Origin of the sequence: Nocardioides secundeburneus (genome assembly GCF_039939255.1) — a bacterium.
GTDB lineage: Bacteria > Actinomycetota > Actinomycetes > Propionibacteriales > Nocardioidaceae > Nocardioides.
This window is the reverse complement of sequence record NZ_JBDUUE010000005.1, coordinates 1-455,626: the sequence shown is the minus strand read 5'-3', so window position 1 is coordinate 455,626 and position 455,626 is coordinate 1. Positions and strand designations below refer to the sequence as shown.

Genomic DNA, 455,626 nt, shown 5'->3' with positions numbered 1-455,626 from the left:
TGGGTGCCGTCGGCGACGACGAGCGCGCTCGAGCTGACCGGCTGGAACCAGGTCTTGTGGTAGTCGATGGTGACGGAGTCGGCACACTCGATGCCGGCGAGCCAGCCGCGGCGCGTGGTCGAGGCGAGCAGGCCGCCGCCGTAGGCGGCGTCGACGTGCAACCAGGCGCCGTGGGCGCGCGCCAGGCCGGCGACCTGGAGCAGCGGGTCGATGGCACCGAAGTCGGTGGTGCCGGCGGTGCAGACGACGGCCATCGGGTGCAGGCCCTCGGCGTCGAGCCTCGCGAGCGCCGGGCCGAGGGCCGCGACGTCGATGCGGCGGCGCTCGTCGACCGGCACCGTGACCACGGCGGCGTCGCCCAGGCCGAGCATCCGCGCGGCCTTCTGCACGCTGAAGTGCCCGTCGACCGAGGTGAGGACGCGCAGTGTCGCGACGTCGTGGCCGGCGGCGACGGCGTGGTCGCGGGCCAGCAGCAGCGCCTGCAGGTTCGACTGCGTGCCGCCGCTGGTGAAGACGCCGTCGGCTCCCGGGCCGAAGCCGATGCGGGCCGCCGTCCAGTCGATGAGGTGCCGCTCGATGAACGTGCCGCCGACGCTCTGGTCGAAGGTGTCGAGGCTGGAGTTGACCCCACTGACGAAGACCTCGGCGAGCAGCGCCGGGATGACGACCGGGCAGTTGAGGTGGGCGGCGTAGGTGGGCTCGTGGAACCACACGGCGTCGTCGAGGTAGAGGCGGCTCATCTCCTCGAGCGCGGCGTCGGCGTCGAGCAGCGGCCGGTCGAGGTCGACGTCGACGACGGGCTTGGCGGCCTGCTCCGGCGTCGTGCCGGTGGCCGGACGACGTCGCGTGCGCCCGAGCGCGTCGGCGAGGTGGTCGACCCCACGGCGCATGAGGGACACGTAGGCGGCCGCGTGGTGCGGGTGGAACAGGTGCGAGAGCGGGTGCGGTGCGGGAGCCTTCACCGGGCACGTCCTTCCGAGACTTAGTTAGGCGAGCCTCACCTTATAGGCACGTCGGGCGCCTTCTCCAAGTCCGTCCGCACCGCGACCGCGGTGCGAATCCGAGCCGGACGTCGGCGGAACCTGTCACCGGGCGGCTGGCCACGACGGTTTAAGTAGATAAAGTCGCTCTAGTTAGTTCCCGAGCCCTGAAGGATCGTCATGAGCCTCGACACCGCCGCAGCCACCTCGACACGCTCACCCGTCCCCACCTCCGCGACCAGCCCGGTCCGCCCCGGCAGCCCCGAGCTGCGGGCCCTCCTCGACCGGATCTCGGTCGGGGCCGACCTGCGCGACCGCGACCGCGTGCCGCCGTTCGAGCAGATCGCCTGGGCCAAGGCCGCCGGGCTGGGCCGGCTGCGGGTGCCGGTCGCCGAGGGTGGAGCCGGCGCGACCCTGCGGGAGCTCTTCGCCACGCTCGTCGAGCTGGCCGAGGCCGACTCCAACGTCGCGCACATCCTGCGCACGCACTACTGGTTCGTCGAGCAGCAGCTCGTCGCCGTCGACCCCGAGGCGCGGGCCCGGGGCATCGCGCTGGTCACCGCCGACCAGCTGGTCGGCAACGGCTTCAGCGAGCAGAGCAAGCACGCCGTGGGTCTCACCTTCGACACCACGATCACGCCCGATCCGGCGGGCGGCCACCGCCTCAACGGTGAGAAGTTCTACTCCACGGGCACCCTCTACTCCGACTACACCCAGATCTGGGCGGCCGTGCCCGACGGCACCATCGCCGGCGCCGTGATCCCGATCAGCCGTGACGGCGTCACCGTCGAGGACGACTGGGACGGCTTCGGCCAGCGCCTCACCGCCACCGGCACCACGCGGCTCGACGACGTCCACGTCACCGACGAGGAGTTCTTCGACCTCGGCCGGCCCGAGGAGCTCGACCCCGGCTACAACGGCGCCTTCCTGCAGCTCTACCTGCAGGCCGTGACGGCCGGCATCCTGCGCAGCGTGCGCAACGACGCCGTCGCGTGGGTGCAGAAGCGCTCGCGCAACTTCGGCCACGCCGGTGCCTCGACGGCGGCCGGCGACCGCCAGGTTCTGCAGGTCGTCGGCGAGATCTCCGCCGACGCGTTCGCCGCCGAGGCCATCGTGCTCGCTGCCGCCGACAAGCTCCAGGAGGCCTACGAGTCCGTCGTCGACGGAGCCCCGACGCCGGGGGCCGCCCACGCCGCCCAGCTCGCCGCGGCGCAGGCCAAGGTCGCCGTCGACCGGTTCTCCTACGCCACGGCCGCCAGGCTCTTCGACGTCGGCGGCGCCTCGGCCACGCAGAAGGTGCACAACCTCGACCGGCACTGGCGCAACATCCGGACGGCGTCCACCCACAACCCGACGTTCCTCAAGGCCTCGGCGATCGGCGACCACGAGGTCAACGGCGCGTCCTTCCCCACGAACGCCTACTTCTGATGTCGTCGGTCGGACTGCTCTTCGTCGGGGCCGCCCTGTTCGTCAACGGCCTCCTGCTGCTCGGCCAGGTCGACGCCAAGACCGCCGGCGTCTTCAACCTCTTCGTCGGCGCCCTGCAGACGGCGATCCCGTTCCACCTGATCTCCACCGCCACGACGGGCGACGAGGTCCTGGCCGCCTCGGGCGTGTTCATGTTCGGGTTCACCTACCTCTACGTGGGCATCAACAACCTCGCCGGCTTCGACGGCAACGGCCTGGGCTGGTACTCGCTGTGGGTGGCGATCATGGCCGTCGGTTTCGGCGTCACGAACGTCGTCCGGTTCGACGACCTCGCCTCGGGCCTGCTGTGGTTCCAGTGGGCCGCGCTGTGGGGCCTGTTCTTCGTGGTCATCGGCCTCGGCCGCACCGAGTGGACAACGCCCACGGCGTGGTTCACGCTCGTGCTGTCGTTCACCACGTGCACGGTGCCGGGCTTCGTCTACCTGCTCGGCGAGACCGTGCCGGCGTGGGTGCTCGGGGTCTCGATCGTGCTCACCGTGGCCGCGCTCGCGCCGCAGGCGCTCCGGGCCGCCCGCACCGTCGTCCCGGACGTCGGGCCGGCGCCGGTCGCCGTCGGCTGAGGCCGGCCGAGCCCGGGGTCGTGTGCCTGACCACGGCGCGTGCGTCGGCCTCAGGCACACGACCCGGCGGCGGCGAGGAGGCCCGCGCACACCTCGACGAGCCGCTCCCTGATCGGCGCACCGCGCTCGGCGAACGCCGCCTGGGCCGCGGCGTACTCGCGCTTGCCGTCGGGGGTCTCGATGCGCACCGGCTCGAAGCCGAGGCCGGCGAGGTCGTAGGGCGAGGCGCGCATGTCGAGCACGCGGATGTCGCGGGCGAGCTCGAAGGCGTCGAGGACGACGTCGGAGGGCACCATCGGCGAGAGCCGGAAGGCGTGCTTGTAGAGGTCCATGCCGGCGTGGAGGCAGCCCGGCTGCTCGAAGTCGGCCCGGTCGTCGCGACCGGGGGAGAGCGTGTTGAGCCCGCGGGCCGGCGGGGTGAAGAAGCGGAAGGCGTCGAAGTGCGTGCACGCGATGCGGTGGCCCTCGACCACGCGGTCGGTGCCGCTGCCGCCCAGACGCAGGGGCCAGTCGGCGTGGCGGGTCTCGTCGTCGCCGAGGCGGTAGACCATCGCCCACTCGTGCAACCCGAAGCAGCCGGTGTGCGCCGGTCGTGACGCGGTGGCGGCGAGCAGCCGGTGCAGGCCCTCGACCAACGGGCGCTGCGCCGCGACGTGGGACGACGTCACCGCGCCGTCGGCGTAGCCCTTGAGCCCGTCGTACTCCGGCGCGTCGAGCAACCGGACGCCGAACCCGGGGTGCCATCGGCGCAGCTGCGCGGGTCGGTGGGCGTAGTAGGTGAACAGGAAGTCGTGCACCGGGTGCTTCACCTGGGCGTCGCGGCGCGCGAGGTGCGGGGCCACGAGCGCGTCGACGCGCGCCGCGTGGACGCTCGCGCGCGGCTCCCACTCCGACCGGTCCAGCTCCTGCACGTCGTCCAGCGTAGGCAGCGGACGCCGCGGGCCGGGCATCCCCGACGTCCTCGGCGGCCGGCCGCTCACCCCGGTCGATAGGCTCCCATGGTGCGTATCGCAAGGTTCACCACCGGTGACGAACCCTCCTACGGCGTCGTGACGGGCGAGCTCGACGAGCACGGCCAGCTCGACGAGGACGCCGTCGTCGTCGCCCTCGCCGGCGACCCCCTCTACGTCGGCGTCAAGCTGCTCGACCAGGAGCACCGGCTCGCCGACGTGCGCCTGCTCGCGCCGGTGCTGCCGCGCAGCAAGGTGGTCGGCATCGGCCGCAACTACGCCAAGCACGCCGCCGAGCTCGGCAACGACGTGCCGAGCGAGCCCCTGATGTTCCTCAAGCCCAACACCAGCGTGGTCGGACCGGGCGACCCGGTGTTCTACCCGCCGCAGACCCAGGACCTCCAGTACGAGGGCGAGCTCGCCGTCGTCATCGGCCGCATCTGCCGCGACGTGCCACGCGAGCAGGCCACCGACGTCATCCACGGCTACACGATCGCCAACGACGTCACCGCCCGCGACCTGCAGAAGAAGGACGGGCAGTTCACCCGGGCCAAGGGCTTCGACTCCTTCTGCCCGCTGGGGCCGTGGATCGAGACCGACCTCGACCCGCAGGCGTTCCTCGACGGTGTGCGCGTGCAGACCTTCCTCAACGGCGACGTCGTGCAGGACGGCAGCACCGCCGACATGGTCTTCGACGTCCCGGCGCTCGTCGCCCACGTCTCCAGCGTCATGACGTTGCTGCCCGGCGACGTCATCCTCACCGGCACCCCCGAGGGTGTCGGTCCCATGCAGGTCGGCGACGAGGTCGAGGTCTCGATCGCCGGACTCGGCTCCCTCACGAACAGGATCGCGACCCGATGACCGACAGCACCGACCGGCCCGTCCGGGTCCGGATGGCGCCCAGCCCCACCGGATCCCCCCACGTCGGCCTCGTGCGCACGGCGTTGTTCAACTACGCCTTCGCGCGCCACCACGGCGGCACGATCGTGCTGCGCGTCGAGGACACCGATGCCGCCCGCAACACCCAGGAGTCCTACGACGGCATCCTCGACCTGTTCGACTGGCTCGGCTTCGAGTGGGACGAGGGGCCCGACCGCGGTGGACCGCACGCCCCCTACCGCCAGTCCGAGCGCGGCGAGATCTACCGCGACGCGCTCGAGCGCCTCGCCGCCGGCGGGCACACCTACCGCTGCTACTGCACCACCGACGAGGTCGCCGCCCGGCGCCAGGCCGCCGGGTCGAAGGACATGGGCTACGACCGGTTCTGCCGCGACCTGAGCGACGACCAGGTCGCCGCGTTCGAGGCCGAGGGGCGCGCGCCCGTCGTCCGGTTCCGGATGCCCGACGGCGAGATCGCCTTCGACGACCTCGTGCGCGGCACGGTCACCTTCCACTCCGACCACGTGCCCGACTTCGCCCTCGCGCGCGGCAACGGCGACCCGCTCTACACGCTGGTCAACCCGGTCGACGACGCGCTCATGGAGATCACCCACGTGCTGCGCGGCGAGGACCTGCTCTCCAGCACCCCGCGCCAGCTGCCGCTCTACGCCGCGCTCGCCGACGTCGGCATCGGCAGCGGGCCGCCGTCCTTCGGCCACCTGCCCTACGTGATGGGCCAGGGCAACAAGAAGCTCTCCAAGCGTGACCCCGAGGCGCACGCGCTGGCCTACCGCGACCAGGGCTACGTGCCCGAGGGCCTGATCAACTACCTCGCCCTGCTGGGCTGGGCGATCGCGGCCGACCGCGACATCTTCTCGCTCGCCGAGATGGTCGAGGCGTTCGACATCAAGGACGTCAACCCGAACCCGGCCCGCTTCGACCTCAAGAAGATGGACGCGATCAACACCAGCCAGCTGCGGCTGCTGACGGTCGAGGACATCACCCACCGGGCCCTGCCGTTCCTCAAGTCCGTCGGCGTCGTCTCCGACCCGGTGAGCGACGCCGACGCGCAGCTGCTCGAGCTGGCGATGCCGCTCGTCGCCGAGCGCATCAACAAGCTCACCGAGGTCGGCGAGCTGCTCGCGTTCCTGTTCGTCGACGACGCCGACTTCGTGCTCGACGAGGCCGACGCCGCCAAGCTGCTGGACGACGCGGGCCGCGACATCGTCCGGGCCTCGCTCGACGCCGTCCGCGACCTGCCGACGTGGTCGACCGAGGCCATCCAGGCCGCGCTGCAGACCGCGCTGGTCGACGAGCGTGGCCTCAAGCCGCGCGTGGCGTTCGGCCCGGTGCGCGTCGCCATCACCGGACGCCGGATCTCGCCGCCGCTGTTCGAGTCGATGGAGCTCCTCGGCCGCGAACGCAGCCTCGCCCGGCTCGAGGGCGCGCTCACGTGAGCGACCCGGCGGCGTTCACCGGCAACCCCTACCACCCGGACACCGCCGGCGCAGGGGAGCCGACCACCCTGGAGTACCAGCAGATCGACCGGGCCGGCCGCGAGCCGCAGTGGGCCTGGTCGCTGCTGTCGGTGGTGTCCGCCGTCGCCGGGTTCGTGCTCGTGCAGCTGGTCCTCGGCCTCGTGGTGCTGCTGCTCATCGTGCTGGGTCTCGTGGTCGGCGGCGTCGACCCCGAGCAGGCCATGGACGCCGTCAGCGACCTCGACGACCCGCAGCCCTCGACGCTCGCGTTCCTGCTAGTGACGATCAGCCTCTCGATCCCGGTAATCATGGGCCTGCACCGAGCGATCACGGGGCTCAGCCCGCGCTGGCTGATCTCGGTGGCGGGCCGCATCCGCTGGGGCTGGCTGTTCACCACGATGGGCATCGCCCTCGCCACGTTGATCGTCAACGTGGTGCTGGGCGCCGTGCTCCCGATCTCGGGCGACGCCGACGCCTCCGGTGGGCTCAACGACCTCACGGCGACGGCCGTCCGCTTCCTGCTCGTCGTGCTGTTCCTGGTCCCCTTCCAGGCCGCGGCCGAGGAGTACGTCTTCCGGGGCCTGATGATGCAGGCGCTGGGCAGCATCAGCACCGCTCGCTGGGTCTCCCGGGTGGTCTCGGTCGTCGTCCCCGCCCTGATCTTCGCGCTGTTCCACGGCGCGCAGAGCGTGCCGGTGTTCTTCGACCGGTTCGCCTTCGGTGTCGTGGCCGGCGTGCTCGCCATCGTCACCGGCGGCATCGAGGCCGGCATCGGCTACCACGTCGTGAACAACTGGCTCGCCTTCACCATCGCGGTGCTGTTCAGTGACGTCGGGTCGTCGCTGAACCCCGAGGGCGGCAACGGCTGGAACATCGTGGTGACCCTGGTGTCCTCCGGCACGTTCCTCGGCCTCACCTGGGGAGCGGCGCGGCTGATGAACCTGCAGACCACGGTCGAGCGGGCAACCGTTTTGGCCCAGCCAGCGGGCCGCGTGTAAGGTTTCCTCTCGGTCCACCGGACGTCGCAGCCTTGGTTGGAGGCGGCCGAAGACCAGTAGTTCAATGGGATATGGTGTAATTGGCAACACGACTGGTTCTGGTCCAGTTATTCTAGGTTCGAGTCCTAGTATCCCAGCGAGATCGAGGGCCTCGCGGCCCGCGATTTGTAGCCTGACCAGCAGCTTCGATAACGTTCGTCAGGTTCACGCCCCCGTTGTGTAGCGGCCTAGCACGTCGCCCTCTCAAGGCGGTAGCGCCGGTTCGAATCCGGTCGGGGGTACAGAACAGAAGGGCCCGCACCGATCACGGTGCGGGCCCTTCGGCGTCGTGGGGGAGGGCTACACGCACAACCCCGCCATGCGGCGCTCCTGGGCCTGGGCCTCGGCCCGCTCGGTCGCCTCGGGGCTGAGGGTCTCGCCGTCGCTGGGGGACTCGGTCGGCTCGTCGTCGCCCTCGTCGGTGGTGCCGACGTCGTCGTTGGCGCGGATGCTGCCCTCGGTGAAGTCCTTGCCCAGCTTCTGGTCCTGCTTGACCAGCTCCCACAGGTCGTCGGCGCTCTCGGACCACACGAGCGTGACGTCGGGGTTGTTGGGGTCGGGCAGGATCGGCACGGTGATGAACCGGATCGAGCTCGGTCCGGTCGTGCGCAGCTCCATCGCGAGGTCGTAGAGCTTGTCGACGGTGTCGAGGCCGTCGTCGACCTTGATCGAGTTGGTGACGGCGTCGAGGAAGCCGTAGACCCGCGTCGGCTGCGACAGCGTGCCGGCCGAGCTGACCTTCTTGATCATCGAGGCGATGAAGGCCTGCTGGCGCTTCATCCGGCCGATGTCGCCGGTGACCGAGAGCTGGTAGCGCTCGCGCACGTAGTTGAGCGCCTGGTCGCCGTCGAGCACCTGGGTGCCGGCGTCGAAGTGGATGTCGTGCTCGTCGTCGTCGACCTCGGTCGGGATGCACACCTCGACGCCGTCGACGGCGTCGACCATGTCCTTGAAGCCGGCGAAGTCGAGCACCACGAAGTGGTGGACGTGGATGCCGGTGAGCTGCTCGACGGTCTGCAGCGTGCAGACCGGCCCGCCGACGGAGAAGGCGGTGTTGAAGCGGACGTAGGACTCGCCCGGGATCGTCTCGCCGTCGACCATGCAGTCGGGGCGGTCGATCATCGCGTCGCGCGGCAGGCTGATGCCGTAGGCGTTGGTGCGGTCGCGCGAGACGTGCAGGAGGATGACGGTGTCGGAGCGCTCGGAGCCGTCCTCGTTCTCGCCGTCGATGCCGTTGCCGTCGCCGACGCGGCTGTCGGAGCCCATCACCAGGATGTTGAGCGGCTTCTTCTTCGCGTCCTGGGCAACGCCGTCGGGCAGGACCTCCTCGACCTTGTGCTCGACGGAGGCGCCGTCCTCGATGTTGCCGTTGAGGCTGTTGAGGGTGAAAACGACGCCGCCGACGGTCGCGAGCACCAGCACGAGGTGCGTCGCCACGATGGTCATCCACACCGCGCGCCGGTGCGTGTTGCGCCGGTGCGGCGTCGCGGTCTCGGACGTCGCGGTCGGCCCAGCCGCCTCGGTGTGGTCGTCGTTCACCCCGGCATCCTCCCAGACGACGCGAAATGCGGGGCCGTCCGCCGTCATGCCCGGCGACCCGGGGCGGCGCGGCGGTGTCCGATTCCCGCCGGAAGGCGTGCGGGTCGTGCACCATGATGAACGTCATGAGCCCCCCGTCGGCGACCACTCGCCTCGACCCCGAGACGTGCTACCGCACGGTCAAGTCCCGCGACCGGCGCTTCGACGGTGTCTTCTACGTCGCCGTGCGGACCACCGGCATCTACTGCCGCCCCTCGTGCCCGGCCCGCACCCCGGCGTTCGCCAACGTGACCTTCCACCCCAGTCCGGCCTCGGCCCAGTCGGCCGGCTACCGGGCCTGCAAGCGATGCCTACCCGACGCCACGCCCGGCAGTCCCGACTGGGACGTCGCCGCCGATGTCGCCGGTCGAGCCATGCGACTGATCTCCGACGGTGTCGTCGATCGTGAGGGGGTCGAGGGCCTGGCGACCCGGCTGGGCTACACCGCCCGGCACCTCGGGCGGATCCTCACCGCCGAGCTGGGCGCCGGGCCGCTCGCGCTGGCGCGGGCCAAGCGTGCCGAGACCGCACGGGTGCTGATCGAGGCCACCGAGCTCGGCTACGCCGACATCGCCTTCGCGGCCGGCTTCTCGAGCGTGCGGCAGTTCAACGACACCGTGCGCGAGGTCTACGCCGCCAGCCCGACCGAGCTCCGCGGTCGCCGCGGCGGCACCCGCTCACCGGGTGCCCTCACCATGCGGCTGTCGGTGCGCACCCCGTTCGCCGGCCAGGCCCTGCTCGACTTCCTCGCCTACCACCTGGTGCCAGGGGTCGAGGTCGCCGGCTGGTCCGACGGCTCCGGCTGGTACGCACGCACGCTCGACCTGCCCCACGGCCCCGGCACGGTCCGCATCGAGACGGGCGACGAGCCCGAGCCGGGGCGCACGGCGTTCGTGCGCGCCACGTTCGAGCTCGCCGACCTGCGCGACACCACCGCCGCCGTCGAGCGCGCGCGTCGGCTGCTCGACGCCGACTGCGACCCGCTGGCCGTCGGCGACCACTTCGCCGGCGACCCCGTCGTCGGGCCGCTGGCCCGCCGGACGCCGGGGTTGCGGCTGCCCGGCCAGGTCGACGGCGCCGAGACCGCGATCCGCACGGTCGTCGGGCAGCAGGTCAGCGTCACCGGGGCCCGCACTGTCACCGGTCGCCTCGTCGAGGCCCACGGCCGTGCGGTGACGACGTCGATCCCGGGCCTCACGCACCTCTTCCCGACCAGCGCGGCCCTGGCCGCGGCCGACCCCGAGACCCTGCCGATGCCCCGGGCCCGCGGCCGGGCGCTCGTCGGTCTCGCGGCAGCGCTCGCCGACGGCTCGATCGCCCTCGACCGTGGCAGCGACCGCGGCGACGTCCGGACGGCGATGCTGGCCCTGCCCGGCATCGGCCCGTGGACCGCCGACTACGTCGCCATGCGTGCCCTCGCGCACCCCGACGTCTTCCTCCCCACCGACATCGGAGTGCGCAACGGGTTGCGCGGCCTCGGGCACGACCCCGCCGCGGTCATCGCCCGCGCCGGCGACTGGGCGCCGTGGCGCTCCTACGCCCTCATGCACATCTGGAACACCCTCATGCCACCCACGAAGGGACCCTGACCATGTACACCGTCGTCGACTCGCCCGTCGGTCCGTTGCGCCTGGTTGAGGCCGACGGGCTGATCACCGCGATCGAGTTCTCGCCCTTCGCCGAGGTGCCGGTCCTGGGTCGGCCGCGCGGCCAGCAGCAGGACGACCACCCCGTCCTCGTCGAGTGCGCCCGCCAGCTCGCCGCCTACTTCGACCGAGACCTCAAGGAGTTCGACCTGCCGCTCGCGCCGCACGGGTCGGCCTTCCAGCAGCTGGTGTGGGCTCAGCTGCGCGAGATCGGGTACGGCGAGACCGCCACCTACGGCGAGGTCGCGCACCGCATCGGGCGCACCAACGCCGCGTCCCGGGCAGTCGGTCTCGCCAACGGCTCCAACCCGATCCCGATCGTCATCCCGTGCCACCGCGTGATCGGCGCCAACGGCACGCTCACCGGCTACGCCGGCGGCCTCGAGCGCAAGCAGACGCTGCTCTCGCTCGAGCAGGACGCCCTGTTCTGACCGCAGCCGTCAGGCGGCAGGAGCCCGCGACGGCCCGACCGTCGCGCTACTCCGCGGCCGCGCGACGCAACGACTCCGACAGCCGCTCTGCGGCGGCGAGCACGGCCGGAGCGTGCATGCGACCGGGTTGACGAGACAGACGCTCCAACGGACCGGAGACCGACACCGCGGCGATGATCTTGCCGCCCGGTGAGCGCACGGGCGCCGAGACCGAGGCGACGCCCTGCTCGCGCTCGCCGACGGACTGCGCCCAACCACGACGTCGGATGCCGCTCAAGGCCGCGGCGGAGAACGCAGCGGTCTGCAGGCCGCGGTGCATGCGCTCGGGGTCCTCCCAGGCCAGGAGAACCTGCGCGGCGGAGCCGGCGCGCATGGTGAGCTGCGAGCCGACCGGGATGGTGTCGCGCAGGCCCGAGGGGCGCTCGGCGGCGGCGACGCAGACGCGGTGCTCGCCCTGGCGCCGCCAGAGCTGGGCGGACTCGCCGGTGATGTCGCGCAGCCGCGCCAGCACGGGGCCGGCGGTGGCGAGGAGGCGGTCCTCGCCGGCGGCGGCGGACAGCTCCGCGAGCCGGGGCCCCAGCACGAAGCGGCCCTGCATGTCGCGGGCGACGAGGCGGTGGTGCTCGAGCGCGACGGCGAGCCGGTGGGCGGTCGGTCGCGCGAGGCCGGTGCCGGCGACCAGGCCGGCGAGCGTCGCGGGACCGGACTCGAGGGCCGTGAGCACGAGGGCGGCCTTGTCGAGCACGCCCACGCCACTGGAGTTGTCCATATGGCGATACTGGCATCTCATTCTATGGGACGCAAGACGTACGCTGTTCCCCGTACGTCACACACCCGACGTACGGACGTCGTGAAGCCACCACGTGGCACAGAAGGAGCAGTCATGGGCAGGACCCTGTCGGAGAAGGTGTGGGACGAGCACGTCGTCCGGTCGACCCCGGGCGAGCCCGATCTCCTCTACATCGACCTCCACCTCATCCACGAGGTCACCAGCCCGCAGGCCTTCGACGGCCTGCGGTTGACCGGACGTCGTGTCCGGCGTCCCGACCTCACCCTCGCCACCGAGGACCACAACGTGCCGACGGTCGACTGGGACAAGCCCATCGCCGACCCCGTGTCGCGCACCCAGGTCGAGACGCTGCGCAAGAACGCCGAGGATTTCGGCGTCCGGCTGCACCCGCTCGGCGACGTCGAGCAGGGCATCGTGCACGTCGTCGGTCCGCAGCTCGGCCTCACCCAGCCCGGCATGACGATCGTGTGCGGCGACAGCCACACCAGCACCCACGGGGCGTTCGGCGCCATCGCGTTCGGCATCGGCACCTCCGAGGTCGAGCACGTGCTCGCCACGCAGACCCTGCCGCAGGCCAAGCCGAAGACGATGGCCGTCACGGTCAACGGCAGCCTGCCCGACGGCGTCACGTCGAAGGACCTCGTGCTCAACCTCATCGCCCACACCGGCACCGGTGGCGGCCAGGGCTACATCGTCGAGTACCGCGGCCAGGCGATCGAGGAGCTCTCGATGGAGGCGCGCATGACCGTGTGCAACATGTCGATCGAGTGGGGCGCCAAGGCCGGCCTCATCGCGCCCGACCAGACCACGTTCGACTACATCGAGGGCCGTCCCGAGGCACCGAAGGGCGACGACTGGGACGCCGCCGTCGAGCACTGGAAGAGCCTGCGCACCGACGACGACGCGCAGTTCGACAAGGAGATCGTGCTCGACGCGAGCACGATGACGCCGTTCGTCACCTGGGGCACGAACCCCGGGCAGGGCGTGCCGCTCGGCGCCGACGTGCCGAGCCCCGAGCAGTTCGACGACGACCAGGACCGGGTCGCGTGCGAGAAGGCCCTGGAGTACATGGGTCTCGAGGCCGGCACACCGATGCGCGAGGTCAAGGTCGACACCGTCTTCGTCGGGTCGTGCACCAACGGCCGCATCGAGGACCTCCGGCTCGCCGCCGAGATCGTCAAGGGACGCAAGGTCGACGCCGACACCCGGCTGCTCGTCGTCCCCGGCTCGGTGCGCGTGCGCCTCCAGGCGCAGGACGAGGGCCTCGACGTCATCTTCAAGGAGGCCGGCGCCGAGTGGCGTGGTGCGGGCTGCTCGATGTGCCTGGGCATGAACCCCGACACCCTCGAGCCCGGCGAGCGCAGCGCCTCCACCTCCAACCGCAACTTCGAGGGCCGGCAGGGCAAGGGCGGTCGCACGCACCTCGTCTCGGTCCCCGTCGCCGCAGCCACCGCCATCCGCGGCACCCTGTCGTCGCCCGCCGACCTCGAGCCGCTCGCCGCCCCCGCGACCGCAGGAGTCTGACCATGGACAAGTTCACCACCCACACCGGCGTCGGCGTCCCGCTCAAGCGCAGCAACGTCGACACCGACCAGATCATCCCGGCCGTCTACCTCAAGCGCGTCACGCGCGACGGCTTCGAGGACGGCCTCTTCTCGGCCTGGCGCAACGACCCGTCCTTCGTGCTCAACAACCCCGCCTACGCACAGGGCTCGGTGCTGGTCGCCGGTCCCGACTTCGGCACGGGGTCGTCGCGCGAGCACGCCGTCTGGGCCTTGCAGAACTACGGCTTCAAGGCCGTCATCTCCTCGCGCTTCGCCGACATCTTCCGCGGCAACTCCGGCAAGGCGGGCCTGCTCGCGGCCCAGGTCGACGAGAAGGTCGTGCAGAAGCTCTGGGACCTCCTCGCCGACCAGCCCGGCGCCGAGGTGACCGTCGACCTCGAGACCCGTACCGTGCGCGCCGGTGAGGGCGTCGACGCGATCGAGGACTCCTTCGACATCGACGACTACACCCGCTGGCGGCTGCTCGAGGGGCTCGACGACATCGGCATCACGCTCGGCCATGACGCCGACATCACGTCCTACGAGTCGACGCGTCCGAGCTGGAAGCCGGTCACGCAGAGCGTCTGACCTGATCGACCATGCGCCGGGCCCGAATCCCCTCAGCTGAGCGGGATTCGCGCCCGGCGCCGTGCTTCCCGGCGGGCTCCGGAGCTTGACCGCGAACCGTGTCGGCAGCACAACTTCCCTCAACGGCGGGCAAAATCCGGCGTGTCGTACGGCGTGGCGATTGAGACAGACGCTAGAAGTGCCTACCTTTCAAGGGAAAGTCGGGCACGAGCCCGGCCACAGCACGTTCTCTGAAGGGGAAGACAGTGAACAAGTCACAGCTCATCGAAGCGCTGGCCGGTCGCTACGACGGCAACAAGAAGGCGGCGGCGCACGCGCTCGAGTCGGTGCTCGACACGATCACGCGCGAGGTCGCCAAGGGCGAGAAGGTCGCGATCACGGGCTTCGGGTCGTTCGAGAAGCGCGTGCGCGAGGCCCGCTGGGTCCGCAACCCGCAGACCGGCGAGCGGATCAAGGCGAAGAAGACCTCGGTCCCGAAGTTCACGGCCGGCGCCGACCTCAAGAACGTCGTCTCGGGGGCGAAGAAGCTGCCGAAGCTGACCCAGGCCACCGCGAAGAAGGCGGCGGCCCCGGCGAAGAAGGCGGCGACCACCGCGGCGAAGAAGGCGGCCCCCGCCAAGAAGGCGGCGACCACCGCGGCCAAGAAGGCGGCCCCCGCCAAGAAGGCGGCCCCGGCCAAGAAGGCGGCACCGGCCAAGAAGGCCCCGGCCGCGAAGAAGGCGGCTCCGGCCAAGAAGGCGCCCGCCGCCAAGAAGGCTCCGGCCAAGAAGGCCCCGGCCGCCAAGAAGGCGGCTCCGGCCAAGAAGGCGGCCGCCGCCAAGAAGGCTCCGGCCAAGAAGGCTCCGGCCGCCAAGAAGGCGGCTCCGGCCAAGAAGGCCCCGGCCGCCAAGAAGGCTCCCGCGAAGAAGGCTCCGGCCAAGAAGGCCTGACCCCTCGCACGGCACGACCGCACGGGCCGTCCTCCCTCCGGGGAGGGCGGCCCGTCGTCGTCGCTCTGACCGGTCAGGAGAGATCGGCGGCGGCGAGCGCGGTGGCCGGGCCGACGCCCAGAGCGAGCGCGGCGCGCAGGTCGTCGACGTCGTCGACGTCGCGACGCAACGTGGCCAGCTCGCCGCGCACCGCGAGGGCCCCGGAGGCCAGGTGGGCGTGGGCGGACCCGCTGCCGAACGCCGGGTCGAACTCGTCGTGGGGAGCGGTGTACATCGTGGTGCCGGTGCCCTCGGCGTCGGCCACGTAGGAGGGCCCGCCGGGCACGAGGGCGGCGAGCGCGGCTGCGAGATCGGCGGGACGCAACGCCGGGAGGTCGGCGAGCAGGGCCACCGGCTGGTGCGTCGGCCACCGCCGCGCCGCCTCGGCCGCCGCCAGCCGCAGCGCCGCGTTGAGCCCTCCGCCGGCGTCGGGGATGCACGCGCAGCCGGCCCGCTGCAGGTCCGTGGCCAGGACGGCGTCGTCGGTGACCGCGAGCACCGCAGACACCTCCGGCGTCGCCAGGCACGCCGCCGCCGTGTCGAGGGCGAAGGCCTCGGCCAGCGCCCGGCGTCGGTCGTCGGGCAGCGTGCCGAGGCGGGACTTGCCGCGCGCCGGGGGCTTCACCGGGAGCAGCACGACGTAGGACGGCCTGTCGGTGCTCACGACGAGGGCATCAGGCATGTCCCGATCCAAGCAGGCCGTCGTCGCGGCGGGATGCGTGGTCTCGCGCGTACGGCCGAGTAGCCTGCGGTTGTGATCGTGCGCAAGCTGCAGGAGAGACGGGGGTGGGCCTTCACCCTCGGTGCCATCATCCTGCGACCGACGTTCTTGCTGACCACCAAGCCGCACTGGGTCGACGGGCTGAAGATCCCGGCGACCGGCGGGTGCGTCATCGCGATCAACCACCTCTCGCAGGTCGACCCGCTCACGGCCGCCGTCTTCACCCACGACCACGGCCGGCTGCCGCGCTACCTGGCCAAGTCCGGGCTGTTCAAGAACAAGGCGCTCGGCTACTTCATGCGCTCGGCCGGGCAGATCCCCGTCGAGCGGTCGAGCCGCTCTGCGGCGGGCGCCTACGACGCCGCGGTCGCCGCCGTCCGGGCGGGGGAGTGCATCGTGGTCTACCCCGAGGGCACGATCACCCGCGACCCCGACCTGTGGCCGATGGTCGGCAAGACCGGGGCCGCCCGCATCGCTTTGGAGACAGGCTGTCCGGTCATTCCGATCGGTCAGTGGGGGGCGCAGGACCTGCTGGCGCCGTACGCGAAGAAGCCCGACCTGTTCCCGCGCAAGACCATCCACATCGCGGTGGGTGACCCGGTCGACCTCTCCGACCTGGTCGGACGGCCCCGCACGGCGACGGTGCTCGCCGAGGCGACCGAGCGGATCATGGCCGCGATCACCGACATCGTCGCCGACCTCCGCGGCGAGGAGCCACCGGCCGAGCGGTTCGACCCGCGCAAGGCCGGCGTCGCCGAGACCGGCAACCCGCACAAGCCCCACCAGCAGCGGAAGGACCCCGCGTGAGCAAGGTCGCCGTCCTCAGTGCCGGATCGTGGGGCACCGCGTTCTCCATCGTGCTCGCCGACGCCGGCAACGACGTCACCCTCTGGGCCCGCCGCGACGAGGTCGCGTCGTCCATCAACGAGCAGCGCGAGAACACCGAGTACCTGCCCGGCATCCAGCTGGCGCCGTCGGTCGACGCGACGTCCGACGTCGAGAAGGCGTTGCACGGGGCCGACATGGTCGTGCTCGCCACGCCCTCGCAGTCGCTCCGTGAGAACCTCACCGACTGGGCCCCGTTCCTCGAGCCCGACGCCGTGCTCGTCTCGCTGATGAAGGGCGTCGAGCTCGGCACGCTCAACCGGATGAGCGAGGTGATCCACCAGGTCACCGGTGCCGGCGCCGACCGCATCGCCGTGGTGAGCGGGCCCAACCTGGCCAAGGAGATCGCGCGTCGCGAGCCCGCTGCCTCGGTGATCGCGTGCGCCGACGAGGACGTCGCCCTCCGGCTCCAGCGCCGCCTGCACTCGCCGGCGTTCCGGCCCTACACCAGCACCGACGTGCTGGGCTGCGAGCTCGGCGGCGCCTACAAGAACGTGGTCGGGCTCGCCGTCGGCATGGCGGTGGGGCTGGGCTTCGGCGACAACACCACGGCGTCCCTGATCACCCGCGGGCTCGCCGAGACCGCCCGGCTGGCGATGAAGCTCGGCGCGAACCCGCTCACGCTGATGGGCCTGGCCGGGCTGGGCGACCTCGTGGCGACCTGCTCGTCGCCGCTGTCGCGCAACCGCACCTTCGGCGAGAAGCTCGGGCGCGGGATGACCAGCGAGGAGATCTACGCCTCGACCCGTCAGGTGGCCGAGGGCGCCAAGTCGTGCGCCTCGCTGCGGGCGCTGGCCGAGCGGTCCGAGTGCGACGCCCCCGTCGCCACCTACGTCGACGACGTCGTCGCGGGTCGCATGACGGCCACCGAGATGATGGACGCGATCCTCGCCCGGGACACGAAGGCGGAGATGGGCTGAGCTGACCGGACCGAGCTTGCTCGCACCCCGACGTGCCGGCGTGCCGAGACCTCGGGAGGTCAACGGCCACGCCGCCACGAGCGGGGGCGTCGAGCGGTCGTCGCGGTGGTCTCGAGGCTCGTCGCCAGGGCTCCTCGCACCTCGACCAGCGTCAGGTCGTCAATGTGTCGAGCGCTCGCACCAGGTCGTCCCAGAGGTCGTCGACGTCCTCGACGCCGACCGACATGCGCACCAGCGCCTCGGGGATCGTCGGCGACTCGGACTTCCACCGGCGACGACGCTCGAACGTCGACTCGACGCCGCCGAGCGACGTGGCGTGCACCCACAGGCGCGTCTTGCGGACCAGGAGGTCGGCGGCGAGCTCGCCCTCGGCGAGCACGATCGCGACGATGCCGCCGAACCCCGGGTAGCGCACCTCGGCGACGGCCGGGTGGTCGCGCAGGCGCTCGACGAGGGTCTGGGCGTTGGCCTGGGCGCGCTCGACGCGCAGGTGCAGCGTGCGCAGGCCACGCAGGGCCAGCCAGGCCTCGAGGGTGCCGGGCGTCGAGCCGGTGAGCGAGCGCCGGTTGAGCAGCACTTGGTGGAGCTCGTCGTCGGCGGTGACCAGGGCCCCGAGCAGGGCGTCGCTGTGGCCGGCCAGCCACTTCGTGGCCGAGTGCAGGACGACGTCGGCCCCCAGGTCGAGCGGCTGTTGCAGCAGGGGCGTGGCGAAGGTGTTGTCGACGACGACGTAGGCGCCGGCCTCGTGGGCCGCGGCGGCGATCGTCTCGATGTCGGCGACCTCGAGGGCGGGGTTCGTGGGCGACTCGATCCAGACCAGGGCGGCGTCGGCGCACGCCGCGACGACGGCCTCGGTGTCCTCGACGTCGACGAGCTCGGTGGTGAGACGACCGCGCGACTCGAGGTCGGCCAGCACGGTCAGGCTGCCCTGGTAGGAGTGCCGCGGCATGACCACCTTCGCGCCGTGGCCGACGAGGTCGAGCATCACCGTGACCGCGGCCATGCCGGTGCTGAACGCCAGGCAGCGTCCGCCCTCGAGCGCACCGAGGGCGTCCTCGAACGCCGTCCAGGTCGGGTTGGCGTAGCGGCCGTACTCGAGGTCGCCGGTCGCCACGTAGGTCGAGGCCATCGTGATCGGCACGTTGAGCGGCCGGTCGGGCTCGTGCGGCGGCCGACCCGCCGTCACCGCGACGGTCGAGGGGCGCAGGCGGGGCTCGTCGGGCATGCCCACGAGGATAGGGTCGGGCGCGTGACCGAGACCCCGAGGCCCCGTGTCGCCGTCGTGTTCGGTGGCCGTTCCGGCGAGCACGCGATCTCCTGCGTGACCGCCGGCAGCGTGCTGGCGGCCATCGACCCCGAGCGCTACGACGTCGTCCCGATCGGCATCGCGCGCGACGGACGGTGGGTGCTCGAGTCCGCCGATCCCGAGCGGTTGCGCATCACCGGCCCCGACGCGCTGCCGAGCGTCGACGACGGCGGCGTGCCGGTGGCGCTCGCCCGGGTCGAGGCCGGCACCGACCTCGTCGTCTCCGACCCCTCCCGCCCGCCCGAGACCCTCGGCGAGGTCGACGTCGTCTTCCCGCTCCTGCACGGTCCCTGGGGCGAGGACGGCACGATCCAGGGCATGCTCGAGATGGCCGGCGTGCGCTACGTCGGCGCCGGCGTGCTCGCCTCGGCCGTCAGCATGGACAAGGCCTACATGAAGGTCGTGCTCGCCGCCGCCGGGCTGCCGGTGCTGCCGAGCATCGTGGTCACGACGCGTTCGTGGGCCGCCGACCCCGAGGCGGCACGGCGTCAGGCCGACGAGCTCGGCTACCCGCTGTTCGTCAAGCCCGCCCGGGGCGGCTCGAGCCTCGGCATCTCCAAGGTCCGCGACGCCGCCGAGCTCGCGGCGGGCCTCGCCCACGCCTTCGAGCACGACCCCAAGGTGCTCGTCGAGGTCGCCGCGCCGGCCGGCTCACGTGAGGTCGAGTGCGGCGTCCTGCAGGCGCTCGACGGCACCACCGAGACGAGCGTGCCGGCCGAGATCCGCATCACCGGTGAGCACGAGTTCTACGACTTCGAGGCCAAGTACCTGCCGGAGGAGGCCACCGAGCTCGACGTCCCGGCCCTCGTGCCCGACGCGGTGGCCGTCGAGCTGCGCGCGCTCTCGGCCCGTGCCTTCGAGGCCGTGGGCGGCGAGGGCCTGGCCCGCGTCGACTTCTTCCTGGCCCCCGACGGCAGCCTGGTGTGCAACGAGATCAACACGATGCCCGGGTTCACGCCGCTGTCGATGTACCCGCGCATGTGGGCGGCCACCGGCGTCGACTACCCCGCGCTCGTCGACCGGCTGCTCCGGCTCGCGCTCGCGCGCGACACGGGGCTGCGCTGACGGGCTACCCGGATCTCGGCGCTACCCGCTACACCTCTGCTCGAGCGTCAGGTGCTCGTCGACGAGGGTGCTGAGGGTGGCGAGGGCCGACGCCGTCGTGGCGTCGCCGATGTTCGGGTCCTGCGGGCGGTAGTCCGGCGGGACGACGAGCTCGACGACGGGCCGGTAGCCGGGCACCGAGAGGCGCAGGTCGGAGGTGCGGTCGTCGTCGCTGCCGTCGGGGACGTACCAGCCGACGCCGTTGACCTCGTCGCAGCGCGAGGTCTGGTCGAAGCCGTCGGGCACCGGGACGCCGCAGGTGACCGTGATCGCCGGGTCGCCGTAGCCGGCCCCGAGGGCGTCGTCGGGCTCCACCTCGACGCGCTCCTGGTCGGCCAGGGTGTCGGGCAGGTCGGCGACGAAGGCCTCGCAGGCCGCGCGGTCGGCGTCGGAGAGGTCGTAGGACTCGATCTCCGGGGTGCCGCTGCACGCCGCGAGGGTCGGGGCGAGCGCGGCGAGCACGACGACGCCCCAGGTCCGTGCGGACCCGGGGCGTCGAGGAGTCGGGCTCAGATGTGGACGACCGGGCACGTGAGCGTGCGGGTGATGCCGTCGAGGTTCTGCACCTTCGAGACCACCAGCTTGCCGAGCTCGTCGACGTTGCGCGCCTCGGCCCGGACGATGACGTCGTAGGGACCGGTGACGTCCTCGGCGAGGGTCACGCCCTTGACCTGGGCGATCGCCTTGGCGACCTCGGCAGCCTTGCCGACGTCGGTCTGGATCAGGATGTAGGCCTGGACGACCATGCGTGCGCTCCTTTGCGACGGCCGGGAGAAGATTCGGCGCCCAACCTATCGCGGCCCGCGCCGGTGGCGATACCGGCCTGTCGGTCGGCGTGCTGGGACCCTCGGCTGGTGGGATGGGGGCATGGCCCCACTACCCCCCGACGCGACCCTGGCCGACGCCGGCGAGTTCGGGCTCATCTCCGAGCTCGTCGCCCTCTTCCCGCAGGGCGAGCAGGTGCTCGTCGGCCCCGGCGACGACGCCGCCGTCCTGCGGGTGCGGACCGGTCACGTCGTCGTGTCCACCGACCTGCTCGTCGAGGGCCGGCACTTCCGGCGCGAGTGGGCCTCGGCCGAGGACGTCGGTCACCGGGCCGCGGCCCAGAACCTCTCCGACATCAACGCCATGGGCGGGCGCGCCCACTCGGTGACCATCGGGTTGGCCGCCCCGCCCGAGCTGCCGGCGTCGTGGGCGCTCGACTTCGCGCGCGGCTTCGCGGCCGAGTGCGACCTGGTCGGCGCCTCCGTCGTCGGCGGCGACCTCACCGGCGCCCCCCAGGTCGTGATCTCCGTGACCGTCATCGGCGCCTGCACCGAGCCGCCGGTGCTGCGCTCGGGCGCCGCGGCCGGCCAGGTCGTCGCGCTCTGCGGGCGCCAGGGGTGGTCGGCCGGCGGGCTCGCCGTCCTCGGGAGGGGGTTCCGCTCGCCGCGCTCGCTGGTCGAGGCCTACCGCCGACCCGAGCCGCCCTACGACGCCGGACTGGTCGCCGCGCAGGCCGGCGCCACGGCGATGATCGACGTCTCCGACGGTCTCGTCGCCGACGCCGGGCACGTCGCCACCGACTCCGGCGTCGTCCTCGACCTGTGGTCGGCGTCCTTCGAGGTGCCCGAGCCGCTCGAGGCCGTCGCCGCGGCCACCGGTCTCGACCCGATGCACCTGGTGCTCGGTGGGGGAGAGGACCACTGCCTGCTCGCCACCTTCCCCGACGCCGGCGCCGTGCCCGACGGCTGGGTGTTGGTGGGCGAGGTGCTCGCGCCCGGCGACGACGGCCCCGGCGTCACCGTCGACGGGACGGCGTACGAGGGCCCGGCCGGCTGGACGCACTTCTGAGGGCCGGAGCCCGCGGCCCCGGAGCGAGCAGGAAACGAAACGACCGCCGCACCCCGAGGGGGACGACGGTCGCTCCGACATGCTCCCGACGTGACGTCGGCAGGCGGGTGCGTCAGCGGGTGACCTTGCCGGCCTTGAGGCAGCCGGTGCAGACGTTGACGCGCTTGGGGGTGCCGTTGATCGTGGCACGTACGCGCTGGATGTTCGGGTCGAAGCGGCGCTTGGTGATCTTGCGCGACCACGGCCGGTTGTTGCCGAAGGTCGGCTTCTTGGCGCAGATGTCGCAGACGGCAGCCACTGGGTTCTCCTGTTGAATCGGATCTGAGTCGATCGGGGTACTGAGCGAGCGGGGCCCGGGCACGCCGGGCAACCGGACGATCCTAGCGCCGGCGTGCCCGACGACGAAAACGACGACGGCCTGCCCTATCGTCGCCCCTCATGGAGGAGGCGCCGTCCAGCGATCGTATCGAGCTCGCCGTCGTGCTCCGCTTCGTCGACGTCGCCACCGACGCCCTCGCCGCGGTGCGCGAGGAGGTCGACGCGCTCAACGTCTACCCGGTGCCCGACGGCGACACCGGCACGAACATGTACCTCACCGTCTCGGCGGCGCGCGACGCCGTCCGCCAGGCCACGGGTGGCGACCCGCAGGCCGACCGCGACGAGGCGCTCACCGCACTGGCCCGCGGCGCGCTCCTGGGCGCGCGGGGCAACTCCGGGGTGATCCTCAGCGAGATGCTCGGGGCGATCGCGCGCCGCATCGCCCGCTCGACGCCGAGCGAGCGCAACGCGCTGGTGATCGCCGAGGCGCTGCACGAGGCCACCGAGGCCAGCTACCGCGCGGTCGGCCGGCCGGTCGAGGGCACGATGCTCACCGTCGCCCGGGCCGCCTCCGAGGCCGCGCGCACCCACGCCGCGAGCGGGCCGGGCGTCCGCGCCCGCGACGTCTTCGCCGCCGCGGCGGCCGCCGCGCGCGAGGCGCTCGCCCGCACGCCCGAGCAGCTGCCGGTGCTCGCGGCCGCGGGCGTCGTCGACGCCGGCGGGCGCGGGGTGAGCGTCGTCCTCGACGCCGCCGAGACCGTGCTCACCGGACGCCGTCCGGTGGCCGCGGTGCGCAGCCACGTGCCGGTCGTCGCCTCCACGCACGACGACGACCACGAGCTCACCCCCGACGGCCCGGCCTACGAGGTGATGTACCTCCTCGACGCCGGCGACGACGCCGTCACCACGCTCCGCTCGCGGCTCGACACGCTCGGCGACAGCCTCGTCGTCGTCGGCGGCGACGGGCTGTGGAACGTGCACGTGCACGTCGACGACGTCGGCGCCGCGATCGAGGCCGGCATCGAGGCCGGCCGCCCGCACCGGGTGCGGGTCACCCACTTCGCCGAGCAGGGCGTCGAGCGCCGTCCGGCAGCCGCGGGGACGCCGACCCGCGAGGGCCGACGCGTCGTCGCCGTCGCCGCCGGGCCGGGCCTCGGCGCGCTGTTCGCCGACGCCGGCGCCGTCGTCGTCGAGGGCGGCCCCGGACGACGCCCCTCGACCGGGGAGGTGCTCGAGGCCATCACCACCAGCGGTGCGGCCGAGGTCGTCGTGCTGCCCAACGACACCGACTCGGTGCGGGTCGCGCGCATCGCGGCGAGCACCGCGGAGGCCGACCACGGCCTGCGGGTCGCCGTCGTGCCCACGGTCGCGCAGGTGCAGGGCCTGGCCGCGATGGCCGTGCACGAGCCCGGCCGCACGTTCGACCAGGACGTGCTCGAGATGACCGCCACCGCCCGCCACGCCCGCCACGGCGGCGTCACCGTCGCGGCCCGCAAGGCACTCACGATGGCCGGCTGGTGCGAGCCGGGTGACGTGCTGGGCATCATCGAGGGCGACTTCGTCGAGATCGGCTCGAGCGTCCTCAACGTCGCCACCGAGATCCTCGGACGCCTGGTGGCCGGTGGAGGCGAGCTCGTCACGATCGTCGCCGGGGCCGACGCCGACGACCTCGCCGAGCGGGCCGCCGCGTGGCTCGACGAGGCCCACCCCACCGTCGACGTCGTCGTCTACGAGGGTGGCCAGGACCGCTACCCGCTGCTGCTGTCGGTGGAGTGAGACAGGCTGGTGCCGTGATCGACCTCGACTCTCCCGTCACCGCGGTGCTCGGCGGGTCCAAGAAGGCCAAGCGGTTCACCGACGGCCTCGGCCTGCGCACGGTGGAGGACCTGCTGCGCCACTTCCCGCGGCGCTACCTCGAGACCGGCACGCTCACCAAGGTCGACGACCTGCAGCCGGGCCAGATGCTCGCCGTGATCGGCGAGATCATCGAGAGCAAGGTCAAGACCCACCAAGACCGTCGCACCGGCAAGCCCGCGGCCCGTGTCGAGACGTGGGTGCGCACCGACGGGCCGCGCCTGCAGATCACCTTCTTCGCGCGCAGCCCGAGAGCGGCCGAGTGGCGGGCCGGCACCATGGGCCGCGGCACCACCGGGCTGTTCCTCGGTCAGGCGAAGCAGTTCAACAACCAGTGGCAGCTCACCCACCCGCAGTTCGTGCTCTTCGGCACCGCCGACAGCGTCGACGACGACATCGCAACCGTCGAGGCCATCGGCGAGCTCTACCCGATCTACCCGCTCACCAAGGGCCTGCAGTCGTGGGACGTCGCGCGCGTCGTCACGTTCGCCCGCGGCGAGATCGGCGAGCTGCCCGAGGTGCTGCCCGACGCCGTCCGCACGCAGTACGACGTCGTCGACGCCGCCACCGCGCTCGAGTGGGTGCACGCCCCGGAAGACCGCACCCAGGTCGCCCGTGCCCACCGGCACTACCGCTTCGAGGAGGCGCTGGTCACCCAGCTCGTGCTGGCCAAGCGGCGGGCCGCCGTCCGGGCGGTGGGGGCGCAGGCGCGCACCGGCGGCGACGGCGCCTTCCTCACCGCGTTCGACGCCGGGCTGCCGTTCGAGCTCACCGACGGCCAGCGCGAGGTGGGGGAGCAGGTCGCGGCCGACCTCGCGCGCTCGTGGCCGATGAACCGGCTGCTGCAGGGCGAGGTCGGCTCGGGCAAGACCCTCGTCGCCCTGCGGGCGATGCTGCGCGTCGTCGACTCCGGCGGGCAGGCCGCCCTCCTCGCGCCCACCGAGGTGCTGGCCCAGCAGCACGTCCGCTCCATCCGGGCGATGCTGGGCGACCTCGCCGACGGCGGTCTCGCCGGCGGGGTCGGGGTCGAGCTGCTCACGGGCTCGATGACCAAGGCGCAACGCACCGGGCCGATGTCGCGCCTGGCCAGTGGCGAGGCCGGCATCGTCGTGGGCACCCACGCCCTGCTCGAGGACAAGGTCCAGTTCGCCGACCTCGGTCTCGTCGTCGTCGACGAGCAGCACCGCTTCGGCGTCGAGCAGCGCGCCGCGCTCACCGACAAGGCCGGCACGCCACCCCACGTGCTGGTCATGACGGCGACGCCGATCCCGCGCACGGTCGCCATGACGGTCTTCGGCGACCTCGAGGTCTCCACGCTGCGCGAGCTGCCGGCCGGTCGCGCCGAGATCCAGAGCAACGTGGTCAACCTGGTCGACCACCCCGGCTGGATCACCCGGGTCTGGGAGCGCGTGCGCGAGGAGGTCGAGAAGGGCCACCAGGCCTATGTCGTCTGCCCGCGCATCACCGGCGACGAGCTCGAGCAGGGCCAGGTCGAGGCGCCCGAGCTCGACGACGACGGCAAGGAGGTCGCCCCCTCGGCCGACGCTCCGCCGCTCGCCGCGGTCGAGGACGTCGTCACGGCGCTCGCCGACGGCCCCCTCGCCGGGCTGCGCCTCGCCGTCCTGCACGGCAGGCTGGCGCCCGACGTCAAGGACGCCACGATGCGGGCGTTCGGCCAGGGCGAGGTCGACGTGCTCGTCTCCACCACCGTCATCGAGGTCGGCGTCGACGTGCCCAACGCCACCGCCATGGTCATCCTCGACGCCGACCGCTTCGGCGTCTCGCAGCTGCACCAGCTGCGCGGCCGCGTCGGCCGCGGCGGCCTGCCCGGTCTGTGCCTGCTCGTCTCGCACGCGCACTGGCTCTCCGACGCCCGTACCCGCCTCGACGCCGTCGCCGCCACCACCGACGGCTTCCGCCTCAGCCAGGTCGACCTCGAGCAGCGCCGTGAGGGCGACGTGCTCGGCGGGTCGCAGTCGGGCCGCCGCTCGACGCTGCAGAACCTGCGCGTGCTGCGCGACGAGCAGACCATCGTCCAGGCCCGCGAGGCCGCCGAGGCGTTGCTCGAGGCCGACGCCGGGCTCACCACCACCCCGCTCCTGGCCGCCGCCGTCGCCGACCTCGAGGCCTCCGCCAACGCCGACTTCATCGACCGATCATGAGGAGGTCGTGAGATGACCCGGATCATCGCCGGCTCCGCCAAGGGACGCCGCCTCAAGACGCCCCCGGGCGAGGCCACCCGCCCCACCACCGATCGCGCCCGCGAGGCGCTGTTCAGCGCCGTCGAGTCGTGGGCCGGCTCGCTGCAGGGCCTGCGCTTCCTCGACCTCTACGCCGGCAGCGGCGCCGTCGGGCTCGAGGCGTTCTCGCGCGGGGCCGACGCCGTCACCTTCGTCGAGTCCGACCGCGCCACCGCGGCGCTCATCGGCACCAACGCCCGCGACCTCGGCTTCGGGCGGGCCGACGTGCGGGCCCTGCGCGTCGTCCAGGTGCTCGGCACGGTGCCGGCGGCGCCCTACGACGTCGTCTTCAGCGACCCGCCCTACCCGCTGCCCGAGACCGACCTCGCCGACGACCTCCGTCGGCTCGTCGAGCACGGCTGGCTGGGCGACGAGGCGCTCGTCGTCGTCGAGCGCTCGAAGCGCTCGCCCGAGCCCACCTGGCCCCTGCCGTCGCACGAGCGGCCGGGCATCGTGGGCGAGCGGAGCAAGCGCTACGGCGAGGCGACGCTTTGGTACGGTCACCGCTCGTGAGCCGCGCGGTCTGCCCTGGGTCCTTCGACCCCGTCACCCACGGGCACCTCGACATCATCGCCCGGGCCGCCCGGCTCTTCGACGAGGTCATCGTCGCCATCGGCGTCAACCCCTCGAAGAGCCGCCTGTTCGCCCCCGACGAGCGGGTCGCGATGCTCGAGCGATCGGTCGCCGGCCTCGACGTCGCCAACGTGCGGGTCGCGGGCTTCACCGGGCTCGTCACCGATTTCTGCCGCGAGCAGGACGCCCAAGCCATCGTCAAGGGCCTGCGCTCGTCCAGCGACTTCGACTACGAGCTGCCGATGGCGCACATGAACGTCGCCCTCACCAGCGTCGAGACCGTGTTCCTGCCCACCGCCACGGGTCAGTCGTTCGTCTCGTCCAGCCTGGTCAAGGAGGTCGCCGCGTTCGGCGGCGACGTCTCGGCGTTCGTGCCGCCGTTCGTGCTCGACGCCCTCACCGCCCGACTCGCCGAGCGGACGTAGTCCTGCTTTTTGCAGGTCCCGACCCGACCAGTAGTCTTTCCCCTTGTCTTGTCGTGCCCGGAACCGGAAAGTGAACCCCTGACCAGCCTGGACCCGAGAGCGCCGCTCGTGCTCGATACCCGCGAGCTCGGCCGCCGCCCGGGGTCCCAACGTGAGGTGTCACTGACGGAGCCGGCCCCGGCAGGGCTGGGCATCGAAGTCCTCCAGGTCCCCGAGGGTGCGCAGGTCGAGATCGACCTGCGGCTCGAGGCGGTCCTGGAGGGGGTGCTGGTCACGGGTTCGGCGCGAGCCGGGCTCGAGGGTGAGTGCGTCAGGTGCCTGGCGGAGATCCACGACGACGTCGTGGTGACCTTCCAGGAGCTCTACCTGTACGACGACCTCGGCGACCAGGCCTCCGGCGCAGACGATGAGTCGGACGACGAGCTGAACACCCTCGAGGACGACCTGCTCGACCTCGAACCCGTGCTGCGCGACGCCATCGTGCTCGCACTGCCCTTCCAGCCGCTGTGCCGGGAGGACTGCCTGGGGCTGTGCCCCGAGTGTGGTGCGAGACTGAACGACGATCCCGAGCACGCACACGCTGAACCGATCGACCCCCGATGGGCGGCCCTGGCCGACCTCGAGCCCGAGCAATAACAAGGAGAATCCAGTGGCTGTCCCGAAGCGGAAGATGTCGCGGAGCAACACCCGTCACCGTCGTTCGGCGTGGAAGGCCGTCGCGCCGACCCTCGTCGAGTGCGCCAACCCCGCCTGCGACGGCAAGCACATCCCGCACCGTGCGTGCGGTGAGTGCGGCCAGTACGGCGCCCGGTCGGCTCGTCGCCAGGTTCTCTGACGACCCTCGCTGACCCCATCAGCAACTACGCCGAGCTGCGAGCCAGGCTCGGGGACCCGGTCCTGGACCCCGAGCTGCTCGAGCGCGCCCTGACGCACCGCTCCTACGCCTACGAGAACGGTGGGCTGCCGACCAACGAGCGGCTGGAGTTCCTCGGCGACTCCGTGCTCGGCGTCGTCGTCACCGAGACGCTCTACCTGATGCACCCCGACCTGTCGGAGGGGCGTCTGGCCAAGCTGCGGGCCGCGGTCGTCAACGCCCGCGCGCTCGCCGTGGTCGCCGTCCGCATCGGGCTCGGCGACCACGTCAAGCTCGGCCGGGGCGAGGAGTCCACGGGCGGCCGGCAGAAGGCCTCGATCCTGTCCGACACCGTCGAGGCCGTCATCGGAGCCGTCCACCTCTCCGGCGGCATCACCGTGTCGGCCGACGTCGTCCACCTGCTCTTCGACCCGCTCATCCACGAGGCCTCGGCCATGGGCGCCGGCCTCGACTGGAAGACGTCGCTGCAGGAGCTCTCGGCCGAGCACGGCCTCGGTGTGCCCGAGTACGTCATCACCGACGAGGGCCCAGACCACATGAAGACCTTCCACGCCCAGGTCCGGGTCGCCGACAAGCTCTACGGCAACGGCACCGGGCGCTCGAAGAAGGAGGCCGAGCAGGCCTCGGCCGAGACGGCCTACGGCGAGATCGTGGCCACGATCGTCACCGAGACCTCCGGCTAGACCCACCCGGCCGTGCCCGAGCTGCCCGAGGTCGAGACCGTCCGCGACGGCATCGAGCGCCACGTCGTCGGCGCCTCCGTCACGCGGGTCGTCGTCCTGCACCCGCGGCCCGTGCGCCGCGACCCGCGCGGACCCGAGGGCTTCGCGGCCGCGCTCGTCGGTCGCCGCATCGACGGCGCCCGCCGCCGGGGCAAGTACCTGTGGCTGCCGCTCGACAACGGCGACGCCCTGCTCGGGCACCTCGGCATGAGCGGCCAGCTGCTCGTGCAGCCGAAGGACGCCGAGCCCGAGCGCCACCTGCGGGTGCGCCTCGTGCTCGACGGCGCCGCCGACGACCGCGAGCTGCGCTTCGTCGACCAGCGGATGTTCGGCGGTCTCTCCGTCAGCGCCGGCGGTGCCGAGCTGCCGCCCGAGATCGCCCACATCGCCCGCGACCCGCTCGACCCCGAGTTCGACGACGACGCCTTCGTGGCGCGGCTGCGCCGGCGCGCGTCGGGCGTCAAACGACAGCTGCTCGACCAGGGGCTGATCTCCGGAGTGGGCAACATATACGCCGATGAGGCGCTCTGGCGGGCTCGCCTGCACGGCGAGCGCCCCGGCGACCGCCTGACCCGGGCCCAGGGGCACGAGCTGCTAGGCCACGCGCGCGAGGTGATGACCGAGGCCCTCGGCCAGGGCGGCACCTCGTTCGACGCGCTCTACGTCAACGTCAACGGCGAGTCGGGCTACTTCGACCGCTCGCTGCACGCCTACGGCCGCGCCGACGAGCCGTGCGACCGGTGCGGCACCCCCATCCGCCGGACGCCGTTCATGAACCGGTCGTCGTACTTCTGCCCGACGTGCCAGCCCGTGCCCCGCAAGCGGCGACGTTAGCGCCGGCGACGCCGCGATCGACCCGCCCGCGCCGGTTTGACCCTCGCCAGACCTGGTGGGACTCTGGTAGACGGTCCCAGCACCGGGGACCGACCTCTACGACCGAAGGGCTCATCCATGGCCAAGGCGCTGATCGGCTACCTGAACAGCGACCTCCGCGACCCCCGCCTGGCCTCGGACAACGCGCGTCTGCGGGCGCGCGTGGCCGAGCTGGAGTCGCTCGTCCTCCGCCTCTCGGAGGAGAACGACCGTCTCGTGGCCGCTGCGGCCGCCGAGATCCTCGAGACCGCGCCCCTGCAGGACCTCCAGCCCGCGTGACGTCACCCGGCGCTTGACGGGCGCCACCCGGCCGACCTGCGTCGGCGCCGGAAACGACGTGCGGAGCACCGCGGTGATCGGTAGCGTGCCGACCTCGTGAGCACCGTCGTCGAGGTCGTCGTCCCCCGACGACTCGGCACGTCGTTCCGGTGGTTGCTCGCCTCGTCGTGGACCACCAACCTCGGCGACGGCATCGCGCTCGCCGCCGGTCCGCTGCTGGTCGCCTCGCAGACCGACCAGCCCTTCCTGGTCGCGCTCGCCGCGCTCGCGGTCTGGGCCCCGCCGCTGGTCTTCGGGTTGTGGGCGGGCGTGCTCACCGACCGCCTCGACCGTCGGCGGATCGTGGCGGCGGTCAACCTCGCTCGCGCCGGCGTGCTCGCCGTCCTCACCGCGGCGATCGTCACCGACGTCGTCGGCATCGCGGTGGTGCTGGCGGCCCTGTTCGCGCTCGGCACGGCCGAGACCTTCGCCGACAACGCCGCGGGCGCGCTGCTGCCCTCGATCGTCGGCCGCGACGACCTCGCGATCGCGAACTCCCGGCTGCAGGTCGGGTTCCTGACGATCAACCAGCTCGCGGGGCCGCCGATCGGTGCCGCGCTGTTCGCCGCCGGCACCGCCCTGCCCTTCGCCGCGCAGGGCCTCGTGGTGCTGCTCGGGGCGGTGCTGGTCTCGCGGGTCGTGCACGACCACCAGGCTCCCGACCCCGGGTCGCTCGCCGCCGTCCGGCACGACGTCGCCGGGGGCTTCCGCTGGGTCGTGCACCACGCCGCCGTGCGCACGCTGGTGCTGACGATCTTCATCTTCAACCTCACCTTCGGCGCGGCGTGGTCGGTTCTCGTGCTCTACGCGACCGAGCACCTCGGGCTCGGCGAGGTCGGCTTCGGTCTCGTGACGACCGTGGGCGCCCTGGGCGGCCTCGCCGGCACGCTCTCCTACGGCTGGATCACCCGGCGCGTGAGCCTGGGCAACCTGATGCGCATCGGCCTGGTCGTCGAGACCGTCACCCACCTCGGCCTGGCCACCACCTCGTCGCCCTGGGTCGCGCTGCCGATCTTCTTCGCCTTCGGCGCCCACGCCTTCATCTGGGGGACGACGTCGATCACCGTGCGGCAACGAGCCGTGCCGCCGCACCTGCAGGGCCGTGTCGGCTCGGTCAACCTGGTCGGCTGCTTCGGCGGGCTGGTCATCGGCTCCGGCATCGGTGGCCTCCTCGCCCAGCACGGGGGCGTGACGGCGCCGTTCTGGTTCGCCTTCGCCGGCTCGGCGGTGTTCGTCGTGCTGATCTGGCACCAGCTGCGTCACATCGCCCACGCCGACGAGCAGCCGGCGCCGGTCGCTCGCTGACCCGAGGCCGACGGCCGAACGAGCCGCGGCGACATTTTCAAGAGATCTCTTCACGCGCCGGCCAGGCGTGCGATCATCGGCGCGTGACTCGGGAGACGCTGCGTCCGGCAACGAACCTGCGACGTCTCGTCCGCCCACCGTTCGTGCTCGCCCTGGCGCTGGCGATCGCCGTCACGCTCGCCGTCCAGCCGGTCGCGTCGTCGACGGCTCCGGGCCGGACCGCCCGTCCCGAGGCGACGGCGTCCGCCCGACCGGTCGAACCGGCCGCGGCGCGGCAGGAGCTGCCGTGGCTGCAGGAGGCCTGCGGGACCTCCTCGGCGAGCATGATCTGCCGGGTGACGCACTTCCCGCGCCGGCCGTGGCTCGTGCTGTGGGGCGACTCGCACGCACTTCAGTACACGATCCCCCTGCGACGGGCGGCCCTGCAGCGCCGGTTCAACCTCGTGGTCGTCTTCTCCGGCGGCTGTCCGTTGAGCCTGCCGTACCCCGCGGCCGCCGGCCAGCCGCGGATGACCTGCGACAAGCACAACGTGCGGGCGCTGGCCTACGTGCAACGGCTGGTCGACTCGGGACGGCGGGTCCGCGCGGTGCTCAGCAGCTGGTGGGACTTCTACCGCCACCGCTACGCCCTGCACCGGCGCGCGCTCGCCGCGGGGGTCCCCTCACCCCTCGACACGTACGAGCGGCACATCGTCGGCCTCGGCGTCGACCGCTCGCGGGCGATGTTCAGGGCGATCGGACGGCTGGGCGTCCGAGCCGACGTCATCGCCCAGTCGGGCACTCCGCCTGCAGGCGCCCGACCGTGCCCGACCGGCGCGGCACCGCGTGCATGCGGTTATGAGCGCCGCGCGGTGCTCCCGCGTGAGGCGAGCAACCGAGCGTGGTTGAGGCAGCTGTCGTCGTCCCTCGCTGCTCGGCCGCTGGTCATCGACCCCTCGCCGGCCTACTGCACGAGGTCGCGATGCTTCGGACGTCGTCACGGGCGCACGACGTTCTCCGACTGGGCCCACCTGCACCCGGCAGCCACCCGCTCGATGGGCCGGTACTTCCGACCGACGGTCGACGCCTTGTTGGCGACGCGCTGAACCACCGAGACCGACGGAGCCCGACCGTCGCCCGCCCGCGGCTGATCAGCGGGCGACGACGGCTCGCACGACGGGCCGGAACAGCGGGGCCAGCCTGGCCGAGCTCCGGTTCGAGATGTGCACGGGGTCGTGCCAGACCTCGGCCCGGTCCACCACTCCGGGGCACGTTCCGGAGCGGCACAGCACCTGGGCGGGCATGACCAGGTGACCGCGTCGAGCCGGTCGGAGCAGACGCAAGTTCGCCCGCAACGCCCGACGGAGCGGCTTGGCCGCGACCATCACCGTCGTGCGCGGCAGGGCGCAGGGATAGGCAAAGTCCCTCGGGGTGGCGTGGGTGAAGTCGATCTCGTTGAAGGCGCCGGCGCACGCCGGAGGATTGTTGGGGATCATGGGCGCCTGACCCACGACGTGGGTGGTGAGGTCGAGACGCCGCATCGTGCGGAACAGGCGTGGCAGACCCCGAGGCACCAGGCGGGCGGTCTGGGAGATGTAGGAGTTGCCGTAGGTCTGCCACCGGCCGAACTGCCCGTCGATCGCGTTGCGGTAGAGCTCCCAGCCCGCGGCCACGACGACCTGGACCCGCCGGTGGTGACGACTCATCCGCGTCAGGTCACGCACGGCGAGCGCATTGTGCTTCTCGCACCCGGCAGCGATCACGGCAGGTGCGTCGGGTCCGTGTCCGGGATCGACCGGGGGGCACCCGCCGGCGATGTAGGCGACGAGGTTCACGCGGCGGTGACCGATCGCCTTGATGATGCCGGTGAGCATCTCGCGCGCGTGCGAGTCGCCCCACACCACCAGGGTCGGTGCACCGGGTCGCCGCGGGAGCAGCCGGCACGCTCCCAGCCGCGGGTCGCCGTCTGGTTCGAAGCACCTGACCGGCATGGCGAACAGGCTCGCCTCCGCGACCGGTACGGCCCGTTCGTCCGCGGCCTGGTAGAGGGCCGTGTCGGAGCGCGCGCCGGGCGTCGCACCGGCCGCCTCGCTCGCGGTCGACAGCAGGCCGACGCACAGGAGCGCCGTCATCACGAGCGCGATGAGGGCGCGCGACGGGCTGCTGCCGTCGCGGACACGAGACGTCATGGCCAGGATGGTCGCACACGAGAAGCGCCGGCTCGTCGCGATCGCGACGATCTCGTCGACGCCAGTCGCACGGCCGCGATCACCGTGCCGCGCGAGGTCGGTTCTTCGCCTCGTCGACGACGGCGCGCACCGTCGGCCGGAAGTGCGAGGAGAGCCGGTACGACGCACGCTGGCCGAGGTGGATGCGGTCGTAGTAGGTCGGGACGCCGTCGATCGTCCCGCGACAGGTGGTCGCACCGCACAGCGACGTGGCGGGGCGGATGATGGAGCCCTTGACCGACAGGAGCGAGCGCATCCGGCGGACCTGCGCGTTGTTCTCCCGGGGGTCCTTCAGGACGCCGGCCCGCGGCAGCGGGCACCGCCACCCCTGGCCGCGCCCGGGGCACTCGGGAGCGGTCTGGTAGACCATCGGCGACGCCGCGACGATGTCGGTCCGCACGCCCATGCGCCCCAGCTCCCTGAAGGCTCGCGGGGTGCCTCGGAGGCTCTTGACCGCGTTGACGCGTATGTAGTCGTTGGCGAACCCTGGGAACTTGCGGTCAGCGCCGTTGGGCTCGTCGGTGACGTTGTGGTAGAGCTCCCAGGCCATCGCGACGATGACCCGCAGGGGCCGCTTCTGTCGCTTGGCCTTGCGGATGAAGGAGATCGCCTCGTGGCCGAAGACGTCGCAGCCGTTGCGTGACGCACGCTTCTTCGGGGTGCTGAGATCGGAGTACATCACCGGGCAGGCGCCCTGCATGAGGGCGATGACGTTCACCCGCTTGCCGTGGACCGCCTTGCGGATGGCCGGCGTCATCATCCAGGCGTGCGAGTCGCCCCACAGCACGATGAGGGGCGCCCCCTTCAAGCGCGGGGTCAGGCGGCACGGTTCGGGGGTGAGGGCGTACGGATCGGTCGTGTAGCAGCTGGTCGGGAGGTCGGGGAAGTCCGGCCCGGAGTGGACGGTGCGGGCCGACGGTGCGGTGCGCGTGTGCAACACGACCGGCTCGCCGAGCGGTACGACCTCGTGGAGACGACCACCTGTGTCGTCGACCCCGGCGCTCGCGACCGGGCTGGCGAGCACTCCCGACAGCGTGACGGCCAGGGCCAGTGCCCAGGCGAGGAGCGGGACGCGGCGCGCGGCACGGGCGCGCGGCTCGGGGCCGGGGGAGCGCATGACAGCGAAAGTAAAGCATGCGGGGCCGGTCTGCCTGCTGAACCACGGATCGGCCCGAGCCGTCGTCGGTCCGGCACGGCATCGGCACGGGGCAGTCTGGAGCCGACGTGCGTCGGCGCGATCCGGACGACGTGCTCCATCGCCCGACAGGACAGGCCAGCTGAACGACTAGGATCGGCGTGCCTTGGCCACGGGCGCGGCGTCCCAGCCCGACCCATCCACCCCGACGAACCGGCGACGGAGCCTCCCGCGTGTACCTCAAGAGCCTGACCCTCAAGGGGTTCAAGTCCTTCGCGTCCGCGACCACGCTGCAGCTCGAGCCCGGCATCACCTGCATCGTCGGGCCCAACGGATCTGGCAAGTCCAACGTTGTCGACGCGCTCGCCTGGGTGATGGGCGAGGCGAGCGCCAAGTCGCTGCGCGGCGGCAAGATGGACGACGTCATCTTCGCCGGCACCTCCGGCCGCCCGCCCCTGGGCCGCGCCGAGGTCGTGCTCACCATCGACAACTCCGACGGCGCCCTGCCGATCGAGTACGCCGAGGTGACGATCAGCCGCACGATGTTCCGCTCCGGCGGCTCCGAGTACGCCATCAACGGCACCGGCTGCCGGCTGCTCGACGTCCAGGAGCTGCTCAGCGACTCCGGTATCGGCCGCGAGATGCACGTCATCGTGGGTCAGGGCCAGCTCGACCAAATCCTGCACGCGAGCCCGGAGGACCGCCGTGGCTTCATCGAGGAGGCGGCCGGCGTCCTCAAGCACCGCAAGCGCAAGGAGAAGGCACTCCGCAAGCTCGACGCCACCGACGGCAACCTGAGCCGGCTCTCCGACCTGCTGCACGAGCTGCGCCGCCAGCTCAAGCCGCTCGGGCGGCAGGCCGAGGTCGCGCGCAAGGCGGCCGGCGTGCAGGCCGACGCCCGCGACGCCAAGTCCCGCCTGCTCGCCGACGACCTCGTCACCGCGCGCTCCGCCCTCGAGCAGGAGCTCGCCGACGAGTCGATCCTGGTCGAGCGGCGAGCCGCCGTCGAGGCCGCGCTCGCCGAGGCCCGTCGGGTCGAGGCCGCTCTCGAGGCCGCCCTGCGCGAGGACCTGCCCGCACTCAGCCGGGCCCAGGAGGTGCAGTACGGCCTCACCGGCGTCCGTGAGCGGCTGCGTGGCACGCAAGGTCTGGCCGCCGAGCGCATCCGCAACGCCGCCGGTGCCGCCGACGCCGGCCACGACGACGGTCGCGACCCCGAGGCCATCGAGGCCGACGCCGAGCGCATCCGGATGCAGGAGCAGCAGATCGGTGCCGAGGTCGAGGCCGCCCGGCTGGCGATGGAGGAAGCGGTGAAGGCGCGGCGCACGGCCGAGGACGCCGCCGCCGAGGAGGACCGGCGCATCGCCTCGCTGCAGCGCGCCGCGGCCGACCGGCGCGAGGGCCTCGCCCGGCTGCACGGACAGGTCAACGCGCTCCGCTCGCGCGCCACGGCCGCCGCCGACGAGGTCGGCCGGCTCAGCCTGGCCCGCGAGGAGGCCGTCTCGCGGGCCGAGCGGGCCCAGCGCGACTTCACCTCGCTCGAGACCCGCGTGGCCGGCCTCGACGCCGGCGAGGAGGGGCTCGACGCCGAGCACGAATCGGCCGTCTCGCTCCTCGACGACCTCGAGGAGCGCATCGCCAAGACCCAGGCCGAGGCCCAGCAGGCCGACCGTGACCGCTCCACGCTCGCGGCCCGCAAGGACGCCCTCGAGATGAGCCTGTCGCGCAAGGACGGCGCAGGCGCGCTGCTCGCCGCGGGCGACGACGTCGCCGGACTGATGGGCTCGGTCGCCGCGCTGCTCGGCGTCCGCAACGGCTACGAGGCCGCCGTTGCCGGTGCCCTCGGGGCCGCGGCCGACGCCGTCGCCGTCACCGACGTCGAGGCCGCCGTCGCGGCGCTCACCCACCTCAAGGCCGGCGACCTCGGACGGGCCGGGCTCGTGCTCGCCGCCGACCGGTCCGGCACGCCGGGCACGCCGGGCGCGCCCGGTTCCGAGCGGTCGTCGTGGCCGGCGCTGCCGCCCGACGTGCCCTACGCCGCCGACCTCGTCGAGTGCCCCGACCGCCTGCGCCCCGCCCTCACCCGGCTGCTCGAGCGAGCGGCCGTCGTCGACGACCTCGAGGCGGCGCAGGCCCTCGTGGCCGCCCAGCCCGACGTCGTCGCCGTCACCCGCGCCGGCGACGTGCTCGGCGCCCTCGTCGCCTCCGGCGGCTCGCACGAGCAGCAGAGCCTCATCGAGATCCAGAGCGCCGTCGACGACGCCGCCGAGCGGCTGCTCGAGGCCACCGCGGCCGGCGAGCGGCTCGGCTTCGACCTCAGCCGGCTCGAGGCCGAGCGGCTCGACGTGCAGAAGCGGGTCGACGTCGCGCTGGCCAAGCTGCACGAGTCCGACGCCACGCTCGCCGCCGTCGCCGAGGAGCTCGGGCAGTACGGCTCGCAGGCCCGCGCCGCCAAGGGCGAGGCCGAGCGGCTCTCGCGCTCCATCGCCGAGGCCGAGGCCGCCCGCGACAAGGACCTCGCCGGCCTCGCCGAGCTCGAGCAGCGTCTCGCCGCCGCCGAGCAGGCCGACGACGGTGCCGAGTCGGGCGCCGAGCCCGACACCGAGCAGCGCCAGCGGCTCGCCGAGGCGGCCAAGACCGCCCGCCAGGGCGAGATGGAGGCCCGACTCGCCCTCCGCACCGGCGAGGAGCGCGCCCGGGCCATCCACGGACGCGTCGACGGGCTGCTGCGCCAGGCCAAGGCCGAGCGCGAGAAGCGCCAGCGCTCGGCCGAGCGCCGCGAGCGCCTGCAGCGCGAGGCGTCGTCCGCCGAGGCCGTCGCCGTGGCCACGGCCTACGGGCTGGCGCGCATCGAGGTCGCGATCACCCAGGCCACCGAGGTGCGCAAGCAGGTCGAGCAGGCCCGCAGCGGACGTGAGCGCGAGCTGGTCGACATCCGGGCGACCCTGCGCGACCTCGGCAAGGAGCACAACGACCTCGTCAACTCCGTGCACCGCGACGAGATGGCCCGCGCCCAGCAACGCATGCGCATCGAGCAGCTCGAGGAGCGCGTGCTCGACGAGCTCGGCATCGAGCCCGACGGTCTCGTGGCGGAGTTCGGCCCCGACCAGCCGGTGCCGCCGTCGGCGACCACCGAGGTCGCCGAGGGCGAGGCGCTGCCGGTGCCCACGCCCTACCGCCGTGACGAGCAGACCAAGCGGCTGCGCACAGCCGAGCGCCAGCTGCGCGAGCTCGGCAAGGTCAACCCGCTCGCCCTCGAGGAGTTCGCGGCGATGGAGGAGCGCCACAAGTTCCTCACCGAGCAGCTCGAGGACCTCAAGCAGACCCGCAAGGACCTCCTCGACATCGTCCGCGAGGTCGACACCCGCGTCGAGCAGGTCTTCACCGAGGCCTACGCCGACGTCGAGAAGGCCTTCGACCACACCTTCTCCCGGCTGTTCCCCGGCGGCGAGGGACGCCTCGTGCTCACGAACCCCGACGACATGCTCACCACCGGCATCGAGGTCGAGGCGCGCCCGCCCGGCAAGAAGGTCAAGCGCCTCTCGCTGCTCTCGGGCGGTGAGCGCTCGCTGGTCGCGGTCGCGTTCCTCGTCGCGCTGTTCAAGGCGCGCCCGTCGCCGTTCTACATCCTCGACGAGGTCGAGGCCGCACTCGACGACACCAACCTCGGTCGGCTCCTGCAGATCTACGAGGAGCTGCGCGAGAGCTCGCAGCTGCTCGTCATCACGCACCAGAAGCGCACCATGGAGGTCGGCGACGCCCTCTACGGCGTCACCATGCGTGGCGACGGCGTCAGCACCGTGATCAGCCAGCGGCTGCGCGAGACCGAGCCGGCATGAGCGACGACCGTCCGGGGCGGCCCCGCCGGGCCGACTACGTCGCCTGGCGCACCGCCACCACGCGCTGGTCCGACGACGACGTCTACGGCCACCTGAACAACGCCCGCTACTTCGACCTCATCGACACCGCGGTCAACGCCCACCTGCACGACGCCGTCGGCTCCGACATCCGGACGCTGCCGGCCATCGGGGTCGTCGCCGAGGTCTCCTGCCGCTACTTCGCCGAGATGGGCTACCCGCACGACATCGAGCTCGGCCTCGTCGTCGACAAGGTCGGCCGCACCTCGGTGATCTACCGCGTCGGGCTGTTCCAGGGCAGCGGAACCGACGGCGAGCTCGCCCGGGCCGAGGGTCGCTTCGTGCACGTCTACGTCGACAACACCGGCGCGGGCCCGCGCTCGTCGACCCCCATCCCCGACGTCGTGCGCGACGCCGTCCTGCCGCTGCTGCGCGAGCCCGCGAGCGGGGCCTCGTGAGCGAACCACCCGCCACCCCGTCGATCGCGCAGACCCGGGGGCGCTACTGCCCGTGCTGCGACCGGCACCTGCGCGAGGGCTTCCGACCCGGGCCCGACGGGCGTCCCGACGCGACCTGCCCGAGCTGTCGCTCGCTCGAGCGGCACCGGTTCTTCGCCGTCCTGCTCGGGGCGCTGCGCCCCCGTCTCGGCCGCGTCGGCACCCTGCTCGACGTCGCCCCGGCGCCCCAGGCCCGGGCGCGGCTGCTCGAGCTCGACCCGGCCCGCTACGTGCGGCTCGACCTCCTCGCCCGACGTGGCGTCGACGTGCTGGGCGACCTGACCGCGATCCCGTTGCGCGACGGCTGCGTCGACCTGCTGGTCTGCTACCACGTGCTCGAGCACGTCGTCGACGACCGCGGCGCCATCGCCGAGCTGGCCCGGGTCCTCGCCGGCGACGGCCTCGGCATCGTGCAGGTGCCGTGGCGCCCGGGCACGCAGACCGACGAGGACCCCGACGCCCCCGAGGAGGAGCGCATCCGGCGCTTCGGCCTGGCCGACCACGTGCGTTACTACGGCGACGACGTCGAGGACCGGCTCGTCGAGGCGGGACTGGCCGTCACGCGTGTCACCCCGGCCGACTACGTCGGCGTCCAGGCCGGGGTCTGGATGGGCCTGGGGGAGGACCAGTCGGTGTGGCTGGTGACTCCCTCCGAGGCGCCGCACGCGTGGTCGATCCCCGACCGCAGCCCGCTGACCTCGACCCTCGACGCGCTGCTCTCCGAGCTGGCCCACGTGCGCCTCGGTCGTCAGGAGGCTCGTCGGGCGCTCCGGGCCCGCTCCGGCGGGGCCGCCGGATGACGGCCCCGAGCACCGAGCAGGCAGCCGACGCACCGGCGCGCGCGTCGTCCTCGGCGACGTTCGCGCACAACCGCTCCCTCGACGGCCTGCGGGCCATCGCCGTCCTCGTCGTCGTGGTCGCGCACGGCAGCACCCGCTTCCTGCCGCCGGAGATGCGGTTCGGCGGCGGCGCCGTCGGGGTGGGCATCTTCTTCGTGCTCTCCGGCTACCTCATCACCTCGCTGCTGCTGCGCGAGCGGGCCGCGACCGGCCGGATCAGCGTGCGTGACTTCTACGTCCGGCGGGCGCTTCGCATCTGGCCGCTCTACTACGTCGTCCTGCTGCTGCACCTGCTCGTGCTCTCGCGCGTCGACGCCGGGCCGCCCCTCGGCGGCACGTGGCTCTCGCGTGACGCGCCGACCTACAGCAGCCTCGGCGACGTCGGCTGGTCGTACTTCCTGTTCCTGCAGAACTACGTCGCCTCGGTGCAGGAGGTCAGGCTCGGCCTGGGCGTCTACTGGTCACTGGCGATCGAGGAGCAGTACTACCTCGTCTGGCCGCCCGTGGTCATCCTGCTCACGGCGGCGCGGGTGCGCTGGCGGCTGGCGCTGCCGGCGTTCCTGGTCGTGGCCATCGCCACCTCGCTGGTCGCCCGCATCCTCACCCTCGAGGGCCATCTGCCGTCGGCGCCCGGCGGCGTGGAGTGGATGGCGCACACCAACATCTTCGGTCTCGCCGTGGGCTCGCTGCTCGCGTGGGTGCGGTGGGACTCCGACCACCGCGGCCGCCCCGGTGCGGGGGGAGGGGCCTTCGGTGCCTGGCTCGCCTGGGCCGTCGTCGTCCTGCTCGTCCTGCGCCGCTGGGTCTACGCGCCCGAGCTCGGCGTCCGCATCGGTCTCAGCCACGCCGAGATCTACGAGCCGCTCCTGCTCTCGGTCGCCGTCGCAGCGATCGTCGACCGGGTGGTCACCCACGAGTGGCGGTGGTCGCCGCTGCGCTGGGCGCCGTTGGTCTACGTCGGGCGCGTGTCGTACGGGGTCTACCTTCTGCACCCGATCGTCCTCGGTTTCCTCACCGCCTGGCTCACGGGCACCGGTTGGGTCGAGATGGGCCTGTTCATCCTCGTCAGCACCGGCGTCGCCGCGGTGTCCTACGAGCTCTTCGAGCGCCGGGTGCTGCGCTACAAGCGCCGGTTCTCCCACGTGCGGCACGCCGACGTCGCACCCGAGGTCGGCTCTGCCGGGCGCGACGACGGCGACGCCGCCGAGCCCGGCGCCCGCACGGCCGCCGGCGGCGGCTAGCGGCCTGCCACGTGGTCGGGACCGGGTACCGCATGCCTTAGGATTCGGGCGGCGCTCGGTCGGCGCTGCGACCGCGTCCAGCGGCGTCACGTCGGGAAGGAGGGTGCTGGATGCAGCTCATCATCGCGGGCTTCCACCGCAGCGGGACCTCGCTGATGACCCAGCTCCTCCACCGCGCCGGCCTGTTCGTCGGCACGGACCTCCTCGGCGCGATGCCCAGCAACCAGTACGGGCACCTCGAGGACCGCGACTTCCTGCGCCTGCACCGCTCGATCCTGCGCCGTCACGGCGAGGAGTGGCAGTGGGACGTGCCGTTCCCGCACTTCATCGGGCGCAACCACTGGCGTCGCATGGCGCGCTTGGCCCGCGAGCGCGACCTCGAGCACGAGATGTGGGGGTTCAAGGACCCGCGCGTGTGCCTGTTCCTGGGCGCCTGGAAGCACGTCATGCCCGACGCCAAGGTCGTGATGATCTACCGCGACCCGGCCGAGTGCGTCCGCTCGCTCGAGCACCGGCAGGCCGGTGAGTACTTCCGCGGGCTCGACGAGCCCACCGACGACACCGTCGCTCGCGCGCCCCACCACCTGCGGTTCTTCACCGAGCCCGACCACGGCCTCCGCGTCTGGGACACCTACAACCGAGCCATGGTCGCCTTCGCCGAGGGCCACCTCGACGACTGCCTGGTGGTCCCGCACACCGACCTGCTGCGCGGACGACCGGTGGTCGCGCAGATCCGCGAGCGCTTCGGCGCCCCGCTCGGCGACGTCGCCGTCGAGGAGGTGCTCGATCCGTTGGCCATCGGGGCGCGGGTCGCGCCCCAGCGCGTGGCGAGCGCCGAGGTCGCCGAGCGTGTGCACCAGACCTGGCAGTCGCTCGAGCGACTCGCCTCCCGGACGGAGAACTGATGCGACCGTTGCACCACACCCAGCCCGACGAGGTCACCACCGTGGCCATGGAGAACGACCTCCTCCGCCTCGAGGTCGCGCACCTGCGCGCCCGTCTCAAGTCCGCCGAGAGCGAGCTCCTCTTCCCGGGCAAGCCGGCCCCGACGGCGTCGGCCGGCGCTGACGGCGACGCCGATCCGTTGTCCGACCTGCGCTGGTTGCTGCAGCGCATCGAGGCCACTCCGCTGGCGCACGTGCTGCGCCGCCGGTCGGGCTACCGGCGCTTGGTCGAGACCTACCTCCACGAGGACGCCGGGTGACCGCAGGCACGCCCACCGGCGCTCGGGTGGTGTGGTCCGGTCGCTTCGCCGACGAGCTGCCGGACGGGCTCGACGGCTGGTCGACCGACGCGCCGGCGCTCGCCGTCGCGCTCGACGCCGCCGACGAGCTCGTCGTCCTCGACCCGCTGAGCTTCCCGTGGCGCTCGCTGCAGGGACGACGCGACCTGCCGGTCGCCGTCCGGTTGCCGCACGAGCTCACCGCCGACGAGGTCGACGACCTGCTCGGACGACCGCTGCTGCGGCACCTCGGGCGTCACGACCGTGTCCTCGACGACCGCGACGACCACCGTCGACTGCTCTCCGAGCGACACGACCTGCCGGCCGAGGTGTGGCTGCCGGCCGCCGCGGGGTGGGACGAGCACCTGACGGCTCCCGACGGCGACGTCGAGCGCCGTCACCGTGACAAGGCGGCCGAGCGCCAGCTCGTCGCCGACGTGGTCGCCGACCTCGACGCCTGGCTCGACGGACACCCCGACGGCGAGGTGGAGGTCTTCGCGGCCCGGTCCGCCAGCATCCCGGTCAGCGCGCTGCGACGGGCCAGCGCCCACCGGATCCGCCGCCACGGCGCTCCGAGCGACGAGCTCCACGTGCCGTCACCCGAGGGCGTCCTGGTCTGGCTCGACGACGGCGCGCCGTCGGGCGACGAACGCGTCGACCTGGTCGGTGCGGCGGCCCGGCGGGTCCGCGTGGGTGGACGGATCGCCGTCCTCGCCTTCGTCGTCGACCGGCCCGGCGGCCCGGCGAACCCGGGCATCCACCGGCTGGTCGAGGACGTCGCGGTCGCGACCCACGGCGCGTTGCACGTCGACGAGGTCCGCTCGCTGCGGCTCGGCGCCGAGCCCTGGGCGCGCGTCGTCCTGCTCGGCGGCACCCGACTCGGGCCGGGGGACCCGGCATGAGGATCGCCGTCCTGGCCAACGACCTGGTCCCGGGCATGGGCCTGCCGGTGGCAGCGCCGGGGCTGCGGGCCTGGGGACTCGCCCTCGGCCTGCGCGACCTCGGTCACGAGGTCACCGTCGTCGTCGACCAGTGGCTCGTCGACGTGGTCTGGAAGGAGCCCATGTCGCCACCGCTGCCGCGCGGGGCCATGGTGCTCAAGCCGGGCCTGCTGCCGGCCTGGGTGCGCGCGCACGGCATCGACGTGCTGGTGATCACGAACTCCAACCACATCGACAACATCGGCGACCTCGGTTCGTGCCGGATCGTCTACGACTTCTTCGCCCCGAAGATGCTCGAGCTCGCCGAGAACCTCGACCGCTCCGATCGCGACGACGCCCTCGAACGCCTCGAGCAGCGCAAGCTGCGGGCGCTGGGTCGAAGCAGCCTGGTCATCGTCAACGGCGAGAAGAAGCTGTCCTACGTCCACGACTGGATGTCGCGTGCGGGGGTGCCCGACCTGCCGTGCGCCGTCGTCAACCCCGGCCTGCCGCCGGTCGAGCCGCGCCCGGCCGACGCGGAGCGTCTGCAGGTGATCGTCTCCGGCTACATCCAGCCCTGGTCTCGTCCCGGGGCGTGGGTCGACGCCGTGCTGCCGCTCCTCGACGAGGGACTGGCCGACCTCCACCTCGTCGTCGGCAACCACTGGGCCCCGGGGTCGCGCGACGCCGTCGCCTCCGACCAGGTCGAGCGCCTGGCCAAGCACCCGAGGGTCGTGCGCCACCCGTTGCTGGGCTTCGACGACTTCCGGGCGCTGCTGTCTCGTTGCCACCTGAGCATCGACGTCTTCGAGCGCAACCCCGAGCGGGAGCTGGCGATGGTGACCCGCACCGTCGTCGCGCTCTCGAGCGGCCTGCCGGTGATGCACGTCGACTTCACCGAGGTCAGCCCCTGGATCGCCGAGCACGACGCCGGGTGGCTCGTCGACGAGCAGGACGCGCCCTCGATGGAGCGGGAGCTGCGGACGGTGGCCACCGACCGCTCCGTGCTCGCCGCCAAGCGAGCGGGCGCCGTCGAGGTCTCGCGCACGATCCTCCGGCCGAGGGTCGCGGCCGAGCCGCTGCACCAGATGCTGGCGGAGGTTCGGTGACGGGCGACGACGCTCGGCTCGACAGCAGGGTTCCGCGGGGCACCGTGCACGTGCTGACTCCCACCTACCGGCCGGCCGGTGGCGTGGTGAAGCTGATGGACTACGTCCAGCACGTGCGCGCCCTCGGGCTCGAGGCCTCGGTGTGGAGCCCGGAGACCGCCTCCGCGGACTCCGAGCTGTTCCGCATCGAGCGGTTCGCCGACCTGCCGGCCCAGGTGCCGATGCACTCGTCCCCCGTCTTGGACATCGGGCCCGACGACCTCGCGCTCATCTCCTTGCCCGACCACTACGAGGTCGTGCTCGACTCGATGCCCCGCGGTGCGTCGCTGCACCGCGTGCTCCACCTCGTGCAGAACGTGCGCCACACCAACCCGCAGTGGCGGGCCGGATATCCGACGAGGCTGCTCACCCGGCCGGCGACCCGCATCGCGATCAACGACATCGTGGCCGACGAGATCCGGCCGTGGCTCGACCCGCGCGCCGACCTCCACGTGGTCGACCTCGGCCACGACACCGCCTACTTCGCTCGCGAGCGCCCGCCCGGCTGGGACCGCGCCAGGGTCGTGGTCGGCTACACCACCTGGAAGTCCGACGTCGGCGACCGCGTGGCCGAGCGGCTCCGTGACGACCCCCGCTTCATCTTCCACGCGATACGCGGCACCGCCTCCTGGGCCGAGGTGCGCGACCTCTACCACCGCAGCGACGTCTTCCTCAGCACGCCCGAGCCGCAGGAGGGCCTCTACCTGCCGGGCCTCGAGGCGATGGCTGCCGGCTGCCTGGTCGTCACGCCCGACTGCGGCGGAAACATGGCCTACTGCCGTCCCGACGACAACGTCCTGCTCGTGCCCTACGACGACGTCAACGGCTACGTCGAGGCGTTGACGACGATGGCCGCCTTCTCCGACGAGGAGGCGCAGCGCATGCGCGCCGCCGGTCACGCGGTCGTGCCACGCTTCGACCTGACCGCCGAGCGGGCCGGAGTGGCCGACGTCCTCGCGCACACGTGGGACCGCGTCCGGGCCGCCGAGTCGCCCTGACCCGGGTCGGGGTCGGGCGCGGTCGTGTGCGACGGTGGTCCGGTCCGCCGCCGTCCACTCTCGGAGCCGTCTACGTGGCCGCAGTCATGATGTCGATGTCCATCGTCCTGGTGATCGCGGTGCTCGCGCTCGCCTACGCAGCCTGGCTGCACCGTGGCAAGGCGGTCCCGGGGGCGAGCTGGCTCGACGAAGTATTCGACCGGGTGCACGACTCGGTGCCGCTCGTGCGTGACGGTGACCTCGACCGCGCCGACGACCCCCGCGCGCAGACGCACGAGCGCTCGCTGGACGACCGGCCGTCCCGGGGGTGAACGCGGTCGCCCTCGGTGTCGGCGCACCGCGATCCGTACCGACGACCGCGATCCACCCGGCGGGTGCTCGTCGGCCCCGCGTTAGGGTGCTGCGGTGTCGATCGACCTTGACCGCTACCCCCGTCGCTACTGCAGCATCTGCCACTCCGTCGTGCGCAAGGAGTTCGCTCCGGGGCCGGGTGGTCGTCCGAACGCCTCCTGCCCCCGCTGCGGGAGCCTTGAGCGCCACAGGTTCTTCTCGGTGTTGCTGAGTGTCCTCGAGCCTCTGCTCGGCGAGCTCGACGTGCTGCTCGAGGTCGCACCGTCCCCAGAGACGTCCCCCCAGCTGAGCCGGCTCGGTGCGCGCCGTCATGTGCGACTGGACCTCGGGGCAGACAACCGGCTGGTCGACGTGCTGGGGAGCCTGACCGACCTCCCGCTCCCAGACGACAGTGTCGACCTCATGGTCTGCTACCACGTGCTCGAGCACATCCCTGACGACCTGGCGGCGATGCAGGAGATCGCCCGGGTGCTGGCTCCCACCGGGGTCGCCGTGCTTCAGGTCCCGTATCGAGCAGGCACACTGACCGACGAAGACCCTGACGCCGATGAGGCCGAGCGGGTGCGACGGTTCGGGCGCGCCGACCACGTGCGCTACTACGGCGACGACTTCGAGGACCGCCTGGTGGCGAGCGGGCTGTCCATCGAGCGCGTGTCGCCGCGGTCCTTGCTCGGCGAGGACATGTCGACCTGGCTGCACGTGAACCCCGACGAGCTGGTCTGGATCGCCCGCAGTCGGGCCGGGGCATCGGTGCCCGGCCGCGGACTCGCCGCGCCCACCGCGCTCACGCGCACCATGAGTGACCTGATCGGCGAGCTGACGCTAGTGCACACCCGACTGCGTGAGACGCGTGGCGAGGTCCGCAGGCTGAGGACCTCGCAGCCGCCAGCGCCGCGCACCACCGATGCCGACACAGCCGATTCCGCCGCAATGCCCGCGCCGGTACGCCACGCAGGACGGGCTGCTCGACGCGTGGGCGGTCGGGTCGTCCGCGGCGCCAAGCGCCGACTCGACCGCCGCTGACCAGGCTCAGGCGTCGCCGCGCCGCACGATGCGCCGGGCGCGGCGCACCGGACCCAAGACCCACCTGCCGACGCGCCACTGCCACGAGCCGCGGATTCGCCCCAGCTCGGTGTCGCGCGCGCGGAGCCTGCTCTCGGCCCGCCCGAGGCGATGCTCGAGCCGGGCGATCCGGTCGCGGCGGCGCCGCAGCCTCTGGTGCGCCTGGTGCAGCTGGCCACGCAGGCGGACCTCCGCGGCGAGCCAGTCGGGCATGTCGACGTCAGGGACGGGCTCGTCGCGCAGCAGGTCGCTCCAGTCCTCGCCGGCCGGGAGCTGGCGCAGCACCACGAAGAACTCGAGCTCGTCCTGCCGCGTCTCGGTGTAGGTCTCGACCCTCCACCGGCTGAGGCCGAGAGCGCGCAGCTCGACGAGCTGCTCGACCAGGGAACCAGGGGTGAAGGTCCAGACGTGGGCGTCGACGTACTCGCCCGATCGCGCGAGGTCGACCTGTTCGACGACCTGGTCGAGGGAGTAGATCCGACGGTCGTAGCCGGGCGGGCGCCCGGCCCAGGCTTCCTTGACATCGGTGACGGCGTGACCGCGTTTGTAGTCGAAGACGGCGCGCACCGACGGCACGGTCTCGCCGAGCTCATGGCTCTGGATCAGCTGACCGGTGGTGGTGCCAGGTCGGTGCACGTCGAAGCAGTACCGGCGGTCGGGCACCACGAGCACCAGTGCGCCGCCGGGGGCCGTGACCTCGGCGACCTGGGCCAGCCAGCCGATGACGTCGGGCACGTGCTCGATGACGTGGGAGGCCATCACCCAGTCGAATCCTGCCGCCGTGCCGACGGCCTCGGGGATGGTGCGCACGCGCCCGTCGTGCAGCAGGACGTGGTCGATCTCGGGGATGAGCTCGGGTCTGACGCGCGTGGCCGGCATAGTTGCGCACGAGCTGGTCGCGGTCGAACACGTCGAGGTAGCTCACTGCCGCGTGCTCGCGGGCGATCGACACGTTGTGCAGCGGGCCGATCTCGAGGCCGCGGCCCACGGAGAAGTCGTGAAGATCCCACAGCCGCCGCTGGCGGTGATTCAGCCGGTCGGGACGCACGCCGGAAGCGTAGTCGTCCCTCACCGACGTGCCGCGCGTACGGCGAGCGCGGCCTCGAGGAGGGTGCCCGACCTGGCATCGAACGAGTGCTCGCTCGCGACCCGCTGGGCCGCCTCGAGTCGCTGGTCGCCCATCGGGAAGATCGACGCGCGGTCCTCGGCGAGGCGCTTGAGTCCCTCGGCCCCCTCGTAGGTCTGCACGAGCCCGTGGAACAAGGCGTCGAGGTCGACGCCCGGCAGTGCGTCGCTTGCGACGCGGGCACCGGAGGCCGCCGCGTCCATCAACCGGTTCGACACGAAGCCGCTCAGTCGCATGTCGTCCCAATGGTCGTTGAGCACCAGCCCCGCCGCTCCGTAGAGGGCACCGAGCTGGTCGTTGGCGATGAACGTCGACGTCACGGAGTCCTCCCCGATGATGTCCTCCCAGCCGGATCCGTAGACCGCGACGGGGAGGCCCGCCGTTCGCGCGTGGAGGAGCGAGGACCGATAGATCTTGCGGGAGTTCCCGACGAAGACGACCTCGTCCCCGGTGTCGAACCTCGCCGGATCTGGCCGGAACCGCTCCGGGTCGGTCGCTTGCAGCAACGGAGTGATGGCAAGGGACCACTCGGCGGCGCGACGGGCCGACCACTCGTGGCTCGCGGCGAAGACGACGTCGAAGCTGGCCGCCTCGGCACGAGTCACCAGGTCGGGGTGGCTGATGATCCACTCGAGGTTGATCACGCCCGGTCGTCCGCGGACCGGGTCGAGCCCGCGGAGGGCCAGGACGACGTCGTCGAGACCTCGACTCGCCCGGTGCCGCTGCTCACGGTCGTCGACCGTCACGTGCTGCCCGCGTCGTCGAAGAGCGTCTGCCAGCGCATGGCCGAAGTAGACATCGCCCCACCAGGCGCCCGCCGGCCCGGGCGGTGAGGCCAGGTCGATGGTCCAGCGCAGGCACGGCACGCCCTCGGTGATCCGGTCCGCGCGACCGGTCCACCGCAGGCGCGGGCGCGGTACCAGCACGGGGTGGTCGTTGGGAGCCGGCACGGGCTGGTCAGCGGTGTCGTAGTCGTAGCCGTCGACCGTGAACCCGGCGCTGTGCCAGGCGGCCGCCGAGAGCTCCTGAGCAGGGGCGCCGGCCCGGCCGAGATCGGCCCAGCGGTCGAGGAACCGGGCATGGTCACCGGCCACCGGCGGTGCCGCTGCTGCGCGGTCCTGGCGACGATGGACCCGGGCCGCCGGGACGAGTGCCGTGACGCCGCTCGTCGCCTCGGCGATGCGCATGGACAGGTCGGCCTCGAGCAGCGGAGCATCGGCGAGCGGGTCGAAGCCACCGACCGAGGCCACCAGGTCGGTGTCGACCGCGATGATCTCGCCACGAGCCTGGGGGAGCGGCACGACCTCGGGGAGGTCGTCGAGGTCACTGGCCGGGTGACCGGCCAGGAACGGAACGGGCCAGGGTGTCCCGGGCGCGACGGTGGCCCCCGCCTGCTCGACGAGCCCGCCCCGGTCGACGATGGCCGGGATCGCCACGGCCGTCGTGTCGGACAGGCTCGAGGCCAGTCGGTCGACGATCTCGGCCTCGACCCGGAGCCCGGTCGGCTGGAGGACTACCACGGCGCGTGATCCGGCTGCGGCAGCCATCGTCACGTTGGTCGTCACGGCCGTGCCGCGATCGACCTGGAGGCGCACCATCCGGGCGTTCCCGGCTGCGTGCAGCATGGCTGCCAGAGCGACGTGCCGCCAGCGCGAGAGCCTCACCACGCCCACGACGACGTCGAGGTCGTCGCGACCGGCGAAGGACGTGAGCCACGGTTCGACCGCACGGACCGAGGCCGGGTCGACGAGGCAGACCGAAACGACGTCGTCGCGGCGGCGTCCGGGATGTGCGTGCACCTGCGAGAGGTGCTGGGAGGCGATCACCGACAACCACTCGAACGGTTCGGTGGTGCTGATGCGCGGGTGACCGTCGTCCTCCTCGTCGGCGTAGTCGACGCCGACGTAGGGGACGAGGTGCAGCGGGTGGCGCTCGGCCAGTCGGAGCACGAGGTCCCAGTCGACACCGCGCCGCAGCGTCTCGTCGAACCCGCCGATCTCGACCAACACGTCCCGTCGGACCACCAGGACGTTGAGGTCGACGTGGTTCGAGACCAGCAGATCGTCGTGGGTTCCCTCGTAGGCCCGGTAGTACTCGGCCCCGTCCTGGGTCGCCCGCAAGGCGGCGTGGGCCATTGGATGGCTGTCCGTGACCATCTCGTCGACCATGAACGTCAAGAAGTCGCGACGCCAGGCGTTGTCGGTGTCGAGGAAGGCGACCAGCTCTCCGCGCGCACGCCCGAGCCCGATGTTGCGTGCCTTGCACACGCCGCCGTGGTCGGCCCTGACGAGCACGACCCTCGCGTCGAAGGCGGCGATGCCGGTCACGATCGCCGGACCGTCGTCGTCTGAGCCGTCGTCGACCACGATCAGCTCCCAGTCGGCGAACGTCTGGGACTGCACCGACTCGATGGCACGGCGCACTGTCGCGGCGCGGTTCCACATCGGCATCACGATGCTCACGCGCGGGGCGTCGGACGCCTCAAGGTCTCGAGCCGGGACGGGCGGCCGGACAGGCTCTGGCGGCATCGCGTCGGTCTTGCGCGGTGCGAACCGCAGGGCGTGGTCGGCGCGCCACTCGGCGGCCGCGGTCAGGCTCACCGTACGCAGCTCGCCGAGCGTCGTGGGCCGGTAGCCCGGGGGGACCGGGAGCTCGGAGTCGTCGTCGGCCTGCTCCAGCCACGCCACGACGGGTCCGAACCTGTGGTCGAACAGGCCCTCGTCGCGTCGGCGGAGCACGTCGAGGTCGACCAGGGGGTGCGGAGATGCCTTGCTGTGGATGCCGCGCCGTCGCAGGTACCACCCGAGCGCGTCACGTCCGGCGGGGGGCCGACCGAAGCCGACGCCGATGTAGTCGGCGAGGAAGAGCGGGTGTGGGCTGCAGTCATCGGCGCCCAGGTAGGCCTCGAGCGCGTCGTCGACGGTCGCGAAGCGTCGTCCGAGCTGGGCTTCGACCCACGACTGGTCGAAGAGCGCGATGGAGCCGATCAGCTCGCGGAAGACCACGCCGATCTCGCGAGACCCGTCGTCGTTCGCGGGCGCCGTCGCGTCGCGCCCCGGTCGTCGGGACGCCGCGGCACGTCGGGCGCGCCGCGCCCATGCGTTGAGATCACCAGCCACGGCGATACTCCACCAGACGGCGCAGCGGGCGGAGCGCCGGGGGCGTCGGTCGCAGCTGCTCGTCGGCTCGCGTGGGATAGAGGGGCGCCGTCTCGGTGAGCATCTCTCGCACACCGGCGAAAGAGCTGGCGTAGACGCGCTCGCACGACCTGAGGAGCCGATCGGCGCCCAGGCCGTACGGGTCGTAGCGCAGGGTGTCGATCTTGACCACGGGCAGACGCCCGCCGTCGAGCGCCGAGTCGGCCAGCCCGATCGCCGGGTTCCAGGGCGCGCGCGCGGTGTTCCACAGGTGCTTGACGGTGCGTCGGCGACCCGTCGGCCTCTTCTGGCGGTGGATCGACCACCACGCCATCCTCCGACGAGCGAGTGTCCGCTCGGACGCGGTCGCCTCGAAGTAGGGCTTCCAGCGGAAGCCGCCGGCCTCGAGTGCCTCCGTGAGCCCGATCTCGTAGCGGTAGATGACCTGGAGGCGGTCATCGATCGGTACCAGCGTGCGCCAGAAGTCGGTGAAGGCCGGCGACCCGACGACCCACGACCGGAAGCACACGAAGAAGCTCTGCAGGTGCGGACGGTTGCGGTCGGAGGCGGTGAAGCCCCAGAAGTCGACCGGCTCGTCGGCCATGCCGGCGAAGATCTCGTCGTAGGACACCAGCGGGCCGACGAAGGTGTCGTTGCACAGCACGACCTCGTCGTGGTCGCTGAGGTCGGCGCAGCTGTCGAGCCCGGTCTTGTAGCTGAAGAAGTCGTAGCCGAAGTTGGGGCGGACGATCAACCGGCACCGCTGCTCGAGCCACTCCCGTTCCTGCGGGCCGAGGTCCGCGGTCGAGACGACGACCACGGTGTCGAAGGCCACCGCCAGGTGCTCGACGTGACGGCGCACGTGTGGCGCCACCTGACCCCGAGGGTCGTAGTGCGCCATGATTGCGATGCGTGACACCGAGTTCTCTTCGTCGCTCGACACGTTGTCCTGACCCGGACGGCGGACAATTCGGGAGATGTTACGTCACTGTCCGCGCGTCGCACCCGCAACCCTGGGTGCGTCGTCGGGCACCGGAGGTCCTTGGTTAGATGGGGCCGCGAGCAGAGGCCGTCAGGAGGACTGTGGTGAGCGGTCAGGTGTCGAGGTTGCGTGCGTCGACGAGGTCGGCGCTCGAGGCGGTCGCCGATCGTGTCGACCCCAGGGGCGGGGCGTCTTCGCCCCCGCTGTCCCGCCCGTCGGCGCCGCGCGTGGCCCCGGCATTGCGCACCGCGCGACAACGGCTCGAGCGCGATGCGCTCGGCCCGGCCGCTCAGCAGGCCCTGTCGGAGCTGATGGTGTCCTACCTCGAGCGCACCGATCGACCGACCGAACGCGAGCAGCGCGCCATCGCCACGGCGTTCGACGGGCTGTGGAACCCCCGGCGACAGCCGGTGCCGGAGCCCCCTGGCCACGTCCGGGACACGATCCGTGACCAGTTCCACCGTCTCTACTACCACGTGTCGATGCGCACCTGGAAGGACACGTGGTATCGGGGGATCGCGACCTACAAGTGTCCGACCGACATGTGGGTCTACCAGGAGCTCGTGGACCAGCTGTGCCCCGGGCTGGTGGTGGAGACCGGCACGTTCCGCGGCGGTAGCGCGCTGTTCCTGGCCGATCGGCTCGAGATCGCCGGGCACGGCGAGGTGGTGACGGTCGACGTCGACGTCCAGCCCGACCGGCCGTCACACCCGCGTCTCACGTATCTCGAGGGCTCGTCGGTCGACCCCTCGATCGTCGAGCAGATCCGCAGCAGGATCGGCGAGGGTGAGCACGTACTCGTCATCCTCGACTCCGACCACAGCCAGGCCCACGTCGCGGCCGAGCTACGTGCCTACGCCGACATGGTCACGCCGGGCTCCTACCTGATCGTGGAGGACACCAACGTCAACGGCCACCCCGCCGCGCCCGACCACGGCCCCGGGCCGTGGGAGGCGGTGGCGGACTTCCTGGCCGAGGACGACCGGTTCGAGGTCGACGAACGCGCGGAGCGCTACTTCCTCACGCAGAACCCGTCGGGCTTCCTCCGCAGGCGTGGCGGCGACGGATGAGGTTCGACCCTCTGGGTCGCCGCGCCGCCGTCGACCTCGCGCAGGCCGCCGAACGCACCCGACGGCTGCGCCGTCGTAACCGACGGCTTTCCGGCCGCGTCGCGGAGCTTGAGCAGGAGCTGGAGCGGCGCCCCCCGGTGAAACCCGCGTCGACGGACTGGGTCAAACGAGGTCACCAGCGGCTGCATGCCATCCACCACGACGGTGAGCGGCCGCAGGTCGTGCTCGTGCTCCACGGGTTCAGCAGCGCGGTGGTGTTCGCCGGCGTCACCACGGCGGTGCACGCGGCAGCTCGGCTGTGCCGCGAGCTCGACCGTCGGCTGCGTGTCGTCATCTTCGACACCGACGACGAGCCCGACGCCGTCCGATCCGCGCTCGCGACCATCCTGGGCTCGCGATCCGATCATGCAGACCTCGCGCGAGACGTGCGCGTGTCCACCCCGCATGCCGACGACGGGCTCGGTCATCACCGCGACGACGTCTGGGTCGTCACCTACTGGACCACGGCCGAAGGGGTGGCGACCCTGGCCGATGCCGGGCGGGTCGACCGACGCCGCGTCGTCTACCTCGTGCAGGACTTCGAACCGGCCTTCCACCCGTGGGGTGACCACTACGCACGTGCTCTCGCGACCTACGCCTCGGGCTTCCGGCTGCTGGTCAACTCCCGACCGCTCAGCCGCTACGTCGCCGACCGCACCGGCGCCGCGCTCGACCCCGACGCCGTCTTCGCGCCGGCGCTGGCCTTCGGTGAGCTCGCGGAGACGGCACGGCGGTGGCGACCTGCCGAGCCGGGCGTCATCCGGGTGCTCTTCTACGCCCGACCGAGCAAGCCGCGGAACATGTTCTCCACCGGCGTAGGGGCCCTGCGTGCGTGGGCGGCCGGTCTGCCCGAGGGTCAGCGTGCCGTCGTAAGGCTCGCCGGTGAGGACATCGCCGACCCGGTCGACCTGGGGGGACGGGCGGAGGTCGAGATGCTCGGCAAGACCTCTCTCGAGGCCTACTACGACGTCCTGGCCGACACCGACATCGGGCTGGCGCTGATGTTGAGCCCGCACCCGGGCCACCTGGCCCTCGAGATGCCCGCCGCCGGGATCCCCACGGTGACCAACCAGTTCGACGGCTACCGCGAGCCCTGGGTCGCGGGCCTGGACGTCGCCGACGCCACCCCTGCCGGGCTCGCGCACGCGCTGGCCGAGGTCGCGGGCCGCCTGCCCGTCGAGCACCGTGCGACGGCGTACGCGATGGACCTCGGCGGACGACTCGACGACGCGGTGTCGGCCCTGGTCTCGAGCATGGACGAGCCGCGGCGCTGACGACCCGGCCCCGGCCCCCTCGAGATCCTCAGCGACCCGCCCCGCGTGGCACTCCTGGCGTCGACCGAACGGCAGGGGCTGGTTGGATGGGGCCATGGAGTGGCTCTACCTCGTCATCGGCATCGCGGTCCTCGGCGTCCTCGCGGTCGTCGGCCTCGTCACCACCCGCGGGCGCCGGACGCCGACCGCCCCGCCGCCGCTCGACGAGCGGACGCAGTCCGGCACCGACGTCCTCGCCCCGCCGCCGGAGGTCGACGTCGACGCCGGGCCCGAGGCCCCGGTCGTCCAGCCGCCCGTCGAGGCGCCGCTGGTCGAGCCGCCCGCCGAGGCCCCGGTCCGGGAGCGGCCCGAGAGCACCAAGTCGCGACTCGTCCGGCTGCGCGAGCGGCTGGCCGGCTCGCAGGGCGGCTTCGGCCGGGGCCTGCTGGCGCTGTTGAGCCGCGACCGGCTCGACGAGGACACCTGGGAGTCCATCGAGGACGTCCTGCTCACCGCCGACATCGGCGTCGCCCCCACGCAGGAGGTCGTCGACAACCTCCGCACCCGTCTGCGCGTCGACGGCGCCGAGGCGGGCGATCCCCGCGCCGTCCTGCGCGACGAGCTGGTCAAGCTGGTCGACCCCTCCATGGACCGCCGTCTGCAGGTCTCCGGCGACGACGGCAAGCCGGGCGTCGTGCTCGTGGTCGGCGTCAACGGTGCCGGCAAGACGACCACCGTCGGCAAGATCGCCCGCATCCTGGTCGCCGAGGACCGCACCGTGACCCTCGGTGCGGCCGACACGTTCCGGGCCGCGGCTGTCGACCAGCTCGCCACGTGGGGCGAGCGTGTCGGCGTCGAGGTCGTGCGCGGGCCCGAGGGCGGCGACCCGGCCAGCGTGGCGTTCGAGGCGGTCAAGAACGGCGTCGAGCAAGGTGTGGGCACCGTCATCGTCGACACCGCCGGACGGCTGCAGAACAAGGCCGGCCTGATGGACGAGCTCGGCAAGGTCAAGCGGGTCATCGAGAAGCAGGCCCGCGTCACCGAGGTGCTGCTCGTGCTCGACGCCACCACCGGGCAGAACGGCCTCATCCAGGCGCGTGTGTTCCGCGACGTCGTCGACGTGACCGGCATCGTGCTCACCAAGCTCGACGGGTCGGCCAAGGGCGGCATCGTGGTCGCCGTGCAGCGCGAGCTCGGCGTCCCGGTCAAGCTCGTCGGCCTCGGCGAGGGGCCCGACGACCTGGCCCCGTTCGACGCCGGCGCCTTCGTCGACGCCCTCCTCGGGTGAGCGGCGACGTGTCCGTACAGTTCGCCGCACCGATGCCCGGCGGCCGCAGCCGACCCGGGGTGCTGACCGGGCCCGATCGAGAGGCAAGCCGTCGATGACCTTCGAACTCCGCTCCGTGGACGGCGGGAGGCCCCTCCGGGCGGCTGTGATCCAGGCCCACGGCACGCACGACGAGATCATGCCCTCGGTGTTCGACGTGCTGCTGGCGAACGGCGTCGAGCCCACGGGCTTCCTGAGCGACCGGCTCGAGGGCCGCGGCGACATCTTCAGGCCCTACACGCCCTACGGCGACCGGGTGCACTACGGCGACTTCACCGATCGCGACCACTGGCGCCGGGTGGGCGAGCAGATGGCCGACTTCGACCTGCTCGTGCTCAACACGATGGCCTACAACGGACCGGCGAACCTGGCCCTGGACACCGGACTACCGACCATCGGTGTGGTGCACAACCCGCCGATGATGCTCAACAACCCGATCAACGTCGAGCTCATCCGCAGCGGACAGTGCACGCCGGCCAGCCTGGCGCCGCACGTGACGTCGTGGATGCTCGCCCGCGAGCCGCACCTGCTCGCGAACACCGTGACGCTCGGCGCCTGGATGTGGCGCATGCCCCGCGCCGACGCGACCGCCCGGGCCGACCGACGCCGGCGCATCGCCGTCCCGGGGGCCGTCGACTTCGCGAAGCGTGACTTCCCGGCCATCGTCGAGGCGCTCCCCGGCCTGCTGGCCGAGCACGGGCGCGACCGCTTCGTCGTCTCGGTGGTCGGCGGCGGCCGCGACCGCGAGGCCCTCGAGCAGCTCGTGCACGAGCACGGTCTCGGCGACATCTTCGACTTCGCCCCCGTGGACGAGCCGGGCGGCCACGTGAGCAGCCACGACTTCTACGCGGGTCTCGCCTCGGCCGACGTCCTGCTCCCGCACCTGCCCACCGCCCAGACGTCCTACCGGACGTTCAAGATCAGCGCTGCGCTCTCGTGCTCGGTCGGGTTCGAGATCCCCGCCGTGCTCGACCGCTGGACGGCGGCGACCTATCGCGTGCCGTGCCGCACCTACCCGGTCGGCGACGTCGTCGCGGGCCTGACCCGGGCCCTCGAGCTCGACGACGACGACCTCGCCGGCCTGCGGGCCGACCTCGCCGTCGAGCGGGCGGCCACGATCGAACGGGCCTCGGCCGAGATGGCCACGGCCCTGAGCACCATCGGCAGCGCCCCGCCGTCGGTCGTGGCCGATCCGCACGGGCTGGCGGTCGATCCCGACACGATCCAGCGCGACGACCGGGAGGCCTTCCTGGCGTTCTGCGCAGCCGTGCTCCCGATGACCTACGCACAGCGGGTCCAGGACCTGTGGGCCCTGTGGGAGAGCGGGTTCAGCACCGACGCCTACTTCTGCGAGTTCGGTGCGCTGGGCGGACGCGACTTCTCCAACACCTACCTGCTCGAGCAGGTCGGCTGGACCGGAGTGGTCGCCGAGCCGCACCCGAGCTACACGAAGGCGCTCTACGCCAACCGGCGCTGTGCCATCTCCACCGAGTGCGTCTACGACAAGACCGGCGAGACCGTCGAGTTCCACACGATCAAGGGGCGCCCCGCGCTGTCGACCATCGGAGGCTTCGGCGCCGACGACCACCACCGCGAGGTGCGGGAGAACTACGTCAGCCACCAGATCGCGACCATCACGCTCCACGACCTCTTCGAGGAGGCCGGCGCTCCCGCCGTCGTCGACTACCTCTCGATCGACACCGAGGGCTCCGAGGTCGCGATCCTGCGCGCCTACGACTTCGCCGCCCGCTCGATCAGGCTGATCTGCGTCGAGCACAACGAGGTGCATCGCGACGAGCTCTTCGAGATGCTCACCGCCCAGGGCTACGAGCGCAAGTGGCCGGACCTGTCGGGTCACGACGACTGGTACGTGCTGCGCGGCTCCTACCCGCACTGGTCGGCGCGTGGGCTCGCACCCCTCGTCTCCCGGGTCGACGTCGTGGAGCCCTTCGAGCGCGACTTCGACGTCCGCGCGCAGCTCATGCGTACGCTGCGCACCGACCCGCAGGATCCCCGGGCGCAGCTCGGTCTCCCGCCCCGTCCCGAGCGGCCGGCGCAGGCGCCCGCCGACGATCGTGCATCGCGGGCGGTTGCGGCCCACTACCACCGTCAGCTCCTGGAGGAGCTCGCCAAGGCGGGCGGGGTGAAGGCGCGTCAGGTCAACGACCGCACCCGGCGGTTGTTCTACCGCATGACCCGCCGGATCTCGCCGAGCGTCGTGCTCGAGGTGGGTGCATTCGAGGGCCACTTCAGCGCGCAGATGCGCGCGGCCCTGCCCGACGCCTCGGTCATCGCCTTCGAGGCCAACCCCCACGTGCACGACCGGTTCCGCGACGAGCTGACTGCCCTCGGGGTCGACTACCGGCATCGGGCGGTCGCCAACCGGCCCGGCAAGGTGGAGGTCCACGTGCCACGACGGCAGTGGGGCTCCGCGCTTCAGCCGGTCAACCAGATGGCCGGTCTCCGACCGCGCGTCGACACCGGCCAGCACGAGGTCGTACGTGTCCCGACCGTCCGGCTCGACGACCTCGTCGACCCCGACGGCGACGACCGCGTCGTGGCCTGGATCAGCGCCGGCGGTGCGTGCCGCGAGGTGTTCGAGGGCATGGAGCAGACTCTCGGCCGCACGCTGGCTCTGTTCGTCCAGGTCGAGGCCGACCCGGTCTGGGAGGACCAGTGGCTGGAGGCCGACGTCGAGGCCCACCTGGCTGCGCGCGGGTTCGTGCTGGTCGGCGCCGACCGCATGCGCGGGACGAAGGAGCGCGGCCTGGTCTTCGTGCACGGGCGCCTCGCGCGGCGCCGTTGGGTCGCGCGTATGGCGGCCGACGTCGTCAAGCCCTCCGCGCGTACGGCGGGCGCACTGGCACCCACGCCCGACCGCTCGGTCGAGGTGCCGGTCCCGCGGACTCCTGCCGAGCGGGCTGCCCGCAAGGCCCGAGCCCTCGCGCGTCGAGCGCGCCGCGATGCCGCGCGCGTCGTCGGCGAGGTCAGGAAGCGGTGACCGGGCGGACGAGGTAGTTCGAGCGCGCGCCGCTCGGGTCGAGCCGCAGGTCGACGACGTAGTGCACCGACTCGAGCCAGGCGAGGAACTCCTCCTGGTTGGGCCGCTCGACCTCGACGAAGATCTCGGGGCGGTGTCGGCGGATCACGGCGTCGAGACCGCGCAGGACCGACATCTCCGCCCCCTCGACGTCGATCTTGACGAAGGTCGGCGCGATGTCGCCGACGGCGGCGTCGCCCCGGACCAGACGTACGTCTTCGAACCACTCCGGGTTGTCGACCTGGTCGCCGAGTGCGGCGAGCTCGTCACCGGTCACTACGCGGGACCCGCCGAGGTTGGTCTTCGAGACCCGACGCAGCACGCTCGTCGACGGGGCGTCGGAGAAGCCGACGCCGATGAAACGCCGGTCGACGTTGTGGCACCGGTTGTGTCGCAGGTTGGCCCGCAGGAGCTCGACCGCGTCGCGGCCGGGCTCGACCGGATAGATCGTCGCTCCCGGGATGCTCTTGGACAGGTAGACGGAGTGGTTGCCGACGTTGGCGCCGACGTCGAGGATGACCGGCTTCGGTCCGAGGCGCGCGACCAGCATCCGCAGCTCGTCGAGCTCGTAGACGAGGCCGCTGAGGTGGTGGCCCTGGATGTAGTCGCCGGGGTTGCCGGCGCGGAAGGAGAAGTACATCCCGTCGAGCCGGAAGTCGCTACGTCGCACGGTGGAACTCCTGGATCTCGGGCTGGATCGACTGGATCGGACGGAGAGGCATCAGCGCATCATGTCCTGTAGAGGTCGGACTTGACCCGTTCCACGACCCGGCGCGCTGAGCCGTCGTCGAGGTGGTCGAAGAAGATGCGCCTCTTCCACTCGTAGACGGCACGCTGCTCGTCGTCGAGCGGCACGGTGGTCTGCTGGAGGGCGACGACGAGCTCGTCGAAGGTGCGGCACAGGGGTCCCGGCAGCACGGTCTCGAGGTCGTAGAACAGGCCGCGCTCGGTCTGGGAGTACCGGTCGTGGTCGTAGGCGAAGCTGATCACCGGTCGTCCGGTCAGCAGGAAGTCGACCAGGCAGCTGGAGTAGTCGGAGACGAGCACGTCGGTCGCCCGGTAGAGGACCTCCAGGTGGGGGTAGCGCCGTGACGAGAGGTTGATCGGCCGCAGCGGGGCCAGCATCCGCGAGTAGGTGTGGGCCCGGTCGGCCATGTGCTCGCGCACGGCCAGGACGGCGTCGTTGGCGGCGAGCCAGTCACCGAGCCGGGCCACTTCGTCGGGCGAGAAGTCGTAGTAGGCGTCTGCCTGGTCGTCCTTGAAGGTCGGCAGGAACATCACGACACGGCGGCCGTCGGCCTCGTCGCGCAGCCGGTCGAGCGAGGCGCGCAGCGCAACGGGCAGGCGCGACTCGTCGCACACGATGTAGTCGTTGCGAGGCAGTCCGGTGGGCCACATCGCGGTCGCGGGCACCGGGAAGAAGGCGGCGTTCATGGCCAGGGTGTCGATCCGGCTGGACGTGACGACGACGCGCGAGGAGCCGTGGTTGCGGATGGCGGCCACACGAGCCGGTGCACTCAGGCCGACCGAGGCCAGGTTGAACCGCTTGAGCGGGATGCCGTGCCACAGGTTCACGAAGTTGTGCAGGGTCGGGGCGAGCTGCCACGGCACGTTGGTCTGCGGACCGTGCTTGACGAAGACGTGCCCCGAGCGCAGCAGGTGGTACTGACCTTCCGGGCTGCCGAGCGGGACGACGACCACGTTCTCGCCGGTGACCTCGACCCGGCGCGATCGGGTGAGCACGATCTTCTTGACCGACGGGTCGTCGCGCACCTCGTCGAAGACCGCGAGCTCGTTGCCGGCGAAGGAGTGGTCGTAGGCGCACACGGGGAACGACCACCAGTGGTCGAACACCGGCGTCTCGAGGTCCTGGATCCGGAACTGTGCGCCCGTCATGGGCAGGCGGTAGTCGATGGTCCCGTCGGCGGTGGTGCGGTAGCCGAGGCTGCGCTGCAGCAGGTCGTTGGGGGCCACGCGCACGAGGTGGCGTTCGATGGACTCGACGGGCGCGCCGGGCACCACGTCTCGAAGGCGTTCCTTCCAGCGCGCGAGGTCGGGCACCCGGTACGGGTTCTTCGCCAGCACGTTGCGCTTGAGGAGCGGGAACCCCTGCCGGAGCAGCTCGAAGCCGGTCTCGGTGTAGAGCGGGTCGCAGACGTCGTCGAGCCGGTCGGCGACGTAGGTCGCCTCGACGAATCCCGCCGACCGGAGCGCGTCGCTGAGGCCGACGTCGTACTTCACGTCGGACAGGGTCGGCTGGACCTGGTCGGTGACGGCGCCCAGGAAGGTCCGCAGCACCGGGTCGTCGAGCACGCGCCGGCGCAGGACGAGGAAGTAGCCGCTGAGGAAGGAGTGGTCGGCCGTGCCCCAGTCGCCCGGCGGCACCGCGTCGCGGTGGAGGGGGCGCCGAGGTCCGGTGCGGGGGTCGTGCCACGGGTGCTGGTCGATCGTGCGCCGAGCCGTGTGCAGGCTCCACCAGTCGGCGGGCGTGGCGTCCATCTGCACGAGGACGTCGTCGAGTGGGCGGAGCAGGTAGGTGCTGTCGTTGGCCAGCACCAGCTCGTCGTACTGCTCGACGAGGACGTCCCATCCGACGAGGTCGGCGGCGATGGCGTAGGAGCGGTAGTCGTGCCCACCGTGGGGCACGGCCCAGGCGGCCGCGACCACGCCGGTGAGCTTGGCGAGCTCGGCGTCGCTCACCAGGCCGGCCATCACGACGTAGACGTCGGCATGACGGGCCAGCTCGGTCAGGTAGGAGACGAGCTGCTCGTCGACGAGTCCGTCGGCGTCGTAGGCGGCGAACAGGCAGGCGCGACGGACCGAGGTGGGGTCGGTGGCCGGCGGGTCGGGGCGAGGCGGCTCGGGGCTCGGCCGGGTGGCAAGACCCTGGTGGACGCCGGCGAGCAGGTAGTGGAGGAACGGGTTGAGCGCTGTCGAGCGGGGGTCCAGGTGCTGCTGCCAGTACCACCAGACGTCGAAGTCTCCACGAGGGTTGCGCAACCACGTCCACCCGTGGCCGCAGAAGTGCTCGGCGCCACTCATCGTGCCGGCGACGACGCGTGGATCCGTCGTGGCTGACCGGTAGCCGACCTCGTCGAAGAGGCCCGAGAGACCGACGACGGCCGTGGCGCACTGGAGCGCGACCTCCCCGTCGGGCTCGACGGGCTCGACGGGCTCGTCATCGGACGACGCCACGTAGGCGTCGAGCCCCTCACGCAGAGCCGCGCGCAGCAGGCCGTCGGCCCGGGCGGGGTCGTCGGCGCGGGCGACGTCCCAGGCCTGGACCAGCGCCGTCCAACCGGGAAGGAGGTCGTCGACCACTCAGATCACCTCCGGCAGGAGCGGGCGGATGCGGTCGAGCGCCCGTTCGGTGCTGCGCCCGTCGGCCGGGCCGAGGAGCAGCCTGCGGGCCAGTGCGTGCTCGGGGCGCACGGGAGCGGTGAACAGCTCGTCGAGCGCCGCGACGAGCTCGTCGAAGTCGTGTGCGACCGGGCCGGGAAGGGTGTGGTCGAGGTCGAGCAGGAGCTGGTCGCCGACCTCGTCGTGGGCGAAGCCCAGCACCGGCCGTCCGGTCATGGCGAAGTCGAGCGCGGAGGCCGACCAGTCGGTGACGACCGCGGCGGCGGCCCGGAGCACGACGGCCTGGGACGGGTAGCGCAGGGGAGAGAGGTCGATGGCCACGTCGCCCAGCTGGGCCCAGTAGGGGCGCCGCAGGTCGCGGACGTCCTCGCGCACGCCGAGGACGACGTCGTTGCTCCGGGCCCAGGCCTGCAGGTGCTCGCGCTGGGCCGGGTCGAAGACGTAGGGCGAGACCGGCGACGGCAGCGGCGCGTCGGGCGCGAGGAGGACCAGGCGGCGGCCGTCGAGCTCGCGGGTGAGGCGGTCGAGCTGGGCGCGGTAGTCGGCAGGCAGCTCGTCATCGGGCCGCAGGAGGAGGTCGTGGAAGGGCAACCCCGTCATCCAGGTCTGGCTGAACTGGGACTGCCACTCGACCGCGAGGGCGAGGAGCCGGTCGAGGTCGGAGGCGACGAGGAGAGCGCTGACGAGCGCGGGCCGCTCGTCGTGCACGAGCTCCAGCGGGCCGTTGAGCGACTGGCGCGTGAGCTTCTCGGGCCGGGTGCGCTCGCTGGGTCGGATCGTGTATCCGGCGCGAGCCGAGACCACGGTCTGGCTCTGGACGAGTGGGGGCGACTGCAGCGAGTCGGGGCCCGCCGGCCCGAGGACGACGAGCCCCGAGCGCATCAGCTGCTCGCGTCCGCCGGGGCTCAGCACCGGCTCGACCACGACCGACCTGCCCGGCAGCTCGATGTGGCGGGAGCGGGTGAGCACGACCTTGGTGATGGCGGGATCGTCCGCGACGGACTCGTACACCGCTCGGCTGCCCTCGGGGAGACGGTGGGTCACCGGGTCGACGGCGAAGGACCACACGTCGGGCCGCTTGGCGGTGCGGTCGTTGAGGCGTCGGTAGGCCTTGCCGTGCACGACAGAGGGCGCCTCGACCGCCCCGGAGGCCGTCTCGACGACGGCCAGGCTGCGCTGCATCCGGTCGTCGGGGGCGGTGCGGCGCAGCGTGCGCTCGAAGACATCGACGGGTGCGTCGGGAACGGCCGCGCGGAGGCGCTCCGGCCACGACGCCAACCCCGGGATGTCGTAGTGGTTCTGTGAGATGAGGTAGCGCTTCAGGAGCGGGAAGCCCTCGTCGATCAGCCGGAAGTGCGTCTCGGTGAACAGCGGGTGGAACGGGTGGAGGTGCGGCACGAAGGTGTCGAAGGAATGGCCGCGCCCGACGAGGAGGTGGGTGAGGCCGATCTCGTATTTGAGGATCACCAGCAGCTTGTTGGGCTGCCGGTGCACCGAGTCGAGCAGTCGCCGGAACACGGGGTCGTCGAGGACGGGGCGACGGAAGGCGAGGAAGTAGGAGCCGAGGTGGAAGTCGTAGACCGGGTCGTCCTCGTAGCGGGCGAGCCAGGCGGAGCGGACGGAGTCGATCGGGATCGGCTCGGTGAACGCGTTGGCCGGGTTGTCGCGCGTGCTGAACAGGCCCTTCGTGGCCTGGAGCCCCCACCAGTCGCAGGCACGGTCGTGCATGGTGGCGAAGACCTCGTCGAGGGGGCGCACCAGGAAGCAGCTGTCGTTGACGAGCAGGACCTCGTCGTAGTCCTCGAGCCGGTGCCAGCCGACCAGCTCGCGGGCCAGCAGCGAGTAGGACCCGAAGTCGTAGCCGCCGTGGCGCACGGCCCACGCGCCACGCGTGAACGGCGCCAGCTTGTCGAGCTCGTCGGGCGGCAGGTAGCCGTCGCACAGGTAGTAGACGTCGGCGTGTCGCGCAAGCTCCTCGATCAGCAGCAGTGCGGCCTCGTCGACGACGCACTCGGCGTCGTAGCCCGCGAAGAGCACCGCCCGGCGGACGGGGGTGCCCGGACGGACGCCGGAGGCGAGCGAGCCGGTGCCGTCGGGGCGCGTCGAGAGCCCGAGGTCGCGACCGAGCAGGGCGTAGTGGACGAGGGGGTTGACGTCGTCGACCGCGGGGTCGAGGTGGTTCGCCCAGTACCACCAGGTGTCGAAGTCGGGGTTCGGCTTGCGGAGCATCGACCAACCGGTGCGGCAGAAGTGCTCGGCCGGTGTCTCGTCGCCGGTCATGGATGCGGCGTTGACCAGGGTGTAGTAGGCGTCGTCGACGAGCCGGGAGACGATCGCCGCCTCGGCTCGGACGCGCTGCGTCGGTGGTCTCGTGCTGAGGTCGATCAGGACGTCCTGGGCGCGCGCCGCGGGATCGTCGGTCACGTGGCGACGCCCGGCACGTGGTCGAGGTAGTGCAGCAGAGCGTTGACGGTGTCGGGCAGGTCCGGGTTGGCCTGGTGGTAGGCCGCCGCGTCGAAGTGGGGCCCGGGGTCCTTGCGCTGCGCCGCTCCCCGCCGCAGGTAGTGGAGAGCGGGGCTGAGCCCGGTGCGGATGACTCGCGGGTATCGCTGGAGGTACCAGGCGCCGTCGAAGAGGGGCGAGCTGCGCAACCGGTCGAGGTCGGCGGACTCCTCGGGCGTGGGCGGCCCCTCGAGGCCGCCACCCGGCCCTCGACGCGTGACGGCGGGTGCTCCGGCGTGGCCGCGGATCCGTTGCGGCAGTCGGCTGCGCCAGCGCGCGAACCGGTCGTGCTCGACGAGTGCGACGGCCGCCGTGTGCTCGGCCTGGCTGCGCTCGCGCTCGAGCTGCGAGAGGTGACGGTCGAGGGTCTCGGTCACGGTGTGCAGCTGACGCTGGGCCATCTCGAGGGGAGCCAGGAGCTCCTCACGGACTTCCTGCTCGGCGCGCAGCGCGGCGAGCTCGGCCCGGGCCTGGTCGAGCGAGCGCGACAGCGAGGACACCTCGGCGGCGAGGTCGGAGTCGGGACCCACGACTCGGTTCACCTGCCTTCCGTGTCTAGTTCTCGTCCTCGTCGGCGGCTGACGCTAGCACGCTGATCCTCGCCTGGTTCGGTCAACTCGGCGCAGCTCTCGACGTCCTCGACCTGACGCCGTGACCGTGGCCGCCGCTGCGGGGTCCGGGCCCGCCCTCCGCCCGCGTCGATCGCGCGGGAGCCGGGCGCCGGCGCCGCCTCGTTACCTGCGCGAAACATGGGGGCGCGAGACGTTTCCTGGCCGAAACGTGCGGCCGACGACGGTGAAATACCCGGCCGCGAGAGTTCCCTGCAATTCGGACGGGAGACCAGACGACAGCGAGGTCGCGCGTTCCCGTCCTCCCGAGATCAAGGTTCCATGGAGGTTCTGTGGACGGCTATTACGCCTTCATGCTGGTCGCGACGGCGCTGGTCATGATGATGACCGTGCCCGCGCTGGCGCTCTTCTACGGCGGCATGACGCGGTCGAAGTCCGTGCTCAACATGATGATGATGTCCTACGTCGCCGCGGCGATCGTCGGCATCGTCTACGTCGGCGTCGGCTGGTCGATGGGCTTCGGCGGCGACGGCACGTTCTTCGCCAACCCCTTCGAGCTGTTCTGGCTCGACGGCGTCACCACGGACAGCTACATCGGCGTGATGTTCCAGATGACCTTCGCCGTCATCACCGCCGCGCTCATCAGCGGCGCGGTCGCCGACCGGCTGAAGTTCTCGGCGTGGCTGCTCTTCGTCCCGCTTTGGGCGGTCATCGTCTACTTCCCGATGGCTCACATGGTCTTCAGCTGCACCGACGACTCGCTCATCTGCGGTCGCATCGGCGCCCAGGACTACGCCGGCGGTACCGCCGTCCACATCAACGCCGGTGTCGCAGCGCTTGTGCTCGTCGTCCTGCTCGGCAAGCGCGTCGGGTGGCCGAAGGACAAGATGCGCCCGCACAACCTGACGCTCACCATGCTCGGTGCCGGTCTGCTCTGGTTCGGCTGGTACGGCTTCAACGTCGGCTCGATCGTCTTCACCGGCGAGACCGACGAGGAGAACCTGCTGCAGTTCTTCTCCGAGACCGGTCGCACCTTCGCCAACACCACCCTCGCCACGATGGCCGCCATCCTCGGCTGGCTGCTCATCGAGAAGGTCCTGCACGGCAAGGCCACCTCGCTCGGCGCCGCGTCGGGCATCGTCGCGGGTCTCGTCGCGATCACCCCGGCCGCGGGTGCGGTCGACATCGAGGGCGCCGTCGCCATCGGCGCGATCGCCGGCGCGGTCTGCGCCTGGGCGGTCGGACTGAAGTTCAAGCTCGGCTACGACGACTCGCTCGACGTCGTCGGCGTGCACCTCGTCGGCGGCATCATCGGCACCGTGCTGATCGGTCTCTTCTCGACCGCCGACGGTGCGGGCGGCATCGACGGCCTCTTCTACGGCGGCGGCGTCGACTCGCTGGTCGACCAGGTCCTCGGTGTGCTGGTCGCGATCGTCTACGTCGGCGTGCTCACCACGATCATCGGCCTGGCCATCAAGTTCACCATCGGCCTGCGCCTCGACGAGGAGTCCGAGGTGGGCGGCATCGACCTCGCTGAGCACGGTGAGTCGGCCTACGACCTGCACACCGGTGTGGGCGGCGGCGTGAAGTCCAGCCTGACGGCCGGCACCACCGCGGCGCCGGGCCCGCTGACCAAGTCGACCGAAGGAGCAGAGGCATGAAGCTCGTCACCGCGGTGATCAAGCCGCACAAGTGGGAGGACGTGCGCGAGGCCCTCGAGACCTTCGGCGTCACCGGCATGACTGTCAGCGAGGTCTCCGGCTACGGCCGGCAGAAGGGCCACACGGAGGTCTACCGGGGCGCGGAGTACGACATCGCCCTCGTGCCGAAGATCCGCATCGAGATCGTCGTCGACGACGGCGACACCGAGGACATCGTCGGCATCATCGTCAAGACGGCGCAGACCGGCCGCATCGGCGACGGCAAGGTCTGGGTCAGCCCGGTCGACACCGTCGTCCGCGTCCGCACCGGAGACAAGGACGAGGCCGCGCTCTGACCGGCTGAACGACGTCCGGCACGAGCCCCCGCGCGACTCGGCGCGCGGGGGCTCTGCCGTCCCCGGCGATGATCCGCGACCCGTCACGTGTGGCGTCGGACGTCGGGGAGCCGGGTCCGGCAGGATGGCCACTGCCGCGGGTCGCACGGCGTCGTGCAGACGGCCCGCACCCATCCCATCTGGAGGGAAACCATGAAGCTCGTGACCGCGGTGATCAAGCCGCACAAGTGGGAAGACGTCCGCCAGGCCCTCGAGGCCGTCGGCGTCACCGGCATGACCGTGAGCGAGGTGTCGGGCTACGGCCGGCAGAAGGGCCACACGGAGGTCTACCGCGGCGCCGAGTACGACATCGCGCTGGTGCCGAAGATCCGCCTCGAGGTGGCCGTCGACGACGCCGACGTCGCCGCGATCGTCGAGGCCGTCGAGGTCGCGGCCCGAACCGGTCGCATCGGTGACGGCAAGATCTGGGTCTCGCCGCTCGACTCGGTGCTGCGGGTGCGCACCGGCGACCGCGACGCCGAGGCGCTCTGACCCCGCTGAGCCCCGACGACCGTGCCCGCCGCACCACGGAGGCCGACGAGCTGTGCTCGTCGGCCTTCGAGAAGTGCGGTGGGCCCGAGAGCGGCGTCGCCATGGTCGCCGTCGGCGGCTACGGGCGTGGTGAGCTGGCGCCGCACTCCGACCTCGACGTCGTGCTCGTGCACGACGAGGGCGTCGACCTCGGCGAGCTCGCCGAGCTGGTCTGGTACCCGCTGTGGGACTCCGGGGCCCGCCTCGACCACTCCGTGCGCTCCCTGCCGGAGATGATCACCGCCGCCGACGCCGACCACCGGGTCGCCTCCGGCCTGCTCGACGTCCGCCACGTCGCCGGAGACCCCAACCTGACGCTGCGGCTGCGCACGACCGTGCTCGCCGAGTGGCGCCGTGGCGCGCGCACGCGACTGCCGGAGATCCGCGAGGCGGTCGAGAGCCGGCACCGGCTCATGGGCGAGCTCGCGCACCTGTCGGTGCCCGACGTCAAGGAGGCCGAGGGCGGGCTGCGCGACGCGACCACGCTCCGCGGCCTGGTCGCCACCTGGCTGGTCGACGTGCCCCACACCGAGCTCGAGCGCAGCCGCCAGGTGCTGCTCGACGTGCGCGACGTCGTCCACGAGCTGGCCGGGCGGCCCACCGACCGCATCGCGCCCGAGATGTGGCCCGACATCGCCGCCGCGCTCGACCTGCCGGCGGCCGGGCCCGAGGGCCGCTCGGCCCAGGTCCTCGTGCGCGAGGCCGGACGCCGCATCACCCACCTCAGCCGCCTCGCCTGGCGCCGCGTCGACGGCGTCCTGTCGACGGCCACCTCGCCGCGCACCGCGCGTCGGCCGGTGCTCGAGCCGTTGGCGCCCGGCGTCGCCCTGTCGAAGGGCGAGGTGGTGCTCGACCGGTCCGCCGACCCCTCGCACGACCCGCTGCTGCTGCTGCGCGCGGCCACCGCGGCCGCCGAGCACGGCGTCGTCCTGGCCCCGCCGACCGCGGCGCGGCTCGCCCGCGACGGCGCCCCCATGCCCGACCCGTGGCCCGAGGAGGCGCGCCGGCTGCTGGTGCGGCTGCTCGCCTCGGGCCGCGGCCTGCTCGAGGTCTGGGAGACGCTCGAGGAGACCGGCGCCCTCACCCGGCTGCTGCCCGAGTGGGAACGGGTGCGGATGCTGCCGCACGCCTCGGTCATCCACCGCTTCACCGTCGACCGGCACGTCGTGGAGACCTGCATCGAGGCCTCGGCGCTCATCCGCGCGGTCGCCCGGCCCGACGTGCTCATGGTCGCCGCACTGCTGCACGACGTCGGCAAGGGCGGGCTCACCGAGCACTCCGTCGCGGGCGAGCCGATCGCGCGCGAGGTCGCCACCCGCATCGGCTTCGACGCCGACGAGGTCGGGCTGGTCGCGCTCCTCGTGCGCTGGCACCTGCTGCTCGCCGAGACCGCCACCACGCGCGACCCCGACGACCCCGCCACGGTCGAGCTGATCACCTCCCGCGTGCCGACCACCGAGGCGCTCTCGCTGCTCTCGGCCCTCACCGAGGCCGACGCCAAGGCCACCTCGCCGAAGGCCTGGACGTCGTGGCGCGCCGGGCTCGTCGTCGACCTCGCCCGCCGCGCCCACGCCGCGCTCGACACCGGCGTCGCGCTGCCGCCGATCACCACCGACGAGATCCCCGTGCCGCCGGGCCTGACCCCGGCCTCGGTGCACCTCGAGGTCGAGCGCCTCGACGGCGGCAGCCGGATCACCGCCATCGCCCTCGACCGGGTCGGCCTGCTCGCCGACCTCGCCGCCATGTTCGCCCTGCAGCGGCTGCCGGTGCGCGCGGCCCGCGTGTGGGCGCAGGGCGAGCCGCTCGACGTCGATCCCGAGGGCCCCGGCGTGGTCGGTGTGTCGGTGTGGGAGGTCGCCTCCGACGAGGTCGACCCCGCCATCCTGCGCACCAAGTACGACGCCATCGTCGGCGGCCGCCTCGACCCCGGCACCCGCTTCGCCGGGGCCGCCACCGGTGCCGGCGACCTCGCGCCCACCGTCGCCGTCCGCCCCGAGGCGAGCGAGCAGGCCACGGTGCTCGAGGTGCGCGCCGCCGACCGGCCGGGCGTCGTCTACCTCGTCTGCCGCGCCCTGGCCGTGCTCGGCGTCGCCGTGCGCTCGGCGCACGTCGACACGCTCGGCCCGCAGGCCGTCGACGTGTTCTACCTGCAGGAGGACTCCGCCGGCGCCCTGTCGGAGGTGCGCGCCGCCGCGGCCGCGCACGCCGTCCGGGCGGCGCTCACCGACGGCTGAGCCGGGCTCAGCCCTCGGTCGGAGGGACGTCCTTGCGGATGCGGATGGTGCCGGCCTTGAGGTCGACCCGCACCTTCTGCTCGTCGTCGTCGGGCGCGGCGAACATCTCGCCCTCGGTCTCCTTGGAGTCGAGGTCCTCCTGCATGCGCGCGCGGCCGGGGTCGAAGACGTCGAAGCCGCCGAGCGCGTTGCCGCCGGACGACGTGCCGCCCTGCTGGTTGCGCAGGCTGTGGTTGCCGAACCAGACGGCGAGCGCCGTGAGGACGACGAGACCTGCGACGGTGTAGAGGACGACCACCCCTCCACGGTAGCCCCTGCGCCGTTAGGCTGGGCCCTGATCACCTCCATGACGTGAGGCACGACCTGAACCGACCGACGGGACCCCTGTGTTCGCCACCCTCTCCGACCGCCTCGCCGACACCTTCAAGAACCTGCGGGGCAAGGGTCGGCTCTCCGAGGCCGACATCGACGCCACCGCGCGCGAGATCCGCATCGCGCTGCTCGAGGCCGACGTCGCCCTGCCGGTGGTCAAGGCGTTCGTGGCCGCGGTCAAGGAGCGGGCCCGCGGCGAGGAGGTCAGCGGCGCGCTCAACCCGGCGCAGCAGATCATCAAGATCGTCCACGAGGAGCTCGTCGAGATCCTCGGCGGCGAGACCCGCCGGCTCCGGTTCGCCAAGTCCGGCCCCACCGTCATCATGCTCGCCGGCCTCCAGGGCGCCGGCAAGACCACCCTCGCCGCCAAGCTCGCGCTGTGGCTCAAGGAGCAGGGCAAGTCGCCGGTGCTGGTGGCCTGCGACCTCCAGCGCCCCAACGCCGTCAACCAGCTGCAGGTCAACGGCGAGCGGGTCGGCGTCCCCGTGTTCGCCCCGCAGCCCGGCAACGGCGTCGGCGACCCGGTCGCGGTCGCCCGCGAGGCGATCGAGGACGCCAAGCGCAAGCTGCACGACGTCGTCATCGTCGACACCGCCGGCCGCCTCGGCGTCGACGCCGAGCTCATGCAGCAGGCCTCCGACATCCGCGACGCCGTCTCGCCCGACGAGGTGCTGTTCGTCGTCGACGCGATGATCGGCCAGGACGCCGTCGTCACCGCCCAGGCGTTCCTCGACGGCGTCGGCTACGACGGCGTCGTCCTCACCAAGCTCGACGGCGACGCGCGTGGTGGTGCCGCGCTCTCGATCCGTCAGGTCACCGGTCGCCCGGTCATGTTCGCCTCCGCCGGCGAGAAGATGACCGACTTCGACCTCTTCCACCCCGACCGCATGGCCTCGCGCATCCTCGACATGGGCGACATGCTCACCCTGATCGAGCAGGCCGAGAAGGCGTTCGACCAGGAAGAGGCCATGAAGGCCGCCGCCAAGCTGAGCGGCCAGGGCGGCGAGTTCACCCTCGACGACTTCCTGTCGCAGATGCAGCAGGTGCGCAAGCTCGGCTCGATGTCGAAGATCCTCGGCATGCTGCCCGGCATGGGTCAGATGCGCGACCAGCTCGAGAACTTCGACGACCGCGAGATCGACCGCATCCAGGGCATCATCCACTCGATGACGCCGGCCGAGCGTGACAACCCCAAGATGATCGACGGCTCGCGCCGGGCCCGCATCGCCAAGGGCTCGGGTCGTCAGGTCTCCGACGTCAACCAGCTCGTCGACCGCTTCTTCGAGGCGCGCAAGATGATGATGCAGCTCGCCAAGGGCGGCGGCATGCCCGGCATGCCGGGCATGCCCGGCATGCCGATGGGGGCCGGTGGTGGCAAGCGCGGCAAGGGCAAGCAGCAGCCGAAGAAGGCCAAGGGGCGGCAGCGCTCGGGCAACCCGGCCAAGGCGGCCCAGGAGGCCAAGGCCGCCCAGGAGCGGGCGGCGGCCGCGGCGGCCAACCCGTTCGGTGGCGGTCAGGACGTCGACTACGAGGCCGCGGCGGCCAACCTCGAGCTGCCGAAGGACTTCTCCAAGTTCCTCAAGTGAGCACCGTTCTCGTCGTCGACGGCGCCAACGTCGTCGGCGCACGTCCCGACGGCTGGTGGAAGGATCGCGCCGGCGCGGCCCGGCGCCTGCACGAGAGCCTCATGGTGGCCGCGATCCCGCACGACGTCGTCGTCCTGGTGCTCGAGGGAGCCGCCAAGGGCGGCGTCCGACCCGGGCGCGACGCACACGTGCGTACGGTGCACGCGACGGGCAACGGCGACGACACGATCGTGGCCGAGACCGAGAAGGCCGCCGGCCAGGGGCACCGGGTCAGTGTCGTCACCGCCGACCGCATCCTCATGGGCCGCGTGGAGCACCACGGGGCGATGATCATGAGCCCCACCTGGCTGCTGGGCGAGCTCGACTGACCTGGTCGGCGTCCGCCTGGGCGCCGGGCCGCCCGTCGGGAGGGCCGGTCGTCGAGGTGTGCCATAGTGCCTCGCGATGAGGCGAGACGACGTCGTGGCGATCTACGAACGGCACCAGGCCAACGCGAGCCCGGGGGCCGGGCTCGGGGCCATCGCGGTCGACGAGGTGATGTGGGTCCAGGGCCTCGTCGAGCGCCACCGGCCGCAGCAGTTCCTCGAGATCGGCATGGCCTCCGGCCTGTCGGCCGGGGTCCTCGCCCACGTCCTGGGTGAGCACGGCGCCCGGCACCTCACCACGGTCGACTACGACAACACGTTCTTCGGCGACCACACGAAGGAGAACGGCTACCTGATCGAGTCGATCTACCCCGACGGCCCGGTGACCATCGAGAAGCTGCCGTTCACGGTGGCGGCCGACGTCGTCGCCCTCGGCCGCGACTACGACATGGCGTTCATCGACGCCAACCACCAGCAGCCCTACCCACTGCTCGACACGCTGTGCATCTGGCCCGCGCTCACCGGGGCCAAGATCGTCATCCACCACGACCTGCGGCTCTACAAGGACCAGGCCGTGCCCTTCGGCATCGGTCCGAAGTACGTCTTCGACCAGTTCCCCGACACCGCCCGGATCCGGTCCGAGGCCCGCGGCGGCAACATCTTCGCCCTCGACCTGTCCGAGATCTCCCGCGAGCAGATCGAGCGCATCGCCGTCGACGGGCTGCTCCTGCCCTGGACGATGCGGACGCCCATGCCCGGCTGGATCCGCAAGAAGACCCGTCGGGTGCTGCGCGAGCACTACTCGCCGCAGGTGCTCGAGGCGTTCGACACCGGACTCGAGCGCTACAACGTCCCCTACGCCGTCGGCGGCCCGGCCCGGTCATGACCGACGTCCCGGCGCCCCAGCGCTTCCGCGGCGTCGTCCTGCCCGGCGAGGAGACCCGCGACCTCTACGTCGTCGACGGGCACGTCACCTACGAGCCGCAGGCCGGCGCCGACACCGTCGCGAGCGGCTGGCTGCTGCCCGGCCTCGTCGACGCGCACAACCACCTCGGGCTCGAGGACGGCGGCGCCGTCGACGACGACGAGACCGAGCGCCAGGCGGTCGCCGACCGTGACACCGGCGTCCTGCTGCTGCGCGACTGCGGCTCGCCCGCCGACACCCGCTGGGTGCAGCAGCGCGACGACCTGCCCCGGCTGGTCCGGGCCGGGCGCCACGTCGCCCGCACGCGCCGCTACATCCGCCACTACGCCGACGAGGTCGAGCCCGACGGCCTGGCCGAGGCCGTCGCCACCCAGGCCCGGGCCGGCGACGGGTGGGTCAAGCTGGTCGGCGACTGGATCTCGCGCGACGACGGCGACCTCGCCCCGTCGTTCCCGCCCGAGGCCTTCGCGGCCGCGATCGACGCCGCCCACGCCGAGGGCGCGAAGGTCACCGCCCACTGCTTCGGGGTCGACGTGCTCGACGGGCTGCTCGCCGCCGGCATCGACTGCATCGAGCACGGCACCGGCCTGCAGGAGCGACACCTCGACCAGATGGCCGCGGCCGGTGTGGCGCTGGTGCCCACGGTGCTGCAGACCGACAAGTTCCCCGGCTTCGCCGACGCCGGGCGCGAGAAGTTCCCGGCCTACGCCACCACCATGGAGACCCTCCACGCCCGCCGCCGTGCCACGCTGCTCGCCGCCCACGAGGCCGGTGTCGCGCTCTACGTCGGCAGCGACGGCGGTGGCACCGGCCGCCACGGCTACCTCGCCGAGGAGGTCGCGGCCATGGTCGAGATGGGCCTGCCGGCGGCCGACGTCGTCGCGGCGGCGTCGTGGCGCGGCCGCGGTTGGCTCGGCTTCGAGCCGTTGCTCAGCGAGGGCGCACCGGCCGACTTCGTCGTCCTCGACGCCGACCCGCGCGCCGACCTGTCCACCCTCGCCCGGCCCGCCTGCGTCGTCCTGCGGGGCCGGGTCGTCGCCACCCGCGTCTGAGCCCTCCGCGAATAGTTCGACACTCGGTCTACCTCTCGCGCTCGGCAGAGGTCGACCAGGTGTCGAACTATCCGGGCGGGGCCTGGGCGACGCGGGCGAGGGCGAGCCCGACCGCACCCATGACCTCGGCCCGGTCGCCGAGCTCACCAGGCACCACGCGGACGGCGGCGGCCACCTCGGGCTGGGCGTAGCGGTCGATCGAGCCGCGCACCGCCTCGACGATGGACGACGCCCGGCCCAGCGAGCCGCCGAGGACGACGAGCGCCGGGTTGAGGCTGGTGGCCAGGTCGGCCAGGGCGCGGCCGACGACGCGACCGGCGTCGCTCAGCACACGCCGCACGCCGGCGTCACCCGCGGCGTCGAGGGCGAGCACCCCGGCGATGTCGAGGTCGGCGTCGTAGGCCGGGCGGAGCAGGTCGACCAGGCGCGGCGCGGCGACCAGGGTCTCGAGGCAGCCGCGGTTGCCGCAGCGGCACACGGGACCGTCCTCGCCGACCTGCACGTGGCCGATCTCGCCGGCGTTGCCGGTGCTGCCGCGGTGCAGGCGGCCGCCGAGCACGATGCCGGCACCGAGGCCGCTCGCCAGCTTCACGTAGACCATGTCGGTGGTGGCGGGCGGCAGGTCGCGGGCGGCGCCGTGGCCGAGCTCGGCCAGCGCGCCGAGGTTGGCGTCGTTGTCGGCGAGCACCGGGGCCGTGATGCCGTGGGTGCCGCGCAGGTGCCGCTCGAGCTGGCTGCCGGGGTCGAGCCCCTGCCAGCCCGGCATGATCCGGTTGCTCACCCGCGTCGACGTGCGGTCGAGCGGCGCCGGCACGCACATGCCGACGGCGCCGACGCTCTCGGCCCCGGCGGCCGTCGTCGCCTCGGCGAGCATGCCGGCGGCGACGGCGAAGACCCGGGTGCCGCGGGTGTCGACGTCGAGCACGGCGACGTCCTCGTGCACCACGGTGCCGGTGCGGTCGGCGACGGCGACCCGGAGGTGGCCGTGGCCGATGTCGACGCCGGCGACGTGCCCGCTCGGTGCGCTCAGCGTCAGCAGCACCGACGGCCGGCCGCCCCCGCCCTTGTGCGGTCGGCCGCGGTCGCTGGTCTCGCAGACCAGCCCGGCCTCGAGGAGGTCGCCGACCAGGCTCGAGACCGTGGTGCGCGACAGACCGGTGGCGCGGGCCAGGTCGGCCCGGCTCATCGGGCCCTCCGCGAGCGCGGTCGTGAGCGTGCGCCGGTTGGCGGCGCGCAACCGGCCCAGGGACGTCACGGGGTCATTAGTCCATGCTCGGGAGGAAAGCGGAAGGACCGCGCGGTGGTCGGTCAGGAGCCCGGACGAACCACGCCTCCCCGCTACCGGGCCGGCCCGCCGCGCGGACGCGCCGGCCGGGTCGCCCACAGGATCGTGGTGACGAGCAGGACGACGAAGCCGGCACCGCCGAGCAGCAACGGTCCGACGACCCCGACCACGACGCCGGCCACGATGCCTCCGGTGCTCGGCACGCCGGCCACCCGCACCTCGGCGCCCTCGACGTCGGACTCGCACGTCAGGACGACGCCGCCGTCACCGGTCGTCAGCTGCTCGACCGCCGTCCACTCGTCGTACGTGACGTCGGCGGTGACCCGGCTGACCTCGATCGTCGCGCCGTCGGGCGTGGCGGCCGTGCACCGCACCGGTTCGCCGTCGCGCTGGTAGATCCCGCGGCGCTCGTCGGCCGGCAGGTCGAGCGTGACCGGGCCGTCGGCCGCGGCGAACACGGCGTCCTCCTGCGTGAGCGGGCGCAGCACCCAGACGAGGGCGGCGACGAACACCACCACGGCGAGGACCAGCAGGACGCCGCCGACGACGAACCACCGTGCCCGCGGTCGGTACTTCCGGCGCGGGGGCGGGCCGTACGCCGGGTAGCTCATGCGACCAGGGTGCCCGATCCCGCGTCGGTCCACGCGCGGGATCAGCGGTGCCGGATCCGCGCCGGGTCGGGCAGGTACTTCACCAGCGCGTGGTTGCGCTTGACCAGCTCGTCGTCGACGACGTCGCCGGTGGTCTTGTCGATGACGGTGCGCCAGATCTCGTTGTGGCGGTAGACCCGGTGCAGGGGGTCGGAGTCGTAGGTCACGAAGCCCTCGTCGCGGGCCTCGACCCGGTACGACGTCGTCGTCGCGACGTCGGAGCGCAGCTCGCCGCGCAGATGGCGCTCGTCGACCCACGTGCGCAGCTGGAAGGTCTGGTCGGTGTCGTTGCGGAAGACCAGGTCGACGTAGTTGTAGACGATCGAGCAGCCGACGCCCCACGGGAGCACGCGACCCTTGTCGGGGAACGGGTCGAAGGAGTGCTCGCTGCGCTCGACGACGGTGAGCGGCGAGTGCAGCACCATCCAGTGCACGAGGTTGGCCAGCTGGCAGATGCCGCCGCCGACCCCGGCGCGCGCGTCGCCGTTCGAGAGCCGCATGCCGTCGACGTAGCCCTTGCGCGCCGTGCAGCTGCCGACCACCTTGTTGAAGCTGAAGGTCTCGCCCGGACGCACGAGCACGCCGTCGGTGCGGGCCGAGGCGAGCCGCAGGTTGGTCACCTTGCCGCGCTGCAGGACCATCTCGTCGTCCGAGAGCTCGCGCATCAGCAGCGAGGAGTGCTTCTTGACCCGCACCGGCAGGTCGGTGTCGTCGCGGTCGCGGGCCCACGACGTGCCCGGGCGCAGCCACTGCAGGTGTCGGCGGGCCTGGTGGGCGCGCACGGCCCAGGGGAACAGCCAGGGGTGCCGCTCGGTCAGGCGGGCGGCGGGCGCCGCCGGAGGAGCGGCCGGCGTGGTCGGGGACTCGGCAAGCAGGCTCATACCCCGTCCGATGCCGGGGGCGACGGTTTGGTTGCGACTACCTCGCGAACGTCTGCAGCCGGCCCAGGGTGAGCGAGGCGCGCTGCAGCCGGGCCCCGACGGTGAAGCGGGCCTGCTCGCGGACGTCGTCGTCGCGCAGGTCGAGGAGGTCGACGGCGTCGACCGTCATCAGGTACTCCCAGCCGGCGCCGCGGGCCTGGTCGGCGTAGGCGGTGAACCGCCCGTCGGTGCCCACCGCGAACCCGAGCCGGGCGCCCCGGGCCGAGAGGTCGACGGTGCGCCGCAGGTCGCGCGGCGCGACGCGCAGCACGCGCTCCCCGTCGACGCGCAGGTCGACGTCGACCCGGTTCTGCTGGTGGACGTAGCGGGCCAGCAGGGAGGTGCGGTCGCCGATCGCGAGGCCGAGCAGCAGGATCGACCTGTCCTTCGGCGTGAGTCCCTGGAGGTCGACGAAGGCGCCGTAGGACCGCGACGCCGGGGCGAGGTCGGAGACGACCGAGAACTGGGCGGTCTTCGGCGAGACCAGCCGGAGCGACCGCGCGGTCGGGGTGGCGCTCGCCTGCCCCGAGCCGTCGTAGCCGATCTCGATCTCGGCGTCGGCCCAGCGCGCCAGGCGTTTGGCCTTCGGGTAGTCGCGCGGACCCGGCGGCGGCACCGGGTTGCCGACGTCGCGCAGGTGCGCCTGGAGCAGCCCGCGCAGGCGCCGGACGTCGCCCGGTCGGGCCTTTGCCAGGTCGGTCGTCTCGCCCGGGTCGGTGGCGAGGTCGTAGAGCTCGCCCGAGCCGTCGCGCAGCTGCATGACGAGCTTGAGGTCGCCCGAGCGGACGGCGGCCACGGGGGCCCGGCCGGCGAAGTGGTGCGGGAAGACCCAGAACAGGTCGTCGCGCCGGGGCAGCGGCCCCGTGCCCAGCACGACCGGCGCCAGGCTGATCCCGTCGTGCTGGGGGCCGCGGGTGCGGGTGCGGCGTCCGGAGAGCTCGAGCGCGGTGGGGTTGATGTCGAGCGTGCTGACGGGCGTGTCGACCACCTGCGGGCCGAGCGATCCGTCGGCCCACGCCGCGATGAACGGCACGCGGACGCCGCCCTCGTAGAGCGAGCCCTTGCTGTCGCGCAACGGAGCGTTGCTGGCCGCGTAGGCGCCGCCGTTGTCGGAGATGACGACGACCAGCGTGCGGTCGGCGATGCCGGCCTCGTTGAGGGCCGTGATCACCGTGCCGACCTGGGTGTCGACGCTCTCGAGCATGCCGGCGAGCTTGGGGTTGTGGGCGGGGTCGTCGGCCCCGGGGCTCTCGGCGTACTTCTTCTCCAGTTCGGGCTTGGAGTCGAGCTCGGTGTGCACCGAGTAGTTGGACAGGTGCAGGAAGAACGGCTCGTCGCGATGGTCGTTGATGAAGTCGACGGCCTCGTAGCCGAGCCGGTCGGTGAGGTACTCGTCGTCCTCGACCCGGCCGACGGACGGCGCGAACTGGTAGGGGTAGAAGTAGTCGCCGCCCCCGATGTAGCGCTCCTCGGTGACCCGCACGTCGGTGAACCCGTGGGAGTAGGGATTGCCCGGGCGCTCGCGGTAGGGGCCGTCGTAGGTCTCGGTGAGGTGCCACTTGCCGATCAGCCCCGACACGTAGCCGTCGCCGAGCTGCTGGGCGATCGAGGGCAGGTCGGGGGAGAGGAAGTTGTCGCTGGGGTCGTCCATCGGCCCGAGGAAATTCGTGATGCCCGTGCGCGCGGGGTAGAGCCCCGTGACGAGCGCTGCCCGGGTGGGCGAGCAGATCGGCCCGGCCGAGTAGGCCTGGGTGAACCGGACCCCGCTCGCGGCGAGCGCGTCGATGAAGGGCGTCTTGTTGAAGGTGTTGCCGTAGCAGCCGAGCTCGTGCCAGCCGAGGTCGTCGATCGAGATGACGACGACGTTGCGCCGGCGCGCGCTCCCACCGGGTCGGGTGGCCTCGACCGGCCGGGTGAGCTCGGTCGGCGTCGTCGTGGGGCTCGGCGTCGTCGAGCGCGGGACGTCGTCGCCGTCGGGCCACAGCGCCGCACCGACCGCCACGCCGGTCACGCCGGCCGCGAGACCGCCCAGGACGACGCGCCGCGAGGGGCCGGCGGAGGCCGCTGGTGCTGGCCGGCGGGCGTCGTCGTCCATCCCGCTCCTCCTGGCTGGTCACGACCGAACTCCACTGGCTCGGTCGACTTTCGTGGCAGGGTGCCATACAGGCGGCCCACAGCCACCATCGTCGGAACGGTACGCCGCTGCCGCTTCCGATTCGGACACCAGGGGCGTGTCTGGCAAACTGGCTCGCTGAGTCCTGTGCGTCCGGTCCCTCTCACCAGGCGTCGGCAGGCCCACCGAAGGTCAGCCCGTGTGTTCCCCACCCGTGGTGACGCCTTCACCCACACACGAAACTTTCGAGGAGACACCACAACCGTGGCCGTCAAGATCCGTTTGAAGCGCCTGGGCAAGGTCCGGGTGCCGCAGTACCGCATCGTCGTCGTCGACTCGCGCAAGAAGCGCGACGGCAAGGTCATCGAGGAGATCGGCCTGTACCACCCCAAGGAGGACCCGAGCTACATCAAGGTCGTCTCCGAGCGGGCGCAGTACTGGCTCGGCGTCGGCGCGCAGCCGTCCGAGGCCGTCGCCAAGATCCTCAAGATCACCGGCGACTGGCAGACCTACAAGGGCATCTCCGGCACCGAGGGCACCCTCCAGTCCGCCCCGGCCAAGACGTCGAAGCAGGACCTGTTCAACGAGGCGCTGAAGGAGGCCGGCGGCGGCTCGACCGAGGCCGTCACCAAGAAGGCCCCGTCGAAGAAGGCCGAGAAGGCCGAGAAGAAGGCCGACGAGACCCCGGCCGCCGAGGCCGCTGACGAGGCGCCCGCCGTCGAGACGCCGGCCGAGACCGCCGAGGCGGCCGAGACCGACGCCGAGCCGAGCGCCTGATGCTCGCCGACGCGCTCGAGCACCTCGTCCGGGGGGTCGTCGACCACCCCGACGACGTCTCCGTGCGGGACAAGCAGCTGCGACGCGGCTCGATCCTCGAGGTCCGGGTGCACCCCGACGACCTCGGCAAGGTCATCGGCCGCGGCGGGCGCACGGCGTCCGCGTTCCGCACCGTCGTGTCGGCCCTGGCCGGCCGCGACGGGGCGCGCATCGACTTCGTCGACGTCGACCGTCGTCGGTAGCTCCACCTCCACGCTGACCCGTCGTCCCCGTACGGCGGGTCAGCGTCGTTTTCCGCGACGTTCCCGTGACGTCCGCGGTGTCGTCCTAGCTTCGAGGAGCACAGTGAGTTCGCAGATCGAGGTCGTGGTCGGCCGCATCGGCAAGCCGCACGGCATCCGCGGCGAGGTGACCGTCGACGTCCGCAGCGACGAGCCCGACCGCCGCTTCGCCGTCGGCGCCGAGCTGCGCGCCGAGGCGCCGCGAGGCTCGGCGTTCGCCCCGCGCACGCTCACCGTCGTCCGCACTCGGTGGCACCAGCAGGTGCTGCTGGCCACGTTCGAGCAGATCCCCGACCGCACGGCGGCCGAGGGCGCGCGCAACGTGCTGCTGCACGCCACCGTGGCCGCCGACGAGACGCCCGACGACCCCGACGAGTTCTACGACCACCAGCTCGTCGGGCTCGCCGTCCACGACCTCGACGGCACGCTGCTCGGCGAGGTCACCGGGCTCGTGCACGGCGCGCAGGACCTGCTCCAGGTGCGCGCCGTCGACGGCCGCGACACGCTCGTGCCGTTCGTGTCCGCCCTCGTGCCCGAGGTCGACGTCGCCGGCGGGCGCGTCGTCGTCGCCGACCGGCCGGGCCTCGTCGCGCCCCTGCCCGACTGAGCGGGGCCACGGTGCGCCTCGACTACGTCTCGATCTTCCCCGACTTCTTCGCCCCGCTCTCGCTCTCGTTGCCGGGCCGGGCGGTCGCCTCCGGCCTGCTCGACGTCGGCGTGCACGACCTGCGCACGTGGACCCACGACCGGCACCGCACCGTCGACGACACGCCCGCGGGCGGCGGCGCCGGCATGGTGATGAAGCCCGAGCCGTGGGGCGAGGCGCTCGACGAGCTGCTGCCCGACGGCGGCACCCTCGTGGTGCCCACGCCGTCCGGGGTCCGGTTCACCCAGGCCCTCGCCCGCGAGCTCGCCACCCGCGAGCACCTGGTGTTCGCCTGCGGGCGCTACGAGGGCATCGACCAGCGCGTGCTCGACCACGCCGCCACTCGCGCCGAGGTCGTCGAGGTCAGCCTCGGCGACTACGTGCTCAACGGGGGAGAGGTCGCCGCGCTCGCGGTGACCGAGGCCGTCGTCCGCCTGCTGCCGGGCTTCATGGGCAACGCGGCCTCGCTCGTCGAGGAGTCGCACGAGGACGGCCTGCTCGAGTACCCCGTCTACACCAAGCCGGCCTCGTGGCGCGGCCACGACGTGCCCGCCGTCCTGCTCTCGGGCGACCACGCCCGCATCGCCGCCTGGCGCCGCGAGCAGCAGGTCGCCCGGACGGCGGCGCGTCGTCCTGACCTCCTCGGTGCCGTCGCCGCCACCGCGGAGTGGTCGATCGTCCCGGCCACCCGCGCCGACGCCGGCGAGCTGCTTACCCTGCAGCGCGCGTGCTGGCTGCAGGAGGCCATCGCCAACGACGACGTGGCCGGCATCCCGGCGCTGCACGAGTCCCTCGACGACGTGCTCGCCTGGCTCGGGTCGTGGCACGTGTGGGTCGTCCGCGTCGACGGGCGGCTCGTCGGCGCCGTGCGTGGCCGGCTGGAGGGCGAGGCCTGGGACATCGGCCGCATCATGGTCGCGCCCGACGTGCAGGGTCGCGGGCTCGGGCGGGTGCTGCTCGAGCACGTGCAGGCCGTCGCCCCGCCCGAGGCGGGGTCGTACGTGCTGTTCACCGGGCAGCACAGCCACGACAACATCCGGATGTACAAGAAGGCCGGCTTCCGGCTGCGCCCCGACCTCGAGGCGCCGCCGCTGGCGGTCGTGCTCACCAAGCGGCGCCGGATTTAACGCGCCCCACCCCGGTGTGGCAAACTCGACCCTCGGTCCGACCGGCCGAAGGTGCGCCCCGATCACACACCCGGGGGCACTGCGTCGGGCGCCTGCCACAGGGGACGCCTCACGCCGCCGGCCACCATGGTCGCGACCACACACCTGAACACCCGAACACCATCCGTTCCGCGGCTGACCTGTGGCAATCGCGAGGAGTCACCATGACCAACATCCTTGCCGAGATCGGCAGCTCCAGCCTCCGCACCGACGTCCCGGCCTTCCGCGCCGGCGACACGGTCAAGGTCCACGTGAAGGTCGTCGAGGGCAACCGCTCGCGCGTCCAGATCTTCCAGGGCGTCGTGATCCGCATCCACGGCAGCGGCATCGGCCGTACCTTCACGGTCCGCAAGGTCTCCTTCGGCGTCGGCGTCGAGCGCACCTTCCCGATCAACAGCCCGATCTTCGAGCAGATCGAGGTCGTCACCCGCGGTGACGTGCGCCGCGCGAAGCTCTACTACCTGCGCAACCTGCGCGGCAAGGCCGCCCGCATCAAGGAGCGCCGCGAGGCGTGACCGGGCTCTTCCCCGGATTCCACCGGGTGGCCTCCTAGGCTCGGCCCGTGACCACCGACGACGTCCCTTCGCGGCCCGCGAAGGGCGCGACGAAGCCCCGGAAGGACGCCGTGGACGACACCGCGACCGCACCCGACGACGCCACGTCGCCGAACGGTCCGGACGCCGTCGGGTCCGCGGCCGACGAGCCGGCGCGCGAGCGCCGGCTCGCGCTGTGGCAGGAGTGCCTGCTGCTGGTGGTGGCCGCCGTCGTCCTGGCCATCGTGGTCAAGGCCTTCCTCGTCGAGACGTTCTACATCCCGTCGGCCTCGATGGAGCCCGGGCTGCACGAGAACGACCGGATCCTCGTGCAGAAGTTCGGCGGCGAACCGTCACGCGGCGACGTCATCGTCTTCAAGGACCCCGGTGGCTGGCTCGGCAACACCGACGCCGACACCAACCCGTTGCAGGACATGTTCTCGGCGGTCGGGCTCTACCCCGAGGGTGGGCACCTGGTCAAGCGCGTCATCGGCGTCGAGGGCGACGTCATCACCTGCTGCGACGAGCAGGGCCGCATCCTCGTCAACGGCGTGCCCCTCGACGAGGACGCCTACATCGCGCCACGTCCCGAGGGCGTCACCTGCAACGGGCCGATGATCCCCTGCGACTGGTCGGCCGGCCCCGTGCCCGCGGGCAAGGTCTTCGTGATGGGCGACAACCGATCCGACTCCGCCGACTCGACCGTGCACCTGTGCCGGGCCGACGAGGTCGACTGCGCCCGCGACCCGTTCGTCGACGACGACCTCGTGGTCGGCAAGGTCTTCATGGTGGCGTGGCCGCTGGGCCACCTCGGCCTGGTCGGCACCCCCGACGAGCTCGCCGACGTCCCCGCCGCCGACTGAGCACGCACCGGGCGTGAGCACCCTCCCGCGTGGCCTCAGCGTCCGGCGTGACGCCGGGCTCTACGGCTACGAGCGCGCGCTGCGCCGTCACGGCGCCGAGGCGATCGCCGGCGTTGACGAGGCCGGCCGCGGAGCCTGCGCCGGCCCCCTGGTCGCCGGCGCGGCGATCCTGCCCCCCGGCCGGGCGGGCGTCGTCCCCGGCCTCGCCGACTCCAAGCTGCTCACCGAGAAGGCGCGCGAGCGCTGCTACGACCAGGTCGTGCGCCGAGCCGTCGCCTGGTCGGTGGTCGTGGTCTCCCACGAGGAGTGCGACCGGCTGGGCATGCACGTGGCCAACATCGAGGCCTTGCGGCGGGCGGTCGCGCTGCTCGACGTGCGCCCCGACTACGTGCTGTCCGACGGTTTCCCGGTCGACGGCCTCGGCGCCCCCGGCCTCGCGGTCTGGAAGGGCGACCGCGTCGCGGCGTGCGTCGCCGCGGCGTCGGTGCTGGCGAAGGTCACCCGCGACCGGATCATGGTCGACCTCGACGCCGTCCACCCGGCCTACGACTTCAAGACCCACAAGGGCTACATCACCGACGTGCACACCACCGCGCTCACCGAGCACGGCCCCTCGCCGGTGCACCGCATGCGCTTCGTCAACGTGCGGCGCGCGGCTGGGCTCGAACCCCTAGAGTCGACCCCATGAGTGCCGAAGAGCTCGAGAAGTACGAGACCGAGCAGGAGCTCACCCTCTACCGCGAGTACCGCGACGTGGTCGGCATCTTCAAGTACGTCGTCGAGACCGACCGCCGGTTCTACCTGTGCAACCAGGTCGACGTGAAGGCGCGCACCGAGGCCGACGACGTGTTCTTCGAGGTCTCGATGTCCGACGCCTGGGTCTGGGACATGTACCGCCCGGCGCGCTTCGCCAAGAACGTCAAGGTGCTGACCTTCAAGGACGTCAACGTCGAGGAGCTCCAGCAGGACGACGTCGTCCCGCCGAAGCCCTGACCGGGCGCTCGACCCCGTCGTCGGGGACTAGTCCGATCGGCCAATTCTTGGCTAGTCACCTGCCCGGCGGCACCGGGGCGGCTTATCGTGGACGGGCGGACCTGGGGTGTCCGCCTCCCCCCACGTGAAGGTACGAAGAGATGATCGGTCGGCGACGTCGCGGGCAGCGGTCCGAACGTGGCGCTGCGGCGCTCGAGTTCGCGCTGGTGATGCCGTTCCTGCTGCTGCTGGTGTTCGGGATCATCAGCTACGGCATGATGCTCAGCCTGCGTCAGTCGATGAGCCAGGCCGCGACCGAGGGTGCGCGCGCGGCGGCGGTCACCCTCAACGCCTCGCAGAAGCAGACCGAGGGCTACGCCTCGGTCAACGACGCGCTCAACAGCTTCGGCGTCTCGTGCGCCTCCGGCACCCTCCGCAGGGGCGGCGCCAGCGTCGGGACCTGCGCCGTCTCCAGCCCGGGCGCCTGCACGCCGGCGGCCGGCGCCGGCATCCAGTGCGTCACGGTGTCACTGGTCTACAACTACCGCGACCACCCGCTCGTGCCGAGCTTCCCCGGTCTGGGCGTGGTGCTGCCGGAGACGCTGAGCTACTCCGCCCAGGCGCGGGTGAGCTAGGTGCGCCGCCGGCGCGACGAACGCGGTGCCGTCGCCCTCGTCACCGCGCTCGTGACCTCGTTCGTCCTGATCGTGGTCGCCGCCATCACCGTCGACCTCGGCATGCAGCGGGTCGCGCGACGGGACATGCAGTCGCTGGCCGACGTCGTCGCGCTCGACCTGTCGCGCGAGCTCGACGGGCGCACGGTCGCCGTCCTGACGCCGCTGCTGCCGACCCTCGTCGAGCGGTCCGTGGCCCGCAACGGCGACACGATCGGCGACACCCCGCAGGTGACGGTCGAGCTCGGCAGCGTCTCGACCGCCGGCGTCTTCTCGCCGATGACCGCCGGCACCCCGACCGCCGTCCGCGTGCGGGCCGCGACCAGCATCGACTTCGCGTTCGGGGTCGCGACCCGCGGCGACGTCTCGCGGGCCGCGGTCTCGACGGCGCAGGCCGGCTCGTGCCTCAAGCTGGGCTCGTACCTCGCCACGGTCAACACCGACCAGAGCGCGCTGCTCAACCCGCTCCTCGGGGGCCTGCTCGGCTCGAGCTTGAACCTGAGCGCCGTGAGCTACACCGGGCTGGCCAACGCGAACATCACCCTGGCCGAGCTGGTCGACGTCGGCGGGCTCGGCGTCGGCACCGCCGACCAGCTGCTCGCCCTGCAGAACGTCTCGGTGCGCGAGTTCTTCCTCGCCTCGGCCCGCGTGCTCGACGCCCAGGGCAAGAACACCGAGGCGAACCTGCTGCGCTCGATCAGCGTCGCAGCGGGCACGCCGACCATCAGGCTCGGCGACCTGATCAACGCCGCACCCGGCGACACCTCGGCCCTCACCGCCGGCTTCAACGTGCTCTCCCTCGTGCAGGGCGCCGCCCTGCTCTCGCACCAGGGCAGCGCGGTCTCGATCCCCAACCTCTCGCTCGGGCTGCCGGGGCTGTTCACCACCTCGGCCTCGCTCAACGTGATCCAGGCGCCGCAGGTCACGTGCGGTCCGGTCGGCACGGAGTTCAGCACTGCGCAGGTCTCGCTGAGGCTCACCACGCGCATCCCGGCCCAGACGATCTCGGTGCCCGCGCTCGGCACCTCCGTGACGATCGACGCCTTCGACGTCTCGACCAGCTTCGACCTCGGCAAGGCCATCGCCACCCTGACCGGGATCACCTGCTCGTCGGCGGGAGTGTCCAGCCTCCAGGTGGCCCTGCGCTCGGCCGTCATCGGCTCGATCAACGTCGCGGCCAACGCTCGCCTCCGAGCCACCTTCACGGTGCCGCTGCTCGGCGGCTCGGGTCTGCTCGGCTCGTTGCTCACCACCATCTTGAGCACGCTCGGGCTCGGCAGCCTGCTCTCGCCGCCGTCGATCATCCTCGACAACCTCGTGAGCCTCAGCGGCGGCAGCTCGGCCTCGACCTACACCCGCAACCTGACCCTGCCGATCCCCGCCTCCTACACGACGCCGGTCGGCTCCGGCAGCGGCGGCCTCATCGGCGCGGTCTACCTCACCCCCGTCCTGTCGTCGACGCTCACGTTGCGCTACCGGCCACTGCTCAGCCCGTCGACCGTCGACCGCACCATCCTGCGCACCGAGGGCCTGTTCGCCGACGTGCTCAACCCGATCATCAGCCAGGTGCTCAGCACGCTGGTCAACCCGCTGGTCAGCCTGCTGCAGAGCCGGCTGCTGATGCCGCTCACCCAGCTGCTCGGCGTCCAGTACGGCGGCGCCGACGTGTGGGCCGTGCCCACCGCCACCTGCGCCAACCCCAAGCTCGTCGGCTGATCGTCCGAGAGGACTAGTCCGTTCGGTCAGACCTGCCGCTGATCCCTCCCGCAGCTCGGTGACCGCGCCTAGGCTCGGCCCGCGGCTTCGGGGGGACGCGTTCCAGCCCTTCCCCGTGACCGGAGACCAGACCCCCGATGATCGTTCGACCTCGGCGCCGCTCGTGCCGGTCCCGTGACGAGCGGGGCGCGGTCGCCCTCGTCACGGCGCTCACGACCTCGTTCGTGCTCGTCGTCGTCGCCGCCGTCACCGTCGACCTGGGGGTCCAGAGGGTGGCCCGGAGCGACATGCAGGCCCTGGCCGACATGGTCGCGCTCGACCTCGCACGCGAGCTGGACGGACGCACCGTCGGCCAGCTCGCGCCGCTGATGCCCGGGTTGGCCGAGCAGTCGCGGCTGCGCAACGCGGGGACGCTCGGCGACGACCCCACCCTCGAGGTCGATCTCGGTCAGGTCTCGTCCGCAGGGCGTTTCGAGGTGCTGTCCTTCGGGACCCCGACCGCGGTCCGGGTCCTCGCCGAGACGACGGTCGACTTCGCCTTCGGCGTCGCCGAGGACGGCGGCGCCGGACGGTCGGCGCTCGCCACGGTCAAGGCCGGGGCGTGCTTCCGGCTCGGCTCGCTGACCGCCACGATCGACACGGCCGACTCGTCGGTGCTGTCGGCCTTCTCCTCCATCGTCGGCGACGCTCTCGGCGTCAGGATCGACGCGGTCTCCTACAAGGGGCTGGCCGACGTCTTCGTCAGGATCGCCGACCTGGCCGCCGAGATGGGGGTGGGCTCCGTCGACGAGCTGCTCGCCCTCCGCTCGGTCGGGGTGGGGCGCTTCTTCGCCGCGACCGCCCGCGTGCTGTCGCGCAGCGGCACGACGACCGCCCAGGCCACCGCGGCCGCGGTGGTGACGTCGCTGTCGACACGCGTCGCGAGCACCCTCACCTTCGACGTCGGCGACATCCTGTCCGTCGGCGGCCCGGCCGCGGTCAGCGCACAGACCGGGGTGCTTGACCTCATCACCGCGTCTGCGTTCGCCATCGACGGCGACCACCTGCTCGACACCGGGGTGATCTGGAACGAGCCGCACGTCTCGACCGGCGACGTCCGTCTCAAGATCGTCGAGGCGCCACGACAGGCGTGCGGCCTGGTCGGGCCCGACACGAGGGCGACCACCGCCCAGGTCCAGCTCGACGCCGACCTCGGGTTCAACCTGCCCAACAAGGTCGGCGACCTGCTCGTCACGAACGCCACCGACCCGACGACGAAGTCCGCCTCGCTCGCGGTGAGGGCCCGCCTGGGCAGTGCCAGCGGGTACCTCAGTCGTCTCACGTGCGGGGCCGCCACCAGCGCCGCCACCGCCGAGTCGATCGCGGTCCAGGTCACGACGACGTTCACCGAGGCGAGCGTCTCGCTGCCCTTCCGGCTCCGGGGCACCATTACGACCCCCGCGGTGGTCAAGGCGATCCTGCCCGCGGACCTCGCCGCGCTGGTCACCGCGCTGGCCTCCGTCGAGCTGACGCTCGACCTCGGTGCCACGACGGCGGGTTCGCTCGTCACCCCGGGGCTGGGCCCACGGGAGACGACGTACGCGGTGCCACCGCACACCTACGGCGAGGGTGAGCCGGTGCCGGGGAGCAGCCCCGTGTCGGTCCCGCGGGCCACCACGTCCGTCGCCGTCGCCTCCAGCACCGCCCGGCTCAAGATCCGGGCGGCCGGCCTGACGGTCATCGACGCCGCCGTCGACGTCGGCCGGCTCGACCTGACCTCGGTCCTCGCGAGCGTGACCAGCAGTGTCATCGGCACCTCGGTCAACGCCGTCGTCGACAACGTCAACGCCGTGCTCGCGCCGGTCTCGACACTGCTCGGCCTCCGTACGGGCGGGGCCGACCTCTTCGGCATCCCGCGACCGATGTGCGCCGTCCCGATGCTCACCGGGTGACCGTGGCTGTGGAAACGTCCCGGAGTCGTCCACAGGCTTCGTGATCGGCAGGTGCCTGTGCACAACCCGCCCTGACGGCCGATCGCCGTCGCCGTCCTCGACGACGCTGTCCGCAGGAGGTCAGCGATGACGATGGACAGCAGCACGACCCGCACCAGCGGGCCCGCACGGCAGGCGCTCGGCGGCTACGGCGAGCGGGTCGCCGAGCGCCACCTCGTCGCGGCAGGACTCGTCGTCCTCGACCGCAACTGGCGCTGCGACGAGGGCGAGATCGACCTGGTGTGCCGCGAGGCCGGCGTCCTGGTGGTGGTCGAGGTGAAGACCCGCACGTCGGTGGCGCACGGCACCCCGCACGAGGCGATCACCGACGCCAAGCTCGACCGGCTCCACCGCCTCGGGCAGCGGTGGGCGCTGGTGCACCAGCTCCGGCCGCCCGAGACCCGGGTCGACCTCGTCGCCGTCCTGAGACCCCGGCGTGGCGCGGCCACGGTCGACCACGTGCGGGGGCTGGCCTGATGCCCTACGCCTCCACCCGCACGGTCTCGCTGCACGGCGCGATCGGCCACCTCGTCGACGTCCAGGCCGACGTCTCGCCGGGCCAGTCCGGCTTCGCCATCGTGGGCCGCCCCGACCAGTCGCTGCGCGAGGCCGGCGACCGCGTGCGCATGGCGTTGGTCAACAGCGACTTCCCGTGGCCGGCCACCACCCGGCGCCTCACGGTGCTGCTCTCGCCGGCCGACCTCGTCAAGCGCGGGCCGCACTTCGACCTCGCGGTGGCCGTCGCCGTCATCGCCGCCGACGGCCAGGTGCCCCGCAGCGCGCTCACCGACGTCGCCTTCCTCGGCGAGCTGACCCTCGACGGCGGCCTGCGCTGCGTGCCCGGCGTGCTGCCCATGGTGCTCGCGGCGTCGGCCCGCGGCGTCCGGCACGTCTTCGTGCCCGAGCCCCAGGTCCGCGAGGCCATGATGGTGCCGGGCGTGACGGTCCTCGGCATGCGGTCGCTGGCCCAGGTCGTGGCCGAGCTCAACGGCGAGGTCGTGCCCGAGGCGCCGCCGGTGCCCGGGCTGAGCAGCTCCCGGCTGCTCACCTGGCGCGGTGAAGAGCGCCTCGAGGAGGTCGACCTCGCCGACCTCCGCGGCATGCCCGACGCCAAGTTCGCCGCCGAGGTCGCGGCCGCTGGCGGCCACGCGTTGCTGCTCTCCGGCCCCAAGGGGTCGGGCAAGACCAGCCTCGCCGAGCGCATCCCCGGGCTGCTGCCCGACCTCGGGTCCGAGGAGTCGCTCGAGCTCACCGCCGTCCACTCGCTCGCCGGCACCCTCGAGCCCGGCGACGGGCTCATCACCCGGCCGCCGTTCTCGGCGCCGCACCACGACGCCAGCAAGTCGAGCCTCGTCGGCGGCGGCAGCGGCCAGGTGCGTCCGGGCGAGATCAGCCGGGCCCACGCCGGCGTCCTGTTCCTCGACGAGTTCCCACTGTTCCGCCACGACATCATCGAGGCCCTGCGGCAGCCGCTCGAGAGCGGCGACATCACCGTCGCCCGGGCCGAGGAGTCGGTGACGCTCCCGGCTCGCGGCATGCTCGTGCTCGCGTGCAACCCGTGTCCCTGCGGCGAGTGGACGGCCGAGGCCCGCACCAACAAGTGCGGCTGCTCGGCCGCCCGGCGCACCTCCTACCAAGCCAAGCTCTCCGGCCCCATCGTCGACCGGGTCGACATCTCGCGCTACGTCGGCGCCCTGCGCCGCGACCAGCACGACGTCTTCGAGCCCGAGGAGCCCACGGCCGCCGTCCGGGCGCGGGTGGCGGCGGCGCGAGCCCGGCAGGCCGAGCGCTACGTCGACTGCAGCTGGCGACTCAACGCCCACACACCGGGCCCGTTCCTCCGCGACCGGTGGCCGCTGACCGGGGCCGGCCAGAAGCTGCTCGACGACGACCTCTACGGCGGCGGGCTGAGCAGCCGCGGCGCCGTCCGGGTCCAGCGGGTCGCCTGGACGCTGGCCGACCTGCGATCGGTCGCGACCGGTCGCGACGTCGTCCCGGGCGTCGCCGAGGTGGCGGTGGCGCTGCAGCTGCGCAAGGCCGAGCCGGTCGCGCTCAGCACCGCGCGCCGGAGGGCGGCCGGATGAGCGCCGAGGCCTCGTCGTACCCGACCGACCGACCTGCCGCGACCGAGCAGGAGCGGCTCGCGCGGGTCGCCCTCAGCCTCCTCGGCGAGCCCGGCGAGACGAAGATGACCGCGCTGGTCGCCGAGCTCGGCGCCGTCCACCTCCACGAGCTGCTGCTCGGTGAGACCGACATCGAGGGCCTGCACACCGACGTCGCCGCGCGCCTCGCGGCGCTCGACCCCGCGCGCGAGCTCGAGGTCGCCGACCGGCTCGGCGTTCGGTTCGTCGTGCCCGGTGACGACGAGTGGCCGTCGCAGGTCGAGTCCCTCGCCGGCGCCGGGGCGCTCCACGACCGGGGCGGGGTGCCGCTCGGGCTGTGGGTGCGCGGACCCCACCGGCTCGACCGACTCGAGCGTGCCGTGGCCGTCGTGGGCTCGCGCGCGGCCACCACCTACGGCGACGACGTCGCGAGCGAGATCGCCGCCACCGTGGCCAGCGCGGGCCACGTCGTCGTCTCGGGCGGCGCGATCGGCATCGACCGAGCCGCGCACCGGGGCGCCGTGAGTGCCGATGCCCCCACCGTGGCCGTGCTCGCCTGCGGCGCCGACCGGGTCTACCCGCAGGGGCACAAGGCCATGCTCGACCATATCGCCGCCACCGGGGCGGTCGTGTCCGAGGCGCCGCCGGGATGGGCCCCGCACCGCATCCGCTTCCTCGCCCGCAACCGGGTCATCGCCGCCCTGTCGCACGGCACCGTCGTCGTCGAGGCGGCCCTGCGCAGCGGTGCCCTCAACACGGCCAGCTGGACCGGACGCCTGCAGCGGCCGCTCATGGGCGTGCCCGGCCCGGTCACCAGCGCGGCGTCGTCCGGGGTGCACGAGCAGATCCGGCTGGGCGCGATGTCGTTGGTCACCTGCGGCGCCGACGTGCTCGAGCTGGTCGCACCCGCGGGGGAGCGTCTCGTCGAGCCGCGCCGCGGCGTCGACACCGAGCGCGACCGCTTGAGCACACGACGGCGTCAGGTGCTCGACGCGGTGCCCGCGGCGGCGGCCGCCGGCACCGACTCGATCGCGCGCACCGCCGGCCTCGGGGTGCGCGAGGTGCGGGGCGCGCTCGAGCACCTCGAGACGGTGGGGCTGGCCGAGCACGTCGACGGCGGCTGGCGGCTCACCGACGAGGGTCGCCACTGACCGGCGCCGCGCTCCCTACGATCGGAGGGTGAGCGAGTCGTCCGAGCCCGTGGTCGAGCCACTGCCCCCGGGCATGGCCGCAGCGCTGGTCGACTACGAGCGGCACCTGACGGCCGAGCGCGACCTGACACCCCACACCGTGCGGGCCTACCTGGGCGACGTCGGCGGCATCCTCGAGCACGCGCGCCGGCTCGGGTTCACCGACCCGGGCCAGCTCGACCTGCGCACGCTGCGCAGCTGGCTCGCCCAGCAGCAGACCCTCGGCCGGTCGCGCACCACGCTCGCCCGACGCGCCACGGCCGCCCGCGTGTTCACCGCCTGGCTGGCCCGCACGGGCCGGGCGCCGGTCGACGTCGGCTCGAGCCTCGGCTCACCCAAGGCCCATCGAACGCTGCCGTCGGTGCTGCGCGCCGACGAGGCGGCCGACCTCATCGCGGCCGCGGTGGCCGCGGCCGACGACGGCAGCGCGATCGGCCAGCGCGACGTCGCCATGCTCGAGCTGCTCTACGCGACCGGCATCCGCGTCGGCGAGCTCGTCGGGCTCGACGTCGACGACGTCGATCGTGACCGCGACGTCGTCCGGGTGCTCGGCAAGGGACGTAAGGAGCGGAGCGTGCCTTTCGGCCGTCCGGCGGCGCGCGCGCTCGACAGCTGGGTGCGGTCGGGCCGGCCCCGTCTCGTCGCGGAGGGTGCCGGCCCGGCGCTGTTCGTCGGCGCCCGCGGACGCCGGATCGACCAGCGCGCCGTCCGCACGCTCGTGCACCGCCGCATCGCCGAGGTGCCGGGCGCGCCCGACATCGGGCCGCACGGGCTGCGTCACTCGGCCGCCACCCACCTGCTCGAGGGCGGCGCCGACCTGCGCTCGGTGCAGGAGCTGCTCGGACACGCCTCGCTCGCCACCACGCAGCGCTACACCCACGTGACGACCGACCGGCTGCGCCGCGCCTTCCAGCAGGCGCATCCACGCGCCTGACGGCGCCCTCAGAAGAAGGACGGGACCAGGTCGACCGCACGACCGGCCGGCAGCTCGCGCCACAGCGGCAGCAGCCGCACGGGGCCGGCGTCGACGAGGCGCAACGGGTCGAGGTAGGTCTCGCCTTCGAGCCAGCCCCAGTGCAGGCACGACCGCGGGAAGCAGTGCGAACCGAGCAGCTCGAGCGTGCCGAGCGGGCTGCCGCGGGGGAGCGGGGCGCCGACCGTGACCGCGGCCGTGACCGGTTCGTAGGTGGTGCGGGTGAGGCCGTGGGAGACCACGACGACCCCGCGGCCGGCGATGCGCCCGGCGAACGCCACCGTGCCGTCGAGCGCCGTGCGCACGGTCTGCCCGACCTCACCGGCGAGGTCGACCCCGCGGTGCCCGGCGCCGTAGGGACCGTCGGGCGGGTCGAAGGTGGCGACGACCTCGGGTTCGGGGTCGAGCGGCCACACCCCCACCGGATCCGGGTCCCGGAGTGCACCGGCCGACACGGCGGGTGCGGCCCACGTCGGTGCGACGAGGGACACGACGAACGCCGTCACGGCGACCAGGACGACGGTGGCGCGCCCCGGGGCCCGGGTCGGGTGGGAGGTGGTCATGACGCCACCCTGCGCCCTGTCCCCGACAACCCGAACCCCCGCGAGCACCACCTGTGGAGAATTCGTCGGGCGAGGCGCCTGTGGACGGTTCCGGGACGTTTCCACAGCCACGGGCGCCCTCCGGTCGGGCTCGGCACGTGGCAATTCGGCTCCCGGAGCGGTACGCCGTAGTCTTGACCACAACCGCTCCTCGGAGCGGAATTCGCACGCCCTCACTCCACGAGCCCGGCTCGTGGGCGTCGGCCCTCAGTCCCGCCCGGGCAGCACCGCCGGGCCGGTCGGGTCACGCGAGGACGTCAGGGCCACGGGCACCCGCCCACGGCATCGAACTGAAAACCATCCGGACCACCACCGGTGTGCCCTGCTCGCGAGAGCGAGTCGCAAGGGCACGCGCACGGCGGTGCGTCCGACACACGAGAGAAGAACCACCATGGCAGTCGTGACCATGCGCCAGCTCCTCGAGAGCGGCGTGCACTTCGGACACCAGACCCGTCGCTGGAACCCGAAGATGAAGCGCTTCATCATGACCGAGCGCAACGGCATCTACATCATCGACCTGCAGCAGTCGCTGGCCTACATCGACCGCTCCTACGCCTTCGTCAAGGAGACGGTGGCCAAGGGCGGCACGATCATGTTCGTCGGCACCAAGAAGCAGGCGCAGGAGGCGATCGCCGAGCAGGCGACCCGCGTGGGCATGCCCTACGTCAACCAGCGCTGGCTCGGCGGCATGCTGACCAACTTCCAGACGGTGCACCAGCGGATCAACCGTCTCAAGGAGCTCGACGAGATCGACTTCGACGCCGTCGCCGGCTCCGGTCGCACCAAGAAGGAGCTCCTGCAGATGAAGCGGGAGCGCGACAAGCTCGACAAGACCCTCGGCGGCATCCGCGAGATGACCCGCACGCCCTCCGCGGTCTGGGTCGTCGACACCAAGAAGGAGCACCTGGCGGTCGAGGAGGCGCGCAAGCTGCGCATCCCGATCATCGGCATCCTCGACACCAACTGCGACCCCGACGAGGTCGACTTCCCGATCCCGGGCAACGACGACGCCATCCGCGCGGTCGGACTGCTGACCCGCGTGGTCGCCGACGCCGTCGCCGAGGGCCTCATCGCCCGCTCCGGCGCCAAGACCGGTGAGGGCGCCGCCGCCACCGCCGACGAGCCGCTGGCCGAGTGGGAGCGCGAGCTGCTGGGCGGCGACGCCGAGCAGGCCGCCGAGGCCGCCACGGCCGCCGAGCCTGAGGCCCCCGCCTCCGAGGCGACCGGCGCGTCGTCCGAGGGTGCCGAGGCCGCTGCCGCTCCCGAGGCCGCTGCTGCTCCCGAGGTCGCTGCTGCTCCCGAGGCCACCGAGGCCCCCGTCGAGGCCGCCGCGACCGAGGCCGCCGAGGCCCCGGCCGAGCAGGCCTGAGACACCCCTACCGTCCCGACGTACTCGAAGAGGAACGCACATGGCTTACACCGCTGCCGACGTCAAGAAGCTCCGTGAGCTGACGCAGGCCGGCATGATGGACTGCAAGAAGGCGCTCGACGAGGCCGACGGCGACTTCGACAAGGCCGTCGAGATCCTGCGGGTCAAGGGCGCGGCCAAGGCCGCTGCCCGGGCCGAGGAGCGCGAGGCGTCGGCCGGTCTGGTCGCCGCGTCGGGCAACGCCCTCATCAGCCTCAAGGCCGAGACCGACTTCGTCGCCAAGAACGAGGCGTTCATCGCCACGGCACAGCAGATCGCCGACGCCGCCAACGAGGCCCAGGCCGCCGACGCGGAGGCCCTCAAGGCCGTCGCTCTCGGTGACTCCACCGTGGGCGAGGTCGTGGCCGAGCTGGCCCGCACCATCGGCGAGAAGATCGAGCTCGGCGAGGTCGCCTACTTCGCCGGCACCACCACGGTCTACCTGCACAAGAAGGCCACCGACCTGCCCCCGACGCTCGGCGTCCTCGTCGAGTACGACGGCGACGAGGCGGCGGCCAAGCAGGCTGCCCAGCAGGCCGCCGCCCTCAAGGCGCAGTACCTCACCAGCGACCAGGTCCCGGCCGACGTCGTCGAGGCCGAGAAGGACGTGCTGACCAAGAAGACGCTCGAGGAGGGCAAGCCCGAGGCTGCCGTCTCCAAGATCGTCGAGGGTCGCATCAACGCGTTCTTCAAGGAGATCGTGCTGCTCGACCAGGAGTCGGTCTTCGAGTCGAAGAAGTCGGTCAAGCAGGTGCTCGACGCCGCCGGCACCTCGGTGACGCGCTTCGCGCGTCTCGAGGTCGGCGTGTAGGGAGCATCCCTCCAGGCACCACGACAGGAGCGTCGCCCGACGGGCGGCGCTCCTGCCGTTTTTCCGTGCCCCCGGGCCCGCGCTCGTCGGCTCGCGACACGTCGCGAGCTGCACCGAGCCCGGCGCGACGGACGACGTCAGAGACCGGTAGCCTCCCTGAGGACTCGGCACACCATGGAAGGACCAGATGACCGGCTACCAGCGCGTCCTGCTCAAGCTCTCCGGCGAGGTGTTCGGCGGCGGCAAGGTCGGCGTCGACCCTGACGTCGTCCAGGGCATCGCCAAGGAGATCGCGGCCGTCGTCGAGGCGGGCGTCCAGGTCGCGATCGTGACCGGCGGCGGCAACTTCTTCCGCGGCGCCGAGCTGCAGCAGCGCGGCATGGACCGCGTGCGGGCCGACTACATGGGCATGCTCGGCATCGTCATGAACTGCCTGGCCCTGCAGGACTTCCTGGAGAAGATGGGCGTCGACACCCGCGTCCAGACCGCGATCACGATGGGCCAGGTGGCCGAGCCCTACATCCCGCGGCGCGCGATCCGGCACATGGAGAAGGGCCGCGTGGTCATCTTCGGTGCCGGCATGGGCATGCCGTTCTTCTCCACCGACACCGTGGCGGTGCAGCGCGCCCTCGAGAGCCGGTGCGACGTCGTGCTGTTCGACAAGAACGGCGTCGACGGCATCTACACCGCCGACCCGAAGAAGGACCCGACCGCCACGCGCATCGAGCAGCTGACCTACGACGACGCGATCGAGCAGGGCCTGCGCATCATGGACCAGACGGCGTTCACCCTCGCCCGTGAGAACAAGCTGCCCCTCATCGTCTTCGGGCTCGGCGAGGAGGGCAGCATCCTGCGCGCCGTCCGAGGTGAGAAGATCGGCACGCTCGTCACCGCGGGCTGAGACCCGGCCCCACCAGACCAGCGACCCCGCGCCACGGCGCGACGGCGCGACCAGCGAAAGGACCACCCCGTGATCAACGACATCCTCAACGAGGCCGACGGCAAGATGGACAAGTCGGTCGAGGCGACGCGCGAGGAGTTCGCCGCGATCCGGGCCGGCCGCGCCACCCCCGCCATGTTCAGCAAGATCATGGTCGACTACTACGGCACGCCGACGCCGCTGCAGAGCCTGGCCTCGTTCACCGCGCCCGAGGCGCGGGTCATCATGATCCAGCCGTTCGACATGGGCGCGATGGCCAACGTCGAGAAGGCCATCCGCGACTCCGACCTCGGCGTCAACCCGTCCAACGACGGCAAGGTGCTCCGCGCGGTCTTCCCCGAGCTCACCGAGGAGCGCCGCAAGGAGTTCGTCAAGCTCGCCAAGGCCAAGGCCGAGGACGGCCGCATCGCCGTGCGCAGCGTCCGCCGGACGGCGAAGCAGAACCTCGAGAAGCTCGAGAAGGACGGCGAGGTCGGCAAGGACGACGTCACCGGTGCCGAGAAGCGGCTCGACAGCATCACCAAGAAGCACACCGACGCGATCGACGAGATGCTCAAGAGCAAGGAGGCCGAGCTGCTCGAGGTCTGACGACCCCGAGCCGCCCGACCGGCCGTGACGACGTCGTCCGGCACGCCAGCCTCCCAGGCTCACCCGCCCCCGAAGGACCACGGGCGGGCCGGACGCGACCTCCGGGCCGCAGTGCTCTCCGCGGTGGTGCTGCTGTGCGCCATCGCCGCCTCGCTGGCCTTCTGGAAGCCGGCGTTCATGCTGATCGTGGTCGCCGCGGTCGTGGTGGCGATCTGGGAGCTGCGTCAGGGCCTGCTCGCACGCGACATCGACCTGCCCGAGCAGCCGCTGATGCTCGGCGGCGCCGTCATGGTGCTCTGCGCCTACGCGTGGGGCAGCGACGCGCTGGTCACGGCCACCGCGGTCACCGCGCTGGTGGTGATGCTCTGGCTGCTGCGCCGCGGCATCGACGGCTACGTCAAGAACGCCACGGCATCGGTGTTCACCCTGGTCTACGTGCCGTTCCTCGGCTCGTTCGTGGCCCTGCTGCTCTCCGAGGGCGGGCGTGACGGCGGTGGCCTCGACAACGACGGCGTGCAAGGCATCCTGGCCTTCATCCTGGTCACCATCGCCTCCGACATCGGCGGCTACATCGCCGGGGTGCTGTTCGGCAGGCACCCGATGGCGCCGGTCATCTCGCCGAAGAAGTCGTGGGAGGGCTTCGCGGGCTCGGCGGTCGCGTGCCTGGTGGCCGGCTGGCTGCTCGTGGTCTACCTGCTCGAGGGCGAGTGGTGGGTCGGGCTGTGCCTGGGCCTCATCGCGGTCGTGATGGCCACGCTCGGCGACCTGTGCGAGTCGGTGATCAAGCGCGACCTCGGCATCAAGGACATGAGCCAGGTCATCCCCGGACACGGCGGGCTCATGGACCGTCTCGACTCCCTCCTCGCCACGATCGCCCCGATCTGGCTGCTGCTGCACTACCTCGCCTTCGCCTGACGCCTCCCTCGCACAGGTGACCTTCGCGGCGGATCCGCCGTGGGATGTGGACGAGCCGCATACGATCGACCCCGATGAGCACCGACGAGAGCGTCCGCGCCGAGCCTGCGGACGACGCGACCCCGGACGACGACGACCCGGCGTCCGGTCGTCGCCGTGGGCGCAGGCGTCGCGCGCGACGCGACGACGTCGCCACGGTGCCGGTCGCGGCCACGTCGGGCGACGACGCGACGTCCGACGCACCGGTGTTCGTGAGCACCGCCACCGACGCGGGCTCCGAGCACGACGAGACGTCGTCCGGGCCGCGGTTCTGGCACCGCAGCCACCCGGTGTTCACCCCGCTCACCGGCTTCTTCACCGGCGTGCTCACGGTCGTGGTGGTCCTCGGTCTGCTCGGCGTCATCCTCGAGGTCGTCATCGGCTACGACATCGGCGACCACCCATGGGTGTTCCTGGTGGCGCTGGGCGTGCTGCTCGCGATCAACCTCGCCCTGGTCGTCGCACCGGGCACGCGCCGCTTCGCCCGCTACATGCTCTACGGGATCATCACCACGCCGGTCCTCGTGGCCGTCACCGCGGCGCTCACGTTCTACGTCGCGCTCGAGGGCTGAGGCCGGCGCCGCTCAGACGTCGTCGACGACCCACCCGAGGGTGCGCTCGACGGCGCGGTCCCAGCCCGACCGCTCGCGCCGGCGCACGCCCTCACTCATCGTCGGGTCCCAGCGGGCCGCACGACTCCAGTTGTCGCGCAGCACGTCGAGGTCGGGCCAGAAGTCGACGGCGAGCCCGGCGGCGTAGGCCGCCCCGAGCGAGACCGACTCCGACATCAGAGGTCGCTCGACGGGCAGGTCGAGCACGTCGGCGACGTACTGCATGAGCAGGTGGTTGGCGGTCATGCCGCCGTCGACCTTGAGCCCGGTGAACCCGATGCCGGTGTCGGCGGCCATCGCGTCGACGACCTCGGCGGTCTGCCACGCGGTGGCCTCGAGGACGGCGCGCGCGAGGTGGGCGCGGGTGACGTAGGAGGTGAGCCCGACGACGACGCCGCGCGCGTCGGGCTGCCACCGCGGCGCGAAGAGCCCGGCGAAGGCGGGCACGATGTAGCAGCCGCCGTTGTCGTCGACACGACGCGCGAGGGTCTCGATCTCGGGTGCGGAGCGGATCATCTCGAGCGAGTCGCGGAACCACTGCACCAGCGCGCCGGCGACCGCGATCGAGCCCTCGGTGGCGTAGGTCGTCGGCTGCCCCTCGAGGGCGTGCGCGACCGTGGAGATGAGCCCGTGGCTCGACGCGGTGATCTGCGCGCCGGTGTTCATCAGCAGGAAGGCGCCGGTGCCGTAGGTGCACTTGGCCTCGCCGGCGGCGAAGCACGCCTGGCCGAACAGGGCGGCCTGCTGGTCGCCGAACGCGCCGCCGATGGGGACGCCGGGCAGCCCGACCGCGCACGAGCCGTAGACCTGGGCGTTGGGCCGGATCTCGGGCAGGACCTCGCGCGGGATGTCGAGCGCGTCGAGCAGTCGCTGGTCCCAGTCGAGCGAGCGGATGTCCATGAGCATGGTGCGGCTCGCGTTGGTCACGTCGGTGACGTGCACGCCCTTGTCGGGGCCGCCGGTGAGGTTCCAGATGAGCCAGGTCTCGATGGTGCCGAAAGCGATCTCGCCGAGCCGGGCCCGGCGTTGCAGCCCGGGCACGTGGTCGAGGAGCCAGCGCAGCCGCGGGGCGGCGAAGTAGCCGGCCGGGGCGAGACCGCAGACCTCGCGGAACAGCCCGGCCGACGAGGAGGCGTTGAGCGACTCGACGACCCCCGAGCTGCGGGTGTCCTGCCAGGTGATGGCGGGCGCCACCGGGTGCCCGGTGGCGCGGTCCCACACGACCGTGGTCTCGCGCTGGTTGGCGATGCCGACGGCGGCGAGGTCGCCCGGCTGCAGCCCGGCCTGGTCGAGCGCCTCGGGCAGCACCCGCAACGTGTTGGTCCAGATCTCGGCGGCGTCGTGCTCGGCCCAGCCGGGTCGCGGGTAGTGCTGGCGGTGCTCGTGCTGGGCCACGGCGATCATCCGGCCGCGACGGTCGAAGACCAGGCACCGCGTCGACGTGGTGCCCTGGTCGATCGCAGCGACGTGGGTCGGGGCGCTCGTGCGTGCGGGGCTCACAGGCGCTCCTGCAATCGGTCGGACACCGCGTCCGCCGCCGTCACGATCGCCTCGACGAGCCCGGCCGCGGGTCCTCCGGACGGCGTCAGCACCCGTTCTCGGGGGCCGACCACGCCGAGGGCGCCGACGCCGACGCCGGCGTGGTGGCGGATCGGCGCGGCGATCGAGGCGAGACCGGGTCGGAACGTGCCGTCGACGAGCGCCCAGCCCCGCCGCGCGGTCTGCTGGACGGCGCGGGTCAGGTCGAGCGGACGCGTCGTCGTGGCCGGGGTGTAGGACGTGAGCTCGAGGTCGCGCGGGCGGGCGGCGGTGGGGGAGAAGGCCAGCAGGGTGAGCCCGACGGCGGTGGCGTGCAGGGGCTGGCGCTCGCCGATGCGCAGCCGCTGCGGGCTGCCGTCGGGTCGGAACACGTGGTGCAGGAGCTCGACGGACCGTCCGGTGAGCACGCCGAGCTCGACCTCGAGCCCCGTGTGCGCGGCGAGGCCGTCGGCCCAGGCCGAGGCACGCGAGCGCAGCAGGTGGACGTCGAGCGCGTCGCCGAGGTGGGCCAGGGCCTCGCCGACCGCGTAGCGGCCGGTCTCGGCGTCCTGCTCGACGAAGCCGACTCCGACGAGGGTGCGCACGATGCCGTGGACGGTGGGCTTGGCCAGGCCGAGGGCCTGGGCGAGGTCGCCGAGGGCGACCGGCTCGCGGACGGCGCCGAGGAACTGCAGCACGGCGGCCGCCCGCTCGATGGACTGGATGGTGCCGGGCACGACGCCAGCCTACGCGTTCGGCATCGTCGACCCACTGTTCGACATGATCGAACGACGGCCGTAGCGCGAGGAGCCGGACCAGGACCATGGTGTGACTGGCGCCACAGGGGTCGCCGGTCCGGAGGGGAACCATGAACAACCAGCACACCCACAAACGCAACCCGCTCGTCGGCGAGCTGAGTGCCGAGTTCGCCGGCACGCTCATCCTCATCCTGTTCGGCTGCGGGGTGGTGGCCTCGGTGGTCGCCGCCGGCCGCGGCGACGTCGACTCGATCAGCTGGGCCTGGGGCCTCGGTGTCGTGCTCGGCATCTACACCGCCGGCAAGATCACCGGCGCCCACCTCAACCCGGCGGTCACGATCGCCCTCGCCGCCTTCCGTGGCTTCCCGTGGGCCAAGGTCGGCCCCTACGCCGTCGCGCAGCTCGCCGGCGCGTTCGTCGCCGCGCTCATCGTCCGCTTCACCTACGGCGACTTCATCAAGGGCTTCGACCCCTCGCTGGGCAAGGACTCGATGGGCATCTTCTTCACCTCGCCCGGCGTCGACGCCAGCGGCGACCAGGTCTCGATCATGACCGCCTTCGGCGACCAGATCATCGGCACGGCCATCCTCGTCTTCCTCGTCCTCGCCCTGACGACCGCCACCAACGCCCCGCCGCTGGCCAACCTCACGCCGTGGTTCGTCGGCATGATCGTGGTCGGCATCGGCATGGCCTGGGGCGCCAACGCCGGCTACGCGATCAACCCCGCCCGCGACCTCGGTCCGCGTCTCGCGGCCTGGATCACCGGCTACGGCAACCAGGTCTGGGAGTCGGCGGCGAGCAACGACGTCTACTTCTGGGTGCCGCTCATCGCCCCGGTGATCGGCGGCCTCGTCGGCGGCGTGGCCTTCAAGTACCTCATCGAGATCCACCTGCCCGAGGAGGAGCCGGCCTCCGTCGGCGAGAAGGGGCCGCAGGCCGACGCGGTCTGAGCCCACCCGACCTTGCCACCACCCACAACCCGAGGAGCAACCGCATGACGCAGTACGTCGGCGCCGTCGACCAGGGCACCACCAGCACACGCTTCATGATCTTCGACCACGGCGGCAACGAGATCGCCCGCCACCAGCTCGAGCACGAGCAGATCCTGCCGCAGGCCGGCTGGGTCGAGCACGACCCGGTGGAGATCTGGGAGCGCACCAGCTCGGTGCTGCAGTCGGGCCTGAGCAAGGCCAAGCTGCAGGCGAGCGACCTCGCCGCCCTCGGCATCACCAACCAGCGCGAGACGACCGTGGTGTGGGACAAGAACACCGGTCGCCCCTACTACAACGCGATCGTGTGGCAGGACACCCGCACCGACAAGATCGCCAGCAAGCTCGAGCGCGACGGCCACGGCGACACCATCCGGCGCAAGGCCGGCCTGCCGCCGGCGACGTACTTCTCGGGCGGCAAGATCCAGTGGATCCTCGAGAACGTCGACGGCGTCCGCGAGGCCGCCGAGAAGGGCGACGCCCTGTTCGGCAACACCGACTGCTGGCTGGTCTGGAACCTGACCGGTGGCACCGACGGCGGCGTCCACGTCACCGAGCCCACCAACGCCAGCCGCACCATGCTCATGGACCTCGAGACCCTCGACTGGGACGACGAGCTGCTCGCGATGTTCGACATCCCGCGCTCGATGCTCCCCGAGATCAAGTCCTCCAGCGAGCCCGGCGGCTACGGCACCACCCGCGCCAACGGCCCGCTGCGCGGCGAGGTGCCGATCACCGGCATCCTCGGCGACCAGCAGGCCGCGACCGTCGGCCAGGTCTGCTTCGAGCCCGGCGAGGCCAAGAACACCTACGGCACCGGCAACTTCATGCTCCTCAACACCGGCACCGAGCTGGTCCGGTCGAAGGCGGGCCTGCTGACGACGGTCTGCTACAAGTTCGGCGACCAGCCCGCGGTCTACGCCCTCGAGGGCTCGATCGCGGTCACCGGCTCCGCCGTCCAGTGGCTGCGCGACCAGCTCGGCATCATCAGCGGCGCCTCGCAGAGCGAGTCGCTGGCCGCCCAGGTCGAGGACAACGGTGGCGTCTACTTCGTGCCCGCGTTCTCCGGCCTGTTCGCGCCCTACTGGCGCTCCGACGCCCGCGGCGCCATCGTCGGGCTCTCGCGCTACAACACCAACGCCCACCTGGCCCGCGCCACGCTCGAGTCGATCTGCTACCAGAGCCGCGACGTCGCCGAGGCCATGGAGAAGGACTCCGGCGTGACGCTCGAGGTGCTCAAGGTCGACGGCGGCGTCACCGCCAACGAGCTGTGCATGCAGATCCAGGCCGACGTGCTCGGCGTCGAGGTCAGCCGGCCCGTCGTCGCCGAGACGACGGCGCTCGGGGCGGCCTACGCGGCCGGGCTCGCCGTCGGCTTCTGGAACAACACCGACGAGCTGCGCGCCAACTGGAACGAGGCGAAGCGATGGTCGCCACAGTGGGATGACCAGCAGCGTGAAGACGGTTATGCCCAGTGGAAGAAGGCCGTGACCCGCACGCTCGACTGGGTCGACGTCGACTGATCCGGGTACCGGCGCTTCCGACCCGCTCGTCCACACCCACCAGCAGAAGAGGTTGATCACCCCATGAGGTCCGTCGCCCTGTCACCCGAGTTCCGTGCGGAGTCCCTGCGCGCCATGGCCGCCGAGGAGCTCGACATCCTGGTCATCGGTGGTGGGGTGGTCGGTGCGGGCAGCGCCCTCGACGCCGCCACCCGCGGCCTCAAGGTGGGGCTGGTCGAGGCGCGCGACTTCGCCTCGGGCACCTCGAGCCGCTCGAGCAAGCTCGTGCACGGCGGACTGCGCTACCTGGAGATGCTCGACTTCCGGCTCGTGGCCGAGGCGCTCAAGGAGCGGGGCCTGCTCCTGCAGGAGCTGGCCCCGCACCTGGTGCGCCCGGTCGCGTTCCTCTACCCGCTGCAGCACCGCGGGTGGGAACGCTTCTACGCCGGTGCCGGCGTCGCGCTCTACGACACGATGTCGCGCGTCTCCGGACGCTCCGGCGTCCCGCTGCACCGCCACCTCACCCGTCGCGGCGCGCGCAAGCTGGTGCCGTCGCTGCGCAAGGACGCCCTCGTCGGTGCCCTGAAGTACTACGACGCCCAGGTCGACGACGCGCGTCACACCATGTTCCTGTCGCGCACGGCCGCGGCCTACGGCGCCCACGTGGCCTCGCGGGCCCGGGTCGTCGAGCTGCTCAAGGAGGGCGAGCGCGTCACCGGCGCCGTCGTCCGCGACCTCGAGACCGACGAGACCGTCACCGTCCGCGCCCGCCAGGTCATCAACGCCACCGGCGTGTGGACCGACGAGACCCAGGACCTCGGTGGGCAGCGCGGCTCGTTCCACGTGCGCGCCAGCAAGGGCATCCACCTGGTGGTGCCCAAGGACCGCATCCGCTCCGAGGTCGGCCTGATCCTGCGCACCGAGAAGTCGGTGCTGTTCGTCATCCCGTGGGGCCGGCACTGGATCATCGGCACCACCGACACCGACTGGAGCCTCGACAAGTCGCACCCGGCGGCCAGCGAGGCCGACATCGACTACCTGCTCGAGCACGTCAACTCCGTGCTCGAGACCCCGCTGACGCGCGCCGACGTCGAGGGCGTCTACGCCGGACTGCGTCCCCTGCTCGAGGGGGAGTCGGAGGCCACCTCCAAGCTCTCGCGCGAGCACGCCGTCGGCCACCCCGCGCCCGGCCTGGTCGTCGTCGCGGGCGGCAAGTACACGACCTACCGAGTGATGGCCGAGGACGCCGTCGACGAGGCCGTGCACGGCATGTCGTCGATGTTCGACCGGGTCGTCGGACCGTCGGTCACGGCCAAGGTGCCGCTGCTGGGCGCCGAGGGCTACGAGGCGCTGGTCAACTCCCGCCACGTGCTGGCCGACCGCTCGGGCCTGCACGAGGTCTGGATCGACCACCTCCTCGGCCGTTACGGCTCGCTGGTGCACGAGGTGCTCGACCTGGTCGAGGCCGACCCGAGCCTGGGCGAGCCGCTGGCCGGTGCCGCCGACTACCTACGGGTCGAGGCCGTCTACGCCGCGAGCCACGAGGGCGCGCGCCACCTCGACGACGTCCTCACGCGGCGCATGCGCATCTCGATCGAGACCTTCGACCGGGGTGTCGGCGCCGCCGAGGAGGTCGCCGACCTCGTCGCCCCGGTGCTGGGCTGGAGCGAGGAGCAGCGCGGGATCGAGGTCGACCACTACCGCAAGCGGGTCGAGGCCGAGCTCCAGAGCCAGCAGATGCCCGACGACGCCACGGCCGACGCCGCCCGCATGGGTGCGGCCGACGTCGTGCCGCTCAGCTGAGGTCGCTCGGGTCCGGCCGGGCTCACACGCTCGCGAATCGGCGGGGGCTGGCCCGCGGTGGGAGACTGAGGGTGCTATGACCGAGCCCATCAAGACCCTCCCGCTGGTGTTCAACGAGCCCCGCGGGCGCAAGAAGCCCCCGCCGCACCTCGCCGACCTCGACCCGGCCGGTCGCAAGGCGCTGCTCGAGGAGCACGGGCTGCCGGGCTTTCGGGCCAAGCAGCTCTCCGCGCACTACTTCGCCCGGCTGGTCGACGACCCCGCCGAGATGACCGACCTGCCGGCCGCCCAGCGCGACGACCTCGTCGCCACCCTGCTGCCCGACCTGATGACGCCGCTGCGCACGATGGAGGCCGACAAGGGCACCACGCGCAAGACGCTGTGGAAGCTCTTCGACGGGGCCCTCGTCGAGTCGGTGCTGATGCGCTACCCCGACCGCGCCACGATGTGCGTCTCCAGCCAGGCCGGTTGCGGCATGGCCTGCCCCTTCTGCGCCACCGGGCAGGGTGGCCTGCAACGCAACATGTCGACCGCCGAGATCGTCGAGCAGGTGCTGGCCGGCGCCCGCGCGCTCGCGCGCGGCGAGGTGCCGGGCGGCCCGACCCGGGTCTCCAACGTGGTGTTCATGGGCATGGGCGAGCCGTTGGCCAACTACAAGGCCGTCATCGGCGCCGTGCGCCGGCTGACCGACCCCAGCCCCGACGGCCTCGGCATGTCGGCGCGCGGCGTCACGGTCTCGACCGTGGGCCTCGTGCCGCGCATGCGTCAGCTCGCCGACGAGGGCATCCCGGTCACGCTCGCGCTCAGCCTGCACGCCCCCGACGACGAGCTGCGCAACGAGCTCGTGCCGATCAACACGCGGTTCTCGGTCGCCGAGACGGTCGACGCGGCGTTCCACTACGCCCAGACCACCAAGCGTCGCGTGAGCATCGAGTACGCCATGATGCGCGGCATCAACGACCAGGCCTGGCGCGCCGACCTGCTGGCCGACGTCCTCATGCGCGGCGACTGGGGCTGGGTGCACGTCAACCTGATCCCGCTCAACCCCACTCCCGGCTCGAAGTGGACGGCGTCCGACCCGGCCGACGAGCGCGAGTTCGTGCGCCGACTCGAGGCCAGGGGCATCCCGACGACCGTGCGCGACACCCGCGGCAGCGACATCGACGGGGCGTGCGGCCAGCTCGCAGCCGTGGAGTGACGCCGGTCTACGACTTCCGTCGCTCGGCGCGAGCCTCGAGCACGATCCGTCGGACACCGCGTCCGGTCTAGCGTCGTCCCGTGCGACCGACCGCCAGGATCCCCGTGCTGGTGCTGGTCCTGCTCGCGCCGTGGTCGGCCGAGATCGCGTGGGGCGGACTGCCGGTGGCCGACGTCCCGCTCGTGCTGCTGTTCCTCGCACCGTTGTACGGCGCCGCGGCCCTGCTCGTGCGCGAGGTGGCGCGCCGCACCGGTCGGGGCTGGCCGACGATGCTGCTGCTGGGTGCTGCGTTCGGCGTCGTCCAGGCCGGTGTCGTCGACCAGTCGCTGTTCAACCCCGCCTACGGCCGCTACGACTTCCAGCACCCGGTCCACGTCGGCGGCCTCGACATCAGCCTCTACTACCTGATGGCCTTCGTCAGCGGACACGTCGTCGCGAGCATCGCGGCGCCGATCGCGATCGCCGAGGCGTGGTCGCACCGCGGCACCGAGGCATGGCTGACGAAGCGGGCGGTCCGGGCCGCCGGCCTGCTGTACGTGCTGGCCTCGGTGGTCAACCACGTGGGCGTGAAGGCCGACGACGGTCGCGGGTTCCAGGCCTCGCCGCTGCAGACGGCGGTCGCCGTGGCGACGGCCGCCGCCCTCGTCGGTCTCGGCCTCGCGTGGCGCCGGCGTCCGGCGACGACGACGCGTGTGCCGGCGCCATGGCTGCTCGGTGCGCTGGCGTTCGTGGCCTACCTGCTCTACCTGCCGGGCGAGGGCGCGACGGCGCTGGTGGTGGCCGCGCTGGTCGTCGTCGCCGTCGTGACGGCCGTCGGCCGGTGGTCGCGCAGCACCGCCTGGACCACCACGCACGCCACCGCGCTCGCCGTCGGCGCGTTCCTCGTCGGCGTCGTGGCGCCCTTCCTGAACGAGCCCTACGACCCGTCGGACGGGGCGCGGGCCGAGCTGGCCAGCGACCTGGTCGCGGCCGCGGTCTGCCTGGCCGTCGTCGCCGCGACGGCCGTCCGTCGGCGCGCGCTGCGGGTGGCCGAACGGGCGGTCACCTCCGCCGGGTGACCGCGAGCCCCCACGTGTGACCCCTCGAGGGCAAGCCGTCGGTCGGGACGCCGTCGACGACGCTCCGGCCAACAGGTGTTCACGATCAGGCCACACGAGGCGGGCGGGGAGTTGTCGCGCGCTGCCTAGCGTCACGGACATGGCCGAGCTCCTCCCGCTTGTCCGCACCATCCGCCCCGACCGGTCCACCCGGCGTCCGGGCCGGCTCCGCGTCCTGGTGGTCGCCGAGTCGTTCCTGCCGCAGGTGAACGGCGTCACCAACTCCGTGCGCCGGGTGCTCGAGCACCTCGCCGCCGAGGGCCACGAGGCCGAGCTGGTCGCTCCCACCGGTCCCGACACCTACGCCGGGTTCCGGGTGCGCCACGCCCGCGGCGCGCACCTGCCGTTCTACAAGGACTTCAAGATCGGGCTCGAGACCCGACGGCGCCTGCGCGCCACGATGCTGCGGTTCCGCCCCGACGTCGTGCACATCGCCTCGCCCGCCACGCTCGGCTACCAGGCCGCCCGGGCCGCCGGCGAGCTCGGCGTCCCGACCGTCGCGATCTACCAGACCGACCTCGTGGGCTTCGCCGAGCGCTACGACCTGCCCGGCGGGGCCCGGGCCGCCGCCGCCCTGACCCGGCGCATCCACACCCGGGTCGACCGCACCCTCGCGCCCTCCCGGGCCAGCCTCGGGCAGCTGGCCGAGCTCGACGTCCCCGGCACCGCCTTGTGGCCGCGCGGCGTCGACCTCGAGCAGTTCCACCCCGCGCGCCGAGACGACGCCCTCCGGGCCCGGCTCCTCGGCCCCCGTGGTGCGGACGGCGACCCCGACCGCCTGCTGGTCGGCTACGTCGGGCGCCTGGCGCCCGAGAAGGAGCTCGACCTGCTCACCGTGCTCGCCGCCGACCCCCGTCACGCACTGGTGGTCGTCGGCGGAGGCCCTGAGGAGCAGCGGCTCCGCGCGCTGCTCCCCGGGGCGCAGTTCCTCGGCACCCTGCACGGCGACGAGCTCGGTGCGGTCTACGCCTCGCTCGACGTCTTCGTGCACACGGGCCGGCACGAGACCTACTGCCAGTCGGCCCAGGAGGCCCTCGCGTCCGGCGTCCCGGTGGTCGCCCCGCGCCAGGGCGGCCCGATCGACGTCGTGGACGACGGCACCGCCGGCTTCCTCTACCGGCCCGGCGACCGGGCGGACCTCGCGACGTACGTCGACCTGCTCGCCACGCAGCCGGTGCTGCGTCGCCGCATGGCCGGCGCCGCGCGTCGCTCCGTGGAAGGACGCTCGTGGGCCCGGGTGAACGCCACCCTGGTCGAGCACTACCGCGACGTCATCGACGTCCGGTCGGGAGACACCGCCCTCGCCGGCTGAGCCGCCCGCGCCCCGGCGTCAGGGGAGCAGCAGCTCGGCGGCCTCGTCGACGGTGTCGACGAGGTGCACGTGCTGCTCCATCGCGCGCCCGCGGGCCAGCGCCTGCAGCAACGGCCAGGCCGGGAGGCTCTCGGTCCAGTGCTCGCGCCCGACGAGCACCATCGGCGCGACCGACGCCTCGTCGGCGTAGTAGTTCTCGCAGGCGTCCTGGAAGACCTCCTGCACGGTGCCGGCGGCCCCGGGCAGGAACACGATCCCGGCGTGGCAGATCTCGAGCAGCACCGCCTCGCGCGTGGGGTTGCCGACGTACTTGGCGATGGCCGTGGCGAAGAGGTTGGGCGGCTCGTGCCCGTAGTGCCAGGTGGGGACGCCGAGCGTGGTGCGCGGCTCCGGGAGGTCGGCGACGGCGTCGAGGGCGGTGCGCACCCAGGCGTCGATCGAGGGCCGGAAGGTCGGGACGGTGGCCAGCACGGCGACGGCCGTCTCGAGGGCCGCGGGGTCGAGCCCGGCGAGCCGGGCGCCGAGGTTGGCGGCCTCCATCGCGCCGGGTCCGCCCCCGGTAGCGACGGTGAGGTCGCCGCCGAGCAGCCGGCCGAGCTGGGCCGCGTCGACGTAGCCCGCGTCGTCGCGCTGGGTCGCGTGGCCGCCCATCACCCCGGCGATGCGCCGGCCGGCGACGAAGGCGTCGAGCGCCTCGTCGATCGCGTGGTCGTGCAGCGACGCGGCGAGCGAGTCGTCGCGGCCGGGCACGCGCTGCGACCAGGCGTAGGCCCGCGCGTCGAGGCTGCGGGAGTAGGGCTCGCGGTCGTAGAGCTCGTCGGCGGTGTAGAGGTGCGGGCGGTAGACGTCGAGCGGCGACGCGCCGACGTCGGGCAGCACCAGGGCTCCGGCGGCCACGAGCGCGTCGTCGTCGCCCGGCCGGAAGCGACACCCCAGGAACGTGGTGCCCCGGACGTCGCACCCGCGCAGGCGCGCCCCGTGGACGACCAGGTCGAGGCGGTGCACCCGCCACGAGCCCAGTCGGGTCGCCCCCGCGTCGAGCCGTCGGTCGAGGTCGGCGAGCGACTCGACGTGGACGACGCGACCGCGGGTGCGCTTCACGAGGCCTTCACGAGACAGAGCGTAGGCGAGAATCGGTCACCAGGCGCTGGCGATCACGTCCGCGAACAGCTCCTGCTCGTCGGCCGACTCGAGGCCCTTCTGCCGGAACCAGCCGCAGACGTTCGTGCAGTCGCGCATCAGGTAGTCGAACCCGTTGGCGTTGCCGACGAGATCGACGATCTGCGGCAGGTCGATGATCACGAGGCGCTCGCCGGCGGCCAGGATGTTGTAGGCCGACAGGTCGCCGTGCACGACGCCGGCCTGCGCCATCGTCGCCATCGCCTCGCGCAGCTGGTCGTAGTAGGACGCCAGCAGCGCGGCGTCCGGTCGCGTCTGGGCCAGCCGCGGTGCGGTCTCGACACCGTCGTCGCCCTCGACCGAGATCCACTCCATGAGGATCTCGGTGCCGTCGATCTGCACGGGGTAGGGCACCGGTAGACCGAGCTCCCAGAACCGCTTGAGGGCGTCCCACTCCGAGACGGCCCACTCGCCGGCGGCGACGAGGCGACCGAAGGTCGACTTGCGCTTGAGGGCCCGCTCGTCGCGGGACCGCTTCATCGCGCGGCCCTCGGTGTAGGACGCCGAGCGATGGAACGTGCGGTGGTCGGTGTCGCGGTAGCGCTTGGCCGCCATGACGACGCCGCCGTCGGGGTCGTGCGGGTCGGCGCGCTCGAGCAGGAAGACGTCGGCCTCCTTGCCGGTCTTGAGGATGCCGAGGTCGGTGTCGATCGCGCCCTGCGAGGTGACGACCCAGTCGGGGCGCGGCTCGGGACCGCGGGACAGCGGCTCGACGCTCAGCCAGGTCGACCAGCGTTGCGTGTCGTCGTCGACGTCGTCGTAGGTGGTCCAGTCGAGCTGGAACCGGGGTTCGAGGTCAGGAGTGGAGTCCTGGGAGGTCATGGGTGGTGGTGCTCGTTTCGAGGAGGAAGTGGTCGGCGGGCAGGCCGAGGACAGTCATGGACATGTCACGCTCCTCTCGACGGCACCGGGCGACCCCCGATGACTCGGCCCTGATCCTGGAGCACCGTCCCGGTGCCGGGCAACCGATTTACCGCCGCGGGGTGCCGGGTCACGTCACGGCGGAGCGTGGTGCGGCCCTACCCTCGTCGGGTGCTCTCCTCGTCCCCGGCCCGGATCGCAGCTGCGACCGCCGTCGTCCTCGTCGCCGCAGGCCTGCCGTCCGTCCCCGGCAGTGCAGCCGGGCGGGGCGTCGTCGCCGCCCCCGGGGCGGCTGGCATCGGTGATCCGTACTGGCCGCTCGATGGCAACGGCGGCATCGACGCGCTGCACTACGACGTCCGAGACCGTTACGACTTCTCCACCCGCACCCTGTCCGGGACGACGACCGTGCGCCTCCGTGCGACGGCGGCGCTCTCGCGCTTCAACCTCGACCTCCTGCTGCCCGTCTCCTCGGTCCTCGTCGACGGGGTGCCGGCGGCCTACACCAAGCCGGACCCGCACGAGCTCCAGATCACCCCGGCGGCCGCAGTGCCGCGTGGCCGGGTCGTCGACGTCGTCGTCACCTACGCCGGGCGCCCCGGACCGATCGGCTACGCCGGTGAGCGCAACTGGCTCGCCGGTGCCGGTGAGGTCGTGGCCATCAACGAGCCGCACATGGCGCCGTGGTGGTTCGCCGCCAACGACCACCCGCTCGACAAGGCCACCTTCGACGTCCGGATCACCGGCCCGGCCACCCACCAGGTGATCTCCAACGGCCTGCCGGCCGGGCGCACCGTCTCGGGCTCGCTGGCGACGACGCACTGGCGCTCCACCGACCCGATGACCACCTACAACGCGTTCTTCGCGCTCGGGCGCTACCAGGTCGAGCGCACCGTGCAGGACCGGCTGCCGTCGTTCGTCGCGGTCTCGCGCGACCTCGACCCGTCGCGGCGCGGGCCGGCCCTGCGAGCGCTGCGGCGGTCGGCCGAGGTCACGGCCTGGCTCGCCCGCAGGCTCGGGCCCTACCCGTTCGAGTCGACCGGCGGCGTGGTGTCGCCCCTCGCCGCGCGGGCCGGGTTCGCGCTCGAGAACCAGACCCGCCCGGTCTACCCCGTCGCGCCCAGCCGGAGCCTGATGGTCCACGAGCTGGCGCACCAGTGGTTCGGCAACTCGGTGTCGCTGAGGCGCTGGCGCGACATCTGGCTCAACGAGGGCCTGGCCACCTTCATGGAGCACTACGACGTCGAACGACGCGGCGGGCAGTCGGCGCAGACCTGGTTGCGCGACGAACGGGGCTTCAACCTCGGCGTCCCGTCGTTCTGGCGCACCCCGGTCAGCGATCCCGGACCCGCCGAGGTGTTCGGCAACGCCGTCTACGTGCGGGGCGCGATGACGATCCAGGCCCTCCGCCACCGCCTGGGTGAGCGGGTCTTCTGGAAGGTCGTCCGCACCTGGGTGCGCACCCGGCGTCACGGGCACGGCACCACGACCGGGTTCGTCGCGCTCGCCGAGCGCATCAGCGGGCAACGGCTCGGCGGGTTCTTCCGCGCCTGGCTCGAGGCTCCGCGGGCGCCGTCCTACACCGAGGGCAACGGCCTGCGCTGAGCCCGCGAGCCCGCCGGAGCGACCCGGTGCGCAGACCGGGTTCCAGGAGTAGCGTCCGTCGCATGTCTCTCGGGAACGGCGCGGACCAGCCCCGCGCGCACGACCAGCACGACCCCCGGCACGACCCCCGGCACGACGCACCGCCGACCGATCGGCGCCTGATGGTGCTGGCCGGCATCTGCCTCGCGATCCCCATCGTCGCCCTGCTGGCGGTGCCGCTCTACGCCCGCGACGAGCCCGAGCTCGGCGGCATCCCGTTCTTCTTCTGGTACCAGTTCGCCTGGGTGTTCCTGTGCTCCGCGCTCACCTGGACGGCGTACCAGCTCACGCTGCGCGCGCGGCCGCGGCCCGACGGGGGGACCCCGAAGTGAGCCCCGACGTGCTCGCGAACGCCGTGCCCGCCGTGCGGCCGGCCGTCACCGACACGAGCGTCAACACCTCGGCGCTGGTCGTGCTGATCGTGCTGTTCCTGCTCGTCACGGTGCTCGGCTTCGCCGCCACCCGCTTCCGGCGCGCCGAGAAGATGGACAACCTCGACGAGTGGGGCCTCGGCGGTCGCAAGTTCGGCACCTGGGTCACCTGGTTCCTGCTCGGCGGCGACCTCTACACGGCCTACACCTTCGTCGCGGTGCCGGCGGCGATGTTCGCGACGGGCGCGGTGGCCGGCTTCTTCGCCGTGCCCTACACGATCATGCTGTACCCGATCATCTTCATCTTCATGGCGCGGCTGTGGTCGGTGAGCCACCGCCACGGCTACGTGACCACGGCCGACTTCGTGCGCGGCCGCTACGACGACCGCCAGCTCTCACTCGCCGTCGCGGTCACCGGGTTCGTCGCGACGATGCCCTACATCGCGCTGCAGCTGGTCGGCATCCAGGCGGTGCTCGAGGTCGCCGGCGTCGGCGGGGGCGACAACGTCGTCGAGAAGGACCTGCCGCTGTTCATCGCCTTCGCCGTGCTCGCCGCCTTCACCTACTCCTCCGGCCTGCGCGCGCCCGCCGTCATCGCGTTCGTGAAGGACGCGCTGATCTACGTCGTCATCATCGTCGCGATCGTCTACCTGCCCGGTCAGGTCGGCGGCTGGGACGCGATCTTCGGCGCGGCCCAGGACAAGATGGCGACGACCAACGAGGCCACGGGGGCCCCGACCGGATCGTTCATCCCCGGCGACGGGCAGATGTGGGCCTACGCCACCCTCGGCCTCGGTTCGGCGATGGCGCTGTTCATGTACCCGCACTCGATCACGGCCAGCCTGTCGTCGTCGTCGCGCAACACGATCCGCCGCAACGCCGCGATCCTGCCGGCCTACTCGTTCGTGCTCGGCCTGCTCGCGCTGCTCGGCTGGGTCGCGATCGCCGCCGGCACCCAGCCGGTCGGGCTCGACGGCGAGCCCAACGCCCAGCTCGTCATCCCGCAGCTGTTCGAGGACTTCTTCCCCGGCTGGTTCGCCGGCGTCGCCTTCGCCGCGATCGCGATCGGCGCGCTCGTGCCGGCCGCGATCATGTCGATCGCCGCGGCCAACACCTTCGCCCGCAACATCTACAAGGAGTGGCTCAAGAAGGACGCCACCCCGCAGCAGGAGGCCAAGGTCTCCAAGCTGATGTCGCTTACCGTCAAGGCGTTCGCCCTGGTGTTCGTGCTCGCCCTCGACAAGCAGAACGCGATCAACTTCCAGCTGCTCGGCGGCATCTGGATCCTGCAGACCTTCCCGGCGATCGTGTTCTCGCTCTACACCCGCTGGTTCCACCGCAAGGCGCTGCTCGCCGGGTGGGCGGTCGGCATGGTCTACGGCACCGTGGCCGCCTACCAGGTCTCGAGCGCGACGTCCGACCACTTCGGCGGCAGCCTCGCCGAGATCCCCGGTCTCGGCGACATGGGCTACATCGCGGTCACCGCATTCGCCCTCAACCTGCTGGTCACCGTGGTGCTGACGCTGGTGCTGCGGGCCGCGTCGGTCTCCAACGGCAGCGACGTGACCGTGCCCGCCGACTACTTCGCCGACGCCGGCGACCCGCGTGTCGACGCCGACCTCGACGTCGCCGACCCGCTCGCCAAGGACGCCGACCGACCGTAGGTCCGCACCGCCCGGGTCAGCGGCGCACGACCTCGCACCGCGAGAGCCGGTCGGCGGCGTCGCGGACGGCGGTGTCGCGGCCGCCACCACAGCTGAGCACGTCGCGTCCGGCGTCGCCGCGCAGGGCGTCGTTGCCGCCGGCGCCGTAGATCCGGTCGTTGCCGGTACCGCCGGCGAGCCGCTCGGACTGGTCGCCGCCGGCGATCCGGTCGTTGCCGGGGCCGCCGTCGACCACGTTGCGGCCCTTGGCCGAGCGGATCCAGTCGTTGCCGGCGCCGCCGGAGATGCGGTCGGAGCCCATGGCGCCGTTGGTGAAGTCGGCACCGGCGCCGAGACGGACGGTCTCGTTGCCGGCGTCACCGAGCACCCACATGCGGTGGCGGGCGGGCAGGGTGTGCCCGTCGACCGAGTCGTGGCCGAGCCGCGGCCAGATCTCGAGGTAGGGCCGGTCGCCGCCGAGGATCGCGCACGACACGGCGGCCGCCCCCGGCACCCGCATCCGGCGACAGGTCGGCGGGATCTTCTTCCACGAGCGCGCGGCCCGGTCGACGAAGTGCAGGCGGCCGCCGACCTCGGTGATCGTCAGCCGTTGGCCGATGCGCCCGCCGATGAACCGGTAGCCCCACCTCGACGTGCTGAGGTGGACCTGGCGGGCCCTCAGGCGGGGGAGCCCGCCGTCGAACTGGCCGACGATCTCGGTGACGGGGTGGTTCGCGGCCCGGCCGACCGGGGCGGACGCCGGTTCCGCCGCCGCGATGGGGTCGACGGCGGGGACGACGCTCGCGAGCGTCGCGGTGAGCACCAGTGCCGCGGCGCCGGCGAGGGATCGGATGAGCATGGAGGACCTCCAGGGTCTCGATCTCCCGCGAACCTAGCCCGACGGCTCGCCTGAGAGGATCACCACGTGGTCGAAGCACAGATCCCCCGCCGTGATGTCGTCGTCCTCGGCTCGACCGGCTCGATCGGCACCCAGGCGCTCGACCTGTGCCGGCGGCACCCCGACCGGTTCCGGGTCGTCGGACTCACCGCCGGAGGCGGCAACCGCGACCTGTTCGAGCGGCAGGTCGCCGAGTTCGCGCCCGCCGTCCACGGACTGGGGGAGGAGGCGTCGACCGACGCCGCCGCGCACCCGTGCGACGTCGTCCTCAACGGCATCACCGGCGCCGTCGGGCTCCGTCCGACCCTCGCCGCGCTCGAGGCCGGGACGACGCTCGCCCTGGCCAACAAGGAGTCGCTGATCATCGGTGGCCCGCTGGTGCGCGACCGCGCGCGCCCGGGGCAGATCGTGCCGGTCGACTCCGAGCACAGCGCGATCGCGCAGAGCCTGCGGGCCGGCACGCGGGGCGAGGTGCGCCGCCTCGTGCTCACCGCCAGCGGCGGACCGTTCCGCGGCCGCTCCCGCGCCGACCTCGCCTCGGTCACGCCGGCCGAGGCGCTCGCCCACCCGAACTTCGCAATGGGCAAGGTGATCACCACGAACTCCGCGACCCTGGTCAACAAGGGCCTCGAGGTCATCGAGGCGCACCTGCTCTTCGACGTGTCGATGGAGGCGATCGACGTCGTCGTGCACCCGCAGCAGCTCATCCACTCGATGGTCGAGTTCGTCGACGGCGCCGTGGTGGCCCAGCTCGGTCTGCCCACCATGCTCGTGCCGATCGCCCTCGGGCTGGGCTGGCCCGACCGGGTGCCCGACGCCGAGACGCCGATCGACTGGGCCAAGGCCGCCGACTGGCGCTTCGAGCCGGTCGACGACGACGCCTTCCCCGCCGTCCGGCTGGCCCGCGAGGCCGGCACCGCCGGCGGCACCGCCCCCGCCGCCTACAACGCGGCCAACGAGGTCTGCGTCGAGGCCTTCCACGACGGGCGGCTGCCCTTCACCGGCATCGTCGACGTCGTCGCCGACGTGATGAGCCGTGTCGCGGGGACGCACGACGTACCCTCTGAGGGGGCCCTCACGGTCGACGACGTGCTCGACGCCGACGCCGGGGCCCGCGACCTGGCGCTCCACCTGATCGGACAGACCTCATCGTGACCGCACTGCTCTACCTGCTCGGTGTGCTGATCTTCGTCGGCGCGATCCTGGTCTCCATCGGCCTCCACGAGCTCGGCCACATGATCCCGGCCAAGAAGTTCGGGGGCAAGGTCACCCAGTACTTCATCGGCTTCGGGCCGACCGTGTGGAGCAAGCAGGTCGGCGAGACCGAGTACGGCGTCAAGGCCATCCCGCTCGGTGGCTACGTGAAGATCGTCGGCATGCTCCCGCCGGGGGCCGACGACCTCGTCGACGAGGTCACCTACGACGAGCACGGCAACCGGGTCCAGAAGATCCGCAAGTCCAACACCGGCATGTTCACCCAGCTCATCAGCGACGCCCGCGCGGCCGAGTGGGAGCTGGTCAGGCCCGAGGACTCCGACCGGCTCTTCTACAAGATGCCGTCGTGGAAGAAGGTCGTCGTGATGGCCGGCGGGCCCACGGTCAACCTCCTCATCGCCTTCTTCCTCTTCTGGGGTCTCTTCGCCACCCACGGCATCGAGCGCGACCGCGTGCCGGCCGAGGGCGCCCCCGTCGTCGCGACGATCTCCGACTGCGTGCTGCCGGCCGCCGAGAGCAGCCGCGAGTGCAGCAGCGCCGACCCCGACACCCCGGCCAAGGCGATGGGGCTCGAGCCGGGCGACCGGATCGTCGGCTTCAACGGCACCACCGTCACCGGCTGGGACCAGCTGCGCTCGCTCATCACCGGCTACCAGGGCGGCGACGCCCCGGTCACGATCGACGTCGTCCGCGACGGCGCCCCGAGGGAGGTCTCCGGGCCGCTCGTCGTCTCCGCGCGCCCGGTCGAGCCGGGGTCGACCACCACGGCGGAGGTGCCGTTCCTCGGCGTCTCGCCGACCCAGGTCTCCATCGTCGAGAAGGGCGGCCCGCTCTTCACGCTCGGCGAGATGGGCCACATGACCGTCGACACGGTGCAGGCCATCGGCACCCTGCCGGTCAAGGTGTTCGGGGTGGCCAAGGCCATCGTCGGCGTCGAGGACCGCGCCGTCGACAGCCCGGTGAGCATCGTCGGCGGCGGCCGGTTCGCCGGCGAGGCGGCCTCCGACGACGTCGCCACCACCAGCGACAAGGTCTTCTTCCTCGTCGCGCTCGTCGCCGGGTTCAACCTGTTCATCGGCATGTTCAACTTCGTGCCGCTGCTCCCGCTCGACGGCGGCCACATCGCCTCGGCCCTGTGGGAGGCGATCCGTCGCGGCATCGCCCGGCTGCGACGTCGTCCCGACCCCGGCTACGTCGACGCCGCCAAGCTCCTGCCGGTCGCCTACGTCGTCGGCAGCGTGATCCTGGTCATGGGCGTCGTGCTGATCGTCGGCGACCTCGTCGTCCCGGTCGCCAGCCCGTTCGGTTAGCGGCCGGCCCCGCCGGCCTCATCCGTCCCACCCGTCGCACGGAACACCCGGTGGACCGGGTGTTCCGTACGGGACCGGTGCGGGGAGCACCCGGTGCACCGGGTACTCCCGACGTTCCCAGGTGTTGCAACAGCCGAGAACGTCATGAAGAAGCCGAGAGGCTCCGGGTGGGCGGCCGGGCCACCTCGTCGAGTCGGGATCCGTCGTCCCGCCGCAGTAACCTGGACCCATGACCGCGATCAGCCTGGGCATGCCCGCCGCTCCGCCGCCCGTGCTGGCCCCCCGTCGTCCGACCCGTCAGATCAAGGTCGGCAAGGTCGGCGTCGGTAGCGAGTCGCCGATCTCGGTGCAGTCGATGACCACCACGCTCACCGCCGACGTCAACTCGACCCTGCAGCAGATCGCCGAGCTCACCGCGGCCGGCTGCGACATCGTCCGCGTCGCGTGCCCCGACCAGGTCGACGCCGCCGCGCTGCCGGAGATCGCGCGCAAGTCGCAGATCCCGGTCATCGCCGACATCCACTTCCAGCCGAAGTACGTCTTCGCCGCGATCGAGGCCGGCTGTGCCGCCGTCCGCGTCAACCCGGGCAACATCCGCAAGTTCGACGACCAGGTCAAGGAGATCGCGAAGGCGGCCGCCGACCACGGCACGTCGATCCGCATCGGCGTCAACGCCGGCTCACTCGACCGACGGCTGCTCGAGAAGTACGGCAAGGCCACGCCCGAGGCGCTCGTCGAGAGCGCCATGTGGGAGGCGAGCCTGTTCGAGGAGCACGGCTTCCGCGACTTCAAGATCTCGGTCAAGCACAACGACCCCGTCGTGATGGTCCGCGCCTACGAGCTGCTCGCCGAGGCGGGCGACTGGCCGCTGCACCTCGGCGTCACCGAGGCCGGCCCGGCGTTCCAGGGCACCATCAAGTCGGCCACGGCCTTCGGTGCGCTGCTCAGCCAGGGCATCGGCGACACCATCCGGGTCTCGCTCTCGGCCCCGCCCGTCGAGGAGGTCAAGGTCGGCCTGCAGATCCTCGAGTCGCTCAACCTGCGTCCGCGCCGGCTCGAGATCGTCTCGTGCCCCTCCTGCGGCCGCGCCCAGGTCGACGTCTACACGCTCGCCGAGCAGGTCACCGCCGGCCTCGACGGTCTCGAGGTGCCGCTGCGCGTCGCCGTCATGGGTTGCGTCGTCAACGGCCCCGGCGAGGCCCGTGAGGCCGACCTCGGCGTCGCCTCCGGCAACGGCAAGGGCCAGATCTTCGTCAAGGGCGAGGTGATCAAGACCGTGCCCGAGTCGCAGATCGTCGAGACCCTCATCGAGGAGGCCATGCGCATCGCCGAGGGCATGGAGTCCGTCGACGGCGCCGCTGCCGAGGTCTCCGTCTCGTAGCCCCTAGGGTTCAGGGGTGCCAACCAGTCGCCACGGGGTCCGGGTCCTCGGCACCGCCGACCTCGACGACTTCCTGCGGCTGGCCAACCGCGACCCGGTCACCAACGTCTTCGCCCTCTACCGGGCCCGGACGACGAGCCTCGAGCCGCGCTGGCTGGGCGGGGAGATGTGGGGTCGCTTCGACGCCGGGCGCCTCGTCGCGGCCTGCCACGTCGGCGCGAACCTGGTGCCCGTGGAGGCGACGCCTGACGACGCGCGCGCCTTCGCCGAGCGCGCCCTGACCCGCAGCCGGACGGCGACCACGATCGTCGGCCCGCACGAGGCGGTGCGTACCTTCTGGAACGCGGTCGCCGGCAGCTGGGGCCGTCCGCGCGAGACGCGCTGGTTGCAGCCGCACATGGTCATCGACCACCCGCCGGAGGTCGTGCCCGACCCGTTCGTGCGGCGCACCGAGCGCGCCGACCTGCCGCTGCTCTACCCGGCGTGCGTCGCGATGTACACCGAGGAGGTCGGGGTCTCGCCCGAGGCGGGCGGCACCGGCGACCTGTACCGCGCCCGGGTCACCCAGCTGATGTCGCGGGGATGGTCGTTCGCGCGCTTCGACGACGGGCAGCTGGTGTTCAAGGCCGAGGTCGCCTGCGCCACGGCCGATGCCGCCCAGATCCAGGGGGTCTGGGTGCCGCCCGAGCGTCGCGGCGAGGGTCTCGCGCTGGCCGGCATGGCAGCCGTCGTCGACGCCGTCCGGGCCGAGATCGCGCCGTCGGTCTCGCTGTACGTCAACGAGTGGAACAAGCCGGCGCGCAGGGTCTACCAGCGGGTCGGGTTCCGCGAGACGACGCGCTTCTCGACCGTCATGTTCTGACTTCACCCCCACGTGTCGACGAGCATCTGTCACACTCAGGCACTTCCGAGTCCTGATGAGGTACGAACGTCCCGTGACCACCCTCCGCGTCACGCGTCGGCGCCTGCGCCGACGTGCCCGACCCCGAGTCCGCGACGAGCGCGGCGCCGTCGCGCTCACCGTGGGCCTGCTCTCGATCGTCCTCGTGCTCATCGCCGCCGTCGTCGTCGACCTCGGCATGCAGCGCGTCGCCCGTTCCGACATGCAGAGCGTGGCCGACGTGGTCGCGCTCGACCTGTCGCGTGAGCTCGACGGTCGTACCGTGGGCGAGCTGACCGGTGCCACGCCCTCCATCCGGACGCTCGCCGAGCAGAGCCGCGACCGCAACGCCGCCACCATCGGCGAGACCCCCGAGATCGCCGTCCAGCTCGGCGACGTCGGGGCCGACGGCCGGTTCATCGAGCTCGTCGACCGCGCGGCGAGCCCGACGGCGGTCCGGGTGACGGCGTCGACCGACGTCTCGTTCGCCTTCGTGTCCGGCTCCGGCGGCGCCTCGCGCTCGGCGGTCGCCGCCGCGACCAGCTTCGCCTGCTACAAGATCGGTTCGTGGGCGGCGCAGGTGAACACCCACCGCTCGGTGCTCCTCGACCCGGTGCTGCGGCAGATGGCCATGGCCACCGGGGCCTTCAGCAACGGTGGCACCGTCTCGGCGCTGTCGTACACGGGGCTGGCCAACACCAAGCTCGACCTCGAGGCGCTCGCGGTGGCGCTCGATCTCGCCTCGGTCGACGAGCTGGCCAGCGCGAAGGTGTCGCTGCGGCGGCTGTTCGTCGCCGCGCAGGCGGTCGCCAAGCCGCGGCCCTCGGCCGCGGTGAACATCCTCGGCGCCCTCGCCTCCACGGCCAGCCCCACGGTGACCGTCGACCTCGCCCGCGTGCTCGCGGCCGACGTCGGCTCGAGCCTGCTCACCGGCGCGGCGATCGATGCCCTCGACCTCGTCGGCGGCTCCATCGCGCTGCTGCACGGGTCCCGGGTCGCCAACATCTACCTCGGCGCCACGCTGCCCTCCCTGACCTCGGCCGGGCTGACCGTGAGCCTCCTGCAGGGGCCGCGGCAGTACTGCGGTCGGCCCGGCTCCGACGAGGCCACCGGCGTGCGGTCCGACACCGAGCAGCTCACCGTGCGCGTGGGCGGCCAGCTCGCCCCGACCACGCTCGACTTCGTGCCGCGCCTCGTGACCGGACTGCTCGGACCCGCCTCCCTCGCCCGGATCACCGCGGAGAACTACGCGACCTTCGACCTCGGCGTCGCCGGGACGTCGTCGCGCCTCGACTCGGTGCGCTGCGGGGCGCGGCAGGGCGTCGTCCTCGACGTCGAGAACGGCTTGGCCAACCTCACCATCTCCACGCCGCTGCGAGCCGAGGTGCGCGCCAAGCTGACCGTGCTGTCGGCCCTCGGCGTGCCGTCGCTGGTCGACGCCGTCATCCGGATCAACGCCGGCGTCACCGTCAAGGCCGTGGTGGGCGGCAGCTCCCGCGCCGACGTGGAGGTCATGGTGCCGCCGCGGTCGTTCGACACGCCGTACCCGACCGGCAGCGGCACGGTCAGCATCACCTCGGTGACCCGCAGCTACGGCAACGTCAACGCCAACGTCGAGCTGCTCGGGGGCCTGCTGGGCGCCAACATTGCGTTGAACGCGACCCAGCAGACCCAGCTCCTCGACAGCATCCTCGACTCGGGCATGGCGGCGCTGCTGAGCCCCACCGCGCCCTACAGCCTGGCCACCACCGTCATCGAGCCGTTGCTCGGCCTCGTGGGCGCCCGCGTCGGTGGGTCCGACGTGATCCTGGACGGCGTGCCGGCGCTGAGCTGCAGCCGCCCGCGGCTGGTCGGCTAGCCGGGCGGAGATCGCCGCGGCCCTACGATCGCACCATGGCCCTCGCCCGCAGCACGAAGATCCTCGCCCTCGGCTTTCTCGGCAGCGGCGTCGTCCACCTGGTCAAGCCCGAGGTCTACGAGCCGATCATGCCGTCGTGGGTGCCGTCGCACCGCGAGGTCATCCTCGGCAGCGGCGTCGCCGAGATCGCGCTCGCGGCCGGCCTGCTCGCCCGGCCCACCCGGCGCCTGGCCGGGTGGGGCAGCGTCGCGCTGCTGCTCGGTGTCTACCCGGCCAACCTGAAGATGGCCGCCGACGCGATGCAGTCCGACAACACGGCACTGAAGGTCGCCGCGCTCGGCCGGCTGCCCGCGCAGTGGCCGATGGTCAGGGCCGCGCTCGCCGCGACCCGGCGTGACTGACCCGGGCCGGGTCCGGCCGCCCCGGCGGCGGGCGGAGGGTCGCGACCGATAGTGGTTGGAGCCGGAGGAAGCGCGCCCCGTAGCCTTCGCTCCATGATTCTGCGGATGTCGTCCCTGTTCGTGCGCACGCTGCGCGACGACCCCGCCGACGCCGAGGTGCCCAGCCACAAGCTGCTCGTCCGCGCCGGCTACATCCGCCGGGCGGCGCCCGGCATCTACACCTGGCTGCCGCTCGGCCTGCGGGTGCTGCGCAAGGTCGAGGGCATCATCCGCGACGAGATGGACGCGATCGGTGCTCAGGAGCTCAGCTTCCCCGCGCTGCTGCCCCGCGAGCCCTACGAGGCCACCAACCGCTGGACCGAGTACGGCCCGAACATCTTCCGGCTGAAGGACCGCAAGGACGGCGACTACCTGCTCGGCCCCACGCACGAGGAGATGTTCACCCTGGCGGTGAAGGACCTCTACTCCTCGTACAAGGACCTGCCCCTCGCGCTCTACCAGATCCAGACCAAGTACCGCGACGAGGCGCGGCCCCGCGCGGGCATCCTGCGCGGGCGGGAGTTCACGATGAAGGACTCCTACTCCTTCGACGTCGACGACGCCGGCCTCGACGCCAGCTACCAGCGGCACCGCGACGCCTACGTGCGGATCTTCGACCGGCTCGGCTTCGACTACGTGATCGTCAAGGCGACCTCGGGCGCGATGGGCGGGTCGAGGTCGGAGGAGTTCCTGGCCAAGGCCGCCGTCGGTGAGGACACCTACGTCCGCTGCACGACGTGCGACTACGCCGCCAACGTCGAGGCCGTCGAGGTGGCACCGCCCGCCCCCCTCGCCTACGACGACGTGCCCGCCGCGCACGCGGAGCAGACCCCCGACACGCCCACCATCGACACCCTCGTCGACCTCCTCAACGCCGAGCACCCCCGCGACGACCGGGCCTGGACGGCGGGCGACACGCTCAAGAACGTGCTCGTCGTGCTCACCCACCCCGACGGCACCCGCGAGCCGGTGGCCATCGGCGTGCCCGGCGACCGCGAGGTCGACCCGAAGCGTCTGGAGGGCCAGCTCGAGCCGATCACGGTCGAGGCCATGGACGAGGCCGAGCTGCGCAAGCACCCCACGCTGGTCAAGGGCTACATCGGCCCGGGCGCGCTGGGCGAGGAGAGTCCGTCCGGCATCCGCTACCTCGTCGACCCCCGCGTCGTCGAGGGCACCCGCTGGGTCACCGGCGCCGACGTCGCCGGCAGCCACGTCATCGACCTGGTCGCCGGGCGCGACTTCACCCCCGACGGCACCATCGAGGCCGCCGACGTCCGCGACGGCGACGCCTGCCCCCGCTGCGCCGAGACCGGCGCCGGTGGCACGCTCGAGACCGCGCGCGGCATCGAGATGGGTCACATCTTCCAGCTCGGCCGCAAGTACGCCGAGGCGCTCGACCTCAAGGTGCTCGACGTCAACGGCAAGCTCGTCACCGTCACGATGGGCTCCTACGGCGTGGGCGTCACGCGGGCCGTTGCCGCCATCGCCGAGGGCACGCTCGACGAGCGCGGCCTGTGCTGGCCCCGCAACGTCGCCCCGGCCGACGTCCACGTCGTCGCCGCCGGCAAGGACGACGCCGTCTTCGCCGCCGCCGAGGAGATCGCGCGCGAGCTCGACGCGGCCGGCGTCCAGGTGCTGCTCGACGACCGCGCCGGCAAGATCAGCCCCGGCGTGAAGTTCAAGGACGCCGAGCTGATCGGCGTCCCGACGCGCATCACCGTCGGGCGCAGCCTCGCCGAGAGCGGCACGGTCGAGGTGCAGGACCGGCGCACCGACGACCGCCAGGACGTCGCCGTCGGCTCGGTCGTCGACCACGTCGTGGCGGTCGTGAAGGCCTAGGAGGGCGCGGCTCCTCCTGCTCGGCGCGGTCGCTCGCGACCGGCAGGACGGGCAGCGGTCTGCGGCGAAAAACCAGTAGTCCGCGAACTCATCGCTCCGGGGAACTCCCGAGATGCTCCCCGGAGGGACGAGTACGCGGACTGCATGGTGGCCTGGGACAGAGGCCGGATCGAGGGACCGGGTGACCCGGGGGGACTCCCTTCGACGTGCACAAGTTTGCAACACCCCGAGCCTCCGTGTCGCTGCAGCGGCCCGCTCACAAGTCTGCAATGCACAAACCTGCAGCGGCTGCAGGAACGTGCAACGGCCGGGCCGGCTACTGCTGCTCGACGGGGCCAGCAGCCTCCTGCTCGACCTCCTGCTCGACCTCCTGCTCGACCTGAGCGGGGCGCTCCTGCTCGACGCCGGCCACCCGCTCCTGCTCGACGCCGGCGTGGCTGGCCGCGGTGGGGCCGAGGAGCGTGACGGCGGCGGCGAGACCGAGGGTGGACAGGAGACGGGGCAGGCGGGTGGTGGCGCGCATGGGCGGGGTCCTCGTGGTCGCGGCGCCCACCGATGGGACGCCTGGGGGAGAGATCGCGGCCGGACGGGTTCGCCGTCATGGGCCTCGACGCCTCTCACCTTCGCGCCGGGGCGGCCGGCGACGCCACGATCTCGCTCCTGCTGGTTCGTGCGATGCAGGAACCTGCAACCCTCGAGGGTGGTCGCGGAGCGGCGTCAGCGCCCGGGGTAGGTGGCGGGTCGTCCGCCGAGGTCGAGCTGGCGGGTGGCGGAGGCGACGAGGGCCCGGACGGCCCAGCGCCGCGACGCGCCCGTCGAGCTGGCGACGAGGTAGCCGTAGGTCGCGGTGCACGCCCGCTCCACGGCGAGACCCGCGGCGGCCAGGTCGACCGTCGCCCCCGGCTGGACGGCGGGCAGGTCGTACGACGGCGCCGCGACCACCGGGTCGCCGCCGGCCGCGCGGACCATCGCGTCGAGCTGGTCGCGACGGTCGCGGTGCTCGTCGTACGACGACCGGAACGTCGCGTACAGCGCCGGTGCCTCGGACGCCGACGTCTGGGCGCCCAGGTAGCCGACGACGAACAGCGCGGCGTGCTCGCCGGCCAAGGTGGTCTGGAGTGCGTCGAGGGTCGTCACAGCGTCGTCCGCAGCTGCGCGACGGCCCCGGCCATCGAGGCGAACGTGAGGGCCAGGGGACCGCTGTCGGCGACGCCGGCCGCCGCGACCAGCCGGCGCTGCAGCAGCTGCTCGGTGCGACCGATCCGGGCCCGGACGGCGGCGTCGTCCTCACCCCGGGCGCTCACCCGGCCCGTGGTCGTCGGCAGCGTGCCCAGCTCGGCCCCGTGGGCGGCGTGCAGGGTCTCGAAGGGGCGCAGCAGGTCGGTCAGCTGCGGGTGCACCCGGACGTTGGCGCGCGCCGTGCGGTGGGCGAGGGCGATCGCCGACAGCACCTCGCCGACCAGCGCGGCGTCGTCGCCGCCGTCGGAGGCTGGAGAGCCGTCGCCCGGTGCGGTGCCCGAGGTCGACACGCCCGAGGACGGCGTCATCGTGGGGTCGTCGGACGTCGGGTCGAGCGAGTCGAGCGAGCAGCCCGCGGCTCCGGCGGCACCGGCCGCCAGCACCGCACCGAGCGCTGTGCGGCGGCTCACGGACGGGGACGGCACCGGGCGACGATATCCCGGTCGGTGCAGGCCCATGCCCTAAGGTGGTGCTGCAGCACTCGCAGCACCCCACAACAGCACAGGAGGTCGAGGATGTCCGCCGCAGAGGCGTTGACGAGCCGGATCGAGACAGCGCTCACCGACCCCCTCGCCGAGCTGGGTCTCGACCTCGAGGCCGTCGAGGTGAGCAGCGCCGGCAAGCGCAGCATCGTCCGCATCGCCGTCGACCAGGACGGCGGCGTCACGCTCGACGACGTCGCCGAGGCCACCCGCCGGGTCAACGAGGTCCTCGACGACGACCTGTCCGACGTGATGGGCAAGCAGCCGTACACGCTCGAGGTCACCTCGCGCGGCGTCGACCGGCCGCTCACCCTGCCGCGCCACTGGCGCCGCAACGAGGGCCGCCTGGTCAAGGTCACGCTCGACGACGGGACCACCCTGACCGCTCGGATCGGGCCCAGCACCGAGACCGACGTCGAGCTCGACGTCGACGGCGCCGACCGCCGGGTCGCGTTCGCCGCGGTGCGCAAGGCGTTGGTGCAGATCGAGTTCAACCGCAAGGACGCCCCCGCGCTCGACGAGCCCGAGGACGACGCAGACGACGCGGACGAAGCAGACGAAGCAGACGAAGAAGAGACCGAGGACGACGACTGATGGACATCGACCTGAGCATCCTGCGCCAGCTCGAGCGCGAGAAGGAGATCAAGTTCGACGTGCTCGTCGAGGCGATCGAGCAGGCCCTCCTGACGGCGTACCACAAGACGCCGGGCGCCATCTCCGACGCGCGCGTCGTCCTCGACCGCAAGAACGGCCACGTCGTGGTCTACGCGGCCGAGGTCGACGAGAACGACGAGAAGATCGGCGAGTTCGACGACACCCCCGCCGGGTTCGGCCGCATCGCTGCCACCACGGCCAAGCAGATCATGATGCAGCGCCTGCGCGACGCCGAGGACGAGATCAAGTTCGGCGAGTTCTCCGGCAAGGAGGGCGACCTGATCTCGGGCGTCATCCAGCAGGGCCGCAACCCCGACGACGTGCTGGTCGACCTCGGCAAGATCGAGGCGCTGCTGCCCGTGAGCGAGCGCGTGCCCGGCGAGACCTACAGCCACGGCACCCGCATCCGCTGCCTGGTGCTCTCGGTGCGCAAGGGCATGCGTGGCCCGCAGATCACCCTCACGCGCTCGCACCCCAACCTGGTCAAGAAGCTCTTCGCGCTCGAGGTGCCCGAGATCGCCTCCGGCCAGGTCGAGATCGCCGCGATCGCCCGCGAGGCCGGGCACCGCACGAAGATCGCCGTGCACGCCACGGCGCCGGGCATCAACCCCAAGGGCGCGTGCATCGGCCCCATGGGGCAGCGGGTCCGCGCGGTCATGCACGCACTCAACGAGGAGAAGATCGACATCGTCGACTTCTCCGAGGACCCTGCCAAGTTCGTCGCCAGCGCGCTGTCCCCGGCCCAGGTGAAGAGCGTCGAGATCGTCGACCTCGCCGCCAAGTCCGCGCGGGTCGTCGTCCCGTCGTTCCAGCTCTCGCTCGCGATCGGCAAGGAGGGGCAGAACGCCCGGCTCGCCGCCCGGCTCACCGGCTGGCGCATCGACATCCACGGGGATGAGGAGGAGGACTGAGCGAGGAACGAGCTCAGTCCTCCTGAGGGAGTCGAGGCCGGGTGGGTAGCGCGTGCGAGGTCTCGAGGCTCGCTGCGCTCGCACCTCGACCAGCGTGACGTGCGAGGTCTCGAGGCTCGCTGCGCTCGCACCTCGACCAGCGTGGCCGGGCCCGGTGCCCGCCCGGTTCGGCGTCCGGCCCCGGAATGGCTAGACTGGACGACGGTGGTCCAGCAGTCGTCGTCTCCCGTGCGCCCGGAACCTGTCCGCACGTGCGTGGGATGCCGCCGCCGGGCCGCCAAGCGCGAGTTGTTGCGGGTGACCGCCGGCTCTGACGCGGACGGCCGCCCGGCCGCCGTGCCCGATCCGACAGCCACTGCACCCGGTCGCGGGGCGCACCTGCACCCCACCACCGAGTGCTTCGACCTCGCGGTGCGTCGCAAGGCGTTCGGACGGGCACTGCGTGCCGGTCCGCACCTGTCCGGCGCACCGGTGGGGGAGTACCTCGCCAGCACCACCGGCACGACACCGAGCGCAGACCGATGACGACCAGGAACTGGAGCACCAGCTCATGAGCACTCGATGAGCCTCAAGCGATGAGCACGGCCCAATGAGTTTGCACCACCACTAGGTCCGATCGCGCGGAGACGCGGGTCGGGCCACGAAGGAGAATTGTGGCTAAGACCCGCGTGCACGAACTCGCCAAGGAGTTCGGCGTCGAGAGCAAGTTCGTTCTCGAGAAGTTCAAGGAGATGGGGGAGTTCGTCAAGTCGGCGAGCTCGACCGTCGAGCTCCCTGCGGAGATGCGTTTCCGCAAGGAGGTCGGAGCCGCCCTGAAGGCCGCTCCCGAGACGAAGGCCGCCCCGGCCTCGTCCGCCCAGCCCGCCGCCCCTGCGGCGCCCAAGCCGACCGGCAGGCCCGGCCCGAAGCCCGGCCCGAAGCCGGCTCCCAAGCCTGCCGTCGAGGCCCCGGCCGAGCCGGCCGCTGCGGCCCCGGCGCCCGTCGAGGCCCCGGCCGCCCCGGTCGAGGCCCCCGCGGCGGCGACCCCGGCCCCGAGCCCCGCGCCCGCCAAGCCCGCCCCGGCCAAGCCGGCCGCCAAGCCGGCCGCGCCCGCGGCCCGCGGCGACCAGCCCACGCCCGGTACCCCCAAGGCCCCGGCCCCGCGGCCCGTCGGCAAGCCCGGCGGCACGCCGCGCCCGGGCAACAACCCGTTCAGCTCGAGCCAGGGCATGGGACGCCGTCCCTCGGCCCCGCGGCCCGAGACCGGCGTCGAGGGCGGCGACAACCGTCCGCCGCGTCCGCCCGCGGCCCGCGAGGGCGGCGCCCCCGGGCGTCCCGGCATGCCGCGCCCCAACCCGGCGATGATGCCGAAGTCCCCGGCCGCCTTCGGCGGTGGCCCCGGCGGGCGTGGCCCTGGTGGGCCCGGTGGCCGTCCCGGTGGCCCCGGTCGTCCCGGTGGCGCTCCCGGTCGTCCCGGTGCTCCGGGCCGTGGTGGTCCCGGCGGTGGCGCCGGTGCCGGTGCTCCGGGTCGTCCCGGCGGCTTCGCCGGTCGTCCCGGCGGCGGCAACCGTCCCGGTCAGCGCGGCCAGACCCAGGGTGCCTTCGGTCGCCCGGGTGGTCCGTCGCGTCGTGGTCGCAAGTCGAAGCGCGCGCGTCGTCAAGAGTTCGAGGCCATGGAGGCCCCGACGCTGGGCGGCATGCGCGTCCGCAAGGGCAACGGCGAGACGATCCGTCTCGCCCGAGGCGCCTCGCTCACCGACTTCGCCGAGAAGGCCGGCGTCGACGCCGCCCAGCTCGTGCAGATGCTCTTCCACCTCGGCGAGATGGTCACGGCCACCGAGTCGGTCAACGAGGGCACCCTCGAGCTGCTGGCCGAGGAGCTCAACTACGTCGTCGAGATCGTCTCCCCGGAGGACGAGGACCGCGAGCTCCTCGAGTCGTTCGACATCGAGTTCGGCTCCGACGAGGGCGACGAGTCCGACCTCGTCATCCGTCCGCCGGTCGTGACCGTCATGGGTCACGTCGACCACGGAAAGACCAAGCTCCTCGACGCGCTGCGCAACGCCAACGTCGTCGACAAGGAGGCCGGTGGCATCACCCAGCACATCGGTGCCTACCAGGTCCACACCGAGGTCGACGGCGCCGACCGTCGCATCACCCTGATCGACACCCCCGGTCACGAGGCGTTCACCGCCATGCGTGCTCGTGGTGCGCAGGCCACCGACATCGCGATCCTCGTGGTCGCGGCCGACGACGGCGTCATGCCGCAGACGGTCGAGGCGCTCAACCACGCCAAGGCCGCCGGTGTCCCGATCGTGGTCGCGGTCAACAAGATCGACAAGCCCGACGCCGACCCGACCAAGGTCCGTGGCCAGCTCACCGAGTACGGCCTCGTGCCCGAGGAGTACGGCGGCGACTCGATGTTCGTCGACGTCTCGGCCAAGTCCGAGCTCAACCTCGACAAGCTGCTCGAGGCCGTCGTCCTCACCGCCGACGCCTCGCTCGACCTGCGGGCCAACCCCACGCAGGACGCGCAGGGCATCGTGGTCGAGGCCCACCTCGACCGTGGCCGCGGCCCGGTCGCCACGGTCCTCGTCCAGCGCGGCACGCTCCGCGTCGGCGACTCGATCGTCGCCGGTCCGGCCCACGGCCGGGTCCGCGCGATGCTCGACGAGCACGGCAACGAGCTCGAGGTCGCCGACCCGGCCCGCCCGGCCATGGTGCTCGGTCTGTCCGCCGTCCCCGGCGCCGGCCAGAACTTCCTGGTCGTCGAGGACGACCGGATGGCGCGCCAGATCGCCGAGAAGCGCGAGGCCCGCGAGCGGGCGGCCATGCAGGCCAAGAGCCGGCCGCGCCGCACCCTCGAGGACTTCATGGAGTCGATGGGCAAGGGGGCCAACCAGACCCTCAACCTCATCCTCAAGGGCGACGTGTCCGGTTCGGTCGAGGCCCTCGAGGACGCCCTGTCGCAGATCGACGTCGGCGACGAGGTCGGCATCCGGGTCATCGACCGCGGTGTCGGTGCGATCACCGAGACCAACGTCGACCTCGCGGCGGCGTCCGACGCCATCATCATCGGCTTCAACGTCCGCCCGCAGGGCAAGGCGACCGAGCTGGCCGACAAGCAGGGCGTCGAGATCCGCTACTACACGGTGATCTACTCGGTCATCGACGAGATCGAGGCGGCCCTCAAGGGCATGCTCAAGCCGGAGTTCGAGGAGTCGACCCTGGGCCAGGCGGAGATCCGGGCGATCTTCCGCAGCTCCAAGATCGGCAACATCGCCGGCTGCATGGTCACCAGCGGCACCATCCGCCGCAACGCCAAGGTCCGCGTCATCCGCGACGGTAACGTCATCGCCGACGACCGCGACCTGGCCTCGCTCAAGCGCGAGAAGGACGACGCCTCCGAGGTCCGCGAGGGCTTCGAGTGCGGTCTCGTGGTGCGCAACTTCCAGGACATCCGGGAGGGCGACATCATCGAGGCCTTCGAGATGCGCGAGATCCCGCGGGGCTGACCCGCACGTACCACCCGGTCACAGGCGGCTCCCGCTCCGGCGGGGGCCGCCTGTGCCTCCCTCCTGCCCTGATAGGAAAGACCCCATGACCAGCCCTCGCGTCCGCAAGATCGCCGACCGGATCCAGGTGATCGTGGCCGAGATGCTCGAGCGGCGGATCAAGGACCCGCGGCTCGGGTTCGTGACGATCACCGACGTCCGCCTTACCGGCGACGGCCAGCAGGCCTCGATCTTCTACACGGTGCTCGGCGGCGAGGCCGAGATGGCCGGCACCGCGGCCGCGCTCGAGTCGGCCAAGGGCGTGCTGCGCTCCGAGGTCGCCAAGCAGCTCGGCACCCGCATCGTGCCGAGCCTGACGTTCTTCCACGACGCGCTGCCCGAGGAGGCCCGCGCCCTCGACGAGGTGCTGGCTCGGGCCAAGGCCCAGGACGAGGCCGTCGCGGCCGCGCGGGGCACCAGCTACGCCGGCGGCGAGGACCCGTACAAGAAGCCGCGCGAGGTCGCCGAGACCGACGACGAGGACGACGAGCCCGGCGACGATGACGCGACCCGCGCCTGAGGTCGCGCCCGGCCTGGTCGTCGTCGACAAGGCCGGTGGCATGACGTCGCACGACGTCGTCGCGAAGGTCCGCCGGATCGCCGGCACCCGCAAGGTCGGTCACGCCGGCACCCTCGACCCGATGGCCACCGGGGTGCTCGTGCTCGGCGTCGGCCGGGCCACCCGGCTGCTCGGGCACCTGATGCTCACCGAGAAGGCCTACGACGCCACGATCCGCCTCGGCGTCAGCACCACCACCGACGACGCCGAGGGCGAGGTCGTCGCCACCGCCGACGCCACGACGCTGCCACCCGGCCTGGTCGAGGCCGAGCTGGGCGGGCAGGTCGGCGACATCCTCCAGGTGCCGACCGCGGTGAGCGCGATCAAGGTCGACGGCAAGCGGGCCTACCAGCGGGTGCGCGACGGCGAGGAGGTCGAGCTCGAGGCCCGGCCGGTGACGGTCCACGAGCTCGTCGTCCACGACCAGCGGGTCGTCGGGGCGTGCCTCGACGTCGACGTCTCCGTGCGGTGCTCCAGCGGCACCTACGTCCGCGCGATCGCGCGCGACCTCGGCGCCGCCCTCGGCGTCGGCGGGCACCTGACGGCGCTGCGGCGCACGGCGGTCGGCGCGTTCGACCTCGACACCGCGCGCACCCTCGACCAGCTGACCGAGCACTACGCACCGGTGCCGATCGCCCGGGCCGCGCGCGCCACGTTCCCCGCCGTCGACCTCGACGACGCCGAGGCCGCCGACGTCCGCTTCGGGCGACGCCTCGCCCGCGGGCTCGACACCACCACCGCCGTGTTCGCCCCCGACGGCGCCTTCCTGGCCCTCTACGAGCCCGCCGGAGCCGACGCGGCACGGCCCGTGGCGGTGTTCGTCTGACCCGTTCGGGTCATCCCCGGGCACCGACCGGGCACCCTCCGGCGCGGTTTGCCGAAACGCCGGTCCGGCCCCGGGCCGCGTCCTACGCTGCCCGGGGGAGGGACACCATGGGCGAGCGGGCCGACGGTCGTCCGCAGATCGTGCGCGGTGCTGCGGACGGGTCCGACGACCCCCGGGTCCGGGCGGTGCTCGCCGTCCTCGCCGGTGAGCCCCGCGCCGACGTCGCCACCCGCTGGGCCGTCGAGCCGGTGCTGCTCGATCGCTGGGTGCGCTCCTTCGTCGAGGCCGGCGCCGCGCAGGTGACCAACCGCCCCGTCGGCGGCGTCGCCCAGCAGCGCGACCGGTTCCTGACCACGTTCATGCACGGGTTGCGCTCGCCGCTCGCGGTCGCCCAGATGTGGGTCGGACTCCTCCAGGACACCCCGTCCGACGCGCCCCACGACCCCGACACCGTCCGCGAGATCCTCGTGCACGTGCAGGACACGCTCGACCAGCTCGACGAGCGGACCACCGACGTCGAGCTGCTCACCGCCGCGATGCTCGGGCGCCTCGGTCTCGAGGCCCGGCGGGTCACCGTCGACGACCTCCTCGCCGGGCTCGACGAGCCGCCCGCCGCCGGCGGTGAGGGTGGTGGTGTGGAGCTGCACGTCGACCCGCGCCTGTTCCGCCGCGTCCTGCGCGACCTCTGGACGGCGGCCGCGAACACCGACCCGCGGCCGCGGCGGGTCGAGCTCGAGGTGGTCACCGTGCCGCCGTGGATCGAGATCCGCGTCGTGCGCCGCGGGGCCCCGGTGCGGCCGGAGTCGCTCCACGCGATGTTCGAGCCCTTCGACCGCGCCGACGACGACGCCCGGGTGACCGTCGGTCTCTACCTCGCTCGTGCCCTGACCGTCGTCCATGGTGGCACCATGGGGGTCGACCAGGACGACGACCGCACCGTGTTCGCCGTCCGGGTCCCCGACGCGCGGCTCGCCGGCGTCCCGGACCCCTAGCTTCCTCACCCCCACCCCCCACCAGAGGAGCACGAGATGAAGTACCAGCTGGCCTGTGGCGACGTGATGCCGGGTTGCGCGCAGACGTTCGACGAGAACGACAAAGGGGTGCTGCTCGGCGCGGTCGCCAAGCACGCCGCCGGCGCGCACGGCATCACCGAGATGACCCCGGAGGTGCTCGCCGCCGTCGAGAGCAAGATCCGCGTCTCGCAGGGCTGAGCCGACCGTCGTGCCGCGTCACCCCCGGGGTGGCGCGCGTGCTGTCGGCGTGCGCAATAGGCTGTCACGGTGACCGTCTGGCGCTCCCTGGCAGAGGTCCCGGCCGACGTCGTCGCGCCCGGGACCGCCGTCACCATCGGCAACTTCGACGGCGTGCACCGCGGGCACCGGGCGGTCATCGCGCGGGCACGTCAGCGGGCCGACGAGCTCGGCGTCCCGCTGGTCACCGTGACGTTCCAGCCGCACCCGATGGCCGTGCTGCGGCCCGAGCACGCGCCGTCCATGCTCTCCACGCTCGACGAGCGGGCCGCGCTGCTCGCCGACGCCGGCGTCGACCACGTGCTCGCCCTGCCGTTCGACCTCGACGTCGCCGCCTGGAGCCCGCAGCAGTTCGTCGACCGCGTGCTCGTCGAGGGGCTGCGGGCGCGCGCCGTCGTCGTCGGCGCCAACTTCCGCTTCGGCCACCGCGCGGCGGGCGATGTCGCCTTCCTCGCCGCCGCGGGCGAGGTCGCGGGCTTCACGGCCGAGGGCGTCGCCCTCGACGGCGGCCCGCAGGTCTGGTCGTCCACCTACGTCCGCACGTGCCTGGCCGCCGGCGACGTCGCGGGCGCCGCGGAGGCGCTCGGTCGCCCGTTCAGCGTGCGGGGCGTCGTCGTCCGGGGTGACCAGCGCGGGCGCGAGCTCGGCTACCCGACGGCCAACGTGCCCACCGACGGCCTCACCGCGGCCCCGGCCGACGGCGTCTACGCCGGCTGGCTGCGTCGGCGCGACAGCGACGAGTCCCACCCCGCCGCGATCAGCGTCGGCACCAACCCGACCTTCGACGGCGTCCGCGACCGCCGCGTCGAGAGCTACGTCCTCGACCGCACCGACCTCGACCTCTACGGCGTCGAGGTCGAGGTCTCGTTCGTCGAGCGCCTGCGCGGCATGGTCGCCTTCGACGGCGTCGACGCGCTGCTCGTGCAGATGGCCGACGACGTGCGGCTGACGCGCGAGCTGCTGGGCCGCTGAGCGTGGCCGACCCGGGAGCGGACGCCGTCGCCGACGCCGAGCGGTGGTTCCGCACCCGGGGCCTGAGCTACTTCGTGCCCGACGTCCGCACCGCGGTGCGCGACGGCCTGCGTCCGCGGCGGGTCGTGCCGTCGGTGGTCACGGTCGTCGTCGTCTCGCTGGTGCTCGCCGCGCTGGTGGTGTGGGTGATCGACGAGCCCAGCGCCGCGCCGGCCGTCATCGGGTCGGTGGTCGGTGCCGGCGCGCTGCTCTACGCCCTGACGACGCTGCAGGCCCGCCCGATCGTCTCCTGGGCGATCGGGCGCACCTTCGGCAGCCTCAGGCTGCTGGTGCCGATGGCCAGCCGCGCGCTGCCGTTGCTGCTGGTGTTCGTGACGTTCCTGTTCATCAACGCCGAGGCCTGGCAGATGACGGCCAACCTCAAGCCCGGCATCCTCTGGACCGTCGTGCTGCTGCTCACCGCGCTCGCCGTGCTGTTCCTGCTGGTCCGGCTGCCCGAGGAGGTCGACCGGGTCGACGACGCCGTCGACGCCGCGTTCGTCGTCCGCGCCACCCGGGGGACGCCGCTGGAGCAGCCGGCGCGCGACCTCGTCGACCGGGGCAGGGACCCGTCGGTGCACGCCGAGGTGGCCGGATACGACCGCTGGAACCTGATCCTCGTGCTGCTGGTCGTGCAGATCGGCCAGGTCGTGCTGCTCGCCGTCACCGTGTTCGTGTTCTTCCTGGTCTTCGGTGCCCTCGTGATGACCACGACCGTGCAGAACTCCTGGACCCAGCTGCCCGGCGGCATCGACAGCTTCTCGTTCCTGCCGACCGTCTCCTACGAGCTGCTCAAGGTCTCGCTGTTCCTCTCGGCCTTCTCCGGTCTCTACTTCACCGTCTCCGCCGTCACCGACGACACCTACCGCAGCCAGTTCTTCGCCGCCGTCACCGAGGAGCTCGAGCGCGCCGTCGGCATGCGCGCGGTCTACCTGGCGTTGCGCGCCGAGCTGGATCGCTGATCGAGCCGCCTCACTCGCGGTCGACGGCCGACTGCAGGTGGCCGAAGGCGATCAGCCGGTCGTCGGTGTGGAACAGCTCGGCGCAGGTGGTGAGGGTGATGAGCCGGTCGCGGTCGGGGAGCGGTCCGACGCCGTCGGGGTCGGGGTTCTCCGGCCTGGCGGAGACCACCCAGCCGTCGGTGAACGGCACCCGCAGGTCGTCGCCGCCGGTGTCGAGCACGTAGGTGTAGACGGTGTCGCGGGTCTCGACGACGATCTCGTCGCCGGGCTGCAGGTCGGGCATGTCGCGCAGCGGCTCGCCGTGGGTGATGCGGTGCCCGGCGAGCGCGTAGTTGCCGACCTCGCCCGGGCCCGCGGAGTCCTCGAAGTGCCCGATGCCGGAGGCGAGCGCGTCGTCCTCGATGCCCTCGAGCACCGGGACGGCGAAGTCGTCGCCGAACCGCGGGATGCGCAGGATCGCCCCGGCCGCGCCCTGGTCGGTCTGCACCTGCGGCTTCGCCTCGGCCTTCGGCTTGTCCCACTCCCGCTCGAGGCTCTCGACCGTCTGCTCGTGGCGACGCTGGGAGACGATGTTGGTGCCGTAGAGCTGCCAGGCGATCCACCCGAGGATCGACAGGCCCGCGAGCACGAGCGCGAGACCGATCCAGAACGTCCAGGCGCGCCGGCGGTCGCGACGGCGGTAGCCCGCCTCGCGCACGTCGGCCTCGTCGGCCTCGTCGTCGGCCCGGACGTCGGTCATGGCGTCAGTGTGTCAGCCCGCCCCGGCGCGCGGGCCGAGCACGACGAGACGCCGGGTCGCGCGGGTCATCGCGACGTAGCGGTCGACGGCGTCCCAGGCGTCGGGGTCGACCAGCACGACGAGGTCGAACTCGAGGCCCTTCGCGGTCGCCGGTGTGAGGACCCGCACGCGACCACCGGCGTCGGTGGGTGGCACGGAGGACGAGGCCCCGATGACGCACGCGGTGCCGTCGTCGTGCTCGGTCAGCCACTGCTCGACGACGTCGTCGAGGTCGCCGACCGCGCCGTGGGTCACCGGCACCCCGGACGAGCGCACCGACGTCGGCACGTTGGCGTCGGGCAGCACCGCGCGGATCACCGGCTCGGCCTCGGCCATCACCTCCGACGGCGTGCGGTAGTTGACCGTGAGGGTGGCGACCCGAGCGTGGAGGCCGAGCCGCCCCAGGCGCGTCGTCCACGGCTCGGCGAAGCCGTGCCGGGCCTGGGCCCGGTCGCCGACGACGGTGAACGAGCGCGACGGGCACCGGTCGAGCAGCATCGACCACTCGGCGTCGGTGAGCTCTTGCGCCTCGTCGACCACGACGTGCGCGAACGGGCCGGCGAGCGGGTCGGACGCCGTCTCGGGGACGGCGTCGGTGTCGACCAGACGGTCGAGCAGGTCGCCCTGGCGCAGCATGTGCAGGCCGTACTCGTCGCCGACGCCGGCCTCGAGGACCCGGTCGGCGGCGTCCTGGATCTGGACCCGCTGGCGGACGGCGTCAGCCTCCCGGCGACGTCGACGGCCCGACAGCCCGGCGTCGCCGAGGCGGCGGCGGGCGGCGTCGAGCAGTGGCAGGTCGGCCGCGGTCCATCGCTGCGCCTGGTCGGGCGTGCCGCGCCGCAGCAGGCGGACCTCGTCGGGTGTCAGCCACGGCGCACACCGGCGCAGGTAGGCAGGCACCGTCCACAGGTCGCCGACGAGGTCGTGCGCCTCGAGCAGCGGCCAGGCCCCGCCGACGGCGTCGCGCAGGGCCGGGCTGCGGCCGAGCGCGGTGCGCAGGGCCGGGCGCTCGCCGTCGTCGACCTCGACCTTGTCGGCCAGGATGTCGAGCAGCGCGTCCCAGACCGCCTCGCGTGCCTCGTTGTGCGGCACGCCGGGCTCGGCGGCGGTGAACGCCTCGGCCCACTCGTGCGGGCTCAGCCGGACGTCGGCCCACGCCGTCTCGACCGCGAGGGCCTCGGACGGCGGCTCCTCGTAGAGCGCGACCGCCGGCTCGACGGCGGCGACCATCCGGGGATCGGCCTTGAGGCGAGCCACGTCGGGGTCGGTCTCCTCGGCGGCGTCCGCGCCCTCGGGGACGAGGTCCCGCAGGGTGCACGTGCGGACCCCCTCCTCGCCGAGGCTCGGCAGCACGTCGGCCACGTAGGACAGGTAGGGCTGGTGCGGGCCGACGAACAGCACGCCCCCGCGGCCCTCGCCGAGCCGCGGTCGGCGTGGAGCAGGTAGGCGGCGCGGTGCAGCGCGACGACGGTCTTGCCGGTGCCGGGTCCGCCGTCCACGACGAGGGTGCCGCGCGAGCCGGCCCGGATGATCGCGTCCTGGTCGGCCTGGATGGTGGCGAGCACGTCGCGCATCTGCGGCGAGCGGCTCGCCCCGAGGCTGGCCACGAAGGCCGACTGGTCGTCGAGCGAGGCCGCGGAGCCGCCCGGGCCCGCGGGGTCGTCGGCGAAGACCTCGTCCCAGTAGTCGGTGATCCGTCCGCCGCTCCAGCGGTAGCGGCGCCGGCTCGCCAGCCCTGCGGGGTGCGCGTGGGTGGCGGCGAAGAACGGCTCGGCGGCGGGGGAGCGCCAGTCGACCAGCACCCGGCGTCCGGTGGCGTCGGTGAGGCCGAACCGGCCGACGTGGACGGCGTCGTCGTCCGTGGCGCCGGCCGGGACCATCCGGCCGAGGCACAGGTCGAGGCCGTAGCGGCTCAGCGCCCGCAGGCGCGAGGTGAGCCGGTGGACCTCGAGGTCGCGGGTCAGCGCCTCCTCGCCGACGCCGCCGGGCTGCCGGCGGACGACGTCGAGCCGGGCCTCGAGCTCGGCGACGGACGTCGTCAGCGTGGTGGCGAGCAGGGCGAAGTGCCGCACGTCGGCGGCGATGAGCGTGGGGTCGGCCTTCGCGGCCAGGCGCGGCGGCAGGTCGAACGGGGTCGTGGGGTCGGCGTCAGGCATGCGGACGGGCTTCCTCGGACGTCGCGGAACGGACCCGGGACGGGGGCGAGGAGCGGGGCGCGAGCGCGGTCCGGCCGAGGATTCTGGACCAGCACGGGGGCCTTGCCGCAAGCCCACCACTGGGCTATACCTTGGAAGTGGCGGGAGGCGCCGAGCCTCGCGCCGTCGTCTTTTCTCGGACGTCCGAGTCGCGGGTCGGGCCCTGGGGTTCTCAGCGTCCTCTTCGCGTTCTCAGGTGTGGCAACCCCTGAGAACGTCAGGACCACCCGGTGCACCGGGTACTCCCCGCCACAGCGCTGCAGGAACACCCGGTGTACCGGGTGTTCCTGCGACGCCTGGGGCGCGTGGGACGACGCCCCGGTCAGCGGTGACGGCTCAGAAGAGCTGCTCGTCGAGCTGGCCGTCGGGGTCCTGCACGTAGCAGACGAGCCGGTCGTAGCCGTCGAGGTTGTCGGGCTCGTCGATCAGCAGGCCCCACACGAGGTCGCCGTCGTAGGTCTCGATCCTCGCGAGGTCGTCGGGGTCCATGAACTCCTGGCACAGGCCGGCGGCGTCGCCGAGACCGGCGTCGGCGCCGATCGCCTCCGTGACGTCGGTGACGTGGACGATCTCGGCGTCGTGGTCGCGGCCGCAGTCCCGCACGGTGATGTCGATCTGGCCGGCGTCGTCGTCGATCGCGACGCACTGGCCGGCCTCGGCCGTCTCGGGCGTGAGCGACTCGCCCTTCTCCTCCACGCCACGACCGGTCGCGAGCAGCACGCAGAACGCGATCGCGACGAGCACCACGAGCGCGCCGACGACGCGGATCGCGACGTCGACCGGCCGGAGACCGGAGGCGGTCGGGGCGGGGTCAGCCATGGGGCACCCGGGGCCTGCCCGTCGCGGGGACGGGCAGGCACTCGGTCACGGCAGGCGCTTCTCGGTGAACTCGTCGCCGTTGTCGCGCTCGGCGTAGCAGAGCGCGGCATCGCTGTCGGACGGGTTCTCGTCGGTGGTGACGTACTGGTACTCGACGTCGTCGCCGATGGCCTCGAGGTCGGCGGGATCCATCAGGTTGGTGCAGATCAGGAACGACGCGCCGCTGTCGGTGAAGTCGTCGGGGTTGGTCGGGGCCACGTCGAGGGACTTGACGTCGCCGACGTCGCCGACCCAGACGATCTCGGCGTCGTGGTCCTCGCTGCAGTCCTTCTCACGCAGCAGCACCGAGTTGCCGTCGTCGGACGACACGCTGGCGCACTCGCCGACCTTCGCCTCCTCGACGTCGATGACCGACTGGGCGAAGATCACGAAGACCGCGACGAGGGCGGCGCCGACCAGGGTGCCGATCACGCCGATGATCGCGGCCGAGATGGCCGCCCAGCGGCCCTTGCGCCGACCGCCCTTGGTGCGGCTCAGGCCGACGAAGCCGAGGATGGCGCCGATCAGCGACAGGCAGCAGGTGAGGGAGAGCACGAAGCCGACGATCGAGACGGCGTCGGTCTTCTTCGGCATCTCGTTGCCGTAGGGGCTGGACTGGCCGTAGGGGTCGCCGTAGCCCCCGCCGCCACCGCTCGGGATCGGGCCCCCGTAGGGGTTCGACTGCCCGTAGCCACCGCTTGATCCTTCGTTGCCGCCGGACTGTCCGTACGGGTTGTTGGGGTCGTAGGGGTTGCTCATCGAGTCGTCCTTCGCGGGGGCTGGCCTGGCGGTCGCCGGGGCGTGGTGGAGGACAGTGTGTCAGCCCGGGGCCGCGGAGAGGCAGGATGGCGCGCGTGCGGCACATCTGCGACGACGAACGCCGGTCCCGCCTCGCCGTCCGGCATGCCCTGGCGCCCGCCCACCGGGTCGCCGACGCCGAGTCCGCGACCCGGGCCATGACCGTGCTGCACTCCACCGAGCCGGCCACGGTCTACCTCAGCGTGCACGCGCGGGTCGACGGGTTCACGGTGGCCGACCTCGACCGGGCCCTCTACGTCGAGCGCACCCTCGTCAAGCAGCTGGCGATGCGCCGCACCCTATTCGTGTTCCCGCGCGACCTGCTGCCGGCGGCGTGGGGGAGCGCGTCGGCGCGCGTGGCGGCCACCGAGCGGGCCCGCATCGCCAAGGACGTCGTCAAGGCCGGCCTGCACGCGGACGGCGACGCGTGGCTCGACGAGGCCCGGCGCCTGGTGCTCGAGGCGCTCGACGGCGAGCCCGACGGCCTGCAGGCCGCGCCGATCCGCGAGCGGGTGCCGCACGTGGACGTCAAGGTCGACGTCGCCGCCGGCGCGAGCTGGACGGCGGGCCGTGTGCTCACCCACCTCGGCCTGACCGCTGACCTCGTGCGCGCGGTCAACACCGGGCACTGGCGCATCTCACGGCCACGCTGGGCGCGCATGGCCGACTGGCTGGGCGACGTCCCGGACCCGCTGGGCGCCGACGACGGCTACGACGAGCTGGTGCGCCGCTGGCTGCGCACGTTCGGCCCCGGCACCGAGGACGACGTGGTGTGGTGGCTCGGGGCGACCAAGGGCGCCGTCCGCGCCTCGCTCGCCCGACTCGGTGCCGTCGAGGTCGGCCTCGACGGCGGCTCCACCGGCTACGTGCTCCCCGACGACGTCGAGGCCCCGGCCACCGACCCGGGACCGTGGGCGGCGCTGCTGCCGGTGCTCGACCCGACCGTCATGGGCTGGAAGGAGCGGTCCTGGTACCTCGGCGACCACGGCCCGCGCCTGTTCGACCGCAACGGCAACGCCGGCACGACGGCCTGGGTCGACGGCCGCGTCGTCGGCTGCTGGGTGCAGGACGACGCCGGGGCCGTCGTCGTCCGGCTGCTCGAGGAGGTGCCGGACGACGCCGGTCGGGCCCTCGACGTCGAAGCGGCCCGGCTCACCGCGTGGCTCGACGGCACGCGCATCGGCACGGTGTACCCGAGCCCGGCGATGAAGGAAGCGGCTCTACCCTCTACTCCGTGAGTCGACAGCCCCCCGAGCAGCAGGCACCGCCGGTGCAGCGGGTGCGCGTCCGCTACGCCAAGCGCGGCCGGCTGCGGTTCACCAGCCACCGCGACTTCAGCCGGGCCTTCGAGCGCGCGGTGTTCCGGGCCCGGGTGCCGATGGCGTACTCCTCCGGCTTCAACCCCCACCCGCGGATCTCCTACGCCGGCGCCGCGCCCACGGGCTCGGCCAGCGAGGCCGAGTACCTCGAGCTCGCGCTCGCCCGGGTCGTCGAGCCCGACGACATCCACCGCGACCTCGACGAGGCGCTGCCCGACGGCCTCGACGTCCTCCGCGTCGTCGACGCCGCCACCGCCGGGGGCACGAGCCTGGCCGACCTGCTCCAGGCGAGCCGGTGGACCATCGACGCCGCCGTCGAGGCCGGGGCCCTCGCGGACGCCGTCGCCGGCTTCCTCGCCGAGGACTCCGTGCTCGTCGAACGGATGACCAAGAAGGGCCTGCGCGAGCTCGACTGTCGCGCCGCGGTCGTCGCGCTCACGGCCGACGGCACCCGGCTCGACCTGGTGCTGCGACACACCGTGCCCGCCGTCCGCCCCGACGACGTGCTCGGCGGTGTCTGCCGCGTCGCCGGCCTCGAGCCGGGCGGGCCGGCGCTGCTCACCCGGGTCGAGCAGGGCCCCCTCTCGGAGGCCGACGCGACGGTCGGCGACCCCTTCTCCTGAGCCGCGGATCACCCCGGACCCTGGCCGGTGTGCGATAGTGGCCACGACGCCTCCGCCGCTGACCAGCACGATCGGTCGGCACGTCGGACAGGTGCTCGCCAGACCGCGACGCGGTCCGGGTCGGTGACAGCGGCCTCCGGACAGTCGACCGCGGCAGGTGGCGCCGGCCCGGTGAACCGATGCGGAGACGCCGCCCCCATCAGACTTCGTGGCGACCGGCGCGTCGCGCCATCGCCACCGGACCCCGGCTCGAGCCGGGCGAGGAGCAGGCCATGGCCGACGACGACATCCAGGACGCGACCACCGAGGGCACCACCGCCCCGGAGGGCGCCGACACGCCGAGCGACACGCCGGCACCGGCGAAGAAGACGGCTGCGCGCAAGACCGCCGCCAAGAAGACCGCGGCGAAGAAGACGACGGCGAAGAAGGCGGCCGCGAAGAAGACGACGACGAAGAAGGCCGCCGCCGCGCCCGAGGCGGCCACGGAGGCGCCCGCCGAGGCGCCTGCGGAGGCGCCGGTCGAGGCCCCGGTCGAGGACGAGGCCGCCGAGGCCCCGGCCAAGAAGGCCACGGCGCGCAAGACCGCCGCCAAGAAGACCGCGGCCAAGAAGACGACGGCGAAGAAGACCACCACCAAGAAGAAGGCCGCGGCCGAGGGGCCGGTCGAGCCAGTCGAGCCGGCGGCCGAGGCGGCTGCCCCGGCGGTCGCCGAGACGGCGGAGGAGGCCGGCCCGTCGGGCACCATGCCGCTCTTCCAGGCGCCGGAGCCGCCGGCCAAGAAGACGCCCGCCAAGCGCACCCGCAGCCGCAAGAAGGTCGAGCCGGTCGTCGAGGCGCCGGTCGAGGAGACCCCGACCGAGGAGCCCGTCGAGGAGGCCCCTGTCGAGGAGCCCGCTGCGGAGGTCGCCGTCGAGGAGGCCCCCGTCGAGGAGGCCCCCGTCGAGGAGGCCCCGGCAGCGGAGGCCGAGACGGACGAGGCCCCGGCCGAGGACGCTACCGAGGCCAGCGACGACTCCGACGACTCCGACGACTCCGACGACTCCGACGACTCCGACGACGACTCCGACGACGCCGAGGACAACGGTGAGGGCGGCGCCCCGCGGCGCCGCCGTCGTCGTGGCGGACGCCGTCGTCGTCGCGGTGGCGGCGGGGGAGGCGACGACGCCGAGGGCGACGACACCCCGACCGGCGCCGACCAGCAGGACGACGAGGCGGACGCGAAGGGCGACGACTCGTCGTCGGGCGATGGTGACGACAAGTCCGACGGCGAGGGCGGCAGCACGTCGACCCGCCGCCGGCGCAAGCGCCGTCGCGAGGGTGGCGACGAGGCCGGCACCACCGACGACCCCGCCAACACGACCACGCGGGTGCGCAAGGCCCGCTCGCCCGAGGACGAGATCACCTCGGTCCAGGGCTCCACCCGGCTCGAGGCCAAGAAGCAGCGCCGCCGCGAGGGCCGCGAGGCCGGACGCCGTCGCGCGCCGATCGTCAGCGAGGCCGAGTTCCTGGCCCGTCGCGAGTCGGTCGAGCGGGTCATGGTCGTGCGCCAGCGCGAGGAGCTGACCCAGATCGGCGTCCTCGAGGACAAGGTGCTCGTCGAGCACTACGTCGCCCGTGAGTCGCAGACCTCGCTCATCGGCAACGTCTACCTCGGCCGGGTGCAGAACGTGCTGCCCTCGATGGAGGCCGCCTTCATCGACATCGGCAAGGGCCGCAACGCGGTGCTCTACGCCGGTGAGGTCAACTGGCAGGCCCTCGGCCACAAGGACGGCAGCCCCCGCAAGATCGAGTCGGTGCTGTCGTCGGGCCAGACCGTGCTGGTGCAGGTCACCAAGGACCCCGTCGGCGCCAAGGGCGCGCGCCTGACCAGCCAGGTCAGCCTCGCCGGTCGCTTCCTGGTCTACGTGCCCGACGGCACGACGTCCGGCATCTCGCGCAAGCTCCCCGACACCGAGCGCAACCGCCTCAAGACCCTCCTCAAGGAGGTCGTGCCCGCCAGCGCCGGCGTCATCGTGCGCACCGCGGCCGAGGGCGCCAGTGAGGACGAGCTGACCCAGGACGTCGAGCGGCTGAAGGCGCGCTGGGAGGAGATCGAGGCCAAGACCAAGGGCCGCAGCAACAACCCGCAGCTGCTGCACGGCGAGCCCGACCTCACCCTCAAGGTCGTGCGCGACCTGTTCACCGAGGACTTCGCCAAGCTCGTCGTCCAGGGCGACGACGTGTGGGACACCGTGCACGGCTACGTCAGCGACATGGCCCCCGACCTGCTCGAGCGGGTCGAGCGCTACGACCCCGCCGAGCACCACGACGTCGACCTGTTCTCGACCTACCGCGTCGACGAGCAGATCGCCAAGGCCCTCGACCGCAAGGTGTTCCTGCCCTCCGGCGGGTCGCTCATCATCGACCGCACCGAGGCGATGACGGTCGTCGACGTCAACACCGGCAAGTTCACCGGCTCCGGCGGCAACCTCGAGGAGACCGTCACCAAGAACAACCTCGAGGCGGCCGAGGAGGTCGTGCGCCAGCTCCGGCTGCGCGACATCGGCGGCATCATCGTCGTCGACTTCATCGACATGGTCCTCGAGGCCAACCGCGACCTCGTGCTGCGCCGCATGGTCGAGTGCCTCGGCCGCGACCGCACCCGCCACCAGGTCGCCGAGGTCACCTCGCTCGGCCTGGTGCAGATGACGCGCAAGCGCATCGGCACGGGTCTGCTCGAGGCCTTCAGCACCGACTGCGAGCACTGCCACGGCCGTGGCCTCGTCGTCCACGACATGCCCGTCGAGCCCAAGCGTGGCGGCGACGACCACGGCGGTCGCGGCCGCGGTGGCCACCAGGGCGGCGGCAGCAACAACAACAGCGGCGACAGCGGTGCCGAGGCCGGGTCCGGCGGCAGCCGCCGCCGGCGCGGCGGCCGTGGCCGGGGCGAGGCCCCGGAGGCTGCTCCCGTGCCGGCCCACAAGCCGACGCCGGCCGAGTTCGCCGCCATGGCCAAGGCCGAGCTGCACAAGGACGACGTCGACGGCTCCACCGAGCTCGCCGGGCCCGCCGAGCCGACGGCCGACGAGCAGACCCCGTCGCCGACGGCCGACGAGACCATCGAGACCGTGGCGCCCGAGGGCGAGGCCGTCGTCGAGACCGAGCCGACCCCCGAGCCCACGCCCGAGCCGAAGGTCGTCACCCGGCGGCGTCGGGGCGTGAGCCGCACGGTGACCACCCACGCCGAGCCCGAGCCGGTGGTCGAGCCCGAGCCGGTGGTCGAGCCCGAGCCGGTGGTCGAGCCCGAGCCGGTCGCACCGGCCGAGCCCAAGGTCGTCACGCGCCAGCGCCGCGGCGTCAGCCGCACGGTGTCCACGCCCGCCCCGGCCGCCGTCGAGGTCGTCGTCGCGGCACCTGCCGCCGAGCCGGTCGAGACCGCCGCCAGCACCCCCGAGCCGCCGAAGGTCGTCACCCGCACCCGCGGGGGAGCCTCGCGCCGCGCCCCGGTCACCCCGGCCGCCGACGACGCCGGCGCGGAGCCCGAGTCGGCCGATGAGCCCGAGGCCGAGACGCCGCACGTGCCGATCAAGCGCAAGGGCAAGCGCTGACGTTTTGCCCCGTCCGGAGCGGATCCGTACGATAGACCCTTGTGTGCCCGCCCGGCACCCATCCCGGCCGCTCAGCTCGAGGCCCGGCGTGGTCGTGCGGCAGGCCGAGCAGCACCACCGAGCACCACTGAGCACCACCTAGCCCAGACGATTGAAGGAGACCGCGGTGTACGCGATCGTGCGCGCAGGCGCGAAGCAGCAGAAGGTCGCTGTCGGCGACGTCATCGAGATCGACCTGGTCAAGGCGACGGCCGGTGACACGCTGAGCCTCCCGGTCGTCATGACCGTCGACGGCGAGACCGTCAAGGCCACCGGCCTCGACAAGGCGTCGGTCACGGTCGAGGTCCTCGGCGGCACCAAGGGCCCGAAGATCGTCATCCAGAAGTACAAGAACAAGACCGGTTACAAGAAGCGCCAGGGTCACCGTCAGAAGTACACCCAGGTGCGCGTCACCGACATCTCGGCCTGAAGCCCCACTAGAGACCCCAAGGACTGACTCATGGCTCACAAGAAGGGCGCGGCGTCCACCAAGAACGGCCGCGACTCCAACTCCCAGCGCCTCGGCGTCAAGCGCTTCGGCGGCCAGGTCGTCGGCGCGGGCGAGATCATCGTCCGCCAGCGCGGCACGCACTTCCACCCGGGCGCCGGCGTCGGCCGCGGCGGCGACGACACCCTGTTCGCCCTGCAGCCCGGTGCGGTCGAGTTCAACGTCAAGCGCGGGCGTCGCGTCATCAACATCGTGCCGCAGGACTGAGCGACCGCTCGGTAGCACATTTCTTCACGACAGGGCGTCCCGTTCTCGGGGCGCCCTTCGTGTGTCTCAGCACCACCATCGCAAGGAGTTCCCCATGGCCGTCCCCAGCTTCGTCGACCGGGTCACGCTGCACGTCAGCGCCGGACGAGGTGGGCACGGCGTCGCGTCGGTCCACCGCGAGAAGTTCAAGCCGCTCGGCGGCCCCGACGGCGGCAACGGCGGTCCGGGCGGCTCGGTGATCCTGCGCGTCGACCCCGACGTGACCACGCTCGTCGACTACCACCACAGCCCGCACCGCAAGGCCACCAACGGCGCCCAGGGCGCGGGCGGTCACCGCAACGGCGCCCACGGCGTCGACCTGGTCCTCCCCGTGCCCGACGGCACCGTGGTCACGCTCAAGAACGGCGAGCCCGTGGCCGACCTCGTCGGCCCCGGCACCGAGTTGGTCGTCGCCGAGGGCGGGCGCGGCGGCCTCGGCAACGCGGCCCTGGCCAGCGCCAAGCGCAAGGCGCCCGGTTTCGCCCTGCTCGGCGAGCCGGGCGACGAGGTCGAGGTGGTGCTCGAGCTCAAGGTCGTGGCCGACATCGGCCTGGTCGGGTTCCCGAGCGCCGGCAAGTCGAGCCTCATCGCCTCGATCTCGCGGGCCAAGCCCAAGATCGCCGACTACCCGTTCACCACGCTGGTTCCCAACCTCGGCGTCGTCACCGCGGGCGAGACCACCTACACCGTCGCCGACGTGCCCGGCCTCATCGAGGGCGCCAGCGACGGCCGCGGCCTCGGCCACGACTTCCTGCGCCACGTCGAGCGGTGCGCCGCACTGGTCCACGTGCTCGACACCGCCACCCTCGAGCCCGGCCGCAACCCGGTCGACGACCTCGACATCATCGAGCGCGAGCTCGCCCGCTACGGCGGGCTGGAGGACCGGCCGAGGCTGGTCGCGCTCAACAAGGTCGACGTCCCCGACGGACGCGAGATCGCCGAGATGGTCGTCGACGACCTGGAGGCGCGCGGGCTCCGGGTGTTCCCGATCTCGGCGGCGTCCGGCGAGGGCACCCGCGCCCTGATGTACGCCATGGCCGAGATCGTCCTGGCCGCGCGCGAGGAGAAGGCCGTCGAGGCCGCCACCCGCATCGTGCTCCGCCCGCCGAGCGCCGACGGCGCCGACTTCACCGTCACCGAGACCGGCGAGGGCTGGCGCGTCCGCGGCCCGAAGCCCGAGCGGTGGGTGCGCCAGACCGACTTCAGCAACGACGAGGCCGTCGGCTTCCTCGCCGACCGGCTCAACCGGCTCGGGGTCGAGACCCGGCTGCTCCGGCTCGGCGCGGTCGAGGGCGACACCGTCCTCATCGGCCACCCCGACAACGCCGTCGTCTTCGACTTCAAGCCCGGGCTCGACGCCGGCGCCGAGAACCTCGCGCGCCGCGGCGAGGACACCCGGATGCGCGAGGAGCGGCCCGCCGTCGGACGCCGCCGCGCGATCCAAGAGGGCATGGGCGACAAGGCCGAGCAGGAGGGCCGCGCCGATGTCGCCCGGCGCATCGACCGTCCCGACGAGTACGGGCCGCAGTCCTACGAGATCGGTACGGCCGACGACCCCGACTGGGCCGAGGACGACCCCTCCCGTGGCCAGGACTGAGGTCACCACGGCGCACCGGGTCGTCGTCAAGGTCGGCTCGTCGTCCCTCACCACGGCCGAGGGCGGGCTCGACCCCGACCGGCTGCGCGCGCTCGTCGACGCCCTCGCCGGCGTCCGGGCCCGGGGAGCGGAGGTCGTGCTCGTCTCGTCGGGCGCCATCGCCGCCGGGCTCGCGCCGCTCGGGCTGCGCAAGCGGCCGAAGGCGCTCGCCGCGCAGCAGGCCGCCGCGGCGGTCGGACAGGGCCTGCTCGTGCACCGCTACACCGCCGAGCTGGCGCGGCACGACCTCGTCGCCGGCCAGGTGCTGCTCACGCTCGACGACGTCACGCGCCGCGCCCACTACCGCAACGCCCACCAGACCTTCGCCAAGCTGCTCGAGCTGGGCGTGCTGCCGATCGTCAACGAGAACGACACCGTCGCCACCAGCGAGATCCGGTTCGGTGACAACGACCGGCTCGCGGCCCTCGTCGCGCACCTCGTGCACGCCGACCTGCTCGTGCTGCTCTCCGACGTCGACGGCCTCTACGACGGCCACCCGGCCGACCCCGGCAGCTCGCTGGTCGCCGAGGTGGCCGCCGACGCCGACCTCGACGGCGTGCGCATCGGCGGCACCGGCTCGGCCGGCGTCGGCACCGGCGGCATGGCGACCAAGGTCGACGCCGCGCGCATCGCCACCGGGGCGGGCATCCCCGTCGTCCTGACGTCGGCCGCACGGGCCGGCGACGCGCTGGCGGGGGAGCAGGTCGGCACGCTGTTCCGGCCGACCGGGCGCAAGCGGCCCACCCGGTTGCTGTGGCTGGCCCACGCCACCGACACGGTCGGCGTCCTCACCCTCGACGACGGAGCCGTCCGGGCCGTCGTCGAGCGCCGGGCCTCGCTGCTCGCCGCCGGCATCACCGGTGTCGCGGGCGCCTTCGTCGCCGGCGACCCCGTCGACCTCGCCGACCTGCAAGGGCGCGTGGTCGCGCGCGGGCTCGTGAACTTCGACGCCGCCGAGCTGCCCGCCCTGCTGGGCCGCTCCAGCCGCGACCTCAAGCGCGAGCTCGGCGCGGCCTACGAGCGCGAGGTCGTGCACCGCGACGACCTGGTGCTGATGCGGTCGTGAACGACGTCGATCCGCCCGCCCCCGCGACGGCCGGTCGGCGGCGTGCGCGCCGGGCGGGCCTGGTGGTGGCCGGGCTCCTGCTGCTCGCGGGCCTGCCGATCACGCTGGCGCGCCTGACCGGGTGGACGGCGTCGCCGTCGGTCGTGCTGATGTCTTTCGCGCCCTTCGCGCTGCTGCCCTACCTCGCGGCCACGGTGCTGCTCGTCGTCCTGCTGGTGCGGCGGCGCGGGCGGCTGGTGGCGGTCGGCGCCGGCGCCGCCGTGCTCCTGCTGCTAGTGCACGTGTGGTGGGTCGCGCCGTTGTTCGTGGGGTCGGCGCCGCAGCCGGCCGCCGGCGCCGAGCGGGTCGTGGTGATGAGCGCCAACGTGCAGTTCGGCAGCGGCGACGCGGCGTTCGTCGTCGACGAGGTCCGCGAGCGGGGCGTCGACGTCCTCGTGGTCAGCGAGATCACGCCGACCTTCCTCGCCGCCGCTGACGAGGCCGGCCTCGACGAGCTGCTGCCGCACCGCCTCGGTCGAGCGGCCGACCGCGCGGCCGGCACGATCGTCTTCACGAACGAGCCGGCGAGCGAGGTCGCCGCCGTCGAGACGGCGTTCGTCTCGCTGGTCGTGCGCACCCACGACCTGACGCTGCTGGCGACCCACCCGGCCCCGCCGCAGTCGTCCGGCCACTGGCGGCGCGAGCAGCCGCTGCTGCTCGAGGCCGCGCGCGAGCACGACGTCGACGCCGTCGTGGGCGACCTCAACGCCACCCTCGACCACCCGGTGATCCGTGACCTCGTCGGCTCCGGCTGGCGCGACGCCGTCGAGCTCACCAACGGCGGCTTCGCCCCCACCTGGCCCGAGAACGGCGAGCACGGCTTCCCGTTCCCCGTCGTGCAGATCGACCACGTGCTGGCCCGCGACTCCGTGGCCGTCGTCGACGTCGACTCGTTCGCCGTGCCCGACACCGACCACCACGCGGTCGTCGCGACCCTCGCCGCCACCGCGCCGTGACCGCTCGCACTCAGGCGAACGCCGAGCTCACCACGACCTGCCCGGACCGGTCGCGCACCTCGAAGCCGCTCGCCTCGGGTCGCAGCACCGCGGAGTTGAGGTTGCACACCATCTCGCGCGCGCCGGTGCCGACGAACGCGCCGGCCGGGTAGCGCTTGCCGTCGGTGCCCACGATCGCCACCCGGTAGCGGCCGCCGTCGTCGAACCCGGCCGCGGTGAGACGGACCTCGACGCCCCACGTGTGGTTGACCAGCGCGGCGTCGGCGGTGACGTCGTCGTCGGTGACGACGACCGCGACCGCCTCGGTCGGCACGACCTTCGGCTCCGGGACGTCGTCGCGCGTGATCGCCAGCCCGGCCACCAGCACGACGGCGGCGGCCGCACCGGCCACAGCTGCGAGCCCGGCGCGGCGCGCCCACGCCGTCCGGCGCTCACGGGCCGCCTCGCGGTCGAGGCGGGCGAGCACGAGGTCGTCGAGACCGGACGGCACGGTGGCCGGGGGCGCGGCGCCCCGGTCGTCGCCGCGCAGCTCGCCGAGCACCGCGGCGACCGGCAGCAGGTCGTCGCGCTCGGCACGGCACCCGGCACAGGTGGCCAGGTGCGCCTCGAGCACAGCCGCCTCGTCGGCGGGCAGGGCACCGAGCACGTAGGCGCCGAGGTCGGTGCGCAGCTTCTCGTGGTCCAGCGGCTCGTTCACGACGTCACCTCCATCTCCTCCATCACGACCCGCAGGGCCTTCAGTCCGTAGAACACCCGGCTGCGCAGCGTCGACTCCGGGATGCCGAGCTCGGCGGCGACCTCGGGGTAGGGCCGGTCGGCCAGGTAGGTCTCCTCGAGGGCGCGCCGGTGGTCGTCGCCGATCCGGCGCAACGCCTCCTCCACCAGCACCCTCCTCATGAGCACCTCCCAGCCGTCCGCGACCTCGGGGGCGGCACGCTCCAGGGTCTCGTGGTCGGCCAGCCCGCGCAGCCAGGGGCGTGAGGAGCGGGCCCGGTGGGTGTCGATCACGACGTTGCGGGCGATCTCGAACAGCCAGGTGCGCAGGCTCGCTCGTGAGGAGTCGTAGCGCTCGCGGGCGCGCCAGGCCCGCAGGAACGTCTCCTGGACGACGTCCTGCGCGGCGCCGGCGTCGCCGAGGCCGCGCAGGGCGAGCCGGTAGAGCTCGTCGCCGTGGGCGGCGTAGGCGGCGCGGACGCCGTCCTCCCGGGACAGGACGGGGTCCGGACGCGACGCGGGGGAGGCCATGGTGTCGACCAGTGTGGCGTTCAGGAGGCGACGACGACGTCGACGGTGGGTCGGGCGTGCGACGGGGACATGTCACTCCTGGTCGGTCGGTGTCGGGATCGGTGCCGGGGTCGCCCGGGAGTACGGACGCCGAGCCCGTCGTGTTGAGCAACCGTGCGACGGGTTCTCGCGGACGGGTGCCGGTCGCCTGCGAGGGTGGTGCGCGCGGGTCGTACCCTGAGAGACGCGATGGACGACCAGCAGGTGCACTACCTCGACCACGCCGCGACGACCCCCATGGTGTCCGCGGCGGTGGAGGTGATGACGGCGCACCTGCGCGACGTCGGCAACCCCAGCTCGCTGCACGCCTCCGGCCGGCACGCGCGGCGCGTGGTCGAGGAGTCGCGCGAGACGATCGCGCAGGCGCTCGACTGCCGTCCCGGCGAGGTCGTGTTCACCTCCGGCGGCACCGAGAGCGACAACCTCGCGATCAAGGGGATCTTCTGGGCCCGTCGCTCCGCCGACGCCCGCCGCACCCGCGTGCTCACCACCGCGATCGAGCACCACGCCGTGCTCGACCCCGTGCACTGGCTCGGCGACGACGACGGCGCCGAGGTCGAGCTGCTGCCGGTCGACCGCTCCGGTCGCCTCGACCTCGACGCGCTGCGCGCCACGATCGAGCGCGACCCGACCTCCGTGGCCCTGGTCTCGGTGATGTGGGCCAACAACGAGGTCGGCACCCTCCAGCCGGTCACCGAGGTCGTCGCCCTCTGCCGGCCGCACGGCATCCCCGTGCACACCGACGCGGTGCAGGCGGTCGGCCAGGTGCCGGTCGACTTCGCGGCGTCCGGCGTCGACGCGCTCACGCTCACCGGTCACAAGCTCGGCGGGCCCTTCGGTGTCGGGGCGCTCGTCGTGCGGCGCGAGCTCGACGTCGTCGCGCTGGTGCACGGTGGCGGCCAGGAGCGCGACATCCGCAGCGGCACCATCGACACCCCGGCGATCGCGGCGTTCGCGGCCGCGGTCGAGCTCGCCGTCAAGCACCAGGCCGAGCACGCCGTCCACCTCGCGACGCTGCGCGACGACCTCGTGCGCCGCCTCGGCGAGGCGGTGCCCGACGCCCACCTGCACGGGGCCGACCTCGGACCCGGCCGGCTGCCCGGCAACGCCCACGTCGGGTTCCCCGGCTGCGAGGGCGACTCCCTGCTGATGCTGCTCGACGCGCGGGGCATCGAGTGCTCCACCGGGTCGGCCTGCTCGGCCGGTGTCGCGCAGCCGTCGCACGTGCTGCTCGCGATGGGCTGCGACGCCGAGGCCGCGCGCCACTCCCTGCGCTTCTCGTTCGGGCACACCTCCACCGAGGACGACGTCGACGCGGTCGTCGAGGCGATCGTGCCGGTCGTCGAGCGGGCCCGGGCGGCCCGACGCACATGAGCGCGCTCCGGAGGCCTTGCCCTGAGGTGGGCGGTCCCCACGCCCGGAGGGCCGCATGAGCGCCCCTCGAAGGGCCTGCCCTGAGGTGGGCGGTCCCCACGCCCGGAGGGCCGCATGAGCGCCCCTCGAAGGGCCTGCCCTGAGGTGGGCGGTCCCCACGCCCTGAGGGCCGCATGAGCGCCCCTCGAAGGGCCTGCCCTGAGGTGGGCGGTCCCCACGCCCGGAGGGCCGCATGAGCGCCCCTCGAAGGGCCTGCCCTGAGGTGGGCGGTCCCCACGCCCGGAGGGCCGCATGAGCGCCCCTCGAAGGGTGGTTGCGGCCATGTCCGGTGGCGTCGACTCGGCGGTCGCCGCGGCCCGTGCCCACGAGGCCGGCCACGACGTCACCGGGGTGCACCTCGCCCTGTCGCGCAACCCGGCGTCCTATCGCTCCGGGGCCCGCGGCTGCTGCACCATCGAGGACGCCAACGACGCGCGTCGCGCGGCCGACGTGATCGGCATCCCGTTCTACGTCTGGGACCTCTCCGAGCGCTTCCACGACGACGTCGTCGTCGACTTCATGGACGAGTACGCCGCCGGGCGCACGCCCAACCCCTGCCTGCGCTGCAACGAGAAGATCAAGTTCGCCGCGGTGCTCGAGCGGGCCCTCGCGCTGGGCTACGACGCCGTCGCCACCGGCCACTACGCCCAGCTCGTCACGGGCGCCGACGGCCTGGTCGAGATGCACCGCGCGGTAGACGACGGCAAGGACCAGTCCTACGTGCTCGGCGTGCTCGACCAGCACCAGCTGGCCCACTCGCTGTTCCCGCTCGGCGACTCGCCGAAGTCCGAGGTGCGGGCCGAGGCGGCGCGCCGCGGCCTGTTGGTCGCCGACAAGCCCGACAGCCACGACATCTGCTTCGTCGCCGACGGCGACAACGCCGGCTGGCTGCGCGAGAAGCTCGGCGAGCGCGCACCCAACCACGGCGGCGCGATCGTCGACGCCGACACGGGCGAGGAGCTGGGCCGGCACGAGGGCACCTACGGGTTCACGATCGGCCAGCGCAAGGGCCTGCGCATCGGCCGGCCTGCGCCCGACGGCAAGCCGCGGTTCGTGCTCGACATCGAGCCGGTCTCGGGCACGGTCACGGTCGGGGCCCGCGAGCGCCTCGCCGTCCGGCAGCTGACCGGCATCAAGCCGCGCTGGTGCGGCACCGTGCCGCGCGTCGTCGAGGGCACGGTGCAGCTGCGCGCCCACGGGGCCGAGCTGCCCGCCACGGTGCGGGTGAGCGGCGACGAGGTCGCGGTCGAGCTGCACGAGCCGGCCTACGGCATCGCTCCCGGGCAGGCGGCCGTCGTCTACGACGGCACGCGCGTCGTCGGCTCGGCCACCATCGCGAGCACCGCCTGATGGCACTGGCCAGCGCCGTCGGGTCGATGCCCGGGGAGGACTTCGACGAGTCACAGCGTCTCGTGATCGGCGAGGTGCCCGACCTCCCGCACCTGGTCGAGGTGCCGGGTCGCGGCGTGACGGCCGGCATGGTCGGACGTGCGCTGGCCATGGTCACCGACCTCGGCATCGACCTCCAGCCCGCCGGCTGGCGGGTCACCGGGTCGTCCGAGACCTCGGGGGTCGACCACCGTCGTGCCCGCAGCCTGCTCGCGCAGGACCTCGACGGCCTCGAGGAGAAGCTGCAGGGCTACCAGGGGTCGTTCAAGGTGCAGGTCGCCGGCCCCTGGACGCTCGCCGCGACCGTCGAGCGGCCGCGCGGTGACCGGGTGCTCGCCGACGTCGGCCTGCGTCGCGACCTCGCCCAGGCGCTCGCCGAGGGCGTGCGCGCGCACGTGCGCGACGTCCGTCGGCGGGTCGACGGCGTCGATCGGCTCGTCGTCCAGGTCGACGAGCCGGCGCTGGCCGCCGTCGCGGCCGGCGCCGTGCCCACGGCGTCCGGGTTCCACCGGCACCGCACCGTCGACCGGCCCGAGCTGAGCGAGACGCTCGGGTGGGTGCTCTCGGCGATCGACGACGCGGGCGCCGAGCCCTGGGTGCACTCGTGCGCGCCGTCCACGCCGCTCGACCTGGTGCGTGGCGCCGGCGCGCGTGGTCTGGCCGTCGACCTCGCGACGGTCGACGCCGCCGGGCACGACGTCCTGGCGGCGATGCTCGAGGCGGGGGAGACGGTCGCCCTCGGCGTCGTCCCCGCGACCGACGCCGCGGCCGCCCCGACCGACGGCGAGATCACCGAGCGCGTGCTGCGCTGGCTCGACGCGCTCGGGCTCGACCCCGGCGTCGTCGGCGAGCACCTCGTCGTGACGCCGACCTGCGGGCTGGCCGGCGCCTCTCCGGCCTGGGTGCGCCGCGCTCTCACCCTGACCACCGCGACGGCCCGCCACCTCTCGGGCGCCGACGCGGCCGACGACGGCGCGTAGCCGGTCCCCGGACCGGGACCGGCCACGAACGGCGGCGGCCCGCCACCTCCCACGGGGAGAGGTGACGGGCCGCCATGCTCGTCGAGGGGCGTCAGCCCACGTGCACGCCACCCTCGGGACCATCGGTCGCGAGCTCGGTGTGCTTGACGTTGAGGAACAGCCAGATCGCCGCGGAGCCGAGGGCGATCAAGACGGCGCCGACGTAGAACGCCGCCGTGGCGCCCTCGGTGAAGGAGCCGATGAAGGCGATGTTGCCGGCCTGGTCGCCCGGCGCACCCGCCGTGGTCGCGGCGCCGAACAGCGCGTTCTTGGTGTCCTCGGCGAAGTGCAGCGACACGGTGCTGAGGATCGCGAGGCCCACGGCGCCGCCGACCTGCTGCATCGTGTTGAGGACGCCGGAGCCGATGCCGGAGTCCTCGGCGCGCAGGTGGTGGACGGCGGTGAGGGTCAGCGGCACGAAGGTCAGGCCCATGCCGACCGACATCAGCACGATGAACGGGAAGATCGACGTCCAGTAGTTGACGTCGCCGCCGAGGTTGCCGTCGGCCGTCAGTGCGGTGGTGACCGCCTCGAACGAGCTCGGCACCGACAGCTGGGCGAAGCCGACGAGCGCCGCGGCGGCCATCAGGGTGCCGATGCCGGCGATGTAGCGCGGGTCGATGCGGTTGACGAGGTTCGAGGAGAGGCCCGCACCGATCACGATGCCGACCGAGAACGGCAGGAACGCGAAGCCGGTGTGCAGCGGCTCGTAGCCGACGACCAGCTGGATGAACAGGCTGAGGAAGTAGAACATCGCGAACATCGCGGCGGGCACGAGCGCCATCACCAGGAAGCTGGTGGCGCGGGTGCGGTTGGCGAAGACCCGCACCGGCAGCAGCGGGTGCGAGACCCGCGACTCGACGACGGCGAAGACGACGAGCATCGCGACACCGGCCACGAGGGAGGCGATCGTCCAGGTGTCGCCCCAGCCGTGGGCCTCCTCGCCGGCGCGGCTGAAGCCGTAGACCAGGCCGAGCAGGCCGAGGGTGCCGGTGATGGCACCGGGGATGTCGAGCTGGCCGGGGTGCGACTCGGACTCGTTGAGGAAGCGCGGGGCGAGCGCGGCGGCGGCGAGGCCGATCGGCACGTTGATCAAGAAGGTCCAGCGCCAGCCCTCGAGGCCGAGGATCGGGTCGAGGCCGGTGAGCCAGCCGCCGAGGATGAGGCCGACGGCGGCACCGGCGCCCGACATGGCCGCGTAGACCGCGAACGCCCGGTTGCGGGCGGGGCCGGCCGGGAAGGTGGTGGTGATGAGCGCGAGCGCGGCCGGCGAGGCCAGCGCGGCACCGAGGCCCTGCAGACCGCGGGCGGCGAGCAGCAGCGGCTCGTTGGAGGCGAAGCCGCCGAGCAGCGAGGCGACGGCGAACGTCGCGAGGCCGACCATGAAGATGCGTCGGCGTCCGTAGAGGTCGCCGAGCCGCCCACCGAGCAGCAGGAGGCCACCGAACGCGAGGGCGTAGCCGGTGACGATCCAGGTGAGGTTGGCGTCGTTGATGTTGAGGTCCTCGCCGATGAACGGCAGGGCGATGTTGGCGATGGAGGCGTCGAGCACCACCATCAGCTGCGCCACCGAGATGAGCACGAGTGCCCATCCGAGGTGCAGCTCGCGCTGAGGCTTCGCCTCCGGGGCGTCCTCCGCGGTCTTGGTCAGGTCGGTCATCAGGAATCCTTCTCGTGCTGGGTCGTGCGGGAGGTCGGACGGGAGGCTGAAGCAGGGGAGGCCGGCCGGACGGCGACGGCCGGCAGGATGATCTGGTCGATGACCTGCTCGATGAACTCGGTGGTCGGCTCCTCGCCGAGCAGGAACATCCGGTGCAGGACGATGCCGGGCAGCGCCGGCACGACGACGTCGAGGTCGACGTCGTCGGAGACCTCGCCGCGGGAGATCGCGCGCTCCCAGACGACGTTGCTCATCGAGGCCTTGGGCCCGATGAACTGCTCGCGGAACGCCTGCGCGAAGTCGGCGTCGCGACCGATGGCGGTGATGACGCTGCCGAGCACGGCCATCTGGCGCTCGTCGGTGAGCCCGCCCATGCCGCAGAACATGTCGACCAGGTCGCCGCGCAGGGACCCGGTGTCGGGCACCTCGTGGGGCTCCTTCATCGAGCACAGCGAGTCGATGACGAGCGCCGACTTGGTGCTCCAGCGCCGGTAGAGCGTCGCCTTCGACGCCCGGGCGGCCTGCGCGACGGCGTCCATCGTCAGGCGGTCGTAGCCGAGGTCGGCCAGGACGTCGAGGGTCGCGTCGAGGATCTCCTGCTCGCGGTCGCCCTCGACGCGGGGTCGGGTGCCGGCGTCGGTGCCGGAGCCGACGGGTGGCGTCATGGGGTGTGTCCTTCGTCACTAGATAGAACGGAACCGTTTCGTTCCATCAAGACGTTACGGACTCGTTTCATTCCTCGCAACCCGGTATCGGCCGAACGGTGGGTGAACGGCTCGTCGCGGCGGCGCGGGTCAGGTCAGGAGCGAGCGCACCGCGTCGGTGGCGACGGCGTTCCACGCCGGCACGCGGCGGAACATGTAGTGCCCGACGCGACCGATGTCGTGGAACGACGTCGACGACGGCGGGTGGGCAGACGCCTCCGCGCGGCGCAGGAACGCACGGGTCTGCCGGGCCGAGGTGATCTTGTCGGTACGCCCGTGCGCGGCGACAACGGGCTTGTCCTGCAGCCGGTCGACCGGGTCCTCCGGCAGCCACCACGGCGCGAGCGCGACGACGCCGACCACCGACGGGTCGTCGGCGACGTGCACCGCCGTCCGCGCGCCCATCGAGTGCCCGAGCAGCACGACGGGCACGTTGCCGAGGTGGTGGCGGACGACGTCGAGGGCCCACCGGGCGTCGTCGACCGGCCGGCCGCCGTTCCAGCCGCGCACGCGGTAGCGCAGCAGCCAGGTGCCGATGCCGGCGTCGTGCAGGTCGGGGGTGATGGCGCGCTGCATGGCCGCCATCCGCCGCCACGACGCGCTGCGGCCGTCGACAGGCTGGGTGCTGGCCTGCTTGCCGCCGTGCAGCAGCAGCGCGACCGCGCGCTGGTCGGGAGCGTCGAGCCGGGTGAAGGCGGCGTCGCCGAGGAACGGCAGGGTGGCGGTCACACCTGCTGTTCGGACGGCGCGCGCCGTCCGGATGGGGTGAGGTGCGTCAGCGGGCCTGGAAGGTCAGGCAGTCGGCGACGTCGGAGGCCGACCCGATCTCGACGCTCTCGGCCGAGCACTCCAGCGCGCTGTTGTGCACGCACTCGCTGCGGTGGCAGGCGCCCACCTGCCCGGTGGTGTCGATGCCGGCCTTGGCGGCCTCGTCGACGTAGGTGCCGCACGAGCTGCTCGCGCCGGTGATGGTGATCGCTGCGGCGTGGCAGTCGTGGTCGTGGTTGTAGCTGCACCCCTCGGCGCTGCAGGTGCTGATGATCGGCAGGCTCATGGTGGTCATGGCTCCACGGTGACCCGGATCACGGCCCTCGTCCAGCCTGGTGAGCCTCACCTCATGGTCGGATCGCGCCGGTCGAGGGGCGCTGAGCCCTACGATGCACCCGATGCCCACCCCTGCCCCGCCCGGACGCGACCCCATCGCCGAGGCCCGCCGCCAGTGGCGCGCCCACGGCTGGGACGACGCCGCGGACGGCATGGCCGCCGTGACCTCGGTGATGCGGGCCCAGCAGCTGCTGCTGACCCAGATCGACGCACTGCTGCGCCCGTTCGGGCTCACCTTCGCCCGGTTCGAGCTGCTCCGTCTGCTCAGCTTCGCCTCGGAGCAGCGCATGACGATGCTGCGCGCCGGTCACCGCCTGCAGGTGCACCCGACGTCGCTCACGAGCCTGGCCAGCCGGCTCAAGGAGGACGGCCTCATCGACCGGGCCCCCAACCCCGACGACGGACGCTCGGCGATCCTGGTGCTGCTGCCGAAGGGGGCGTCGCTCGTCGAGGAGGCGACCGCCGCCCTCAACGCCGAGGTGTTCGAGCAGGTCGGTCTCGACTCCGACGACATCGAGGACCTCGTGCGCATCCTCGGCCGCTTCCGGGCCGGTCGGGGCGACTTCAGCGACTGAGGCGCGATGAGGGTGGGCCGCGGGCCGGGTCGACCTGGCATGAGCGGATTCCAGACCCACCTCGACAACGCCGAGGCCAAGAGCGGCGTCACGCCGCAGCAGTTCATCGACCTCGCCGCCCAGCGTGGGCTCTCCGGCGCCAGGTTCACCGAGGTCGTGACCTGGCTCAAGGCCGACCACGGCCTCGGTCACGGTCATGCCGCCAACCTCGCCCAGCTGATCGCCAAGGGGCAGGAGGCCATCGAGGCCAAGCACGGCGCGTTGCGCCTCGACGGCCTCGCGGCTCGAGGGGCGTGACGCCCTGAGCCCGCGGCCGGCGCGGGTGTGGGTCAGGGACGCCTCGCCTCTCGAGCGACGAGGCCGATGAACTCGTCGGCCATCTCGAGCTGGCGCACCAGCTTCTGGCGGCGGTCGGCGGCGTCGTCCTGGACGGCGGCGAGGCGGCGGCGGGCGTCGTCGCGGCGGGCGTCGTCGGCCCCGGGGTCGCGCAGCGCCTCGATGTCGGCCATCACGTCCTTCATCTCCTCGATGCTGAACCCCAACGGCTTCATCCGGCGGACGACGAGGATCTTCTCGACGTCGTCGTCGGTGTAGAGCCGGAAGCCGCCCTCGGTGCGGTCGGACGGCGTGATCAGCCCGACCTCCTCCCAGTGGCGCAGGCTGCGTAGCGACAGCTCGGTGCGAGCGGCGACCTCGCCGATGTGCATCACCGTGCCGGTCACGTGGTCGTCCTCACTGTGGCGGGAGTTCAACCCTACCCTTACGTGAGGGTAGAGTTCGGCGGGCCGGCGAAGCCGCCGGTCCGCGCCGCACCATCGTCTCCCACGCACGCCGGGTGGTGGTCGCCGACGTCCCGTCTCCCGAACGATCGGATCCACCTGTCGTGACCGTGCCCGACCACTCCGTCCGGACCGCGCTCCGCTCGCCCCGGCTGCTGCGCACCGAGGTGCTTGCCGGGCTCGTCGTGGCGCTCGCGCTGATCCCCGAGGCGATCTCGTTCTCGATCATCGCCGGCGTCGACCCGCAGGTCGGGCTCTTCGCCTCGTTCACGATGGCGGTCGCCATCTCGTTCCTCGGTGGCCGCCCGGCGATGATCTCCGCCGCGACCGGGGCCGTGGCGCTGGTGATCGCGCCGGTGATGCGCGAGCACGGCTACGACTACCTCATCGCCACCGTGCTGCTGGGCGGGCTCGTCCAGGTCCTGCTCGCGGTCGCCGGCGTGGCCCGGCTCATGCGGTTCATCCCGCGCTCGGTCATGGTCGGCTTCGTCAACGCCCTGGCGATCCTGATCTTCCTCGCGCAGGTCGAGCACCTCGTCGACGTGCCTTGGGCGGTGTACCCGATGGTCGCCGTCGGCATCGCGCTCATCGTGGGCCTGCCGCGCGTCAACGACGTCGTCCCCGCCCCGTTGGTCGCCATCGTGGCGCTGACCGCCTTCGTGCTGGTCGCCGCCGTCGACGTCCCCGACGTCGGCGACCAGGGCGACCTGCCCGACTCGCTGCCCTCGTGGTTCGTGCCCGACGTGCCGTTCACGCTCGACACGCTGCAGGTGATCGCGCCCTACGCCCTGGCGATGGCTCTCGTCGGCATCCTCGAGTCGCTGCTGACCGCCAAGCTCGTCGACGACATCACCGACACCCCGTCGGACAAGACGCGCGAGGCGATGGGCCAGGGCGCGGCCAACCTGGTCACCGGCTTCTTCGGCGGCATGGGCGGCTGCGCCATGATCGGCCAGACGATGATCAACGTGAAGGTCTCGGGCGCCCGCACGCGCCTGTCGACCTTCCTGGCCGGCACCTTCCTGCTCGTGCTGGTCGTCGGGTTCGGCGACGTCGTCGCGCTCATCCCGATGGCGGCCCTGGTGGCGGTGATGGTCATGGTCTCGGTCGGCACCTTCGACTGGCACTCCGTGCGCCCGCGCACCCTGCGCCGGATGCCGCGCAGCGAGACCACCGTCATGGTCGCCACGGTCGCGGTCACCGTCGCCACGCACAACCTGGCGATCGGCGTGGTCGTCGGAGTCCTCGTCGCGATGACGCTCTTCGCCCGTCGCGTCGCGCACCTGACCGAGACCGACCGCGAGCTGGTCGAGGACGCCGACGGCGCCGCGACCGCCGTCTACCGGGTCACGGGTGAGCTGTTCTTCGCCTCCAGCAACGACCTCTTCACCCAGTTCGACTACGCCGAGGACCCCGAGCGTGTCGTCATCGACCTCTCGGCGTCGCACGTGTGGGACGCCTCGAGCGTCGCGGCCCTCGACGCGATCACCACCAAGTACGAGCGACGCGGGACCACGGTGACGATCGTCGGGCTCAACGCCTCGAGTGCCGACCGGCACGCACGCCTGACCGGCACGCTCGCCTCGCACTGACGCAGCCAACGCGGCGCGGCGCGCGGCCGTGCCGACGGCCTCAGCCCCTCGGCCACCACTCCGGACGCCGGAACGTGGCCTCGGTGTAGGGCGACGGGTAGACGATGCGCTGGCGGTTGTCCTGGATCTGGAAGACCAGGTGCGCCATCGCGATCGACGGATCGGGGGTGGCCAGCGGGTACGCCAGCGCCGACTGGCCGGCGCTGGCGAAGCTGTAGGCACCGTTGACGCCGCGGTGCACGCCCTGGCGCAGCGACTCGTTGACGGAGGCGAAGTCGCGCGGGGAGTCGGCCCGTGCCCAGGCCGAGGCCAGCAGACGCACGCGGTCGTAGGCGATCCCGGCGTGCGAGCGCCCCGGACTCACCGCCCACGTGTCGCGGTAGCGCTGGGTGAAGCGGCGCGCGACGGCATCGGAGTAGGTGCCCGTGGTCGTCGCCCACAGCAGGCCCTCCGCGGCCGGGCCCATCTCCATGCGGAACCGGGGGATCGACGGTGCGTAGAGGGCGTAGAGCGCCGTCGGCGCCGGGTCGTCCTGGAAGGCCCGCACGAACTGAGCGGTCTCCTCGACGAAGTAGCTGCCGATCATCACCGCGGCCGGGGCCAGCGCGGCGACGCGTCGTCCGTGCTCGCGCCACGCCTCGGCGCCGCTGACGTCGTCGGCCAGGTAGTCGATCGACCAACCCTGCCGGTCGGCCAGCGCGACGGCCTGCTCGAGGCCGAGGTCGCCCAGCTTCCAGTGCCCGCGGACGACGGCGAGCGACCTACTGCGCGCGGGCAGCTGTCCCGAGTCGCGCAGGAACGACATCGTGCTCACGAAGCCCGGCCCGTAGTTGGTGTCGCTCGGGCAGATCTGGAAGACGTTGCCGTAGCGGCCGGGGTTGTCCTCGACGAGGCGGACCATGGAGTCGAGGGTCGCTGCGTGCAGGTAGGGCGCCTGGTGCTCGGCCGCGATCTCGTGGGCGACCCGCTGGTCGTCGAGGTAGCCCGAGACCATCGCGTCGACGTCCTGGCCGGCGAGGTCGTCGAAGGCGCGGGCGACCGAGACACTGCTCTTGATGTCGAGGTCGACGTTGACGAGGCGGACCGGGCGTCCGCTGATGCCGCCGCGGGCGTTGATCTCGTCGATCGCGAGCTGGCTGGCGCGCACCATCTCGACGCCGTCCTCGGCGATCTCCCCGGTGACGGGGAACGCGCATCCCAGCAGGATCGGACGACGTACCGAGCGTCGTCCGCTGCGTGGCGGCTCGGGCGGGCGGTGCACCAACGGCGGTGGGACGTCGTCGTCGGGCTCGGGCGTGCTGAGGATGCCGATGAGGAGCCGCTCGAAGCCCTCGGGCCCGCCGGGCAGCGGCAGCACGAGCAGGCTCTCCTCGACCGCGACGGCGGCCGCTCCGGCGCGGGACGACACGCCCAGCTTGGCCAGCACGCGCTCGACGTGGGTCGTGACCGTGCGCACGCTGGTCCAGAGCCGGGCCGCGATCTGGGCGTTGCTGAGACCACCGACGAGCAGCGTCACGACGTCGAGCTCGCGCTGGGTGATGCCGTGCGGGACCTCGACGTCGTCGACCCACGACAACGACGTGCGCGACTCGTGGCCCAGCGAGCGGACCGTCGCGAACACCACCCGCAGATCGTCGTCGCGCCAGAAGAACGACAGCTCGTGGTGCCCGGCGAGGCGGCCGGCCCGCCGGGCCATCTCGACCAGGCCCTCGAGGCGTCCGGTCGCGACGTCGGCACCGACCCCGCGGACCGTGGACAGCGCACCGTCGGAGGTCAGCACGATCTCGTGCACGACCGGCGACGGTGACGGGGACACGGTGACTTCCTTCGTGAGATGCGGGCCCCGAGCCTGGAGTGGACAGCCTCGGATTCTACGACGAGCTGCTGTGCCTGCGTGCGCTACGACCGGCGGTTGCGCGACCAGGAGTCGAGCCCGACGGCGACCAGGACGATGGCGCCCTTGGCGAGCAGCTGCCAGTTCTGGGAGAGGTTGAGGCTGTAGAACAGGTTGGTCAGCGTCGCGAAGATGAGCAGGCCGACCGCCGTGCGCCACACCGCGCCCTCGCCGCCGCGCAGCGAGGTGCCGCCGACGATGACGATCGCGATCGCGTCGAGGGCGATGTTGGCGCCGACGTCGGCCTGGCCCACACCGAGCCGCGAGGCGTCGATCGTGCCGGCGAACGCGGCGAGCACGCCGGTGAGCACGTAGACGCTGGCGGTCAGGTCCTTGACGCGGAGACCGGAGAGCCAGCCGGCCTCGTGGTTCCCGCCGACGGCGTAGATGTTGCGGCCGTAGCGGGTCATGGCGAGGGCGACCCCGCCGACGACGAAGGTGACGGCGAGCACGACGATCGGCGTGGGGATGCTGGCGACGCTGGAGCGGGCCAGGATCTTGAAGTTCGGGTCGGCCACGATGAACGGCGCGGAGCTCGAGTACAGGTACGCGATGCCCGAGATCACCGACGCGCTGCCGAGGGTGGCGACGAACGGGTTGATCCCGATGCGGGCGACGAGGGTGCCGTTGGCGATGCCGCAGACCACGCCGGCACCGACGGCGGCCAGGATGCCGAGCACCGGAGACCCGGTCGACAGGGCCACGCCGGCCGAGACCGTGGCACCGAGGGCGTAGGTGGCTCCCACCGAGAGGTCGAAGCCGCCGGAGATGATCACGAAGGTCATGCCCAGCGCGACGATGCCGACCGCGGTGTTCTGCAGCAGCAGGTCGCGCAGGTTCGCCGGTGACAGGAATCCGGGGTAGAGCGCGGTGGCGAGCACCACGAGGGCGACGAGGACGCCGATCATCGCGAAGCGCGACACCGCCGGCGCGAACGCAGGCCGACCGGCGGGTGCGGCCGCGGCGGCGGGTGCCGCGGGGGAGAGGTCAGTGGACGAGTTCATCGGTGTCTCCTGTGCTGAAGCCGTGACGCACGACGGCGTCGACGTTGAATTCGGGGTCGTCGCTGGCGATCTCGCGCACGACGCTGCCGTGCGCGAAGACCAGCAGGCGGTTGGCGATCGCGAGCACCTCCTCGAGCTCCGACGACGTCACCACCACCGCGGCGCCCTCGGCGGCGAGCCGCACCAGTGAGGTCAGCACCTCCGCCTTCGCGCCGATGTCGATGCCGCGGGTCGGCTCGTCGATGAGGAACACGTCGGGCCGGTGGCCGGCCCACTTGGCCAGCAGCACCTTCTGCTGGTTGCCTCCCGAGAGCGTGCGCACCGGCGCGCCGAGCCGCGACCGGTCGAAGGCGAAGAACCCGGCGGTCTCGGCGGCGTCCTCGCGCTCGGCGCCCCGGTCGAGGAACGGCCCGCCTCGTCGACGTCCGAGCCAGAAGTTGCTGGTGCCGTCCATGCCGAGGACGAGCGCCTCCTTGCGCGACTCCGGCACCAGGACGACGCCGCGGTCGATCGAGCGACGCACCGTCCTCGGCCAGGCGACCTCCTCGCCGTGGATGCGCAGATCGCCGGACGACGCCGGCTCGGCCCCGGCGAGCGAGCGGAGGAACGTCGTGCGGCCGGAGCCGACGAGGCCCCACAGGCCGACGATCTCACCGGCGCGGACGGTGACGTCGATGTCGTGCAGCACCCCGGGGAGGCGGACGCTGCGGGCGGACAGGACCTCGGCGCCGGCCGGGTGCGTGCCGCGCTCGGCGAGCTTGTCGACGGTGCGACCGACCATGTGCTCGATCAAGGTCGGGCGGGTCCAGTCGGCGCGGGCCGCGCTGCGCACGACCTGCCCGTCGCGCAGCACCGTGATGGTGTCGCTGAGGTCGAGCACCTCGTCGAGGTTGTGGCTGACGAACACGATCGTCGTGCCGCGCGCGGTGAGCGTGCGCAGGACGCGGTAGAGCACCTCGCGCTCGTGCTCGGCCAGCGCCGCGGTCGGCTCGTCGAGCACCAGGATCCGGCCGTTGCTCTCGATGCCGCGCATGATCTCGAGCATCTGCTGCTGCGAGACCGACAGGTCGCGGGCCAGTGCTGTCGGCGGCACGTGGATGTCGAGCTCGTCGCACAGCTCGAGGTAGCGGCGGCGCATCCCTCGCGCGTCGAGCAGGCCGCGCCGGGTGCGGACCTGGCCGAGGAAGACGTTGGCCTCCGCGGTGAGGCCCGGCACCATCGTGAGCTCCTGGTAGACCGCCACCAGGCCGTGGTCGCGGCTCTCCCGGGGGTTGCCGCCCTGGAGGCGGTGCCCGAACACCTCGACCGTGCCGTCGTCGGCGGCGAGGCGGCCGCTGATCATGCCGAGCAGGGTCGACTTGCCGGCGCCGTTCTCGCCGACGAGGGCGTGCACCTCGCCGGTGCGGACGACGACGTCCGCGCCGGCGACGGCGACGGAGCCGGAGAACACCTTGCGGGCGCCACGGCAGGCGATCGCCGGCGTGCTGGTCGTCGGTGCCTGGGGAGTGGGGTCGTTCATGACGATCTCCTGGTGCTCCTCGTGAGCCGGGTGGCTCAGTACTCCGCGGTGAAGTCGGCGATGTTCTCGGCGGTCGCGAACGGCGTCCCCGGGAGCTCGTCGGACTCGGCGAGGTTGATGAAGGTCGGCGGGGTCTCGCCCGAGACGTAGTCGGCGACGGCCTGGATGGCCTCGCGGGTCTCGGCGCGCGGCAGCATCATCACCGAGCTCGTGAGGTTGCCGTCGGCGACGTTCTGCAGGGCCCACTCGTCGCCGCCGAAGTCGTAGATCTCGACGTCCTTGCCGCCGACGGCCTCGACGACGCCGCGGGTCATGCCCGAGAAGTTCGACATGAGCACGTCGAGGTCGGGGTTGGCCTGCAGGATCGTCTGCGCGGCGTCGAACGCCTTCGGGGTCGTGTAGTCGGTGGTCTGCTGGGCGACGACCTCGAAGCCGTCGACCTTCGCGAACGCCTCGGCGGCCTTGAAGAAGCAGATGGTGTTGGCGTTGAGGTCGGGGCCCGAGACGAGCGCGATCTTGGCGCCGTCGGGGTGCGAGTCGATGACGTCCTGCACCCAGGCGTCGTAGACGTCGAGCGTCTGTCCGCCGACGTAGGTGATCGTGCCCGGCTGGTGGGTCTCGTCGCCGAGGTTGGTGGCGCGCCCGCAGATCGGCAGGTTGAAGACCGAGACGAGCACCTTCTTCTTCGGGGCCTCGGTGGTGAGGATGTCGCAGACGAGGTTGCCGTCGTTGGGCTCGACGACGAACGCGTTGTACTTGCCGCTGGTCAGCGCCTGCTGCATCTGGTCGAACTGCACCTGGGCGTCGAAGGCGCCGTCGAAGACGTCGAGGTCGGCACCGATCTCGTCGGCGGTCTTCTCGGCCTCCTCGATCGCGGCCTGCAGGTAGGAATTGCTGGTCCCGGCCGAGAAGTAGGCGATCTTGAGGTCCTGCGGGTCCGAGACCGGGGCCTCGATGATCGTCGCGGACGACGAGTCGGACGTCTCGGCGCCGGACGAGCAGGCCGTGGCGCCGAGACAGACGGCCGCGGTCGTGGCCAGGGCGAGGGAGGTGCGGAGCTTGGTCATGGTGGTTCCTTGCTGGAGGAGGGGCGGGCGGTGCCGAGACGAGCGAGACCGGGTCACTCCTCGGTCCAGGTGTCGTAGATCTCGCTCAGGGAGGCGAACCAGACGCCCTCGTGGGAGGTCATGTGGTCGAGGAGCCGCTCGAGGCCCAGCAGGTGGTGGGCGCGGGCGGCGGTCTGCGGGTGCAGGGTGATCGCGAGGACGGGGTTGGTCTCGCGCTCGTAGGCGAAGTCGAAGTGGTCCTGGAAGCGCTGGAACATGACCTCGCTCGAGCCGAGGCCGGGGTTCACGCCGGGGATGTACTCGCCGACCGGGAAGTCGTCGAGGTACCACGAGACCGGGAACTCCAGGATCGGGCTGGGCGTGCCGAAGACCGAGCCCTCCTCCCAGCGCACGTCGACCTGGCGCGGGTGGTAGGGCTGGAAGTCGTGTCCCATGAGAGAGGAGTCCCACTCGAAGCCGGTCTTCTCGAGCAGGTCGAGGGTGTGCTCGGTGAAGTCCCAGGCCGGCGACCGGTAGCCGCGCGGCCGGACGCCGACGTGCTTGAGGTGGCCCTCGATCGTCTGCTCCATGAGCCGGATCTCGGTGTCCTGGTCGAGGGTCGGGACCGACTCGTGGTAACAGCCGTGGGCGGCGATCTCCTGGCCGGCGTCGACGATCTTCTTGAAGGCGTCGGGGAACGTCTGCATGGTGTGCAGCGGCGTGCACCAGGTGCCCTGCACCGCGTAGCGCTCGAACAGGTCGAGCAGGCGCGGTACGCCGACGGTGGCGCAGTACTCGCCGCGGCTGAGGTAGCTCGGGCTGGTCTTGCCGAACGTCCCCATCCAGACGGCGTGGGCGTCGAAGTCGGCCCCGATGTTGACGGCGATCTTCTTGCCCTCGGGCAGGTTGAGCGGCATGGCGGTGTCCTTCCGGGAACGATGCGTGGGTGCGGTCAGAGCTGGGCGTGGGCGTACTTGGCGTAGAGGTCGCGGCGGCGTCCGCGGTCGGTGTGCGTCGTCGCCGCGCCGCTGCGCCGGTTCTCGTGCAGCAGGTCGAGGTCGAGCACGTGGGTGATCGCGTCCTGCTCGTTCGTCGCGGCCTCGACGAGCACGCCGTCCGCCGGGAACACCAGGTCGCAGGGGGAGAGCACCGAGGCGCGGGCCCAGCCGGGCGCGAGCGGGGCGTCGAGGTGGGAGACGGTCGGGCAGTGGACGACGTAGACCTGGTCCTCGATGGCGCGGGCGGCGGCACAGTGGCGCACGCGCCAGAAGCCCGCCTCGGTGAACGTGTAGCTCGGCACGAGCAGCACCTCGGCGCCGAGGGCGGTGAGGGTGGTGCAGACCTCGGGGATCTCGGCCTCGTAGCAGATCGCGATGCCCACGGTGACGCCGTCGACGTCGTAGACGGCGAGCTCGTCGCCCTCCCCGGTGTCCCAGTCGGCCTCGGCCGGGAAGATGTGCGTCTTGGCGTGCCGGTGCACCTGACCCTCCGGGCCGAAGAGGAACGCCACGTTCTCGTGACCGCCGCTCTCGGTGGCGACCAGGTGGGTGCCGGCGAGGATCCACTGGTCCCGGCTGGCGGCCTCGGCGGTGAAGAGCTCGACGTAGGCGTCGGTGTGCTCGGCGATCCGGGTCAGCTGCGAGATCTCGTGGTCGCGCCAGGCCGGCTCGGTCGTGAACAGCGACTCGGTCACGAGCTCGGGCAGCACGACCAGACGGGCGCCGGTGGTGCGGTCGAGCAGCTCGCGGACCTGGTCGGCCCAGGCGGCGAAGGAGTCGACCTCGCGCAGCTCGAGCTGGGCGGCGGCGACGGTGATGGTACGAGACACGGTGTCCTCCAGAAGTCGGGTGGTGGCGTCGGTCATGGCGCTGTCGGCGGTGGTCACCGGGCGAGCAGTCCGCCGTCGATGACGAGCTCGCTGCCCGTCACGTAGCGCGACTCGTCGCTCGCCAGGTAGACGCAGCCCCAGGCGATGTCGCGCGGCTCGGCGCCGAAGCCGAGCGGGGTCAGCCCGATCACCTCGGCGTTCTTGTCGTCGGGCTGGGCGTCGGTCAGCGGCGTGGTCACCCACCCGGGGATCACCGTGTTGACCCGCACCCCAGACCGGGCGTAGGTGATCGCGCCGTTGCGGGTCAGCCCGCGGACGCCGCCCTTGGCGGCCTGGTAGGCCGCGACGCCGTCGGAGCCGACGACGCCCCATGCCGACGACAGGTTGACGATCGACCCGGAGCCCTGGGCGAGCATGGGCCGCAACGCGGACCGCATGCCGAGGAAGACCCCGGTCTGGTCGACGCCGACGACGCGTGCCCACGCCTCGGGAGTGACGTCGGCGATCGAGGCGTAGTCGATGACGCCGGCGTTGTTGACCAGCACGTCGAGGTGGCCGTGCCGGGCGACGACCTCGTCGACGACGCGGTCCCAGGCGACTTCGTCGGTGACGTCGAGCTCGGCGTACTCGACCGGGGCGGCGTCGAGATCGGGCTCGGGCTTGTCGAGGTCGGCGACGACCACGGTCGCGCCCTCCTCGGCGAACAGGCGCGCGGTGGCCAGTCCGATGCCGACGGCACCGCCGGTCACGAGGGCGACCTTGTCCTGCAGACGGGGCATGGTGGGGTCCTTCTGGTTCGAGGTGGGGAGGGATACTTCGTCGGACACTGTGTCCAGTGGCAGGTCAGCGAGCGAGGTAGCCGCCGTCGACGGGCAGGTCGACGCCGGTGATGAATCGGGCCCGGTCGGAGACGAGGAAGCAGACTGCGTCGGCGACGTCGCGCGGCTCGCCGCCCGTGCCCATCGGGGTGGCGTCGAGGAACGCCCCGTTGAGCTCGTCGGTCTGGCCGAGCGTCAGGGGTGTCCGGATCCAGCCCGGCAGCACGGCGTTGGCGCGGATGCCTTCGCGGGCGTAGGTGACCGCGGCGTTCTTGGTCATCGTGAGCACCGCGTGCTTGGAGGAGTGGTACGCCGCGACACCGTCGACCGACGTCGCTCCGCAGATGGACGAGACGTTGACGATCGCCCCCGAGCGCTGCGCGCGCATGGGCCTCAGCGCGGACTGCATCCCCAGCAGGACGCCGGTCTGGTTGATGCCGACGATCCGCTGCCACTCGGCGAGCGAGAGCTCGTGCAGGCGGTCGTACCCGGAGACCCCGGCGTTGTTGACCAGGATGTCGAGGCGACCGTGGCGCTCGACGGTCTCGTCGACGACCTCGGCCCAGCGGACCGGGTCGGTGACGTCGTGCGAGCGGGTGGTGATGTCCTCGCCCAGGTCGGACTGGTCGCGGACGTCGGTCGCCACGACGTGGACGCCGGCCTCGGCGAGCCGGTTCGCGATCGCGAAGCCGATGCCCTGGGCTGCGCCCGTCACGAGGGCCACGCGGCCCTTCAGGTTGTCCATGCGTCCTGCTTCCTCGTCGTGCTGGTGGTGGCTCGCTCGTGATGTGGCGAGTGACGAGGACCGTAGGAACCGGGAGGGTGAGGTCGCGTCGGTCGATCTACGTATCTGCACGAGGTCCACGCCTGAGGAGACCTGACTGTTACGTCCCGGACCCGTGTCCGTGACCGACTGGTCTCGACCGGTCGTCACGGTGGGTGCCGGAGATACGTCGATCGACCGATGACGGGCGACCGTGCACGCCTTACGGTCAAAGACTCCGACGAGACGTGGGAAGAGAGGAGGCGCCGTGAGATACACCCAGATGCTCCGGGGCCGCTCGTACGAGTTCGAGTCGCTGGTCGACCTCCTCGGCAAGGCGTCGCCGCACCGGTCGGGCGACGTGCTGGCCGGCAGCGCGGCCACCTCGGACGCCGAGCGGGTCGCCGCTCGGTGGGTGCTGGCCGACGTCCCCCTGGCGACGTTCCTCGAGGAGACGGTCGTGCCCTACGAGAGCGACGACGTGACGCGGCTGATCCTCGACACCCACGACGCCGCGGCCTTCGCCCCCCTGCGGGCGCTCACGGTGGGCGGCCTGCGTGAGTGGCTGCTCGAGGTGGCGACGGCCCCCGGGGCCGGAGCGCGGCTCGCAGCGGTCGCGCCCGGGCTCACGCCCGAGATGGTGGCGGCGGTGAGCAAGCTGATGCGCAACCAGGAGCTCGTCACGGTGGGCGCCGCGGCCGAGGTCGTCACGGCCTTCCGCAGCACGGTGGGCCTGCCCGGCCGACTCGCGACACGCCTGCAGCCCAACCACCCGACCGACGACGCGGCTGGCGTCGCGGCCGCCGTCCTCGACGGCCTGCTGCTCGGGTGCGGCGACGCCGTCGTCGGCATCAACCCGGCCTCGGACAACCCCGCGACGGTCGCCCGCCTGCTCCGTCTGCTCGACGACGTCCGGCTGCGCTACGACATCCCGACCCAGTCGTGCGTGCTCACGCACGTGACGACGACCCTCGACCTGATGGCGGCCGGCGAGCCGGTCGACCTCGTCTTCCAGTCGATCGCGGGCACGCAGGGTGCCAACGCGGGTTTCGGCGTGGAGCTGTCGGTGCTCGCCGAGGCCGCCGACGCGGCACGAGCCCTCGGGCGCGGCACCGTGGGGGACCAGGTCATGTACTTCGAGACCGGCCAGGGTGCGGCGCTCTCGGCCGACGCCCACCTCGGTACCGGCGGCCGCCCGGTCGACCAGCAGACCCTCGAGGCGCGGGCCTACGGTGTCGCGCGCGCCTTCGACCCGTTCCTGGTCAACACCGTCGTCGGCTTCATCGGCCCGGAGTACCTCTACGACGGCAAGCAGATCCTGCGCGCCGGCCTCGAGGACCACTGCTGCGGCAAGCTGCTCGGCGTCCCGATGGGTGTCGACATCTGCTACACCAACCACGCCGAGGCCGATGCCGACGACACCGACACGATGCTCACGGTGCTGGTCGCCGCCGGGATGTCGTTCGTCATCAGCGTGCCGGGTGCCGACGACGTGATGCTCGGCTACCAGTCGACGAGCTTCCACGACGCGTTGTATGCACGGCGCGTGGGCGGCAAGCGGCCGGCGCCCGAGTTCGAGGCCTGGCTCGACCGGGTCGGGCTGCTGGCCGCCGACGGCGGCATCCGGGCGGTCGACCCGGCGACGTCGCCCCTGGCGGCGTTGGTGGCGCCATGAGCGACTTCTGGGAGGGGCTGCGGCTCCACACACCGGCCCGTATCGGCCTGCCCCGCCACGGCGAGGCCGTGTCGACCCGCGCGGCTCTCGAGCTCGCGGCCGCGCACGCCGAGGCGCGCGACGCCGTGCACCGTCCGCTCGACGTCGACCTCGTCGTGGAGGGGTTGCGCGGCCTCGGCCGGGGCGAGCCCGACGTCGTCGCCTCGGCCGCGCCCGACCGTGCGACCTACCTCGCCCGGCCCGACCTCGGCCGTCGTCCGGCCACCCCGCTGCGCGAGACCGACGACGAGCCGGTCGACCTCGCGGTCGTGGTCGCCGACGGCCTGAGCTCGGTCGCCGTCGAGCGGCACGCGGTGGCCGTGCTGACCGCTCTGGGGGAGCTCCTCCCGTCCGGCACGACGGTGGCGCCGCCGACGGTCGCGACCCAGGCGCGGGTCGCGCTGGGTGACCACGTCGGTGCGGCGCGCCGTGCGCGGCTCGTGCTGACCCTGGTCGGTGAACGGCCGGGGCTCAGCTCGACCGACAGCCTCGGCGCCTACCTGACCTGGGCGCCGGGGCCGGGCATCGCCGACTCGGCCCGCAACTGCGTGTCGAACATCCACCCGCCGCACGGGCTCGCCCACGCCGACGCCGCCCGGACCCTGGCGGCCCTCATGGAGGGGGCGCGCCGGCTGGGGGCCACCGGGACCCGGCTCAAGGACACCAGCCGCGCCCTGGACTGAGCGCGACCGCCCCGGCCGCGGGTCAGGCCGGCGTGGGCGTCTTGACCACCAGGATCTGCGCGGTGACGTCGAGCAGGATGCGCTGCAGGGTGCGGCCGAGGAGCAGCTTGCCGACGGTGCTGCGCGAGCGCGAGCCGAGGACGACGAGCACGGGGTCGAGACGCTCGATCCGCTCGATGAGGCTGCCGGCGGCGTCGGCGCCCGGAGCCACCAGGTCGACGTCCCAGTCGACGTCGGCGGGGACGTCGCCGGCGACCCGTGCGGTGAGGACCTCGCGCTCGACCTCGGCGCTGCGGGGCTCGTCGGAGCCGGACAGCGTCGACAGGACGGTCAGGCCGGTGCCGCGGACCCGTGCCTCGTGCACGGCGGCGGCGAGGGCGGCCGCGCCCTCGGCGGTGTCGGAGTGGAGGACGACGACGTTCATGAGGCCACCAGGTAGACGAGGGATCCGAGGAGCGCGGCGATGACGCCGACGAGGGTCTTGATGACCGTCCAGGTCTTGAACGTCTCGACGACGCTCATGCCCAAGAGCTTGCCGATGAGCCAGAAGCTGGCGTCGTTGACGTGCGAGAGCACCGACGAGCCACCCGCCAGCACGATGACGACGGCGGCGGCCTGCACGGCGTTGAGGTCGGCCTCGACGATCGAGGAGCTCAGCAGGCCGGCCGAGGTCGTGATGGCGACGGTCGCCGTGCCGAGCGCGACCCGGATGACGGCGGCGATGAGGAAGACCGCGACCACCAAGGGCAGCCCGGTGTCCTGCAGCGTCTCCGACAGCGCGTCGCCGATGCCGCTGGCGATGAGGACGCCGCCGAACATGCCGCCCGCGCCGGTGATGAGCAGGACCGGGGCGATCGGGCGCAGGGCGTTGTCGAGCAGGTCCTCGACCGCGCGTCGGCTCTCGCCGCGGCGCAGGGCCAGCACGTAGGAGGCGACGAGCACCGTGATGAGCAGTGCGAGCGGCGTGGAGCCGACGAGTTGCAGCAGCGCGACCCAGGTCGCCTCGCCGTCGATGGCGCCGGTGCGCGTCGCGGTGGTCGCCGCGGTGTTGAGGAAGATCAGGCCGAGCGGCAGCAGGAGCAGCAGGATCAGGGTCCGCACCCTCACCGGCGGCATCTCGGGGTCGGCGCTGTCGACCCGGGGCCCGCCCATCAGCACCTCCGGGACGGGCAGCACGATGCGGCGTCCGATCCAGGTGCCGTAGGCGTAGCCGGCGACGAACCAGGTGGGGACGGCGACGACGAGGCCGACGAGGATCACGAGCCCGACGTCGGCGCCGAGGAGGATGGTCGCGGCGACGGCGCCCGGGTGGGGTGGCAGCAGCACGTGCATCGTGGTCAGTGCGGCGCCCGCGGGCAGGGCGTAGAGCAGCACGCCGCCGCCGACGCGGCGGGCGACGGTGAAGATGATCGGCAGCATCACCATGAAGGCGGCGTCGAAGAAGATCGGGAAGCCGAAGATCAGCGAGGCGATGCCGAGCGCGAGGGGCGCACGGCTCTCGCCGAGCCGGTCGATGAGGGCGTCCGAGAGGGCCTCGGCGGCGCCGCTGGTCTCGACGAGGCGCGCCAGCATGGCGCCGAACCCGATGAGCAGGGCCACCTCGCCCAGCGTGCTCGAGAACCCGTCGACCAGGACGTCGAGCACCTCGTCGGCGGCGATGCCCGTCGCGAAGGCGGTGGCGATGCTGACGATGACCAGCGCGATCAGCGGGTGCAGCTTGACCGAGATGATCAGCACCAGGAGAGCGGCGATCGCGCCGGCGGCGATCAGCAGCAGGGGACCCGACCCGAGGGTCTGGGCGTCACCCATGGCGCTCGCCCCCGGGTCGCGACGTGCGGTGGGACGGGGCGGCAGGCGGGTGCGGCATGGTTCCTCTCGGGACGACGGCGACCCCGAGCGCGGACAGGCTCCCACCCGCCCCGTCGAGGGTGCGACCCATGCTGGACGCCGCGAGTGGCGTCCGTCTCCGTTGGAGAACTAACGGACGTTGAGTAGGAAGCGGTCGTTGTGGAGGTTGTGGTCGAGCCCGTCGCCGCCGTCAGGTCACCGTCGCGGCGGCTCAGCGCGCGAGGTGCTGGCGCGCCATGACCAGGCGCTGCACCTGGTTGGTGCCCTCGTAGATCTGGGTGATCTTGGCGTCGCGCATCATCCGCTCGGCGGCGAAGTCCTGGGTGTAGCCGGCGCCGCCGAGCAGCTGGACGGCGTCGACGGTGATCTCCATGGCGGTGTCGGAGGCGAGGCACTTGGCCGCGGCGCCGAAGAACGCCAGGTCGGCGTCGTCGCGCTCGGACTTGGCGGCGGCGACGTAGACCATCTGCCGCGCGGCCTCGAGCTTCATCGCCATGTCGGCGAGCATGAACTGGATGCCCTGGAAGTCGGCGATGCGCTTGCCGAACTGCTGGCGCTGCTTGACGTAGTCGGTGGCGAGGTCGAGCGCGCCCTGGGCGATGCCGACGGCCTGCGCGCCGATGGTGACCCGCGTGTGGTCGAGGGTGCGCAGCGCGAGCTTGAGGCCGGTGCCGGGCTCGCCGATCATCCGGTCGCCCGGGATGCGGGTGCGGTCGAAGATGAGCTCGCGGGTGGGGGAGCCCTTGATGCCGAGCTTGCGCTCCTTCTCCCCGAACGTGAAGCCGTTGTCGGACTTCTCGACGACGAACGCGCTGATGCCCTTGCCGCGCCCGGCGTCGGGATCGGTCACGGCGAGCACGGTGTAGAACTCCGAGACGCCGGCGTTGGTGATCCAGGCCTTCTGGCCGCTCAGGACCCAGTCGTCGCCGTCGCGGACGGCCTTGGTGCGCATCGAGGCGGTGTCGGAGCCCGCCTCGCGCTCGGACAGGCCGTAGGAGAAGCCGCCCTCGCCCCGGGCGAGCCGGGGGAGGTAGGCCTGCTTCAGCTCCTCCGAGCCCCCGAGGATGACCGGGAGCGAGCCGAGCTTGTTGACCGCCGGGATGAGCGAGGACGACCCGCAACCCCGTGCGACCTCCTCGATGACGATGCAGGTCGCGAGCGCGTCGGCGCCGACGCCGTCGTAGGCCTCGGGCACGTGGGGGGCGTGGAAGTCGGAGGCGACGAGCGCGTCGTGGGCCTCCTGCGGGTAGCGGGCCTGCTCGTCGACCTCGGCGGCGTAGGGCGTGACCTTGTTGTCGACGACTTCGCGCACGGCGGCGCGCAGCTCCTCGTGGTCGTCGCTGGTGCGGAACAGGTCGAAGTCGCTCATGGCGGGGTCCTCGCTCGATCGAAACTCGGTTTCACTCAGATGAGACCCAGTGTCACACGCACCTGGCAGGATGCCCAAGTGAGTGCACGCGAACGGATGGTCGAAGCGGCCTTCGCCCTCTTCGACGAGCAGGGCTACGACGCCACCACGGTCGAGCAGATCGTCGAGCGGGCGGGGGTCAGCCGCTCGACGTTCTTCCGCGCGTTCGGCTCCAAGGAGGACGTGATCTTCCCGCGGCACGACGAGCTGCAGTCGCGCATGGAGGCCCGCCTGGCGACCGGCGGACCCGCGACCTTGCGCGTCGCCGTCGTCGAGGCGGCGCGGATGGTGCTCGACCAGTACGTCGCCGAGGGCCCGCTCGCGCTGAGTCGCTACCGCCTCACCCGCACCGTGCCGGCCCTCCGCGACCGTGAGATCGCCTCGATGATCGGCTACCAGCGCCTGTTCCGCGACCGCCTGCGGGCCTGGATGTCCAGCGCCGACGCCGACCTGCACGCCGAGCTGCTCGCCGCCGCCGTCGTCACCGGGCACAACGTCGTGCTGCGCCGATGGCTCCGCGGCGCCACCGACGACCCCGCGACCGAGTTCGACGACGCGATGGACTCGGTCTTCGCCATGACCCGGGCATGGGACGACGGCGGCGCGCCGTCGCGCACCGCCGTCGTCGTCGTCGCCTCCGACCGGCCGTCCGAGGAGGTCGCCGCCCTCGTCGAGGACGCGCTCCGCGGATGATCGGTCTTGGTGCGCCCCACCTGCCCCACCCGGCTCGGGAACACCCGGTGCACCGGGGTTTCCTGACGTTCCCAGGGGTAGCGACACCTGGGGAGCGCGCGCAGTCCCTGGGAAGCTGCCGCGGCTCCTGCCGGCGAGTCGATCAGGAACCGAGGCGGCCGGCGATCGAGAGCACCCGGGTGACGAGGTGGTCGAGGGCGTTGGTGTCGGTCTCGTTCAGCCCGCCGTCGTCGACGACCTTGCCGACGCCGTAGGGGTTGCCGTCGTCGAACTTCAACGCGTCGGTGTAGCCCGGCGGCACGATGATGCCGCCGAAGTGGGCGAAGGTGGTGATCATCGCCAGCAGCGTCGTCTCCTGGCCACCGTGCTTGGTGCTGCTCGAGGTGAACGCGGCGTAGACCTTGTCGGCCAGGCCGCCCTTCTGCCACAGCGGGCCGAGCGTGTCGATGAACGACTGCAGCTGGCTGGTCACGTGGCCGTAGCGGGTGCCGGAGCCCATGATCACGGCGTCGGCCCACTCGAGGTCGTCGGGCGTGGCGACCTCGATGTCCTTGGTCGCCTCGAGGTGGGCGGCCCACGCCTCCTGGCCCTGGACGACGTCGTCGGGCGCGGTCTCGCGCGCCCGGCGCAGGCGCACCTCGGCGCCCTGCTTCTCGGCGGTCTCCGCGAGCCGCGACGCCATCGCGTGCGCGGTGCCGTAGGTCGAGTAGTACACGATCGTCAGCTTGGTCATGGCTCCGACGCTAGGCCGAGTAGGTGATGCTTCAACCACCCGAAGGGTGGGGTCAGCCGGTCACGCCGAACTGCTCCACCCGGATCGAGCGCGACAGCACCCCGACCTCGCCGAGCGTGCGGGTGGCCCACGACGCGAACCCGACCGAGCCGCACACGTAGGCGCGCTCCACGGGCGTGGGCAGGTCGACGAGGTCGCGCAGCTCCTCCGGGTAGGGCGGCGCAGCCACGCGCGACCCGAGGTTCTCGCGGGTGAGCGCGACGAACGCCCCGGCGTCGAGCAGCTCGGTCGCGTAGGGCAGCTCGTCGAGCGAGCGGCCGACCGCGACGACCCGCAGCCGCTCGGTCACCCCCAGCCGGACGGCGAGCCGCAGCATCGAGACGATCGGCACGATGCCGGTGCCGCCGCCCACCGCGATCGCCGTCGCGTCGCCGTCCCAGGCGAACCAGTCGCCACCGATCGGTCCGCGCACCTCGAGCACGTCGCCGGGCTCGACGACGTCGTGCAGGTGACCGGACACCTCGCCGTCGGGCAGCTGCTCGACCAGCAGCTCGACGAGCGGGTCGGCGGGGTCGGAGGCGACCGAGTAGGAGCGCTGGGCGGTGTAGTCGTCGGGTGCCCGCAGCCGGACGACGTAGTGCTGGCCGGGCCGGTGCGGCGTCCGGCCGGCGACGTCGAGGCGCAGGCGCACGTAGCGCAGCGGCACCCGCTCGACCTCGACGACGGTCGCCGTCGTCCAGGACGTGGCGGGCACGTCGCCAGTGGCCGTGCTCACGGGTCGCCCTGGTAGCGCTGCTCGAGCCACGGGTCGCCGCGGTCGTGGTAGCCGTTGGCCTCCCAGAACCCGGGCCGGTCGTGCGCCATGAGCTCGAGCCGGCTGACCCACTTGGCCGACTTCCAGAAGTACAGGTGCGGCACCAGCAGCCGCACCGGCCCGCCGTGCTCGTCGCTCAACGGCCGCCCGTCGGCCTCCCACACCACCCACGCCCGGCCGCCGGTGACGTCGGCGAGCGGCAGGTTGGTCGTGTAGCCCGTCGTCGAGTGGGCCATCACGTAGGCCGCGTCGGGCAGCGGGCCGGCGGCGTCGAGCAGCACGTCGACCGAGACGCCGCGGAAGGTGGTGTCGAAGCGGCTCCACGTCGTCACGCAGTGGATGTCGCCGTCGTACGACGAGTGCGGCAGCGCGTGCAGCTCGCTCCAGGTCCAGGTGGTCGGGGTGCCGACGAGGCCGTCGACGGTCAACGACCAGTGCTCGCGCGCCAGGTGCGGCGTCGCCTCGGCGGTGAGCGTCGGCCAGTCGCGGCCGACGTCGTACTGGCCGGGCGGGAGGCGGTCGGAGCGGACGGCGCCGTCGCGGCGCCGGCCGGTGAATCCTCGGGTCACGGGCACGGGTCCATGGTGCCTCACGGCCGGAGGACCAGGGTGGTGGACGGCCCGGAGGGATCAGGCGCGCGATGCGCGGATGCGGGCTACTAGGCTCCGTGCCATGCCGGAGATCAGTCGTGACGAGGTCGCCCACCTGGCGACGCTCGCCCGGATCGACCTGGACGACGCCGAGCTCGACCACCTCGCGCCCCAGCTGTCGGTCATCCTCGAGTCCGTGGCCTCGATCAGCGGAGTGGCCGGTGACGACGTGCCCCCCACGTCGCACGCCCTGCCGCTGACCAACGTGTTCCGCGACGACGTCGTCGTGCCCGGGCTCACGCCCGAGCAGGCGCTGTCGGGTGCGCCGGAGCAGGAGCAGCAGCGCTTCGCCGTCCCGCGCATCCTGGGGGACGAGCAGTGAGCGACCTGATCCGGAAGTCGGCGAGCGACCTCGCCGACGGCCTCGCCACGGGCGCCACCACGTCGGTCGAGCTCACCCAGGCCCACCTCGACCGCATCGCCGCGGTCGACGGCGCCGTCCACGCCTTCCTGCACGTCGACGCCGAGGGCGCGCTCGCACAGGCCGCGGCCGCCGACGAGCGCCGTGCCGAGGGCGCGACCCGCTCGGCCCTCGACGGCGTCCCGGTCGCGGTCAAGGACGTCCTCGCCACCGAGGGCCTGCCGACCACCTGCGGCTCGAAGATCCTCCAGGGCTGGGTGCCGCCCTACGACGCCACCGTCGTGCGGCGCCTCAAGGACGCCGGCCTGCCGATCCTCGGCAAGACCAACATGGACGAGTTCGCGATGGGCTCCTCCACCGAGCACTCCGCCTACGGCCCCACCCACAACCCGTGGGACCTCGATCGCATCCCCGGCGGGTCCGGGGGCGGCTCGGCCGCCGCCGTCGCCGCCTTCGAGGCGCCCCTCGCGCTCGGCACCGACACCGGCGGCTCGATCCGCCAGCCCGGCGCGGTCACCGGCACGGTCGGCGTCAAGCCGACCTACGGCGGCGTGTCGCGCTACGGCCTCGTCGCCATGGCCAACTCCCTCGACCAGGTCGGTCCGGTCACCCGCACCGTGCTCGACTCCGCGCTGCTGCACGAGGTCATCGGCGGGCACGACCCGCTCGACTCCACCTCGATCGACCGGCCGCTGCCCGGCCTTGTCGCGGCCGCCCGCCAGGGAGCCGCGGGCGACCTGAGCGGCGTCCGGCTCGGCGTCGTCAAGGAGCTCTCGGGCGAGGGCTACCAGGCCGGGGTGCTCGCGCGCTTCCAGGAGTCGATCGACCTCATGGTCGGCCTCGGGGCCGAGGTCGTCGAGGTCGAGTGCCCGAGCTTCGTGCACGCGCTCGCGACCTACTACCTGATCATGCCGAGCGAGGCCTCCAGCAACCTGGCCAAGTTCGACGCCATGCGCTACGGCCTGCGGGTGCTGCCCGACGGTGTCGACTCGCCGTCGGCCGAGGACGTCATGCGGGCCAGCCGCGACGCCGGCTTCGGCGACGAGGTCAAGCGCCGCATCATCCTGGGCACCTACGCCCTGTCGAGCGGCTACTACGACGCCTTCTACGGCCAGGCCCAGAAGGTGCGCACGCTCATCACGCGCGACTTCGACGCCGCCTTCGAGCGCGCCGACGTGCTGCTCTCGCCCACCGCGCCCACCACGGCGTTCAAGCTCGGCGAGAAGCTCGACGACCCCATCGCGATGTACCTCAACGACCTCGCCACCATCCCGGCGAACCTGTCGGGCGTGCCCGGCATCTCGCTGCCGAGCGGCCTCGCCGACGAGGACGGGCTGCCGGCCGGCATCCAGGTGCTCGCCCCGGCGCTCGCCGACGACCGCGTCTACCGCGTCGGCGCGGCGCTCGAGACCGCGCTCACCGAGAAGTGGGGCGGCCCCCTGCTCGACCGGGCCCCGGCCCTCGAAGGAGGCCAGTGATGGCTGAGACCCTCGTCGACTTCGACGCCGTCGTCGCCGCCTACGACCCGGCCCTCGGGCTCGAGGTGCACGTCGAGCTCAACACCAACACCAAGATGTTCTGCGGCTGCCCGGCCGTGTTCGGCGGCGAGCCCAACGCCCAGGTCTGCCCGACCTGCCTCGGCCTGCCGGGCGCCATGCCGGTGGTCAACGGCAAGGCCGTCGAGTCGGCCATCCGCATCGGGCTGGCGCTCAACTGCGAGATCGCCGAGTGGTGCCGCTTCGCGCGGAAGAACTACTTCTACCCCGACATGCCGAAGAACTTCCAGACCTCGCAGTACGACGAGCCCATCGCCTTCGACGGCTACATGGACGTCGACGTCGACGGTGAGGTCTTCCGGGTCGAGATCGAGCGCGCCCACATGGAGGAGGACACCGGCAAGTCGCTGCACGTCGGTGGCTCCACCGGTCGCATCCAGGGTGCCGACTACTCGCTGGTCGACTACAACCGGGCCGGCATCCCGCTCATCGAGATCGTCACGCGCCCGATCCTCGGCGCCGGCGCCAAGGCCCCGGAGGTCGCGCGCGCCTACGTCGCGCAGCTGCGCGACCTCATCGTCGCCCTGGGCGTCTCCGAGGCCCGCATGGACCAGGGCAACCTGCGTGCCGACGTCAACCTGTCGCTCTCGCCGAAGGGCTCGGGCACCCTGGGCACCCGCACCGAGACCAAGAACGTCAACTCGTTCCGCTCCGTCGAGCGGGCCGCGCGCTACGAGATGCAGCGGCACGCCGCGATCCTCGACGCCGGGGGCTCGATCTTCCAGGAGACCCGGCACTGGCAGGAGGCGTCGGGCGTCACGTCGTCGGGCCGGCCGAAGTCCGACGCCGACGACTACCGCTACTTCCCCGAGCCCGACCTGGTGCCGGTGGCGCCGTCGCGCGAGTGGGTCGAGGAGCTGCGCGGCACGCTGCCGGAGAACCCCACCGTCAAGCGCGCCCGGCTGCAGGAGGCGTGGGGCTTCACCGACGCCGAGATGCGCGACCTGGTCGCAGCCGGTGCGTTCGCGCTGGTCGAGCAGACCGTCGACGCCGGCACCTCGCCGCAGGCCGCGCGCAAGTGGTGGGTCGCCGAGCTCGCCCGCCGCGCCAACGACGCCGGCGTCGAGCTGGCCGAGGTCGGCGTCACGCCGGCCCAGGTCGCCGCCGTCCAGGGGCTGGTCGACGCCAAGACGATCAACGACAAGCTCGCCCGCCAGGTCTTCGACGGCCTGCTGGCCGGCGAGGGCACGCCCGAGGAGATCGTCGAGAAGCGCGGCCTCGCGGTCGTCTCCGACGACGGCGCGCTCGGCGCGGCGGTCGACAAGGCCATCGAGGCCAACCCCGACGTCGCCCAGAAGATCCGCGACGGCAAGCACGCCGCCGCCGGAGCGCTCATCGGTGCGGTGATGAAGGAGATGCGCGGTCAGGCCGACGCCGGTCGCGTGCGCGAGCTGGTCCTGGAGAAGCTGACCTGACGCCCCGTCAGCGCTCGGCGAGCGCGGTCTTCTGCACCTTGCCCATGGCGTTGCGCGGCAGCTCGTCGACGACGACGACCCGGCGCGGCCGCTTGTGCCACGACAGCCGCTCGGCGACGAGGGTGACGAGCTCCTCCTCCCGGCCGACGGCGTCGCCGACGACGAAGGCGACGATGCGCTGGCCGAGATCGGGGTCGGGCAGGCCGACGACGGCGCACTCGTCGACGGCGGGGTGCTCGAGGAGCACGCCCTCGACCTCGCCGGCGCCGACCCGGTAGCCACCCGACTTGATGAGGTCGGTCGACTCGCGCCCGACGATGCGGTGCCACGGCCCGCCGTCGCCGTCCTCGACGACGGCGAGGTCGCCGGTGGCGAACCAGCCGTCGGCGTCGAGCTCGGGGGTCTCGCGGCCGAGGTAGCCGGTCATCACCGACGGGCCGCGCACCTCGAGCCGGCCGAGGCCGTTCTCGTCGGCGTCCGCCAGCCGGGTCCGGGTGTCGCCGACCGGCAGCCCGACCCAGCCGGCGCGCGCCGGTAGGTCATGGCGGGCGCTGAGGGTGATGCCGGTCTCGGTCATCCCGTAGCGCTCGATCGGCGCGTGCCCGGTGAGCTCACGGACGGCGTCGAACGTCGTGACCGGCAGGGGCGCGCTGCCCGAGACGAGCAGCCGGGCGCGACGCAGCGCGGCGGCGTCGGACGGCGAGCCGGCCACGCGGTGCCACACCGTCGGGACGCCGAAGTAGAGCGAGCCGTCGGCGGCGGCGTAGGCGCCGGGCTCGGGTCGCACGGTGTGCACCAGCGGTGAGCCGAACCGCAGCGGCCCGAGCAGCCCGAGCACGAGGCCGTGGAGGTGGAACAGCGGCAGGCCGTGCACGAGCACGTCGTCCGGCGTCCAGGCCCACGCGTCGGCGAGCCCGTCGAGACAGGCCGCCAACGCCCGGCCGGTGTGCGGCACGCCCTTCGGCAGCCCGGTCGTGCCGGAGGTGTAGAGCACCAGGGCGGTCGCGTCGAGGTCGGGGGCGACCGGGGCCACGGGGGCGCCCGCACGGACGACGGGCAGCCCCGGCGCCAGCTCGGCCGGGCCCGCCCAGGCGACCGCGCCCGAGTCGCGCAGCACGTGCTCGCGCTCGACCGGGCCGCTGTCGGGCGGCACCGGGACGACGGGCACCCCGGCCAGCAGCCCGCCGACGACCGCGACCACGGTGTCGAGGCCGGCGGTGGCGTGGACGGCGACGGGCGAGCCCGGAGCGAGGTCGGCGAGCCCGGCAGCGAAGGCGCCGGCGGCGTCGAGCAGGCCGTCGCGGGTGAGGGAGCGGTCGCTGACGGCGACGACGTCACGGTCGGTCGAAGTCGGGTCGAGGAGCGCGTCGAGCACGACGAGCACTCGGGCAGGTGCTCCGCGAGCGCCGACGAGAAGGCCCGCCGACCGCGAGGCGGTCGGCGGGCGGGGTCTCCTTGGGAAAGACGGTGTCCATCCTGGGCCACGTCGACGGTTGTTGCAACCCTGTTGCAACAAGACGGCTCGACAACCGATGCGTGCGACGCTGCGTCCCAACGACCACCGACCCGTCTCGTCCCAGGAGCCCTCATGCGTCGTCCCTCCGCTCTCGCCGCTCTCGCGGTCACGGTCTCGACCCTCGTCGCCCCGGCCACGGCCACGGCCGCGCCCCCGCCCGCCTCCTCGGAGCGGGCCGCGCCGAGCACCCGGGTCGTCGTCGAGGACCTGCCGCGCGGAGCCGCCCCGCGCGTCGACGTGCTCGTCGGGCGCACGCTGATCCACCGGGGCCGCGCCGTCACGGTGCGGCTGCCGGGCGGGGGGCGGCCAGAGCTGGCGCTCGGCACCTGGGCCGGCAAGCCGATCGTCGGCCACTTCGCCGCCGGCGGCGTGCGGTTCTTCACCGTGGCCGGCAACGGCCGGGCCACCCCGCTCGGCACGCGGGCCTTCGACTTCTACAACCAGCTCCCGCAGCTGGTCCGCGCGACAGGGCACCTCGTGCTGGGGCTCTTCGACCGGGGCGGCGCCGACCCCGTCTACACCGTGGTCGACGCCGCGAGCGGCGCCGAGCTGCTGCGCACCACCGACGTCGACGAGCTCGCCCCGGCCGACCGCCGGGTCGTGCTGCGCTGGACGGCGAACCCGTCTAAGAACGTCTCGGCCCGCTCGCGCGACGGCCGGGTCGAGCTCGCCGTCCGCAACGCCTACTACTCCTCGCCGACCCGGTTGATCATCCGGCGCACGAGCGACCACCACGCCCTGACCCGCTTCCGCTTCCCCTGGTTCACCGGCCTGCAGGTCACCGGCGACGCCGTGCGCGTCGTCGCCTCGCAGGCGGTGTTCGAGAACAGGCGGTCGTTCCTCGTGCTCGGCGTCGTCCGGCCGGGGACGGCGACCACCCAGCCGCGCTACGCCGTCGTCCGGTGCACCGTCGCCGGGGTCTGCGAGCGGGCGACCTCGACCGCCCGCTCGATCTCGGTCGCCGGGGCCGACGCGCTGAGCTTCACCTCCGACCAGTGAGGTCCGTCACCGTCGTCGATGGTCGCCGGACGCCGGAGCGCGGGTATCGTCCGGCGGGACAACCACCACGCCCGTGGCGGGGGAAGCCGGTCGAAGTCCGGCGCTGACCCGCAACCGTAGGCGGTCCCTCGCTGCGACGAGGGCTCGCGAGCCGGAGCACCTGCCCCGCGGCGTCCTCACCAGATCGCTGTCGTGGAAGCAGCGGGTGACCCAGCCCCCAGCCGGTGATCCCGCAGCGTGCTGCGGGAAGGAACCTCATGTCACACCTCAAGGTCCGCGCCGGCATCGCGGCGTTCGCCGCGACGCTGCTCACCACCGGGCTCACCGCCGGGCTCACCGCGGCGCCGGCCGACGCCGCCCGGGGCGACGACGGTGCCGCCGACTGGTTGGTCACCCAGCTCGACGGTGGCCTCGTGCACAACGACCAGTTCGACTTCGACGACTACGGGCTCACCGCCGACGTCGCGCTCGCGCTCGACGCCGTCGGTGGTCACCGCAAGGCCGAGCGACGCATCCGCAAGGCCCTCGCCCGCAACGTCGACAGCTGGACGACGGGCGCCGACTTCGGCAGCTCCGACGTCTACGCCGGCTCGGTGGCCAAGGCCGTCGTCGTCGCGCAGGCGACCGGCGGCAAGCCGCGCGCGTTCGGCGGCGTCGACGTCGTGGCCCGGCTCAACCGCCTGGTCGTCAAGACCGGTCCCGCCCGGGGCCGGATCGCCGACAAGACCACGGGCACCGACTACGCCAACACGATCGGCCAGGCGTTCGCCGTGCAGGGCCTGGCCAAGGCCCGCTCCTCGCAGGCCGCCAAGGCCCTGCGCTTCCTGCTCCAGCAGCAGTGCGGCGCCGGCTACTTCCGCCTGAGCTTCGCCCCGGTCGAGCAGTCGAACCAGGCGTGCACGAACGCGCCGAAGGCCCAGCGCGTCGCCGACACCGACGCCACCGCGCTGTCGCTCCTGAGCCTGCAGTCGCTGCGGGTCAAGCCTCCGAAGGTGAAGGCGGCCATCGCCGACGGCGTCCGGTGGCTGCGCCGGCAGCAGAAGCCCAACGGCAGCTTCGGCGGCGGTCCCTCGACCGCGGCCAGCAACGCCAACAGCACCGGCCTCGCCGCGTGGGTCCTCGGAGAGGCCGGCGCCTGCAAGCCTGCCGCGCGGGCGGCCGGCTGGGTGGCGAAGCTGCAGAAGAAGAACGGCGCGATCGCCTACGACAAGGCCGGCTTCGCCGCCGGTCGCGACGGCATCGGCCGCACCGAGCGCGACCAGTTCCGCCGCGCCACGGCGCAGGCCGCGCCCGGCCTGGCCTTCCGCTCCTCCTGCCGCGCCTGACCGTGGCTCGTCGCGCCCTCGCCCTGGCCGCGGCCGTCGTCCTGACGGTCGCGGCCTGGACGGTCGTGGTCGCGCCGAGCCCGCCGGCCGCCGCGGCCGCGTGCGGAGGCTCCACCGGGGTGACGGTCGTCGTCGACTACCAGAGCCTCGGCGGCGGCGTGCAGGGCACGTGCGTGAAGTCGGCCGGACTGGCGTCGGATCTGTTCCCGAAGGCCCGCTTCCCGCTGACCTACGCGCAGCGACAGCCCGGCTTCGTGTGCCGGGTCGCCGGCAAGCCTGCCGCGGACCCGTGCGTCACCACCTCGCCCGCCGACGCCTACTGGGGGCTGTGGTGGTCGAACGGGCGCACCGGCCGGTGGACCTACTCGAGCCTCGGCGTCGGGTCCCTCGACGTGCCCGACGGCGGTTACGTCGCCCTGGCCTGGGACGACGTCCCGGGCCAGGCGCGTCCCTCCTACGACCCCGTCGCCCGGGCGTCCGCACCCACGACCAGCCCGGCCCCCACGCGGGACCCCGAGCCCGAGCCGGAGACGGAGACGGAGACGAGCGAGCCGCCGAGCGAGCCGCCGGCGACCACCCCGACCGCCGCCCCCACGCCGTCGCCGACGCCGTCGAGGCCCACGCCGACGTCGACGCCCACGCCGCCGACAGCCACGCCGACGTCCCCGACCCCCACGACGTCGGCCACGCCCGAGGCGCCACCGACGCTCGCGGAGCCGTCGGCGCCGAGCGACCCCACGAGCGCGACGTCCGGCGACAGCGCCGGCGGCAGCCTGCCGTGGTGGGTGCCGGTGCTGGTGATCGCGCTGCTGCTCGTGGCCGGCGTCGGCGCCGTCCTGGCGCGGCGTCGCCGGCCCCAGGGCTGAGCCGGCCGTGCTCGGCCTGCCGCGCGACCTGCACCCCGTGGCCTGGTGGCTGTGGGCGATCGGGCTCGCCGCGGCGGCGTCGATGACCACGAACCCGTTCGTGCTGCTGATGATCGTCGGCGTCGTCGCGGTGGTGGTCACGCTGCGGCGCACCGACCACCCGTGGGCGCGCTCGTTCCGGTTCTACGTGTGGCTCGGGGTGGCGGCGGTCGTGCTCCGCGTGCTGTGGCGCGTGGTGCTCGGCGGCGGCTACCCGGGCGACGTCGTCCTCGAGCTGCCCGAGGTGCCGCTGCCCGACGTCGTGCGCGGCGTCACCCTGCTCGGCCCGGTCACCCGCGAGACGCTGCTCGCCGGTCTCTACGACGGCCTGCGGCTCGCCGCGATCGTCATCTGCGTCGGCGCCGCCAACTCGCTCGCCAACCCCAAGCGCCTGCTGCGCAGCCTCCCGCCGGCGCTCTACGAGATCGGGACGGCGCTCGTCGTCGCCGTCACCGTGCTGCCGCAGCTGACCCAGAGCATCCAGCGCGTGCGCGCGGCCCAGGCGCTGCGCGCGGGCGACACCGGGCGGGTCCGACGGCTGCGCCGACTCCTGGTCCCGGTGCTCGAGGACACCTTCGACCGCTCGCTGGCGCTGGCCGCGGGCATGGACACCCGCGGCTACGGGCGGGCCGGCTCGGCCACCCCCGCGCAGCGCCGCGTGACCGGGGCGCTCGTGCTCGCCGGCCTGTTCGGCACCGTCGTCGGCGTCTACGCGCTGCTCGACCAGACGGCGCCGCGGGTGCTGGCGCTGCCGATGCTCGGGGTCGGCGTGGTCGTCGCCGTCCTCGGCCTGGTCAACGCCGGACGCCGGGTGCAGCGCACCGTCTACCGGCCCGACCGGTGGCGCGCGGCCGAGGTGGGCGTCGTCGCGGTCGGGGTCGTCGTCGGTGTGCTGGGCTGGTGGGTCAACCGCTACCAACCGGCCATCGCCTACCCGGCGCTCACGGCCGCCCCCGCCGTCAGCCTCGGCGCACTGCTCGCCGCGGTCGCCGGCCTGCTGGCGATCGCCGTCACGCCGCCGCCGCGCGCGCCGGGGGTGCCGCGATGACGCCGCTGCTCGAGCTGGTCGGGGTCACCCTCGCCTACGACGACACCCCTGACCGCCCCCGCGTGCTCGACGCCGTCGACCTCGACGTCGACGAGGGCGAGCTGGTGCTGGTCTCCGGCCCGACCGGCGTCGGCAAGTCGACGCTGCTCGGCGTCGTCACCGGGCTGGTGCCGCGCTTCAGCGGCGGCGTGCTCAGCGGCGACGTGCGCCTCGACGGCGACAGCATCGTGCACCTCCCACCCCGCGAGCGCGCCCACGCGATCGGCTACGTCGGCCAGGACCCCGCCGCCGCGTTCGTCACCGACACCGCGGAGGAGGAGCTCGCCTACGGCATGGAGCAGCTCGGCCTGCCGCCCGGCACGATGCGGCGCCGCGTCGAGGAGACCCTCGACCTGCTCGGCATCGCCCACCTGCGCGACCGCGACCTCCACACGCTCTCGGGCGGCGAGCAGCAGCGCGTCGCGATCGGATCGGTGCTCACCATGCACCCGCGGCTGCTCGTGCTCGACGAGCCGACCTCGGCCCTCGACCCCACCGCCGCCGAGGACGTCCTGGCCACCCTGACCCGGCTCGTGCACGACCTTGGCGTCTCGGTGCTGCTGGCCGAGCACCGCCTCGAGCGCGTCGTCCCGTTCGCCGACCGCATGGTGCTGATGACGGGGGAGGGGCGGGTCGACGTCGGCGCCCCCGCCGAGCTGCTGGCCGTCTCGCCCGTCGTCCCGCCGATCGTCGAGCTCGGCCGCGCCGCGGGCTGGACGCCGCTGCCGCTGAGCGTGCGCGAGGCCCGCCGGTCGGCCCGGTCGCTGACCCTGCCCGACCCGCCGGCCGACGCGGCCCTGCGCGACGAGCCGGTGCTGACGGCGTCCGGGATCGGGGTGGTGCAGGGCGGCACCGTCGCGCTGCGCGAGGTCGGCCTCACCCTCCACGCCGGCCGGGTCACCGCCCTCATGGGCCGCAACGGCGCCGGCAAGTCGACGTTGCTCTGGACCCTCCAGGGCACCCGCAAGCGCCGCTCCGGCCAGGTGGTGCTCGACGGCGCCGACCCGGCCACGCTCGACGCCGCCGGACGTCGCGGCCGCGTCGCGCTGCTGCCGCAGACGGCGTCCGACCTGCTCTACCTCGAGACCGTGGCCGAGGAGTGCCTCGCGGCCGGCCCGGGCACACGCGAGCTGCTCGACCGCCTCGTGCCCGGCATCGACGGCACCACCCACCCGCGCGACCTGTCCGAGGGCCAGCGGCTCGCCCTGGCCCTGGCGATCGTGCTCGCGCCCGCGCCCCGCGTCGTGCTGCTCGACGAGCCCACGCGCGGTCTCGACTACGCCGCCAAGGCGGGGCTCGCGGCGATCCTGCGGGGGCTGGTGGACGACGGTCACGCCGTGCTCGTCGCCACGCACGACGTCGAGTTCGTGGCCCAAGTCGCCGACGACGTCGTCGTGCTCGCCGAGGGCGAGGTCGTCTCCACCGGCCCGACCCGACGTGTGGTCGCCGAGTCGCCCGCCTTCGCGCCGCAGGTGATGAAGGTGCTCGGGGTGCCGTGGCTGCGCGTCGACGAGGTCGTCGGGGGAGTCGTCCGGTGACCGCCATCCCGTTGTCGGCGCGCAGCCGGGTGACGTTGGCGGTCGCCTCGGTGCTCGGCCTCATGGTGCTCTGCTGGCCGCTGCTGGTGCGCGTCGGCGACGACGTCAGCCGCGTCGACCCGCCGTTCCTGTTCCTGCTGCTGGTGCCGGTCGTCATCGCCGTCGTGGTCGCCGAGCTGAGCGAGGGCGGCATGGACGCCCGGGTGCTGGCGATCCTCGGTGTGCTGTCGGCGGTCAACGCGCTGATGCGCGTGCTCTCGGCCGGCACCGCGGGTGTCGAGCTGGTCTTCTTCCTCCTGATCCTCGCCGGCCGCGTGTTCGGCGCCGGCTTCGGCTTCGTGCTCGGCGTGACGTCGTTGTTCGCCTCCGCGCTCATGACCGCCGGGGTCGGCCCGTGGTTGCCGTTCCAGATGCTCATCGCCGCCTGGGTCGGGCTCGGCGCCGGTCTGCTGCCACGACGCGTGACCGGACGGTGGGAGGTCGCGATGCTGGCGGCGTACGGCGTCGTCGCGGCCTACCTGTACGGCGCGCTGATGAACCTGTCGGGCTGGCCGTTCCTGCTCGGGGTCTCGGTGCCCGGTGCCGACGGCGACCTGAGCTTCGACCCGACCGCCGGGCCGCTGGCCAACCTGCGGACCTTCGCCGCCTACACGCTCATCACCTCGACCGGCAGCTTCGACACCGGCCGGGCGATCACGACCGCCGTCGCGATCTGCGTGCTCGGACCGGCCGTGCTGACGACGCTGCGGCGTGCCTCGCGGCGCACGATCGTCACGCCGGTCCAGACCACTCCGTAGCCCGTCCATGGGCGGCGAGTAGTCCGAACTGGTCACCCACGTAGTCACTCCGGGCCAGCCTCGTCCACAGAGGTCGAGCGAGTTGGTCGAAGGCCGCCGACGTGTTCGCGCCTCGTTCACGTTCGACGCCCTGACCGTTCCGCCCCTCTGTTGACACTCTTTCTCGGTTCCGATGCATCGGAACCAGCCAGGGACAGGCACTCGATCACCAAGGGACGCACAACACAGGTGAGCACCATTCTTCCCGACCTCGACCGCGCCGGCGAGGTCGATGTCACGGCGCGCCCGATCTCGCGGCGCAGCACCGGCGCCGACGCCGTCTTCGCCCACGGCGCCCGCGCCGTCGGTGCCTCGGTGCTGGTGATCACCGGCGGTGTCGGCCTGTTCCTGGGCCTCCAGGCGGTGCCGACGTTCCAGCGCTACGGCCTGGCGTTCCTCACCGAGCAGCAGTGGTCGCCCGACACCGACGTCATCGGGATCGCCGCGGTGCTGGTGGGCACGCTCCAGGTCGCGTTCGTCGCGATGGTGATCGCCTTCCCGCTCGCCCTCGCCACGGCGCTGTTCATCAGCGAGTACGCCCCGGCCCGCATCAGGGCGACCCTCGTCTCGCTGGTCGACCTGATGGCAGCCGTGCCGTCGGTGATCTACGGACTGTTCGTGGCGCTGCTGCTGATGCCGTACGCCGCCGACCTGTCGATCTGGTTCGACCGCACCGTCGGTTGGATCCCGCTGTTCGCCGTGCCCGGCGGCAACGCCGACGCCCCGCTGCCCGCGCTGAGCCAGTACGGCTTCAGCTCGTTCGTCGCCGGCATCGCCGTGTCGATGATGGTGATGCCGATGGCGTGCGCGGTCATGCGACAGGTCTTCTCGCAGACGCCGCCCGGGGAGAAGGAGGCCGCGCTCGCACTCGGCGCCTCCACCTGGGGCATGATCCGCACCGTCGTGCTGCCCTTCGGCCGCGGCGGCATCATCGGCGGCACGATGCTCGCGCTCGGTCGCGCCCTCGGCGAGACGATCGCGGTCGCCCTCATCCTCTCGCCCGCCTTCGAGATCAAGTGGAGCGTCACCGAGAAGGGCGGCAACACGATCAGCTCGCTGATCGCCAATCGCTTCGGTGAGGCTTCCGACTCGCAGCTCTCGGCCCTGCTCGCCGCCGGATTCGTGCTCTTCCTCATCACGCTGCTGATCAACACGCTGGCCGCGATCGTGGTCAACCGCAGCCGTTCCGGGGCGGAGACCGACTGATGACCATCGACTTCTCCCAGGCGCCCGACACGCAGGTCGCGGCGGCGTCCGGCCGGACGTTCCTGCCGTCCTACGACGACGACGCGCCCCCGATCGCACCGAGGTCCTCCCTCGGCCGGATGACGCCCGACGAGCTCTTCGTCCGGGCTGGGTCGTGGCTGGCGGCCCTCGGTCTGGCGTGGATCACCACCCAGCGCCTGCTGCCACTGCCCGGCGTCCCCTGGTTCCTCATCGCCTTCTTCGTCTTCGGCATCCTGGCCACCGCGGTCACCACCGCGGCGACCGGCACCTGGATCGACGTCAAGGACCGGGTGGCCGGCGCCGTCATCACCGGGCTGGCGCTGGTCGTCGGCATCGCCCTGGTCGCCGTCGTGACCTACGTGGCGGTCAAGGGCTTCCGCCCGCTGCTCAACCTCAACTTCTTCCTCGACGACATGTCCGGCGTCGGCCCGAAGGACCCGTTCGACGAGGGCGGTATCCGGCACGCGATCCTCGGCTCGCTGATCGAGATCGGCATCGCCGTCGCGATCACGCTGCCGCTCGGCGTCGGAACGGCCGTCTTCATGACCGAGGTCGGGGGCAGGTTCGCCCGCATCGTGCGCACGATCGTCGAGGCGATGACCGCTCTGCCCTCGATCGTGGCCGGTCTGTTCATCTACACCGTCTGGATCCTCGCGCTCGGCAACGACCGATCGGGCTTCGCCGCGTCACTGGCGTTGTCGGTGATGATGCTGCCGATCATCGCCCGCGCCTCGGACGTCGTGCTGCGCGTCGTCCCGGGCGGTCTCCGCGAGGCGAGCCTGGCGCTCGGGGCGAGCCGGTGGCGCACCGTGTGGCACGTCGTCCTCCCGACCGCGCGGCCCGGTCTCGCCACCGCACTCATCCTCGGCATCGCCCGCGGCGTCGGTGAGACGAGCCCGGTGCTGCTCACCAGCGGTGCTGCGGAGTTCACCAAGGCCAACCCGTTCGAGGGCGCCATGAACTCCCTGCCGCTGTTCATCTTCGGCGGCGTCCGCTCCGGCAACGACGTCGCCATCCAGCGCGCCTACGGCGCGGCCCTCGTGCTCCTCATCCTCGTGCTCGTCCTGTTCGTCATCGCCCGACTCCTCGCTCGCCCCCGGCGCACCACCACGCGCCCATCCCGGAAGGCCCGCTCCTGATGACCCGCCGTTCCCGTCTCGCCGCCGCGCTCGTCGCGATCACGATCGCCGCGATCGCCGCGACCGCGGGGTCGCCGGCCACCGCCGACGACAAGGCGTCCGATGAAAACAGGACGCCGGCGCGTGCCGCCTACGCGACGATCGAGGGCACCGGTTCGACGTGGTCCGAGCTCATCGTCAAGCAGTGGATCTCCGACGTCGACGCCAACGGCATCAAGGTCGTCTACACCGGCGGTGGATCGTCCAAGGGCCGCAAGGACTTCGCGCAGGGCACCACCGACTTCGCCATCTCCGAGATCCCCTACCAGGGCACCGACGAGACCGGCCAGGCCGACACCAGCAACGGCCGCGGGTACGCCTACCTGCCGCTGGTCGCCGGCGGCACCGCCTTCACCTACCAGCTCAAGGTCGGGGGCCAGATGGTCAAGAACCTGCGGCTGTCGGGCGAGACCATCGCCAAGATCTTCACCGGCCAGATCACCAACTGGAACGACGCGGCCATCGCGAAGGACAACAACGGCCGATCGTTCCCCGACAAGCAGATCGTGCCCGTCGTCCGTTCCGACGGCTCCGGCACGACGGCCCAGTTCACGACCTGGCTCGACAAGGCCTACCCCTCGATCTGGCGGCCGTACTTCGGCCGGTCGGGCCTCACGTCGTACTACCCGAAGAAGGGCGACGTGATGATCGCCCAGTCCGGCTCCGACCAGGTGATGAACACGGTCTCGGGCTTCGCCGGCGACGGCACCATCGGCTACGTCGAGTACTCCTACCCGCTCGACAAGGACTACCCGGTCGTCAAGGTGCTCAACCAGGGCGGCTACTACGTCGAGCCGACGCAGTACAACACCGCGATCGCCCTCACCAAGGCCAGGATCAACATGAACAAGGCCGACCCGACCACGTACCTCACGCAGATCCTGGACGACGTCTACACCAATCCCGACCCGCGTGCGTACCCCGTGTCGTCCTACTCCTACATGCTGATCCCGACCGGCGCCCAGGACCCGCGCATGACGACGGCGAAGCGTCAGTCGCTCGCGGACTTCCTGTTCTACTCACTGTGCAGCGGCCAGACCAAGGCCGGTCCCTTCGGCTACTCCCCGCTGCCGATCAACCTGGTCAAGGCCGGCTTCGAGCAGGTCGCCACCCTCAAGAAGGCCGATCCTGCGGTCAACCTGACCGACCGCGACGTCACGAGCTGCAACAACCCGACGTTCGACCCGAAGAACCCGGGCAGGAACGCGCTCGCCGAGAAGGCCGAGATGCCGGCGGCGTGCGACAAGCAGGGTGCCGGCCCGTGTGGCACCGACACCGGCAACAACAGCAACAACGCCGGTGGCGACACGCCCGACGCCGACCCGGCCGCCACGCCGGATGCCGGCCCCCCCTCCGCCGGTGCCGCAGCGCCGACGACGCCACAGGAGTCCGCGCCCGCGGCCGTTCCACCCGGCGGCGGCGCGGCGCCGGCGGCGGGCCCCCCGGGAGCCGCCACCGGAGCGGAGGACGCGGCGGCGGCGACGTCGTCGGGTGACGACGCGGTCTACGCCAGCTCGACCACCATCGACGACCGGCCCCTCGACTCGAAGACCTTCGGCATCGTCGCGCTCGCCCTTCTCGCCGCCCTGATCCTGCTGCCCGGCCTCGTCACCGCCCGCGTCCGTCGCCGCGGGGGCTCCGCATGAGCGACCACCTCTCCCGCGTGCGCACCGCGCTCGGCCTCGCTGCCGCGATCGCCGTCGTCGGCATCGGCCTCGTCGTGCCGGCGTCCGGCCCGGCCGCCGCCGTCCCGGACGCCCGCACGGAGGCCGGTACCGCGCAACGGGCCGCCTCGAGCGCCTACAGCGCCACCAAGACCCTGTCCCGCGTCTTCGTCGACGACCAGGGCGTCCCGGTCCCGCAGGCCAGCTACGACGTCACCGTCGAGGCCGACCAGACCAGGAACCTCCGGGGGCGCCAGCGCATCCGGATCTCCTGGAGCGGCGCCCAGCCCAGCGGTGGGCGGGCCGCGACGCCGTACGGCGAGAAGGGCCTGGCGCAGGAGTACCCGGTCGTCATCATGCAGTGCCGCGGCGTCGACGACGCGTCCCTCCCGCTCGCCCGCCAGCTGCGCCCGGAGACCTGCTGGACGGCCTCGGTCGCCCAACGTTCGCAGCTGCTCCGTTCCGAGGGTGAGTCCACCTGGCGTCGTGACCTCTACGCGAGCGAGGCCGACAAGCAGGCCCTGGTCGGCACGGCAGGGCTGGAGGCCGACGAGTGCCCGCCGCTCGACGTGACCTCCTACAACACGGTGCTGACCCCCTTCGTCACCCGCGACGGCACGAGCTACCCCGCGTGCGACATCGACTCCATGCCGCCCGAGGCGGCCGTCGATGCGGCCTTCCCGCCCGCCGAGACGGCGGCGTACACCGACGAGGACGGGAACGGCTCCGTCAGCTTCGAGGTGCGGAGCGACGTGGAGAACGAGTCGCTCGGCTGCAACGACAAGGTCGCCTGCTCGATCGTCGTCATCCCGATCGTCGGGTTGAGCTGCCAGCAGCAGGCCACGCCGCCGACGATCGACGACCTCGCGTGCCGCAGGCTCGGCCAGTTCCCCCAGGGCTCCAGCAACGCGATCGGTGCGGGCATCGACCTGGCCGTCGGTCCGGGGCTGTGGTGGTCGGAGTCGAACTGGCGCAACCGGTTCACCATCCCGGTCACGTTCGGCCTGCCGCCCGACACCTGCGACGTCCTCGACCCGCGGGCGCCGACCGGGTTCTACGGCACCGAGCTGCTGGCACAGGCCGGGCTGCAGTGGTCGCCGGCGTACTGCCTGAACACGTCGCGGTTCAAGTTCCAGCTCAACCAGATGTCCGACGTCGCCGGCTTCCGGCTCATGGAGAGTGGCGCCGGCCCGGCCGCGGTGGTCTCGTCGCAGCAGGACGGTGGCGACACGCCAGTCGGGTACGCACCGACCGCGGTCACCGGTTTCGCGATCGGCTACGAGGTCGACCGGCCGAAGAACGCGGGCGAGCTCCAGAACCTGCGGCTGAACGCACGCCTGCTGGCCAAGCTGCTCAGCCAGAGCTACCTGGCCTCCGACCTCGGACGCGGGCACCCTGGCATCGGCGACAACCCGCTCGCGATCATGAACGACCCCGAGTTCATCAAGCTGAACCCCGGACTCAGCGACATCACGCAGGAGGCGGGTGCCACCGTCCTGTCGCTGTCCAACGACTCCGACGTCATCCACCAGCTGACCGAGTACATCGCGCAGGACAAGGACGCCACGGCCTTCCTGAAGGGCACGGCCGACCCCTGGGGGATGAGGGTCAACCCGTCGTACAAGGGGATCGACGTCCCGAGGTCCGAGTGGCCGCTGCTCGACACCTACATCCCGGAGACGCAGAACACCTGTCGCAAGGAGAACCCGTCGGTCTACTTCAGCCAGGTCGCCGCTCCCGTGACGACCCTGCGCAAGATCTCCGACGCGCTGCTCGACGCCTGGCCGAACGTGCAGACCAAGTGCGACCTGGACGCCGCGACCCTCAAGTACAAGGTGGGCCGGGTCGACCGCCAGTCCTACGGCTCCCGGTTCATGCTCGGCGTCGTCAGCCTCGGCGACGCGGCCCGCTACGGCATCAAGACCGCGTCCCTGCAGACCAGGAAGAACAAGTACGTCGGTCCGACCGACGCCGCACTCACGCGCGCCGTCGTCCTGTCGGCGCAGAAGAAGCCGCGGCTGCCGTTCGTGCTCGACCAGGCCGACGTCGTCCGCGACGGCAACGCCTACCCCGGCACCATGGTCGTCTACACCGCGGCCCTCCTGCGTGGCCTCGACGCCGAGACCGCCGCCAAGGTCGCCCAGTTCGTCCGGGTGTCGACGACCGAGGGCCAGCGTCGCGGCAGCGGCAACGGCCAGCTGCCCGCCGGCTACCTGCCGATCAAGAAGCAGGGGCCGACGGGCAAGCTGTTCCGCTCGGCCCAGGTCGTCGCCGACGCGATCGAGGCGCAGACGCCGGCACCGGGGCCGAAGGGCGAGGACCCCGCCCCGCCGCCGCCCGCGGCGCCGTCGTCCGACCTGCCGACGTCGGACCCCGTGGTCGACGCCCCGGTGGCCGACGCTCCGCCCGCGGCGGCACCGACAGCGGCGCCCGCCACGGTCGCGCCGGTGCTCGACGTCGAGGCGGCGCCGGTCGCGGCGACGGCCTCGGAGAAGTCCGGCACCGCCGGTCGCCTGCTGCCGCTGCTGCTCCTGGCCGCGATCGTCGGCGGTCTGGTGCGGCTCGGCTCGCGCTTCTTCGTGCGACCGCCCCGGAGCCTGTCGTGACCATGGTCGAATCCCACGCCGACGCCGCGTCGACCGAGGTGGTGCCCGTCGTCCAGCCGCCCACGCCGCGGCGCCAGAAGGCCCGCGCCCCGCGGGCTCCCCGCGCACCACGACCGGCGCCGCAGGGCGTCGGGGCCGTGGTCGCGACGACGAGCACGATGGTCACCCTGGTCTGCGTCTGGGCCGTGCTCCAGCTGCTGGTGCTCAGCGGCGTCGCCCACGACCGGGAGCAGGCCCTGCTCTACGCCGACTTCCGGGTGCAGCTCGCCGAGACGACGGCGCCGCTCGGCCCCGAGATCGCCGCAGGCGCGCCGGTGGCCATCCTCGAGATCCCGGCGATCGGCGTCGAGGAGGTCGTCGTCGAGGGCACGGCGTCGGGCGACCTGCTCGACGGCCCCGGTCACCTCCGCGGCACTCCGCTGCCCGGGCAACGCGGGTTCTCCGTCGTCATGGGTCGGGCCGCGACCTACGGCGCGCCGTTCGCCCACCTCGGCGAGCTGCGACGGGGCGACGACGTCGAGGTGCTGACCTCCCAGGGTGCCAAGACGCTCGAGGTCATCGGCGTGCGGCACGAGGGCGACCCCGTCCCCGCGTTCGACGACCCGCAGGCCGCGGTCGTCACCTTCGTCTCGGCCGAGGGCGACGGCGGGTGGTTGTCCGCGTTGACGCCGCAGACGACGGTCTACGTCGACGCGGTGGCGCGCGAGTCCTTCCCGACCCCGGGCGGCTACGGCCTGACCGCGCCCCAGGCGGAGCAGGAGATGGAGCGGGACACCGCGGCGCTCCCGCTCCTCGCACTCTGGCTCGCACTCCTCGTGGGCCTCAGCGTGCTCGTCGTCCTCGCCCGCCAGCGCTGGTCGGCCGTCCTCGTCTGGACGGTCGCCGGCCCGGCCGCGATCAGCCTCGCCTGGGTCGCCACCGACACGGGCATGCGCCTGCTCCCCAACCTCCTCTGACCCGTACCCGCGCGTTCGGGCGCGCCGGCACACGCACCACCTGCTCCACCTGCACGTCCACGTAGCACCACCACTGCCTACCGAACCAAGGAGCATCTCCGAGATGTACGTTCGCAAGTCCCTCGCCGGCGCCGTCACGGTCGCCGTGACCGGGTCGGTCCTCGCCTTCACCGCCGGCACCGCGCACGCGGCCGTCGACGCCGACGACACGACCTTCACGCCCGCCGCGACCGACGTCATCGGCGTCGGGTCCGACACCAGCCAGAACGCCGTCAAGCGGCTGGCCGAGTCCTACAACGCGACCGTCGCGGCCGGCGCCCCGAAGCTCGCGACGTATGCCGCCACCGGTGGCGGGACGATCGCGCTGCCCAGCGGAGCCGTCACCCGCCCCAACGGTTCCGGCAACGGCAAGAAGACCCTCTACGGCACGGGCAACAACCCCGACGTCGACTTCGCGCGTGCGTCGAACTCGGTCGCCGACCCCGCCAACACCGCCGAGGTCGCCGCCGGCCTGCAGCAGTTCCCGTTCGCCCTCGACACGCTGAAGCTCGCCGTGTCGAACCAGGTGCCGTCGAACGCCCCCGCCACCATCACGCCCGCGGACATGGTGAAGATCTACCAGGGCACCGTGACCAACTGGAGCCAGATCGACCCGACCAGGTCGGGCGTCATCGAGCCGATGATCCCTCAGGGCGGTTCCGGCACGCGCTCCTTCTTCCTGGCCCAGCTCAAGCAGGCCAACGGCAACGTCGACGTCACGCTCGGTGCCAAGGTCATGGAGGTCCAGGAGCACGACGCGACCCCGATCCGCAGCAACCCCAACGCCATCGCGCCGTTCTCGGCCGGCCGCGCCGGCCTGGCCGGCACCGCGCTCCGCCTCACGGCTGGCTTCACCGCCGACCGTGCGCTCTACAACGTCGTCCGCGGCGCCGACCTCGGCAACCCGACCATCCAGGCCCTCTTCGGCCCGAGCGGCTACGTCTGCTCCGACGACGCCACCGACGAGATCGAGGCCGCCGGCTTCAAGCAGCTCGCCCGCGCGCCTCGCGGTGTGTGCGGCCAGTCGTCGCAGGCGACCCCCACGAACCTGGTCACCAACGAGCCGGCCGCCCCGGTCGCCACCCGGGTCACCGTCACCGGCGTCTCCCCGTCGGCCAAGGCTCTGCGCATCACCGCCCGCGTCACCGGTAGCCCGACCCCGACCGGCACGGTGCAGTTCTTCGACGGCGCCACCAGCCTCGGCACCAAGCCGCTCATCGGCGGCGTCGCCACGCTCAGCCTGACCAACCGTGCGCCCAAGGCCTACGCCGTCCGCGCCGTCTACACCCCGACCGCCGACTCGGCCTTCGTCGCCTCGTCCGGCGCCGGCACCGTCAAGGTGAAGGCCGCCTCGGCGATCACCGAGACCTTCGCCGCGTCGGTCGCGAAGAAGGCCAAGGCCGCCAAGGGCGTCGTCGCCGTCAAGCTCGGCGGCACCGCCGTCGCGCCGACCGGCAAGGTCGTCGTCAAGAAGGGTGCCAAGACCGTCGGTACCGGCACCCTGAAGGCCGGCAAGGTCACCCTGACCCTGCAGAAGGCCAAGGTCGGCAAGGGCAAGTCCACGCTGAGGATCACCTGGGGCGGCGACGCCAACGGCTTCGGCTCGGCCAAGACCTTCACCATCACGTTCAAGAAGTAGCACCTCTCGGACGTCGGGCGGCCGCTCCTCGCGGCCGCCCGATGCTCCGTCCGACCTCGAGACACCCGGAACACCTGGAGAAACCGCATGACCGCCGTCCTGCCCGACCCCGCCGTCCCGACGTCGCACCTCGCCGAGATCGAGGCCCGCGACATCACCGCCTGGTTCGGCGACCGCAAGGTCCTCGACCGCGTCTCGCTCGTCATGCCGGCCGGCGGCATCACGGCCCTCATCGGCCCGTCTGGCTGCGGCAAGTCGACGTTCCTGCGCATCCTCAACCGCATGCACGAGCTGGTGCCGTCGGCCTCGCTGGCCGGCGAGGTGCTGCTCGACGGCACCGACGTCTACAACCCGTCGCGCCGGCTCATGGACGCCCGCCGCGCGATCGGCATGGTCTTCCAGAAGCCCAACCCGTTCCCGGCGATGTCGATCCGCGAGAACGTGCTCGCCGGGCTCAAGCTCACCGGCACCAAGGCCTCGAAGTCGGAGAAGGACGCGATCGTCGAGTCCTGTCTCGTCAAGGGCGGCCTCTGGACCGAGGTCAAGGACCGCCTCGACGCCCCCGGCGGCGGTCTCTCGGGCGGTCAGCAGCAGCGGCTGTGCATCGCCCGCTCGCTCGCCATCAAGCCTCGCGTGCTGCTGATGGACGAGCCCTGCTCGGCCCTCGACCCCACGTCGACGCGGGTCATCGAGGAGACGATGCTCGAGCTGGCCCGCGAGGTCACCATCGTCATCGTCACCCACAACATGCAGCAGGCCGCCCGCGTGTCGGGCCAGTGCGCGTTCTTCCTCGCCTCGCACGGCACTCCCGGCGTCATCGTCGAGCACGGCGACACCACGGCCATGTTCCAGAACCCGCTCGACCAGCGGACCTCCGACTACGTCAACGGCCGCTTCGGCTGAGCGACCCTCCGCCCGGCAGCCCGGGCTTCAGACCCGCAGCCACGCGAGCACGGCCCGCACCCGCTTGTGGTCGTCGTCGGCGGCCGAGAGGTCGAGCTTGGTGAAGATCGAGTTGATGTGCTTGGCGACCGCCTTCTCGGTGACGACGAGCCGGGTCGCGATGGCGGCGTTGGCGCGGCCCTCGGCCATCAGCGCGAGCACCTCGCGCTCGCGCTGCGTCAACCGGTCGAGCGGCTCGTCGCGGCGCCGGGCCATGACGGCGGCGACGACCTCGGGGTCGAGCACAGTCGCGCCGGCGGCGACGCGGCGGACGCCGTCGACGAACTCGGCGACGTCGGAGACGCGGTCCTTGAGCAGGTAGCCGACAGCGCCGTCACCGCTGGCCAGCAGCTCGCGGGCGTAGAGGTGCTCGACGTACTGCGAGATCACCATGACCGGGAACCCTGGTCGCGCCGTCCGGACGGCGATCGCGGCGCGCAGGCCCTCGTCGGATTGCCCCGGTGGCAGCCGGACGTCGACCACGGCGGCCTCGGCATCGGGGTCGCGCAGCGCCTCGACGAGCGACGGCTCGTCGACCGCGGCGTGCAGGAGCGTGAACCCGTTGGCCTCGAGCAGCTGGATCATCCCGGCTCGGAGGAGGGCGTGGTCCTCGGCGAGGACAAGTCGCACGGCACCTCCAGGACCACCTCGGTCGGCCCGCCGGTCGGGCTGCTCACCGTCATCGTGCCGTCGAAGGCGGCCAGCCGTCGACGCAGGCCCAGCATGCCGGTCCCGGCATCGGGATCGGCGCCGCCCACGCCGTCGTCGGCGACCGTGGCGCGCAGGCGCTCACCGTCGTGGGTCAGCGCGATCGAGGCGGACGACGACCCGGCGTGCTTGCCGATGTTGGCCAGGCACTCGGCCACGCCGAAGTAGACCGCGGACTCGACCGGCGCGGGCGGCCGGCCGTCGAGGTCGGCGGTCACCGTGACCGGCACCGCCATGTCGAGCGCGAGCGCCTGCACCGCGCCGACCAACCCACGGTCGGCGAGCACCGGCGGGTGGATGCCGCGGACGACGGAGCGCAGCTCGCCGATCGCGGTGGACGTCGTCTCGCGGGCGTCGCCGACGAGCCGGCGAGCACCGTCGGGGTCGGTGGCGAGCAGCTGCTCGGCGAGTCCGAGGCTCATCGACAACGCGACCAGGCGGGCCTGCGGGCCGTCGTGGAGGTCGCGCTCGAGGCGGCGCAGCTCGGCCGCGGCGGTGTCGACGGCGTCGGCCCGGGTCTCGGTGAGCACCGCGACCCGCTTCTCCAGCCTCTCGGTGTGGCTGGTGGCGAGGAACCACAGGTCGACGTGGCTGCGCAGCCGCATCTGGTAGCCCAGGCCCCACCACCACAGCGGCCACGTGACGACGACCAGCAGCTCGAGCAGGCAGATCAGCGCGTAGACCCAGCCGAGCGTGCACGCCCACACGCACCAGAGCAGGTCGCGGTAGGTCATCGGGTCCCGCGCCACCGTGAGCAGCTTCTGCCAGGGGTGGTCGGGCAGTGCGCGGTAGGGCCGCGGGGCGTCGAGACCGAGCACGTCGGCGGCCATGCGTCGGTGGGCGTCGGCGATCAGGCGGGTCAGGGGCAGCGAGACGGCGAGCAGCAGCGTGCCCACCCAGACCACCATCAGCGCGGCGCCGACGACGGTGAGGATCGCGCAGACCAGTGCCACGATGCCGAGCGCCAGCTGGGCGAGGACGTACCCGGTGAGGCGCAGCTGCCCCGGCGTGCGGTCGACCTGCTCGTCGACCTGCTCGTCGACCTGCTCGTCGACGTGCTCGTCGGTGGTCATGGGTAGATCCTGCCCTCTGGCGAGGCCGACGCGCAGGGGTGCAGGCACCACCACGGACCGGGGTGGTCGCGCCCCTGCTCCGCCGGCCCGCGATCCCGAGGCTGGTCGGCATGACCACCCACCTCACCGCCCTCCCGCGGCAGGCCGCTCGCTGGAGCGCCACCCACCCCTGGCGAGCCATCGCTTCCTGGTTCGTGTTCGTAGCAGTTGCCGTGTCGCTCGCCTCGTTCGTGCCCACCAGCGAGGCGGACAACGCCGACTACCGCCACGGCGAGTCCGGCCGCGCCGACGCCCTGATCGCCGAGGCCGGCCTGGAGACGCCGTCCACCGAGAACGTGCTGATCACCGCCGTCGGCCCGCTCGACGAGAGCAGCGCTCTCGCGGCCGTGTCCGACGTCGCCCGTGCCCTCGCCGACGTCGAGGGCATCACCGAGGTCGGCGACCCGACGTGGAGCGCCGATCGTTCCGCGTTGCTCCTGCCGGCCCAGCTCGCTCGCGACGGCGACCTGCCGGACGACGTCGCCGAGCACGTCGTCGCCGCCGTCGCCGCGGCGGCCGACGAGCACCCCGACGTCGACGTCCGCGTCGCGGGCGACGCCACGATCGAGGCCGCCGTCGACGAACGCGTGGGGGAGGACCTCGAGTCGGCCGAGGGGATCAGCCTGCCCATCACGCTCGCGCTGATGCTGCTCGCGTTCGGCGCGCTCGTCGCCGCGGGGCTGCCGGTGCTGCTCGCCGCCAGCAGCGTGGCCGCCACGATCGGCGTGATGGCGCCGCTCTCGCACCTCGTGCCGGCCGAGAGCACCGTGACCAGCATGATCGTGCTGATCGGCATGGCCGTCGGCGTCGACTACTCGCTGTTCTACCTCAAGCGCGAGCGCGAGGAGCGCGCCCTCGGGCGCAGCACCCTCGACGCCGTCGAGGTGGCCGCCGAGACGTCCGGGCACTCGATCCTCGTCTCCGGCGGCGCCGTCGTCGCCGCCATGGCGGGGCTGTTCCTGGTCGGCGACGTCACCTTCGACTCGCTCGCCGTCGGCTCGATCCTCGTGGTCGGCGTGGCCGTGCTGGGCTCGATCACCGTGCTCCCGGCGCTGCTCGTCGCGCTCGGTCGCTGGGTCGACCGGCCGCGCGTGCCCCTGCTGTGGCGACTCAACGCCCGCATCGGCCGCGGTGGGCTCAGTGGACGGCTGCTCGCGCCCGTGGTGCGCCGTCCGGTGGCGGCGCTGGTGCTCTCGACGGTCGTCGTCGGCGCGTTCGCCGTGCCGGCGCTCGGCCTGCGCATCCACTCGGCGAACCTCGACACCCTGCCGGCCTCGATCCCCGCGGTGCAGACCGCGCGCGACCTCGCCGCGGCGTTCCCGTCGGAGGGCGCGACGGCGACGGTCGTCGTCCGCACGGACGACGCGCAGGCCGGCCGGGTCGAGGCCGCGCTCGCCACCCTCACCGCCGACGCCGTCGCGACCGGCGACGTCGTCGACACCGGTGCCGAGCCCCGTACGTCGTCCGACGGCCGGACGACGGTGCTCGACCTGGCGATGCCCTACGCGGAGTCGGACGAGCGGGTCGACGGCGCCCTGCGCGACCTCCGTGACCGGCTGGTACCGGCGGCGTTCGACGGGCTCGGTGCGGAGACGGCCGTCGGCGGCGGACCGGCACAGAGCATGGACTTCGCCGACCGCCTGGCCGACCGACTGCCGCTGATCATCGGGTTCGTGCTGCTGCTGACATGCGTGATCATGCTGACGACTTTCCGCAGCCTCGTGCTCGCCGGGCTCTCGGCGCTGCTCAACCTGGCCTCGGTCGGCGTCGCGTTCGGGCTCATGGTCGTGGTGTTCCAGCACGGCGTCGGCGCCGACCTGCTCGGCTTCACCTCGCCGGGCTTCGTCATCGACTGGCTGCCGCTGTTCGTGCTCGTGGTGCTGGTCGGGCTCTCGATGGACTACCACGTGTTCGTGCTCAGCCGGGTCCGTGAGCTCGTGGACGCCGGCCTGCCGACCCGCGAGGCCGTGCGGCGCGGCATCACCGAGACCGCGGGCGTCGTCACGAGCGCGGCCGCGGTCATGGTCTCGGTGTTCGCGATCTTCGCGACCCTGTCGATGCTCGAGATGAAGATGATGGGCGTCGCGCTGTCGGCCGCGATCCTGCTCGACGCCACGCTGGTGCGGCTCGTGATGCTGCCCGCGGCGCTGGTGCTGCTGGGGGAGCGGGCCTGGTGGCCCTCAGCGCGCGGCGGCGACCGTGACCGGGACCCCGTTGAGCGCCGCGTTGCCCGAGACGGCGTCGAGCCGGTCGGGGTCGGTGAGGTCGTTGATCGAGACACCCGGGACGGTGCTGGCGTGCGCCAACCGCGTGCCGGGAAGCTGGTGCCCGTAGCTGTGGGGGAGCGAGACGACGCCGCGCATCATGTCGTCGGCCGCGGTGACCTCGACCTCGACCGCTCCGACCCGTGAGGTCACGACGACCCGGGCCCCGTCGGCGATGCCGCGGACGCTCAGGTCGTCGGGGTGCATGAGCAGGTGGTGGCGCGGCCGGCCTTTCGTCAGACGGGTCGTGTTGTGGAGCCAGGAGTTGCAGTCGCGTTGGTGGCGGCGCCCGATCAGCACCAGCTCGTCGGGCTCGTGCTGCTCGGCCAGAGCGGCCTCCAGGCGGGGCAGGTCGGCGACGACGATCTCGGGCACCAGGTCGATGCGCCGGCCGTCGGTCTGCAGCCGCTCGGGCATCGTGGGGCGCAACGGGCCGAGGTCGACGCCCTCGGGGTGCTCGACGAGCTCGGCCGCGGTGGTGCGGCCGCCGGAGTCGAGCAGCAGCTCGACCAGGTCGGCCGGTGCGGCGGCCAGCTGCGCAGCGGCGTCGTCTGCGAGGGGCGTGCCGAGCCGGTCGGCGATGCGGGTGGCGAGGCCGCCGAAGATCTCCCAGTCGTGGCGCTGGTCGTCGTCGCGCGCGAACACCGCCGAGGTGAACCGGGCGGTGTTGCGCACGGCGAAGCCGTGGAAGACCAGGTCGTACTGGTCGCGCTCCAGGGCACTCGTGGGCGGCAGGACGACGTCGGCGTGGCGCGTGGTCTCGTTGAGGTAGAAGTCGATCGCGACCATGGTGTCGAGCTGGTCGAGGGCCTCGGCCAGACGGCGTCCGTCGGGCGTGGAGAGCACCGGGTTGCCGGCGACGGTGACCATCGCCCGCAGACGCCCCTCGCCGGGCGTGGTGATCTCCTCGGCCATCACCGCGGCAGGCAGCTCGCCGGCGAACTCCGGCTCGTCACGCACCCGGCTGCGCCACCGGCCGTGGCGACCGGGGCCGAGGATGCGTCGTCCGACGGTGTCGACGGCCGGCTCGGGGAACATCGCGCCGCCAGGCCGGTCGAAGTGGCCCGAGAGCAGGTTGAGGCAGGCGATGGCCCACTGGCAGACGGTGCCGAAGCCCTGCGTCGACACGCCCATGCGGCCGTAGACCACGCCGGCGTCGGCGCCCGCGAGGTCGCGCGCCAGCCCCCGGACGACGTCGGCCGGCACCCCCGAGAACGTCTCTGCCCGCTCGGGCGTGAACGGCGCGACCAGCTCGGCGAGGTGGTCGAGGCCGTCGACGTAGGCCGGCGGGCGGGCCAGGCCCTCGTCGACGAGCACGTGCAGCATCGCGAGCAGGACGGCGGCGTCGGTGCCGGGGCGCACGAAGTGGTGCTCGTCGGCGACCTTGGCCGTCTCGGTGCGTCGGGGGTCGAGCACGACCATCCGACCGCCGCGCGCCTTCAGCTCGCGCACCCGGGCGGGGAAGTCGGGCACCGTCATCAGCGAGCCGTTGGAGGCCATCGGGTTGGCGCCGACGACGAGGAAGAACGTGGTGCGGTCGAGGTCGGGCACCGCGATCATCAGCTGGTGGCCGTACATCTGCCACGCGACCAGCTGGTGCGGCACCTGGTCGACCGTCGAGGCGCTGAACCGGTTCTGGGTGCGCAGCGAGCGCACGAAGCCCGCGCCGTGGGTGCCGAAGCCGAGCGAGTGCGCGTTGGGGTTGCCGAGGTAGACGCCGACCGCGTTGCCGCCGTGCTCGCCGATCGTGGCCGCGAGCCGGTCGGCGACCAGGTCGAGCGCGTCGTCCCACGCCAGCTCCTCCCACGTGTCGGGCCCGCCGTCGACCCCCGGCACCCGTCGCACCGGACGGCGCAACCGGTCGGGGTCGGCGTAGACGTCGGCCAGCGCGACGCCCTTCGGGCACACGTGCCCGCGCGAGAGCGGGTCGTCGGGGTTGCCGCGGACGCCGGTGACCGCGCCGTCCTCGATCGTCAGTCGCAGGCCGCAGATCGCCTCGCACAGGTTGCACACGCCGAGGCGCGTGCCGGTGAAGCCGGCAGGGACAGGAGGCTGCTGGAGGACGCCCATGCGGTCATGCTGCCCGATCGGACCGGGTGGCGTCGCGGCGAAGCGTCGCGAATATCGGACCCCGAAACTGTCGGGTGTCTTGTTCCGTTTGTAGGGTTGCCACGCCACGGGCCCGCGACCGCGTGCCCGACCCCCGAACCGAAGCGAGGAAGTCGACATGGTCGTCAGCTTGTCCAAGGGCGGAAACGTCTCCCTGACCAAGGAGGCCGGGCCCGCCGGTCTCAACAAGGTGATCGTCGGTCTCGGCTGGGACGTCCGCACGACGACCGGTCAGGACTTCGACCTCGACGCCTCGGCCCTGCAGTGCGGCGCCGACGGCAAGGTCATCTCCGACCAGCACTTCATCTTCTACAACAACCTCACCTCGCCCGACGGCAACGTCGTCCACCAGGGCGACAACCGCACCGGCGAGGGCGACGGCGACGACGAGGTCGTCGACGTCAACCTGGCCGGCCTCGCCGCCGACACCGACAAGGTCGTGTTCACGGTCTCGATCGACCAGGCCGACGCGCGGGGGCAGAACTTCGGTCAGGTCACCGGCGCGTTCATCCGCGTCGTCAACTCCGAGAACGGCACCGAGCTCGCCCGCTACGACCTCTCCGAGGACGCCTCGAGCGAGACCGCGATGGTCTTCGGCGAGATCTACCGCAACGGCGCCGAGTGGAAGTTCCGCGCCATCGGCCAGGGCTACGCCTCGGGCCTCGCGGGCATCGTCCGCGACTACGGCGTCAACCTCTGATCGACGCCTCAGGCACGAGCACCACCCGTAGCACCCAGTAGCACCCAGCACCAGCACCGCCCGGCCTCGGGGCCGGTGTCGGTCGTTACCTCCGACGACCGATCGAAACTCCCAGAAAGACTCTCCGCGTGGAGCTCCTGAAGACCCTTCGTTGGGCTTTCGTCATCACCCTCATCGGCCTCGTGGCGGCGTACTTCTACGGCGGCGCCACGGGGCTGGCGATCACCGCCATCCTGATCGTCCTCGAGGTCTCGCTGTCCTTCGACAACGCCGTGGTCAACGCCAAGGTGCTCGTCAGGATGTCGGAGTTCTGGGTCAAGATGTTCTTGACCGTCGGCATCATCATCGCCGTCTTCGGCATGCGGCTGCTGTTCCCGCTCGTCATCGTCTTCGTCACCGCCGGCCTGTCGCCGGTCGAGGCGTGGGAGCTGGCGCTCGAGAAGGGCGACCCGCACGTCGAGGGCACCTACGGCTGGTACCTCGAGGAGGCGCGCCCGCTCATCGCCGCCTTCGGCGGCATGTTCCTGCTGATGATCTTCCTCGACTTCGTCTTCGACGACGAGAAGGAGCACCACTGGATCGCCCCGGTCGAGAAGGCGTTCGCCCGGGCGGCGTCGTTCCCGGCGATCTCGCCGGCGATCGGCCTCATCGTGCTGTTCGTCTTCGGCACGATCTTCGAGGAGCACCGTGCCGACATGCTCTACGCCGGCATCATGGGCATCATCCTCTACCTCGTGGTGGGCGGCCTCGGCGACTTCTTCGACGGCGGCTTCGACGACGACGACGAGAGCGACGAGGCGGTCGCCGCCCGAGCGCGCGGCGAGGTCGCCAAGGCCACCGGCAAGGCGGCGTTCTCGCTGTTCCTCTACCTCGAGCTGCTCGACGCCTCGTTCAGCTTCGACGGCGTGATCGGCGCGTTCGCGATCACCTCCGACCCGATCATCATCGCGATCGGTCTCGGCGTCGGCGCCTTCTACGTCCGCTCGATCACGATCTACCTGGTCAACAAGGGCACGCTCAGCGAGTACGTCTTCCTCGAGCACGGCGCGCACTGGGCGATCGCGGCCCTCGCGTTCCTGCTCCTGGTCTCGCCGGGCTGGCACGCGCCCGAGGTCGTCATCGGCCTCATCGGCGTCGGCTTCATCGCCGCCGCGGTGTGGTCGAGCATCCTCTACAACCGCAGCCACGCCGACGAGGACCACAGCCTCCACGTGTGACCGCCGGCCGGTCGTGCTGCTGACCCCCGTCGTCCTGCCGGACGGCGGGGGTCAGCAGCTCTTCGTCAGCACCGGCTCGATCACGCGGACGTCGGCCTCGGTGATCGCCAGGTCGTAGGCGTGGGCCACCTCGAGGTAGGCGGTCACGTAGGTGCACCGGAACGCCTTGCGGGGCGGGAGCCAGCTGGCCGGCGTGCTGTCGCCCTTGCTCAGGTTGGCCGAGCCCTCGACGGCGAGCAGCTCGAGGTCGACGTCGTTGGCGAACCTTTCCCGCCGCTCCGGCGTCCAGCCGGCGGCACCGAGGTCCCAGGCGGCGGCGAGCGGGAACAGGTGGTCGACGTGGATCTGCGACCCCTCGGTCGCGTAGTCCATCTCGCGACCGGTGTAGGGGTCGGCCAGCGTGCCGCCCGTGACGTCGCAGTCGGGGCTGCGGCGCGAGAACCGGACGTCGGTGAGGTCGCGGGCCAGCACGTCGTTGCGGGTGTCGCAGCCGTTGCGCGACAGGGGCGCGTCGGTCGCGTCGCTCCACTCGGTGCCGAACACGCAGCCGTCGCCGGGGCTGCACGAGCGGTCGTAGCCCGGCACGTCGGGACGCCGCTCGACGACCGTCACCTCGGCGAGCAGCTCGCGGGCCCGGTCGGGGCCGTCGGCCGGCGCGAGCGGCCTCGCAGACGAGGGTGGCGGGGACGGCGCCGGGGAGGGCGGGTCGGCGACCTCGGAGCACGCGACGAGGCCGACGATCACGAGCGCGACGGAGCAGAGGGCGAAGCGGCGTCGAGAGCTGTGCACGGTCCTCATAGGATACCTGCGTGGTGAGCCGAACCCCTGAGTCGCAGCGCGAGGCGACCAGGGCCGCGCTCGACCAGCTGATGCTCGACTTCCAGCACCTCGACTCCTCCCAGCGCACCCTGCGCGGCATGGTCGAGAGCTTCCAGGCCTACCTGCCCGAGCGGGCGGCGTCGTCCGGGCTGGTGCCGCGCTTCCGGGTGCTCGACCAGGAGGCCGACAAGCTGATCGCCGAGTACCTGTCCACGCTCGATGCGCACCCGTTCGACGAGACGCTCGACCACCGCGCGCTGGGCGCCGCCCATCGCGCCTACGCCGACGTCGGGCCGCGCATCGCCGAGCACGCCGATGCGATGGACCAGGTCGTCAACGACTACGACGCCGAGCTGACCCGCATCGGCCAGCAGGTGCAGCGTGGTCGACAGCTCAAGGAGCAGGCCACCGCCCAGACCCGACGGGTCGCCGAGGCGGCGGCCGCCCTCAAGAAGTCGGGTCTCGACGTCCCCGAGCTCAACGGCATCCTCGGCCGCACCCGCGCGGCCGCGACCACGGCCACCGAGTGGCAGCCCGCCGCGGGCTTCCCCGCGCTCGAGCAGGCCGCGAAGGAGCTCGAGTCGCTCGCCGTCGAGGCCGAGCGGCTCGCTGCCGACTACCCCCAGCGCGTCGCCAAGGCCCGCACCCGTCGGTCGTCGCTGCGCACGGCGGTCGACGCCGTCGAGTCGCGCCTCGAGCGCATGCACAGCGACCTCGCGACCCTGCGCCGCGAGTTCAGCATGGGCAACTGGCGCGACCTGGAGGCCGACGAGCGCTCGGTGCAGGAGCAGGTCGCGCTCGCCCGGACCAAGCTGCGCGACTTCGACCGGCTCGTCGAGGCCGGCGCCGACTGGGGCCTGCCGCTCCGCCTGCTCGACGAGGCCCGCGCCGCGCTCGACGCCGCCAAGGACGGCGTCGACGGCCCCGGCGACCGCATCGACGCGTTGCGTGCCGTCAAGGCCGACCCCGAGGAGGTCATCCGCAAGGTGCGCTTCCGGCTCCGCGACGCCCAGCTGCTCGTCACCACGACGCACAAGCCCGGCCGCGAGAACGTGGCCCGCGAGCTCGACGCCCTCGCACGCCGTCTCGACGGCCTGCGCACCTCGCTCCAGGGCGCGCACCCCGACTACTGGGCGATGCTCTCGGAGGCCGACCGGATCACCGAGGCCGTCAAGGTCCAGGTCGAGCGCTACCGCGGCCTGTGACCGCACCCGGTCGAGGCGCGAGGGGCCCGGCGACGAGCCTCGCGACCACCCGCACCCCGACCGGCGCGTGGGTCAGAGCGTGACGCCGTAGTTGCTGATGATGCCCTGCAGGCCGGAGGCGTAGCCCTGGCCGATCGCGCGGAACTTCCACTCGGCGCCGTTGCGGTAGAGCTCGCCGAAGACCATGGCGGTCTCGGTGGAGGCGTCCTCGGAGAGGTCGTAGCGGGCGAGCTCCTCGCCGTTGGCGACGTCGACCACGCGGATGTAGGCGTTCTTGACCTGGCCGAAGCTCTGGCCGCGGGTGTCGGCGTCGTGGATGGTGACGTTGAAGACCACCTTGTCGGTCTGCGGCGTCAGCTGCGACAGGTCGACCTCGAGGGTCTCGTCGTCGCCCTCGGCGGCGCCGTCGCGGACGTCGCCCTTGTGCCGCACGGTGCCCTCGGGGGAGGTCAGGTTGTTGTAGAAGATGAAGTGCTGGTCGGAGAGCACCTTGTCGCCCTCGCCGCAGACCAGGGCGGTGGCGTCGAGGTCGAACTCGGCGCCGTCGGTGGTGCGGGCGTCCCACCCGAGGCCGACGCGCACCGACTGCAGTGACGGGGCGATCTTGCTCAGGTTGACGTTGCCACCCTTGGACAGCGAGACAGGCATGGGAACTCCTTGGAGGTCAGGGGCTGTTGGAGCGGAGGTTACTCACCCGAGGTTTACACGACACCTCATCCGCCTATCCTGTGCCGGACCTCCGGACACGTCGCTCCACGCGTCCTTTCGACTACCAGCAAGAGAGTGGGGACGACGCCGTGCGACAGTTCCACTTCCTCGACAAGGCCGACCGGGCCCAGCTCTTCCACATGCCACCGGCCGAGATCGACCGAGACGCCCCGCTCGACCTGCTCGCCCACGCGCTCGGGGCGACGCTGTACATCCCCGCCACGCGCGAGAAGCTCGCCAAGGACGTCCGCAAGGTCGCCAAGCAGGGGGCCACGAGTTGCGTCGTCTGCCTCGAGGACGCCATCCCCGACGGCAGCGTCGAGTTCGCCGTCAACCATCTCGCCGAGCAGCTGGCGACGCTCCGCGGCCGCGACGACCTCCCGCTGATCTTCGTGCGGGTGCGCTCGGCCGACCAGCCGGCCCGCATCGCGGGCCTCATGGGCGAGGCCGCCGACGTCATCGACGGGTTCGTGCTGCCGAAGTTCTCCACCGCGCACGGCGCCGAGTTCCTCGACGCCGTCACCGAGTGCGAGTCCACCGTCGGACGCCGGCTGATGATCATGCCGGTGATCGAGACGCCGGAGGTGATGTACCGCGAGACGCGCATCGACGAGCTCCTCGGTCAGCGGGCGCTGCTCGCCAAGCACGCCGAACGGGTGCTCGCCGTCCGCATCGGCGCCACCGACATGGCGTCGGTCTTCGCGCTCCGCCGTCCGCGCGACCTGACCATCTACGACGTCCGCCTGGTCGCCGGCGCGGTCGCCGACGTCGTCAACGTGCTCGGCCGTCCGGGCGGGCACGCGGTGACCGGCCCGGTCTGGGAGTACTTCACTGCCCCCGACCGCCTCTTCAAGCCGCAGCTGCGCGAGACGCCGTTCTCGCAGGCTGACGACCGCGACCTGCGCGCCCGGCTGCTGGCGCGCGACCTCGACGGGCTCATCCGCGAGGTGCTGCTCGACCGCGCCAACGGCCTCATCGGCAAGACGGTCATCCATCCCACGCACGTGCCGGTCGTGCACGCCCTGTCGGTCGTCTCCCACGAGGAGCACGACGACGCGCTCGGCGTCCTGTCGGCGAAGGAGGGCGGCGGCGGCGTCGCCCGGTCCAGCTATCGCAATAAGATGAACGAGGCCAATCCCCATCAGGCGTGGGCCCAGCAGCTGCTGCTGCGGGCCCAGGTGTTCGGCGTCGCGGCGCCCGACGTCACCTTCGTCGACCTGCTGGCGGCCGCCTTCGAGGAGACGACGCTGTGAGCTCCGGAACCGACACCACCACCTGGTCGGGCCAGTGGGTCAGCGAGCACGCCGGTGTCGAGCTGGTCACGCGACCCGGCAGCGCCCCGGTCGACGAGCTCGTCGGACTCGCTGTCCGCCGGAATCCGCGACGCGTCCACCTGATCGTGAGCTCCGTGCTGGCCAAGCACGTGCCGGTCGCGCCGTCCGTGGCGCGCCGGCACGGCTCCGACCTCGGCGCCCTCGTCGAGCAGGCGCTCGACGGCGCCCGGGCCGAGGTCGTGCTCGGCTACGCCGAGACCGCCACCGGTCTCGGCCACCTGGTCGCCGACCGGTTGGGTGCGACCGCCATCCACTCGACCCGGCGCTCCGGGTGGTCGGCGCTGAGCTTCGAGGAGGAGCACAGCCACGCCACGACGCACCGGCTCCAGCCGCGCGAGCTGTCGCTGCTGCAGGGCACCGGGCCGCTCGTGCTCGTCGACGACGAGCTCTCCACCGGTCGCACGATCCTCAACACGGTCCGCGAGCTGCACGCCATCTCCGCGCGGCCGGCCTACGTGGTCGCGGCGCTGGTCGACCTGCGCTCCGACGACGCCCGCGCCCTCGCCGACACCGTCGCCGCCGAGCTCGACACCTCCATCTCCTTCGTCGCGCTGCTGCAGGGCGACGTGCGACCGGTGCACGAGCCCGACGCCGAGGTCCGGGCCGCCGTCGCCGCCGACGTCGCGCTGACGCCGTCCGGGCCCGAGCGCGCGAGCGAGGTGCGCACCACGTTCACCTGGCCGGCCGGGGTGCCCGACGGCGGCCGCCACGGCCTCGGACCCGCCGACGCCGACGGCTTCGAGACGGCGGTCGCCGCCCTCGCGGCCGAGGTCGGCGACCTCGTCGCCGGTGCGAGGTCGGTGCACGTGCTCGGCACCGAGGAGCTCATGTACCTCCCGCACCGCATCGGCGAGGCGCTCGAGACGGCGCGGCCGGCCCTCGACGTCACGGTGTCGTCGACCACGCGCTCGCCGGTCGTCGTGCGTGACGACCCCGCCTACGCCATCCGGCACGGCATCACCTTCGAGGCCCACGACGGGGCGGACGACGGCAAGCCGCGCTTCGCCTACAACCTCGAGCCGGGCCGGTTCGACGCGATCGTGCTGGTCGTCGACGACGCGACGCCGGTCGACGGCGCCGACGACCTCCGGGCGGCCCTCCGCACGCTCACCGACCGCCTGGTCGTGGCCCGGGTCGCCGAGGCAGGCGCCTGATGCCCGATCCGCTGCACGGACCCGCGTTCGGCTCCTACCCGGCCGACGACGTCACCTGGCTGCTGAAGGACCTCAGCCACGCCGAGCTCGAGGCGCCGGTCGAGGAGCGCGAGGCGGCCATCCAGGCCGGTCGCGCCCACTACGCCGAGTCGCTTCCGGTGGAGTACCAGCCGAGCGACGACTACTACGCCCTGTTCGACAAGGCGCTGGCCGAGCAGGCCCGTCGGGTCGCGCTGGCGGCGGCCACGCTCGTGCACCTCGTCGTCGACCTGCGCGGCGAGCGCGCCGTCCTGGTCTCGCTCGCACGCGCCGGCACCCCCATCGGCATCCTGCTCCGGCGCTACGCGCGCACGCTCGGCCTCGACCTGCCGCACTACACGATGTCCATCGTGCGCGGTCGTGGCCTCGACGAGGTCGCGCTGCGTCACCTCGCCGAGCGTCACGACCCGGCCGCCGTCGTCTTCGTCGACGGGTGGACCGGCAAGGGGGCCATCTCGCGCGAGCTCACGGCGGCCTGCGCCGAGATGGAGCAGCGTCTCGGCCTGCGCTTCGACCCCTCGCTCGCCGTCCTCGCCGACCCTGGCGCGAGCACCGACGTCTACGGCACCCGCGACGACTTCCTCATCCCGTCGGCCTGCCTCAACTCCACGGTCTCGGGCCTGGTCTCGCGCACGGTGCTCAACGACCAGCTGATCGGGCCCGACGACTTCCACGGCGCGAAGTTCTACGCCGAGCTCGCATCCGCCGACGTCTCGATGACCTACGTCGAGACCGTCGAGGGCTGGTTCGCCGACGTCGCCGACGAGGCCCGCGCCGAGGCCACGCGCCTGCTGGGCACCGACCGCACCCCCACCTGGTCGGGTTGGGCCGCCGTCGAGCAGGTCAGCGAGGCCTACGGCATCGGCGACGTCAACCTGGTCAAGCCCGGTGTCGGCGAGACCACGCGCGTGCTCCTGCGACGCGTGCCGTGGCGGGTGCTGGTGCGCCCCGACCGCCGCCACGACCTCGGCCACGTCGAACTGCTCGCCGAGCAGCGCGGCGTCCCGGTCGAGGTCGTCGACGACCTCGCGTTCTCGTGCATGGGCCTCATCCATCCCCGCTTCAGGAACGAGCAGTAGACGTGACCACCTCATGATCGCCAGCGACATCGACCGCACCCTGCTGTGGTCGCACAAGCGCGTCGGCGACGTGCCCCTCGAGCAGCTGGTGTGCCTCGAAGTCCTCGACGGTCGCGACTGGGCCTACGTGACCCAGCGCGCCTGGGACGCCCTCGCCTCGCTCGACCCCGACGACCTCGTGCTCTGCACGACGCGCACGCCCGCGCAGGTGCTGCGCGTGAAGATGCCGCCGTTCCGGCGCATCCTGTGCCTCAACGGCGGCGTGCTGCTCGTCGACGGCGTGCCCGACGACGCGCACGCCCGTGCCACCGAGGCACTCGTCGCGCAGCGTCGTCCCATGGCCGAGTTCGCCGACCGCGTCGCCCACCTCGTCGAGGCACCGCACGTGCGCAGCCTCCGCGACGCCGACGGCGCGTTCGGCTACTTCCTGCTCAACGGCGAGCCCGTCGAGGCCGCCTGGGTCGAGGAGCTCGAGGCGATCGCCGGCGAGGACGGCTGGCGTCTCACCCACGAGCAGACGAAGGTCTACGCGATGCCCGACACCCTCACCAAGGAGGCCGGGCTCGCCCGCATGCTCGAGGGCACCGACGACGAGCTCGTCGCCGCGGCCGGCGACTCCCGCCTCGACGAGGGCATGCTCCGCCTGGCCCGCCACGCCCTCGTGCCGGCCGGTGCCTACCTGACCTCCCACGGCTGGGACGGCGACGTCACGGCGTCCGAGAACGTGCTCGCCGGCGAGGAGATCGCGCTCTGGCTGGCCGGTCACGCGCGCTCCTGAGCCGGACGCCGGGCCCGACCTTCCCAGGGTCTTCGTGCGCTCCTCGGCTGTTGCAACCCCTGGGAACGTCGTGAACACCCGGTGCACCGGGTACTCCCCGCTGCAGGCCGCGCTCCCCGAGATTTTGGGTGCAGCCACGGCACCGCGTTAGCCTGTCATGTCCGTCCCGCGAGGGACGCGCACCGTCTGACCGCCGTGCAACGGCCGCGGAGACAGAGTGCCCGGGAGAACAGGCCCCGGCGCGCCGCGCAGCGAAACCACGAAGAGGAGCCGTCCATGTCCATCGGAACCGATGCCGCGACGAAGAAGAAGATCATCGCCGAGTACGCCACGACCGAGGGCGACACCGGCTCTCCCGAGGTGCAGATCGCGCTGCTGAGCCACCGCATCAGCCACCTCACCGAGCACCTGAAGCAGCACAAGCACGACCACCACAGCCGCCGCGGGCTGCTGCTGCTGGTCGGCCAGCGCCGCCGTCTTCTCAACTACCTGAAGAAGACCGAGATCGAGCGCTACCGCTCGATCGTCGAGCGCCTCGGCCTCCGCCGCTGACCTCGCCGTCGGGATCCACCTGGTGGGTCCCGACGAGTAGGTTTTAGGCAGTTCCACTCACAACTGAACACCCACACCACAGGAGCGATCCGCGCCACCGCAGGCCCGGTCCTCGGTAGTGATCTTCAGGAGCCCGGCGCCGCCGGCCACCTGCGGGTCTCGATCGAAGATCGGCCACCGGCCCGGCTCCCCAGTCTTCTCACCAGGGAGCCCGCCACGTGCGCGGGAGTCGCGGATCGCACCGCGAACGAAAGAGACACACGTGACAGAGCCTGTCATCAGCGCCGTCGAGACCGTTCTCGACAACGGCAAGTTCGGCACCCGCACCGTCAAGTTCGAGACGGGCCTGCTGGCCCGCCAGGCCGCCGGTTCGGTGACCGCCTACCTCGACGACGAGACGATGCTGCTCTCGGCCACCACGGCCGGCAAGCACCCCAAGGACCACTTCGACTTCTTCCCCCTGACGATCGACGTCGAGGAGCGGATGTACGCCGTGGGCCAGATCCCCGGCTCGTTCTTCCGCTCCGAGGGTCGCCCGGGCGAAGACGCGATCCTCACCTGCCGCCTCATCGACCGCCCGCTGCGCCCGACCTTCAAGAAGGGCCTGCGCAACGAGGTCCAGGTCGTCATCACCGTGCTGGCGCTCGACCCCGACCAGCCCTACGACGTCCTCGCGATCAACGCCGCGTCGATGTCGACCCAGCTCTCCGGCCTGCCGTTCTCCGGCCCGGTCGGCGGCGTCCGCGTCGCCCTGATCGAGGGTCAGTGGGTCGCCTTCCCGAGCCACAGCCAGCTCGAGAACGCCGTCTTCGACATGGTCGTCGCCGGCCGCGTCACCGAGACCGGCGACGTCGCGATCATGATGGTCGAGGCCGAGGCCCCCGAGCAGACCTACGAGCTCGTCGCCGGTGGCGCCACCGCGCCGTCCGAGGAGATCGTCGCCGGTGGCCTCGACGCCGCCAAGCCCTTCATCAAGCAGCTGTGCGACGCGCAGGCCGAGCTGGCCAAGCAGGCCGCCAAGCCCGTGCAGGAGTTCCCGGTCTTCCTCGACTACGAGGACGACGTCTACGAGGCCGTGGCGGCGCAGGCCTCCGCCGCGACCGCCGAGGCGCTCGCCATCGTCGGCAAGCAGGAGCGCGACGAGAAGCTCGACGACGTCAAGGCCTCGCTCCTCGACGCCATCGGCGCGCAGTTCGAGGGCCGCGAGAAGGAGATCGGCGCCGCGTTCAAGTCGGTCACCAAGAACCTCATGCGCGAGCGCGTGCTGCGCGACAAGGTCCGCATGGACGGTCGCGGCCTCGCCGACATCCGCCCGCTTCACGCCGAGGTCGGCCTCATCCCGCGCGTGCACGGCTCGTCGCTGTTCGAGCGCGGCGAGACCCAGATCATGGGTGTCACCACGCTCAACATGCTCAAGCTCGAGCAGCAGCTCGACACGCTGAGCCCGGAGAAGCACCGCCGCTACATGCACAAGTACGTCTTCCCGCCGTTCTCCACCGGCGAGACCGGTCGCGTGGGCTCGCCCAAGCGCCGCGAGGTCGGCCACGGCGCGCTCGCGCGCCGCGCCATCCTGCCCGTGCTGCCGAGCCGCGAGGAGTTCCCCTACGCGATCCGTCAGCTCTCCGAGGCCATGGGCTCCAACGGCTCCACCTCGATGGGCTCGGTCTGCGCCTCGACCCTGTCGCTGCTGCAGGCCGGTGTGCCGCTCAAGGCCTCCGTCGCCGGCATCGCGATGGGCCTCATCTCCGGCGAGGTCGACGGCGAGACGCAGTACGTCGCGCTGACCGACATCCTCGGCGCCGAGGACGCCATGGGCGACATGGACTTCAAGGTCGCCGGCACGCGCGAGTTCGTCACCGCGCTGCAGCTCGACACCAAGCTCGACGGCATCCCCGCCGAGGTCCTGGCCGCGGCACTGACCCAGGCCAAGGACGCCCGTCTGGCCATCCTCGACGTCATGTCGGAGGCCATCGACGCCCCCGAGGAGATGTCGGTGCACGCGCCGCGCATCATCACGGTCCGCGTCCCGGTCGACAAGATCGGCGAGGTCATCGGCCCGAAGGGCAAGGTGATCAACCAGATCCAGGAGGACACCGGCGCCACGATCTCGATCGAGGACGACGGCACCGTCTACATCGGTGCCACCAACGGTGAGGCCGCCGAGGCCGCTCGCTCCGCCGTCAACCAGATCGCCAACCCGACGATGCCCGAGGTCGGTGAGCGCTACCTCGGCACCGTCGTGAAGACGACCAACTTCGGCGCGTTCGTCTCCCTGCTCCCGGGCAAGGACGGCCTGCTGCACATCACCAAGCTCCGCGGCCTGGTCGGTGGCAAGCGCGTCGAGAACGTCGAGGACGTCGTCTCGGTCGGCCAGAAGATCCAGGTCGAGATCGGCGAGATCGACGACCGCGGCAAGCTGTCGCTGATCCCCGTGATCGAGGAGACCGAGGCCGCCGAGGCCGGGGCTCCCGCCGAGGCCGACGCCGAGGCCTGATCCACCCCGTCGGCCCGTCGCCCAGCGCGACGGGCCGACGCCTTTTTCCAGGAGTGAACGATGCAGAAGAGCGGGACGACGCGCACGCTCGCCACGGTGCGCGACGGTGAGGGCGCGATCACCTCGCGGGTGCGGCGCACGGTGCTGCCCAGCGGGTTGCGGGTGGTCACCGAGCAGATGGCCGGAGCCCGGTCGGCGACCATCGGCGTGTGGGTCGACGTCGGCTCGCGTGACGAGACGGCCTCGCTGCACGGCGCCTCGCACTTCCTCGAGCACCTGCTCTTCAAGGGCACCCACGAGCGCTCGGCGCTCGACATCTCCGTGGCGCTCGACGAGGTCGGCGGCGAGTTCAACGCCTTCACGGCCAAGGAGTACACCTGCTTCCACGCACGCGTGCTCGACGAGGACCTCCCGCTCGCCGTCGACGTGCTCGGCGACATGGTCACCAGCTCGCTCATCGCCGCCGACGACGTCGAGGCCGAGCGCGAGGTGATCCTCGACGAGATCGCGATGCACGACGACGACCCCGACGACGTCGTCCACAACCTGTTCGCCGAGCAGGCGTGGGGCGCCACCTCGCCCCTGGGCCGCTCGATCGCCGGCACCGAGGAGTCGATCACCGCCCTCGACCGCGGCCGCATCCAGCGCTTCTACCGTCGCCACTACCAGCCGCACCGCATGGTCGTCGCGGTCGCCGGCAACCTCGACCACGCCGCCGTCGTCCGCCACGTGCGCAAGGCGTTCGGACGACGTGACTGGCTGGCCGGCGAGAGCGAGCCGACCGGCCCGCGCCACGTCTCGAAGAAGATCCGCGTGCACCCCGGCTCGGTCGAGACCACCCGCCCGTTCGAGCAGGTCAACGTCGTGCTCGGCATGGAGGGCCTCGCGCGCGGCGACGAGCGCCGCTTCGCCCTCGGCGCCCTCAACACCGCGCTCGGCGGCGGCACGTCGTCCCGGCTGTTCCAGGAGGTCCGCGAGCGCCGCGGGCTCGCCTACTCGGTCTACTCCTTCACCTCCCAGCACGCCGGCTCCGGTCTCGTCGGCGTGTCGGTCGGTTGCTTGCCCAACCGGCTCGACGACGTGCTCGACACGGTGCGTCTCGAGCTCTCCCGCGTCGCGGCCCACGGCATCACCGAGGAGGAGCTGAGCCGCGGCAAGGGCCAGCTGCGCGGCGGCCTCGTGCTCGGCCTCGAGGACTCCGCCTCCCGGATGATCCGTCTCGGCAAGGCCGAGCTGGTCCACGACGACCTGCTCCAGATCGACGACGTCCTCGACCGCATCGAGGCCGTCACCCTCGACGAGGTGCGCGACGTAGCCGCCGACGTGTTCAGCCGGCCCGAGATCCTGGCCGTGGTCGGCCCGAGCTCGTAGCCGCGAGTCTCGAGGCTCGTCGCCAGGGCTCCTCGCACCTCGACCAGCGTGGGGTTCGCACCCCGACCAGCGCGGTACGCCTAGTCGCCGACGGCCTCGATGCCCCGCTGCACGATCAACGGGTCGGGCTCGCCGACGACGTCGACGTCCTTGCCGTCGTAGTCGAAGCGGGCCAGGAAGTGACGCATCGCGTTGAGGCGGGCGCGCTTCTTGTCGTTGGACTTGATCGTCGTCCAGGGCGCCCACTCGGTGTCGGTCCGGCGGATCATCGCCTCCTTGGCCGCGGTGTAGTCGTCCCACTTGTCGAGCGACTCGAGATCGATGGGGGAGAGCTTCCACTGCCGCACCGGGTCGATCTGGCGGATGATGAAGCGGGTGCGCTGCTCGGCGCGGGTGACCGAGAACCAGAACTTGGTGAGCGAGATGCCGCTGTCGACGAGCATCCGCTCGAACAGCGGGGCCTGGGCCATGAACTGCTCGTACTCGCCGGGCGAGGCGAACCCCATGACGCGCTCGACGCCGGCGCGGTTGTACCAGGACCGGTCGAAGAGCACCATCTCGCCGGCGGTGGGCAGGTGCTTCACGTAGCGCTGGAAGTACCACTGGTTCTGCTCGCGGTCGCTCGGCTTGCCGAGCGCGACGGTGCGGGCGTAGCGCGGGTTGAGGTGCTCCATGAAACGCTTGATCGTGCCGCCCTTGCCGGCGGCGTCGCGGCCCTCGAAGAGCAGCACGTGCTTGCTGCCGGTGTCGGCCGCCCACCGCTGGAACTTCAGCAGCTCGACCTGGAGGAGGTACTTCTGCTCGTCGTAGACCTCGCGCGGCAGGCGCTCGTCGTAGGGATAGTTCTCGCGCCACGTGTCGACCGCCCGGCCGTCGGGGTCGATCAGCTCGGGGTCGTCGTCGTGGTCGTCACCGATCCGGAAGCCGTCGATCTGGAGCCGATCGATGTACTCGCGCACGTCTCGCAACATGAGCCGAACCGTAGGACGTCGACCTGAACGGACGGTGTCGGGTCTCGCCGGGTCAGGCGACGGCGACCGTGACGCGGCCCGCGTCGACCGTCACGTCGAGGTCGGCCAGCGAGCCCACGGTCACGGTGTCCAGTGAATCGTGGGTCGTCAGGACGCCGACCACGTCGCACCCTGCCGCGCGGGCCGACGCGACGCCGGCCGGTGCGTCCTCGACCACGAGGCACTCGGCAGGGGGCGTGCCCGTGCGCCGGGCGCCGAGCAGGTAGGGCTCGGGGTCGGGCTTGCCGCGGGCGACGTCGTCGGAGCACACCATCAGGGCCGGCACGGGGAGCCCGGCCGCGGCGAGGCGCAGCTCGGCCAGCTCGTGCGTGCAGCTGGTGACGATGGTCCAGGCGTCGTCGGGCAGGGAGGTGAGCAGGTCGGCCGCGCCCGGCAGGGCGACGATGCCGTCGGTGTCGGCGACCTCGAGGCTGAGCAGCCAGCGGTGCAGCTCGTCGACCTCGGCCGGCTCGAGCGACGGGTCGACCATCGGCAGCGCGACGTTGGCCGGCATCCCGTGGTAGCGGCCCACGACCGTCTCGGGCTCGACGCCGAGCCGCTCGGCGAGCGCCGTCCAGCAGCGGTCGACGACCGCGGTCGAGTCGACGAGGGTGCCGTCGAGGTCGAAGAGGAGCCGGCTCGGGTGCCAGATGCTCATGCGAGCGTCATCGGCGGCCGATGATGCCGACGACCGGCGGGTTCTTGGAGTCGACGACCGAGACGCGGAAGCCGGCACCGGCCAGCGCGGCCGAGGCGCCCTTGACGATCTTCGGGACGTCCTCGGCGATCTTGGTCTCGAAGAACAGGAAGACCGCACCGCCCGGCAGCACCCGCTCGTGGAGCAGGGCGACCTCGTCGGCGCAGTCGCGCACCCAGAACAGGTTGACGTTGAACGCGAAGACCTTCGTGAGCCGCTTGACCGGCACCCGCAGCGTCGCGAGGTCGATCTGCCGGACCGTGAGCCGACCCGCCTTCAGCGCCTCGGCGTTGCGCCGCTTGGTGCGGTCGACGCCCGACTCGGAGCGGTCGATCGCGAAGAGCTTGCCGGTCTCGAGCCGCGCGACGATGAGCTCCGCCGCCGCGCCCGGCCCGCACCCGATCTCGAGCACGTGGTCGGCCGGCTGCGGGTCCATGAAGTCCACCGCCCAGCGGATCCGCGCCGGGATCTGTTGCGCCACCATGCGTCTACCCTGCCAGAACGAGGAGGGCGGGGCACTCACTGACCCGGGTCGTGGGCGCGCCGGTGTGTCCCGGGCCATGCTCGTAAGGTCTCCCACGTGGCTGAGTCGATCCGGGTAGGGGTGCTGGGTGCACGCGGAAAGGTCGGCGCGGAGATCTGCGCTGCCGTCACCGCGGCCGTGGGGATGGAGCTGGGCGCCGAGGTCGCCCTCGGCGACGACATCCGCACGATCGTCGACGCCGGGGCCGAGGTCGTCGTCGACTTCACCCACCCCGACGTCGTCATGGACCACCTCGCCCTGTGCGCCGAGCACGGCATCCACGCCGTCGTCGGCACCACCGGCTTCGACGACGTGCGGCTCGCCACCCTGCGAGCGGCGCTCGGCCCCGAGCCGCGCAGCGGGATCCTCATCGCGCCCAACTTCTCCATCGGCGCGATCTTGATGATGCGGTTCGCCGCCCTGGCCGCCGTCCACTACGACTCCGTCGAGATCGTCGAGCTGCACCACCCCGACAAGGCCGACGCACCGAGCGGTACCGCGCGACGCACCGCCGAGCTGGTGGCCGCGGCACGCCGGGAGGCCGGGGTCGGTCCCGCCCCCGACGCCACGTCGACCGGCATCGACGGCGCCCGCGGTGCCGACGTCGACGGCGTCCCCGTGCACGCGCTGCGCATCCGCGGCATGGTCGCGCACCAGGAGGTCGTGCTCGGCGGGCCGGGGGAGACGCTCACCATCCGCCACGACTCCCTGCACCGCGCCTCGTTCGCGCCCGGCGTCCTCGCCGCCGTGCGCGCCATCGGCGCCGCACCCGGCCTCACCGTCGGCCTCGAGGAGCTCGTCGACCTCGGCGTCTGAGCCGATCTGAGCGAACCAGAACAGGTTGCAACAACCTGCGGTGCACAAACCTGGGGCAGGCGTCCGGTCGACCGGGCGCGCCCCTGCGCGCGAGTCTGCCGAGGACGACGCTGCTCCCGTTCGCGTCGCAGGAACGAAGGACAAACCGACATGCGCACATCTCTGGGTCTCGCTGCGGCGTCACTCCTGGTGGCCGGCACCCTCGGCCTCCAGACCGCCTCCGCGACGAGCGCTTCCGCCGCCGACGACACCTCGGCCGCCACGCCCGGCCGGGCCGGCCTGGCCGACAGCGCCGTCGCCGCGCTGGTCTCCAGCCCCCAGGCCGCCCGCGGCAGCGTCGAGCAGGAGCTCGTCGCCACCGACACGGTCGTCGACGCCGACGGCACCACCCACGTGCGCTTCGACCGCACCTACCGCGGCCTGCCCGTGCTCGGCGGCGACCTCGTCGTCCACCAGCGCCCCGACGACGCGCTGCGCGGCGTCAGCCAGACCCTGAAGGCGCCGATCGACGTCGCCGTGAAGCCCGCCGTCGGCGCGACCGCCGCCCTCGAGCGCACGCTCGCCCCCACCAAGGCCACCCGCGGCATCACCAACCTGCGCCCGGCCGAGACCCCGGCCCGCCTCGTCGTCGACGCCCGCGGCGCCACGCCCCGCCTGGCCTGGGAGATCCAGACCATGGGCCGCCAGGCCGACGGCACCCCTAGCCGCCTCGCCACCACCGTCGACGCCCAGACCGGCGCCGTCCTCAGCCGCATCGAGGGCATCCACACCGCCGAGGGCGAGGGCCGCTCGCTCTACAGCGGCACGGTCACCATCGACACCACGCCGAGCGGCTCGGGCTTCACCCTCACCGACCCGGCGCACGGCAACGCCAAGGTCACCGACGCCCAGAACAAGACCGACAACATCCTGTGCCAGCTGTTCAACAGCTGCCCCGCCGGCGTCGCCTTCACCAGCCCCGACAACTCCTTCGGCAACGGCACCAACACCAACCGCGAGACGGCCGCCGTCGACGCCCTCTACGGCCACGCCCAGACGTTCGACTACTTCAAGAACGTGCTCGGCCGCAACGGCATCTTCGGCAACGGCACCGCCGCCCCCAGCCGCGTGCACTACGGCACCAACTACGTCAACGCCTTCTGGGACGGCACCAAGATGACCTACGGCGACGGCAACGGGACGACGTTCGGCCCCCTCGTCTCGCTCGACGTCTCCGGCCACGAGATGTCGCACGGCGTCACCGAGAACACGGCCAACCTCACCTACTCCGGCGAGTCCGGCGGCCTCAACGAGGCCACCTCCGACATCTTCGGGACCATGGTCGAGTTCCATGCGGACAACGCCGCCGACCCGGGCGACTACCTCATCGGCGAGGAGTTCGACCTCGCCAACGGTCAGGGCTTCCGACGCATGGACAACCCGATCTCCGACGGCAGCTCGCCGAACTGCTGGAGCACCGACACCAAGAACCTCGACGTCCACTACTCCTCCGGCGTCGGCAACCACTTCTTCTACCTGCTCGCCGAGGGCTCGGGCGTCAAGACCATCGGCAGCACCGCCCACAGCTCGACGACCTGCAACGGCTCGACCGTCACCGGCATCGGCCGCGACGCCGCCCAGAAGATCTGGTTCCGCGCCCTGACCACCTACTTCACCTCCGGCACCACCTACGCCCAGGCCCGCACCGGCACGCTCAACGCCGCCCGCGACCTCTACGGCAACGGCAGCTCGCAGTACAACGCCGTCGCCGCCGCCTGGAGCGCGGTCAGCGTCGGCTGACCTCGCACCCCTGATCGGAGAGCCCGTGCCGGACGGAACCGGCACGGGCTCTCTGTTGGATTGCGCGAGCGGAGCTCGCGCGTGGCGCGCCGCCTGAAGAGGTCGTCTCGGCACACCATTCCGATGGCGCTCGCTTCGCTTCGCGCGTGGCGCGCCGCCTGGAGAGGCCGTCTCGGCACACGCCGAGGGCACGCTCCGCTCGTTCCTCGCTCCGCGCACCCTCGACGCGCACCGAGACGCCTCGCAGCGCGCCATTCCGATGGCGCTCGCTTCGCGCGTGGCGCGTCCGCTGGCACTGTGCGCGCGATTGCGCTGCTGGTGCCGCTGGGTGGGTCTGGAGGTGGCGCTGTGCGCGCGATTGCGCTGCTGGTGCCGCTGGGTGGTTCCGAAGGTGGCACTGTGCGCGCGATTGCGCCGCTCGTGCCGCCCCCGGACGCTCACCGCGACACCGTCGCGGTACGCAATGTGCACCTCGACGGACGACGGGCCCACTGCTCGCTGACGGGCGTCGCCTAGGTTGCGGGGCATGGTGTTGCTCGTTGCGTCCGGCACGCCTCGACCCGGCAACGGGTGGGCGGGCGTGCAGGAGGCCCGGTTGCTGGCCCGGGGGAACCCTCAGCTGTTCGCGCTGCTCACGGTGGGGCGGACCGTGCGCGACATCCGGCGGGTGCCGCGGGTCGGGTGGTTGGTCACCGACCCCGTGCTGGCCCGGCAGGTGCTCAACGACTCGGCGTCGTTCAGCATGAACGGCGAGGGCGGGGTGGGGCACCTGTGGACCCAGCTGTTCGGGCCCGAGATGGGTTCGCTGTTCAGCGGGGCGCGCCACGTCGAGGTGCGGACGGCGGCCCGCGACCTGTTCACCGAGGCGCAGGCCGAGGTGCTGGTCGAGCGCGTGCAGTCCGGGCACCACCGCGCCCTGCGGCAACGACTGGCCGCGGGCGGCACGGTCGACGTCGCCGACCTCGCCCGGGTCACCTCGGGCCGGACCGTGGCCGACCTGCTGGGGATCGCGATGCACTCCGACGACCAGGCCCGCGCCCTCTTCGACGCCGGCGAGCGGCTCGCCGCCCTCGCGCTCGGCACGCACTCCTCGACCGAGCTCGAGCACGAGCGTGTGACCCGCGCCCGGCTGATCCTCGACGACATCACCGGCGGCGTCGAGGAGGCCTACCGCACCGGCGCGCCGGACACCCTCCTCGGGCGGGCCCGCGGGCTCGACCTCGGGCTCGACCTCGCGCGTGGCCTGGCCACCCTGCTGTCCATCGCCGGCACCGAGACCGGCGCGTCGTCCCTCAGCCGTACGGTCGCGCTGCTGCACGACACCGGCCAGCACCGCTGGCTCGCCGACGACGCCGAGCTGCTCGAGGGCGCCGTGCGCGAGGGCCTGCGGGTCAGCACGCCGGCCCCGGTCATCGGCCGCCACGTCGCCCGCGACGCCGAGGTCGGCGGGCACACGCTGCGGGCGGGGGAGCGGGTGCTCGTGCTCACCTACGTCGCCGACAACAGCGTCGGCCGCTTCGACATCCGCCGGCCCTACGTCCCCGAGACCCGCCAGCTGTGGTTCGGCGCCGGACGCCATCTGTGCCTGGGCAACGCCGTCGCCCGGGTGCAGCTCACGCGCCTCCTCGAGGCGCTCGTCGCCGACCAACGGCCCTGGCAGGTCGTCGCCCGGCGTCCGGCCCGCAGGGTCCTGGTGCCGACCTACGCCGAGCTCGTCGTCCGCCGGTCGTGACCGGCGCGACCCTCGGTGGGTCGCTCAGGCGAGCGCGGTGTGCAGGCGCACCTGCTTGACCGTGGTGGAGCCGGTGCCGTCGAGGTCGAGCTCGCGGTGCGCGCCGTCGGCGGCCCACCCCGCGCCGGTGAGGAACGCGCGCCGCTCGTCGTCGGCGGCGATCGTCCAGGTGACCGCCCGGGTGAACCGGTCGGCCTCGAGCGTCTCGGCGGCGGCCTGCAGCAGGCGGCTGCCGTGGCCCTTGCCGGCCTCGTCGGGGTCGACGACGAGCTCGGCCAGCTCGCCGTCGGCGACCGGGTCGCAGTCGGGGTCGGCGCCGGGGGTGGTGACGGCGAAGCCGACGACCCGGTTGCGCTCGAGCGCGACCAGCACGCGGTTGCGGGCGTCGGCCGGCTTGACCAGCGACGAGCGCCAGGCGGCCGCCACGGGCGCAGGGTCGTCGGGCACCGTGCCGTCGGGCAGCACGCCGGCGTACTGACGCGCCCACGCGCGCACCTGGACGGCGGCGATCGCGTCGGCGTCGTCGGCCCAGGCCACGCGCACCGAGACGTCGGCGGTCGGACCCGGACGCTGGCTCATGGGACTTGACACTAGTGTCGGCCTCATGGAGTTCCGAAACCTCGGGCGCAGCGGTCTGCGCGTCTCGGCCGTGTCCTACGGCAACTGGCTCACCCACGGCTCGCAGGTCGAGGAGGACGCCGCGCTCGCGTGCGTGCGTCAGGCCCTCGACGAGGGCATCACGACGTTCGACACCGCCGACGTCTACGCCAACACCGCCGCCGAGACGGTGCTCGGCAAGGCGCTCGCCGGCGAGCGGCGGCAGAGCCTGGAGATCTTCACCAAGGTCTTCTGGGCCACCGGACCCGGCGGCCCCAACGACCACGGGCTGTCGCGCAAGCACATCCTCGAGTCCATCGACGGCTCTCTCCAGCGCCTCCAGACCGACTACGTCGACCTCTACCAGGCCCATCGCTTCGACCACGAGACGCCGCTGGAGGAGACGATGCTGGCGTTCGCCGACGTCGTCCGGGCCGGCAAGGCGCTCTACATCGGCGTCTCGGAGTGGCGGGCCGAGGAGATCCGGGCCGCGCACGCGCTCGCCCAGGAGCTGCACGTGCCGCTGGTCTCGAACCAGCCGCAGTACAACCTGCTGTGGCGGGTGATCGAGTCCGAGGTCGTGCCGACCTGCGAGGAGCTCGGGCTCGGCCAGGTCGTCTGGTCGCCGATCGCCCAGGGCGTGCTCACCGGCAAGTACCTGCCCGGCGCCGAGCCGCCGGCCGGCTCGCGGGCCACCGACGAGAAGGGCGGCGCCGGTATGATCAGCCGCTGGATGCGTGACGACGTGCTCGAGCGCGTGCAGCGGCTCAAGCCGATCGCCGACGACGCCGGGCTGTCGATGGCCCAGCTCGCCGTCGCCTGGACGCTGGCCAACCCCAACGTCTCGACCGCCATCATCGGTGCCTCACGCCCCGAGCAGGTCACCGACAACGTCAAGGCCGCCGGCGTCACGCTGTCCGACGACGTGCTGGCCGCGATCGACGAGGTCGTCGGCGACGTCGTCGAGAGCGACCCGGCGAAGACCCAGTCGCCGCGGCGCTCCGAGGTCCTCGGCTGATCAACCGACGTGGGTGCCGGGCGAGCGAGCTCGCCCGGCACCTCACCGGTAGTGCTCGGGCAGCTGCTCGCCGATCTTGCGCTTGGCCTTCGGCATGCGCATGAACTTCATCTGCATCGCGCGCGTGACGGCGTAGTAGGTGACGCCCTTCATCGGCTCGTCGGGGAAGCGCTGGCGCACCTGCTTGCGCACGCGGATGCGCAGGATCACCAGGTCGACCACGAGCAGCACGAACAACGGCAGCACCAGGGCCGGCACGAAGAGCGCGACCAGCATCAGCGGGACGACGACCTCGGCGAAGCCGAAGCGTGCGTCGACGAAGTCGCGGATGAAGCGGCGCACGGGGCCCTTGTCGCGGGCGAGCATGTAACGCTCGTCGCCGTCCTTCATGCCCTGCCGGATCTTCTGGCTCGACTCGCCGCGCACCTTGCGCTGCGCGGCCATCTGCTCCTTGCGCGTGCGCGGGACCCGGTTGCGCTCGCGTGCGGCGGCCTCGGCCTCCTTGCGCGTCGGCGTGGGGCGACCCTTGCCGCCGGACTTGTCGAGGGTGACCTCGGTGGCGGTGGGCTCTTCGGACTTCGAACGACGCAGCTTCATGGCGGCGCCAGGATACCGGGCGGGCGTCGAGACGCCGTCTCCGCGCGTCGCGACCCGGTCGCCGCCGGGCCTCGCGAGCCTTGCGGCGGCGGCATAGGGTAAGCGCATGAGCATGATGAAGCGGATGAGCATGATCTTCCGGGCGAAGGCGAACAAGGCGCTCGACGCCGCCGAGGACCCCCGCGAGACGCTCGACTACAGCTACCAGCGACAGCTCGAGCTGCTGTCCAAGGTCCGCCGCGGCGTGGCCGACGTCGCCACCAGCCGCAAGCGGGTCGAGCTGCAGGTCACCCAGCTCGAGCAGCAGGCCGGCAAGCTGCAGTCGCAGGCCGAGAAGGCGCTGCAGATGGACCGTGAAGACCTCGCCCGCGAGGCGCTCACCCGCAAGTCGGGTCTCAACCAGCAGATCGCCGACCTCCAGACGCAGCACGCCCAGCTGCAGGCCGAGGAGGAGAAGCTGGTCCACGCCCAGCAGCGGCTGCAGGCCAAGGTCGAGGCCTTCCGCACCCGCAAGGAGACGATCAAGGCCACCTACACCGCGGCCGAGGCGCAGACCCGCATCAACGAGGCCGTCTCCGGCATCGGCGAGGAGATGGGCGACGTCGGCATGGCCATCCAGCGTGCCGAGGACAAGACCGCGACGATGCAGGCCCGTGCCGGCGCGATCGACGAGCTCATCGCCTCCGGCGCCCTCGACGACGTCACCGGCACCGGTCCCGGCGACGACATCTCCCGCGAGCTCGAGTCGATGAGCCACCAGTCCGACGTCGAGCTCGAGCTCGCCCGGCTCAAGGGGCTCTCCGCCCCGCAGGCCCCCGGCCAGCTCGGGGCCGGCCAGGCCGGTGCCGCCGACCCGCTGTCGAAGCAGGCCGAGGGCGAGGAGCTGCGATGAGCAAGCCCGAGGGAGGCCTGATCATCCGCATCCTCGGCGAGGGCCAGTTCGACGTCGCCGAGGGCGCGCTCGACCACCTCAACGAGCTCGACGCCGCCGTCGAGGCGGCCATCGAGGCCGACGACGAGGCGACCTTCCGGCCGGCGCTGCACGCGCTGCTCGAGGGCGTGCGCAAGGTCGGCGTCCAGCACCAGGTCGACGAGATCGACGAGTCCGACCTGATCCTGCCCGACGGCGACGCCTCGATCGCCGAGGTGCGTGAGCTGCTCGCCGACGACGGTTTGATCCCCGGCTGAAGACTGGGTGCATGGCACGCACTCGTTTCGTCGGCGACGCTGGGCTGACCGCCCGGATGACCCTGGTGATGTTCCTGCTCGGCGCGGCGTTCGTCGCGCTCGTCGTCGTCCTGATCGCGGTCATCGGCGGCACGATCGGCACCCTGATCGGTCTCGGCGCCATCGGCTACGCCGTCTACCAGTGGGCCAACAGCGACAAGATCGCGATGCGCGCCATGCGGGCTCGCGAGGTGACCCCGCAGGAGGCGCCCGAGCTGCACGGCATGATCGACCGGCTCTGCGCCCTGGCCGACATGCCCAAGCCGCGCGTCGGCGTCGCTGACACCAGCGTGCCCAACGCCTTCGCCACCGGCCGCTCGCCCGACCGCGCCGTCGTCTGCGTGACCACCGGCATCCTCGGCATCCTCACCGCGGAGGAGCTCGAGGGGGTGCTGGCCCACGAGCTGTCGCACGTGGCCCACCGCGACGTGCTGGTGATGACCGTGGCGTCGTCTGCCGGTATCGCCGCCGGCACCCTGACCCAGGGTGCGCAGTACGGCGGGCTCGGCTTCTTCGGCGGCAACCGCCGCGGCAACAACGGTCCGCCGGTCTGGCTGATCGTGCTGCTCGTCAGCCTCATCACCTACGCGGTCAGCTTCGTGCTGCTGCGCCTGCTCTCGCGCTACCGCGAGCTCTCGGCCGACCGGGCCGGCGCCTACCTCACCCTCAAGCCCGGCGCGCTCGCCTCGGCGCTGCAGAAGATCGCCGGCGGCGTCCAGGCCAGCCCGCAGCGCGACCTGCGGGCGGTCAGCGCCGGCAGCGCGCTGTGCATCAGCCCGATCAACCTCAAGGGTCTCGCCTCGACCCACCCGCCCCTGGAGAAGCGGGTCGAGCAGCTCGCCCGCATCCAGGCCGAGCTCGACCGGCCCGGCGCGGTCTGATGGGGTTCCTCGACTCGATCCTCGGCCGCACGAAGCCGAAGCAGGCCGACCTCGACGCGCTGTTCCAGGTGCCGTCGGCGGCGATCACGCTGCAGGCCTCGCTCGGGCTCGTGCCCACGGGCGACGGCGCCGTGTGCTACCGCGCCGCGGCCGGGCCGGCGTTCGCCGACACCCAGGCCGGCGTCCTCGACCTGCTGCGGGCAGCCACCGACGCGCCGGAGGTGCGGGTGACGACCGACGGCTTCGGCTTCACCTGGCTCGAGGTCGACCACCCGCCCTACGACGCGCAGACGAGCGACCTCGGCGGGCTCTGCACCGACCTGCACGCCGTCAACACCACCCTCGAGGTCAACGGCTTCGGCACCGCGCTGCTGTGCACGCTGGTGCCGTTCGCCGACAGTGCCGGACGCCGGGTCGGGCTGGTCTACCTCTACAAGCAGGGCACGTTCTACCCGTTCGCCCCCGTCGACGACGGAGCGGGCGGCGAGCAGCGGCGCGACGACCTCCTCGAGATCCAGGTGCGTGACGCCCTCAATGGCGACCTGCGCCTCGAGGCCGACCGGCAACGCTGGCTGGCCTTGTGGGGAGCGCCGGGCCTCTAGGCCTGCTCTGTCACACTGGAGGTGCCTCGGGTGCCCCCAACACCATCACCACACAGGATGTCGATGACCCCCGAGACCACGTATGCCGCCACGGATGTCGCATCCGGTGCCGCAACGGATTCCCGACCTGACTATCCTCGCTCGGTGATGACCTCCGTCGACGAGCGCCGGGTGCGCAGCATCGGGAAGTACGACCTTCTCAACCGCCCGCCCCGGCTCGAGCTGACGGCGATCGTCGAGCTGGCGGCCCGCATCTGCCGCACGCCGATGGCCACGATCAACCTCATCACCGACGTCGAGCAGCGCCAGGTGGCCGCCTACGGCTTCGACGCCGCCATCTGCCGGCGCGAGGACTCGATGTGCGCCGCGGTGCTCGACGAGGACACCCCGCTCGTCGTGCCCGACGCTCGTCTCGACCCGCGCTTCCAGGACAACCCGTTCGTCACCGGCGTCATCGGCAACGTCCGCTTCTACGCCTCCCACCAGCTCACCACCCACGACGGCGTCGTCATCGGCACGCTGTGCGTCTTCGACGAGGAGCCGCGCGACCTCGACCAGGGCCAGGTGGAGGCGCTCGGCACGCTGTCCGACCGCATCGTCGACGTGCTCGAGCTCTCGCTGCGCACGCGCGAGCTCGCGACGTCCAACGAGCGGCTCTCGGCGTTCGCCGGCCGCGTGAGCCACGACCTCAAGTCGCCGCTCGCCGGGGTCTCGATGTCGCTGGAGCTCTTGCGCGAGCGCATCGCCGACAGCGGGATCGCCGACGCCGCGTGGCTGCTCGACCGGGCCATCAGCTCCTCCGACCGCATGGCCATGCTGATCGACGAGGTGCTCTCCTATGCCTCCATCGGCGGCTCGCTCGTGGTCGCCGACGTCGACCTCGACGTCGTGCTCGACCAGACGCTCGCCGATCTCGCGGTGTCCTTCGCCGACGCCACGATCACCCGGACGACGCTGCCCGTCGTGCGCGGCGACGCCGTGCAGCTGCGCTCGGTGCTGCAGAACATCCTCGACAACGCCGCCAAGTACCGGCACCCCGACCGGGCTCTCGAGGTCAGCATCTCGGCGGAGCGCCGCGACGACCGGTGGCGCATCGCGATCGCCGACAACGGCGTGGGCGTGCCCGAGGCCGACCGCGAGCGCGTCTTCGACCTCCGGGTGCGGCTCGACCACGACGGCAACGCCGCCGGGTCGGGCATCGGTCTCGACACCGTGCGCCGTGTCATCCAGGCGCACGAGGGAGCCATCGGCATCACCGAGACCGAGGGTGGCGGCACCACCGTCTGGTTCGACCTCGAAGCACGTTCCTAGTCGAGGCAGAGCTCGTTGCCCTCCGGGTCACGCAGCACGATCGAGCCGTGGCCGAGCGGCGGCTCGGGCTCGAACCGCTCGACGACGACGGCGCCCAGCCCGACCAGTCGGTCGGCCTCGGCCTGCAGCGCCGCCATGCGCTCGGCGCCGCGCAGGCCGGGAGCGGCTCGGACGTCGAGGTGCACGCGGTTCTTGGCGGTCTTGCCCTCGGGCACCCGCTGGAAGAACAGCCGGGGACCGACGCCGTCGGGGTCGTGGCACGCCGAGCGGTCGTTGCGCTGCTCCGGCGGCACCCCGAAGGCGTCGAGCGCGGCGTCCCAGGAGTCGAAGCCGGACGGCGGCGGGTCCGTCTCGTAGCCGAGGGCGGCGCTCCAGAACCTCATCAGGGCTGCGGGGTCGGCGGCGTCGAACGTCACCTGGATCGTGCGGGCCATGGCGGTCGTCCCCTCTCGGTCGTCCGGCGGTCGTCGGGGGTCCTGCGCCACGCAGGTTGCCAGATCATCCGGACGTTCGTCGTCCCCGATCGCGGACGGCGGCGCGCGGACCCGGGTGCCGATCCGACGGCCCCGGCGCCGCCGGTGGCACGATGACGGCGTGCTGCACTCCCTTTCGGGTCGGGCCGAGACCCTGATGCAGGCGAGGCTGCTCGCCGAGCTGCGCGACCACGGCCCGCTCTCCCGCACCGAGCTCGGTGAGCGGCTCGACGTCTCCCGCACGACCATCGGGGCCGAGGTCGGCCGACTGACCGAGATCGGCCTCGCCCAGGAGACCGGGCCGGCCGCCTCACGCGGCGGCCGGCGCTCCACCATGGTCGACCTCGCCGACGACATCCGGTTCGTCGGCATCGCGATCGGCGCGTCCCGGCTCGAGGTCGGCGTGACCGACGGCCGGCTCGCCGTGCTCGCCACCGAGCAGGTCGTCTGCGACATCCGGCAGGGCCCCGACGTCGTCCTCGGGACGGCGATGGCCGCGGCGCGGCGACTGCTCGACGACGCCGACGTCGCGCAACCGATGGGCGTCGGCGTCGGCGTGCCCGGCCCGGTCGACTTCAGCCGCGGCGCGCCCGTGGCGCCGCCCCTGATGCCGGGCTGGGACGGCTACCCGGTACGCGACACCGTCGGCCGCGAGCTCGGCTGCCCGGCCGTGCTCGACAACGACGTCAACCTCATGGCCCTCGGCGAGCAGCACGCCGGAGTGGCGCGGCACGCGCGCGACTTCCTGTTCGTGAAGATGGGCACCGGCATCGGGTGCGGCGTCGTCGTCGGCGGCGCGCTCTACCGGGGCGTCAACGGCTGCGCCGGCGACGTCGGCCACATGCAGGTCCGCGGCGACGGACGACGCTGCGTGTGCGGCAACCTCGACTGTCTCGAGGCCTACGCGGGCGGCAGCGCGTTGGCCGTCGACGCCGCGGCCGCCGCCGCGGACGGCCGCTCGCCAGAGCTGGCCGCCCTGCTCGCCGAGCGCGGTCGTCTCACGGCCGAGGACGTCGGCGTCGCGGCCGCCCGCGGCGACCTCGTCGCCACGACCTTGATGCGCGAGTGCGGCCAGCGGGTGGGCGAGGTGGTGGCCGGACTCGTCTCGTTCTTCAACCCGGGCCTCATCGTCATCGGCGGCCGGGTGAGCGGGCTCGGGCACGCCCTGCTGGCGGAGATCCGCGGGGCGGCCTACCAGCGCTCGCTGCCGCTGGCGACCGGCAACCTGCCGATCGTGCTGAGCGACCTCCCCGACCACGGCGGCGTCGTCGGGGGCGCCCGGCTGGTGAGCCAGGACGTGCTCGCATCGCCGGTGCCGCGCCGATCCTAGAGGCTTACGCAAGTCGGTTTCGTAAGTCGGCCATCTGGTTGACGTAGTTGCGGGAGGCGCCTACGTTCGTTGTGACGGCCATCACCGGCGCCTGGGGCGCCATGGTCGAGGTGCCGTCTCTCGGAACATCTCGGATCTCGGAACGCAAGGAGCACCTACGTGCAACGACGCCTCACGGGCGTGCTGGCCGGCATCGCAGCCGGTTCGGTCGCCCTCTCCCTGGCCGCCGTCGGCGGCATCTCCAGTCCAGCGGTCGCCCACCCGGGCCACGACGACACCCCGGCGCCGGTCCCCGACGCCGAGTTCCAGAAGGTGACGCTCAACGCTCGCCCCGGCGAGCCGATGGACCTCGCCGTCCTGCCGAACGGCGACGTGCTGCACACGACGCGCGCCGGCGTCATCTGGCACAACGACGCCGAGACCGGCGTCAACTCCATCGCCGGCCAGATCGACGTCTACAACCACGACGAGGAGGGGTTGCAGAGCATCGCCATCGACCCCGAGTTCGACGCGGAGAAGAACCCGTGGGTCTACGTCTACTACTCCCCGCCGCTCGACACGCCCGCCGACGACCCGACCACCGAGTCGATCAACGAGGGTGACGCGCCGTTCGAGGGCACCGCGGCCGACTTCGCCCCCTACAAGGGCGTCATCCGGCTCTCGAAGTTCAAGCTCGTCAACGACAAGATCCGCAACAACACCGAGCGCCGTGTGATGGACGTGCCGGTCGACCGTGGCATCTGCTGCCACGTCGGCGGCGACATCGTCTTCGACTCCAAGGGCAACCTGATCCTCGCCACCGGCGACGACTCCAACCCGTTCGAGTCCGACGGCTACGCGCCGCTCGACGAGCGCGAGGGTCGCAACCCGGCCTTCGACGCCCAGCGGACGTCGGCCAACACCGACGACCTGCGCGGCAAGATCCTGCGGATCAAGCCGGGCAAGCGGGGCGGCTACACGATCCCGGCGGGCAACATGTTCCGCCCGGGCAAGCCGAAGACGCGGCCCGAGATCTACGCGATGGGCCTGCGCAACCCGTTCCGCATCGAGATCCACCCGCGCACCGACAAGCTCTGGGTGGCCGACTACTCGCCCGACGCGAAGGAAGCCGACCCGCTGCGCGGCCCCGACGGCCAGGGCAAGTGGCTGCAGGTCGACAAGCCGGCCAACTACGGCTGGCCCTACTGCGTGACGAACGACCAGCCCTACATCGACTACGACTTCGAGACCGAGACGTCGGGCGAGGCGTTCGACTGCGCCAACCCGCGCAACGACTCCCCGCACAACACCGGCATGAAGAAGCTGCCGGCCGTCGAGAAGCCCGAGATCTACTACGGCTTCGGCGAGTCGCCGCTGTTCCCCGAGCTCGGCACCGGCGGCATCTCGCCGATGGCGGGTCCGGCCTACCAGTACGACGTCCGCAACACCCGCGGCAAGACCCCGGTGGCGTGGCCCGAGCAGTACGACAACACCCCGCTGATGTACGAGTGGAGCCGTGACTACATCAAGGGCATCCACCTCGACGGCGACGAGGTCGGCGCGATCGAGGACGTCGTCCCCGGCATCATCACCGACAACCCGATGGACATGGAGTTCGGCCCCAACGGCGCCCTCTACGTGCTCGAGTACGGCGACGGCTACTTCGCCCAGAACCCCGAGGCCCAGCTCTCGCGCATCGACTACATCGGCGCGGGTGGCAACAGCAGCCCGGTGCCGACGATCACCGCGACGCCCGACGCCGGCATGCCGCCGCTGAAGGTGAAGTTCTCGAGCGAGGGCACGGTCGACGCCGACGGCGACCAGCTGAAGTACCAGTGGGACTTCGACGGCGACGGTCGCTTCGACAGCACGGCCAAGAACCCCTCCTTCACCTACCGCGAGGAGGGCACCTACCGGGCCACGCTGACCGTGACCGACGTGGGCGGCAAGCACCGCGGCCGGCACGCCTCGGCCGACGTCGACATCGTGGTGGGCAACCAGACGCCCGTCGTGGAGTTCGTGACGCCGACCGCCGACGACGCGTTCCAGTTCGGTGACACGGTGTCGTACGAAGTGACGGTCACCGACGACCAGCCCGTCGACTGTGGCAAGGTCACCGTGACCTACATCCTGGGCCACGACAGCCACGGCCACCCGCAGAGCACCGCGACCGGGTGCACCGGCACGCTCACCACGACGGTGCCCGGCGGGCACGACCCCGGCACCGACAACCTGAGCGCCGTGTTCGTCGCGCAGTACAACGACGGCCAGCTGCAGGGCAGCGCCGAGGTCCGGCTCGAGCCGGGCGACGGTGGCGGCGAGCCCGAGGAGCCGCCGGCTCCGCCGGTCGCCCCGGTGGCCGCGCGCTAGTCGCCAGCACCAACCACGCATCGCCCCGGTCGAGCTCGCTCGACCGGGGCGATCTGCGTCGTCTCAGTCCTTGTGGGTGCGGCCCGGCAGGTCGAGCATGCGCTGCAACGCCACGAGGGCGTCGCGCTCGGTCTCGGGGTCGACGGTGATCTGGTTGACGACGACACCGTCGACCAGCGACTCGAGCGCCCACACGAAGTGCGGCAGGTCGATGCGGTTCATCGTCGAGCAGTAGCAGACGTCCTTGTCGAGGAAGACGATGTTCTTGTCGGGGTGGGCCTTGGCGAGGCGCGAGACCAAGTTGAGCTCGGTGCCGATGGCCCACGACGACCCGGACGGCGCGGCCTCGATGGTCTGGATGATGAACTCGGTCGACCCGACGAGGTCGGCCTTCAGCACCACCTCGTGCTGGCACTCGGGGTGCACCAGGATCTGCACGTCGGGGATGGTCGCGCGCAGCTCGTCGACGACGTCGGGGGAGAAGCGGCCGTGCACGGAGCAGTGGCCCTTCCAGAGGATCATCTTCGCGTCGCGCAGCTGCTCGGGCGTGAGCCCGCCACCGGGCAGCAGGGGGTTCCAGACCACGCAGTCGTCGAGCGAGTAGCCCATCTTGAGCACGGCGGTGTTGCGGCCGAGGTGCTGGTCGGGCAGGAACAGGACCTTGGTGTCGGGCCCCTTCTGCTCGAAGGCCCACTCGAGCGCGACCTCGGCGTTGGACGACGTGCACACGACGCCGCCGTTGCGCCCGCAGAACGCCTTGATGTCGGCGCTGGAGTTCATGTAGGTCACCGGGACGACGGCGTCCTGCACGCCGGCCTCGGCGAGCGCGGCCCAGGCCTTCTCGACCTGCAGGATGCGCGCCATGTCGGCCATCGAGCAGCCGGCGGCGAGGTCGGGCAGGATGACCTGCTGGTCGGGACCGGTGAGGATGTCGGCCGACTCGGCCATGAAGTGCACGCCGCAGAACACCACGAACTCGGCGTCGGGCCGGGCGGCGGCGTCGCGCGCGAGCTTGAAGGAGTCGCCGGTGACGTCGGCGAACTGGATGACCTCGTCGCGCTGGTAGTGGTGACCGAGCACGAAGACCCGCTCGCCGAGCGCGTCCTTGGCCCGGCGCGCCCGCGCCACGAGGTCGGGGTCGGACGCCGCGGGCAGGTCGCCCGGGCACTCCACACCGCGCTCGGAGGCGCGGTCGGTGCCGCGGCCGAGCGGGAGGAGCGGGAGGTCGACGGTCGTCATGGGCGTGATCCTAGGTCTCTGGGGTCCGTGCCGAGGTGGCGCCCATGTCCGGGACGCCGCCGCCTGCACCGTCCCAACCACGGGCCGGGCCGGTTCGTTCCCGGCGCGGGCGGCCACGCCCGCGTGGTCGGCGCTACAGCAGCGCGCCGTGGTGCAGATAGGGCTGCGGCGGCGCCATGCCGCGCAGCCCGAGGTAGCCCTGGGTGCCGAGGTCGAGGCGTACCGCCGTGCCGATCGAGACCGCCCAGGCGTTCGCCGCCGTGAGGTGCCGCACCGACTGCTCGGCCGGGCCGTCGGCGATCGCCGTCCACAGCAGTCGCTCGGCCGTGCGCCGGTTGGTGGCCGCGAGCAGGGCGACGGCGCCGGACGCCGTCAGGTAGGCGTAGCCCGCGCCCGTGGTGGTGTCGCTGACGACGAGCCGGTGGAGGCCCTGCAGGAGCGGGTGGTCGGGGCCGTGGCCGGCGTCGCGAGCGCGCCGGTCGACGGAGTCCAGCAGGTCGGTGTCAGCGGCCGTGCCCTCGCGCACCTTGCGCCCGGCGTCGACCGGGATCGCAGTGCGGTCGACGGTGCCGCTCAGCTGCATCTGCGGGTGCAGCGTGAACCCGGCGAGCAGGTAGCGACGCACCGCGCGCGGGTCGTCGGAGGCCGAGAGCATGCCACGCAGGCACCCGCGGCCGTGGGTGAGTGCGAGCTCGAGCACCTGCCGCCCGATGCCCCGACCCTGCAGGCCGGGGCGGACGGCGTAGGTGGCCAGGATCCAGGTGCTCTCGCGCCGGATGCTGGTGGCGAAGCCGATCAGCTCACCGTCGAGCTCGGCGCTCCAGCAGCCGCCGGGGTCGGTGGTGAGGAAGTGGCGGGTGCGGGTGAGCCAGTCGGAGCGGCGCGACGCCTCGCGGGGCTGTGGGTCGGGCTCGTCGCGGCGCTGGAGCCGCCGGTCGAGCTCGAGGAACGCGGTGTCGGAGAGCCGTTCGGCGACGGGGACGTCGTCGTCGGTCATCGGACGGAACAGCACCTCGCTCACCGGGCCACCGTAGATGCCGTCGTCGATGTCGGTGCGGTGCGCAAGGATCACCACATGCGCGTGCTCATCGCTCCCGACAAGTTCGCCGGCACCCTCACCGCCGTCGAGGCGGCCGAGGCCATCGCCGCCGGCTGGCGGCGGCACGCGCCCGACGACGAGCTCGACCTCGCGCCCATGGCCGACGGTGGCCCCGGGTTCGTCGACGTCCTGCACGCAGCGCTCGGCGGCGACGTGCACGGCGTCGTCGTCGAGGGCCCGCACGGCACCGAGGTGCCGGCCACGATCCTGCGCGTCGACGAGACCGCCTACATCGAGAGCGCGCAGGCCTGCGGCCTCCACCTCGCCGCCGACGCCGAGAGCCCTGCCCAGTTCGGCACGACGCTCGGGGTCGGCGAGCTCGTGGCGGCGGCCGTCGACGGCGGCGCCACGCGCGTCGTCGTCGGGCTCGGGGGCTCGGGCACCAACGACGGGGGAGCGGGCCTGCTCGACGCCCTCGGCGCGACGTCCGACGGCATCCTCGACTGCGGGCCGGCCGTCTTCGGCAACCTCACCGAGGTCGACCTGACGCCTGCCCGCGAGCGGCTGGCCGGCGTCGAGCTGGTGATGGCCAGCGACGTCGACAACCCGCTCACGGGCCTGTTCGGAGCCACCAAGACCTTCGGCCCTCAGAAGGGTCTCACCGAGGAGCAGCTGCCCGTCGTCGACGGCTGGCTCGAGCTGCTCGCCCTCGCCGTCGACCGCCGCACCGCGCTCGAGAAGGGGGCTGGCGCCGCCGGTGGGCTCGGCTACGCGCTGCTGTGCCTCGGCGCCACGCGGGTGCCCGGCATCGAGATGGTCGCCGACGCCGTCCGGCTGCGCGAGCGGGCGGGCGCGGCCGACCTGGTGCTCACCGGCGAGGGCGCCTTCGACTTCTCCAGCCGCTCCGGCAAGGTGCCCTACGGCGTCGCCGAGATCGCCGCCGACGCGCTGCGCCCCTGTGTCGCCCTCGCCGGCCAGGTGCTCGTCGGCGCCCGCGAGATGCGGGCGCTGGGCGTCGAGTCGGCCTACTCGCTCGTCGACCTGGTCGGCCTCGAGCAGGCGATGGCCGACCCCGGCGGCTCCCTCGAGCGCCTGGCCGCGCGCGTCGCGCGTACCTGGTCACACTGAGGTCGCACCGGAGCTGGAATAACCCCGGGTGTGCGACCATTGACGAAGGAAGACCCACCCCTACGTCTCGCACCAGGGAGCCACTGACATGACCGAGCAGCTCGAGACCACCCAGGTCGACACCGAGCGCCGTACCGACCAGATCAACCTGAGCTCGGTAGCCGCCGGCAAGGTGAAGAGCCTCCTCGAGCAGGAGGGCCGCGACGACCTGTCGCTCCGCATCTCCGTGCAGCCGGGCGGCTGCAGCGGCCTGCGCTACCAGCTCTTCTTCGACGAGCGCACCCTCGACGGCGACGTCGTCACCGACTTCGACGGCGTGTCCGTCGTCGTCGACCGGATGAGCGTGCCCTACCTCAACGGGGCCGAGATCGACTTCGTCGACTCCATCGAGAAGCAGGGCTTCACCATCGACAACCCCAACGCCACCGGGTCCTGCGCCTGCGGCGACAGCTTCCACTGATCGCACGTCCGGCGCCGGTCCGGCCCGTGACATGGCAACAGCCCCTCGCCTCCGGCGAGGGGCTGTTGCGTTGGCGGGTCGGCCCTCGGTCGGCCTTGACGCCCGGTAGGTCTCGGCGCGCCGCCGCGCCCGAGCAAGCTCGGTCGGCGACGGCTTGCTCGACCACCGTCGATCGGATCGGCGCAGCCGATCCGATCACTCGAGATGGAAGTGCAGCGCCGCGGCCAGGCGCGCAGCGGCCTCGGAGATCTCGACGGTCGGCTTGACCTGCTCGCCGGGCTGCTCGTCGTAGTGCAGGCTCGGCGCGGGTCGGGTGGCCAGACGGGCGGCCTGCTCGAGCCGGGCGCTCGTCGCGCGGGCGTCGGCCTGCATGGCGGCGAACGAGGACGAGTCGTCGTAGGGGCTCATGCACTCGACGCTACGCATTACCGTTCGGTACTCCGAGGAATACCAGCGGGTAGTCTTCCCCGCCTAGTGTTGCGCCACGTGACCACGGGTTCTCTCCTCATCGCCGGTTCCATCGCGACCGACCACCTCATGAGCTTCGGCGGCAAGTTCCGCGACTCGCTGGTGGTCGAGCAGCTCGACAAGATCTCCTTGTCGTTCCTCGTCGACGACCTCGAGATCCGGCGCGGCGGGGTGGCGGCGAACATGACGTTCGGCCTCGGCGTCCTGGGCCTGCGGCCCGTGCTCGTGGGCGCGGCCGGTGAGGACTTCGCCGACTACCGCTCCTGGCTCGAGCGCCACGGCGTTGACACCTCCGGCGTCCGCATCTCCGACAGCCGGCACACCGCGCGGTTCGTGTGCACCACCGACCCCACCGGCGCCCAGATCGCCTCGTTCTACCCGGGCGCGATGAGCGAGGCCCGGCTGATCGAGCTGGCCCCGATCGTGGCGCGCGTCGGCGACCCGATGTTCGTGCTCGTCGGCGCCGACGACCCCGACGGCATGCTGCGCCACACCGAGGAGTGCCGCCAGCGCGGCTACCCGTTCATCTCCGACCCGAGCCAGCAGCTCGCGTTCAGCGACGGCGAGCTGATCCGCCAGCTCATCGACGGCGCCACGATCCTGTTCTCCAACGAGTACGAGTCGCACATGATCGAGCAGAAGACCGGCTGGTCGGCCGACGACGTGCTCGCCCGCGTCGGCACGCAGGTCACCACGCTCGGCAAGGACGGCGTCCGGGTGCTGCGCCAGGGGCAGCCCACCATCGAGGTCGCGGCCGCGGCCGACGTCACCGCCGTCGAGCCCACCGGTGTCGGCGACGCGTTCCGCTCCGGCTTCCTGGCCGCGCTGAGCTGGGGGCTTGCCACCGAGCGCGCCTGCCAGGTCGGCTGCGTGCTCGCCGCCTACGTCGTCGAGACCGTCGGCACCCAGGAGTACTCCTTCACCCCGGCGGAGTTCGTGGGTCGCGTCGAGGCGTCGTACGGCGCGGAGGCCGCGGCCGACGTCGCCCAGCACCTGCGCTGACGAGGGTCGGCCCCGGCTAGACCACGCAGAACTCGTTGCCCTCGGGGTCGCGCAGCACGTAGTGGTCGAGCCCCTGCGGCCCGACGCCCTCCTCGACGACCGTCGCCCCGAGCGCGACGAGCTGCTCGGCCTTGGCCCGGATCAAGGGCTCGCGCACGCCGGCGTCGACGTGACGACCGCCGGAGACCCACAGGTCGAGGTGCAGCCGGTTCTTCGCCGTCTTCGGCTCGGGCACCCGCAGGAACGTCACCTTCGGTCGCACGCCTGCGGGGTCCTGGATGGAGGCGCCGTCGTCCCACTCGTCCTCGGGCACCTCGAAGTGCACGAGCCAGGCCTCCCAGGTGTCCCAGCCCTCGGGCGGCGGCGCGGGCTCGTAGTCGAGGGCGACCGCCCAGAACGCCGCCTGGGCCCGCGCGTCGGTGCAGTCGAAGGTCAGCCCGATCCTCATCGGCCGATCATGACGACCGGCGCACCAGATAGCGAGGGACGCCGTCGTCGGCGAGGTCGTCGCCGACGTACTCCTGGCCCTTCATCCGGCACCAGGCCGGCACGTCGTAGCGGGCCGCCACGTCGTCGGCGACGACGACGACCAGCCCGCCCACCTCGACCTCGCCGATGCGGCGGGCCAGCTCGATGATCGGCGCCGGGCAGAGCAGGCCGCGGCAGTCGAGCTCGAGGGTGCTCACGACCGCAGCTCCGCGACGACCCGCGGCAGCACGGCGCAGAAGGCGTCGACGTCGGCCTCGGTGGTCTCGCGGGCGAGGGAGACCCGCACGTTGCCGTGGGTGAGGGCGCCCATCGCCGCGAGCACCCGCGACGGCTCGAGCGTCGACGCCGTGCACGCCGACCCGCTCGCCACGCCGAACCCGTGGCGGTCGAGCTCGGTGACCAGTCGTTCGCCGTTGACGTAGAGCACCGAGAACGTCACGAGGTGCGGGAGCCGCTCGACCGGGTCGCCGACGACGTCGACGTCGTCGATCGCGGCCGCGGCGGCCCGGATGCGGTCGATCCAGGCGTGGTGGCGGGCGTTGGTCTCGTCGCGCTCGGCCACCACCGCCTGCAGCGCGGCCGCGGCGGCCAGCGCTGCGGGGACGTTCTCGAAGCCGACCGCCCGCGCGTCGGCCCGGTCGTCGAGCGGGAAGGGCGTCGTCCAGGGGGCGCGGTGGCGCACCAGCAGGACGCCGACGCCGGCCGGCCCGCCCCACTTGTGCGCCGAGCCCGCGAGCGTCGTCCAGCGGCGGGGGAGGGGGCGGCGTCCCATGGCGGCGCACGCGTCGACGAACAGCGCCACGTCGTCGGGCACGTCGTCGAGCGGTTGGACCGTGCCGACCTCGTGGTTGGCTGCCTGGAGCGCCACGACCTCGCCGGGGTGGACGTCGACCGCGACGCGCCCCGTGCGGTCGACCGGCAGCGTGCGCAACGGACGCCGCGACCACGCTGCCGCGTGCGCGACCGCCGAGTGCTCGACGTCGGCGAGCGCGAGCCGCGCACCGGCGCCGGCGTGCTCGAGCAGCCCGAGCAGGCCCCGGTGCACCGCCTCGGTGCCCGAGCCCGTGAACGTGACCTCGTCGGCCCGCACCCCGAGGCACTCGGCCACGACGGCCCGCGCGTTGTCGAGCAGGAGGCGGGCGTTGCGGGCCGGGTGGTGCAGCCGGCGGGGGTCGGCCCAGCCGGCGTCGAGGGCCGCCAGGAGGGTCTCGCGGGCCGCCGGGTGCAGGGGCTCGGACGACGCGGAGTCGAGGTAGCGCGCGGGTCTGGCCTGGTCGTCGGGCACGTCACCGATCCAACCACCCACCCGGGGACGCCGACGGGCTCCCGTCGCGGTACTGTGCTGTTGTTCGTGACCGCCTGAGAGAAGGGCTCGTTCGTGGGTCTGCAACTCCCCGAGCGTTCGGGTCGCCGGCGATTCCGCCGCGTCGGCCTGGCCGCCCTGCTGGGCCTCACCCTCGCCGTCCTGGCCGGGTGTGGATCTGACACCGAGCTCGAGCGGCTCGCCATGCCCAAGCCCGCCACCGTCGAGGGCGAGCACACGCTCGACCTGTGGCAGGGCGCCTGGATCGCCGCGCTCATCACCGGCGTCGTCGTCTGGGGTCTCATCTTCTACGCGATCTGGCGCTTCCGCCGTCGCCACGACGACGAGGTCCCTGTGCAGACGCGCTACAACCTGCCGCTGGAGATCTTCTACACGATCTTCCCGATCATCATGGTCATCGTCTTCTTCGACCACACGATCCAGACGCAGAACCAGGTGCTCAACAACCCCGACGACCCGGTCGACAACACCGTCTACGTCGTGGGCTACCAGTGGCAGTGGGGCCTCAACTACCCCGACGAGGTCGAGGAGGACGGCGAGGCCGTCAACGTCTACGACTTCCCCGGTGGCGGCGAGATCCCCACCTTCTACATCCCGGTCAACGAGACCACGCGCTTCGAGCTGCGTAGCCCCGACGTCATCCACAACTTCGGCGTCCCGGCGTTCCTCATCAAGATGGACGTCATGCCCGGCCAGGAGAACCACTACCAGGTCACGCCCAAGGTGGAGGGCACGTTCGCCGGCAAGTGCTACGAGCTGTGCGGCGTCTACCACTCGCGGATGATCTTCAACATCAAGGTGGTCTCGCGCGACGAGTACGACCAGCACCTGCAAGACCTCGCCGACGCCGGCAACACCTCCGAGGCGCCGGTCTGTGGCCCCGACTTCGCTACCAAGCAGGTCGGCAACGACGAGTCCGAGACGGAGGTCTGCGAGCTGTGACCGCTACCGCTGACCCGACGATCACCGAGGCGCCGGCGCGCAAGCCGCTCGGCGAAGAGCTCGTCAAGATCATGACGACCACCGATCACAAGCTGATCGGCAAGATGTACCTGATCACCTCGTTCGCGTGGTTCCTGCTGGCCGGCCTGATGGCTCTGGTCATCCGCTCCGAGCTGGCGTTCCCGGGCAGCCAGGTCGTCAACGAGGAGCTGTACAACCAGCTCTTCACGATGCACGGCACGATCATGCTGCTGCTGTTCGCGACGCCGCTGTTCTTCGGCTTCGCCAACGTGATCATGCCGCTCCAGATCGGCTCGCCCGACGTCGCGTTCCCGCGGCTCAACATGTTCAGCTACTGGCTGTTCCTGTTCGGCGGACTCATCGCCGGCTCCGGCTTCCTGACCCCGGGTGGCGCCGCCTCGTTCGGCTGGTTCGCCTACACCCCGCTCTCCGACGCGATCCGCTCGCCCGGCGTCGGCGGTGACCTGTGGATCATGGGTCTGTGGATGGCCGGTCTCGGCTCCATCCTCGGCGCGGTCAACTTCATCACCACGATCATCTGCATGCGCGCGCCCGGCATGACCATGTTCCGGATGCCGCTGTTCGTGTGGAACGTGCTCATCACCAGCCTGCTCGTGCTGGTGGCGTTCCCGATCCTCGCCGGCGCGCTGCTGTCGCTCGAGGCCGACCGGCTCTTCGGCGCCCACGTGTTCGACACCGCTCACGGCGGCGCGATCTTGTGGCAGCACCTGTTCTGGTTCTTCGGTCACCCCGAGGTCTACATCATCGCGCTGCCGTTCTTCGGCATCATCACCGAGATCCTGCCGGTCTTCAGCCGCAAGCCGCTCTTCGGCTACGTCGGCCTGGTCGGCGCGACGCTCGGCATCGCGATCTTGTCGGTGGCCGTGTGGGCCCACCACATGTTCGTCACCGGCGCGGTCAACCTGGCCTTCTTCTCCGGCATGACGTTCTTGATCGCCGTCCCCACAGGCGTGAAGTTCTTCAACTGGATCGGCACGATGTGGGGCGGGTCGATATCTTTCGACACCCCCATGCTGTGGTCGATCGGCTTCTTGACGACCTTCCTGTTCGGTGGTCTCACGGGCATCATCCTGGCCAGCCCGCCCCTCGACTTCCACGTCTCCGACTCCTACTTCGTGGTGGCGCACTTCCACTACGTGGTGTTCGGAACAGTGGTGTTCGCGATGTTCGCCGGCTTCTACTTCTGGTGGCCGAAGATGACCGGGCGCATGCTCGACGAGCGCCTCGGCAAGCTGCACTTCTGGATCCTGTTCGTCGGCTTCCACCTGACCTTCCTCGTGCAGCACTGGCTGGGTGTCGAGGGCATGCCGCGTCGCTACGCCGACTATCTCGAGCGCGACGGCTGGGCGCTGCTCAACCAGGTCTCGACCGTGGGCTCGTTCCTGCTCGGCGCCTCGATGCTGCCGTTCTTCTACAACCTCTACGTCTCGCGCAAGGCGCCCAAGGTCGACGTCGACGACCCGTGGGGCTGGGGTCGTTCGCTCGAGTGGGCCACCAGCTGCCCGCCGCCGCGGCACAACTTCCACTCGATCCCGCGCATCCGCTCCGAGTCGCCGGCCTTCGACCTGCACCACCCGGAGATCGCCGCGATCGAGCTCGACGACAACCAGTCCGCACGCGACGGCAAGTTCGCCGACGCCCCGGACATGGAAGGTCGCGAGGAGCTGATCAAGGACCGCCTGAACGACGACGGCGACCCGAGCAACGGAGGCAAGCAGTGAAGTCCGAGGCCTGGATCTTCGGGGTCACGACCGTCTTCCTCGTGCTCGTGACGCCCGCCTACTGGCTCGTCACCGACGCCAGCGACCGCGGCGGTGACTGGACCGGCACGTCGGCCCTGGTCATGACCGGCCTGCTGACGTTGATGGTCACCCTCTACCTGGGTTTCCACGCCAAGAAGATGGACCCCCGTCCCGAGGACCGCAAGGACGGCGAGATCGCCGACGGCGCCGGCGAGCTCGGGTTCTTCCCGCCGTACTCCTGGTGGCCCCTGTGGTGCGGCCTCACCCTCGCCGTCATCGTGTTCGGCATGGCGGTCTCGGCCTGGTGGATGGTCATCATCGGTTTCGCGCTCGGCACGCTGGCCACGGCCGGACTGGTGTTCGAGTACTACCGGGGTGAGCACGCCCACTGAGCCCGCGGGTTTCGCGAATCGGATCCCTTCAGTCGTCCAGTTACGATTGAGGGGATCCGTTTCTCGTTCTTTGGGGTGTCCCGATGTCCGCTCGTCCCGCCGCTCGCCTCGCCTCCGCCGGCCTGGCCGCCGTCCTGGCCCTGACCCTGGCGGCATGCAGCCAGGGCTCCGACGGCGACGCCCCGGCCGCCCGTCAGGGCGACGCCACCGGCAGCACCGACGGCGGTGCGACCGGCTCCGGCGTCGCCGACGCGCCGCAGGGCCCGGTCGTCGACGCCAACGTGCGCAAGGGCGCCTCCGATGTCCCCGTCTCCACGCTCGTCAAGGTCTCCACGGCCAGTGGCGAGCTGACCGACGTCTCCGTCACCTCGGCCGACGGCGAGCTGCCCGGCGCCGTCAGCGACGACGGGCTGACCTGGACGGCGTCCGACCGCCTCGAGCCGGGGGTCGCCTACACGCTGAAGGCGACCGCCGACGAGAACGGCGCGACCACCCAGCTGCGCCGCAAGTTCACCGCGCAGGCCCTCACGCTCGACGAGCAGACCTACCCCTCCGTCGCTCCGCTGCAGGGCGAGACGGTCGGCGTCGGCATGCCCGTCGTCGTCAGCTTCGACCTGCCGGTCACCGACAAGGCCGCCTTCGAGCGCAACATGACCGTCACCTCGACGCCGGCCCAGCCGGGCTCCTGGCACTGGCTCAACGACAACACCGTGCACTGGCGCCCGAAGTCCTACTGGCAGCCCGGCACCAAGGTGAGCGTGGCGGTCGACGTCAACGGCGTCGACGCCGGCAACGGCATCTACGGCCAGGAGAACCGCGACGTCGACTTCACGATCGGCAAGGCGCACATCTACCAGGTCAACGCGCAGACGCACGAGATGAAGGTCTTCGAGAACGGCAAGCTGCTCCGCACCCTGCCGATCACCACCGGCAAGGAGGGCTTCACCACCCGGTCGGGCACGAAGGTCATCATGGAGAAGTTCGCCTCGAAGCGGATGAACTCCGAGACCGTCGGCATCCCGCAGGGCTCGTCGGAGTCCTACGACATCGACAACGTCCAGTGGGCCATGCGGCTCACGTCCTCCGGTGAGTTCATCCACGCCGCGCCGTGGTCGGTCGGCTCACAGGGCAACGCCAACGTCTCGCACGGCTGCACGGGCATGAGCACGGCCGACGCCGACTGGCTCTACCGCATGAGCGTGCGCGGCGACGTCGTCGAGTACACCGGCACCGATCGCCCCATGACCCTCGACAACGGCTACGGCGACTGGAACGTCGGGTTCAAGGAGTACTCCGACGGCTCGGCCCTCTGACCTGCCGGGGCCCTACGGCGTGGCCTCGGCGCAGAGCTCGGCGGGAGCATCGCCGGAGTTGACCACCGGTCCACCCTCCACCGCGTAGGCGACACCGCCGTCGAACTCGACGTAGCGGTCGCCGGCCTGGCCGGGCTCGCAGTCGACGAACGTCGGCTGGACCGTGTCGCCGTCATCGTCACAGCCGCGGTACGGGTCGGGCAGGACCTCCCCGACGGCCCACGTCTCGGAGCAGGGCGGCAATGCCGCCTCCCGCTCGGCGATGGGGGCGGTCGACGCTCCGGTCGCGTCGTCCGGCTCGTCGGATCCTCCACATCCGCTCAGGGCGAGGACGACGGCGGGAACCAGCACGAGGAGGGGGCGCACGTGTCGACCCTACGGGCGTGCGTCGCCACCGAGGGGTGAGGACTCACGCGCCACGGCGGCCACCGCGGTGCGCCGGGTCCGCGTGCTCCAGCATGATGTCGGGGTGACGTCAGCGCCCACCTCCGCCGCGGGGCGGGGATACGGACGGTGGCGCCGGCGGACGGGTCACCGTCCAGTTCCACCCGAACTGGCCATCGGGGACCGGCCTGGTCCTCGAGTCGATGGCTCGTGACGGGACCTATCGCTCGCAGTTCGAGACCGGGACGTCGAACGGCGGCCTGACGGCGTTCCTGGGCGGCGACCGGTGGCGGTGGGAGAACCGTCTGTTCGACGGCCGGTACGACGGCGCCCCGGCCTCCGACCGTCCCGTCTACGGCGCCTGGGACCGGCGCCACGACCCGTACGGCGGGGCGATCCGGTTCGGGTCCTCCTACTTCCGGCTCCGGCCCGAGGTCACCGCGCGCTGCACGTTCTGCTTCCCGGACTCGGCCTTCGGCCCCGTCGACGTCGGAGGTCCCGACCTGTTGCCGCACCTGTCGCGGATGGCCGACGAGTCCGGCCTCGACGACCTCGACGACTGCGTGAAGGCTCATGTGCACGGCGGGCTGCGGTTCGACGCAGACGTCGAGGCCCTGGTCCTCGACCCGTGCTTCCTCGGCACCGAGGTCGAACGGGCGGCGCGGGCCCTCGGGTGCCCCGTCGAGACCCATCCGGGGTTCCGCGCGTCGTCTGATGACATCGATCCGGCGTACCGCGGCCCGGAGGTAGCCGCCCTGGCGCGGTCGTGGGGGAGGGAGCTGACTCCCGCCGTCGTCGGCGACGCGGCAGGCTCCGGCCGATACCCAGCGCAGCAGGTCAAGCAGGTGTGGCATTGCCTGGCCCGCTACGGGCGTCAGCGCTAGACGCCCGAGGATCGGACGTGTCGGGGCGAGACGCAGAACGGCCCGCCGCACACGTGCGACGGGCCGAGCTGGTGGAGCGGTGGATCAGTGGTCGCCGCGGAGCGACTCTCCCTCGACGGCGTGGTGACCGTCGAACTGGTGACCGTCGGCCGCGCGGCCGTCGAGCGCGGCGGTGAGCGCGTGCTCGTGCTCGGCGTGGTGGTGCGCCTCCTCGATCTCCGCAGCCGTCGGCTTCTGGATGTTGTCGGCGAACATCAGCGTCGAGAGCTTGGCGCGGACGCCGTCGAGCCGGCCACCGGGGGCCGCCACGCCGTTCTCGTCGACCTGGCCGTTGGCGGTGAACACGGTCTCGCGGTCGCGGGCCGTGATCTTGTAGGCCTCGGCCTCGCTGATCGGCAGGTGGCGCTCGGAGTAGCCGCCCTCGGGGGACCGCATGATGATGCCGGTCTCGTAGCCGTGGAGCAGCTTCTGCTCGTCGTGGCGCTGCAGCGAGATGCACCAGCGCTTGGTGACGATGAAGGCGATCAGCGGCCCGACGAAGATCATCACTCGCATGAAGTAGGTGATCTGGTTGATCGACAGGTGCAGCTTGATCGCGATGATGTCGTTGCCGCCCGCGGCCCAGGCGAGGCCGTAGAAGGTCATCAACGAGACCATGAGCGCGGTGCGCGTCGGAGCGTCACGCGGACGCTGCAACAGGTGGTGCTCGCGCTTGTCGCCCGTGATCCACGAGTCGATGAACGGCAGCAGGATCAGGATCGTCAGCATCAGCGGCGGCACGATGAGGATCGGGATCATCACGTTCCACGAGATCGTGTAGCCGAAGATCACCGACTCCCAGCCGGGGATGATGCGCAGCAGTCCGTCGGGCCAGCCCATGTACCAGTCGGGCTGCGAGCCGGCGGTGACCTTGGTCGGGTCGTAGGGACCGAACTTCCAGACCGGGTTGATGGTCAGCATGCCGCCCATCACCGCGATCACGCCGAAGACGATGAAGAAGAACCCGCCGGCCTTGGCCGCGTAGACGGGCAGCATCGGGTAGCCGACGACGTTGTCGTTGGTGCGGCCCGGACCGGCCCACTGGGTGTGCTTGTGGTAGACGAGCAGCAGCATGTGAGCCGCGATCAGGCCCAGCAGGATGCCGGGGATCAGCAGCACGTGGATGATGTAGAGCCGCGGGATGATCGAGTCACCCGGGAACTCGCCGCCGAACAGGAAGAACGACATGTAGGAGCCCACCACGGGGGTGGCCTTCAAGAAGCCGTCGGCGGCGCGGACGCCGGTGCCCGAGAGCAGGTCGTCGGGCAGCGAGTAGCCGGTGAAGCCCTCGAGGGTGCCGAGGAGCAGCAGCAGGCAGCCGATGACCCAGTTGAGCTCGCGCGGCTTGCGGAACGCACCGGTGAACCACACGCGGAGCATGTGGATCATCATCGCGGCGATGAAGATCATCGCGGCCCAGTGGTGCATCTGCCGCATGAGCAGGCCGCCACGGACGTCGAAGGAGATCTTCAGCGTCGAGGCCATCGACTCCGACATCTCGACGCCGCGCAGCGGGTCGTAGGAGCCCTGGTACTGGACCTCGCCCATGCTCGGCACGAACCACAGGGTCAGGAACACGCCCGTGAGCAGCAGGACGACGAAGCTCCACAGCGCGATCTCGCCGAGCATGAACGACCAGTGGTCGGGGAAGACCTTGCGGAGCTGTTTCTTCATGGCCGTGCCGAGGCCCAGGCGCTCGTCGGCCCAGGTGGCCACGGCACCGGCCTTGTTCGGCTTCTTCGGGGTGGCGGCGCCGGTGTTGCTGTCGGCGACCTTGCTCGTGTCGATGCTCATGCCTTCTCACGGCTCCAGTAGCTGGGTCCGACCGGTTGACGGAAGTCGCCGTCGGCGACCAGGTAGCCCTCTTCGTCGACCTTGAGCGGCAGCTGGGGGAGCGGCCGGCCAGCGGGTCCGAACACCACTCTAGCCGAGTCGGAAAGGTCGAAGGTCGACTGATGACAGGGGCACAGCACGTGGTGGGTGGTGCGCTCGTAGAGGGAGATCGGGCAGCCGACGTGGCTGCAGATCTTCGAGTAGCACAGGACGCCGTCGACGTCCCAGTTGTCGCCCTGCTGGGACTTGATCTCGTCGGGCTCCATCTTGACGATGATCACCGCGCCCTTGGCCTTCGCGACCTGCAGGTCGACGCCGACGAGGTCGAACATGCCGTCGGGCACACCGTTGACGAGGTCGCCGATCTGGAGGTCGGAGGCCCGGATGGGCGTGCCGACGACGTCGCGGACGACGCGCACCTGCGGCTTGGTGCCGAACAGCGTGTGCTGCAGGCCCTTGCCGGTGGCCTTGTCCTCGACCTGACCCGGCGTGGGACCGAGGTCGCGGAGGAGGACGACGGCGGGGGCGCCGAGCAGGCCCACGGCCAGCAGCAGGGAGCGGCGGATGAGGGGAGTGCGCGCGATCGCGGACTCCTCGATGCCGGTCTCGAGCGCCTCGACGGTCTTGGCGCGGTCGTCGTCGGAAGAACCCGCCGGGTGACGCATCTCGACGATCTCGTGGTCGGCCATGAGCTTGCGGGCCCACTGGATGACGCCGACGCCGATGAGCATGAGCGCGAAGCCGAGCGTGAGGCCCAGGAACAGCGTGGAGGCACCGAGGCCGCCGAAGGTGTTCCAGTTGTCGCCGACGTCGAGGACGAAGTAGGTGACGACGAACAGCACCGTGGCCACGGCCGAGAGGGTGAACAGCAGGGAGACCTGCCGCTCGGCCCGCTTGGCGGCGCCCTCGTCGACGTCGGTGGGGCGCCAGGTGTGGGCCGGCAGGCCCGGGTTGGCCAGCGGCTCGTTCTCGTCGCGCAGGGCCGGTATGTGGTGCTCGTCGTGCGAGTCGTCGTCGTTCGGGCCGTCGTGCTTGTTGAGGTCGGTCACGACCGCGCGCCTCCGTCGGTCTCGGGTTCGCCGGACGAGAGGTTGACCGGCAGGTGGCCTCGGTCGTCCGTGGACTTGGACTTCGAGGAACGGGTGGTGTGGGCGGCGATCCAGATGGCGAAGGCGACCAGCCCGCCGATGCCGACGAGCCAGGCGAACAGGCCCTCGCTCACCGGACCGAGGGAGCCGAGGCCGAAGCCGCCGTAGCCGGGGGTCTCTTCGGTGTCCTTGAGGTAGGCGATGACGTCGCGCTTCTCGTCCGGCGTCAGGTTGCCGTCGGAGAACGACGGCATCGACTGCGGACCCGTGAGGAGCGCCTCGTAGATGTGGATGGACTCGACGCCGCGCAGGGTGGGCGCGAAGCCGCCCCGCGGCATGGCTCCGCCCGAGCCGTCGAAGTTGTGGCAGGCGGTGCAGTTGGTGAGGAAGATCTGGCCGCCGCGGGTGATGGCGTCCTGACGCTCCTCGTCGGTGAGGTCGTCGGGCAGCGTGTAGGCCGAGGCGTCGGGGATGGCCGGGCCGGCGCCGAGGCTGGCGACGTAGGCCGCGAGCTGGCGGGTCTGCTCCTCGTCGTAGACGCGCGGCTTGCGCACGGCCTGCTGGCCGGGCTGGGTCATCGGCATGCGGCCCGTGCCGACCTGGAAGTCGACCGAGGCCGCTCCGACGTCGGTGAGTGCGGGGCCGTACTGGGTGCCGTCGACGGTGAGGACGCCCTCACCGTTCTGGCCGTGGCAGAACGAGCAACCGACGAGGAAGAGCTCGCGGCCCGCCTCGACGTCGTCGGCCGACGTCTGCTGCGAGTCGGCGGTGGCGGTGCTCGACATGATGAGCGAGTAGCCGCCGCCGATGGCCAGGAGCGCCATCAGGAGCACGGCCACGCCGGCCAGCGGCCCGCGGCGGTGGCGGGAGAGGCGTCCGGCAGTTCGGTTGAGAAGTCGCACGGTGTGTTGTGTCCCTAGGTCGTCTCTGTCGTCTTCGACTTGATCGATCGACTACTTGATGAGGTAGATCGTCGCGAACAGACCGATCCACACGACGTCGACGAAGTGCCAGTAGTAGGACACGACGATCGCGCTGACAGCTTGCTCGTGGGTGAACTTGCGGGCCAGGTAGGTGCGCCCGAGAACGAGGAGGAAGGCGATGAGCCCGCCGGTCACGTGGATGCCGTGGAAGCCGGTGGTGAGGTAGAACATCGTGCCGTAGGCCGAGTCAGGGATCGTGATGCCCTCGTGGATGAGCTCGGCGTACTCCAGCGCCTGGCCGCCGATGAAGATGGCGCCCATGACGTAGGTGAGGATGAACCACTCGCGCAGGCCCCACTTGCGGAAGTCGAGCAGCCCCCCGGAGCGCCCGACCTGGCCGCGCTCGGCGGCAAAGACGCCGAGCTGGCAGGTGAGCGACGACAGCACCAGGATCGTGGTGTTCGCCGAGGCGAAGGGGACGTTGAGGGCCTCGGTGTTCTCGGCCCACAGCTCGGGGCTGACCGCCCGGATCGTGAAGTACGACGCGAAGAGCGCCGCGAAGAACATGAGCTCGCTCGAGAGCCAGATGATGGTGCCCACCGCAACCATCGACGGTCGGTCGTGGTGCCCGTGGAGACGGGAAGCCGGGATGGTTGCAGTCGTTGCCACAGCAGCATTATGTCCTGCCCACTCGGCGCTGCCACCACCCACCCCGCAACGGGTGAGCGCGTACTGTCGAACCCGTGCCCGGACCGCTCTCGACCGCCGCGCTGACCGCCTCGGAGGCGCTCCCGCGACTGACCCCCGAGGCGTTCTGGACCCAGTGGTCGCTTGCCCCGCTCCCGCTCGTCATCACCGTCTGGGCCGGTGGCCTCTACCTGCTCGGCGTGGCCACGCTGCGTCGCCGCGGCGACCGCTGGCCGGTCGGTCGCACCGTCGCCTTCGTCGGCGTCGGGCTCGGGGCCTTCTACGTCGCCACCTCGTCGGGCCTGGCCGCCTACGACACCACGCTGCTGAGCGCGCACATGGTCCAGCACATGGTGCTGTCGATGGTGGTGCCGCTGTTCCTGGCCCTCGGCGCCCCGGTCACGCTCGCCCTGCGCACGCTGCCGGCCCGCCCTCGGCGGTGGCTGCTCGCCGTGTTGCACTCGCGGGTGGCCCGGGTGCTCTCGTTCCCGCCCCTGACGTTCGGGCTCTACATCATCTCGCCGTGGGCCCTCTACTACTCCGGCTGGTACCGCGCCTCGCTCGACTCGGTGTTCGTGCACGAGATGATGCACGTGCACCTCGTCGCCGTCGGCGCACTGTTCTTCTGGCCGCTCGTCGGCATCGACCCCCTGCCCGGGCGGGTGGGCTACCCGTTCCGGGTGCTGCTGACCGTGCTCACGCTGCCGTTCCACGCCTTCCTCGGCGTGACGATCATGGGCCAGACGACCCTGCTCGGCGGCGACTACTACCCGCGGCTCGCGCAGGGACCGATGGGCTCGTGGCTGCCGGACCCCTACGCCGACCAAGAGCTCGCCGGCGGCCTGCTGTGGGCCTCGGGCGACCTCATCGGGCTCAGCTTCTTCGCCGTCCTGTTCGTGCAGTGGGTCCGCTCGTCGATGGCCGAGGCCAAGCGCGAGGACCGGCGCCTCGACCTGGTCGAGGCGCGGGAGGCGCGAGAACGGGCCGCGGCGCGCGACGGGGTGTGACGTGGCTAGCATGAGCGCGTGGCCACCGCTTCGAACGCCCCGCGCCTGAAGGTGCTCGTCTACAGCGACGACTCCTCCGTCCGCCAGCAGGTGATCCTGGCGCTCGGACGCCGTCCGCACCCCGACCTGCCCGAGGTCGAGTACGTCGAGGTGGCCACCGAGCCGGTCGTCATCCAGAACATGGACGCCGGCGGCATCGCCCTGGCGATCCTCGACGGCGAGGCCGCGCCGGTGGGCGGCATGGGCATCGCCAAGCAGCTCAAGGACGAGATCTACCACTGCCCGCCGATCCTCGTGCTCACCGGACGCCCCCAGGACGCCTGGCTGGCCACGTGGTCGCGGGCCGAGGCGGCGGTGCCGCACCCGCTCGACCCGATCCAGCTGGCCGAGGCCGTGGTCGGGCTGCTGCGTCCGCGCGTGCCCGCCGGCGAGTAGGCGTGAGCGCGTGGCCTGAGGTCCTCTCCGCGCTGGTCGCAGGACACGACCTCAGCCAGGAGCAGTCCGCCTGGGCGATGGGCGAGATCCTCGCCGGCGAGGCGACGCCCGCCCAGATCGCCGGGTTCGCCGTCGCCCTGCGGGCCAAGGGCGAGACGGTCGCCGAGGTGACCGGTCTCGCCGACGCGATGTACGCCCGCCGGACGCCGATCAGCGTCGAGGGCCGCCTGCTCGACGTCGTCGGCACGGGTGCCGACCGCTCCAACTCGGTCAACATCTCGACGATGGCGGCCATCGTGGCCGCGGGCGCCGGCGTCACCGTGGTCAAGCACGGCAACCGGTCGGCGTCCTCGCTCGCCGGCAGCGCCGACGTGCTCGAGGCGCTCGGCATCCGCCTCGACCTGCCCGCCGAGCGGGTGGCCGAGGTCGCCGTCGAGGCGGGCATCACGTTCTGCTTCGCTGCCGCGTTCAACCCGGCCATGCGGCACACCGCCGTGCCGCGCCGCGAGCTCGGCATCGGCACGACGTTCAACTTCCTCGGTCCGCTCGCCAACCCGGTGCGCCCCGCCGCCCAGGCCATCGGCTGCGCCGACCCGCGCATGCTGGCCGTCATGGCGGGCGTCTTCGCGGCCCGCGGCTCCGACGCCTGGGTCTTCCGCGGCGACGACGGCCTCGACGAGCTGACCACGACCACGACGTCCACCGTCTACGTCACGACGGGTGGGGAGGTGGCCGAGCCGGTCACCGTCGACCCGGTCGCGCTCGGCCTCGCCCCGGCGACGACGGAGGACCTGCGTGGCGGCGACGCCGCCCACAACGCCGACGTCGTGCGTCGCATGCTGGCCGGAGAGACCGGGCCGGTCCGTGACGCGGTCGTGCTCAACGCCGGCGCTGCGCTCGCCGTCCACGCGGCCGACGGGCTGCCGGTCGACGAGTCGCTGGCCGCCGGCATCGCCCGCGCCAGCGAGGCCATCGACTCCGGGGGCGCGCAGGCCGCACTCGACCGGTGGGTCGCGGCCGCCTCGGCCTGACTCAGACCAGGTCGAGCACGAACTCGCGGCCGTTGGGCCGGAAGCCGACCTTGCCGTAGTAGGCGCCGACCATGTCCGGCGGCGAGATCACGTGCCGGAACCCGAGCCGGGCCCAGATGCCGCTGTCGCGCCACACGAACTCGCCGGGGGTGAAGTCGCGGAACCGCGGCGTCACGTAGTCGAGCCGCACCTGCGCGACGTCGCCGTCGGCGTCGATGAGGACGACGCCCACGGTCTCGTCGCCCTTGAGCACGAGGAACGCGTGGTCGCGCTCGACGACCGGCTGCCACGTCGAGCCCGGCTGGTAGCGCCGGATGTCGTCGCCGTGCACCGCGAGCAGGCGGTGGAGATAGGCGTCGTCGAGCCCGACCTCGATCACCTCGAAGGCCGTCTCGTCGTGCCGCGCGCGGAGCAGCGTGACCAGGAACCACACGTTGATCGCCGACAGCACCAGGTTCATGCCGACCATCGGCCACACCTCGACGAACGCGTTGAACGCCACGAGGATCACGCACGCCACCAGGTTGAGTGCGCGGAACCGCAGCACCCGGGTCTGGAGCAGCGAGAACACCAGCAGGGCGCTGCCGCCCCAGCCGAGGACGTCGAGCCAGGTCATCGGGGGAGCGTAGCCTCCGTCACATCTCCCACCCAGTCGGCGAGCGCGGCTCGGAGCTACCGCCAGGTCAGTCGAGGCCGAGCGAGAACGCCGACTCGAGGTCGTGGCGCGAGTAGGCGCGGAACGCGATGTGGGTCTCGGTCTCGCGGACGCCGGACACCTTGTTCAGCTTGTCGGCGACGACGGCGGCGACGTCGTCGTGGTGGCGGACGCGCACCATGGCGATGAGGTCGATCTGGCCGGTCACGGAGTAGACCTCGGTGACGCCGTCGATGGCCGCGATCGCCTCGGCGACCTCCGGGATCGCCTCGACCTCGGCCTTCACGAACACGATGGCGGTGATCATGGGGTCAGCGTAGTGCCGCTCACGCCGGTGCGAACGCGGCCGGCTCGGGCAGGTTGACGCGACGGAGCTCGCGGGTGGCGCCCGCGACCGGGCAGGTCCACTCGCCGTCGACGTGCACGAGCCGGACGGCGGGGGCCTCGAGCCACCTCAGCACGCGCTCGGTCTCCTCGGCGGTGGCGACCGGGGTGGGGCCGGGCGTGCCGGTGGGTGGGAGCACCGTCTCGGCGCCGGCGCGCAGCTCGGCCACGTAGGCGTGGGCGTCGGCGCCCGGGGGGATGACGCCGGCGGCCGCCAACCGCCCGAACCGGACGACGTGCACGGCCCAGCGACCGTCGTCGTCGCGCCGGGTGGCGACCAGCTCGGCGCAGTGGGTGAGCGAGGTGAGGCGCTGGGTGCGGGCGGCGGCGCGGACGAACGCGGCGAGCCGGTCGCGGTGCACGCCGGCCTCCTCGAAGCGCTCGTCGGCGGCGAGCGCGGCCATGCGCGCGTTGACGACGTCGACGACGTCGTCGGGGTTGCGCAGCAGCGTCTCGCGCAGCTGCCGGACGACGGCGGCGTAGGTGTGCTCGTCGACGCTGCCGTCGCAGGGCGACAGGCAGCGGCCCATCTCGGCGAGCACGCACGGGCTGCGCGAAGGACGGCGTCCGAACCGGTCGGTGCACTGACGCACGGGGAACGTGTCGTGGAGCGCGGCCAGGCACTTCTCGGCGGCCCCGCGCGAGCCGAACGGGCCGAGGTAGTCGGCGTCGTCGTCGAGCACCTTGGTGACCATAGACAGCCTCGGCCACGCCTCGCGGGTGAGCTTGACGAAGGTGGTCTTCTCCGGGAACTTCGAGCGCCGGTTGTAGGACGGCTTGTGCTGGGCGATCAGGCGCAGCTCGCGCACCTCGGCCTCGAGCGGGGTGGCGCACTCGACGGCGGTGACGGTGGCGGCCAGGCGCACCATCTCGCCCATGCGCGAGCGGGTCTCCGATGCGGTGAAGTAGGACTGCACCCGCTTGCGCACGTCGCGCGAGGTGCCGACGTAGAGCACCCGGTCGCGGTCGTCACGGAAGAGGTAGACACCCGGGCAGTGGGGGAGGCCGTCGGCGAGGTGACGCTTCTTGCGCTGAGCGGCAGTGACCCGCGACGAGAAGGTCTGCAGCTCCTCCAACGTCGAGACGCCCTGGGCGCCGACGCGCTCCATGAGCCCGTGCAGCACGTCGACCGTGGCGCGGGCGTCGCTCAGCGCGCGGTGGTTGGGCTTGGTGGTCGAGCGGAACGCCTTGGCGAGCGAGGACAGCTTGCAGTTGGGGGCGTCGTCGCGGGTGATCACGCGGCGGGCCAGCACCGCGGTGTCGACGACCTCGAAGCCCGGCCACGGTCGTTGCTGCTGCTCGGCGAAGTGCTGGAGGAACCCGACGTCGAAGGGCGCGTTGTGGGCCACGAGCACGCACCCCTGTGCGAACTCGAGGAACGCCGGCAGCACCGACTCGATGGGTGGGGCGCCGGCCACCATCGAGTTGCTGATGCCGGTGAGGACGGCGATGAACGCCGGGATCTCGGTGTGCGGGTTGACCAGCGTCTGGAACTCGCCGAGCACCTCGCCGCCGCGCACCTTGACCGCGCCGACCTCGGTGATCATCGAGCCGGCCGCCGCCGACCCACCGGTGGTCTCGAGGTCGACCACGCAGAACGTGATGTCGGCCAGCGGCCGGCCGATCTCGTCGAAGCTGCGCTGGGCCTCCCACTGTGTGCCGCCGCTCGCACCGACACGCGACGGCGTGCGGGCGGCGGTGCTCATGCCTCCGGACGCTAGACGGCGCCACCGACACAACCGGGGACGACACTCGGGGCGTGCCCGTGGAGGCGGCCGAACCGGTTGTGTCGGTGGTGGCTGTCACCGTCGTGGACATGACGACACGGATCGACTGCGACTCCTGCGTGGTGCGCGGGCTGGCCTGCCACGACTGCGTGGTCACGGTGCTGCTCGGGCCGCCTCCCGAGCTCGAGGCGCTCACCATCGACGACGACGACCGCCTGGCGCTCGACGTCCTGGCCGGCAGCGGACTGGTGCCGCCCCTGCGACTGGTCGAGCCGGTCACCGGTCCCGAGGTCGAGTCGGCGTGAACCCCGACCGGGCTCGTCCGTCGGTCGGGGAGCGCATCCACGAGACGGACGGGGCCTGTGGGACACGCCACGCCGCGATTCGGACGAAGGTTTGGCGGCATTTCCGACCGCCCATTACGGTGGCCTCTGGCGTACGTGGCCCTGGGTCCATCCGGTCCCTCGCGCACGCCGCGCTGAGTCTCCCGTCGTCCGCGGCGGGGGAGCCGGGGAACCAATCTTTCTGGGGTGAATCACCCGCGAGACGCCGCCACAGCACCGTGGCAGCAGGAGCGGGGGTAGGGCGAGTCGTGCCCGAGTCCGTCAGCTCACCCGGTAGGCGTACGACACGCAAAGGAACCGCCCCGCTGTGATCAGCCCCCGGACGCGCATCGCCTCCGTGGTCTCAGGAGTCGCGCTCGTCGCGTCCCTGGGACTCGTGTCCAGCTCCCCGGCCCACGCCGAGCCCGACATCGACGACGTCCAGGCCCGGGTCGACAAGCTCTACCACGAGGCCGAGCAGGCCTCCGAGCGCTACAACGACACCAAGATCGAGCTCGACGGTCTCCGCGACGACCTCGGCTCGCTCAAGGCCGACGAGAAGCGTGCCGAGGCCGCGCTCGACTCCGTCCGCGCCGACGCCCGGCAGAGCATCCGCCGCTCCTACACCCGCAGCGACCTCAGCGTCGTCAGCCGGATCATCACCGACGGCGACCCGTCGGCGCTGCTCTCGGAGATGTCGGCCCTCAGCTCCTACCGCCAGGTGCAGGACGGCGTCTTCGACGACTACGCCACCGGCCTGGAGGCGCTCGACATCCGTCGCGAGGCCACCCAGCAGCGCGTCGACCGGCTGGCCGACCTCGAGGCCAAGCTGGGCGAGGAGAAGGAGACCGTCGAGGGCAAGCTCGCCGAGTCGAAGGAGCTGCTCGGTGAGCTCAAGGAGGAGGAGCGGCGCGAGCTGCTCTCGCGCGGCAGCACCCGCATCCCCTCCGACGTGCCGGCCTCCGGTCGCGCCGCCGCCGCCGTGCAGTACGCCATGGCGCAGGTCGGCGACGCCTACGTCTGGGGCGCGGCCGGGCCCGACGCCTTCGACTGCTCCGGCTTCACCATGATGGCGTGGGCCCAGGCCGGCGTCGGCCTGCCGCACTCGTCGAGCATGCAGTACAACACCGGCACGCGCGTCGCGGCCTCCGACCTGCAGCCCGGCGACCTCGTCTTCTACTACAGCCCGATCAGCCACGTCGGCATGTACATCGGCAACGGCATGATCGTGCACGCGGCCAACCCGAGCTCCGGCGTCCGCGTGTCGCCGCTCTACGAGATGCCCTACGTGGGCGCGGTCCGCCCGGGCTGACGGATGACCCGCTGACCGACCAGACCGATCGCACGAGGACCGGCCGCTCCCGATGGTGGGTGGCCGGTCCTTCGTCCGTCCTGGTGCTCGTCGCCGCCCTCCTGGCCTGGACGTTCCTCACCCCTGACGACGACGCCGACGAGCCCTACGTCGCACAGGTGCCGAGCGCCACGTCGTCGGCGCTCGACGCCGGTGGGGCCGCCCAGGCCCTGCAAGGCCTGGTCACTGCGTTGAACGACGGCGACCGCGCCGCTGCCGCGGCGCTCGCCGCGCCTGACGACAGCGCGACCTCCACGCGCCTGGCCGAGCTCGCCGACACCGCCGCGGCGGCTCGCATCGGTGACCTGTCGATGCGCTACATCACCGAGGCCGGCGGTCGCGCGGCCGACGGCACCTGGGCCGCCGAGGTCGACGTCGCCTGGGCCTACGAGGGCTTCGACGACGAGCCCACCGCGACCGGCGTCCAGGTGCGGTTCCGAGATGACGGCGACGGCGTCCGGGTCGCCGGTATCGGTGGCGGGAGCCTGCGCACGCCGGTGTGGATGTCCGGCCCCATGCAGGTCCGCCGCACCGACGACCTGCTGGTCGTCGCCGCCGCCGGCCTCGACCTCGACTCCTACGTGCAGACGGCTCGCCGCGCGCTGCCCGTCGTCGAGCGGGTGCTCACGGCCTGGACGCCGCGCCTGGTCGTCGAGGTGCCCGCCGACCGGGCGGCCTTGGAGTCCGCGCTCGGCAGCGAGTCCGGCTACTACGCCCAGATCGCCGCGGTCACCGGGTCCGGCGGTCTCGTCGGCCCCGACGCGCCCAACCACGTGTTCGTCAACCCCGAGGTCTTCGACGGCCTGGGCCGGGCCGGGCAGGACGTCGTCCTCGCCCATGAGAGCACGCACGTCGCCACCGACGCACCGGCGAGCCAGGCACCGACCTGGCTCGTCGAGGGCTTCGCCGACTACGTCGCCCTGCGCGACACGCGGCTACCCCTGACGCGCACGGCGAAGCAGGTCGCCCAGCAGGTGCGCACCGACGGCGTCCCCGACGCGCTGCCGACGCCGGCCGAGTTCGACACCCGCGGCCCGCACCTGGGCGCCGTCTACGAGTCGGCGTGGTTGATCTGCGAGACCCTCGCCGCGGCGGCCGACGACGCCGTTCTGGTGGCGTTCTACGACGCGGTCAGTGCCGGCGCCGACGTCGCCGCCGAGCTGCGCGCCGGCTTGGGCTGGACCGAGGCCGACCTCGTGCGCGCCTGGCAGGACCGGTTGCGCGACCTCCCCGGGGCGGCATGACCCCCGGCCCGACCGAGCGGCGCGTCGCGCTCTGGACGACGGGGGTCGGGCTCGTCGTCACGATCGTCGGCGCGGCGGTGCTGGTGCCGTGGGACGCCGTCCCCGGCGGTCCGCTCACGCCGGCGCCGGTCTCGTCGGTTCTCTCGCCCGAGGAGGTCGCGCGCGCGGAGGAGTTCTCGCGGTGGGCGCGCACCTGGAGCTGGTCGTCGCTGGCGTTGTCGCTCGCCGTCGCCTGCTGGTTCGGATTTTCCGCGCGCGGACGCCGACTGGTCGAGCGGGTCCCGGGGCCGTGGTGGGTGCAGGTGCCGCTCGTGGTCGCCGTGCTCGCGTTGCTCGGCCGTCTCGTCACGTTCCCGTGTGCGGTCGCGTTGCAGCGGCTGCGCCTCGACGTCGGCCTGAGCCGCCAGGAGTGGCTCGCCTTCACCCGCGACGTGCTCACCTCGCAGGTCGTCATGATCGTGACGACGTCGATCGCGGTGCTCGTGCTCGTCGCCTGCGCCCGCCGGTGGCCGCGCGCCTGGCCGGCCGTCACCGGCACCCTGTTGGCCGGGTTCGTGCTCGCCGGCTCGTTCGTCTACCCGCTGGTCGTCGAGCCGGCCTTCAACGACTTTGCCTCGCTGCCCGACGGCGACCTCCGCACCCAGGTGCTCCGTCTCGCCGACGAGCAGGGGGTCGAGGTCGACGACGTGCTCGTCGCCGACGCCTCGCGCCGCACCACCACGCTCAACGCCTACGTCTCGGGCCTCGGCAGCACCCGCCGCGTCGTCGTCTACGACACCCTCGTCGACGGCGTGGGGGAGCGCGAGACCCTCGCCGTGATCGCCCATGAGCTGGCCCACGCGCGTCACCGCGACGTGCTCATCGGCACGCTGCTGGGCGCGGCCGGCTGCCTCGTGGGCGTCGGCCTGCTCGCGCTCCTCCTGGGAGCCCTCCGCGAGCGCGGCGTGGACGCCGTCCCGGGCCGTGCCGAGGTGGTGCCGCTCCTGCTCGCCCTGGCCGCTTGGGCGAGCCTGGCGACCAGCCCGGTCGTCAACGGGGTCAGCCGACAGCTCGAGGCCCGCGCCGACGTCGACGCCGTCCGGACGACCGGCGACCCCGAGTCGTTCATCTCGCTGCAGCGCGAGCTCGCCGTGCGGTCGCTGGCCGACCCGTCTCCGCCGTGGCTGGCGAGGGTCTGGTTCAGCAGTCACCCGGGGTTGCTCGAGCGGGTAGCTATCGCCGAGCGGGTCGGGGCCGAGTAGCTGATCTCAGCAGGTGCCGTTACCCGTGGCGCTGGCGACCTCGTCGCAGGCCGTGTCGAACAGTCCAATCACGTTCTCGCCGAGGAGGAACACCACGGCCACGAGGACGGCGGCGATGCCGGCGATCATCAGCCCGTACTCGACGGCCGACGCGCCGCGTTCCGGAGGAGCCATTCGTCTACTCACAGGTCTTGCCCTGGCTCTCGACACAGTCACCCGTGCCGTCGAACGCGTCGTTGATCTGGCCACCGAGGAAGAAGACGATCACCACGATCAAGGCGGCGACGCCGGCGATCAGCAGACCGTACTCGACGGCGCTCGCGCCGCGGTGGTTCATCCGGGCGAGGCGGGCGTCGAGCAGGACTCGAGCGAGGTGTGACATGGCGGGCTTCCCTGAGTCTGGACGGACGATCGCCCGAGGGGACTCGGGGGGCTCGGCGACCTTCCGACGATCGTGCCTACTAAGGGCTGCCGAACCATCAGGAGATCGTCCGGATGGGTCTAGTCATTAGTGACTAGACCCGAGGCGGCCAAGGGCGCCCGAGACGGCGATCGCCAATTGTTTGAGCGGGGACTGTGGGCGGAGACCCATCACCACCACGGAGTTCGTTCGTTCCTGACAGCAGAAGGCCCCGCCGCTCATCGAGCGACGGGGCCTGCTGTTGGTGCGAGTGGGTCAGCCGCCCGCGGGGGCCGCGCCCTTGTTCTTGATGGTGTCGCTGGTGCCCTGGAAGGCCTGCTGGATCTGGCCGCCGAGGGTGAAGACGATGAGGACGATGATGGCGGCGATGCCGGCGACGAGGAGGCCGTACTCGACGGCGGAGGCGCCGCGCTCCTCCATCTTGGCGAGGCGGGCGTTGAGCATGATCTTGGCGGTGAGCAGCATGGTGACTCCAGGTTGGTGTGGTGGGGGGGTGGAACCGGTGTTCCTCGCCGGCGCCGTGGACTGGGCCTCGGCGCTGGGCGTGAGGTCCTTTCGCGGTTCCTCACTGATGACAATTCTGCTTCACCTCGGAGCTGGCGGCATCGGGTGTGTGTTCAGGCTGGAGTAGTCCGTTGTGACTATCAGGTGACGCCGGGCGTGCAAGCTCAATCAGAAGTCAAAGGCCCCGGCGCTCCTACGGAGCGACGGGGCCTTTACGTACGGGTTGAGGCGTTAGATCACGGGGTGGTGCTACCGCTACCGGCGCCCTTGTTGCCGATAGTCGTGCTGGTGCCCTGGAAGGCGTCGCGGATCTGGCCGCCGAGGGTGAAGACGATGAGGACGATGACGGCGGCGATGCCGGCGACGAGAAGGCCGTACTCGACGGCGGAGGCGCCGCGCTCCTCCATCTTGGCGAGGCGGGCGTTGAGCATGATCTTGGCGGTGAGCAGCATGGTGACTCCAGGTTGGTGTGGTGGGGGGGGGAACCGGTGTTCCTCGCCGGCGCCGTGGACTGGCCCTTGGCGCTGGTGTGAGGACTTCTCGGTTCCTCACTGATGACAATCCTGCCCGTTTCACGAGCCGGTGCCATCGGGCGTGCGTCCAAGCTGCGGTAGTCAATAGTGACTACCGTGAGGCTGCTGCTGGCGCCCACGATCGGTCCCCCGCGGAAGCGGACGCCCTACCTCTCGGTGGGCTGGATGCTGGAGAGCAGGCCGATCCGCATGGCGGTGACGAGCGCCTGGGCGCGGTTGGCGGCGCCGAGCTTCTGGTAGATGCGCGCGATGTGTGACTTGGCGGTCGACTCACTGAGATAGAGCCGCTCGCCGATGGCCGCGGCACCGAGACCGTCGGCGAGAAGCAGCAGGACGTCGTGCTCGCGGTCGGTCAGCGCGGTGGACTCGCCGGAGGCGCGGCGCATCATCGCGCCCACGAGTCCGGCACACACGAAGGCGCGGGGCGAGACGTGGGCGTGCCGTGCTGCCTTCACCACCTCGGACGACGGCGCGTCCTTGCCGACGAAGCCAGATGCGCCGGCTTGCATGGCCGCGAAGATCTGGTCGTCGCCGGAGTGCATGGTGAGCACGATCAGTCCGGTGTCGTTGCTGGTCTTGCGGATCGTGCGAACGATGTCGAGACCGGTGCCGTCCTGCAGCTGCAGGTCGGCGACGACGACGTCGGGCTTGAGCTCCTCGTAGGCCTTGATGGCCTCGGTCACCGAGCCGGCAGTGCCGACGACGTCCATGTCGTCCTCGAGGTCGATCACCGCGCCGAGCCCGCTGCGAATCAGCTCGTGGTCGTCGACGAGCAGGAGGCGGATCGGCTGGTCACTCATGAGACAACTCTTTCAGGGGCCGGACCGAACGGGAAGAGGCGCGCGCACATCATCGCCCGGCGCCGAGCCGGACGGCGACCATCAGACCACCCCCCGGGTTGTCGTCGATCGACAGGTCGGCGCCGACGAGCCGGGCCCTCTCGCGCATGATCTTGAGCCCGTGGGAGTCGCTGCGCGCCTTCTGCAGACCGCGGCCGTCGTCGGCGATCGTGATCAGCGCAGCGGGTGCCTTGACCTGACAGTTCACCTCGATGGTCGAGCACTGCGCGTGCTTGATGGCGTTGTTCATCGCCTCCTGCGTGATGCGGAACAGCTCGGCCTCCACCTCGGGACGCAGCCGGGTGGAGTGCTCGTCGAGGGTGACCTGGATGGGGATGCCTGACGACTCGCTGAGGTGTCGTGAGACCGTGCTGATGGCGGCGCCGAGGCTCTCGGACTCGCCGATGCTGGTGCGCAACGTGAGCACCGACTGGCGCACCTCGGCGACGATCTTGGTGATCCGCTCGCGCAACATGGCGAACGCCTTGGCCTGCTTCTCGTCGGCGGGGCGTGCCGCGAGCGCGTCGACGAGGTAGCCGAGAGACGCGATGTCTTGGGCGACACCGTCGTGCATCTCGCGTGCGAGGCGCTTGCGAACGTCGGCCGAGGCCGAGTCGCGGAAGTCGGAGAACAGCAGGGCGGTGTCGAGCTGCACCGACTTGGCGCGCAGCGTCTGCGGGAGGGCCAGGATCGAGCGCTCGATCTCGGTGACGTCGAGCTCGGCGTCGGGGGACAGACGGCCGGCCACGACGACGGAGTCGCCCATGGGAAAGGCAAACGCATGGTCATGGACCATCGGCTCGGAGCGGGCCCACGACTCGACGGCGAGCTCCTCGGAGTTGCCGAGGTCGACGTCGCCCCGGCTGACCAAGGGCACCAGCACCTCGCCCCGCGGTACGTAGACCGCGAGCCCGGTGGTGGGCAGGCTGTCACGCACGTCGCTCACGACCGCGCCGGCGAGTGACGTGACGTCGAGGCCGGAGCTGAGGTCGTCGGACAGGTCGAGCAGCTGTCGGATGAGACGCTGGGCGTCCAGGTAAGGCGCGAGCTCATCGACCTCGAGGTGCAGGTTGACGTGCAGGAAGCTGCCGATCATCCCGAGCCCGAGTCCGGCCATCGTCCAGGTGAAGATGGCCAGGCTCTGCTCGGCGGTGAGGTGGCCTTGGAACAGCAAGGCGAGACTGACGACCGCCACGAGCTCGGCACTGATCGCCAACAGCGTTCCCAGCAACCCGCGTGCCAGTGCGGAGAGGAACGGGGGAACAGCCAACGCCAGCAGGACGGTGAGCGAGGGATCGAGCGTCAACCCGCACACCACGCCCGTCATGGCGGCCTCGAAGGGCGGGGTGGCGATAGCCAGCCGCGGTCGACGCTCGAGGACTGTCGCGACCAGCCAGACGCCAGTGACTCCGGCCAGTGCCAGGAGCGTGACCCGGCTCGGGTCGTAGATCACCGGCACGCACAGTGCGACCAGGGCGAAGAGCCGCGTGGCCGCGGTGATCTGATGGGTCCGTCGGATGGGCGCCATCCAGCTCACGTCCCGCCGATGTTGTCCATGATCTGGATCGCGGCGGGGCCCATCACCGCCACGAAGAGGCACGGCAGGATGCAGAAGATCAGCGGGATGGTGATCTTGACCGGCACCTGCTGCGCCTTCTCCTCGGCGCGCTGGCGACGCTTGACCCGCATCTCGCCGGACTGGACCCGCAGTACCTGGCCGATGGGGATGCCGAACGCGTCGGCCTGGACCATCGCGCCCACGAAACCCTTGAGGTCGGGCACCGTCGTGCGGTCGGCCATCCCGCGCAGGGCGTCGGAGCGGGCCTGCCCGATCTGCATCTCGGCCAGCATGCGGGTGAACTCCTCCGACAACGGTCCCTCGGTGTTGCGGGCCACCTGCTGGCAGGCGGCGTCGAAGCCGAGTCCGGACTCGACGGAGATGGTGAGAAGGTCGATGGCATCGGGCAGTTCTCTGGCGAGCTGCTCACGTCGGTTGTAGGCCGTTTGGTACAGGTAGAAGTCGGGTCCGAAGAAGCCAAGGATGAGGCCGCCCACGGTCATCAACACGAGGATCGGCGCGCCTGCCCCCGTGAGCAGCGCCAGGGCGCAGCCGATGAACAACCCGACGATGGCACCGAGGACCTTGACCGAGACGACCCGGTCCGGGCTCCAGTCCCGAGGGTTGCCGGCGTAGTCGAGCTTGCGCTGGATTCGGTTCGCGGAATCAGCGCCCGAGATCCGCCTGCCCAGCATCAGCAGGCGTTGCTGGAGCGGCTTCAGCACCCGCTCCTCGAAGGGACGCTCGACGTCGTCCCGCAGCTCCGCGGGTGCGGCGTTCATGGCTTCGAGGTAGGCCAGCGACCGATTGACTCCGTCGCGTGATTCGGAACCGGCGAAGGCCATCGAGACCAGCCCGATCGCGAAGAGGACCAGCACGAAGCCGAGGACGAGAAGCAGCACCATGTCAGACCTCCACCTTGACGAGCTTGCTCATCCAGAAGATGCCGACCGCCAGCCACAAGCCCGCGCCCACGATCATGATGATGCCGCGGATGTCGGTGAACAGCACCGAGACGTAGTCGCCGTTGCTCATGAGCAGGTAGACGAGGAAGACCGGGGGCAGCGCACCCAGCACGATCGCGGACAGCTTGCCTTCGGCGGCGAGTGCCGCAACCTGGCGACGCATGTACTCCCGCTCGCGCATCGTGCCGGCGACGGTGTCGAGCAGCTCCGCCAGATTCCCGCCGACCTGGCGCTGGATGCGGATCGCCATGACGACCCAGCGGAAGTCGCGGCTGTCGAACCGCTCGGCAACGCCGTCGAGTGCCACCTCGAGCGGCACGCCGATGCGCGTTTCGACGAGGACGCGGCGGAAGGCGGAGGCGATGGGCTCGGCGCCCTCGCGGACGATCGTGTCGACCGACTGCAGCAGAGACAGGCCGGCCGACAGGGAGCCGGACATCAGCTGCAGGGTCTCGGGCAGCGCGGAGTCGAATGCCTTGCGGCGCCGCGAGGCGCGGAAGCCCAGGTAGACCCACGGCCCGACCACGCCCAGCACCATGAAGATCAGCCCCACCACGACGTTTCCGCCGCCGAGCAGCAGGCCGACGACAGCGATGGCCACGAACGCACCGGCGTGCACGAGCAGCCACTCCGACGACTTGAGCTCGCTGCCGGCGGCTTCGAGCCGTTGGGTGATCTTGGCGTCGAAGCCCTGGTTGCGCTCGAGGACGCCGGCGATCGCGTCGCTCGCCTGCTTGGTCAGGGCCGGCTCCGGCGCCTTCTCGGCAACGTGCTGAGGCCCGTTGAAGGTGGCGGCGGTGTAGGACGTGACCCGTTCCTCGGCGCTCATCTGGACCGGTTTGGCCGGCACGAGCATCACGAAGGCGAGCACGAGACCGAGCCCGAACACGATCACGCCGGCGTAGATCAGCCAGCTCGGCGAGGTGGAGGAGACCGACGGGGGAGCGGTCTGCGGGATCGCCTCGAGACTCGACGAGGTGGGCGCATCACCCGTGCTGGTCAGCGTGGTGGCCGCGACGACGTCGCCCACGGACGACGGCAACGTGACCTGCACCGACACCTGACCGGTGGCGACGTCGGCCGGGACGGCGATGCTCACGCCGACCTGGCGGGCCAGCACCGCGGCCTCGGCGGTGAACGTCGCCGTGAGGGAGGCGCTGTCGGAGGAGATGACCTCGCCGCTGGTGCCGGCGATCGTCGTCAGCGACTCGCGGGCGCCGGCTCCCCGTTCGAGGGAGACGACGTCGACGACGACGCCGTCGGAGGCCTCGATGGCGTCGGTCACGTCGTCGAGCGAGGTGGTCTTGCCGGTGTCGGCGCCGTCGGAGAGCACCAGCACGGACCGCTGTCCCTCGTCGCCGGTGAGGGCGACGGCGTCGATCACGCCGTCGTAGAGGAGCGTGCGGCGGCTGAGCTCGAGCTGGTCGACGATCGCCACGGCCTGGTCGCGGTCGGTGGTCGGGTCGAGCTCGACCTCGACGTCGCCGTCGAAGCTGACGATGCCGACGGCGACGTCGGCGGGGACCTCGGCCAGGAAGCTGCGGGCGGCGGACTTGGCGGCGTCGAACCGCTCGCCGCGCATCGAGTTGCTGGTGTCGATGGCGAGCACGGTGGTGCGCTGCACGCGGCTCGTGCCGTCGGCGATGCGGGCCGCGGTGGCGTCGTAGGCCTGTCCGTCGACCGAGACCGAGACGCTGGCGAGGTCGACCTCGGCGTCGGGCGGGACGTCGACCGAGACCTCGAGGCCGGTGTCGGTGCGCTCGACGTTCACGATCGAGCCGTCGGCCGCGCTGGCCCCGGACGCCGTGGCGGCGACCAGGAACGCCGCGGCGGCCACGGTGGCGAGGAACCGGGAGGCGGTGCGGGAGGCGGTGCGGGGGGACACCTGGATCACGCTCCTACGCGGAAGATCATCGGATCGACGGTGACGTTGGCGTGCGCCATCTTCTCCAGGAACTTCGGCCGCAGCCCCATCGACCGCAGCCGGCCCAGCGCTCGGCCCTCGGCGTCGAACCCGGCGGAGTTGTCGTAGAGGAAGACGTCCTGCAGCGTGATGACGTCGCCCTCCATGCGCTCGACCTCGGTGATGTGGGTGATGCGGCGCGAGCCGTCCTTGAAGCGCGTCTGGTGCACGATCAGGTCGACCGCGGAGGCGACCTGCTCGCGGATGGCCCGGATCGGCAGGTCCATGCCGGCCATGAGCACCAGCGTCTCCATGCGGGCCAGCGTGTCGCGCGGGCCGTTGGAGTGCAGGGTGGTGATCGAGCCGTCGTGGCCGGTGTTCATCGCCTGCAGCATGTCGAGCGCCGAGGCGTCGCGGACCTCGCCGACGACGATGCGGTCGGGCCGCATGCGTAGGCTGTTCTTGACCAGGTCGCGGATGGTGACCGCGCCCTTGCCCTCGATGTTGGCCGGGCGCGACTCGAGCCGGACGACGTGGTCCTGCTTGAGCTGCAGCTCGGCGGCGTCCTCGATGGTGACGATGCGCTCGTCGGCCGGGATGAACGACGACAGCACGTTGAGCGTGGTCGTCTTGCCGGCGCCGGTGCTGCCGGAGACGATGATGTTGAGCCGGCCGCGCACGCAGGCGTCGAGGAAGTCGGCGGTCGCGGGGCTCAGCGAGCCGAAGCTGATCAGGTCGTCCACCGTGAGCGGGTCGGTGGCGAACTTGCGGATGGTGAGCGACGAGCCGTCGACGGCGAGCGGTGGGACGACGGCGTTGACGCGGCTGCCGTCGGGGAGGCGGGCGTCGACCATCGGGCTGGACTCGTCGACCCGGCGACCGATCCGGCTCACGATCTTGTCGATGATGCGACGCAGGTGGGGCTCGTCGGTGAAGGTCGCGTCGGCCTTGATCAGCCGCCCCTTCTTCTCCAGGTAGATGCTGGCGTGGCCGTTGACCATGACCTCGGAGACGTCCTCGTCGCGCAGGAACGGCTCGATCGGGCCGTAGCCGAGGATGTCGTCGCTGATCTCCTGCGTGAGCCGGGCCCGGTCGCTGGTGCTCAGCGGACGGTCCTGGCCGCCGAGCACGTCGGCGAGGACGCCGCGCACGCGCTGGTCGAGCTCGGTGGCGTCCATGTCGGCGTCGTAGAGGTGCGGGCCCATCTGCTTGAGCAGCTCGACGTGCACGCTGGCCTTGAGCTCGTCGAGCCGGTCGGTCTGGCCCGACGCGAGCGTCTTGCGCTGCGGCTCGGCCCGCGCGGTCGAGGCGGCCCTCGCCTTGGCGAGGGTCGTCGACGCCGTGCCGTTCGCCGTCGTGGTGGCCGGGGCCGGCGGGGACGGCGGGGTCACGGGGGTCGCGGCGTGGGCACCGGGTGCGCGGGCCGGGCGCGGAGCCGGCACGGGCTCGACCACCACCGGCGCGACCGAGGTCTCGGCCGTGACCTGCGGGTCGATCGCCGTGGTCGTCGTCTCGTCGGGGGCGGGCGGCGCCTCGGTGGCTCGCGCGGCCTCGGCCGCACGACGGGCTGCGGCGAGCCGGTCGGACAGGGCGCTCATGACGCGAATCCCTTCTTGCGTCGGAAGATGCTGCCCGAACGCTTGTCGTCACCGAGGGCGGACGCCGCGGGCTCGGCTCCGGTGATCGGGGTCGGGGGCGCGACCGGCGCGCCGGTCAGGGCAGCCGCGAGGGCACGGATGGCCTCGCTCGAGGGGTGGCGGGGGTCGCCGACGACGATCGGGGTGCCGGCGTTGGTGGCGGCGGCGATGTCGATGGACGTCGCGACCTGGGCGCTGACGGGCATGCCGAGGATCGACTCGACCTTGTCGGCGCCGATGCCGACGGCGTCGTCAGCCCGGTTGAGGAGCAGGTGGCGGTGACCGCTGGCGATGTCGAGCATCTCCAGCGTCTCGAGGGCGACCTTGACGTTCTTCAGCGTCGGCACGTCGAGCGTGGCGACGATGACGCACTCGTCGGTCTCGTCGAGCGCGGTGAGCACCTGGTCGTCGAAGCTCGGCGAGGTGTCGACGACCACGAAGTCGAAGCCCTCGCGCAGCGTGCGCAGGATGCGCAGCACCAGGGCCGGCGTCACCCGCTCGCGGACGTCGGGGTGCGGCGGCGCGGCGAGCACCATGAGGGAGTCCTGGTGCCGGGTCAGGAGGCCGTCGAGCAGGGCCATGTCGAGGCTCTCCTCGGAGCCGACGGCCTGCTCGATCGAGTGGGTGGGGAACAGCTGCATGGTGATCGCGACGTCGCCGAAGGCGAGGTCGAGGTCGACCAGGCACACCTTGCGGGCGCCGCCCTCGGTGAGCGCGAGCGCGAGGTTGACCGCCATCGTGGTCTTGCCCACCCCGCCCTTGGGCGAGAACACGGTGATGACGCGCCCGAGCTGCACGGCGCCGCCCGGTCCGCGCAGGGCCTGGAAGAGCTGGTGGGCCTGGCGGATCGCCGTCCCGATGGCGGCGACGTCGTCGCTCTGGACGACGTCGCGTGCCCCGGCCTTCATCGCGCGGGTGAGCAGGCTGGTGTCGAGCGCGTCGGCCACCAGGACGACGCTCACGGTCGGCCTGGCGATGCGCAGCTCGTCGCACGCCGCCAGCGCGGCGTCGACGGACAGGGACGGCCCGAGCACCACGACGTACTCGTCGGGGTGCTGGTCGAGCCACGCGAGCATCCGGTCGGGCGCGTTGACCCCGTGGGCGCCCGCCGGCATCGCCGCGAGCAGCGTGGCGACCGTGGTGGGGTCGGGTTCGACGAGGACGGGCATGACTCAGCCGTTCACCTCGTCGGAGGTGCCCCCGATGCCCTGCTCGAACGCCTTCATGAACTCGGTGCACGCCTTGGTGTTCTTGACGTCGCTCTCCTCGTTGCGCAGGGCGAAGGTCAGCGGGCGCTGCCCCTGGTCGCCGGCCGCGGCCGTCTGGAACCCGATCAGGGTCGAGGCCTGCTGGGAGTCGACCGCCACCGTCAGCAGCGTGACCGGCACGGTGTCGACCTCGCCGGTCGCGTCGTCGGGCGTGGGGGTCTGGTCGACCGACTGCGAGCCCACGCCGAGCACCAGGAGGTCCTCCTCGATGACGCAGGCGGGCAGGACGGCGACCGCGTTGCTCGGCAGGTTGGTCTGCTCGGCCACCGGCGTGAAGTACACCGCGACGTGGGAGCCCGGCTTGGTGAACGAGCCGACCCGCCCGGCGTCGGTGAGCTCGAGGGTGATGGCGGTCTTGCCCTTCGGCAGCGGCAGCGTGGCCGCGCCCTCGATCTCGTCGATGGTGCCGAACTTCTGGGTCAGCAGCTGCTCACCCGGGTAGATCGTGGTCAGGGCGATGGAGTCGGCGAAGGCGTCGCCGTCGTTGGTCGAGCCCTCGAGCACCTGGTCGCTGGGCACCGGCAGGCTGAGGAGCTTGCCGGCGTCGGCGGCGTCGGCGGCCGACTCGCCCGGCAGGATCGCCTGCTGGGCCACGAGCACCTGCTCGGTCTGCACCTTGGCGGCGGCGCGGTCCTCGGCGTCCTGGGCGTAGACGAACACCAGCCCGGCGCCGAGCGCGGCGACCACGACCGCCACGACCAGCAACAACTTCCGTCGGTCCATCGAGGACCCCTCCCTAGTAGACGCGCGCGCGACCCCCCAGACACGTGCACGTCAGCCGTCCCGTCGTCTCACCTTAGGGACTCCGGCAGGGCTGGGAAGGTCAATGACCCAAAGTTGTCCGGTCGGAGACCCGGGTGGTCCAGATGGGCCATTGACCAATCTGGTACCCGTTCGGGGGTCTGCTAGGTCACCCCTTCGGTGCGCGCCACGGGGTGCGCCCGGCCTGCGGTCAGAGGTAGAGGTCGGCGACGTCGTCCTTGTGCTGGCGCATCAGCACCTGGCGGCGCAGCTTGAGGCTGGGCGTCAGGTGGCCGTCCTCCTCGGTCCACTCGGTGGCCAGCACCCGGAACCTGCGGATCGACTCGGCCTTCGAGACCCCGCTGTTGGCGTCGTCGACGGCGGCCTGGATCTCGGCGAGCAGGTCGGGGTCGCCCGCCAGGTCGGACGGCGTGGTGCCGCGTCCGCCGCGCCCCGCCTTGCCGTGGGCCGCGGCCCAGGCCGGCAGGGCCTCGGCGTCGAGCGTCACGAGCGCGGCGATGAACGGCTCGCGGTCGCCGACGACGAGGGCCTGCCCGACCAGCGGGTGCGCGCGCAGGCGGTCCTCGAGCACGGTCGGGGCGACGTTCTTGCCGCCGGCCGTGACCAGGATCTCCTTCTTGCGCCCGGTGACGCGGACGAAGCCCTCGTCGTCGACCTCCCCGACGTCGCCGGTGTGGAACCAGCCGTCGGGCTCGAGCACCTCCGCCGTCGCCTCCTCGTCGCGCCAGTAGCCGGTGAAGACCTGCCCGCCCCGCACCAGCAGCTCGCCGTCGTCGGCCACCCGGACGGCGACGCCGGGCAGGGGCCGCCCGACGGTGCCGATGCGGACGGCGTCGGGCAGGTTGGCCGTGACCGCCGCGCTGGTCTCGGTGAGTCCGTAGCCCTCGAGCACCTCGACGCCGATGCCGCGGTAGAAGTGGCCGAGCCGCTCGCCCAGCGGGGCCCCGCCGCAGACCGCGTAGCGGCACCGGCCGCCCAGCGTGTCGCGCAACCCGCGGTAGACGAGCCGCTCGAAGGCGGTGTGCCGGGCGCGGACGGCGATCGAGGCGTGGCCCTTCGGGCCGTCGAGCCCGCGCGACCAGGCGATCGCGGTGGCGGCCGCGCGGTCGAAGCCAGCGCCCTTGCCGTCGGCGGTGGCGCGCTGGCTGGCGGTGGTGAAGATCTTCTCGAACACCCGCGGGACGGCGAGCACGAAGGTGGGGCGGAACTCCTGCAGGCGGGGGAGCAGGTCGCGCACGTCGTGGCTGTGACCGAGGCGGACGCGCGCCCGCACGCTGCCGATCTGGATGATCCGCGCGAAGACGTGGGCGAGGGGGAGGAAGAGCAGCGTCGACGGGCCGTCGTCGCCGTCGCTGTCGGTGTCTCCCGCGCCGTCGCCGTCGGGCCTGGTCGGGGGCTCGAACAGCGCCGCGAGCTCGTGGAGCGCCACGGTGACCTCGGTCGTGAGGTTGCCGTGGGTGAGCATGCAGCCCTTCGGCTCACCGGTCGTGCCGGAGGTGTAGAGCAGGGTGGCGAGGTCGGCCGGGCCGGCGTGGGTGCGCCGCTGCTCGAGCACGTCGTCGGCGACGTCGGCGCCGAGGCGGCGCAGCACGTCGAGCGCGTTGTCGTCGATCACCCACACGTGGTGCAGCTCGTCGAGGCCGGCGCGCACGGTCGAGATGCGGGCCAGGTGCGCGCGGGTCTCGGCGACGACGGCCGTGGCGCCGGAGTCGCGCAGCAGGTGTTCGAGCTGCTCGGCCGACGACGAGTCGTAGACCGGCACCGAGACGGCGCCGGCGAACCAGATCGCGTAGTCGAGCACCGTCCACTCCCACCGGGTGCGCGAGACCAGGGCGACCCGGTCGCCCGGGCCGATGCCGGCGGCGACGAGCCCCTTCGCGACCTGACGGACCTCGGCGAGGAACCCGGCGGCCGTGACGTCGTCCCACGTGCCGTCGGCGCCGCGGCGGGCGAGCACGACGGCGTCGGGGGCCTCGGTGGCGTTGCGGACGACGTCGTCGGTGAGGTTGCCGGTGGTGGGGAGGTCGACGGTCAGAGGAGTCGAGTACTCACGCACGTCGGGCACGCTACCGCCACGTCGTTCGTCGGGCCGGTCGTCGGGGTCGGGCGGTGACGTGCGCCACGATCGCCGTCCGGTAGCCTCCTGCGAGCCCGGTGATGTGCCGGTGCCGCCCGTCGAGATCCGTCGAGAGAGGTCACCATGCCCGAGCAGACCACCTCCTCGATCGTGGTCGACGCCCCGCCGTCGGCGGTCATGGACGTCATCGCCGACTTCGAGTCCTACCCGGTGTGGGCCAAGGGCGTGAAGGTCGCCGAGGTGAAGAGCCTCTTCGGGCCCGAGCAGCAGGGGCGCGCCGAGCAGGTCTACTTCTCGCTCGACGTCTCGCCGGTCAAGGACGAGTACACGCTGGCCTACCAGTGGGACGGCGACCGCCAGGTCACCTGGACCCTCGCGCAGGGCAAGATGCTCAAGGCCCTCGACGGCGCCTACGTGCTGAGGGACCTCGGCGGCCGGACCGAGGTCACCTACCGCCTGGCGCTCGACGTCTCGATCCCGATGATCGGCATGATCAAGCGCAAGGGCGAGAAGATCCTCATCGACACCGCGCTGAAGGGCCTCAAGCAGCGCGTCGAGTCGCTCTCCTGACGGCGTCCGCCGTCCCTAGTCTGGTCCCCGGCTGACCCGTGCGCATCGTCCTGTTCACCGGCAAGGGTGGCGTCGGCAAGTCCACCGTCGCCGCCGGCACCGCCGCGCTCGCCGCGCGCGCCGGGCACCGCACGCTCGTGCTGTCCACCGACGCCGCCCACTCGCTCGGCGACGCGTTCGGGGCCGATGTGGGCGCCGAGCCCACCGAGGTGGCCGAGCGGCTGTTCGTGCAGCAGGTAGACGCCCAGCTGCGCTTCGAGCAGTCGTGGGCCGACGTCCAGGGCTACTTGCTCTCGGTGCTCGACGTCGCCGGCGTCGACCCGGTCGCGGCCGAGGAGCTGACCGTGATCCCCGGCGCCGAGGAGGTGCTCGCGCTGCTCGAGCTGCGCCTGCACGCCCTCTCCGACGAGTGGGACGTCATCGTCGTCGACTGCGCCCCCACCGCCGAGACGCTGCGGCTGCTGGCCCTGCCCGAGGCGCTCGGCTGGTACATGCAGCGCGTCTTCCCCACCCAGCAACGGGTGATGAAGGCGCTGCGACCGGCGCTGTCGCGCGCCGTCGGCGTGCCCATGCCGAACGGCACCGTGTTCGAGGCGATCGAGCGCCTGCACGGCGAGCTCGGCGAGGTGCACGCCCTGCTCGCCGGCCCGTCGGCGAGCGTGCGCATCGTGATGACGCCCGAGCAGGTCGTGCTCGCCGAGGCCCGCCGCAGCTACACCAGCCTGTCGCTGTTCGGCTACCGCGTCGACGGCGTCGTCGCCAACCGCATCTTCCCCGCCGACGGCGCCGACGACTGGCGCGCCCGCTGGGTCGTGGCCCAGGACGCCGTGCTCGCCGAGGTCGACGAGTCGTTCGCCGGCCTGCCGATCTGGCGCTCGGAGTACCGCGCCGTCGAGCCCGTCGGCGTCGGCGCGCTCGCCGCGCTCGCCGACGACCTGTACGGCGACGACGACCCCCTCGTGACGCCCGTCGGCGACGGCCCGTTCCGGGTCACCCGCACCAGCGAGGGCGCCGTGCTGCACCTCGCACTGCCGTTCGTCACCCGTACCGAGGTCGGGCTGGCGCGCCACCACGACGAGCTCGTCGTCAGCGTCGGCTCCTACCGGCGCCTGCTCACGCTGCCCGCCGGGCTGGCCCGGCTGCGCGTCGACCGGGCCCGGGTCGTCGACGGCGAGCTGCGCGTGCGCTTCCGCGAGCCGGACGCCGAGCCGGCCGCGGCGACACCAGGAGGGACGAGATGAGCGACGAGACCCCTGACGACCACCCTGACGACCACCCCGACGTGGGCAGCGTCGGCGAGGAGGCCGCCAAGCTGCTCGGCGCGCTCTCGGAGTGGGCCCGCGACTCCGACGCCGGCGCCGGCCTCGGCGCCACCGTCGCCGGGCTCGCCGGCCAGGCCGCGGACGCCGTCCACCAGGCCGGGGAGCACATCGCCACCGGCGCGCCCGAGTGCACCTTCTGCCCGGTGTGCCGCACCGTGCACGTCGTCCGCACCGCCAGCCCGGAGGTCAAGGCCCAGCTGGCCACCGCGGCCTCGTCGTTCCTCCAGGCCGTCGCCGGCCTGCTGCAGACCCTGCCGCCGACCGGCGGCGCCACCCCCGCGCCCGGCTCCGGCCTCGAGCGCATCGACCTCGACGGAGACGACGATGAGTGACCCGACCCCTGCCCAGCCCGTCCCGCCCGGCGGGCTGACCTGCGGCATCGACGTCGGCGGCACGAAGATCGCCGGCGCCGTCGTCGACGTCGACGGCACCGTCGTCGACGAGCACCGTGTCGTCTCGCCGGCCAACGACGCCGACGCCGTCGAGGACGCGATCGCCCAGCTGGTCAAGGAGCTCGCCGCCCGTCACGACCTCACCGCCGTCGGCATCGGCGCCGCCGGCTACGTCGACGCCGGACGCCGCACGGTGATGTTCGCGCCCAACATCGCCTGGCGCGACGAGGACCTCGCCTCCGAGATCGAGGCGCGCGTCGCGCTGCCGGTCGTGGTCGAGAACGACGCCAACGCCGCCGCGTGGGGCGAGTTCACCTTCGGCGCGGCCTCCGACGTCGACGACATGCTCATGGTCACCGTCGGCACCGGCGTCGGCGGCGGCATCGTGAGCGGCGGGCGACTGTTCCGGGGGGCGTTCGGCACCGCGGCCGAGATCGGGCACCTGCGCGTGGTGCGGGGTGGCCGGCAGTGCGGCTGCGGCAACCTCGGCTGCCTCGAGCAGTACGCGAGCGGGTCGGCCCTGGTCAAGGAGACCCGGGCGCTGGCGCACGAGCCGGCCGCGGCCGCGCTGCTCGAGCGCGCCGGCGGCGACCCGGCTGCCATCGACGGACCGATGATCACCCACGCCGCAGCCGAGGGCGACGCGTTCGCGATCGCCCAGGTCGCCGAGCTCGGCCGCTGGCTCGGCGAGGCGATCGCCTCGCTCGTCGAGGTGCTCGACCCCGGGGCCATCGTCATCGGCGGCGGGGTCAGCGAGTCCGGCGACCTCCTGCTCGAGCCGGTCCGCGAGGCGTTCCTGTCGCAGCTGACCGGCCGGGGCCACCGCCCCGTCGCCGAGATCCGCACCGCCAGCCTCGGCAACCAGGCCGGCGTCATCGGCGCCGCCGACCTCGCCCGCCGCTAGCCATATCGTCGATCGAGCCGGTCGAGTCGCCAGGGCGACTCGTGGCGGCTCGACCACGGTGTGGTCGATAGGGGAGGGTTGGCGCCGTGGTGCTCTACGTCGGGGTCGACGTCGGCGGGACGAAGGTCCTGGCCGGCGAGGTGACCCGTGCCGGAACGGTGGTGCGCACGGCGCGGCGCAGCACGCCCGGACGCCGGGTCAGCGTCGAGCTCGTCGAGGACGCGCTGACCGAGGCCGTGCTCGAGGTGGCCGCCGGACGACGCATCGCCGGCGTCGGGCTCGCCGCGGCCGGGTTCGTCGACGCGGCGGGTGAGCGCGTCATGTTCGCCCCCCACCTGCCCTGGACCGGCGACGCCGTCCGCGAGCGGCTGAGCCGGCGGTGGGCCGCACCGGTCGCGCTCGACAACGACGCCAACTGCGCCGCCGTCGCCGAGACCGCCTACGGCGCGGCGCGCGGGGCGACGTCCGCGCTCGTGATCACCCTCGGCACCGGCATCGGCGGCGCCTACGTGCTCGCCGGCGAGGTGGTGCGGGGTGCGCAGGGCATGGCCGGGGAGTTCGGCCACATGCGCGTCGTCCCCGACGGCCGCTCGTGCGAGTGCGGCATGACCGGGTGCTGGGAGCAGTACTGCTCCGGCAACGCGCTCGTTCGGTTCGCCCGCGAGCGCATGGTCGAGGCGCCGACCGTGCTGACCGACATGACCGACGGACGGCCCGAGCGGCTGACCGGGCCGATGGTCACCAGCGCCGCCGAGAGCGGCGACCTCGTCGCCCGGCAGGCGTTCGCCGCGATCGGCGAGTGGCTGGGCGCCGGCGTGGCCGGGCTCGCCTCGGCGCTCGACCCGGAGGTCGTCGTCGTCGGGGGCGGCGTGTCGGCCGCCGGCGACCGGCTGCTCGACCCCGCCCGTCCCGTGCTCGAGCGTGCGGTCGTCGGCGCCGGCCACCGGACGCCGCCCCGACTCGTCGCCGCCCGGCTCGGCCCCGAGGCCGGCATCGTCGGCGCCGCGCTGCTCGCCCGCACCGCGCGCTGGTCGGGCTCGGCCCGGGCCGCGCTCGCCACGCGGGGCGTCGTCCAGACCCGGGCTGCCGTGGCCGGCGACTACCGGGCCGGAGCGATCAGAGCACCGCGCCGTCGTCGTCCGGGTCGCGCGGCTCGCGGGTCATGGTGACCACCAGGTAGATGAAGCCGCCCACGAACGCCGCCACCAACAGGTAGGCGACCAGCTGCGGCAGGCCGATGCCGAGGATCAGGCAGACGAGCAGGATCGCCGGACTGCCGAACACGCCCGCCCAGGCGGCCATGCGGTCGGGCGACGTGGTCGGAAGCGGTGGCGGCGGCGGTGGCACGAACCGGTCGTCGTCCCAGTCGGAGTCGGGGTAGGCGTCGTCCCAGCTCGGACCGCCGAGCTCGCGCGGCACCTCGGGCTCGTCACGACGCTCGACGCGCTCGACCACGGGCTCCGGATCGGGCTCGGCAGCCGGCGGGTCGTCGAGGTCGAGCTCCGGCCGGTCGCCGTAGTTGTCGACGATCGCCTGCCAGGCGTCGTCGTCGTCCTTGCCCACTGGGTCAGTCTAGGCTCGGTGCGCGAACCGCGCCCAGCCGCCGCCTTCCTCGCGCTCGGCTCGGTGCGCGAGCCGCGCCCAGCTGCCTGAGCGCTAGGCGCGACCCGCGCACCGAGCCACGAACTGCTCCGACTGCTCGAAGATCATCGGGGCGTCGTGGTCGAGGGTGGCGACGTGGAAGCTGTCGTGCAGCTCGACGCTGGTGACGTCGTCGGAGCCCAGCCCGGCGAGGATGATCCGTCGGCTGGAGTCGTCGACGACGTGGTCGTCGTCGGAGCGGAACAGCAGCACGGGGCAGGTGATGCGACCGAGGTCGGCGACCAGGCCCGGCCAGGCCTGCATGAACGAGTGGATCGCCCGCAGCGGCGTGCGCGTGTAGCCGTGCTCGCTCGCGCCGGGCTTCTTGATGTCGTCGGCGATGCCGGGGAACGACGGCACGACGTGCTTGAGCACCGGCAGCAGCCTCACGTCGAGCCGGCGGGTCGAGACCGCGGGGTTGACCAGCATCAGTCCGGCCACCCGGTCGGGGTGGTCCTCGGCGAGGCGCAGCGCGAGCGCGCCACCCATCGACAGCCCGCCGACGACCACGGCGTCGTGGTCGAGGCAGAGGCGGTCGAAGGTACGGGCGACCTCGCCGTACCAGTCGTCCCAGCGGTGGGTGTTGAGGTCCTGCCACGTCGTGCCGTGACCGGGCAGGCGGGGGACCGCGACGCCGTGGCCGAGGGCGCCGAGGTGCTCGGCCCACGGTCGGATCGAGAGCGGCGAGCCGGTGAAGCCGTGGCTCAGCAGGACGCCGACGCGGCGGCCGCCGGTGAGGTCGGGGCGGGCCTCGATCGTGAGGGGCTCGTGGTTCGGCTCGGTGGTCACGCGCCGATCATGGCGCACGACGGTCCACGGGGTCTCGAGGCTCGCTCCGCTCGCACCTCGACCGCCGTGACGGTGGTCTAGAGTCTCCCCGTCCGCGCCGTTCGAAGGGGTCGTGTTGTTCTACTGGTTCCTCAAGCTCGTGGCTCTCGGTCCGCTGCTGCGGGTGATCTTCCGGCCGCAGACCGACGGCGTCGACCACGTGCCCGACGAGGGCCCGGCCATCCTCGCGTGCAACCACCTCTCCTACGCCGACTGGCTGTTCATGCCGCTCACGCTGCCGCGGCGCGTCACGTTCGTCGCCAAGGCCGAGTACTTCACGACGCCCGGCATCAAGGGCTGGCTGCAGAAGCAGTTCTTCTCCGGGGCCGGCCAGGTGCCGATCGACCGTTCCGGCGCCGACGCCGCCGCGGGCGCGCTGATGTCGGCCAAGAAGGTGCTCGGCGAGGGCAGCCTGTTCGGCATCTACCCCGAGGGCACGCGCTCCCACGACGGCCGCCTCTACCGCGGCAAGACCGGCGTCGCTCGGCTCGCGCTCGAGACCGGCGTCCCGGTCATCCCGTGCGCGGTGATCGGCACCGACGTCGTCGCGCCCCCGGGCAAGACGTTCGGCTCGTTCACCCGCCCCGTCGTGAAGTTCGGCAAGCCGCTCGACTTCTCCCGCTACGAGGGCATGGAGAACGACCGCTACATCCTGCGCTCGATCACCGACGAGATCATGTACGAGATCATGCGCCTCTCCGGCCAGGAGTACGTCGACAAGTACGCCGTGCAGGCCAAGGAGGAGTCGAAGAAGGCCGAGGCCGCCGCGAAGGCGATGGCCGAGTCGGCGGCGGAGCAGAAGAAGGCGTCCTGAGCAGGAGCTACGGCGCCGTCGGCATCCGGGCGGCCGTCGCGGTCGAGGACCGGCTGTTCCGGGCCGTGGCGGTGCTGCGGCTCGTCGTCCTGGTCAACGCGGTCGGCCTCGCCCTCTACCGCGGCGTCGACAACTACGACCACCCGACGGCCGGCTACGTGCTGCTCGCGGTCATGGTGGCCTGGACGGCGTTCGCCACCTGGGCCTACGCCGATGCCGGACGCCGCGGCGTCGCGCTGGTCGCCGCCGACCTCGGCGTGACCCTCGCACTGCTCGCCCTCACCCCCGTCGTCAAGGGGCCGTGGTTCAACGCGACGGTGCCGGGGTTCTGGGTGATGGCGGCGCTGTTCGCGTGCGCCATCCGGTTCCGGGCGCCCGGCGGGTTCGTGGCCGGGGTGCTGATCGGCGGCTTCGACCTGTTCCTGCGCGACGAGCTGACCCAGACCAACTACGGCAACTTCTTCCTGCTGATGATCGGCGGCCCGATCGTCGGCTTCATGTGCGGCTCGCTGCAGCAGATGGCCGCCGAGCGCGACGTCGCCCAGCAGGCCGCGGCCACCGCCGCCGAGCGGGCGCGGCTCGCGCGCGTCGTCCACGACGGGGTGCTGCAGGTGCTCGCGCTCGTGCAGCGCCGCGGCGCCGAGCTGGGCGGCCAGGCGGCCGAGCTGGGTCGGCTCGCCGGCGAGCAGGAGGTCCGGCTGCGCACGCTGATCCGCTCGCAGGACGCGCTGCAGGACGCCGCCGCCACGGGCACCCTCGACCTCGCCGACGCCCTCGCCCGGCTGCGTCAGCGCCCCGGAGTCGACGTCGCCGTGCCGGGCGGCACGGTCGAGCTGCCCGCTGAGGCCGGCTCCGAGGTCGTCGCCGTCGTCGAGGCCTGCCTCGACAACGTGAGCCGTCACGTCGGGGAGGGCGCGCCCGCGTGGGTGCTGCTCGAGGCCTTCGGCGACCGCGTCGAGGTCTCGGTGCGCGACGAGGGCCCCGGCATCCCCGAGGGCCGCCTCGCCGAGGCGGCCGCCGTCGGACGGCTCGGCGTCTCGGAGTCGATCCAGGGCCGCATCCGCGACCTGGGCGGCACGGCGACCCTGTCGACGGGCAGCTACGGCACCGAGTGGGAGTTCTGGGTACCCCGATGACGATCCACTCCAGCCACCCCTTCCCGACCGACGACGACCCGGTGCGCCGACTGCGCGGCCGACTCGGCGGCGCCGTCACCCTCTGGACGGCGGGCGCGGGCGACGTCGCCCGCGGCTGGGCCGGTCTGACCGTGACGTCGGTGCTGCTCGCCCACGGCGAGCCCGCTCGCCTGCTCGCCCTCCTCGACCCCGACTCCGACCTCGCCGAGACCCTGCTCGAGAGCGGGCGCGGCACCGTGCACCTGCTCGCGTGGGCGCACCGCGACTTGGCCGACGTCTTCGCGGGCGTGGCCCCCGCGCCGGGCGGGATGTTCAGGGCCGCTGCGTTCGAGCCGACGCCGTGGGGCCCGCGGCTGACGACCGCGTCCGCCCACACCACGGTCGAGGTCGAATCGACCACCGAGGTCGGCTGGTCGGTGCTGGTGACCTGCCCGGTGGTCGACGTCGTCGTCGGCGATGCCGACGACGCGCTCGGTCACCGGCGGGGCCGCTACGTCCGGTTAGGGTCTGGCGCGTGACCGATGCAGCCGAGGCCCAGATCCGGGTGATGGTGGTCGACGACCACCCGATGTGGCGCGACGCCGTCGAGCGCGACCTGCAGGCCAACGGCTTCGACGTCGTCGCGGTCGCCGCCGACGGCGACCAGGCCATCGCCCGGTTCCCGGCCGCGCGGCCCCAGGTGGTCGTCCTCGACCTGCAGATCCCCGGTCCCAACGGCGTCGAGGTGACCAAGCACGTCCTCCAGCACGACCCGTCGGCACGGGTGCTGATCCTCTCCGCCTCCGGTGAGCAGGACGACGTCCTCGAGGCCGTCAAGGCCGGCGCGACCGGCTACCTCGTCAAGTCGGCCTCGCAGGCCGAGCTGCTCGACGCCGTCCGCCGCGTCGCCCGGGGCGACTCGGTCTTCACCCCCGGGCTCGCCGGCCTCGTGCTCGGCGAGTTCCGCCGCCTCTCGGAGCCGACGGGCGACAGCGGCATCACCGGCAACCCCGAGCTGACCGAGCGCGAGACCGAGGTGCTCAAGATGGTCGCCAAGGGCATGTCCTACAAGCAGATCGCCGAGCGGCTCGTGCTCTCGCACCGCACCGTGCAGAACCACGTGCAGAACACCCTGCGCAAGCTGCAGATGCACAACCGGGTCGAGCTCACCCGGTACGCCATCGAGCGCGGCCTGGACAGTGATTGACGGCGCTGTGTTTGATGGCGCTCGCTCCGCTTCGCGCGTGGCGCGCCGCTCTTAAGAGGGCGTCTCGGCACACGCCCGGCGCACGCCCTCCGCTCCTTCGTCGCTCCGGACGCACCCCGGGAGCGCACCGAGGCGCCCTCGCGGCGCGCCGGTGCCGTCGCGGCGTCCGGGATAGTCCCTGACGTAAATCAGGGATCTCGACAACAAGCCTCTGATTTGCGTCAGGGACTACCCCAGCGGTCCGCGCACCGCGACGCCCTTGCGGCGCTCCGGCTGATGGCTTGCCGCCCCGGCCTCGGACCGGGCGGGTCGACGCTGGTCTAGGTTCGTCGTCGTGAGCGAGACGCTGCTCGACATCGCCGACGAGCTCTACGCCCTTCCGCTGGGCGACTTCACGCCGGCCCGCGACGCGAGGGCCAAGGCGCTCAAGGGCACCGACCTCGCCGGCCCGGTCAAGACCCTGAAGAAGCCGTCGCTGGCCGCCTGGGTGGTCAACCTGTTCGTGCGCCGCGACGCGGCCCAGGTCGAGCAGGTGCTCGCCGTCGGCGCGGCCCTGCGCGAGGCGCAGGAGGGCATGTCGGGCGCCGAGCTGCGCGAGCTCACCAAGCAGCGTCGTCAGCTCACCGCCGCCATCACCACGCAGGCGCGGAGCCTGGCACGTGAGGAGGGCGTCAAGGTCACCGAGGCGGTTGCCGACCAGGTCGAGTCCACGCTCACGGCGGCGATGATCTCGGCCCGCTGCGGCGAGGCCGTGCGCAGCGGCCTCCTGGTCGCCAGCCTGTCGACGACCGGGGTCGACGAGGTCGACGTCGAGGCGGCCCTCGCGACGCCCGCGGCGCTCGGCTTCGCCGCCAGCCCCACCGAGGCCGAGCGGCCCGCCCCGCCCCGGCTGAGCGTCGTCCCCGACCCCGACGCCGACGACAAGGCGCGCGAGGCGGCGCAGGAGCGGCTCGACGAGGCGGAGGAGGCCGTCGCCGAGGCCAAGGCGGCCCACGACGACGCCGCCGCCGACGTCGACGAGCTGCAGGCGAGGCTGTTGCAGATCGAGGCCGAGATCGACGAGCTCAAGCGCAAGATCGCCGGGCTCGAGGACACCTACGACGAGGTCGACGACGAGCTCGGCGACGCCGAGACCGTGCGCGACGAGGCCAAGGCGGCGCTCGACGAGGCCGCCGGCGTCCGTGACGAGGCGAAGGCGGCACTCGAGAAGCTGGGGTAGTCGTGGACGTTCTGCACGCGTGCAGAACGTCCACGACTATCGCGGTGGGGCCAGCAAGACCGGCACGGCGAGGCCCAGGAACGTGCTCGGCTCGGTGGTCGCGACCTCGACGCCGGGCGCGACGACGTCGGGCAGCGCGTCGTCGGGCACGCCGAGCGCCGACAGGCGCGCCGGGGCCGTGGGGTCGAGGGTCACGTGGTGCACCCCGCGCGTCATGCGCGCCACGAGGTAGGCGCCCGGGTCGCCGACGGCGTACTGGCCCTCCTCGACCAGGGCCCAGGTGTGCGGCTCGTGCTCGGCCAGCCACGGCAGGACGTCGTCGGGCCGGCCGGGCCGCACGGGCCCGGGGGAGCCGAGCGTCTCGACGTCCCACAGGACGACGGCCTCGACCGACGTGACCACGACCGCGTCGGGGCGGGCCCGGTCGACCTCGGCCAGCGTCGTGCGCCACAGCTCCGCGGGCGCCTGCTCGGCGGCGCTCGGGTGCAGCGTCAGGACGCCGATGACCCGCTCCGCACGATCGCCAGCACCCGCTCGTCGATCCAGGTGAGGCCGTCGTCGACGCGCATCTCGTGGTTGGCGGTGCCCACCCAGGTGTGGAAGTCGGGCTGGCCCTGCTCGCGCGCGAACGCCTCGAGCTCGGCGCGCAGCGCGCCGTCGACGGGCACCTTCTCGTCGTCGGTGGAGGCGACCAGGTAGAGGTGGTTGAGCTCGAGCAGGCGGGCCAGCTCGGTGATCGGGGCCTCGTGGTCGTCGACGCGCAGGTCGACCTCGATGTCGTCGCCGCCGTCGTAGCCGGCGCCGTCGCGGACCACGAGCAGGGCCGCCGACTGGCGGCCGCGCTTGTCACCGCCGGACTCGTCGCCCGCGGCCAACGCGGCGAGCAGCCGCTGGGCGAACGGTGTGGCGGCACCGTCGTCCCACGCCCGGCGCATGGACTCGACCACCTCGGGCCCGGCCAGGCAGTTGCCCTGGACGGCGAAGCCGGACCCGGTCGCGCCGCCGGCCCAGTCGATGCACGCCGAGCCGGTGTGGGTGGCCGCGCCGCCGTCGACGTCGACGATGCCGACCTGGCGGTGGTCGCGCCCGTCGTCCTCCTCAAGGAGCCGCTGGAGGGCGATCTCGGCGGTGGCGCCGTCGTCGAGGTGCGACAGCGCCAGGCCCTTGTAGGCGACGTTGGCGTGGGCCTGCGTGGCGAGCGCGCCCACCTGCGCGACGGCGGCCGGCACGACCGACCCGACGGCCAGGAACTTCGAGGCCACCGCGACCCCCCAGGCCTCACCGTCGTCGGAGCGGGCCACGATCGAGAACGTCATGGGCCGAGAGTAGGGGCTTCCCCCGACCCGGCAGGCTGTACCCATGCTCAACGACATCGCGCTGCCGACGCGGCTGCTGGTGGCCGGCTTCGGTGCGGCGATCGGCATCATCCTGGGCGGCGTGCTGGTCGAGGCCTCCTCCGGCGCGGCCCTGGCGATGCTCGTGATCGGCCTCGGCGTCGAGGTCGCCGTGCTGGTCGCGTTCCCCGTCGTGCTGCGGCGCGGCGAGCAGCAGTTCAACGAGGTCGTGGTGGCCGCGACGCACGACATCGCGAGCGGAGCCGTCACGCCGGTGCCGGCGCTCGGCCGGGTCGTGCGCCGGCGCGCCGTCCGGCTGCCGTGGTGGCTGCCGGGCCGCGGCGGCGGCGACGACGAGCCGATGATGACCGTGCTCACCGCCGTCGGCGACGGCGAGCCGCGCCGCGTCGCGGCCGTCGTGCCCGCCGACCTCGGCCTGGAGGGCCGCGACGTCCCGGCGCTGCTGATGGTGCACCCCCAGCACCGCGACGTCGCCGTCGTCGACGACCGGGTCACCCCCGACCTGCTGGCCGAGGTCGACGGCGACCCTCGCTGGACGACGGAGGCGCTGCCCACCGACCGGTCCGTCGTCGGCGGCTACTTGCCGCTGCTCGCCGCGGCCCTGGTGGGTGCGGCGCTCGGCGCCGCGTTCTCGGCCCTGGTGGTGACACTCGCCACCTGATCCGTGGTTAGGTTGTCCCCGGACTTGGATCGATCAAAGGAGACACGATGCGCGTCGGCGTTCTGACCGGTGGGGGCGACTGCCCGGGACTCAACGCGGTGATCCGCGCCGTCGTCCGCAAGGGCGTGCAGGAGCACGGCTTCGAGTTCGTCGGCTTCCGCGACGGCTGGAAGGGCCCGCTCGAGGGCCTGACGATGCCCCTCGGCGTCGAGCAGTGCCGCGGCATCCTGCCGCGCGGCGGCACCATCCTCGGCTCGTCGCGCACCAACCCGTTCAAGATCGAGGGCGGCGTCGAGCAGATCAAGGACAACCTGGCCGCGGCCGGCGTCGACGCGCTCGTGGCCATCGGCGGCGAGGACACCCTCGGCGTCGCGACCAAGCTCTCCGAGCTCGACGTCAAGGTCGTCGGCGTGCCCAAGACGATCGACAACGACCTCTCCGGCACCGACTTCACCTTCGGCTTCGACACCGCGGTCAACATCGCCACCGAGGCCATCGACCGGCTGCACACCACCGCCGAGTCGCACCACCGCGTGCTCGTCGTCGAGGTCATGGGCCGCCACGCGGGCTGGATCGCGCTGCACTCCGGCATCGCCGGCGGCGCCTCCGCCGTGCTGATCCCCGAGCAGCCGTTCGACATCGAGAAGCTCTGCGACTACGTCGAGACCCGCTTCGAGTCGACCTACGCCCCGATCATCGTCGTCTCCGAGGGCGCCGTCCCCGTCGAGGGCGGGGAGATGACCCTGGTGTCGGGGGAGAAGGACGCCTTCGGCCACGTGCGCCTCGGCGGCATCGGCGACCGCATCGCCTCCGAGATCGAGCACCGCACCGGCAAGGAGGCCCGCGCCGTCGTGCTCGGGCACGTGCAGCGCGGCGGCACCCCCACGGCGTTCGACCGCTGGCTCGCCACCCGTTTCGGCCTGCAGGCCATCGACGCCGTCGCCGACGGCGACTTCGGCACCATGATGGCGCTGCGCGGCACCCGCATCGACCGGGTCCCGCTCGCCGAGGGCACCGCCGAGCTCAAGCTGGTCAGCCCGGCCGAGTACGCCGAGGCGCAGGTGTTCTTCGGCTAGTGCTGCAGGTCGGCCAGGTCGAGGTCGCGCGGGATCCAGCGCCACACGACGACGGCCGCGAGCAGGGCGAGCACGGCGCCCACCAGGCCGACGACCGCGAACGCGTCGGTGAACGCGGTGGTGGCGGCCGAGGCGACCGGTGTGCCGATCGCGCCGGCGACGGACTCGACGGCATCACCGGACGCGGTGTCCGGTAGACCTGCGCGGTAGACGACGCCGGCGATGCTGCCGAGCACGGCGACGCCGAGCACCCCGCCGACCTCGTACGACATCTCCTCCAGCGCGGCGGCCGAGCCGGCCTGGTGCGACGGGGCGCGACCCATGATGAGCGCCGAGCCGACGCCGAGGGCCGCCGTGCCGAGGCCGACGAGCAGGAACGCGACCGCCAGGCCCGCGTAGTGGATGGGCCGGGGGAGCAGCGCGACCGCGGCGAGGCCGGCCGAGGTCGCGACGAGCCCGGCGACGAGCACGGTGCGGACGCCGATCCGGTCGGCGACCGTCGGGGCGAAGGGTGACCCCACGAGGCCGCCGAGCGCCAAGGGGAGCAGCGCGGCGCCGGCCAGGAGCGGTCCCCAGCCCTGCACGAGCTGCAGCCACTGCGAGGCGATGAACAGCAGTGCCATCATCACGGTGCTGCTGGCCAGCGCGGTCAACACGCCGGCCCGGAAGACCCGGTCGGCGAACAGCGTCACGGCGAGCATCGGCTCGTCGTCGCGCAGGCAGCGACGCAAGAACGCCGCCACGAGCACGATGCCGAGCAGGAGGAGCGCGACGGTGGGCAGGTCGGCGCCGTGCTTGCCGAGGTGCTTGACGGCGTACACGGTGGCGACCATGCCGCCGACCGACAAAACGACGCCCGTCGGGTCGATGCGCCCGGGCCGGTCGGAGCGGCTCTCGGGCAGGAAGCGCAGACCCGCGACGACCGCCACGACCATGAGCGGCACGTTCACCAGGAACGCGGCGTGCCAGCTGAACACCTCGAGCAGCGCGCCGCCGACGATCGGGCCGAGCGCGGCACCGACCGAGGCCATGGCCGCCCAGACGCCGAGCGCGAACGCGCGCTCGCGGGGGTCGGGGAACAGCACGCGGATCAGCGAGAGGGTGGCCGGCATGATCATCGCGCCGCCGACGCCGAGCAGCACGCGGACGGCGATCACGGCGCCGGGGCTGGCGGCCACGAGCACGAGCAGCGACGCGACGCCGAAGATGGTGAAGCCCGTGAGCAGCATGCGCCGGCGTCCCCACCGGTCGGCCAGCGCGGAGACCGGCACCAGCAGGCCGGCGAGCACGAGGGCGTAGGCGTCGACGATCCACAGCTGGGCCACCGCCGAGGGCTTGAGGTCGGCGGTGAGGTCGGGCAGCGCGACGTTGAGGATCGTCATGTCCATGACGACGACGAGCAGGCTCGCGGCGAGGACGGCGAGCCCGGCCCAACGCCGACGGTCGGTCGGGACGGTGACGGGGGTGGTGGTCGTCATGACGAGGCTCCCTTCAAGAACGTGGAGAGGACGAGGGCGTCGAGGTCGCGGCGGGCGACGTCGCCCTCGCGGACGGCCTCACGGGCCGCGACGAGCAGCCCGTAGACGGCGTGCGTGAGCCAGCGCGACGACACGTCGTCGCGCAGCACGCCGGCCGCCTGGGCCGCCGAGAGCAGCTCGACCTCGCGCTCGGCGAGGCGGTCGGAGCGGGTCATCAGGTCGGGGGCCGAGGTGAGGTAGGAGTCGGTGAGCGCGAAGCCGAAGTCGTCGGAGTCGGCGAGGTAGCGCGCGAACAGGTCGGTGAGGCACGCGCGGATGCGTCCGGCGTCGCCCGAGGCGGCGACGCCCCGCGCGTCGGCGGCGTCGAGGCTCTGCTCCCAGCGGTCGAGCGAGCGGGTGCCGAGCTCGTGGAGGAGGTCGTCGCGACTGGCGAAGTGGCGGTGCAGCGTGGCCCGCCCGACGCCGGCCGCGGCCGCCAGCACGGCCATCGACGCGCGGGGGTCGATGTTCAGGTGTCGCTGAGCGGCGGCGAGGATCTCGTCGCGGGTGGCCATGGGCGGGGCTGCTCTCTCTTCGAGGACGGTCACGGAATGAGACGACAATGTCTCACGTGAGACATGAATGTCTCAACTCGCGGAAACATTCCGGAACGACGCCAGGTGCAGACAAGCGAGCCCCGCGAGGTGTTGGGTAGAGGCATGACGACCGATCTCGGCAAGCCGGAGTCCGACGAGCCCGAGCTCAAGCGGGTCATGGGGCCGAAGCTGCTCCTGCTCTTCATCATCGGCGACATCATCGGTGCCGGCATCTTCGCGATCACGGGCGACGTCGCGGCCCAGGTCGGCGGCGTCGCCTGGATGCCGTTCCTCGTCGCCTTCGCGGTCGCCGCGCTGACGGCGATGTCCTACCTCGAGCTGGTCAGCAAGCACGCCCAGGCGGCAGGCGCGGCCTTGTTCGTGCACAAGGCGTTCGGCGTGCACTTCGTGACGTTCATCGTGGCCTTCGCCGTGGTCTGCTCGGGCATCACCAGCGCCTCGACGTCGTCGGGCCTCGTGGCGGAGAACCTGCTCATCGGCATCCAGGAGTTCGTCGACGGGATGCCGACCGGACGCACCGCGACGCTGGTCACGGCGCTGGTGTTCATCGGCCTCCTCGCGCTCGTCAACCTGCGCGGCGTGGGCGAGAGCGTGAAGTTCAACGTGGTGCTGACGCTCGTGGTGATCGTGGCCCTGGTCGTGATCATCGGCATCGGGGCCTGGGCGATGGTCAACGGCGACGGCGACCCCGGTCGCATCGTCGTGTTCGAGTCGTCCACCGACCGGTCGCTGTTCGCGGCGGTGACCATCGGCACCACGATCGCGTTCTTCGCGATGGTCGGCTTCGAGGACTCCATCAACATGGTCGAGGAGGTCCGCGAGCCCGACAAGATCTTCCCCAAGGTCATGCTGATGGCCCTCGGGTTCTGCGCGCTGCTCTACGTGCTGGTCGCGATCTCCGTCGTCGTGGTGATCCCGCCGGGCGACGTGCTCGAGCCGGTCAACCCCGACGCCGGCATCCTGCTCGACGTCGTCCGGGTGGGCGCCCCCGGCTTGCCGATCGACGACATCTTCCCGTTCCTCACCGTGTTCGCCGTGGCCAACACCGCCCTCATCAACATGCTCATGGCCAGCCGGCTGCTCTACGGCATGGCCAAGCAGGACGTGCTGCCGCGCCCGCTGGCCAAGGTCCTGCCCGGACGCCGCTCGCCGTACGTCGCGATCATCTTCACCACCCTCATGGCCTTCGGCCTCATCACCTACGTGCGCAGCGACCCCGAGAGCGATGTGGTCGGATCTCTGGCCGGCACCACCGGCCTGCTCCTCCTCGGCGTCTTCACCGTCGTGCACGTCTCGTGCCTGGTGCTGCGCCGCAAGGGCGAGCCCGGTTCCTTCTCCGCGCCCACCTGGACCCCATGGCTCGGTGCGCTGGCGTGCGCCTACCTGGTGGGCCCCTGGGCGCGCGAGCGGGAGGACTGGATCCAGTACCGCATCGGCGGGACGCTCCTGGCGATCGGGATCGTCCTGTGGGCCGTGACCTGGTTGGTCAACCGCGGGGCGCGCGGTCAGAAGACTGGGTTCCGCGACGTCGACGACCTCGGGGAGTAGCGCCGCCGCCGACAGCCGTAGTCTTGACGGGTGGCTGTACCTGACCTCTCGGCGCTGCACGCGCTCCACCCGGCCCAGCAGCCGTCGTACCCCGACCGCGCCGCCGTCGACCGCACGGTCGAGCAGCTGCGGGTCGCGCGCCCGCTCGTGCTCGCCCACGAGTGCGACGAGCTGACCGACAAGCTCGCCGCGGTCGCCCGCGGCGAGGCCTTCCTCCTGCAGGGCGGCGACTGCGCCGAGACCTTCGCCGGCGTCACCGCCGACAACACCCGCAACAAGCTGCGGGTGCTGCTGCAGATGGCCGTCGTGCTCACCTACGCGGCGTCCGTGCCGGTGGTCAAGCTCGGCCGGCTCGCCGGGCAGTACGCCAAGCCGCGCTCGTCCGACAACGAGACCCGCCTCGTCGGCGGTGAGTCGATCACGCTGCCGGCCTACCGCGGCGACGCCGTCAACGGCTACGACTTCACGCCCGAGTCGCGCGTGCCCGACCCCGCCCGCCTGCTCGAGGTGCACCGCACGTCGGCCGCCACGCTGAGCATGATCCGGGCCTTCATCGCCGGCGGCTACGCCGACCTGCGCAAGGTGCACACCTGGAACACCTCGTTCGTCGCCGACTCCGTCGCCGGCCAGCGCTACGACCAGCTCGCCCACGAGATCGACCGGGCGATGGCGTTCATGGCCGCCATCGGCGCCGACCCCGACGAGTTCCACCGCGTCGACTTCCACATCTCCCACGAGGCCCTCGTGCTCGAGTACGAGCACGCGATGACCCGCACCGACTCCGGCACCGGGCGCGACTACGACCTGTCCGGCCACTTCGTGTGGATCGGCGAGCGCACCCGGCAGCTCGACGGGGCCCACGTCGAGCTGCTGCGCCACGTGCGCAACCCCATCGGCGTCAAGCTCGGCCCGACCACCTCGCCCGACGACGCGATCGCCCTGGCCGCCGCGCTCAACCCCGACAACACCCCGGGCCGGCTCACCTTCATCACCCGCTTCGGGGCCGGCAAGATCCGCGACGGCCTGCCGGCGCTCGTCGAGAAGGTCACCAGCGAGGGGCTCCAGGTCGCCTGGGTCTGCGACCCGATGCACGGCAACACGTTCGAGGCGTCGTCGGGCTACAAGACCCGGGCCTTCGACGACGTGATCGAGGAGGTGCAGGGCTTCTTCGACGTCCACCACGAGCTCGGCACCTGGCCCGGCGGCGTGCATGTCGAGCTCACCGGCGACGACGTCACCGAGTGCGTCGGCGGCGGCGAGGAGCTCGACGAGGCCGCCCTCGCCACCCGCTACGAGTCGGTGTGCGACCCGCGGCTCAACCGCGTCCAGTCGCTCGAGCTCGCCTTCCTCGTCGCCGAGATGCTCCGCGCGCGCGACGTCACCAGCTGAGCCGTCCGACCGAAGCGGAGTGAGTCGATGATCGACCTGCGCAGCGACACCCTCACCCAGCCCACCGAGGCGATGCGGACGGCGATGGCCCGCGCCGACGTCGGCGACGACGTCTACGGCGAGGACCCGACCGTGGCGGCGCTCGAGGAGCGGGTCGCGGGCCTGCTCGGTCACGAGGCCGCCCTGTTCATGCCGACCGGGTCGATGAGCAACGTGCTCGCCGTCCGCGCGCTGGTGCAGCCGGGGCAGGAGGTGCTGTGCGAGTCGTCGGCGCACATCGCCCGGGCCGAGCTCGGGGCGCACGGCGCCTACAACGGCATCACGATGCGCACCTGGACCCACCGGCGCGGCCACGTCGACCTCGACGCCGTCCGCTCCCTGTACGCCCCCGACATGGGCACCTACTTCGTGCGCACCGCCGCGATCTCGGTGGAGAACACCCACAACTTCGCCGGCGGCACCGTGCTGCCCCTCGCGCTCCTGCAGGAGCTGCGCGCGTGGACGCGTGAGGTCGGCGCCACCGTGCACCTCGACGGGGCACGCCTGTGGAACGCCCACGTCGCCACCGGCACCCCGCTGGCCGACTACGGCGTCACGGCCGACGTGCTCTCGGTCTGCCTGTCGAAGGGCCTGGGTGCACCCGTCGGCTCGCTGCTCGTCGGCAGCGCCGACACGGTGGCCGAGGCGCGCGTGTGGCGCAAGCGCATGGGCGGCGGCATGCGGCAGGTCGGCGTGCTCGCCGCCGCCGGTCTGCACGCCCTCGACCACCACGTCGAGCGCTTGGCCGACGACCACGAGCACGCCCGCCTGCTCGCCGAGGCGTGCGGCCTCGACCCGGCCGGGGTCGAGACCAACATCGTCGTCCTCGACCGCGACGACGCCGCGGCCTTCGTCGCCGCGGCCGCCGAGGCCGGCGTGCGCGTGGCGACGGTCGGGCCGCGCACGGTGCGGATGGTCACCCACCTCGGCGTCACCCGCTCCGACGCCGAGCGTGCCGCCGCCGCGCTCGCCGGGATCGTGGCCGCCGTCTCGTAACCTTTTCGCGCCCCGGTGCATCGGACCACCTGACCGCACCGCCCAGGCCGAAGGACCGCCATGAACCGCACCCTGACCCTCGTCATCGCCGCCGCTGCCGTCGTCGGCACCACCGGCGGCGTCGTGGCGGCGACGATGGCCACCGGCCCGGACGACGAGCAGCCCGCCGCCCGCGCCACCGACGCGAGCTCCCCGAGCGGCACCCCCAGCCGCACCCCCAGCGGCACCCCCAGCGGCACCCCGACGTCCGGCGGGGGCGAGCAGCCGGTGCCGAGCGACGACCCGCCCGGACCGGGCCGGCCCGGCGACCTGCTCTGGGCCAACCAGCGCCTGCTCCACGACGGCGACACCGAGATCGAGATCGATCTCGACAACGTCCCGTACTCGCTCGAGCGCGCCGCCGGCGGCTGGGTGGTCACGGTCAAGACCAGTCCGCAGGAGCCCTCCTTCGAGGCGATCTACCTCCGGCCCGACGGCACCCGCCAGCTGCTCGGCGAGACGTTCGGCGACGGCGACGTCAGCCCCGACGGCACCCGCTACGTGGCCCAGGGCCTCGACGACCCCAACCAGGGCTACACGGTGTGGGACGTCGCGTCCGGCGAGCAGGTCGACGGAGTGCTCTACGGCACCGCGGAGGGCCAGACGGCCACCGGGCACGCCCAGTTCGTCGACGACAGCACGGTGGCCACCGGCTGGCGCGACGACCGCGACGTCGAGCTGGCGGTCGCCTCACACTTCGACGGCTCCGACGACCGCACCGTGCTCGCCGACGACCTCGTCGGGGCCTGGTCGATCTCGCCCGACGGCATCTACATCGCCGGCACGGTCGCCGGCTCGGGCAAGCCGGGCGACACCACGATCTGCGCGATGGTCATGCGCACCTCCAACCTCGACAGCCAGGTCGTCGACTGCTCGCTCGCGTTCCCCGGGTTGCCCTCGTGGTCGACCGACAGCAACTCGGTCCTGGCCGAGCCGACCGACGGCGAGGGCGACGGCCCGGTCTTCCAGCCGCTCGCGGCCAACGGCACCGACCAGCTCGCCGCGATCCAGAACCCGCCCGTCGACGCCGAGGTCATCCGCGGGGCGTTCCTCGACGAGGACGTCGTCGCCATCCTCACCGGTGGCGACCGCGACGGTGACCCGCTGGTGGGCACCGAGGTCTGGGCCTGCGACAGCACCGGGTGCGAGGGCACCCAGAGGCTCGGTGACGACGTCGCCACCGCCGTCCTGGGGCGCCAGGACTAGCAGCGATCCGGCGTGCCGAGACCCCTCGGCGGGCCGGCTCAGTCGACGACGCGCAGCAGCGGCCGCACGGCCTTGCGGGCGTGGTGGATGCGGGCCTTGACCGTGCCGAGCGGCAGGTCGAGCACGCGCGCGATCTCGTTGTAGTCGAGCTGCTGGACGTCGCGCAGCACCAGCGGCTCGACGTACTCCGGGTGCTCGGTGCCCACGACCTCGAGCGCCTCGAGCAGGTCGAGGCGGCTGCCGGCGATGACGCTCGTCGTGCGCGGGTCGACGTGCAGCGGCATCTCGTCGGTGGACTGCTCGACCGAGCGGCGCTTGAGGGTGCGGTAGGTCGAGCGCGCGCTGTTCGAGGCCACGGCGTGCACCCAGGTGGTGAACCGGCTGCGCCCGCCGAACTGGCCGACCTTGGTCGCCACCAGCAGCAGGGCGTCCTGGGCGGCCTCCTCGGCGTCCTGCGGGTGCAGGAGCATCCGCCCGCAGATCCGCTCCACGCGCGGCGCCACGATCGCGAGCACCTGCTCGAGCGCCGCGGCGTCGCCCGCGGCCGCCTGCAGGGCCAGCGCGTCGAGGGCGTCGGCGCCCTCGGGTGTGTCGGCGGGCTCGGTCACGGGGCTCCCCAGGGTCGGTGACGGGTCAGTGGTGGGTCGGTGGTGGGTCGTTGGTGGGTCGGTGGTGGCAGGTGTGGCAGGTGGGCTCTGGCACGATAACCGCCGTGCCCCTCCCCGAACGCCTCGGCCGGCTCCGCCAGGTCCGCCGCATCGGGTCCGGGGGTTTCGCCACCGTGTGGCTCTACCGAGACTACGAGCTGCGCAGCGACGTCGCCGTCAAGGCGCTGGCCGAGAACTGGGCCGCGCGGCTCGACGTCCGCGAGCGCTTCCTCGAGGAGGCGCGGATCCTGCGCGCGGCCGACTCCGACCACGTCGTCCGGGTGCACGACATCGGCGAGAGCGACGGCGTGCCGTGGTTCGTGATGACCTACGCCGACCGCGGCTCGCTCGACGCCGGCCTCACCGGGGTGCCGTGGTCGCCGCGGCACGTCGTCCCGATCGTCGAGCAGGCCGCCGCAGGCCTCGCCGTGCTGCACAGCCGCGGCGTCGTGCACCGTGACGTGAAGCCGCAGAACCTGCTGCTGCGCGGCGACGGCGTCGACAGCCGGCCAGCACAGGGCGACGGGCCGACGCCCGAGGTGCTGGCGAGCAGCCGGCTCATGGTCGCCGACCTCGGGGTCGCGAAGGCGTTGCTGCACGCCAGCGGCCTGACGCAGGTCGTGGGCACGCCCGCCTACATGGCCCCCGAGCAGGCCACGGGCGAGGGCCTCGACGCGCGGGCCGACGTGCACGCACTCGGCGCGGTGGCCTACCACCTGCTGACCGGCCGCATCCTGCGCGAGGGCGGCTTCGCCGAGCTGGTCGAGGGTCGCCCGCCCGTGCCGCCGTCGTCCCTGGCCGACCTGCCGCGCGCCGTCGACGACGTCGTGCTGCGCGCCGTCGCCGCCCGGCCCGACGAGCGGTGGTCCGACGTGCAGACGTTCGCGGCGCGGCTCACCGAGGCCCTGGCGCAGCCGGTGCGCTCGTCCGGCGACACCGCCGTCCGGCCGGTCGCCGAGCCGACCCCGACCGTCGAGACGCCGGTGCCGGTCGCGCCCGACGACGTGCCGCGCCACCTCGCGCCGACCCCGCAGGAGGCGCGGCGCACCTCGCCGCTGGCCGCGACGCTCCTGGTGCTCCTGGCGCTGGCCGGCTCGTTCGCGGCCGCCTACACCGTCGTGCTGGCGCTGCGCTGAGCCGGACCCGCCCTCAGGACGGCGGCCGCGGCGGACCGACGGGTGGCGGGCCGGCGGGTGGCGGGCCGGCGGGTGGCGGGCCGGCGGGCGGCGGGCCGGTCGGTGCGGACGAGGCGGTCGGGCGTGCTTGCAACGAGCGGAGCGCCCCCAGCGAGCCCCGCACGGCCTCGGCCGACAGGTGGCCCGTGACGGCGGCGACGACCAGCGCGACCACGAGCCCGAGCCCGAGCACGAAGAAGGTGGTCTCGGTGCCGGCCGCGCCGGCGTCGATCGAGAACAAGGTCTCCTCCCCGGCGTAGCCGATCGTCGCCCGGCCGTGGAAGCCGGAGACCCGCACCAGCAGCGGGACGAGGACGACGAGGCCACCGGCCCACAGCAGCAGCGTGCCCAGCACGTGCCCACGGGCGCGGGTGCTCCGCAGCACGACCACGGCGGCCACCACCAGCACGACCAGCAGGATCGCGGGCGAGGCCCACAGCCCGGGCTCGTCGTCGCCGATGCCGCTCCACAGCCGGGCGTGGTCGGACTCGTCGAAGTCCTCCTCGCCGTCGGAGCCGCTGAGACCGCCGCCCAGCCGGGCGCCGGACCCGAGGCCCAGGACGAGGACGCCGCCGTTGCCCAGCAGGACGAAGACGACGGTCAGCAGCTCGCGGACGCCGCCGGCCTCGTCGCCGGCGTCGGACAAGGACTCCTCGCCGAAGCCCAGCAGGAGGAACCCGACGAGACCGACCAGGGGCAGGAGCGCGACGAGCGCCCCGTAGCCGTAGAGCACCGGCACCACCCGGTCGAGCACGCGGCCGACCCGCTCGCCCCACCAGTCACGTCGCAGGACGGCGACCAGCACCAGCACGACGAGGGTCAGGGTGAAGCCGAGTCCGAGCGCGCCCGCCGCGTTGACGCCGTAGTCGAGCTCGGTGCCGAGCCCGTCGGCCGACATCTCGCGTCCCCAACCGCGCCCGAGCTCGTCGTTGTCGCCCCGGAAGACCAGCGCGGGCACCATGAGCCCGACGCCCACGAACAGGGCCACGCGGACCGCGTCGACGAGTGCTGCCCCCGGCGTCCGGTGGTCGCGCACCATGCGGCGGAAGAGCACGGCGGTCACCCCGAGCACGACGATCGTGAGCGTGAGCGGGAACAGACCGATCGAGCCGTCGTAGCTGAGCTCGTCGTCGGTGCCGGAGACGTCGAGGTCGGCCCCGAAGGTGGCGGTGGCGATCGACGTCGCGAGGTCGAGCGTGGCTCCGACGCCGAAGTCGGGCGGCTTCACCAGGAGCGTCACCACGCCGGCCAGCGCACCCGTGAGCGCCAGCACCGCACCGGCGACCGCGAGCGAGCCGAGCCAGTTGCCCACCAGCAGCGGACGCAGGTCGATGGTCGGGGTCGCCGCCGGGCTGCCGGGTGGCGGGCCCGGGGGTCGACCTGGAGGAGGCGGCGGGAGCACCGGGGGGCCCGAGGGCGGCGGGCCGGGAGGGAGCGAGGTCATGGCGGGTCCGTGTCTGGAGGGGGTGCTGCGCGGACGCTAACAACGCAGACCGCGCCGCGGAGCGGAATCGCAGACCCGGCGGACTCCGGTCGCCGCGACGGGGTCGGGGGTGGGCTCAGGCCGCCTCGCCGACCAGCGAGACGTCGCTGACGGCGGTGTAGTCGCGACCGGAGGGGCCCCGGCCCGGGGCGCTCACCGACACCAGGCGCAGGACGACGGTGGTGGTGACCGTGTCGACGTCGATCGGCTGCACCTGGCGGGCGTTGCCGAGGGACTGGCTCACCCGCGTGCCGTCGGAGAAAATCCACTCGACGGCCGTGATGCGGCGGTTGGCCAGGTAGCCGTCGTAGCCGGGGTCACGCTTGGCGTAGCCGTTGAGGAGCCCGACCGAGGTGAGCCGGGTGGGGCTCGGGAACGTGAAGGTGATGGTGGCGCCGGTGCCGTCGCCGGGCATCCGCCAGGCGGTGTCGGGCCGGCCGTCGAGCATGTTGTCGGCGTCGTAGCGCACGGGGTTGCCGCGGACGTCCTGGCCGGGCGGCGCCGTCACGGGGGTGACGACCCGCGCCTCGGTCGTGACGTCGCGCGGCTCGATCGGGGCGTCGGAGCCGGGCTCGGTGGGCTCGCTCGACGGCGGCGGCTCGGTCTCGGACGGCGCCGGCTCGTCGCTGCCCCCGGCGCCACCGGTCTGCTCGGCGCTCGGCCGGCCGGCGTCGGAGGCCGGCGTGCGATCGGCCGCCACGTCGTCGTCGCCGCTGCCCAGGCCGCCGGTCAGCAGGAACACCCCGACGCCCGCGACGAGCACGAGGGCGATCGCGACGACGAGCCAGGGCGCCGGGCCGCGTCGCCGGTCGTGCTCGACCGGCGGTGCGGGTGCCTCCCACGCCGGCGGGTCGGCCGGCGTGGGCGGTGCCGTGAGTGCGGGGTCGTCGGCGTACATCGGGTAGCGCGCCCGGGGCGGCGTCTCGTAGACCGGGGGCGGCGTGGCCGGTCCGGCCGGGCCGGTCGGAGGGGTACCGGGGGAGGCCTGCGTCGGCTCGTCGTGGACGACGGGCACCACCGTCGGCTCACCGCCACCGAGGCCGGCGACGGGGCCGCCGACGCCCGGTCGCTCGGCGGTCGAGGTGCGCCAGTCGTCGGACGAGGCGTCCACGGCACGGGGGTGCCCGCAGTTGACGCAGTAGCGCCCGACGCCCAAGGCGTGGCCGCAACGCGTGCACTGCTCCATCGGTCGGTCCTCCCGGCGTCGGCTCGGGGTCACCCTAGTGGGCGGCGACCCCGAACCCCGCGCTCACGCGGTCGTGGCCCGCTCGTGCGAGGGCACCCGGTCGACGAGCGCCGGCAGCTTGCGACACGCCTGCGCGAGCTCGCGCAGCTCGGTGCCGAGCAGGGCCTGCGGGCCGTCGCACAGCGCCGTCTCGGGGTCGGGGTGCACGTCGACGATGATGCCGTCGGCGCCGACCGCGATCGCGGCCCGCGACAGCGGGACGATGAGGTCCTTGCGGCCGGCCGCGTGCGACGGGTCGACGATCACCGGCAGGTGGCTGGTCGCCTGCACGACCGGCACCGCGGAGATGTCGAGGGTGTTGCGGGTCGACGGCTCGAAGGTGCGGATGCCGCGCTCGCACAGGACGACGTCGAGGTTGCCGCGCTGGGCGATGTACTCGGCCGCCATCAGCCACTCCTCGATGGTGGCGGTCATGCCGCGCTTGAGCAGCACCGGCTTGCCGGCGTCGCCGACCGCCTGCAGCAGCCCGAAGTTGGCCATGTTGCGGGTGCCGACCTGCAGCATGTCGGCGTGCTCGGCGACGACGTCGACGTCGCGGGCGTCGACGATCTCGGTGACGACGGGCATCCCGGTCGCGGCGCGGACGTCGGCGAGGATCTCCAGGCCCTTCACGCCGAGGCCCTGGAAGGCGTAGGGCGAGGTGCGGGGCTTGTAGGCGCCGCCGCGGAGGATGGTGGCGCCGGCCGACTGGGCCATGCGGGCCGACTCGAGCGTCTGCTCCGGCGTCTCGACGGCGCACGGGCCGGCCATGAAGGTGAAGGTCTCGGGGCCGATCGGCACCCGCGGGGCGCCGTCGCGGCCGCCGACCCACACCGTCGACCGCTCGGGGTGGTGCTGGCGGCTGACCAGCTTGTAGGGGTCGGAGATGCGGTGGACGTCGGCGACGCCCTTCAGCGTGCGGAGGTTGAGCCCGTGGAAGGACTCGATGTCACCGACGAGGCCGATGATGGTGCGCACGACGCCCTTGCTGACGAAGGCCTCACCGCCGACCGACTCGACCCTCTCGACGACGTGCGCGACGTCCTCGTCGGTGGCTTCCGGCGACATGACGACGACCATGGTGAACCTCGGTTCCTGTGCGTGGGTGGGGCTCCGGCCTCGGCCCAGACATGACAAACGCCCCGGGCCTGTGGCCGGGGCGTGGTGGGTGCGGGCGCGTCTAGGGACGAGCCTGCACGGGTGCTCCCGGCAGGTGTCCAAAGAAATAGGTGTGCGCCACGAGCACGACTCTAGACGACGGATCGACGAGGAGCCGCATGCGCCCGCACCGCGAGACGGGGTCACACGGTGAAGAGGGTGATCGTGCTGCCCTTCGGTGCCATCGAGCCCTGCTCGGGGTCGGTGCGGACGACGAAGCCGAGCCCGAACGAGTTCTCGACCTCCTCGACCTGCACGTCGAACCCGGCCTCGCGCATCGCGTCCTCGGCCGCCTGCACGCCGAAGCTGTACACGCGCGGCACCTCGACCAGCTCGGGGCCCTTGGAGACGACGAACGCGACGCCGTCGCCGCGGGTGAGCGTGCCGCCCGCGGGCTCGTGCGAGACGACCGAGCCGGCGGGCACCTCGTCGTCGAAGACCTCCTCGACGACGCGCGGAGCCAGCCCACGCCTGGTCAGCGCGGCCTCGGCGTCGTCGTAGGGCCGGCCCACCCAGTCGCCGACCTCGAGCGGCTTCGGGCCCTTCGACAGCACGAGGTCGACGGCGGTGCCGGGCTCGACCTCGGTGCCGGACGGCGGGTCGCTGCGCAGCACGCTGCCGGCCGGCAGCGCCTTGGTGAACTGCTCGGTGCTCTCGCCGAACACGAGCCCGGCCTCCTGGAGGGCGTCCTGGGCGGCGTCCTCGTCGAGCTCGCGCAGCTCGGGCACGAACAGGGGGCCGAGCGAGAGCGTGAGGGTGACGGTGTCGCCGTCGAGCACCTGCTCGCCACCGCGCGGGTCGGCTGCGACGACCGTGCCCTCGGGCGCCTCGGAGTCGTGCACCGGGTCGGTGTAGGCGACCTCGAGACCGGCATCCTCGATCGCGGCGACCGCCGTGGCCTGGTCGGACCCGACGACGGTGGGCGCCGGGCTGTAGCGCGCCCAGCCGTACCAGAACGCGCCGCCGCCGACCGCCAGGGCGAGCACCAGGCCGACCACGAGGAGCAGGAGACCGCGACGGCGGCGTCGTGGCCTCGGCGGCGGTGCGTGGGCGACGTCGGGCCCGCGACGGGGGAGCACCGGCGGGGGCGGCGGTCGGTCGTCGAGCAGGGGCAGCGCGGTGGTGTGCTCGTGCGGGCGGGACGCGACGTCACGCACGTCGAACATCGCCGTCGACTCCCACCCCGGCAGGGCGTCGTCGGTGTCGGCGTCGCTGCCGGTGTCGACCGGGCCGAGGAACGGCGAGAGGTCCTGGGTGAGCTCGGGGTCGTCGCGCACCCCGGCGTCGACGGCGTGCGCGACCCGGTGCACCTGGTGCAGCAGCACGGCGGCGTCGGCCGGACGACGGGTGCGGTCGCGGGCGGTGGCGCGGGCGACGAGCGCGTCGACGTAGGCCGGGATGCCCGGCACCCGCTCCGACGGCGGGGGCACGTCGTGGTGCACGTGCTTGTAGGCGACCGCGATCGGCGACTCGCCCTCGTGCGGCTTCACGCCGGTGAGCAGCTCGTAGAGCAGCACGCCGACGGCGTAGACGTCGGCGCGCGCGTCGGAGCGGCCGTCGACGACCAGCTCGGGCGCGAGGTAGGAGACCGTGCCGATGAGCACGCCCTGGGTCGCGGTGTGCTGGGTGTCGGCGCTGACGGCCTTGGCCAGCCCGAAGTCGGCCACCTTGACCCGGCCGTCGTCGGCGATGAGCACGTTCTCGGGCTTGATGTCGCGGTGCACGATGCCGGCCCGGTGGGCGGAGGCGAGCGCCGAGAGCACGGGCTCGACGAGCTCGAGCGCCCGCCGCGGAGGCATCGGGCTCTCCTTGACGATCGTGTCGCGCAGCGTGTGGCCCGAGACGAGCTCCATCACCAGGAACACGGTGCCGTCGTCGTCGCCCTGGTCGTGCACGCCGACGACGTGCGGGTGCGAGAGCCGGGCGGCGGCGCGGGCCTCGCGGACGAAGCGCTCGGCGAAGTCGCGGTCGGAGTCGGAGTCGGACAGCCCGGCGTGCATGATCTTGACCGCGACGGTGCGGTCGAGCCGCTCGTCGACGGCCTCGTAGACGCTCGCCATGCCGCCGCGGGCGATGCGCGGGCCGATGCGGTAGCGACCGTCGAGCAGCCGACCGCGCATGGGGTCGGCGGCGCCGGCGGCGCGGGCATCTGGCTGCACGGTCGACCCTCCTGGTCCGGCCGGGGAAGGGTGCCGAACGGGTTCATGATAATCGGCGGCGGGTGACCCCGGCCCGGACCGGCGGCCCCCGGCGTGGCGTCGCCGTGGCGTGACAGACTTCGGCCATGACTGGCTCGACCCCCGCCCTCGCCGACGTCGACCTCGCGGCCCTGGTGCCCGAGTGGCTCGACTGGTCGGCGGCCGCGGAGCAGCTCGGCGTCACCGTGGCCAAGGTGCGCACGATGGTGCGCGACCACGAGCTCGCGGCCGCCGTCCCCTCGCCTGGCGACGCGCCGTCCGTCCCGGCCGAGCTGCTGCAGGACGGCCTCGTCGTCAAGGGCGTGCCCGGCCTGCTGACCCTCCTGCACGACAACGGCTACGACGACCGCGAGTGCATCGCCTGGATGTTCCTCGACCAGGACTTCCCGGGCCGGGCCATCGACGCCCTGCGTGAGAACCGCGGCACCGAGGTCAAGCGCCGCGCCCAGGCCCTCGGCTTCTAGGCGCGCGGGTGGAGGGCAGGCCGACGCGCACGCGTCCGACGCAGCGCTCGTCCAGCTGGATCGGCATCGTCCTCGTCGTCGCGATCGCGGTCGGCATCTGGCTGATCAACGGCCGCGACCCGGGCACGGGCACCTCCGGCGGCACCGGGCCGGAGACGAGCGAGATGATCTCCGAGGCCGCGTCGCCGGGCGGGGACGCGCCGTCGTCCTCGGGCTCGACCGTCGGCTTCGATCCCGTGAGCGGACTGCCCTACGTCGACGTGGCCGAGCTGCCCGACGAGGCCCTCGACACCCTCGAGCTCATCGACGCCGGCGGCCCGTTCCCCTACGACGAGGACGGCTCGACGTTCGGCAACTACGAGGGCGTCCTGCCCGAGCGCCGGCGCGGCTACTACGAGGAGTACACGGTCGAGACGCCCGGGCTGAGCCACCGGGGCCCGCTGCGCATCGTGACCGGCGACGGCGACGAGCTCTACTGGACCGAGGACCACTACGCCTCGTTCGAACGGATCGACCGGTGACCCGGTGAGCGGGCTGGCCCGACTGCTGGCCGGCCGCGCCCCGTCCGGCGCCTACCGGTGGCGGGCCGCCTATGACGTCGACGACGTCCGGCACACGGTGGAGTCGACCGGTCGGCCGTTCGCCCACCTCGACGGCGTCGCGGTCGGCTCGGTGCCCGAGCTGCACGCGGCGCTCTCGGCCGCGCTCGACTTCCCCGACCACTACGGCGCCAACCTCGACGCGCTCGTCGACTGCCTGCGCGACGTCGACCCGGCCACCGTGCTGCTCTGGGACGCCTGGGCGCCGTTCGCCCGGGCCGAGCCGCGGGTGTTCGCGATCGCGCTGGAGGTCCTCGGCGGGGCCATCAGCGTGCTCGTGCGTGGCGACGGCCCCGACGTCGGCCTGCCGCTGCTCGACTGATGCTCAGACGACGCGCTGGGTGACGGCGTCGGCCAGCCCGTGCAGCACGGCGCCGGCGCGGTCGTCGACGAGGCCGGAGGCGACGGCGTCCTCCAGCGCGGAGACGGCGACGTCGCAGAGCTGGGCGATGGTCGTCTCGACGCGGGCGTGGGCGCCGGAGGCGTCGATGACCTCGCGCAGCCGGTCGACGTCGTCGACGGTGAGCGGGGTGCCGAGCGATCGGTCGAGCAGGTCGGCGGCGGCCGCGTCGGAGGCGGGGCCGTCGCGGAGGGCGTCGAGCGCGTGCGCGACCAGCACGGTGCGCTTGCCCTCGACGAGGTCGTCGCCGGCGGGCTTGCCGGTCGTGGCCGGGTCGCCGTAGACGCCGAGCAGGTCGTCGCGCAGCTGGAACGCCTCGCCGAGCGGCAGGCCGAACGCGGTGAGCGCCACCCGGACGTCGCCACCTCCGCCGGCCAGCGCGGCCCCGACGTGCAGCGGACGCTCGATCGAGTACTTGGCCGACTTGTAGCGCAGCACGGTCATCGCCGTGTCGAGGTCGGCGCGACCGCGGGCCTGCACCGAGACGTCGAGGAACTGCCCGGCGATCACCTCGGTGCGGCACAGGTCGAACACCTCGAGCGCCGGCCCGACGGTCTCCCAGCCGAGGCCGCACCGCCGGAGCAGCTCGTCGGCCCAGCCCTGCATGAGGTCGCCGAGCAGGATCGCGCCGGCGGCGCCGTACTGCCCGGGGTCGCCGCGCCACCCGGCCGTGCGGTGCTCGCCCTCGAGCGCCCGGTGGGACGACGGCCGGCCCCGTCGGGTGTCGGAGGCGTCCATCAGGTCGTCGTGGGCGAGCGCGCTCGCGTGCAGCAGCTCGAGCGCACCGCAGGCGCGCAGCAGGGCGGCGTCGTCGGCCTCGCTCAGCGTCGGCCGGACGGCGCGGAAGCCCCAGTGGCAGAACGCCGCGCGGAACCTCTTGCCGCCGGCCACCGCGGTGCGCGCCTCGTCGATGAGCCGGACGGCGTCGGGGCCGAGCGGCAGCAGGCCCTGCGCCTGTTCGTCGAGGAACAGCGTGAGCGTCGCGTCGACGCCGGCCCGGAAGGAGGCGTCGTCCCACGAGCCGTCGGCGATGACCATCCTCCGACAGTAGGGCTCTACCCTTCACGCCATGGCAGCAGGTCGGGGACGCAGCATGGCCGAGGTCATCCAGGACGGCGGGCCCTCGATCTCGTTCGAGTTCTTCCCGCCCAAGGACGACGCCGGCGTCGAGCGTCTCTGGCGCGCCATCCAGGCCCTCGAGCCCTACCAGCCGACGTTCGTCTCGGTCACCTACGGTGCCGGCGGGACGACCCGCGACACCACGGTCGAGATCACCGGCCGGATCGCCCGCGAGACGTCGTTGACGCCGGTGGCCCACCTGACCTGCATCGGGCACACGCGCGAGGAGCTGGAGAAGATCCTCGACACCTACACCGAGGCCGGCGTGCACCACGTGATGGCGCTGCGCGGCGACCCGCCCGAGGGCCCGGCGGCTGAGTGGACGCCGACCGAGGGCGGGCTCACCTACGCCCTCGACCTCGTCGAGCTGGCCCGCTCGCGCGGCGACTTCCGCATCGGCGTCGCGGCCTTCCCCGAGGGACACATCAACGCGGCCTCGCTCGACGCCGACGCCGACGTGCTCGTCGCCAAGGCCCGGGCCGGCGCCGAGTTCGCGGTCACGCAGATGTTCTACCGAGCACAGGACTACTTCGACCTCGTAGCACGTGTGCGCGACCGCGGCGTCGACATCCCGATCCTGCCGGGCATCATGCCGATCCTGAACCTCAACGCGATCCAGCGTCAGGGCGAGCTGGTCGGCACCGTCGTGCCCGAGGAGGTCGTGGCCCGGATCTCCGCCCACGACGACCCCGTCGCCGTCCGGGCCGAGGGCATCGCGGTCGCCGCCGAGCTGTGCCGCGAGCTGCTCGACGGCGGTGCGCCGGGCCTGCACTTCTACACGCTCAACTTCTCCAAGGCCACGCTGGAGATCTTCGAGGCCCTGCAGATCAGGGTCTGACCGCCCGGGTGGCAGCTACGGTCGGAGGCATGCTCTCCACCCGCACGGTCACCACCACCGGTCACGGCGCCGTCGCGGTGCCGCGCGACGCCGCCAACGTCAACGTGTCGGTCAGCCACGCGGGCGCGACGCTCGCCGAGGCGCTCGCCGGCGCCGAGTCGGCGCGTGGTCTCGTCGTCGAGGTCGCCCGCGAGCACGTCGACCCCGCGGCGGTCGCGAGCCAGGGACTCAGCACCTGGGCCCGCCAGGACCACGAGGGCCGCGTCGCCGGCTTCGAGGCCCGCCACGCGCTCCGGCTGCGCTGCGGCGGCCTCGACGTCGCCGCCACCGTGCTGCAGGCCCTGGCCGACCGGGTCGGCGACCGGCTCGCGATCGACAACGTCGAGCTGACGACGTCGCCCACCCCCGACCACCTGGCGACGGCCCGCGAGCGTGCGTTCACCCACGCGCGCGAGAAGGCCGAGCACCTCGCCGGCCTCGCCGGCGCCGCCCTCGGCGCCGTCGTCTCGGTGGCCGAGGCCGGCGTCGGCGGGCCGCGCCCCGTGGCCCGCATGGAGCTGGCGGCCAAGGCCGACGTCGACTTCGAGGGCGGCAGCGACGACGTCGGCGCCGGCCTCACCGTCACGTGGGAGCTGGGCTGAGCCCGACCCTCACGCCGGTCCGATGACGCCGGCCACCAGCGCCGCCCCGAGGCCCACGTAGGCCAGGCCCGAGCCGGGGGTCGCGTGCGCCCCGCACGCGTAGACGCCCTCGACCGGCGTGGTCGGCCCGAGCCGGCGGCGCACGGTCGCACGCCCCTGCCACAGGACGCCGTACGGCGAGCCGCCCCACGCCTGCACCGTCTCGAGCGGGGTGCGGTCGACGCGCGTCACGACCCGGTCGCGCACGTCGAGGCCGCGGCGCGCGAGCACTTTCAGCAGGTCCTCGGAGATCCGGCCGCGGCCGTGCAGCGTCCAGGCGGTGCACCCCGGCGGCGCCGTGCCGCCGGGCCGGACGACCACCGTCGCGTCGCCGTGCACCACGGTCTCGTGCCGGATCTCGGCGAGCGGGCCGTCGCCGTCGTCGGCCGTGCCCTCGAGCCCGAGGTGCGCCACGACGGGCGGCAGCGACGGCATCGTGCGCTCGACGTGCGGCGCCAGCGTGGGCAGCCGCCGCGGGTCGACCGCGCACACCACGGCGTCGGCTTCGACGTCGCCGCGCGAGGTGCGGACGGCGGCGACCCGGCCGCCGCGCAGCACGAGGTCGAGCACGGGCTCGCCGCGCACGACCGCGACCCCGCGGGTCTCGAGGCGGGCCTCGAGCAGGTCGCGCAGGCGGTGCATGCCGCCGGCCATCGTCCAGGCGCCGAACAGCTGCTCGAGGTGCGTGACCACGCCGGCCCACGCCGGCACGTTGCGCAGGTCGTGGCCGTCGGCGACGAGCAGGTGCGCGGCCACGGTGGCGGGCCGGTCGTCACGGAACGCGCGCCGCAGCCGCTTGGCCAGCGTCTCGCGGCTGTCGACGACGGCCGCGACCTCCCGGGGCAGCGACGACGGCGTCCAGGGCACCTCGAAGTAGTGGCGGCGCAGCACGTCCCACGTGTCGGCGTAGGACGACACGTGGTCGTCCCAGGCGCGGCCCAGGCCCGGGGCGAGCGCGTCGAACGCCGCGACCTGGCCGCGGGGCGAGGTCGGCAGCACCACGCGGCTGCGGTCCTCGAACCGGTGCTCGCGGACGACGTCGAGCGGTTGCAGCTCGGCGCCCGCCTCGACGCCGAGCTCGGCCTCCAGTGCGCGCCCGCTCTTGCGGAACAGGTCGCGGACGACGGCCGGCACGTGGGTCATCGTCGGCCCGGACTCCCAGGTGAAGTCGTGCGCCGTCACCGTCGACAGCGCGCCGCCCAGCTGCTGCGAGGCCTCGAGCAGGGTCACGTCGTGGCCCAGCTTGGCCAGTCGGACCGAGGCGGCCAGTCCGCCGAACCCCGCACCGACCACCGTCACCCGCATGGGGAGACCCTAGGGGGCTGCTCCGGCGGCCCGACCGCGTGATCGGCGGTCCCTGACGCGGCGCCAGCCGCGACGCACGAGCTTGAAGGCGAACCACACCACCACGAGTCCGACCAGCAGGAGCACGGCCGCGATCGAGGCCGCGACCACCGGGTGGTTGATCGCGAACGCGACGACGGCGAGCACGGCGACGTCCTCGGCGACGCTGGCGACGATGTTGCTGGCCGGCTCGGGCGAGGAGTTGATGGCCAGTCGACCGCCGGCCTTCACGACGTGCGAGGCGAGGGCCGTCGTCCCGCCGACGGAGGCGTTGAGGGCCTGGGTGAGCGAGTCGGCGTCGCCGGCGACGAGCAGCCCGACGACGGCGCCGGCCGTGGGGCGGATGACCGTCGAGATCGCGTCCCAGGCCGAGTCGACGTAGGGGATCTTGTCGGCCACGAACTCGAACGAGTACATGAAGGCCGCCGCGGCCAGGACCTCCCAGCGCCCGAGCACCTCGGGCACGTCGGCACCTCCGAGGCGCTCGCCGAGGCCGAGCACCAGCACGACGAGGTAGGCGTTGACGCCGCTGGCCCACCCGCTCGAGAACGACAGCGCGAGCGCCTCCACGATCCGGTCCCGTCCTCGTCTACTCGACGTCGACGACGGTGGCGCCGGTGAGGCGGGCCAGCTCGTCGAAGGTCGTGGAGAACACGGCCGCCGGGTGCCCGGCGGCCGCCCAGACGACCGGGTGCTGCTCGAGCCACGGGTCGAGGTAGGTCGGCACCGGCGCGGGGTGGCCGATGGGGGAGACGCCGCCGATCACCTGACCGGTGTGCTCGCGCACGAACTCGGGCTTCGCCCGTCGTAGCCGCGCGACCCCGATGCGGGCCGCGACCTTGTCGGTGTCGACGCGGTGGGCGCCCGAGGTGAGCACCAGCACCGGTGCGTCGTCGGCGTCGAAGAGCAGGCTGTTGGCGATCGCGCCGGGCTCGCAGCCCAGCGCCTGGGCGGCGAGGACGGCGGTGTGCACGGCGTCGGGCAGAATGACGATCTCGCCGGTCCCGCCCAGCCGGGCGTGGTCGGCACGGAAGCGGGTCACCGACGGGTGCTCGTCGGAGGTCTGTGACATGCGCCGACCTTAAAGGGAGACCGGAGGTGGGTGCCGTGGAGGTACCGGCGACGATGAAGCGCGTGGTGCGCCTGGTCTGGGCCCTCGTGCTGCTCGCCGGCGTGATGACCGTGCTCGCCGTCGTGCTCGACGACCAGATCCTCGACGCCGCCGGCACGCCGGCCAACAACCCCGACGACACCCGCGTGCCGCCGTCGTACTCGCCGGTGGTCGTCGTCCTCTACGTCACCCTCGCGGCGTTGGTGCTGGTGCTGCTGGCGTTCGTGCGCAACGCACACAACTGGGCGCGCCACTGCCTCGCCGTCACGTTCGTGCTGCTCGCCCTGGCGATGGTGGCCCTGCTGGTGGCCGGCCCCCCGGTCACGTTCGTGCCCTTCGTCTGCGTGTGGCTGGCGCTCGACGCCGCGCTGCTGCACCAGCTCTACCGTCCCGAGTCGGGGGCGTTCCTCGCCCCTCGGGAGCGCGTGGCCGGCTGACGGCCCGACCTGCGACGCCCGCGCCCGGGTTGCGGGCGGGCTTCGTCCTTCCCTTGTGTCGGAGGGTCCGGTTAGAGTTCTCTTGTTCGAACACGTGTTCGATCCTTCCGGTGGGGCCGACCTCGACCCCCGGCCCCCCGGTCGACCTGCCCCGGGTGAGGAGTCCGTCCATGCGTCACTACGACGATCCGGTCGAGGTCCGCCGCGGCCCTCGCGACCACCCCGGCCGCACCGGGGTCGACGACCCCGAGCAGTTCCTGTGGCGTGGCCGGTTGTGGAAGGTGCGCGCCGTCCTCGCCCACGTGGTCGAGGCCGGCGCGCGGGAGCGGTGGCGGGTGCAGGCCGGTCGCGGGGGCCTGGAGTCCGACGGCGTGTTCGACCTCTCCTTCGACGGCGCCGACGGGTCCTGGCAGCTCGTCGGCGGCCGCGACTGACCCGACCCGCTGCGCGACGCACCCCGCGACCCACCCTGCTGCCCGAGGAGACGACCCGGATGACCATGCTGCCCGCCACCACCCACTCCTACCTGGCCCGCTCGGCCGACTCCCTCGCCGAGGCGCTGGCCGCCACCGACGCGCCCACGCGCTACGCCTGCGCCCACGTCGCCGCGTTGCGGGCCGCCGCCGCCCTGCTCGCCGCGCGAGCCCGGCCCGAGCCCACCCGGCGGCGTCCGCAGAAGAACGCGTGGGTGCTGCTGTCCGAGGTGGCGCCCGAGCTCGGCGAGTGGGCCTCGTTCTTCGCCGCCGGCGCGGCCAAGCGGGCCGCCGCCGAGGCCGGTTCCACCCGTGCGGTCACCGAGCGCGACGCCGACGACCTGCTCCGAGACTCCGACCGGTTCCTGGCCGTCGTCGAGTCGGCGCTCGGCGTCGTCGCCCACGCCCCGGTCGCCGACCCGGGGGTGCGTCGCGTCTCCTGACCCGACGCGAGGGTTTCCCTGCTATCGGTCGCCGCCCGCATCCGCCAGGGTCAGGCCATGACTCTCGGGACCCTCGCCCTGCGGCGCGCCCACGCGGGCGCCCTCCTCGCCCTCGTGCTCCTCGCGGCACTGCTCGCCCTGGCCGTCACGCCGTCGGCCCAGGCGGCGACGGTGTCGGTCGCCAGCGCGCGGGCCACCCAGGACGGGTCCACCGGCACGGTGCGCGGCTACGTGGTCGGCCAGCCGACGTCGTCCACCACCGTCGTGCGCAGCGGCTACCCGAACGACTACGCCATCGCGATCGCCGACGCGGCCGGCGTCACCGACACCTCGCAGATGCTCTACGTGCAGGTCCCCAGCGCCTTCCGCTCGACCTGGGGCCTGCGTTCCAACCCCGGCCTGCTCGGCACCCGGGTCGACGTCACCGGCACGTTGGCGGCCTACTTCTCCCGCCCCGGCCTGACGGCCGCCACGAGCTTCGCCGCGGCCGGCAGCACCCCGCCGACGACCCCGCCGACGACCCCGCCGACCACGCCACCGGGCGGTGCGTCCGGCGGCACGACGGCCTACGACGACACCTACTGGAAGGACGCGATCGGCACGTCCGGAGCGCAGCTCGAGAGCGCGCTGCACACCATCATCTCCACCGGCGTCACGAAGATCTCCTACGACGCGGTCTGGGACGCGCTGAAGGTGACCGACCGCGACCCCGCCGACGCCGACAACGTGATCCTGCTCTACCAGGGCACCTCGGTGCCGGCGTCCGACAACGGCGGGGGTGTCGACCAGTGGAACCGTGAGCACGTCTGGGCCAAGTCGCACGGGGACTTCGGCACCGCCACGGGCCCCGGCACGGACATCCACCACCTGCGACCCACCGACGTCACCGTCAACTCCGCCCGCGGCAACCTCGACTTCGACGAGGGCGGCACCGAGAACGCCGAGGCGCCGGGCAACTACCGCGACGGCGACTCCTGGGAGCCCCGCGACGCCGACAAGGGCGACGTCGCCCGGATGATCTTCTACATGTCGGTGCGCTACGAGGGCGGCGACGGCTGGCCCGACCTCGAGGTCAACGACCGGGTCAGCAACGGCTCCGCGCCGCTGCACGGCAAGCTCGCCACCCTGCTCGAGTGGAACGCCGAAGACCCGCCGAGTGCCGCCGAGCTGCGCCGCAACGACGTCATCCAGCAGCAGTTCCAGGGCAACCGCAACCCGTTCATCGACCACCCCGAGTGGGCCGACTCCATCTGGTGATCGCGCGACCGGTCGAGCGTGTAGCCTGAGGGTCGTCGAACACACGTTCGATCTTCGTCAGGGGTCGAGCCATGCCGGAGGCTCGCTTGTCCGACCAGCCCAGGCCCACCCCCGCCGGTGCGGCACCGCAGTCCCGAGACACCCGCGCGGGCCCACTAGGGTCGGAGCCATGTCCGCGAGCGAACGCCGAGCAGCACCCCGCACCGCGGTCGTGTGGGACGTCCTCGACCCCGTGCTGGCCGAGCCCGGCCGGCCGCTCGACGTCGTCGACATCGGCGGTGGCACCGGCGGCTCGGCCGTGCGCGTCGCCGGCCTCGGCCACCGCGTCACCGTCGTCGACCCCAGCCCCGACGCCCTCGCCGCCCTGGCCCGCCGGGCGCGCGAGCACGGGGTCGAGGTCGAGGGTCACCAGGGCGACCTGTCCGACCTGCGCGCCCTCGTCGGCCCCGACGGTGCCGACGTCGTGCTCTGCCACGGCGTGCTCGAGGTGGTGGCCGACCCCGCCGCCGCCCTCACCGGGATCCGCGACGTCCTGCGCCCGGGCGGTCACCTCTCGCTCCTCGTCACGCAGCGGCACGCCGCCGTCGTCGCCCGGGCCATGGCCGGGCACTTCGCCCAGGCCGCCGCGATGCTCGACGCCACCGAGCCGCCCGTCGCCGGCAGCCGCACCGGGCGCCGGTTCACCACCGCCGAGGCCACCGCGCTCCTCGAGGCGGCCGGCTTCGCCGTCGCCGCCACGCACGGCGTCCGGGTCTTCGCCGATCTCGTGCCCGGCTCGCTGCTCGACCTCGAGCCCGGCGCCGCCGCGGCCCTCGTCGACCTCGAGCGCGCCGTCGCCACCCGCGCCGAGTACCTCCCGCTCGCGACCCAGGTGCACCTGCTCGCCGGCTGACCGCCGACCGGGGCGGCGGTCGGTCCGATGACCGAGACGCCGATCCTGCACGTCGACATGGACGCGTTCTACGCCTCCGTGCTGCTGCGCGACCGACCCGAGCTGCACGACGTCCCGGTCATCGTCGGTGGCGGTCACCGCGGCGTGGTGCTCGCCGCCAACTACCCGGCGCGCGCCTACGGCATCCGCTCGGCGATGACCGGCACCCAGGCCCGCCGCCTGTGTCCCCACGTCGTGTCCCTGCAGCCCGACTACGACGCCTTCACGACCGTCTCGGCCTCGGTGATGGAGGTCTTCCGGCGGGTGACCCCGCGGGTCGAGGCGGTCTCGCTCGACGAGGCCTTCCTCGACGTCGGCGGGGCCGGACGCCGCTGGGCAGACCCCGTCGACGCCGCCGAGTGGATCCGGGCCACGGTGCACGACGAGCAGCGCATCACCTGCTCGGTGGGTGTCGCGAGGACGATCTCGGTCGCCAAGCTGGCCAGCCGACGCGCCAAGCCCGACGGGCTGCTCGTGGTCGCTCCCGACGACGTCGCCACGGTGCTGCACCCGCTCGACGTCGGCGAGCTCTACGGCGTGGGCGAGAAGACCCGCGCGCGGCTGCACCGTCTCGGCTTCGTCACGGTGGGCGACCTGGCCGAGGTTCCCGTGCGCGACCTGCAGCGCACCCTCGGGCGCCACCTCGGCGCCCAGCTGCACCACCTGGCGTGGGGCACCGACGCGCGCGAGGTGACGCCGGGGCGCGCCGGTGTCTTCGGTCACGGAGGCGGCGTGCCTGACCGCAGCATGGGCGCCCAGGAGACGTTCGGCCGCGACACCGACGACCGCGAGCTCGTGCTGCGTGAGGTGCTCGCGCTCACCGGCAAGGTCACCGGCCGCCTGCGCCGGGCCGGCCTCGTCGGGCGCACCGTCGCGCTGACCGTCCGGTTCGCCGACTTCACCACCATCACCCGCAGCCGCACCCTCGACCAGTCCACCGACGTCACCCAGGAGGTCTACGCCGTCGCGGTGGGCCTCTACGACGCGCTCCGGCTGCGGGGCGTCCGGGTCCGGCTGGTCGGCGTCCGGGTCGAGGGCCTCGTGCCGCGCGACTCGGTGCACCGCCAGGGCGTGCTCGGCGAGCGCGAGCACGGCTGGTCCGACGCCGACCGCGCCGTCGACCGCGCCGTGCACCGCTTCGGCTCCTCGGCCGTCCGACCGGCCTCGATGTTGCGCGACGGACCCCGCCGCTAACCGGCCTCCCGCCGCCACCCGGACGGGCGGAGGGAATATTTACGATCTCGCCTACCGTGAGCGCAGACTGCTGCCTAGACTTGCTCCACGCCCACTGTCGGCCGCTCAGCGCGAGGCGACGACGAACCACCAGGAGGACCCGGTGCCACTCTCGGAAGAGGAGCTGCGACTGCTCGAGCAGATGGAGCGCGCCCTCGTCGAGGAAGACCCGAAGTTCGCCTCCACCCTGCGCGGCACGACCATGCGCGCGACGGCCCGCCGCCGCGCGATCCTCGCCGGCTTCGTCTTCGCCGCCGGCATCGCCCTCCTCTTCGTCGGCGTGCTCACCGAGTGGTACGTCGGCATCGTCGGCTTCGGTCTCATGCTCGGTGGTGCGCTGCTGTTCATGAGCACCCTGCGCGGGCGCCAGGCCGCCGGCCCGGCCGATCAGCAGGGCACCGCGCACCCCTCCGGCCTCACCTCCTTCCAGGGCGGACGCCGCGAGCGCCGCTCGCGCTCCCGCGGCCCCAAGGCGCCCTTCATGGAGCGCATGGAAGAGCGCTGGCGCAAGCGCAAGGACAACGGCGGCTTCTGACCGGGCGCCTTACGAGCGCCCGTCGCGGCGGGGCCGCCCAGCTTGGTGCTCGCTGCCGCGATTTCGGTGACGGACCCGACCCGCTCTGAGGGCGCCCGACGGCGCGCGCGCCGTGTGGTCCGGTGATGCTGGTCTCGGGGCGCCTCCGGGCGGTTCCGGCCCTCGTTGACCGTTCAAGGCCCGGCTGGGCCGTAGGCGGCGGTCGTGTGCCTGTGAACGGGGTCGCGACCGTGCTCGGGCACACGACCCGAACACGACCGGCGACCGGAGCGCGGGCTCAGAGCTGTTCGGCGGAGCTCCCGACGAGCTCGCTCTCACGGCCGCTCGCCGACCCGCCCTCGACGCGGCGGCGCTCGAAGACCGACGCCGGGAGCCAGCGGGCGCGGCGGCGGTCGCGGGGGCTGGCGCCGGCCTCGAGGGCCGCGGTGCAGGCCTCGACCTGGTCGCGCAGCTCGCCGGTGCCGCTGGAGTGGTCGCGCGCGTAGCGCAGGCGCTCGAGCGCGCCGACGATGACGTCGAGGGCCGCGACCGCCTCGGGAGCGAGGTCGGGCCCGTGGGCCGGGCGGGGGTCGGTGCTGCCGACGCGGCCGAAGGCGGCCGACAACGCGATCGCGGTCTCGCGCGGGGAGCGGCCTTCGGGCCAGCGCCCGCGGAGGTCGACCACGACGGCCCGCAGCTCCTCCCAGGCGAGCTCGGGACCACCGCCGAGGCGGCGCTCGCGTTGCCGGCGTCGCAGCGTGCTGGGCAGCAGGGCCAGCAGCACCAGGAGCAGGAGGCCGCCGGCCACGCCGGCGACGACGGCCCAGGGGAACGAGGCGCCGTCGGAGCCGTTGCCGCCCGCCTGCTCCTCCGGCGTCGGCGCGCTGGAGGTGACGTCGTCGGTGCGCTCGGGGCGGGTCGGCGCAGGCGCGCTGGACGACGGCGCGGCCGAGGTCGCCGTCTCGACCTCCTCCTCGACCGTCGCGTTGCTGTAGGACGGCAGCACGTCGACGGACGCCGCGCTCGGCGTCGGGTCGAACAGGACCCAGCCCGCGCCCGGGAAGTAGAGCTCGACCCAGGCGTGCAGGTCGTGGGCGCTGTAGACCCACGTGCCGGGCTCGCCGAAGACCGCGCTCGGGTTGAGGAAGCCGACCGCGACCCGGGCGGGGATGCCGAGGGTGCGCGCCATGACGCCCATGGCCGCGGCGTACTGCTCGCAGTAGCCGCGCCGGCCACCCTCCTCGGGCGGGGTGAACAGGAAGTCGGTGAGCTCGGACGAGCCGACCGGGTCGTCGGGGACCTGGTCGTCGTAGACGAACCCGCCGGTCTCGCGGAAGAACTGGCTCAGCAGCACCGCGCGCTCGAAGTCGGTGCCGGCCTCCGAGGTCTCCTCGCGGGCGAGGTCGCGGACCTCGTCGGGCAGGTCGGCCGGCAGGTCGGTGAGCTCGTCGTCCTGCGTGACGGGGCTGGTGTTGAGGGCGAGCAGCGCGTCCTGGTCGTAGTCGGGTAGGGCCGCGGTCATCGAGTAGCTCAGCCCGGCCGTGGTCAGGTCGTCGTTGCCGGCGAGGAAGTCGATGGAGTCCTCGGCGTAGCGCCAGTCGCCCTCGGCGTAGATCGAGGTGATCGGCGCCTGCGTGGGCAACCACCGCGACTGGAACTCCTCGGCGACCTGCACCTCGTAGTCGGCCTCGTCGTAGCGGACGACCTCGGGGTCGCTGTCGGGTGCCGGCACCCGGCCGTCGGCGAGGTTGGCCTCGGGGACCCGCCGGTTGCCACCGCTCCACTGGTCGTTGGTGAACCGCTTGAGCACGGCGATGCGCAGGTGGTCGGGGTCGGGGTCGTCGGTCGTGACGGTGATCATGTCGATGTCCTCGCCGCGCTCGAGGTCGCGGCGCATGTCGACCAGCGGGTTGACGACCTCGATGTCGCCGCTGCCGCCCCGGCCCGGGCCGACGTCGAAGACGGCGAGGTCGAAGGTGGGGATGGCGAGGGGGAGCGCGACGGCGGCCGCGGTGGCTGCGGCCCCGACGCCGACGGCCGAGCCGCGGACGGTGTCGCTGAGCCGCCGGACCGACGTGCTGCCGTCGAGGGAGCGCCCCCAGCGGGAGAGGTGCTCCTCCTCCTGCAGGTAGAGCAGGGCGAGGAAGCCGATCGCGGTGATCGCGAAGACCCACCACGACAGGCCGCGGTCGATGAGGCTGATCGGGACGCTGTAGACGGTCAGGAGCGGTAGTCCGGCGAGCGGCACGCGACGTAGCGTGGCCGCGCACAGGTCGACGAGGACCATGGCGAGGAAGCCGCCGACGACGAGCAGGGGCTGCACGGTGACCAGGCCGTCGTCGGGCACCGGCGAGGCGTAGGTCGTCGCGGCGTCGCCGGCCCTCTGCAGAGCGGCCCAGAACTCCGCTCCCGGCCACGGGCGGTCGGCGACGACCTGGCACGTGGCGGCACCGCCGACGACGAGCTGGGCCAGCACGACGACGCCACCGGGCAGGCGACGCCATCGGGCGAGCCCGCCGGTGATCGCGACGACGGCGCCGACCACGACGAGCGCGGCCAGGAAGTCGGCCGGCCTCTCGGTGAAGCCGCGCCACGACCACATGGCGATCCACGTGGTGGCGGCGGCGACGGCGGCGAAGCGCACCTGGACGACCATGGCCGCACCCCCGCGCTGGAGATCGCTGCTCATCGGCCCACCCCCTCGGCGACGCCGACGGCACGGGCGGCGGAGGGGCTGCGGGCACCGCTGCGCCCGAGCTCCTCCCAGACGCTCTCGAGGCGGTCGCGGGGGCCGAGCGCGGCGGCGCGCCACCCGGAGCTGCCGAGGAACGCCGCGGCGCCGCCGGTCTCGCTGCGGCTGCCCGACCACGCCTCGACGTCGACGGCCACGGCCAGCGCCGAGGCGGTGTGATGCACGATGCGGCGCAGCGCCGGGCGGTCGCCGGTGTCGACCGCGCCGAGCACGGCGACGGTGAGGCCGCCCTGGGCCTGCTCGCCGAGCCAGGAGGTGTCGATCGCCGTGCCCTCGGCGAGCTGGACGACGGCGAGCGCCTCGAGCAGCGGGCGCACGTTGAGGTCGCTGTCGCGCAGGTGCCACTGACCGGCGTCGGCGGTGTGGTCCTCGCCGGACGCCGTCACCAGCCGTACCTGGAAGCCGCGCTGGCTGAGGTGGACGGCGACCGAGGCGGCCGCGGCGACCGCGGCCTCGAGCGAGGAGGCGACGCCCTTGCCGCGGTGCGCCGATGCGCGGTTGTCGAGCAGGACGGTGGCCCGCGACTGCCAGGGCTGCTCCTCGCGCCGCACCATCAGCTCGCCGAGCCGCGCCGAGCTGCGCCAGTGCACGCGTCGCAGGTCGTCGCCCTGGCGGTACTCGCGCACGGTGACGTCCTCGGCCGAACCGGACGCGAAGGCGCGCGGCCGGTTGTCGCCCGAGCCGGTCCACCCGCCGCCCAGCGGGATGGGGGGCAGGGCCGTGGTGCGTGGGGTGACGACGAGGGGCAGGGTCATGCGGAAGGCGCGGCCGAGCTCGACCAGCCCGAACGGGTCGCTGACGCGCACCGTCATCGGGCCGATCTCGAAGCGGCCGCGCACGTCGGAGCGGACCTGGTAGGTGATCTGGCGGCGCCACCCGTGCCCGATGCCGTCGAGCACGAACCGAGGCCGGGTGCCGAGCACGTAGGGCACGTGGTCCTCGAGCAGCAGGACGCCGCTGGGCGTGCGGCCCTCGTTGGTCAGGGCGAGCGTGACGCGGGCCGGCTGGCCGGCGGTGACCAGCTGCGGGGCGACGGTGCGCACCAGCGCGAGCCGGTAGCGGGAGCGGCCGATGAGCAGGGCCGTGGCCAGGGGCAGCGCGACGACGAGGACGCCGACGCGGGTCAGGGCCGGTTGCCCGAGCAGCACCGCGCAGACGATGGCGGTGATGCCGGCGGCCAGGAACGCCCGTCCGCGGACGGTCAGACCTCCGAGTGCCTCACGCACGGTGCTGGACGCCGGCGCCCTGGCCGCCGCCCGACCTCGGCACGGCGACGTCGGCCAGGATCGTCTCGAGGATCGTGGCGGTGGTGCGCCCGCCCATCGCCGCCTCGACGCTCGGCAGGAGGCGGTGGGTCAGCACGGCGCCGGCGAGCAGCTGCACGTCGTCGGGCAGCACGTAGTCGCGCCCGACGATGGCGGCGTGCGCCTTGGCCGCCCGCACGAGGTGGAGCGACGCACGCGGCGACGCACCGAGCATCAGCTCGGAGGAGCGCCGGGTCGCGGAGCTGATCGCGACGACGTATTGCTGGATGGCGGGGGAGACGTAGACCTGGCCGACGATCTGCCCGAGCTTGCGGATCTCGGCGGCGTCGGTGACCGGCTCGAGGTCGTCGAGCGGGCGGGCGTCGGTGTGGCTGGCGAGCATGGCGATCTCGGCGGCCTCGACGGGGTAGCCGACGGACACCCGGGCCATGAACCGGTCGCGCTGGGCCTCGGGGAGGGCGTAGGTGCCCTCCATCTCGATCGGGTTCTGGGTGGCGATGACCATGAAGGGCGACTCGAGCTCGTAGGTCGCGTTGTCGACGGTGACCTGCTTCTCCTCCATGCACTCCAGCAGCGCCGACTGCGTCTTGGGGGAGGCCCGGTTGATCTCGTCGCCGACGACGATGTTGGCGAACACGCCGCCGGGGCGGAACTCGAACTCGCGGGTGTTCTGGTTGAAGACCGAGACCCCGGTGACGTCGGAGGGCAGCAGGTCGGGCGTGAACTGGATGCGCCGCACCGAGCAGTCGATGCTGCGGGCCAGCGCCTTGCTCAACATGGTCTTGCCGACGCCGGGGACGTCCTCCAGGAGCAGGTGCCCCTCGGCGAGCAGCACCACGAGGGCGGCGTGCACGACGTCGGGCTTGCCCTCGATGACGCGTTCGATGTTGCCGCGGACGGCACCGGCCACCCGGGCCACGGTCTCGAGGTCGGCTGCTCCGGCGCTCGCTGTCTCCACGTCTCCGAGGTCCTTCCATGACCCGCTGGGCCGGTCGGGGTGTGTCCGGCTGTCCGGCCAACGGTAGGCCGTCGCCGCAACTCGTGTCGTCCGATCCGTCGTCTTCCGGCCGGCCCGACCGGCTCCGGACGACGTCCTGCTCGCGGCACCGGCTGGTTCGGAGCCGGTCGGTGCCGCGGATGGGCGGCGGGTCATGCGAGCGACGGGGAGGAGCCGGGAGGACGGGGGAGCGCGGTGGAGGAACGGGGGGTGTCAGTGGTTGACGGTGGGGCAAAGTGGCGTACTGTGGGGGAAAGTGGAGGATCAAGACGGTGCGGTGGGGCGACATGGCTGAGACAGGAGGTGCCCGATGCGCTTCATGGGCACCTTCCGGCCGAAGCTGGACGAGAAGGGACGCCTCTTCCTGCCCGCCAAGTTCCGCGACGCCCTCGCCGAGGGGGTCGTGGTGACGCAGGGGCAGGAGAACTGCCTCGTCGTCTGGCCGCCCGAGGTCTTCGACGTCGAGGCCGACAAGGCCGCCGAGCGGTCGATGACCGACAAGGCTGCCCGCGGCTACCAGCGCATGTTCTTCTCCGGCGGCGACGAGGTGGTGCCCGACAAGCAGGGCCGCGTCTCGATCCCCGCGCCCCTGCGCGACTACGCCGGCCTGGAGAAGGACGTCGTGGTCATCGGTGTCCGCAACCGCCTCGAGATCTGGAACCCCGCCAGCTGGGAGGAGTACCAGGCCGCCGAGATCCGCAAGTTCGCCGACCTGGACGAGTCCTCCGACTGATCCCCACCCCGCACCACCCCGCACCACCCCGCACGACCCGCAGCACCGACAACAGCACAACGGATCCGTAGGACCTGGTCTTGCCCGCTCCTGCACGCACGGTCTGGGACACCTTCCCCGGTTCCAGAACGCAGCGCTTCCCCATGACCTCGCGCCAGCCGAGGTGGCCGGAGCGGGCGGGACCTGGCCCTACGGATCCTCGCCTCTTCCCAGCAGTTCCGCGGCACCACCCACTTCCCCTGGGGTCGACTCATGAGCACCACTCCCACCGCCCGCGAGGCGGTGACACCCGACCGGCACGACGTCCGGGTGCGTCACCAGGCGCGCGACGCCGCGATCTTGATGACGTCGTCGCTGCTGATGGCGCTGCTGGTCGCCGGCGGCTTCCTGCTGGTCACGGTCCTGGTCCCCGTCCTGTCCGGGCTGGGCCGCTGAGATGAGCCGCCCCCTCCACGACCCGGTGCTCCTCGACCGGGTCGTGGCCCTCCTGCAGCCCGCCCTCGACCACGAGGGCGCCGTGCTGGTCGACGCCACCCTGGGCCTGGGGGGCCACACCGAGGCCGTCCTGGACCGGTGCGGGCTCGCCCGGGTCGTCGGCATCGACCGCGACCCGCGGGCGCTCGACCTGGCCCGTGAGCGTCTCGCGCCGTACGGTGACCGGTTCGTCGGCGTCCACGCGGTCTACGACGAGATCGCCGACGTGCTCGCGGGCCTCGGCCTGGCGGCCGTCGACGGCGTCCTGTTCGACCTCGGCGTCTCGTCGATGCAGCTCGACGTCGCCGAGCGCGGCTTCGCCTACGCCGTCGACGCCCCCCTCGACATGCGCATGGACGGCGGTCCGGACGACGCCCGGCCGACCGCGGCCGACGTGCTGAACACCTACAGCGCGGGTGAGCTCACCCGGGTGCTGCGCGACTACGGCGAGGAGAAGTTCGCCCGCAAGATCGCCGGGGCGATCGTGCGCCGCCGCGAGACGACGCCGTTCACGACCAGCGCCGCCCTCGTCGAGCTGCTCTACGACGAGATCCCGGCCCCGGCCCGGCGCACGGGCGGCCACCCCGCGAAGCGGACCTTCCAGGCGCTGCGCATGGAGGTGAACGACGAGCTGGCCGTGCTGCGCCGCGCGATCCCGGCGGCGATGGCGGCGATCGCGGTCGGGGGCCGGGTGGTGGTGGAGTCGTACCACTCGCTCGAGGACCGTCTCGTCAAGCAGGCGTTCACCGCCGCGACCCGCAGCGACGTGCCGCCCGACCTGCCGTTCGTGCCCGAGGGCAGCGAGCCGGCGATGCGGCTGGTCACCCGCGGCGCCGAGAAGGCCGACACCGCCGAGACCGCCACCAACCCCCGCGCGGCCTCGGTGCGCCTGCGCGCCGTCGAACGAGTCCGTCCCCCCACGACCCACCCCGGCCCGGGAAAGCGAGCACCCCGATGAGCAGCACCGCACCCATGCGCCGTCCCGCGGCGGCCCGCACCCGCCTCGCCCCGCTCGCCGGCGGCGCCGTCGACCGGGCCCGTCTGGCGGTGGTGCCCCGACTGCGCAGCCGCGCGCCGCGGGTGCCGTTCGTGATGCTGGTCAGCCTCGTGCTCCTCGGCGGCGTCGTCGGGCTGCTGCTGTTCAACACCTCGATGCAGCAGGCCTCGTTCACCGTGACCGAGCGCGAGAACGAGGCCGCCGTCCTCGCCGCCCGGCAGCAGGCGCTCGAGACCGAGCTCGCCCTGCTGCGCAACCCGGCCACGATCGCGGAGAACGCGTGCCGGATCGGCATGGTCATGCCGCCGACGGCCGCGGTCATCGACCTCGCCACCGGCAAGGTCACCGGGACGCCGACCGCCGCCCCGGCCGGCGCCTGCCCCGGGCAGGCGACCCGATGAGCCGGCCTTCCCAGCGGCGCCCGGCGCGGCCCGCCCGCAAGCCCGTGCGCAAGCCCGTGCGCCGACCGGCCCGCAAGCCGCGCGGCGCGGCCCCCGGCTCGCCGATGCTGCGCCTGCGGGTCGGCATGGTCTTCATCGCCATGGTGCTCTCGCTCTTCGCCGCCCGGCTGGTCCAGCTGCAGGGCGTCGACCCCAACCAGTACGCCGCCATGGCCGCCGCGGAGGGCGAGGTCAGCGTCATCCTGCCCGCCGAGCGCGGCGACATCGTCGACCGCAACGGCGACCCGCTCGCCGACTCGATCGACGGCCTCATGGTCGTCGCCGACCCGAGCCTGACCCAGAAGCGGGCGACCGAGCTCGCCGGGTTCCTGGCCAAGCGGCTCGACGTCGACTACTTCGCCACCACCGAGAAGCTGCGCGCGCAGGACTCCCGGTTCCAGTACGTCGCCCGCCAGGTACCGGCGGCCAAGGCCCGCGACGTCGTCGCGGCCGCCAAGGAGAAGGGGTTCGTCGGGCTCTCCACCCGCGAGGACCCGGTGCGCACCTACCCGGCGAGGGAGATCGGGGCGAACCTGGTCGGCTTCCTCGGCACCCCGGCCAAGGACGGCAGCGCCCGGCCGCTCGCCGGCCTCGAGACCTCGTTCAACACCTACCTGTCCGGCCACGACGGCGAGGCGCGCTACCAGAAGGGCGCCAGCGGCGACCGGGTGCCGCTCGGCACCAACGTGGTCGACCCCGCCCGCGACGGGCAGAACCTGACGCTGACCATCGACCGCGACCTGCAGTGGTACTCCCAGCAGGTCCTCGCGGACGCCGTGAAGCAGGCGCGCGGCGACTCCGGCTCGATCATCGTCGGCGACAGCCTCACCGGCGAGGTCCTCGCGCTCGCCGACTACCCGACCTACGACGCCTCGCGACCCGACCTGTCGTCGTCCAGCCTCTACAGCTCGCGGGCGCTCAGCGACCCCTACGAGCCCGGCTCGGTCGAGAAGGCGCTCACGATGGCCGGACTCATCGACGCCGGCAAGGCCACCGCGCGCACCAAGGTCGTCGTCCCGCCGCGGCTCGAGCGGCAGGACCGCCCCATCAACGACTACTTCGAGCACGACACCCTGCGCCTCACGCTCGCCGGCGTGCTGGCCAAGTCGTCGAACATCGGCACGGTGATCGCCGCCGACCGCTACGGGCCGGGCGAGCTGCGCGACTACCTGACCCGGTTCGGCCTCGGCTCGCGCACCGACGTCGGCCTCGGCGGCGAGACACCCGGCATCCTGCCGTCGGGCAAGCTGTGGACCAGCCAGACCGCCGACCGCATCGCCTTCGGCCAGTCGCTCTCGGTCAACGCCCTGCAGATGTGGGCGGCGATCAACACCATCGCCAACGGCGGCGAGCGCATCGACCCGAGCCTGGTCAAGGGCCGGGCCACGCTCGACGACGGCACCGAGGTCGGCACCGACGTGGCGAAGCGCTCCCGCGTCGTCAGCGAGGACGCCGCCCGCCAGACCGCCCGGATGATGGAGCGCGTCGTCGACCCCGACGCCGGCGTGGCGCCGGGCGCCCGGGTGGAGGGCTACCGCGTCGCCGGCAAGACCGGCACCGCGCAGCGCGTCGTCGACGGCGTCTACGACGGCTCGTTCACCGTCTCGTTCGCCGGGTTCGCCCCGGCCGACGACCCGCGCTTCACCGTCTACGTCGTCGTCCACAACCCGCGCAACGGCGGGGGCGGCGGATCCGTCGGTGGCCCGGCGTTCTCGAAGGTGATGGGCTACGCCCTGCGGCGCTACGCCGTGGCGCCGACCGGCACCCCACCCTCGCGGCTGCCCGTCGAGTGGTGATGGGTGAGGATGGGTCGGCCATGCCGACCCCGCCGACCGACTCACCCGCCACCCGACCCGCCACCCGACCCGCCGTCCCGCTCGCCGAGGTGGCCCGGTGGCTGCCCGACGCCGTCCTGCGCGGCGACGGCGACGTCGTGGTGCACGGGCTCACGCTGTCGTCGCAGCGCGTGGTCGCCGGCGACCTCTACGCCGCGCTGCCGGGCAGCCGCGCGCACGGCGTCCAGTACGCCGGGTCGGCCGTCGAGGCGGGCGCCGTCGCCGTCCTGACCGACGAGGCCGGGGCCGACCAGGCCCCCGCGGGGGTGCCGCTGCTCGTCGTGGCCCGCCCGCGCGAGGTGCTCGGCGGGCTCGCGGCCCGCCTGAACGGTGATCCGGCGACGTCGATGCGGATGATCGGCGTCACCGGCACCCAGGGCAAGACGACGACCACCCGCCTGGCCGAGGCCGGCCTCGAGGGGGCTGGTGTGCGCGCCGCCGTCGTCGGCACGGTCGGCACCCGCATCGCCGGCCACGACGTGAGGACCAGCCTCACCACCCCCGAGGCGCCCGACCTGCACGCGCTGTTCGCGGTGATGCGCGAGCGCGACGTCGTCGCCTGCGCCATGGAGGTCTCCAGCCACGCGCTGGTCATGGGCCGTGTCGACGGCGTCGTGTTCGACGTCGCGGTGTTCCTCAACCTCGGGCGCGACCACCTCGACTTCCACACCGACGTCGAGGACTACTACCGCGCCAAGGCCTCCCTCTTCACACCCGGGCGGGCCCGGCTCGCGCTGCTCAACGCCGACGACGAGCACGGTCGCCGCCTCGCCGGTGAGACGTCGCTGCCGGTGCGCACCTTCGCCCTCGACCGGCCCGACGCCGACTGGCGCGCCGTCGACCTCGAGCTCGAGCGCGAGGGCTCCCGGTTCACCATCGAGGGGCCGGACGGCGTGCGCGTGCCCGGGGGCGTGCCCCTGCCCGGCCGGTTCAACGTGGCCAACACTCTCGCCGCCGTGGCCGCAGCGGCCGAGGCCGGCTTCGACCCCGCCGCCGTCGCGACCGCGATCGCCGCCTCGGGCGGCGTGCCGGGCCGGCTCGAGCGGGTCGAGGCCGGTCAGGACTTCCTCGTCGTCGTCGACTACGCCCACAAGCCCGACGCCGTCGAGGCCGCCATCGGCACGCTCCGCCCGCTCGCCGAGGCCGGTCACGGCCGGGTCGTCGTCGTGCTCGGGGCCGGCGGCGACCGCGACCCCGGCAAGCGGCCGATCATGGCCGAGATCGCCGCGCGGCTCGCCGACGTGCTCGTGGTCACCGACGACAACCCCCGCACCGAGGACCCCGCCGTCATCCGCGCCGCGATGGTCGCCGGCGTCGGCGAGGCCGACCGGCACAAGGTGGTCGAGGTCGGCGACCGGCGCGCAGCGATCGAGCACGCCCTCGGCCTCGCCCGCGCCGGCGACGTCGTCCTCGTCGCCGGCAAGGGCCACGAGACCGGTCAGGAGGTGCACGGGGTCGTGCACGACTTCGACGACCGCGTGGTCGCGCGCGAGGTGCTCGGTGCTTGACCTCTCCCTGGGCGAGATCGCCCGCATCGTCGGCGGCCGACAGCACGGCCGCGACGTGGTGGTCTCGGGCGGGGCCTACGTCGACAGCCGCGAGCCCGTCGACGGCGGGCTCTACGTCGCGCTCGCGGGCGAGCGGGTCGACGGTCACCTCTACGCCGACGGCGCGCACGCCGTGCTCGGCAGCCGGCCCACCACGCCGCCGACCGTCGTGGTCGACGACGTCACCGTCGCCCTCGGACGGCTCGCCCGCGCGGTCGTCGACCGGCTGCCCGCCGACGTGCTCGCCCTCACCGGCTCGCAGGGCAAGACCAGCACCAAGGACCTGCTGGCCCACGTGCTCGGCGAGAGCTCGGTGGCCACCCGGGCCAACAACAACAACGAGCTCGGCGTCCCCCTCACCGTGCTGCGCGCCGACGAGACGACCGAACGACTGCTGCTCGAGATGGGGGCCCGCGGGGTCGGCCACATCGCCTACCTGTGCGAGATCGCGCCGCCCACGGTCGCCGCCGTGCTCAACGTCGGCACCGCCCACGTCGGCGAGTTCGGCGGGGTCGAGGCGATCGCCGCCGCGAAGGGCGAGATCGTCGAGGCGCTCCCGGCCACGGGCACCGCGGTGCTCAACGCCGACGACCCCCGCGTCGCGGCGATGGCCGCACGTACCGCGGCCACCGTGCTCACCTTCGGCGAGCACGCCGACGTCCGCTGGCGCGACGTCACGCTCGACGCGCTCGGCCGCGCGCGGTTCGAGCTCGGCCACGACGGGCTCTGGGCCCCGGTCGCGCTGCAGGTCACCGGGGAGCACCAGGTGGCCAACGCCGCCGCGGCCGCCGCGATGGCCCTGGCCGTCGGCCTGCCGCTCGACGGACCCGACGGCATCGCGGCCCGGCTGTCCACGGCCGAGGCCGCCTCGCCCTGGCGCATGGAGGTCGGCGAGCGCGCCGACGGCCTGCTGGTGCTCAACGACTCCTACAACGCCAACCCCGCCTCGATGCGGGCCGCGCTCGACGCCGTCCGCGCTCTCGGGCGCGAGCGTCCGGGCCGCACGATCGCCGTCCTGGGGGAGATGCGCGAGCTCGGCGACGAGCACGACGCCGCGCACGCCGAGGTCGGCGGGGCCGCGTCCGGCGTCGACGTCGTCGTGGTCGTGGGCGACGCCGCAGCGGGCATCGCCGACGGCGCTCGTGCGGCCGGCGTGGGTGAGGTGATCGTCACGGCGGGGCGCGACGACGCACTGGCCTGGGTGCGCGAGAATGCCGGGGCCGGGGACGCCGTCCTCGTCAAGGCATCCCGGGGCGTGGCGCTCGAGGTGCTCGCCGCCGCCCTGCTGGCCGACCGCCCGCAGGCCCCAGAGGAAGGAGACCGTCCGTGAGAGCGATCCTCCTCGGTGGCGGCATCGCCCTCATCGTCTCCCTGCTCGGCACGCGGGTCGCGATCCGGCAGTTCACCCGTCTCGGCTACGGCCAGGAGATCCGCGACGACGGGCCCACCTCGCACCACACCAAGCGCGGCACGCCCACGATGGGCGGCGTCGCGATCATCGGTGCCACCGTGGTGGGCTACTTCGGCGCCAAGCTCATCACGATGAGCGCGCCGTCGGCGTCCGGCCTGCTGCTGATCTACCTGTTCGTCGGGTGCGGCATGGTCGGCTTCCTCGACGACTTCATCAAGATCTACAAGCAGCGCAGCCTCGGCCTGCGCAGCAAGGCCAAGATCGTCGGCCAGACGTTCGTCGCCGTCTCGTTCGGCGCGCTGGCGCTCTCGCCCTGGCTCGAGGACGACGGCGGGCGCACCCCGGCCAGCGACAAGATCTCGTTCCTGCGCGAGATCGACTGGCTCGCGCTGCCGTTCATCGTCGCGGTGCTGCTGATCTGGCTGATCGTCACCGGCACCAGCAACGCCGTCAACCTCGCCGACGGCCTCGACGGCCTCGCCGCCGGATCGTGCGTGATGGTCTTCGGCGCCTACATGCTGGTGAACATCTGGCAGTCGAGCCAGTCGTGCCAGATCAACGCCAGCGGCCAGTGCTACGACGTGCGCGACCCGCTCGACCTCGCCATCATCGCCGCCGCCATCACCGGGGCCTGCTTCGGCTTCTTGTGGTGGAACGCCTCGCCCGCCGCCATCTTCATGGGCGACACCGGCTCGCTCGGCCTCGGCGGCGTGCTCGCCGGGTTCGCGATCCTCACCCGCACCGAGCTGCTGCTCGTCATCCTCGGCGGGCTGTTCGTGCTCATCACGCTGTCGTCGATGATCCAGACCACCGTGTTCAAGGCGAGCCGCAAGAGCGCGCTGTTCCGCAGGGTCTTCCGGGTCCAGGCCCAGCACCGCGTCTTCCGCATGGCGCCCCTGCACCACCACTTCGAGATGCTCGGCTGGGAGCAGGTCACCATCGTGGTCCGGTTCTGGATCATCACCGGGCTCTTCGTCGCCACGGGCCTCGGCATCTTCTACGCCGAATGGGTCGCGAGGTTGTGAGCGGGCCCGACACCTCATCCCTGGGTCGCGAGTCGTCCTGGGACGGCGTCCGCGTCGTCGTGCTGGGCTTCGGCGTCTCGGGGTTCGCGGCCGCCGACAACCTCACGCACCTCGGTGCGTCGGTCACCGCGCTGGCCGACCGCGCGACCGCGGCGCAGCTGGAGAAGGCCGAGCTGCTCGAGGTGCTCGGCGCCCGCGTCGACATCCACGCCGGCGCCACCGAGCGCCTGCCCGACGACGGCGTCGACCTCGTCATCGCCTCGCCCGGGTTCCGCCCCGACAGCCCGCTGCTGCAGCAGGCGGCCGATCGCGGCGTGCCGGTGTGGGGCGAGGTCGAGCTCGCGTGGCGCCTGCGCCCGGTGGGGCCGAGCGGCGAGCCGGCGCCCTGGCTGTGCGTCACGGGCACCAACGGCAAGACCACGACCACGCAGATGCTCGACACGATCCTGCGCACGGCCGGGCTGCGCAGCGTCGCGGCCGGCAACGTCGGGCTGCCCATCGTCGAGGCCGTCATGGACCCCGCGCCCTACGACGTGTTCGCCGTCGAGCTGTCCAGCTTCCAGCTGCACTACACCTCCTCCATGGGCGCCCAGGCCGCCGCCGTCCTCAACCTCGCCGAGGACCACCTCGACTGGTACGCCGGCGACTGGCTCGGCCGCGCCGGCCACGCCACCGGCATGGACGCCTACGCCGCCGACAAGGGCCGCATCTACGACGGCGTCGAGCGGGCGTGCGTCTACAACCTCGCCGACCCCGGCACCGAGGCGCTCGTGCGCGAGGCCGAGGTCGTCGAGGGCGCCCGCGCCGTCGGGTTCACGCTCGGCATGCCGTCGGTCGGCAACCTCGGCGTCGTCGAGGACCTCCTCGTCGACCGTGCCTTCATCGAGGAGCGCGCCACCAGCGCCGCCGAGCTGTGCACCCTCGCCGACCTCGCCCCCGACGGCGGCGAGCCCGCGCCGCACGTGGTGGCCAACGCGCTCGCCGCGGCCGCGCTGGCGCGGGCGCACGGCGTCGACCAGGTCGCCGTCCGCGACGGGCTGCGCGGGTTCCGGCTCGACGGCCACCGCATCGCCGTCGTCGCCACCCGCGACGGCATCACCTGGGTCGACGACTCCAAGGCCACCAACCCGCACGCCGCCCAGTCCTCGCTGCAGGCCTACGACCCCGTCGTGTGGGTCGCCGGCGGGCTCGCGAAGGGCGCGTCCTTCGACGAGCTCGTGCGCTCGGTCGCCTCGCGCCTGCGGGGCGTCGTGCTCATCGGCCGCGACCGCGACGTCATCGCCGCCTCGCTTTCGCGACACGCCCCCGATGTACCCGTGATCACGCTCGACGCGCCCGACACTGGGTCGACAGAAGGCGGACCCGACCTCATGCGCCGGGTCGTCGCGGCGGCCGAGCAGCTGGCCGTCGCGGGCGACACGGTCCTGCTGGCCCCCGGGTGCGCCTCGCAGGACCAGTTCACCGACTACGGCGCGCGTGGGGACATGTTCGCCGAGGCGGCACGCGGCACACCTTCCCCTTAAGCCGACAGGAGTCACCGGGTGACGACAGCGACCCCCGAGCTCTCCTTCCGCCGCGGCTGGGTCCGCTCGCTGCGCGAGGCGCTCGACCGCCCGCTCACGACCTACTACCTGCTGCTCGGCTCGGCGGCGCTGCTGCTCACCATCGGCCTCGTCATGGTGCTCAGCGCCTCCAGCGTCTTCTCCTACGAGAACACCGGCGACTCCTACACGATCGTGCGCCGGCAGCTGATGTGGGTCGTCGTCGGCGTCCCCGTCGCGATCGTGGCGAGCCGGGTCAGCCTCGTGTGGGTGCGCCGGCTCACCTACCCGGCGTTCTCCGTCTCGCTCGTGCTGCTCACGCTCACCGCGTTCCTGGGCGTCGAGCGCAACGGCAACACCAACTGGCTCGCGCTCGGTCCGTTGATCATCCAGCCCTCGGAGATCGCCAAGCTGTCGCTGGTGCTGTGGGCCGCGCACATCTACGCCAACAAGTCCCGCCGTCTGGGCAGCCTGCACCAGGTGATGGTGCCCGTCGTGCCCGGCATGCTGGTCGCCACCGGCCTGGTCATCTTCGGGCGCGACCTCGGCACCGCGCTCGTGCTGTTCGCGATCCTCATCGGCATGCTCTGGGTCGTCGGCGCGCCCGCCCGGCTGTTCGTCATCGCCAGCATGCTCGTGGCTGTCTCGGCGCTCGCCGTCGCCGCCACCAGCGCCAACCGTCTCGCCCGCATCACCAACTTCGTCGACCCGTTCCAGGACTTCCACGGCACCGGGTGGCAGTCGGCCCACGGCCTCTACGCGATGTCGTCGGGCGGGGTGTTCGGGCAGGGCATCGGGGCCAGCACCCAGAAGTGGGGCGGCCTGCCCGAGGCCCACACCGACTACATCTTCGCCGTGCTCGGCGAGGAGCTCGGCCTCTTCGGCACCCTGCTGGTCATCGCGCTGTTCCTCACCATCGCCTTCTCGGCCCTGCGCATCGCGCGGCGCACCGACGACGCCTTCGTGCGCTTCGCCTCGTTCGGCATCGTGGTCTGGGTCATCGGCCAGATGATCATCAACGTCGGCATGGTGCTCGCGCTGCTGCCGGTCATCGGCATCCCGTTGCCGCTGGTCTCCTACGGCGGCTCGAGCCTGCTGCCCACGCTCGCCGCCCTCGGCCTCCTGGTCGGCTTCGCCCGGCGCGAGCCCGAGGCCGCCCGGGCCCTCGCGCAGCGCCGCAAGGCCCGTTCGGCAGGGCTCGCCGCGCGCCGCTAGCGTCTAGGCATCATGCGCGTCCTTCTCGCCGGCGGCGGCACCGCCGGCCACACCTCGCCCCTGCTCGCCACGGCCGACGCCCTGCGACGACTCGACCCCGACGTCCACATCACGTGCCTCGGCACGCCGCGCGGGCTCGAGAACCGCGTCGTCCCGGAGGCCGGCTACCCGCTCGAGCTGGTGCCCCCGGTGCCGCTGCCCCGCAAGCCCAACGCCGACCTCGTCCGGGTGCCGGGCCGACTGCGCGGCGCGGTGAAGGAGACGCTGGCGATCTTCGACCGGGTCCGGCCAGACGTCGTCGTCGGCTACGGCGGCTACGTGTCGATGCCGGCCTACCTCGCCGCCCGGCGCCGCAAGCTGCCGCTCGTCGTCCACGAGCAGAACTCGCTGCCCGGCCTGGCCAACAAGGCCGGCGCCCGGGTCGCCTCGCGCGTGGCGGTCAGCTTCCCCGACACCCCGCTGAAGGGCGCCGAGTACGTCGGACTGCCGATCCGTCGGATGATCTCGACGCTCGACCGCGCGGCGCTGCGCGCCGAGGCCCGGGCCTTCTTCGGCCTCGACCCCGACCGGCCGACCCTCGTCGTCACCGGCGGCTCGCAGGGCGCTCGGCGCCTCAACCAGGCCGTCTCGGGCGCCGCGCGCGCCCTGGGCGAGGCCGGCGTGCAGGTGCTGCACGTCGTCGGACCGAAGGGCGAGGCCTCGCCCGAGCAGACCGGCGCGCCCTACGTCGTCGTGCCCTACGTCGACCGCATGGACTACGCCCTCGCCGCCGCCGACCTGATGGTCTGCCGCGGCGGCGCCTCCAGCGTCGTCGAGGCCGCGGCCACCGGCGTGCCCGCCATCTTCGTGCCGCTGCCGATCGGCAACGGCGAGCAGCGGATGAACGCCTCCGCGATCGTCGAGGCCGGGGGAGCCTTGATGGTCGACGACGCCGACCTCACCGCCGACCGGGTGGCCGACACCGTGCCCGCGCTCGCCACCGACGAGTCGCGCCTGGCCGCCATGAGCGCCGCGGCCTCGGGCCTCGTGCCCCGCGACGCCGACGACAAGCTCGCCGCGATCGTCGCCGAGGAAGCCGGCAGGGCCGGCCGGTGAGGGTCCCCGTGCCCGACCCGGTGCCCGCGCTCGCCGACCTCGGCCGCGTGCACCTCGTGGGCATCGGCGGGGCCGGACTGTCCGGCATCGCCCGCATCCTGCTCGGCCGCGGCGTCACCGTCAGCGGCAGCGACGGCACCGAGTCGCCCGCGCTCGAGGCGCTGCGCGAGCTCGGGGCGACCGTGCACGTCGGCCACGACGCGACCCACGTGCACGACGTCGACACCCTCGTCGTCTCCACCGCGATCCCCGACGACAACCCCGAGTACGTCGAGGCCGTGCGCCGCGGGCTCACCGTGCTGCCCCGCTCGGCCGGGCTCGCCGCCGCCATGGACGGCCAGCGCGTCGTCGCCGTCGCCGGCACGCACGGCAAGACCACCACGACCTCGCTGCTCACCGTCGCCCTCCAGGCCGCCGGCGCCGACCCGTCCTACGCGATCGGCGGCGACCTCGCCGCCACCGGCGTCAACGCCGCCGTCGGCGGGGGCGAGGTGTTCGTGGCCGAGGCCGACGAGAGCGACGGCGCCTTCCTCGTCTACGACGTCGCGGGCGCCATCGTGACCAACGTGGACGCCGACCACCTCGACCAGTGGGGCACCCCCGAGGCCTACGCGGCCGCGTTCGACACCTTCGCCGACGGGGTCGACGACTTCCTCGTCTGCTGTGTCGACGACCCCGGTGCCGCCGCCCTGGCCGACCGCCACGAGGCCGCCGGACGACGCGTCGTCCGCGTCTCGGTCGCCGACGACGCCGCGCTCGGCGACGTCACCCTGTGGGCCCCCGGTGACCACTACCGCATCGACGCCCTCGCCGCGCTCGCCGCGGGGGAGGCGCTCGGCCACGACCGCGCCGACCTGCTGCGCGGCATCGCCTCCTACACCGGCACGCGACGACGCATGGAGCCCAAGGGCGAGGCCGGCGGCGTCCGCGTCTACGACAGCTACGCCCACCACCCGACCGAGATCGTCGGCGACCTGCAGTCGGCCAGGGCGCTGGCGGGGGAGGGGCGGCTCGTCGTCGCCTTCCAGCCGCACCTGGTCTCGCGCACCCGCATCTTCGGCACCGAGATGGGCCGCGCGCTGGGTGCGGCCGACGAGGTCGTCGTCCTCGACCTCTACCTGGCCCGGGAGGCACCCGACCCCGAGGTCACCTCCGCGCTCGTCGCCGACGCCGTCCCGCTGCCCCGCGAGCGGGTCGGTCGGGCCTCGCTGGAGGCGGCCGCGGCGGCCCTCGTCGAGCGTGCGCGCCCCGGCGACCTCGTGCTCACGCTGGGTGCGGGCACCGTCACGCGCGTCGGTCCCGAGGTCCTGCGACTTCTGGGTCACACTGGCGAGGATGGCTAGGACGAGCACGACCAGACGGACCGACGAGGAGCGGCAGCGGCGCCGCTTCGCGCGCCGTCAGTGGGCCCGACGTTGGCTGACACTGCGCTACCTCGCCGTCGCGCTGCTGCTCGTCGTGCTCGTCGGCGGCGGCACCTACGCGGTCTACTTCTCCGACACGCTGTCGGTGCAGGACGTCGAGGTCTCCGGCACCGACACGGTCCAGACCTCCGAGATCGAGCGGGTCGCGGCGGTGCCGCTCGGCGGACCGCTGGCCACCGCCGACCTGGTCGCCGTCGAGCGCCGGGTGGGGGCCCTCGCCTCGGTCCGCAGCGTCGAGGTCACCCGCAAGTGGCCGCACTCGGTGCTCATCACGGTGCAGGAGCGCGAACCGGTCGCCGTGGTGCAGCGCGGGGACACCTACCGCACCGTCGACGTCGAGGGCGTCGCGTTCGGCTCGTTCAAGCGCGCGCCGACCGACCTGCCCCGCATCGAGGCGCCGACCTCGACCACGGTCACCGACCCGGACGCCGTCGGCGAGGCGGTCACCGTGCTGGCCGCGCTGCCCGACGAGGTCGCCGTCCGCGTCGACCACCTGGTGCTGCGCAGCGCCGACGAGATCGAGCTGGTGCTGCGCGACGACCGCGTCGTGCAGTGGGGCGGGGCCGAGGGCTCGGCGCAGAAGGGCGAGGTGCTGCTCGCCCTGCTGTCGCAGCCGGCGAAGAGCTACGACGTGAGCGTGCCGGCACAACCCGTCGTGCAGTGACGCGGCGTGTCTGACCGATCCGGGGGCGCGGACTGCCTACTGTCGTGCCCACGACGAGGTTGACATAACTATAACCCTCAGCCTGAGGGTCACAGTTCGGCCTCGCCCCGTCTCCCACATTCTTCCGCACCGTCCGAGAGGTGAAGCCGTCGTGGCTGCAGCACAGAACTACCTGGCGATCATCAAGGTCGTGGGCATCGGTGGCGGCGGCGTCAACGCCGTCAACCGGATGATCGAGGTCGGCCTCAAGGGCGTCGAGTTCATCGCCATCAACACCGACGCGCAGGCGCTGCTGATGAGCGACGCCGACGTCAAGCTCGACATCGGCCGCGAGCTCACCCGCGGCCTCGGCGCCGGCGCCAACCCGTCCGTGGGCGGCCAGGCGGCCGAGGACCACGCCGAGGAGATCGAGGAGGTGATCAAGGGTGCCGACATGGTCTTCGTCACCGCCGGCGAGGGCGGCGGCACCGGCACCGGCGGCGCGCCCGTCGTGGCCCGCATCGCCCGCTCGCTGGGCGCCCTCACCATCGGCGTCGTCACGCGCCCCTTCGCCTTCGAGGGACGCCGGCGCATGGGCTCGGCCGACGAGGGCATCGCGGCCCTGCGTGAGGAGGTCGACACCCTCATCGTCATCCCCAACGACCGGCTGCTCTCGATCAGCGACCGCAACGTCTCGGTGCTCGACGCCTTCAAGCAGGCCGACCAGGTGCTGCTCCAGGGCGTCTCCGGCATCACCGACCTGATCACCACCCCGGGCCTGATCAACCTGGACTTCGCCGACGTCAAGTCCGTCATGGCCAACGCCGGCTCCGCCCTCATGGGCATCGGTTCGGCCCGAGGCGACGACCGTGCCGTCGCGGCCGCCGAGATGGCCGTGTCGAGCCCGCTGCTCGAGGCCAGCATCGACGGCGCCCACGGCGTCCTGCTCTCGATCGCCGGCGGCTCCGACCTCGGCCTGTTCGAGATCAACACCGCCGCCGCGCTCGTCGCCGACGCCGTGCACCCCGAGGCCAACATCATCTTCGGCGCCACGATCGACGACGCCCTCGGCGACGAGGTGCGGGTCACCGTCATCGCCGCCGGGTTCGACGGCGGCACGCCCAAGCGCCGTGCCGAGGGCACCACCCTGCGCCAGCAGGCCGGCGTCCCGGCACCCGAGCCGGCGAAGGAGGAGGCCAAGGCCGTCGCCGCGCCCGAGCGTCGCGAGCCCGAGCACCGCGCGCCCCAGACGGCCCCGCCGACGCAGCCGGCCCAGCCGACCTCGAGCCCGGCTCAGCCGACGTCGCGCCCGGCCACGCAGGTCGTCTTCGACGACGACGACCTCGACATCCCCGACTTCCTGAAGTAGAGGTCGCCCTGTACCACCACCGCTCCACCCTCGGCCCCGTCGAGCTGGCCTTCACCGACCGGCACGGCGGGGTCAGCGGCGTCCCCTACGACTCGCTCAACCTCGCCCTGCTCGAGGACGGCGCCCCCGACGTGCCCCGGCGCAACCTCGCCATCGTGCTCGACGACTTCGCCCCCGGGTGCAGCGCCGACGCCGTGGCCGACATGAGCCAGGTGCACGGGAGCCGCGTCGTCGTCGCGGCACCCGGCGGCCCCCGGCCGGAGGCCGACGGCATCGTCACCGACCGGCCCGGCGTCGTCCTGGTGACGCGCGCGGCCGACTGCGTCCCGGTGCTGCTCGCCGATGCCGCCGCCGGCGTCGTCGGGGCAGCGCACGCCGGGCGGCCCGGCGTCGCGGCCGGCGTCGTGGCGGCCACCGTCGAGGCGATGCGCGACCTCGGCGCCCGCGACGTCACCGCCTGGGTCGGCCCCCACGTGTGCGGCGCCTGCTACGAGGTGCCGCAGCAGCTGCAGGACGACGTCGCCGCGCTCGTGCCGGCCACCCGGGCCACGACCTCGTGGGGCACCCCCTCGCTCGACCTCGGCGCCGGCGTCCGTGCGCAGCTCGAGGCGGCCGGTGCCGCTGTCGTCGACGTCGCGGCCTGCACCCGCGAGAGCGCCGACCTCTACTCCCACCGCCGCGACGGCGCCCGCGCCGGGCGCCACGCCGGCCTCGTCCGCCTCGCCGCCGGGGGAGCGCGGTGACCGGGCGCAGCGGCGACGTCGCCGCCCGCCTCGCCGCCGTCCGCGACCGCATCCGGCAGGCCTGCGACGACGCCGGTCGCGACCCCGACGACGTCACGCTCGTCGCCGTCACCAAGTTCTTCCCCGCCTCCGACGTCCGGATCCTCGCCGACCTCGGCGTCACCCACGTCGGGGAGAACCGGCACCAGGAGGCTCAGGCCAAGGCCGCCGACTGTGCCGACCTCGACCTCGTCTGGCACTTCATCGGCGGGCTGCAGAGCAACAAGGCCGCCGCCGTCGCCTCCTACGCCGACGTCGTCGAGTCGCTCGACCGGGCCAAGCTCGTCACCGGCCTCCAGCGCGGCGCCGACGAGCGGAGCCGGACGCTCGACGTGCTGCTGCAGGTCAGCCTCGACCCGCCCGACGCCGCCGGCCGGGCCGGGGCCGGTCCCGCCGACCTCGGCGACCTCGCCGCCCGCGTCGGCGACGCGCCGATGCTCAGGCTGCGTGGTCTGATGGCCGTCGCGCCGCTCGGCGAGGACCCCACGACGGCGTTCGCGCGCCTCGCCGAGATCCGCTCCGGCTTCGTCGCCGACCACCCCGACGCGGTCCTGCTCTCGGCCGGCATGAGCGGCGACCTCGAGGCGGCGATCGCGGCCGGCGCGACACACGTGCGCGTCGGCTCCGCGGTCCTCGGATCCAGGCCCTCGGTGCATTAGTGTCACGACCGGGCCCCGGCACACGCCGGACCCAACCTGTCCGACCGAGATGAGTGGTGACATGAGCGGCGCGATGCGCAGGATCGGTGAGTACCTCGGCCTGCTCGAGGACACCGGTCGCTACGACGACTACGACCAGTACGACGAGCGCGACGACCGCGACGTGCGGGAGACCGAGCCGGTCCAGGCCGCGACCCGCCCCCGCCGCGTCGAGCGCGACGAGACCGAGACCCGCCCGGCCCCGGTCGCCGACCTCGCCGAGCGTCGGCGCGCCGTCGGCCCGACCCCGCTGCAGGAGGCCCCCGCCGTGGCCGAGCTCTCCCGGATCACGACCCTGCACCCGCGCACCTACAACGAGGCCCGCGTCGTCGGCGAGAACTTCCGCGAGGGCACGCCGGTGATCATGAACCTCACCGAGATGGACGACAACGACGCCAAGCGCCTCGTCGACTTCGCCGCCGGACTCGTCTTCGCCACGCGCGGCACCATCGAGCGGATCACCAACAAGGTCTTCCTGCTCTCTCCGCCCAACGTCTCCGTGGCCGCCGAGGACAAGCAGCGCATCGCCGAGAGCGGCGCCTTCTTCAACCAGAGCTAGTTCCGATTGGTCGGATGCTGGTGCCCCAGACCGACCACCGGGCACCCGACGTGCGCGGTGGTGTGCGCCGAGTAGGGGCCGGGCGCCTGCGCCCCCGAGCGGCTCCGGCGACCGCCTGCACCCGCGACGTCGACACGGCGTCTCCCCGCCCCGGGGTGCTGGGCGGTGCCCGCTAGGCTCGCCGCCACCAGGCCCGCACGACCCGACGACCGACAGGTAGGACCCTCGCGTTGATCGCCGCTCAGATCCTCTACGGACTCATCATGGCGTTCATCGGCTGCATGTGGATCCGGTTCATCGTCGACTGGGTGCAGGTCTTCGCGCGGTCGTGGAGCCCGCGAGGGCCACTGCTCGTCGTCCTCGAGGTGGTCTACTCGATCACCGACCCGCCGATCAAGGCACTGCGCCGGGTGATCCCGCCGCTGCGCATCGGCAACTTCGCGCTCGACCTCAGCTTCCTGATCGTCTTCGTCGGCGCCTACATCGCCTCGCGGCTGGTCGTGTCCTACCTGCTCTGACGCGGAGTCCGGCGTCCGTGCTCGAGGTGGTGTGTGACGTCCGTGTGACGGCGGCGTTGTGACGCTGCGTCCCCGAGGCCTTACGCTCGGCACGCCACAAGGGCACGCGTTGTCACATCTGCACCAGCCAGGCGCTAGGGTTTCTCGGGATGCGCCACGGTCGCGGGGCCGACCCGTCGGCCCCAGAGCTTGCAGCACCCGACCAGCACCGACCAGCACCACCGACAAGAATCGAGCGAAGTCATGCCACTGACGCCTGAGGACGTGAGCAACAAGCGATTCACGCCCGTCCGGCTCCGTGAGGGCTACGACATGGGCGAGGTCGACCAGTTCCTCGACGAGGTCGAGGCCGAGCTCGCGCGGCTCACCCGGGAGAACGACGACCTGCGGGCCAAGCTCGCGGCCGCCCAGTCCGGCGCCCCCGCCCCGCAGAGCGCCCCCGAGCCGGCGCCCGTCGCCTTCCAGAAGGCCCCCGAGCCGCCGGCCCCTGCGCCGGCCCCGGTCCAGGCTCCGGCTCCGGTCGCAGCCGCTCCGGCCACGACCGAGGTGCAGACCATCCGGGTCGAGACGGTGCCCGAGGCCTCCAACGCCGCCGCCCGGCTGCTCGAGATCGCCACGCGCAACGCCGACGAGCTCGTCGAGGACGCCAAGAACGAGGCCGACAAGATCATCGGCGAGGCCCGCACCAAGGCCGAGCGTCTCGACAGCGAGTCCAAGAGCAAGGCCGACCGCCTCGAGTCCGACGCCCGCACCCGGGCCCAGATGCTCGACGCCGAGACCGCCGAGCGCCGCACGCAGCTCTTCGGCGACCTCGAGAAGGAGCGCGACAAGCTCTCCGTCGAGGTCGAGAACCTCCGCTCCTTCGAGCGCGAGTACCGCTCCCGCCTCAAGAGCTACTTCAGCCAGCAGCTCGAGGCGCTCGCAGGCACCGGCGACCAGGAGCCGCAGCAGGAGCCGCCGGCTCCCAAGCGCCTCCGCTCGATCCTCGGCGAGGACGAGGCCTGAGGGCCACCTCCCGCACAGCTCAGCACGTCGCGACGGCCGTCCCACCGGGGCGGCCGTTGCGCTATTTGGCACTACGTCCATGTCGGTGATTGAGACGCAGATCACCAGCGGATACCGTTCGTGCCGCCGTGGCACTCCGGTCATGGCCGACGGAAGGGCCGTGGTCCGATGGTTCGCAGCACCCGCAAGCTCGCCCAGGTCGCTCGCAAGGCGCTGACCCGCACCACCAAGCAAGCGGCCGGCGCGGCAGCGAAGAAGGCGGCTCCGGCGAAGAAGGCGGCTCCGGCGAAGAAGGCGGCTCCGGCGAAGAAGGCGGCTCCGGCGAAGAAGGCGGCTCCGGCGAAGAAGGCGGCTCCGGCGAAGAAGGCGGCTCCGGCGAAGAAGGCGGCCCCGGCGAAGAAGGCGGCCCCGGCGAAGAAGGCGGCCCCGGCGAAGAAGGCGGCCCCGGTCAAGAAGGCGGCCCCGGTCAAGAAGGCGGCCCCGGTCAAGAAGGCGGCTCCGGTCAAGAAGGCGGCTCCGGTCAAGAAGGCGGCCCCGGTCAAGAAGGCGGCTCCGGTCAAGAAGGCGGCTCCGGTCAAGAAGGCGGCCCCGGCGAAGAAGGCCGCCCCGGTCAAGAAGGCGGCCCCGGTCAAGAAGGCGGCCCCGGTCAAGAAGGCCGCCCCGGCCTCGCTGGTCGTCCAGGAGGGTGAGGCCGCCTGGACGAAGGAGGAGCTGGCCGAGGTGCTCGCCGAGCTCCACGAGCAGCGCACCCACAGCGCCGAGATCACCGAGACGATGGACGCCGAGCTCGCCGACCTCATGCGCGACTCGGGCGACGGCGCCGGGCACGACCAGGCCGACATCGGCGCGTCCAGCTTCGAGCGCGACCACGAGATCTCGGTGCTCAACAACGAGCGCGACAAGCTCGCCCAGATCGACCGGGCTCTCGAGCGCATCGACGACGCCACCTACGGCGTGTGCGAGTCGTGCGGGAACCCCATCGGGAAGAATCGGTTGATGGTGTTCCCGCGTGCCACACTGTGCATGACATGCAAGCAGCGCGAGGAACGCCGGTAGGCTCCATCACCCCGCGGCTCCGCTGGATCTTCATCACGATCGCGGGCCTCGCCTACGCCGTCGACCAGGTCTCGAAGTACCTCGCCGAGCAGCACCTCGAGGGCCGTCCCGACGTCCAGGTGATCGGCGAGATCCTCCAGCTGCACCTGACCTACAACCCGGGCGCCGCGTTCAGCACCGGCACCGGGTTCACGCCGGTCATCACGATCGTGGCCATCATCGCCACGGCGGTCGTGCTGTGGTACTCCCGGCGCATCGGCAGCACCGCCTGGGCGGTCGCGCTCGGCCTGCTGCTCGCCGGCATCACGGGCAACCTCACCGACCGCCTGCTGCGTGACCCCGGCCCGATGCGCGGCCACGTGGTCGACATGCTGATGCTGCCGAACTGGCCGGTCTTCAACGTCGCCGACGTGTGCATCAACGTCGCGGCGGGCCTGATCATCATCCAGGCCCTGCGCGGCGTCCGGCTCGACGGCACCCGCGAGGGCGAGGCCGTTGAGACGGCCGACGAGACCGCCGACAAGACCGCCGAGGAGCGAGCCGAGTGACCGCCGACCACCGCAGCCTCATCGTCCCGGACTCCCTCGCCGGCGAGCGGGTCGACGCCGCCATGGCGCAGCTGTTCGGTCTCTCGCGCACCCGTTCGGCCGAGCTGATCGGCCGTGGTCTCGTGCAGGTCGACGGCGCCGACGTCAGCAAGAGCGACCGGGTGCTGCCCGGTGCCCAGCTCGACGTCACCATCCCGGTGGAGGCCGACCCGCTCGAGGTCGTGCCGGAGGTCGTCGAGGGCATCGGGATCATCCACGACGACCCGTCGATCGTGGTGATCGACAAGCCGGTCGGGGTCGCCGTCCACCCCTCGCCGGGCTGGTCCGGCCCCACCGTCGTCGGCCACCTGGCCGGCGCCGGGTTCCGCATCGCCACCTCGGGTGCCTCCGAGCGTCAGGGCATCGTCCAGCGTCTCGACGTCGGCACGTCGGGCGTGATGGTGATCGCGAAGTCCGAGCACGCCTACTCGGTGCTCAAGAACGCCTTCCGTGAGCGCACGGTCGACAAGACCTACCACGCGCTGGTGCAGGGGCACCCCGACCCGCACGAGGGCACGATCGACGCCCCGATCGCCCGCCACCCCGGCGCCGACCACCGCTTCGCCGTCATCGACGGCGGCCGCCCGAGCGTCACCCACTACGAGACCCTCGAGGCCCACCGGTTCGCCAGCCTGCTCGAGGTGCACCTTGAGACCGGGCGCACCCACCAGATCCGCGTCCACATGTCGGCCCTCAAGCACCCGTGCGTCGGCGACCTCACCTACGGAGCCGACCCCACCCTCGCCCGGCGCTTCGGCGTGACCCGGCAGTGGCTGCACGCCGTCCGCCTCGGCTTCGAGCACCCCGAGACCGGGGAGCAGGTCTCCTACGAGTCGGCCTACCCCGACGACCTCGCGCGGGCGCTCGAGGTCGTCCGTGCCTCCCACTGACGACGCCGAGGTCCTCCTCCGCCCCGCCACCCCCGACGACGCGGCGCCGGTCGCCGCGGTCCACCTCGCCTCGCGTCGTGCGGGCGCCATGCCCCCCGGCGTGCACCCCGACCACGAGGTCGAGGCCTGGCTGGCCGGCCGGCTGGCGGTCGACGAGACCTGGGTCGCCGAGGCCGCCGGACGGGTCGTCGGCTACGTGCGCATGACCGCCACCTGGCTCGACGACCTCTACGTGGCGCCGTCCCACGCCGGTCAGGGGATCGGCTCGATGCTCCTCGACCTCGCCAAGGCCCGTCGTCCCGGGGGCTTCTCGCTGTGGGTCTTCGAGTCCAACGCCCCGGCCAGGGCGTTCTACCGCCGCCACGGGCTCGTCGAGCGCGAGCACACCGACGGCGCCGACAACGAGGAGCAGGAGCCCGATTTGCGGATGTCGTGGCGGGTCGGCTAGCGCCGTCCCCGGCCCCCGCCCCGGTCGCCCCCGACTGTCGGCGGTGGGTGCCACGATGGGGGCGTCGGCTCGCGTAGGCTGACGGTCTTCCCCAGGGGCCCGTCGCGCTTCCCCCGCCGGCACCCTGTCCGCTCTGCCCGAACTCAGCGACCCATCCCAGGAGCGCCCGCGCGATGCCCACCGGTGACGACTTCGTCCACCTGCACGTCCACACCGAGTACTCCATGCTCGACGGCGCCTCGCTGCTCGACGGCCTCTTCCAGCGCACCGAGAAGCTCGGCATGCGCTCGATCGCGATGACCGACCACGGCAACATGCACGGCGCGTTCGACTTCTGGTCGAAGGCTCGCAAGTACGGCGTCAAGCCGATCATCGGCATCGAGGCCTACATCACCCCCGACACCCCGCGCGGCGAGCGCAAGCGCGTGCGGTGGGGCAAGGGCGACCTCAAGGAGGAGGGCGGCAACGACGTCGCCGGCGGTGGCGCCTACACCCACATGACCATGTGGGCCGAGACCACCCAGGGCATGCACAACCTGTTCAAGCTCAGCTCGCGGGCCAGCCTCGAGGGCTACTTCTACAAGCCCCGCATGGACAAGGAGATCCTCGCCGAGCACAGCGAGGGCCTCATCGTCAGCACGGGGTGCCCCAGCGGCGCCGTCCAGACCCGGCTGCGGCTCGGCCAGTACGACGCCGCCGTCGCCGAGGCGGCCGCCCTGCAGGACATCTTCGGTCGCGACAGCGTCTTCCTCGAGCTGATGGACCACGGCATCCAGATCGAGAAGGTCGTGCGCGACGACCTGCTCAGGCTCGGCAAGCAGCTCGGTATCCCGCCGCTGGCCACCAACGACTCGCACTACAACAACCCCGAAGACGCCGACGCCCACGACGCCCTCATCTGCGTCGCCTCCGGCAAGCGTCTCTCCGATCCCAACCGGCTCAAGTTCGACGGCGGCGGCTACTACATCAAGTCGGCCGCCGAGATGCGCGAGCTGTGGGCCGACAAGTGGGGCATGCCCGAGGCCTGCGACAACACCCTGGCCATCGCCGAGCGGTGCGACGTCGAGTTCACCGAGTCCACCGGCGGCTACATGGCGCGCGCCGACATCCCGGCCGGCGAGACCGAGGAGAGCTGGTTCCGCAAGGAGGTCTGGCGCGGCATCGAGGCCCGCTACCCGGGCGAGCGGCTCACCCAGGAGGTGCGCGACCGCGTCGAGATGGAGCTGACGATCGTGGCCCAGAAGGGCTACTGCGGCTACTTCCTCGTGGTTGCCGACTTCATCCAGTGGTCGAAGGACCACGGCATCCGCGTCGGCCCCGGCCGCGGCTCCGGCGCCGGCTCCATCGCCGCCTACGCCTTGCTCATCACCGACCTGTGCCCGCTCGAGCACGGCCTGTTCTTCGAGCGGTTCCTCAACCCCGAGCGCCCCTCGATGCCCGACTTCGACATCGACTTCGACGACCAGCGCCGCGGCGAGGTCATCCAGTACGTCGCCGAGAAGTACGGCGCCGAGCGGGTCGCGATGATCGCCACCTTCGGCCGGCTGAAGGCCAAGGCGGCCATCAAGGACGCCGCCCGCGTGCTCGACCACGGCTTCGCCATCGGCGACAAGATCACCAAGGCGCTGCCCGCCGACGTCATGGGCAAGGGCGTGCCGCTCAAGGAGCTGTTCAACTCCGAGCACAAGCGCTACGGCGAGGGCGGCGAGTTCCGGGCCCTGCACGACTCCGACCACGACGTCCGCACGATCTACAACACCGCGCTCGGCCTCGAGGGCCAGATCCGCAACTGGGGCGTGCACGCGGCCGGCGTGATCATGTCGAGCGAGCCGATCGTCGACGTCGTCCCGATCATGATGCGCCCGCAGGACGGCGCCATCATCACCCAGTTCGACTACCCGATGTGCGAGTCGCTCGGGCTGGTCAAGATGGACTTCCTGGGCCTGTCCAACCTCCGCATCCTCGACGACGCCCTGAGCAACATCACGGCCAACCGCGAGCTCGACGTCGTGCTGGAGGAGCTGCCGTTCGACGACCGGGCCACCTACGAGCTGATGGGCCGCGGCGACACCCTCGGCGTGTTCCAGCTCGACGGCGGCGGCATGCGCGCCCTGCTGCGCTCGATGCAGCCCGACCAGTTCGCCGACATCACCGCCGTCTCGGCCCTCTACCGGCCGGGCCCGATGGGTGCCGACTCGCACAACAGGTACGCCAAGCGCAAGAACGGCCGCGAGCCGATCGAGCCGATCCACCCGGCGCTGGCCGAGGCCCTCGAGCCGGTCCTGGGCGAGACCTACGGCCTCATCGTCTACCAGGAGCAGGTGATGGCGATCGCGCAGGTGCTCGCCGGCTTCACCCTCGGTGCCGCCGACAACCTGCGCCGCGCGATGGGCAAGAAGAAGAAGGAGGAGCTCGACAAGCAGTACGCCGGCTTCCAGGCCGGCATGCTCGAGCGCGGCTTCCCGCAGGACGCCATCGACACGCTCTGGGCCATCCTGCTGCCGTTCTCCGACTACGCCTTCAACAAGTCGCACTCGGCCGCCTACGGCGTCATCACCTACTGGACGGCCTACCTCAAGGCCAACTACCCGACCGAGTACATGGCTGCCCTCCTCACCTCGGCCAAGGACGACAAGGACAAGCTGGCCATCTACCTCAACGAGTGCCGGCGGATGAAGATCCAGGTGCTCCCGCCCGACGTCAACGAGTCGGCCGCCGACTTCACCCCGGTCGGTCGTGACATCCGCTTCGGCCTCACCGCCATCCGCAACGTCGGGGCCAACGTCGTCGACCACGTCGTCGCCGCGCGCACCGAGCAGGGCCGGTTCACCGACTTCGGCGACTTCATGTCGAAGGTGCCCGCACCGGTGTGCAACAAGCGCGTGCTCGAGTCGCTCATCAAGGCCGGCGCCTTCGACGACATGAAGCTCAAGCGGCGCGCGCTGGTCGCCGTCCACGAGTCGGCGGTCGACCAGTACGTCGACATCAAGCGCAACGAGGCGATCGGCCAGGACTCCCTGTTCGCCGGGCTCGACGACGGCGACGACGGTGGCTTCGGCGTCTCGGTGGCGATCCCCGACATCGACGAGTGGGACAAGATGACCCTGCTCGGCCACGAGCGCGAGATGCTCGGCCTCTACGTCTCCGACCACCCCCTGCTCGGCCTCGAGCACGTGCTCTCGCGAGGCACCGACTGCACCATCGGCCAGCTGATGCTCGACGAGGACCGCGCCGACGGCTCGACCATCACCATCAGCGGCCTGGTCACCTCGGTGCAGCGCAAGATCACCAAGAAGGGCGACGCCTGGGCGATGATCACCGTCGAGGACCTCGACGGCGCCATCGACGTGCTGCTGTTCCCCAGCGCCTACCAGCTCGCCAGCCCCTACCTGCAGGAAGACGCGATCCTCACCGTCAAGGGCCGGTTGTCGAAGAGCAAGGACCAGCCCGAGATCCACGGTCAGGAAGTCTCGGCCCCCGACCTCAACGAGGGCCCGGCCGGCCCGGTGACCATCAGCCTGCCGCGCACCCGGTGCACGGCACCGGTCGTCGACCAGCTCAAGGACGTCCTGGCCACCCACCCGGGCATGACCGAGGTGCGGCTGCGCCTGCTCACCCGGGAGAAGACGTTGGTCATGCGGCTCGACGACCGGCTGCGGGTCAACGCCACCCCGGCCCTGTTTGCCGACTTGAAGCAGCTCCTCGGACCAGGTTGTCTGGCCGGGTGAAGCATCAGCCGTGGTCCCGCATCCTCGTCGAGGCGGCGGCGGTGCTGGTGCTGTTCGCCGCCGTCGGCGCCGGCGCCGGCTGGCTGTGGCGTCAGGTGTGGGACCCCCCGCTCGGCGTCGTCGAGCAGCGGCAGTGGCTCTACGTCGACTTCAACGCCGTCGGGCACCTGTTCGGCGGCACGGGCCTGTTCGCCGTCATCGGCTTCGGGGCGATGGTCGTGGCCGGCGTCGTGGCCGCGCTGGCGTGCCGCGGCTCCGAGCTGGCCACCCTCGTGGTGGTGGCACTCGCGGGCGGTCTCGCGGCATTCGTCGCCTACCAGGTGGGCACGGCCGCCAACGGCCCCGACCCGCGCCTGCTCGCGCTCGTGCTCGACGACCGCACCCAGCTGCCCGGGCTGCTCGAGGTCACCGGTCGTCCGCCGTTCCTGGCCTGGCCCCTCGGCGCCCTCGTCGGTCTGGCCGGCACCTACGTGCTGACCACCGGCGTCTCGGCCGGGGTCGCCGAGACCCGCCGGGTCGACCTCGCCGAGCAGCCCGGCACCCCCACCCACCGCGCCTGAGCACCGGGGCTCAGGCGGCCACACCGGTCACCGCGGGAGACTGCGGTGACGGATGAATCGGAACCCGACGGGGTAGGTACCCGTCGTACCATCCGTCCCTCAAGCACCTGTCAGCACTCGAAAGCGGGTTGTCCCATGACCAGCAGCTTCCCTCCGCCCCCCGGCCCCGGCGACGACGGCACCCGCCCCGAGTTCCTCGACAGCAGCTCCGGCGCCTCGCACCTCCCCCCGCCGCCGCCCTACCCGCCGGGCGGCGAGCCGAAGCGCGGCGGACGGCGACGCGCCGTGATCGCCGGCGGCACGGCCCTGGGGCTGGTCGCGGCGGCCGGCGGTGCGTTCGCGGTCTACCAACTCGCCTTCGCCACCGGTCCGCAGCCCGCCGAGGCACTGCCGGCCTCGACCGTCGGCTACGTCGGCATCGACCTCGACCCCAGCGGCGAGCAGCAGCTCGAGGCCTACGACGTCGTCGAGGACTTTCCGTCCTTCGGCGGACTCGGCATCGAGAGCAAGGACGACCTGCGCGAGAAGTTCGTCGAGCTCGTGCAGGACGAGGCCGGGCTCTGCCCCGACCTCGACTTCGACGACGACGTGAAGCCCTGGCTGGGTGAGCGGTTCGGCATCGCCGCGGTCGACGTCGGCGCCGACCTGGCCGGCAACGACGCCGGCATCGCGCCGGTCTACGTCGTCCAGCTGGACGACGCCGACCGGGCCGACGACGGCATCGGCCAGATCAAGGCCTGCGCGTCCGGCTCCGGCGACCCCAGCCGCAGCTCCGACGAGGGCCCCGGGGGCTGGGCGATCGAGGGCGACTGGGCGGTCATCGCCGAGTCCACCGAGATCGCCGAGGCCGTCTCGCAGGCCGCGCAGGACGAGCCGCTCTCCGGCGACGCCGACTTCCAGAAGTGGACCGAGGCGGCCGGCGACACCGGGTTCCTCACCGCCTACGCCGCGCCGGAGGCCGGTCAGCTGATCGCCGACCTCGCCGGGGCGTTCGGGCCCGGGCAGATCGAGTGCGGCGCGTCGTCGGGGCCCTTCTCCGCCGATCCCTCCGCCGACCCGTTCGCCTCCTCCTGCTCCGAGCTGAGCAGCGGCCTCGACGCGCAGGTGGGGGAGATCCAGGAGATGGCCGAGAGCTTCGAGGGCGGTGCGATGACCGTGCGGGCCAACGACGGCGGCCTCGAGGTCGAGGTGGCCGCGTCGATGAACCTGTTCGGCCTCGGCGAGATGGCCGGCTCCGACCGTGGCGGCGACGGCGGCGCCCCCCGGCCCGACGACACCGCGATCGCGATGGGCGCGGGCTTCGAGGACGGCTGGTTCACCGCCCTGGTCGACTACTACGACAGCATCAGCGGCGGGCTGCTCGACCTCGACGACGGGCTCGAGCTGCTCGAGCAGCAGACCGGGCTGTCGTTCCCCGACGACGCCGAGACCCTGGCCGGAGAGTCGGCGGCTCTCGCCATCGGTGGCGACATCGACTGGGAGGCGCTCGAGACCGACCCGGCCGCGCAGCCGATCGGTGTCAAGGTCAAGGGCGACACGGACGCCATCACCGACATCACCGACCGCCTGCTCGCCGACCCCGAGATCGCCCGTGAGCTCGACGGCGACCTCGTCGTCAGCAGCGACGACGACCACGCGGTCGCCGGGCCGTCGCCGGAGTGGAACGAGCGGCTGCTGCAGGACGGCCGGCTCGGCGACAGCGAGAACTACCGCGACGTCGTCCGCGAGTCCGAGAAGGCCTCGCAGGTCATCTTCGTCGACTTCAACCAGGGCGACTGGCTCGCCCGGGCCTTCGCCGCCGACGACGGCGACCCGGAGCTCGAGGCGAACGTGCAGCACCTCAAGGCGCTCGGCATCTCGTCGTGGACCGAGGACGACGTCGCCCACGGCGTCCTGCGCGTCACGGTCGACTGATCGCGCTCACGCTCGCGCCGGTCACCGCCACCAGGTCGGCCGGCGCGAGCTCGAGGTCGAGCCCACGTCGTCCGCCCGAGACCAGCACCGTGTCGTGGTCGAGGGCTGTGGCGTCGACGACGGTGGCGAGGCGACGCTTCTGCCCGACGGGGGAGATACCGCCGACGACGTAGCCGGTCGACCGCTCGGCCGCGGCCGGGTCGGCCATCTGGGCCTTGCGGCCGCCGGCGGCCCGGGCGAGCGCCTTCAGGTCGAGCTGCCCGGTGACCGGGACGACGCCGACCACCAGCGTGCCGTCGACGTCGGCGAGCAGCGTCTTGAACACCCGCGCCGGCTCGACGCCGAGCGCCTCGGCCGCCTCGAGCCCGTAGGAGGTCGCGCGCGGGTCGTGGGTGTACTCGCGGACGACGTAGGTGATGCCCGCCGTTGTCAGCGCCGCCGTGGCGGGCGTGCCGCCGGGGGCCTTCCTCTTCGCCATCAGTTCGGCGACCAGCGCGTGCGGGCCACCTCGGTGGCCGGCAGCGAGGCGATCACGTTCATCGCCCGCAGCTCCGAGCGCAGCAGGTCGGTGACGAGGACGAGCCGCTCCTCGGCGTCGTCGGCCTCGAGCAGCGACTGCCGTTCCTGCAGCGGCAGCGGCGCGCACGCCGCGAGCGTCCAGGACAGATAGGTGGCGTCGCGGGGGAGCGCGCCCTCGTAGGGGTCGGACCGGATCTCCGAGAGCGCCTGACGGTAGGCGGTGAACGTGGCGCGGGCCCGCTCGAGCACGTCGTCGTCGACGTCGGTGTCGGGGTCGGCGCGCGGGGTGACGTGGCCGACCGGGAACGTGCCGGAGGTCTCGAGCCGGTCGAGCTGAAGACGCTCGAGGCCGACGGCGACGACGTCGAAGGTGCCGTCGGCGTGCGCCTCGACCTCGGTGAGCAGCGCCCGGCACCCGGTGCGGAACAGCGACTGTGCGCCGTGGTCGCCGACCTCGTAGCCCTCGCGGATCGCGACCGAGCCGAACACCCGCTCGGCCGGGTCGTCGATGCGCAGCAGGTGGTGCACCAGGGCGCGGTAGCGGTCCTCGAAGACCCGCAGCGGCACGCTCAGCCCCGGGAACAGCACCGAGTTCAGCGGGAACATCGGCAGGGTCGTCCCGGGCTCGTCACTCACGTCCTCAACCTAACCGGCCGGGCGAGCCCCGCCCGCGCACCGGCCGCGATTCTCGCCGTCCGGTGTCCGGTCGGAGGTGCCGGCCACGGCTCCCTAGGATGGGGGCATGATCCGTCCTATCGACCTGCGTGGGGCCGACCGCTCCACGCTCGACTACCGAGCCGCCGTCCCGCGCGCGGACTTCGACGTCGAGGCAGCGGTCCCGGCGGTGCATGACATCCTCGAGGCGGTGCGCACCCGCGGCGTCGAGGCCGTCCTGGAGTACAACGAGCGCTTCGACGGCGGCACGGCCGGCGACGACATCCGGGTCCCCGAGGCCACCATCGCCGCTGCCCTCGAGGCGCTCGACCCCGACATCCGCGCCGGGCTCGAGGAGTCGGTGCGTCGGCTGCGCGCCACCTGCGCGGCCGAGCTCGAGCACGACGTCGTCACCGACCTCGGCCCGGGCGCGCGCGTCGTCCACCGCAAGGTGCCGGTCGACCGGGTCGGCCTCTACGTGCCCGGCGGCCTCGCCCCGCTCGTGTCGAGCGTGCTGATGAACGTCGTCCCGGCGCAGACCGCCGGCGTCACCTCGATCGCCCTGTCGTCGCCGCCCCAGCGCGACCACGGCGGGCTCCCGCACCCGACGATCCTGGCCGCCTGCGCCCTGCTCGGCGTCACCGAGGTCTACGCCGTCGGCGGCGCCCAGGCCATCGCGATGTTCGCCCACGGGGCCGGCCCGTGCCGCCGCGTCGACCTGGTCACCGGGCCCGGCAACATCTACGTCGCGGCCGCCAAGAGGCTCGTGCGCGGGCTGGTCGGCATCGACTCCGAGGCCGGGCCCACCGAGGTCGCCGTGCTCGCCGACGACACCGCCGACGCCGTCTACGTCGCCGCCGACCTGATCAGCCAGGCCGAGCACGACCCGATGGCCGGGGCGGTGCTGGTGACGCCGTCCGAGACCCTCGCCGAGGCCGTGCTGGCCGAGCTCGAGCGCCAGGTGCCGACCGCCAAGCACAGTGAGCGCATCCAGGTCGCGCTCGCGGGTCGGCAGTCCGGCGTCGTGCTGGTCGACGACGTCGACCAGGGCCTCGACGTCGTCAACGCCTACGCCGCCGAGCACCTCGAGATCCACACCGCCGACGCCGCTGCGGTGGCCGCCCGGGTGCGCAACGCCGGCGCGATCTTCGTCGGCCCGCACGCGCCGGTGAGCCTCGGCGACTACTGCGCCGGATCGAACCACGTGCTGCCCACTGGCGGCTGCGCCTGCCACTCCTCGGGGCTGTCGGTGCGGGCGTTCCTCAGGTCGGTGCACGTCGTCGACTACACCCGCGAGGCGCTCGCCGAGGTGGCCGACCACGTCGTCACGCTCGCCGAGGCCGAGGACCTCCCCGGTCACGGAGCGGCCGTGAGGGTGCGGTTCGAGCCATGAGCACCTTCCCGCCGATGCGGGAGGAGCTGCGCGGCGAGACGCCCTACGGCGCCCCGCAGCTCGACGTCCCCGTGTGCCTGAACACCAACGAGAACCCCTACGGTCCCTCGCCGGCCGTCGTCGCCGACATCGCGACCGCGGTCGCGCACGCCGCGACCTGCCTCAACCGCTACCCCGACCGCGAGCACGTCGCGCTGCGCGAGGCGCTCGCTGCCTACCTGACGCGCGACGTCGCCCACACCGGCGCGACCATCGCCGCCGAGCAGGTGTGGGCGGCCAACGGATCCAACGAGGTGATGCTGCAGCTGCTGCAGGCCTTCGGCGGCCCCGGCCGCACGGCGGTCAGCTTCGCGCCGACCTACTCGATGTACCCCGAGTACGCCCGCGACACCCACACCCGCTGGGTCGCCGGACGACGCGCCGACGACTTCGGCCTCGACCTCGACGCCGCCCGCGCGCTCATCGAGGCCGAGCGACCGCACGTCGTCCTGCTGCCCTCGCCGAACAACCCGACCGGAACCGCCCTTGCGCCCGAGGCCATCGGGGCGCTGTGCGAGCTCGTCGGCGAGCGCGGCATCGTCGTCGTCGACGAGGCCTACGGCGAGTTCCGGCGTCCGGGGGTGCCCTCGGCGCTGGAGGCGCTGCCCGCCCACCGCAACCTCGTCGTCACCCGCACGATGAGCAAGGCGTTCGCCGCCGCCGGGCTCCGCCTCGGCTACCTCGCCGCCGACCCGGCCATCTGCGACGCGATCCGCGTCGTGCGCCTGCCCTACCACCTCTCGGCGGTCACCCAGGCCGTCGCGACGGCCGCGCTCGGGCACGCGCCCGAGCTGCTCGGCTACGTCGACGCGCTGCGGGCCGAGCGCGACGACCTCGTCGTCTGGCTGCGCGAGCAAGGTCTGCAGGTCGCCGACTCCGACGCCAACTTCGTGCTCTTCGGCACCTTCGCCGACCGCCACGCGGTCTGGCAGGAGCTGCTCGATCGCGGCGTCCTCATCCGCGAGACTGGCCCCGACGGCTGGCTGCGCGTGTCGGTCGGCACCCCCGACGAGATGACGTCGTTCAAGAGCGCCCTGGGCGCCGTGCTGGAGGAGATCGCATGAGCAGGACCGCCCGCATCGAGCGGAGGACGTCCGAGTCGAGCGTGCTGGTCGAGGTCGACCTCGACGGCACCGGCCAGCACGACATCTCCACCGGCGTCGGCTTCTACGACCACATGCTCACCGCGTTCTCGCGGCACTCGCTGGTCGACCTCGTCGCCCGTTCCGAGGGCGACGTGCACATCGACGCCCACCACACCGTCGAGGACACCGCGATCGTGCTCGGCCAGGCGCTGCGCGAGGCGCTCGGCGACAAGTCCGGCATCCGCCGCTTCGGCGACGCCACCCTGCCGCTCGACGAGGCGCTCGTGCAGGCCGTCGTCGACGTCTCCGGCCGGCCCTACTGCGTGCACACCGGCGAGCCCGAGGGCATGCAGTACGTCCGCATCGGCGGCGACGTGCCCGGCAGCGTGCCCTACCTCGGCTCGCTCACCCAGCACGTCTTCGAGTCGATCGCCCACCACGCCCACTTCGGCCTCCACGTGCGCGTGCTCGCCGGCCGCGAGCCGCACCACATCGTCGAGACCCAGTTCAAGGCGTTCGCCCGGGCGCTGCGCGACGCCGTCGCGATCGACCCGCGCGAGACGGGCATCCCCTCGACCAAGGGAGCCCTGTGAGCGGACCTGTGAGCGAGGGCGCGCCCTCGGTCGTCGTCCTCGACTACGGATCAGGCAACATGCGTTCCGTCGTCCGCGCCGTCGAGCGGGCCGGCGCCGACGTCACCCTCACCGGCGACTTCGACACCGCGCTCGCCGCCGACGGGCTCGTCGTCCCGGGTGTCGGCGCCTATGCCGCGTGCATGGCCGGGCTGCGCGCGATCAAGGGCGAGCGGATCATCGGACGCCGCCTCGCCGGCGGCCGCCCGGTGCTCGGCATCTGCGTCGGCATGCAGGTGCTCTTCGCCCGCGGCGTCGAGCACGGCGTCGAGACCGAAGGGTGCGACGAGTGGCCCGGCACCGTGTCGCGGCTGCAGGCCGACGTCGTGCCGCACATGGGCTGGAACACCGTCGAGACCCCGCCCGAGACCTCGCTGTTCGCCGGGGTCGAGACCGAGCGGTTCTACTTCGTGCACTCCTACGCGGCGCGCACCTGGGACCTCGTCACCACCGGCCACACCCGCGAGCCGCTGGTGACCTACGCCCGGCACGGCGGCGACCGGTTCGTCGCCGCCGTCGAGAACGGCCCGCTCTGCGCCACGCAGTTCCACCCCGAGAAGTCCGGCGACGCCGGCGCGCAGCTGCTGCGCAACTGGGTCGGGTCGCTGTGAGCGCGCGGTAGTGGCCGCCGGCGAGCGCGCCCGGCGCCGCGCCGAGCGCGAGCGCGCGGCGGTCGAGCAGGCCGCGGCGCGCGAGGCCGAGGCCGAGCGGGTGGCCCGGCGACGGGCGCGGCGCGACGTCGCCGCCGGGCTGCTGCCCGGTGCGTGGACCGGCCGCAGCCGCAGCGGCGCGCAGACCGGCACCCTGGCCGCCCGCCGGCGTCAGCAGACCGGCCTCGTGATCGCGTTCGTGCTCGCCGTCAACGTGCTCGTCTGGCTCGGCACCTCCGAGTGGGCCGCCCGCGCCTTCCTCGCCCTGCTGAGCGTCTTCATCGCCCCGATCGTCGTCTCCCTCATCACCCGGAAGTAGTCACCGTGACCTCGTACCTCCAGCTCCTGCCCGCCGTCGACATCACCGAGGGCCGCGCCGTCCAGCTCACCCAGGGCGTCGCCGGCTCCGAGCGGGCCTACGGCGACCCCGTCGCGGCCGCGCGCCGCTGGCAGGACGCCGGCGCCGAGTGGCTCCACCTGGTCGACCTCGACGCCGCCTTCGGCCGCGGCTCGAACCGCGGGCTGCAGGCCGAGATCGTCGGCGCGCTCGACATCGACGTCGAGATGAGCGGCGGCATCCGCGACGACGAGTCGCTCGAGGCCGCCCTCGCCACCGGCTGCCGCCGGGTCAACATCGGCACCGCGGCGCTCGAGTCGCCCGAGTGGTGCGCGCGCATCATCGCCGAGCACGGCGACCGGGTCGCGATCGGCCTCGACGTCCGCGGCCGCACCCTCGCCGCGCGGGGGTGGACCCAGGAGGGCGGCGACCTCTACGAGACCCTCGCCCGCCTCGACGCCGAGGGCTGCGCACGCTACGTCGTCACCGACGTCAACAAGGACGGCATGCTGCAGGGCCCCAACCTGCAGCTGCTCCGGGACGTCTGCGCCGCCACCGACCGGCCCGTCATCGCCTCGGGCGGCGTCACCACGCTCGACGACGTCCGCGCCCTCATGGACCTCGTGCCGAACGGCGTCGAGGGCGCCATCGCCGGCACCGCGCTCTACGAGGGCCGGTTCACGCTCGAGGACGCCCTCGCCCTCACGCGGCCCGGTGCGGGAGCGGGCTCGTGAGCCTCGCCGTCCGGGTCATCCCGTGCCTCGACGTCGACGCCGGCCGCGTCGTCAAGGGCATCAACTTCCTCGACCTGCGCGACGCCGGCGACCCCGTCGAGCTGGCCCGCACCTACGACGCCGAGGGCGCCGACGAGCTGACCTTCCTCGACATCTCCGCCTCGCACGAGGGCCGCGCGACGACGATGGAGATCGTCTCGCGCTGCGCCGAGGAGGTGTTCATCCCGCTCACCGTGGGTGGGGGAGTCAAGGCCGTCGGCGACGTCGACCGGCTGCTGCGTGCCGGCGCCGACAAGGTGGCCGTCAACACCGCCGCGATCGAGCGCCCCGAGCTGGTCGCCGAGATCGCCGACCGCTTCGGCAACCAGGTGCTGGTGCTCTCGGTCGACGCGCGCCGGGCGTCGTCCGACACCGACTCCGGCTTCGAGGTGACCACCCACGGCGGTCGCCGCTCCGCCGGCCTCGACGCCGTCGCGTGGGCCGCCCGCGCCGCCGAGCTCGGTGCCGGCGAGATCCTGCTCAACGCCATGGACGCCGACGGCACGCAGGACGGCTTCGACCTCGACCTCGTCCGCCTCGTGCGCGACGCCGTCTCGATCCCGGTCATCGCCTCCGGCGGCGCCGGTCACGTCGACCACTTCGCGCCCGCCGTCGACGCCGGCGCCGACGCGGTGCTCGCCGCCACCGTCTTCCACTTCGGCACCCTGCGCATCAGCGACGTGAAGTCGGCGCTCGGCGCCGCCGGGCACCCGGTGCGCTGAGCCGCACGCCGGGCCGACCGGGTGCGCGACGTGCGCCCCGGGTGTCATCAGGGACCTCTCCGGGTTCTCGGGTGGTGGCAACGGCTGGGAACGACAGGTTCACCCGGTGCACCGGGTGAACCTGCAGCGGTCCGGGTTGACCTCGAGTGCACTCGAGGTCGTTGACTGGCGAGGCCGGTCGACGCCGGCTGTCGGTGGCGGGGAATACCGTGCCGAGGGCGGCAGGTTGCCCACCGGGCGGTCGAGGCCGCCCCAGTCAGGAGAAGCGTTGAGCACCACCACCGAGACCCACCCGCCCGAGACCGACGACGGTGACGCCGTCGACGTCGCCGCGCGACGCACGGGCACGACGTCCGCCGGCTTCGGCGTGCTGTGGGTCGCCATCAAGCGTGAACCGTGGATCTTCACGCTCTCGACCATCGGCAGCGTGCTCTTCGGCGCGCTCACGGTCGCTGATGCCTGGGTGCTCGGCTGGTCGACCGACCACGTCGTGCTGCCGGCCTTCGACGACGGCGAGATCGGCGCCGACATGCTCTGGGCGGTGCTCGCGCTCTTCGTCGGCGTGGCGGTCCTGCGCGCGGTCGGCATCGTCGCGCGGCGCCTCGGCGCCGGCATCATGCAGTACCGCCTCCAGGCGCACTACCGACGTGCGGTCACGCGCCGCTACCTCGCGCTGCCGATGGAGTGGCACCAGCGCCACCCGACCGGCCAGCTGCTCTCCAACGCCAACGCCGACGTCGAGGCCGCGTGGGGGCCCATCGCGCCGCTGCCGATGGCGGTCGGCACCGTCGCGATGATGGTCATCGCGATCGTGCAGATGCTGCTCGCCGACCTGGTCATGGCCTTCGTGGGCCTGCTGGTCTTCCCGGCCGTCGTCGTGGCCAACCTGGTCTACCAGCGCTACTCGCAGGCGCTGGCCACCCGCGCCCAGGAGCTGCGTGCCGAGGTCAGCGAGATCGCCCACGAGTCGTTCGACGGCGCCATGGTGGTCAAGACCCTCGGCCGCGAGGGCGAGGAGGCCGACCGGTTCGGGCGCAAGGCGCTCGAGCTGCGCGACACCAACATCCGCCTCGGCCGCATCCGCGCCGCGTTCGACCCCGTGCTCGCGGCCCTGCCCAGCATCGGCGTGCTCGTCGTGCTCTCGGTCGGCGTCTCACGGGTGCTCAACGGCGACACCGACCCCGGCGACGTCGTCACCGTGGCCTACCTGCTCACCATCGTCTCCTTCCCCATCCGCTCGATCGGCTGGCTGCTCGGCGAGTTCCCGCGCAGCGTCGTCGGCTTCGAGCGCGTCGACCGGGTGCTGCGCACCACCGTCGAGATGCCCTACGGCGACGCCGCCGTGCCGGCGAGCGACCACGGTGCCCGCCTCGACGTCGACGCCCTCGACTACGGCTACGCCCCCGGGCAGCGGCTGTTGCACGACCTCACCTTCGCCGTCGAGCCCGGCCGCACCGTCGCCCTGGTCGGCGCCACCGCCGCGGGCAAGAGCACCATCACCGCGCTCCTGACCCGCCTCGTCGACCCCGACGACGGCGCCATCCGTCTCGACGGCACCGACCTGCGCCACCTCGCGCCCGGCGAGCTCGCCAAGGCCGTCTCGATCGTGCCCCAGACCGCGTTCCTCTTCGACGACACCGTGCGCGGCAACGTGACCCTCGGCGCCGACGTGACCGACGACGACGTGTGGGCGGCGCTGCGCACCGCCCAGGCCGACGGGTTCGTCGCCGCCCTGCCCGACGGCCTGTCCACCCGGCTCGGCGAGCGCGGCACGTCGCTGTCCGGCGGCCAGCGTCAACGTCTCTCGCTCGCCCGCGCCCTGGTCCGCCGTCCCCGACTGCTGATCCTCGACGACGCCACCTCGGCCGTCGACCCCGAGGTCGAGGCGCGCATCCTGGCCGCGCTGCGCGACGGCGACACCGACAGCACCCTGGTCGTCGTCGCCTACCGCAAGGCCACCATCGGCCTGGCCGACGAGGTCCTCCACCTCGCCGACGGTCGCATCGTCGACCGCGGCACCCACGCCGAGCTCCTGCGCCGGTCGTCCGACTACGCCCGCCTCGTCAACGCCTACGAGGAGGACGCGTCGTGACCACCGACACCGAGACCGACACCCACGCCGATCCGGCCGCCGCGCGCGGGCGGGCCACCTCCGGCACCGCGATGACGACGGGGGAGGACCTCGGCGCCATCGAGACGATCCGCCGCGGCGTCCACCACTCGCCCGAGCTCACCGAGGGCATCCGCGTCACGCTGCTGCTCGCCGTCCTCGCCTCCGCCGGGCAGGTCGTCGTGCCGATCGCCGTGCAGCAGACGCTCGACAAGGGCCTCAACGGCCCCGACGGGCCCGACGTCTCGTATACGGTGCTGATGGGCCTGGCCGCCGCCCTCGCGGTCGTGCTCACCGGCGTCGCCAGCTACTTCATGACCAGCCGGCTCTTCCGCACGGCCGAGCGCGGGCTCGCGACCCTGCGCACCAAGGCGTTCCGCCACGTGCACGACCTGCCGCTGCTCACCCAGAACACCGAGCGCCGCGGCTCGCTGGTCTCGCGGGTCACCAGCGACGTCGACCAGGTGAGCCAGTTCCTCGTCTTCGGCGGCCTGCTGTTCGTGATCAGCATCGGCCAGGTGCTGATCGCCACCGTGGTGATGGTCTTCTATTCCTGGCAGCTCGCCCTCGTCGTCTGGGTCTGCTTCGCGCCGCTGTTCCTCAGCCTGCGCTACTTCCAGCGCAAGCTCTCGGCCGCCTACGGCACCGTGCGCCGCCAGGTCGGGCTGATGCTGTCGGCGATCTCCGAGCCGGTGGTGGGCGCTGCGGTCGTGAAGTCCTACGCCGTCGAGGCGCGCACCCAGCAGCGCATCGACGACGCCGTCGCCGTCCACCAGCGGGCCAGCACCGTCGCCCAGGGCTTCACCGCGGTGTCGTTCTCCCTCGGGGGCCTCTCGGCCGGTCTCGCCAACGCCGGCGTGCTGATCGTCGGCATCTGGCTCGGCTTCGCCGGGCAGATCACCGCCGGCGAGGTGGTCGCCTTCGCCTTCCTCGTCACGCTCTTCGTCGGCCCCGTGCAGATGGGCACCCAGATCCTCACCGACGCCCAGAGCGCCATCGCCGGGTGGCGCCGGGTCATCGGCATCCTCGACACCCCGGCCGACCTCGTCGACCCCGGGCCCGACGGCCACGTGCTGCCCCGCGGGCCGGTCGACGTCCGCTTCGACCACGTCGACTTCGCCTACCCCGCCGGGCCGCCGGTGCTGCGCGACGTCGACCTCGCCATCGACGCCGGACGCCGCGTCGCGATCGTCGGCGAGACCGGGTCGGGCAAGTCAACCTTCGCCAAGCTGCTCACCCGGCTGATGGACCCCAGCGAGGGCGCGGTGCTGCTCGACGGCATCGACGTGCGCGACGTCGCGCAGACCTCGCTGCGCTCGAGCGTCGTGCTGGTGCCCCAGGAGGGCTTCCTGTTCGACGACACCATTGCCGCCAACGTGCGCTACGGCCGCCTCGACTCCACCGAGAGCGACATCCTCGCCAGCGCCGCCGAGCTCGGCCTCGGCGACTGGATCGCCGGCCTGCCCGACGGCGTCGCGACCCGCGTCGGCCAACGCGGCGAGTCGCTCTCGGCCGGGGAGCGGCAGCTGGTCGCGCTCCTGCGCGCCCACCTCGCCGACCCCGACCTGCTCGTGCTCGACGAGGCCACCAGCGCCGTCGACCCCCGCCTCGAGATGCGCATCGGTCGCGCCCTCGAACGGCTGATGAGCGGACGCACCAGCGTCACCATCGCCCACCGGCTCTCCACCGCCGAGTCGGCCGACGAGGTCGTCGTCGTCGACCAGGGGCGCGTCGTCCAGCGTGGCCCGCACGCGGTGCTGGTGCAGCAGGAGGGCTCGGTCTACGCGGGCCTGCACCGGTCGTGGGTGAGTCAACAAGGCGCCGGTTCGTGACCGGGCAGGGCGGGCGCTTTACTGGGACGGTGAGCCTCGACCCCGCCATCGCCGACCGCCTGCGGCGCAACGACGCCGGACTCGTGCCGGCTATCGCCCAGCAGCACGACACCGGCGAGGTGCTCATGCTCGGCTGGATGGACGACGAGGCGCTGCACCGCACGCTCACCACCGGCCGCGCGACCTACTGGTCGCGCTCGCGCCAGGAGTACTGGGCGAAGGGCGACACGTCGGGTCACGTGCAGCACGTCGTCGAGGTGCGCCTCGACTGCGACGGCGACACCCTCCTGGTCAAGGTCGACCAGACCGGTGCCGCCTGCCACACCGGCGACCGCACCTGCTTCGACGCCGCCCTGCTGAGCGAGCCGCATGCCTGAGCCCAGCCCCGAGCCGAGCCCCGAGCCGGTCGCGAAGGCCCGCTCGACCTTCGGTCCCACCGTGCTCACAGGCCTCGTCACCGCCGGGGCGGCCGCGCTGCTCGGCAACCGCGAGTGGGTCTCCATCAGTGGCGGTGGCGGCGGTGACGCCGCGCTCGCCTCGTCGCTCTCGGTCACCGGTGACCTGACGGCGCCGCCGGTCACCGCGACCGCGCTGGTGCTGCTGGCGTCGTGGGGCGTCGTCCTCGTCACGCGCGGACGCGTGCGCCGCGGCATCGCCTGGCTGGCGCTGGTCGCGGCGCTGGCGGTGCTCGGATTCGCCGTCGGCGCCTGGCTGCTCGAGCCGGGCCGCACCGCCGACGACCTGGGCGGCTTCGACCTCGACGTCGGGCGCACCGCCTGGGCCCACCTCGGCCTCGTGGCGGGCGCTGCGTCGGTCGCGGCCGCGGCCCTCGGCGTGCGCCGCGTCGGGTCGTGGCCCGAGATGGGACGCCGCTACGACGCTCCCGCCGCGGGTGCGCCGGACCCCGCGGCCCCCGCGGAGGAGCTGAGCAGTCTCGACCTGTGGAAGGCGATGGACGACGGGCACGACCCGACGGCCGGGACCGAGCGCACCGACCCCTAGAATCGACCTGCCGCTGTACGCCTGACCCGAGGAGCCCTGCATGTCCGACAACCACGGCAACACCCCGGCCGCGTGGACGGCGGTCTCCGTCGGCCTGGTCGGCTTCGTCGTGGGCGGTGCCGGGCTCATGCTCGACCCGATCAGCTACCCGATCTTCTGGATCGGCGTCGGGCTCAACGTGGTCGCCGGCCTCCTGTTCGTCGTGATGGCCAAGATGGGCCTGCACGAGTCCGACCACTGACGCCTGCGACGATCGGGCCCCGGTGAGCGTCGTCGCGTCCGAGCCGGACGTCGCCCGCTCCCGTCGGGTCCTCTGGCCGGCCGCCACGATCGCCGGTCTGGGCGCGGCCACGCTCGCGCTCGCCGTCCGCGACCCGCACGAGCGGGGCTCGTGGGGCCTGTGCCCCAGCGCCGCGGTGGGCATCGCGTGCCCGGGGTGCGGCGGCCTGCGGGCCGTCAACGACCTCACCCACGGCCGGGTGCTCGACGCCGCCTCGAGCAACCTCTACCTCGTCGTCGCGATCCCGGTCGTGGTGTTCCTCCTCGGCCGGTGGGCCCTCGACGCGTGGCGCGGCACCGAGCGGGGCGGGTCGGCCGCGACCACCCCGTTGCTCGTCGTCGCCGGGGTCGCCCTGGTCGCCTTCACCGTGCTGCGCAACCTGCCCGGCCTGGAGTGGCTCGCGCCCTGACCTGCGCTCCGGCCCGCAGACCCCTGCGTGCGACACTGGCAACTGCCCTGTTCGACGCTTCCCGAAGGAACCTCGCATGTCCGTGCTCGACGAGATCGTCGCGGGCGTGCGCCTCGACCTGGCGCGCCGAGAGGCCGCGACGCCGCTGGCCGACGTCCGCGCAGCGCTGGCCGACGCGCCCGCGCCGCGCGACCCGATGCCGCACTTCCGCGCGCCCGGCTCGAGCGTGATCGCCGAGGTCAAGCGCCGCAGCCCCAGCAAGGGCGACCTCGCCGAGATCGCCGACCCCGCCGCGCTCGCGTCGGCCTACGCCGCCGGGGGAGCGGCCGCGATCAGCGTGCTCACCGAAGAACGTCGCTTCGGTGGCAGCCTCGACGACCTGCGCGCCGTCCGCGCCGCGGTCGAGACGCCGCTGCTGCGCAAGGACTTCATCGTCGAGAGCTACCAGCTCGTCGAGGCGCGAGCCGCTGGCGCCGACCTCGCGCTGCTCATCGTCGCCGCGCTCGACGACGACACCCTGCGCCGCCTGCACGACGAGGCCCGCGAGCTGGGCCTGACCGTGCTGGTCGAGGTGCACGACGAGGCCGAGACCGAGCGCGCCGTCGCCCTCGGCGCCGAGCTCGTCGGGGTCAACGCCCGCAACCTCAAGACGCTCGCCGTCGACGCCGACACCTTCGGGCGCCTCGCGCCGCTGGTGCCGGCCGACCGGGTGCTGGTGGCCGAGTCGGGCATCTCCGACGCGCGCGACGTCAAGCGGTTCGTGAGCGAGGGGGCCCGCGCCGTGCTCGTCGGCGAGGCCCTGGTCAAGGACGGCGACCCGCAGGCCGCCGTCGTCCGGATGACGGGGGTGGAGGCATGACCACGGTGCACGACAGCTTCGCGGCCGACGCGCAGGGATGGTTCGGCGGTGCGTCCGCCTGGGGCGGCCGGTTCATGCCCGAGGCGCTCGTCGCCGCGCTCGACGAGCTCGACACGGCCTGGCAGGAGGCCCTGGCCGACCCGGCCTTCGGTCACGAGTTCGACCAGCTGCTGAAGAACTACGCCAACGTGCCCAGCCCGCTCTACGAGGCGCACCGCCTCTCCGAGCACGCCGGCGCCCGCATCCTGCTCAAGCGCGAGGACCTCAACCACACCGGCGCGCACAAGATCCGCAACGTGCTCGGCCAGGCGCTGCTGACCAAGCGCATGGGCAAGAAGCGGGTCATCGCCGAGACCGGCGCCGGCCAGCACGGCGTCGCCTCGGCCACCGCGGCCGCCTACCTCGGTCTCGACTGCACGGTCTACATGGGCGAGGTCGACACCGAGCGCCAGGCGCTCAACGTCGCCCGCATGCAGCTGCTCGGCGCCGAGGTGGTCCCGGTCCGCAGCGGCTCGCGCACCCTCAAGGACGCCATCAACGAGGCCATGCGCGACTGGGTCGCCTCGGTCGACCACACCGCCTACCTCTTCGGCACCGCCGCCGGCCCGCACCCGTTCCCGAGCCTGGTGCTCAGCTTCGTGCGCGGCATCGGCGACGAGGCGCGGCGTCAGTGCCTCGACCTCACCGGCGCGCTGCCCGACGCCGTCGCGGCCTGCGTCGGCGGCGGCTCCAACGCGATCGGCCTGTTCGCCGGTTTCCTCGACGACGCCGACGTCGCCGTCTACGGCTTCGAGCCCGGCGGCGACGGCGTCGAGACCGGTCGGCACGCCGCCACCATCCACGCCGGCGCGATCGGCGTCCTGCACGGCGCCCGCACCTACGTGCTCCAGGACGACGACGGCCAGACCGTCGAGTCCCACTCGATCTCGGCCGGCCTCGACTACCCGGGCGTCGGTCCGCAGCACGCCCACCTGGCCGCCAGCGGCCGCGCCACCTACCTGCCGGTCACCGACGACGAGGCCATGCAGGCCATGGCCCTGCTCTCGCGCACCGAGGGCATCATCCCGGCCATCGAGTCGGCCCACGCCGTCGCCGGCGTCGTCGCCCTGGCGAAGCAGCGGCCGGGCCAGACGCTGCTGGTCAACCTCTCGGGCCGTGGCGACAAGGACATGGGCACCGCGCTCGACTACTTCGGGCTCGGCAACGCCACCCCGGTCGCCGACCCGCAGGCCGCCGACCCCGAGCAGCAGTAAGAGGTCCCACCACCTGATGAGTGTCTCCACCGCCTTCGACCGAGCGCGCGCCGACGACCGCGCCGCCCTCGTCGGCTACCTCCCCGCAGGATTCCCCGACCTCGACGGCGGCATCGAGGCGCTGCGCGCCATGGTCGACGCCGGCTGTGACGTCATCGAGGTGGGCCTGCCCTACAGCGACCCGGTCATGGACGGGCCGACCGTGCAGGCCGCCGCCCAGCAGGCCCTCGAGGTCGGCTTCCGCACCCCCGACGTGCTGCGCACCGTCGAGGCGGTAGCGGCGACGGGCACCCCGACGGTCGTGATGACCTACTGGAACCCGGTCGAGCGCTACGGGGTCGACCGGTTCGCCGCCGACCTCGCCTCGGCCGGCGGGGCCGGGCTGATCACCCCCGACATCACCCCCGACTACGCGCCGGAGTGGATCGCGGCCGCCGACGAGCGTGACCTCGACAAGATCTTCCTCGTGGCGCCGTCGTCGACCGACGAGCGCATCGCGATGACGACGGCGGCCTCGCGCGGGTTCGTCTACGCCACCGCGGTCATGGGCGTCACGGGCGCGCGAGCGACGACGAGCGACCTCGCCGGCCCACTGGTCGCCCGCACCAAGGCGGTCACCGACCTGCCGGTCGGCGTCGGGCTCGGGGTCAGCAACGGGGCCCAGGCCGCCGAGATCGGCGCCTACGCCGACGGCGTCATCGTGGGCTCGGCGTTCGTGCGCTGCGTGCTCGACCACGCCGGCGACCGCCCCGCCCAGCTCGCGGCGCTGACGGCGCTCGCGAGCGACCTCGCCGAGGGGGTGCGCCGCCGTGCGTCGTAGCCTGCGGGCCGCCGCGGCCGCCCTGACCCTCGTGCTCGCAGCCGGCCTGGCCGGCTGTGGTGGCGACGACGAGGCCCGCCCGTTCTCGGGCACGGTGCTCGACAACCCCTACCAGGTGCCCGACACCGAGCTGATCGACACCGACGGCGAGCCGTTCTCCCTCGCCGCCGACACCGACAAGCGGCTCACGCTGGTGTTCTTCGGCTACGTCAACTGCGTCGACATCTGCCCGGCGGTGCTCAACCACCTCGCCTCGGCCATGACCCGCCTCGACGACCGCGACCGCGACGACGTCGACGTGGTGCTCGTGACCAGCGACCCCGACCACGACACCCCCGAGTCGCTGCGCACCTACCTCGACCGCTTCGACGACTCCTTCATCGGCCTGACCAGCGACTTCGACACCATCGAGGCGGTCGGCCGGGCCCTCGCCGTCGGCATCGACCGCCAGGACCCGGGCGGGCACACCACCCAGGTGATGGGCGTCGACAGCGGTGACGAGTCCCCGGTCTTCTGGAGCGCCGACACCAGCCCCGCCGAGTTCGCGGCCGACATCCACACGCTCCTGCAGGAGAACTGACGTGATCGCAGACCTCGCCCCCGGCCTCACCGCGCACCTCACGACGCTGTCGATCCCGAGCCCCTCCAACGGGGTCTGGCACCTCGGCCCGGTGCCGATCCGCGGCTACGCGCTGTGCATCATCGTCGGCATCGTCGCCGCGATCTGGATCGGCGAGAAGCGCTGGCAGGCCCGCGGCGGCCGTCCGGGCGACGTGCAGGACCTCGCCGTGTGGGCCGTGCCGTTCGGCGTCGTCGGGGCCCGGCTCTACCACGTCGCCACCGACTGGGAGCGCTACTTCGGCGAGGGCAGGAGCCCGATCCAGGCGCTGTACGTGTGGAAGGGCGGCCTCGGCATCTGGGGCGCCGTCGCACTCGGCGCCGTCGGCGTGTGGCTGTGGGCGCGCGCCAAGAACGTGCGCATCGCGGTCGCGCTCGACGTGCTCGCCCCCGGCGTCATCGTCGCCCAGGCCATCGGCCGGTGGGGCAACTGGTTCAACCAGGAGCTCTTCGGCAAGCCGACCGACCTGCCGTGGGGTCTCAGCGTCTCGGCCGACGTCGCCCGCGACGCCGGGTTCCCGCCCGGCACCACGTTCCACCCGACGTTCCTCTACGAGTGCCTGTGGAACCTCGCCGTGTTCGCGGTCATCATCTGGGCCGAGCGGCGCTACCGGCTCGGGCACGGCCGGGTGTTCGCGCTCTACGTCATGGGCTACACGCTCGGTCGCGGCTGGATCGAGTACCTCCGCATCGACGACGTGCAGCTCAACGACGTGCTCGGCCTGCGGTTCAATGTCTGGACCTCGATCGTGCTCTTCACCGTGGCGCTGGCCTATTTCGTGTGGAGCCTGAAGAACCGCCCCGGTCGCGAGGACTCGGTCTACAGGGACGGCGTGGTCGACGACGGCGACGTCGCCGCCGAGACCGAGCCCGACCCGGCGTCCGACGACGACGCCCAGGAGGAGACCGACGAGCCCCTCGACGAGCCCGCCGAGCCCGTCGACGAGCCCGCCGGGCCCGACAAACGCTGACGCCGTGGGCCGACCCGTCTCACGAGGGAGGGGTGACCGGCACCACGTCACGTAACGCGGTGGTAACCTGCTGCTTCCGCCGCGTGGGCCGACGTCGTCCCCTGCGAAACCACCACGACAGCCGCTCTCCGTCCCTCCTGCAGGAGGTCCGCAGACCTGTCCCACCGACGGGAGAACTCCAGTGCCCTACTCGCACGCGTTCCCGCCGCACTGGCCGGCCCAGGGTCTCTACGACCCGGCCGCCGAGCACGACGCCTGCGGTGTCGCGTTCGTCGCCACGCTCACCGGCGAGGCCAGTCACGACATCGTCCAGAAGGCGCTCACCGCGCTGCGCAACCTCGACCACCGCGGAGCCGCGGGGGCCGAGGTCAACTCCGGCGACGGCGCCGGCATCCTGCTCCAGGTGCCCGACGCGTTCCTGCGCGCGGTCACGGCCGAGGCCGGCTTCGACCTCCCGGTCGCCGGCGCCTACGCCGTCGGCACGGCGTTCCTGCCGGGCCAGGCCGACGACGTCGCCAAGACGCGCTCGCGCATCGAGGAGATCGCCGTCGAGGAGGGCCTCGCCGTCCTCGGCTGGCGCGAGGTGCCCGTCGACCCGTCGAGCCTGGGCTCGATGGCGCTCTCGGTGATCCCGACCTTCACCCAGCTCTTCGTCGCCGGTGCCGGCCAGCGCGTGACCGGCATGGCCCTCGAGCGGCTCGCGTTCTGCCTGCGCAAGCGCGCCGAGCGCGAGACCGACGTCTACTTCCCGTCGCTGTCGTCGCGCACGCTCGCCTACAAGGGCATGCTCACCACCGACCAGCTCGACCAGGTCTTCCCCGACCTGCGCGACGAGCGGATCGCCTCGGCGCTCGCCGTCGTCCACTCGCGGTTCTCGACCAACACGTTCCCGAGCTGGCCGCTGGCCCACCCGTTCCGGTTCATCGCCCACAACGGCGAGATCAACACCGTCATGGGCAACCGCAACTGGATGCGTGCCCGCGAGGCCCTGCTCGACTCCGAGATCATCCCCGGCGACCTCGACCGGCTGTTCCCGATCTGCACCCCCGGGGCCTCCGACTCGGCGTCGTTCGACGAGGTGCTCGAGCTGCTGCACATGGGTGGCCGATCGCTGCCGCACGCCGTGCTGATGATGATCCCCGAGGCGTGGGAGAACCACGCCGAGATGGACCAGCAGCGCCGCGACTTCTACTCCTTCCACTCCGCGATGATGGAGCCGTGGGACGGCCCCGCCTGCGTCGTGTTCACCGACGGCTCGCAGATCGGCGCCGTCCTCGACCGCAACGGCCTGCGGCCCTCGCGCTACTGGGTCACCGACGACGGCCTCGTCGTCCTGGCCTCCGAGGTCGGCGTCCTCGACCTCGACCCCGCCACCGTCGTCCGCAAGGGCCGGCTGCAGCCGGGCAAGATGTTCCTGGTCGACACCGACGAGCACCGCATCGTCGAGGACGACGAGATCAAGTCCGAGCTCGCCGCCGAGCACCCCTACGGCGAGTGGCTGCACGCCGGGCTCATCCAGCTCGAGGACATCCCCGAGCGCGAGCACGTCGTGCACACCCACGCCTCGGTCACGCGACGCCAGCAGATCTTCGGCTACACCGAGGAGGAGCTGCGCGTCCTGCTGACGCCGATGGCCAACACCGGCGGCGAGGCGCTCGGCTCGATGGGCACCGACTCGCCCATCGCCGCGCTCAGTGCCAAGCCCCGGCTCCTGTTCGACTACTTCACCCAGCTGTTCGCCCAGGTCACCAACCCGCCGCTCGACGCTATCCGCGAAGAGCTGGTCACCTCGCTCAACGGCACCATCGGCCCCGAGGCCAACCTGCTCGAGCCGACGCCGGCCTCGTGCCGACAGGTCGTGCTGCCGTTCCCGGTGATCTCGAACGACGACCTCGCCAAGATCCGCCACATCAACCGCGACGGCGACATGCCCGGGTTCATCGCCCACGTCTCGCGCGGCCTCTACGAGGTCGCCGGTGGTGGCACCGCGATGGCCGATCGCATCGAGGCGATCTGCGCCGAGGTGAGCCAGGCGATCGCCGGGGGAGCGCGCATCATCGTGCTCTCCGACCGGCACGCCGACGCCGACCTCGCGCCGATCCCGTCGCTGCTGCTCACCGCCGCCGTCCACCACCACCTGGTGCGGGAGAAGTCGCGCACCGAGGTCGGCCTGCTCGTCGAGGCCGGCGACGTCCGCGAGGTGCACCACGTGGCACTGCTCGTCGGCTACGGCGCCGCGGCGGTCAACCCCTACCTGGCCATGGAGTCGGTGGAGGACCTCGCGCGCGAGGGCTACTACGTCACCACCGAGCCCGAGGTCGCGGTCAAGAACCTCGTCAAGGCGCTCGGCAAGGGCGTGCTCAAGGTGATGTCGAAGATGGGCGTCTCCACCGTGGCCTCCTACACGGGTGCGCAGATCTTCGAGGCCGTCGGTCTCTCCCAGGACGTCATCGACCCCTACTTCACCGGCACGACGTCCAAGCTCGGCGGCATCGGCCTCGACGTCATCGCCGAGGAGGTGGCCCGGCGCCACGCCACGGCCTACCCGCGCGGCGGCGTCCTGCCGACCCACCGCGAGCTCGAGATCGGCGGCGAGTACCAGTGGCGTCGCGACGGCGAGCCGCACCTGTTCAACCCCGAGACGGTCTTCCGCCTCCAGCACGCCACCCGCAACCAGCGCTACGACATCTTCAAGCAGTACACGACCGCCGTCGACGAGCAGTCGACCGAGCTGATGACGCTGCGCGGGCTGTTCCGGTTCAAGGGTGCCCACGTGACGGGTCGCGAGTCGATCCCGATCGAGGACGTCGAGCCGATCAGCGAGATCGTCAAGCGGTTCGCCACGGGCGCGATGTCCTACGGCTCGATCTCGCAGGAGGCGCACGAGACCCTCGCCATCGCGATGAACCGCCTCGGCGGCAAGTCCAACACCGGCGAGGGCGGTGAGGACGCCGAGCGGCTCTACGACCCCGAGCGGCGCAGCTCGATCAAGCAGGTCGCCTCGGGCCGCTTCGGCGTCACCTCCGAGTACCTGACCCACGCCGACGACATCCAGATCAAGATGGCGCAGGGTGCCAAGCCCGGCGAGGGCGGGCAGCTGCCCGGCAACAAGGTCTACCCGTGGGTCGCCAAGACCCGGCACTCCACGCCGGGCGTGGGCCTGATCAGCCCCCCGCCGCACCACGACATCTACTCGATCGAGGACCTCGCCCAGCTCATCCACGACCTCAAGAACGCCAACCCCGCCGCGCGGGTGCACGTCAAGCTGGTCAGCGAGATGGGCGTCGGCACCGTCGCCGCGGGCGTCTCGAAGGCCCACGCCGACGTCGTCCTCGTCTCCGGCCACGACGGCGGCACCGGCGCCTCGCCGCTGACGTCGCTCAAGCACGCCGGCGGCCCGTGGGAGCTCGGCCTCGCCGAGACCCAGCAGACGCTGCTCATCAACGGCCTGCGCGACCGGATCGTCGTCCAGACCGACGGCCAGCTCAAGACCGGGCGCGACGTCGTCATCGCCGCGCTGCTCGGTGCCGAGGAGTACTGCTTCGCCACCGCGCCGCTCGTCGTCTCGGGCTGCATCCTCATGCGGGTCTGCCACCTCGACACCTGCCCCGTGGGCGTCGCCACGCAGAACCCGGTGCTGCGCGAGCGCTACTCGGGCAAGGCCGACTACGTCGTCACCTTCTTCGAGTACGTCGCCCAGGAGGTCCGCGAGATCCTCGCCGAGCTCGGCTTCCGCACCCTCGACGAGGCCATCGGACAGGTCTCGGCGCTCGACATGGCCGAGGCGGTCAACCACTGGAAGGCCGCGGGCCTCGACCTGTCGCCGATCCTGCACGAGGCCGACTACAGCCACTTCCCCGAACAGGACCGTCGCTGCACCAAGACCCAGGACCACGGCATCGAGAAGTCGCTCGACGTCACCGAGCTGGTGCCGCTCGCCGAGGCCGCACTCGAGCGCGGTGAGCCGGTGCGCGCCCAGGTGCGCATCCGCAACGTCAACCGCACCGTCGGCACGATCCTCGGTCACGAGGTCACCAAGCGGTACGGCGGCGAGGGCCTGCCCGAGGGCACGATCGACATCACGTTCACCGGCTCGGCGGGCCAGTCGTTCGGTGCCTTCGTGCCGAAGGGCGTCACGCTGCGCCTCGAGGGCGACGCCAACGACTACGTCGGCAAGGGGCTCTCGGGCGGTCGCATCGTCGTGCGGCCCGACCGGGCGGCGACGTTCAACAGCAACGAGCAGATCATCGCCGGCAACACGATCGCCTACGGCGCGACGTCCGGTCAGGTCTTCCTGCGCGGGGGAGTGGGTGAGCGGTTCGCCGTCCGCAACTCCGGCGCGTGGCTGGTCACCGAGGGCGTGGGCGACCACGGCTGCGAGTACATGACCGGCGGCCGCGTCGCCGTCCTCGGCAAGACCGGGCGCAACTTCGCGGCCGGCATGTCGGGCGGCATCGCCTGGGTGCTCGACCTGAAGGAGTTCCGGGTCAACACCGAGCTCGTCGACCTGCGCCCCGTCGAGGGCGAGGCCGCCGACGAGCTCGAGTCGATGGTGCGCGGGCACTTCGAGGAGACCGGCTCGCCGGTCGCCGAGGAGCTCCTCGCCGACTGGCCGGCCGCGCTGGCCCGTTTCACCGAGGTCATGCCCCGTGACTTCGCGAAGGTGCTCGAGGTGCAGGCGCAGGCGGAGGCCGAGGGCCTCGACGCCGAGCAGTCGGCCCACAAGGTGATGGAGGTGCTGCATGGCTGACCCGAAGGGCTTTCTGAAGGAAGGCCGCGAGGTGGCGCCCCGGCGTCCGGTCGAGGAGCGGGTGCAGGACTGGAACGAGGTCTACCCGGGCTCGGCCGGGCGGGCGCTGCTGCCGATCATCACCCAGCAGGCGGGCCGGTGCATGGACTGCGGCATCCCGTTCTGCCACCAGGGCTGCCCGCTCGGCAACATCATCCCCGAGTGGAACGACCTGGTCTGGCGCGATGACTGGGAGGGCGCGATCGAGCGTCTGCACGCGACGAACAACTTCCCGGAGTTCACCGGTCGCCTGTGCCCGGCGCCGTGCGAGACCGCGTGCGTGCTCGGCATCAACCAGGACCCCGTGACGATCAAGAACGTCGAGGTCTCGATCATCGACAAGGCGTGGGAGTCCGGCCTCGTGCGGCCCCAGGCGCCCGAGTGGCTCTCGGGCCGCACCGTCGCGGTCATCGGCTCGGGCCCCGCGGGTCTCGCCGCGGCCCAGCAGCTCACGCGGGCCGGCCACACGGTCGCGGTCTACGAGCGGGCCGACAAGATCGGCGGGCTCCTGCGTTACGGCATCCCCGAGTTCAAGATGGAGAAGCAGCACGTCGACCGGCGTCTGCAGCAGATGAAGCGCGAGGGCACGGTGTTCCGCACCGGCGTCGAGGTCGGCTCGCCCGAGTCCGGGCTCACCGGTGAGGAGCTGCGCAAGCGCTACGACGCCGTCGTCCTGGCGATGGGGGCCACCGAGGCCCGCGACCTGCCGATCACCGGGCGCGAGCTCGGCGGCATCCACCAGGCGATGGAGTTCCTGCCGCAGGCCAACCGCGCCGCCGTCGGCGAGGAGGTCGAGGGCCAGATCATGGCCACCGGCAAGAACGTCGTCATCATCGGCGGCGGCGACACCGGCGCCGACTGCCTCGGCACCTCGACGCGGCACGGCGCCGCCTCGGTCACCCAGCTGGAGATCATGCCCGAGCCCCCGAGCTCGCGCCCGGCGGGCCAGCCCTGGCCGACGTACCCGATGACGTTCCGCGTCTCCTCGGCCCACGAGGAGGGCGGCGAGCGCGTCTACGCCGTCTCGACCAAGGAGTTCCTCGGTGACGACGACGGCAACGTGCGCGCCCTGCGCATCGTCGACGTCGTCTTCGAGGGCGGCAAGCTGACCGAGATCGAGGGCACCGAGCGTGAGATCCCGGCCGAGCTGGTGCTCTTCGCCATGGGCTTCGTCGGTCCCGAGAAGCCCGGTCTGGTCGAGCAGCTCGGCGTCGACCTCGACGAGCGCGGCAACGTCGCGCGCGACAACGACTACATGACCTCGGTGAGCGGCGTCTTCTCCGCCGGCGACGTCGGTCGCGGTCAGTCGCTCATCGTCTGGGCCATCGCCGAGGGTCGCGCCGCTGCGGCTGCCGTCGACCAGTACCTCACCGGCTCGACGACCCTGCCGTCCCCGATCCCGCCGACGGCGCGCCCGCTGGTCGTCTGAGACGCAGCCTCCACGCCGACCCGTCGTACCTGTACGACGGGTCGGCGTCATTTCTGGTGGGTATCGATGGTTTTAACGATCCAAAGCGCGCTAGGCTGAGGTACGTGCGTAGAGCAAAGATCGTCTGCACCCTGGGCCCCGCCACCAGCTCCGAGCGTCGCATCCGCGAGCTCGTGTATGCCGGCATGGACGTCGCCCGACTCAACATGAGCCACGGCAGTCACGAGGTGCATGCCGAGACCTACCGGCTCGTGCGCGAGGCCGCCGACGCCTCGGGCCACGGGGTCGGCATCTTCGCCGACCTGCAGGGCCCGAAGATCCGGCTCGCTACGTTCGCCGAGGGTCACGCGATCCTCAACCGTGGCCAGCGCTGGACCATCACCACGCGCGAGGTGCCGGGCGACGGCGAGGTCGGCGGGACGACGTACCAGGGCCTGCCCGGCGACGTGAAGGCCGGCGACCCGATCCTCATCGACGACGGCAAGGTGCGCCTGCGCGTCGTGTCGGTGACCGACACCGACGTCGAGACCGAGGTGCTCGTCGGCGGCCCGGTCAGCAACCACAAGGGCATCAACCTGCCCGGCGTCGCCGTCTCGGTGCCGGCCCTGTCGGAGAAGGACATCGAGGACCTCCGGTTCGCGCTGAGCCTGTCGGTCGACTTCGTCGCGCTGAGCTTCGTGCGCGATGCCAAGGACGCCGAGGACGTGCGCCGCATCATGCGCGAGGAGGGGCAGATGCTGCCCGTCATCGCCAAGATCGAGAAGCCGCAGGCGATCACCAACCTCGACGAGGTCATCGAGGCCTTCGACGGCTTCATGGTCGCCCGCGGCGACCTCGCGGTCGAGTGCCCGCTCGAGGACGTCCCCTTCCTGCAGAAGGAGATCGTCCGCAAGGCCCGGCTCAACGCCAAGCCGGTCATCGTCGCCACCCAGATGCTGGAGTCGATGATCACCAGCCCGGCCCCCACGCGCGCCGAGGCCAGCGACGTCGCCAACGCCGTCCTCGACGGCGCCGACGCGGTCATGCTCTCCGGCGAGACCAGCGTCGGCGACCACCCCATCCACGTCGTCGAGACGATGGCGCGGATCATCTCCTCCACCGAGGAGCACGCGCTGACCGGTCCGGCGAGCGGCCGGTTCACCTCGATCAACTGGGACCCCCACACCACCGGCGGCGCGATCGCGAAGGCCGCCGAGGAGGTCGCCGGCCGCGTCGGTGCCAAGTACGTCGTCGCGTTCACGCAGAGCGGCGACTCCGCCCGGCGCCTGTCCCGCCTGCGCAGCGGCATCCCGGTGCTGGCCTTCACCCCGGAGAACCGCGTGCGCTCGCAGCTCTCGCTCACGTGGGGCGTGGAGACCTTCCGGACCCATCCCGTGCAGCACACGGACGAGATGGTCCGCCAGGTCGACGAGCAGCTGCTCGCCATCGGCCGCGTCGAGGAGGGCGACCTCGTCGTCATCGTCGCCGGCAGCCCGCCGGGCATCCCCGGCTCGACCAACGCGCTGCGCATCCACCGCATGGGCGACGCGATCAACGAGGTCGCGCCGGCCTACCGCAGCCGGTAGGGCCGTCACTGCTTCATGCCGATGAGGGCGTCGAGGCGGGCCACGTCGGCCCGTCTCGACACCGAGACGCAGTTCCAGCTGCTCTGTCGCCATCGCACCTCGGCCAGGTCGAGCGCCCAGCAGCAGAGCTCGCGGATGTCGGCGCTGACGTTGGTGAACTGCCACCGCGGGTGGTCGTAGCGCTTCCACTCCCCGGCGACCCGCCTGCGGGTCCAGTTGCGAGCGCGGCAGCCGTCGGAGTGGAACAGCCCGCGCAGGAACGGACCGGGGCGGGTCTCGACGACCGCTCGTTGCCAGTCCTCGAGGACGATCGTCCGCTCGTGCTTGCGGCCGGGTCCGTGCTGCGGGAAGAGGCACGGCCAGTGCTGCCAGTTCGACGAGACGACAACGGCGCCGGGTGCGGGCACGTGGAAGATGCGTGCCGCCGGCCGGACGGCACTCATGCACGCACTCACGTCGGCGATGATGGCCGGCAGGGAGGCGTCGCAGCTGACGCGCAGTGCGTAGTAGCGAGCATGCCTGCTGATGCATCCGTCGCCGAGGTAGAAGCCGAGCAGTGCCGCGTACGACGACTGGTCGAGCGCGACGTCGTCGCAGCAGGCACAGTCGGAGGCGCGCGCGACGGGGCCCCGGGCCTCCCATGCCCGAAGGGTCGATCGGCTGACTCCGAGGAGACGGCTGATCTGCGACCACGACCGTCCCTCGGCCCGCATCGCGGCCGCGCTTCGTCGGGTGGCGAGGTCGTGCACGGTGCCACCCTCGCACCGGGCGCCGACAGTCGCGTGAAAGTGCCCCGGGTGGGATTCGAACCCACACTGAATGGTGTTTGAGACCATCGCCTCTGCCGTTGGGCTACCGGGGCCCAGCGGTTGACGACCCTATCCGAGGTCTCCGCTCGACGCCGACTTGATCAAAGTCGATCGATTAACTAGGTTTTGAGCCGATCGGCACAGCACCCTGATGTCAGGAGCACAGCATGTGGAACCCCCGGACCTGGGCCACCGCCAGCCACGAGCGGGCGATCGCGAACGCGCGGGCGGCGTCCACCGAGTGCGGGCGACGTCGGGTCGAGCGCGACGACGTCGCGCTGTTCCTGGACTCGACCGGGCCCGGCATCGACGGTGACGACCTGCACACCGGTGCACACCACGCGGAGCACCCCGCCTGAGCCACAGCAGATGGCGCTAGATTGCGGCGCGTGAACGCTGCCACGCCCCCGTCCGGCCCCGCGGCCCGCACGGTCGTCATCGCCGAGGACGAGACCCTCATCCGCATGGACCTCGCGGAGATGCTGACCGAGGAGGGCTACGACGTCGTCGGCCAGGCCGGCGACGGCGCGAAGGCCATCGAGCTGGCGACCGAGCTGCGACCCGACCTGGTCATCCTCGACGTCAAGATGCCGGTGCTCGACGGCATCGCGGCGGCTGAGGCGATCGCCGGCAAGCGGATCGCTCCCGTGGTCATCCTGACCGCGTTCAGCCAGCGCGAGCTGGTCGAGCGCGCGCGCGACGCCGGCGCGATGGCCTACCTCGTCAAGCCGTTCACGCAGTCCGACCTGGTGCCGGCGATCGAGATGGCGGTCTCGCGCTACGCCGAGCTCTCCCAGCTCGAGAGCGAGGTCTCCGACCTCACCGAGCGGCTCGAGACGCGCAAGTCGGTCGAGCGCGCGAAGGGCATCCTGCAGCAACAGCTCGGGCTCAGCGAGCCGGAGGCCTTCCGGTGGATCCAGAAGACCGCGATGGATCTTCGCCTCTCGATGCGGCAGGTCGCCGAAGGCGTCGTCGAGCACGGTCCTGGCCTCGCGGGCTGAGCACTGCAACACAACTGTTACCCCTGGGCCCGCAGACCCGCCTCGCGGCGGCCCGCAAGTGGTTATAGTCCTCCGAAGTCCGGGCACGGAGGGTGCCCGTCCGACAGGAGGCGTGTGTGCGTCAGCGAGTCTTGACACTCGTCTCGGTGATCTTCTTCCTGCTGCTCCTGCAGCCCGCGAACGCGTTCGCGGACGAGACCTCACCGAGCCCGAGCGCGACCCCGACCAGCGCGGACGCCGAACCGGGCGGTGAGGAGACCGAGCCGGCCGGCGAGGTGGCCGAGCCCCCGGCCGACGGCGACTACATCAGGGTCCTCCTGGTGGACCGCAGCAACGGCGATGCGCCGGTCCCCGACGTGAGCCTGACGGTCACCGACGAGGAGGGCAACGAGGTCGGTGAGACCGTGACCGACTCGACCGGCGTCGGCTTCGTCGTCACCGAGGGCCCCGGCACCTACACGGTGACCCTCGACGAGGACACCCTGCCCGACGGCGTCGAGCTCAACTCAGCGACGGCGACCGAGCTGACCATCACCGCGCGACTCGGCGGCGCCACCAACGCGGCGTTCCCGATCGGCACCCAGGCCGTCAACGTCGTGCCGTTCAGCGAGAAGCTGTCGGTCGCGCTCATGAACGGCATCAAGTTCGGCCTGCTCGTCGCGCTCGCCGCCCTGGGACTGTCGCTCATCTTCGGCACCACGGGCCTGACCAACTTCGCCCACGGCGAGCTCATCACGCTCGGCGGCATGCTCGCCTACGTCTTCAACCGCACGGTCGGCCTGCCGGTGATCCTGGCCGGCATCGCGGCGGTGGTGCTCTCGGCGGCGTTCGGCTGGGCCCAGGACAAGGGGCTGTGGGCCCCGCTGCGCAAGCGCGGCACCGGCCTGATCGCGATGATGATCGTCTCGATCGGCCTCGGCCTGTTCCTGCGCAACGTCTACCAGTACCTCTTCGGCAGCTCGCGCCTCTCGCTCTCGCAGTACGTCACCCAGCAGCGGCGCGACTACGGTCCGATCGCCCTGGCCGACAAGGAGCTGGCGATCATCGTGATCGCCACCGTGACGATCGTGGTCACCTGCGTCGTGCTGATGAAGACCCGCCTCGGCAAGGCCATGCGCGCGGTCTCCGACAACCCGGCGCTGTCGGCGTCGTCCGGCATGAAGGTCGACCGGGTCATCAGCAACGTGTGGGTGCTCGGCTGCGCCCTCACCGGTCTGTCCGGCGTGCTGCTCGCCATCAACAACCAGGTCAACTTCCTGATGGGCTTCAAGCTCCTGCTGCTGGTCTTCGCCGGCGTCACCCTCGGCGGCCTCGGCACCATCTGGGGCGCGCTCGCCGGCTCGATGATCATCGGCATCATGGTCGAGCTCGGCCCGCTCTTCGGCGTCCCGAGCTCGATCAAGGAGGTCGGCGCGCTCGTCGTGCTGATCCTGGTGCTGCTGGTCAGGCCGCAGGGCATCCTCGGACGACGCGAGCGGATCGGGTGAGGCAGATGACGACCCGCACCCACCGCCCGTCCACGGTCTCGACCTCCAGGAGCCGCTCATGAACGCCACGACCTCCGCCGCCGCCAAGCCCGGCGCGCCCGAGGTGGCCCGGCGGACGCCGTCATCGGTGGTCACCTCGCTCGTGCTCGGCGTCCTCGGCGTCACGATCGCCTTCGGCATCACCGGGCCGTTCGCGATCATCAAGGCCCGTCAGGCCATCGCCGAGATCGACGAGAAGCCCGAGCGCTACGAGGGCCGCACGCTCGCCCTGGTCGGCCTGGTGCTCGGCGTCGTCTCGACGCTGTGGCTCCTCACGTGGGTCGTGCTCGGCTTCACCGCCGGGTTCGGCGGCATCGACTTGTTCCAGGTCCTCCAGACGGCGCTCAACCAGGCCCTGGGGCCGAACGCGATCGTCTACGCGCTCGCCGCCATCGGCCTCAACATCCACTTCGGCTACACCGGCCTGCTCAACTTCGGCCAGGCGGGCTTCATGGCCGTCGGCGCCTACGGTCTCGCGGTCTCGGTCACCACCTGGGGCCTGCCGTTCGCGGTCGCCATCGGCATCTCGCTGCTGGCCCCCGTGGTGCTGGCGCTGCTGCTCGGCGTCCCGACGCTGCGACTACGAGCCGACTACCTGGCCATCGCCACGATCGCCACCGCCGAGATCCTGCGTCTGATCTTCGGCGCCGTCGAGACCAAGAGCGTGTTCGGCGGCTCCAACGGCCTCAACAACTTCGCCAACACCTTCGACGACGCCAACATCTACCGCACCTGGGGTATCTTCCAGCCCGGGGGAGCGCTCGGCTTCGACCGCCTCGACATCTGGGTCGCCTCGTTCAGCAAGCGCGACCTGTGGTCGATGACCATCGGCTGGGTGCTGGTCGCCCTGGCGTGCCTCGTCGTCTGGGCGCTCATGCGCAGCCCCTGGGGCCGTCTGCTCCGCGCCATCCGCGAGGACGAGGACGCCGTGCGCTCGCTCGGCAAGAACGTCTTCGCCTACAAGATGCAGGCGCTGATCCTCGGCGGCCTGTTCGGCGGCATGGCCGGCATGTTCCTGGCGCTGAAGCAGGGATCGGTCGTGCCCAGCGACTACTCGACCAACATGACCTTCCTGGCCTTCGTCGCGCTGCTCATCGGCGGCGCCGCACGCGTCGCCGGGCCGGTGATCGGCGCGATGATCCTGTGGTTCCTCATCGCCGGCCTCGGCAGCTTCTTCGGTCAGGCCACCACCGGCTCCGACCCGTTCATGCCGACCTGGCTGATGGACAACACCCAAGCCAGCCTCGTCCGCTTCGTCGCGGTCGGCGCCGGACTCATGCTGCTGATGATCTTCCGACCACAGGGGATCTTCGGCGACCGGAGGGAGATCGCGATCGATGGCCGCTGACCACAACCCCACGGAGGTGGACCTCGGCGACCTGTCGTCGAGCCCGTCCACGACGTCCGGGCGCCGCACGACCGACCTCGACGCGATCGAGCGTGTCCCGGGCGCGCGCAAGCCCGACGCCATCGTCGTCGGCTCGAACATCACCCGGCAGTTCGGCGGGCTCAAGGCCGTCGACGTCGAGCACATCGAGATCCCGCGCGGCGTCATCACCGCCCTCATCGGGCCCAACGGCGCCGGCAAGACGACGCTGTTCAACCTGCTGACCGGCTTCGACATCCCTGACACCGGCGACTGGAGCTTCAACGACAAGCCGCTCGCGCGCGTCGCCGCCTACAAGGTGGCCCGCATGGGCATGGTGCGCACCTTCCAGCTCACCAAGGTGCTGGCCAAGCTCTCCGTCATCGAGAACATGCGCCTCGGCGCCACCGGCCAGACCGGCGAGAAGTTCTGGCAGGCCGCGTTCCCGTGGACGTGGTCGCGCCAGGAGGACGACAACACCGTCCGCGCCGACGACCTGCTCCGCCGGTTCAAGCTCGACGCCAAGCGCCAGGACTTCGCCGGCTCGCTCTCGGGCGGTCAGCGCAAGCTCCTCGAGATGGCCCGCGCGCTGATGGTCGACCCCGAGTTGATCATGCTCGACGAGCCGATGGCCGGCGTGAACCCCGCCCTCAAGCAGTCGCTGCTCGGGCACGTGAAGTCGCTGCGCGACGAGGGCCGTTCGGTGCTCTTCGTCGAGCACGACATGGACATGGTCCGAGACATCTCCGACTGGGTCATCGTCATGGCCCAGGGCAAGATCGTCGCGGAGGGCACGCCCGACTCCGTCATGGCCGACCCCGCCGTCATCGACGCCTACCTCGGTGCCCACCACGACACCGACCTGCGCCAGATGGACGAGAGGGAGATCGAGGCCGAGGCCGAGGCCGAGCTCGAGGCCGAGGCCGCCGCCGAGACGAAGGGACACTGATGAGCGACCTGAGCAAGACGACCCCCGAGCGGGAGGCCCACCTCGCCGCCGCGGGCGACGCCGTCCTGCGTGCCGACGACCTCATCGGCGGCTACCTGCCGGGCGTCGACATCCTCAACGGTGCCGACCTCTACTGCAACCGCGGCGAGCTGGTCGGCATCATCGGCCCCAACGGTGCCGGCAAGTCGACGCTGCTCAAGGCGCTGTTCGGCCTCGTCACCGTGCGCTCCGGCTCGGTGGTGCTCGAGGGCCAGGACATCACCAACAAGCGCGCCGACCAGCTGGTCACCGCCGGCATCGGCTTCGTGCCGCAGACCAACAACGTCTTCCCGAGCCTGACCATCGAGGAGAACCTCGAGATGGGCTGCTTCCAGGCGCCCAAGAAGTTCAGCGAGCGGTTCGACTTCGTCACCGACATCTTCCCGAGGCTCGGTGAGCGCCGCAAGCAGCGCGCCGGCTCGCTCTCGGGCGGTGAGCGGCAGATGGTCGCGATGGGTCGCGCGCTCATGATGGCGCCCTCGGTGCTGCTGCTCGACGAGCCGTCGGCCGGGCTGTCGCCGGTGCTGCAGGACGAGGTGTTCGTGCAGACCCGCAACATCAACCGGGCCGGTGTCTCGGTGATCATGGTCGAGCAGAACGCCCGCCGCTGCCTGCAGATCTGCGACCGCGGCTACGTGCTCGACCACGGCCGCAACGCCTACACCGGCACCGGCGAGTCGCTCGGCAAGGACCCCAAGGTCATCCAGCTCTACCTCGGCACCCTGGGCGCGGCGTCCTGACCTCGGCCTGAGCCCGTCCAGACGCCGACGCCCGGCCCCGCAGCTTGCGGGGCCGGGCGTCGGTGTCTGCGCCGGTGCCGACCCGGGTCCACGGCTGCGCGCGGCTCGCTGGCCCGGGGCCGGACGCGACACGGCCCCGGGACCAGGTGGTCCCGGGGCCGTGGCCGTGGTGCTGGTTCAGCTGCGAGCGTCGTCGGCTCAGATCTCGCCGGCGATGAACTCGACGGGCGAGTTGGTGCCGTCGGCGGCGTACTCGTAGATGCCGATCGAGGCGGCCGTCGGGCTGCCGGTCTCACCGAGCTCGATCGGGCCCGAGGCGCCGTCGTAGTCGATGTCCTCGCCGGACTCGAGCAGGTCGGCGCACTCCTGGAAGGTGGTGCACTTGGTGCCCTCGCGGGTGACGTCGACCAGCGCGGCGGCGATCGCCTCACCCGAGTCGTCGCCCGCGGCGATGGCGGCCAGCGCCGAGGTGATGACGGCGTCGTAGGACTCGGCCGCGTAGGCGAACGAGGTGAGCTCGGGGTCGATCTCGAGCAGGCGGTCCTGGAACTCGCCACCGGTGTCGGCGCCGGGGATGGTGCCCTTGACGCCGGTCAGCGTGCCCTCGGGCAGGTTCGGGTCGGACGCCGACGAGTAGTCGGCGGTGTTGCCGTCGACGAAGTAGGTCGGGATGTCCTTCGGGCCGGCGCCCGCGGTGATGAGCTGCGGGACGATCGTCGCGGTCTCCTCGAAGCCGACGAGGACGAGCGCGTCGCCGCCGGCGTCGGCGACCTCGGCCACCTGCGAGTCGAACGACTGGGCGTTCTCGCCGTAGAACACCGTCGCCGAGACGGCGGCGCCCTGGGCCTCGAGGTTCTCCTGGATCTGCTGGGCGAGGGTCTCGCCGTAGGCGTCCTGGCGAGCCATGATCGTCACGTTGGTGCGACCGTCCTGGACCAGCAGGTTGGCCATGACCGCACCCTGGAGGATGTCGGACGGCGCCGTGCGGAAGTACAGGTCGGGCTCGGCGAAGGCGCCCGTGTCGAAGTCGGTCGAGGTGTTGGCCGGCGAGTACATGACCACGCCGGCGTCCATGATCTGGTTGACGACGGTCATCGACACACCGGACGACGCGGCACCGACGATGACGTCGGAGCCGGCCTCGATGAGCTTGGTCGACTCGGCGGGGGCGATGCCGGAGTCGGCGTCGCCCGAGTCGCCGCGGACGTGCTCGACGGGGTTGCCGAGCACGCCACCGGCGTCGTTGATCTCCTTGACGGCGAGGTCGACGCCGGCGAACTCCGGCGGGCCGAGGAAGGCGAGGCTGCCGGTCTCGGGGAGCAGCGAACCGAAGACGAGGGTGCCGTCACCCGTGGGCGCGGGAGCAGCGTCGCTGGTCTCCTCGCCGCCGGGCTCGGCGGTGTCACTGGCGGACGCGTCGGAGCTGTCGTTGCCGCTCGGCTCGTCGTCCTCGCCACCACAGGCGGCGAAGACGAGCAGCGAGGCGACAGCCGCTGCGGCGAGCCGCGCGCTGCGTCGGTGGGTGGTGCGGATCATGCGTCCTCCGGTCTTCTCCGGACCCGGTCGGGCCCTGGGGGTTTGGAGGAAAGTTAGCGGTGCAATGCGTCGCGGACGGCACACTCTGCAGAACTGATGCGTTTGTGGCCTTTTCGTTATCAAGATCGACGCATCGTGCGTCCGTCCGTCACACGCCCGACACACGCCGTGCGCTCGGGGCTCACCGAAACGCCGCGACCAGGCTGACCAGGGCCGGCGCGACCAAGAGGGCCGGCAGCAGGTCGGCCACGGCGATCCGGCGGATGTCGAGCAGCCGCAGCGCGATGCCGACGAGCATCAGCCCGCCCGTGGCCGTGATGGCCGCGAGGTGGGCGTCGGGCAGCACGTCGCCGAGCAGGACGCCGACCACCGTGAGGCTGCCCTGCACGGTCACGACGGTGACGACGCTCGCCGCGACCCCCCACCCGAACGAGGCCGCGAAGGCGATGGCGGCGAAGCCGTCGAGCGTCGACTTCAGGAACAGCTGGTCGGCGCCGTTGCCGAGGCCGTCGTTGAGCGAGCCGAGGATGGTCAACGGACCCGAGCAGAAGATGAGCGAGGCGACGACGAAGCCCTCGATGAAGCGCTGGCGCTCCGCCGAGCCGGCCTCGCCGGTGAGCCGGCGCTGCAACCAGCCGCCGAGGCCCTCCAGCCGGCTCTCGAGCCGCAGCAACGAGCCGACGATCCCGCCGACGAGCAGCGCGCCGAGCACGATGAGCATCGGCGCGCTCTCGCCCACCTCGGCGGCCAGCGCGGGGTCGAGCACGGCCATCGCCGACGTCGCCGCGATCAGCAGCGTCACCAGGCCGAGGCCGTCGGTGACCAGCTCGCGGGTGCGCTCGGGGAGCCGGTCGCCGAGGAGGCGGCCGAGCAGGGCGCCGACCAGCACGGTGGCGACGTTGACGACGGTGCCGATTCCGGGGAACACGAAAGCCAGGACTCCTCTGTCACGACGGGCGCCCTGAGCGTAGTGTTCTCAGGCGACCTGGTTCTGGGTGGGAGCACCGGGCGCTCGATGCAGGAGGACAGCTGGTGAGCCGGACCCTGGTGGGCCTGCGTGCCGCGGAGCTGGACGACGCGCCCTTCCTGGTCGAGCTGTGGGCGACCAGCCTCCGCAAGGCCGAGCCGACCGAGCTCGTCGCCGACGTCGAGCAGCTGGTCAAGGCCGCCGCCGACTCCGCCGAGCACCGCATCGTGCTCGCCGAGTACGACGGCCAACCGGCCGGCGCTGTCTACCTGTGCATCACCACCCTGACGCCGCTCAACCTCGAGACGACCGTGCAGGTGCTCGCGCCGTGCGTCGTCGCCCAGTTCCGCCGGCACGGCATCGGCCGCCTGCTCATGGAGGCCGCCGTCACCTTCGCCGAGGAGGCCGGCGTCGCACAGGTCGCGACCGCCGTCTCGGCCGGCTCGCGCGACGGCAACCGCTTCATGGCCCGCCTCGCCCTGGGCCCCCTCGCCACCTACCGCACCGCGCCCACGGCCATGGTCCGCGCCCGGCTCACCGCCCAGCGGCCGCTGTCGACCGCCACCGGCTCGGGCGGGCGGCACCTGCCGCGCGTGCTGGCGGCGCGCCGCTCGGCGCGGCGCAGCCTGGTCGATTGAGCTGATCTGCTCGCTCCGCGAGCCGCGCCGAGCTGCCGTCTTCCTTCTCGCTCGCTCGGGGGCTCGCTCCGTGTCGGCCCCCGGTTCGCTCGTCGTCAGACGCCAGCGCGCGGCCCGCTCCGCTTCGCGGCGGTCGTCTTCGTTCCGTGCTGGCGTCGTGGTGGCGCTCGGGAGCGTCCAGTCAGGTAGTGCGTGTGCTGTCGATCAGCGCGCAGGTGATGCGGGCCGTGCACACCCGCTTGCCGCGCTCGTCGCTGATGACGACCTCGAAGCACGCGCTCTGCCGCCCGAGGTGCACCGGGGTGGCCACGCCGGTGACGAGGCCGCTGGTGGCCGAGCGGTGGTGGGTGGCGTTGATGTCGACGCCGACGGCGATCTTGCCCATCGGCTGGCCGTGGATCGCCGAGCCGATCGAGCCGAGGCTCTCGGCCAGGACGACGGAGGCGCCGCCGTGGAGCAGGCCGTAGGGCTGCTGGTTGCCCTCGACCGGCATCGTCGCGGTGATCCTGTCGGCGGTGACCTCGAGGAGCTCGATGCCCATCTTCGTGTTCAGCGGGCCCATCGGCATCGCGGCCAGCACGCTCTCGACCGACGGGTCCGCCGGCGGGTTGTCGTTGCTCATGGCAGCCATCCTGCCCGCCCCGGCACTGTCCCCGTCGCTGTCCCCGGCGACGGCTAGGGTCGTGGCCGTGACTGAGGCACCCACCGATCGTCCCCGGCTGCTGCTCCTCGACGGCCACTCCCTGGCCTACCGGGCGTTCTTCGCGCTGCCGGTCGAGAACTTCTCCACCACCACGGGCCAGCACACCAACGCGGTCTTCGGGTTCACCTCGATGCTCATCAACATGCTGCGCGACGAGAAGCCCACGCACATCGCGGTGGCCTTCGACGTCTCGCGCCAGACCTTCCGCATGGAGGAGTACTCCGAGTACAAGGCGAAGCGGCAGAAGTCGCCCGACGAGTTCTCGAGCCAGCTGCCGCTCATCGAGGAGGTGCTCGACGCGATGAAGGTGCCCTACCTCAAGAAGCCCGGCTTCGAGGCCGACGACATCATCGCCACGCTCACCACGCGCGCCCTCGCCGACGGCATGGAGGTCCTCATCCTCTCCGGCGACCGCGACGCCATGCAGCTGGTCACCGAGCACTCCACGCTGCTCTACCCCATGCGCGGCGTCTCCGAGATGGCGCGCATGACGCCGGCCGCGGTCGAGGAGAAGTACAAGGTGCCGCCGTCGCAGTACCCCGAGCTCGCCGCCATCGTCGGCGAGACCTCCGACAACCTGCCCGGCGTGCCCGGCGTCGGTCAGGGCTTCGCGGCCAAGTGGCTGCTGCAGTACGGCGACCTCGAGGGCGTCATCGCCAACGCCGACAAGATCACCGGCAAGAAGGGCGAGGCGTTGCGCGAGCACCTCGCCGACGTCATTCGCAACCGACGGCTCAACGCGCTCGTGCGCGACCTCGAGCTCGACCTCGCACCCGCCGACCTCGCCCGCCAGGCGTGGGACCGCCAGGAGGTGCACACGCTCTTCGACGGCCTCGAGTTCCGGGTGCTGCGCAACCGGCTCTTCGAGGAGGTCGACACCGTCGAGATCCTCGAGGAGGGCGGCTTCGAGCTCGAGGGCCAGGCGCTCGACCCCGGCTCGGTCGCCGCCTGGCTGGCCGAGCTCGGCAGCGAGCGCACCGGCCTGCACGTCCGGGGCACCTGGGGCAGCGGCACCGGTCAGGTCGACGGCATCGGCCTGGCCACGGCCGCCGGCCGCTCGGCCTACGTCGACACCACCACCCTCACGCCCGACGACGACGCCGCGCTCGCCGCCTGGCTCGCCGACCCCGGCAAGCCCAAGGTCTTCCACGACGCCAAGGGTCCCGAGCTCGCCCTGGCCGCGCAGGGCTGGGCCCTCGCGGGCGTCGTCTCCGACACCGCCCTCGCCGCCTACCTCGTGCGCCCCGACCAGCGCAGCTACGACCTCGCCGACCTCACCGTGCGCTACCTCAAGCGCGAGCTCAAGCAGGAGGTCGCCGAGGCCGGCGACCAGGACGCCCTGTTCGAGACCGAGACCGACCTCGCCGGCCCGGCGATGCTGCACGCCCGCGCCGTGCTCGACCTCGCCGAGGCCCTCGACGCCGAGCTCGACGAGCGCGGGGGAGCACCTTTGCTCACCGGCGTCGAGCTGCCGCTGGTGCACCTGCTCGCCCGGCTCGAGCAGACCGGCATCGCCGTCGACGTCGAGCACCTCGAGGGCCTGCAGGGCGAGTTCGACGCCGAGGTCCGCAAGGCCGCCGAGTCGGCCTACGACACGATCGGCCGCGAGATCAACCTCGGCTCGCCCAAGCAGCTGCAGGCGGTGCTCTTCGACGAGCTCGAGATGCCCAAGACCAAGCGCACCAAGACCGGCTACACCACCGACGCCGACGCCCTCCAGGCGCTCTACGTCAAGACCGAGCACCCGTTCCTCGCCCACCTGCTGCGCCACCGCGACGTCATCCGGCTGCGCCAGACCATCGACGGCCTGCTCAAGACCGTCGCTCCCGACGGTCGCATCCACACCACGTTCAACCAGACGATCGCCGCCACCGGTCGCCTCTCGAGCACCGAGCCCAACCTGCAGAACATCCCGATCCGCACCGAGGAGGGCCGCCGCATCCGCGAGGGCTTCGTCGTCGGCGAGGGCCAGGAGTCGCTGATGACCGCCGACTACAGCCAGATCGAGATGCGCATCATGGCGCACCTGTCCCACGACGAGCTGCTCATCGAGGCCTTCAAGTCCGGCCAGGACTTCCACTCGATCACCGCCGCCCGGGTCTTCGACACCCCCGCCGACGAGGTCACCGTCGAGCAGCGGGCCAAGATCAAGGCGATGAACTACGGCCTCGCCTACGGCCTGTCCGCGTTCGGCCTCGGCCAGCAGCTCGGCATCGAGCCCAGCGAGGCCCGGGGCCTCATGGACGAGTACTTCGAGACCTTCGGCGGCATCCGCGACTACCTCCAAGGCGTCGTCGTCCAGGCCCGTAAGGACGACTACACCTCCACCATCATGGGCCGGCGCCGCTACCTGCCCGACCTCAACAGCGACAACCGCCAGCGCCGTGAGATGGCCGAGCGCATGGCCCTCAACGCCCCGATCCAGGGCTCGGCCGCCGACCTCATCAAGGTCGCCATGCTCGAGACCCAGAAGGCCATGGACGCCGCCGGCCTCGCCTCGCGCATGCTCCTGCAGGTCCACGACGAGCTCGTCCTCGAGGTCGCCCCCGGCGAGGCCGAGACCCTCGAGGCGCTCGTCCGCGACCAGATGGCCGGCGCCGCCGACCTCACCGTCCCGCTCGACGTGTCCGTCGGCACGGGACGTAGCTGGCACGACGCCGCGCATTGATGGGATGGCGCCTCACGGGCGCCCGTCGCGGCGGGGCCGCCCAGCCTGGTGCTGGCTGCCGCGTCCCGGTGTCGGCCCCGACCCGCTCTGAGGGCGCCCGACGGCGCGTGCGCCGTGTGGTCCGGTGATGCTGTGGTCGGGGCGCCTCCGCGCGGTACCGGCTTCGATCGTCGTCCTCGGCCCGGTTGATGCGGTCGTGTGCCCGTGGACGGCGTGGGGACTGGCCTCGGGCACACGACCCTCATCTCGGGCGCCGCTCAGCCAGGCACGGACGAGCGCCGGTGCCGCAACGCCGGCACCAGCAGGACGACGAGCAGGACAGCGTCCACGGCGATGACGACGGCGAGCAGGCCGCCGACGGTGCTCACCGTCGTCGAGGCGACGACGCCGATGACCGCGAGGCCCGCCCACAGCACGAGCAGTGCGCGGCCGCCCTGCTGGGCGAGGAGGGCGTAGACGAGCAGCTGGATCATCGACAGCAGGGTGCCCAGCACGGCGAAGAGCCACAGGCGGTGCTCGACCTCGACGTAGTCGGCGCCGCCGACGAAGACGAGCGCCACGTTCGAGAGCACCGACGAGGCCGCGACGCCGACGACCCCGAGGACGGCCACGAGGCCGAGGCTGAGGCGGAGCGCGCGACGGCGCGCGTCGGCGTCGGCGAGATCGGGGAAGGCGAGCACGACCACGAACTGGGGCAGGAAGAGCATGGCCTTGGTGAGGATCAGTCCGCCGGCGTAGAGGCCGGCGTCGTGGGCGTCGAGCACGTTGCGGGCCACGATGATGTCGATGTTCGAGACCGCGAAGAACGCGAGCAGGGCCTGGGAGTTGCGCACCGACTCGCGCACCAGGGCGCGGGCGCCGTGGTCGGCGTCCGACGTCGGGTGCGCGCTGTCGCCCCGCTCGCGCAGCGCCCACCAGCCGACCGCCACCGGCGCGAGCGCGCCGATCAGCACGGCGAGGGTCGCGGTGAGCTCCTCGGGCCGCCACAGGATGAGGGCCGTGCCGACCACGAGCCGCGGGACGCCGGCCGCGAGGTAGAGCGCGGCCAGCGGCCGCCAGCGTCGCTCGCCCTGGAGGATGCCCGCCTGGCCGCCCATGATCGTCAACGGGACGGCGATCAGCCCGACGAGCACGGCCGTCGCGAGGCTCTCGAGCCGCAGCGCGGCGTTGACCAGCGGCGCCGCCACGACGAGCGCCGCGCCGAGGCCGAAGGCGGTGCGCGTGGTGACCCGCCGGACGCCGGCCTCGATCTCGTGGACGTCGCCCGGGGTCGAGGCGATGCGGCGCGCGGCCGTGGCCTGGAGGGCCAGCTGGGCGACGCTGACCACGATCAGCAGGTTCATCACGGCGGCGAACGCGCCGTACTGCTGCGGGCCGAGCGCTCGCGCGGCGACGATGGTGAACCCGTAGGTCGCGACGTTCATGACGCCGATCGCGACCGCGATCACCCCGCCCCTGGTCGACCTCGCGGTCGACGAGGTCCCGGCAGGGGTGGCGGCTGGCACGCGGTGGAGTGTGGCACAGCGCCGTCGTGGTGCTTGGATCGCCGGTGTGAGGCAACGAGCGTCGACCTGGGCGCCCGTCGTGTGGTCGCTGGTGCTGGCCGCGCTGCTGCTCGGCCCGGCGCTCGGTCGTGGCTTCGTGCTGACCTACGACATGGTCTGGGTGCCCGACCTGGCGGTGCGTCCCGACGCCTGGGGGCTCGGCAGCGGGTTGCCCCGGGCGGTGCCCTCGGACGCCGTGGTCGCCCTCCTCGACGAGGCGGTGCCGGGCGCACTGCTGCAGAAGCTGGTCCTGCTGGGCTCGCTCGTGGCCGGCGGCACGGGCGCGGCTCGGCTGGTGCCGGGGCAGAGCCTGATGGCTCGGCTGGTGGCGGTGTCGGTCTACCAGTGGACGCCGTTCGTGGCCGAGCGCCTGCTGCTCGGCGCGTGGCCGGTGATGGTCGCGCACGGTCTGCTGCCGTGGGTCGTGCTGCTCGGCCGGCGCTGGCGCGAGACGGGGCGGGTGCCGGCCGCGCTGCTCGTCGTCGTGCCGTTGGCGAGCCTGTCGGCCTCGGCCGGCGTCGCGACCGCCGTGGTGCTGGTGGCGGCGGTGGCCGGGCCCCGCGCGACGACGACGCGGGCGGCGGCGCTCCTCGTGGCCGCGAACGCTCCATGGGTCGTCACCGGTCTGCTGCACGTGAGAGACGCGACCTCCGACCGCGCCGGCGCCGAGGTCTTCGCTCTCCACGGGCACGGGGCACTGCCGGCGCCGCTGGAGGCCCTCGTGCTCGGCGGCACGTGGAACAGCCAGGTGGTGCTGCCGAGCCGTGACGGCGTCCTGGCCTGGGTCGGTCTGATCCTGGCGCTCTCGCTCCTGCTCGCCGTGCGTGGCTGGTGGCGCGCGACCGGACGACGCGACGGCCTCGGCCTCGTCGTCCCGTGGGTGGTCGGGCTGGCCCTGGCCCTGACGACGTGGGCCGCGACGGGGGTGGTGGCCGCGCTGGCCGGCTCCGTGCCCGGCGGCGGCCTGCTGCGTGACGGCGCACGCTCGCTGGTGATGTGCGCCCCGTTGCTCGCGGCGCTGGCCGGGCACGCGGCCGGGCGGCTGACCGCTCTGGTGGCCGCCCGCACGACCGACGCCGCCCCCCGCCTGGTGCTGGGCGCGGGGCTGACCCTGCTGCCGGTGATGCTGATGCCCGACGCCGCGCTCGGCCTGGGCGGCCGGCTCCAGCCGGTCGAGTACCCGGCCTCCTACGCAGCGGCGCGCGCCGCCGCCGCGGGGGTGCCGGGGGACGCCCTGGTGCTGCCGTTGACGACCTATCGCGCGCCGGGGTGGAACGGGCGCCGGCCGGTGCTCGACCCCATGCCCCGCTGGCTCGTGCAGGACGTCGTCGCCAGCGACCGCCTCGTCGTCGGCACCACCACGCTCGACGGGGAGGACCCGCTCGTCGACGAGGCCGGTGCAGCCCTGGCCGCGCCGACGGCCCAGGCGCGGGCCCGGGTGCTGGCCGCTCTGGGCTTCGGGGTCGTCGTCACCGAGGCCGACGCCGGCGACGCGCCCGACGTGGCCGGGCGGGTGCTGCTCGACGACGGCGCGGTGCGGGTCGTCTCCCTCGACGCGCCCGAGCCGCGTCGGGTGCCGCGGTCCTGGGTCGGGGCGGCCGTGCTGGCCTGGGCGGCCTACGCGGCGGGTCCGCTCCTGGGCCTGCTCCTCGGCCTTCGAGCGGCGCGACGGCGACGCAACTCGTGAGTAACCAGGTGGCACGGAATGCAGTGACGAAGGCCACTCGCTGGTAACATCGTCACGTTCCTGGGGAGGGACACGACGTTTTTGTCGCGAGGTTCAGGGAGGAACATCGTGGGATCGCTGGTCGCAGCATTCGGAAGCCTGCTCATCGGAGGCGTGGTCGCCACCACGACGGTGGTGGGCATCGTCCAGAGCCAGACGGCACCGCCGGACCCGGCGAAGAACCCCGTCAGCGTCAACGCCCAGACCAGCGACATCGTCACCTACGGGGCCAACTGACGTGCCGGCGGTGCGCTCCACCGAGCCGCACCGCCACCAGGCACCACAGCCCGACCTGGGGCCGTTGCCCGCGCTCGAGGGACGCCACGTCGTCTTCCTGAGCTGGCGCGACACCAGCAACCCCGAAGGTGGGGGAGCGGAGCTGTACCTCGAGCGCATCGCCGAGGGTCTGGTGGCACGCGGGTGCTCGGTGACGGTCTTCAGTGCCGCTCACGACGCGGCGCCCGCGCACGAGGTGCGTGACGGCATCCGCTTCGTCCGGCGTGGCAGCAAGACGACGGTCTACCTCGAGGGTGTGCGCGCGCTGCGGCGCGGCGACCTCCACGGCCCCGACGGTCGCGAGCCCGACCTGGTCGTCGACGTCCAGAACGGCCTGCCGTTCTTCAGCCGCCGGGCCACCTCGGCCCCGGTCGTCGTGCTCGTGCACCACGTGCACCGCGAGCAGTGGCCCGTGGTCTACCCCGGACTCGTCGGCCGCGTCGGCTGGTGGATCGAACGGCGCCTGGCGCCGTGGTTCTACCGGCGCAACCAGTACGTCGCCGTGTCGGCCGCGACCCGAGCCGAGCTCGCCCAGCACGGGGTCGACGCCGAGCGGGTCGCGGTGGTGCACAACGGCACCGACACCGTCGTCCCGATGGCCTCGGGCACGTCACCGTCGCCCATGCTGGCCACCGTCGGCCGGCTCGTCCCGCACAAGCAGGTCGAGCACGCCATCGACGTCGCCGTCGCGCTCCGCGACGAGCACCCCGGTCTGCGGCTGCACGTCGTCGGCGGCGGCTGGTGGGACGACGAGCTGCGCGCCCACGCCGAGCGCGTCGGAGCCGGCGACACCGTCGTGTTCGAGGGTCACGTCGACGAGGCGCGCAAGCACGAGGTCTACGAGCAGTCCTGGCTGCACCTGATGCCGTCGCTCAAGGAGGGCTGGGGCCTGGTCATCGGCGAGGCCGGCATGCACGGCACCCCGACCATCGCCTACGCCTCGGCCGGCGGGGTGTGCGAGTCCATCGACGACGGCCGCTCGGGCCTGCTCGTCGACGACGAGCAGGGCCTGCTCGAGGCCACCCGCCGGCTCCTGGCCGACGCCGCCGAGCGGGCCCGGCTGGCCGAGGGCGCCCGCGTGATGAGCCACACCTACTCGTGGCCGCACGCTCAGCAGGCCTTCGCCCAGGTCGTCGCCTCGACGATCGAGGCGGCCCCGGCAGACCGCCTCGTCGAGCCCGCCGCGGCGAGCCGTCCCGGCGACGTCACCGCCGAGCGGCCAGACTTCTCGCGTGCCGGGTGACGACGTCGCAGTGAGCCCGAGCCGGTGGCGCGCCGACCTGCGGCGCTCGATCCGCCTGCTCGACGACTTCCGCTACGAGCAGCCCGACCCCGACCGCTTCTACCGCGCGCTGGCCGACGACTCCGTCGGCCAGCTGTCGTCCTACCTGGGCGCCGACGGCCTGCGCGACGCCGTGCTGCTCGACGTGGGTGGAGGCCCCGGCTACTTCCGCGACGCGTTCCAGGCCGCGGGTGCCACGTACTGGGCACTCGACGCCGACGTCGGCGAGCTCGCCGGACTCGGCCGCATCGCCGCGGGCACGGTCGTGGGCAGTGGGCTGCAGCTGCCGTTCCGCGACGCCTGCCTCGACGTGTGCTACTCCTCCAACGTGCTCGAGCACGTGCCCGACCCGTGGCGCATGGCCGAGGAGATGGTGCGCGTGACCCGGTCCGGCGGGCTGGTCTTCCTCAGCTACACGGTGTGGTGGGGCCCGTGGGGTGGTCACGAGACCGCTCCGTGGCACTACCTGGGCGGGGCCCGGGCCCGCCGGCGCTACCGGCGCACCCATGGCCGGGAGCCGAAGAACAGGTACGGCGAGTCGCTGTTCGCCGTCACCGTCGCGGCGGGGGTGGGCTGGGCGCGTCGCCGGGCCGAGCAGCCCGACGTCGAGCTGGTCGCGCTGCTGCCGCGCTACCACCCCCGGTGGGCCCGGTGGGTCGTGCGGGTGCCCGTGCTGCGCGAGCTGGTGACCTGGAACCTCGTCGTCGTCCTGCGCAAGCGGTGAGCGCCGCCGTCGCCGAGCCGATCGGGGCCGAGAGGGGGCCGCGTCCGATCAGCCGTCTGCGGCTGGCCGCCGGGTGCGCCCTCCTGGTCGGGCTCGCGTTCGTGCAGGACCCCGGCTTCCTGGTGGCCGACACCAAGTTCGACCTGGTGGCCGCGCCCGGCGAGTTCCTGTCCCGCGCGCTCCACCTGTGGGACGCCGAGGGCGCCTTCGGGCAGGTGCAGAACCAGGCCTACGGCTACCTGTGGCCCATGGGCCCCTTCTTCGTGCTCGGCGACCTGCTGAGCGCTCCCGACTGGGCCGTCCAGCGTGCCTGGCAGGCGCTGGTGCTCTGCGTCGCGTTCGTCGGGACGGCGCGCCTGGCGCGCGCGCTCGGCGTCCGCTCCGACGCCGCCTGCCTGGTCGCGGCGACCGCCTACGCCCTGTCACCGCGGATGCTGACCACCCTCGGCCCGATCAGCATCGAGGCGTGGCCCTCGGCCGTGGCCCCGTGGATGCTCCTGCCGCTCGTGGTCGGCGCGACCCGCGGTTCGCCCCGGCGTGCGGCCGCCCTGTCGGCGCTGGCGATCGCCATGGTGGGCGGGGTCAACGCCGCCGCCACCTTCGCGGTGATCCCGCTCGGCGCGCTGTGGGTGCTGACACGCACGGCAGGCCCCCGGCGCCGCTCGTTGCTGGTGTGGTGGCCGGCCTTCACCGCGCTCGGCACGCTGTGGTGGCTGGTGCCGCTCGTGCTCCTCGGCCGCTACAGTCCGCCGTTCCTCGACTTCATCGAGACCGGTGCCGTCACCACCTTCCCGACGACGCTGGTCGACACGCTGCGCGGCACCTCGAACTGGGTGCCCTACATCGACCCCGCCAGCCGGGCCGGCAACGACCTCATCACCACCGGCTACCTGGCCGTCAACAGCGGCGTCGTGCTGCTCGTCGGGTTCATCGGACTCCTCGACCGGTCGAACCCGCACCGACGCTTCCTCGGCCTGGGCGTGTGCGTCGGGGTCCTCATGGTCACGCTCGGCCACGTCGGAGCCGTCGACGGCTGGTTCGCCATCGATGTCCGCACGCTGCTCGACGGCGTGTTGTCGCCGGTCCGCAACGTGCACAAGTTCGACCCCGTCCTCCGGCTCCCGCTGGTGCTCGGGCTCGCGTGGGCCCTCGACCGGGTGCTGGGCGACCGGGTGCGGGGCGACCGCGCGCCGGACGACGCCCGGGGGCGCCCGCGGCTGGAGCGGGTCGCCTTCACCGCCATGACGGTGGTGGCCGTCGTCGGCGCCGCGCTGCCGGCGGTCCAGGCGCGCATCGAGCCGGCCGGCGCGCTCCTGGCCGTGCCCGACTACTGGGGTGAGACGGCGGCCTTCCTCGACGCCGAGTCCGAGGGCGGCGTCGCGCTCGTCGTGCCCGGCTCGGCGTTCGGGTCCTACGTGTGGGGCGCACCGCGCGACGAGCCGATGCAGTGGCTGGCCGGCTCGCGCTGGGCGGTGCGCAACGTGATCCCGCTCGCGCCGCCGGGCAACATCCGCATGCTCGACGAGGTCGAGCGCCGGCTCGCGCAGGGCGACGGCTCCGCCGCGCTCACCGACTACCTGCGCCGCGCGGGCGTCGAGCACCTCGTGGTGCGCAACGACCTGGCCACCTCGAGCGACGTGCCCGACCCGGTCGTGGTCCACCAGGCCATCGCGGCGTCACCGGGCCTGGTCCGCGTCGCCGGGTTCGGGCCCCAGGTCGGCGGTGACGCGCACGTCGACACCGACCTCGGCCGGCTCGTGGTCAACTCGGGCCGGCAGGCGAGCTACTCCGCCGTGGAGGTGTACGAGGTCGGCGGCACCGCCGCGAGCACGGCGGCCGAGGCCACGGTCGTGGTCGGCGGCCCCGAGGACCTTCTCGACCTCACCGCCCTCGACGTCGTCGGCGACGAGCCCGCGGTGCTCGGGCCCGACGTGCCCGACGGCGACCTCGACGCCGTGCCGGGCGGACGGGTCGTGCTGACCGACGGGTTGCGCGACCGCGAGCGGCAGTTCGCGCGCGTCCACGACGGGTACGGCCCGACCCGCGACCCGGGCTACGAGCGCCGGACGACGAATCCCACCGCCGACTACGGCATCGGGCCGGACGAGGCCGACGGGTCGTGGCGCACCACCGTCCGTCTCGACGGCGCCGTCTCGTTGAGCGCCTCGTCGTCGGCGTCCGACCCGACCAACCCCGGCGGGGCGCGCCCGGGCGAGATGCCCGTGGCGGCGCTCGACCGCGACCCGACGACGGCGTGGACGTCGAGCGCCGGCCAGTCGGGCGCGGCCTGGTGGCGCCTCGACCTCGACACCGAGCTGCCCGACCGCGTCACCCTCGTCGGAGGGCGGGCGGCCACGGTCAACCAGTCGGTGCGCGTCGTGACCGCCGCAGGTACCTCGGAGCGGGTCCGGCTCGCCGCGGGCGACCGCCGCACGGTGCCGCTGCCGACCGGCCCGAGCAGCTGGATCCGTGTCGAGGACGGCAGCAGCAGCGGCGGTCTGCTCTCCCTGGCCGAGGTCGTCCTGCCCGGCGTCGACGTCGAGCGCCGCCTGGCCCTGCCCGCCCTGCCCGCGACGTGGGGCGCTCCCGACGCGGTCGTGCTGCGAACCGCGCGCGACGCCCGCACCGGGTGCACCACCGTGGCCCTCACCGTCGCCTGCTCGGCCGGGCTCGCCGTCCCGGGCGAGGAGCGGTCCGACCTGCGCCGCACCGTCTCCTCGAACGACCGCGACGACTACGAGGCCCGCCTGCAGGTGCTGCCCCGCGCCGGCGGGGCGCTCGACCGGCTCGCCCTGACCGGGCAGGCGGTGCTGGTCGCCGCGTCGTCCGCCCCGGTCGACGACCCGCGGGCCGGTGCCCTGGCTGCGGTCGACGGCGACCCCGGGACCACCTGGGTCGCCGGCGTCGACGACCAGCAGCCGGTGCTCACCGTGCGTTGGTTCGACCGACGACGCATCAGCGGGCTCACGCTCGAGACCGACCCCGACACGCCCGCTGCGGCCCCCACCCGGCTGGGCCTGAGCTGGCCGGGTGGGCGCACCGAGGTCGACGTGGTCGACGGCCGGGCACGGTTCCCCGCCGTCACCACCAAGCGGCTGCGCCTGCGGGTGCTGCAGGCCGAGCCGGTCAACGACCTCGACTTCGCCGCCCAGTCGCGGCGGGTCCCGGTGGGCATCAGCGAGCTCACCCTCGACGGGCTGCCCTACCTGCCGCTGGGCCTGTCGGCGGACCCGCTCGACCTGCCGTGCGGCAGCGGGCCCGACCTGCGCGTCGGTGCCGACACGGTCCCGACGCGGGTCAGTGCCTCGCCCCTGCAGCTGGCCCGCGGCGTGCCGGTCCCGGCCGAGACCTGCGGGGCCGGTCCGACCCGCGTCACGCTCGACGCCGGGGAGACCGACGTCGACGTCCTCGGTTCCCGGACCTTCGACGCCGACTCCGTCGTCCTGACCCGCGACGCGGTGGACGCGGGCGTCGAGGCGAGCGGCTCGAGCGACGACGCCGCCCTCAGCACCGACGGGCCGACGCGCCGCCGGGTCGAGGTCGACGGCGGGGCCCGGCTGGTCACGGTCCACGAGAACACCAACCCGGGCTGGACGGCACGCACCGACGGCACCGACCCGGCGCCTCTCGTCGTCGACGGCTGGCAGCAGGGCTTCGTGCTCGACGAGGAGCGCGAGGCGCGCGCGGTCGAGGTCGTCTACGCGCCGGACACCACGTACCGCCTGGGCCTGGTGGCCGGCGTCCTGGCGCTGCTGGCGCTCGGTGCCGCGCTGCTGCTGACCCGGCGCCGCTGGGCCGGCCCCGACCACCCGCCGCTCGCTCCCGCGCGGGCCCGGGTGCCCGTGGTCGCGGCGGCGGTGGTCGTGGTGGCCGGCCTGGTCGCCGGGTGGGCCGGGGTGGGCGTGGCGGCGCTGGCCGCCCTCGTGGCGTGGGCCCTCGACCGCTGGCTGGTCGACGCGGCGGCGTTGCTGCTCGCCCTGCCGTGCCTCGTGGCGACGCTGCCCTACCTCGTGACGCCGTGGGGGAGCGCCGACGGCTGGGCCGGTGACTCCTCGTGGCCGCACTACCTCGCGCTGGTGCCGCTCGTCTCGGTGCTGGTGCTGGCGTGGGAGCCGGGGGGCGTGCGCTACCTGCCGGGGCGACCGAGGCGCAGGTTCTTCAGCCGCAGCGCGGGTCGCTCGACCAGCCGGTAGGCCGCCTCGGCGACGACGAGGCTCACGAGCAGGGTGAGCAGCCACAGCGGCAGCAGGTCGACCTCGAAGAGCGTCCATCCCGTGACGTGCATGACCAGGTGCAGCACCGGCAGGTGCAGCGCGAACAGACCGTAGGAGATGACGCCGAGGTGGCGCGCGGCCGGGTGGGCCATCACGCGCAGGTAGGCACCGCCGGACGGCGCCCAGACCCCGGTGACGACGACGAGTCCGCCGATCGCTGCGTAGACCAGCGACTTGGTCAGCGACTCGGCCGGCGTGGCCGGGGCGAGCATCGAGGGCCCGGCGAGCGGCGTCGCGCACAGCAGGAGCAGCCCCGCTGCGAGTGCCCAGCAGGCGCCGGGCTGGCGCCCGAGGGCGACGACCGGCGCGGTCCACCGCTGGTGGAGACCGCGGACCTGCAGCTCGTGGACGGCGGCGATCGCGATGCCCAGCGCGAACCACGACAGGTAGGCCGGCAGCCACTGCAGCTGGTTGCCGGGGGTGACCTCGGCGACCCGGCCGGCGCCGTCGAGGTGCCACCAGCACGTCAGCGCGACCAGCGCGACGAGCACGGCGACCAGACGGCCCAGCCGGAACCGGCGGCGACCCAGCGCGACCCACATCAGCAGCGGCAGCACCAGGTAGTAGCTGACCTCCACGGCCAGGCTCCACATGTGGGTCAGACCAGCCGGGTCGGGGGCGTCGGTGAGCGTGTCGAGCAGCAGGAGCGTGGCCACCCACTCACCCGGCGTGCGTCCGGCGTTGTCGCCGATCAGGCTCAGTGCGAGCACGCAGGTGAGGAGGTAGAGCGGCGCGATGCGCAGCAGGCGCTTCCACAGGTAGCGCCCCGTGGCCGGCGCGGGGCGGCGGTCGAGAGCGCGGGCCAGCCACGGCCGCGAGAGCAGGAAGCCCGACAGCACGAAGAACAGGGCCACGCCGACGTCGAGCCGGGCCAGCAGGGTGCCCCACCACCCGGCCACCGTGTAGTCGCCGGCCCAGAAGGCGACGTGCGTGGTGAGCACCGCGACCGCACCGACCGCGCGCAGCGTGTCGAGCGCCGGGAACGTGACGTCGTGGACCTCACCGGGGGCCGACCCGGCGACCTCGTCCCCGGGGCCACCCTGCTCGGACCTGGCGTCGTCCGTCGTGGTGCTCACCAGTCGGGTCCTTCCTCGAGCGGGCCGGCGTCGACGTCGCCGATGCACACGGTCGCATCGCCCACGACGCTGATCGTCACCTCGGCGGCGCCGTGGGCGAGGTCGACGAACACGCTACCCAGACCCGTGCTGACCTCGGCGCGGCCGCTCGCGGCACCGGCGCTCACCGTGAGTGTCTCGGCGCTGGAGGCGAGATAGCCGATCCGCAGCCAGTAGACGCCCGGCGGCACCTCGCGCTCGAACGGCACGGTCACCGACCGCACCGCGCGAGCACCGCGTCCGAGGCGGTAGCCGCACCCCTCCTCCGGGCCAGGCACCCCCACGACCACCGGGTCGACGACGCCCTGCGAGACGCGGCCGAAGCCGTCGACGTGGGCGATGCGTGTGCTGACCTGGGGGAAGGAGACGTCGTAGCCGGCCTGCGGCAGCAGCCTGGAGAGGGTGTCCCACGGTGAGAACAGGGCCGAGACCACCGGCTCGGGCACGGGTGCGTCGGCGACGTCGACGTCGCCCCGGTCGTGCAGGTCGTAGTCGACCCGTTCGAACCAGGCGTGCGCGGGGTGGTCGGTGTGCCAGATCCGGGCGTAGCCCACCGAGCTGACCAGCCCGGAGACGGCCAGCACCGCTCCGACCACGGCCGGCGTCCTCCTCGTGACGGAGTCGGGCAGCCGCAGGCGCGGCGCGGGGCGCGGTTCGGTGGGCTCGGCGGCGCCGCGCACCGGCAGGGTGGCCAGGCCCAGGCACAGGGCGGCGACCGCGGCGACGTCGGTGAGGTAGCGGTACTCCAGGCCGATCACGCCGCCGGCCACCGGTGCGCGCGTGGCGAGGACGAGCAGGTAGGCCACGCCGGCGTAGCCCAGCAGCAGGGCCCACACCCGGCCGGTGCGCCGACGCCGCAGGGCCAGGGCGACGGCGGCGCCCCCGAGGACGACCCACGCCAGCGCCACGCTCCAGGCCGGTGGGTCGGCGAGCGCGGCCGGGGCGATGACGGCGTCCCAGCGCCACGGGCCGCCGACCAGCCCGGTGGGCAGCGCCCGCCCCAGCATCGAGCCCGCCAGGTCGGCCGCCACGGGCGCACCGCGCGAGACGATGGAGGGGACCGCGACGAGGTACCAGGTTACGAAGGCCGCCGCGCCGACGACGAGCACGAGAGCCGGTCGCCAGTGCTGCCGGACGACGGCGCGCACGCGATCGCGCGCGCCGCCCGTGGCGAAGTGGGCCAGGGTCAGCCAGGCCAGCACCCCGACCACGAGCAGCGTCTTGACGTAGGCCAGCAGCCCGAGGCCGACGACCGCGCACGCGAGGACCCACCACCGCGCGCGACCAGTGCGCAGGTAGCGGACCCATGCGGCGACGGCGGCGAACAGGACCGCTTGCAGGGGCAGCTGGTTGAGGGCCGCGGCCCACCACATCGTCGCCGGCAGCAGGACGGCGGTGGTCAGGTAGGCCGTGAGGGGCAGGAGCACGCCCCAGCGGCGCCCGAACAGCTCGAGCAGCATCCACGCGCACGCCAGGTCGGCCAGCGCCACCAGCACGACGATCGAGAGCGCAGCGGTGTGCCACGACAGCGGCCCGGCGTCGGAGACCACCCAGGCGAGCAGCCGACCGAGCGGCATGAACTGCCCGGCGTAGGGCTCGACGAGGGCGCCGGGGGATGCTCCGGCCCGTGCCGCCTCGCCGAGGAGGACGAAGTCGTCGCCGTAGAAGAACGACGGCCACAGCATCCACACCCGGACGGCGACGTGGACGGCGACCAGGCTGAGCACCGCGCCGAGCACCAGCTCGCGATCGGTGAAACCGGTGCGCCCCGTCGTCGTCGACACCGCCCGATGTTCCCACGCGACGACGCCTTCGTGCGGATTGCCGCACACGGGGCTACTCGTTGGTAGGGTGTGACGGCCGTTACTTGGGAGGGTGCGGCTCCCGTCTGCGGACGGGTGTGTCCTTGGGAGGGGATCAGATGCGCAAGAACATCGGTTTCGTGCTGCTCGCGATCGGGGCCGCGCTGCTGGCCGTCGGCGTCGTGACGGTGACGTGGGCGCCGGGCGTCGTCAAGCAGACGCCGCTCGACGTCGACACCACGACCTACCTCACCGGTGAGGCCTCGCGCCTCGGCGCCGACCCGCAGCCCATCGCGATCGAGAGCATCACGCAGGTCGACAGCGAGACCTCCGCCGACCACGAGGGCACGGCGGTCTTCGTCTCCACCCAGTGCGTGATGTTCGCCGACAGCGTCGACGTCGACTTCTGCGCCGATCCCGACGACCCCGACGTGCTCACCATCGGCACGCCCGACCGGTTCGTCACCGACCGCAAGACCGCCCTCGCCGTCGACGAGCCCGGCATCATCGACGACGAGTTCCGCGGGCCCCAGCAGGAGGGCCTGGTCAACAAGTTCCCGTTCGACACCCAGAAGAAGACCTACCCGCTCTGGGACGGCATCACCGAGCGGTCGTGGCCGGCCGAGTACGTCGGCACCGAGACGATCGACGGTCTCGAGACCTACCACTTCTCGATGACCATCAGCGACGAATCGGCCAAGGTGGTGCCGCCGACCGACACCGTGGGTACCTACAGCAACCAGGTCGACACCTGGGTCGACCCTGTCACCGGCGCCTTCATCCGCCAGACCCAGGACCAGCAGCGCGTGCTCGAGGACGGCACGGTCGCGCTCGACCTGCAGGCCGCCTTCACCGACGACCAGGTCGCCGCCAACGTCGACGAGGCCGAGAGCAACATCGCCAAGGTCGACCTCGTCACGAAGACCATGCCGATCGTCGGCTTCGCCGGCGGTGCGCTGCTCCTCGCCGCGGGCGGCGCGCTGGTGCTGCTCGGTCGTGGCAAGCGTCGCGGAGACGGGGCCCACGCCCGCGACGACGAGCGCGAGCCGGTCAGCGTCTGAGGTCGGCGCCGAGCACCGCCGTGCCGGGCAGGTACCGTCCGCGCACCGACGACCAGCCGCCCCACACGCGGTCGTGGCCCTCGGGCCACTCCGGCTCGAGCAGGGTCGTGAGCGCGAACCCGGCGGCGGTCAGCAGGGCGACCCAGTCGCCGAGCGTGCGGTGGTGCTCGACGTAGGTCACCGCACCGGTGTCGTCGTCGACCTCGACGTAGGGCGTGCGGTCCCAGTAGGACTGGCTCGCGACGAGGCCCGCCTCGCCGGGGTCGTCAGGGAAGGCCCACCGCGTGGGGTGGGTGATCGAGAAGACGAAGCGTCCGCCGGATCGGAGCACGCGGGCGACCTCGGCCACGCAGACCTCGATGTCGGCGACGAACTGCAGCGCACCGAAGCTGCAGAAGACGACGTCGAAGGCGTCGTCGATGAAGGGCAGGGCCGTGGCCGTCGCCTGCACCGACGGGACGGCGACGCCGGTCTCGACGTCGATGCGCAGGCCGTGCTGCAGCTGACGGAGGGACAGGTCGAGGCCGACCGCGTGCCCACCGTGCTCCTGCACCCAGCGCGAGCACTGGCCCGCGCCCGACCCGAGCTCGAGGACCCGGCGTCCGGACACGTCGCCGAGCACGCCGGCGTCGGCCTCGGTCAGCCCCTCGGGTCCCCAGACGAACCCGGCGTCGCCGAGGAAGGCGCCGTGCGTGGCCTGGTACTCGTCGGCGTAGTGGTCCCAGTCGGGCCCGTTGGCACGCCGCGACTCCTCCTCGGTGACCGTCCGGCGCTCGGAGCGCACCGAGGCCGGCAGCGGCGGGTGGTGGCGCGAGTCGGGCGCGAACGGGTCGGGCTCGCGCGCGCTCACGACGACAGGGCCGGCGTGCGACGTCGACCGCCCGGCAGCCGGCCGGCGAGGTCGCTCGACGGGCCGACGGCGCGGTGCAGCCCGTCGACCGCCTCGGCGCGCGTCGCGGACAGGGTCGTCGGGTCGGCGCGGACGACGGCGGTGCTCACGGGATTACGGTAGCCGTGACCTACGGTGGGCCGGTGGACTTCGCGTCGATGGAGCCGCTGCCCGGGGGTTGGTCCGGCGAGACCTTCGTGGCCTCGGTCGCGGGGGAGCGGCAGGTGGTCCGCGTGCACGCCCGGCGTCCCGAGCGCGCCGAGGTCGACGCCGCCCTGCTGCGCCTGGTCCGTGGTCTCGTGCCGGTGCCCGAGGTGCTCGAGGTGCGGGCGCCGTCCGGCGACCTGCCGGCGCTCCTGGTCACCTCCTACCTTCCCGGCGTGCGTGGCGACCTCCTGCTCCCCGACCTGGACGACGCCCGCCTGGCCCGGCTGGGCCGCCACGTCGGCGAGCTGGTCGCCACCCTCGGCGGCATGCCGGTGCTGCGGCCGGGCGAGCTCGTCGGCCCCGGCCTGCGCATCGAGCCGTTCGACCTGCCCGACGGCCTGCCCGGCTACGTCGAGGCGCACCTGGCCCGTCTGGAGCACTGGGCCGTCGCCGAGCGCGACGGCCTGGTCGACCTGGCCCGGGAGGCCCAGGCGCTGCTCGACACCGTCGACCGCACGTGCCTGGTGCACAGCGACCTGAACCCGAAGAACCTCCTGGTCGACCCCGAGACGCTCGCCGTCACCGGACTGGTCGACTGGGAGTTCGCCCACGCCGGCCACCCGTTCACCGACCTCGGCAACGTGCTGCGCTTCGAGCGGCAGCCGGCCTACGTCGAGGGCGTGCTCTCGGCGTACGCGGAGCGCCGCGGCACCCCGCCCGACGAGGCACTCGCCCTGGCCCGCGCGGCCGACCTGTGGGCCCTGGTCGACCTCGCCGCCCGACGCGACGAGAACCCGGTCGCGAAGCGCGCCCACGACCTGCTCCGGGAGCGGGTGACCGCCCGTTTCGACACGGTCGGCGCTCCGGCGTAGAGTCACATACTGCGCCAGAGGTCTGCCGACGTCCCACCAGAGCGGACCTGGCTCGCCGTCCGACCACCATAGCGGTGGTCGCCTCTGCGAAACCGGACCTCGGGCGTGCCGCCACGACTTCTGTCCACCCCTAGGAACACATCCCTTGACTCTCATCACCGACTACCACCTCGACGCCCCGCAGGTCGCGATCAACGACATCGGGTCCGAGGAAGACTTCCTGGCCGCCATCGACCAGACCATCAAGTACTTCAACGACGGCGACATCGTCGACGGCACCATCGTCAAGGTCGACCGCGACGAGGTCCTCCTCGACATCGGCTACAAGACCGAGGGCGTCATCCCCTCGCGCGAGCTGTCGATCAAGCACGACGTCGACCCGTCCGAGGTCGTCTCCGTCGGCGACAAGGTCGAGGCCCTCGTCCTCCAGAAGGAGGACAAGGAAGGCCGCCTGATCCTGTCCAAGAAGCGCGCCCAGTACGAGCGCGCCTGGGGCACCATCGAGCAGGTCAAGGAGGAGGACGGCGTCGTCGAGGGCACCGTCATCGAGGTCGTCAAGGGTGGCCTCATCCTCGACATCGGTCTCCGCGGCTTCCTGCCGGCCTCGCTGGTCGAGATGCGCCGCGTGCGCGACCTGCAGCCCTACGTCGGCCAGACGCTCGAGGCGAAGATCATCGAGCTCGACAAGAACCGCAACAACGTGGTCCTCTCGCGCCGCGCCTGGCTCGAGCAGACCCAGTCCGAGGTCCGCCACGGCTTCCTCACCCAGCTGCAGAAGGGCCAGATCCGCAAGGGCGTCGTGTCCTCGATCGTCAACTTCGGCGCGTTCGTCGACCTCGGCGGCGTCGACGGCCTGGTCCACGTCTCCGAGCTGTCGTGGAAGCACATCGACCACCCGTCCGAGGTCGTCACCGTGGGCGACGAGGTCACCGTCGAGGTGCTCGACGTCGACATGGACCGCGAGCGCGTCTCGCTGTCGCTCAAGGCCACGCAGGAAGACCCGTGGCAGCACTTCGCCCGCACCCACCAGATCGGCCAGATCGTGCCGGGCAAGGTCACCAAGCTGGTGCCCTTCGGCTCGTTCGTCCGCGTCGAGGAGGGCATCGAGGGCCTGGTGCACATCTCCGAGCTGGCCGAGCGCCACGTGGAGATCCCGGAACAGGTCGTGCAGGTCAGCGACGACGTCATGGTCAAGATCATCGACATCGACCTCGAGCGTCGCCGCATCTCGTTGTCGCTCAAGCAGGCCAACGAGACCGCGACCGCGACCGACGTCGAGGAGTTCGACCCCACGCTGTACGGCATGGCGGCGACCTACGACGAGCAGGGCAACTACGTCTACCCCGAGGGCTTCGACCCCGAGACGGGCGAGTGGCTCGAGGGCTTCGACGAGCAGCGCGCGACCTGGGAGGACCAGTACGCCAAGGCGCACGCCCGCTGGGAGGCGCACGTCAAGCAGCAGGCCGACGCCAAGCAGGCCGACGCCGAGGCCGGCGAGGCCACGTCCTACTCCTCGGGCGGCGACGCCGGTGCGGGCGAGGGCGACGGCGGTTCGCTCGCCTCCGACGAGGCGCTGCAGGCGCTCCGCGAGAAGCTCACCGGCGGCAACTGATCCGCAGGTAGCACCCACCGCCAGGCACGACTTGGCACGACAGCACGAAGGCCCGGTCCCCGCGAAGGGGCCGGGCCTTCGTGCTGTCGGAATGCCGCGTGGGTCGTCCGCGATCATCGAAACCGGCGTTACCGAGACGAGTCGACGGTCTCGGCCTACCGTTGGTCTCGCGTAGCACCGTCGTGGAGTCGAAATCTCGCTCACGCCGGTCCGCATGACATCGCTCGGGTCCTCGGTACTCGAGCTGCCCGTTCGAACTCGAGGAATCAGCATGCGCTCGACAGCTCTGCACGCCGTCACCGGCTTCACCCTGCTCGCCCTGGCGCTCCAGCCGGTCGTCACCGGCGCCCCGGCGTCCGCGCAGCAACGAGCGGAGTCCGCGCGAGTGTCGGTGAAGGACTTCGTCTCTCGGACCGACGGCTGCTACGACGTCGCGGGATCGATCTCGGTGTCGGGTCCGGCCGACTACGCGCGGTGGGAGGCCGAGATCGACGTGACGGGTCCCGCCGGCGAGTACGCCAACTCGACGACCGTCGACTCCAGCGGCGCGAGTGAGGGCTTCGACGCCCTCTTCGCCTGCTTCTACATCGATGCCTTCGGGCGCCATCGGGTTGAAGCCGAGGTCACGTTCTACGACGCCGACTACGCCGAGATCGGATACGCCCGCGCCTCGGACACGTTCACGGTGCGAGCTGCGAGCACGTTGAGCGTCCGGAGGGTGCTCAAGGTCGACCGCGGGTGGGAGGTCCGCGGGTCGCTTCGTGCCACAGGGGGTGTGCGACCGTCGAAGAACCACCGGATTCGGCTCCAGCGTCACGTGAGCGGCCGCTGGGTCAACGTCGTCACGACACGTGACGGCAAGGATGGGGCTGTCGCAGTCACGTACCGGGGACCGCGCTCCGGTCGGTTCCGGCTCCAGTGGGACGGCGTCGCCACGACGGTCCGAGGTGACGACAGTGCGCCCTTCCGCCTGCGTCGGGCCTGAGGAGCCTGCACCGGTCGCCGGGCCCGGCACGACGCCGCCCGACACAGCACGAAGACCCGGTCCCCACGAGGGGGCCGGGCCTTCGGCGTCTCCGAGGGTGTCGACGAGTGGCGGGCGTGGCTGGGGCGTGGCTGGGGCCCGGCCGGGCCCGGGTCACGCGGCGCGGTGGTACGACGCGCGGCTGGCCGGCGCCACGAAGTCGGTGTCGACGCGGTGGGAGGTCGGACGCGCGGTGGGCGCGTCGTGGAGGACGGAGCGGACCGTGGCGCCGATGGCGACGACGGCGACGGCGAGGAGGATGAGGAGGAAGGTCATGGCAGTAATTCTGCTCCCGTCGCGATCCTGCCGCGAGTGGCAGGTATGACGGTATGGCTCGATTTTCTGCCACGCTCGGCGTAGCCTCCTGAGGTGCACAAGGTCGCCGTCGTCGTCCAGGACCACGCCGAGCCGTTCGGGCTCGGCTCCCTCGTCGAGGTGTGGGGCGAGCCCTATCACCCCGACGACGACAACCCGGTCTTCGACTTCACCGTCTGCACGCCGCGCCCCGGCCGCGTCAAGGGCCGCGCCGGCTACGACCTGTTCGTCGAGCACGGCCTCGAGGCCACGCTCGACGCCGACCTCGTCTGCTTCTCGCCCACCCACGCGATGCTCGACTTCGACCCCCTCGTGCTCGACGCCGCCTGCGCCGCGCACGAGCGGGGGGCCGTGGTCTTCGCCCACTGCGGTGCGGCCTACATCCTCGGCGAGGCCGGCCTGCTCGACGGCCGCGAGTGCACCACGCACTGGCGCTACACCGAGCACCTCGCCCGGCGCTACCCGAAGGCGATCGTGCGCCCCGACGTCCTCTACTGCCACGACGGCAACGTGCTCACCGGCGCCGGCAGCGCGGCCGGCATCGACGCCTCGCTGCACCTGATGCGTCAGCGCTTCGGGGCCCGGGTGGCGGCGTCGACGGCGCGCCGCATCGTCGTCCCGCCCCACCGCGACGGCGGCCAGGCCCAGTTCATCGCCCGCCAGGTCGTCGACTACCAGGCCGAGACGCTCGGCGCCGTGCTCACCTGGGCGAGCGAACGCCTCGGCGAGCCCCTCGACGTCGACACCCTGGCCCGGCAGGCGCACATGTCGCCGCGCACGTTCGCGCGCCGCTTCCGCGACGAGACCGGCACCACGCCGCACGCGTGGGTGACCGCACAACGGCTGCAGCTGGCCGAGGAGATGCTCGAGCGCACCGACAACTCCGTCGACCAGATCGCCGCCGAGGTCGGCTTCGGCAACGCCGCGACCCTGCGTCACCACTTCACCCGGGCGCGGGGCGTCAGCCCCCAGGTCTACCGCAAGCAGTTCGCGTGCTGACAACCTGACGCACGCCGACCTCCGTCAACAGGTCCATGAGCACCGACCACCGGGCCGGCTTCGAGCCGTTCGTGCGGGCCCGCGAGCGCCGCTGGCTGCGCACGGCGCACGCCCTCACCGGCGACTGGCACCGCGCGCAGGACCTCGTGCAGTCGGTGCTGGTCAGCCTCTACGTCGACTGGCGCAAGGTCGAGCGTGCCGGCGACCCCGACGCCTACGTGCACCGCTGCCTGGTCAACCGGCACATCGACGAGGGCCGCCGGCCCTGGCGGCGCGAGCGCCTGACCTTCGACGCCGACGCGCCGCCCGAGCCGGTCGTCGAGGACGTCGCCGCCCGGGCCCACGAGCACGACGAGCTCGTGTCCGCCCTGCGGAGCCTGCCACCCGGACAGCGCGCGGTGCTCGTGCTGCGCTACCTCGAGGACCTCGACGTCGAGCAGACCGCCGCGGTGCTGGGCTGCAGCGCCGGCACCGTCAAGAGCCAGACCTCGCGGGGCCTCGTGGCCCTGCGCGCCCTCCTGCCCGCCGCCAGCCGCACCAGCCGAGGAGACCAGCGATGACCGATCAGCTCGAGCAGGTCGTCGACGACCTGCGTCGTCTCGCCGACACCGACGTGCCGGTCGAGGTCGACCACCGATCCGTCGTCGCCGAGGGTGGACGACGCGTGCGCCGACGCCGTGGCCTCGTCGTCGCTGCCGCTGTGGTGGCCGCGTCGGTGTTCGTGGCCGGCGTCGCCACGTGGTCGGGTCCGCCGGACCCGGCATCCGAGATCGCGCAGCAACCGACCCGGACGCCGGCCCCCACCCCGTCGTCGGCCGCCGACCCCACGGCCTCACCGACGTCACCGGCGCCGGCTCTCGACCCGGACACGGACCTCTCGCGAGCGGTCGTCCAGCTGATCGACCGGTTGTCGTCGGTCCGGATGGCCGGACTGACGTTCGGCGACCTGGGTGGTCGTCAGGAGGTGCAGGCCGACGTCGGGCTCGACGGTCGCGCCGGCTACGTCGGGGTGGTCGTGCAGCGCACGGTCGACGCCGACCCGTGCTCGACCCCCCTGCGTCCGCACGAGGCACGCGGCCGCACCTGCGTCGTCGACGACGACGCGTCGGGGCGGTGGGCCCTGATCACGTGGCGCGACTCGCGACAGGGCGAGGTGACCGCCGTCCGCGTGGTCGACGGTGGTCGTGAGGCCACGGTCGCGACGTCGACCGCCGTGCCCGCCTACGACCCCTCCGTCGATGAGGAGATCGACCCCGACGAGCTGCCGTGGGGCTCGCACTCGCAGGACGACGCCGGCGCCGTGCTGCCGCCCGACCCGCCGCTCGCCGAGCGCCCGCTCGACGACGAGCAGCTGCTAGTGGCGGCCCGCGAGGTCCTGACGCTGCGCCTCGACCTCGGTCCCGCGGGCTGAGGCCGGCCACCTTCCCGGTTCGGCCACGCTCGGGGTGCGTCGTTCCTACGATGGGCCGGTGAGCAAGCTCGGCCCGTGGGCCTGCGCGGTCGTGGTCGTCATGGCGATCCTCGCGGTGGCGCCGACGGCGAGCTCGTCGGCCGCGACGACCGCGCGGGGCGACGTGCCGCTGCGCGTGCTCGTGGTCGGCGACTCGGTCACCCAGGGCTCGGCCGGGGACTGGACCTGGCGCTACCGGCTGTGGCGGCACCTGGTCGCCGACGGCGCCGCGGTCGACCTGGTCGGGCCGCGCTCCGACCTGTACGACAACATTGCCGACCGGCAGGGCTCGCGCGCCTACGCCGATCCCGCTTTCGACCGCGATCACGCGGCCCGCTGGGGACTGACGCTGGGATTTCTGGGCGAGGACTTCGCCGTCGACGACCTGGTCGAGACCTACCGCCCCGACGTCGTGGTCGAGATGCTCGGCGTCAACGACCTCACCTTCCTCGGTCACTCGCCGCAGCGGGTGGCCGATGACCTCCGTGCCTTCGTCGCAAGCGCCCGTTCCGCCGACCCCGGCGTCGACGTCGTGCTCGGCCGGCTCACGCAGACCTGGTACCCCGGCGTGCCCGAGCTCAACGAGCGCATCACCGCGCTCGCGGGCGACCTCGACACCGAGACGTCCAGGGTGGTCGTGGCTACCACTGACGCCGGGTTCGAGCGGGGCACCCACACCTGGGACCCCGCCCATCCCAACGCCCAGGGCGAGGTGCTCGTCGCGGCGGCGTTCGCCGACGCCCTCGCCGGGCTGGGCTACACCTCACCCGCGCCGCGCCCGCCCACACTGCCGTGGCCCGGGCCCGGGCTCGCTGCCACGGCCCGCGTCATCACCGGCGACGCGACGGCGCACCTGGCGTGGTCCCGCGTGCCCGGGGCGACGAACGACGAGGTCGCCGTCCGCGACGTCACTGCAGGGGGCCCGTGGGAGGTCCTCTCGCCGGTTGAGAGCGCGGCAGGCGAAGTAGCGGAGGCGACAGCCCGCGACCTGGGCGGCCTCGTCAACGGCCACCTCTACGCGGCGCGGGTGCGTTCGGCCAAGGGCTGGTCGTGGGGCGACTGGTCATCCGAGACCCGGTTCCGGCCGCTGCCGCCCCTGCCGGGCGTCGTCCGGGTCGCCAGGGTGGCATCGCCCCGACGCGACCTGGTGCGCGTCGTCGGCGTCCCTGTGCCCGGCGCCTCGACCTACCGCCTGCACCTGGCGACCGTACGCGGCTGTGGGGCGCCGTCCTCGACCGCTCGCTACCGTGCCCCGGTGGTTGATCGCCGGCGGCCCGCAGCGGCGGTGCGCACGCGCGCTGCAGCCGTCCGGGTGCGGTGGGTGGCGGTCAACGTCGCCGGCCGCGGACCCCTGGGCCCGTCGCGCTGTATCCGGGTGCGCTGACCGGTCAGCCGAGCTCGTCGCGACGCACCTTGCCGGTGAGCGTGCGCGGCAGCTCGTCGAGGTAGCGGTAGGTCTTCGGCCGCTTCGGCGGCGCCAGCCGCGCGCGAGCCCACGCGTCGAGCTCGGCGGCGTTCGCCGTCCCGACGACGGCGGCGCAGACGCGCTGGCCCCAGTCGGGGTCGTCGACACCGTAGACGGCGACGTCGACGACGCCGGGGTGCTCGCCGAGCACCTGCTCGACCTCGAGCGGGTAGACGTTGACGCCGCCGCTGATCAGCAGGTCCTCGCGGCGGCCGTCGAGGTAGAGGTAGCCGTCGTGGTCGAGCCGGCCGTGGTCGCCGACGGTGAACCAGTCGCGCCCGTCGCGGTGGCGCCAGGCCGCGGCGGTCTTCCCGGGTGCCCCGAAGTACTCGAACCGCGCGTGCGGCGGGACGGCGCACCAGATCGTGCCGTCGTCGTCGACGGCCAGCGTGCGCCCCGGCCGGGCCCGCCCGACGGTGCCGGGGCGGGCGAGCCACTCCTCGCTGCGGCACGCGGTGAACTGGCCCTCGGTCGAGCCGTAGAACTCCCACGTCGACCCGTCGGGGAACAGCTCGACGAGACGCCGCTTCACCTCGGTCGGGCACGGCGCGCCGGCATGCGCGACGAGCCGGAACGACGACAGGTCGGGCACGCCGACGTCGTCCCAGTGCGTGAAGAGGCGCTGCAGGTGGGTCGGCACGCAGAACATCGACGTCGGCCGCTCGGCCACGATCGCGGCCGTCGTCGCGGCCGGGTCGAAGGTGCCGGGCAGGACGACGCGACCGCCGGCGAGCACCGTGCCCATCGCGAAGCGCAGGGGAGCCGAGTGGTAGAGCGGGCTGAGCACGAGGTTGACGTCGCGGTCGCAGAACCCCCACAGGTCGCGCTCCTCGGCGACGAGCGCCGCGGCGTCGGCGTCGTCGAGCAGGCCGCTCCACACGCCCTTCGGGGTGCCGGTGGTGCCACTGGTGCAGTGCATGGGCCGCGCACGCGGCGTGCCCCGGTCGCCGGTCGCCAGCGTCGCGAGCGTGTCGTCGTCGGTGACGACGAGGGAGGGCGCGAGCGGCTCGAGGATCCGGCGTCGCTCGGGCTCGGTCAGCCGCGGGTCGAGCGGGATCGGCACGACGCCGCGGGCCAGCAGCGAGAGCACGGCCTCGAGGTAGGCCGCCGACGGCGCCACGAGGAGGGCGACCCGATCACCCTCGGCGAGGCTCGTCGGGGGCACTGCCGGCGGGCTCACGTGAGGCCCAGGTCGTTGGCGTAGAGGTCGACCAGCGTGGCGAAGTGGGTCTCGTAGTCGAGCACGCCGTTGTGCATGTGGCCGAACAGCTCGAGCGAGACGTGCCCGAACAGGGCCGACCACACCGCGACCCCGCGCACGGCGTAGGCCGGGCTGAGCGGCGGGTCGACATAGGCCATCACCGGGGAGAGGGCGGCCTTCTCGGCGGCGAAGACCCGTTCGGGGCCGAGCGGGCGGCGTCCGGCCCGCTGGGCGTCGGAGAACAGCCGCAGGAGCGCGAAGGCGGAGCGGGTGGCCGGCACCACCGTGTCGGTGGGGGCGGCGTAGCCGGGCACGGGTGAGCCGTAGGTGAGGGCGTACTGGTGCGGGTGCTCGATCGCCCAGGTGCGCAGCGCCTGCGCCATCGCGCGGAGACGTCCGCGGAGGTCGCTGCGCCGGCGGACGGCGGCGTCGGCCGCCTCGATCGCCTCGCCGAGGTCGTCGTAGGCCTCGACGATCAGGGCGGTCAGGAGGGCGTCACGGCTGGGGAAGTAGCGGTAGACCGCGGACGACGCCATGCCGAGGTCGCGCGCGATCGCGCGCACGGACAGGGCTGCCGGTCCGATCTCGGCCAGCTGCGCGGCGGCGTTGTCGAGGATCGCGCGGGTCAGCTCGGCTCGGGCGGTGGCGCGGGCGGTGCGGGGTGCGTCGGCCATGGCTCGATCCTGCATCGTTTCGAGAGCACTGGCAACAAACAAGAGCAGTGCTCTTGTTTGTTGAGGCTCGCCGTGGCACAGTCGATGAAACGAGAGCACTGCTCTCACTTTGGATCTCGAGAAGGAGGAGACGATGAGCAAGCACGTGGTGGTCGGGTCCGGGCCGGTGGGCACCTGCACGGCTAAGGAGCTCGCCGACCGGGGCGAGGAGGTCGTCCTGGTGAGCCGGTCGGGAGCCGGTCCCGAGCTCGCCGGTGTGTGTCGGGTGGTCCTCGACGTCAGCGACGCCGACGCGCTGACCGCCCTGGCGGAGGGCGCGGAGGCGCTCTACAACTGCGTCAACCCGCCGTCGTACGACGTGTGGTCGACCTGGTGGCCGCCGGTGGCGGCAGCGTTCCTGGTCGCGGCCGAGCGCACCGGGGCCGTGCTCGTGACGGCGTCGAGCCTCTACGGCTACGGGCCGGTCGAGGCGCCGATGGTCGAGGGCCAGCCCGACGTCGCCACCGACCGCAAGGGCCGGTTGCGCGCCGGCATGTGGGCCGAGGCTCGCGCCGCCCACGAGGCGGGCCGCCTGCGCGCCGTCGAGGTCCGCGGCTCCGACTACGTCGGGCCCGGGGTCACCCAGGCGCACGTGCCGATGGTCGCCGCGAAGGCCCTGGCCGGCAAGCCCGTGCGAATGTTCGGCCGCACCGACCTGCCGCACTCGTTCACCGACGTCCGCGACATGGCGCGCACCCTCGTCGCGGTGGCGGCCGACCCCGGCACCCACGGCCGCGTCTGGCACGCCCCGACCACCGCGCCGCGCACCCAGGCCGAGGCCGTCGCCGACGTCTGCCGCGCCGCCGGCCGCGAGCCGGTCCGGGTCCGCTCGTGGCCGCGCACGATGACCACGGTCGGCGGGCGGTTCGTGCCGGCCCTCCGCGAGCTCGGCGACATGCTCTACATGTTCGAGCGGGCCTACGTGCTCGACTCCACGGCCACCGAGCAGGCCCTCGGCCTCAAGCCGACGCCGTGGGAGGAGAGCTGCCGGGCGACGGCGGAGGCGGCGCTCTCCGCCTGATCGGGAACCCGGTCCCGCCTGCGGACATGACACGGTACGAGCCCACCGGAGGACACCGTGACGCGAACGAGCGAGGCAGACCTGGCGCAGCGACTGCGCGCCGGTGACGGCGACGCCCTCACCGAGCTCTACGACCGGCACGCCGACCGCATCTACCGCCACTGCTTCCGGCTCACCGCCGACCGTGCGTACGCCGAGGACGCCACCGGCACGGTCTTCCTCGAGGTCTGGCGCCACCGCCAGCGGGTGCGGGTGCACGACGGCTCGGCCCTGCCGTGGCTCTACGGCGTCGCCACGAACGTGTGCCGCAACCTCACCCGCGGACGCCGCCGCCACCTGCGGGCGGTGGCTCGCACGCCGTGGCCCGACCTCCAGCCCGACCACGCCGAGCGGGTGGTCGAGCGGCTCGACAACGAGCAGCGCATGCGCGAGGTGCTCGCCGCCGTCGACCGGCTCCCGCAGCGCGAGCGCGACGTGCTCGCCCTCGTCGTCTGGTCCGGCCTGTCCTACGACGACGCCGCCGCGGCGCTCGACGTCCCCGTCGGCACGGTGCGCTCGCGGCTCTCGCGGGCCCGCCGCCGCCTCGAGCAGGAAGGGGCCTGACGTGCCCGACCTCATCCCTCCCGACGAGCCGATGGACGACGCCACCCGGGCCCGCGTGCGTGAGCGCGTGGTCTCGCACCTGCACGACGAGCATCGGCGTCCGCGACGCGGCTGGCTCGTGCCCGTCGCCGCCGCAGTGGCGGTCGGCGTCGTCGTCGCCGGCGCCGTGGCGCTCGGCGGTGGCGACCGCGACGACGGCGGTGACCTCGCGCCGGCCGGCACCCCGTCGTCGTCCGATGAGACCGACCAGACCGCGACGCCGGAGCCCACCGAGACCCCCGAGCCGACCGAGACCCCCGACCGGACGGCCGGGTGCGACCGCGAGACCCGTGCGGTCCTGCCCGGCGCCCAGCGGTCGGTGGTGCTGCAGGACGACGGGGGCGCGACGGTCTTCTACGTCTCCGGTGCGCAGTTCACGCTGTGCGACACCCACGACGCGCGGCTGACGGTGCACCACCCGAAGCCGATCGCGGGCGGTGGTGAGCGCAACCCCTACGAGCTGAGCACGGAGTTCCCCGACGCGGGCGGCGCCAACCTCGTCGCCGGCGGCGTGGTGCCGCAGGGCAGCACCGACTTCGAGGTCACCTACACCTTCCCCGACGGTGCCGTGGAGTCGTCGGTCGAGGTCGCCGGCGACGACGGACGCCGGTGGTGGCTCGTCGTCCACCAGGCCGCCGACGCGGGGGCAGCGACCGACGGCCCGCCCACGGTGGCGGTGCGGGGTGGCCCGCCGGCGCGACCGCTCGACCTCGTCGACATCTGCGCCCAGGCCAACCACGGCTGCTGAGGGGTGAACTCCGTCGTCGGTGGGCAGACGACGGGCATGGAAGGCATCGTCGTGGTGGTGGTCGTCGCTCTCGTCGCTCTCGTGGTGGTCGCCCTGGTGGTCGGCGTCGCCGGGTCGTCGGGCCGGCGCCGCGGGGCCGGCCGGGGCTCCGGTGGTGGCGACGCCGCCGCGTTCTACGGCACCAGCACGACCGGCGGCTCCGACGACGACCGCCGCGACCACGGCGGCTGGTTCGACTCGGGCTCGAACGACTCCGGCTCCAGCGACTCCGGGTCCGGCGACTCCGGCGGCGGGGGCGGTGACTCCGGTGGCGGCGGTGACGGCGGGGGCGGTGGCGGTGGCGGTGACTGAGCCGCCCGTTAGCCTCGCCGTGTGCGAGTAGGACTGACGGGCGGCGTCGCCTCGGGCAAGAGCTCGGTGGCCGCCATCCTGCGCGAGCTGGGCGCGGTGATCATCGACGCCGACCTGATCGCTCGCGAGGTCGTCGAGCGTGGCACGCCCGGTCTGGCGCGGGTCGTCGAGGCCTTCGGCCCCGACGTCCTCACCGCCGACGGCGACCTCGACCGCCCGCGACTCGGGGCGGTCGTCTTCAACGACGCCGAGCAGCGCCGGCTGCTGGAGTCGATCGTGCACCCGCTCGTCTTCGAGCGCTACGCCGAGCTCGAGGCGGCCACCGGCCCCGACGACCTCGTCGTGCACGACATCCCCCTGCTCGCCGAGACCGGCCGGGCCGCCGAGTTCGACGCCGTCGTCGTCGTCGACGTGCCCGACGAGGTCCGCATCGAGCGCATGCTCCGTGACCGCGGCTGGACCCGCGCCGACGCCGAGTCACGCATCGCCTCCCAGGCCACGCGTGAGGAGCGTCTCGCGATCGCCACCCACGTCGTCGACAACGCCGGCACCCGCGAGCAGCTGCGCGCGCGGGTCGAGGAGGTCCACGCCGAGCTGACCGCCTCGTGAGCCGGTCGCCCGGCCGGGCGCTGGTCCTGCTCGGGATCGTCGTCCTCGCCCTCAACCTGCGCCCGGCCGCCGTCAGCATCGGTCCGGTCCTCGACGACGTCCGCGCCGGCCTCGGCATGTCCGGCACCGAGGCCGGCGTGCTGACCGCGCTGCCGGTCGTCGCTTTCGCGATCTTCGGCTCGGTCGCCTCCCGGCTCGCCGAGGCCGTCGGACCGCACCGGCTGGTGGCCGTGGCCCTCGTCGCCGTCACCGCCGGCCAGCTCGCCCGGACCCGCGTCGACACGGTGTGGGCGTTCCTGGCGCTCTCGCTCGTCGCCCTGGCCGGCATGGCCACGGCCAACGTCGTCCTGCCCTCGCTCGTGCGGCGTCACTTCCCCGACCAGGTGGGCACGATGACGGCGGTCTACTCCACGGCTCTGGCCGTCGGGCTGACCAGCGCCTCCGTGCTGACCGTGCCGATCGGCGGGTCGGGCGCCGACGGGTGGCGCACCGGGCTCGCCGCCTGGGCGCTGCTGGCCGCCGTCGCCCTGCTGCCGTGGCTCGCACTGCTGCGCCGCGACCGGGGCCGACCGCGGGCGGAGGCGGCCGACCGGGTGCCGCTGTCGGCCGTCGCGCGCACCCGCACCGGTCGGGCGCTCGCCCTCATGTTCGGGCTGCAGTCGATCCAGGCCTACTCGGTCTTCGGCTGGTTCGCCGCGGTCTACCGCGACGCCGGCTTCTCCAGCGCCACCGCCGGCCTGCTGCTCGGGGTGGTGACCGGGGTCAGCATCCCGTTGTCGTTCGTGGTGCCGCAGCTGGCGGCCCGGATGTCCGACGTGACGCCCCTGGTGGTCGCGTTCGGCGTGCTGTTCGTGACCGGCTACGTGGGTCTCGCCGTCGCCCCGCGAACCCTGGCCATGCTGTGGGCGGTGGTGGTCGGCGCCGCCCTGTGCATCTTCCCGCTGGTGCTGGCTCTGATCGGCCTACGGGCCCGGACCCCCGAGGGCACGGCGTCGCTGTCGTCGTTCGCCCAGTCGGCGGGCTACCTGCTCTCGGTCGCCGGGCCGTTCGGCTTCGGCGTGCTGCACGACCTCACCGGCGGCTGGACGGCGTCGTTGCTGGCCCTCGCCGTCGTCGTCGTGCCGCTGGTGGCCTGCGGGCTCGTCGTCGCCCGGCCGACCTACGTCGAGGACGAGGTCGCCGCGCTCAGCCGAGCCCGCCGACCTCGCGGGTCATGAACGTGCTCTCGGGGTCGGGCCGGTAGTCGGCGAACGGCTCGCACTCGACGAACCCGTGCCGGGCGTAGAGCCGGCGGGCCGGGGCGAAGAACTCGAAGCTGCCGGTCTCGAGGCTGATCCGGCGCGCGCCCGCGGCCCCGGCGGCGTCGAGCACGTGGACGACGAGGGCCGTGCCGATGCCGGAGCGCGTGCGGTGCGGGGCCGTGCGCATCGACTTCAGCTCGACGTGCCCCTCGCCGTGGGTCGGGGTGAGCGTCTGCAGCGCGACGCACCCGACGAGCTCGCCGGCGTCGTGCGCCGTCCAGAACGACACGTCGGGGCGACGGAGCCCGTCGAGGTCGAGCGCGTGGCTCGAGCCCGGTGGCGTGACGGCGCGCAGCTGGGCCACGTGTGCCTCGAGGAAGGCGACCACCGTGGGGTCGTGGAGGTCGCCGGGCTCGATGTGCACGGCGCCGACGGTAGCCCCGTGCTGACTCGAAATGACGCCGGCCCCCCGTCGTACGTTCGACGGAGGGCCAGCGGAGCTCGATGCTCAGGTCTCAGGCGGCGAGGTCGGGGTCGCCGAGGCGCCGCAGCTTCTGCAGTGCCTCTCGCTCGAGCTGACGCACCCGCTCGGCGGAGATGCCGTGCTTGGCGCCGATGTCGGCGAGCTTGTGCTGGCGACCGTCGACGAGGCCGTAGCGCGAGCGGATGATGTCGGCGGCACGGTCGTCGAGCGAGCCGACGAGCGCGTTGAGGCGGTCGCGGGACTCGGTGTCGAGCACCGTGAGGTCGGGCGACGGCGCGGTCTCCTGCGCCATGAGGTCGCCCAGCGAGGTGTCGCCGTCCTCGTCGACCGGGGTGTCGAGGCTGACGTGCTCGCGACCCCAGGCCATGAGGTCGAGCACGCGGTCGACGTCCATGCCGAGCTCGGTGGCGATCTCGGCCGGGTCGGGCTCACGGCCGAGCTGGCGCTCGAGGGTGCGGCGGGCGCCGCCGACCTGGTTGAGCTCCTCGACGACGTGCACGGGCAGCCGGACGACGCGCGCCTGCTGCGCGATGCCGCGGGTGATGGCCTGGCGCACCCACCACGTGGCGTAGGTCGAGAACTTGTAGCCCTTGGTGTAGTCGAACTTCTCGACCGCGCGGATCAGGCCGGTGTTGCCCTCCTGGATGAGGTCGAGCATCGGCATCTGCGCCCGGCCGTACTTGCGCGCGATCGAGACGACGAGGCGCAGGTTGGCCGTGATGAAGGTGTCGACGGCCTTGCGGCCCTCCTCGGCGAGCCACTCGAGCTCCTCCTGCGTGGCGCGCATCGGCGCGCCACCCTTCTTGCGGCCGACCCGACCTTCCTTGAGCAGGGCCTCGGCCATCAGGCCGGCCTCGATGGTCTTGGAGAGCTCGACCTCCATGGCTGCGTCGAGCAGGGGGTTGCGGGCGATCTCGTCGAGGTACAGCCCGACGCTGTCGCGACCCTCGATCTCTCGGGTGGTCGATGCGGTCCTGGTTGCCATGGGGGACCCTCCTTCGCTCTCGTGATCGACCTTGCGATCACATCTGTCCCAACGTTCGCGGGGGAGGCGGGATTCCCACATCACCCGGAAGGCTTCCTGTGAGGGGCCTTCGTCGGTAAGGACGCCCGAGGATTGGTCAGAGTTGCCGGGCGGGCGAGATCTCAGGGAGTTCTCATGGTTGAAGGGTCAACGTTCAGTCTGCGAGCCCCAGGGTGTCCAGGATCCACGCGAGGGTGAAGGCGCGGTCCTTCCAGGCCTGGTAGCGGCCCGAGACGCCCCCGTGCCCGGCCGACATCTCGATCTTGAGCAGCACGTCGGACGCCGGCGCCTCGGCCCGCAGCCGCGACACCCACTTGGCCGGCTCGACGTAGAGCACCCGGGTGTCGTGGAACGAGGTCTCGGCCAGGATCCGCGGGTAGGGCTGGTCGACGACGTTGTCGTAGGGCGCGTAGGCGGCGATGGTGTCGTAGGCGTCGGGGTCGGCCTCGGGGTTGCCCCACTCGTCGTACTCGGTGACCGTGAGCGGCAGGCTCGCGTCGAGCATCGAGGTGAGCGGGTCGACGAACGGCACCTGCGCGACGAGTCCGGCGAAGGCGTCGGGCGCCTGGTTGGCCACGGCGCCGATGAGGAGACCGCCGGCGCTGCCTCCTTCGCCGACGAGCCGGTCGGCCGTCGTCCAGCCCTCGGCGACGAGGTGGCGCGCGGCGGCGGCGAAGTCGTCGAAGGTGTGCTGCTTGTGGGCGAGCTTGCCGTCGTCGTACCAGCGGCGGCCGAGCTCGCCGCCGCCGCGCACGTGCGCGATCGCGAAGGCGGCGCCGCGGTCGAGCAGCGACAGCCGGGCGATCGAGAAGGACGGGTCGGACGACATCTCGTAGGCGCCGTAGGCGTAGAGGTGCAGCGGCACCGGCGAACCGTCGGCCCGGGCGTCGCGGCGGACGACGAGCGAGATCGGCACCCGCTCGCCGCCGGTCGACGGCGCCCAGAGACGGTGCTCCTCGTAGGCGTCGACGTCGAAGTCGCCGAGCACCGCGGCCTGCTTGAGCAGGGTGAGCTCGCGCGTGCGGACGTCGTAGTCGTAGACCGACGACGGCACGGCCATCGTCACGTAGCCGAGCCGGACCGTCGGCTGGTCGAAGCGCGGGTTGCTGCCCGAGCCGACGGTGTAGACCTCGCGGTCGAACTCGACGAGGTAGTCGTCGCCGAGGCCGGTGGGGCTGTGCTCGTCGTCGTCGAGCTCGATGATGCGCAGCTGCGTGAGGCCCTCGCTGCGCTGGTGGACGACGAGGTGCCCGGCGAAGGCGTCGACGTCCTCGAGCCGGACGGCGGGGTCGTGGGGGACGAGCGGCGTCCAGCCCTCGCGCGGGGTCGGCTCGGTCGGGGCGACGCCGAGCTCGAAGTCGGGCCCGGCCGCGTTGTGGGTGACCAGGAAGCGGTCGGCGCCCTTGATGACGGCGTGGTCGATCGAGTACTCCACGCCCTCGACCCGCTCGGCGAAGACCCGGAACCCGAGCTCGGGGGCGTCGGCGTCGAGGAAGCGGTACTCGCTGGTCGTCTTCGAGCCGCTCGCGATCACCAGGTAGCGGTCGGTGCGGGTGCGGCCGGCGCCGACCCAGAAGCGGCCGTCGGTCTCGTGGAAGACCAGCTCGTCGTCGGCCTGGGCGGTGCCGACCCGGTGGCGCCAGACCTTGTCGGCGCGCCAGGTCTCGTCGACGGTCGTGTAGTAGAGGTGCTCGCCGGCGCGGTCCCAGGTGCCGCCGCCGAGCGTGCCGGTGATCTCGTCGTCGAGCAGGCCGCCCGAGTCGAGGTCCTTGAACCGGATCGTGTAGCGCTCGTCGCCGACGACGTCGGTGGCGTAGGCGAGCAGTCGGCTGTCGGGGCTGATCGACGAGCCGCCGAGGGAGAAGAAGTCGTGGCCGCGAGCGAGCTCGTCGAGGTCGAGCAGCACCTCCTCGCCCGGCAGCGCGGGCTCGTCGGGGCGGGCGTCCTCGGCCGGCTGCGGCGGCGTCCAGTCGTCGGGACCCGCGACCGGCACCCGGCAGCTGGCGCCGTACTCGCGGCCCTCGAACGAGCGGCCGTAGTACCAGTGGTCGCGCACGCGCGTGGGCACGGAGAGGTCGGTCTCGCGCGTGCGGGCCTTGATCTCGCCGAACAGCGTCTCGCGCAGGTCGGCGAGGTGCGCCGTGCGCGCCGTCGTCCAGTCGTTCTCGGCCTCGAGGTGGGCGACCACCTCGGGCGAGGCCTTGTCGCGCAGCCAGTCGAAGTCGTCGACCTTGGTGCGGCCGTGGTGCTCGGTGGTGACCGGACGGCGGGGAGCGCGCGGTGCGGACGAGGGTGCGTCGGGCATGCGGCGACCGTAGCCGGGTGCCGGTGCCATGTCAGAGTCGAGGCGTGACCCTCGACCTCGTGCTGGAGCCCGACCGTCCGCGCGACGGCCTGGTCGGGCGTCTGCAGCGGCGTCGCTACGCCCACGAGCACCCCGACGCCGACGGTGCGCGGCGGGCCGCGGAGCGACAGCTGGCCCGCGTCGGCGACCGGGGCCGCCTGCTCGCCGTCCGGCACGACGGCGCGACCGTGGGCGAGGTGTGGCTCGTCGACGACGGCACGACCCGCTCGGTCGTCGACCTGAGCCTCGACGACGCCGCCCTCGTCGCCGCGGTCCGCCGTGCCGTCGTCTCCTTCGCGGTCGCCGACGGCGCGCTCCGCCTCGCCGTGACCGTCTCGCCCGGCGACGCCCTCGCCGAGGCCTTCGTGGCCGACGGCGGTTTCGCGCCGTTCTCGACCCAGATGGCGCTCCCGCTCGGGCCGTCGCTCCCGGCTGAGGGCGTGCTCACGCTCGAGCCGATGGACGACGCCACCTGGCGGGCCTGGGAGGAGCAGGAGGTCGAGGCCTACGCGGCCGAGCGCGTGGCCTCGGGGGAGTCGCCCGAGCAGGCCGCGCGCGTCTCGCGCGAGAGCCACGCCGAGCTGCTGCCCGACGGCCTCGGCACCGAGCACCACCACTTCTTCGTCGGCACGGTCGACGGTGAGCGCGTCGGGTCGCTGTGGCTCGAGACCGCCCGACCGACGGCTTACGTCTACGACGTCGTCGTCGACGAGGCCCGACGCCGGCGCGGCCACGGCGCCGCACTCATGCGCGCCGCAGCGCTGTGGTCGCGCGAGCACGGCCACCACGCGCTCGGGCTCAACGTCTTCGCGCACAACCACGGCGCGCGGGCGCTCTACGACCGGCTCGGCTACCGCGTCACCGAGGAGTTCTGGGGCGTCGCGCTGTGAGCGCCCATCGGGTCGACCTCAACGCCGACCTCGGCGAGGAGGTTACCGACGACGCCGCGCTGCTCGCCGTGGTGACCAGCGCCAACGTCGCCTGCGGCTACCACGCCGGGTCGGCCGCGATCATGCGCGCCGTCTGCGACGGGGCCGTCGAGCGCGGGGTGGCGGTCGGGGCGCAGGTCTCCTACGCCGACCGGCCGAACTTCGGGCGGGTGCCGGTCGACGTCGCCTACGAGGTGCTGCGCGAGCAGGTCGCCCACCAGGTCGGCGTGCTCGCCGAGATCGCGGCGGCCGCCGGCACCCAGGTGGCCTACCTCAAGCCGCACGGCGCGCTGTACCACCGCGTGCTCGACGACGAGGAGCAGGCGGCGGCCGTGCTCGCCGGCTCGGGCACGCTCCCGGTGCTCGGCATGCCCGGGGTGCTGTTCGACCAGGCGGCGTCGCTCGGGCGGGCCTGCCGGCGCGAGGGCTTCCCCGACCGCGGCTACGGCGTCGACGGCCGGCTCCTGCCGCGCGGCGAGCCCGGCGCGCTGCTGGGGTCGAGTGCGCAGATCGCCGCCCACGCCGTCGAGCTGGCGCGGTCGGTCGACTCGGTGTGCGTGCACGGCGACACGCCCGGCGCCGTCGCGCACGCCCGCGCGGTCCGGACGGCGCTCGAGAGTGCGGGGTGGGTGCTCGCACCGCTCTAGACCACCGGCCCTGTGACGGTGGACACACCTGGGGACGAGGTGTGAAGAACTCGCCGCTCCTGTGGACCACCGGTCGGTGCCTGTGGACGGCGCTGTGTGACCCGGAGAATGTCGGATCGGCGCCGCCGAACCTCTTGCGCCGCCCCGCTGCGGCGGCATAGAACTCTCCCTACCGAAACCGAGACGGCCCGCCAGGGCGGTCGAGGCGGAGGGGATCGGCAGGAGCGGACGACCATCCTCCAGGCGGCCTTCGGGCGGCTGGGAGCGGTGCCCCGGGTGAGGGCAGCGGGTCGCGAGCGAGTGCCAAATCGCCCGGTCCACCCGACGGGCGACAGCAGGTGAGCACGACGATCCGCACCACGAGCAGGCCTCCGGGCCGGCCCGCGGCGGGCACCCGGTGACGGGGTGCCCGGGGTCCGAGAGCGAGCCCACTGGGTCCGGACGTCACACAACCGGACGAACCGAGGGCCTCTTGACGCTCATACCGTCAAGAGGCCCTCACCTCGTCGTCGGGAAGACTGGGCACGTGCCCCCGCCCCTCGTCCGGCCGTTCGGACCCGACGCGCTGCTGGTCGAGGTCGCCGACGCCGTCGCGGCGCTCGACCTCGCCGGATTCGTGCGCGACGCCGGGCTCGACGCCGTCGAGGTGGTGCCCGCCGCCGAGACCGTGCTGCTCGACGGGGTCGCCGACCGCGAGGCCGTCGCCGCCGTCCTGGCCCGCTGGAGACCGGGGGAGCGCGACCACGACGGCACCGTCGTCGAGGTGCCGACGACCTACGACGGCGCGGACCTCGACGACGTCGCCGAGCGATGGGGCACCGATCGCGACGGCGTCGTCGAGCGCCACGCCGCTCTCACGTTCGTCTCCGCGTTCTGCGGGTTCGCGCCCGGCTTCGCCTACCTCGCCGGCCTGCCCGACGAGCTCGCGGTGCCGCGGCTCGCCACGCCACGCACCCGCGTGCCGGCCGGGTCGGTCGCGCTCGCCGGCACCTGGTGCGGCGTCTACCCGACGTCCTCGCCCGGGGGCTGGCGGCTGCTCGGGCACACGCGGGCCACGCTGTGGGACCAGGCCCGGCCGACGCCGGCGCTGCTGCCGCCGGGCACCCGCGTGCGGTTCGTGCCGGCATGACGGCGGCGGACGGGGCGTGGGAGGTGCTGGCGGCGCCCGGGCTCGTCACGCTCCAGGACGCCGGCCGGGTCGGTCTCGCGCACCTCGGCGTGCCCCGCGCCGGGCCGCTCGACGCGCCGGCGGCCGCCCTCGCCCGCCGCCTCGTCGGCGGTCGTGACGACGACGCCGTCCTCGAGGTGACCCTGGCCGGCGTCACGCTGCGGGCCGGTCGCGCCCGGTGGGTCGCGGTCACGGGGGCACCCTGCGCCGTGCAGGTCGACGGCCGCGCCGTCGCCCACGGTGCCGCCGTCCGGGTGCCACGCGGCGCGGTGCTCACCCTCGGCCCGGTCGACGCCGGCGTGCGCTCCTACCTCGCCGTCGGCGGCGGGTGGGACGTCGCCCCGGTGCTCGGCTCGCGCTCGACCGACACCCTCGCCTGGGTCGGGCCCCCGCGGGTCGGGCCGGGCACGCTCTTGCCGGTCGGTCGCGACGACGCCGCACCGGTGGCGCTCGACGTCGTGGGCCGGGCGAGGCGCGGGCCGCTGCGCGTCGTCCCCGGGCCCCGGGTCGACCGCTTCGCACCGGGCACCTGGGAGCGGCTGTGCGCCACGGCCTACGTCGTCGGCGACGCCGCCGACCGGGTCGGGCTCCGGCTGCTGGGCGAGCCGCTCGAGCGGGTCGACGAGCGCGAGCTGGCCAGCGAGGGCACGGTGCTCGGCGCCGTGCAGGTGCCGCCCGACGGACGGCCGGTGGTGCTGCTGGCCGACCACCCGGTCACCGGCGGCTACCCGGTGGTCGCCGTCGTCCGGCGCGACGACCTCGCGGTGTGTGCCCAGCTGCGGCCCGGCGACGCCGTCCGGTTCACCGTCTCTTGATCATCTCCACCGACGCCTCGACGGCCTCGAAGCCCATCTGCTCGTTGATGGCGACCATGTGGTCGTTGGTCTCGGCGTTCTGCGTCGTCACGCGGCGGATCTCCGGGTGCGCCTCCTGGACGGCGCGCAGGTTGGCCGCCTTGACCGCGAGCCCGAGACGCCGTCCGCGGTGCTCGCGGCCGACGAACGTGCCCCACTGCGAGGCGTCGGTGCGCCCGCCGGCGGGCGGCACGGCGATCGTGGAGTAGGCGGCGACGAGGCTGCCGGGCGCGAGGGCGAGCGTGGTGTACATGCGTCGCCCGGCCTCGAGGAGGGTCTGCTCGTTGGCGCGGAAACGCTCGACCGTCATCACCTCCTCCTCCCACTCGGCCTCGCCGGTGGGGGCGTCGACCGAGAGCTGGCCGTAGATCGCGGCGAACGAGACGACGACGTCGTCGGGCAGCCGGTCGCGGTAGGTCTCGACGCGGTAGCCCGCGTGCCTGGTCCGCGCCTCGGCCGACCAGCGCTCGAGGTCGGCGGTCGGCAGCGGCAGCTGCAGGTGCCGCACCACCTCGACGTTGGAGAAGTCGTAACCGGCCGCCTCGGCGAAGCGCCGGTTGCGGTGCGTCGCGACCTCGTCGAACGGCAGCTTGGTCTCGGCGAGCAGCACCGTGCGCCCGGCGTCGGCGGCGAGCCGCTCGACGTGCTCGAGCATCGCGCGCCCGTGGCCGCGGCCCTGGTGGTCGGGGTCGACGACGACGCCCAGCCAGCTCTTGTCGAGGTTGTCGAGCAGGCCCGAGAACAGCACCGCGCCGGCGACCATGCGGCCCTCGACCCAGCCGCCGAGCAGGTCCGCCCGCTCACCGGGGTCGGGGTGGCGGAACGTCGCCGCCATCTCCGGCCACGACCAGTGCGGCATGCCCTCGCGCCCGGCGAGGACCGCGCGGCGCTCGACGTCGTAGCTGGCGCGCAGTGCCACGTCGCTGCTCAGGTCGACGGGGGTGATCTCCACGCCGGACGACGCTACGCGTCGAGGACGGCGTCGGGCACCTCGTTTTCCGTCTCGGCCGCCGGCGGGTCCGGGCGCCACGGGTGCAGCAGCGGGTCGCCGAGCGCGAAGGAGCGCACCGGCCCGGGCTTCGCGCTCTCGGCGGTCTCGAACCGCACCGTGACGACGCCGCGGCCCGAGCCCCACACCCAGCCCCGTCCGAGCTCGTCGTGGACGACGTCCTGGCCGGGGGCGTACGGCGCCCGTCGGGCCTTCACGCCGGCCTCGGCGAGCTCGTCGGCGGTGATCTCGGGTCCGTCGTCGGTCGGGGCGTCGGGGCCCTCGGCGGGATCGGCGTCGGCGAACAGGTCCTCCTGCACCCAGTCGGCGAGGCCGGAGACGCCGACGCCGAGCAGGCGCACGCCGCCCGAGGTGTCGAGGTCGGCGATGAGGGTGCGCGCGACCCGGGCGATCGTCGCGGCGGTGTCGGTGGGCGAGGGGAGGGTCGCCGACCGGCTCAGCGTCGTGAAGTCGTGCAGGCGCACCTTGATCGAGACCGTGCGACCCGACAAGCCGTGCGTGCCGAGGCGGCGCGCGACGTCGCCGGCCTGGCGGGTCAGGAGCGCGTCCATCAGCCGACGGTCGGTGAGGTCGGTCTCGTAGGTGCCCTCGACGCTCACCGACTTGGCCTCGCGCTCGGCGACGACGGGCCGGTCGTCGTCGGCCCGGGCGAGGGCGTGCAGGCCACTGCCGTGGGCCTTGCCCACCAGTCGGACGAGCTCGTCGAGGTCGACGGCCTCGAGGTCAGCGACGGTGTGCACCCCGGCGCGGCGCAGGCGCTCGGTCGTGGCCGGACCGACGCCGGGGATGACGGTGACGCTCATCGGCCGGAGCAGGTCGCGCTCGGTGCCGGGCGGCACGACGACCAGGGCGTCGGGCTTCTCGAGGTCGCTGGCGACCTTGGCGATGAACTTCGACGTGCCGAGCCCGACGGAGGCGGTGAGGCCGCCGGTCGCGTCGTGCACCCGCTCGCGCAGCCGCCGGGCGAGGTCGGTGACCGTCTCGACCTCGAGGTCGGGCAGGCCGGCCGCCGCGAGGTCGACGAACGCCTCGTCGAGCGAGAGCGGCTCGACCAGCGGCGAGACCTCGCGCAGCAGCCTCATCACGATCGTGCTGGCCGCCTGGTAGGCGTGGAAGCGTCCGGTGAGGAAGGCCGCGTGGGCGCACCGCGAGCGGGCCTCGCGCGTCGACATCGCCGAGCGGACGCCGTAACGGCGGGCCTCGTACGACGCCGTGGCCACGACGCCCCGGCCGCCGACGCCGCCGACGACGACGGGCTTGCCCCGCAGCGACGGCTTGTCGCGCTGCTCGACGGCGGCGAAGAAGGCGTCGAGGTCGAGGTGGAGGACCGACGCATGCTGACGCACCCGGTCATTGTGTCCGCTCGGCCCCCGCCGGCCCCCGATCGGCCCCGTCGGGCTGTGGAAGCGTCCCGGAATCGTCCACAGGAGCCCTTTCCGCAGAGTTGTCCACAGCCCCCTCCGGCGGAGGACTGCAGTGTCCCCGCCGCCGGGCAGCGTCGCGGCCATGACACCCGACACGTTGCCCGCCGGGCCACCCGGACCCGGACCCACCCAGCTCACCGCCCGTTCCCCCGTCGACCTGATCGCGGCCTCCGCCGTCGTGCTCGGCTTCTGGCCGAGCGAGTCGGTCGTGATGCTCACCTTCGACGCCACCCACCCGTTCCACGCGCGGGTCGACCTGCCCGACGACGCACGGGCCATGCGGGCCCTCGCCGACACGCTGGTGCGCCCCGCCCTGCAGCACCGGGTGGGCCGGGTCGTGCTGCTCGTGCACACCGACCACCCGCGGCGCGCCGCCGACGCCTGGCGCGCCCTGCGCACGGTCTTCCGCCGCCACGACGTCCCGATCATCGAGGCGCTGCACGTGGGTCCCGAGCGATGGTTCCCGCTGCAGGGCGGTGACCACGACCTCCGACGTCGCGGGGTGCCGCTCGACCGCGGCGCCCTCGACGTCCACCCGTTCCTGGCCCAGGCCGTGGTCGACGGGCGGGTGCTGCGCGGCTCGCGCACCGAGCTGGCCGAGAGCCTCGCCCCCGATGCCGCCGGCGTCGCACGGGTCGCGGCCCTGGCGGCCCACACCGAGCCGCCGGCCGACCTGGCCACGAGGGCCGGCCGCCTCGCCGAGGGCACCTGGGTGCACGCCACCGTGCGGCGCCTGCTCGCCACGGGCGCGACGGCGTCCGACGACGACGCCACGCGGCTGCTGCGCGGCATGCGCGAGCTGCGGGTGCGCGACGCCGCCTGGTCGGCGATCGACCGGGCCGCGGCGCGCTCGGCGGCGGCGCTCTTCGCCGACCTGGTCCGTCGCGCGCCCGACGACCTCGTCGCGGCCCCGGCCGGCGTCCTGGCGTGGGCGGCGTGGCAGTCGGGCGACGGGGCGCTCGCGTGGTGTGCGATCGAGCGCTGCGAGCAGGTCGAGCCCGACCACGGCCTCGCCCGGCTCGTCGCCGAGGCGCTCGAGCGTGCGGTGCCGCCCTCGGTGTGGGACGACGGCTTCGACTGGAAGGAGGGCCTCTAGGAGGGTCCCAAGGGTGCGCCACACGCCCTAGGGTCGGGGGATGGGCGAAGAGGTCGACCACCAGGAGTTCACCCCCGCCGATCGCACCCGGCACCGCGAGAAGGTGCGCCGTTGCCTCGACGTGTTCGCCCGGATGCTGCGTGAGGCGGCCTTCGACACCGACGACCCGATGACCGGGCTCGAGGTCGAGCTCAACCTGGTCGACGAGACCGGCGACCCCGCCCTGAAGAACGCCGAGGCGCTCGAGGCGATCGCCGACCCCGACTTCCAGACCGAGCTCGGGCAGTTCAACATCGAGATCAACGTGCCGCCGGCCAAACTGCGCGAGGGCGGCCTCGAGACCTTCGAGGCCGACCTGCGGCGCAGCCTCAACGACGCCGAGTCCAAGTCGGCCGAGGTCGGCGCCCACCTGGTGATGATCGGCATCCTGCCGACCCTCGACGAGGGCCACATGGGCATGCACAGCATCAGCGCCAACCCGCGCTACCGCCTGCTCAGCGAGCAGATCCTGCATGCCCGCGGCGAAGACCTCGCCATCACGATCGCGGGGCCTGAGCGGCTCGAGACGACCTCCGACTCGATCCTGCCCGAGGCGGCCTGCACCAGCACCCAGCTGCACGTGCAGACCTCGCCCGAGCGGTTCGCCGACTACTGGAACGCCTCGCAGGCGATCTCGGCCATCCAGCTCGCCGTGGGCGCCAACTCGCCCTACCTGCTGGGCCGGCAGTTGTGGCGCGAGACCCGGATCCCGCTGTTCGAGCAGGCCACCGACACCCGCAGCGAGGAGCTCAAGGCGCAGGGCGTGCGGCCCCGGGTCTGGTTCGGCGAGCGGTGGGTCACCTCGATCTTCGACCTGTTCGAGGAGAACGTGCGCTACTTCTCGGCCCTGCTGCCGATCACCGACGACGAGGACCCGCTCGCCGTCCTCGACGACGGCGGCACCCCCTCGCTCTCCGAGCTGCGGCTGCACAACGGCACGATCTACCGCTGGAACCGGCCGGTCTACGACGTCACCGGTCCGCCGGAGGCCCGGGTGCCGCACCTGCGGGTCGAGAACCGGGTGCTGGCCGCCGGCCCCACCGTCGCCGACACCATGGCCAACGCCGCGCTGTACTTCGGTCTCGTGCGGTCGCTGGCCGAGAGCGAGCGGCCGCTGTGGTCGCAGATGTCGTTCAGCGCGGCCGAGGAGAACTTCCACGTCGCGGCCCAGCACGGCATCGACGCCCAGGTCTACTGGCCAGGCGTCGGGCAGGTACGGGCCACCGAGCTCGTGCTGCGGCGCCTGCTGCCGCTCGCGCAGGAAGGCCTCGAGGCGTGGGGCGTCGACGGCACCACGATCGACCGGATGCTCGGCATCATCGAGCAGCGGTGCCTGGCCGGCACCAACGGAGCCGAGTGGTTCGTGCGGGCCATGGCGGCCCGTGGCCACCTCGACCGCTTCGACGCGCTGCGCGCCACGCTGCTCGACTACCGCGACCGCATGCACTCCAACGAGCCGGTGCACACCTGGTCGTGAGCCTGCCCTAGCCGCCAGGTCCGGGCCGCTCGCGCATGCGCGCCCACTCGCGCCCGACGCCGGTCGCCGGGTCGCGCCACGCCCGGCGGGTCACCACGGCCATCGGCAGGCGCTGGGCGAGCTCGGCCGACGCCGTGCGGGCCGCGGCCAGCCAGGCCATGTCGACGTCGCGCACCTCCGGGGTGCCCGGGCGGGTGAGCCACAGCAGGGCGCCGGGTCCGGGCTGGCGGGTGCGTCGCACCATCGCGAGCACCGCGTCGGCGCGCAGGGCGTGGTCGAGCCGCTGGTCGCCGAGCTCGAGGCGCGCCACCCTCGCCCCGGGCACCCCGACGTGCACCACCGGCGGGAAGGAGCGCCGGGTCTCGCGAGCGAGGCCGAGCACCGCGCGCCGCAGGAGCGCCTGCAGGTCGCGGGGGACCGGCTCGACGATCGCGCTCGGCAGCGGCTCGGGGTGGTCGGAGGGCATGGCGGCAGCCTGCCCCAGGACGACGACGGGCCGCGGAGTTCTCCACAGGTGCCCCGCCGGGTCGCGCGCGGTAACGTGCCCGCATGCCGACCGTCGTCGTGGGATACGTGCCCAAACCGGAGGGCGATGCCGCTCTCGACAAGGCGATCGAGGAGGCGCGTCTCCGGGGGGCCGACCTGGTCGTCGTCCACTCGCACCGCGAGCGCGGCCACGAGGCCGAGCCCGACCTCGCCGACGTCCGCGCCCGCCTCGAGCAGGCGGGGGTCGAGTTCGACATCCGGCAGCTCGTGCGTGGCTTCGAGGCCGCCGAGGACCTCGTCAGCGTCGCCGAGTCGAGCGATGCCGACCTCATCGTCATCGGGCTGCGCCGCCGCACCCCGGTGGGCAAGCTGATCCTCGGCTCCAACGCCCAGCGGGTGCTGCTCGACGCGCACTGCCCGGTGCTGGCCGTCAAGGCCTGAGGCCGCGCCCGTGCCCTACCGCATCACCGGTCTCGACGAGGCCGACCAGATCCTCACCGACCACCCGTTCGCGCTGCTCGCCGGCATGATGCTCGACCAGCAGTACCCGATGGAGCACGCCTTCCGAGGGCCGGCCAAGGTCACCGAGCGTCTCGGCACCTTCGACCCCCACGTGATCGCCACCGCCGACCCCGAGGAGTTCCAGGCGCTGTGCTCGCAGCCGCCGGCGGTCCACCGCTTCCCGGGCTCGATGGCGGCGCGGTTGCAAGAGCTCGCGCGCATCGTCGTCGAGACCTACGACGGCCACGCCGAGCGCATCTGGACCGAGGCCACCGCGGGCAGGGACCTCGCCCGGCGGCTGCAGGCCCTGCCGGGCTTCGGCGCCCAGAAGGCGAAGATCTTCGTCGCGCTGCTGGCCAAGCAGGCCGGCGTCCGCCCGGAGGGCTGGGAGGCCGTCGCCGGCGACTACGCCCTCGACGGCTACCGCTCGGTGGCCGACGTCGTCGACCCCGAGAGCCTGCTCAAGGTCCGCGACTACAAGAAGGCCAAGAAGGCGGAGGCCAAGGCCGCCGGCTGACCTCGCAGCGCCGTCGCACGGCGGCTGCTGAAGGCAGCCTGAGCACATCGTGAGGCGCTGCTGAACGGGTTGCGGTCGGGCCGTCACCCCGCACGTGGCAGAATACGAGAGCGGCTCTTGACGACAGGGGTCCTTGTCGCGCCTTTGAGCGCGATGCCCGGCCCCCGTCGTCCCGCCCGCCGTAGTCCAGCCCGGTCCCACCTGCCTGACGAGAGGTGTTCGTGTCCTCGAACGCGCGCAAGATCCCCACCGAGGTGCTGGCGCACCCCGCCATCCTCGAGCTCATCGAGCAGGCCGCCCCGACCGGTGCCTTCAGTCCCGACCAGGTACGCCGGGCCAGTGACGCCGCCGGCGTCGAGCCGCGCCACCTCAAGTCGCTGCTCGCCCACCTGAGCGAGCGCGGCCTCAGCGTGCAGCTGCCCGCCGACACCCGGGTGGCCGCGGCCGCCGCGGCGCGCAAGACCGCCACCGCCACCGCCAAGCCCGCCGCCAAGACCGCGGCCAAGAAGGCCGCGCCGGCCAAGAAGGCCGCCGCATCCGGCGAGCCCGCCGCACCGGCCACGAAGGACGCGGCCGCTCCGGCCGTCGGGCCCGACGGCAAGAAGGTGCTGCCCGACGTCCCCGACGAGCAGTTCGAGAAGGACGTCGCCGCCGACCCCTCCATCAAGGAGGACGAGGAGGAGGCCACCGCCACCTCGTCGTTCGTCGTCTCCTCGGCCGACGACACCGACGAGCCGGCCCAGCAGGTCATGGTCGCCGGTGCCACGGCCGACCCGGTCAAGGACTACCTCAAGCAGATCGGCAAGGTCCCGCTCCTCAACGCCGAGATGGAGGTCGAGCTGGCCAAGCGCATCGAGGCCGGCCTGTTCTCGGAGGAGAAGCTGGCCAAGGGCGGCAAGATCAGCGCCAAGGTGCACGAGGAGCTCGAGTGGATCGCCGAGGACGGTCGGCGCGCGAAGAACCACCTCCTCGAGGCCAACCTGCGTCTCGTCGTCTCGCTCGCCAAGCGCTACACCGGTCGCGGCATGCTCTTCCTCGACCTCATCCAGGAGGGCAACCTCGGCCTCATCCGTGCGGTCGAGAAGTTCGACTACACCAAGGGCTACAAGTTCTCGACCTACGCCACGTGGTGGATCCGCCAGGCGATCACCCGGGCCATGGCCGACCAGGCCCGCACCATCCGCATCCCGGTGCACATGGTCGAGGTCATCAACAAGCTCGCCCGCGTCCAGCGCCAGATGCTGCAGGACCTCGGCCGCGAGCCCACCCCGGAGGAGCTCGCCAAGGAGCTCGACATGACCCCCGAGAAGGTCATTGAGGTCCAGAAGTACGGCCGCGAGCCCATCTCGCTGCACACGCCCCTCGGCGAGGACGGCGACAGCGAGTTCGGCGACCTCATCGAGGACTCCGAGGCGATCGTGCCGGCCGACGCCGTCAGCTTCACCCTCCTGCAGGAGCAGCTGCACGCCGTCCTCGACACGCTCTCCGAGCGTGAGGCGGGCGTGGTGTCGATGCGGTTCGGCCTCACCGACGGCCAGCCGAAGACCCTCGACGAGATCGGCAAGGTCTACGGCGTCACGCGTGAGCGCATCCGCCAGATCGAGTCGAAGACCATGAGCAAGCTGCGTCACCCCAGCCGCTCGCAGGTCCTGCGCGACTACCTCGACTGAGCTAAGACCACCCCACGATGCTCGATCGCAAGTTCATCCGCGCCCACGCGGATGTCGTCCAGCAGGCCGCCGTCGACAAGGGTCTCGACCTCGACGTCGGCGCCTTGGTCGACCTCGACGCCCGGGTCCGCCAGCTCACCGAGCAGGTCAACAACGCCCAGGGTGCCCGCAAGAGGTTCGCCAAGGAGTTCGCGCGCGCCGACGAGGCGCGCCGGGCCGAGATGAAGGTGGAGCACGAGACGGCCGACGAGCACCTCAAGGCACTGCGCGACGAGCTCGCGCAGGCCACGGCGAGCCTCGACGACCTCATGCTGCAGACGCCGGGCATCCCGTGGGAGGGCGCACCCGTCGGTCCCGACGAGTCGGCGAACACCGTCGTGCGCACGGTCGGCGAGCGGCCCGAGTTCGACTTCGAGCCGCTCAGCCACGTCGAGCTGTTCGAGCAGCGCGGCTGGGTGGAGTTCGCGCGAGCGCGCGAGGTCGCCGGCCAGCGCGCCTACGCGCTCAAGGGCGACCTGGTGCTGCTCGAGCGCGCCATCCACTCCTACGCCCTCGACCTGATGATCCAGCGCTCGTTCACGCCCATCTCGGTGCCCGTGCTCGTGCGCGAGAGCGCGCTCACCGGCACCGGGATGTTCCCCAAGGGCCGCGAGGAGACCTACGCCCTCCCGGCCGACAACCTCTACCTCGCTGGCACCGCCGAGGTCGCCCTCGTCGGGCTGCACAGCAACGAGATCCTGTCCCACGCCGACCTGCCGCTGCTCTACGCCGGCACGTCGCCGTGCTTCCGCCGCGAGATCGGCAGCGCCGGTCGCGACGTCAGCGGACTCCTGCGCGTGCACCAGTTCGAGAAGGTCGAGCAGTTCGTCATCTGCGAGAACGACGACGCCATCTCGGCCCGCTGGCACGAGGTGCTGCTCGACACCGCCGAGACGATCCTGCGCGACCTCGGCCTGGCCTACGAGGTCGTCGAGTGCGCCACGGGTGACATGGGTCTCGGCAAGTACCGGATGAACGACATCAACACCTGGTTCCCCTCACTCGAGAAGTACCGCGAGACCCACAGCTGCTCGACGCTCCACGACTGGCAGGCCCGCCGCGCCAACCTGCGCTACCGCGACGCCGAGGGCACGATCAAGATCGCCCACACGCTCAACAACACCGCGGTCGCGACGCCGCGGCTGCTCGCCGCCCTGGCCGAGAACCACCAGACGGCCGAGCGGCAGATCTCCGTGCCGCCCGTGTTGCGGGGCTACCTCGGCGGGCGCGAGCTGATCTGATACAGCAAGGCGCCAGGCCGAATCCGACAACTGGGGGGCAGATTGTCGGAGGCGGCCTGGCGTGGACCAAGCATCGCACGAGTGGGCCGCGGATCCCAGGGTTGGCAGTTCATTCCTGGGTGTGAATCCGCGACAACGGGTCCCGGGCAGGCCTCCGGGCACGACGACGGCCCCGGACCGTGAGGTCCGGGGCCGTCGTCGATCTCGTGGCTGAGGGGGTTCGGCTCGTCAGCGCTCGCCGTCGGTGGCCGATCCCGGGGTGCGCGAGAGCTTGTGGGTCTCGTCGACCACGGTCGTCGCGACCTCCTTCAGCTTGTCGCCGTGCTCGCGGGCGTGGTGCGCGCAGAACAGGAGTTCGCCGCCGCTCTGGAGCTCTACCCGGAGGTAGGCCTGGGCACCGCAGCGGTCGCAGCGGTCCTCAGCAGTCAGGGCGGCGCTGGGGGCAGTTGCAGTCGTCATCGAGGGACCTCTTCTCTTTCGGTCGGTGCCTTGTCCAACGTAGCGAGGAATCCCAAGATTCCTTGCGGCGGGTGGCGCTCGCCACGTCAGTTCATCACGGACGGTCTACCCCGGGTGGAGAGATTTCACGCTCCGGACGACGTCGTCCGGTTGGGGTGGGGTGGACCTGATGTTGAGTTGTGCCGACGGTGGTGCCTGGAACGAGTGTGACGTCCGTGGAGCCCCCGCGGATGCGAATCTCGGTGACTTCGGTGTTTCGTGTCCCCATCGTGACGTCGCCCGGTGAGGCGTGGGACCACCGACGTGCGGCGTGTCGCTAGTAGATTCGAGTCTGCCCCGATCTCCGATTGGTCCGTCTCACCCGGGAGTGCACGATCGCCGACAACACCTACAACGCCGCCCACCTCCTCGTCCTCGAGGGACTCGAGGCGGTGCGCAAGCGACCCGGCATGTACATCGGTTCCACCGACACCCGCGGCCTCATGCACTGCCTGTGGGAGATCATCGACAACGGCGTCGACGAGGCGCTCGCCGGTGTCGCCCACCGGGTCGAGGTGACGCTCCACGCCGACGGCTCGGCCGAGGTCCACGACGACGGTCGCGGCATCCCCACCGACAAGGAGCCCAAGACGGGGCTGCCCGGCGTCGAGGTCGTCGCGACCAAGCTGCACGCCGGCGGCAAGTTCGGCGGTGGGTCCTACGTCGCCACCGGCGGCCTGCACGGCGTCGGTCTGTCGGTGGTCAACGCGCTCTCGGCGCGCATGGACATCGACGTCGACCGCTCGCCCGCCTCCCAGGGCATCAGCTTCCGCCACGGCGCCCCGGGGGTCTTCGACGGTGAGGGGCCCGATGCCGGCTTCGTGCCGGGCAGCGGCCTGAGCCGCAAGGGCAAGCGGGTCGCCAAGGGCGCCTCCGGCACCCGGGTCCGGTTCTGGCCCGACCGACGCATCTTCACCAAGGAGGCCCGATTCGAGCTCGACGGCCTGGTCGGCCGGGCCCGCCAGACGGCGTTCATCGTGCCGGGCCTCGAGCTGGTCATCCGCGACCTGCGCGGCGAGCACCCGACCGAGGAGAAGTTCCGGCACGACGGTGGCATCGCCGAGTTCGTCGACTTCCTGGCCAAGGACGAGCCGGTCACCGAGGTGCTGCGCATCCAGGGCACCGGGTCGTTCACCGAGACCGTGCCGCTGCTCGACGACAAGGGCCACATGACCCCGCAGGACGTCGAGCGCGAGCTCGGTGTCGACATCGCCGTGCGGTGGGGCACCGGCTACGAGACCGAGATGCGCTCGTTCGTCAACGTGATCGCCACGCCGAAGGGCGGCACGCACGTCGCCGGGTTCGAGGCCGCGCTGCTCAAGCCGTTCAACGAGGCGATGCGGGCCGCCAAGGTGCTCAAGGTCAACGACACCGACGTCGAGCGCTCCGACATCCTCGAGGGCATGACGGCCGTCGTCACCGTGCGTCAGGCCGAGCCGCAGTTCGAGGGCCAGACCAAGGAGATCCTGGGCACGCCCGCCGTCCGCGCCGAGGTGCGCAAGATCGTGGCGCGGCACTTCACCGAGTTCCTCACCTCGTCCAAGGCGGCCGACAAGCGCCAGTCGCGCCCGCTCATGGAGAAGGTCTACGGCGCCGCCAAGACCCGCATCGCGGCCCGGCAGCACAAGGAGACGCAGCGTCGCAAGAACGCGCTCGAGTCCTCCACGCTGCCCTCGAAGCTGGCCGACTGCCGATCGGCCGACAACGACCGCACCGAGCTGTTCATCGTGGAGGGCGACTCCGCGCTCGGCACGGCCAAGCTGGCTCGCAACTCCGAGTTCCAGGCGCTGCTGCCGATCCGCGGCAAGATCCTCAACGTGCAGAAGGCCTCGGTCGGCGACATGCTCAAGAACGCCGAGTGCGCCTCGATCATCCAGGTCGTCGGCGCCGGGTCGGGCCGCACGTTCGACATCGACGCGACCCGCTACGGCCGGATCATCTTCATGGCCGACGCCGACTCCGACGGCGCTCACATCCGTTGCCTGCTGGCCACGCTGTTCTTCAAGTACATGCCCGAGCTCGTCCGGGCGGGCCGGGTCTACACCGCCGTCCCGCCGTTGCACCGCATCGAGATCTCGGCTCCCCGCAAGGGCCAGGACAAGTACGTCTACACCTACTCCGACGACGAGCTGCAGCGCCGGCTGGCCGAGCTGAAGAAGAAGAACGTGAAGTGGAAGGATCCCGTCCAGCGCTACAAGGGCCTCGGTGAGATGGACGCCGACCAGTTGGCCGAGACCACCATGGACCCGCGCCACCGCACGCTGCGCAAGCTCACCGTCGACGACGCCGACGCCGCGGCGTCGGTCTTCGAGCTCTTGATGGGCTCGGAGGTGGCACCGCGCAAGGAGTTCATCGTGCAGGGGGCCTACGAGGTCGACGTCGAGGCGCTCGACGCCTGAGCGACCTCGTCGTCGGCCCGGCGCCGCTCACGCCTGATCCGCCGCACGACGAACCACGCGGTCAAGGCCGCGACGACGCCGACGGCCACGTAGGACAGCACCCCGCTCCAGCGCGTCAGCACCGGTTCCATGGCGGGCCCGAGCGCGAGGCCGAGCCCGATCCACAGGCCGTTCCAGATCGCGGAGCCGATGAGCGTGTAGACCGTGAAGCGCACGAACGGCATCCGTGCGATGCCAGCCGGGATCGAGATGAAGCTGCGGACCAGCGGCACGCACCGCCCGCCCAGCACGGCGACGGCTCCCCAGCGGTCGAAGAACGCCTGGGCCTTGTCGACGTCCTCGCCGTGCATCAGCGGTACCCGGGCCACCAGGGCGCGGCTGCGGTCGGGGCCGAGCATCGCCCCGATCACCCACCACCCCCAGGCGCCGATCACCGAGCCGACGGTGGCCCAGACGATCGCCAGCACGGGGTCCATGCGGCCCTCGTAGGCCAGGTAGCCGGCGACGGGCAGCACGGCCTCCGACGGGATCGGCGGCAGGTAGGTCTCGGCGAACACGGCCACGCCGACGCCGACCTCGCCCAACCGCTCCATGAGGTCGAGCACCCAGCCGACCAGCCCGGACTCCTCGGCGGCCATGACGGTCGTCGACACGGTGGGGCTCCTCAGGGGCTCGACGGCAGGGCGATCCCGCCCAGGGTGTCAAACCCGGCCAAGGAGTGGCGATTCGGCGACGGCGGCCCGCGGCGCGGGCGCGCCGGTCAGAACTTGCGGTCGAGCAGCCCGGTGTCGACGTCGTAGATGAACCCGCCGACCAGCACCGAGTCGGAGATCAGCGGGTGCGTGCGGACCTTCTGGACGTCGTCGGCCAGGGACTCGAGCTGGTCGCGCACGACGTGGATCGACTGCCAGCCGGCCTCCATGCCGGCCGACTCCTCGATGCGGGCCCGCAGCTCGGACTCGGTGTTGGAGGCGACGGCGCAGCGCGTGTGCGGGGCGATGACCACCCGCGTGACGTCGAGCAGGTGGACGGCGAGCACGAGCGCCTCGAGCGCGATCGGGTCGACGCGTCCGCCGGGGTTGCGCAGGATCTTGGCGTCGCCGGGCTTGAGGCCCAGCATGCCGAGGGGGTCGATGCGCGAGTCCATGCAGGTCACCACGGCGACACCCTTGTAGGCACGGCCCTCGAGGCCGGGGTTGTCGAAGCGGTCGGCGTAGGCCTTGTTGGCGGCTTCCAGGTCAGCGAAGTCAGGCACGATCGAGAAATGTAGTCGGTCAGCCGACCGAACGGAGCACGTCCCGCGTGTCGACCGCCCGGGTGGCGGCCCCCCGGAAGAGCACGAGGGCCAGCACGGCGGCGACGGCCGCGACGACGGCGCCGCCGGAGAAGACGGCCTGCTCCTGCAGGATGCCGAGCGCGCGGACGCCGAGGGACGGGTCGGCGCGGCGGGCGTCGTAGAGCTGGGCGAGCCCGTAGGTGGTGAGCACCGAGATGCCGACGAGCATGCCCACCATGCGCGCGACGACGACGAGGGCGGAGGCGATGCCGTGCGCGTCGTCGCGGGTCGAGGCGAGCATCGCCGCGTTGACCGGCGCCAGCGCGAGGCCGAAGCCGAGCCCGCCGAGCACCAGCGGCACGTTGCTGGAGAACGAGGCGAGGGTGCCGGTGTCCCACGTCGACATCCACCAGAACGACGCCGAGGCCGCGGCCATGCCGACGGCCGTGACCACCCCGGCCGGCACGTGCCGGACGAGCAGACCGCCGACGACGGCCCCGACCGGCAGCGCGACGAGGAAGCGCATCAGCACCAGGGCGGCGTCGAGCTGGTCGTAGCCGCGCTCGGCCGTGCGCGCGAAGAGGGGGATGTCGACCAGGGCGGCGATCAGCGCCCACCCGACCAGCAGGCTCACCACGAGCGAGCCCCACGCCGGCGTGGCGCCCAGGGCTCCGCGGGGTACCAGCGGGTCGGCGTCGCGCCGCAGGTGCACCACCAGCGCGACCGTCGCCGCCGCGGCGACGACGAGGAACCACGGGCCCTGGTCGGAGAACACCGAGACCTCGGGGTCGGCGGTGGCGAAGGCGAGCACGATGCCGCCGAGCGCCACGGCGAGCAGGACGGCGCCGGTGAGGTCGACCTCGGCGAGGGTGCGGCGCAGGCGTCGTCGGTCGAGGGCGACGAGCGCGACGAGCAGCGCGAGCAGCGCGACGCCGATCGCGGCGACGCCGACCGGCGTCGTCCAGCGGCCGCCGTCGTTGACGAGCGGCACGTAGACCTCGCCGTAGTCGATGTCGCGGCGGACGGACTCGACGGGGTGGACGGTGACGTGGACCGCGGCGAAGGCGAGCACGGTGAGCACGACCGCGACGACGCGGGCGACCGTGCGGGCCCGGTGCCGTGGCGGGGTTCCGGCGCCGGCGCCGGCGCCGGTGTCGGGCGTCGCACGCGCCAGCGCACGGACGGCGACCCACAGCAGCACGCCACCTGCGCAGTTGATGGCGAAGATGCCCTGCCACGAGGTGAAGGCGAGCACGGCGGCGCCGAACAGGGGTCCGAGCACGCTGCCGAACTCCTGGACGGCGGAGACGAGGCCGAGGGGCAGCCCGCGGTGCTCGACGGGGTAGAGCGCCGCGACGAGGGCCATCGTGGCCGGCACGAGCCCGCCGCCGCCGACGCCCTGGAAGAACCGGCCGACCACGATCGAGGCGAGGTCCCACGAGACCGCCGTGACCGCGGACCCGACGGCGAAGGTGACGAGCGAGCCGGCCAGCACCGGTACGGGCCCGCGCAGGTCGGCGATGCGGCCGATGAGGGGCAGCATCGCCACGTAGCCGAGCAGGAAGCCCGAGACGATCGGGGCCGCGCGCTGCAGCTGGTCGACGCTGATGCCGACCGTGGCCATCATGTCGGGCAGCGCCAGGACGACGACGTAGGTGTCGACGGCGGCGAAGGCCACCGCGACGGCGCAGAAGACCAGCAGGGCCCGCGAACGGCGGTCGAGCACCGGCGCGGCCGCGCCGCTCACGGGGCGGTGATCTCCTGCTCGACGTCGTACTCGTCGATGGCGATGGTGTAGGTGACCTCGCCGACCTCGGGGAAGAACTCGCCGGTGATCTCGGCGTTGCGGAGCAGGCCGTCGTCGTCGAGGTCGAAGGTGGCCTGGAACGACTCGCCGGGCGCGCAGGGCAGCAGGTTCGTCACGGCCGTGCCCGGCACGGTGGCGGTGTAGGGCGTGAAGATCTCGTCGTTGTCCGCCCCGCCGCGCTGCTGCTCGCCGGCCTCGACGTCGTCGGCCGCGGTGAGCACGGTGGCGAACCCGGTGTCGGGGTCGAGCAGCCCGGCCGGGTCGGGCACGCACTCGGGCAGCGGGAACTCGCTGAACGAGCCGAGCAGGTTGACGTAGGTGGTGCCGTCGACCGAGATGATGTCGACGCCGTCGGCCGGCAGCCCCCCGAAGCTGCCGGAGGCCTTGCCCTCGAAGGCGGGCGGGTCGGCGGTGATCACGCCGGTGGCCTCGGACAGGAAGGCGTCGGCGTCGGGGGAGTCCTCGGTGGCGAGGGTGAGCCGGACGCCGGAGGTCTCGTCGAGGCGGGTCTTGGCGAAGCCGAGCGCCTCGGCGGGCGAGACCCCGTCGCCGTCGGTGTCGGCCGACGGGTTGCCGGCCGGCTCGCCGTCGTCGCCGCTGCACGCGGACAGGCCGACGGCGGCGGTGATGACGAGGACCGCGGCGGCGGCCGTGCGGCGCAGGTGGGGCAGGTGGCTCATGGCGCTCACCCTGTCACAGGGCCGGGAGGCGCGAGACGCGATGCGAGCGGACCGGCCACGGCGGCGATCGGCTGGCTGCCGGGCACCCCGGACCCGTCGCGGCGTCCGTCGGCCGGGGGCAGGTCGACCGGGGCGCCACTGGCGGCGGCCGCGCGCGCCGGCGCGGTGCCGGCCCAGGCGGTGACCAGGGTGTCCTCGCCCTTGAGGAACCGGTGGCAGCGGACGCCGCCGGTGGCTCGGCCCTTCGACGGGTACTCCGAGAACGGGGTCACCTTGACCGCACCGGCCTCGGTGCCGGGCAGTGCGGTGGAGGCACCGGAGGCCGTGACGACGACCGAGCCCTCGGGGGCGGCGGGGTCGACGGCGCCGAACCACGCCACCCGCTCGTCGGGTCCGAGCTTGATGCCGGCCATGCCACCGCCCGAGCGGCCCTGGGGGCGCACGAGCGAGGCCGAGAAGTGCAGCAGCTGGGCGACGTTGCTGATGAAGCACAACGTCTCGTCGCCGGTGGTCAGCTGGACGGCGCCGACGACCTCGTCGCCGTCCTTGAGACCGATGACCTCCCACTCGTCGCGGTTGAGCACCTCGGGGTTGACCCGCTTGACGACGCCGTCGCGGGTGCCGAGGGCCAGCCCCGGACCGTCGGCGGCGAGGGTGCACAGCGCGAGGGCGCGCTCGCCGGCCGCCAGCGAGAGCATCTCGGTGAGCGGCAGGCCGCCGGACAGGTTGGGGTCGTGGGCGCTCGGCGGCAGCGACGGCAGGTCGAGCACCCCGAGGCGCAGGAGGCGACCGGCGGAGGTGAGCACGCCGATCTCGCCCCGCACGGTGGTGGCGACGGCGGAGACGACGACGTCGTGGTTGGCCCGTCCGCCGTGATCGTCGGAGGCGGTGCCGGGCGCCTCGGCGTTGACCGAGCCGGTGCGGGCCAGCAGACCGGTGGAGCTGAGCAGCGCGTAGCAGGGGTCGTCGGCGACCTCGAGGGGCACCGAGGACGCCGTGACGGCCACCCCGGCCGACTCGAGGAGCACCGTGCGGCGCGGGGTGCCGAAGGTCTTGGCGACCTCGGTGAGCTCGTCGGCGACGACCTTCTGCAGCAGCGCGTTGTCGGCCAGGATCGCGTCGAGCTGCTCGATCTCGCGCTCGAGCTCGGACTTCTGCTTCTCCAGCTCGATCGTGGAGAAGCGGGTGAGCCGGCGCAGCTGCATCTCGAGGATGTAGGTGGCCTGCAGCTCGGAGAGGTCGAAGACCTGCATGAGGCGGCCGCGGGCCTCCTCGGCGTTGTCGCTGGAGCGGATGAGCGCGATGACCTCGTCGATGTCGAGGATCGCGACGAGCAGGCCCTCGACCAGGTGGAGCCGCTCGGCGGCACGGGTTCGGCGGAAGCTCGTGCGGCGCCGGACGACGTCGTAGCGGTGGTCGAGGAAGACCTGCAGCATCTCCTTGAGCCCGAGCGTGCGCGGCTGGCCGTCGACGAGCGCGACGGCGTTGATGCCGAAGGAGTCCTCCATCGGCGTGAGCCGGTAGAGCTGCTCGAGCAGGGCCTCGGGCACGAACCCGTTCTTGACCTCGATGACGAGGCGCAGGCCGTTCTCGCGATCGGTGAGGTCCTTGATGTCGGCGATGCCCTGCAGCTTCTTGCCCTGCACGAGCGTCTTGATGCGCTCGACGACCTTCTCGGTGCCGACGGTGTAGGGCAGCTCGGTGACCACGATGCCCTTGCGGCGCCCGATGGTCTCGACGCGGGCCGTGGCGCGCATCTTGAAGCTGCCGCGACCGGTCTCGTAGGCGTCGCGGACGCCGTCGAGGCCGACGATCTTGCCGCCGGTGGGCAGGTCGGGGCCGGGCACGAAGCGCATCAGGTCGTCGACGGTGGCCCGCGGGTGCTTGATGAGGTGCTTGAGCGCCTGCACGACCTCGACCAGGTTGTGCGGCGCGCAGTTGGTGGCCATGCCGACGGCGATGCCGGTGGTGCCGTTGACGACGAGGTGCGGGATCGCGGCCGGCAGCACCGACGGCTCCTGCTCGCGCCCGTCGTAGTTGGCCCGGAAGTCGACGGTGTCCTCGTCGATGTCGGCGGTCATGGCCACCGCGGACGGCGCCATGCGGCACTCGGTGTAGCGCATGGCCGCCGGCGGGTCGTCGGGCGAGCCGAAGTTGCCGTGGCCGTCGACCAGCGGCACCCGCAGCGACCACGACTGGGCGGTGCGCACCAGGGCGTCGTAGATGGCGCCGTCGCCGTGGGGGTGCAGCCGGCCCATGACCTCGCCGACCACGCGCGCGCTCTTGACGTGACCGCGGTCGGGCCGCAGGCCCATGTCGTTCATCGTGTAGAGGATGCGGCGCTGCACCGGCTTGAGGCCGTCGCGCGCGTCGGGCAGGGCGCGGGAGTAGATGACCGAGTAGGCGTACTCGAGGAACGAGGAGCGCATCTCCTCGCCGACGTCGATGTCGAGGATGTGCTCCTCGAAGTCGTCGGGGACGTCCTGCTTCGTGGTGCGTCGTGCCATGGCGCCATTGTCGCGGTCGCCGCCGACGGTCGGCGGCGGGGCGCGCCGGGGTTTGCCGGACGACGCCCGCGGGCATCAGACGACCGGCCCGGCTGGGCCCACCACCACCTCTCCGAGCTCGAGGAGCAGCACCCATGTCCGATGACGTCGTCACCCCGCAGGACGTGCTCGCCGACGACATCCGCGACAAGCTGGTCGAGGCGGTGATCGATGCCTACATGCGCAAGGGCTGCATCGAGGACGGCACGGTCAACATGCACTGGGAGGACAAGAACGGCACCGACTGGACCTACCGGCTCGACGTCGGTGGCGCCACCGACCCGGAGATCGCCTGCGACTCCGACGGCAACTGGCGGCACAAGAAGTGGTGGCAGCCCGACGACCACCTCGGCAACGGCGTCGACTACGTCGACACCAACGACAACGCCTACGAGGTCCGCCTCTTCGACGCGAAGGCCAAGTGGGACGAGATCCGCACCACGATCGACAGCTGGCTCGACCCGTGGGTCAACGACTGCCCGAGCCCCAACGAGTACACCAACCAGATCAACAGCATCGCCACGGTCGCCCGTCAGCTCTACGTGGGCAGCCAGCCGGTCGCCGGCTCCGAGGGCTCCCCGCCGACCTCGGCCGACCCGGACCTGTGGGACTCGATGACCGAGCTCGACATCAGTGCCGACAACACCTCCCGCTCGCTCGACGTCTTCCAGCGCAGCTACTCCACCGACATCTGGAAGACCGTCGGTGGCCAGTACAGCCTGGTCTACGCCGCCGGTCTCGCGCTGACCGCCGAGGCGGCCGCGTGGAACGAGAGCTATCGCAGCCTGCGTGACTTCCTGAAGGTCGCCGCCCACGACTTCGCGACCTTCGCCGGGAGCGGCGACGGCAGCGGCGAGGGCACCGAGGCGGCGCTGGGGGCGACGTCGGCGGTGGCCGGACTGCTCGGCGCGACGGTCGGCGTGGCCTTCCCCCCGTTCGGCATCGCCATGGGCGTGCTGTCGAGCGCGACGGGCGTCGCGGCGCTGATGTCGCCGGCCGTCCCGGCGGTGGAGGACGCCTCGCTCCAGCTGGAGGGCGACACGTTCGCCGAGAAGTGGGAGTCGTTCAAGTCCGCGATGAAGGACATCAACGACGACCTGAGGGCCGCCGAGCTCGCCGTCCAGGACGGTTGCCGCGCCATGGCCGCCGACGTCGGCACCAAGCCCGACAACTACTCCCTCGTGGCCGGCGGCACCCAGGGCCAGGGCGCCCAGGACGACTTCGAGGGCATGCTCGGCCTCCGCCTCGACCTCGAGCTGTACAAGCTCAAGAACCTCGCCGGCGCCTGCCAGACGATCGGCGACCACCAGGTCGGCCTCGCCGGAGTGCTCGGCGGCACCGACGCCGACGGGGCGTCGTCCTACGACGTCAGCGACGAGTGGTACCGCGGCTACCTGCCCGAGGTCGGGCGGATCGGCTACGGCACCAGCGGCCCCTACTGGGCCTACAAGGCCCTGGTCGAGAGCACGATCGACCTGCTGGTGCAGGAGGGCAAGTACTCGCGTCAGGTCGCCGACTGGATGGTGGAGATGATCATCGGCATGGACGCCACCGACATGGACAAGCAGCAGGAGCTCGAGCGGCTCTCGGTGCCCTTCGACCGGCACGACCTCTCGGTCGGCAACGACGAGACCGACCCCAACAGCGTGACGAGCACGTGACCGCGACGAGGGGGCGCCGAGCCGCGCTGGTCCCGACCCTGCTGCTCGCGGTGGTCGGCCTGGCCGCCTGCTCGGGCGACGAGCCGGGGGAGACCTCGCCGTCCACGGGTGCCGACGGGCTCACCGCGCCGGGCACGGCGCTCGACGTCGGCGAGACCGCGCGCGTCACGCGCAACGACGCGAGCGGCACCGTCGAGCTCACCGTGCTCGACGTCGAGGAGGGCGACCCGGCCGATCTCGCCGCGATCGGGTTCGAGCGGGCCGACGAGGTCACTCCCTACTACCTGCACGTCGACGTCGAGCCGGTCTCGGGCTCCTCGGAGTTCGGGCTCGACGAGTACCTCAACGTCCGGGGCGGTGGCGAGCCGCTCGACCACCTGACGGTGCTGGAGCCCTTCACGCCCTGCCAGGAGGTCGCGGTGGCCGCCGACGACCTCGGCGAGAAGCGTGAGCACTGCGTGGTCTACGTCGCCGAGAACGGCGCGCCGCGTCCCGACCGGGTCTACTTCGTGAACAGTGACGACTACGACGCGGTCGACGACGGCGCGGTCGAGTGGGAGATCCCACCGCCGGGACGCACGTGACGGGTCGGGCGACCCGGCCCCGTAGTCTGGCCCCGTGACCGCGGATCCCCACACCGACGCGGACGCCGCGCCCGCGGCGCCGCGCCACTGGGAGGCCGACGTCCTGCTGCGCGACGGGCGCACGGCGCACATCCGCCCCATCCGTCCGGCCGATGCCGACCTGCTGGTCACGTTCTACGCGCGGGTCAGCGACCGGTCGAAGTACTACCGGTTCTTCTCGCCGATGCCGACGTTGTCCGACCGCGACGTGAAGCGGTTCACCGAGGTCGACCACGACCACCGTGTCGCGCTGGTGATGATCCTGCAGGGTCAGATGATCGCCGTCGGCCGCTACGACGTCGTCGGCGAGGCCGAGGCCGAGGTCGCCTTCCTCGTCGAGGACCAGCACCACGGCCGCGGCATCGCCCAGCTGCTGCTCGAGCACCTGGCCCAGGCAGCGCGCGAGCGCGGCATCGAGCGGTTCACCGCCGAGGTGCTGCCCGACAACAGCCGGATGATCCACACGTTCCGCGAGGCCGGCTACCGCGTCGTCAGCGGCTACGAGGACGGCGTGCTGACCCTCGAGTTCTCCATCGAGGCCACCGAGACCTCGATCGGCGTGATGCGGGGGCGCGAGCACCGCGCCGAGGCCGCCTCGATCGAGCGGTTCTTCAACCCGCGCTCCATCGCGATCATCGGCGCCAGCCGGCGGCAGGACACCATCGGCCAGGTGCTGGTGCGCAACCTGGTCACCGGCGACTACACCGGCCGCGTCTACGCCGTGAACCCGAGCGCCGGTGCGGTCTCGGGCCTGCCGGCGTTCAAGACGGTCGGCGACATCCCCGACGACGTCGACGTCGCGATCGTGGCCGTGCCCGCCGACGCCGTCACCGACGTCGTCCTCGACTGCGCGGCCAAGGGCGTGCACGGCATGATCGTGATCTCCTCGGGCTTCGCCGAGACCGGCGAGGAGGGACGGCGTCGTCAGCGCCACCTGGTCGGCCTCTCGCGCTCCTACGGCCTGCGGCTGATCGGCCCCAACTGCCTCGGCGTGATCAACACCGACCCCTCGGTGTCGGTCAACGCGAGCCTGTCACCCGTCATGCCGCCACGCGGCCGCGCCGGGTTCTTCTGCCAGTCGGGTGCGCTCGGCTCGGCGATCCTGGAGAAGGTGCAGAACCGCGGCCTCGGCCTCACGACCTTCGTCTCGGCCGGCAACCGCGCCGACGTCTCCGGCAACGACCTCCTGCAGTACTGGGAGGAGGACGACGCCACGGAGGTCGTGCTGCTCTACCTCGAGTCGATCGGCAACCCGCGCAAGTTCTCGCGCATCGCCCGTCGCGTCTCGCTGCGCAAGCCGATCATCGCCGTCCGCTCGGGCCGCACCACGCAGGGCGTGCCGATGGGGCACGCCGTGCGGCGCATCGCCGCCCCGCCCGAGGCGCTCGACGCCATGTTCAAGCAGGCCGGCATCATCCAGGTCGACACGCTCGAGGAGATGTTCGACGTCGCGCAGCTGCTGGCCCACCAGCCGCTGCCGCGTGGGCGTCGCGTCGCCGTCGTCGGCAACTCCGACGCGCTCGGCCTGCTGGCCGCCGACGCCGCGGCAGCGGTCGGCCTGCTCGTGACTCGATCGGTCACGCTGTCCGCCGAACCGTCGGCCGAGGACTTCGAGGACGCCCTCGACGACGTCATCGACGACCCCGAGGTCGACTCGGTGATCGCGGTCTACATCCCGCCGCTCAACGTGTCCGGTGAAGACGTCGCCAACGTGCTGGCCGCGGTGGGGGAGCAGTCCGACAAGCCTCTCGTCTCCTCGTTCCTGGGCGCCGAGGGCGTGCCCGAGCTCCTGCGCGTGCCCGACGTGGCCGGCGCCTCAGCCGGTCGTGGCTCGGTGCCGTCGTACCCGGCCGTCGAGGCCGCCGTGCGGGCGCTGGCGAGCGTCGTCGACTACGCCGTGTGGCTGCGCACGCCCGACGGGCCGCCGCCCGACCCGGCGCAGGTCGACACCGTCGCCGCCCAGCGGGTGCTCAACCAGGTGCTCTCGATCTTCCCCGACGGCGCCGAGCTGTCACGCGAGCAGGTGCGCGACGTGCTCGCCGCCTACGGCATCGAGGTGTGGGAGTCCGTCCCGGTCGCCACGCTGCGCCAGGCGCAGGCGGCCGGCAAGCGCCTCGGGTGGGACGTCGTCCTCAAGGCCACGGCCGAGGGTCTGCGCGAGCGCCCCGACCTCGCCCACGTGTGGCGCAACATCGACTCCACGAGCGAGATGCGCAGCGCGTGGGAGTCGCTCACCGACCTCGTCCGCGACCCTGCCGGCGCCGACTTCGTCGTCCAGAAGAACTCGGCGCCCGGCGTGCCCGTCGCCATCCGCAGCCTCGAGGACCCGCTCTTCGGGCCGGTGGTCTCGTTCGGCATCTCCGGACCGATCATCGACCTGCTCTCCGACCGCGCCTACCGCATCCCGCCGCTCGGCGAGCGCGACGTCGCCTCGATGGTGCGCGACGTCAAGAGCGCGCCCCTGTTGTTCGGCTACCGCGGCGCCGAGCCGGTCGATGTCGCCGCGATCGAGCAGCTCATCAGCCGGGTCGCCCAGATGCAGAACGACCTGCCCAACCTCAGCTCGCTCGAGCTCTCGCTGGTGCTGGCCGGGCGTGACGGCGCAACCGTGCTCACCGCCTCGGGCCGCGCGGCTCCGGTGGCCGACCCCCGCTCCGACTTCGTGCGCCGGATGAGCGACCACCCGGTCGGCGACACGATCCCCGAGTGAGACCGGGCCGGGACGGCTACGAGGCCTTCCAGAACAGCCCGCCGGCGTCGTTCAGGCCGATGTCGTAGGCGTCGGTGTCGACCCACGACAGGTAGTCGGGCACGGTGCCCTCGGGCAGCACGGCCCACACGCACGTCTCGAATCGCTCGCCGGGCGACGGCGCCTCGTCGAAGTCGGCGGACTCGCAGCCGTCGGGGTCGGGCGCGAGGCCCTTGTCGCCGGCCTCACCGTCGGTGTCGCCGAGGTTCCACAGGATGCCGAACGGGTCGGTGCGGTCGAGCCCGCCGGGCGTCTCCTCGGACAGCAGGCGGGCCTCGGCGCGCGCGAACCACAGGTCGTGGGTGTCGGAGGCCCAGCCGAAGCCGCCGAGGCGTTCGTCGATCTGGGCGTCGTCGCCCTGCTCGAAACCCGTCACCAGCAGCCGCATCGTGCCGGTGTCGTCGTCGGTGGACCGCACGGGCAGCGTGGCCGGGGTGCCGAGGCACAGCACCTGGCCGGGGTCGGTGAGACCGTCGGTGAGCGTCGGCTCGGTCGTGCAGGGGCGGGCCAGCAGCTCCTGGTTGCGCCGCTCGAGGGCGGCCAGGGGCCCACCGGCGGCGCTGCCCTCGGTGCCGCCGGTGCGGTCGGTGCCGCCCGGGCCGTCGTCGGGGTCACCGTCGTCGGAACAGGCTCCGAGGGCCAGGAGCAGGACGGCGAGCGGGGCCAGGAGCAGGCGTGGGGTGCGCACGGCCGGCTCCTACCCCGCCGCGGGCGGCGCTACTCCAGGCGCCACTTCTGGTTGGCGCCACCGGTGCACGGCCAGAGCACGAGCTGCGCCCCGTCGCCCGGGTTCCAGTCGACGATGTCGAGGCACTTGTCGGCCTGGGGGTTGACCAGGTCGCCGGCCCCCGAGAGCACCCACTGCTGGGCCGGGTTGGAGGAGCAGGTGGCGATCTGGACGGGTGTGCCGTCGCCCGTGCCACCACCGGCGATGTCGACGCACGTGCCGTTGCCGGTGCGCAGGGTGCCGCCGACGCGCTCGAAGCGTTGCGCCGCGGAGCCGTTGCAACCCCACATCTGGAGCCGGACGCCGTCGGAGAAGTCGCCGTTCGGGACGTCGAGGCACTTCCCGCTGAGGTTGCTCACGACGCGGTTGCCGGACGGCGGAGACGTGGCGTCGGTGGAGCTGACGCGGACCCAGTCGACCAGCATCTGCTGCGGGAACTGCGTGCTGCCGTCGGGGTAGCCGGGCCAGTTGCCGCCGACGGCGAGGTTGAGGATCAGGAAGTAGGGCTTGTCGAAGACCCACGGGTTGCCGTTCGTGCTCGCGGGCGTGACGCGGTGGTACTCCTGGTCGTCGACCAGCCAGCGGATGAGGCCGGGCGACCAGTCCACGGCGAAGGTGTGGAAGTCGTCGGCGAGCGCTCGGCCGAGGTCGCGCGAGCCGGTGATGCCACCGCCGCCCGAGTAGCCCGGCCCGTGCACCGTGCCGTGGACCCGGTTCGGGTCCTTGCCGACGTTCTCCATGACGTCGATCTCGCCGGACGCCGGCCAGCCCACCGACCCGATGTCCTGGCCGAGCATCCAGAAGGCCGGCCAGATGCCCTGGCCACGGGCGACCTTGATGCGCGCCTCGATGCGTCCGAACGTGGGGGCGTACGTGCCGGCCGTGGTGATGCGCGCCGAGGTGTACTGGCACGAGCCGTACCAGCACTGGTAGCCGCCGGGGTTCTCGCGGCGCGCGGTGATGGCGAGATGGCCCTGACCGTCGTGGGCCACGTTGCTGGTCGAGCTCGTGTAGTACTGGTGCTCGTTGTTGCCCCAGCCACCGCCGCCGGTCTCGAGGTTCCACCTCCCGCCGTCGACCGGCGAGCCGGCCGGGCCGTCGAACTCGTCGGACCACACGACGGCGGCCCGCTGCGCCGGTGCCGGTGCCGGTGCCTCCGTCGGTGCCACGGACACCGGGTCGGCGGCCGCGCCGGGCATCGGGACGGTGGTGGTGACGGCGGTCGCCGCCAGGCCCACGACGATGATCAGGGCGCGCTTCGCCCAGGTCGATCCACCCATGACGTGCCTCCTCGAGAACGGTCTACGGTCATCAGGTTCCCGCGACACTGCCGGTGCCGATCAGTTACGTCAAGAGACCTAACTAACTGGTTCGTCCCGAAGCCGGACTAATGACAGGCGCGCGGCGCCGCGCGCTGCCACACTCGACCCGTGCCCAGCTCGAGCCAGTGGATCGCGTTCGCCCTCGCCTCGATCCTCTTCACCCAGGTGCCCGGCCCGAGCCTGCTGTTCGTCATCGGCCGCGCCCTCACCGTGAGCCTGCGCTCCGCGCTCGTCTCGGTGCTGGGCAACGCGCTCGGCGTGGCCGTGCAGGTGGTCGCGGTCGCCGTCGGCCTCGGCGCGGTGGTCGCGGCCAGCGCCAGCGCCTACACCGCGATCAAGCTCGTCGGCGCGGCCTACGTCGTCTACCTCGGCGTCCAGGCCGTCCGGCACCGGGCCGACGCCCGCGCGGCGCTGGCCGAGGGTCTCGACCGACCCGCCCGTGAGCGCACCGGACGAGCGCTCGCCACCGGCCTCACCGTGGGCGTGACCAACCCCAAGACCATCGTGTTCCTCGTCGCCTTCCTGCCGCAGTTCACCGACCCGGGCGCGGCCGCCGGCCCGCAGGTCGTCGTCCTGGGGTTGGCGTTCTGCGCGCTGGCCGTGCTCTCCGACGGCACCTGGGCACTGGTCGCCGGACGGGCGCGCACGTGGTTCGCCCGCGAGCCGCGGCGCCTCGACGCGATGGGCGCCACCGGCGGCGTGATGATGATCGGGCTCGGCGCGACCATGGCCGCGCACCAGTGAGGCACCAGTGACAGACTGCGGGCATGCGTCCCACCCGTTCTGCTGACGACGTCGACCTCGCGCGCGAGCTCCGCAAGGCGATCGACCGCACCGGCTACTACCCCGAGGTCGTCGCCGACGCCGTCGCGGGCGCCGTCGCGGGCGAGCCCGTCGTGTCGTTCTACGTGCACCACGAGCCGACGTTCGAGAACGACGAGGTCCGCCGCCACCAGAGCGTCGTCGTCCTCACCCCGAGCCGGTTGATCCTCGCCCACACCGACGAGCACGCCGGCGACGACCTGCTGCCCGAGCCCTACACGTCCACGTCCACCGAGGCGATCAGCCTCACCTCCGTGAAGTCCGTGGTCGTCACCCGCATGACCGCCAACCCGACCAAGGGCCCGCGGCCGCCGGCCGAGGCCGTGATGACCATCGGCTGGGGCGGTGTCGCTCGCCTCGACCTCGAGCCGGCCGGTTGCAGCGACCCCGAGTGCGACGCCGACCACGGCTACACCGGCGTGCTCGCCTCCGACGACTTCTCCCTGCGGGTCTCGGCCGCCGCCGACGGCAAGGACGCCGTCGGTGGCCTGCTCGCCTTCGCCGCCGCCCTGTCGGCCCGGACCCAGCACTGACGACGGTGTTCGTCGAGCCGGCCTACGGCCGGCGGTCGCTGGCCGACGTCGTCCCCGCGGTCGCGCACGCCCTCGGCGTCCCGCTCGGCCCGCCGCCGTCCGGGCTCGTGCTGCCGCCGGCGCCGTCCTACGTCGTCTTCCTCGTCGACGGCCTGGGCGCCCGCCTGCTCGAGCGGCACGCGCACGCGGCGCCCTACCTGTCGACGCTGCTCGCGGCGTCCGAGCCCGGCACCGCGGGGGTGCCGTCGACGACGGCGACGAGCCTGACGTCGTTGGGCACCGGGCTCGGGCCCGGTGCGCATGGCCTCGTCGGCTTCACCGCCCGCATCCCGGGCACCGACCAGCTGCTCAACCACCTGTTCTGGGACGCCGACGTCGACCCGCTCGAGTGGCAGCCGCACCCGACGACCTTCACCTCGCTGAGCGCGGCCGGGGTGTCGGTCACCGTCGTCAACAAGCGCGAGTTCCGCGACACCGGCCTCACCGTCGCCTCCTCCCGCGGTGGGGAGTTCGTGGGCGCCGACAAGGTCGGCGAGCGCATCGCCGCCGCCGTCTCCGCCTCGGCCGCCCGGCCGGCGCTGACCTACCTCTACGACAGCGACCTCGACTGGACCGGCCACCGCTGGGGCGTCGCCTCCACCCAGTGGCTGCAGCAGCTCGCCATGATCGACGCCGAGGCCGAGCAGCTGCGCGAGGCCCTGCCACCGTCGACCCGGCTCGTGGTCGTCGCCGACCACGGCATGGTCGACTCGCCCGACGAGTCCCGGGTCGACGTCGACGATCACGCCGAGCTGCTCGACGGCGTCGCCCTGCTCGGCGGCGAGGCCCGGTTCCGGCACCTCTACTGCCGTCGCGGTGCCGTCGACGACGTCGTCGCGACCTGGACGTCGTTCCTCGGCGACCGGGCCACGGTGCTCTCGCGCGGCGACGCCGTCCGGCGGGGTTGGTTCGGCCCGGTCGACGCCGCCGTGCTGCCGCGTCTCGGCGACGTCGTGGTGGCGTGCCACGGCGACCTCGGCGTCTTCTCGACCGAGCGGTTCGCCTACGAGAAGACGCTCGTCGGCCTCCACGGCTCGCTCACGGCCGACGAGATGTTGATCCCCGTGCTGGTCGACTGATCCCGACCGCCTAGCGCAGGACCATGCTCGGCTCGCCGCCCACGAGACCGGGGCCGGCGATCGAGCACGTGCCACCCCGCGGGTCGCCGCCGTTCCACGCCTGACGCACGCACGAGCGGGTGGCGAGCTGGCCCCAGTAGTTCGGGTGGATCGACTCCTGGATGTAGTACGGGCTGTCGGCGCAGCAGGTCGAGATCGTGCGGATCTGGTTGACCCACTCGGTGCGGTCGACCGCGCCGGGCGACGTCCAGTCGGCGATGCCGACCTCCTCGTAGAGCCCGACGGTGCTCTCGCACAGCCGGCGGCCGTCGAAGGCCGACGCCAGGTCGAGCACCTCGACGTTGCTCAGGCCCGAGTCGGCCGCGGCTCCGGTGACGGCACCGTTGATGGTGGGCAGGGCGACGTCGTTGGCCCAGTCGGCGTCACGGCTCCAGAAGCCGCAGCCGCCGACGAACTGCCGGTCGAAGCCCGACTCGCGGTAGCGGATCGCGTCGCCGCGCGGGATCGGCGACGGGTAGGTCTGCACGAGCAGCGTCCACTGGTCGTCGGAGTAGCCGGCGGTGGTCATCGCCGTCCGCACGTTCTGCAGGGCGCCGGCGATCCGGGCCTGCACGGCGGCGACGTTGGCGGGGGAGAAGCGGTCGGTCACGTCGTCGTCCTCGGAGCACAGGCTCTTGGCCCAGGTCGGCGAGGTCAGGAAGCCGACCACGCAGTCCTGGACGACGTCGGCGAACCCGAAGTCGTTGCCGCCGACGGAGACCACGACGAGGCCGACGCGGTGCGTCGCGGCGAAGTCCTGCAGCATCCGGGCCTGGCCGTGGCGACCGGCGCCGTCGTCGTAGAAGTCGAGCCCGGGCTTGAAGGCGTCGCCGGCGGTCGTGGCGGTCTCACCGCCGGAGCAGGCGAGGTTGAGCCCGTTGACGCCGCCGCCGATGTAGGCCTCGGCCGACCGGCTGCGGTGGCAGCGCTCGATCTGCTCGCCGCTGCCGTCGGCGTCGTCGTGGTAGGCCGACGGGCCCAACGCGTCGGCGCGGGCGCTCGCGTCGTTGCTCGACCCGGCCCAGCGGCCGGCCTCGCCGCTGATGTAGGAGTCACCGAGGGTGACCACCCACGGCGTCCCGCTGCCGGGCCCGTCGGCCGCTGCCGCCGGCGGCGACGTCGAGGCCGTGCCGACGGCGAGCAGACCGGTCAGCAACAGGAGCAGGGCGGGCAGGATCCGCGGCGCACGGGGCATGGATCCAACCTGCTCGCTCCGCCCGTGTGTGGGTAGCGAGGAGTCCCTTGCTCAGCCGAACGGCAGCGGCTCGGGGGCGAGGCTGACGGCGTGCGCGCGCGCTGCCGTGAGACGACGCCGGTGGTGCTGGCGGCAGAGCACCTCGTAGGCCACCTCGGCCGGCGGACCGCCGGCGTCCTCGACGTCGCCGACGACGATGACCTCGCCCTCGACGACCATCACGCCGTCCTCGGTGCGGGCGTTGTGCGTGGCCCGCTTGCCGCACCAGCACAGGGCCTCGACCTGGAGCACGTGCATGCGGTCGGCCAGCTCGACGAGGCGGCGGCTGCCCGAGAACAGCACCGTGCGAAAGTCGGTGAGGATGCCGAAGGCGAAGACGTCGATCTGCAGCTCGTCGACCACCTTGGCGAGCTGGTCGACCTGCTCGGGGGTGTAGAACTGGGCCTCGTCGCAGATCAGGTAGTCGATGCGCGCGCCCTGGGTGAGCGAGTCGACGACGTAGCGCCAGAAGTCGAAGTCGGCGCCGACCTCCTGCGCCTGGTGGGTCAGGCCGAGCCGGCTGCTGAGGATGGCCTCGCCGGCCCGGTCGTGGGCGGTGAAGATGCGCCCGTGGCGGCCGCGCGCCGCGTGGTTGTGGTTGGTCTGCAGCGCCAGCGTGCTCTTGCCGGAGTCCATCGTGCCGGTGAAGAACTGGAGCTCTGCCATGAGGTCGAATCCTGCCATGGGGGTGGCTTCGTGGTGTCGGTGGTCGGGGTGGTCTCGACCTTCTCGGTGACTCTCCCGGGTGACTCGCGTGCGTGGTCGGGTTGGCCGCGCGCGGTAGCACGCCGCGTCTCGGCGTCAAGGACCAATCCCCACGGTGAACCGTCACACGGTTTCGGGGATTGGTCCTTGACCCCGAGCCTCGTGCGGCGTGCTGGTCCGGCGCGTGCGGTGGCGCCTCCGCAAGCTCCGGCGCACCGCCCGCCACAGCGCGGCCCAGGGGAG

Annotated in this window: 427 protein-coding genes, 3 tRNA genes, 2 pseudogenes and 1 riboswitch (1 of these 433 cut by a window edge); of the genes and pseudogenes, 287 read left to right on the top strand and 145 right to left on the bottom strand. The window is 72.6% G+C overall.

The genetic code is table 11. The annotated features are described in order from the left end of the window. A protein-coding gene (locus ABFT23_RS15915; RefSeq protein WP_347896869.1) for a pyridoxal phosphate-dependent decarboxylase family protein crosses the window boundary here: on the bottom strand, positions 1-962 show its 5' portion. It extends 508 nt beyond the left edge of the window; the window shows 962 of its 1,470 coding nt (coding positions 1-962); its start codon is at positions 960-962; its stop codon lies off the left edge, out of view. 198 nt (positions 963-1,160) lie between these two features. On the opposite strand from ABFT23_RS15915, the gene ABFT23_RS15910 reads away from it, so the two are divergent. Next, a complete protein-coding gene (locus tag ABFT23_RS15910) occupies positions 1,161-2,408 on the top strand; it encodes an acyl-CoA dehydrogenase family protein (protein WP_347896867.1) in 1,248 nt (415 codons plus the stop codon). Beyond that, complete coding sequence (locus tag ABFT23_RS15905) at positions 2,408-3,028, top strand: AmiS/UreI family transporter (RefSeq protein ID WP_347896865.1); 621 nt, start codon at positions 2,408-2,410, stop codon at positions 3,026-3,028. Before ABFT23_RS15910 ends, ABFT23_RS15905 begins: the two co-directional genes overlap by 1 nt. Positions 3,029-3,078: 50 nt before the next feature. Here the strand turns inward: ABFT23_RS15905 and ABFT23_RS15900 are convergent, their stop codons facing one another. Continuing rightward, positions 3,079-3,939 carry a 3-methyladenine DNA glycosylase gene (locus ABFT23_RS15900; protein ID WP_347896863.1) on the bottom strand — a complete coding sequence of 287 codons (861 nt, stop codon included), beginning with the start codon at positions 3,937-3,939 and terminating at the stop codon, positions 3,079-3,081. A gap of 90 nt (positions 3,940-4,029) precedes the next feature. On the opposite strand from ABFT23_RS15900, the gene ABFT23_RS15895 reads away from it, so the two are divergent. From ABFT23_RS15895 to ABFT23_RS15875, 5 genes are all read left to right on the top strand, one after another. Continuing rightward, positions 4,030-4,839, top strand: a complete 810-nt coding sequence (locus ABFT23_RS15895) for a fumarylacetoacetate hydrolase family protein (RefSeq protein ID WP_347896861.1) — start codon at positions 4,030-4,032, stop codon at positions 4,837-4,839. Further along, positions 4,836-6,314 carry a glutamate--tRNA ligase gene (gene gltX / locus ABFT23_RS15890; protein ID WP_347896859.1) on the top strand — a complete coding sequence of 493 codons (1,479 nt, stop codon included), beginning with the start codon at positions 4,836-4,838 and terminating at the stop codon, positions 6,312-6,314. Before ABFT23_RS15895 ends, gltX begins: the two co-directional genes overlap by 4 nt. Then, positions 6,311-7,333, top strand: coding sequence for a CPBP family intramembrane glutamic endopeptidase (locus tag ABFT23_RS15885; protein ID WP_347896857.1), 1,023 nt, complete (start codon positions 6,311-6,313; stop codon positions 7,331-7,333). Before gltX ends, ABFT23_RS15885 begins: the two co-directional genes overlap by 4 nt. Positions 7,334-7,398: 65 nt before the next feature. Continuing rightward, a tRNA-Gln gene (locus ABFT23_RS15880) sits at positions 7,399-7,470 on the top strand. Positions 7,471-7,541: 71 nt separating this feature from the next. Next, positions 7,542-7,614 (top strand) — tRNA-Glu (locus tag ABFT23_RS15875). Positions 7,615-7,672: 58 nt separating this feature from the next. On the opposite strand, the gene ABFT23_RS15870 is transcribed toward ABFT23_RS15875, so the two are convergent. Further along, the gene (locus tag ABFT23_RS15870; protein WP_347896855.1) at positions 7,673-8,911 is read right to left on the bottom strand and encodes an LCP family protein; all 1,239 of its coding nucleotides are present in this window, start codon (positions 8,909-8,911) and stop codon (positions 7,673-7,675) included. Between the two features lie 125 nt (positions 8,912-9,036). Between ABFT23_RS15870 and ABFT23_RS15865 the strand changes: the two genes are divergently transcribed. Both ABFT23_RS15865 and ABFT23_RS15860 read left to right on the top strand, forming a co-directional pair. Then, positions 9,037-10,539 carry an AlkA N-terminal domain-containing protein gene (locus ABFT23_RS15865; RefSeq protein ID WP_347896853.1) on the top strand — a complete coding sequence of 501 codons (1,503 nt, stop codon included), beginning with the start codon at positions 9,037-9,039 and terminating at the stop codon, positions 10,537-10,539. 2 nt (positions 10,540-10,541) lie between these two features. Continuing rightward, positions 10,542-11,027, top strand: a complete 486-nt coding sequence (locus ABFT23_RS15860) for a methylated-DNA--[protein]-cysteine S-methyltransferase (protein ID WP_347896851.1) — start codon at positions 10,542-10,544, stop codon at positions 11,025-11,027. 46 nt (positions 11,028-11,073) lie between these two features. On the opposite strand, the gene ABFT23_RS15855 is transcribed toward ABFT23_RS15860, so the two are convergent. Then, on the bottom strand, positions 11,074-11,796 hold the full coding sequence (locus ABFT23_RS15855; RefSeq protein WP_347896850.1) for an IclR family transcriptional regulator: 723 nt from the start codon (positions 11,794-11,796) through the stop codon (positions 11,074-11,076). A 114-nt stretch (positions 11,797-11,910) separates the two neighbouring features. Here ABFT23_RS15855 and leuC point away from each other — a divergent pair, with 114 nt between their 5' ends. The 3 genes from leuC to ABFT23_RS15840 all read left to right on the top strand — a co-directional run bounded on the left by leuC (position 11,911) and on the right by ABFT23_RS15840 (position 14,878). Then, a complete protein-coding gene (gene leuC / locus ABFT23_RS15850) occupies positions 11,911-13,341 on the top strand; it encodes a 3-isopropylmalate dehydratase large subunit (protein ID WP_347896848.1) in 1,431 nt (476 codons plus the stop codon). Positions 13,342-13,343: 2 nt separating this feature from the next. Further along, positions 13,344-13,949, top strand: a complete 606-nt coding sequence (leuD, locus tag ABFT23_RS15845) for a 3-isopropylmalate dehydratase small subunit (protein WP_347896846.1) — start codon at positions 13,344-13,346, stop codon at positions 13,947-13,949. A 245-nt stretch (positions 13,950-14,194) separates the two neighbouring features. After that, entirely contained in the window at positions 14,195-14,878 is a 684-nt protein-coding gene (locus ABFT23_RS15840; RefSeq protein WP_347896844.1) for an HU family DNA-binding protein, read from the top strand. Positions 14,879-14,951: 73 nt separating this feature from the next. On the opposite strand, the gene cofC is transcribed toward ABFT23_RS15840, so the two are convergent. Next, complete coding sequence (gene cofC, locus ABFT23_RS15835; RefSeq protein WP_347896842.1) at positions 14,952-15,599, bottom strand: 2-phospho-L-lactate guanylyltransferase; 648 nt, start codon at positions 15,597-15,599, stop codon at positions 14,952-14,954. A gap of 72 nt (positions 15,600-15,671) precedes the next feature. Here cofC and ABFT23_RS15830 point away from each other — a divergent pair, with 72 nt between their 5' ends. Together ABFT23_RS15830 and ABFT23_RS15825 are read left to right on the top strand one after the other, a co-directional pair. After that, entirely contained in the window at positions 15,672-16,445 is a 774-nt protein-coding gene (locus ABFT23_RS15830) for a lysophospholipid acyltransferase family protein (RefSeq protein WP_347896840.1), read from the top strand. Further along, positions 16,442-17,443, top strand: a complete 1,002-nt coding sequence (locus ABFT23_RS15825) for an NAD(P)H-dependent glycerol-3-phosphate dehydrogenase (protein ID WP_347896839.1) — start codon at positions 16,442-16,444, stop codon at positions 17,441-17,443. Before ABFT23_RS15830 ends, ABFT23_RS15825 begins: the two co-directional genes overlap by 4 nt. A 151-nt stretch (positions 17,444-17,594) precedes the next feature. On the opposite strand, the gene ABFT23_RS15820 is transcribed toward ABFT23_RS15825, so the two are convergent. Beyond that, positions 17,595-18,668: a trans-sulfuration enzyme family protein gene (locus tag ABFT23_RS15820; protein ID WP_347896837.1), complete on the bottom strand. Its 1,074-nt coding sequence runs from the start codon at positions 18,666-18,668 to the stop codon at positions 17,595-17,597. 24 nt (positions 18,669-18,692) lie between these two features. Between ABFT23_RS15820 and ABFT23_RS15815 the strand changes: the two genes are divergently transcribed. Continuing rightward, positions 18,693-19,814 (top strand): D-alanine--D-alanine ligase family protein, encoded by a 1,122-nt coding sequence (locus ABFT23_RS15815; RefSeq protein WP_347896835.1) that lies wholly within the window; start codon positions 18,693-18,695, stop codon positions 19,812-19,814. Between the two features lie 21 nt (positions 19,815-19,835). Here ABFT23_RS15815 and ABFT23_RS15810 read toward each other — a convergent pair whose 3' ends face one another. Both ABFT23_RS15810 and ABFT23_RS15805 read right to left on the bottom strand, forming a co-directional pair. Beyond that, positions 19,836-20,315 carry a DUF3515 domain-containing protein gene (locus ABFT23_RS15810; RefSeq protein WP_347896833.1) on the bottom strand — a complete coding sequence of 160 codons (480 nt, stop codon included), beginning with the start codon at positions 20,313-20,315 and terminating at the stop codon, positions 19,836-19,838. Between the two features lie 47 nt (positions 20,316-20,362). Further along, positions 20,363-20,599, bottom strand: coding sequence for an Lrp/AsnC family transcriptional regulator (locus ABFT23_RS15805; protein ID WP_010833736.1), 237 nt, complete (start codon positions 20,597-20,599; stop codon positions 20,363-20,365). Between the two features lie 121 nt (positions 20,600-20,720). Here ABFT23_RS15805 and ABFT23_RS15800 point away from each other — a divergent pair, with 121 nt between their 5' ends. After that, the gene (locus ABFT23_RS15800; RefSeq protein ID WP_347896831.1) at positions 20,721-21,686 is read left to right on the top strand and encodes a thiamine-phosphate kinase; all 966 of its coding nucleotides are present in this window, start codon (positions 20,721-20,723) and stop codon (positions 21,684-21,686) included. Between the two features lie 112 nt (positions 21,687-21,798). On the opposite strand, the gene rpmB is transcribed toward ABFT23_RS15800, so the two are convergent. Beyond that, positions 21,799-21,984, bottom strand: coding sequence for a 50S ribosomal protein L28 (gene rpmB, locus ABFT23_RS15795; protein WP_347896829.1), 186 nt, complete (start codon positions 21,982-21,984; stop codon positions 21,799-21,801). A gap of 140 nt (positions 21,985-22,124) precedes the next feature. Between rpmB and ABFT23_RS15790 the strand changes: the two genes are divergently transcribed. The 11 genes from ABFT23_RS15790 to ABFT23_RS15740 all read left to right on the top strand — a co-directional run bounded on the left by ABFT23_RS15790 (position 22,125) and on the right by ABFT23_RS15740 (position 32,273). After that, the gene (locus ABFT23_RS15790) at positions 22,125-23,780 is read left to right on the top strand and encodes a DAK2 domain-containing protein (protein ID WP_347896827.1); all 1,656 of its coding nucleotides are present in this window, start codon (positions 22,125-22,127) and stop codon (positions 23,778-23,780) included. 14 nt (positions 23,781-23,794) lie between these two features. Then, positions 23,795-26,020, top strand: coding sequence for an ATP-dependent DNA helicase RecG (locus tag ABFT23_RS15785; RefSeq protein ID WP_347896825.1), 2,226 nt, complete (start codon positions 23,795-23,797; stop codon positions 26,018-26,020). Between the two features lie 12 nt (positions 26,021-26,032). Further along, positions 26,033-26,611 carry a 16S rRNA (guanine(966)-N(2))-methyltransferase RsmD gene (gene rsmD, locus ABFT23_RS15780; protein ID WP_347896824.1) on the top strand — a complete coding sequence of 193 codons (579 nt, stop codon included), beginning with the start codon at positions 26,033-26,035 and terminating at the stop codon, positions 26,609-26,611. Beyond that, the gene (gene coaD / locus ABFT23_RS15775) at positions 26,608-27,096 is read left to right on the top strand and encodes a pantetheine-phosphate adenylyltransferase (RefSeq protein WP_347896822.1); all 489 of its coding nucleotides are present in this window, start codon (positions 26,608-26,610) and stop codon (positions 27,094-27,096) included. Before rsmD ends, coaD begins: the two co-directional genes overlap by 4 nt. A 78-nt stretch (positions 27,097-27,174) precedes the next feature. Continuing rightward, the gene (locus tag ABFT23_RS15770; protein WP_347897053.1) at positions 27,175-27,732 is read left to right on the top strand and encodes a YceD family protein; all 558 of its coding nucleotides are present in this window, start codon (positions 27,175-27,177) and stop codon (positions 27,730-27,732) included. A 13-nt stretch (positions 27,733-27,745) separates the two neighbouring features. Next, entirely contained in the window at positions 27,746-27,931 is a 186-nt protein-coding gene (gene rpmF, locus ABFT23_RS15765) for a 50S ribosomal protein L32 (RefSeq protein WP_347896820.1), read from the top strand. Continuing rightward, a complete protein-coding gene (gene rnc, locus ABFT23_RS15760) occupies positions 27,886-28,653 on the top strand; it encodes a ribonuclease III (protein ID WP_347896818.1) in 768 nt (255 codons plus the stop codon). The genes rpmF and rnc overlap by 46 nt, the downstream gene beginning before the upstream one ends. A 12-nt stretch (positions 28,654-28,665) precedes the next feature. Further along, on the top strand, positions 28,666-29,526 hold the full coding sequence (gene mutM / locus ABFT23_RS15755; RefSeq protein ID WP_347896816.1) for a bifunctional DNA-formamidopyrimidine glycosylase/DNA-(apurinic or apyrimidinic site) lyase: 861 nt from the start codon (positions 28,666-28,668) through the stop codon (positions 29,524-29,526). Positions 29,527-29,643: 117 nt separating this feature from the next. Then, positions 29,644-29,844 (top strand): hypothetical protein, encoded by a 201-nt coding sequence (locus ABFT23_RS15750; RefSeq protein ID WP_347896815.1) that lies wholly within the window; start codon positions 29,644-29,646, stop codon positions 29,842-29,844. A gap of 96 nt (positions 29,845-29,940) precedes the next feature. Then, positions 29,941-31,188, top strand: a complete 1,248-nt coding sequence (locus ABFT23_RS15745) for an MFS transporter (protein ID WP_347896813.1) — start codon at positions 29,941-29,943, stop codon at positions 31,186-31,188. A gap of 83 nt (positions 31,189-31,271) precedes the next feature. Further along, positions 31,272-32,273, top strand: a complete 1,002-nt coding sequence (locus ABFT23_RS15740) for an SGNH hydrolase domain-containing protein (RefSeq protein ID WP_347896811.1) — start codon at positions 31,272-31,274, stop codon at positions 32,271-32,273. 45 nt (positions 32,274-32,318) lie between these two features. Here ABFT23_RS15740 and ABFT23_RS15735 read toward each other — a convergent pair whose 3' ends face one another. After that, positions 32,319-33,356 (bottom strand): SGNH hydrolase domain-containing protein, encoded by a 1,038-nt coding sequence (locus ABFT23_RS15735; RefSeq protein ID WP_347896809.1) that lies wholly within the window; start codon positions 33,354-33,356, stop codon positions 32,319-32,321. A gap of 79 nt (positions 33,357-33,435) precedes the next feature. Further along, a complete protein-coding gene (locus tag ABFT23_RS15730) occupies positions 33,436-34,512 on the bottom strand; it encodes an SGNH hydrolase domain-containing protein (protein WP_347896807.1) in 1,077 nt (358 codons plus the stop codon). A 251-nt stretch (positions 34,513-34,763) separates the two neighbouring features. Here ABFT23_RS15730 and smc point away from each other — a divergent pair, with 251 nt between their 5' ends. The 11 genes from smc (at position 34,764) to ABFT23_RS15675 (ending at position 46,626) form a co-directional block, all read left to right on the top strand. Continuing rightward, complete coding sequence (smc, locus tag ABFT23_RS15725; protein WP_347896805.1) at positions 34,764-38,369, top strand: chromosome segregation protein SMC; 3,606 nt, start codon at positions 34,764-34,766, stop codon at positions 38,367-38,369. Further along, complete coding sequence (locus tag ABFT23_RS15720) at positions 38,366-38,845, top strand: acyl-CoA thioesterase (RefSeq protein ID WP_347896803.1); 480 nt, start codon at positions 38,366-38,368, stop codon at positions 38,843-38,845. The genes smc and ABFT23_RS15720 overlap by 4 nt, the downstream gene beginning before the upstream one ends. Next, complete coding sequence (locus tag ABFT23_RS15715) at positions 38,842-39,684, top strand: methyltransferase domain-containing protein (protein WP_347896801.1); 843 nt, start codon at positions 38,842-38,844, stop codon at positions 39,682-39,684. Before ABFT23_RS15720 ends, ABFT23_RS15715 begins: the two co-directional genes overlap by 4 nt. Continuing rightward, entirely contained in the window at positions 39,681-40,964 is a 1,284-nt protein-coding gene (locus ABFT23_RS15710; protein WP_347896799.1) for an acyltransferase family protein, read from the top strand. Before ABFT23_RS15715 ends, ABFT23_RS15710 begins: the two co-directional genes overlap by 4 nt. Positions 40,965-41,074: 110 nt before the next feature. Then, complete coding sequence (locus tag ABFT23_RS15705) at positions 41,075-41,869, top strand: sulfotransferase (protein WP_347896798.1); 795 nt, start codon at positions 41,075-41,077, stop codon at positions 41,867-41,869. Next, positions 41,869-42,168, top strand: coding sequence for a hypothetical protein (locus ABFT23_RS15700; RefSeq protein ID WP_347896796.1), 300 nt, complete (start codon positions 41,869-41,871; stop codon positions 42,166-42,168). The genes ABFT23_RS15705 and ABFT23_RS15700 overlap by 1 nt, the downstream gene beginning before the upstream one ends. Beyond that, positions 42,165-43,088: a hypothetical protein gene (locus ABFT23_RS15695; RefSeq protein ID WP_347896794.1), complete on the top strand. Its 924-nt coding sequence runs from the start codon at positions 42,165-42,167 to the stop codon at positions 43,086-43,088. The genes ABFT23_RS15700 and ABFT23_RS15695 overlap by 4 nt, the downstream gene beginning before the upstream one ends. Continuing rightward, complete coding sequence (locus ABFT23_RS15690) at positions 43,085-44,215, top strand: glycosyltransferase family protein (protein WP_347896792.1); 1,131 nt, start codon at positions 43,085-43,087, stop codon at positions 44,213-44,215. The genes ABFT23_RS15695 and ABFT23_RS15690 overlap by 4 nt, the downstream gene beginning before the upstream one ends. A gap of 50 nt (positions 44,216-44,265) precedes the next feature. Further along, complete coding sequence (locus tag ABFT23_RS15685; protein ID WP_347896790.1) at positions 44,266-45,252, top strand: glycosyltransferase; 987 nt, start codon at positions 44,266-44,268, stop codon at positions 45,250-45,252. A 95-nt stretch (positions 45,253-45,347) separates the two neighbouring features. Next, the gene (locus tag ABFT23_RS15680; RefSeq protein ID WP_347896788.1) at positions 45,348-45,563 is read left to right on the top strand and encodes a hypothetical protein; all 216 of its coding nucleotides are present in this window, start codon (positions 45,348-45,350) and stop codon (positions 45,561-45,563) included. 94 nt (positions 45,564-45,657) lie between these two features. Continuing rightward, positions 45,658-46,626, top strand: coding sequence for a class I SAM-dependent methyltransferase (locus tag ABFT23_RS15675; protein ID WP_347896786.1), 969 nt, complete (start codon positions 45,658-45,660; stop codon positions 46,624-46,626). Positions 46,627-46,632: 6 nt separating this feature from the next. Here ABFT23_RS15675 and ABFT23_RS15670 read toward each other — a convergent pair whose 3' ends face one another. The 3 genes from ABFT23_RS15670 to ABFT23_RS15660 form a co-directional block, all read right to left on the bottom strand. Next, positions 46,633-47,544, bottom strand: coding sequence for a class I SAM-dependent methyltransferase (locus ABFT23_RS15670; protein ID WP_347896784.1), 912 nt, complete (start codon positions 47,542-47,544; stop codon positions 46,633-46,635). A 189-nt stretch (positions 47,545-47,733) separates the two neighbouring features. Further along, entirely contained in the window at positions 47,734-50,910 is a 3,177-nt protein-coding gene (locus ABFT23_RS15665) for a glycosyltransferase (protein WP_347896782.1), read from the bottom strand. Next, positions 50,900-51,847 (bottom strand): rhamnan synthesis F family protein, encoded by a 948-nt coding sequence (locus tag ABFT23_RS15660; protein WP_347896780.1) that lies wholly within the window; start codon positions 51,845-51,847, stop codon positions 50,900-50,902. The genes ABFT23_RS15665 and ABFT23_RS15660 overlap by 11 nt, the downstream gene beginning before the upstream one ends. Positions 51,848-52,137: 290 nt before the next feature. Here ABFT23_RS15660 and ABFT23_RS15655 point away from each other — a divergent pair, with 290 nt between their 5' ends. From ABFT23_RS15655 to ABFT23_RS15640, 4 genes are all read left to right on the top strand, one after another. Then, positions 52,138-52,980 carry a CmcI family methyltransferase gene (locus ABFT23_RS15655; protein WP_347896778.1) on the top strand — a complete coding sequence of 281 codons (843 nt, stop codon included), beginning with the start codon at positions 52,138-52,140 and terminating at the stop codon, positions 52,978-52,980. Continuing rightward, on the top strand, positions 52,977-54,293 hold the full coding sequence (locus ABFT23_RS15650; RefSeq protein ID WP_347896776.1) for a rhamnosyltransferase WsaF family glycosyltransferase: 1,317 nt from the start codon (positions 52,977-52,979) through the stop codon (positions 54,291-54,293). The genes ABFT23_RS15655 and ABFT23_RS15650 overlap by 4 nt, the downstream gene beginning before the upstream one ends. A 94-nt stretch (positions 54,294-54,387) precedes the next feature. Beyond that, positions 54,388-55,560: a signal recognition particle-docking protein FtsY gene (ftsY, locus tag ABFT23_RS15645; protein ID WP_347896774.1), complete on the top strand. Its 1,173-nt coding sequence runs from the start codon at positions 54,388-54,390 to the stop codon at positions 55,558-55,560. Positions 55,561-55,738: 178 nt separating this feature from the next. Then, the gene (locus ABFT23_RS15640) at positions 55,739-58,600 is read left to right on the top strand and encodes an FkbM family methyltransferase (protein ID WP_347896772.1); all 2,862 of its coding nucleotides are present in this window, start codon (positions 55,739-55,741) and stop codon (positions 58,598-58,600) included. On the opposite strand, the gene ABFT23_RS15635 is transcribed toward ABFT23_RS15640, so the two are convergent. The 4 genes from ABFT23_RS15635 to ABFT23_RS15620 are packed head-to-tail and all read right to left on the bottom strand — an operon-like array spanning position 58,587 to position 65,043. Beyond that, a complete protein-coding gene (locus ABFT23_RS15635; protein ID WP_347896770.1) occupies positions 58,587-59,309 on the bottom strand; it encodes an FkbM family methyltransferase in 723 nt (240 codons plus the stop codon). The two genes, ABFT23_RS15640 and ABFT23_RS15635, sit on opposite strands and share 14 nt — an antisense overlap. 59 nt (positions 59,310-59,368) lie before the next feature. Then, a complete protein-coding gene (locus ABFT23_RS15630; protein ID WP_347896769.1) occupies positions 59,369-61,960 on the bottom strand; it encodes a CDP-glycerol glycerophosphotransferase family protein in 2,592 nt (863 codons plus the stop codon). Further along, positions 61,961-64,423 (bottom strand): rhamnan synthesis F family protein, encoded by a 2,463-nt coding sequence (locus tag ABFT23_RS15625; RefSeq protein WP_347896767.1) that lies wholly within the window; start codon positions 64,421-64,423, stop codon positions 61,961-61,963. It lies immediately after the preceding gene. After that, the gene (locus ABFT23_RS15620; protein WP_347896765.1) at positions 64,420-65,043 is read right to left on the bottom strand and encodes a hypothetical protein; all 624 of its coding nucleotides are present in this window, start codon (positions 65,041-65,043) and stop codon (positions 64,420-64,422) included. Before ABFT23_RS15620 ends, ABFT23_RS15625 begins: the two co-directional genes overlap by 4 nt. 359 nt (positions 65,044-65,402) lie before the next feature. On the opposite strand from ABFT23_RS15620, the gene ABFT23_RS15615 reads away from it, so the two are divergent. The 4 genes from ABFT23_RS15615 to ABFT23_RS15600 all read left to right on the top strand — a co-directional run bounded on the left by ABFT23_RS15615 (position 65,403) and on the right by ABFT23_RS15600 (position 69,870). Next, the gene (locus ABFT23_RS15615) at positions 65,403-66,731 is read left to right on the top strand and encodes an ammonium transporter (RefSeq protein ID WP_347896763.1); all 1,329 of its coding nucleotides are present in this window, start codon (positions 65,403-65,405) and stop codon (positions 66,729-66,731) included. Further along, the gene (locus tag ABFT23_RS15610; protein ID WP_347896761.1) at positions 66,728-67,066 is read left to right on the top strand and encodes a P-II family nitrogen regulator; all 339 of its coding nucleotides are present in this window, start codon (positions 66,728-66,730) and stop codon (positions 67,064-67,066) included. The genes ABFT23_RS15615 and ABFT23_RS15610 overlap by 4 nt, the downstream gene beginning before the upstream one ends. Positions 67,067-67,258: 192 nt before the next feature. Continuing rightward, positions 67,259-67,597 carry a P-II family nitrogen regulator gene (locus tag ABFT23_RS15605; protein ID WP_347896759.1) on the top strand — a complete coding sequence of 113 codons (339 nt, stop codon included), beginning with the start codon at positions 67,259-67,261 and terminating at the stop codon, positions 67,595-67,597. Beyond that, positions 67,594-69,870 carry a [protein-PII] uridylyltransferase gene (locus ABFT23_RS15600; protein ID WP_457623584.1) on the top strand — a complete coding sequence of 759 codons (2,277 nt, stop codon included), beginning with the start codon at positions 67,594-67,596 and terminating at the stop codon, positions 69,868-69,870. The genes ABFT23_RS15605 and ABFT23_RS15600 overlap by 4 nt, the downstream gene beginning before the upstream one ends. Positions 69,871-69,877: 7 nt before the next feature. Here the strand turns inward: ABFT23_RS15600 and ABFT23_RS15595 are convergent, their stop codons facing one another. Further along, positions 69,878-70,168 carry a hypothetical protein gene (locus ABFT23_RS15595; protein WP_347896757.1) on the bottom strand — a complete coding sequence of 97 codons (291 nt, stop codon included), beginning with the start codon at positions 70,166-70,168 and terminating at the stop codon, positions 69,878-69,880. Between the two features lie 88 nt (positions 70,169-70,256). On the opposite strand from ABFT23_RS15595, the gene ffh reads away from it, so the two are divergent. The 4 genes from ffh (at position 70,257) to ABFT23_RS15575 (ending at position 74,170) form a co-directional block, all read left to right on the top strand. Continuing rightward, positions 70,257-71,828, top strand: coding sequence for a signal recognition particle protein (ffh, locus tag ABFT23_RS15590; RefSeq protein WP_347896755.1), 1,572 nt, complete (start codon positions 70,257-70,259; stop codon positions 71,826-71,828). Beyond that, positions 71,825-72,196 carry an NYN domain-containing protein gene (locus tag ABFT23_RS15585; RefSeq protein WP_347896753.1) on the top strand — a complete coding sequence of 124 codons (372 nt, stop codon included), beginning with the start codon at positions 71,825-71,827 and terminating at the stop codon, positions 72,194-72,196. The genes ffh and ABFT23_RS15585 overlap by 4 nt, the downstream gene beginning before the upstream one ends. A 76-nt stretch (positions 72,197-72,272) precedes the next feature. Beyond that, the gene (locus tag ABFT23_RS15580) at positions 72,273-73,079 is read left to right on the top strand and encodes a class I SAM-dependent methyltransferase (protein ID WP_347896751.1); all 807 of its coding nucleotides are present in this window, start codon (positions 72,273-72,275) and stop codon (positions 73,077-73,079) included. Next, a complete protein-coding gene (locus ABFT23_RS15575) occupies positions 73,076-74,170 on the top strand; it encodes an amidohydrolase family protein (RefSeq protein WP_347896749.1) in 1,095 nt (364 codons plus the stop codon). The genes ABFT23_RS15580 and ABFT23_RS15575 overlap by 4 nt, the downstream gene beginning before the upstream one ends. Before the next feature lie 67 nt (positions 74,171-74,237). Here ABFT23_RS15575 and ABFT23_RS15570 read toward each other — a convergent pair whose 3' ends face one another. From ABFT23_RS15570 to ABFT23_RS15555, 4 genes are all read right to left on the bottom strand, one after another. Then, complete coding sequence (locus ABFT23_RS15570; RefSeq protein WP_347896747.1) at positions 74,238-75,425, bottom strand: ROK family transcriptional regulator; 1,188 nt, start codon at positions 75,423-75,425, stop codon at positions 74,238-74,240. A gap of 83 nt (positions 75,426-75,508) precedes the next feature. Further along, entirely contained in the window at positions 75,509-76,066 is a 558-nt protein-coding gene (locus tag ABFT23_RS15565) for a hypothetical protein (protein WP_347896745.1), read from the bottom strand. A 41-nt stretch (positions 76,067-76,107) separates the two neighbouring features. After that, entirely contained in the window at positions 76,108-76,986 is an 879-nt protein-coding gene (locus tag ABFT23_RS15560) for a VanW family protein (protein WP_347896743.1), read from the bottom strand. A 37-nt stretch (positions 76,987-77,023) separates the two neighbouring features. After that, the gene (locus ABFT23_RS15555; RefSeq protein WP_347896741.1) at positions 77,024-79,120 is read right to left on the bottom strand and encodes a sulfatase; all 2,097 of its coding nucleotides are present in this window, start codon (positions 79,118-79,120) and stop codon (positions 77,024-77,026) included. A 282-nt stretch (positions 79,121-79,402) separates the two neighbouring features. On the opposite strand from ABFT23_RS15555, the gene rpsP reads away from it, so the two are divergent. From rpsP to ABFT23_RS15480, 15 genes are all read left to right on the top strand, one after another. Beyond that, on the top strand, positions 79,403-79,915 hold the full coding sequence (gene rpsP / locus ABFT23_RS15550) for a 30S ribosomal protein S16 (RefSeq protein ID WP_347896739.1): 513 nt from the start codon (positions 79,403-79,405) through the stop codon (positions 79,913-79,915). After that, on the top strand, positions 79,915-80,157 hold the full coding sequence (locus tag ABFT23_RS15545) for an RNA-binding protein (RefSeq protein WP_347896737.1): 243 nt from the start codon (positions 79,915-79,917) through the stop codon (positions 80,155-80,157). The genes rpsP and ABFT23_RS15545 overlap by 1 nt, the downstream gene beginning before the upstream one ends. Positions 80,158-80,260: 103 nt before the next feature. Then, complete coding sequence (rimM, locus tag ABFT23_RS15540) at positions 80,261-80,803, top strand: ribosome maturation factor RimM (protein ID WP_347896735.1); 543 nt, start codon at positions 80,261-80,263, stop codon at positions 80,801-80,803. Between the two features lie 11 nt (positions 80,804-80,814). Next, positions 80,815-81,969 (top strand): tRNA (guanosine(37)-N1)-methyltransferase TrmD, encoded by a 1,155-nt coding sequence (gene trmD / locus ABFT23_RS15535; protein ID WP_347896733.1) that lies wholly within the window; start codon positions 80,815-80,817, stop codon positions 81,967-81,969. A gap of 203 nt (positions 81,970-82,172) precedes the next feature. Further along, the gene (rplS, locus tag ABFT23_RS15530; protein WP_347896731.1) at positions 82,173-82,523 is read left to right on the top strand and encodes a 50S ribosomal protein L19; all 351 of its coding nucleotides are present in this window, start codon (positions 82,173-82,175) and stop codon (positions 82,521-82,523) included. Positions 82,524-82,570: 47 nt separating this feature from the next. Further along, complete coding sequence (gene lepB / locus ABFT23_RS15525; protein ID WP_347896729.1) at positions 82,571-83,404, top strand: signal peptidase I; 834 nt, start codon at positions 82,571-82,573, stop codon at positions 83,402-83,404. A 13-nt stretch (positions 83,405-83,417) separates the two neighbouring features. Continuing rightward, positions 83,418-84,092: a ribonuclease HII gene (locus tag ABFT23_RS15520; protein ID WP_347896727.1), complete on the top strand. Its 675-nt coding sequence runs from the start codon at positions 83,418-83,420 to the stop codon at positions 84,090-84,092. Beyond that, positions 84,089-84,397: a DUF2469 domain-containing protein gene (locus ABFT23_RS15515; protein ID WP_347896725.1), complete on the top strand. Its 309-nt coding sequence runs from the start codon at positions 84,089-84,091 to the stop codon at positions 84,395-84,397. The genes ABFT23_RS15520 and ABFT23_RS15515 overlap by 4 nt, the downstream gene beginning before the upstream one ends. Before the next feature lie 140 nt (positions 84,398-84,537). Continuing rightward, complete coding sequence (locus tag ABFT23_RS15510; protein ID WP_347896723.1) at positions 84,538-85,011, top strand: TadE family protein; 474 nt, start codon at positions 84,538-84,540, stop codon at positions 85,009-85,011. Further along, positions 85,012-86,766 carry a hypothetical protein gene (locus ABFT23_RS15505; RefSeq protein WP_347896721.1) on the top strand — a complete coding sequence of 585 codons (1,755 nt, stop codon included), beginning with the start codon at positions 85,012-85,014 and terminating at the stop codon, positions 86,764-86,766. 137 nt (positions 86,767-86,903) lie between these two features. Beyond that, positions 86,904-88,697, top strand: a complete 1,794-nt coding sequence (locus ABFT23_RS15500) for a hypothetical protein (protein ID WP_347896720.1) — start codon at positions 86,904-86,906, stop codon at positions 88,695-88,697. A 126-nt stretch (positions 88,698-88,823) separates the two neighbouring features. Beyond that, entirely contained in the window at positions 88,824-89,213 is a 390-nt protein-coding gene (locus ABFT23_RS15495; RefSeq protein ID WP_347896718.1) for a YraN family protein, read from the top strand. Continuing rightward, the gene (locus ABFT23_RS15490; protein WP_347896716.1) at positions 89,213-90,820 is read left to right on the top strand and encodes a YifB family Mg chelatase-like AAA ATPase; all 1,608 of its coding nucleotides are present in this window, start codon (positions 89,213-89,215) and stop codon (positions 90,818-90,820) included. Before ABFT23_RS15495 ends, ABFT23_RS15490 begins: the two co-directional genes overlap by 1 nt. Beyond that, a complete protein-coding gene (dprA, locus tag ABFT23_RS15485; protein ID WP_347896714.1) occupies positions 90,817-91,989 on the top strand; it encodes a DNA-processing protein DprA in 1,173 nt (390 codons plus the stop codon). The genes ABFT23_RS15490 and dprA overlap by 4 nt, the downstream gene beginning before the upstream one ends. A gap of 73 nt (positions 91,990-92,062) precedes the next feature. After that, positions 92,063-92,962 carry a tyrosine recombinase XerC gene (locus tag ABFT23_RS15480; protein WP_347897049.1) on the top strand — a complete coding sequence of 300 codons (900 nt, stop codon included), beginning with the start codon at positions 92,063-92,065 and terminating at the stop codon, positions 92,960-92,962. Between the two features lie 8 nt (positions 92,963-92,970). Here the strand turns inward: ABFT23_RS15480 and ABFT23_RS15475 are convergent, their stop codons facing one another. Further along, complete coding sequence (locus ABFT23_RS15475; RefSeq protein ID WP_347896712.1) at positions 92,971-93,564, bottom strand: M23 family metallopeptidase; 594 nt, start codon at positions 93,562-93,564, stop codon at positions 92,971-92,973. A 430-nt stretch (positions 93,565-93,994) separates the two neighbouring features. On the opposite strand from ABFT23_RS15475, the gene rpsB reads away from it, so the two are divergent. From rpsB to ABFT23_RS15445, 6 genes are all read left to right on the top strand, one after another. After that, entirely contained in the window at positions 93,995-94,972 is a 978-nt protein-coding gene (rpsB, locus tag ABFT23_RS15470; RefSeq protein ID WP_347896710.1) for a 30S ribosomal protein S2, read from the top strand. A 40-nt stretch (positions 94,973-95,012) separates the two neighbouring features. After that, entirely contained in the window at positions 95,013-95,822 is an 810-nt protein-coding gene (gene tsf, locus ABFT23_RS15465; protein WP_347896708.1) for a translation elongation factor Ts, read from the top strand. A gap of 187 nt (positions 95,823-96,009) precedes the next feature. Beyond that, positions 96,010-96,723, top strand: coding sequence for a UMP kinase (gene pyrH / locus ABFT23_RS15460; protein WP_347896706.1), 714 nt, complete (start codon positions 96,010-96,012; stop codon positions 96,721-96,723). A gap of 72 nt (positions 96,724-96,795) precedes the next feature. Continuing rightward, positions 96,796-97,350, top strand: a complete 555-nt coding sequence (gene frr, locus ABFT23_RS15455) for a ribosome recycling factor (protein WP_347897047.1) — start codon at positions 96,796-96,798, stop codon at positions 97,348-97,350. A 24-nt stretch (positions 97,351-97,374) separates the two neighbouring features. Further along, positions 97,375-98,265 (top strand): phosphatidate cytidylyltransferase, encoded by an 891-nt coding sequence (locus ABFT23_RS15450; RefSeq protein WP_347896704.1) that lies wholly within the window; start codon positions 97,375-97,377, stop codon positions 98,263-98,265. Positions 98,266-98,339: 74 nt separating this feature from the next. Then, a complete protein-coding gene (locus ABFT23_RS15445) occupies positions 98,340-98,876 on the top strand; it encodes a hypothetical protein (protein WP_347896702.1) in 537 nt (178 codons plus the stop codon). A gap of 12 nt (positions 98,877-98,888) precedes the next feature. On the opposite strand, the gene glpK (ABFT23_RS15440) is transcribed toward ABFT23_RS15445, so the two are convergent. Together glpK (ABFT23_RS15440) and ABFT23_RS15435 are read right to left on the bottom strand one after the other, a co-directional pair. Next, entirely contained in the window at positions 98,889-100,415 is a 1,527-nt protein-coding gene (gene glpK, locus ABFT23_RS15440; RefSeq protein ID WP_347896700.1) for a glycerol kinase GlpK, read from the bottom strand. Further along, positions 100,412-101,170: an IclR family transcriptional regulator gene (locus ABFT23_RS15435; RefSeq protein ID WP_347896698.1), complete on the bottom strand. Its 759-nt coding sequence runs from the start codon at positions 101,168-101,170 to the stop codon at positions 100,412-100,414. Before ABFT23_RS15435 ends, glpK (ABFT23_RS15440) begins: the two co-directional genes overlap by 4 nt. Positions 101,171-101,301: 131 nt before the next feature. On the opposite strand from ABFT23_RS15435, the gene ABFT23_RS15430 reads away from it, so the two are divergent. The 6 genes from ABFT23_RS15430 to ABFT23_RS15405 all read left to right on the top strand — a co-directional run bounded on the left by ABFT23_RS15430 (position 101,302) and on the right by ABFT23_RS15405 (position 109,092). Then, positions 101,302-102,141: an MIP/aquaporin family protein gene (locus ABFT23_RS15430; RefSeq protein ID WP_347896696.1), complete on the top strand. Its 840-nt coding sequence runs from the start codon at positions 101,302-101,304 to the stop codon at positions 102,139-102,141. A gap of 44 nt (positions 102,142-102,185) precedes the next feature. Beyond that, positions 102,186-103,703 (top strand): glycerol kinase GlpK, encoded by a 1,518-nt coding sequence (glpK, locus tag ABFT23_RS15425; RefSeq protein ID WP_347896694.1) that lies wholly within the window; start codon positions 102,186-102,188, stop codon positions 103,701-103,703. Positions 103,704-103,766: 63 nt separating this feature from the next. Next, positions 103,767-105,485, top strand: a complete 1,719-nt coding sequence (locus ABFT23_RS15420; RefSeq protein WP_347896692.1) for a glycerol-3-phosphate dehydrogenase/oxidase — start codon at positions 103,767-103,769, stop codon at positions 105,483-105,485. A gap of 76 nt (positions 105,486-105,561) precedes the next feature. Continuing rightward, complete coding sequence (gene rlmN, locus ABFT23_RS15415; RefSeq protein ID WP_347896690.1) at positions 105,562-106,683, top strand: 23S rRNA (adenine(2503)-C(2))-methyltransferase RlmN; 1,122 nt, start codon at positions 105,562-105,564, stop codon at positions 106,681-106,683. Positions 106,684-106,763: 80 nt separating this feature from the next. Beyond that, on the top strand, positions 106,764-107,741 hold the full coding sequence (locus ABFT23_RS15410) for a hypothetical protein (protein WP_347896688.1): 978 nt from the start codon (positions 106,764-106,766) through the stop codon (positions 107,739-107,741). 139 nt (positions 107,742-107,880) lie between these two features. Then, positions 107,881-109,092, top strand: a complete 1,212-nt coding sequence (locus tag ABFT23_RS15405) for a glycosyltransferase family 4 protein (RefSeq protein ID WP_347896686.1) — start codon at positions 107,881-107,883, stop codon at positions 109,090-109,092. 18 nt (positions 109,093-109,110) lie between these two features. On the opposite strand, the gene ABFT23_RS15400 is transcribed toward ABFT23_RS15405, so the two are convergent. Beyond that, positions 109,111-110,193, bottom strand: coding sequence for an LOG family protein (locus tag ABFT23_RS15400; protein ID WP_347896684.1), 1,083 nt, complete (start codon positions 110,191-110,193; stop codon positions 109,111-109,113). 36 nt (positions 110,194-110,229) lie between these two features. Then, complete coding sequence (locus ABFT23_RS15395) at positions 110,230-111,093, bottom strand: serine protein kinase RIO (RefSeq protein WP_347896682.1); 864 nt, start codon at positions 111,091-111,093, stop codon at positions 110,230-110,232. Between the two features lie 210 nt (positions 111,094-111,303). Here ABFT23_RS15395 and ABFT23_RS15390 point away from each other — a divergent pair, with 210 nt between their 5' ends. From ABFT23_RS15390 to mctP, 3 genes are all read left to right on the top strand, one after another. Then, positions 111,304-112,737, top strand: a complete 1,434-nt coding sequence (locus ABFT23_RS15390) for a M1 family metallopeptidase (protein WP_347896680.1) — start codon at positions 111,304-111,306, stop codon at positions 112,735-112,737. Between the two features lie 62 nt (positions 112,738-112,799). Continuing rightward, complete coding sequence (locus ABFT23_RS15385; protein WP_347896678.1) at positions 112,800-113,108, top strand: DUF3311 domain-containing protein; 309 nt, start codon at positions 112,800-112,802, stop codon at positions 113,106-113,108. After that, a complete protein-coding gene (gene mctP, locus ABFT23_RS15380) occupies positions 113,105-114,811 on the top strand; it encodes a monocarboxylate uptake permease MctP (RefSeq protein ID WP_347896676.1) in 1,707 nt (568 codons plus the stop codon). The genes ABFT23_RS15385 and mctP overlap by 4 nt, the downstream gene beginning before the upstream one ends. A gap of 16 nt (positions 114,812-114,827) precedes the next feature. Here the strand turns inward: mctP and ABFT23_RS15375 are convergent, their stop codons facing one another. Further along, positions 114,828-115,649, bottom strand: a complete 822-nt coding sequence (locus ABFT23_RS15375) for a calcium-binding protein (protein WP_347896674.1) — start codon at positions 115,647-115,649, stop codon at positions 114,828-114,830. A 66-nt stretch (positions 115,650-115,715) separates the two neighbouring features. On the opposite strand from ABFT23_RS15375, the gene dxr reads away from it, so the two are divergent. From dxr to ABFT23_RS15340, 7 genes are all read left to right on the top strand, one after another. Then, positions 115,716-116,843, top strand: a complete 1,128-nt coding sequence (dxr, locus tag ABFT23_RS15370) for a 1-deoxy-D-xylulose-5-phosphate reductoisomerase (RefSeq protein WP_347896672.1) — start codon at positions 115,716-115,718, stop codon at positions 116,841-116,843. Further along, entirely contained in the window at positions 116,840-118,213 is a 1,374-nt protein-coding gene (locus tag ABFT23_RS15365; RefSeq protein WP_347896670.1) for a M50 family metallopeptidase, read from the top strand. Before dxr ends, ABFT23_RS15365 begins: the two co-directional genes overlap by 4 nt. 229 nt (positions 118,214-118,442) lie before the next feature. After that, positions 118,443-119,594 (top strand): flavodoxin-dependent (E)-4-hydroxy-3-methylbut-2-enyl-diphosphate synthase, encoded by a 1,152-nt coding sequence (ispG, locus tag ABFT23_RS15360; RefSeq protein WP_347896668.1) that lies wholly within the window; start codon positions 118,443-118,445, stop codon positions 119,592-119,594. 16 nt (positions 119,595-119,610) lie between these two features. Beyond that, complete coding sequence (locus tag ABFT23_RS15355) at positions 119,611-120,456, top strand: GNAT family N-acetyltransferase (RefSeq protein ID WP_347896666.1); 846 nt, start codon at positions 119,611-119,613, stop codon at positions 120,454-120,456. Between the two features lie 73 nt (positions 120,457-120,529). After that, positions 120,530-122,332 (top strand): pilus assembly protein TadG-related protein, encoded by a 1,803-nt coding sequence (locus ABFT23_RS15350; protein ID WP_347896664.1) that lies wholly within the window; start codon positions 120,530-120,532, stop codon positions 122,330-122,332. Positions 122,333-122,367: 35 nt separating this feature from the next. After that, positions 122,368-122,733 (top strand): DoxX family protein, encoded by a 366-nt coding sequence (locus ABFT23_RS15345; RefSeq protein WP_347896662.1) that lies wholly within the window; start codon positions 122,368-122,370, stop codon positions 122,731-122,733. Positions 122,734-122,826: 93 nt separating this feature from the next. After that, positions 122,827-124,611 carry a proline--tRNA ligase gene (locus ABFT23_RS15340; RefSeq protein WP_347896660.1) on the top strand — a complete coding sequence of 595 codons (1,785 nt, stop codon included), beginning with the start codon at positions 122,827-122,829 and terminating at the stop codon, positions 124,609-124,611. A gap of 316 nt (positions 124,612-124,927) precedes the next feature. Here the strand turns inward: ABFT23_RS15340 and ABFT23_RS15335 are convergent, their stop codons facing one another. The 3 genes from ABFT23_RS15335 to ABFT23_RS15325 all read right to left on the bottom strand — a co-directional run bounded on the left by ABFT23_RS15335 (position 124,928) and on the right by ABFT23_RS15325 (position 126,260). Continuing rightward, the gene (locus ABFT23_RS15335; RefSeq protein ID WP_347896658.1) at positions 124,928-125,134 is read right to left on the bottom strand and encodes a hypothetical protein; all 207 of its coding nucleotides are present in this window, start codon (positions 125,132-125,134) and stop codon (positions 124,928-124,930) included. 194 nt (positions 125,135-125,328) lie between these two features. After that, complete coding sequence (locus ABFT23_RS15330; protein WP_347896656.1) at positions 125,329-125,748, bottom strand: DUF4439 domain-containing protein; 420 nt, start codon at positions 125,746-125,748, stop codon at positions 125,329-125,331. Beyond that, positions 125,745-126,260: a hypothetical protein gene (locus ABFT23_RS15325; protein ID WP_347896654.1), complete on the bottom strand. Its 516-nt coding sequence runs from the start codon at positions 126,258-126,260 to the stop codon at positions 125,745-125,747. Before ABFT23_RS15325 ends, ABFT23_RS15330 begins: the two co-directional genes overlap by 4 nt. A gap of 105 nt (positions 126,261-126,365) precedes the next feature. On the opposite strand from ABFT23_RS15325, the gene rimP reads away from it, so the two are divergent. The 10 genes from rimP to ABFT23_RS15275 all read left to right on the top strand — a co-directional run bounded on the left by rimP (position 126,366) and on the right by ABFT23_RS15275 (position 136,038). Further along, positions 126,366-126,926 (top strand): ribosome maturation factor RimP, encoded by a 561-nt coding sequence (rimP, locus tag ABFT23_RS15320; RefSeq protein ID WP_347896652.1) that lies wholly within the window; start codon positions 126,366-126,368, stop codon positions 126,924-126,926. Then, a complete protein-coding gene (nusA, locus tag ABFT23_RS15315; RefSeq protein WP_347896650.1) occupies positions 126,926-127,897 on the top strand; it encodes a transcription termination factor NusA in 972 nt (323 codons plus the stop codon). The genes rimP and nusA overlap by 1 nt, the downstream gene beginning before the upstream one ends. Before the next feature lie 99 nt (positions 127,898-127,996). Next, on the top strand, positions 127,997-128,422 hold the full coding sequence (locus tag ABFT23_RS15310) for a YlxR family protein (protein WP_347896648.1): 426 nt from the start codon (positions 127,997-127,999) through the stop codon (positions 128,420-128,422). 128 nt (positions 128,423-128,550) lie between these two features. Next, positions 128,551-131,391, top strand: a complete 2,841-nt coding sequence (gene infB, locus ABFT23_RS15305; protein WP_347896646.1) for a translation initiation factor IF-2 — start codon at positions 128,551-128,553, stop codon at positions 131,389-131,391. An 85-nt stretch (positions 131,392-131,476) separates the two neighbouring features. Beyond that, positions 131,477-131,950: a 30S ribosome-binding factor RbfA gene (gene rbfA / locus ABFT23_RS15300; RefSeq protein ID WP_347896644.1), complete on the top strand. Its 474-nt coding sequence runs from the start codon at positions 131,477-131,479 to the stop codon at positions 131,948-131,950. After that, positions 131,931-132,815: a tRNA pseudouridine(55) synthase TruB gene (truB, locus tag ABFT23_RS15295; protein ID WP_347896642.1), complete on the top strand. Its 885-nt coding sequence runs from the start codon at positions 131,931-131,933 to the stop codon at positions 132,813-132,815. Before rbfA ends, truB begins: the two co-directional genes overlap by 20 nt. Before the next feature lie 107 nt (positions 132,816-132,922). Then, the gene (locus ABFT23_RS15290; RefSeq protein WP_347896640.1) at positions 132,923-133,807 is read left to right on the top strand and encodes a sensor histidine kinase; all 885 of its coding nucleotides are present in this window, start codon (positions 132,923-132,925) and stop codon (positions 133,805-133,807) included. A 36-nt stretch (positions 133,808-133,843) separates the two neighbouring features. Continuing rightward, positions 133,844-134,026, top strand: a complete 183-nt coding sequence (locus tag ABFT23_RS15285) for a DUF1059 domain-containing protein (RefSeq protein ID WP_347896638.1) — start codon at positions 133,844-133,846, stop codon at positions 134,024-134,026. A gap of 69 nt (positions 134,027-134,095) precedes the next feature. Next, positions 134,096-135,037 (top strand): bifunctional riboflavin kinase/FAD synthetase, encoded by a 942-nt coding sequence (locus ABFT23_RS15280; RefSeq protein WP_347896636.1) that lies wholly within the window; start codon positions 134,096-134,098, stop codon positions 135,035-135,037. Between the two features lie 2 nt (positions 135,038-135,039). Beyond that, entirely contained in the window at positions 135,040-136,038 is a 999-nt protein-coding gene (locus ABFT23_RS15275; protein ID WP_347896634.1) for a hypothetical protein, read from the top strand. Between the two features lie 10 nt (positions 136,039-136,048). Here ABFT23_RS15275 and ABFT23_RS15270 read toward each other — a convergent pair whose 3' ends face one another. From ABFT23_RS15270 to ABFT23_RS15250, 5 genes are all read right to left on the bottom strand, one after another. After that, entirely contained in the window at positions 136,049-136,777 is a 729-nt protein-coding gene (locus ABFT23_RS15270) for a class E sortase (RefSeq protein ID WP_347896632.1), read from the bottom strand. A gap of 12 nt (positions 136,778-136,789) precedes the next feature. Next, positions 136,790-137,314, bottom strand: coding sequence for an ATP-binding domain-containing protein (locus ABFT23_RS15265; protein ID WP_347897045.1), 525 nt, complete (start codon positions 137,312-137,314; stop codon positions 136,790-136,792). 638 nt (positions 137,315-137,952) lie between these two features. After that, entirely contained in the window at positions 137,953-138,972 is a 1,020-nt protein-coding gene (locus tag ABFT23_RS15260) for a helicase domain-containing protein (protein WP_347896630.1), read from the bottom strand. Positions 138,973-139,347: 375 nt separating this feature from the next. Further along, positions 139,348-139,830 carry a hypothetical protein gene (locus ABFT23_RS15255; RefSeq protein ID WP_347896628.1) on the bottom strand — a complete coding sequence of 161 codons (483 nt, stop codon included), beginning with the start codon at positions 139,828-139,830 and terminating at the stop codon, positions 139,348-139,350. Between the two features lie 45 nt (positions 139,831-139,875). After that, positions 139,876-140,628, bottom strand: a complete 753-nt coding sequence (locus ABFT23_RS15250) for a DUF4190 domain-containing protein (protein ID WP_347896626.1) — start codon at positions 140,626-140,628, stop codon at positions 139,876-139,878. Between the two features lie 95 nt (positions 140,629-140,723). On the opposite strand from ABFT23_RS15250, the gene ABFT23_RS15245 reads away from it, so the two are divergent. The 8 genes from ABFT23_RS15245 (at position 140,724) to ABFT23_RS15210 (ending at position 150,686) form a co-directional block, all read left to right on the top strand. Beyond that, a complete protein-coding gene (locus tag ABFT23_RS15245) occupies positions 140,724-141,905 on the top strand; it encodes a winged helix DNA-binding domain-containing protein (RefSeq protein ID WP_347896624.1) in 1,182 nt (393 codons plus the stop codon). Further along, positions 141,902-142,609 carry a TIGR03936 family radical SAM-associated protein gene (locus tag ABFT23_RS15240; protein ID WP_347896622.1) on the top strand — a complete coding sequence of 236 codons (708 nt, stop codon included), beginning with the start codon at positions 141,902-141,904 and terminating at the stop codon, positions 142,607-142,609. The genes ABFT23_RS15245 and ABFT23_RS15240 overlap by 4 nt, the downstream gene beginning before the upstream one ends. Before the next feature lie 272 nt (positions 142,610-142,881). Continuing rightward, complete coding sequence (locus ABFT23_RS15235; RefSeq protein WP_347896620.1) at positions 142,882-146,196, top strand: Rne/Rng family ribonuclease; 3,315 nt, start codon at positions 142,882-142,884, stop codon at positions 146,194-146,196. Positions 146,197-146,362: 166 nt separating this feature from the next. Beyond that, positions 146,363-146,665 carry a 50S ribosomal protein L21 gene (rplU, locus tag ABFT23_RS15230; protein ID WP_347896618.1) on the top strand — a complete coding sequence of 101 codons (303 nt, stop codon included), beginning with the start codon at positions 146,363-146,365 and terminating at the stop codon, positions 146,663-146,665. A gap of 30 nt (positions 146,666-146,695) precedes the next feature. Further along, on the top strand, positions 146,696-146,950 hold the full coding sequence (rpmA, locus tag ABFT23_RS15225; RefSeq protein WP_347896616.1) for a 50S ribosomal protein L27: 255 nt from the start codon (positions 146,696-146,698) through the stop codon (positions 146,948-146,950). Between the two features lie 94 nt (positions 146,951-147,044). Then, positions 147,045-148,586 (top strand): GTPase ObgE, encoded by a 1,542-nt coding sequence (obgE, locus tag ABFT23_RS15220; RefSeq protein WP_347896615.1) that lies wholly within the window; start codon positions 147,045-147,047, stop codon positions 148,584-148,586. Beyond that, the gene (proB, locus tag ABFT23_RS15215) at positions 148,573-149,691 is read left to right on the top strand and encodes a glutamate 5-kinase (protein WP_347896613.1); all 1,119 of its coding nucleotides are present in this window, start codon (positions 148,573-148,575) and stop codon (positions 149,689-149,691) included. The genes obgE and proB overlap by 14 nt, the downstream gene beginning before the upstream one ends. Beyond that, positions 149,688-150,686, top strand: coding sequence for an endonuclease/exonuclease/phosphatase family protein (locus ABFT23_RS15210; protein WP_347896611.1), 999 nt, complete (start codon positions 149,688-149,690; stop codon positions 150,684-150,686). The genes proB and ABFT23_RS15210 overlap by 4 nt, the downstream gene beginning before the upstream one ends. Positions 150,687-150,696: 10 nt before the next feature. On the opposite strand, the gene ABFT23_RS15205 is transcribed toward ABFT23_RS15210, so the two are convergent. Together ABFT23_RS15205 and ABFT23_RS15200 are read right to left on the bottom strand one after the other, a co-directional pair. Further along, entirely contained in the window at positions 150,697-151,383 is a 687-nt protein-coding gene (locus tag ABFT23_RS15205) for an anti-sigma factor family protein (RefSeq protein ID WP_347896609.1), read from the bottom strand. Further along, positions 151,380-151,931 (bottom strand): sigma-70 family RNA polymerase sigma factor, encoded by a 552-nt coding sequence (locus ABFT23_RS15200; protein WP_347896608.1) that lies wholly within the window; start codon positions 151,929-151,931, stop codon positions 151,380-151,382. Before ABFT23_RS15200 ends, ABFT23_RS15205 begins: the two co-directional genes overlap by 4 nt. A 228-nt stretch (positions 151,932-152,159) precedes the next feature. On the opposite strand from ABFT23_RS15200, the gene ABFT23_RS15195 reads away from it, so the two are divergent. The 3 genes from ABFT23_RS15195 (at position 152,160) to ABFT23_RS15185 (ending at position 155,752) form a co-directional block, all read left to right on the top strand. Next, entirely contained in the window at positions 152,160-153,344 is a 1,185-nt protein-coding gene (locus ABFT23_RS15195) for a cysteine desulfurase family protein (RefSeq protein WP_347896606.1), read from the top strand. A 291-nt stretch (positions 153,345-153,635) separates the two neighbouring features. Next, positions 153,636-154,733, top strand: coding sequence for a tRNA 2-thiouridine(34) synthase MnmA (gene mnmA / locus ABFT23_RS15190; protein WP_347896604.1), 1,098 nt, complete (start codon positions 153,636-153,638; stop codon positions 154,731-154,733). Continuing rightward, positions 154,733-155,752: a uroporphyrinogen decarboxylase/cobalamine-independent methonine synthase family protein gene (locus ABFT23_RS15185; RefSeq protein ID WP_347896602.1), complete on the top strand. Its 1,020-nt coding sequence runs from the start codon at positions 154,733-154,735 to the stop codon at positions 155,750-155,752. Before mnmA ends, ABFT23_RS15185 begins: the two co-directional genes overlap by 1 nt. 91 nt (positions 155,753-155,843) lie before the next feature. Here the strand turns inward: ABFT23_RS15185 and ABFT23_RS15180 are convergent, their stop codons facing one another. The 4 genes from ABFT23_RS15180 to ABFT23_RS15165 all read right to left on the bottom strand — a co-directional run bounded on the left by ABFT23_RS15180 (position 155,844) and on the right by ABFT23_RS15165 (position 159,218). Beyond that, positions 155,844-157,451 (bottom strand): MFS transporter, encoded by a 1,608-nt coding sequence (locus ABFT23_RS15180; protein WP_347896600.1) that lies wholly within the window; start codon positions 157,449-157,451, stop codon positions 155,844-155,846. Continuing rightward, a complete protein-coding gene (locus ABFT23_RS15175) occupies positions 157,451-158,116 on the bottom strand; it encodes a TetR/AcrR family transcriptional regulator (protein WP_347896598.1) in 666 nt (221 codons plus the stop codon). The genes ABFT23_RS15180 and ABFT23_RS15175 overlap by 1 nt, the downstream gene beginning before the upstream one ends. 129 nt (positions 158,117-158,245) lie before the next feature. After that, on the bottom strand, positions 158,246-158,884 hold the full coding sequence (locus ABFT23_RS15170) for an alpha/beta hydrolase (RefSeq protein WP_347896597.1): 639 nt from the start codon (positions 158,882-158,884) through the stop codon (positions 158,246-158,248). Positions 158,885-158,930: 46 nt separating this feature from the next. Beyond that, on the bottom strand, positions 158,931-159,218 hold the full coding sequence (locus tag ABFT23_RS15165; RefSeq protein ID WP_347896595.1) for a DUF1540 domain-containing protein: 288 nt from the start codon (positions 159,216-159,218) through the stop codon (positions 158,931-158,933). Positions 159,219-159,321: 103 nt separating this feature from the next. Here ABFT23_RS15165 and ABFT23_RS15160 point away from each other — a divergent pair, with 103 nt between their 5' ends. Further along, positions 159,322-159,834, top strand: coding sequence for a MarR family winged helix-turn-helix transcriptional regulator (locus ABFT23_RS15160; protein WP_347896593.1), 513 nt, complete (start codon positions 159,322-159,324; stop codon positions 159,832-159,834). Between the two features lie 39 nt (positions 159,835-159,873). After that, entirely contained in the window at positions 159,874-160,131 is a 258-nt protein-coding gene (locus ABFT23_RS15155; RefSeq protein ID WP_347896591.1) for a DUF4287 domain-containing protein, read from the top strand. 32 nt (positions 160,132-160,163) lie between these two features. On the opposite strand, the gene ABFT23_RS15150 is transcribed toward ABFT23_RS15155, so the two are convergent. After that, positions 160,164-160,556, bottom strand: a complete 393-nt coding sequence (locus tag ABFT23_RS15150) for a MerR family transcriptional regulator (protein WP_347896589.1) — start codon at positions 160,554-160,556, stop codon at positions 160,164-160,166. 161 nt (positions 160,557-160,717) lie between these two features. Here ABFT23_RS15150 and ABFT23_RS15145 point away from each other — a divergent pair, with 161 nt between their 5' ends. Beyond that, on the top strand, positions 160,718-162,205 hold the full coding sequence (locus tag ABFT23_RS15145) for a SulP family inorganic anion transporter (RefSeq protein WP_347896588.1): 1,488 nt from the start codon (positions 160,718-160,720) through the stop codon (positions 162,203-162,205). A 40-nt stretch (positions 162,206-162,245) separates the two neighbouring features. Here ABFT23_RS15145 and ABFT23_RS15140 read toward each other — a convergent pair whose 3' ends face one another. The 8 genes from ABFT23_RS15140 to ABFT23_RS15105 all read right to left on the bottom strand — a co-directional run bounded on the left by ABFT23_RS15140 (position 162,246) and on the right by ABFT23_RS15105 (position 171,059). Next, positions 162,246-164,021, bottom strand: coding sequence for an ABC transporter substrate-binding protein (locus ABFT23_RS15140; protein WP_347896586.1), 1,776 nt, complete (start codon positions 164,019-164,021; stop codon positions 162,246-162,248). A gap of 83 nt (positions 164,022-164,104) precedes the next feature. Then, positions 164,105-165,103 (bottom strand): ABC transporter permease, encoded by a 999-nt coding sequence (locus ABFT23_RS15135; RefSeq protein WP_347896584.1) that lies wholly within the window; start codon positions 165,101-165,103, stop codon positions 164,105-164,107. Beyond that, positions 165,087-166,622: a sugar ABC transporter ATP-binding protein gene (locus tag ABFT23_RS15130; protein WP_347896582.1), complete on the bottom strand. Its 1,536-nt coding sequence runs from the start codon at positions 166,620-166,622 to the stop codon at positions 165,087-165,089. Before ABFT23_RS15130 ends, ABFT23_RS15135 begins: the two co-directional genes overlap by 17 nt. Before the next feature lie 35 nt (positions 166,623-166,657). Then, positions 166,658-167,689 carry a sugar ABC transporter substrate-binding protein gene (locus ABFT23_RS15125; protein ID WP_347896580.1) on the bottom strand — a complete coding sequence of 344 codons (1,032 nt, stop codon included), beginning with the start codon at positions 167,687-167,689 and terminating at the stop codon, positions 166,658-166,660. Between the two features lie 53 nt (positions 167,690-167,742). Beyond that, complete coding sequence (locus ABFT23_RS15120) at positions 167,743-168,585, bottom strand: polysaccharide deacetylase family protein (RefSeq protein ID WP_347896578.1); 843 nt, start codon at positions 168,583-168,585, stop codon at positions 167,743-167,745. A gap of 35 nt (positions 168,586-168,620) precedes the next feature. Further along, entirely contained in the window at positions 168,621-169,553 is a 933-nt protein-coding gene (locus ABFT23_RS15115) for a nitrilase-related carbon-nitrogen hydrolase (RefSeq protein ID WP_347896577.1), read from the bottom strand. Then, positions 169,550-170,275, bottom strand: coding sequence for an SDR family NAD(P)-dependent oxidoreductase (locus tag ABFT23_RS15110; RefSeq protein WP_347896576.1), 726 nt, complete (start codon positions 170,273-170,275; stop codon positions 169,550-169,552). Before ABFT23_RS15110 ends, ABFT23_RS15115 begins: the two co-directional genes overlap by 4 nt. A 64-nt stretch (positions 170,276-170,339) precedes the next feature. Further along, positions 170,340-171,059: an SDR family NAD(P)-dependent oxidoreductase gene (locus tag ABFT23_RS15105; RefSeq protein WP_347896575.1), complete on the bottom strand. Its 720-nt coding sequence runs from the start codon at positions 171,057-171,059 to the stop codon at positions 170,340-170,342. A gap of 286 nt (positions 171,060-171,345) precedes the next feature. Here ABFT23_RS15105 and ABFT23_RS15100 point away from each other — a divergent pair, with 286 nt between their 5' ends. Continuing rightward, positions 171,346-172,752 (top strand): ethanolamine ammonia-lyase subunit EutB, encoded by a 1,407-nt coding sequence (locus tag ABFT23_RS15100; RefSeq protein WP_347896573.1) that lies wholly within the window; start codon positions 171,346-171,348, stop codon positions 172,750-172,752. Further along, entirely contained in the window at positions 172,749-173,474 is a 726-nt protein-coding gene (gene eutC / locus ABFT23_RS15095; protein WP_347896571.1) for an ethanolamine ammonia-lyase subunit EutC, read from the top strand. The genes ABFT23_RS15100 and eutC overlap by 4 nt, the downstream gene beginning before the upstream one ends. A 22-nt stretch (positions 173,475-173,496) precedes the next feature. On the opposite strand, the gene ABFT23_RS15090 is transcribed toward eutC, so the two are convergent. The 3 genes from ABFT23_RS15090 to ABFT23_RS15080 all read right to left on the bottom strand — a co-directional run bounded on the left by ABFT23_RS15090 (position 173,497) and on the right by ABFT23_RS15080 (position 176,691). After that, positions 173,497-173,898: a universal stress protein gene (locus tag ABFT23_RS15090; protein WP_347896569.1), complete on the bottom strand. Its 402-nt coding sequence runs from the start codon at positions 173,896-173,898 to the stop codon at positions 173,497-173,499. After that, positions 173,895-175,283: a GntP family permease gene (locus ABFT23_RS15085; protein ID WP_347896568.1), complete on the bottom strand. Its 1,389-nt coding sequence runs from the start codon at positions 175,281-175,283 to the stop codon at positions 173,895-173,897. The genes ABFT23_RS15090 and ABFT23_RS15085 overlap by 4 nt, the downstream gene beginning before the upstream one ends. Before the next feature lie 250 nt (positions 175,284-175,533). Further along, complete coding sequence (locus tag ABFT23_RS15080; RefSeq protein WP_347896566.1) at positions 175,534-176,691, bottom strand: acyl-CoA dehydrogenase family protein; 1,158 nt, start codon at positions 176,689-176,691, stop codon at positions 175,534-175,536. 78 nt (positions 176,692-176,769) lie between these two features. On the opposite strand from ABFT23_RS15080, the gene ABFT23_RS15075 reads away from it, so the two are divergent. Beyond that, positions 176,770-177,423, top strand: a complete 654-nt coding sequence (locus ABFT23_RS15075) for a TetR/AcrR family transcriptional regulator (RefSeq protein WP_347896564.1) — start codon at positions 176,770-176,772, stop codon at positions 177,421-177,423. 142 nt (positions 177,424-177,565) lie between these two features. Here the strand turns inward: ABFT23_RS15075 and wrbA are convergent, their stop codons facing one another. The 3 genes from wrbA to ABFT23_RS15060 are packed head-to-tail and all read right to left on the bottom strand — an operon-like array spanning position 177,566 to position 179,545. Further along, positions 177,566-178,156, bottom strand: coding sequence for an NAD(P)H:quinone oxidoreductase (gene wrbA / locus ABFT23_RS15070; RefSeq protein WP_347896562.1), 591 nt, complete (start codon positions 178,154-178,156; stop codon positions 177,566-177,568). 52 nt (positions 178,157-178,208) lie between these two features. After that, positions 178,209-178,931, bottom strand: coding sequence for an FAD-binding oxidoreductase (locus ABFT23_RS15065; protein ID WP_347896561.1), 723 nt, complete (start codon positions 178,929-178,931; stop codon positions 178,209-178,211). Continuing rightward, on the bottom strand, positions 178,928-179,545 hold the full coding sequence (locus ABFT23_RS15060; RefSeq protein ID WP_347896559.1) for a sulfite oxidase-like oxidoreductase: 618 nt from the start codon (positions 179,543-179,545) through the stop codon (positions 178,928-178,930). Before ABFT23_RS15060 ends, ABFT23_RS15065 begins: the two co-directional genes overlap by 4 nt. Positions 179,546-179,618: 73 nt before the next feature. Here ABFT23_RS15060 and gatC point away from each other — a divergent pair, with 73 nt between their 5' ends. Genes gatC through gatB form a run of 3 tightly spaced genes read left to right on the top strand, consistent with a single transcriptional unit; the run spans position 179,619 to position 182,952 of the window. Further along, a complete protein-coding gene (gene gatC / locus ABFT23_RS15055; protein ID WP_457623523.1) occupies positions 179,619-179,942 on the top strand; it encodes an Asp-tRNA(Asn)/Glu-tRNA(Gln) amidotransferase subunit GatC in 324 nt (107 codons plus the stop codon). Then, positions 179,939-181,459 (top strand): Asp-tRNA(Asn)/Glu-tRNA(Gln) amidotransferase subunit GatA, encoded by a 1,521-nt coding sequence (gene gatA, locus ABFT23_RS15050; protein WP_347896555.1) that lies wholly within the window; start codon positions 179,939-179,941, stop codon positions 181,457-181,459. Before gatC ends, gatA begins: the two co-directional genes overlap by 4 nt. Continuing rightward, positions 181,459-182,952 carry an Asp-tRNA(Asn)/Glu-tRNA(Gln) amidotransferase subunit GatB gene (gatB, locus tag ABFT23_RS15045; protein WP_347896553.1) on the top strand — a complete coding sequence of 498 codons (1,494 nt, stop codon included), beginning with the start codon at positions 181,459-181,461 and terminating at the stop codon, positions 182,950-182,952. Before gatA ends, gatB begins: the two co-directional genes overlap by 1 nt. Positions 182,953-182,959: 7 nt before the next feature. Here the strand turns inward: gatB and ABFT23_RS15040 are convergent, their stop codons facing one another. After that, a complete protein-coding gene (locus tag ABFT23_RS15040) occupies positions 182,960-184,327 on the bottom strand; it encodes an AMP-binding protein (RefSeq protein ID WP_347896551.1) in 1,368 nt (455 codons plus the stop codon). Positions 184,328-184,540: 213 nt separating this feature from the next. Between ABFT23_RS15040 and ABFT23_RS15035 the strand changes: the two genes are divergently transcribed. The 13 genes from ABFT23_RS15035 to ABFT23_RS14975 all read left to right on the top strand — a co-directional run bounded on the left by ABFT23_RS15035 (position 184,541) and on the right by ABFT23_RS14975 (position 201,370). After that, a complete protein-coding gene (locus ABFT23_RS15035) occupies positions 184,541-185,467 on the top strand; it encodes a hypothetical protein (protein WP_347896549.1) in 927 nt (308 codons plus the stop codon). 257 nt (positions 185,468-185,724) lie between these two features. After that, complete coding sequence (locus ABFT23_RS15030; protein ID WP_347896548.1) at positions 185,725-186,792, top strand: prenyltransferase/squalene oxidase repeat-containing protein; 1,068 nt, start codon at positions 185,725-185,727, stop codon at positions 186,790-186,792. Between the two features lie 2 nt (positions 186,793-186,794). After that, positions 186,795-187,658 carry a hypothetical protein gene (locus ABFT23_RS15025; RefSeq protein WP_347896546.1) on the top strand — a complete coding sequence of 288 codons (864 nt, stop codon included), beginning with the start codon at positions 186,795-186,797 and terminating at the stop codon, positions 187,656-187,658. Positions 187,659-187,665: 7 nt separating this feature from the next. Next, positions 187,666-188,745, top strand: coding sequence for an energy-coupling factor transporter transmembrane component T (locus ABFT23_RS15020; protein ID WP_347896544.1), 1,080 nt, complete (start codon positions 187,666-187,668; stop codon positions 188,743-188,745). Then, positions 188,742-190,322 carry an ABC transporter ATP-binding protein gene (locus ABFT23_RS15015; RefSeq protein ID WP_347896542.1) on the top strand — a complete coding sequence of 527 codons (1,581 nt, stop codon included), beginning with the start codon at positions 188,742-188,744 and terminating at the stop codon, positions 190,320-190,322. Before ABFT23_RS15020 ends, ABFT23_RS15015 begins: the two co-directional genes overlap by 4 nt. After that, on the top strand, positions 190,319-191,119 hold the full coding sequence (locus ABFT23_RS15010; RefSeq protein WP_457623520.1) for an ECF transporter S component: 801 nt from the start codon (positions 190,319-190,321) through the stop codon (positions 191,117-191,119). Before ABFT23_RS15015 ends, ABFT23_RS15010 begins: the two co-directional genes overlap by 4 nt. Before the next feature lie 228 nt (positions 191,120-191,347). Beyond that, on the top strand, positions 191,348-192,364 hold the full coding sequence (gene pstC, locus ABFT23_RS15005) for a phosphate ABC transporter permease subunit PstC (RefSeq protein ID WP_347896541.1): 1,017 nt from the start codon (positions 191,348-191,350) through the stop codon (positions 192,362-192,364). Next, positions 192,364-193,524: a phosphate ABC transporter permease PstA gene (pstA, locus tag ABFT23_RS15000; RefSeq protein ID WP_347896539.1), complete on the top strand. Its 1,161-nt coding sequence runs from the start codon at positions 192,364-192,366 to the stop codon at positions 193,522-193,524. Before pstC ends, pstA begins: the two co-directional genes overlap by 1 nt. After that, complete coding sequence (locus tag ABFT23_RS14995) at positions 193,524-195,209, top strand: phosphate ABC transporter substrate-binding protein PstS (protein ID WP_347896537.1); 1,686 nt, start codon at positions 193,524-193,526, stop codon at positions 195,207-195,209. The genes pstA and ABFT23_RS14995 overlap by 1 nt, the downstream gene beginning before the upstream one ends. Then, on the top strand, positions 195,206-197,833 hold the full coding sequence (locus tag ABFT23_RS14990) for a hypothetical protein (RefSeq protein ID WP_347896535.1): 2,628 nt from the start codon (positions 195,206-195,208) through the stop codon (positions 197,831-197,833). The genes ABFT23_RS14995 and ABFT23_RS14990 overlap by 4 nt, the downstream gene beginning before the upstream one ends. Positions 197,834-197,835: 2 nt before the next feature. After that, complete coding sequence (locus ABFT23_RS14985; RefSeq protein WP_347896533.1) at positions 197,836-198,789, top strand: sortase; 954 nt, start codon at positions 197,836-197,838, stop codon at positions 198,787-198,789. A gap of 103 nt (positions 198,790-198,892) precedes the next feature. Next, complete coding sequence (locus ABFT23_RS14980) at positions 198,893-200,467, top strand: Ig-like domain repeat protein (RefSeq protein WP_347896531.1); 1,575 nt, start codon at positions 198,893-198,895, stop codon at positions 200,465-200,467. A gap of 87 nt (positions 200,468-200,554) precedes the next feature. Continuing rightward, complete coding sequence (locus ABFT23_RS14975; RefSeq protein ID WP_347896529.1) at positions 200,555-201,370, top strand: phosphate ABC transporter ATP-binding protein; 816 nt, start codon at positions 200,555-200,557, stop codon at positions 201,368-201,370. Between the two features lie 27 nt (positions 201,371-201,397). Here ABFT23_RS14975 and ABFT23_RS14970 read toward each other — a convergent pair whose 3' ends face one another. Beyond that, the gene (locus tag ABFT23_RS14970; protein WP_347896524.1) at positions 201,398-202,039 is read right to left on the bottom strand and encodes a response regulator transcription factor; all 642 of its coding nucleotides are present in this window, start codon (positions 202,037-202,039) and stop codon (positions 201,398-201,400) included. After that, positions 201,991-203,190: a sensor histidine kinase gene (locus tag ABFT23_RS14965; RefSeq protein ID WP_347896522.1), complete on the bottom strand. Its 1,200-nt coding sequence runs from the start codon at positions 203,188-203,190 to the stop codon at positions 201,991-201,993. The genes ABFT23_RS14970 and ABFT23_RS14965 overlap by 49 nt, the downstream gene beginning before the upstream one ends. Before the next feature lie 110 nt (positions 203,191-203,300). Here ABFT23_RS14965 and ABFT23_RS14960 point away from each other — a divergent pair. Further along, a pseudogene (locus ABFT23_RS14960) lies at positions 203,301-205,355 on the top strand (MMPL family transporter); the annotation flags it as partial. A gap of 54 nt (positions 205,356-205,409) precedes the next feature. Here ABFT23_RS14960 and ABFT23_RS14955 read toward each other — a convergent pair. Next, positions 205,410-207,563, bottom strand: a complete 2,154-nt coding sequence (locus ABFT23_RS14955) for a molybdopterin-dependent oxidoreductase (protein WP_347896520.1) — start codon at positions 207,561-207,563, stop codon at positions 205,410-205,412. 157 nt (positions 207,564-207,720) lie between these two features. Between ABFT23_RS14955 and ABFT23_RS14950 the strand changes: the two genes are divergently transcribed. Further along, positions 207,721-208,302 carry a TerD family protein gene (locus ABFT23_RS14950; RefSeq protein ID WP_347896518.1) on the top strand — a complete coding sequence of 194 codons (582 nt, stop codon included), beginning with the start codon at positions 207,721-207,723 and terminating at the stop codon, positions 208,300-208,302. Between the two features lie 128 nt (positions 208,303-208,430). Beyond that, positions 208,431-209,519, top strand: a complete 1,089-nt coding sequence (locus tag ABFT23_RS14945; protein WP_347896516.1) for a DUF475 domain-containing protein — start codon at positions 208,431-208,433, stop codon at positions 209,517-209,519. Positions 209,520-209,570: 51 nt separating this feature from the next. Here ABFT23_RS14945 and ABFT23_RS14940 read toward each other — a convergent pair whose 3' ends face one another. Continuing rightward, positions 209,571-210,308: an HNH endonuclease family protein gene (locus ABFT23_RS14940; protein ID WP_347896514.1), complete on the bottom strand. Its 738-nt coding sequence runs from the start codon at positions 210,306-210,308 to the stop codon at positions 209,571-209,573. A 23-nt stretch (positions 210,309-210,331) separates the two neighbouring features. Here ABFT23_RS14940 and ABFT23_RS14935 point away from each other — a divergent pair, with 23 nt between their 5' ends. Next, positions 210,332-211,543 carry a coiled-coil domain-containing protein gene (locus ABFT23_RS14935; protein ID WP_347896512.1) on the top strand — a complete coding sequence of 404 codons (1,212 nt, stop codon included), beginning with the start codon at positions 210,332-210,334 and terminating at the stop codon, positions 211,541-211,543. Between the two features lie 72 nt (positions 211,544-211,615). Here the strand turns inward: ABFT23_RS14935 and ABFT23_RS14930 are convergent, their stop codons facing one another. Beyond that, entirely contained in the window at positions 211,616-212,191 is a 576-nt protein-coding gene (locus ABFT23_RS14930; protein WP_347896510.1) for a TerD family protein, read from the bottom strand. Between the two features lie 149 nt (positions 212,192-212,340). Between ABFT23_RS14930 and ABFT23_RS14925 the strand changes: the two genes are divergently transcribed. From ABFT23_RS14925 to ABFT23_RS14895, 7 genes are all read left to right on the top strand, one after another. Next, positions 212,341-213,504, top strand: coding sequence for an HpcH/HpaI aldolase/citrate lyase family protein (locus tag ABFT23_RS14925; RefSeq protein WP_347896508.1), 1,164 nt, complete (start codon positions 212,341-212,343; stop codon positions 213,502-213,504). Continuing rightward, a complete protein-coding gene (locus ABFT23_RS14920) occupies positions 213,501-214,739 on the top strand; it encodes a phosphoribosyltransferase family protein (RefSeq protein ID WP_347896506.1) in 1,239 nt (412 codons plus the stop codon). Before ABFT23_RS14925 ends, ABFT23_RS14920 begins: the two co-directional genes overlap by 4 nt. Further along, positions 214,739-215,857 carry a cysteine protease StiP family protein gene (locus ABFT23_RS14915; RefSeq protein WP_347896505.1) on the top strand — a complete coding sequence of 373 codons (1,119 nt, stop codon included), beginning with the start codon at positions 214,739-214,741 and terminating at the stop codon, positions 215,855-215,857. Before ABFT23_RS14920 ends, ABFT23_RS14915 begins: the two co-directional genes overlap by 1 nt. Positions 215,858-215,870: 13 nt before the next feature. Then, positions 215,871-216,635 carry a hypothetical protein gene (locus tag ABFT23_RS14910; protein WP_347896503.1) on the top strand — a complete coding sequence of 255 codons (765 nt, stop codon included), beginning with the start codon at positions 215,871-215,873 and terminating at the stop codon, positions 216,633-216,635. 276 nt (positions 216,636-216,911) lie between these two features. Continuing rightward, positions 216,912-217,187, top strand: coding sequence for a 30S ribosomal protein S15 (gene rpsO, locus ABFT23_RS14905; RefSeq protein ID WP_347896501.1), 276 nt, complete (start codon positions 216,912-216,914; stop codon positions 217,185-217,187). A 262-nt stretch (positions 217,188-217,449) separates the two neighbouring features. Next, the gene (locus ABFT23_RS14900) at positions 217,450-219,681 is read left to right on the top strand and encodes a polyribonucleotide nucleotidyltransferase (RefSeq protein WP_347896499.1); all 2,232 of its coding nucleotides are present in this window, start codon (positions 217,450-217,452) and stop codon (positions 219,679-219,681) included. A 60-nt stretch (positions 219,682-219,741) separates the two neighbouring features. Continuing rightward, positions 219,742-221,052 (top strand): M16 family metallopeptidase, encoded by a 1,311-nt coding sequence (locus ABFT23_RS14895; protein ID WP_347896497.1) that lies wholly within the window; start codon positions 219,742-219,744, stop codon positions 221,050-221,052. Between the two features lie 80 nt (positions 221,053-221,132). Here ABFT23_RS14895 and ppk2 read toward each other — a convergent pair whose 3' ends face one another. The 3 genes from ppk2 to ABFT23_RS14880 are packed head-to-tail and all read right to left on the bottom strand — an operon-like array spanning position 221,133 to position 223,243. After that, complete coding sequence (gene ppk2 / locus ABFT23_RS14890; RefSeq protein WP_347896495.1) at positions 221,133-222,023, bottom strand: polyphosphate kinase 2; 891 nt, start codon at positions 222,021-222,023, stop codon at positions 221,133-221,135. Positions 222,024-222,075: 52 nt separating this feature from the next. Further along, complete coding sequence (locus ABFT23_RS14885) at positions 222,076-222,720, bottom strand: HAD-IA family hydrolase (RefSeq protein WP_347896493.1); 645 nt, start codon at positions 222,718-222,720, stop codon at positions 222,076-222,078. Positions 222,721-222,727: 7 nt separating this feature from the next. Continuing rightward, positions 222,728-223,243: a class I SAM-dependent methyltransferase gene (locus tag ABFT23_RS14880; RefSeq protein WP_347896491.1), complete on the bottom strand. Its 516-nt coding sequence runs from the start codon at positions 223,241-223,243 to the stop codon at positions 222,728-222,730. Positions 223,244-223,339: 96 nt separating this feature from the next. On the opposite strand from ABFT23_RS14880, the gene dapB reads away from it, so the two are divergent. From dapB to ABFT23_RS14865, 3 genes are all read left to right on the top strand, one after another. Next, positions 223,340-224,098 (top strand): 4-hydroxy-tetrahydrodipicolinate reductase, encoded by a 759-nt coding sequence (gene dapB / locus ABFT23_RS14875; RefSeq protein WP_347896489.1) that lies wholly within the window; start codon positions 223,340-223,342, stop codon positions 224,096-224,098. 150 nt (positions 224,099-224,248) lie between these two features. Then, a complete protein-coding gene (locus ABFT23_RS14870) occupies positions 224,249-225,877 on the top strand; it encodes a M4 family metallopeptidase (RefSeq protein WP_347896487.1) in 1,629 nt (542 codons plus the stop codon). Positions 225,878-226,403: 526 nt separating this feature from the next. Next, on the top strand, positions 226,404-227,609 hold the full coding sequence (locus ABFT23_RS14865) for a cytochrome P450 (protein ID WP_347896485.1): 1,206 nt from the start codon (positions 226,404-226,406) through the stop codon (positions 227,607-227,609). A gap of 24 nt (positions 227,610-227,633) precedes the next feature. Here the strand turns inward: ABFT23_RS14865 and ABFT23_RS14860 are convergent, their stop codons facing one another. After that, the gene (locus tag ABFT23_RS14860; RefSeq protein WP_347896483.1) at positions 227,634-228,188 is read right to left on the bottom strand and encodes a GNAT family N-acetyltransferase; all 555 of its coding nucleotides are present in this window, start codon (positions 228,186-228,188) and stop codon (positions 227,634-227,636) included. Between the two features lie 25 nt (positions 228,189-228,213). On the opposite strand from ABFT23_RS14860, the gene ABFT23_RS14855 reads away from it, so the two are divergent. Next, positions 228,214-229,224: an aldo/keto reductase family protein gene (locus ABFT23_RS14855; protein ID WP_347896481.1), complete on the top strand. Its 1,011-nt coding sequence runs from the start codon at positions 228,214-228,216 to the stop codon at positions 229,222-229,224. Positions 229,225-229,266: 42 nt separating this feature from the next. Here ABFT23_RS14855 and ABFT23_RS14850 read toward each other — a convergent pair whose 3' ends face one another. Further along, positions 229,267-229,821, bottom strand: a complete 555-nt coding sequence (locus tag ABFT23_RS14850) for a DUF3043 domain-containing protein (protein ID WP_347896480.1) — start codon at positions 229,819-229,821, stop codon at positions 229,267-229,269. Between the two features lie 106 nt (positions 229,822-229,927). On the opposite strand from ABFT23_RS14850, the gene ABFT23_RS14845 reads away from it, so the two are divergent. The 5 genes from ABFT23_RS14845 (at position 229,928) to ABFT23_RS14825 (ending at position 233,842) form a co-directional block, all read left to right on the top strand. After that, positions 229,928-230,713 (top strand): PspA/IM30 family protein, encoded by a 786-nt coding sequence (locus ABFT23_RS14845; protein WP_347896479.1) that lies wholly within the window; start codon positions 229,928-229,930, stop codon positions 230,711-230,713. Further along, positions 230,710-231,009, top strand: a complete 300-nt coding sequence (gene pspAA, locus ABFT23_RS14840) for a PspA-associated protein PspAA (protein ID WP_347896478.1) — start codon at positions 230,710-230,712, stop codon at positions 231,007-231,009. The genes ABFT23_RS14845 and pspAA overlap by 4 nt, the downstream gene beginning before the upstream one ends. Before the next feature lie 11 nt (positions 231,010-231,020). Next, positions 231,021-231,929 carry a zinc metalloprotease HtpX gene (htpX, locus tag ABFT23_RS14835; protein WP_347896476.1) on the top strand — a complete coding sequence of 303 codons (909 nt, stop codon included), beginning with the start codon at positions 231,021-231,023 and terminating at the stop codon, positions 231,927-231,929. Next, entirely contained in the window at positions 231,929-232,531 is a 603-nt protein-coding gene (gene pspAB, locus ABFT23_RS14830) for a PspA-associated protein PspAB (RefSeq protein ID WP_347896474.1), read from the top strand. The genes htpX and pspAB overlap by 1 nt, the downstream gene beginning before the upstream one ends. 147 nt (positions 232,532-232,678) lie before the next feature. After that, positions 232,679-233,842, top strand: a complete 1,164-nt coding sequence (locus ABFT23_RS14825) for a sensor histidine kinase (protein ID WP_347896472.1) — start codon at positions 232,679-232,681, stop codon at positions 233,840-233,842. Here ABFT23_RS14825 and ABFT23_RS14820 read toward each other — a convergent pair. Next, entirely contained in the window at positions 233,839-234,276 is a 438-nt protein-coding gene (locus ABFT23_RS14820) for a VOC family protein (RefSeq protein WP_347896470.1), read from the bottom strand. The two genes, ABFT23_RS14825 and ABFT23_RS14820, sit on opposite strands and share 4 nt — an antisense overlap. Before the next feature lie 160 nt (positions 234,277-234,436). Here ABFT23_RS14820 and ABFT23_RS14815 point away from each other — a divergent pair, with 160 nt between their 5' ends. Both ABFT23_RS14815 and ABFT23_RS14810 read left to right on the top strand, forming a co-directional pair. Further along, positions 234,437-235,645 carry an ROK family transcriptional regulator gene (locus ABFT23_RS14815; RefSeq protein ID WP_347896468.1) on the top strand — a complete coding sequence of 403 codons (1,209 nt, stop codon included), beginning with the start codon at positions 234,437-234,439 and terminating at the stop codon, positions 235,643-235,645. A gap of 159 nt (positions 235,646-235,804) precedes the next feature. Further along, positions 235,805-237,994 carry a PQQ-dependent sugar dehydrogenase gene (locus ABFT23_RS14810; protein ID WP_347896466.1) on the top strand — a complete coding sequence of 730 codons (2,190 nt, stop codon included), beginning with the start codon at positions 235,805-235,807 and terminating at the stop codon, positions 237,992-237,994. Positions 237,995-238,057: 63 nt separating this feature from the next. On the opposite strand, the gene nadA is transcribed toward ABFT23_RS14810, so the two are convergent. Both nadA and ABFT23_RS14800 read right to left on the bottom strand, forming a co-directional pair. Next, the gene (gene nadA / locus ABFT23_RS14805; protein ID WP_347896465.1) at positions 238,058-239,233 is read right to left on the bottom strand and encodes a quinolinate synthase NadA; all 1,176 of its coding nucleotides are present in this window, start codon (positions 239,231-239,233) and stop codon (positions 238,058-238,060) included. Between the two features lie 133 nt (positions 239,234-239,366). Beyond that, positions 239,367-240,305, bottom strand: a complete 939-nt coding sequence (locus tag ABFT23_RS14800) for a GNAT family N-acetyltransferase (protein ID WP_347896463.1) — start codon at positions 240,303-240,305, stop codon at positions 239,367-239,369. Positions 240,306-240,308: 3 nt separating this feature from the next. Between ABFT23_RS14800 and ABFT23_RS14795 the strand changes: the two genes are divergently transcribed. Next, positions 240,309-241,400, top strand: a complete 1,092-nt coding sequence (locus ABFT23_RS14795; protein ID WP_347896461.1) for a glycerate kinase family protein — start codon at positions 240,309-240,311, stop codon at positions 241,398-241,400. Between the two features lie 88 nt (positions 241,401-241,488). Further along, the gene (gene erpA / locus ABFT23_RS14790; protein ID WP_347896459.1) at positions 241,489-241,860 is read left to right on the top strand and encodes an iron-sulfur cluster insertion protein ErpA; all 372 of its coding nucleotides are present in this window, start codon (positions 241,489-241,491) and stop codon (positions 241,858-241,860) included. A 195-nt stretch (positions 241,861-242,055) separates the two neighbouring features. Here erpA and ABFT23_RS14785 read toward each other — a convergent pair whose 3' ends face one another. Beyond that, on the bottom strand, positions 242,056-242,268 hold the full coding sequence (locus ABFT23_RS14785; RefSeq protein ID WP_347896457.1) for a hypothetical protein: 213 nt from the start codon (positions 242,266-242,268) through the stop codon (positions 242,056-242,058). Between the two features lie 129 nt (positions 242,269-242,397). Between ABFT23_RS14785 and ABFT23_RS14780 the strand changes: the two genes are divergently transcribed. After that, complete coding sequence (locus ABFT23_RS14780) at positions 242,398-243,330, top strand: carbohydrate kinase family protein (RefSeq protein ID WP_347897041.1); 933 nt, start codon at positions 242,398-242,400, stop codon at positions 243,328-243,330. A 16-nt stretch (positions 243,331-243,346) separates the two neighbouring features. Here ABFT23_RS14780 and ABFT23_RS14775 read toward each other — a convergent pair whose 3' ends face one another. From ABFT23_RS14775 to ABFT23_RS14765, 3 genes are read right to left on the bottom strand one after another with little or no spacing between them, the layout of a single operon-like run. Further along, entirely contained in the window at positions 243,347-243,778 is a 432-nt protein-coding gene (locus tag ABFT23_RS14775) for a VOC family protein (protein WP_347896455.1), read from the bottom strand. 7 nt (positions 243,779-243,785) lie between these two features. Continuing rightward, positions 243,786-244,016 (bottom strand): sulfurtransferase TusA family protein, encoded by a 231-nt coding sequence (locus ABFT23_RS14770; RefSeq protein WP_347896453.1) that lies wholly within the window; start codon positions 244,014-244,016, stop codon positions 243,786-243,788. After that, complete coding sequence (locus ABFT23_RS14765) at positions 244,013-245,104, bottom strand: cysteine desulfurase family protein (RefSeq protein WP_347896451.1); 1,092 nt, start codon at positions 245,102-245,104, stop codon at positions 244,013-244,015. The genes ABFT23_RS14770 and ABFT23_RS14765 overlap by 4 nt, the downstream gene beginning before the upstream one ends. Before the next feature lie 93 nt (positions 245,105-245,197). Here ABFT23_RS14765 and ctaC point away from each other — a divergent pair, with 93 nt between their 5' ends. The 4 genes from ctaC to ABFT23_RS14745 all read left to right on the top strand — a co-directional run bounded on the left by ctaC (position 245,198) and on the right by ABFT23_RS14745 (position 249,574). Next, positions 245,198-246,085, top strand: coding sequence for an aa3-type cytochrome oxidase subunit II (ctaC, locus tag ABFT23_RS14760; protein ID WP_347896448.1), 888 nt, complete (start codon positions 245,198-245,200; stop codon positions 246,083-246,085). Next, a complete protein-coding gene (ctaD, locus tag ABFT23_RS14755; RefSeq protein WP_347896446.1) occupies positions 246,082-247,848 on the top strand; it encodes an aa3-type cytochrome oxidase subunit I in 1,767 nt (588 codons plus the stop codon). Before ctaC ends, ctaD begins: the two co-directional genes overlap by 4 nt. Further along, on the top strand, positions 247,845-248,261 hold the full coding sequence (locus ABFT23_RS14750) for a cytochrome c oxidase subunit 4 (RefSeq protein WP_347896444.1): 417 nt from the start codon (positions 247,845-247,847) through the stop codon (positions 248,259-248,261). Before ctaD ends, ABFT23_RS14750 begins: the two co-directional genes overlap by 4 nt. A gap of 83 nt (positions 248,262-248,344) precedes the next feature. Further along, positions 248,345-249,574 carry a L,D-transpeptidase gene (locus tag ABFT23_RS14745; protein WP_347896442.1) on the top strand — a complete coding sequence of 410 codons (1,230 nt, stop codon included), beginning with the start codon at positions 248,345-248,347 and terminating at the stop codon, positions 249,572-249,574. Positions 249,575-249,586: 12 nt separating this feature from the next. Here the strand turns inward: ABFT23_RS14745 and ABFT23_RS14740 are convergent, their stop codons facing one another. Next, entirely contained in the window at positions 249,587-249,940 is a 354-nt protein-coding gene (locus tag ABFT23_RS14740; protein WP_347896441.1) for a hypothetical protein, read from the bottom strand. Positions 249,941-250,113: 173 nt separating this feature from the next. Here ABFT23_RS14740 and ABFT23_RS14735 point away from each other — a divergent pair. Further along, a pseudogene (locus ABFT23_RS14735) lies at positions 250,114-250,842 on the top strand (DUF3626 domain-containing protein); the annotation flags it as partial. A gap of 84 nt (positions 250,843-250,926) precedes the next feature. On the opposite strand, the gene qcrB reads toward ABFT23_RS14735, so the two are convergent. The 4 genes from qcrB to ctaE are packed head-to-tail and all read right to left on the bottom strand — an operon-like array spanning position 250,927 to position 255,394. Then, positions 250,927-252,675, bottom strand: a complete 1,749-nt coding sequence (qcrB, locus tag ABFT23_RS14730) for a cytochrome bc1 complex cytochrome b subunit (protein ID WP_347896439.1) — start codon at positions 252,673-252,675, stop codon at positions 250,927-250,929. After that, positions 252,672-253,763 carry a cytochrome bc1 complex Rieske iron-sulfur subunit gene (gene qcrA / locus ABFT23_RS14725; RefSeq protein ID WP_347896438.1) on the bottom strand — a complete coding sequence of 364 codons (1,092 nt, stop codon included), beginning with the start codon at positions 253,761-253,763 and terminating at the stop codon, positions 252,672-252,674. Before qcrA ends, qcrB begins: the two co-directional genes overlap by 4 nt. Continuing rightward, positions 253,760-254,704, bottom strand: a complete 945-nt coding sequence (qcrC, locus tag ABFT23_RS14720; RefSeq protein WP_457623508.1) for a cytochrome bc1 complex diheme cytochrome c subunit — start codon at positions 254,702-254,704, stop codon at positions 253,760-253,762. The genes qcrA and qcrC overlap by 4 nt, the downstream gene beginning before the upstream one ends. Before the next feature lie 51 nt (positions 254,705-254,755). Further along, complete coding sequence (gene ctaE, locus ABFT23_RS14715) at positions 254,756-255,394, bottom strand: aa3-type cytochrome oxidase subunit III (protein WP_457623506.1); 639 nt, start codon at positions 255,392-255,394, stop codon at positions 254,756-254,758. Between the two features lie 74 nt (positions 255,395-255,468). Between ctaE and ABFT23_RS14710 the strand changes: the two genes are divergently transcribed. Genes ABFT23_RS14710 through trpD form a run of 3 tightly spaced genes read left to right on the top strand, consistent with a single transcriptional unit; the run spans position 255,469 to position 257,885 of the window. After that, positions 255,469-256,419 (top strand): cytochrome c oxidase assembly protein, encoded by a 951-nt coding sequence (locus tag ABFT23_RS14710; RefSeq protein ID WP_347896434.1) that lies wholly within the window; start codon positions 255,469-255,471, stop codon positions 256,417-256,419. A gap of 18 nt (positions 256,420-256,437) precedes the next feature. Continuing rightward, complete coding sequence (locus ABFT23_RS14705; protein WP_347896433.1) at positions 256,438-256,854, top strand: Rv3143 family two-component system response regulator; 417 nt, start codon at positions 256,438-256,440, stop codon at positions 256,852-256,854. 2 nt (positions 256,855-256,856) lie between these two features. Continuing rightward, a complete protein-coding gene (gene trpD / locus ABFT23_RS14700) occupies positions 256,857-257,885 on the top strand; it encodes an anthranilate phosphoribosyltransferase (RefSeq protein WP_347896431.1) in 1,029 nt (342 codons plus the stop codon). 1 nt (position 257,886) lies between these two features. Here the strand turns inward: trpD and ABFT23_RS14695 are convergent, their stop codons facing one another. The 3 genes from ABFT23_RS14695 to ABFT23_RS14685 all read right to left on the bottom strand — a co-directional run bounded on the left by ABFT23_RS14695 (position 257,887) and on the right by ABFT23_RS14685 (position 260,630). Next, positions 257,887-258,501 (bottom strand): hypothetical protein, encoded by a 615-nt coding sequence (locus ABFT23_RS14695; RefSeq protein WP_347896430.1) that lies wholly within the window; start codon positions 258,499-258,501, stop codon positions 257,887-257,889. Positions 258,502-258,568: 67 nt separating this feature from the next. Continuing rightward, a complete protein-coding gene (locus tag ABFT23_RS14690; RefSeq protein WP_347896428.1) occupies positions 258,569-258,847 on the bottom strand; it encodes an Lrp/AsnC family transcriptional regulator in 279 nt (92 codons plus the stop codon). A 19-nt stretch (positions 258,848-258,866) separates the two neighbouring features. Then, positions 258,867-260,630 carry a DEDD exonuclease domain-containing protein gene (locus ABFT23_RS14685; protein WP_347896426.1) on the bottom strand — a complete coding sequence of 588 codons (1,764 nt, stop codon included), beginning with the start codon at positions 260,628-260,630 and terminating at the stop codon, positions 258,867-258,869. A 110-nt stretch (positions 260,631-260,740) separates the two neighbouring features. Between ABFT23_RS14685 and ABFT23_RS14680 the strand changes: the two genes are divergently transcribed. From ABFT23_RS14680 to ABFT23_RS14665, 4 genes are all read left to right on the top strand, one after another. Beyond that, positions 260,741-260,956, top strand: coding sequence for a hypothetical protein (locus ABFT23_RS14680; RefSeq protein WP_347896424.1), 216 nt, complete (start codon positions 260,741-260,743; stop codon positions 260,954-260,956). Between the two features lie 161 nt (positions 260,957-261,117). Further along, a riboswitch (cyclic di-AMP (ydaO/yuaA leader) is annotated at positions 261,118-261,291 on the top strand. A gap of 80 nt (positions 261,292-261,371) precedes the next feature. After that, entirely contained in the window at positions 261,372-262,286 is a 915-nt protein-coding gene (locus ABFT23_RS14675) for a C40 family peptidase (protein ID WP_347896423.1), read from the top strand. 59 nt (positions 262,287-262,345) lie between these two features. Then, entirely contained in the window at positions 262,346-263,569 is a 1,224-nt protein-coding gene (locus ABFT23_RS14670) for a hypothetical protein (protein ID WP_347896421.1), read from the top strand. Then, positions 263,566-264,810, top strand: coding sequence for a M48 family metallopeptidase (locus ABFT23_RS14665; RefSeq protein WP_347896420.1), 1,245 nt, complete (start codon positions 263,566-263,568; stop codon positions 264,808-264,810). Before ABFT23_RS14670 ends, ABFT23_RS14665 begins: the two co-directional genes overlap by 4 nt. A gap of 6 nt (positions 264,811-264,816) precedes the next feature. Here ABFT23_RS14665 and ABFT23_RS14660 read toward each other — a convergent pair whose 3' ends face one another. From ABFT23_RS14660 to ABFT23_RS14605, 12 genes are all read right to left on the bottom strand, one after another. Then, complete coding sequence (locus tag ABFT23_RS14660; protein ID WP_457623502.1) at positions 264,817-264,939, bottom strand: hypothetical protein; 123 nt, start codon at positions 264,937-264,939, stop codon at positions 264,817-264,819. Positions 264,940-264,988: 49 nt separating this feature from the next. Continuing rightward, the gene (locus tag ABFT23_RS14655) at positions 264,989-265,192 is read right to left on the bottom strand and encodes a Flp family type IVb pilin (protein WP_347896416.1); all 204 of its coding nucleotides are present in this window, start codon (positions 265,190-265,192) and stop codon (positions 264,989-264,991) included. 294 nt (positions 265,193-265,486) lie between these two features. Next, positions 265,487-265,696 carry a Flp family type IVb pilin gene (locus ABFT23_RS14650; RefSeq protein WP_347896414.1) on the bottom strand — a complete coding sequence of 70 codons (210 nt, stop codon included), beginning with the start codon at positions 265,694-265,696 and terminating at the stop codon, positions 265,487-265,489. Positions 265,697-265,971: 275 nt separating this feature from the next. Beyond that, positions 265,972-266,187 (bottom strand): Flp family type IVb pilin, encoded by a 216-nt coding sequence (locus ABFT23_RS14645; RefSeq protein WP_347896413.1) that lies wholly within the window; start codon positions 266,185-266,187, stop codon positions 265,972-265,974. Positions 266,188-266,414: 227 nt separating this feature from the next. After that, positions 266,415-267,068, bottom strand: coding sequence for a response regulator transcription factor (locus ABFT23_RS14640; protein ID WP_347896412.1), 654 nt, complete (start codon positions 267,066-267,068; stop codon positions 266,415-266,417). A 49-nt stretch (positions 267,069-267,117) separates the two neighbouring features. Further along, entirely contained in the window at positions 267,118-268,635 is a 1,518-nt protein-coding gene (locus ABFT23_RS14635) for a sensor histidine kinase (protein WP_347896410.1), read from the bottom strand. Positions 268,636-268,640: 5 nt separating this feature from the next. Next, positions 268,641-269,570 carry a type II secretion system F family protein gene (locus ABFT23_RS14630; protein WP_347896409.1) on the bottom strand — a complete coding sequence of 310 codons (930 nt, stop codon included), beginning with the start codon at positions 269,568-269,570 and terminating at the stop codon, positions 268,641-268,643. A 1-nt stretch (position 269,571) separates the two neighbouring features. Beyond that, positions 269,572-271,515: a type II secretion system F family protein gene (locus tag ABFT23_RS14625; RefSeq protein ID WP_347896407.1), complete on the bottom strand. Its 1,944-nt coding sequence runs from the start codon at positions 271,513-271,515 to the stop codon at positions 269,572-269,574. Between the two features lie 5 nt (positions 271,516-271,520). Then, positions 271,521-273,131, bottom strand: a complete 1,611-nt coding sequence (locus ABFT23_RS14620; RefSeq protein ID WP_347896405.1) for a CpaF family protein — start codon at positions 273,129-273,131, stop codon at positions 271,521-271,523. Then, positions 273,128-274,339, bottom strand: coding sequence for an AAA family ATPase (locus tag ABFT23_RS14615; RefSeq protein WP_347896403.1), 1,212 nt, complete (start codon positions 274,337-274,339; stop codon positions 273,128-273,130). Before ABFT23_RS14615 ends, ABFT23_RS14620 begins: the two co-directional genes overlap by 4 nt. Before the next feature lie 3 nt (positions 274,340-274,342). Next, on the bottom strand, positions 274,343-275,161 hold the full coding sequence (cpaB, locus tag ABFT23_RS14610) for a Flp pilus assembly protein CpaB (RefSeq protein WP_347896401.1): 819 nt from the start codon (positions 275,159-275,161) through the stop codon (positions 274,343-274,345). 229 nt (positions 275,162-275,390) lie between these two features. Continuing rightward, a complete protein-coding gene (locus ABFT23_RS14605; protein WP_347896399.1) occupies positions 275,391-277,256 on the bottom strand; it encodes an AMP-dependent synthetase/ligase in 1,866 nt (621 codons plus the stop codon). Between the two features lie 144 nt (positions 277,257-277,400). Between ABFT23_RS14605 and ABFT23_RS14600 the strand changes: the two genes are divergently transcribed. From ABFT23_RS14600 to ABFT23_RS14580, 5 genes are all read left to right on the top strand, one after another. Continuing rightward, complete coding sequence (locus ABFT23_RS14600; protein ID WP_347896397.1) at positions 277,401-277,847, top strand: SRPBCC family protein; 447 nt, start codon at positions 277,401-277,403, stop codon at positions 277,845-277,847. A 38-nt stretch (positions 277,848-277,885) separates the two neighbouring features. Further along, entirely contained in the window at positions 277,886-279,088 is a 1,203-nt protein-coding gene (locus ABFT23_RS14595; RefSeq protein WP_347896396.1) for an ArsA family ATPase, read from the top strand. Further along, positions 279,085-279,501 carry a hypothetical protein gene (locus ABFT23_RS14590; RefSeq protein WP_347896394.1) on the top strand — a complete coding sequence of 139 codons (417 nt, stop codon included), beginning with the start codon at positions 279,085-279,087 and terminating at the stop codon, positions 279,499-279,501. The genes ABFT23_RS14595 and ABFT23_RS14590 overlap by 4 nt, the downstream gene beginning before the upstream one ends. Continuing rightward, on the top strand, positions 279,494-280,465 hold the full coding sequence (locus ABFT23_RS14585; protein WP_347896392.1) for an ROK family glucokinase: 972 nt from the start codon (positions 279,494-279,496) through the stop codon (positions 280,463-280,465). Before ABFT23_RS14590 ends, ABFT23_RS14585 begins: the two co-directional genes overlap by 8 nt. 86 nt (positions 280,466-280,551) lie before the next feature. Next, a complete protein-coding gene (locus tag ABFT23_RS14580; protein ID WP_347896391.1) occupies positions 280,552-281,634 on the top strand; it encodes an ROK family protein in 1,083 nt (360 codons plus the stop codon). Here the strand turns inward: ABFT23_RS14580 and ABFT23_RS14575 are convergent. Next, entirely contained in the window at positions 281,582-282,028 is a 447-nt protein-coding gene (locus tag ABFT23_RS14575) for a hypothetical protein (RefSeq protein ID WP_347896389.1), read from the bottom strand. The two genes, ABFT23_RS14580 and ABFT23_RS14575, sit on opposite strands and share 53 nt — an antisense overlap. Positions 282,029-282,121: 93 nt before the next feature. Then, positions 282,122-282,895: an alpha/beta hydrolase gene (locus ABFT23_RS14570; protein ID WP_347896387.1), complete on the bottom strand. Its 774-nt coding sequence runs from the start codon at positions 282,893-282,895 to the stop codon at positions 282,122-282,124. A gap of 115 nt (positions 282,896-283,010) precedes the next feature. Here ABFT23_RS14570 and ABFT23_RS14565 point away from each other — a divergent pair, with 115 nt between their 5' ends. The 5 genes from ABFT23_RS14565 to ABFT23_RS14545 all read left to right on the top strand — a co-directional run bounded on the left by ABFT23_RS14565 (position 283,011) and on the right by ABFT23_RS14545 (position 287,289). Then, on the top strand, positions 283,011-283,748 hold the full coding sequence (locus tag ABFT23_RS14565) for a lysophospholipid acyltransferase family protein (RefSeq protein ID WP_457623582.1): 738 nt from the start codon (positions 283,011-283,013) through the stop codon (positions 283,746-283,748). Next, positions 283,745-284,884 (top strand): MacS family sensor histidine kinase, encoded by a 1,140-nt coding sequence (gene macS / locus ABFT23_RS14560; protein WP_347897037.1) that lies wholly within the window; start codon positions 283,745-283,747, stop codon positions 284,882-284,884. Before ABFT23_RS14565 ends, macS begins: the two co-directional genes overlap by 4 nt. Continuing rightward, positions 284,881-285,402, top strand: a complete 522-nt coding sequence (locus ABFT23_RS14555; RefSeq protein ID WP_347896383.1) for a flavin reductase family protein — start codon at positions 284,881-284,883, stop codon at positions 285,400-285,402. Before macS ends, ABFT23_RS14555 begins: the two co-directional genes overlap by 4 nt. Before the next feature lie 29 nt (positions 285,403-285,431). Then, on the top strand, positions 285,432-286,070 hold the full coding sequence (locus ABFT23_RS14550; RefSeq protein ID WP_347897035.1) for a response regulator transcription factor: 639 nt from the start codon (positions 285,432-285,434) through the stop codon (positions 286,068-286,070). Positions 286,071-286,404: 334 nt separating this feature from the next. Further along, positions 286,405-287,289 carry a hypothetical protein gene (locus ABFT23_RS14545; RefSeq protein ID WP_347896381.1) on the top strand — a complete coding sequence of 295 codons (885 nt, stop codon included), beginning with the start codon at positions 286,405-286,407 and terminating at the stop codon, positions 287,287-287,289. A gap of 36 nt (positions 287,290-287,325) precedes the next feature. Here the strand turns inward: ABFT23_RS14545 and ABFT23_RS14540 are convergent, their stop codons facing one another. Both ABFT23_RS14540 and ABFT23_RS14535 read right to left on the bottom strand, forming a co-directional pair. Further along, on the bottom strand, positions 287,326-287,691 hold the full coding sequence (locus ABFT23_RS14540; protein ID WP_347896379.1) for a hypothetical protein: 366 nt from the start codon (positions 287,689-287,691) through the stop codon (positions 287,326-287,328). Between the two features lie 89 nt (positions 287,692-287,780). Then, positions 287,781-288,605 (bottom strand): DUF1028 domain-containing protein, encoded by an 825-nt coding sequence (locus tag ABFT23_RS14535; RefSeq protein WP_347896377.1) that lies wholly within the window; start codon positions 288,603-288,605, stop codon positions 287,781-287,783. 43 nt (positions 288,606-288,648) lie between these two features. Here ABFT23_RS14535 and ABFT23_RS14530 point away from each other — a divergent pair, with 43 nt between their 5' ends. Both ABFT23_RS14530 and ABFT23_RS14525 read left to right on the top strand, forming a co-directional pair. Continuing rightward, the gene (locus ABFT23_RS14530; RefSeq protein ID WP_347896375.1) at positions 288,649-289,305 is read left to right on the top strand and encodes a hypothetical protein; all 657 of its coding nucleotides are present in this window, start codon (positions 288,649-288,651) and stop codon (positions 289,303-289,305) included. A 47-nt stretch (positions 289,306-289,352) separates the two neighbouring features. Continuing rightward, complete coding sequence (locus ABFT23_RS14525) at positions 289,353-290,381, top strand: 6-phosphofructokinase (RefSeq protein WP_347896373.1); 1,029 nt, start codon at positions 289,353-289,355, stop codon at positions 290,379-290,381. Here the strand turns inward: ABFT23_RS14525 and ABFT23_RS14520 are convergent. Together ABFT23_RS14520 and ABFT23_RS14515 are read right to left on the bottom strand one after the other, a co-directional pair. Next, positions 290,378-291,859 (bottom strand): MFS transporter, encoded by a 1,482-nt coding sequence (locus ABFT23_RS14520; protein WP_347896372.1) that lies wholly within the window; start codon positions 291,857-291,859, stop codon positions 290,378-290,380. The genes ABFT23_RS14525 and ABFT23_RS14520 overlap by 4 nt on opposite strands. Further along, positions 291,856-292,413 (bottom strand): TetR/AcrR family transcriptional regulator, encoded by a 558-nt coding sequence (locus ABFT23_RS14515; protein WP_347896370.1) that lies wholly within the window; start codon positions 292,411-292,413, stop codon positions 291,856-291,858. Before ABFT23_RS14515 ends, ABFT23_RS14520 begins: the two co-directional genes overlap by 4 nt. A gap of 144 nt (positions 292,414-292,557) precedes the next feature. On the opposite strand from ABFT23_RS14515, the gene ABFT23_RS14510 reads away from it, so the two are divergent. The 4 genes from ABFT23_RS14510 to ABFT23_RS14495 are packed head-to-tail and all read left to right on the top strand — an operon-like array spanning position 292,558 to position 297,672. Then, complete coding sequence (locus ABFT23_RS14510; protein WP_347896368.1) at positions 292,558-294,003, top strand: APC family permease; 1,446 nt, start codon at positions 292,558-292,560, stop codon at positions 294,001-294,003. Between the two features lie 30 nt (positions 294,004-294,033). Then, on the top strand, positions 294,034-295,392 hold the full coding sequence (locus tag ABFT23_RS14505; RefSeq protein WP_347896366.1) for a class II 3-deoxy-7-phosphoheptulonate synthase: 1,359 nt from the start codon (positions 294,034-294,036) through the stop codon (positions 295,390-295,392). Between the two features lie 27 nt (positions 295,393-295,419). Continuing rightward, positions 295,420-296,427, top strand: coding sequence for a threonine aldolase family protein (locus ABFT23_RS14500; protein ID WP_347896364.1), 1,008 nt, complete (start codon positions 295,420-295,422; stop codon positions 296,425-296,427). A gap of 60 nt (positions 296,428-296,487) precedes the next feature. Beyond that, positions 296,488-297,672: a hypothetical protein gene (locus tag ABFT23_RS14495; protein WP_347896362.1), complete on the top strand. Its 1,185-nt coding sequence runs from the start codon at positions 296,488-296,490 to the stop codon at positions 297,670-297,672. A gap of 38 nt (positions 297,673-297,710) precedes the next feature. Here the strand turns inward: ABFT23_RS14495 and ABFT23_RS14490 are convergent, their stop codons facing one another. After that, on the bottom strand, positions 297,711-298,280 hold the full coding sequence (locus ABFT23_RS14490; protein ID WP_347896360.1) for an RNA polymerase sigma factor: 570 nt from the start codon (positions 298,278-298,280) through the stop codon (positions 297,711-297,713). A gap of 104 nt (positions 298,281-298,384) precedes the next feature. Here ABFT23_RS14490 and ABFT23_RS14485 point away from each other — a divergent pair, with 104 nt between their 5' ends. After that, positions 298,385-299,455, top strand: a complete 1,071-nt coding sequence (locus tag ABFT23_RS14485; protein ID WP_347896358.1) for a serine/threonine-protein kinase — start codon at positions 298,385-298,387, stop codon at positions 299,453-299,455. A 13-nt stretch (positions 299,456-299,468) separates the two neighbouring features. Here ABFT23_RS14485 and ABFT23_RS14480 read toward each other — a convergent pair whose 3' ends face one another. The 4 genes from ABFT23_RS14480 to ABFT23_RS14465 form a co-directional block, all read right to left on the bottom strand. After that, on the bottom strand, positions 299,469-300,938 hold the full coding sequence (locus tag ABFT23_RS14480) for a hypothetical protein (protein ID WP_347896356.1): 1,470 nt from the start codon (positions 300,936-300,938) through the stop codon (positions 299,469-299,471). A 115-nt stretch (positions 300,939-301,053) separates the two neighbouring features. Continuing rightward, on the bottom strand, positions 301,054-302,088 hold the full coding sequence (locus ABFT23_RS14475; RefSeq protein WP_347896354.1) for an NADase-type glycan-binding domain-containing protein: 1,035 nt from the start codon (positions 302,086-302,088) through the stop codon (positions 301,054-301,056). A gap of 138 nt (positions 302,089-302,226) precedes the next feature. Continuing rightward, positions 302,227-303,270 (bottom strand): 3-deoxy-7-phosphoheptulonate synthase, encoded by a 1,044-nt coding sequence (gene aroF / locus ABFT23_RS14470; RefSeq protein ID WP_347896352.1) that lies wholly within the window; start codon positions 303,268-303,270, stop codon positions 302,227-302,229. A 233-nt stretch (positions 303,271-303,503) separates the two neighbouring features. Then, positions 303,504-305,519: a PASTA domain-containing protein gene (locus ABFT23_RS14465; RefSeq protein WP_347896350.1), complete on the bottom strand. Its 2,016-nt coding sequence runs from the start codon at positions 305,517-305,519 to the stop codon at positions 303,504-303,506. Positions 305,520-305,644: 125 nt separating this feature from the next. Here ABFT23_RS14465 and ABFT23_RS14460 point away from each other — a divergent pair, with 125 nt between their 5' ends. From ABFT23_RS14460 to ABFT23_RS14450, 3 genes are read left to right on the top strand one after another with little or no spacing between them, the layout of a single operon-like run. Continuing rightward, positions 305,645-306,022, top strand: a complete 378-nt coding sequence (locus tag ABFT23_RS14460) for an Rv2175c family DNA-binding protein (protein WP_347896348.1) — start codon at positions 305,645-305,647, stop codon at positions 306,020-306,022. Between the two features lie 8 nt (positions 306,023-306,030). After that, positions 306,031-306,543, top strand: coding sequence for a ribonuclease domain-containing protein (locus ABFT23_RS14455; RefSeq protein WP_347896346.1), 513 nt, complete (start codon positions 306,031-306,033; stop codon positions 306,541-306,543). Positions 306,544-306,547: 4 nt separating this feature from the next. Then, positions 306,548-306,943 carry a barstar family protein gene (locus tag ABFT23_RS14450; protein ID WP_347896344.1) on the top strand — a complete coding sequence of 132 codons (396 nt, stop codon included), beginning with the start codon at positions 306,548-306,550 and terminating at the stop codon, positions 306,941-306,943. A gap of 3 nt (positions 306,944-306,946) precedes the next feature. On the opposite strand, the gene ABFT23_RS14445 is transcribed toward ABFT23_RS14450, so the two are convergent. After that, the gene (locus ABFT23_RS14445; protein ID WP_347896342.1) at positions 306,947-308,059 is read right to left on the bottom strand and encodes a polyprenyl synthetase family protein; all 1,113 of its coding nucleotides are present in this window, start codon (positions 308,057-308,059) and stop codon (positions 306,947-306,949) included. 31 nt (positions 308,060-308,090) lie between these two features. Between ABFT23_RS14445 and metF the strand changes: the two genes are divergently transcribed. Both metF and ABFT23_RS14435 read left to right on the top strand, forming a co-directional pair. After that, positions 308,091-308,978 carry a methylenetetrahydrofolate reductase [NAD(P)H] gene (gene metF, locus ABFT23_RS14440; RefSeq protein WP_347896340.1) on the top strand — a complete coding sequence of 296 codons (888 nt, stop codon included), beginning with the start codon at positions 308,091-308,093 and terminating at the stop codon, positions 308,976-308,978. A 29-nt stretch (positions 308,979-309,007) separates the two neighbouring features. Next, entirely contained in the window at positions 309,008-309,619 is a 612-nt protein-coding gene (locus tag ABFT23_RS14435) for an SIMPL domain-containing protein (RefSeq protein ID WP_347896338.1), read from the top strand. A 9-nt stretch (positions 309,620-309,628) separates the two neighbouring features. Here the strand turns inward: ABFT23_RS14435 and ABFT23_RS14430 are convergent, their stop codons facing one another. The 3 genes from ABFT23_RS14430 to ABFT23_RS14420 are packed head-to-tail and all read right to left on the bottom strand — an operon-like array spanning position 309,629 to position 312,074. After that, the gene (locus ABFT23_RS14430) at positions 309,629-310,963 is read right to left on the bottom strand and encodes a phytoene desaturase family protein (protein WP_347896336.1); all 1,335 of its coding nucleotides are present in this window, start codon (positions 310,961-310,963) and stop codon (positions 309,629-309,631) included. A gap of 9 nt (positions 310,964-310,972) precedes the next feature. Then, positions 310,973-311,572: a DUF4126 domain-containing protein gene (locus ABFT23_RS14425; RefSeq protein WP_347896334.1), complete on the bottom strand. Its 600-nt coding sequence runs from the start codon at positions 311,570-311,572 to the stop codon at positions 310,973-310,975. A gap of 19 nt (positions 311,573-311,591) precedes the next feature. After that, positions 311,592-312,074 (bottom strand): YbaK/EbsC family protein, encoded by a 483-nt coding sequence (locus ABFT23_RS14420; RefSeq protein WP_347896332.1) that lies wholly within the window; start codon positions 312,072-312,074, stop codon positions 311,592-311,594. A gap of 35 nt (positions 312,075-312,109) precedes the next feature. Here ABFT23_RS14420 and ABFT23_RS14415 point away from each other — a divergent pair, with 35 nt between their 5' ends. The 7 genes from ABFT23_RS14415 to ABFT23_RS14385 all read left to right on the top strand — a co-directional run bounded on the left by ABFT23_RS14415 (position 312,110) and on the right by ABFT23_RS14385 (position 317,422). Continuing rightward, complete coding sequence (locus ABFT23_RS14415) at positions 312,110-312,550, top strand: hypothetical protein (protein ID WP_347896330.1); 441 nt, start codon at positions 312,110-312,112, stop codon at positions 312,548-312,550. Positions 312,551-312,720: 170 nt separating this feature from the next. Further along, entirely contained in the window at positions 312,721-312,984 is a 264-nt protein-coding gene (locus ABFT23_RS14410; protein WP_347896328.1) for a DUF6504 family protein, read from the top strand. Between the two features lie 59 nt (positions 312,985-313,043). Beyond that, complete coding sequence (locus ABFT23_RS14405; RefSeq protein WP_347896326.1) at positions 313,044-313,466, top strand: SAV_6107 family HEPN domain-containing protein; 423 nt, start codon at positions 313,044-313,046, stop codon at positions 313,464-313,466. 57 nt (positions 313,467-313,523) lie between these two features. Next, positions 313,524-314,723, top strand: a complete 1,200-nt coding sequence (locus tag ABFT23_RS14400; protein ID WP_347896324.1) for an endonuclease — start codon at positions 313,524-313,526, stop codon at positions 314,721-314,723. Between the two features lie 169 nt (positions 314,724-314,892). Further along, positions 314,893-315,615, top strand: coding sequence for a methyltransferase (locus ABFT23_RS14395; protein WP_347896322.1), 723 nt, complete (start codon positions 314,893-314,895; stop codon positions 315,613-315,615). 27 nt (positions 315,616-315,642) lie between these two features. Beyond that, a complete protein-coding gene (gene dinB, locus ABFT23_RS14390; RefSeq protein ID WP_347896320.1) occupies positions 315,643-316,848 on the top strand; it encodes a DNA polymerase IV in 1,206 nt (401 codons plus the stop codon). A gap of 142 nt (positions 316,849-316,990) precedes the next feature. Next, complete coding sequence (locus ABFT23_RS14385; RefSeq protein ID WP_347896318.1) at positions 316,991-317,422, top strand: DUF3040 domain-containing protein; 432 nt, start codon at positions 316,991-316,993, stop codon at positions 317,420-317,422. Between the two features lie 277 nt (positions 317,423-317,699). Here the strand turns inward: ABFT23_RS14385 and ABFT23_RS14380 are convergent, their stop codons facing one another. From ABFT23_RS14380 to ABFT23_RS14370, 3 genes are read right to left on the bottom strand one after another with little or no spacing between them, the layout of a single operon-like run. Continuing rightward, entirely contained in the window at positions 317,700-320,090 is a 2,391-nt protein-coding gene (locus ABFT23_RS14380; RefSeq protein ID WP_347896316.1) for a transglutaminase family protein, read from the bottom strand. Next, a complete protein-coding gene (locus tag ABFT23_RS14375) occupies positions 320,087-321,379 on the bottom strand; it encodes a DUF58 domain-containing protein (protein ID WP_347896314.1) in 1,293 nt (430 codons plus the stop codon). Before ABFT23_RS14375 ends, ABFT23_RS14380 begins: the two co-directional genes overlap by 4 nt. Further along, positions 321,372-322,376: an AAA family ATPase gene (locus ABFT23_RS14370; protein ID WP_347896312.1), complete on the bottom strand. Its 1,005-nt coding sequence runs from the start codon at positions 322,374-322,376 to the stop codon at positions 321,372-321,374. The genes ABFT23_RS14375 and ABFT23_RS14370 overlap by 8 nt, the downstream gene beginning before the upstream one ends. Before the next feature lie 349 nt (positions 322,377-322,725). Between ABFT23_RS14370 and mraZ the strand changes: the two genes are divergently transcribed. From mraZ to ABFT23_RS14240, 26 genes are all read left to right on the top strand, one after another. Continuing rightward, positions 322,726-323,148, top strand: a complete 423-nt coding sequence (gene mraZ, locus ABFT23_RS14365) for a division/cell wall cluster transcriptional repressor MraZ (RefSeq protein WP_347896310.1) — start codon at positions 322,726-322,728, stop codon at positions 323,146-323,148. A gap of 252 nt (positions 323,149-323,400) precedes the next feature. Then, positions 323,401-323,583: a hypothetical protein gene (locus tag ABFT23_RS14360; protein ID WP_347896308.1), complete on the top strand. Its 183-nt coding sequence runs from the start codon at positions 323,401-323,403 to the stop codon at positions 323,581-323,583. A gap of 1 nt (position 323,584) precedes the next feature. After that, positions 323,585-324,580 carry a 16S rRNA (cytosine(1402)-N(4))-methyltransferase RsmH gene (gene rsmH / locus ABFT23_RS14355; protein ID WP_347896306.1) on the top strand — a complete coding sequence of 332 codons (996 nt, stop codon included), beginning with the start codon at positions 323,585-323,587 and terminating at the stop codon, positions 324,578-324,580. Continuing rightward, a complete protein-coding gene (locus tag ABFT23_RS14350) occupies positions 324,577-325,020 on the top strand; it encodes a hypothetical protein (RefSeq protein WP_347896304.1) in 444 nt (147 codons plus the stop codon). The genes rsmH and ABFT23_RS14350 overlap by 4 nt, the downstream gene beginning before the upstream one ends. Beyond that, on the top strand, positions 325,017-326,855 hold the full coding sequence (locus ABFT23_RS14345) for a peptidoglycan D,D-transpeptidase FtsI family protein (protein WP_347896302.1): 1,839 nt from the start codon (positions 325,017-325,019) through the stop codon (positions 326,853-326,855). The genes ABFT23_RS14350 and ABFT23_RS14345 overlap by 4 nt, the downstream gene beginning before the upstream one ends. A 20-nt stretch (positions 326,856-326,875) precedes the next feature. Next, a complete protein-coding gene (locus ABFT23_RS14340; protein ID WP_347896300.1) occupies positions 326,876-328,402 on the top strand; it encodes a UDP-N-acetylmuramoyl-L-alanyl-D-glutamate--2,6-diaminopimelate ligase in 1,527 nt (508 codons plus the stop codon). Then, entirely contained in the window at positions 328,395-329,771 is a 1,377-nt protein-coding gene (locus ABFT23_RS14335) for a UDP-N-acetylmuramoyl-tripeptide--D-alanyl-D-alanine ligase (protein ID WP_347896298.1), read from the top strand. The genes ABFT23_RS14340 and ABFT23_RS14335 overlap by 8 nt, the downstream gene beginning before the upstream one ends. Then, entirely contained in the window at positions 329,768-330,877 is a 1,110-nt protein-coding gene (mraY, locus tag ABFT23_RS14330; protein ID WP_347896296.1) for a phospho-N-acetylmuramoyl-pentapeptide-transferase, read from the top strand. Before ABFT23_RS14335 ends, mraY begins: the two co-directional genes overlap by 4 nt. Beyond that, positions 330,859-332,400, top strand: a complete 1,542-nt coding sequence (murD, locus tag ABFT23_RS14325; protein WP_347896294.1) for a UDP-N-acetylmuramoyl-L-alanine--D-glutamate ligase — start codon at positions 330,859-330,861, stop codon at positions 332,398-332,400. Before mraY ends, murD begins: the two co-directional genes overlap by 19 nt. Before the next feature lie 18 nt (positions 332,401-332,418). Continuing rightward, positions 332,419-333,633, top strand: coding sequence for a putative lipid II flippase FtsW (gene ftsW, locus ABFT23_RS14320; protein WP_347896292.1), 1,215 nt, complete (start codon positions 332,419-332,421; stop codon positions 333,631-333,633). A 12-nt stretch (positions 333,634-333,645) separates the two neighbouring features. After that, a complete protein-coding gene (gene murG / locus ABFT23_RS14315; RefSeq protein WP_347896290.1) occupies positions 333,646-334,728 on the top strand; it encodes an undecaprenyldiphospho-muramoylpentapeptide beta-N-acetylglucosaminyltransferase in 1,083 nt (360 codons plus the stop codon). After that, on the top strand, positions 334,725-336,071 hold the full coding sequence (gene murC, locus ABFT23_RS14310) for a UDP-N-acetylmuramate--L-alanine ligase (RefSeq protein ID WP_347896288.1): 1,347 nt from the start codon (positions 334,725-334,727) through the stop codon (positions 336,069-336,071). Before murG ends, murC begins: the two co-directional genes overlap by 4 nt. Further along, entirely contained in the window at positions 336,064-336,816 is a 753-nt protein-coding gene (locus ABFT23_RS14305) for a cell division protein FtsQ/DivIB (RefSeq protein ID WP_347896286.1), read from the top strand. The genes murC and ABFT23_RS14305 overlap by 8 nt, the downstream gene beginning before the upstream one ends. Before the next feature lie 151 nt (positions 336,817-336,967). Next, on the top strand, positions 336,968-338,164 hold the full coding sequence (gene ftsZ, locus ABFT23_RS14300) for a cell division protein FtsZ (protein WP_347896284.1): 1,197 nt from the start codon (positions 336,968-336,970) through the stop codon (positions 338,162-338,164). 8 nt (positions 338,165-338,172) lie between these two features. After that, the gene (locus ABFT23_RS14295) at positions 338,173-338,907 is read left to right on the top strand and encodes a laccase domain-containing protein (RefSeq protein WP_347897033.1); all 735 of its coding nucleotides are present in this window, start codon (positions 338,173-338,175) and stop codon (positions 338,905-338,907) included. Next, on the top strand, positions 338,904-339,605 hold the full coding sequence (locus tag ABFT23_RS14290) for a YggS family pyridoxal phosphate-dependent enzyme (RefSeq protein WP_347896282.1): 702 nt from the start codon (positions 338,904-338,906) through the stop codon (positions 339,603-339,605). The genes ABFT23_RS14295 and ABFT23_RS14290 overlap by 4 nt, the downstream gene beginning before the upstream one ends. A gap of 61 nt (positions 339,606-339,666) precedes the next feature. Beyond that, positions 339,667-340,203 (top strand): cell division protein SepF, encoded by a 537-nt coding sequence (locus tag ABFT23_RS14285; RefSeq protein ID WP_347896280.1) that lies wholly within the window; start codon positions 339,667-339,669, stop codon positions 340,201-340,203. Positions 340,204-340,433: 230 nt separating this feature from the next. Further along, positions 340,434-340,721: a YggT family protein gene (locus ABFT23_RS14280; RefSeq protein ID WP_347896278.1), complete on the top strand. Its 288-nt coding sequence runs from the start codon at positions 340,434-340,436 to the stop codon at positions 340,719-340,721. Between the two features lie 243 nt (positions 340,722-340,964). Then, the gene (locus ABFT23_RS14275; RefSeq protein ID WP_347896276.1) at positions 340,965-341,726 is read left to right on the top strand and encodes a DivIVA domain-containing protein; all 762 of its coding nucleotides are present in this window, start codon (positions 340,965-340,967) and stop codon (positions 341,724-341,726) included. A gap of 168 nt (positions 341,727-341,894) precedes the next feature. Continuing rightward, a complete protein-coding gene (locus tag ABFT23_RS14270) occupies positions 341,895-342,782 on the top strand; it encodes a TraR/DksA family transcriptional regulator (protein WP_347896274.1) in 888 nt (295 codons plus the stop codon). Beyond that, positions 342,755-343,330, top strand: coding sequence for a signal peptidase II (locus tag ABFT23_RS14265; protein WP_347896272.1), 576 nt, complete (start codon positions 342,755-342,757; stop codon positions 343,328-343,330). Before ABFT23_RS14270 ends, ABFT23_RS14265 begins: the two co-directional genes overlap by 28 nt. A gap of 62 nt (positions 343,331-343,392) precedes the next feature. Next, positions 343,393-344,259: an RluA family pseudouridine synthase gene (locus tag ABFT23_RS14260; RefSeq protein WP_347897031.1), complete on the top strand. Its 867-nt coding sequence runs from the start codon at positions 343,393-343,395 to the stop codon at positions 344,257-344,259. Continuing rightward, the gene (locus tag ABFT23_RS14255; protein WP_347896270.1) at positions 344,246-344,707 is read left to right on the top strand and encodes a GNAT family N-acetyltransferase; all 462 of its coding nucleotides are present in this window, start codon (positions 344,246-344,248) and stop codon (positions 344,705-344,707) included. Before ABFT23_RS14260 ends, ABFT23_RS14255 begins: the two co-directional genes overlap by 14 nt. Positions 344,708-344,880: 173 nt before the next feature. Next, positions 344,881-348,435 carry a DNA polymerase III subunit alpha gene (dnaE, locus tag ABFT23_RS14250; protein ID WP_347896268.1) on the top strand — a complete coding sequence of 1,185 codons (3,555 nt, stop codon included), beginning with the start codon at positions 344,881-344,883 and terminating at the stop codon, positions 348,433-348,435. Beyond that, the gene (locus ABFT23_RS14245; protein ID WP_347896266.1) at positions 348,432-348,995 is read left to right on the top strand and encodes a hypothetical protein; all 564 of its coding nucleotides are present in this window, start codon (positions 348,432-348,434) and stop codon (positions 348,993-348,995) included. The genes dnaE and ABFT23_RS14245 overlap by 4 nt, the downstream gene beginning before the upstream one ends. Before the next feature lie 135 nt (positions 348,996-349,130). Continuing rightward, positions 349,131-350,909: a hypothetical protein gene (locus ABFT23_RS14240; protein WP_347896264.1), complete on the top strand. Its 1,779-nt coding sequence runs from the start codon at positions 349,131-349,133 to the stop codon at positions 350,907-350,909. Here the strand turns inward: ABFT23_RS14240 and ybaK are convergent. Together ybaK and ABFT23_RS14230 are read right to left on the bottom strand one after the other, a co-directional pair. Beyond that, positions 350,896-351,387 carry a Cys-tRNA(Pro) deacylase gene (gene ybaK, locus ABFT23_RS14235; RefSeq protein WP_347896262.1) on the bottom strand — a complete coding sequence of 164 codons (492 nt, stop codon included), beginning with the start codon at positions 351,385-351,387 and terminating at the stop codon, positions 350,896-350,898. The genes ABFT23_RS14240 and ybaK overlap by 14 nt on opposite strands. Beyond that, a complete protein-coding gene (locus tag ABFT23_RS14230; protein WP_347896260.1) occupies positions 351,387-352,064 on the bottom strand; it encodes an LON peptidase substrate-binding domain-containing protein in 678 nt (225 codons plus the stop codon). Before ABFT23_RS14230 ends, ybaK begins: the two co-directional genes overlap by 1 nt. 106 nt (positions 352,065-352,170) lie before the next feature. On the opposite strand from ABFT23_RS14230, the gene hisD reads away from it, so the two are divergent. The 21 genes from hisD to pyk all read left to right on the top strand — a co-directional run bounded on the left by hisD (position 352,171) and on the right by pyk (position 375,650). Continuing rightward, positions 352,171-353,475 (top strand): histidinol dehydrogenase, encoded by a 1,305-nt coding sequence (gene hisD / locus ABFT23_RS14225; protein ID WP_347896258.1) that lies wholly within the window; start codon positions 352,171-352,173, stop codon positions 353,473-353,475. Further along, positions 353,472-354,578, top strand: a complete 1,107-nt coding sequence (locus ABFT23_RS14220; protein WP_347896256.1) for a histidinol-phosphate transaminase — start codon at positions 353,472-353,474, stop codon at positions 354,576-354,578. The genes hisD and ABFT23_RS14220 overlap by 4 nt, the downstream gene beginning before the upstream one ends. Next, positions 354,575-355,192, top strand: coding sequence for an imidazoleglycerol-phosphate dehydratase HisB (hisB, locus tag ABFT23_RS14215; RefSeq protein WP_347896254.1), 618 nt, complete (start codon positions 354,575-354,577; stop codon positions 355,190-355,192). The genes ABFT23_RS14220 and hisB overlap by 4 nt, the downstream gene beginning before the upstream one ends. Next, positions 355,189-355,842: an imidazole glycerol phosphate synthase subunit HisH gene (hisH, locus tag ABFT23_RS14210; protein WP_347896253.1), complete on the top strand. Its 654-nt coding sequence runs from the start codon at positions 355,189-355,191 to the stop codon at positions 355,840-355,842. Before hisB ends, hisH begins: the two co-directional genes overlap by 4 nt. A 10-nt stretch (positions 355,843-355,852) precedes the next feature. After that, complete coding sequence (locus tag ABFT23_RS14205; RefSeq protein WP_347896251.1) at positions 355,853-356,200, top strand: hypothetical protein; 348 nt, start codon at positions 355,853-355,855, stop codon at positions 356,198-356,200. 5 nt (positions 356,201-356,205) lie between these two features. Then, the gene (gene priA / locus ABFT23_RS14200; RefSeq protein ID WP_347896250.1) at positions 356,206-356,952 is read left to right on the top strand and encodes a bifunctional 1-(5-phosphoribosyl)-5-((5-phosphoribosylamino)methylideneamino)imidazole-4-carboxamide isomerase/phosphoribosylanthranilate isomerase PriA; all 747 of its coding nucleotides are present in this window, start codon (positions 356,206-356,208) and stop codon (positions 356,950-356,952) included. Beyond that, positions 356,949-357,713 carry an imidazole glycerol phosphate synthase subunit HisF gene (hisF, locus tag ABFT23_RS14195; RefSeq protein WP_347896248.1) on the top strand — a complete coding sequence of 255 codons (765 nt, stop codon included), beginning with the start codon at positions 356,949-356,951 and terminating at the stop codon, positions 357,711-357,713. The genes priA and hisF overlap by 4 nt, the downstream gene beginning before the upstream one ends. Before the next feature lie 268 nt (positions 357,714-357,981). Continuing rightward, positions 357,982-359,805, top strand: coding sequence for an ABC transporter ATP-binding protein (locus ABFT23_RS14190; protein WP_347896247.1), 1,824 nt, complete (start codon positions 357,982-357,984; stop codon positions 359,803-359,805). After that, positions 359,802-361,655, top strand: a complete 1,854-nt coding sequence (locus ABFT23_RS14185) for an ABC transporter ATP-binding protein (protein WP_347896246.1) — start codon at positions 359,802-359,804, stop codon at positions 361,653-361,655. Before ABFT23_RS14190 ends, ABFT23_RS14185 begins: the two co-directional genes overlap by 4 nt. 29 nt (positions 361,656-361,684) lie before the next feature. Further along, positions 361,685-362,032 (top strand): phosphoribosyl-AMP cyclohydrolase, encoded by a 348-nt coding sequence (hisI, locus tag ABFT23_RS14180; protein WP_347896244.1) that lies wholly within the window; start codon positions 361,685-361,687, stop codon positions 362,030-362,032. Further along, positions 362,025-362,657: a Trp biosynthesis-associated membrane protein gene (locus tag ABFT23_RS14175; protein WP_347896242.1), complete on the top strand. Its 633-nt coding sequence runs from the start codon at positions 362,025-362,027 to the stop codon at positions 362,655-362,657. Before hisI ends, ABFT23_RS14175 begins: the two co-directional genes overlap by 8 nt. 40 nt (positions 362,658-362,697) lie before the next feature. After that, positions 362,698-362,898: an HGxxPAAW family protein gene (locus ABFT23_RS14170; RefSeq protein WP_347896240.1), complete on the top strand. Its 201-nt coding sequence runs from the start codon at positions 362,698-362,700 to the stop codon at positions 362,896-362,898. Positions 362,899-362,920: 22 nt separating this feature from the next. Further along, positions 362,921-363,346, top strand: a complete 426-nt coding sequence (locus ABFT23_RS14165; RefSeq protein ID WP_347896238.1) for a DUF2752 domain-containing protein — start codon at positions 362,921-362,923, stop codon at positions 363,344-363,346. A gap of 76 nt (positions 363,347-363,422) precedes the next feature. Next, a complete protein-coding gene (gene trpC, locus ABFT23_RS14160) occupies positions 363,423-364,205 on the top strand; it encodes an indole-3-glycerol phosphate synthase TrpC (protein ID WP_347896237.1) in 783 nt (260 codons plus the stop codon). Then, positions 364,202-365,458, top strand: coding sequence for a tryptophan synthase subunit beta (trpB, locus tag ABFT23_RS14155; protein WP_347896235.1), 1,257 nt, complete (start codon positions 364,202-364,204; stop codon positions 365,456-365,458). Before trpC ends, trpB begins: the two co-directional genes overlap by 4 nt. 16 nt (positions 365,459-365,474) lie before the next feature. Further along, on the top strand, positions 365,475-366,278 hold the full coding sequence (gene trpA / locus ABFT23_RS14150; RefSeq protein WP_347896233.1) for a tryptophan synthase subunit alpha: 804 nt from the start codon (positions 365,475-365,477) through the stop codon (positions 366,276-366,278). Beyond that, positions 366,268-366,858 carry an SCO family protein gene (locus tag ABFT23_RS14145; RefSeq protein ID WP_347896231.1) on the top strand — a complete coding sequence of 197 codons (591 nt, stop codon included), beginning with the start codon at positions 366,268-366,270 and terminating at the stop codon, positions 366,856-366,858. The genes trpA and ABFT23_RS14145 overlap by 11 nt, the downstream gene beginning before the upstream one ends. 1 nt (position 366,859) lies before the next feature. Then, complete coding sequence (gene lgt, locus ABFT23_RS14140) at positions 366,860-367,867, top strand: prolipoprotein diacylglyceryl transferase (protein ID WP_347896229.1); 1,008 nt, start codon at positions 366,860-366,862, stop codon at positions 367,865-367,867. Between the two features lie 181 nt (positions 367,868-368,048). Beyond that, entirely contained in the window at positions 368,049-372,617 is a 4,569-nt protein-coding gene (gene gltB / locus ABFT23_RS14135) for a glutamate synthase large subunit (protein ID WP_347896227.1), read from the top strand. Then, complete coding sequence (locus ABFT23_RS14130) at positions 372,610-374,085, top strand: glutamate synthase subunit beta (protein WP_347896225.1); 1,476 nt, start codon at positions 372,610-372,612, stop codon at positions 374,083-374,085. The genes gltB and ABFT23_RS14130 overlap by 8 nt, the downstream gene beginning before the upstream one ends. 104 nt (positions 374,086-374,189) lie before the next feature. Continuing rightward, positions 374,190-375,650 (top strand): pyruvate kinase, encoded by a 1,461-nt coding sequence (pyk, locus tag ABFT23_RS14125; RefSeq protein WP_347896223.1) that lies wholly within the window; start codon positions 374,190-374,192, stop codon positions 375,648-375,650. 5 nt (positions 375,651-375,655) lie between these two features. Here pyk and ABFT23_RS14120 read toward each other — a convergent pair whose 3' ends face one another. Next, positions 375,656-376,399 (bottom strand): helix-turn-helix domain-containing protein, encoded by a 744-nt coding sequence (locus ABFT23_RS14120; protein WP_347896221.1) that lies wholly within the window; start codon positions 376,397-376,399, stop codon positions 375,656-375,658. 40 nt (positions 376,400-376,439) lie between these two features. Further along, positions 376,440-376,512, bottom strand: a tRNA-Leu gene (locus ABFT23_RS14115). A gap of 114 nt (positions 376,513-376,626) precedes the next feature. Here ABFT23_RS14115 and ABFT23_RS14110 point away from each other — a divergent pair. From ABFT23_RS14110 to ABFT23_RS14085, 6 genes are all read left to right on the top strand, one after another. Beyond that, entirely contained in the window at positions 376,627-376,818 is a 192-nt protein-coding gene (locus ABFT23_RS14110) for a hypothetical protein (RefSeq protein ID WP_347896219.1), read from the top strand. 30 nt (positions 376,819-376,848) lie between these two features. Beyond that, the gene (locus tag ABFT23_RS14105) at positions 376,849-377,460 is read left to right on the top strand and encodes an ANTAR domain-containing response regulator (RefSeq protein WP_347896217.1); all 612 of its coding nucleotides are present in this window, start codon (positions 376,849-376,851) and stop codon (positions 377,458-377,460) included. 116 nt (positions 377,461-377,576) lie between these two features. Further along, positions 377,577-378,947 carry an ABC transporter permease subunit gene (locus ABFT23_RS14100; protein WP_347896215.1) on the top strand — a complete coding sequence of 457 codons (1,371 nt, stop codon included), beginning with the start codon at positions 377,577-377,579 and terminating at the stop codon, positions 378,945-378,947. Between the two features lie 58 nt (positions 378,948-379,005). Further along, the gene (locus tag ABFT23_RS14095; RefSeq protein ID WP_347896213.1) at positions 379,006-380,334 is read left to right on the top strand and encodes an ABC transporter permease subunit; all 1,329 of its coding nucleotides are present in this window, start codon (positions 379,006-379,008) and stop codon (positions 380,332-380,334) included. After that, positions 380,324-381,301 (top strand): ABC transporter ATP-binding protein, encoded by a 978-nt coding sequence (locus ABFT23_RS14090; RefSeq protein WP_347896211.1) that lies wholly within the window; start codon positions 380,324-380,326, stop codon positions 381,299-381,301. The genes ABFT23_RS14095 and ABFT23_RS14090 overlap by 11 nt, the downstream gene beginning before the upstream one ends. Further along, positions 381,301-382,080, top strand: a complete 780-nt coding sequence (locus tag ABFT23_RS14085; protein WP_347896209.1) for an ABC transporter ATP-binding protein — start codon at positions 381,301-381,303, stop codon at positions 382,078-382,080. The genes ABFT23_RS14090 and ABFT23_RS14085 overlap by 1 nt, the downstream gene beginning before the upstream one ends. A gap of 198 nt (positions 382,081-382,278) precedes the next feature. On the opposite strand, the gene ABFT23_RS14080 is transcribed toward ABFT23_RS14085, so the two are convergent. Further along, complete coding sequence (locus ABFT23_RS14080; RefSeq protein WP_347896207.1) at positions 382,279-383,616, bottom strand: ABC transporter substrate-binding protein; 1,338 nt, start codon at positions 383,614-383,616, stop codon at positions 382,279-382,281. 181 nt (positions 383,617-383,797) lie between these two features. Beyond that, entirely contained in the window at positions 383,798-384,544 is a 747-nt protein-coding gene (locus ABFT23_RS14075; RefSeq protein ID WP_347896205.1) for a DUF554 domain-containing protein, read from the bottom strand. A gap of 104 nt (positions 384,545-384,648) precedes the next feature. Between ABFT23_RS14075 and ABFT23_RS14070 the strand changes: the two genes are divergently transcribed. Beyond that, a complete protein-coding gene (locus ABFT23_RS14070) occupies positions 384,649-385,221 on the top strand; it encodes a GNAT family N-acetyltransferase (RefSeq protein WP_347896204.1) in 573 nt (190 codons plus the stop codon). A 181-nt stretch (positions 385,222-385,402) separates the two neighbouring features. Here the strand turns inward: ABFT23_RS14070 and ABFT23_RS14065 are convergent, their stop codons facing one another. Next, the gene (locus ABFT23_RS14065; protein WP_347896202.1) at positions 385,403-385,843 is read right to left on the bottom strand and encodes a hotdog fold thioesterase; all 441 of its coding nucleotides are present in this window, start codon (positions 385,841-385,843) and stop codon (positions 385,403-385,405) included. Here ABFT23_RS14065 and polA point away from each other — a divergent pair. Next, entirely contained in the window at positions 385,842-388,592 is a 2,751-nt protein-coding gene (gene polA / locus ABFT23_RS14060; protein ID WP_457623473.1) for a DNA polymerase I, read from the top strand. The two genes, ABFT23_RS14065 and polA, sit on opposite strands and share 2 nt — an antisense overlap. Positions 388,593-388,849: 257 nt before the next feature. Here polA and ABFT23_RS14055 read toward each other — a convergent pair whose 3' ends face one another. Next, complete coding sequence (locus ABFT23_RS14055) at positions 388,850-390,040, bottom strand: lipopolysaccharide biosynthesis protein (protein WP_347896198.1); 1,191 nt, start codon at positions 390,038-390,040, stop codon at positions 388,850-388,852. A 103-nt stretch (positions 390,041-390,143) separates the two neighbouring features. Between ABFT23_RS14055 and ABFT23_RS14050 the strand changes: the two genes are divergently transcribed. The 5 genes from ABFT23_RS14050 to ABFT23_RS14030 all read left to right on the top strand — a co-directional run bounded on the left by ABFT23_RS14050 (position 390,144) and on the right by ABFT23_RS14030 (position 398,337). Continuing rightward, on the top strand, positions 390,144-391,823 hold the full coding sequence (locus ABFT23_RS14050; protein WP_347896196.1) for a hypothetical protein: 1,680 nt from the start codon (positions 390,144-390,146) through the stop codon (positions 391,821-391,823). Positions 391,824-391,976: 153 nt separating this feature from the next. Continuing rightward, positions 391,977-392,099 (top strand): hypothetical protein, encoded by a 123-nt coding sequence (locus ABFT23_RS14045; protein WP_347896195.1) that lies wholly within the window; start codon positions 391,977-391,979, stop codon positions 392,097-392,099. A 10-nt stretch (positions 392,100-392,109) separates the two neighbouring features. Next, complete coding sequence (locus ABFT23_RS14040) at positions 392,110-393,381, top strand: glycosyltransferase family 4 protein (protein ID WP_347896193.1); 1,272 nt, start codon at positions 392,110-392,112, stop codon at positions 393,379-393,381. Further along, complete coding sequence (locus ABFT23_RS14035; protein WP_347896191.1) at positions 393,371-394,144, top strand: class I SAM-dependent methyltransferase; 774 nt, start codon at positions 393,371-393,373, stop codon at positions 394,142-394,144. The genes ABFT23_RS14040 and ABFT23_RS14035 overlap by 11 nt, the downstream gene beginning before the upstream one ends. Next, on the top strand, positions 394,141-398,337 hold the full coding sequence (locus tag ABFT23_RS14030; protein WP_347896189.1) for a DUF3367 domain-containing protein: 4,197 nt from the start codon (positions 394,141-394,143) through the stop codon (positions 398,335-398,337). The genes ABFT23_RS14035 and ABFT23_RS14030 overlap by 4 nt, the downstream gene beginning before the upstream one ends. Here the strand turns inward: ABFT23_RS14030 and ABFT23_RS14025 are convergent. Together ABFT23_RS14025 and ABFT23_RS14020 are read right to left on the bottom strand one after the other, a co-directional pair. Beyond that, positions 398,271-399,494: an acyltransferase family protein gene (locus tag ABFT23_RS14025; RefSeq protein WP_347896187.1), complete on the bottom strand. Its 1,224-nt coding sequence runs from the start codon at positions 399,492-399,494 to the stop codon at positions 398,271-398,273. The genes ABFT23_RS14030 and ABFT23_RS14025 overlap by 67 nt on opposite strands. Next, positions 399,491-401,317, bottom strand: coding sequence for a hypothetical protein (locus ABFT23_RS14020; RefSeq protein WP_347896185.1), 1,827 nt, complete (start codon positions 401,315-401,317; stop codon positions 399,491-399,493). Before ABFT23_RS14020 ends, ABFT23_RS14025 begins: the two co-directional genes overlap by 4 nt. A gap of 137 nt (positions 401,318-401,454) precedes the next feature. On the opposite strand from ABFT23_RS14020, the gene ABFT23_RS14015 reads away from it, so the two are divergent. After that, entirely contained in the window at positions 401,455-402,396 is a 942-nt protein-coding gene (locus ABFT23_RS14015) for a DUF3068 domain-containing protein (protein ID WP_347896183.1), read from the top strand. Here the strand turns inward: ABFT23_RS14015 and ABFT23_RS14010 are convergent. Continuing rightward, positions 402,386-403,246, bottom strand: coding sequence for a class I SAM-dependent methyltransferase (locus tag ABFT23_RS14010; protein ID WP_347896182.1), 861 nt, complete (start codon positions 403,244-403,246; stop codon positions 402,386-402,388). The genes ABFT23_RS14015 and ABFT23_RS14010 overlap by 11 nt on opposite strands. Continuing rightward, positions 403,243-403,395, bottom strand: coding sequence for a hypothetical protein (locus ABFT23_RS14005; protein ID WP_347896180.1), 153 nt, complete (start codon positions 403,393-403,395; stop codon positions 403,243-403,245). Before ABFT23_RS14005 ends, ABFT23_RS14010 begins: the two co-directional genes overlap by 4 nt. 33 nt (positions 403,396-403,428) lie before the next feature. Between ABFT23_RS14005 and ABFT23_RS14000 the strand changes: the two genes are divergently transcribed. The 3 genes from ABFT23_RS14000 to ABFT23_RS13990 all read left to right on the top strand — a co-directional run bounded on the left by ABFT23_RS14000 (position 403,429) and on the right by ABFT23_RS13990 (position 406,901). Next, entirely contained in the window at positions 403,429-404,304 is an 876-nt protein-coding gene (locus tag ABFT23_RS14000; protein ID WP_347896178.1) for a phosphotransferase family protein, read from the top strand. 145 nt (positions 404,305-404,449) lie between these two features. Beyond that, positions 404,450-405,916: a 30S ribosomal protein S1 gene (rpsA, locus tag ABFT23_RS13995; protein WP_347896176.1), complete on the top strand. Its 1,467-nt coding sequence runs from the start codon at positions 404,450-404,452 to the stop codon at positions 405,914-405,916. Positions 405,917-406,130: 214 nt separating this feature from the next. Further along, positions 406,131-406,901, top strand: coding sequence for a hypothetical protein (locus ABFT23_RS13990; RefSeq protein WP_347896174.1), 771 nt, complete (start codon positions 406,131-406,133; stop codon positions 406,899-406,901). A 153-nt stretch (positions 406,902-407,054) separates the two neighbouring features. Here ABFT23_RS13990 and ABFT23_RS13985 read toward each other — a convergent pair whose 3' ends face one another. Next, on the bottom strand, positions 407,055-407,216 hold the full coding sequence (locus ABFT23_RS13985) for a hypothetical protein (protein ID WP_347896172.1): 162 nt from the start codon (positions 407,214-407,216) through the stop codon (positions 407,055-407,057). 93 nt (positions 407,217-407,309) lie between these two features. Here ABFT23_RS13985 and ABFT23_RS13980 point away from each other — a divergent pair, with 93 nt between their 5' ends. The 4 genes from ABFT23_RS13980 to ABFT23_RS13965 are packed head-to-tail and all read left to right on the top strand — an operon-like array spanning position 407,310 to position 411,088. Continuing rightward, a complete protein-coding gene (locus ABFT23_RS13980; protein ID WP_347896170.1) occupies positions 407,310-408,254 on the top strand; it encodes a GlxA family transcriptional regulator in 945 nt (314 codons plus the stop codon). A 35-nt stretch (positions 408,255-408,289) separates the two neighbouring features. Next, a complete protein-coding gene (locus ABFT23_RS13975; RefSeq protein WP_347896168.1) occupies positions 408,290-408,814 on the top strand; it encodes a SigE family RNA polymerase sigma factor in 525 nt (174 codons plus the stop codon). Next, entirely contained in the window at positions 408,811-409,665 is an 855-nt protein-coding gene (locus tag ABFT23_RS13970; RefSeq protein ID WP_347896166.1) for a hypothetical protein, read from the top strand. The genes ABFT23_RS13975 and ABFT23_RS13970 overlap by 4 nt, the downstream gene beginning before the upstream one ends. Positions 409,666-409,723: 58 nt before the next feature. After that, entirely contained in the window at positions 409,724-411,088 is a 1,365-nt protein-coding gene (locus ABFT23_RS13965) for a GDSL-type esterase/lipase family protein (RefSeq protein WP_347896165.1), read from the top strand. Between the two features lie 4 nt (positions 411,089-411,092). On the opposite strand, the gene ABFT23_RS13960 is transcribed toward ABFT23_RS13965, so the two are convergent. Both ABFT23_RS13960 and ABFT23_RS13955 read right to left on the bottom strand, forming a co-directional pair. Next, positions 411,093-412,334: a class I adenylate-forming enzyme family protein gene (locus ABFT23_RS13960; protein ID WP_347896163.1), complete on the bottom strand. Its 1,242-nt coding sequence runs from the start codon at positions 412,332-412,334 to the stop codon at positions 411,093-411,095. 11 nt (positions 412,335-412,345) lie between these two features. Continuing rightward, a complete protein-coding gene (locus tag ABFT23_RS13955; protein WP_347896161.1) occupies positions 412,346-413,044 on the bottom strand; it encodes a TetR/AcrR family transcriptional regulator in 699 nt (232 codons plus the stop codon). Between the two features lie 133 nt (positions 413,045-413,177). Here ABFT23_RS13955 and ABFT23_RS13950 point away from each other — a divergent pair, with 133 nt between their 5' ends. From ABFT23_RS13950 to ABFT23_RS13925, 6 genes are read left to right on the top strand one after another with little or no spacing between them, the layout of a single operon-like run. Beyond that, positions 413,178-414,104 carry an NAD-dependent epimerase/dehydratase family protein gene (locus tag ABFT23_RS13950; RefSeq protein WP_347896159.1) on the top strand — a complete coding sequence of 309 codons (927 nt, stop codon included), beginning with the start codon at positions 413,178-413,180 and terminating at the stop codon, positions 414,102-414,104. Between the two features lie 57 nt (positions 414,105-414,161). After that, positions 414,162-414,707, top strand: coding sequence for an RNA polymerase sigma factor (locus ABFT23_RS13945; protein ID WP_347896158.1), 546 nt, complete (start codon positions 414,162-414,164; stop codon positions 414,705-414,707). Between the two features lies 1 nt (position 414,708). Then, entirely contained in the window at positions 414,709-415,494 is a 786-nt protein-coding gene (locus ABFT23_RS13940) for a hypothetical protein (RefSeq protein ID WP_347896156.1), read from the top strand. 36 nt (positions 415,495-415,530) lie between these two features. Next, positions 415,531-415,845 carry a hypothetical protein gene (locus tag ABFT23_RS13935; protein ID WP_347896154.1) on the top strand — a complete coding sequence of 105 codons (315 nt, stop codon included), beginning with the start codon at positions 415,531-415,533 and terminating at the stop codon, positions 415,843-415,845. Positions 415,846-415,866: 21 nt separating this feature from the next. Then, positions 415,867-416,454, top strand: a complete 588-nt coding sequence (gene coaE / locus ABFT23_RS13930; RefSeq protein ID WP_347896153.1) for a dephospho-CoA kinase — start codon at positions 415,867-415,869, stop codon at positions 416,452-416,454. After that, entirely contained in the window at positions 416,451-417,671 is a 1,221-nt protein-coding gene (locus ABFT23_RS13925; protein ID WP_347896151.1) for an MFS transporter, read from the top strand. Before coaE ends, ABFT23_RS13925 begins: the two co-directional genes overlap by 4 nt. Here ABFT23_RS13925 and ABFT23_RS13920 read toward each other — a convergent pair. The 3 genes from ABFT23_RS13920 to ABFT23_RS13910 all read right to left on the bottom strand — a co-directional run bounded on the left by ABFT23_RS13920 (position 417,640) and on the right by ABFT23_RS13910 (position 421,508). Continuing rightward, entirely contained in the window at positions 417,640-418,119 is a 480-nt protein-coding gene (locus tag ABFT23_RS13920) for a GNAT family N-acetyltransferase (RefSeq protein WP_347896149.1), read from the bottom strand. The two genes, ABFT23_RS13925 and ABFT23_RS13920, sit on opposite strands and share 32 nt — an antisense overlap. A 91-nt stretch (positions 418,120-418,210) precedes the next feature. Continuing rightward, complete coding sequence (locus tag ABFT23_RS13915) at positions 418,211-419,164, bottom strand: sigma-70 family RNA polymerase sigma factor (RefSeq protein ID WP_347896147.1); 954 nt, start codon at positions 419,162-419,164, stop codon at positions 418,211-418,213. Positions 419,165-419,357: 193 nt separating this feature from the next. Further along, a complete protein-coding gene (locus ABFT23_RS13910) occupies positions 419,358-421,508 on the bottom strand; it encodes a S9 family peptidase (RefSeq protein ID WP_347896145.1) in 2,151 nt (716 codons plus the stop codon). A gap of 44 nt (positions 421,509-421,552) precedes the next feature. On the opposite strand from ABFT23_RS13910, the gene ABFT23_RS13905 reads away from it, so the two are divergent. The 4 genes from ABFT23_RS13905 to ABFT23_RS13890 all read left to right on the top strand — a co-directional run bounded on the left by ABFT23_RS13905 (position 421,553) and on the right by ABFT23_RS13890 (position 425,106). Continuing rightward, positions 421,553-422,437, top strand: coding sequence for a GNAT family N-acetyltransferase (locus tag ABFT23_RS13905; RefSeq protein WP_347896143.1), 885 nt, complete (start codon positions 421,553-421,555; stop codon positions 422,435-422,437). Then, on the top strand, positions 422,434-423,123 hold the full coding sequence (locus ABFT23_RS13900; RefSeq protein WP_347896141.1) for a 5-oxoprolinase subunit PxpA: 690 nt from the start codon (positions 422,434-422,436) through the stop codon (positions 423,121-423,123). The genes ABFT23_RS13905 and ABFT23_RS13900 overlap by 4 nt, the downstream gene beginning before the upstream one ends. A 526-nt stretch (positions 423,124-423,649) precedes the next feature. Continuing rightward, positions 423,650-424,252 (top strand): 5-oxoprolinase subunit B family protein, encoded by a 603-nt coding sequence (locus ABFT23_RS13895; RefSeq protein ID WP_347896139.1) that lies wholly within the window; start codon positions 423,650-423,652, stop codon positions 424,250-424,252. After that, on the top strand, positions 424,249-425,106 hold the full coding sequence (locus tag ABFT23_RS13890; protein WP_347896137.1) for a 5-oxoprolinase subunit C family protein: 858 nt from the start codon (positions 424,249-424,251) through the stop codon (positions 425,104-425,106). Before ABFT23_RS13895 ends, ABFT23_RS13890 begins: the two co-directional genes overlap by 4 nt. Here ABFT23_RS13890 and ABFT23_RS13885 read toward each other — a convergent pair. After that, positions 425,093-426,097, bottom strand: coding sequence for a GNAT family N-acetyltransferase (locus tag ABFT23_RS13885; protein ID WP_347896135.1), 1,005 nt, complete (start codon positions 426,095-426,097; stop codon positions 425,093-425,095). The genes ABFT23_RS13890 and ABFT23_RS13885 overlap by 14 nt on opposite strands. A gap of 11 nt (positions 426,098-426,108) precedes the next feature. After that, complete coding sequence (locus ABFT23_RS13880) at positions 426,109-427,500, bottom strand: DNA polymerase IV (RefSeq protein ID WP_347896133.1); 1,392 nt, start codon at positions 427,498-427,500, stop codon at positions 426,109-426,111. Positions 427,501-427,660: 160 nt separating this feature from the next. Here ABFT23_RS13880 and ABFT23_RS13875 point away from each other — a divergent pair, with 160 nt between their 5' ends. Next, entirely contained in the window at positions 427,661-428,674 is a 1,014-nt protein-coding gene (locus tag ABFT23_RS13875) for a DUF4192 domain-containing protein (protein WP_347896131.1), read from the top strand. Between the two features lie 40 nt (positions 428,675-428,714). Continuing rightward, complete coding sequence (locus ABFT23_RS13870; RefSeq protein ID WP_347896129.1) at positions 428,715-430,190, top strand: glutamate--cysteine ligase; 1,476 nt, start codon at positions 428,715-428,717, stop codon at positions 430,188-430,190. Positions 430,191-430,197: 7 nt separating this feature from the next. Here ABFT23_RS13870 and ABFT23_RS13865 read toward each other — a convergent pair whose 3' ends face one another. Continuing rightward, on the bottom strand, positions 430,198-430,656 hold the full coding sequence (locus ABFT23_RS13865; protein WP_347896127.1) for a hypothetical protein: 459 nt from the start codon (positions 430,654-430,656) through the stop codon (positions 430,198-430,200). 83 nt (positions 430,657-430,739) lie between these two features. Between ABFT23_RS13865 and ABFT23_RS13860 the strand changes: the two genes are divergently transcribed. The 4 genes from ABFT23_RS13860 to serS all read left to right on the top strand — a co-directional run bounded on the left by ABFT23_RS13860 (position 430,740) and on the right by serS (position 434,644). Further along, a complete protein-coding gene (locus ABFT23_RS13860) occupies positions 430,740-431,117 on the top strand; it encodes a universal stress protein (RefSeq protein WP_347896125.1) in 378 nt (125 codons plus the stop codon). Positions 431,118-431,127: 10 nt separating this feature from the next. Further along, positions 431,128-431,694, top strand: a complete 567-nt coding sequence (locus tag ABFT23_RS13855; RefSeq protein ID WP_347896123.1) for an HhH-GPD-type base excision DNA repair protein — start codon at positions 431,128-431,130, stop codon at positions 431,692-431,694. Positions 431,695-431,909: 215 nt separating this feature from the next. Next, complete coding sequence (locus ABFT23_RS13850; protein ID WP_347896122.1) at positions 431,910-433,364, top strand: RNA polymerase sigma factor; 1,455 nt, start codon at positions 431,910-431,912, stop codon at positions 433,362-433,364. Positions 433,365-433,381: 17 nt separating this feature from the next. After that, complete coding sequence (gene serS / locus ABFT23_RS13845; protein WP_347896120.1) at positions 433,382-434,644, top strand: serine--tRNA ligase; 1,263 nt, start codon at positions 433,382-433,384, stop codon at positions 434,642-434,644. 228 nt (positions 434,645-434,872) lie between these two features. Here the strand turns inward: serS and ABFT23_RS13840 are convergent, their stop codons facing one another. Further along, on the bottom strand, positions 434,873-435,103 hold the full coding sequence (locus tag ABFT23_RS13840) for a DUF7455 domain-containing protein (RefSeq protein ID WP_347896119.1): 231 nt from the start codon (positions 435,101-435,103) through the stop codon (positions 434,873-434,875). Between the two features lie 449 nt (positions 435,104-435,552). Between ABFT23_RS13840 and ABFT23_RS13835 the strand changes: the two genes are divergently transcribed. Further along, positions 435,553-437,541 carry a DNA gyrase/topoisomerase IV subunit B gene (locus tag ABFT23_RS13835; RefSeq protein WP_347897029.1) on the top strand — a complete coding sequence of 663 codons (1,989 nt, stop codon included), beginning with the start codon at positions 435,553-435,555 and terminating at the stop codon, positions 437,539-437,541. Here the strand turns inward: ABFT23_RS13835 and ABFT23_RS13830 are convergent. From ABFT23_RS13830 to ABFT23_RS13810, 5 genes are all read right to left on the bottom strand, one after another. Next, positions 437,508-438,194, bottom strand: a complete 687-nt coding sequence (locus ABFT23_RS13830) for a DedA family protein (RefSeq protein WP_347896117.1) — start codon at positions 438,192-438,194, stop codon at positions 437,508-437,510. The genes ABFT23_RS13835 and ABFT23_RS13830 overlap by 34 nt on opposite strands. A 107-nt stretch (positions 438,195-438,301) precedes the next feature. Beyond that, positions 438,302-438,796: a beta-class carbonic anhydrase gene (locus ABFT23_RS13825; RefSeq protein WP_347896115.1), complete on the bottom strand. Its 495-nt coding sequence runs from the start codon at positions 438,794-438,796 to the stop codon at positions 438,302-438,304. A gap of 19 nt (positions 438,797-438,815) precedes the next feature. Next, a complete protein-coding gene (locus ABFT23_RS13820) occupies positions 438,816-440,564 on the bottom strand; it encodes an MFS transporter (protein WP_347896113.1) in 1,749 nt (582 codons plus the stop codon). Continuing rightward, positions 440,561-441,304, bottom strand: a complete 744-nt coding sequence (locus ABFT23_RS13815) for an LppX_LprAFG lipoprotein (RefSeq protein WP_347896111.1) — start codon at positions 441,302-441,304, stop codon at positions 440,561-440,563. Before ABFT23_RS13815 ends, ABFT23_RS13820 begins: the two co-directional genes overlap by 4 nt. A 5-nt stretch (positions 441,305-441,309) precedes the next feature. Further along, complete coding sequence (locus ABFT23_RS13810; RefSeq protein ID WP_347896109.1) at positions 441,310-443,811, bottom strand: DNA gyrase/topoisomerase IV subunit A; 2,502 nt, start codon at positions 443,809-443,811, stop codon at positions 441,310-441,312. Between the two features lie 134 nt (positions 443,812-443,945). Between ABFT23_RS13810 and ABFT23_RS13805 the strand changes: the two genes are divergently transcribed. The 3 genes from ABFT23_RS13805 to ABFT23_RS13795 are packed head-to-tail and all read left to right on the top strand — an operon-like array spanning position 443,946 to position 448,844. Beyond that, positions 443,946-445,511 (top strand): hypothetical protein, encoded by a 1,566-nt coding sequence (locus ABFT23_RS13805; protein WP_347896107.1) that lies wholly within the window; start codon positions 443,946-443,948, stop codon positions 445,509-445,511. Further along, complete coding sequence (locus ABFT23_RS13800; protein WP_347896105.1) at positions 445,508-446,095, top strand: hypothetical protein; 588 nt, start codon at positions 445,508-445,510, stop codon at positions 446,093-446,095. Before ABFT23_RS13805 ends, ABFT23_RS13800 begins: the two co-directional genes overlap by 4 nt. A 34-nt stretch (positions 446,096-446,129) precedes the next feature. Beyond that, complete coding sequence (locus tag ABFT23_RS13795; RefSeq protein ID WP_347896103.1) at positions 446,130-448,844, top strand: bifunctional acetate--CoA ligase family protein/GNAT family N-acetyltransferase; 2,715 nt, start codon at positions 446,130-446,132, stop codon at positions 448,842-448,844. 16 nt (positions 448,845-448,860) lie between these two features. Here the strand turns inward: ABFT23_RS13795 and ABFT23_RS13790 are convergent, their stop codons facing one another. Both ABFT23_RS13790 and ABFT23_RS13785 read right to left on the bottom strand, forming a co-directional pair. After that, complete coding sequence (locus tag ABFT23_RS13790) at positions 448,861-449,571, bottom strand: hypothetical protein (RefSeq protein WP_347896101.1); 711 nt, start codon at positions 449,569-449,571, stop codon at positions 448,861-448,863. A gap of 29 nt (positions 449,572-449,600) precedes the next feature. Continuing rightward, positions 449,601-450,890, bottom strand: coding sequence for a family 16 glycosylhydrolase (locus ABFT23_RS13785; RefSeq protein ID WP_347896099.1), 1,290 nt, complete (start codon positions 450,888-450,890; stop codon positions 449,601-449,603). A gap of 150 nt (positions 450,891-451,040) precedes the next feature. Between ABFT23_RS13785 and ABFT23_RS13780 the strand changes: the two genes are divergently transcribed. From ABFT23_RS13780 to ABFT23_RS13770, 3 genes are read left to right on the top strand one after another with little or no spacing between them, the layout of a single operon-like run. Next, complete coding sequence (locus ABFT23_RS13780; RefSeq protein ID WP_347896097.1) at positions 451,041-451,676, top strand: LysE family translocator; 636 nt, start codon at positions 451,041-451,043, stop codon at positions 451,674-451,676. 23 nt (positions 451,677-451,699) lie between these two features. Continuing rightward, entirely contained in the window at positions 451,700-452,287 is a 588-nt protein-coding gene (locus ABFT23_RS13775) for a DUF5998 family protein (protein WP_347896096.1), read from the top strand. A gap of 5 nt (positions 452,288-452,292) precedes the next feature. Next, on the top strand, positions 452,293-453,405 hold the full coding sequence (locus tag ABFT23_RS13770) for an alkaline phosphatase family protein (RefSeq protein WP_347896094.1): 1,113 nt from the start codon (positions 452,293-452,295) through the stop codon (positions 453,403-453,405). 10 nt (positions 453,406-453,415) lie between these two features. Here ABFT23_RS13770 and ABFT23_RS13765 read toward each other — a convergent pair whose 3' ends face one another. Continuing rightward, positions 453,416-454,639 carry an SGNH/GDSL hydrolase family protein gene (locus ABFT23_RS13765; RefSeq protein ID WP_347896092.1) on the bottom strand — a complete coding sequence of 408 codons (1,224 nt, stop codon included), beginning with the start codon at positions 454,637-454,639 and terminating at the stop codon, positions 453,416-453,418. Positions 454,640-454,690: 51 nt separating this feature from the next. After that, positions 454,691-455,344, bottom strand: a complete 654-nt coding sequence (locus ABFT23_RS13760; protein WP_347896090.1) for a thymidine kinase — start codon at positions 455,342-455,344, stop codon at positions 454,691-454,693. Positions 455,345-455,626: the final 282 nt, after the last annotated feature.

What these genes read in the sequence shown, in the direction of transcription:
- ABFT23_RS15910 (WP_347896867.1), top strand. Translation starts at nt 1,161, where the DNA reads ATGAGCCTCGACACCGCCGCAGCCACCTCGACACGCTCACCCGTCCCC.
- ABFT23_RS15905 (WP_347896865.1), top strand. Translation starts at nt 2,408, where the DNA reads ATGTCGTCGGTCGGACTGCTCTTCGTCGGGGCCGCCCTGTTCGTCAAC.
- gltX (WP_347896859.1), top strand. Translation starts at nt 4,836, where the DNA reads ATGACCGACAGCACCGACCGGCCCGTCCGGGTCCGGATGGCGCCCAGC.
- ABFT23_RS15865 (WP_347896853.1), top strand. Translation starts at nt 9,037, where the DNA reads ATGAGCCCCCCGTCGGCGACCACTCGCCTCGACCCCGAGACGTGCTAC.
- ABFT23_RS15860 (WP_347896851.1), top strand. Translation starts at nt 10,542, where the DNA reads ATGTACACCGTCGTCGACTCGCCCGTCGGTCCGTTGCGCCTGGTTGAG.
- ABFT23_RS15855 (WP_347896850.1), bottom strand. Translation starts at nt 11,796, where the DNA reads ATGGACAACTCCAGTGGCGTGGGCGTGCTCGACAAGGCCGCCCTCGTG.
- leuC (WP_347896848.1), top strand. Translation starts at nt 11,911, where the DNA reads ATGGGCAGGACCCTGTCGGAGAAGGTGTGGGACGAGCACGTCGTCCGG.
- leuD (WP_347896846.1), top strand. Translation starts at nt 13,344, where the DNA reads ATGGACAAGTTCACCACCCACACCGGCGTCGGCGTCCCGCTCAAGCGC.
- cofC (WP_347896842.1), bottom strand. Translation starts at nt 15,599, where the DNA reads ATGCCTGATGCCCTCGTCGTGAGCACCGACAGGCCGTCCTACGTCGTG.
- ABFT23_RS15820 (WP_347896837.1), bottom strand. Translation starts at nt 18,668, where the DNA reads ATGCCCGACGAGCCCCGCCTGCGCCCCTCGACCGTCGCGGTGACGGCG.
- ABFT23_RS15805 (WP_010833736.1), bottom strand. Translation starts at nt 20,599, where the DNA reads ATGGTCGTCCAGGCCTACATCCTGATCCAGACCGACGTCGGCAAGGCT.
- ABFT23_RS15800 (WP_347896831.1), top strand. Translation starts at nt 20,721, where the DNA reads ATGGCCCCACTACCCCCCGACGCGACCCTGGCCGACGCCGGCGAGTTC.
- ABFT23_RS15790 (WP_347896827.1), top strand. Translation starts at nt 22,125, where the DNA reads ATGGAGGAGGCGCCGTCCAGCGATCGTATCGAGCTCGCCGTCGTGCTC.
- rsmD (WP_347896824.1), top strand. Translation starts at nt 26,033, where the DNA reads ATGACCCGGATCATCGCCGGCTCCGCCAAGGGACGCCGCCTCAAGACG.
- ABFT23_RS15750 (WP_347896815.1), top strand. Translation starts at nt 29,644, where the DNA reads ATGGCCAAGGCGCTGATCGGCTACCTGAACAGCGACCTCCGCGACCCC.
- ABFT23_RS15735 (WP_347896809.1), bottom strand. Translation starts at nt 33,356, where the DNA reads ATGACGTCTCGTGTCCGCGACGGCAGCAGCCCGTCGCGCGCCCTCATC.
- ABFT23_RS15730 (WP_347896807.1), bottom strand. Translation starts at nt 34,512, where the DNA reads ATGCGCTCCCCCGGCCCCGAGCCGCGCGCCCGTGCCGCGCGCCGCGTC.
- ABFT23_RS15720 (WP_347896803.1), top strand. Translation starts at nt 38,366, where the DNA reads ATGAGCGACGACCGTCCGGGGCGGCCCCGCCGGGCCGACTACGTCGCC.
- ABFT23_RS15710 (WP_347896799.1), top strand. Translation starts at nt 39,681, where the DNA reads ATGACGGCCCCGAGCACCGAGCAGGCAGCCGACGCACCGGCGCGCGCG.
- ABFT23_RS15705 (WP_347896798.1), top strand. Translation starts at nt 41,075, where the DNA reads ATGCAGCTCATCATCGCGGGCTTCCACCGCAGCGGGACCTCGCTGATG.
- ABFT23_RS15700 (WP_347896796.1), top strand. Translation starts at nt 41,869, where the DNA reads ATGCGACCGTTGCACCACACCCAGCCCGACGAGGTCACCACCGTGGCC.
- ABFT23_RS15690 (WP_347896792.1), top strand. Translation starts at nt 43,085, where the DNA reads ATGAGGATCGCCGTCCTGGCCAACGACCTGGTCCCGGGCATGGGCCTG.
- ABFT23_RS15680 (WP_347896788.1), top strand. Translation starts at nt 45,348, where the DNA reads ATGTCCATCGTCCTGGTGATCGCGGTGCTCGCGCTCGCCTACGCAGCC.
- ABFT23_RS15670 (WP_347896784.1), bottom strand. Translation starts at nt 47,544, where the DNA reads ATGCCGGCCACGCGCGTCAGACCCGAGCTCATCCCCGAGATCGACCAC.
- ABFT23_RS15650 (WP_347896776.1), top strand. Translation starts at nt 52,977, where the DNA reads ATGAGGTTCGACCCTCTGGGTCGCCGCGCCGCCGTCGACCTCGCGCAG.
- ftsY (WP_347896774.1), top strand. Translation starts at nt 54,388, where the DNA reads ATGGAGTGGCTCTACCTCGTCATCGGCATCGCGGTCCTCGGCGTCCTC.
- ABFT23_RS15640 (WP_347896772.1), top strand. Translation starts at nt 55,739, where the DNA reads ATGCCCTCGGTGTTCGACGTGCTGCTGGCGAACGGCGTCGAGCCCACG.
- ABFT23_RS15610 (WP_347896761.1), top strand. Translation starts at nt 66,728, where the DNA reads ATGAAGCTCGTCACCGCGGTGATCAAGCCGCACAAGTGGGAGGACGTG.
- ABFT23_RS15605 (WP_347896759.1), top strand. Translation starts at nt 67,259, where the DNA reads ATGAAGCTCGTGACCGCGGTGATCAAGCCGCACAAGTGGGAAGACGTC.
- ABFT23_RS15580 (WP_347896751.1), top strand. Translation starts at nt 72,273, where the DNA reads ATGAGGCGAGACGACGTCGTGGCGATCTACGAACGGCACCAGGCCAAC.
- ABFT23_RS15575 (WP_347896749.1), top strand. Translation starts at nt 73,076, where the DNA reads ATGACCGACGTCCCGGCGCCCCAGCGCTTCCGCGGCGTCGTCCTGCCC.
- ABFT23_RS15565 (WP_347896745.1), bottom strand. Translation starts at nt 76,066, where the DNA reads ATGAGCTACCCGGCGTACGGCCCGCCCCCGCGCCGGAAGTACCGACCG.
- ABFT23_RS15560 (WP_347896743.1), bottom strand. Translation starts at nt 76,986, where the DNA reads ATGAGCCTGCTTGCCGAGTCCCCGACCACGCCGGCCGCTCCTCCGGCG.
- ABFT23_RS15555 (WP_347896741.1), bottom strand. Translation starts at nt 79,120, where the DNA reads ATGGACGACGACGCCCGCCGGCCAGCACCAGCGGCCTCCGCCGGCCCC.
- ABFT23_RS15545 (WP_347896737.1), top strand. Translation starts at nt 79,915, where the DNA reads ATGCTCGCCGACGCGCTCGAGCACCTCGTCCGGGGGGTCGTCGACCAC.
- rplS (WP_347896731.1), top strand. Translation starts at nt 82,173, where the DNA reads ATGACCAACATCCTTGCCGAGATCGGCAGCTCCAGCCTCCGCACCGAC.
- ABFT23_RS15515 (WP_347896725.1), top strand. Translation starts at nt 84,089, where the DNA reads ATGAGTGCCGAAGAGCTCGAGAAGTACGAGACCGAGCAGGAGCTCACC.
- ABFT23_RS15510 (WP_347896723.1), top strand. Translation starts at nt 84,538, where the DNA reads ATGATCGGTCGGCGACGTCGCGGGCAGCGGTCCGAACGTGGCGCTGCG.
- ABFT23_RS15500 (WP_347896720.1), top strand. Translation starts at nt 86,904, where the DNA reads ATGATCGTTCGACCTCGGCGCCGCTCGTGCCGGTCCCGTGACGAGCGG.
- ABFT23_RS15495 (WP_347896718.1), top strand. Translation starts at nt 88,824, where the DNA reads ATGACGATGGACAGCAGCACGACCCGCACCAGCGGGCCCGCACGGCAG.
- ABFT23_RS15490 (WP_347896716.1), top strand. Translation starts at nt 89,213, where the DNA reads ATGCCCTACGCCTCCACCCGCACGGTCTCGCTGCACGGCGCGATCGGC.
- dprA (WP_347896714.1), top strand. Translation starts at nt 90,817, where the DNA reads ATGAGCGCCGAGGCCTCGTCGTACCCGACCGACCGACCTGCCGCGACC.
- ABFT23_RS15480 (WP_347897049.1), top strand. Translation starts at nt 92,063, where the DNA reads ATGGCCGCAGCGCTGGTCGACTACGAGCGGCACCTGACGGCCGAGCGC.
- ABFT23_RS15475 (WP_347896712.1), bottom strand. Translation starts at nt 93,564, where the DNA reads ATGACCACCTCCCACCCGACCCGGGCCCCGGGGCGCGCCACCGTCGTC.
- rpsB (WP_347896710.1), top strand. Translation starts at nt 93,995, where the DNA reads ATGGCAGTCGTGACCATGCGCCAGCTCCTCGAGAGCGGCGTGCACTTC.
- tsf (WP_347896708.1), top strand. Translation starts at nt 95,013, where the DNA reads ATGGCTTACACCGCTGCCGACGTCAAGAAGCTCCGTGAGCTGACGCAG.
- pyrH (WP_347896706.1), top strand. Translation starts at nt 96,010, where the DNA reads ATGACCGGCTACCAGCGCGTCCTGCTCAAGCTCTCCGGCGAGGTGTTC.
- ABFT23_RS15445 (WP_347896702.1), top strand. Translation starts at nt 98,340, where the DNA reads ATGAGCACCGACGAGAGCGTCCGCGCCGAGCCTGCGGACGACGCGACC.
- ABFT23_RS15430 (WP_347896696.1), top strand. Translation starts at nt 101,302, where the DNA reads ATGAACAACCAGCACACCCACAAACGCAACCCGCTCGTCGGCGAGCTG.
- glpK (WP_347896694.1), top strand. Translation starts at nt 102,186, where the DNA reads ATGACGCAGTACGTCGGCGCCGTCGACCAGGGCACCACCAGCACACGC.
- ABFT23_RS15420 (WP_347896692.1), top strand. Translation starts at nt 103,767, where the DNA reads ATGAGGTCCGTCGCCCTGTCACCCGAGTTCCGTGCGGAGTCCCTGCGC.
- rlmN (WP_347896690.1), top strand. Translation starts at nt 105,562, where the DNA reads ATGACCGAGCCCATCAAGACCCTCCCGCTGGTGTTCAACGAGCCCCGC.
- ABFT23_RS15405 (WP_347896686.1), top strand. Translation starts at nt 107,881, where the DNA reads ATGGCCGAGCTCCTCCCGCTTGTCCGCACCATCCGCCCCGACCGGTCC.
- ABFT23_RS15395 (WP_347896682.1), bottom strand. Translation starts at nt 111,093, where the DNA reads ATGACCTCCCAGGACTCCACTCCTGACCTCGAACCCCGGTTCCAGCTC.
- ABFT23_RS15385 (WP_347896678.1), top strand. Translation starts at nt 112,800, where the DNA reads ATGTCTCTCGGGAACGGCGCGGACCAGCCCCGCGCGCACGACCAGCAC.
- ABFT23_RS15375 (WP_347896674.1), bottom strand. Translation starts at nt 115,649, where the DNA reads ATGCTCATCCGATCCCTCGCCGGCGCCGCGGCACTGGTGCTCACCGCG.
- ispG (WP_347896668.1), top strand. Translation starts at nt 118,443, where the DNA reads ATGACCGCGATCAGCCTGGGCATGCCCGCCGCTCCGCCGCCCGTGCTG.
- ABFT23_RS15345 (WP_347896662.1), top strand. Translation starts at nt 122,368, where the DNA reads ATGGCCCTCGCCCGCAGCACGAAGATCCTCGCCCTCGGCTTTCTCGGC.
- ABFT23_RS15340 (WP_347896660.1), top strand. Translation starts at nt 122,827, where the DNA reads ATGATTCTGCGGATGTCGTCCCTGTTCGTGCGCACGCTGCGCGACGAC.
- ABFT23_RS15335 (WP_347896658.1), bottom strand. Translation starts at nt 125,134, where the DNA reads ATGCGCGCCACCACCCGCCTGCCCCGTCTCCTGTCCACCCTCGGTCTC.
- rimP (WP_347896652.1), top strand. Translation starts at nt 126,366, where the DNA reads ATGTCCGCCGCAGAGGCGTTGACGAGCCGGATCGAGACAGCGCTCACC.
- nusA (WP_347896650.1), top strand. Translation starts at nt 126,926, where the DNA reads ATGGACATCGACCTGAGCATCCTGCGCCAGCTCGAGCGCGAGAAGGAG.
- rbfA (WP_347896644.1), top strand. Translation starts at nt 131,477, where the DNA reads ATGACCAGCCCTCGCGTCCGCAAGATCGCCGACCGGATCCAGGTGATC.
- truB (WP_347896642.1), top strand. Translation starts at nt 131,931, where the DNA reads ATGACGCGACCCGCGCCTGAGGTCGCGCCCGGCCTGGTCGTCGTCGAC.
- ABFT23_RS15290 (WP_347896640.1), top strand. Translation starts at nt 132,923, where the DNA reads ATGGGCGAGCGGGCCGACGGTCGTCCGCAGATCGTGCGCGGTGCTGCG.
- ABFT23_RS15285 (WP_347896638.1), top strand. Translation starts at nt 133,844, where the DNA reads ATGAAGTACCAGCTGGCCTGTGGCGACGTGATGCCGGGTTGCGCGCAG.
- ABFT23_RS15270 (WP_347896632.1), bottom strand. Translation starts at nt 136,777, where the DNA reads ATGACCGACGTCCGGGCCGACGACGAGGCCGACGAGGCCGACGTGCGC.
- ABFT23_RS15265 (WP_347897045.1), bottom strand. Translation starts at nt 137,314, where the DNA reads ATGCTGCTCGACCGGTGCCCGTCGCGCTCGTTCACCGTCGTCGGCGAC.
- ABFT23_RS15260 (WP_347896630.1), bottom strand. Translation starts at nt 138,972, where the DNA reads ATGCCTGACGCCGACCCCACGACCCCGTTCGACCTGCCGCCGCGCCTG.
- ABFT23_RS15255 (WP_347896628.1), bottom strand. Translation starts at nt 139,830, where the DNA reads ATGGCTGACCCCGCCCCGACCGCCTCCGGTCTCCGGCCGGTCGACGTC.
- ABFT23_RS15250 (WP_347896626.1), bottom strand. Translation starts at nt 140,628, where the DNA reads ATGAGCAACCCCTACGACCCCAACAACCCGTACGGACAGTCCGGCGGC.
- ABFT23_RS15235 (WP_347896620.1), top strand. Translation starts at nt 142,882, where the DNA reads ATGGCCGACGACGACATCCAGGACGCGACCACCGAGGGCACCACCGCC.
- rpmA (WP_347896616.1), top strand. Translation starts at nt 146,696, where the DNA reads ATGGCTCACAAGAAGGGCGCGGCGTCCACCAAGAACGGCCGCGACTCC.
- obgE (WP_347896615.1), top strand. Translation starts at nt 147,045, where the DNA reads ATGGCCGTCCCCAGCTTCGTCGACCGGGTCACGCTGCACGTCAGCGCC.
- ABFT23_RS15200 (WP_347896608.1), bottom strand. Translation starts at nt 151,931, where the DNA reads ATGGCCTCCCCCGCGTCGCGTCCGGACCCCGTCCTGTCCCGGGAGGAC.
- ABFT23_RS15195 (WP_347896606.1), top strand. Translation starts at nt 152,160, where the DNA reads ATGGACGACCAGCAGGTGCACTACCTCGACCACGCCGCGACGACCCCC.
- mnmA (WP_347896604.1), top strand. Translation starts at nt 153,636, where the DNA reads ATGAGCGCCCCTCGAAGGGTGGTTGCGGCCATGTCCGGTGGCGTCGAC.
- ABFT23_RS15185 (WP_347896602.1), top strand. Translation starts at nt 154,733, where the DNA reads ATGGCACTGGCCAGCGCCGTCGGGTCGATGCCCGGGGAGGACTTCGAC.
- ABFT23_RS15180 (WP_347896600.1), bottom strand. Translation starts at nt 157,451, where the DNA reads ATGACCGACCTGACCAAGACCGCGGAGGACGCCCCGGAGGCGAAGCCT.
- ABFT23_RS15175 (WP_347896598.1), bottom strand. Translation starts at nt 158,116, where the DNA reads ATGACGCCACCCGTCGGCTCCGGCACCGACGCCGGCACCCGACCCCGC.
- ABFT23_RS15165 (WP_347896595.1), bottom strand. Translation starts at nt 159,218, where the DNA reads ATGACCACCATGAGCCTGCCGATCATCAGCACCTGCAGCGCCGAGGGG.
- ABFT23_RS15160 (WP_347896593.1), top strand. Translation starts at nt 159,322, where the DNA reads ATGCCCACCCCTGCCCCGCCCGGACGCGACCCCATCGCCGAGGCCCGC.
- ABFT23_RS15155 (WP_347896591.1), top strand. Translation starts at nt 159,874, where the DNA reads ATGAGCGGATTCCAGACCCACCTCGACAACGCCGAGGCCAAGAGCGGC.
- ABFT23_RS15135 (WP_347896584.1), bottom strand. Translation starts at nt 165,103, where the DNA reads ATGAACTCGTCCACTGACCTCTCCCCCGCGGCACCCGCCGCCGCGGCC.
- ABFT23_RS15130 (WP_347896582.1), bottom strand. Translation starts at nt 166,622, where the DNA reads ATGAACGACCCCACTCCCCAGGCACCGACGACCAGCACGCCGGCGATC.
- ABFT23_RS15125 (WP_347896580.1), bottom strand. Translation starts at nt 167,689, where the DNA reads ATGACCAAGCTCCGCACCTCCCTCGCCCTGGCCACGACCGCGGCCGTC.
- ABFT23_RS15120 (WP_347896578.1), bottom strand. Translation starts at nt 168,585, where the DNA reads ATGCCGCTCAACCTGCCCGAGGGCAAGAAGATCGCCGTCAACATCGGG.
- ABFT23_RS15110 (WP_347896576.1), bottom strand. Translation starts at nt 170,275, where the DNA reads ATGCCCCGTCTGCAGGACAAGGTCGCCCTCGTGACCGGCGGTGCCGTC.
- ABFT23_RS15105 (WP_347896575.1), bottom strand. Translation starts at nt 171,059, where the DNA reads ATGGACAACCTGAAGGGCCGCGTGGCCCTCGTGACGGGCGCAGCCCAG.
- eutC (WP_347896571.1), top strand. Translation starts at nt 172,749, where the DNA reads ATGAGCGACTTCTGGGAGGGGCTGCGGCTCCACACACCGGCCCGTATC.
- ABFT23_RS15090 (WP_347896569.1), bottom strand. Translation starts at nt 173,898, where the DNA reads ATGAACGTCGTCGTCCTCCACTCCGACACCGCCGAGGGCGCGGCCGCC.
- ABFT23_RS15085 (WP_347896568.1), bottom strand. Translation starts at nt 175,283, where the DNA reads ATGGGTGACGCCCAGACCCTCGGGTCGGGTCCCCTGCTGCTGATCGCC.
- ABFT23_RS15080 (WP_347896566.1), bottom strand. Translation starts at nt 176,691, where the DNA reads ATGAGCGACTTCGACCTGTTCCGCACCAGCGACGACCACGAGGAGCTG.
- wrbA (WP_347896562.1), bottom strand. Translation starts at nt 178,156, where the DNA reads ATGACCAAGCTGACGATCGTGTACTACTCGACCTACGGCACCGCGCAC.
- gatC (WP_457623523.1), top strand. Translation starts at nt 179,619, where the DNA reads ATGCGGGCTACTAGGCTCCGTGCCATGCCGGAGATCAGTCGTGACGAG.
- gatB (WP_347896553.1), top strand. Translation starts at nt 181,459, where the DNA reads ATGGCTGAGACCCTCGTCGACTTCGACGCCGTCGTCGCCGCCTACGAC.
- ABFT23_RS15035 (WP_347896549.1), top strand. Translation starts at nt 184,541, where the DNA reads ATGCGTCGTCCCTCCGCTCTCGCCGCTCTCGCGGTCACGGTCTCGACC.
- ABFT23_RS15030 (WP_347896548.1), top strand. Translation starts at nt 185,725, where the DNA reads ATGTCACACCTCAAGGTCCGCGCCGGCATCGCGGCGTTCGCCGCGACG.
- ABFT23_RS15015 (WP_347896542.1), top strand. Translation starts at nt 188,742, where the DNA reads ATGACGCCGCTGCTCGAGCTGGTCGGGGTCACCCTCGCCTACGACGAC.
- pstA (WP_347896539.1), top strand. Translation starts at nt 192,364, where the DNA reads ATGACCATCGACTTCTCCCAGGCGCCCGACACGCAGGTCGCGGCGGCG.
- ABFT23_RS14995 (WP_347896537.1), top strand. Translation starts at nt 193,524, where the DNA reads ATGACCCGCCGTTCCCGTCTCGCCGCCGCGCTCGTCGCGATCACGATC.
- ABFT23_RS14990 (WP_347896535.1), top strand. Translation starts at nt 195,206, where the DNA reads ATGAGCGACCACCTCTCCCGCGTGCGCACCGCGCTCGGCCTCGCTGCC.
- ABFT23_RS14985 (WP_347896533.1), top strand. Translation starts at nt 197,836, where the DNA reads ATGGTCGAATCCCACGCCGACGCCGCGTCGACCGAGGTGGTGCCCGTC.
- ABFT23_RS14980 (WP_347896531.1), top strand. Translation starts at nt 198,893, where the DNA reads ATGTACGTTCGCAAGTCCCTCGCCGGCGCCGTCACGGTCGCCGTGACC.
- ABFT23_RS14975 (WP_347896529.1), top strand. Translation starts at nt 200,555, where the DNA reads ATGACCGCCGTCCTGCCCGACCCCGCCGTCCCGACGTCGCACCTCGCC.
- ABFT23_RS14965 (WP_347896522.1), bottom strand. Translation starts at nt 203,190, where the DNA reads ATGACCACCGACGAGCACGTCGACGAGCAGGTCGACGAGCAGGTCGAC.
- ABFT23_RS14955 (WP_347896520.1), bottom strand. Translation starts at nt 207,563, where the DNA reads ATGGGCGTCCTCCAGCAGCCTCCTGTCCCTGCCGGCTTCACCGGCACG.
- ABFT23_RS14950 (WP_347896518.1), top strand. Translation starts at nt 207,721, where the DNA reads ATGGTCGTCAGCTTGTCCAAGGGCGGAAACGTCTCCCTGACCAAGGAG.
- ABFT23_RS14930 (WP_347896510.1), bottom strand. Translation starts at nt 212,191, where the DNA reads ATGCCTGTCTCGCTGTCCAAGGGTGGCAACGTCAACCTGAGCAAGATC.
- ABFT23_RS14915 (WP_347896505.1), top strand. Translation starts at nt 214,739, where the DNA reads ATGCCCGATCCGCTGCACGGACCCGCGTTCGGCTCCTACCCGGCCGAC.
- ABFT23_RS14910 (WP_347896503.1), top strand. Translation starts at nt 215,871, where the DNA reads ATGATCGCCAGCGACATCGACCGCACCCTGCTGTGGTCGCACAAGCGC.
- rpsO (WP_347896501.1), top strand. Translation starts at nt 216,912, where the DNA reads ATGTCCATCGGAACCGATGCCGCGACGAAGAAGAAGATCATCGCCGAG.
- ABFT23_RS14895 (WP_347896497.1), top strand. Translation starts at nt 219,742, where the DNA reads ATGCAGAAGAGCGGGACGACGCGCACGCTCGCCACGGTGCGCGACGGT.
- ppk2 (WP_347896495.1), bottom strand. Translation starts at nt 222,023, where the DNA reads ATGTTGCGAGACGTGCGCGAGTACATCGATCGGCTCCAGATCGACGGC.
- ABFT23_RS14885 (WP_347896493.1), bottom strand. Translation starts at nt 222,720, where the DNA reads ATGAGCATCTGGCACCCGAGCCGGCTCCTCTTCGACCTCGACGGCACC.
- ABFT23_RS14880 (WP_347896491.1), bottom strand. Translation starts at nt 223,243, where the DNA reads ATGGTGGCGCAACAGATCCCGGCGCGGATCCGCTGGGCGGTGGACTTC.
- ABFT23_RS14870 (WP_347896487.1), top strand. Translation starts at nt 224,249, where the DNA reads ATGCGCACATCTCTGGGTCTCGCTGCGGCGTCACTCCTGGTGGCCGGC.
- ABFT23_RS14865 (WP_347896485.1), top strand. Translation starts at nt 226,404, where the DNA reads ATGGTGTTGCTCGTTGCGTCCGGCACGCCTCGACCCGGCAACGGGTGG.
- ABFT23_RS14860 (WP_347896483.1), bottom strand. Translation starts at nt 228,188, where the DNA reads ATGAGCCAGCGTCCGGGTCCGACCGCCGACGTCTCGGTGCGCGTGGCC.
- ABFT23_RS14855 (WP_347896481.1), top strand. Translation starts at nt 228,214, where the DNA reads ATGGAGTTCCGAAACCTCGGGCGCAGCGGTCTGCGCGTCTCGGCCGTG.
- ABFT23_RS14850 (WP_347896480.1), bottom strand. Translation starts at nt 229,821, where the DNA reads ATGAAGCTGCGTCGTTCGAAGTCCGAAGAGCCCACCGCCACCGAGGTC.
- ABFT23_RS14845 (WP_347896479.1), top strand. Translation starts at nt 229,928, where the DNA reads ATGAGCATGATGAAGCGGATGAGCATGATCTTCCGGGCGAAGGCGAAC.
- pspAA (WP_347896478.1), top strand. Translation starts at nt 230,710, where the DNA reads ATGAGCAAGCCCGAGGGAGGCCTGATCATCCGCATCCTCGGCGAGGGC.
- htpX (WP_347896476.1), top strand. Translation starts at nt 231,021, where the DNA reads ATGGCACGCACTCGTTTCGTCGGCGACGCTGGGCTGACCGCCCGGATG.
- pspAB (WP_347896474.1), top strand. Translation starts at nt 231,929, where the DNA reads ATGGGGTTCCTCGACTCGATCCTCGGCCGCACGAAGCCGAAGCAGGCC.
- ABFT23_RS14825 (WP_347896472.1), top strand. Translation starts at nt 232,679, where the DNA reads ATGACCTCCGTCGACGAGCGCCGGGTGCGCAGCATCGGGAAGTACGAC.
- ABFT23_RS14820 (WP_347896470.1), bottom strand. Translation starts at nt 234,276, where the DNA reads ATGGCCCGCACGATCCAGGTGACGTTCGACGCCGCCGACCCCGCAGCC.
- nadA (WP_347896465.1), bottom strand. Translation starts at nt 239,233, where the DNA reads ATGACGACCGTCGACCTCCCGCTCCTCCCGCTCGGCCGCGGCACCGAC.
- ABFT23_RS14795 (WP_347896461.1), top strand. Translation starts at nt 240,309, where the DNA reads ATGCGCGTGCTCATCGCTCCCGACAAGTTCGCCGGCACCCTCACCGCC.
- erpA (WP_347896459.1), top strand. Translation starts at nt 241,489, where the DNA reads ATGACCGAGCAGCTCGAGACCACCCAGGTCGACACCGAGCGCCGTACC.
- ABFT23_RS14785 (WP_347896457.1), bottom strand. Translation starts at nt 242,268, where the DNA reads ATGAGCCCCTACGACGACTCGTCCTCGTTCGCCGCCATGCAGGCCGAC.
- ABFT23_RS14780 (WP_347897041.1), top strand. Translation starts at nt 242,398, where the DNA reads ATGAGCTTCGGCGGCAAGTTCCGCGACTCGCTGGTGGTCGAGCAGCTC.
- ABFT23_RS14775 (WP_347896455.1), bottom strand. Translation starts at nt 243,778, where the DNA reads ATGAGGATCGGGCTGACCTTCGACTGCACCGACGCGCGGGCCCAGGCG.
- ABFT23_RS14745 (WP_347896442.1), top strand. Translation starts at nt 248,345, where the DNA reads ATGTCCGCTCGTCCCGCCGCTCGCCTCGCCTCCGCCGGCCTGGCCGCC.
- qcrB (WP_347896439.1), bottom strand. Translation starts at nt 252,675, where the DNA reads ATGAGCATCGACACGAGCAAGGTCGCCGACAGCAACACCGGCGCCGCC.
- ABFT23_RS14695 (WP_347896430.1), bottom strand. Translation starts at nt 258,501, where the DNA reads ATGACCTGGCTCGACGTCCTCGGCTGGGGCGGCAGCGCCCTGCTGGTG.
- ABFT23_RS14690 (WP_347896428.1), bottom strand. Translation starts at nt 258,847, where the DNA reads ATGATCACCGCCATCGTGTTCGTGAAGGCCGAGGTCGAGGCGATCCCG.
- ABFT23_RS14685 (WP_347896426.1), bottom strand. Translation starts at nt 260,630, where the DNA reads ATGAGCACCGCCGCCCGCACGCCGTCGCGTGTCGGTGCGAGCGGCGGC.
- ABFT23_RS14680 (WP_347896424.1), top strand. Translation starts at nt 260,741, where the DNA reads ATGACGACACGGATCGACTGCGACTCCTGCGTGGTGCGCGGGCTGGCC.
- ABFT23_RS14665 (WP_347896420.1), top strand. Translation starts at nt 263,566, where the DNA reads ATGACCCCCGGCCCGACCGAGCGGCGCGTCGCGCTCTGGACGACGGGG.
- ABFT23_RS14660 (WP_457623502.1), bottom strand. Translation starts at nt 264,939, where the DNA reads ATGATCGCCGGCATCGCCGCCGTCCTCGTGGCCGTGGTGTTCCTCCTC.
- ABFT23_RS14655 (WP_347896416.1), bottom strand. Translation starts at nt 265,192, where the DNA reads ATGTCACACCTCGCTCGAGTCCTGCTCGACGCCCGCCTCGCCCGGATG.
- ABFT23_RS14650 (WP_347896414.1), bottom strand. Translation starts at nt 265,696, where the DNA reads ATGCTGCTCACCGCCAAGATCATGCTCAACGCCCGCCTCGCCAAGATG.
- ABFT23_RS14645 (WP_347896413.1), bottom strand. Translation starts at nt 266,187, where the DNA reads ATGCTGCTCACCGCCAAGATCATGCTCAACGCCCGCCTCGCCAAGATG.
- ABFT23_RS14640 (WP_347896412.1), bottom strand. Translation starts at nt 267,068, where the DNA reads ATGAGTGACCAGCCGATCCGCCTCCTGCTCGTCGACGACCACGAGCTG.
- ABFT23_RS14635 (WP_347896410.1), bottom strand. Translation starts at nt 268,635, where the DNA reads ATGGCGCCCATCCGACGGACCCATCAGATCACCGCGGCCACGCGGCTC.
- ABFT23_RS14630 (WP_347896409.1), bottom strand. Translation starts at nt 269,570, where the DNA reads ATGGTGCTGCTTCTCGTCCTCGGCTTCGTGCTGGTCCTCTTCGCGATC.
- ABFT23_RS14620 (WP_347896405.1), bottom strand. Translation starts at nt 273,131, where the DNA reads ATGAGCGCCCTGTCCGACCGGCTCGCCGCAGCCCGTCGTGCGGCCGAG.
- ABFT23_RS14615 (WP_347896403.1), bottom strand. Translation starts at nt 274,339, where the DNA reads ATGCCCGTCCTCGTCGAACCCGACCCCACCACGGTCGCCACGCTGCTC.
- cpaB (WP_347896401.1), bottom strand. Translation starts at nt 275,161, where the DNA reads ATGGACCGACGGAAGTTGTTGCTGGTCGTGGCGGTCGTGGTCGCCGCG.
- ABFT23_RS14600 (WP_347896397.1), top strand. Translation starts at nt 277,401, where the DNA reads ATGCCCGAGCAGACCACCTCCTCGATCGTGGTCGACGCCCCGCCGTCG.
- ABFT23_RS14590 (WP_347896394.1), top strand. Translation starts at nt 279,085, where the DNA reads ATGAGCGACGAGACCCCTGACGACCACCCTGACGACCACCCCGACGTG.
- ABFT23_RS14585 (WP_347896392.1), top strand. Translation starts at nt 279,494, where the DNA reads ATGAGTGACCCGACCCCTGCCCAGCCCGTCCCGCCCGGCGGGCTGACC.
- ABFT23_RS14555 (WP_347896383.1), top strand. Translation starts at nt 284,881, where the DNA reads ATGACGATCCACTCCAGCCACCCCTTCCCGACCGACGACGACCCGGTG.
- ABFT23_RS14550 (WP_347897035.1), top strand. Translation starts at nt 285,432, where the DNA reads ATGGTGGTCGACGACCACCCGATGTGGCGCGACGCCGTCGAGCGCGAC.
- ABFT23_RS14535 (WP_347896377.1), bottom strand. Translation starts at nt 288,605, where the DNA reads ATGACGTTCTCGATCGTGGCCCGCTCCGACGACGGTGAGGCCTGGGGG.
- ABFT23_RS14530 (WP_347896375.1), top strand. Translation starts at nt 288,649, where the DNA reads ATGCTCAACGACATCGCGCTGCCGACGCGGCTGCTGGTGGCCGGCTTC.
- ABFT23_RS14525 (WP_347896373.1), top strand. Translation starts at nt 289,353, where the DNA reads ATGCGCGTCGGCGTTCTGACCGGTGGGGGCGACTGCCCGGGACTCAAC.
- ABFT23_RS14520 (WP_347896372.1), bottom strand. Translation starts at nt 291,859, where the DNA reads ATGACGACCACCACCCCCGTCACCGTCCCGACCGACCGTCGGCGTTGG.
- ABFT23_RS14515 (WP_347896370.1), bottom strand. Translation starts at nt 292,413, where the DNA reads ATGGCCACCCGCGACGAGATCCTCGCCGCCGCTCAGCGACACCTGAAC.
- ABFT23_RS14510 (WP_347896368.1), top strand. Translation starts at nt 292,558, where the DNA reads ATGACGACCGATCTCGGCAAGCCGGAGTCCGACGAGCCCGAGCTCAAG.
- ABFT23_RS14500 (WP_347896364.1), top strand. Translation starts at nt 295,420, where the DNA reads ATGATCGACCTGCGCAGCGACACCCTCACCCAGCCCACCGAGGCGATG.
- ABFT23_RS14495 (WP_347896362.1), top strand. Translation starts at nt 296,488, where the DNA reads ATGAACCGCACCCTGACCCTCGTCATCGCCGCCGCTGCCGTCGTCGGC.
- ABFT23_RS14480 (WP_347896356.1), bottom strand. Translation starts at nt 300,938, where the DNA reads ATGACCTCGCTCCCTCCCGGCCCGCCGCCCTCGGGCCCCCCGGTGCTC.
- aroF (WP_347896352.1), bottom strand. Translation starts at nt 303,270, where the DNA reads ATGTCGCCGGAAGCCACCGACGAGGACGTCGCGCACGTCGTCGAGAGG.
- ABFT23_RS14460 (WP_347896348.1), top strand. Translation starts at nt 305,645, where the DNA reads ATGACTGGCTCGACCCCCGCCCTCGCCGACGTCGACCTCGCGGCCCTG.
- ABFT23_RS14445 (WP_347896342.1), bottom strand. Translation starts at nt 308,059, where the DNA reads ATGGTCATCGCCGACGGCTCGTGGGACGACGCCTCCTTCCGGGCCGGC.
- metF (WP_347896340.1), top strand. Translation starts at nt 308,091, where the DNA reads ATGGCAGCAGGTCGGGGACGCAGCATGGCCGAGGTCATCCAGGACGGC.
- ABFT23_RS14435 (WP_347896338.1), top strand. Translation starts at nt 309,008, where the DNA reads ATGCTCTCCACCCGCACGGTCACCACCACCGGTCACGGCGCCGTCGCG.
- ABFT23_RS14430 (WP_347896336.1), bottom strand. Translation starts at nt 310,963, where the DNA reads ATGCGGGTGACGGTGGTCGGTGCGGGGTTCGGCGGACTGGCCGCCTCG.
- ABFT23_RS14420 (WP_347896332.1), bottom strand. Translation starts at nt 312,074, where the DNA reads ATGTCACAGACCTCCGACGAGCACCCGTCGGTGACCCGCTTCCGTGCC.
- ABFT23_RS14410 (WP_347896328.1), top strand. Translation starts at nt 312,721, where the DNA reads ATGCGTCACTACGACGATCCGGTCGAGGTCCGCCGCGGCCCTCGCGAC.
- ABFT23_RS14405 (WP_347896326.1), top strand. Translation starts at nt 313,044, where the DNA reads ATGACCATGCTGCCCGCCACCACCCACTCCTACCTGGCCCGCTCGGCC.
- ABFT23_RS14400 (WP_347896324.1), top strand. Translation starts at nt 313,524, where the DNA reads ATGACTCTCGGGACCCTCGCCCTGCGGCGCGCCCACGCGGGCGCCCTC.
- ABFT23_RS14395 (WP_347896322.1), top strand. Translation starts at nt 314,893, where the DNA reads ATGTCCGCGAGCGAACGCCGAGCAGCACCCCGCACCGCGGTCGTGTGG.
- dinB (WP_347896320.1), top strand. Translation starts at nt 315,643, where the DNA reads ATGACCGAGACGCCGATCCTGCACGTCGACATGGACGCGTTCTACGCC.
- ABFT23_RS14380 (WP_347896316.1), bottom strand. Translation starts at nt 320,090, where the DNA reads ATGAGCAGCGATCTCCAGCGCGGGGGTGCGGCCATGGTCGTCCAGGTG.
- mraZ (WP_347896310.1), top strand. Translation starts at nt 322,726, where the DNA reads ATGCGCTTCATGGGCACCTTCCGGCCGAAGCTGGACGAGAAGGGACGC.
- ABFT23_RS14360 (WP_347896308.1), top strand. Translation starts at nt 323,401, where the DNA reads ATGAGCACCACTCCCACCGCCCGCGAGGCGGTGACACCCGACCGGCAC.
- rsmH (WP_347896306.1), top strand. Translation starts at nt 323,585, where the DNA reads ATGAGCCGCCCCCTCCACGACCCGGTGCTCCTCGACCGGGTCGTGGCC.
- ABFT23_RS14350 (WP_347896304.1), top strand. Translation starts at nt 324,577, where the DNA reads ATGAGCAGCACCGCACCCATGCGCCGTCCCGCGGCGGCCCGCACCCGC.
- ABFT23_RS14345 (WP_347896302.1), top strand. Translation starts at nt 325,017, where the DNA reads ATGAGCCGGCCTTCCCAGCGGCGCCCGGCGCGGCCCGCCCGCAAGCCC.
- ABFT23_RS14340 (WP_347896300.1), top strand. Translation starts at nt 326,876, where the DNA reads ATGCCGACCCCGCCGACCGACTCACCCGCCACCCGACCCGCCACCCGA.
- murD (WP_347896294.1), top strand. Translation starts at nt 330,859, where the DNA reads ATGGGTCGCGAGGTTGTGAGCGGGCCCGACACCTCATCCCTGGGTCGC.
- murG (WP_347896290.1), top strand. Translation starts at nt 333,646, where the DNA reads ATGCGCGTCCTTCTCGCCGGCGGCGGCACCGCCGGCCACACCTCGCCC.
- ABFT23_RS14305 (WP_347896286.1), top strand. Translation starts at nt 336,064, where the DNA reads ATGGCTAGGACGAGCACGACCAGACGGACCGACGAGGAGCGGCAGCGG.
- ABFT23_RS14285 (WP_347896280.1), top strand. Translation starts at nt 339,667, where the DNA reads ATGAGCGGCGCGATGCGCAGGATCGGTGAGTACCTCGGCCTGCTCGAG.
- ABFT23_RS14275 (WP_347896276.1), top strand. Translation starts at nt 340,965, where the DNA reads ATGCCACTGACGCCTGAGGACGTGAGCAACAAGCGATTCACGCCCGTC.
- ABFT23_RS14270 (WP_347896274.1), top strand. Translation starts at nt 341,895, where the DNA reads ATGGTTCGCAGCACCCGCAAGCTCGCCCAGGTCGCTCGCAAGGCGCTG.
- ABFT23_RS14265 (WP_347896272.1), top strand. Translation starts at nt 342,755, where the DNA reads ATGCAAGCAGCGCGAGGAACGCCGGTAGGCTCCATCACCCCGCGGCTC.
- ABFT23_RS14260 (WP_347897031.1), top strand. Translation starts at nt 343,393, where the DNA reads ATGGCGCAGCTGTTCGGTCTCTCGCGCACCCGTTCGGCCGAGCTGATC.
- dnaE (WP_347896268.1), top strand. Translation starts at nt 344,881, where the DNA reads ATGCCCACCGGTGACGACTTCGTCCACCTGCACGTCCACACCGAGTAC.
- ABFT23_RS14240 (WP_347896264.1), top strand. Translation starts at nt 349,131, where the DNA reads ATGACCAGCAGCTTCCCTCCGCCCCCCGGCCCCGGCGACGACGGCACC.
- ybaK (WP_347896262.1), bottom strand. Translation starts at nt 351,387, where the DNA reads ATGGCGAAGAGGAAGGCCCCCGGCGGCACGCCCGCCACGGCGGCGCTG.
- hisD (WP_347896258.1), top strand. Translation starts at nt 352,171, where the DNA reads ATGATCCGTCCTATCGACCTGCGTGGGGCCGACCGCTCCACGCTCGAC.
- ABFT23_RS14220 (WP_347896256.1), top strand. Translation starts at nt 353,472, where the DNA reads ATGAGCACCTTCCCGCCGATGCGGGAGGAGCTGCGCGGCGAGACGCCC.
- hisB (WP_347896254.1), top strand. Translation starts at nt 354,575, where the DNA reads ATGAGCAGGACCGCCCGCATCGAGCGGAGGACGTCCGAGTCGAGCGTG.
- ABFT23_RS14175 (WP_347896242.1), top strand. Translation starts at nt 362,025, where the DNA reads ATGCCTGAGCCCAGCCCCGAGCCGAGCCCCGAGCCGGTCGCGAAGGCC.
- ABFT23_RS14170 (WP_347896240.1), top strand. Translation starts at nt 362,698, where the DNA reads ATGTCCGACAACCACGGCAACACCCCGGCCGCGTGGACGGCGGTCTCC.
- trpC (WP_347896237.1), top strand. Translation starts at nt 363,423, where the DNA reads ATGTCCGTGCTCGACGAGATCGTCGCGGGCGTGCGCCTCGACCTGGCG.
- trpB (WP_347896235.1), top strand. Translation starts at nt 364,202, where the DNA reads ATGACCACGGTGCACGACAGCTTCGCGGCCGACGCGCAGGGATGGTTC.
- trpA (WP_347896233.1), top strand. Translation starts at nt 365,475, where the DNA reads ATGAGTGTCTCCACCGCCTTCGACCGAGCGCGCGCCGACGACCGCGCC.
- ABFT23_RS14130 (WP_347896225.1), top strand. Translation starts at nt 372,610, where the DNA reads ATGGCTGACCCGAAGGGCTTTCTGAAGGAAGGCCGCGAGGTGGCGCCC.
- ABFT23_RS14110 (WP_347896219.1), top strand. Translation starts at nt 376,627, where the DNA reads ATGTGGAACCCCCGGACCTGGGCCACCGCCAGCCACGAGCGGGCGATC.
- ABFT23_RS14095 (WP_347896213.1), top strand. Translation starts at nt 379,006, where the DNA reads ATGAACGCCACGACCTCCGCCGCCGCCAAGCCCGGCGCGCCCGAGGTG.
- ABFT23_RS14090 (WP_347896211.1), top strand. Translation starts at nt 380,324, where the DNA reads ATGGCCGCTGACCACAACCCCACGGAGGTGGACCTCGGCGACCTGTCG.
- ABFT23_RS14085 (WP_347896209.1), top strand. Translation starts at nt 381,301, where the DNA reads ATGAGCGACCTGAGCAAGACGACCCCCGAGCGGGAGGCCCACCTCGCC.
- ABFT23_RS14080 (WP_347896207.1), bottom strand. Translation starts at nt 383,616, where the DNA reads ATGATCCGCACCACCCACCGACGCAGCGCGCGGCTCGCCGCAGCGGCT.
- polA (WP_457623473.1), top strand. Translation starts at nt 385,842, where the DNA reads ATGGCAGCCATCCTGCCCGCCCCGGCACTGTCCCCGTCGCTGTCCCCG.
- ABFT23_RS14065 (WP_347896202.1), bottom strand. Translation starts at nt 385,843, where the DNA reads ATGAGCAACGACAACCCGCCGGCGGACCCGTCGGTCGAGAGCGTGCTG.
- ABFT23_RS14015 (WP_347896183.1), top strand. Translation starts at nt 401,455, where the DNA reads ATGCGCAAGAACATCGGTTTCGTGCTGCTCGCGATCGGGGCCGCGCTG.
- ABFT23_RS13990 (WP_347896174.1), top strand. Translation starts at nt 406,131, where the DNA reads ATGACATCGCTCGGGTCCTCGGTACTCGAGCTGCCCGTTCGAACTCGA.
- ABFT23_RS13985 (WP_347896172.1), bottom strand. Translation starts at nt 407,216, where the DNA reads ATGACCTTCCTCCTCATCCTCCTCGCCGTCGCCGTCGTCGCCATCGGC.
- ABFT23_RS13975 (WP_347896168.1), top strand. Translation starts at nt 408,290, where the DNA reads ATGAGCACCGACCACCGGGCCGGCTTCGAGCCGTTCGTGCGGGCCCGC.
- ABFT23_RS13970 (WP_347896166.1), top strand. Translation starts at nt 408,811, where the DNA reads ATGACCGATCAGCTCGAGCAGGTCGTCGACGACCTGCGTCGTCTCGCC.
- ABFT23_RS13955 (WP_347896161.1), bottom strand. Translation starts at nt 413,044, where the DNA reads ATGGCCGACGCACCCCGCACCGCCCGCGCCACCGCCCGAGCCGAGCTG.
- ABFT23_RS13950 (WP_347896159.1), top strand. Translation starts at nt 413,178, where the DNA reads ATGAGCAAGCACGTGGTGGTCGGGTCCGGGCCGGTGGGCACCTGCACG.
- ABFT23_RS13935 (WP_347896154.1), top strand. Translation starts at nt 415,531, where the DNA reads ATGGAAGGCATCGTCGTGGTGGTGGTCGTCGCTCTCGTCGCTCTCGTG.
- ABFT23_RS13915 (WP_347896147.1), bottom strand. Translation starts at nt 419,164, where the DNA reads ATGGCAACCAGGACCGCATCGACCACCCGAGAGATCGAGGGTCGCGAC.
- ABFT23_RS13910 (WP_347896145.1), bottom strand. Translation starts at nt 421,508, where the DNA reads ATGCCCGACGCACCCTCGTCCGCACCGCGCGCTCCCCGCCGTCCGGTC.
- ABFT23_RS13890 (WP_347896137.1), top strand. Translation starts at nt 424,249, where the DNA reads ATGACGGCGGCGGACGGGGCGTGGGAGGTGCTGGCGGCGCCCGGGCTC.
- ABFT23_RS13875 (WP_347896131.1), top strand. Translation starts at nt 427,661, where the DNA reads ATGACACCCGACACGTTGCCCGCCGGGCCACCCGGACCCGGACCCACC.
- ABFT23_RS13870 (WP_347896129.1), top strand. Translation starts at nt 428,715, where the DNA reads ATGGGCGAAGAGGTCGACCACCAGGAGTTCACCCCCGCCGATCGCACC.
- ABFT23_RS13865 (WP_347896127.1), bottom strand. Translation starts at nt 430,656, where the DNA reads ATGCCCTCCGACCACCCCGAGCCGCTGCCGAGCGCGATCGTCGAGCCG.
- ABFT23_RS13860 (WP_347896125.1), top strand. Translation starts at nt 430,740, where the DNA reads ATGCCGACCGTCGTCGTGGGATACGTGCCCAAACCGGAGGGCGATGCC.
- serS (WP_347896120.1), top strand. Translation starts at nt 433,382, where the DNA reads ATGCTCGATCGCAAGTTCATCCGCGCCCACGCGGATGTCGTCCAGCAG.
- ABFT23_RS13840 (WP_347896119.1), bottom strand. Translation starts at nt 435,103, where the DNA reads ATGACGACTGCAACTGCCCCCAGCGCCGCCCTGACTGCTGAGGACCGC.
- ABFT23_RS13835 (WP_347897029.1), top strand. Translation starts at nt 435,553, where the DNA reads ATGTACATCGGTTCCACCGACACCCGCGGCCTCATGCACTGCCTGTGG.
- ABFT23_RS13815 (WP_347896111.1), bottom strand. Translation starts at nt 441,304, where the DNA reads ATGAGCCACCTGCCCCACCTGCGCCGCACGGCCGCCGCCGCGGTCCTC.
- ABFT23_RS13810 (WP_347896109.1), bottom strand. Translation starts at nt 443,811, where the DNA reads ATGGCACGACGCACCACGAAGCAGGACGTCCCCGACGACTTCGAGGAG.
- ABFT23_RS13805 (WP_347896107.1), top strand. Translation starts at nt 443,946, where the DNA reads ATGTCCGATGACGTCGTCACCCCGCAGGACGTGCTCGCCGACGACATC.
- ABFT23_RS13785 (WP_347896099.1), bottom strand. Translation starts at nt 450,890, where the DNA reads ATGGGTGGATCGACCTGGGCGAAGCGCGCCCTGATCATCGTCGTGGGC.
- ABFT23_RS13775 (WP_347896096.1), top strand. Translation starts at nt 451,700, where the DNA reads ATGCGTCCCACCCGTTCTGCTGACGACGTCGACCTCGCGCGCGAGCTC.
- ABFT23_RS13765 (WP_347896092.1), bottom strand. Translation starts at nt 454,639, where the DNA reads ATGCCCCGTGCGCCGCGGATCCTGCCCGCCCTGCTCCTGTTGCTGACC.
- ABFT23_RS13760 (WP_347896090.1), bottom strand. Translation starts at nt 455,344, where the DNA reads ATGGCAGAGCTCCAGTTCTTCACCGGCACGATGGACTCCGGCAAGAGC.